General features: G+C 70.4%; 419 protein-coding genes, 6 tRNA genes and 10 pseudogenes (1 of these 435 running past the window's edge). 242 read left to right on the forward strand and 193 right to left on the reverse strand.

The features are described 5' to 3' along the window. Positions 1-75: 75 nt before the first annotated feature. Both QM792_RS03925 and QM792_RS03930 read right to left on the reverse strand, forming a co-directional pair. A complete protein-coding gene (locus QM792_RS03925; protein ID WP_415147895.1) occupies positions 76-1,770 on the reverse strand; it encodes a long-chain-fatty-acid--CoA ligase in 1,695 nt (564 codons plus the stop codon). A 56-nt stretch (positions 1,771-1,826) separates the two neighbouring features. Next, positions 1,827-2,555 carry an FFLEELY motif protein gene (locus QM792_RS03930; RefSeq protein ID WP_415147896.1) on the reverse strand — a complete coding sequence of 243 codons (729 nt, stop codon included), beginning with the start codon at positions 2,553-2,555 and terminating at the stop codon, positions 1,827-1,829. 75 nt (positions 2,556-2,630) lie between these two features. Here QM792_RS03930 and QM792_RS03935 point away from each other — a divergent pair, with 75 nt between their 5' ends. Genes QM792_RS03935 through QM792_RS03945 form a run of 3 tightly spaced genes read left to right on the forward strand, consistent with a single transcriptional unit; the run spans position 2,631 to position 5,736 of the window. Next, positions 2,631-3,137 carry a hypothetical protein gene (locus QM792_RS03935; protein ID WP_415147897.1) on the forward strand — a complete coding sequence of 169 codons (507 nt, stop codon included), beginning with the start codon at positions 2,631-2,633 and terminating at the stop codon, positions 3,135-3,137. A gap of 11 nt (positions 3,138-3,148) precedes the next feature. Then, positions 3,149-4,762: a GMC family oxidoreductase N-terminal domain-containing protein gene (locus QM792_RS03940; protein WP_415147898.1), complete on the forward strand. Its 1,614-nt coding sequence runs from the start codon at positions 3,149-3,151 to the stop codon at positions 4,760-4,762. Between the two features lie 11 nt (positions 4,763-4,773). Next, positions 4,774-5,736 (forward strand): lipase family alpha/beta hydrolase, encoded by a 963-nt coding sequence (locus QM792_RS03945; protein WP_415147899.1) that lies wholly within the window; start codon positions 4,774-4,776, stop codon positions 5,734-5,736. Here the strand turns inward: QM792_RS03945 and phhA are convergent. Continuing rightward, positions 5,637-6,554 (reverse strand): phenylalanine 4-monooxygenase, encoded by a 918-nt coding sequence (gene phhA / locus QM792_RS03950; RefSeq protein ID WP_415147900.1) that lies wholly within the window; start codon positions 6,552-6,554, stop codon positions 5,637-5,639. The genes QM792_RS03945 and phhA overlap by 100 nt on opposite strands. Before the next feature lie 16 nt (positions 6,555-6,570). Next, a complete protein-coding gene (gene hppD, locus QM792_RS03955; protein ID WP_415147901.1) occupies positions 6,571-7,686 on the reverse strand; it encodes a 4-hydroxyphenylpyruvate dioxygenase in 1,116 nt (371 codons plus the stop codon). Positions 7,687-7,824: 138 nt separating this feature from the next. Between hppD and QM792_RS03960 the strand changes: the two genes are divergently transcribed. Beyond that, positions 7,825-8,307 (forward strand): Lrp/AsnC family transcriptional regulator, encoded by a 483-nt coding sequence (locus QM792_RS03960; protein ID WP_415147902.1) that lies wholly within the window; start codon positions 7,825-7,827, stop codon positions 8,305-8,307. Positions 8,308-8,337: 30 nt separating this feature from the next. Here the strand turns inward: QM792_RS03960 and QM792_RS03965 are convergent, their stop codons facing one another. The 9 genes from QM792_RS03965 to QM792_RS04005 form a co-directional block, all read right to left on the reverse strand. Beyond that, positions 8,338-8,820: an META domain-containing protein gene (locus tag QM792_RS03965; protein ID WP_415147903.1), complete on the reverse strand. Its 483-nt coding sequence runs from the start codon at positions 8,818-8,820 to the stop codon at positions 8,338-8,340. Between the two features lie 10 nt (positions 8,821-8,830). Continuing rightward, positions 8,831-9,517 carry an aquaporin Z gene (gene aqpZ, locus QM792_RS03970; RefSeq protein ID WP_415147904.1) on the reverse strand — a complete coding sequence of 229 codons (687 nt, stop codon included), beginning with the start codon at positions 9,515-9,517 and terminating at the stop codon, positions 8,831-8,833. Between the two features lie 131 nt (positions 9,518-9,648). After that, the gene (locus QM792_RS03975) at positions 9,649-10,488 is read right to left on the reverse strand and encodes an HDOD domain-containing protein (RefSeq protein ID WP_415147905.1); all 840 of its coding nucleotides are present in this window, start codon (positions 10,486-10,488) and stop codon (positions 9,649-9,651) included. Between the two features lie 84 nt (positions 10,489-10,572). After that, positions 10,573-11,592 carry an ABC transporter substrate-binding protein gene (locus tag QM792_RS03980; RefSeq protein WP_415147906.1) on the reverse strand — a complete coding sequence of 340 codons (1,020 nt, stop codon included), beginning with the start codon at positions 11,590-11,592 and terminating at the stop codon, positions 10,573-10,575. Between the two features lie 19 nt (positions 11,593-11,611). Beyond that, positions 11,612-12,388, reverse strand: a complete 777-nt coding sequence (locus QM792_RS03985) for an ABC transporter permease (RefSeq protein ID WP_415147907.1) — start codon at positions 12,386-12,388, stop codon at positions 11,612-11,614. Then, positions 12,385-13,140 carry an ABC transporter ATP-binding protein gene (locus tag QM792_RS03990; RefSeq protein ID WP_415147908.1) on the reverse strand — a complete coding sequence of 252 codons (756 nt, stop codon included), beginning with the start codon at positions 13,138-13,140 and terminating at the stop codon, positions 12,385-12,387. Before QM792_RS03990 ends, QM792_RS03985 begins: the two co-directional genes overlap by 4 nt. 73 nt (positions 13,141-13,213) lie before the next feature. After that, positions 13,214-13,474: a hypothetical protein gene (locus QM792_RS03995; RefSeq protein ID WP_415147909.1), complete on the reverse strand. Its 261-nt coding sequence runs from the start codon at positions 13,472-13,474 to the stop codon at positions 13,214-13,216. 37 nt (positions 13,475-13,511) lie between these two features. After that, entirely contained in the window at positions 13,512-13,670 is a 159-nt protein-coding gene (locus QM792_RS04000) for a hypothetical protein (protein WP_415147910.1), read from the reverse strand. Positions 13,671-13,763: 93 nt separating this feature from the next. Then, complete coding sequence (locus tag QM792_RS04005) at positions 13,764-14,312, reverse strand: hypothetical protein (protein WP_415147911.1); 549 nt, start codon at positions 14,310-14,312, stop codon at positions 13,764-13,766. Positions 14,313-14,387: 75 nt separating this feature from the next. On the opposite strand from QM792_RS04005, the gene purT reads away from it, so the two are divergent. After that, the gene (gene purT / locus QM792_RS04010; RefSeq protein ID WP_415147912.1) at positions 14,388-15,590 is read left to right on the forward strand and encodes a formate-dependent phosphoribosylglycinamide formyltransferase; all 1,203 of its coding nucleotides are present in this window, start codon (positions 14,388-14,390) and stop codon (positions 15,588-15,590) included. 18 nt (positions 15,591-15,608) lie between these two features. On the opposite strand, the gene QM792_RS04015 is transcribed toward purT, so the two are convergent. The 7 genes from QM792_RS04015 to QM792_RS04045 form a co-directional block, all read right to left on the reverse strand. Further along, entirely contained in the window at positions 15,609-16,049 is a 441-nt protein-coding gene (locus QM792_RS04015) for an Hsp20/alpha crystallin family protein (RefSeq protein ID WP_415147913.1), read from the reverse strand. A gap of 117 nt (positions 16,050-16,166) precedes the next feature. Next, the gene (gene fusA, locus QM792_RS04020) at positions 16,167-18,242 is read right to left on the reverse strand and encodes an elongation factor G (RefSeq protein ID WP_415147914.1); all 2,076 of its coding nucleotides are present in this window, start codon (positions 18,240-18,242) and stop codon (positions 16,167-16,169) included. Between the two features lie 110 nt (positions 18,243-18,352). Continuing rightward, positions 18,353-19,555: an ABC transporter permease gene (locus QM792_RS04025; protein ID WP_415147915.1), complete on the reverse strand. Its 1,203-nt coding sequence runs from the start codon at positions 19,553-19,555 to the stop codon at positions 18,353-18,355. Positions 19,556-19,557: 2 nt separating this feature from the next. Further along, positions 19,558-20,283 carry an ABC transporter ATP-binding protein gene (locus tag QM792_RS04030; protein ID WP_415147916.1) on the reverse strand — a complete coding sequence of 242 codons (726 nt, stop codon included), beginning with the start codon at positions 20,281-20,283 and terminating at the stop codon, positions 19,558-19,560. 98 nt (positions 20,284-20,381) lie between these two features. Further along, on the reverse strand, positions 20,382-21,701 hold the full coding sequence (locus QM792_RS04035) for an efflux RND transporter periplasmic adaptor subunit (RefSeq protein ID WP_415147917.1): 1,320 nt from the start codon (positions 21,699-21,701) through the stop codon (positions 20,382-20,384). Continuing rightward, positions 21,698-23,143 (reverse strand): efflux transporter outer membrane subunit, encoded by a 1,446-nt coding sequence (locus QM792_RS04040; RefSeq protein ID WP_415147918.1) that lies wholly within the window; start codon positions 23,141-23,143, stop codon positions 21,698-21,700. Before QM792_RS04040 ends, QM792_RS04035 begins: the two co-directional genes overlap by 4 nt. An 82-nt stretch (positions 23,144-23,225) precedes the next feature. Further along, positions 23,226-24,728 carry an AMP nucleosidase gene (locus QM792_RS04045; protein ID WP_415147919.1) on the reverse strand — a complete coding sequence of 501 codons (1,503 nt, stop codon included), beginning with the start codon at positions 24,726-24,728 and terminating at the stop codon, positions 23,226-23,228. A gap of 179 nt (positions 24,729-24,907) precedes the next feature. On the opposite strand from QM792_RS04045, the gene QM792_RS04050 reads away from it, so the two are divergent. Then, complete coding sequence (locus tag QM792_RS04050) at positions 24,908-26,251, forward strand: D-amino acid dehydrogenase (protein WP_415147920.1); 1,344 nt, start codon at positions 24,908-24,910, stop codon at positions 26,249-26,251. On the opposite strand, the gene QM792_RS04055 is transcribed toward QM792_RS04050, so the two are convergent. Further along, positions 26,178-27,185: a diacylglycerol/lipid kinase family protein gene (locus tag QM792_RS04055; RefSeq protein ID WP_415147921.1), complete on the reverse strand. Its 1,008-nt coding sequence runs from the start codon at positions 27,183-27,185 to the stop codon at positions 26,178-26,180. The two genes, QM792_RS04050 and QM792_RS04055, sit on opposite strands and share 74 nt — an antisense overlap. Positions 27,186-27,327: 142 nt before the next feature. Between QM792_RS04055 and QM792_RS04060 the strand changes: the two are divergent. Further along, positions 27,328-27,783: pseudogene (locus tag QM792_RS04060) on the forward strand (hypothetical protein); the annotation flags it as partial. A 3-nt stretch (positions 27,784-27,786) separates the two neighbouring features. On the opposite strand, the gene QM792_RS04065 reads toward QM792_RS04060, so the two are convergent. Beyond that, positions 27,787-28,755, reverse strand: a complete 969-nt coding sequence (locus QM792_RS04065) for a threo-3-hydroxy-L-aspartate ammonia-lyase (RefSeq protein WP_415147922.1) — start codon at positions 28,753-28,755, stop codon at positions 27,787-27,789. Positions 28,756-28,793: 38 nt separating this feature from the next. On the opposite strand from QM792_RS04065, the gene QM792_RS04070 reads away from it, so the two are divergent. Next, complete coding sequence (locus QM792_RS04070) at positions 28,794-30,428, forward strand: MBL fold metallo-hydrolase (RefSeq protein ID WP_415147923.1); 1,635 nt, start codon at positions 28,794-28,796, stop codon at positions 30,426-30,428. 5 nt (positions 30,429-30,433) lie between these two features. Here QM792_RS04070 and QM792_RS04075 read toward each other — a convergent pair whose 3' ends face one another. The 3 genes from QM792_RS04075 to QM792_RS04085 form a co-directional block, all read right to left on the reverse strand. Next, the gene (locus tag QM792_RS04075; RefSeq protein ID WP_415147924.1) at positions 30,434-31,621 is read right to left on the reverse strand and encodes an acetyl-CoA C-acyltransferase family protein; all 1,188 of its coding nucleotides are present in this window, start codon (positions 31,619-31,621) and stop codon (positions 30,434-30,436) included. Between the two features lie 104 nt (positions 31,622-31,725). After that, positions 31,726-31,974 carry a hypothetical protein gene (locus QM792_RS04080; RefSeq protein ID WP_415147925.1) on the reverse strand — a complete coding sequence of 83 codons (249 nt, stop codon included), beginning with the start codon at positions 31,972-31,974 and terminating at the stop codon, positions 31,726-31,728. Between the two features lie 109 nt (positions 31,975-32,083). After that, positions 32,084-32,932: a PPK2 family polyphosphate kinase gene (locus tag QM792_RS04085; RefSeq protein ID WP_415147926.1), complete on the reverse strand. Its 849-nt coding sequence runs from the start codon at positions 32,930-32,932 to the stop codon at positions 32,084-32,086. A 92-nt stretch (positions 32,933-33,024) separates the two neighbouring features. On the opposite strand from QM792_RS04085, the gene QM792_RS04090 reads away from it, so the two are divergent. Both QM792_RS04090 and QM792_RS04095 read left to right on the forward strand, forming a co-directional pair. Then, positions 33,025-33,681: a hypothetical protein gene (locus QM792_RS04090; protein ID WP_415147927.1), complete on the forward strand. Its 657-nt coding sequence runs from the start codon at positions 33,025-33,027 to the stop codon at positions 33,679-33,681. A gap of 8 nt (positions 33,682-33,689) precedes the next feature. Beyond that, the gene (locus tag QM792_RS04095) at positions 33,690-34,460 is read left to right on the forward strand and encodes a type III pantothenate kinase (RefSeq protein ID WP_415147928.1); all 771 of its coding nucleotides are present in this window, start codon (positions 33,690-33,692) and stop codon (positions 34,458-34,460) included. Positions 34,461-34,481: 21 nt separating this feature from the next. On the opposite strand, the gene hslU is transcribed toward QM792_RS04095, so the two are convergent. The 5 genes from hslU to QM792_RS04120 form a co-directional block, all read right to left on the reverse strand. Beyond that, positions 34,482-35,786, reverse strand: a complete 1,305-nt coding sequence (gene hslU / locus QM792_RS04100) for an ATP-dependent protease ATPase subunit HslU (RefSeq protein ID WP_415147929.1) — start codon at positions 35,784-35,786, stop codon at positions 34,482-34,484. Then, positions 35,783-36,319 carry an ATP-dependent protease subunit HslV gene (hslV, locus tag QM792_RS04105; protein WP_415151576.1) on the reverse strand — a complete coding sequence of 179 codons (537 nt, stop codon included), beginning with the start codon at positions 36,317-36,319 and terminating at the stop codon, positions 35,783-35,785. The genes hslU and hslV overlap by 4 nt, the downstream gene beginning before the upstream one ends. 113 nt (positions 36,320-36,432) lie before the next feature. Further along, on the reverse strand, positions 36,433-38,142 hold the full coding sequence (locus tag QM792_RS04110; RefSeq protein WP_415147930.1) for a hypothetical protein: 1,710 nt from the start codon (positions 38,140-38,142) through the stop codon (positions 36,433-36,435). 44 nt (positions 38,143-38,186) lie between these two features. After that, complete coding sequence (dksA, locus tag QM792_RS04115) at positions 38,187-39,110, reverse strand: RNA polymerase-binding protein DksA (protein WP_415147931.1); 924 nt, start codon at positions 39,108-39,110, stop codon at positions 38,187-38,189. 129 nt (positions 39,111-39,239) lie between these two features. Then, complete coding sequence (locus QM792_RS04120) at positions 39,240-40,286, reverse strand: CobW family GTP-binding protein (protein ID WP_415147932.1); 1,047 nt, start codon at positions 40,284-40,286, stop codon at positions 39,240-39,242. Between the two features lie 155 nt (positions 40,287-40,441). On the opposite strand from QM792_RS04120, the gene QM792_RS04125 reads away from it, so the two are divergent. From QM792_RS04125 to QM792_RS04160, 8 genes are all read left to right on the forward strand, one after another. Further along, a complete protein-coding gene (locus QM792_RS04125; RefSeq protein WP_415147933.1) occupies positions 40,442-41,338 on the forward strand; it encodes an HlyC/CorC family transporter in 897 nt (298 codons plus the stop codon). Next, positions 41,338-42,846, forward strand: coding sequence for an apolipoprotein N-acyltransferase (gene lnt / locus QM792_RS04130; protein ID WP_415147934.1), 1,509 nt, complete (start codon positions 41,338-41,340; stop codon positions 42,844-42,846). Before QM792_RS04125 ends, lnt begins: the two co-directional genes overlap by 1 nt. A 30-nt stretch (positions 42,847-42,876) precedes the next feature. Beyond that, positions 42,877-43,797, forward strand: a complete 921-nt coding sequence (gene glyQ / locus QM792_RS04135) for a glycine--tRNA ligase subunit alpha (protein WP_415147935.1) — start codon at positions 42,877-42,879, stop codon at positions 43,795-43,797. Positions 43,798-43,799: 2 nt separating this feature from the next. Continuing rightward, positions 43,800-45,908, forward strand: a complete 2,109-nt coding sequence (gene glyS, locus QM792_RS04140) for a glycine--tRNA ligase subunit beta (RefSeq protein WP_415147936.1) — start codon at positions 43,800-43,802, stop codon at positions 45,906-45,908. Between the two features lie 13 nt (positions 45,909-45,921). Continuing rightward, entirely contained in the window at positions 45,922-46,551 is a 630-nt protein-coding gene (gene gmhB / locus QM792_RS04145) for a D-glycero-beta-D-manno-heptose 1,7-bisphosphate 7-phosphatase (RefSeq protein ID WP_415147937.1), read from the forward strand. 2 nt (positions 46,552-46,553) lie between these two features. Beyond that, the gene (locus QM792_RS04150; RefSeq protein WP_415151577.1) at positions 46,554-47,333 is read left to right on the forward strand and encodes a lysophospholipid acyltransferase family protein; all 780 of its coding nucleotides are present in this window, start codon (positions 46,554-46,556) and stop codon (positions 47,331-47,333) included. 11 nt (positions 47,334-47,344) lie between these two features. Continuing rightward, positions 47,345-48,241: a M48 family metallopeptidase gene (locus tag QM792_RS04155; RefSeq protein ID WP_415147938.1), complete on the forward strand. Its 897-nt coding sequence runs from the start codon at positions 47,345-47,347 to the stop codon at positions 48,239-48,241. Positions 48,242-48,330: 89 nt separating this feature from the next. Beyond that, positions 48,331-48,879 carry a DUF456 domain-containing protein gene (locus QM792_RS04160; RefSeq protein WP_415147939.1) on the forward strand — a complete coding sequence of 183 codons (549 nt, stop codon included), beginning with the start codon at positions 48,331-48,333 and terminating at the stop codon, positions 48,877-48,879. On the opposite strand, the gene QM792_RS04165 is transcribed toward QM792_RS04160, so the two are convergent. Then, positions 48,867-49,952: an MBL fold metallo-hydrolase gene (locus QM792_RS04165; RefSeq protein WP_415147940.1), complete on the reverse strand. Its 1,086-nt coding sequence runs from the start codon at positions 49,950-49,952 to the stop codon at positions 48,867-48,869. The two genes, QM792_RS04160 and QM792_RS04165, sit on opposite strands and share 13 nt — an antisense overlap. Before the next feature lie 55 nt (positions 49,953-50,007). Between QM792_RS04165 and QM792_RS04170 the strand changes: the two genes are divergently transcribed. After that, complete coding sequence (locus QM792_RS04170) at positions 50,008-50,427, forward strand: MerR family transcriptional regulator (protein WP_415147941.1); 420 nt, start codon at positions 50,008-50,010, stop codon at positions 50,425-50,427. Between the two features lie 7 nt (positions 50,428-50,434). On the opposite strand, the gene QM792_RS04175 is transcribed toward QM792_RS04170, so the two are convergent. Then, positions 50,435-51,715, reverse strand: a complete 1,281-nt coding sequence (locus QM792_RS04175; protein ID WP_415147942.1) for a solute carrier family 23 protein — start codon at positions 51,713-51,715, stop codon at positions 50,435-50,437. Between the two features lie 122 nt (positions 51,716-51,837). Between QM792_RS04175 and QM792_RS04180 the strand changes: the two genes are divergently transcribed. The 9 genes from QM792_RS04180 to QM792_RS04220 all read left to right on the forward strand — a co-directional run bounded on the left by QM792_RS04180 (position 51,838) and on the right by QM792_RS04220 (position 62,705). Continuing rightward, entirely contained in the window at positions 51,838-53,016 is a 1,179-nt protein-coding gene (locus tag QM792_RS04180; protein WP_415147943.1) for an isovaleryl-CoA dehydrogenase, read from the forward strand. Positions 53,017-53,084: 68 nt separating this feature from the next. Next, a complete protein-coding gene (locus QM792_RS04185; protein WP_415147944.1) occupies positions 53,085-54,197 on the forward strand; it encodes an ABC transporter substrate-binding protein in 1,113 nt (370 codons plus the stop codon). A gap of 34 nt (positions 54,198-54,231) precedes the next feature. Then, positions 54,232-54,915: a carbonate dehydratase gene (gene can, locus QM792_RS04190; RefSeq protein ID WP_415147945.1), complete on the forward strand. Its 684-nt coding sequence runs from the start codon at positions 54,232-54,234 to the stop codon at positions 54,913-54,915. Positions 54,916-54,928: 13 nt separating this feature from the next. After that, positions 54,929-56,713, forward strand: a complete 1,785-nt coding sequence (gene aceK, locus QM792_RS04195; protein ID WP_415147946.1) for a bifunctional isocitrate dehydrogenase kinase/phosphatase — start codon at positions 54,929-54,931, stop codon at positions 56,711-56,713. Positions 56,714-56,764: 51 nt separating this feature from the next. Continuing rightward, positions 56,765-57,943: an acetyl-CoA C-acyltransferase gene (locus tag QM792_RS04200; protein WP_415147947.1), complete on the forward strand. Its 1,179-nt coding sequence runs from the start codon at positions 56,765-56,767 to the stop codon at positions 57,941-57,943. Beyond that, entirely contained in the window at positions 57,940-58,605 is a 666-nt protein-coding gene (locus QM792_RS04205; protein WP_415147948.1) for an SDR family oxidoreductase, read from the forward strand. Before QM792_RS04200 ends, QM792_RS04205 begins: the two co-directional genes overlap by 4 nt. A 10-nt stretch (positions 58,606-58,615) precedes the next feature. After that, on the forward strand, positions 58,616-59,746 hold the full coding sequence (locus QM792_RS04210; RefSeq protein ID WP_415147949.1) for an acyl-CoA dehydrogenase family protein: 1,131 nt from the start codon (positions 58,616-58,618) through the stop codon (positions 59,744-59,746). Between the two features lie 7 nt (positions 59,747-59,753). After that, positions 59,754-61,169: a Trk system potassium transporter TrkA gene (gene trkA, locus QM792_RS04215; protein ID WP_415147950.1), complete on the forward strand. Its 1,416-nt coding sequence runs from the start codon at positions 59,754-59,756 to the stop codon at positions 61,167-61,169. A 78-nt stretch (positions 61,170-61,247) separates the two neighbouring features. Then, positions 61,248-62,705, forward strand: a complete 1,458-nt coding sequence (locus QM792_RS04220) for a TrkH family potassium uptake protein (protein WP_415147951.1) — start codon at positions 61,248-61,250, stop codon at positions 62,703-62,705. An 87-nt stretch (positions 62,706-62,792) separates the two neighbouring features. Here the strand turns inward: QM792_RS04220 and QM792_RS04225 are convergent, their stop codons facing one another. After that, a complete protein-coding gene (locus QM792_RS04225; protein WP_415147952.1) occupies positions 62,793-63,410 on the reverse strand; it encodes an energy-coupling factor ABC transporter permease in 618 nt (205 codons plus the stop codon). Between the two features lie 71 nt (positions 63,411-63,481). Between QM792_RS04225 and QM792_RS04230 the strand changes: the two genes are divergently transcribed. Beyond that, positions 63,482-64,102, forward strand: a complete 621-nt coding sequence (locus QM792_RS04230) for a 2-hydroxychromene-2-carboxylate isomerase (RefSeq protein ID WP_415147953.1) — start codon at positions 63,482-63,484, stop codon at positions 64,100-64,102. Positions 64,103-64,118: 16 nt separating this feature from the next. Here the strand turns inward: QM792_RS04230 and QM792_RS04235 are convergent, their stop codons facing one another. Both QM792_RS04235 and QM792_RS04240 read right to left on the reverse strand, forming a co-directional pair. Continuing rightward, positions 64,119-64,931 (reverse strand): phosphate/phosphite/phosphonate ABC transporter substrate-binding protein, encoded by an 813-nt coding sequence (locus tag QM792_RS04235; RefSeq protein WP_415147954.1) that lies wholly within the window; start codon positions 64,929-64,931, stop codon positions 64,119-64,121. Between the two features lie 103 nt (positions 64,932-65,034). Then, positions 65,035-66,075, reverse strand: a complete 1,041-nt coding sequence (locus QM792_RS04240; protein WP_415147955.1) for an AraC family transcriptional regulator — start codon at positions 66,073-66,075, stop codon at positions 65,035-65,037. Positions 66,076-66,212: 137 nt separating this feature from the next. On the opposite strand from QM792_RS04240, the gene QM792_RS04245 reads away from it, so the two are divergent. From QM792_RS04245 to QM792_RS04260, 4 genes are read left to right on the forward strand one after another with little or no spacing between them, the layout of a single operon-like run. After that, positions 66,213-67,835, forward strand: coding sequence for a carboxyl transferase domain-containing protein (locus QM792_RS04245; protein WP_415147956.1), 1,623 nt, complete (start codon positions 66,213-66,215; stop codon positions 67,833-67,835). A gap of 7 nt (positions 67,836-67,842) precedes the next feature. Continuing rightward, entirely contained in the window at positions 67,843-68,628 is a 786-nt protein-coding gene (locus QM792_RS04250) for an enoyl-CoA hydratase/isomerase family protein (RefSeq protein ID WP_415147957.1), read from the forward strand. A 12-nt stretch (positions 68,629-68,640) separates the two neighbouring features. Then, entirely contained in the window at positions 68,641-69,258 is a 618-nt protein-coding gene (locus QM792_RS04255) for a DUF4126 domain-containing protein (protein WP_415151578.1), read from the forward strand. 7 nt (positions 69,259-69,265) lie between these two features. Then, on the forward strand, positions 69,266-71,266 hold the full coding sequence (locus QM792_RS04260; RefSeq protein WP_415147958.1) for a biotin carboxylase N-terminal domain-containing protein: 2,001 nt from the start codon (positions 69,266-69,268) through the stop codon (positions 71,264-71,266). Positions 71,267-71,273: 7 nt separating this feature from the next. Here the strand turns inward: QM792_RS04260 and QM792_RS04265 are convergent, their stop codons facing one another. Further along, positions 71,274-71,639, reverse strand: a complete 366-nt coding sequence (locus QM792_RS04265; RefSeq protein ID WP_415147959.1) for a hypothetical protein — start codon at positions 71,637-71,639, stop codon at positions 71,274-71,276. A 110-nt stretch (positions 71,640-71,749) separates the two neighbouring features. On the opposite strand from QM792_RS04265, the gene QM792_RS04270 reads away from it, so the two are divergent. From QM792_RS04270 to QM792_RS04295, 6 genes are all read left to right on the forward strand, one after another. Then, positions 71,750-72,664, forward strand: a complete 915-nt coding sequence (locus QM792_RS04270) for a hydroxymethylglutaryl-CoA lyase (RefSeq protein WP_415147960.1) — start codon at positions 71,750-71,752, stop codon at positions 72,662-72,664. A gap of 53 nt (positions 72,665-72,717) precedes the next feature. Beyond that, a complete protein-coding gene (locus QM792_RS04275) occupies positions 72,718-73,197 on the forward strand; it encodes a YbaK/EbsC family protein (protein WP_415151579.1) in 480 nt (159 codons plus the stop codon). Beyond that, entirely contained in the window at positions 73,194-73,400 is a 207-nt protein-coding gene (locus QM792_RS04280; RefSeq protein WP_415147961.1) for a DUF1289 domain-containing protein, read from the forward strand. Before QM792_RS04275 ends, QM792_RS04280 begins: the two co-directional genes overlap by 4 nt. Then, entirely contained in the window at positions 73,397-74,035 is a 639-nt protein-coding gene (locus QM792_RS04285) for a 2-hydroxychromene-2-carboxylate isomerase (RefSeq protein ID WP_415147962.1), read from the forward strand. Before QM792_RS04280 ends, QM792_RS04285 begins: the two co-directional genes overlap by 4 nt. Before the next feature lie 115 nt (positions 74,036-74,150). Beyond that, entirely contained in the window at positions 74,151-75,311 is a 1,161-nt protein-coding gene (locus QM792_RS04290; RefSeq protein WP_415147963.1) for a PepSY-associated TM helix domain-containing protein, read from the forward strand. Beyond that, positions 75,308-75,499 carry a hypothetical protein gene (locus QM792_RS04295; protein ID WP_415147964.1) on the forward strand — a complete coding sequence of 64 codons (192 nt, stop codon included), beginning with the start codon at positions 75,308-75,310 and terminating at the stop codon, positions 75,497-75,499. The genes QM792_RS04290 and QM792_RS04295 overlap by 4 nt, the downstream gene beginning before the upstream one ends. Here the strand turns inward: QM792_RS04295 and QM792_RS04300 are convergent. Then, positions 75,496-76,326: a MipA/OmpV family protein gene (locus tag QM792_RS04300; protein ID WP_415147965.1), complete on the reverse strand. Its 831-nt coding sequence runs from the start codon at positions 76,324-76,326 to the stop codon at positions 75,496-75,498. The genes QM792_RS04295 and QM792_RS04300 overlap by 4 nt on opposite strands. Before the next feature lie 209 nt (positions 76,327-76,535). Between QM792_RS04300 and QM792_RS04305 the strand changes: the two genes are divergently transcribed. Both QM792_RS04305 and QM792_RS04310 read left to right on the forward strand, forming a co-directional pair. Continuing rightward, the gene (locus QM792_RS04305; RefSeq protein ID WP_415147966.1) at positions 76,536-78,212 is read left to right on the forward strand and encodes an MFS transporter; all 1,677 of its coding nucleotides are present in this window, start codon (positions 76,536-76,538) and stop codon (positions 78,210-78,212) included. 34 nt (positions 78,213-78,246) lie between these two features. Further along, the gene (locus QM792_RS04310) at positions 78,247-78,414 is read left to right on the forward strand and encodes a hypothetical protein (RefSeq protein WP_415147968.1); all 168 of its coding nucleotides are present in this window, start codon (positions 78,247-78,249) and stop codon (positions 78,412-78,414) included. A gap of 73 nt (positions 78,415-78,487) precedes the next feature. Here the strand turns inward: QM792_RS04310 and QM792_RS04315 are convergent, their stop codons facing one another. The 8 genes from QM792_RS04315 to QM792_RS04350 form a co-directional block, all read right to left on the reverse strand. Then, entirely contained in the window at positions 78,488-79,156 is a 669-nt protein-coding gene (locus QM792_RS04315; protein WP_415147969.1) for a general secretion pathway protein GspB, read from the reverse strand. A gap of 4 nt (positions 79,157-79,160) precedes the next feature. Beyond that, positions 79,161-80,813 (reverse strand): AAA family ATPase, encoded by a 1,653-nt coding sequence (locus tag QM792_RS04320; RefSeq protein WP_415147970.1) that lies wholly within the window; start codon positions 80,811-80,813, stop codon positions 79,161-79,163. Continuing rightward, positions 80,789-81,034 carry a cysteine-rich CWC family protein gene (locus QM792_RS04325; RefSeq protein ID WP_415147971.1) on the reverse strand — a complete coding sequence of 82 codons (246 nt, stop codon included), beginning with the start codon at positions 81,032-81,034 and terminating at the stop codon, positions 80,789-80,791. The genes QM792_RS04320 and QM792_RS04325 overlap by 25 nt, the downstream gene beginning before the upstream one ends. Positions 81,035-81,044: 10 nt before the next feature. After that, on the reverse strand, positions 81,045-82,592 hold the full coding sequence (locus QM792_RS04330) for a malonate--CoA ligase (RefSeq protein WP_415147972.1): 1,548 nt from the start codon (positions 82,590-82,592) through the stop codon (positions 81,045-81,047). A gap of 7 nt (positions 82,593-82,599) precedes the next feature. Then, positions 82,600-83,388 carry an enoyl-CoA hydratase/isomerase family protein gene (locus tag QM792_RS04335; RefSeq protein ID WP_415147973.1) on the reverse strand — a complete coding sequence of 263 codons (789 nt, stop codon included), beginning with the start codon at positions 83,386-83,388 and terminating at the stop codon, positions 82,600-82,602. A gap of 115 nt (positions 83,389-83,503) precedes the next feature. Further along, a complete protein-coding gene (locus tag QM792_RS04340) occupies positions 83,504-84,496 on the reverse strand; it encodes a Bug family tripartite tricarboxylate transporter substrate binding protein (RefSeq protein WP_415147974.1) in 993 nt (330 codons plus the stop codon). Positions 84,497-84,528: 32 nt separating this feature from the next. Then, on the reverse strand, positions 84,529-85,881 hold the full coding sequence (locus QM792_RS04345; RefSeq protein ID WP_415147975.1) for a malonyl-CoA decarboxylase: 1,353 nt from the start codon (positions 85,879-85,881) through the stop codon (positions 84,529-84,531). After that, positions 85,871-86,515 (reverse strand): GntR family transcriptional regulator, encoded by a 645-nt coding sequence (locus QM792_RS04350; protein ID WP_415147977.1) that lies wholly within the window; start codon positions 86,513-86,515, stop codon positions 85,871-85,873. The genes QM792_RS04345 and QM792_RS04350 overlap by 11 nt, the downstream gene beginning before the upstream one ends. A 185-nt stretch (positions 86,516-86,700) precedes the next feature. Here QM792_RS04350 and QM792_RS04355 point away from each other — a divergent pair, with 185 nt between their 5' ends. From QM792_RS04355 to QM792_RS04400, 10 genes are all read left to right on the forward strand, one after another. Beyond that, a complete protein-coding gene (locus QM792_RS04355) occupies positions 86,701-88,173 on the forward strand; it encodes a sigma-54 interaction domain-containing protein (protein ID WP_415147979.1) in 1,473 nt (490 codons plus the stop codon). Then, positions 88,170-89,102 (forward strand): transglycosylase SLT domain-containing protein, encoded by a 933-nt coding sequence (locus QM792_RS04360; RefSeq protein ID WP_415147981.1) that lies wholly within the window; start codon positions 88,170-88,172, stop codon positions 89,100-89,102. Before QM792_RS04355 ends, QM792_RS04360 begins: the two co-directional genes overlap by 4 nt. A gap of 100 nt (positions 89,103-89,202) precedes the next feature. After that, positions 89,203-90,402 (forward strand): substrate-binding domain-containing protein, encoded by a 1,200-nt coding sequence (locus QM792_RS04365; protein WP_415147983.1) that lies wholly within the window; start codon positions 89,203-89,205, stop codon positions 90,400-90,402. A gap of 13 nt (positions 90,403-90,415) precedes the next feature. Further along, positions 90,416-91,174 carry an ABC transporter ATP-binding protein gene (locus tag QM792_RS04370; RefSeq protein ID WP_415147985.1) on the forward strand — a complete coding sequence of 253 codons (759 nt, stop codon included), beginning with the start codon at positions 90,416-90,418 and terminating at the stop codon, positions 91,172-91,174. Positions 91,175-91,278: 104 nt separating this feature from the next. Then, a complete protein-coding gene (locus tag QM792_RS04375; protein WP_415147987.1) occupies positions 91,279-91,986 on the forward strand; it encodes an ABC transporter ATP-binding protein in 708 nt (235 codons plus the stop codon). Between the two features lie 251 nt (positions 91,987-92,237). Next, entirely contained in the window at positions 92,238-93,212 is a 975-nt protein-coding gene (locus QM792_RS04380; RefSeq protein WP_415147988.1) for a branched-chain amino acid ABC transporter permease, read from the forward strand. Continuing rightward, on the forward strand, positions 93,209-94,288 hold the full coding sequence (locus QM792_RS04385; RefSeq protein WP_415147989.1) for a branched-chain amino acid ABC transporter permease: 1,080 nt from the start codon (positions 93,209-93,211) through the stop codon (positions 94,286-94,288). Before QM792_RS04380 ends, QM792_RS04385 begins: the two co-directional genes overlap by 4 nt. After that, positions 94,285-95,118: an alpha/beta fold hydrolase gene (locus QM792_RS04390; RefSeq protein ID WP_415151580.1), complete on the forward strand. Its 834-nt coding sequence runs from the start codon at positions 94,285-94,287 to the stop codon at positions 95,116-95,118. Before QM792_RS04385 ends, QM792_RS04390 begins: the two co-directional genes overlap by 4 nt. Positions 95,119-95,163: 45 nt before the next feature. After that, on the forward strand, positions 95,164-95,442 hold the full coding sequence (locus tag QM792_RS04395; RefSeq protein WP_415147991.1) for a type II toxin-antitoxin system RelE/ParE family toxin: 279 nt from the start codon (positions 95,164-95,166) through the stop codon (positions 95,440-95,442). Positions 95,443-95,453: 11 nt separating this feature from the next. Beyond that, entirely contained in the window at positions 95,454-95,762 is a 309-nt protein-coding gene (locus tag QM792_RS04400; RefSeq protein WP_415147992.1) for a HigA family addiction module antitoxin, read from the forward strand. A gap of 21 nt (positions 95,763-95,783) precedes the next feature. On the opposite strand, the gene QM792_RS04405 is transcribed toward QM792_RS04400, so the two are convergent. Both QM792_RS04405 and QM792_RS04410 read right to left on the reverse strand, forming a co-directional pair. After that, a complete protein-coding gene (locus tag QM792_RS04405) occupies positions 95,784-96,899 on the reverse strand; it encodes an ABC transporter substrate-binding protein (protein WP_415147993.1) in 1,116 nt (371 codons plus the stop codon). A 126-nt stretch (positions 96,900-97,025) separates the two neighbouring features. After that, on the reverse strand, positions 97,026-101,864 hold the full coding sequence (locus QM792_RS04410) for a PA14 domain-containing protein (protein ID WP_415147995.1): 4,839 nt from the start codon (positions 101,862-101,864) through the stop codon (positions 97,026-97,028). A gap of 149 nt (positions 101,865-102,013) precedes the next feature. On the opposite strand from QM792_RS04410, the gene uvrA reads away from it, so the two are divergent. The 18 genes and pseudogenes from uvrA to QM792_RS04500 all read left to right on the forward strand — a co-directional run bounded on the left by uvrA (position 102,014) and on the right by QM792_RS04500 (position 126,368). Then, positions 102,014-107,836, forward strand: a complete 5,823-nt coding sequence (gene uvrA, locus QM792_RS04415; protein ID WP_415147996.1) for an excinuclease ABC subunit UvrA — start codon at positions 102,014-102,016, stop codon at positions 107,834-107,836. Positions 107,837-107,904: 68 nt separating this feature from the next. Further along, entirely contained in the window at positions 107,905-109,176 is a 1,272-nt protein-coding gene (locus tag QM792_RS04420; RefSeq protein ID WP_415147998.1) for a capsule assembly Wzi family protein, read from the forward strand. Between the two features lie 69 nt (positions 109,177-109,245). Beyond that, on the forward strand, positions 109,246-109,611 hold the full coding sequence (locus QM792_RS04425) for a DUF6869 domain-containing protein (RefSeq protein WP_415147999.1): 366 nt from the start codon (positions 109,246-109,248) through the stop codon (positions 109,609-109,611). Positions 109,612-110,228: 617 nt separating this feature from the next. Then, positions 110,229-110,549: pseudogene (locus tag QM792_RS04430) on the forward strand (DUF6531 domain-containing protein); the annotation flags it as partial. Positions 110,550-110,651: 102 nt separating this feature from the next. Then, positions 110,652-112,292 carry an RHS repeat protein gene (locus QM792_RS04435; protein ID WP_415151662.1) on the forward strand — a complete coding sequence of 547 codons (1,641 nt, stop codon included), beginning with the start codon at positions 110,652-110,654 and terminating at the stop codon, positions 112,290-112,292. Between the two features lie 2 nt (positions 112,293-112,294). After that, positions 112,295-114,592: an RHS repeat-associated core domain-containing protein gene (locus tag QM792_RS04440; protein WP_415148001.1), complete on the forward strand. Its 2,298-nt coding sequence runs from the start codon at positions 112,295-112,297 to the stop codon at positions 114,590-114,592. Between the two features lie 318 nt (positions 114,593-114,910). Continuing rightward, entirely contained in the window at positions 114,911-116,383 is a 1,473-nt protein-coding gene (locus QM792_RS04445) for an RHS repeat-associated core domain-containing protein (RefSeq protein WP_415148002.1), read from the forward strand. A gap of 15 nt (positions 116,384-116,398) precedes the next feature. After that, positions 116,399-116,815: a hypothetical protein gene (locus QM792_RS04450; protein WP_415148004.1), complete on the forward strand. Its 417-nt coding sequence runs from the start codon at positions 116,399-116,401 to the stop codon at positions 116,813-116,815. Between the two features lie 80 nt (positions 116,816-116,895). Beyond that, complete coding sequence (locus tag QM792_RS04455) at positions 116,896-119,058, forward strand: RHS repeat domain-containing protein (RefSeq protein WP_415148006.1); 2,163 nt, start codon at positions 116,896-116,898, stop codon at positions 119,056-119,058. 18 nt (positions 119,059-119,076) lie between these two features. Further along, positions 119,077-119,589: a pentapeptide repeat-containing protein gene (locus QM792_RS04460; protein WP_415148007.1), complete on the forward strand. Its 513-nt coding sequence runs from the start codon at positions 119,077-119,079 to the stop codon at positions 119,587-119,589. Positions 119,590-120,142: 553 nt separating this feature from the next. Beyond that, positions 120,143-120,370, forward strand: a complete 228-nt coding sequence (locus QM792_RS04465; RefSeq protein ID WP_415148009.1) for a hypothetical protein — start codon at positions 120,143-120,145, stop codon at positions 120,368-120,370. Positions 120,371-120,398: 28 nt separating this feature from the next. Beyond that, positions 120,399-120,695, forward strand: a complete 297-nt coding sequence (locus tag QM792_RS04470; protein ID WP_415148010.1) for a hypothetical protein — start codon at positions 120,399-120,401, stop codon at positions 120,693-120,695. Between the two features lie 17 nt (positions 120,696-120,712). Then, a complete protein-coding gene (locus tag QM792_RS04475) occupies positions 120,713-122,053 on the forward strand; it encodes an RHS repeat-associated core domain-containing protein (protein ID WP_415148012.1) in 1,341 nt (446 codons plus the stop codon). Then, a complete protein-coding gene (locus tag QM792_RS04480; protein WP_415148013.1) occupies positions 122,050-122,382 on the forward strand; it encodes a hypothetical protein in 333 nt (110 codons plus the stop codon). Before QM792_RS04475 ends, QM792_RS04480 begins: the two co-directional genes overlap by 4 nt. A 73-nt stretch (positions 122,383-122,455) precedes the next feature. After that, a complete protein-coding gene (locus QM792_RS04485; protein WP_415148015.1) occupies positions 122,456-122,911 on the forward strand; it encodes a hypothetical protein in 456 nt (151 codons plus the stop codon). A gap of 109 nt (positions 122,912-123,020) precedes the next feature. Beyond that, positions 123,021-125,147, forward strand: coding sequence for an RHS repeat domain-containing protein (locus QM792_RS04490; RefSeq protein WP_415148017.1), 2,127 nt, complete (start codon positions 123,021-123,023; stop codon positions 125,145-125,147). Positions 125,148-125,150: 3 nt separating this feature from the next. Next, on the forward strand, positions 125,151-125,390 hold the full coding sequence (locus QM792_RS04495; RefSeq protein WP_415148019.1) for a hypothetical protein: 240 nt from the start codon (positions 125,151-125,153) through the stop codon (positions 125,388-125,390). A gap of 36 nt (positions 125,391-125,426) precedes the next feature. Continuing rightward, positions 125,427-126,368 carry an RHS repeat-associated core domain-containing protein gene (locus QM792_RS04500; protein ID WP_415148020.1) on the forward strand — a complete coding sequence of 314 codons (942 nt, stop codon included), beginning with the start codon at positions 125,427-125,429 and terminating at the stop codon, positions 126,366-126,368. Here QM792_RS04500 and QM792_RS04505 read toward each other — a convergent pair. After that, positions 126,322-127,353 (reverse strand): IS30 family transposase, encoded by a 1,032-nt coding sequence (locus tag QM792_RS04505; protein WP_415148021.1) that lies wholly within the window; start codon positions 127,351-127,353, stop codon positions 126,322-126,324. The two genes, QM792_RS04500 and QM792_RS04505, sit on opposite strands and share 47 nt — an antisense overlap. 39 nt (positions 127,354-127,392) lie before the next feature. On the opposite strand from QM792_RS04505, the gene QM792_RS04510 reads away from it, so the two are divergent. The 3 genes from QM792_RS04510 to QM792_RS04520 all read left to right on the forward strand — a co-directional run bounded on the left by QM792_RS04510 (position 127,393) and on the right by QM792_RS04520 (position 128,530). After that, a complete protein-coding gene (locus QM792_RS04510; RefSeq protein WP_415148022.1) occupies positions 127,393-127,596 on the forward strand; it encodes a hypothetical protein in 204 nt (67 codons plus the stop codon). Continuing rightward, the gene (locus tag QM792_RS04515; RefSeq protein WP_415151663.1) at positions 127,524-128,021 is read left to right on the forward strand and encodes a DUF4279 domain-containing protein; all 498 of its coding nucleotides are present in this window, start codon (positions 127,524-127,526) and stop codon (positions 128,019-128,021) included. Before QM792_RS04510 ends, QM792_RS04515 begins: the two co-directional genes overlap by 73 nt. A gap of 236 nt (positions 128,022-128,257) precedes the next feature. Continuing rightward, positions 128,258-128,530: a hypothetical protein gene (locus QM792_RS04520; RefSeq protein WP_415148023.1), complete on the forward strand. Its 273-nt coding sequence runs from the start codon at positions 128,258-128,260 to the stop codon at positions 128,528-128,530. A 458-nt stretch (positions 128,531-128,988) separates the two neighbouring features. On the opposite strand, the gene QM792_RS04525 is transcribed toward QM792_RS04520, so the two are convergent. Then, positions 128,989-129,144 carry a hypothetical protein gene (locus QM792_RS04525; RefSeq protein WP_415148025.1) on the reverse strand — a complete coding sequence of 52 codons (156 nt, stop codon included), beginning with the start codon at positions 129,142-129,144 and terminating at the stop codon, positions 128,989-128,991. A gap of 47 nt (positions 129,145-129,191) precedes the next feature. Between QM792_RS04525 and QM792_RS04530 the strand changes: the two genes are divergently transcribed. The 10 genes from QM792_RS04530 to QM792_RS04575 all read left to right on the forward strand — a co-directional run bounded on the left by QM792_RS04530 (position 129,192) and on the right by QM792_RS04575 (position 135,348). After that, a complete protein-coding gene (locus tag QM792_RS04530; protein ID WP_415148026.1) occupies positions 129,192-129,788 on the forward strand; it encodes a tyrosine-type recombinase/integrase in 597 nt (198 codons plus the stop codon). Positions 129,789-129,798: 10 nt separating this feature from the next. Beyond that, on the forward strand, positions 129,799-130,038 hold the full coding sequence (locus QM792_RS04535; protein WP_415148027.1) for a hypothetical protein: 240 nt from the start codon (positions 129,799-129,801) through the stop codon (positions 130,036-130,038). A gap of 808 nt (positions 130,039-130,846) precedes the next feature. Continuing rightward, entirely contained in the window at positions 130,847-131,194 is a 348-nt protein-coding gene (locus tag QM792_RS04540) for a hypothetical protein (RefSeq protein ID WP_415148028.1), read from the forward strand. 136 nt (positions 131,195-131,330) lie between these two features. Continuing rightward, complete coding sequence (locus QM792_RS04545; protein WP_415148030.1) at positions 131,331-133,139, forward strand: RHS repeat-associated core domain-containing protein; 1,809 nt, start codon at positions 131,331-131,333, stop codon at positions 133,137-133,139. Then, positions 133,136-133,672 (forward strand): tetratricopeptide repeat protein, encoded by a 537-nt coding sequence (locus QM792_RS04550; RefSeq protein WP_415148031.1) that lies wholly within the window; start codon positions 133,136-133,138, stop codon positions 133,670-133,672. The genes QM792_RS04545 and QM792_RS04550 overlap by 4 nt, the downstream gene beginning before the upstream one ends. 64 nt (positions 133,673-133,736) lie before the next feature. Next, a complete protein-coding gene (locus tag QM792_RS04555) occupies positions 133,737-133,907 on the forward strand; it encodes a hypothetical protein (RefSeq protein ID WP_415148033.1) in 171 nt (56 codons plus the stop codon). Further along, complete coding sequence (locus tag QM792_RS04560; protein ID WP_415148034.1) at positions 133,900-134,112, forward strand: hypothetical protein; 213 nt, start codon at positions 133,900-133,902, stop codon at positions 134,110-134,112. The genes QM792_RS04555 and QM792_RS04560 overlap by 8 nt, the downstream gene beginning before the upstream one ends. A gap of 31 nt (positions 134,113-134,143) precedes the next feature. Continuing rightward, positions 134,144-134,800, forward strand: coding sequence for an RHS repeat-associated core domain-containing protein (locus QM792_RS04565; protein WP_415148035.1), 657 nt, complete (start codon positions 134,144-134,146; stop codon positions 134,798-134,800). Further along, positions 134,797-134,988 carry a hypothetical protein gene (locus tag QM792_RS04570; RefSeq protein WP_415148037.1) on the forward strand — a complete coding sequence of 64 codons (192 nt, stop codon included), beginning with the start codon at positions 134,797-134,799 and terminating at the stop codon, positions 134,986-134,988. The genes QM792_RS04565 and QM792_RS04570 overlap by 4 nt, the downstream gene beginning before the upstream one ends. Continuing rightward, on the forward strand, positions 134,989-135,348 hold the full coding sequence (locus tag QM792_RS04575) for an RHS repeat domain-containing protein (RefSeq protein WP_415148039.1): 360 nt from the start codon (positions 134,989-134,991) through the stop codon (positions 135,346-135,348). On the opposite strand, the gene QM792_RS04580 is transcribed toward QM792_RS04575, so the two are convergent. After that, a complete protein-coding gene (locus QM792_RS04580) occupies positions 135,330-136,199 on the reverse strand; it encodes a MurR/RpiR family transcriptional regulator (RefSeq protein ID WP_415148040.1) in 870 nt (289 codons plus the stop codon). The two genes, QM792_RS04575 and QM792_RS04580, sit on opposite strands and share 19 nt — an antisense overlap. Before the next feature lie 5 nt (positions 136,200-136,204). Next, entirely contained in the window at positions 136,205-137,650 is a 1,446-nt protein-coding gene (gene zwf, locus QM792_RS04585) for a glucose-6-phosphate dehydrogenase (RefSeq protein WP_415148043.1), read from the reverse strand. Between the two features lie 123 nt (positions 137,651-137,773). On the opposite strand from zwf, the gene tal reads away from it, so the two are divergent. Genes tal through QM792_RS04600 form a run of 3 tightly spaced genes read left to right on the forward strand, consistent with a single transcriptional unit; the run spans position 137,774 to position 140,930 of the window. Continuing rightward, complete coding sequence (tal, locus tag QM792_RS04590; protein WP_415148045.1) at positions 137,774-138,721, forward strand: transaldolase; 948 nt, start codon at positions 137,774-137,776, stop codon at positions 138,719-138,721. Continuing rightward, positions 138,721-140,316: a glucose-6-phosphate isomerase gene (gene pgi / locus QM792_RS04595; protein ID WP_415148046.1), complete on the forward strand. Its 1,596-nt coding sequence runs from the start codon at positions 138,721-138,723 to the stop codon at positions 140,314-140,316. Before tal ends, pgi begins: the two co-directional genes overlap by 1 nt. Further along, positions 140,313-140,930 (forward strand): HAD family hydrolase, encoded by a 618-nt coding sequence (locus QM792_RS04600; protein WP_415148048.1) that lies wholly within the window; start codon positions 140,313-140,315, stop codon positions 140,928-140,930. Before pgi ends, QM792_RS04600 begins: the two co-directional genes overlap by 4 nt. 3 nt (positions 140,931-140,933) lie before the next feature. Here the strand turns inward: QM792_RS04600 and QM792_RS04605 are convergent, their stop codons facing one another. From QM792_RS04605 to QM792_RS04615, 3 genes are read right to left on the reverse strand one after another with little or no spacing between them, the layout of a single operon-like run. Next, positions 140,934-142,019 (reverse strand): M14 family metallopeptidase, encoded by a 1,086-nt coding sequence (locus QM792_RS04605; protein ID WP_415148049.1) that lies wholly within the window; start codon positions 142,017-142,019, stop codon positions 140,934-140,936. Next, positions 142,016-143,215 (reverse strand): M20 aminoacylase family protein, encoded by a 1,200-nt coding sequence (locus QM792_RS04610; RefSeq protein WP_415148051.1) that lies wholly within the window; start codon positions 143,213-143,215, stop codon positions 142,016-142,018. Before QM792_RS04610 ends, QM792_RS04605 begins: the two co-directional genes overlap by 4 nt. 31 nt (positions 143,216-143,246) lie before the next feature. Beyond that, positions 143,247-144,380 carry an ABC transporter substrate-binding protein gene (locus QM792_RS04615; RefSeq protein WP_415148053.1) on the reverse strand — a complete coding sequence of 378 codons (1,134 nt, stop codon included), beginning with the start codon at positions 144,378-144,380 and terminating at the stop codon, positions 143,247-143,249. 82 nt (positions 144,381-144,462) lie between these two features. On the opposite strand from QM792_RS04615, the gene QM792_RS04620 reads away from it, so the two are divergent. The 3 genes from QM792_RS04620 to QM792_RS04630 are packed head-to-tail and all read left to right on the forward strand — an operon-like array spanning position 144,463 to position 147,944. Further along, positions 144,463-146,517: a molybdopterin-containing oxidoreductase family protein gene (locus tag QM792_RS04620; protein WP_415148055.1), complete on the forward strand. Its 2,055-nt coding sequence runs from the start codon at positions 144,463-144,465 to the stop codon at positions 146,515-146,517. Positions 146,518-146,534: 17 nt separating this feature from the next. Further along, positions 146,535-147,608: an aminopeptidase gene (locus QM792_RS04625; RefSeq protein WP_415151581.1), complete on the forward strand. Its 1,074-nt coding sequence runs from the start codon at positions 146,535-146,537 to the stop codon at positions 147,606-147,608. A 3-nt stretch (positions 147,609-147,611) separates the two neighbouring features. After that, on the forward strand, positions 147,612-147,944 hold the full coding sequence (locus tag QM792_RS04630; RefSeq protein ID WP_415148056.1) for a polyhydroxyalkanoic acid system family protein: 333 nt from the start codon (positions 147,612-147,614) through the stop codon (positions 147,942-147,944). 76 nt (positions 147,945-148,020) lie between these two features. On the opposite strand, the gene QM792_RS04635 is transcribed toward QM792_RS04630, so the two are convergent. Further along, positions 148,021-148,278 carry an acyl-CoA-binding protein gene (locus tag QM792_RS04635; protein ID WP_415148058.1) on the reverse strand — a complete coding sequence of 86 codons (258 nt, stop codon included), beginning with the start codon at positions 148,276-148,278 and terminating at the stop codon, positions 148,021-148,023. 98 nt (positions 148,279-148,376) lie between these two features. On the opposite strand from QM792_RS04635, the gene QM792_RS04640 reads away from it, so the two are divergent. Continuing rightward, complete coding sequence (locus QM792_RS04640) at positions 148,377-149,801, forward strand: wax ester/triacylglycerol synthase family O-acyltransferase (RefSeq protein WP_415148059.1); 1,425 nt, start codon at positions 148,377-148,379, stop codon at positions 149,799-149,801. Beyond that, positions 149,792-151,948, forward strand: coding sequence for a PAS domain S-box protein (locus QM792_RS04645; RefSeq protein ID WP_415148061.1), 2,157 nt, complete (start codon positions 149,792-149,794; stop codon positions 151,946-151,948). The genes QM792_RS04640 and QM792_RS04645 overlap by 10 nt, the downstream gene beginning before the upstream one ends. On the opposite strand, the gene QM792_RS04650 is transcribed toward QM792_RS04645, so the two are convergent. The 3 genes from QM792_RS04650 to QM792_RS04660 form a co-directional block, all read right to left on the reverse strand. Then, positions 151,949-152,653 carry a response regulator transcription factor gene (locus QM792_RS04650; protein WP_415148062.1) on the reverse strand — a complete coding sequence of 235 codons (705 nt, stop codon included), beginning with the start codon at positions 152,651-152,653 and terminating at the stop codon, positions 151,949-151,951. A gap of 62 nt (positions 152,654-152,715) precedes the next feature. Then, entirely contained in the window at positions 152,716-153,489 is a 774-nt protein-coding gene (locus QM792_RS04655; RefSeq protein WP_415148063.1) for a hypothetical protein, read from the reverse strand. A 22-nt stretch (positions 153,490-153,511) separates the two neighbouring features. After that, complete coding sequence (locus QM792_RS04660; RefSeq protein ID WP_415148065.1) at positions 153,512-154,174, reverse strand: TetR/AcrR family transcriptional regulator; 663 nt, start codon at positions 154,172-154,174, stop codon at positions 153,512-153,514. Positions 154,175-154,296: 122 nt separating this feature from the next. Here QM792_RS04660 and QM792_RS04665 point away from each other — a divergent pair, with 122 nt between their 5' ends. From QM792_RS04665 to rsmD, 12 genes are all read left to right on the forward strand, one after another. Beyond that, positions 154,297-155,220, forward strand: coding sequence for an ABC transporter ATP-binding protein (locus tag QM792_RS04665; RefSeq protein WP_415148067.1), 924 nt, complete (start codon positions 154,297-154,299; stop codon positions 155,218-155,220). Beyond that, entirely contained in the window at positions 155,217-155,984 is a 768-nt protein-coding gene (locus tag QM792_RS04670; protein WP_415148068.1) for an ABC transporter permease, read from the forward strand. The genes QM792_RS04665 and QM792_RS04670 overlap by 4 nt, the downstream gene beginning before the upstream one ends. Positions 155,985-156,068: 84 nt before the next feature. Further along, a complete protein-coding gene (locus QM792_RS04675) occupies positions 156,069-156,338 on the forward strand; it encodes a BolA family protein (RefSeq protein WP_415148070.1) in 270 nt (89 codons plus the stop codon). A gap of 93 nt (positions 156,339-156,431) precedes the next feature. After that, the gene (gene murA, locus QM792_RS04680; protein WP_415148072.1) at positions 156,432-157,691 is read left to right on the forward strand and encodes a UDP-N-acetylglucosamine 1-carboxyvinyltransferase; all 1,260 of its coding nucleotides are present in this window, start codon (positions 156,432-156,434) and stop codon (positions 157,689-157,691) included. Between the two features lie 76 nt (positions 157,692-157,767). Beyond that, positions 157,768-158,418, forward strand: coding sequence for an ATP phosphoribosyltransferase (hisG, locus tag QM792_RS04685; RefSeq protein WP_415148073.1), 651 nt, complete (start codon positions 157,768-157,770; stop codon positions 158,416-158,418). Next, positions 158,415-159,737, forward strand: a complete 1,323-nt coding sequence (gene hisD, locus QM792_RS04690; protein ID WP_415148074.1) for a histidinol dehydrogenase — start codon at positions 158,415-158,417, stop codon at positions 159,735-159,737. Before hisG ends, hisD begins: the two co-directional genes overlap by 4 nt. Next, the gene (hisC, locus tag QM792_RS04695) at positions 159,737-160,819 is read left to right on the forward strand and encodes a histidinol-phosphate transaminase (RefSeq protein WP_415148076.1); all 1,083 of its coding nucleotides are present in this window, start codon (positions 159,737-159,739) and stop codon (positions 160,817-160,819) included. The genes hisD and hisC overlap by 1 nt, the downstream gene beginning before the upstream one ends. Continuing rightward, positions 160,819-161,412, forward strand: coding sequence for an imidazoleglycerol-phosphate dehydratase HisB (gene hisB / locus QM792_RS04700; RefSeq protein ID WP_415148078.1), 594 nt, complete (start codon positions 160,819-160,821; stop codon positions 161,410-161,412). Before hisC ends, hisB begins: the two co-directional genes overlap by 1 nt. 1 nt (position 161,413) lies before the next feature. Continuing rightward, the gene (gene hisH, locus QM792_RS04705) at positions 161,414-162,061 is read left to right on the forward strand and encodes an imidazole glycerol phosphate synthase subunit HisH (protein WP_415148079.1); all 648 of its coding nucleotides are present in this window, start codon (positions 161,414-161,416) and stop codon (positions 162,059-162,061) included. Positions 162,062-162,118: 57 nt separating this feature from the next. Then, positions 162,119-162,865, forward strand: coding sequence for a 1-(5-phosphoribosyl)-5-[(5-phosphoribosylamino)methylideneamino]imidazole-4-carboxamide isomerase (gene hisA / locus QM792_RS04710; RefSeq protein ID WP_415148081.1), 747 nt, complete (start codon positions 162,119-162,121; stop codon positions 162,863-162,865). 4 nt (positions 162,866-162,869) lie between these two features. Next, positions 162,870-163,649 (forward strand): imidazole glycerol phosphate synthase subunit HisF, encoded by a 780-nt coding sequence (gene hisF, locus QM792_RS04715; protein ID WP_415148082.1) that lies wholly within the window; start codon positions 162,870-162,872, stop codon positions 163,647-163,649. A 28-nt stretch (positions 163,650-163,677) separates the two neighbouring features. Next, positions 163,678-164,253: a 16S rRNA (guanine(966)-N(2))-methyltransferase RsmD gene (gene rsmD / locus QM792_RS04720; RefSeq protein ID WP_415148084.1), complete on the forward strand. Its 576-nt coding sequence runs from the start codon at positions 163,678-163,680 to the stop codon at positions 164,251-164,253. A gap of 7 nt (positions 164,254-164,260) precedes the next feature. Here the strand turns inward: rsmD and fghA are convergent, their stop codons facing one another. Both fghA and QM792_RS04730 read right to left on the reverse strand, forming a co-directional pair. Beyond that, on the reverse strand, positions 164,261-165,097 hold the full coding sequence (gene fghA, locus QM792_RS04725) for an S-formylglutathione hydrolase (RefSeq protein WP_415148086.1): 837 nt from the start codon (positions 165,095-165,097) through the stop codon (positions 164,261-164,263). Positions 165,098-165,112: 15 nt separating this feature from the next. Continuing rightward, positions 165,113-166,222 (reverse strand): S-(hydroxymethyl)glutathione dehydrogenase/class III alcohol dehydrogenase, encoded by a 1,110-nt coding sequence (locus QM792_RS04730; RefSeq protein ID WP_415148088.1) that lies wholly within the window; start codon positions 166,220-166,222, stop codon positions 165,113-165,115. A 98-nt stretch (positions 166,223-166,320) separates the two neighbouring features. Here QM792_RS04730 and coaD point away from each other — a divergent pair, with 98 nt between their 5' ends. Then, positions 166,321-166,824 (forward strand): pantetheine-phosphate adenylyltransferase, encoded by a 504-nt coding sequence (coaD, locus tag QM792_RS04735; protein WP_415148089.1) that lies wholly within the window; start codon positions 166,321-166,323, stop codon positions 166,822-166,824. Between the two features lie 16 nt (positions 166,825-166,840). Next, positions 166,841-167,110, forward strand: a complete 270-nt coding sequence (locus QM792_RS04740; protein ID WP_415148091.1) for a YfhL family 4Fe-4S dicluster ferredoxin — start codon at positions 166,841-166,843, stop codon at positions 167,108-167,110. Between the two features lie 16 nt (positions 167,111-167,126). Here the strand turns inward: QM792_RS04740 and pth are convergent, their stop codons facing one another. The 7 genes from pth to QM792_RS04775 all read right to left on the reverse strand — a co-directional run bounded on the left by pth (position 167,127) and on the right by QM792_RS04775 (position 172,984). Beyond that, on the reverse strand, positions 167,127-167,762 hold the full coding sequence (gene pth / locus QM792_RS04745; protein WP_415148092.1) for an aminoacyl-tRNA hydrolase: 636 nt from the start codon (positions 167,760-167,762) through the stop codon (positions 167,127-167,129). A gap of 95 nt (positions 167,763-167,857) precedes the next feature. Then, a complete protein-coding gene (locus QM792_RS04750) occupies positions 167,858-168,502 on the reverse strand; it encodes a 50S ribosomal protein L25/general stress protein Ctc (RefSeq protein ID WP_415148094.1) in 645 nt (214 codons plus the stop codon). A gap of 51 nt (positions 168,503-168,553) precedes the next feature. Continuing rightward, on the reverse strand, positions 168,554-169,516 hold the full coding sequence (locus QM792_RS04755; RefSeq protein WP_415148096.1) for a ribose-phosphate pyrophosphokinase: 963 nt from the start codon (positions 169,514-169,516) through the stop codon (positions 168,554-168,556). 69 nt (positions 169,517-169,585) lie between these two features. After that, a tRNA-Gln gene (locus QM792_RS04760) sits at positions 169,586-169,662 on the reverse strand. A 41-nt stretch (positions 169,663-169,703) separates the two neighbouring features. Next, positions 169,704-170,567 carry a 4-(cytidine 5'-diphospho)-2-C-methyl-D-erythritol kinase gene (gene ispE, locus QM792_RS04765; protein ID WP_415148098.1) on the reverse strand — a complete coding sequence of 288 codons (864 nt, stop codon included), beginning with the start codon at positions 170,565-170,567 and terminating at the stop codon, positions 169,704-169,706. Between the two features lie 81 nt (positions 170,568-170,648). Further along, entirely contained in the window at positions 170,649-171,179 is a 531-nt protein-coding gene (locus QM792_RS04770) for an outer membrane lipoprotein LolB (RefSeq protein ID WP_415148099.1), read from the reverse strand. Then, a complete protein-coding gene (locus QM792_RS04775; protein ID WP_415148100.1) occupies positions 171,176-172,984 on the reverse strand; it encodes a tetratricopeptide repeat protein in 1,809 nt (602 codons plus the stop codon). Before QM792_RS04775 ends, QM792_RS04770 begins: the two co-directional genes overlap by 4 nt. 81 nt (positions 172,985-173,065) lie before the next feature. Between QM792_RS04775 and mutM the strand changes: the two genes are divergently transcribed. The 7 genes from mutM (at position 173,066) to QM792_RS04810 (ending at position 177,955) form a co-directional block, all read left to right on the forward strand. Next, complete coding sequence (mutM, locus tag QM792_RS04780) at positions 173,066-173,881, forward strand: bifunctional DNA-formamidopyrimidine glycosylase/DNA-(apurinic or apyrimidinic site) lyase (RefSeq protein ID WP_415148102.1); 816 nt, start codon at positions 173,066-173,068, stop codon at positions 173,879-173,881. Between the two features lie 147 nt (positions 173,882-174,028). Continuing rightward, complete coding sequence (locus QM792_RS04785; RefSeq protein WP_415148103.1) at positions 174,029-174,874, forward strand: ABC transporter ATP-binding protein; 846 nt, start codon at positions 174,029-174,031, stop codon at positions 174,872-174,874. Then, a complete protein-coding gene (gene mlaE / locus QM792_RS04790) occupies positions 174,871-175,650 on the forward strand; it encodes a lipid asymmetry maintenance ABC transporter permease subunit MlaE (protein WP_415148104.1) in 780 nt (259 codons plus the stop codon). Before QM792_RS04785 ends, mlaE begins: the two co-directional genes overlap by 4 nt. Before the next feature lie 18 nt (positions 175,651-175,668). After that, positions 175,669-176,151, forward strand: a complete 483-nt coding sequence (mlaD, locus tag QM792_RS04795) for an outer membrane lipid asymmetry maintenance protein MlaD (RefSeq protein ID WP_415148106.1) — start codon at positions 175,669-175,671, stop codon at positions 176,149-176,151. Further along, a complete protein-coding gene (locus QM792_RS04800; protein ID WP_415148107.1) occupies positions 176,148-176,930 on the forward strand; it encodes a VacJ family lipoprotein in 783 nt (260 codons plus the stop codon). Before mlaD ends, QM792_RS04800 begins: the two co-directional genes overlap by 4 nt. Positions 176,931-177,041: 111 nt before the next feature. Continuing rightward, positions 177,042-177,677 carry an MlaC/ttg2D family ABC transporter substrate-binding protein gene (locus tag QM792_RS04805; protein WP_415148108.1) on the forward strand — a complete coding sequence of 212 codons (636 nt, stop codon included), beginning with the start codon at positions 177,042-177,044 and terminating at the stop codon, positions 177,675-177,677. Between the two features lie 11 nt (positions 177,678-177,688). Then, the gene (locus QM792_RS04810) at positions 177,689-177,955 is read left to right on the forward strand and encodes an STAS domain-containing protein (protein ID WP_415148109.1); all 267 of its coding nucleotides are present in this window, start codon (positions 177,689-177,691) and stop codon (positions 177,953-177,955) included. 30 nt (positions 177,956-177,985) lie between these two features. Here QM792_RS04810 and QM792_RS04815 read toward each other — a convergent pair whose 3' ends face one another. Together QM792_RS04815 and QM792_RS04820 are read right to left on the reverse strand one after the other, a co-directional pair. Continuing rightward, the gene (locus tag QM792_RS04815; protein ID WP_415148110.1) at positions 177,986-178,324 is read right to left on the reverse strand and encodes a hypothetical protein; all 339 of its coding nucleotides are present in this window, start codon (positions 178,322-178,324) and stop codon (positions 177,986-177,988) included. Positions 178,325-178,355: 31 nt separating this feature from the next. Next, positions 178,356-178,991 carry a c-type cytochrome gene (locus QM792_RS04820; RefSeq protein ID WP_415148111.1) on the reverse strand — a complete coding sequence of 212 codons (636 nt, stop codon included), beginning with the start codon at positions 178,989-178,991 and terminating at the stop codon, positions 178,356-178,358. Between the two features lie 60 nt (positions 178,992-179,051). Between QM792_RS04820 and yihA the strand changes: the two genes are divergently transcribed. After that, positions 179,052-179,756, forward strand: a complete 705-nt coding sequence (yihA, locus tag QM792_RS04825; protein ID WP_415148113.1) for a ribosome biogenesis GTP-binding protein YihA/YsxC — start codon at positions 179,052-179,054, stop codon at positions 179,754-179,756. After that, positions 179,753-180,667, forward strand: coding sequence for an alpha/beta fold hydrolase (locus QM792_RS04830; RefSeq protein WP_415148115.1), 915 nt, complete (start codon positions 179,753-179,755; stop codon positions 180,665-180,667). Before yihA ends, QM792_RS04830 begins: the two co-directional genes overlap by 4 nt. Here QM792_RS04830 and QM792_RS04835 read toward each other — a convergent pair whose 3' ends face one another. Together QM792_RS04835 and QM792_RS04840 are read right to left on the reverse strand one after the other, a co-directional pair. After that, complete coding sequence (locus tag QM792_RS04835) at positions 180,668-182,890, reverse strand: patatin-like phospholipase family protein (protein ID WP_415148117.1); 2,223 nt, start codon at positions 182,888-182,890, stop codon at positions 180,668-180,670. It abuts the gene before it with no gap. Beyond that, the gene (locus QM792_RS04840; RefSeq protein WP_415148118.1) at positions 182,890-184,878 is read right to left on the reverse strand and encodes a DUF1631 family protein; all 1,989 of its coding nucleotides are present in this window, start codon (positions 184,876-184,878) and stop codon (positions 182,890-182,892) included. The genes QM792_RS04835 and QM792_RS04840 overlap by 1 nt, the downstream gene beginning before the upstream one ends. 209 nt (positions 184,879-185,087) lie before the next feature. Here QM792_RS04840 and QM792_RS04845 point away from each other — a divergent pair, with 209 nt between their 5' ends. Continuing rightward, entirely contained in the window at positions 185,088-185,774 is a 687-nt protein-coding gene (locus QM792_RS04845) for a type 1 glutamine amidotransferase domain-containing protein (RefSeq protein WP_415148119.1), read from the forward strand. Between the two features lie 48 nt (positions 185,775-185,822). Here QM792_RS04845 and groL read toward each other — a convergent pair whose 3' ends face one another. The 11 genes from groL to QM792_RS04900 form a co-directional block, all read right to left on the reverse strand. Then, positions 185,823-187,472 carry a chaperonin GroEL gene (gene groL / locus QM792_RS04850; protein WP_415148121.1) on the reverse strand — a complete coding sequence of 550 codons (1,650 nt, stop codon included), beginning with the start codon at positions 187,470-187,472 and terminating at the stop codon, positions 185,823-185,825. A 33-nt stretch (positions 187,473-187,505) separates the two neighbouring features. After that, positions 187,506-187,799: a co-chaperone GroES gene (groES, locus tag QM792_RS04855; RefSeq protein WP_415148123.1), complete on the reverse strand. Its 294-nt coding sequence runs from the start codon at positions 187,797-187,799 to the stop codon at positions 187,506-187,508. A gap of 202 nt (positions 187,800-188,001) precedes the next feature. Further along, positions 188,002-188,550, reverse strand: coding sequence for a hypothetical protein (locus QM792_RS04860; RefSeq protein ID WP_415148125.1), 549 nt, complete (start codon positions 188,548-188,550; stop codon positions 188,002-188,004). 2 nt (positions 188,551-188,552) lie between these two features. Beyond that, positions 188,553-188,780 (reverse strand): DNA gyrase inhibitor YacG, encoded by a 228-nt coding sequence (locus QM792_RS04865; protein ID WP_415148126.1) that lies wholly within the window; start codon positions 188,778-188,780, stop codon positions 188,553-188,555. Further along, positions 188,777-189,535: a cell division protein ZapD gene (gene zapD, locus QM792_RS04870; protein ID WP_415148128.1), complete on the reverse strand. Its 759-nt coding sequence runs from the start codon at positions 189,533-189,535 to the stop codon at positions 188,777-188,779. Before zapD ends, QM792_RS04865 begins: the two co-directional genes overlap by 4 nt. A 30-nt stretch (positions 189,536-189,565) precedes the next feature. Next, positions 189,566-190,171 (reverse strand): dephospho-CoA kinase, encoded by a 606-nt coding sequence (coaE, locus tag QM792_RS04875; RefSeq protein ID WP_415148129.1) that lies wholly within the window; start codon positions 190,169-190,171, stop codon positions 189,566-189,568. Between the two features lie 13 nt (positions 190,172-190,184). Then, entirely contained in the window at positions 190,185-191,039 is an 855-nt protein-coding gene (locus QM792_RS04880; RefSeq protein ID WP_415148131.1) for a prepilin peptidase, read from the reverse strand. A gap of 13 nt (positions 191,040-191,052) precedes the next feature. Beyond that, a complete protein-coding gene (locus QM792_RS04885; protein ID WP_415148132.1) occupies positions 191,053-192,273 on the reverse strand; it encodes a type II secretion system F family protein in 1,221 nt (406 codons plus the stop codon). 42 nt (positions 192,274-192,315) lie between these two features. Beyond that, a complete protein-coding gene (pilB, locus tag QM792_RS04890; protein WP_415148134.1) occupies positions 192,316-194,031 on the reverse strand; it encodes a type IV-A pilus assembly ATPase PilB in 1,716 nt (571 codons plus the stop codon). 159 nt (positions 194,032-194,190) lie between these two features. Beyond that, positions 194,191-194,267 (reverse strand) — tRNA-Pro (locus QM792_RS04895). 51 nt (positions 194,268-194,318) lie between these two features. Then, complete coding sequence (locus QM792_RS04900) at positions 194,319-195,248, reverse strand: polyprenyl synthetase family protein (RefSeq protein ID WP_415151582.1); 930 nt, start codon at positions 195,246-195,248, stop codon at positions 194,319-194,321. Positions 195,249-195,480: 232 nt separating this feature from the next. Here QM792_RS04900 and rplU point away from each other — a divergent pair, with 232 nt between their 5' ends. The 4 genes from rplU (at position 195,481) to proB (ending at position 198,397) form a co-directional block, all read left to right on the forward strand. After that, on the forward strand, positions 195,481-195,792 hold the full coding sequence (gene rplU, locus QM792_RS04905; RefSeq protein WP_415148136.1) for a 50S ribosomal protein L21: 312 nt from the start codon (positions 195,481-195,483) through the stop codon (positions 195,790-195,792). A 24-nt stretch (positions 195,793-195,816) separates the two neighbouring features. Beyond that, positions 195,817-196,077 carry a 50S ribosomal protein L27 gene (rpmA, locus tag QM792_RS04910; RefSeq protein ID WP_415148137.1) on the forward strand — a complete coding sequence of 87 codons (261 nt, stop codon included), beginning with the start codon at positions 195,817-195,819 and terminating at the stop codon, positions 196,075-196,077. A gap of 128 nt (positions 196,078-196,205) precedes the next feature. Continuing rightward, complete coding sequence (cgtA, locus tag QM792_RS04915; protein WP_415148138.1) at positions 196,206-197,279, forward strand: Obg family GTPase CgtA; 1,074 nt, start codon at positions 196,206-196,208, stop codon at positions 197,277-197,279. Further along, positions 197,276-198,397 (forward strand): glutamate 5-kinase, encoded by a 1,122-nt coding sequence (proB, locus tag QM792_RS04920; RefSeq protein WP_415148140.1) that lies wholly within the window; start codon positions 197,276-197,278, stop codon positions 198,395-198,397. Before cgtA ends, proB begins: the two co-directional genes overlap by 4 nt. Before the next feature lie 13 nt (positions 198,398-198,410). Here the strand turns inward: proB and QM792_RS04925 are convergent, their stop codons facing one another. Next, on the reverse strand, positions 198,411-198,983 hold the full coding sequence (locus QM792_RS04925; RefSeq protein WP_415148142.1) for an RNA pyrophosphohydrolase: 573 nt from the start codon (positions 198,981-198,983) through the stop codon (positions 198,411-198,413). 99 nt (positions 198,984-199,082) lie between these two features. Here QM792_RS04925 and QM792_RS04930 point away from each other — a divergent pair, with 99 nt between their 5' ends. Both QM792_RS04930 and QM792_RS04935 read left to right on the forward strand, forming a co-directional pair. Beyond that, complete coding sequence (locus QM792_RS04930; protein ID WP_415148144.1) at positions 199,083-200,828, forward strand: proline--tRNA ligase; 1,746 nt, start codon at positions 199,083-199,085, stop codon at positions 200,826-200,828. Next, the gene (locus tag QM792_RS04935; protein ID WP_415148146.1) at positions 200,825-201,445 is read left to right on the forward strand and encodes a lytic transglycosylase domain-containing protein; all 621 of its coding nucleotides are present in this window, start codon (positions 200,825-200,827) and stop codon (positions 201,443-201,445) included. The genes QM792_RS04930 and QM792_RS04935 overlap by 4 nt, the downstream gene beginning before the upstream one ends. Here the strand turns inward: QM792_RS04935 and QM792_RS04940 are convergent, their stop codons facing one another. From QM792_RS04940 to hemA, 6 genes are all read right to left on the reverse strand, one after another. Further along, on the reverse strand, positions 201,446-202,027 hold the full coding sequence (locus QM792_RS04940; RefSeq protein ID WP_415148147.1) for a UbiX family flavin prenyltransferase: 582 nt from the start codon (positions 202,025-202,027) through the stop codon (positions 201,446-201,448). A 7-nt stretch (positions 202,028-202,034) separates the two neighbouring features. Further along, positions 202,035-202,346: a Grx4 family monothiol glutaredoxin gene (gene grxD, locus QM792_RS04945; RefSeq protein WP_415148148.1), complete on the reverse strand. Its 312-nt coding sequence runs from the start codon at positions 202,344-202,346 to the stop codon at positions 202,035-202,037. 78 nt (positions 202,347-202,424) lie between these two features. Beyond that, entirely contained in the window at positions 202,425-203,021 is a 597-nt protein-coding gene (locus tag QM792_RS04950) for a hypothetical protein (protein WP_415148149.1), read from the reverse strand. A gap of 122 nt (positions 203,022-203,143) precedes the next feature. Continuing rightward, complete coding sequence (gene prmC, locus QM792_RS04955; protein WP_415148151.1) at positions 203,144-203,965, reverse strand: peptide chain release factor N(5)-glutamine methyltransferase; 822 nt, start codon at positions 203,963-203,965, stop codon at positions 203,144-203,146. After that, positions 203,962-205,044 carry a peptide chain release factor 1 gene (gene prfA, locus QM792_RS04960; RefSeq protein ID WP_415148152.1) on the reverse strand — a complete coding sequence of 361 codons (1,083 nt, stop codon included), beginning with the start codon at positions 205,042-205,044 and terminating at the stop codon, positions 203,962-203,964. Before prfA ends, prmC begins: the two co-directional genes overlap by 4 nt. Further along, positions 205,041-206,324, reverse strand: a complete 1,284-nt coding sequence (gene hemA, locus QM792_RS04965) for a glutamyl-tRNA reductase (RefSeq protein ID WP_415148153.1) — start codon at positions 206,322-206,324, stop codon at positions 205,041-205,043. The genes prfA and hemA overlap by 4 nt, the downstream gene beginning before the upstream one ends. 117 nt (positions 206,325-206,441) lie before the next feature. Here hemA and QM792_RS04970 point away from each other — a divergent pair, with 117 nt between their 5' ends. Further along, complete coding sequence (locus QM792_RS04970; RefSeq protein WP_415148155.1) at positions 206,442-206,723, forward strand: hypothetical protein; 282 nt, start codon at positions 206,442-206,444, stop codon at positions 206,721-206,723. Between the two features lie 7 nt (positions 206,724-206,730). Here the strand turns inward: QM792_RS04970 and miaB are convergent, their stop codons facing one another. The 3 genes from miaB to QM792_RS04985 all read right to left on the reverse strand — a co-directional run bounded on the left by miaB (position 206,731) and on the right by QM792_RS04985 (position 208,645). Further along, positions 206,731-208,086: a tRNA (N6-isopentenyl adenosine(37)-C2)-methylthiotransferase MiaB gene (gene miaB / locus QM792_RS04975; protein WP_415148157.1), complete on the reverse strand. Its 1,356-nt coding sequence runs from the start codon at positions 208,084-208,086 to the stop codon at positions 206,731-206,733. An 11-nt stretch (positions 208,087-208,097) separates the two neighbouring features. After that, complete coding sequence (locus QM792_RS04980) at positions 208,098-208,478, reverse strand: hypothetical protein (protein ID WP_415148159.1); 381 nt, start codon at positions 208,476-208,478, stop codon at positions 208,098-208,100. Between the two features lie 90 nt (positions 208,479-208,568). After that, a tRNA-Met gene (locus tag QM792_RS04985) sits at positions 208,569-208,645 on the reverse strand. Positions 208,646-208,706: 61 nt separating this feature from the next. Between QM792_RS04985 and ftsY the strand changes: the two genes are divergently transcribed. After that, positions 208,707-209,759: a signal recognition particle-docking protein FtsY gene (gene ftsY, locus QM792_RS04990; protein ID WP_415148161.1), complete on the forward strand. Its 1,053-nt coding sequence runs from the start codon at positions 208,707-208,709 to the stop codon at positions 209,757-209,759. Positions 209,760-209,781: 22 nt separating this feature from the next. Here ftsY and QM792_RS04995 read toward each other — a convergent pair whose 3' ends face one another. Together QM792_RS04995 and ffh are read right to left on the reverse strand one after the other, a co-directional pair. Further along, entirely contained in the window at positions 209,782-210,480 is a 699-nt protein-coding gene (locus tag QM792_RS04995; protein ID WP_415148163.1) for a DUF2726 domain-containing protein, read from the reverse strand. 20 nt (positions 210,481-210,500) lie between these two features. After that, on the reverse strand, positions 210,501-211,898 hold the full coding sequence (gene ffh / locus QM792_RS05000; RefSeq protein WP_415148165.1) for a signal recognition particle protein: 1,398 nt from the start codon (positions 211,896-211,898) through the stop codon (positions 210,501-210,503). A gap of 47 nt (positions 211,899-211,945) precedes the next feature. Here ffh and QM792_RS05005 point away from each other — a divergent pair, with 47 nt between their 5' ends. The 10 genes from QM792_RS05005 to QM792_RS05050 all read left to right on the forward strand — a co-directional run bounded on the left by QM792_RS05005 (position 211,946) and on the right by QM792_RS05050 (position 224,408). Then, positions 211,946-212,755 carry an inner membrane protein YpjD gene (locus tag QM792_RS05005; RefSeq protein WP_415148166.1) on the forward strand — a complete coding sequence of 270 codons (810 nt, stop codon included), beginning with the start codon at positions 211,946-211,948 and terminating at the stop codon, positions 212,753-212,755. A 19-nt stretch (positions 212,756-212,774) separates the two neighbouring features. After that, positions 212,775-213,017: a PP0621 family protein gene (locus QM792_RS05010; protein ID WP_415148168.1), complete on the forward strand. Its 243-nt coding sequence runs from the start codon at positions 212,775-212,777 to the stop codon at positions 213,015-213,017. Then, entirely contained in the window at positions 212,983-214,911 is a 1,929-nt protein-coding gene (locus QM792_RS05015) for a two-component system sensor histidine kinase NtrB (protein WP_415148169.1), read from the forward strand. The genes QM792_RS05010 and QM792_RS05015 overlap by 35 nt, the downstream gene beginning before the upstream one ends. After that, a complete protein-coding gene (locus QM792_RS05020; protein ID WP_415148170.1) occupies positions 214,908-216,473 on the forward strand; it encodes a sigma-54-dependent transcriptional regulator in 1,566 nt (521 codons plus the stop codon). The genes QM792_RS05015 and QM792_RS05020 overlap by 4 nt, the downstream gene beginning before the upstream one ends. 4 nt (positions 216,474-216,477) lie before the next feature. Further along, entirely contained in the window at positions 216,478-217,083 is a 606-nt protein-coding gene (gene ampD, locus QM792_RS05025) for a 1,6-anhydro-N-acetylmuramyl-L-alanine amidase AmpD (RefSeq protein ID WP_415148171.1), read from the forward strand. A 371-nt stretch (positions 217,084-217,454) separates the two neighbouring features. Next, positions 217,455-220,280, forward strand: coding sequence for a ribonucleoside-diphosphate reductase subunit alpha (locus QM792_RS05030; protein ID WP_415151583.1), 2,826 nt, complete (start codon positions 217,455-217,457; stop codon positions 220,278-220,280). Between the two features lie 115 nt (positions 220,281-220,395). Further along, positions 220,396-221,574, forward strand: a complete 1,179-nt coding sequence (locus tag QM792_RS05035; RefSeq protein ID WP_415148172.1) for a ribonucleotide-diphosphate reductase subunit beta — start codon at positions 220,396-220,398, stop codon at positions 221,572-221,574. Positions 221,575-221,788: 214 nt separating this feature from the next. Beyond that, a complete protein-coding gene (locus QM792_RS05040) occupies positions 221,789-222,241 on the forward strand; it encodes a histone H1-like DNA-binding protein (protein WP_415148173.1) in 453 nt (150 codons plus the stop codon). A gap of 130 nt (positions 222,242-222,371) precedes the next feature. Further along, positions 222,372-223,268, forward strand: a complete 897-nt coding sequence (locus QM792_RS05045; RefSeq protein ID WP_415148175.1) for a phosphoribosylaminoimidazolesuccinocarboxamide synthase — start codon at positions 222,372-222,374, stop codon at positions 223,266-223,268. A 714-nt stretch (positions 223,269-223,982) separates the two neighbouring features. Continuing rightward, positions 223,983-224,408 carry a hypothetical protein gene (locus QM792_RS05050; protein WP_415148177.1) on the forward strand — a complete coding sequence of 142 codons (426 nt, stop codon included), beginning with the start codon at positions 223,983-223,985 and terminating at the stop codon, positions 224,406-224,408. Here QM792_RS05050 and QM792_RS05055 read toward each other — a convergent pair. The 18 genes from QM792_RS05055 to dusB all read right to left on the reverse strand — a co-directional run bounded on the left by QM792_RS05055 (position 224,353) and on the right by dusB (position 242,050). Continuing rightward, positions 224,353-225,261, reverse strand: coding sequence for a carbohydrate kinase family protein (locus QM792_RS05055; protein WP_415148179.1), 909 nt, complete (start codon positions 225,259-225,261; stop codon positions 224,353-224,355). The genes QM792_RS05050 and QM792_RS05055 overlap by 56 nt on opposite strands. A gap of 19 nt (positions 225,262-225,280) precedes the next feature. Continuing rightward, positions 225,281-226,243 carry a zinc-ribbon and DUF3426 domain-containing protein gene (locus QM792_RS05060; protein WP_415148181.1) on the reverse strand — a complete coding sequence of 321 codons (963 nt, stop codon included), beginning with the start codon at positions 226,241-226,243 and terminating at the stop codon, positions 225,281-225,283. Positions 226,244-226,250: 7 nt separating this feature from the next. Beyond that, positions 226,251-227,150, reverse strand: a complete 900-nt coding sequence (prmA, locus tag QM792_RS05065) for a 50S ribosomal protein L11 methyltransferase (protein WP_415148183.1) — start codon at positions 227,148-227,150, stop codon at positions 226,251-226,253. Between the two features lie 10 nt (positions 227,151-227,160). After that, positions 227,161-228,510 (reverse strand): acetyl-CoA carboxylase biotin carboxylase subunit, encoded by a 1,350-nt coding sequence (gene accC, locus QM792_RS05070; protein ID WP_415148184.1) that lies wholly within the window; start codon positions 228,508-228,510, stop codon positions 227,161-227,163. An 11-nt stretch (positions 228,511-228,521) separates the two neighbouring features. Further along, the gene (gene accB / locus QM792_RS05075) at positions 228,522-228,989 is read right to left on the reverse strand and encodes an acetyl-CoA carboxylase biotin carboxyl carrier protein (protein WP_415148185.1); all 468 of its coding nucleotides are present in this window, start codon (positions 228,987-228,989) and stop codon (positions 228,522-228,524) included. 243 nt (positions 228,990-229,232) lie between these two features. Further along, a complete protein-coding gene (locus QM792_RS05080; RefSeq protein ID WP_415148186.1) occupies positions 229,233-229,754 on the reverse strand; it encodes a TlpA disulfide reductase family protein in 522 nt (173 codons plus the stop codon). Further along, positions 229,751-230,347, reverse strand: coding sequence for a hypothetical protein (locus QM792_RS05085; protein WP_415148187.1), 597 nt, complete (start codon positions 230,345-230,347; stop codon positions 229,751-229,753). Before QM792_RS05085 ends, QM792_RS05080 begins: the two co-directional genes overlap by 4 nt. Positions 230,348-230,380: 33 nt before the next feature. Further along, entirely contained in the window at positions 230,381-231,151 is a 771-nt protein-coding gene (locus QM792_RS05090) for a transglycosylase domain-containing protein (protein WP_415148188.1), read from the reverse strand. Positions 231,152-231,153: 2 nt separating this feature from the next. Next, entirely contained in the window at positions 231,154-232,026 is an 873-nt protein-coding gene (gene aroE, locus QM792_RS05095) for a shikimate dehydrogenase (protein ID WP_415148190.1), read from the reverse strand. Further along, on the reverse strand, positions 232,023-232,889 hold the full coding sequence (locus QM792_RS05100; RefSeq protein WP_415148191.1) for an energy transducer TonB: 867 nt from the start codon (positions 232,887-232,889) through the stop codon (positions 232,023-232,025). Before QM792_RS05100 ends, aroE begins: the two co-directional genes overlap by 4 nt. A 6-nt stretch (positions 232,890-232,895) precedes the next feature. Next, complete coding sequence (locus QM792_RS05105) at positions 232,896-234,941, reverse strand: ribonuclease catalytic domain-containing protein (RefSeq protein WP_415148193.1); 2,046 nt, start codon at positions 234,939-234,941, stop codon at positions 232,896-232,898. A gap of 79 nt (positions 234,942-235,020) precedes the next feature. Next, complete coding sequence (locus QM792_RS05110) at positions 235,021-237,006, reverse strand: UvrD-helicase domain-containing protein (protein ID WP_415148195.1); 1,986 nt, start codon at positions 237,004-237,006, stop codon at positions 235,021-235,023. A 43-nt stretch (positions 237,007-237,049) separates the two neighbouring features. Further along, complete coding sequence (gene ruvC / locus QM792_RS05115) at positions 237,050-237,598, reverse strand: crossover junction endodeoxyribonuclease RuvC (RefSeq protein WP_415148197.1); 549 nt, start codon at positions 237,596-237,598, stop codon at positions 237,050-237,052. Next, positions 237,595-238,572 carry a phosphatidate cytidylyltransferase gene (locus QM792_RS05120; RefSeq protein WP_415148198.1) on the reverse strand — a complete coding sequence of 326 codons (978 nt, stop codon included), beginning with the start codon at positions 238,570-238,572 and terminating at the stop codon, positions 237,595-237,597. Before QM792_RS05120 ends, ruvC begins: the two co-directional genes overlap by 4 nt. A gap of 1 nt (position 238,573) precedes the next feature. Then, the gene (locus QM792_RS05125) at positions 238,574-239,191 is read right to left on the reverse strand and encodes a lysophospholipid acyltransferase family protein (RefSeq protein ID WP_415148199.1); all 618 of its coding nucleotides are present in this window, start codon (positions 239,189-239,191) and stop codon (positions 238,574-238,576) included. Between the two features lie 19 nt (positions 239,192-239,210). After that, a complete protein-coding gene (gene purH / locus QM792_RS05130) occupies positions 239,211-240,764 on the reverse strand; it encodes a bifunctional phosphoribosylaminoimidazolecarboxamide formyltransferase/IMP cyclohydrolase (RefSeq protein ID WP_415148201.1) in 1,554 nt (517 codons plus the stop codon). Positions 240,765-240,776: 12 nt separating this feature from the next. Beyond that, positions 240,777-241,013 (reverse strand): Fis family transcriptional regulator, encoded by a 237-nt coding sequence (locus tag QM792_RS05135; RefSeq protein WP_415148203.1) that lies wholly within the window; start codon positions 241,011-241,013, stop codon positions 240,777-240,779. Beyond that, a complete protein-coding gene (gene dusB, locus QM792_RS05140; RefSeq protein WP_415148205.1) occupies positions 241,010-242,050 on the reverse strand; it encodes a tRNA dihydrouridine synthase DusB in 1,041 nt (346 codons plus the stop codon). The genes QM792_RS05135 and dusB overlap by 4 nt, the downstream gene beginning before the upstream one ends. Positions 242,051-242,134: 84 nt before the next feature. Here dusB and QM792_RS05145 point away from each other — a divergent pair, with 84 nt between their 5' ends. Continuing rightward, a complete protein-coding gene (locus QM792_RS05145; protein WP_415148206.1) occupies positions 242,135-242,611 on the forward strand; it encodes a YqaA family protein in 477 nt (158 codons plus the stop codon). An 8-nt stretch (positions 242,612-242,619) separates the two neighbouring features. Here QM792_RS05145 and QM792_RS05150 read toward each other — a convergent pair whose 3' ends face one another. Continuing rightward, a complete protein-coding gene (locus QM792_RS05150) occupies positions 242,620-243,843 on the reverse strand; it encodes a patatin-like phospholipase family protein (RefSeq protein WP_415148207.1) in 1,224 nt (407 codons plus the stop codon). Between the two features lie 115 nt (positions 243,844-243,958). On the opposite strand from QM792_RS05150, the gene QM792_RS05155 reads away from it, so the two are divergent. Both QM792_RS05155 and QM792_RS05160 read left to right on the forward strand, forming a co-directional pair. Further along, positions 243,959-245,542 carry a hypothetical protein gene (locus tag QM792_RS05155; RefSeq protein WP_415148209.1) on the forward strand — a complete coding sequence of 528 codons (1,584 nt, stop codon included), beginning with the start codon at positions 243,959-243,961 and terminating at the stop codon, positions 245,540-245,542. Beyond that, positions 245,539-246,867: a di-heme oxidoredictase family protein gene (locus tag QM792_RS05160; RefSeq protein WP_415148210.1), complete on the forward strand. Its 1,329-nt coding sequence runs from the start codon at positions 245,539-245,541 to the stop codon at positions 246,865-246,867. Before QM792_RS05155 ends, QM792_RS05160 begins: the two co-directional genes overlap by 4 nt. 7 nt (positions 246,868-246,874) lie before the next feature. Here QM792_RS05160 and QM792_RS05165 read toward each other — a convergent pair whose 3' ends face one another. Then, entirely contained in the window at positions 246,875-247,390 is a 516-nt protein-coding gene (locus tag QM792_RS05165; RefSeq protein ID WP_415148211.1) for a phasin family protein, read from the reverse strand. Between the two features lie 205 nt (positions 247,391-247,595). Between QM792_RS05165 and QM792_RS05170 the strand changes: the two genes are divergently transcribed. Then, positions 247,596-249,590, forward strand: a complete 1,995-nt coding sequence (locus tag QM792_RS05170) for an SDR family oxidoreductase (protein WP_415148213.1) — start codon at positions 247,596-247,598, stop codon at positions 249,588-249,590. 88 nt (positions 249,591-249,678) lie between these two features. On the opposite strand, the gene QM792_RS05175 is transcribed toward QM792_RS05170, so the two are convergent. After that, positions 249,679-250,230, reverse strand: coding sequence for a DUF2242 domain-containing protein (locus QM792_RS05175; protein WP_415148214.1), 552 nt, complete (start codon positions 250,228-250,230; stop codon positions 249,679-249,681). Between the two features lie 121 nt (positions 250,231-250,351). Between QM792_RS05175 and argB the strand changes: the two genes are divergently transcribed. The 14 genes and pseudogenes from argB to tatC all read left to right on the forward strand — a co-directional run bounded on the left by argB (position 250,352) and on the right by tatC (position 257,869). Next, positions 250,352-251,263 (forward strand): acetylglutamate kinase, encoded by a 912-nt coding sequence (gene argB / locus QM792_RS05180; protein WP_415148215.1) that lies wholly within the window; start codon positions 250,352-250,354, stop codon positions 251,261-251,263. Then, the gene (locus QM792_RS05185; RefSeq protein WP_415148217.1) at positions 251,260-251,985 is read left to right on the forward strand and encodes a pyrimidine 5'-nucleotidase; all 726 of its coding nucleotides are present in this window, start codon (positions 251,260-251,262) and stop codon (positions 251,983-251,985) included. The genes argB and QM792_RS05185 overlap by 4 nt, the downstream gene beginning before the upstream one ends. Continuing rightward, positions 251,982-252,671: a nucleoid occlusion factor SlmA gene (gene slmA, locus QM792_RS05190; RefSeq protein ID WP_415148218.1), complete on the forward strand. Its 690-nt coding sequence runs from the start codon at positions 251,982-251,984 to the stop codon at positions 252,669-252,671. Before QM792_RS05185 ends, slmA begins: the two co-directional genes overlap by 4 nt. A gap of 19 nt (positions 252,672-252,690) precedes the next feature. After that, the gene (gene pdeM, locus QM792_RS05195) at positions 252,691-253,344 is read left to right on the forward strand and encodes a ligase-associated DNA damage response endonuclease PdeM (protein ID WP_415148220.1); all 654 of its coding nucleotides are present in this window, start codon (positions 252,691-252,693) and stop codon (positions 253,342-253,344) included. Between the two features lie 12 nt (positions 253,345-253,356). After that, a complete protein-coding gene (locus QM792_RS05200; protein ID WP_415148221.1) occupies positions 253,357-254,226 on the forward strand; it encodes an ATP-binding protein in 870 nt (289 codons plus the stop codon). Continuing rightward, positions 254,219-254,659, forward strand: coding sequence for an NUDIX domain-containing protein (locus QM792_RS05205; RefSeq protein WP_415148222.1), 441 nt, complete (start codon positions 254,219-254,221; stop codon positions 254,657-254,659). The genes QM792_RS05200 and QM792_RS05205 overlap by 8 nt, the downstream gene beginning before the upstream one ends. A 12-nt stretch (positions 254,660-254,671) precedes the next feature. Then, positions 254,672-255,070 carry a phosphoribosyl-AMP cyclohydrolase gene (gene hisI, locus QM792_RS05210; protein WP_415151584.1) on the forward strand — a complete coding sequence of 133 codons (399 nt, stop codon included), beginning with the start codon at positions 254,672-254,674 and terminating at the stop codon, positions 255,068-255,070. Next, on the forward strand, positions 255,067-255,432 hold the full coding sequence (locus QM792_RS05215; protein ID WP_415148223.1) for a phosphoribosyl-ATP diphosphatase: 366 nt from the start codon (positions 255,067-255,069) through the stop codon (positions 255,430-255,432). The genes hisI and QM792_RS05215 overlap by 4 nt, the downstream gene beginning before the upstream one ends. Continuing rightward, positions 255,429-255,788: a DUF4870 family protein gene (locus QM792_RS05220; RefSeq protein WP_415148224.1), complete on the forward strand. Its 360-nt coding sequence runs from the start codon at positions 255,429-255,431 to the stop codon at positions 255,786-255,788. Before QM792_RS05215 ends, QM792_RS05220 begins: the two co-directional genes overlap by 4 nt. Positions 255,789-255,797: 9 nt before the next feature. Further along, a complete protein-coding gene (locus QM792_RS05225; protein ID WP_415148226.1) occupies positions 255,798-256,145 on the forward strand; it encodes a histidine triad nucleotide-binding protein in 348 nt (115 codons plus the stop codon). 54 nt (positions 256,146-256,199) lie between these two features. Beyond that, positions 256,200-256,436 (forward strand): Sec-independent protein translocase subunit TatA, encoded by a 237-nt coding sequence (tatA, locus tag QM792_RS05230; RefSeq protein ID WP_415148227.1) that lies wholly within the window; start codon positions 256,200-256,202, stop codon positions 256,434-256,436. A gap of 37 nt (positions 256,437-256,473) precedes the next feature. Further along, positions 256,474-256,699 (forward strand): annotated as a pseudogene (tatB, locus tag QM792_RS05235) (Sec-independent protein translocase protein TatB); the annotation flags it as partial. Between the two features lie 71 nt (positions 256,700-256,770). Beyond that, a pseudogene (tatB, locus tag QM792_RS05240) lies at positions 256,771-256,977 on the forward strand (twin-arginine translocase subunit TatB); the annotation flags it as partial. 82 nt (positions 256,978-257,059) lie between these two features. Then, on the forward strand, positions 257,060-257,869 hold the full coding sequence (gene tatC / locus QM792_RS05245) for a twin-arginine translocase subunit TatC (RefSeq protein WP_415148229.1): 810 nt from the start codon (positions 257,060-257,062) through the stop codon (positions 257,867-257,869). Positions 257,870-257,890: 21 nt separating this feature from the next. Here the strand turns inward: tatC and QM792_RS05250 are convergent, their stop codons facing one another. Next, positions 257,891-259,057 (reverse strand): S1C family serine protease, encoded by a 1,167-nt coding sequence (locus tag QM792_RS05250; protein WP_415148230.1) that lies wholly within the window; start codon positions 259,055-259,057, stop codon positions 257,891-257,893. A 24-nt stretch (positions 259,058-259,081) separates the two neighbouring features. Here QM792_RS05250 and QM792_RS05255 point away from each other — a divergent pair, with 24 nt between their 5' ends. Together QM792_RS05255 and pdxA are read left to right on the forward strand one after the other, a co-directional pair. Further along, on the forward strand, positions 259,082-259,831 hold the full coding sequence (locus QM792_RS05255) for a Nif3-like dinuclear metal center hexameric protein (protein ID WP_415148231.1): 750 nt from the start codon (positions 259,082-259,084) through the stop codon (positions 259,829-259,831). Then, complete coding sequence (pdxA, locus tag QM792_RS05260) at positions 259,828-260,874, forward strand: 4-hydroxythreonine-4-phosphate dehydrogenase PdxA (protein ID WP_415148233.1); 1,047 nt, start codon at positions 259,828-259,830, stop codon at positions 260,872-260,874. The genes QM792_RS05255 and pdxA overlap by 4 nt, the downstream gene beginning before the upstream one ends. Here the strand turns inward: pdxA and QM792_RS05265 are convergent. Continuing rightward, positions 260,849-263,473, reverse strand: coding sequence for a DUF1631 family protein (locus tag QM792_RS05265; protein ID WP_415148235.1), 2,625 nt, complete (start codon positions 263,471-263,473; stop codon positions 260,849-260,851). The genes pdxA and QM792_RS05265 overlap by 26 nt on opposite strands. 144 nt (positions 263,474-263,617) lie before the next feature. Beyond that, positions 263,618-264,046 (reverse strand): large conductance mechanosensitive channel protein MscL, encoded by a 429-nt coding sequence (gene mscL / locus QM792_RS05270; protein ID WP_415148237.1) that lies wholly within the window; start codon positions 264,044-264,046, stop codon positions 263,618-263,620. 186 nt (positions 264,047-264,232) lie between these two features. Here mscL and petA point away from each other — a divergent pair, with 186 nt between their 5' ends. The 6 genes from petA to QM792_RS05300 all read left to right on the forward strand — a co-directional run bounded on the left by petA (position 264,233) and on the right by QM792_RS05300 (position 268,576). Continuing rightward, entirely contained in the window at positions 264,233-264,832 is a 600-nt protein-coding gene (petA, locus tag QM792_RS05275; RefSeq protein WP_415148238.1) for a ubiquinol-cytochrome c reductase iron-sulfur subunit, read from the forward strand. A 23-nt stretch (positions 264,833-264,855) separates the two neighbouring features. After that, a complete protein-coding gene (locus QM792_RS05280) occupies positions 264,856-266,259 on the forward strand; it encodes a cytochrome b (RefSeq protein ID WP_415148240.1) in 1,404 nt (467 codons plus the stop codon). A gap of 25 nt (positions 266,260-266,284) precedes the next feature. Continuing rightward, positions 266,285-267,052, forward strand: coding sequence for a cytochrome c1 (locus tag QM792_RS05285; protein ID WP_415148242.1), 768 nt, complete (start codon positions 266,285-266,287; stop codon positions 267,050-267,052). A 112-nt stretch (positions 267,053-267,164) separates the two neighbouring features. Continuing rightward, a complete protein-coding gene (locus QM792_RS05290; RefSeq protein WP_415148244.1) occupies positions 267,165-267,776 on the forward strand; it encodes a glutathione S-transferase N-terminal domain-containing protein in 612 nt (203 codons plus the stop codon). A gap of 14 nt (positions 267,777-267,790) precedes the next feature. Continuing rightward, the gene (locus QM792_RS05295; RefSeq protein WP_415148246.1) at positions 267,791-268,297 is read left to right on the forward strand and encodes a ClpXP protease specificity-enhancing factor; all 507 of its coding nucleotides are present in this window, start codon (positions 267,791-267,793) and stop codon (positions 268,295-268,297) included. 203 nt (positions 268,298-268,500) lie between these two features. Next, positions 268,501-268,576 (forward strand) — tRNA-Thr (locus tag QM792_RS05300). A gap of 301 nt (positions 268,577-268,877) precedes the next feature. On the opposite strand, the pseudogene QM792_RS05305 reads toward QM792_RS05300, so the two are convergent. Next, positions 268,878-269,264 (reverse strand): annotated as a pseudogene (locus QM792_RS05305) (transposase); the annotation flags it as partial. Positions 269,265-269,647: 383 nt separating this feature from the next. Here QM792_RS05305 and QM792_RS05310 point away from each other — a divergent pair. From QM792_RS05310 to QM792_RS05320, 3 genes and pseudogenes are all read left to right on the forward strand, one after another. Next, the gene (locus tag QM792_RS05310; RefSeq protein WP_415148247.1) at positions 269,648-270,610 is read left to right on the forward strand and encodes a transglutaminase family protein; all 963 of its coding nucleotides are present in this window, start codon (positions 269,648-269,650) and stop codon (positions 270,608-270,610) included. After that, a complete protein-coding gene (locus QM792_RS05315; protein WP_415148248.1) occupies positions 270,585-271,229 on the forward strand; it encodes an RHS repeat-associated core domain-containing protein in 645 nt (214 codons plus the stop codon). The genes QM792_RS05310 and QM792_RS05315 overlap by 26 nt, the downstream gene beginning before the upstream one ends. A 541-nt stretch (positions 271,230-271,770) precedes the next feature. Further along, positions 271,771-272,631, forward strand: a pseudogene (locus tag QM792_RS05320) (IS5 family transposase). A 227-nt stretch (positions 272,632-272,858) separates the two neighbouring features. Here the strand turns inward: QM792_RS05320 and QM792_RS05325 are convergent. Then, positions 272,859-273,692 carry a thioesterase family protein gene (locus QM792_RS05325; protein ID WP_415148249.1) on the reverse strand — a complete coding sequence of 278 codons (834 nt, stop codon included), beginning with the start codon at positions 273,690-273,692 and terminating at the stop codon, positions 272,859-272,861. A gap of 56 nt (positions 273,693-273,748) precedes the next feature. Next, positions 273,749-274,042, reverse strand: coding sequence for a DciA family protein (locus QM792_RS05330; RefSeq protein WP_415148251.1), 294 nt, complete (start codon positions 274,040-274,042; stop codon positions 273,749-273,751). A gap of 39 nt (positions 274,043-274,081) precedes the next feature. Here QM792_RS05330 and QM792_RS05335 point away from each other — a divergent pair, with 39 nt between their 5' ends. From QM792_RS05335 to argJ, 3 genes are all read left to right on the forward strand, one after another. Next, positions 274,082-275,074, forward strand: a complete 993-nt coding sequence (locus QM792_RS05335; RefSeq protein ID WP_415148252.1) for a M23 family metallopeptidase — start codon at positions 274,082-274,084, stop codon at positions 275,072-275,074. Between the two features lie 133 nt (positions 275,075-275,207). After that, positions 275,208-277,952 carry a preprotein translocase subunit SecA gene (gene secA, locus QM792_RS05340; protein WP_415148254.1) on the forward strand — a complete coding sequence of 915 codons (2,745 nt, stop codon included), beginning with the start codon at positions 275,208-275,210 and terminating at the stop codon, positions 277,950-277,952. 13 nt (positions 277,953-277,965) lie between these two features. After that, positions 277,966-279,195, forward strand: a complete 1,230-nt coding sequence (gene argJ, locus QM792_RS05345) for a bifunctional glutamate N-acetyltransferase/amino-acid acetyltransferase ArgJ (protein WP_415148255.1) — start codon at positions 277,966-277,968, stop codon at positions 279,193-279,195. Here argJ and QM792_RS05350 read toward each other — a convergent pair. Then, positions 279,173-279,925: a hypothetical protein gene (locus tag QM792_RS05350; protein ID WP_415148257.1), complete on the reverse strand. Its 753-nt coding sequence runs from the start codon at positions 279,923-279,925 to the stop codon at positions 279,173-279,175. The genes argJ and QM792_RS05350 overlap by 23 nt on opposite strands. A 163-nt stretch (positions 279,926-280,088) precedes the next feature. On the opposite strand from QM792_RS05350, the gene QM792_RS05355 reads away from it, so the two are divergent. The 4 genes from QM792_RS05355 to QM792_RS05370 all read left to right on the forward strand — a co-directional run bounded on the left by QM792_RS05355 (position 280,089) and on the right by QM792_RS05370 (position 286,061). Beyond that, positions 280,089-281,369, forward strand: a complete 1,281-nt coding sequence (locus QM792_RS05355; RefSeq protein ID WP_415148258.1) for an MFS transporter — start codon at positions 280,089-280,091, stop codon at positions 281,367-281,369. A gap of 216 nt (positions 281,370-281,585) precedes the next feature. After that, positions 281,586-282,878 (forward strand): HlyD family secretion protein, encoded by a 1,293-nt coding sequence (locus QM792_RS05360; protein WP_415148260.1) that lies wholly within the window; start codon positions 281,586-281,588, stop codon positions 282,876-282,878. A 488-nt stretch (positions 282,879-283,366) separates the two neighbouring features. After that, complete coding sequence (locus tag QM792_RS05365; RefSeq protein WP_415148262.1) at positions 283,367-283,882, forward strand: hypothetical protein; 516 nt, start codon at positions 283,367-283,369, stop codon at positions 283,880-283,882. Positions 283,883-283,886: 4 nt separating this feature from the next. After that, positions 283,887-286,061, forward strand: a complete 2,175-nt coding sequence (locus QM792_RS05370) for a peptidase domain-containing ABC transporter (RefSeq protein ID WP_415148264.1) — start codon at positions 283,887-283,889, stop codon at positions 286,059-286,061. A 7-nt stretch (positions 286,062-286,068) separates the two neighbouring features. On the opposite strand, the gene ugpQ is transcribed toward QM792_RS05370, so the two are convergent. Genes ugpQ through ugpB form a run of 5 tightly spaced genes read right to left on the reverse strand, consistent with a single transcriptional unit; the run spans position 286,069 to position 291,012 of the window. Beyond that, a complete protein-coding gene (gene ugpQ / locus QM792_RS05375; protein WP_415148265.1) occupies positions 286,069-286,830 on the reverse strand; it encodes a glycerophosphodiester phosphodiesterase in 762 nt (253 codons plus the stop codon). Positions 286,831-286,850: 20 nt separating this feature from the next. Beyond that, a complete protein-coding gene (locus tag QM792_RS05380; RefSeq protein ID WP_415148267.1) occupies positions 286,851-287,921 on the reverse strand; it encodes a sn-glycerol-3-phosphate import ATP-binding protein UgpC in 1,071 nt (356 codons plus the stop codon). Positions 287,922-287,935: 14 nt separating this feature from the next. Continuing rightward, entirely contained in the window at positions 287,936-288,787 is an 852-nt protein-coding gene (gene ugpE / locus QM792_RS05385) for a sn-glycerol-3-phosphate ABC transporter permease UgpE (RefSeq protein WP_415148269.1), read from the reverse strand. A gap of 2 nt (positions 288,788-288,789) precedes the next feature. Further along, the gene (gene ugpA, locus QM792_RS05390; RefSeq protein ID WP_415148270.1) at positions 288,790-289,677 is read right to left on the reverse strand and encodes a sn-glycerol-3-phosphate ABC transporter permease UgpA; all 888 of its coding nucleotides are present in this window, start codon (positions 289,675-289,677) and stop codon (positions 288,790-288,792) included. Between the two features lie 24 nt (positions 289,678-289,701). Beyond that, the gene (ugpB, locus tag QM792_RS05395) at positions 289,702-291,012 is read right to left on the reverse strand and encodes a sn-glycerol-3-phosphate ABC transporter substrate-binding protein UgpB (RefSeq protein ID WP_415148272.1); all 1,311 of its coding nucleotides are present in this window, start codon (positions 291,010-291,012) and stop codon (positions 289,702-289,704) included. Positions 291,013-291,211: 199 nt separating this feature from the next. Here ugpB and QM792_RS05400 point away from each other — a divergent pair, with 199 nt between their 5' ends. Then, positions 291,212-295,135 (forward strand): DUF3683 domain-containing protein, encoded by a 3,924-nt coding sequence (locus QM792_RS05400; RefSeq protein WP_415148274.1) that lies wholly within the window; start codon positions 291,212-291,214, stop codon positions 295,133-295,135. A 13-nt stretch (positions 295,136-295,148) separates the two neighbouring features. Here QM792_RS05400 and QM792_RS05405 read toward each other — a convergent pair whose 3' ends face one another. After that, the gene (locus QM792_RS05405; protein ID WP_415148275.1) at positions 295,149-296,129 is read right to left on the reverse strand and encodes a Bug family tripartite tricarboxylate transporter substrate binding protein; all 981 of its coding nucleotides are present in this window, start codon (positions 296,127-296,129) and stop codon (positions 295,149-295,151) included. Between the two features lie 72 nt (positions 296,130-296,201). Between QM792_RS05405 and QM792_RS05410 the strand changes: the two genes are divergently transcribed. The 5 genes from QM792_RS05410 to QM792_RS05430 all read left to right on the forward strand — a co-directional run bounded on the left by QM792_RS05410 (position 296,202) and on the right by QM792_RS05430 (position 300,412). Beyond that, on the forward strand, positions 296,202-298,187 hold the full coding sequence (locus tag QM792_RS05410) for a diguanylate cyclase (protein ID WP_415148276.1): 1,986 nt from the start codon (positions 296,202-296,204) through the stop codon (positions 298,185-298,187). Beyond that, on the forward strand, positions 298,184-298,642 hold the full coding sequence (locus QM792_RS05415) for an HIT family protein (protein ID WP_415148277.1): 459 nt from the start codon (positions 298,184-298,186) through the stop codon (positions 298,640-298,642). Before QM792_RS05410 ends, QM792_RS05415 begins: the two co-directional genes overlap by 4 nt. 79 nt (positions 298,643-298,721) lie before the next feature. Further along, positions 298,722-299,138 (forward strand): gamma-butyrobetaine hydroxylase-like domain-containing protein, encoded by a 417-nt coding sequence (locus QM792_RS05420; RefSeq protein ID WP_415148279.1) that lies wholly within the window; start codon positions 298,722-298,724, stop codon positions 299,136-299,138. Between the two features lie 12 nt (positions 299,139-299,150). After that, on the forward strand, positions 299,151-299,882 hold the full coding sequence (gene ubiE, locus QM792_RS05425) for a bifunctional demethylmenaquinone methyltransferase/2-methoxy-6-polyprenyl-1,4-benzoquinol methylase UbiE (RefSeq protein WP_415148280.1): 732 nt from the start codon (positions 299,151-299,153) through the stop codon (positions 299,880-299,882). Then, the gene (locus tag QM792_RS05430; protein ID WP_415148282.1) at positions 299,876-300,412 is read left to right on the forward strand and encodes a TIM44-like domain-containing protein; all 537 of its coding nucleotides are present in this window, start codon (positions 299,876-299,878) and stop codon (positions 300,410-300,412) included. Before ubiE ends, QM792_RS05430 begins: the two co-directional genes overlap by 7 nt. A gap of 6 nt (positions 300,413-300,418) precedes the next feature. Here the strand turns inward: QM792_RS05430 and galE are convergent, their stop codons facing one another. Next, positions 300,419-301,453: a UDP-glucose 4-epimerase GalE gene (galE, locus tag QM792_RS05435; protein ID WP_415148284.1), complete on the reverse strand. Its 1,035-nt coding sequence runs from the start codon at positions 301,451-301,453 to the stop codon at positions 300,419-300,421. Between the two features lie 101 nt (positions 301,454-301,554). Here galE and QM792_RS05440 point away from each other — a divergent pair, with 101 nt between their 5' ends. Together QM792_RS05440 and ubiB are read left to right on the forward strand one after the other, a co-directional pair. Then, entirely contained in the window at positions 301,555-302,103 is a 549-nt protein-coding gene (locus QM792_RS05440) for a hypothetical protein (protein ID WP_415148285.1), read from the forward strand. After that, entirely contained in the window at positions 302,100-303,644 is a 1,545-nt protein-coding gene (ubiB, locus tag QM792_RS05445; RefSeq protein ID WP_415148286.1) for a ubiquinone biosynthesis regulatory protein kinase UbiB, read from the forward strand. The genes QM792_RS05440 and ubiB overlap by 4 nt, the downstream gene beginning before the upstream one ends. A gap of 19 nt (positions 303,645-303,663) precedes the next feature. On the opposite strand, the gene QM792_RS05450 is transcribed toward ubiB, so the two are convergent. Beyond that, a complete protein-coding gene (locus QM792_RS05450) occupies positions 303,664-304,788 on the reverse strand; it encodes a polyamine ABC transporter substrate-binding protein (RefSeq protein ID WP_415148287.1) in 1,125 nt (374 codons plus the stop codon). A 255-nt stretch (positions 304,789-305,043) separates the two neighbouring features. Between QM792_RS05450 and QM792_RS05455 the strand changes: the two genes are divergently transcribed. The 13 genes from QM792_RS05455 (at position 305,044) to QM792_RS05515 (ending at position 319,169) form a co-directional block, all read left to right on the forward strand. After that, positions 305,044-306,051 carry a P63C domain-containing protein gene (locus QM792_RS05455; protein WP_415148289.1) on the forward strand — a complete coding sequence of 336 codons (1,008 nt, stop codon included), beginning with the start codon at positions 305,044-305,046 and terminating at the stop codon, positions 306,049-306,051. An 82-nt stretch (positions 306,052-306,133) separates the two neighbouring features. Next, positions 306,134-306,451 (forward strand): FmdB family zinc ribbon protein, encoded by a 318-nt coding sequence (locus QM792_RS05460; RefSeq protein WP_415148290.1) that lies wholly within the window; start codon positions 306,134-306,136, stop codon positions 306,449-306,451. A 25-nt stretch (positions 306,452-306,476) separates the two neighbouring features. Continuing rightward, positions 306,477-307,112, forward strand: coding sequence for a DUF502 domain-containing protein (locus QM792_RS05465; RefSeq protein ID WP_415148292.1), 636 nt, complete (start codon positions 306,477-306,479; stop codon positions 307,110-307,112). 79 nt (positions 307,113-307,191) lie between these two features. Further along, entirely contained in the window at positions 307,192-308,982 is a 1,791-nt protein-coding gene (aspS, locus tag QM792_RS05470) for an aspartate--tRNA ligase (RefSeq protein WP_415148293.1), read from the forward strand. A gap of 16 nt (positions 308,983-308,998) precedes the next feature. Further along, positions 308,999-309,457: a dihydroneopterin triphosphate diphosphatase gene (nudB, locus tag QM792_RS05475; protein ID WP_415148294.1), complete on the forward strand. Its 459-nt coding sequence runs from the start codon at positions 308,999-309,001 to the stop codon at positions 309,455-309,457. A 31-nt stretch (positions 309,458-309,488) separates the two neighbouring features. Next, the gene (locus QM792_RS05480; protein WP_415148296.1) at positions 309,489-310,286 is read left to right on the forward strand and encodes an endonuclease/exonuclease/phosphatase family protein; all 798 of its coding nucleotides are present in this window, start codon (positions 309,489-309,491) and stop codon (positions 310,284-310,286) included. Beyond that, positions 310,283-311,524: a cardiolipin synthase ClsB gene (gene clsB / locus QM792_RS05485; protein WP_415148298.1), complete on the forward strand. Its 1,242-nt coding sequence runs from the start codon at positions 310,283-310,285 to the stop codon at positions 311,522-311,524. Before QM792_RS05480 ends, clsB begins: the two co-directional genes overlap by 4 nt. Next, positions 311,524-312,546: a ligase-associated DNA damage response exonuclease gene (locus QM792_RS05490; protein ID WP_415148300.1), complete on the forward strand. Its 1,023-nt coding sequence runs from the start codon at positions 311,524-311,526 to the stop codon at positions 312,544-312,546. The genes clsB and QM792_RS05490 overlap by 1 nt, the downstream gene beginning before the upstream one ends. Beyond that, positions 312,543-314,240 carry an ATP-dependent DNA ligase gene (locus QM792_RS05495; protein ID WP_415148302.1) on the forward strand — a complete coding sequence of 566 codons (1,698 nt, stop codon included), beginning with the start codon at positions 312,543-312,545 and terminating at the stop codon, positions 314,238-314,240. The genes QM792_RS05490 and QM792_RS05495 overlap by 4 nt, the downstream gene beginning before the upstream one ends. Beyond that, entirely contained in the window at positions 314,237-314,992 is a 756-nt protein-coding gene (locus tag QM792_RS05500; RefSeq protein ID WP_415148304.1) for a choice-of-anchor D domain-containing protein, read from the forward strand. Before QM792_RS05495 ends, QM792_RS05500 begins: the two co-directional genes overlap by 4 nt. 10 nt (positions 314,993-315,002) lie before the next feature. Next, positions 315,003-315,881 carry an EamA family transporter gene (locus tag QM792_RS05505; RefSeq protein WP_415148306.1) on the forward strand — a complete coding sequence of 293 codons (879 nt, stop codon included), beginning with the start codon at positions 315,003-315,005 and terminating at the stop codon, positions 315,879-315,881. Next, on the forward strand, positions 315,878-316,708 hold the full coding sequence (locus tag QM792_RS05510; RefSeq protein ID WP_415148307.1) for a DUF429 domain-containing protein: 831 nt from the start codon (positions 315,878-315,880) through the stop codon (positions 316,706-316,708). The genes QM792_RS05505 and QM792_RS05510 overlap by 4 nt, the downstream gene beginning before the upstream one ends. 40 nt (positions 316,709-316,748) lie before the next feature. Further along, positions 316,749-319,169, forward strand: a complete 2,421-nt coding sequence (locus QM792_RS05515) for a ligase-associated DNA damage response DEXH box helicase (RefSeq protein WP_415148309.1) — start codon at positions 316,749-316,751, stop codon at positions 319,167-319,169. Here QM792_RS05515 and QM792_RS05520 read toward each other — a convergent pair. Then, a complete protein-coding gene (locus QM792_RS05520) occupies positions 319,166-320,431 on the reverse strand; it encodes a GNAT family N-acetyltransferase (protein ID WP_415148311.1) in 1,266 nt (421 codons plus the stop codon). The two genes, QM792_RS05515 and QM792_RS05520, sit on opposite strands and share 4 nt — an antisense overlap. A gap of 124 nt (positions 320,432-320,555) precedes the next feature. Here QM792_RS05520 and QM792_RS05525 point away from each other — a divergent pair, with 124 nt between their 5' ends. Next, entirely contained in the window at positions 320,556-320,951 is a 396-nt protein-coding gene (locus QM792_RS05525) for a YkvA family protein (protein WP_415148313.1), read from the forward strand. Further along, a complete protein-coding gene (locus tag QM792_RS05530; protein ID WP_415148314.1) occupies positions 320,948-321,469 on the forward strand; it encodes a thermonuclease family protein in 522 nt (173 codons plus the stop codon). Before QM792_RS05525 ends, QM792_RS05530 begins: the two co-directional genes overlap by 4 nt. Here QM792_RS05530 and QM792_RS05535 read toward each other — a convergent pair. Genes QM792_RS05535 through QM792_RS05545 form a run of 3 tightly spaced genes read right to left on the reverse strand, consistent with a single transcriptional unit; the run spans position 321,444 to position 324,021 of the window. Then, on the reverse strand, positions 321,444-322,160 hold the full coding sequence (locus QM792_RS05535; RefSeq protein ID WP_415148316.1) for a hypothetical protein: 717 nt from the start codon (positions 322,158-322,160) through the stop codon (positions 321,444-321,446). The genes QM792_RS05530 and QM792_RS05535 overlap by 26 nt on opposite strands. Before the next feature lie 17 nt (positions 322,161-322,177). Continuing rightward, positions 322,178-323,107 carry an arginase gene (gene rocF / locus QM792_RS05540; protein ID WP_415148318.1) on the reverse strand — a complete coding sequence of 310 codons (930 nt, stop codon included), beginning with the start codon at positions 323,105-323,107 and terminating at the stop codon, positions 322,178-322,180. Positions 323,108-323,118: 11 nt separating this feature from the next. Further along, positions 323,119-324,021 carry a TIGR00730 family Rossman fold protein gene (locus QM792_RS05545; protein ID WP_415148320.1) on the reverse strand — a complete coding sequence of 301 codons (903 nt, stop codon included), beginning with the start codon at positions 324,019-324,021 and terminating at the stop codon, positions 323,119-323,121. 53 nt (positions 324,022-324,074) lie between these two features. On the opposite strand from QM792_RS05545, the gene QM792_RS05550 reads away from it, so the two are divergent. After that, positions 324,075-325,160, forward strand: a complete 1,086-nt coding sequence (locus tag QM792_RS05550) for a hypothetical protein (RefSeq protein ID WP_415148322.1) — start codon at positions 324,075-324,077, stop codon at positions 325,158-325,160. On the opposite strand, the gene QM792_RS05555 is transcribed toward QM792_RS05550, so the two are convergent. The 3 genes and pseudogenes from QM792_RS05555 to QM792_RS05565 all read right to left on the reverse strand — a co-directional run. After that, positions 325,148-325,924 carry a HesA/MoeB/ThiF family protein gene (locus tag QM792_RS05555; RefSeq protein ID WP_415151585.1) on the reverse strand — a complete coding sequence of 259 codons (777 nt, stop codon included), beginning with the start codon at positions 325,922-325,924 and terminating at the stop codon, positions 325,148-325,150. The genes QM792_RS05550 and QM792_RS05555 overlap by 13 nt on opposite strands. Beyond that, positions 325,921-327,357 carry a S41 family peptidase gene (locus QM792_RS05560; protein WP_415148324.1) on the reverse strand — a complete coding sequence of 479 codons (1,437 nt, stop codon included), beginning with the start codon at positions 327,355-327,357 and terminating at the stop codon, positions 325,921-325,923. Before QM792_RS05560 ends, QM792_RS05555 begins: the two co-directional genes overlap by 4 nt. Before the next feature lie 188 nt (positions 327,358-327,545). Next, a pseudogene (locus tag QM792_RS05565) lies at positions 327,546-328,277 on the reverse strand (ABC transporter ATP-binding protein); the annotation flags it as partial. A gap of 67 nt (positions 328,278-328,344) precedes the next feature. Between QM792_RS05565 and QM792_RS05570 the strand changes: the two are divergent. After that, positions 328,345-329,973 (forward strand): ABC transporter permease, encoded by a 1,629-nt coding sequence (locus QM792_RS05570; RefSeq protein ID WP_415148326.1) that lies wholly within the window; start codon positions 328,345-328,347, stop codon positions 329,971-329,973. Here the strand turns inward: QM792_RS05570 and QM792_RS05575 are convergent. The 8 genes from QM792_RS05575 to QM792_RS05610 form a co-directional block, all read right to left on the reverse strand. After that, the gene (locus QM792_RS05575; RefSeq protein ID WP_415148328.1) at positions 329,954-330,217 is read right to left on the reverse strand and encodes a hypothetical protein; all 264 of its coding nucleotides are present in this window, start codon (positions 330,215-330,217) and stop codon (positions 329,954-329,956) included. The genes QM792_RS05570 and QM792_RS05575 overlap by 20 nt on opposite strands. Before the next feature lie 111 nt (positions 330,218-330,328). Further along, positions 330,329-330,403, reverse strand: a tRNA-Arg gene (locus QM792_RS05580). Positions 330,404-330,438: 35 nt separating this feature from the next. Beyond that, positions 330,439-334,530 (reverse strand): translocation/assembly module TamB domain-containing protein, encoded by a 4,092-nt coding sequence (locus QM792_RS05585; RefSeq protein ID WP_415148330.1) that lies wholly within the window; start codon positions 334,528-334,530, stop codon positions 330,439-330,441. A 116-nt stretch (positions 334,531-334,646) separates the two neighbouring features. Further along, a complete protein-coding gene (locus QM792_RS05590) occupies positions 334,647-336,485 on the reverse strand; it encodes an autotransporter assembly complex protein TamA (protein ID WP_415148332.1) in 1,839 nt (612 codons plus the stop codon). Further along, a complete protein-coding gene (locus QM792_RS05595) occupies positions 336,482-337,654 on the reverse strand; it encodes a vWA domain-containing protein (protein ID WP_415148334.1) in 1,173 nt (390 codons plus the stop codon). The genes QM792_RS05590 and QM792_RS05595 overlap by 4 nt, the downstream gene beginning before the upstream one ends. 43 nt (positions 337,655-337,697) lie before the next feature. After that, positions 337,698-339,707, reverse strand: a complete 2,010-nt coding sequence (locus QM792_RS05600; protein WP_415148336.1) for a S9 family peptidase — start codon at positions 339,705-339,707, stop codon at positions 337,698-337,700. Positions 339,708-339,729: 22 nt separating this feature from the next. Continuing rightward, on the reverse strand, positions 339,730-340,323 hold the full coding sequence (locus tag QM792_RS05605) for a GNAT family N-acetyltransferase (RefSeq protein WP_415148338.1): 594 nt from the start codon (positions 340,321-340,323) through the stop codon (positions 339,730-339,732). Then, entirely contained in the window at positions 340,323-341,165 is an 843-nt protein-coding gene (locus QM792_RS05610; protein WP_415148340.1) for an AAA family ATPase, read from the reverse strand. The genes QM792_RS05605 and QM792_RS05610 overlap by 1 nt, the downstream gene beginning before the upstream one ends. 96 nt (positions 341,166-341,261) lie before the next feature. Here QM792_RS05610 and QM792_RS05615 point away from each other — a divergent pair, with 96 nt between their 5' ends. Beyond that, positions 341,262-341,909: a c-type cytochrome gene (locus QM792_RS05615; protein ID WP_415148341.1), complete on the forward strand. Its 648-nt coding sequence runs from the start codon at positions 341,262-341,264 to the stop codon at positions 341,907-341,909. A 111-nt stretch (positions 341,910-342,020) separates the two neighbouring features. Here the strand turns inward: QM792_RS05615 and QM792_RS05620 are convergent, their stop codons facing one another. Then, entirely contained in the window at positions 342,021-343,010 is a 990-nt protein-coding gene (locus QM792_RS05620; RefSeq protein WP_415148343.1) for a LysR family transcriptional regulator, read from the reverse strand. A gap of 267 nt (positions 343,011-343,277) precedes the next feature. On the opposite strand from QM792_RS05620, the gene QM792_RS05625 reads away from it, so the two are divergent. From QM792_RS05625 to QM792_RS05635, 3 genes are all read left to right on the forward strand, one after another. Then, on the forward strand, positions 343,278-344,306 hold the full coding sequence (locus tag QM792_RS05625) for an alpha/beta hydrolase (protein ID WP_415151586.1): 1,029 nt from the start codon (positions 343,278-343,280) through the stop codon (positions 344,304-344,306). Between the two features lie 211 nt (positions 344,307-344,517). Beyond that, complete coding sequence (locus QM792_RS05630) at positions 344,518-345,648, forward strand: MFS transporter (RefSeq protein ID WP_415148344.1); 1,131 nt, start codon at positions 344,518-344,520, stop codon at positions 345,646-345,648. Between the two features lie 18 nt (positions 345,649-345,666). After that, positions 345,667-346,173 (forward strand): cyclophilin-like fold protein, encoded by a 507-nt coding sequence (locus QM792_RS05635; protein WP_415148346.1) that lies wholly within the window; start codon positions 345,667-345,669, stop codon positions 346,171-346,173. Between the two features lie 54 nt (positions 346,174-346,227). Here the strand turns inward: QM792_RS05635 and QM792_RS05640 are convergent. The 7 genes and pseudogenes from QM792_RS05640 to QM792_RS05670 all read right to left on the reverse strand — a co-directional run. Continuing rightward, a pseudogene (locus QM792_RS05640) lies at positions 346,228-346,476 on the reverse strand (MerR family DNA-binding protein); the annotation flags it as partial. A 315-nt stretch (positions 346,477-346,791) separates the two neighbouring features. After that, a complete protein-coding gene (locus QM792_RS05645; RefSeq protein ID WP_415148348.1) occupies positions 346,792-347,655 on the reverse strand; it encodes an RHS repeat-associated core domain-containing protein in 864 nt (287 codons plus the stop codon). 20 nt (positions 347,656-347,675) lie between these two features. Beyond that, positions 347,676-348,080 carry a hypothetical protein gene (locus QM792_RS05650; RefSeq protein WP_415148350.1) on the reverse strand — a complete coding sequence of 135 codons (405 nt, stop codon included), beginning with the start codon at positions 348,078-348,080 and terminating at the stop codon, positions 347,676-347,678. An 805-nt stretch (positions 348,081-348,885) separates the two neighbouring features. Continuing rightward, positions 348,886-352,572 carry an RHS repeat-associated core domain-containing protein gene (locus QM792_RS05655; protein WP_415151587.1) on the reverse strand — a complete coding sequence of 1,229 codons (3,687 nt, stop codon included), beginning with the start codon at positions 352,570-352,572 and terminating at the stop codon, positions 348,886-348,888. A gap of 87 nt (positions 352,573-352,659) precedes the next feature. Continuing rightward, a pseudogene (locus QM792_RS05660) lies at positions 352,660-352,911 on the reverse strand (DUF6531 domain-containing protein); the annotation flags it as partial. 299 nt (positions 352,912-353,210) lie between these two features. After that, entirely contained in the window at positions 353,211-353,645 is a 435-nt protein-coding gene (gene cueR / locus QM792_RS05665) for a Cu(I)-responsive transcriptional regulator (protein WP_415148352.1), read from the reverse strand. Further along, entirely contained in the window at positions 353,642-355,864 is a 2,223-nt protein-coding gene (locus QM792_RS05670) for a heavy metal translocating P-type ATPase (protein WP_415148354.1), read from the reverse strand. Before QM792_RS05670 ends, cueR begins: the two co-directional genes overlap by 4 nt. A gap of 113 nt (positions 355,865-355,977) precedes the next feature. Between QM792_RS05670 and QM792_RS05675 the strand changes: the two genes are divergently transcribed. Beyond that, entirely contained in the window at positions 355,978-356,169 is a 192-nt protein-coding gene (locus tag QM792_RS05675; RefSeq protein ID WP_415148356.1) for a heavy-metal-associated domain-containing protein, read from the forward strand. A 61-nt stretch (positions 356,170-356,230) separates the two neighbouring features. Next, positions 356,231-357,802: an ABC transporter substrate-binding protein gene (locus tag QM792_RS05680; RefSeq protein ID WP_415148357.1), complete on the forward strand. Its 1,572-nt coding sequence runs from the start codon at positions 356,231-356,233 to the stop codon at positions 357,800-357,802. 69 nt (positions 357,803-357,871) lie between these two features. On the opposite strand, the gene QM792_RS05685 is transcribed toward QM792_RS05680, so the two are convergent. Then, entirely contained in the window at positions 357,872-358,471 is a 600-nt protein-coding gene (locus QM792_RS05685; RefSeq protein WP_415148359.1) for a LysE/ArgO family amino acid transporter, read from the reverse strand. Positions 358,472-358,542: 71 nt separating this feature from the next. Between QM792_RS05685 and QM792_RS05690 the strand changes: the two genes are divergently transcribed. Continuing rightward, positions 358,543-359,472: a LysR family transcriptional regulator ArgP gene (locus QM792_RS05690; protein ID WP_415148361.1), complete on the forward strand. Its 930-nt coding sequence runs from the start codon at positions 358,543-358,545 to the stop codon at positions 359,470-359,472. Between the two features lie 52 nt (positions 359,473-359,524). Beyond that, positions 359,525-359,710: a hypothetical protein gene (locus QM792_RS05695; RefSeq protein ID WP_415148362.1), complete on the forward strand. Its 186-nt coding sequence runs from the start codon at positions 359,525-359,527 to the stop codon at positions 359,708-359,710. Between the two features lie 2 nt (positions 359,711-359,712). On the opposite strand, the gene fliR is transcribed toward QM792_RS05695, so the two are convergent. The 13 genes from fliR to fliF form a co-directional block, all read right to left on the reverse strand. Next, on the reverse strand, positions 359,713-360,474 hold the full coding sequence (fliR, locus tag QM792_RS05700) for a flagellar biosynthetic protein FliR (RefSeq protein WP_415148364.1): 762 nt from the start codon (positions 360,472-360,474) through the stop codon (positions 359,713-359,715). Positions 360,475-360,580: 106 nt separating this feature from the next. Beyond that, the gene (fliQ, locus tag QM792_RS05705; RefSeq protein ID WP_415148365.1) at positions 360,581-360,850 is read right to left on the reverse strand and encodes a flagellar biosynthesis protein FliQ; all 270 of its coding nucleotides are present in this window, start codon (positions 360,848-360,850) and stop codon (positions 360,581-360,583) included. Then, positions 360,847-361,608 (reverse strand): flagellar type III secretion system pore protein FliP, encoded by a 762-nt coding sequence (fliP, locus tag QM792_RS05710; RefSeq protein ID WP_415148367.1) that lies wholly within the window; start codon positions 361,606-361,608, stop codon positions 360,847-360,849. The genes fliQ and fliP overlap by 4 nt, the downstream gene beginning before the upstream one ends. Then, positions 361,598-361,951 carry a FliO/MopB family protein gene (locus tag QM792_RS05715; RefSeq protein WP_415148368.1) on the reverse strand — a complete coding sequence of 118 codons (354 nt, stop codon included), beginning with the start codon at positions 361,949-361,951 and terminating at the stop codon, positions 361,598-361,600. The genes fliP and QM792_RS05715 overlap by 11 nt, the downstream gene beginning before the upstream one ends. Before the next feature lie 4 nt (positions 361,952-361,955). Continuing rightward, positions 361,956-362,393 (reverse strand): flagellar motor switch protein FliN, encoded by a 438-nt coding sequence (fliN, locus tag QM792_RS05720; RefSeq protein WP_415148370.1) that lies wholly within the window; start codon positions 362,391-362,393, stop codon positions 361,956-361,958. Further along, positions 362,383-363,387: a flagellar motor switch protein FliM gene (gene fliM, locus QM792_RS05725; RefSeq protein WP_415148372.1), complete on the reverse strand. Its 1,005-nt coding sequence runs from the start codon at positions 363,385-363,387 to the stop codon at positions 362,383-362,385. Before fliM ends, fliN begins: the two co-directional genes overlap by 11 nt. Positions 363,388-363,453: 66 nt before the next feature. Then, positions 363,454-364,059 carry a flagellar basal body-associated protein FliL gene (fliL, locus tag QM792_RS05730; protein WP_415148373.1) on the reverse strand — a complete coding sequence of 202 codons (606 nt, stop codon included), beginning with the start codon at positions 364,057-364,059 and terminating at the stop codon, positions 363,454-363,456. Between the two features lie 124 nt (positions 364,060-364,183). Continuing rightward, positions 364,184-365,299 (reverse strand): flagellar hook-length control protein FliK, encoded by a 1,116-nt coding sequence (locus QM792_RS05735; protein ID WP_415148375.1) that lies wholly within the window; start codon positions 365,297-365,299, stop codon positions 364,184-364,186. 13 nt (positions 365,300-365,312) lie between these two features. Beyond that, positions 365,313-365,780: a flagellar export protein FliJ gene (gene fliJ, locus QM792_RS05740; RefSeq protein WP_415148377.1), complete on the reverse strand. Its 468-nt coding sequence runs from the start codon at positions 365,778-365,780 to the stop codon at positions 365,313-365,315. Between the two features lie 31 nt (positions 365,781-365,811). Next, positions 365,812-367,236 carry a flagellar protein export ATPase FliI gene (gene fliI, locus QM792_RS05745; RefSeq protein ID WP_415148379.1) on the reverse strand — a complete coding sequence of 475 codons (1,425 nt, stop codon included), beginning with the start codon at positions 367,234-367,236 and terminating at the stop codon, positions 365,812-365,814. Beyond that, positions 367,233-367,955, reverse strand: coding sequence for a FliH/SctL family protein (locus QM792_RS05750; RefSeq protein ID WP_415148380.1), 723 nt, complete (start codon positions 367,953-367,955; stop codon positions 367,233-367,235). Before QM792_RS05750 ends, fliI begins: the two co-directional genes overlap by 4 nt. Beyond that, on the reverse strand, positions 367,955-368,947 hold the full coding sequence (gene fliG, locus QM792_RS05755) for a flagellar motor switch protein FliG (protein WP_415151588.1): 993 nt from the start codon (positions 368,945-368,947) through the stop codon (positions 367,955-367,957). The genes QM792_RS05750 and fliG overlap by 1 nt, the downstream gene beginning before the upstream one ends. Positions 368,948-368,974: 27 nt before the next feature. Continuing rightward, entirely contained in the window at positions 368,975-370,669 is a 1,695-nt protein-coding gene (fliF, locus tag QM792_RS05760) for a flagellar basal-body MS-ring/collar protein FliF (protein WP_415148382.1), read from the reverse strand. Positions 370,670-370,846: 177 nt separating this feature from the next. Between fliF and fliE the strand changes: the two genes are divergently transcribed. Next, positions 370,847-371,170 (forward strand): flagellar hook-basal body complex protein FliE, encoded by a 324-nt coding sequence (gene fliE, locus QM792_RS05765; RefSeq protein WP_415148383.1) that lies wholly within the window; start codon positions 370,847-370,849, stop codon positions 371,168-371,170. Between the two features lie 65 nt (positions 371,171-371,235). Here fliE and QM792_RS05770 read toward each other — a convergent pair whose 3' ends face one another. The 7 genes from QM792_RS05770 to QM792_RS05800 form a co-directional block, all read right to left on the reverse strand. After that, the gene (locus QM792_RS05770) at positions 371,236-371,520 is read right to left on the reverse strand and encodes a hypothetical protein (RefSeq protein ID WP_415148384.1); all 285 of its coding nucleotides are present in this window, start codon (positions 371,518-371,520) and stop codon (positions 371,236-371,238) included. Between the two features lie 115 nt (positions 371,521-371,635). After that, positions 371,636-372,394, reverse strand: coding sequence for a flagellar brake protein (locus tag QM792_RS05775; protein ID WP_415148386.1), 759 nt, complete (start codon positions 372,392-372,394; stop codon positions 371,636-371,638). Positions 372,395-372,412: 18 nt separating this feature from the next. Next, positions 372,413-372,712, reverse strand: a complete 300-nt coding sequence (locus QM792_RS05780; protein WP_415151589.1) for a flagellar protein FliT — start codon at positions 372,710-372,712, stop codon at positions 372,413-372,415. A 41-nt stretch (positions 372,713-372,753) separates the two neighbouring features. Next, on the reverse strand, positions 372,754-373,185 hold the full coding sequence (gene fliS, locus QM792_RS05785) for a flagellar export chaperone FliS (RefSeq protein ID WP_415148387.1): 432 nt from the start codon (positions 373,183-373,185) through the stop codon (positions 372,754-372,756). A 100-nt stretch (positions 373,186-373,285) separates the two neighbouring features. Further along, positions 373,286-374,674 carry a flagellar filament capping protein FliD gene (gene fliD, locus QM792_RS05790; protein WP_415148389.1) on the reverse strand — a complete coding sequence of 463 codons (1,389 nt, stop codon included), beginning with the start codon at positions 374,672-374,674 and terminating at the stop codon, positions 373,286-373,288. A 128-nt stretch (positions 374,675-374,802) separates the two neighbouring features. Then, positions 374,803-375,609: a flagellin gene (locus QM792_RS05795; RefSeq protein ID WP_415148390.1), complete on the reverse strand. Its 807-nt coding sequence runs from the start codon at positions 375,607-375,609 to the stop codon at positions 374,803-374,805. A gap of 210 nt (positions 375,610-375,819) precedes the next feature. Continuing rightward, the gene (locus QM792_RS05800; RefSeq protein WP_415148391.1) at positions 375,820-376,623 is read right to left on the reverse strand and encodes a flagellin; all 804 of its coding nucleotides are present in this window, start codon (positions 376,621-376,623) and stop codon (positions 375,820-375,822) included. A gap of 277 nt (positions 376,624-376,900) precedes the next feature. On the opposite strand from QM792_RS05800, the gene QM792_RS05805 reads away from it, so the two are divergent. Beyond that, positions 376,901-377,992, forward strand: coding sequence for a glycosyltransferase (locus QM792_RS05805; protein WP_415148393.1), 1,092 nt, complete (start codon positions 376,901-376,903; stop codon positions 377,990-377,992). A gap of 60 nt (positions 377,993-378,052) precedes the next feature. Further along, positions 378,053-379,996, forward strand: a complete 1,944-nt coding sequence (locus QM792_RS05810) for a hypothetical protein (RefSeq protein WP_415148395.1) — start codon at positions 378,053-378,055, stop codon at positions 379,994-379,996. A 19-nt stretch (positions 379,997-380,015) separates the two neighbouring features. Here the strand turns inward: QM792_RS05810 and QM792_RS05815 are convergent. The 3 genes and pseudogenes from QM792_RS05815 to QM792_RS05825 all read right to left on the reverse strand — a co-directional run bounded on the left by QM792_RS05815 (position 380,016) and on the right by QM792_RS05825 (position 381,289). After that, a pseudogene (locus tag QM792_RS05815) lies at positions 380,016-380,648 on the reverse strand (FMN-binding negative transcriptional regulator). Positions 380,649-380,651: 3 nt separating this feature from the next. Then, positions 380,652-381,047 (reverse strand): type II toxin-antitoxin system VapC family toxin, encoded by a 396-nt coding sequence (locus tag QM792_RS05820; RefSeq protein ID WP_415148397.1) that lies wholly within the window; start codon positions 381,045-381,047, stop codon positions 380,652-380,654. Further along, positions 381,044-381,289, reverse strand: a complete 246-nt coding sequence (locus QM792_RS05825; protein ID WP_415148398.1) for a FitA-like ribbon-helix-helix domain-containing protein — start codon at positions 381,287-381,289, stop codon at positions 381,044-381,046. The genes QM792_RS05820 and QM792_RS05825 overlap by 4 nt, the downstream gene beginning before the upstream one ends. Positions 381,290-381,570: 281 nt before the next feature. Between QM792_RS05825 and flhD the strand changes: the two genes are divergently transcribed. The 6 genes from flhD to QM792_RS05855 all read left to right on the forward strand — a co-directional run bounded on the left by flhD (position 381,571) and on the right by QM792_RS05855 (position 385,563). Further along, positions 381,571-381,894 (forward strand): flagellar transcriptional regulator FlhD, encoded by a 324-nt coding sequence (flhD, locus tag QM792_RS05830; RefSeq protein WP_415148400.1) that lies wholly within the window; start codon positions 381,571-381,573, stop codon positions 381,892-381,894. A 2-nt stretch (positions 381,895-381,896) separates the two neighbouring features. Further along, positions 381,897-382,442 (forward strand): flagellar transcriptional regulator FlhC, encoded by a 546-nt coding sequence (gene flhC, locus QM792_RS05835; protein WP_415148402.1) that lies wholly within the window; start codon positions 381,897-381,899, stop codon positions 382,440-382,442. A gap of 237 nt (positions 382,443-382,679) precedes the next feature. Beyond that, a complete protein-coding gene (motA, locus tag QM792_RS05840; RefSeq protein WP_415148404.1) occupies positions 382,680-383,540 on the forward strand; it encodes a flagellar motor stator protein MotA in 861 nt (286 codons plus the stop codon). Continuing rightward, a complete protein-coding gene (gene motB, locus QM792_RS05845; RefSeq protein WP_415148406.1) occupies positions 383,541-384,470 on the forward strand; it encodes a flagellar motor protein MotB in 930 nt (309 codons plus the stop codon). 30 nt (positions 384,471-384,500) lie between these two features. After that, positions 384,501-384,899, forward strand: coding sequence for a chemotaxis response regulator CheY (gene cheY / locus QM792_RS05850; protein ID WP_415148407.1), 399 nt, complete (start codon positions 384,501-384,503; stop codon positions 384,897-384,899). A 31-nt stretch (positions 384,900-384,930) separates the two neighbouring features. Next, positions 384,931-385,563, forward strand: a complete 633-nt coding sequence (locus QM792_RS05855) for a protein phosphatase CheZ (RefSeq protein ID WP_415148409.1) — start codon at positions 384,931-384,933, stop codon at positions 385,561-385,563. 4 nt (positions 385,564-385,567) lie between these two features. Here the strand turns inward: QM792_RS05855 and QM792_RS05860 are convergent, their stop codons facing one another. Then, positions 385,568-387,475, reverse strand: a complete 1,908-nt coding sequence (locus QM792_RS05860) for an FAD-dependent monooxygenase (protein ID WP_415148411.1) — start codon at positions 387,473-387,475, stop codon at positions 385,568-385,570. Positions 387,476-387,571: 96 nt separating this feature from the next. Between QM792_RS05860 and QM792_RS05865 the strand changes: the two genes are divergently transcribed. From QM792_RS05865 to QM792_RS05905, 9 genes are all read left to right on the forward strand, one after another. Then, positions 387,572-388,009: a MarR family winged helix-turn-helix transcriptional regulator gene (locus tag QM792_RS05865; protein WP_415148413.1), complete on the forward strand. Its 438-nt coding sequence runs from the start codon at positions 387,572-387,574 to the stop codon at positions 388,007-388,009. Positions 388,010-388,137: 128 nt separating this feature from the next. Next, positions 388,138-389,304: a flagellar biosynthesis protein FlhB gene (locus QM792_RS05870; protein WP_415148415.1), complete on the forward strand. Its 1,167-nt coding sequence runs from the start codon at positions 388,138-388,140 to the stop codon at positions 389,302-389,304. Beyond that, entirely contained in the window at positions 389,301-391,388 is a 2,088-nt protein-coding gene (gene flhA, locus QM792_RS05875; protein ID WP_415148417.1) for a flagellar biosynthesis protein FlhA, read from the forward strand. The genes QM792_RS05870 and flhA overlap by 4 nt, the downstream gene beginning before the upstream one ends. Positions 391,389-391,494: 106 nt before the next feature. Then, the gene (gene flhF / locus QM792_RS05880; RefSeq protein WP_415148419.1) at positions 391,495-393,051 is read left to right on the forward strand and encodes a flagellar biosynthesis protein FlhF; all 1,557 of its coding nucleotides are present in this window, start codon (positions 391,495-391,497) and stop codon (positions 393,049-393,051) included. 50 nt (positions 393,052-393,101) lie between these two features. Then, positions 393,102-393,935, forward strand: a complete 834-nt coding sequence (locus tag QM792_RS05885) for a flagellar biosynthesis protein (RefSeq protein ID WP_415148421.1) — start codon at positions 393,102-393,104, stop codon at positions 393,933-393,935. Between the two features lie 14 nt (positions 393,936-393,949). Further along, entirely contained in the window at positions 393,950-394,663 is a 714-nt protein-coding gene (locus tag QM792_RS05890; RefSeq protein ID WP_415151590.1) for an RNA polymerase sigma factor FliA, read from the forward strand. Continuing rightward, positions 394,663-395,388 (forward strand): class I SAM-dependent methyltransferase, encoded by a 726-nt coding sequence (locus QM792_RS05895; RefSeq protein WP_415148423.1) that lies wholly within the window; start codon positions 394,663-394,665, stop codon positions 395,386-395,388. The genes QM792_RS05890 and QM792_RS05895 overlap by 1 nt, the downstream gene beginning before the upstream one ends. A 30-nt stretch (positions 395,389-395,418) precedes the next feature. Further along, positions 395,419-396,327 carry a DUF6502 family protein gene (locus QM792_RS05900; RefSeq protein WP_415148424.1) on the forward strand — a complete coding sequence of 303 codons (909 nt, stop codon included), beginning with the start codon at positions 395,419-395,421 and terminating at the stop codon, positions 396,325-396,327. Next, entirely contained in the window at positions 396,324-397,484 is a 1,161-nt protein-coding gene (locus tag QM792_RS05905; protein WP_415148425.1) for a DUF5666 domain-containing protein, read from the forward strand. Before QM792_RS05900 ends, QM792_RS05905 begins: the two co-directional genes overlap by 4 nt. A 21-nt stretch (positions 397,485-397,505) precedes the next feature. On the opposite strand, the gene argH is transcribed toward QM792_RS05905, so the two are convergent. Further along, complete coding sequence (gene argH, locus QM792_RS05910; protein WP_415148427.1) at positions 397,506-398,924, reverse strand: argininosuccinate lyase; 1,419 nt, start codon at positions 398,922-398,924, stop codon at positions 397,506-397,508. Positions 398,925-399,036: 112 nt separating this feature from the next. Here argH and QM792_RS05915 point away from each other — a divergent pair, with 112 nt between their 5' ends. The 3 genes from QM792_RS05915 to QM792_RS05925 are packed head-to-tail and all read left to right on the forward strand — an operon-like array spanning position 399,037 to position 402,121. Continuing rightward, the gene (locus tag QM792_RS05915; protein WP_415148428.1) at positions 399,037-400,134 is read left to right on the forward strand and encodes a sensor histidine kinase; all 1,098 of its coding nucleotides are present in this window, start codon (positions 399,037-399,039) and stop codon (positions 400,132-400,134) included. Continuing rightward, positions 400,131-400,904 carry a LytR/AlgR family response regulator transcription factor gene (locus QM792_RS05920; RefSeq protein WP_415148429.1) on the forward strand — a complete coding sequence of 258 codons (774 nt, stop codon included), beginning with the start codon at positions 400,131-400,133 and terminating at the stop codon, positions 400,902-400,904. Before QM792_RS05915 ends, QM792_RS05920 begins: the two co-directional genes overlap by 4 nt. 11 nt (positions 400,905-400,915) lie before the next feature. Continuing rightward, a complete protein-coding gene (locus tag QM792_RS05925; RefSeq protein WP_415148430.1) occupies positions 400,916-402,121 on the forward strand; it encodes a hypothetical protein in 1,206 nt (401 codons plus the stop codon). A 4-nt stretch (positions 402,122-402,125) separates the two neighbouring features. Here the strand turns inward: QM792_RS05925 and ppc are convergent, their stop codons facing one another. Continuing rightward, on the reverse strand, positions 402,126-405,041 hold the full coding sequence (gene ppc / locus QM792_RS05930) for a phosphoenolpyruvate carboxylase (RefSeq protein WP_415148431.1): 2,916 nt from the start codon (positions 405,039-405,041) through the stop codon (positions 402,126-402,128). Positions 405,042-405,047: 6 nt separating this feature from the next. Here ppc and hemC point away from each other — a divergent pair, with 6 nt between their 5' ends. The 11 genes from hemC to QM792_RS05985 all read left to right on the forward strand — a co-directional run bounded on the left by hemC (position 405,048) and on the right by QM792_RS05985 (position 416,883). Next, entirely contained in the window at positions 405,048-405,977 is a 930-nt protein-coding gene (hemC, locus tag QM792_RS05935; protein ID WP_415148433.1) for a hydroxymethylbilane synthase, read from the forward strand. A gap of 15 nt (positions 405,978-405,992) precedes the next feature. Beyond that, positions 405,993-406,751 (forward strand): uroporphyrinogen-III synthase, encoded by a 759-nt coding sequence (locus tag QM792_RS05940; RefSeq protein WP_415148435.1) that lies wholly within the window; start codon positions 405,993-405,995, stop codon positions 406,749-406,751. After that, complete coding sequence (locus tag QM792_RS05945; RefSeq protein WP_415148437.1) at positions 406,748-407,857, forward strand: uroporphyrinogen-III C-methyltransferase; 1,110 nt, start codon at positions 406,748-406,750, stop codon at positions 407,855-407,857. Before QM792_RS05940 ends, QM792_RS05945 begins: the two co-directional genes overlap by 4 nt. A 26-nt stretch (positions 407,858-407,883) precedes the next feature. Next, positions 407,884-409,131 (forward strand): heme biosynthesis HemY N-terminal domain-containing protein, encoded by a 1,248-nt coding sequence (locus QM792_RS05950; protein ID WP_415148439.1) that lies wholly within the window; start codon positions 407,884-407,886, stop codon positions 409,129-409,131. Positions 409,132-409,171: 40 nt separating this feature from the next. Beyond that, positions 409,172-409,248 (forward strand) — tRNA-Arg (locus tag QM792_RS05955). 90 nt (positions 409,249-409,338) lie between these two features. Then, positions 409,339-410,412, forward strand: coding sequence for an HlyD family secretion protein (locus QM792_RS05960; RefSeq protein ID WP_415148441.1), 1,074 nt, complete (start codon positions 409,339-409,341; stop codon positions 410,410-410,412). Beyond that, positions 410,409-413,183, forward strand: coding sequence for a ribosome-associated ATPase/putative transporter RbbA (rbbA, locus tag QM792_RS05965; protein WP_415148442.1), 2,775 nt, complete (start codon positions 410,409-410,411; stop codon positions 413,181-413,183). Before QM792_RS05960 ends, rbbA begins: the two co-directional genes overlap by 4 nt. Positions 413,184-413,199: 16 nt before the next feature. Then, positions 413,200-414,327: an ABC transporter permease gene (locus QM792_RS05970; RefSeq protein ID WP_415148444.1), complete on the forward strand. Its 1,128-nt coding sequence runs from the start codon at positions 413,200-413,202 to the stop codon at positions 414,325-414,327. A 78-nt stretch (positions 414,328-414,405) separates the two neighbouring features. After that, entirely contained in the window at positions 414,406-414,882 is a 477-nt protein-coding gene (locus QM792_RS05975; protein ID WP_415148446.1) for a hypothetical protein, read from the forward strand. A 13-nt stretch (positions 414,883-414,895) separates the two neighbouring features. Next, positions 414,896-415,474: an RES family NAD+ phosphorylase gene (locus QM792_RS05980; RefSeq protein WP_415148448.1), complete on the forward strand. Its 579-nt coding sequence runs from the start codon at positions 414,896-414,898 to the stop codon at positions 415,472-415,474. Next, positions 415,471-416,883 (forward strand): DEAD/DEAH box helicase family protein, encoded by a 1,413-nt coding sequence (locus tag QM792_RS05985; RefSeq protein WP_415148449.1) that lies wholly within the window; start codon positions 415,471-415,473, stop codon positions 416,881-416,883. Before QM792_RS05980 ends, QM792_RS05985 begins: the two co-directional genes overlap by 4 nt. A 155-nt stretch (positions 416,884-417,038) precedes the next feature. On the opposite strand, the gene QM792_RS05990 is transcribed toward QM792_RS05985, so the two are convergent. Next, positions 417,039-419,153, reverse strand: coding sequence for a catalase (locus QM792_RS05990; protein WP_415148451.1), 2,115 nt, complete (start codon positions 419,151-419,153; stop codon positions 417,039-417,041). 225 nt (positions 419,154-419,378) lie between these two features. Between QM792_RS05990 and QM792_RS05995 the strand changes: the two genes are divergently transcribed. After that, on the forward strand, positions 419,379-419,597 hold the full coding sequence (locus QM792_RS05995) for a hypothetical protein (protein ID WP_415148452.1): 219 nt from the start codon (positions 419,379-419,381) through the stop codon (positions 419,595-419,597). Beyond that, entirely contained in the window at positions 419,588-427,849 is an 8,262-nt protein-coding gene (locus tag QM792_RS06000) for a GH36-type glycosyl hydrolase domain-containing protein (protein WP_415148454.1), read from the forward strand. The genes QM792_RS05995 and QM792_RS06000 overlap by 10 nt, the downstream gene beginning before the upstream one ends. 216 nt (positions 427,850-428,065) lie before the next feature. Here QM792_RS06000 and QM792_RS06005 read toward each other — a convergent pair whose 3' ends face one another. Both QM792_RS06005 and QM792_RS06010 read right to left on the reverse strand, forming a co-directional pair. After that, complete coding sequence (locus QM792_RS06005) at positions 428,066-428,383, reverse strand: BON domain-containing protein (protein ID WP_415148456.1); 318 nt, start codon at positions 428,381-428,383, stop codon at positions 428,066-428,068. A 41-nt stretch (positions 428,384-428,424) separates the two neighbouring features. Continuing rightward, positions 428,425-428,838 carry a BON domain-containing protein gene (locus QM792_RS06010; protein ID WP_415148457.1) on the reverse strand — a complete coding sequence of 138 codons (414 nt, stop codon included), beginning with the start codon at positions 428,836-428,838 and terminating at the stop codon, positions 428,425-428,427. 215 nt (positions 428,839-429,053) lie between these two features. On the opposite strand from QM792_RS06010, the gene QM792_RS06015 reads away from it, so the two are divergent. Together QM792_RS06015 and QM792_RS06020 are read left to right on the forward strand one after the other, a co-directional pair. Beyond that, entirely contained in the window at positions 429,054-429,689 is a 636-nt protein-coding gene (locus QM792_RS06015) for a response regulator (RefSeq protein ID WP_415151591.1), read from the forward strand. A gap of 121 nt (positions 429,690-429,810) precedes the next feature. Continuing rightward, the gene (locus QM792_RS06020) at positions 429,811-429,975 is read left to right on the forward strand and encodes a DUF1328 domain-containing protein (RefSeq protein ID WP_415148458.1); all 165 of its coding nucleotides are present in this window, start codon (positions 429,811-429,813) and stop codon (positions 429,973-429,975) included. A 13-nt stretch (positions 429,976-429,988) separates the two neighbouring features. Here the strand turns inward: QM792_RS06020 and QM792_RS06025 are convergent, their stop codons facing one another. Continuing rightward, positions 429,989-430,522 carry a DUF421 domain-containing protein gene (locus tag QM792_RS06025; protein WP_415148460.1) on the reverse strand — a complete coding sequence of 178 codons (534 nt, stop codon included), beginning with the start codon at positions 430,520-430,522 and terminating at the stop codon, positions 429,989-429,991. Positions 430,523-430,631: 109 nt separating this feature from the next. Between QM792_RS06025 and QM792_RS06030 the strand changes: the two genes are divergently transcribed. Further along, complete coding sequence (locus tag QM792_RS06030; protein WP_415148461.1) at positions 430,632-431,663, forward strand: isocitrate/isopropylmalate dehydrogenase family protein; 1,032 nt, start codon at positions 430,632-430,634, stop codon at positions 431,661-431,663. Positions 431,664-433,803: 2,140 nt separating this feature from the next. Here the strand turns inward: QM792_RS06030 and QM792_RS06035 are convergent. Next, positions 433,804-434,631, reverse strand: coding sequence for a hypothetical protein (locus QM792_RS06035; protein WP_415148463.1), 828 nt, complete (start codon positions 434,629-434,631; stop codon positions 433,804-433,806). A gap of 194 nt (positions 434,632-434,825) precedes the next feature. Between QM792_RS06035 and QM792_RS06040 the strand changes: the two genes are divergently transcribed. Continuing rightward, positions 434,826-435,542 carry a Crp/Fnr family transcriptional regulator gene (locus tag QM792_RS06040; RefSeq protein ID WP_415148464.1) on the forward strand — a complete coding sequence of 239 codons (717 nt, stop codon included), beginning with the start codon at positions 434,826-434,828 and terminating at the stop codon, positions 435,540-435,542. Here QM792_RS06040 and QM792_RS06045 read toward each other — a convergent pair. From QM792_RS06045 to QM792_RS06060, 4 genes are all read right to left on the reverse strand, one after another. Beyond that, positions 435,505-437,562, reverse strand: a complete 2,058-nt coding sequence (locus QM792_RS06045; RefSeq protein ID WP_415148465.1) for an ATP-binding protein — start codon at positions 437,560-437,562, stop codon at positions 435,505-435,507. The genes QM792_RS06040 and QM792_RS06045 overlap by 38 nt on opposite strands. After that, positions 437,559-438,293: a winged helix-turn-helix domain-containing protein gene (locus QM792_RS06050; RefSeq protein ID WP_415148466.1), complete on the reverse strand. Its 735-nt coding sequence runs from the start codon at positions 438,291-438,293 to the stop codon at positions 437,559-437,561. Before QM792_RS06050 ends, QM792_RS06045 begins: the two co-directional genes overlap by 4 nt. A 140-nt stretch (positions 438,294-438,433) precedes the next feature. Then, positions 438,434-438,823, reverse strand: coding sequence for a TraR/DksA family transcriptional regulator (locus QM792_RS06055; RefSeq protein ID WP_415148468.1), 390 nt, complete (start codon positions 438,821-438,823; stop codon positions 438,434-438,436). A gap of 68 nt (positions 438,824-438,891) precedes the next feature. Further along, a complete protein-coding gene (locus QM792_RS06060) occupies positions 438,892-439,587 on the reverse strand; it encodes a dienelactone hydrolase family protein (protein WP_415148470.1) in 696 nt (231 codons plus the stop codon). 46 nt (positions 439,588-439,633) lie between these two features. Here QM792_RS06060 and QM792_RS06065 point away from each other — a divergent pair, with 46 nt between their 5' ends. Together QM792_RS06065 and QM792_RS06070 are read left to right on the forward strand one after the other, a co-directional pair. Beyond that, positions 439,634-440,824 carry a trans-sulfuration enzyme family protein gene (locus QM792_RS06065; protein ID WP_415148472.1) on the forward strand — a complete coding sequence of 397 codons (1,191 nt, stop codon included), beginning with the start codon at positions 439,634-439,636 and terminating at the stop codon, positions 440,822-440,824. After that, the gene (locus QM792_RS06070; protein ID WP_415148474.1) at positions 440,821-441,456 is read left to right on the forward strand and encodes an SDR family NAD(P)-dependent oxidoreductase; all 636 of its coding nucleotides are present in this window, start codon (positions 440,821-440,823) and stop codon (positions 441,454-441,456) included. The genes QM792_RS06065 and QM792_RS06070 overlap by 4 nt, the downstream gene beginning before the upstream one ends. 3 nt (positions 441,457-441,459) lie before the next feature. Here the strand turns inward: QM792_RS06070 and QM792_RS06075 are convergent, their stop codons facing one another. Genes QM792_RS06075 through QM792_RS06085 form a run of 3 tightly spaced genes read right to left on the reverse strand, consistent with a single transcriptional unit; the run spans position 441,460 to position 444,682 of the window. After that, positions 441,460-442,428: a 2-dehydropantoate 2-reductase gene (locus QM792_RS06075; protein WP_415148475.1), complete on the reverse strand. Its 969-nt coding sequence runs from the start codon at positions 442,426-442,428 to the stop codon at positions 441,460-441,462. Further along, positions 442,425-443,513: a tartrate dehydrogenase gene (locus tag QM792_RS06080; protein ID WP_415148477.1), complete on the reverse strand. Its 1,089-nt coding sequence runs from the start codon at positions 443,511-443,513 to the stop codon at positions 442,425-442,427. Before QM792_RS06080 ends, QM792_RS06075 begins: the two co-directional genes overlap by 4 nt. Beyond that, positions 443,510-444,682, reverse strand: a complete 1,173-nt coding sequence (locus QM792_RS06085) for an NAD(P)/FAD-dependent oxidoreductase (RefSeq protein ID WP_415148478.1) — start codon at positions 444,680-444,682, stop codon at positions 443,510-443,512. Before QM792_RS06085 ends, QM792_RS06080 begins: the two co-directional genes overlap by 4 nt. 38 nt (positions 444,683-444,720) lie before the next feature. On the opposite strand from QM792_RS06085, the gene greB reads away from it, so the two are divergent. Beyond that, a complete protein-coding gene (gene greB, locus QM792_RS06090) occupies positions 444,721-445,287 on the forward strand; it encodes a transcription elongation factor GreB (protein WP_415148480.1) in 567 nt (188 codons plus the stop codon). Here greB and QM792_RS06095 read toward each other — a convergent pair. Then, a protein-coding gene (locus tag QM792_RS06095; RefSeq protein ID WP_415148482.1) for a RelA/SpoT family protein crosses the window boundary here: on the reverse strand, positions 445,277-445,652 show its 3' end. The gene runs 1,898 nt beyond the window's last position; only the last 376 of its 2,274 coding nucleotides appear in the window; its start codon lies beyond the right edge, outside the window — the gene reads right to left on this strand; the stop codon is at positions 445,277-445,279. The genes greB and QM792_RS06095 overlap by 11 nt on opposite strands.

The following is a 445,652-nucleotide window of genomic DNA, read 5'->3' on the forward strand; positions in this document are numbered from 1 at the left end:
TTGTCAGGCTAATAACCAAGGAAACGCCCCGATCAATTACTTGATCGGGGCGTTTTTCTTTGGCATTTCGAGGGTTCAGCTTCTCAGCTCGCGGCGCAGTATCTTGCCGACGTTCGATTTCGGCAGTTCGTCGCGGAATTCGATGTGGCGCGGGCGTTTGTAGGCGGTGAAGTTTTCGCGGCAGTAGTCGGCGAGGTCGGATTCGCTGAGCAACGGATCGCGGCGCACGACGTACAGCTTCACGGCCTCGCCGGACTTCTCGTCGGGCACGCCGATCGCGGCGCACTCCAGCACGCCGGGGTGCAGGCTCACCACCTGCTCGATCTCGTTCGGATAGACGTTGAAGCCGGACACCAGGATCATGTCCTTCTTGCGGTCGACGATCTTGATCGAGCCGTCGGGCGCCATCACGCCGACGTCGCCGGAGCGGAAGTAGCCATCGTCCGTCATCACCTTGGCCGTCTCGTCGGGGCGGTTCCAGTAGCCCGCCATCACCTGCGGCCCCTTGATGCAGATCTCGCCCGGTTCGCCGAGCGGCAGATCGCGCCCGTCGTCGTCGCGGATCGCCACCGAGGTGGACGGCACCGGCAGGCCGATGCTGCCGCTGAAGCTGTCGTCGTCGAAGCGATTGACCGTCACCACCGGCGAGGTTTCGGACAGTCCATAACCCTCCACCACCGGGCAGCCGGTGACCTTGCGCCACTTCTCGGCGGTGGCGCGCTGCACCGCCATGCCGCCGCCGTTGGAGATCACCAGTTCGGAGAAATCCAGCCGCGCGAAGTCGGGGTCGTTCGCCAGCGCGTTGAACAGCGTGTTGACGGCCGGGAACATGTTCACGCGGTGCTTGGCCAGCGTCTTCACGAAGCCCGGAATGTCGCGCGGGTTCGGGATCAGCAGGACCCGCGTGCCGAGCCGGGCGCCCAGCAGGTAGCAGGCCGTCAGCGCGAAGATGTGGTACAGCGGCAGCGCGCACACCACCGTCAGTTGCCGACCGCGCGGCAGCGTGTCGAGCTTGGGTTGGAACCAGGCCTGGGACTGCAGCACGTTGGCCACCACGTTGCGATGCAGCAGCGTCGCGCCCTTGGACACGCCGGTGGTGCCGCCGGTGTATTGCAGGAACGCGGGGTCGTCGGGGCCGATGTCGGGGCGCTTCAGGTGCAGCCGCGTGCCCTCGGCCAGCGCCATGTTGAAGCGTGTGACCGTGCGGCCCTCGCCCAGCGGCAGGCTGAACTCCGGCACCATCTTGCGCAGGTGGCGCACCGCGAGGTTGACCAGTTGCCCTTTCCAGAAGCCGAGCAGGTCGCCCATGGACGCCAGTACCACGTGCCGGACGCTGGTGCGCTCGATCACCTCGGCGAGCGTGGCCGCGAAGTTCTCCAGCACCACGATGGCCTCGGCGCCCGAGTCGTTCAACTGGTGCTCCAGCTCGCGCGCGGTGTACAGCGGGTTGACGTTCACGACCACGTAGCCGGCGCGCAGCACCGCCGCGATCGCCACCGGGTACTGCGGCACGTTGGGCATCATCAGCGCGACGCGCGCGCCGCGCGCCAGGCCGCGCGCCTGCAGCCAGGCGCCGAGCGCGGCCGACAGCTCGTCGATCTGCGCGTAGCTCAGCTCGCTGTCCATGCACACCGCGGCGCCGGCGCGCGCGTGCTTGCGAAAGGCCTCCTCGAGCAGCTCGGTCAAGGAGCGGTAGCACGAGGGGTCGATCTCGGCGGGAACGCCGCTCGGGTAGCTCGCCAGCCAGGGCGAAGCGACAGGGGTGGTCAAGAGAGCATCTCCTTCGGAATCGAACCCACGATGCTCCCGGCGCGGGCGTGCACCCGCTACGGGAGTTGTCCTAACGCGGCGGGCAGCGGCGCGGCGCCCACCGGCCACTCGAACAGGGCCGCGGCCAGCGCGTTTTCGCGCTCCTCGACGGTGGCAAGAAAAGGGTCGGCCCCGCCCATCGCCTTGAAAGTGTCGAAGCCGCTTTCGAGGAACTGCTGCAAGGCCGGCAGGCCGGCCGCGCGCGCCGGGCCGCGCATCAGGTGCAGGCTGGTGCGCAACAGCGGCTTGCGTGTCAGGCGGTCGAGGTCGCGGCCGACGGCGAGCGTCAGGCGGATCTGCTCGTCGCGCGCCTCGCTCTGGCCGGTGCGCTGCCAGGCGGTGGCGTAGCTCGAGCGGTCGATCGGCTGGCCGAGCAGGTGGCGGCCCATCGTGCTGTCCAGCGTCTCCGACAGCGCATGCAGCCGCGCCAGCAACTCCACGGTGCCGACCAGGTCGTGCGGGAACAGCCGCACCAGCGCCGGAACCACGCGCGCGAACTGCGCGTCGCGTTCGCTGTAGTCCTTCGGGCCGTACAGCTCGTCGAGGAAGAAGCGCGCCGCCGCCGCGTAGCGTGGGTTCGCCAGCAGGTCGGCATAGGTGCGCGCGAAGCGCTGCTGCTGGTAGCTCTTCAGCGCCTGCACGGCGGCGCCCAGGGCCGCGTCGGCCGTGCGCGCCTCGCGCTCGCGCGCGACGACCTGCAACTGCGACAGGATGGTTTGGGCATCGGCCGACATGACCCCGAGCATGCCGGGTTTCCAAGCCCCGCGGTTAGTCGAGGCGCTCTAGGCCGGACGCGGTGATCGGTGCAACACTCGCCGCGCATGCAACGGCGCACTCTTCTCAGGCTCGGCATCGGCGCCGCGGTGACGCTCGCGGTCGCGGGCGGCGGCATCGCGCTGGTGCGGCCCGGCCTGCGCGGCGCGCAGCTCGGCGAGGCCGGGCGCGAGGTGATGCGCGCTGTCGCGCGCGCCGTGCTCGACGGCGTGCTGCCCGGCGAGGCGCAGGCGCGGGACCGGGCGCTCGACGCCCACCTGGGCCGGCTCGACGCCGCCATCGCCGCCTTCCCGCCCGCCACGCGCGCCGAGCTGTCGCAATTGCTCGCGCTTCTGGCCAGCGCGCCGGGGCGGCTGGCGCTGGCCGGCCTGGGCACGGCCTGGCCGCAGGCCGAGGTCGAGGCCATCCAGCAGGCGCTGCAAGGCCTGCGTGTCTCGCGCCTGTCGCTCAGGCAGCAGGCCTACCACGCGCTGCGCGACCTCACCAACGCAGCCTATTTTTCCGACCCCGCGGCCTGGGCGCACCTGCGCTATCCAGGCCCGCCCGATCTCTGAGAGGCCTTGCGATGAGTCGCCTGCCCGATCCCGTCCGCGCCGGCCTGCAACGCGGCTGGCGCGTGCTCGGCGGGCCGCACGGCCCGCTGCCCGAGCAGGTGGAATGTGATGTCGCGATCGTCGGCAGCGGCGCCGGCGCCGGCATCAGCGCCGAACTGCTGACAAAAGCCGGCCTGCGTGTGCTGATCGTCGAGGAAGGCCCGCTGCGCAGCAGCACCGACTTCCACCAGCGCGAGAGCGAGGCCTACCCGCAGCTCTACCAGGAGAGCGCCGCGCGCAAGACCGCCGACAAGGCGATCACCATCCTGCAGGGGCGCTGCGTCGGCGGCTCGACGACGGTGAACTGGACCAGCTCCTTCCGCACGCCGGCGCCCACGCTCGCGCACTGGCAGTCGGCGTTCGGCCTGGCCGACTACGGCGCCGACGCGCTCGCGCCGTGGTTCGAGCAGGCCGAGCGGCGCCTGAGCATCGGGCCGTGGCTGACCGCGCCGAACGACAACAACGAACTGCTGCGCAGGGGCGCCACCGCGCTGGGCATCGCCGCGCCCATGATCCGGCGCAACGTCAAGGCCTGCTGGAACCTCGGTTCCTGCGGCATGGGCTGCCCGACCAACGCCAAGCAGTCGATGCTGGTGACCACGCTGCCCGCGGCGCTGGACGGCGGCGCGACGCTGTTCGTGCAGACGCGCGTCGAGTCGCTGGCGCTCAAGGGTGATCGCATCGAGTCGCTGCGCTGCGTGCCGGTCGGCCCCGACGGCGCGCCGGCCGGCGCGCCGCCCACGCGCGTCGTCGCGCGCCACGTGGTGGTGGCCGGCGGCGCGATCAACTCGCCCGCGCTGCTGCTGCGCTCCAAGGCGCCCGATCCGCACGGCCTGCTCGGGCGCCGCACCTTCCTGCACCCGGTGGTGATCTCGGCGGCGCTGTTCGACCGCCCCGTCGAGGGCTGGCAGGGCGCGCCGCAGACGGTCTACTCCGACCACTTCCTCGAGACGCATCCGCTGACCGGCCCGATGGGCTACAAGCTCGAGGCGCCGCCTATCCACCCGGTGATCTTCGCCTCCACGCTGCCCGGCTACGGTCGCGAGCAGAGCGAGCTGCTGGCGCAGTTCGCCAACACGCAGGCGCTGCTGGCGCTGCTGCGCGACGGCTTCCACGAGCAGTCGCCGGGCGGGCGCGTGACGCTGCGCGACGACGGCTCGCCGCTGCTCGACTACCCGCTGAACGACTTCGTGATGGACGGCGCGCGCCGCGCCTTCCTCAGCATGGCCGAGATCCAGTTCGCCGCCGGCGCGCGCGCGGTGCAGCCGGTGCACGAGACGGCGCGCCGCTATGCCTCGTGGCCGCAGGCGCGCGAGGCGATCGCCGACTTGCCGATGCAGCCGCTGCTGACGCGCGTGGTCAGCGCGCACGTGATGGGCGGCTGCGGCATGGCCGCCGACGAGCGGCGCGGCGTGCTGCGGCCCGACGGCACGCACTGGCAGATCGGCAACCTGTCGGTGCACGACGGCTCGATCTTCCCGACCAGCATCGGCGCCAACCCGCAGTTGTCGATCTACGCCATCGTCAACCGGCTCGCCACGCAGCTCGCCAAGCGGCTGAACGGCCGCGACGTGGCGCTCGCCTGAGGCACCGGGGCATGCTCGCGCGGCTCCAGCAGGTGATCACGCTGTCGCTGCTGGCGTTCGCCGTGGCCTGGGCCGGCTGGTTCGCGCGGCAGGGGCGCTGGGGCTGGGCGCTCGGCGGCGCGCTGCTGATCCTGTTCGGCTACGCGCTCGTGCTCGCGATCGAGTTCGTGCTGCTCGGCCTCGTGCATGGCGACGACCCCGCGCCGCGCGCCGGCCCCGCGCAACTGCTGCGCGCCTGGTGGGGCGAGGTGCTGTGCGCGCCAAGCGTGTTCTGCTGGCGCCAGCCGTTCCGCTCGCGGGCCGAGCCGGACCACCTGCCGGCCGGCGCCGCCGGCCGCCTCGGCGTGGTGCTGGTGCACGGCTTCGTCTGCAACCGCGGCTTCTGGAATCCGTGGCTGCGGCGCCTGCGCGCGGCCGGCGTGCCGGTGGTGGCGGTGAACCTGGAGCCGGTGTTCGGCCGCATCGACGACTACGCACCGATCGTCGCGCAGGCGGTGGCGCGCGTGCGCCAGGCCACCGGGCGCGCGCCGCTGGTGGTGGCGCACAGCATGGGCGGGCTGGCGGTGCGGCGCTGGCTGTCGCGCTGCGGCGAGGCGCGGGCCGTCGAGCATGTCGTGACGATAGGCACGCCGCACCACGGCACCTGGCTGGCGCGCTTCGGCCACACGCCCAACGGCGTGCAGATGCGCCGCGCGGGCGACTGGCTGGGCGTGCTGGCCGGCGAGGAGGGCGTGCTCGTGCCGGAAGCCCGCTACGCGCGCTTCACCTGCTTCTACAGCCACTGCGACAACATCGTCTTCCCGCCGTCCACCGCCACGCTGCCGGGCGCCGACAACCGCCACGTGGCGGGCTGCGCGCACGTGCACCTGGCGTTTCAGCCCGAGGTGTTCGACGCGGTGTGGTCGCGCGTGTCGGCGTCGCCGGAGTCGCCGGTGTCGGCCTCGAACTCGGGCGCGCCGGCCACGCGCGCGTAGATCGGCGTGAAGTCGGCGCGCGTGGCGTCGAACAATTGCCCGAAGCCGTCGATGACGAAGTAGGTGGCTTGGTAGTCGTCGATCCGGTAGCGCGTGCGCATGATGCGCTCCAGCTCGAAGGCGCGCCGCCGCGGCAGGGTGCTGCCGACGCTGTGGCGCAGCTCGCCGGCCGACGACAGGATGCCGGCGCCGTAGGCGCGCAGGCCCGCGGGCGTGGCGATCAGGCCGAACTCCACCGTGTACCAGTACAGCCGCGCGAGGTATTCGCACGCGGCCAGCCGGCTCGCCTTCAGCCCGCCCTCGCCGTAGGCCTGCATGTAGTCGGCGAACACCGGGTTGAACAGCAGCGGCACGTGGCCGAACAGGTCGTGGAACACGTCGGGCTCGACCACGTAGTCGAACTCCTCCGGCCGGCGTATCCAGCCCGTCACCGGAAAGCGCCGCTTCGCCAGCAGCGCGAAGAAGGCCTCTTCCGGGATCAGCCCCGGCACCGCCACCACCTCCCAGCCGGTGGCGCGGCACAGCCGCTCGCTCAGCGCGTCGAAGCGCGGGATGCGCTCGGGCGCGCCGAGCTGCGGCAGCGTGGCGATGAACTCCTCGCAGGCCAGCCCGGGCAACTGCGCGGCCTGGCGCTCGTGCAGGCGGCGGTACAGCTCGTGCTCGGCCGCGCTGTAGCGCTCCCAGTGCTGCTCGCAGGTGTAGTCGCCGCGCGCCTGCGCGTAGTCGCCGCGCGGCGGGCGGTTGCCCTGGCCGTAGGTGACCGGCGCGACGCCCTGGTTGACGCCGGAATGGAAGTCGGGCTGCGCGCTGTCGTTCATGGCCGCCGTCGCCGCGTCAGGCCGCGCGCTCGTCCTGCAGCACGCCGCGGCGGATCTGGTCGAGCTCGATGCTCTCGAACAGCGCGCGGAAGTTGCCCTCGCCGAAGCCCTCGTCGCCCTTGCGCTGGATCAGCTCGAAGAAGATCGGTCCGATCACCGTCTGCGTGAAGATCTGCAGCAGCAGCTCGTTGGGCGCGCCCTGGTGCGTGGCGCCGTCGATCAGGATGCGCAGGCGCCGGAGTTCGTCGAGCTTCTCGCCGTGGTTGGGCAGGCGCTTGTCGACCAGGTCGTAGTAGGTCTCGATGGTGTCCTGGAAGGCCACGCCGGCGCGCTTCATGCCGTCCACCGTGCGGTAGATGTCGCTGGTGCCCAGCGCGATGTGCTGTATGCCCTCGCCGTGGTATTCGTCGAGGTATTCGGCGATCTGGCTCTTGTCGTCGCTGCTCTCGTTGATCGGGATGCGGATCTTGCCGCAGGGGCTGGTCATCGCCTTGCTCTTCAGCCCGGTGAGCTTGCCCTCGATGTCGAAGTAGCGCACTTCCTTGAAGTTGAACAGGCGCTCGTAGAACTCGGCCCATTCCTTCATGCGGCCGCGGTGCACGTTGTGCGTCAGGTGGTCGATGTAGGTCAGGCCGTGGCCGGGCACGACGGCCTCGGCGTCGCCCAGCGGCACGAAGTCGACGTCCCAGATCGCGATGTCGCCGATCGCGCCGGGCCTGGCGCCGTCCTTGCCGTGCCAGCGGTCGACGAAGTAGATCAGGCTGTCGCCTATGCCCTTGATGGCCGGGATGTTCAGCTCCATCGGCCCGGTCTTGTTGTCGAAGCCCCAGGCGCCCAGCGACAGCGCGCGCTCGTAGGCGGCGCGCGCGTCCTCGACGCGGAAGGCCATCGCGCAGACGCAGGGCCCGTGCAGGCGCGCGAAGCGCTGCGCGAAGGAGTCGGGCTCGGCGTTGACGACGAAGTTCACCTCGCCCTGGCGGTACAGCAGCACGTTCTTCGTGCGGTGCTTCGCGATGGCGCGGAAGCCGAGTTGCTCGAACAGCCGGCCCAGCGCCGCCGGATCGGGCGCGGCGTACTCGATGAACTCGAAACCGTCGGTGCCCATCGGGTTGTCCCAGGGGGTGAACTGCATGCTCGCTCCTCGTCGGTGGATTGCGTCTTTGACCTGCCTCAACGCTGTTCGGCACTGTAGAAGCGCGGCGGCGCAGTTTTGATGCGAAATCCGGCCCTTCGGTGGCGATATGCACAGGAAAATTGCAGAATCGTCGGCATGGAAAACGCCATCCCGCTCGACACGATCGACCGGCGCATTCTTCGTGCGCTGCAAGCCGACGGCCGCGTCACCTACGACGTATTGGCCGCGCAGGTGAGCCTGTCGCCCTCGGCGACGCTGCGGCGCGTCAAGCGGCTGGAGGAAGCGGGCGTGATCGCGCGCTACGTGGCGCTGGTGGCTCCGGAGCGTGTCGGCCTCGGGCTGACGGCCTACCTCAACGTGCGCCTGGAAAAACACGCCGAGACGCACAAGCGCAACCCGATGGACCTGTTCCGCGCCGCGGTGCAGACCTGGCCCGAGGTGGTGGAATGCGCCGCGCTGACCGGCGAGATGGACTACCTGCTGCGCGTGGTCGTGGAGGACATGGCGCACTACTCGCGTTTCGTGATGGACACGCTGCTGCGCCACCCGAGCGTGGAGGACTGCAAGACGAGCTTCGTGCTCGACCGCGTCAAGAACACGACGGCGCTGCCCTTGTAGGGGGCGGCGCCGTCGCGGGGCGAGGCGGCGTCAGCGCGGCTGCGCCAGCTCGAAGCGCGCCAGCGGCGCGCCGCCCGCGCGGTGCAGCGTGAGGCGCTTGCCGTCGAGCGTGTAGCCGTCGGCGGAGCGCAGCGCCTCGTAAAAGGCCTGCTCGGTCTCCAGGCCGTCGGGGCAGGCCATCATCGTGGCGGCGATGTGCTCGAAGCGGATGCGCGCCTTGCCTTCGTCCAGCTCGAGGTTGGCGCCGAAGCCGTTGCAGCCGCCGAAGCCGGTGGCGCGCTTGTCCTCGACCTTCAGCAGCAGGTGCGGCTCGCGCGCCAGCGCCGGCACGGGCCGGCCGCGCAGTTCGACCAGCTTCCAGTACTTGCCGGCCGGGCCGTCGGGGCGCGCGGCGGCGGGTTTGTCGCCGGGGGTCGGGGGCATGGTGCAGCCGGCCGCCGCCAGGGCGGCGGCCGCGATCAGGATGGACAGGGAGCGCCCGAGGGCGCCGCGGGTCTCGGGCGTCTTTTCCATCGTTCTTGCCTCAGTCCTTCGAGCCGATCACCTTGTAGATGGCGGCGCCCAGCAGCGCGCCGACGATGGGCGCGACCCAGAACACCCAGAGCTGTTCCACCGCCCAGCCGCCCACGTACACCGCCACGCCGGTGCTGCGCGCCGGGTTCACCGAGGTGTTGGTCACCGGGATGCTGATCAGGTGGATCAGCGTCAGGCACAGGCCGATGGCGATGGGCGCGAAGCCGGCCGGCGCGCGCGAATCGGTCGAACCCAGGATGACGATCAGGAAGAACGCCGTCATCACCACCTCGCAGACCACCGCGGCGAGCATCGAGTACTGGCCCGGCGAATGCTCGCCGAAGCCGTTCGAGGCGAAGCCGCCGGCCACGTCGAAACCGGCCTTGCCGCTGGCGATCAGGTACAGCACGCCGCCGGCGGCGATGCCGCCGAGCACCTGCGAGACGATGTAGCCGGGCAGCTTGCCGGCCTCGAAGCGGCCGCCGGCCCACAGGCCGATCGACACCGCCGGGTTGAGGTGGCAGCCCGAGATGTGGCCGATGGCGAAGGCCATGGTCAGCACCGTCAGGCCGAAGGCGAGCGAGACGCCGGCCAGGCCGATGCCGACCTCGGGGAAGGCGGCGGCCAGCACCGCGCTGCCGCAACCGCCGAGCACCAGCCAGAAGGTGCCGAAGAACTCCGCGAACAATGCTTTCATCTGATTCCTCCTTGTTGTTTGCGATGGGACGGGGCGGACTATCGCCAGCGCGGCGCGAGCATGCCACGAAGAGAAGCGTCCGAGCGTGACATCTTCGCAGAGCCGGCGCGGCGGCGCCACGGGGCGAGGAATCAGGTCTCGATGCTGCGCACGAGCTGAAACGCCGCGGCGTGCGAGAGGTTGAGCAGCGCGGCGACGTCGGCCACGTCGTCGGGCAGCGCGGCGTTGTCCCAGCCGGCCGCGCTGTGGCGCGCCAGGCGCACCGCCAGCCGCACGTTGCGCACGGCGGGCTGCTCGGCGTGGCGGCCGTCGCTGATGCGGCGCAGCATCTCGGGCAGCCGCCAGGCTTTCATCAGCGCCTGCTGCAGCTCGTTCAGCACGATGCCCAGCATCTCGCGCTGCACGGCCGCCGAGCGCAGCGCCGCGTCGGCGCGCTGCGCGGCGCGCATGCGCAGCGCCAGCGCCGGCGCGTGGCACCACAGCAGCATCTCGGCGAAGTCGTGCAGCAGCGCGGCCTCGTGGATCAGCGGCGCGTCCGGGTCCATGCGGTGCACCGCGAAGGCCAGCGCGAAGGTCGCGCCGCGGTGGGCGCGGCGCATCACCTCGTGCAGGCCGTCCAGCGCCTCGGGCTGCGCGGCCAGGCGCTGCTCGGCGCTGGGCTGCGGGCCGAAGGCGCGGAAGAACGGCGTGATGCCCATCATCACCAGCGTGGCGGTGACGGTCTCGGTGTCGGTGACCATGCGCGCCGGCCGGTGCGTGGCGGCATAGGCCAGCACCTTGAGCGTCATCAGCGGGTCGTGCGCGACCATCTCGCCGATCGCGTTGGCGTCGACGGCGTCTTCGTTGGCGCGCATCGCCTCGATCGCCTCGGCGGTCTGCGCCAGCACCGGGATCTCGGCGCGGCGGAAGTGCTCGGTCCAGGCGCCGAGGTCGGGCAGCGGGCGGGTCAGTGGTTCATTCGGATCCGGCATGGTCCAGCTCCGGATTCATAGGGACGTGAACGCTTATCGGCCGCCGCGTGCCGCGCTTGAGTGCGAAGAAGCACTCACTTTCGATCACTTGCCGCCCAGCTTCGCCTTCACGTCGAGGCCGACCTTCTTGTTGACGAACTGGAAGCTGGCCACCTTGGACAGATCGACCTCGCCCGGCCGGTACAGCCCGGCCTCGACCATCTGGGCGTGGAAGTCGGCGATGCGCGCCGCGTTCATCGCGCCGATGCCGCCGGCCAGCGCCTCGCCCGAGTCGACGATGCCCTGCTGTTTCATCAGCGCCACCGAGGCCTCCAGCTCGGCCTCGCTCATCTCCGGGTTGGCTTTGAGCATCGCGGCGTTGGCGGCGGCGCGCTTGCCGTACAGGTAGTTCACCCAGCCGAGGATGCTGGCGTCGACGAAACGCTGCACCAGCGCGGGCCGGTTCTTCACGGTGTCGGCGCGCGCCTCGATCAGCGTCGAGTAGGTCGAGAAGCCGTGGTCGGCCAGCAGGTGCACCACCGGCTCGAAGCCGCCCTGCTTCTTCACGTAGATCGGCTCGGCCACCGAGTAGCCCTGCTGCACCGCCTTCGGGTTGGCGAGGAAGGGGCCGAGGTTGTAGTTGTAGGGCTTGAGCGCCTCGTCGCGGAAGCCGTGCTTCACCTTCAGCCACTGCCACCACGAGAACTGGCCGTCCTTGGCGATCAGCGCCAGCGGCGCGTTCTTCAGCGCCTCGAAGCGCTCGAATCCCTGGCCGGGGTGGGCGATCAGCGCCTGCGGGTCTTTCTGGAACATCGCCGCCACCACCACGGTGGGCACGCCGTTGCGCACGTTGTCGAAGCTGTGCAGCAGGTTGCCGGTCATCAGGAAGTCGATGCGGCCGGCCGGCAGCAGCGGCCGGTTGTTGACCTGCGGGCCGCCGGGCTGGATGGTCACGTCCAGCCCGAAGCGCCGATAGGTGCCGTCGGCCAGCGCCTGGTAGAAGCCGCCGTGCGCGGCCTGCGCCTTCCAGTTGGTGGCGAAGACCACCTTGTCCGGCGTGTCCTGCGCCCAGGCCGGCGCGGCGGCCGCCAGCAGCGCGGCGAGCAGCCAGGGCGAACGCTTCATCGACATCTCGTGCCCTCCTTCAGTCCTTCGGGTCGACAGCATGCCAGCGCCCGAGCAGCGCGCGCTCCAGCGCGCCGAGAGACCCGTGGATCAGCACGCCCGTGAGCACGAGCAGCAGCAGCGCCGCGAACATGCGCGGCGTCTCGGTGCGGAAGCTCGCCTCGAGGATGCGCGAGGCCAGGCCGGTCTCGCGCCCGGCCGCGCCGGCCACCATCTCGGCGGTGACCGCGCCGATCAGGCTCAGCCCGCCCGACACCTTCAGCCCGGCGATGAAGTAGGGCAGCGCGCCGGGCGCCAGCAGCAGGCGCAGCCGCTGCCAGGGCGTGGCGCGGTAGAGGCGGAACAGCTCGCGCAGTTGCGGGTCGGCGGCGCGCAGCCCGGCCAGGGTGTTCGACAGGATCGGGAAGAACGCGACGATCCAGGCGCACAGCAGCAGCGCGGCGGTGGTGCTCTCGACGTAGATCAGGATCAGCGGCGCGATCGCCACCACCGGCGTCACCTGCAGCACCACCGCGAGCGGCAGCAGCGCGCGCTCGACGCCGCGCGACAGCGCGAAGACGCCGGCGATCAGCACGCCGCCCGCGCAGGCCAGCGCCAGCGCGCCCAGGGTGATCTCCAGCGTGAACCACCAGCTCGCGGCCAGCGAACCGCCGTCGGCCGCCAGCGTGCGCAGCACCAGCGAGGGCGCCGGCAGCGTGTAGTGCGGTATGCGCGCCATCCGCACCAGCGCCTCCCAGGCCAGCAGCAGGGCCAGCAGCGTGACGAGCGGCAGCGCGCGCTGGAGCCGGCGCTTCATGCCGCGTGCGAGGCTTCCAGCGCCGCCGAGAGCGCGGCGCAGGCGTCGACGAAGGTGGAAGAACGGCGGAACGCGGCGTCGCGCGGATGCGGCGCCGCGATGGCCAGCTCGAAGACGATGCGCCCCGGCCGCGCGCTCATCACCAGCACGCGCTGGGCGAGGAACACCGCCTCGTAGACGCTGTGCGTGACGAACAGCGCCGCGAAGCCCTGCCGGCCCCAGGCCGCCAGCAGGTCGGCGTTGAGCTTCTGGCGCGTGATCTCGTCGAGCGCGGCGAAGGGTTCGTCCATCAGCAGCAGCGCCGGCTGCGTCACCAGCGCCCGCGCGATCGACACGCGCATCTTCATGCCGCCCGAGAGCTGGTTGGGAAAGGCGCCGGCGAACGCCGACAGGCCGACCGTGGCGAGCGCGGCCTCGATGCGCGGCCGCGCCTGCGCGCGGCTGCGGCCGGCCAGGCGCAGCGGCAGCCAGACGTTGTCGGCCACGCTGGCCCAGGGCATCAGCGTGGCGTCCTGGAACACGAAGGCGGTGTCGGCGGCGCCGCTGCGCAGCGCCGGGCTGTCGATGCGCCCGGCGCCCGGCGTGTCGAGCCCGGCGGCCAGGCGCAGCACCGTGCTCTTGCCGCAGCCCGAGGGGCCCAGCAGCGCGACGAACTCGCCCGGCGCGAGTTGCAGCTCCACGCCGGCCAGCGCCTGCACGCCGGAATCGAAGCGCTTGTGCACGCCGTGCATCGACACGATGGGCGTGGTCATGCGGGCAGGGGCGGCGGCGCGGGCATGCGCCGAGTATCGCGGTTCGACGGCGGCGCCCGGCGGCGCGCCGACTTCAGAGCCGGGTGACGCCGGGCAGCCAGCCGACCAGCTCGCCGTCGAGGTACAGCGCGCCTTCCGGCGCGCCGGCTTCGGCGTAGAACTCCAGGCGCGGGTCGGGGCCGGGCGCGGCGCTGCGCGCGGCGAGGCGGCGGGCCAGCCGGGCCAGCGCGGCGCTGGCGCTGCGCAATGCGCCGGCGGCGGCATGCCGGGCGAGGGCGGCGGCGGGGCCGGGCGTCGGCGCGACCGGGCTCCAGCGGGGGGCTTTGGACGTCATGGCGGTTCTCCGGCGCGCGGCGCGGCCGCGCGCGAATTCAGGGGCTGTGTGTCATGCGGGTGAGTTCGCGCTGCAAGGCGCGCTGGGCTTCCTGGCGCATCGCGCGGCTGCCCGTCCGGTGCGAACCGGCGCGGCGCAAGCGGGCGAGCGCCACCAGCGGATTGCGGGGCTTGGCGGTGGGAACGGTGATCTTCATCGGGCGCCTCCTCGGCAGTGAGGCGCGAATGATAAAGTATTGATTATCTTTGGCAAGATCCCTTGATCTAGGGGTCAACCCACGGGCCCGGCCTCAGCGCTTCTTCTTCAGCGGCTCGACGCCGGAGCGCGAGCGCGCCCAGAGGTCGGCGCTGTCGGCGCTGTCGGCGCCGTCGTCGCGCGGGGCGGGTGCCGGGGCTTTCGGCGCGGCGGGCGGCGCCGGCGCCAGCACCTCGCCGAGCAGGTCGAGCAGCCGCGTGCGCGCGCGCTGCGGGTGGCGCCGGTAGTAGGTCAGCACCAGGCCGACGATGAAGCGCTCGTCGTCGTCCTGCGGCGCATCGTGCGGCGGCTCCTCGGCGGCCGCGGCGCCGGCGGTGCCCGGGTGCGGCTGGTCCATCCAGCCGTGCGGCTTGTGGCACAGCGCCTCGAACTGGCGCGCCAGGCGCTCGCCGATCTGGCGCGCCCGGCCCTTGATCTGGCTCCAGTAGCTCGGCTGGATCTGCAAGCGCTCGGCGAAGCGCCGCTCCAGTCCGCGCAGCGTGGCGGCGTCGGGGTGCTTGACGGTGGCCTGCACAAATTCGTCGAACAGCAGCAGCGCGTTGTCGAGGCGGATCTGGGCGAGGTCGCGCACACCGGAGGTCATGCCCCGATGATAAAGGCTTGTTCAGCTTCGACGCCGGGGGACAATCCGCCCCGTTTCACGACCAGGCACACCACGATGACGACGCTCGGCACCCCGCTCTCGCCCTCCGCCACCCGGGTCATGCTGCTGGGCAGCGGCGAGCTCGGCAAGGAGGTGCTGATCGCCTTGCAGCGCCTGGGCGTCGAGACCATCGCGGTCGACCGCTACGACCACGCGCCCGGCCAGCAGGTGGCGCACCATGCGCGCACCATCGCGATGAGCGACCCGGCGCAACTGAAGGCGTTGATCGACGCCGAACGGCCTATGTTGGTGGTGCCCGAAATCGAGGCCATCGCCACGCCGGTGCTGGAGCAGCTCGAAGCCGAAGGCCTGGTGCGCGTGATCCCGACCGCGCGCGCCGCGCGCCTGACGATGGACCGCGAAGGCATACGGCGCCTGGCCGCCGAGACGCTGCGCCTGCCGACCAGCCCCTACCGCTTCTGCGATTCGCTGGCGGAACTGCGAGCGGCGATCGACGGCGGCATCGGCTACCCGTGCATCGTCAAGCCGGTGATGAGCAGCTCGGGCAAGGGCCAGAGCCGGCTCGACGGCCCGGCGGACGTGGCCGGGGCCTGGGAGGCGGCGATGGCCGGCGGCCGCGTCGCCGGCAGCCGCGTGATCGTCGAGGGTTTCATCGCCTTCGACTACGAGATCACGCTGCTGACGGTGCGCGCGATGGACACGCGCGGCACGGTGCAGACGCGTTTCTGCGAGCCCATCGGCCACCTGCAGGTCAGCGGCGACTACGTCGAGAGCTGGCAGCCGCACCCGATGAGCGCGGCGGCGCTGGAGCGCGCGCAGCGCATTGCCGAAGCCGTCACCGACGATCTCGGCGGGCTCGGCCTGTTCGGCGTCGAGTTGTTCGTCGAGGGCGACCAGGTGTGGTTCAGCGAGGTCTCGCCGCGCCCGCACGACACCGGCATGGTGACGATGGCCACGCAGTGGCAGAACGAGTTCGAGCTGCACGCGCGCGCCATCCTCGGCCTGCCGGTGGACACCGCGCTGAAGACGCCGGGCGCCAGCGCGGTGATCTACGGCGGCGTGGAGGCGGCCGGCATCGTCTTCGACGGCGTGGCCGACGCGCTGGCCGTGCCCGGCACCGAGCTGCGCTTGTTCGGCAAGCCGGAGAGCTTCGTCAAGCGCCGCATGGGCGTGGCGCTGGCGCGCGACGACAGCGTGGACGTGGCGCGCCAGCGCGCCCGGCAGGCGGCGGCCTGCGTGAAGCCGCGCCGGCCCTGACGGGCGCCGCGGCGGCGCTCAGCGCACCGACAGGCGGGTGGACTTCGGCGCGTCCTTCTTCGGCAGCGTCAGCGTCAGCACGCCGTCCTCGAACTTCGCCTCGGCGGCCTGCGTGTCGACGGCCTGCGGCAGCTCGAAGGAGCGCGCGTACGACTCGTGGCTGCGCTCGCTGTACAGCACGCGTTCACCGTCCTTGCGCTCGTTGCGGCTGCTCAGCTTGGCGCTGACCGAGACCGTGGCGCCGTCGATGTCGATGGCGATGTCGTCCTTCTTCACGCCGGGCAACTCGGCGCGCACCTCGTAGGCGCCGCTGCGCTCGGTGACGTCGATGCGGGCGCGCGAGACCAGGCCCGACGGGCCGCGCTGGCTGGCCAGCTCGTTGAACATCGCGTCGACCAGGCTGAACGGATCGCGCGCGACGGCGCCCTGGGGCACGGGACGGGACAGCAGAGAGAACATGTGAACCTCCTTCGTGGGCAAGGCGGCTGGCGTGCCGCCGATGCCCAGGAGATAGGGTGCGCCGCGGCCGCTTCAAGAGGCCGCGTGCGGCTTGCTGAGCCGGATCAAAAAACCGCGTCAGTCGTCCTCGCGCGGCTTGAACTGCGCCGCGAGCTGGCTCTGCACCGCCGGCGGCACCGCCTCGTAGTGGCTCAGCGCCAGCGTGTAGCGGCCCTGGCCGCCGGTCATGCCGTTCAGCCGCGCCTGGTAGCCGGCGAGTTCCGACAGCGGCACCTGGCCGTTGACCACGACGCTGCCGCCGGCCAGGTTGCGCGCGCCGCTGACCTGCCCGCGCTTGGCCGACAGGTCGCCGGTGATGTCGCCCATCGCGCCACCGGGCGCGGTGATCTCGACCTTGACGATGGGCTCCAGCACGATGGGCCGCGCCTTCATCACCGCGTCGACGAAGGCCTTGCGGCCGGCGGTGGCGAAGGCGATGTCCTTGGAGTCCACGCTGTGCGACTTGCCGTCGTAGACGATCACGCGCAGGTCGCCGACCGGGTAGCCGGCCACCACGCCGGCGTCCAGCGCCTGGCGGATGCCCTTCTCGACCGCCGGGATGAACTGCGTCGGGATGGTGCCGCCCTTGACCTGGTCGACGAACTCGAAGCCCGCGCCGCGCGCCAGCGGCTCGACCTTCAGGAACACCTCGCCGAACTGGCCGGCGCCGCCGCTCTGCTTCTTGTGGCGGTGGTGGCCCTCGGCCGGCGCGGTGATGGTCTCGCGGTAGGCGATGCGCGGCGCTCGGGTGTTGACTTCGCACTTGTAGACCTCGGTCATGCGCTCCAGCAGCGTGCGCAGGTGCAGCTCGCCCAGGCCGTAGACCACGGTCTCGTTGGTCACCGCCACGTGCTCGACCTTCAGGCACGGATCCTCGTCGACCAGCTTGGTGAGGATCTCCCACATGCGCTGCTCGTCGCCGCGCCGCTTCGGCTCGATCGCCAGGCCGTGCACGGGCACCGGGAAGGGCAGCGGCTTCAGGTGCAGGTGGTCGTCCTCGGCGGCGTCGTGCAGCACCGCGTCGAAGTGGATGTCGTCGACCTTGGCCACCGCGCAGATGTCGCCCGGCACGCCGCAGGGCACCTCGACGTGCTCCTTGCCGCGCAGCATGAACAAATGGCCCACCTTGAAGGGCTTGCGGCCGTCGCCGATGTAGAGCTGGCTGTCCCTGGTCACCGTGCCCTGGTGGATGCGGAAGATGCCCATGCGGCCGACGTACGGATCGACCGTCACCTTGAACACGTGCGCGATCACGTGCTTGGCCGGGTCGGGGTCGGCGTGCAGTTCCCTGGCTGCCTCGCCCTCACCTTTGTAGAACTGCGGCGGGTTGCCCTCGGTCGGATTCGGCAGCAGCAGCTCGATCACGTCGAGCAGCTCGGCCACGCCGGCGCCGGTGCGCGCCGAGACGAAGCACACCGGGATCAGGTGGCCTTCGCGCAGCGCCTGTTCGAGCGGCGCGTGCAGCTCCTTCGGATCGACGTCGCCGTCGTTCAGGTAGCGGTCGACGAAGGCCGGATCCACCTCCACCACCTGCTCCACCAGCGCGCGGTGCGCCTCGGCCACCGAGCCGAAGTCGCTCTGGCCCTCGGTGTTGAAGAAGCAGTCGACCACCTTGGCGCCGCCGGCGGCCGGCAGGTTCAGCGGCAGGCACTCACGGCCGAAGGTCTCGCGGATCTGCGCCAGCAGCGCGGCCAGGTCGACCCCCTGCGCGTCGATCTTGTTGACGATCACCATGCGGTCCAGGCCGCGCTCGCGCGCCCATTCCATCATGCGCGCGCTCATCATCTCGATGCCGGTGGCGGCGTTGATCACCACCGCGGCGGTCTCGACCACCTCCAGCGCCGTCATCGACTGGCCGACGAAGTCGGGGTAGCCCGGCGTGTCGAGCAGGTGGATGCGCGTGCCGCGGTGCTCGAGGTGCATCAGCGCGGTGTTCAGCGAATGCTGGGCGCGGCGCTCCATCGGGTCGTAGTCGCTCACCGTGGTGCCGCGCTCCAGGCTGCCGGGCGCGCCGATGGCGCCGGCCTTGTGCAGCAGCGCTTCGGCCAGGCTGGTCTTGCCCGCGGCCGACTGGCCGACGAGCGCCAGCGTGCGGATGCGCTCGATGGCGCGGGTATCGCGGGTGGCGGGGGAAGAGGGGGTGGTGGCAGGCATGACGCGCTCCTTGGTCGGGCGCGTCTTCTGCGCCGGGGGGTGGGCGGGAAGGTCGGGGCCAGCGTACTCCTCCCCCCGGGCCGGAGCAAGCCTCGCGCGTCAAGCGGGCGTCATTCGTGGCGCAGCGCCTCGATCGGGTCGAGCCGCGCCGCGCGCCGCGCCGGGAAGTAGCCGAACACCACGCCGATGGCCGCCGAGAAGGCGAAGGCCAGCAGGTTGATCGGCGCGTCGAACACGTAGGGGATCTGCATCAACTGCGCCAGCCCCAGCGAGGCCACCGTGGCCAGCGCGATGCCGATCAGCCCGCCCAGCGCGGCCAGCACCACCGCCTCGACGAGGAACTGCAGCAGCACCTCGCGCTCCAGCGCGCCGATCGCCAGGCGCACGCCGATCTCGCGCGTGCGCTCGGTGACGCTGACCAGCATGATGTTCATGATGCCGATGCCGCCCACGACGAGGCTGACCGCCGCGACGGCGCCGAGCAGCATGGTCATGATCTGCGTGGTGCCCGACATCGTGTCGGCGATCTGGCGCGTGTCGAGCACGTTGAAGTTGTTGTCGTCGGCCTCGGCGAGCTTGCGCCGCTCGCGCATGAGCTGTTCCAGGCTGTCCTTGATGCGGTCGGTGTCGGCGCCCTCGTTCATCGACACCAGGATGGTGTTGATGCGCGTGTGGCCGACCACGCGACGCTGCATCGTCGCCAGCGGCAGCACGAGCAGGTTGTCCTGGTCGTTGCCCATCGCGCCCTGGCCCTTGCTGCCGAGCAGGCCGACGACGGTGCAGGAGAACTTCTTCACCCGGATCTGCTCGCCGATCGGGTCGGCGCTGCCGAACAGCTCCTGGCGCACGGTCGCGCCGATCACGCACACCGCGGCGCCGACGCGCTCCTCGTCGGGCTCGAAGCCGCGGCCGTCCTGGAGGGTCCAGTTGGCGACGCTGAACCAGTTCTGCGTCGAGCCGGTGACCATCGCCGACCAGTTGCGGCCGTTGGCCACCAGCGTCGCGCTGCTGCGCACCTCGGGCGCCACCAGGCGCACGCCGCCGATCTGCGCGGCGATCGCGTCCACGTCGGCCACCGCGAAGGGCGGCCCGCCGCCGCCGCCCGGGCCCATGCGCTGGCCGGGCATCAGCATCAGCAGGTTGCTGCCCAGGCTGGCGATCTGCGCCTGCACCGAGCGCGTCGCGCCGTTGCCCAGCGTCACCATCGTGATCACCGCGCTGACGCCGATCACGATGCCCAGCATCGTCAGGAACGAGCGCAGCAGGTTGCGGCGGATCTCGCGCAGCGCCAGCAGCAGGGTGTTCAGCCACATGGTCAGGCCGCCTCCCGCGCCGCCGCCGCCGGCGCCACCGGCGCGTTGCGCACGTCGCTCTCGACGCGGCCGTCGACGAAGCGCACCACGCGCTTGGCGTAGGCCGCCATGTCGGGTTCGTGCGTGACCATGATCACCGTGATGCCCTGCTCGACGTTCAGCCGCGTCAGCAGCTCCATGATCTCGCGGCCGCGCTGGCTGTCGAGGTTGCCGGTCGGCTCGTCGGCGAGCAGCACCTCGGGGTTGGTCACCAGCGCGCGCGCGATCGCCACGCGCTGCTGCTGGCCGCCGGAGAGTTCGGCCGGCGTGTGGTGCTCCCAGCCGGCCAGGCCCACGGCGGCCAGCGCGGCGCGCGCCTGCGCATGGCGCGCCGCGGCCGGCTCGCCGCGGTACAGCAGCGGCAGCTCGACGTTCTCCTGCGCGCTGGTGCGCGCCAACAGGTTGAAGCCCTGGAACACGAAGCCGAGGTACTTGCGGCGCAGCCGCGCGCGCTGGTCGCGGCTGAGCTTCTGCACCGCGATGCCGCGGAACAGGTAGTCGCCGCCGGTGGGCACGTCCAGGCAGCCCAGCGTGTTCATCGCGGTCGACTTGCCGGAGCCGCTCGGGCCCATGATGGCGACGAAGTCGCCGGCGGCTATGTCGAGATCGACGCCCTTGAGCGCCTGGAACGCGGCCTGGCCCTGACCGTAGGTCTTGGTGATGCCGCGAAGGCTGATGAGCGCCCCCATCCCGCCGTGAACGGCGGCCTGCCCCCCGAGGGGGCTGCGCGGGCCGGCTTGGGGCGGCCCGGCGCCCGGCCCGCGATCGCTCTCGCTCGAGGGCTCGCTCACTTCGGCGCCCCGCTGCGCTGGTCGACGATCACCGCGTCGCCTTCGGCGAGACCGCCGCCCGACACCTCGGTGCGCTTGCCGTCGGTCGCGCCCACGGTCACGCGCAGCGACACCGGCGCGCCGTCGCGCAGCACCCAGAGCTGGCGGCTGCCGCCGGTGGCGCCGCCGTTGCCGGCCACGCTGCGCCGCGCCACGCCGCCGGGGGGGCGCGGCATCAGCTTGGAGACGATGCCGCCACCGCCGCTGGCGGCAGCCGGCGCGCCGGCCGCCGCCACGCCGGCCGGCGTGAAGCGCAGCGCGGTGTTGGGCACCAGCAGCGCGGGGGCGCGCTCGCTGGTCTGGATGGTGGCGGTGGCGGTCATGCCGGGGCGCAGCGTCAGGTCCTGGTTGTCGACCGCCAGCTCGGTGGTGTAGGTCACCACGTTGTCGGTCTTGGTCGAGCCGTAGGCGACGCGCGTCACCGTGGCCGGATAGCGTCGGTTCAGGTAGGCGCCGACGGTGAAGGTGGCCTTCTGGCCGACGGCGACCAGGCCGACGTCGGTTTCGTCGACGTTCACGTCGAGTTCGAGCTTGCGCAGGTCTTCGGCGAGGGTGAACAGCGTCACCGCCTGCAGCGAGGCGGCCACCGCGTTGCCGGGGTCGACCGAGCGCGTCAGCACCACGCCGTCGATCGGCGAGCGGATCGAGGCCTTGGACAGGTTGGTCTCGTCGGTCGAGAGCTGCGCCTGCGCGCTGGTCACGCCGGCGCGGGCGCTCGCCTCGGCGGCGCGGGCGCGGTCCAGCGCGGCGCGCGCGGCGTCGATCTCGGTCTGCGCCGGCACCTTGCCGCCCGAGAGCTTCTGCACTTCCTCCAGCCGCGCCAGCCCGGCCTGCGACTCGGTGAGCGTCGCGCTCGCCTGCGCCACGGCGGCCTGCGCGGTGGACAGCGCGGCGCGCGAGCGGGCGATCTGGTCGCGCAGCTTGGCGGTGTCGAGCTCGACCAGCACCTGGCCCTTCTTGACCTCGTCGTTGACGTCGACCAGCACGCGCGTCACGGTGCCCGACAGCTCGCTGCCGACGTTCACCGAGCGCGTCGGCTGCAAGGTGCCGTCGGCGCTGACGGTCACTTCGAGCCTGGCGCGCTGCACCGGCTCGGTGACGTAGCTCGGCGCCGCCGCCGCGCGCCGGCCCGACTGCCACCACGCGAAGGCCAGCGCGAGCACGACCAGCGCGGCCAGGCCGGCCCACAGCGAGCCGCGCTTCCACCACGGCCGGGCGGAGGGTTCTTCGAGCAGCGCGGCGATCGCGTCCGCGCCGGGCTGGGCGTTGGTGTTCATGAGGTCTTGTCGTCCGAAGCGGAGGAAGCGGAGGGCAGCGGCGTCCAGCCGCCGCCCAGGGCCTTGAAGAGGCGCACGTGGTCGCTGGCCACGTCGGCGTTGCCGGCGGCGACGCTGTCCTGCGCGGAGAGCTGCGTGCGCTGCGTCGTCAGCACGGTCTGGAAGTCGACCAGCCCGCTCGCGTAGCGCTGGCGCGCCAGCAGCGCGGCGTTGTCGGCGGCCTCGGCGGCGTCGCGCAGGCGCGCCAGCCGCTCGCGGTCGCCCTGCAGCGCGACCAGCGCGTCTTCCACGTCCTTCAGCGCCGCCAGCACGGCGCCGCGGTGGGCGGCGCGCGCCTGGTCCAGCGCGGCCTGCTGCGCCGAGGCCTGCGCGCGCAGCGCGCCGCCGTCGAACAGCGGCAGCGACACGCCGCCGAGCAGCGAGGCGGCGGCCGCGCCGCCGGCGCCCAGGCCCGACAGCGTCAGCGCCGACAGGCCCAGCGTGCCCGACAGGTTGAAGCTCGGGTAACGCGCCGCCTCGGCCTGCACCAGGCGCTGCGCCGCCGCGCCGACGCGCGCCTCGGCGGCGCGCACGTCGGGGCGCTGGCGCAGCGTGTCGGCGGGGAAGGCGAGCGCCAGGTCTTCGGCCGGCTGCGGCAGCGCGCCGCCTTCGGGCAGCGACAGCCCGGCCGCCGTGCGGCCGGTCAGCAGCGCGAGGGCGTGGCGCGACTGCGCGATCGTCGTCTGCAAGGCCGGCACCTGGGCGCGCGTCTGCTCGACGGCGGTGCGCGCCTGCTCGGCTTCCAGCGAGGTGGCCAGGCCGGCCTGCACGCGCCACTGCGTGATCTGCAGGGTTTCCTGCTGGCTGGCGAGGTTCTCGCGCGCGATCGCCAGCCGGCGCTCGGCGCTGCGCAGCGCGATGTAACCCTGCGCGACCTCGGCGGCCACCGACACCTGCACGTCGCCCAGGCTGGCGGCGCTGGCCTGGGTGTCGAGTTCGCTCGCGTCGCGCGCGGCGTGCTGGCCGCCGAAGATGTCGGGCTCCCAACTGGCGTCGAAGCCGGCGCGGAACAGGTTGCTGCCGCCGCCGCCGTCGCTCTGGCTGCGCTGCACCGAGGCCGAGCTGCCGACGCTGGGCCCGAGCCGCGCCTGCTGCACCTGGGCCAGCGCGCGCGCCTGGCGCAGCGCGGCCTGCGCCGAGGCGACGCTGGTGTTGGCCGCCAGCGCCTGCTCGACCAGCCTGCTCAGCGCGGGGTCGCCGAAGCGCTGCCACCAGGCGGCCAGCGGCGTGGCCGGCGCCGCCTCGGGCTGCGGCGCGGCGGCGTTCCAGGCGGCCGGCAGCGCGACGCCGGCCGCGGCATCGGTGGGCTGGACACGCAGCGAGGCGCAGCCGGCCAGTGTCAGTGCGGCGGCCAGCGCGGTGGCCGGGGCGCTCCAGCGTGGCGTTGTTCTTGTCGCAGGCATGCCGGGCAGTCTCGGGTGGGCGCGTTGCGCGCGTGCTTGCGTGCTGTCAAGCTGTGTAAAGCTCGGTCACGTTCCTGCGTTCTTATTGGAACGCCACCTCCGCGAAGCCGCGCAGCTTGCGGCTGTGCAGCCGGTCGACACCCTGGTCGCGCAGCCGCTCGATGGCGCGGATGCCGATGCGCAGGTGCTGGTCGACGCGCTCGCGGTAGAAGGTGTTGGCCATGCCCGGCAGCTTGATCTCGCCGTGCAGCGGCTTGTCGGACACGCACAGCAGCGTGCCGTAGGGCACCCGGAAGCGGAAGCCGTTGGCGGCGATGGTGGCGCTTTCCATGTCGAGCGCGATCGCGCGGCTCTGGCTGAAGCGCCGCTCCGGCGTGGTCTGCACGTTGCGCGAGGGCAGCAGCTCCCAGTTGCGGTTGTCGGTGGTGGCCACCGTGCCGGTGCGCATCAGGCGCTTGAGCTCGTAGCCCTCGAGCCGGGTGACTTCGGCCACCGCCGACTCGAGCGCCACCTGCACCTCGGCCAGCGGCGGGATCGGCACCCACAGCGGCAGCTCCTCGTCGAGCACGTGGTCCTCGCGCACGTAGCCGTGGGCGAGCACGTAGTCGCCGAGCTGCTGCGTGTTGCGCAGGCCGGCGCAGTGGCCGAGCATGATCCAGGCGTGCGGGCGCAGCACGGCGATGTGGTCGGTGATGGTCTTGGCGTTGCTCGGGCCGACGCCGATGTTGACCATCGTGATGCCGGCGTTGTCGGGCCGCACCAGGTGGTAGGCCGGCATCTGCGGCAGGCGCGGCGGCGCGGCGCCGAGTTCGTCGCCGGGCTGCGCCGGCAGCCCGGCGCGCCGCGTCACCACGTTGCCCGGCTCGACGAAGGCGACGTAGTCCTGCGCCTTCGAGGCGCCGGCCATCGCCTCGTGGCCGAGGCGCACGAACTCGTCGATGTAGAACTGGTAGTTGGTGAACAGCACGAAGTTCTGGAAGTGCTCGGGCATCGTGCCGGTGTAGTGGCGCAGCCGGTGCAGCGAGTAGTCGACGCGCGGCGCGGTGAACAGCGCCAGCGGGTGCGGCTCGCCGCGGCGCGGCTCGTGCGTGCCGTTGGCGATGCCGTCGTCCATCGCGCCGAGGTCGGGCAGGTCGAACACGTCGCGCATGCGCTGGCGCCGCTCGGGGCTCATGCTGCCTTCGACGTGGTCGCCCTCGGCGAACGAGAAGTGCACGGGAATGGGCTGCGTGCCGGTGCCGATCTCCAGCGACACGCCGTGGTTGCGCAGCAGCAGCCGGAACTGGTCGAGGTAGTAGCTGCCGAACAGCTCGGGGCGCGTCAGCGATGTCTCGTAGGTGCCGGGCCCGGCGACGAAGCCGTAGCTCAGGCGCGAGTCGGCGCGCGCCACGGTGTCGGTGTGCACGCGCACGAAGGGGTAGCAGGCGCGTACGTGGGCGCCGACGTCCTCGCCCGCGACGAAACGCTGCAAGGCCTCGCGCAGATGGGCGATGCCGGCGTCGTAGATCGCGCGCACCTGGTCGAGGGCGCGCTGCGGGTCGTCGAAGCGCGAGGGGGCGACGAAGGCGGGCTGGTGGCTGCTCATGGCGGCATTGTGGCGGGCTTTGGCGAACGCCGATCCGGTGCGGATCGGATCCGGCCGGAGTTGCATTCCGCCGCAGAAGATTCGGCGAAATCGCGTGTGGCCGCCGATCTGCCGCGAAAGATTCCAGGCCAGCGCCGATAAGCTCTATCCCCATTGCGGTACACCTCGGGGGCAGCGTCATGAAGGTCATCGTCCTGGGCAGCGGCGTCATCGGCACCACCAGCGCCTGGCACCTGGCGCAAGCCGGCCACGAGGTCACGGTGGTCGACCGGCAGGACGGCGCCGGCAAGGAAACCAGCTACGCCAATGCCGGCGAGGTCTCGCCGGGCTACTCGGCGCCCTGGGCCGGGCCCGGCGTGCCGCTCAAGGCGATCAAGTGGCTGCTGATGCAGCACCGCCCGCTGGTGATCCGCCCGGGCGTCGACATGGCCATGCTGCGCTGGGGCGTGCAGATGCTGCGCAACTGCACCGCCGCGCGCTACGAGGTCAACAAGGGCCGCATGGTGCGCCTGGCCGAATACAGCCGCGACGTGCTGCGCGAGATGCGCGCCGAGCTGGGCCTGGCCTACGACGAACGCTCGCAGGGCACGCTGCAACTGTTCCGCACCCAGAAGCAGCTCGACGGCACCGGCGCCGACATCGAGGTGCTCAAGCGCTACGGCGTGGGGTTCGAGCTGCTGGACCGCGCCGGCTGCATACGCCACGAGCCGGCGCTGGCACGCGTGCAGGAGAAGTTCGTCGGCGGCCTGCTGCTGCCCGGCGACGAGACCGGCGACTGCTTCAAGTTCACGCAGACGCTGGCCGAGCGCGCCGCGCGCGCCGGCGTGAACTTCCTCTACGGCACCGGCGTCGATGGCCTGCGCAGCGAGGGCGGGCGCGTCACCGGCGTGGCCACCACGCGCGGCACGCTCGCCGCCGACGCCTACCTCGTCGCGACGGGCAGCTACTCGCCGCTGCTGCTGGCGCCGCTGGGCATCCGCCTGCCGGTCTACCCGGTCAAGGGCTACTCGATCACCGTGCCGATCACCGACGCGGCCGGCGCGCCCGAATCGACCGTGATGGACGAGACGCACAAGGTGGCGGTGACCCGCCTGGGCGACCGCATCCGCGTCGGCGGCACCGCCGAACTGGCCGGCTACACGCTGGCGCTGCACGAGGCGCGCCGGCGCACGCTGGAGCACGTGGTCGGCGACCTGTTCCCGGCCGGCGGCGACGTGGCGCGCGCCGAGTTCTGGTGCGGCCTGCGCCCGATGACGCCGGACGGCACGCCGATCGTCGGCGCCACGCGGCTGCCCAACCTCTGGCTCGCCACCGGCCACGGCACGCTGGGCTGGACCATGGCCGCGGGCACCGGCCGGCTGATGGCCGACCTGATTTCCGGCCGTGCGCCGGCGATCGACATGGAGGGGCTGTCGGTGGAGCGCTACCCGGACGCCTACCGCGGCGGCCTCACGCCGGCGCGCCCGGCCCGTGCGCCGGCCGATCCGACGCTGCCTCGCGCCGGCGCGGCCGCTTCGCGCTGACCACCTGCACGGCCGCCGCGCGCACGCGCACCTCGAAGCGGCGCAGCGACTGCAGCGGCTCGCCGTCGGCGGCCAGCGGCAGCTCGCGTTCGCTCTCGAACTGCAGCGACTGGAAGGTCCAGGCCTGGATCTTGGCGTGCGGCAGGTGCGTGCCCTCGAGCAGGCGCGGCAGCATGCGCAGCGCGCCGATCCGCCCGAAGGGCCCGGCCAGCAGCAGGTCGAGCCGGCCGTCGCCGATGCGCGCGCCCGGCGCCGCCGGCATGCCGGCGCCGTAGCTGCGCGTGTTCAGCACCGAGGCGAAGATCGCCTCGCCGGCGTAGCACGGCGCGCCGTCGAGCGCGAGCTGGATGCGCTGCGTGCGCAGCGCGGCCAGCTCGGCCAGCGTCGCCCACAGGTAGCGCGGCCGGCCGTCGAGCCAGCGCGGCGCGGCCAGCGCGCGCGCCGCCACCGCGGCGTCGAAGCCGGCGGCGAGGCTGGAGAAGAACGGGATGCGCAGGCGCGGCGTGATCAGCTCGCCGACGTCCATGCGCCGCGTCGGGCCGCGCAGCGCCAGTTCCAGCGCCTTCGGCCAGGCCATGCCGGCCACGCCCAGCGCGCGCGCCGTGTCGTTGCCGCCGCCCAGCGGCACCACGCCCAGCGCGAGGCGGTGCGTCAGCAGCACCGGCAGCATGTGGTGCAGCGTGCCGTCGCCGCCGATCAGCACGACGCGGCTGCTGCGCGGCAGGCATTGCAGCGTGGCGCGCGAGCGCTCGATGCTGTCGGACTCGACCAGCGCGACACCCGGCGCGTAGCTGGCCAGCCACTCGCGCACCGGCTGCGCCAGCGCGGCGCCGCGGCCGCCGGCGGCGCGCGGGTTGAGCAGCACCATGGTCGGGCGCTCCGGCCCGCGGCCCGGGCTGGCGCGGACGGGCGAGGGGCTGGTCGGGGTGGTCATGGTCGCGCCAGCCTAGCGCAACTTTTTCACGCGGCCGTCGCGGGCGCCCGGCGCGCCGCGCAAAATCGCACGCCCGACACCCGGCCCGGTGACATGCCCATGCGCGTCGTCCACAGCCCCGACCATGCCGGCCACGCCGGCCGCCGGCTTCGACGCGCTGCCCTCGGTGTGGCCGGTGCGCGGCTTCCGCGACGACATCGAGCCCGACAATTTCGCGTCGCGGCTGGGCCTGTATTCCTTCGACGCCGGCACGCCGCTGACGGCGGGCACCTGGGCCGCCGCGGGCGGCGCCGAGCGCTGCGCCTTCGCGCTGATGCGCCCGCCGGGCCACCATGCCGGCGCCGACTTCTTCGGCGGCTACTGCTTCCTCAACAACGCCGCGCTGGCGGCGCAGGCGCTGGTGGTGCCGCTGGGCCCGGACACCTTCGAGGGCGACCCGATCTCGGGCTTTCGCCTGAAGAGCGCCGACTGCCCGCGCGTCGGCGCGCGCCTGGCCGTGCTGGCGCTGCCCACGGTGTTCACCTTCGAGGGCGGCTGCGCGGTCGCCGAGGTGGGCGTCAACGCGGTCAACGTGCTGGAAGGCTTCGAGGCCGGCTGAGGCTCAGTCCACCGCCTCGTCGCCGTTCATCAGCGCGACGAAGCGGGCGATGCCGATGTTGCCGCCCGACAGCGTCACGCCGACGCGCCGGCCGGCGAACCGCTCGCGGTGATGCATCAGCGCCGCCAGCGCGCAGGCGCCGGAGGGTTCGAGCACCTGCTTCATGCGCTCGAAGGCGAAGCGCATCGCCTCCACCACCACCGGGTCGGGCACGGTCAGGATGTCCTTCACCTGCGTCTTGATGACCTCGAACGGCTGCCGGCCCACCGCCTGCGTCTGCTGGCCGTCGCAGATGGTGCGCGGCACCTCGATCGTGACGATCTCGCCGCGCGCCAGCGAGAGCTGCATGTCGTTGCCGCGCTCGGGCTCGGCGCCGAACACCTCGATGCCGGGCAGCAGGTGCCTGGCCGCGACCGCGCAGCCGGACAGGAAACCGCCGCCGCCGGCGCAGACGATCAGCGCGTCGAGCGGCCCGGTGTCCTCGATCAGCTCGAGCGCGGCCGTGCCCTGGCCGGCCATCACCGGCAGGTGGTCGAAGGGCGGGATCAGCGCCGCGCCGCGCTCGGCGGTGAGGCGTCGCGCGATCTCGGCGCGATCCTCGCGGTAGCGGTCGTAGACGACCACCTCGGCGCCGTAGCCGCGCGTGGCCGCCAGCTTCAGCGCCGGCGCGTCGTGCGGCATCACGATGGTGGCGCGGCAGCCGTGCAGTCGCGCGGCCAGCGCCACCGCCTGCGCGTGGTTGCCCGACGAGAAGGCCACCACGCCGCGCGCGCGCTCGGCCTCGGACAGCACGGCCACGCTGTTGAAGCCGCCGCGGAACTTGAAGGCGCCCATGCGCTGCAGGTTCTCGGCCTTCATCAGCACGGTGGCGCCGAGCAGCGCGTCCAGCGTGCGCGAGCTGAGCACCGGCGTGCGGTGCGCGATGCCTTTCAGCCGCGCGGCGGCGGCTTCGATCTCGGTGAACTGCAGCATGCGGCCACTGTAGCAAGCGGCTGGCGCTACAGTGCCGCATGACGTCGAACGACACGAACATCAGGCCGCCGCGCGCGGCCGCCACCGTGGTGGTGGTGCGCGACGCGCCGCTGGGCATCGAGGTGCTGCTGATGCGCCGCGCCGAACGCGGCGACCTGAACAGCGGCGCCTGGGTCTTCCCCGGCGGGCTGGTCGACGCGGCCGACCGCGCCGCGCTGCCGTTCTGCCGCGGCGTCGAGCCGGCGGCGGCCGACGCGCGCCTGGGCCTGGCCGAGCACGCGCTCGACTACTGGGCCGCCGCGGTGCGCGAGTGCTTCGAGGAGGCCGGGCTGCTCTATGCACGCGCCGCCGACGGCTCGCCGCTGGTGATCGACGCGGCGCGCCGCGAGCGCCTGGACGCCTGGCGCGGCCCGCTGCAACGCGGCGAACGCTCGCTGGCCGCGCTGTGCCACGAGGAAGGCCTGAGCCTCGCCGTCGACGAACTCGTCTACTTCAGCCACTGGGTCACGCCGCCGGGGCGCGCCAAGCGCTTCGACACGCGCTTCTTCGTCGCGCGCGCGCCGCGCGGCCAGGAGTCCGCGCACGACGACGGCGAACTGGTCGAGCAGCTCTGGATCGCGCCGGCCGCCGCGCTGACACGCGCCGAGCCGCTCAAGCTGATGACCCCGACGCTCAAGACGCTGGAGGCGATCGCGCGCTTCGCCGACGTCGACGCGCTGCTGGCCTGGGCGCGCGCGCCGCGCGCGGTGCCGCTGATCCAGCCGCAGATCGGCACCGGCCGCGAGGGCGTGCGGCCGGTCACGCCCGACGAGCCGGCCTGGGCCGAGCTGAGGCGCCTGGACCCCGAATGCCGCGGCAACTTCTCCTACGAGATCCACCCGGCGGTGCCGGTGCACCTGTCGCCGCGCGTGATCCGCGTCACCGCGCACAACGGCAGCGTGATGACCGGCCCGGGCACCAACACCTATCTCGTCGGCGGCGGGCCGCGCAACGAATGGGCGGTGATCGACCCCGGCCCGGCCGAGGCGGTGCACATAGCCGCCGTCCTCGCCGCCGCGCCGGGCGCCATCCGCTGGATCTTCGCGACCCACACCCACCTCGACCATTCGCCCGGCTGCGCGCTGCTGAAGGCGCGCACCGGCGCCCCGGTGCACGGCCGCGTCGCCGCGCACCCGGAGTGGCAGGACGCGAGCTTCGCGCCCGACGTGCGGCTGGCCGGCGGCGAACGCTTCGCGCTCGACGAGGGCGTGAGCCTGAGCGTGCTGCACACGCCCGGCCACGCCTCCAACCACCTGTGCTACCGGCTGGACGAGGAGAAGACGCTGTTCACCGGTGACCACGTGATGCAGCTCAGCACCGTGGTGATCAACCCTCCGGACGGCGACATGGCCGCCTACCTGGCTTCGCTGCGCGCGCTCGTCGCCGAAGACCTGGACTGGCTCGCGCCCGGCCACGGCTTCCTGATCCCGCAGCCGCGCGCGGCCTTCGAGAAGATCATCGCGCACCGCCTGGCGCGCGAAGCGAAGGTGGCGCAGGCGCTGGACGAGGTGGGCGACGACGAGGCCGCGCTGCTGGCGCGCGTCTATGCCGACGTGCCCGAGCGCATGCACCCGATGGCGCTGCGCTCGCTGCGCGCGCACCTGATCAAGCTGCGCGCGCAGGGGCCCGGCTAGTCAGGTCAGGCCCGCTCGAAGATCGCCGCGATGCCCTGGCCGCCGCCGATGCACATGGTCACCAGTGCATAGCGGCCGTTCACGCGCTGCAGCTCGTACAGCGCCTTGGTGGTGATGATCGCGCCGGTGGCGCCGATCGGGTGGCCCAGCGAGATGCCCGAGCCGTTCGGGTTCACCTTGGCCGGGTCGAGCGCCAGTTCCTTGACCACCGCGCAGGCCTGCGCCGCGAAGGCTTCGTTGGACTCGATCACGTCGAGGTCGCTGATCTTCAGCCCGGCCTTGGCCAGCGCCAGCTTGGTCGCCGGCACCGGGCCGATGCCCATGATGGTCGGCTCGACGCCGGCGTGCGCATAGCTGACCAGGCGCGCCAGCGGCTTCAGGCCGCCCGCCTTGACCGCCTCGGCGCTGGCCAGCACCACCGCGCCGGCGCCGTCGTTGATGCCGCTGGCGTTGCCGGCGGTCACCGCGCCGTCCTTCTTGAAGGCCGCGCGCATCTTGCCCAGCGTCTCCATCGTGGTGCCGGGCTTGACGTGCTCGTCGGTGTCGAAGCTGATGTCGCCCTTCCTGCCGGCGATCACCACCGGCACGATCTGGCTCTTGAAGCGGCCTTCGGCGATCGCCGCGGCGGCGCGGCGGTGGCTCTCCACCGCCAGCTCGTCCATCTGCGCGCGGCTGATGCCGAACTGCTCGCCGACGTTCTCGGCCGTGATGCCCATGTGGATCTTGTGGAAGGGGTCGTGCAGCGCGCCGACCACGAAGTCGAGCATCGGGCTGTCGCCCATGCGCGCGCCCCAGCGCGCCTGCGGTAGCAGGTAGGCGCCGCGGCTCATCGATTCGGCGCCGGCGCCGATCGCGATCTCGCAGTCGCCCAGCAGGATGGCCTGCGATGCCGAGACGATGGCCTGCAGGCCCGAGCCGCACAGCCGGTTGACGTTGAAGGCCGGCGTCTCCTTGGGCAGGCCGGCGTTGACGGCGGCGACGCGGCTCAGGTAGGCGTCGCGCGGCTCGGTGGGCACCACCGTGCCCATCGCGAGGTGGCCGACGCTGGCGGCGGCGGCGCCGCTGCGCTCCAGCGCGGTCTTGACGGCCAGCGTGGCCAGGTCGGCCAGGGGCACGTCTTTCAGCGCACCGCCGAAGGTGCCGATCGCGGTGCGCGCGGCACCGACCACAAATACGTCGCGGGGCAGGGTCATGGTCTCGTCTCCTGTGAGCGTGATGGAATGCCCACAAGGTACGCCCGCCGCGCTACAGCCGGCTTACAGGGCGGCGCCCTCGCCGGCGTTTCCGCGGGGGCGTGTCAGTGCGATGCGCCGGCCGGCAGGCCCGGGTGCAGCGAGCGCAGCAGTTGTCGGGTCTGGCCGAAGCCCACCACCGCCAGCGCCAGCGGCAGCACCACCAGCGCGGCGGCGCCGGCGACCAGCAGCACCGGCAGCAGCAGCGCCAGCAGCAGCGCGGTGGCGAGGTGGCGCCAGCTCGGTCCGGCATGCCGATGGCCGGCACTCGCCGCGGGGGTCGACTGGCCGATGGCAACGAGGTCTTGACGCATGGCAGGCTCTCGGGAAGTTCGAGCCCTCACCTTAGTGGTGTTTTCACCCCCCGAACAAGGGGGTTCCCCCGATTGATTCGTAACAGCATGTTATTTATTCGCGAAGGCGTCATTCGACGCGCAGCTGCGCCAGCTCCGCGCTGCCGGGCGGATAGCGCAGCTTCAGGCCTTCGAGCGTCTTCACGACGGCGCGGCCGATCATCAGGTTGCGGTGCGTTTTCGAGTCCGACGGCACGATGGTCCACGGCGCCCAGGGCGTGCCGGTGGCGGCGATGGCGCGTTCGTAGGCCTGCTGGTAGGCGTCCCACTGCTTGCGCACCTCCAGGTCGCCGGCGGCGAACTTCCAGTGCTTGTTCGGGTCGTCGAGCCGCTCCTGCAGCCGCTGGCGCTGCTCGTCCTTCGAGATGTGCAGCATGAACTTGCACACCACCGTGCCGGTCTCGACCAGCAGCCGCTCGAAGTTGTTGATCTGCTCGTAGCGCCGGCGCGTCTCGTCGGGCGTGATCCAGCCGTTGACCACCGGCACCAGCACGTCCTCGTAGTGGCTGCGGTTGAAGATGACGATCTCGCCCTCGCCCGGCACCTTCTGGTGGATGCGCCACAGGTAGTCGTGCGCGCGCTCCTCGCCGGTCGGCACTTTCCAGCCGACCGCGTGCACGCCCAGCGCGCTGGTCTGGCCGAACACGCCGCGGATCGTGCCGTCCTTGCCGGCGGTGTCGGTGCCTTGCAGCACCACCAGCAGCTTGAAGCGGCGGTCGGCGTAGAACAGGTCCTGCAGGGCGTCGATGCGCGTGGCCAGCGCCGCGACCTGGGCCTTGTCGCGCGGTTTGCTGCCGCTCGAGAAGGGCTTGGCCGCCGGGTCGAAGCGGTCGAGCGCGAAGCGCTTGCCGCCGCTCTTGCCGTTGCCGGCGTCACGGTACTGGAACGCGGACAGCGCGGGGGGCGTCGATCGGGCCATGCGGCCAGTGTATCGGCGCGGGGGTTTGACGGCACAATCGCGCCGGTTGGGAACAAGCACGGCGCGACGACGCCGCGGGTGGAGCAAGCCACTTGGTCACAGGCAACGCACCGATCAAGACGCCGGACGGCCAGGACGAACTGGCCACGCGTGCGCGCCAGTTGAGCCAGCGCCACCGCACCGTGCTGCTGCTGGTCAACGGCCGGCGCACCGAGGAGCAGATCAAGCGCCTGGCCGAGCAGGCCGGCGTGCCGCCGAGTTGCTTCGACGAGCTGATGGACCTGGGCATGATCATGCGGCCCCTGCCGACGCTGCCGATCGAGGCCGCGCCCTACCCGACGCTGCCGCCGCTGTCGGTCGACCTGCCGCTGCCCGAACTGGACCACGAGCCGCCGCTGCCGCCGTCCGGGCCGCTGGTGCCGAACTCGACGCTCAACGGCGAGCTGGGCGCGTACGAGCCCTGGGCGACGGTGGAGACCGACTACTCCGACCTCGGCGACATCGACGGCGCGCTGGAGCAGGCGCGCGACCTGCTGATCCGCGCGGTGCGCACCGATGCACCGGTGGCCGGCTCGCTGACGCTGATGCGGCTGCGCCGCGCGCGCAGCCGCGGCGACCTGCTCGGCCTGCTCGACGAGGTCGGCCAGCGCATCGCGCGGCCGCAGCGCGAGGTCGAGGTCGCGCGGCTGATGCTGCGCGTGCGCCGGCTGATCGGCGCGCCGGCCGATTCGTCGCTGTCCGGTCCCTGAGCCGCGCGATGAGCTTCCTGGCGATCGACGTGGGCAACACGCGCCTGAAATGGGCGCAGTACGCCTCGCCGCAGCCGGGCGCGGCGCTGATCGCGCACGGCGCGGTGTTCCTCGAGACCATCGACCACCTGGCCGACACCGACTGGAAGGGCATCGCGCCGCCATCCAGCATGCTCGGCTGCGTGGTCGCCGGCGAGGGCGTCAAGCGCCGCGTCGAGGAGCAGCTCGAGCTGTGGGACGACCTCGAGCCGCGCTGGGCGGTCTCGACGCGCGAGGCCTGCGGCGTGAGCAACGGCTACGACCACCCCAACCGCCTCGGCGTCGACCGCTGGGTGGCGATGATCGGCGCGCGCCAGCGCGTGCTCGCGCAGGGCGGGCCGCGGCCGGCGCTGGTGGTGATGGTCGGCACCGCGGTGACCGTCGATGCGCTGGATGCGAGCGGTCACTTCATCGGCGGGCTGATCCTGCCCGGCTTCGGGCTGATGCTGCGCGCGCTCGAAATGGGCACCGCCGGCCTCAAGGCGCCGACCGGCGAGGCGGTCGACTTCCCGACCAACACCAGCGATGCGCTGATGAGCGGCGGCGCCGACGCGCTGGCCGGCGCGGTCGAGCGCATGTACCGCAAGCTGCGCCGGCGCTGCGGCGCCGAGCCGGCGCTGCTGATGAGCGGCGGCGCCGCGGTGAAGCTCGCGCCGATCACCGAGCTGCCGTTCGAGACGGTGGACACGCTGATCTTCGACGGGCTGCTGGCCCTGCAGGCGCGCCGCCTCGCGCTCTGACTTCGCCTCCGGGCCGGGGCCTCAGAGGATGTAGCGCGACAGGTCCTCGTTCTTCACCAGCGCCCCGAGCCGCGCCTCGACCATCGCCGCGTCGACGGTGACCGTCGTGCCCGAGCGGTTCGGCGCGTCGAAGCTGATCTCGTCGAGCAGCCGCTCCATCACCGTGGCCAGGCGCCGCGCGCCGATGTTCTCGGTGCGGTCGTTGACCTCGTAGGCGATCTGCGCGATGCGCCGGATCGCGTCCGGCGCCAGCGCCAGCGTCAGGCCCTCGGTGGCCAGCAGCAACTCGTACTGCTTGACCAGGCTGGCGTGCGTCTGCGTCAGGATGGCCTCGAAATCGTCGACCGTCAGCGCGCCCAGCTCGACGCGGATCGGGAAGCGCCCCTGCAGCTCCGGGATCAGGTCGCTCGGCTTGCTCAGGTGGAAGGCGCCCGAGGCGATGAACAGGATGTGGTCGGTCCTGACCATGCCGTACTTGGTGTTGACCGTCGTGCCCTCCACCAGCGGCAGCAGGTCGCGCTGCACGCCCTGGCGCGACACGTCGGCGCCCTGCGCGTTGCCGCGCGCGGCCACCTTGTCGATCTCGTCGATGAAGACGATGCCGTTCTGCTCGGCGTTGGCCACGGCCGCGGTCTTGATCTCCTCGTCGTTGACGAGCTTGCCGGCCTCCTCGTCGATCAGCAGCCGCAGCGCCTCGGCGATCTTGAGCTGGCGCGACTTCTTCGGCGCCTGGCCCATGCCGGCGAACAGGCCCTTGAGCTGCTCGGCCATGTCTTCCATGCCGGCCGGGCTCATGATCTCCAGCGCGGGGCGCGCCTCGGCGAGCTCGATCTGGATCTCCTTGTCGTCCAGAACGCCCTCGCGCAGCCGCTTGCGCATCACCTGGCGCGTGCCGTTGTCGGGCTCCGAGCCGGGCACCAGCGCGTCGAGGATGCGGTCCTCGGCGGCGTCCTCGGCGCGCGCGCGCTGGCGCCGCATCGCGGCCTCGCGCTCCTGCTTGACGGCGATGTCGGCGAGGTCGCGCACGATCGCGTCGACGTCCTTGCCGACGTAGCCCACCTCGGTGAACTTGGTCGCCTCGACCTTGATGAAGGGCGCGTCGGCCAGCTTCGCCAGGCGCCGCGCGATCTCGGTCTTGCCCACGCCGGTGGGGCCGATCATCAGGATGTTCTTCGGCGTGATCTCGGCGCGCATCTTCTCGTCGACCTGCTGGCGCCGCCAGCGGTTGCGCAGCGCGATCGCCACCGCGCGCTTGGCCTCGCGCTGGCCGACGATGTGGCGGTCCAGCTCGGAGACGATCTCCTGCGGGGTCATCGCGCTCTTCATTCCAGGGTCTCGATGGTGTGGTGCTGGTTGGTGTAGATGCACAGGTCGCCGGCGATCTCCAGCGACTTCTTGACGATGTCCTTGGGCGCCATGTCGGTGTGTTCGAGCAGCGCGCGCGCCGCCGCGCTGGCGTAGGCGCCGCCCGAGCCGATCGCGACGATGCCCTGCTCGGGCTCGAGCACGTCGCCGTTGCCGGTGATGATCAGCGAGGCGCTGCGGTCGGCCACCGCGAGCATCGCCTCGAGCCGGCGCAGCACGCGGTCGGTGCGCCAGTCGCGCGTCAGCTCGATGGCGGCGCGCACGAGCTGGCCCTGGTGCTTCTCGAGCTGCGCCTCGAAGCGCTCGAACAGCGTGAAGGCGTCGGCCGTGGCGCCGGCGAAGCCGGCCAGCACCTGGCCGTGGTGCAGCTTGCGCACCTTGCGCGCCGAGGCCTTGACGACGATATTGCCGAGCGTCACCTGGCCGTCGCCGCCGAGCGCGACGACGTCGCCGCGGCGCACGCTGACGATGGTCGTGCCGTGGTAGTTTTCCATCAGACTCATGGTGGCGGCCTACGCAGCGATTTCAAGGGCGAAGGGTCCGGCGCCGGGCCGTCCCAAGCCGGACGGCGCCCCTTGGGGGCAGGAGCGTAGCGACTGGGGGGCTGTCAGACCGAGCGGACCTTCACGCGCGCGTGCTCGTTGATGCCCATCGCGCCGAAGAACAGCGCCACCAGGCGGTGCGCGTCGAGGAACACCACGGTGCGGCCCTCGTTGCGGCGCGCCAGCACCCAGTTGAGCAGGTCGCCGGCGGCGATGAAGTCGACGCGGATCAGCTTGGCGCAACTGATGTTGACGATGGTCGAGCGCCCCAGCTCGGCTTCGAGCTTCTTCAGCGTGGGGCCGATGTCGCCGACGAGCTGGCCCGACAGCTCCAGGCTGGCCACCTGCACGGTGGCGCCCGGGTCCTCGTTGAAGCGCGACTCGATGAAGCTGGTCGACACCTCGCTGACCAGCGACAGCGGCGGCGAGGTGGTGCTGGTGTGCGAGCCGCTGACGCGCACCTCGCAGACCGCCGGCTCCCACGACGGGGGCGACACCTCGTAGGTGACGCAGTAGTCGATCGCCGCCTCGTCGAACTGGTCGGGGCGGTTGGTCATGCGCAGCGCGTCCAGGCGAAGCTGCCAGAAGGCCGGGTCGACGTCGCGCACGCCGGTCGGCGCGGCCTCGGCCAGCACCGCGAACAGCTTCTCGCCGCCGAGCCAGCGCATGTCGAGCTTCTGGCGGATCCAGCTTCGGAACAGCTCGGACAGGCGCGAGGCGGCCTCGGCGTCGAGGCTCTTCAGCGCGCTCCAGTCGAACACCCAGGGCAGCGGCATCTGCAGGCTCTGCGAGGACAGCCGCGCCACCGCGTCGGCGTCGACGAAGTCGGGGCAGACCCAGCCGACCTGGCTGTCCAGGCGGCTGTTGCGCGGCGCGCGTTCGTCGCTGGCGGCCTCGGCCACCAGGCGCGGCAGCGAGAACCACTGCGGCGCCGACCAGCCGAACTGCTGCGCGTAGTCGAGCGCCAGGCTCTCGAACCTGTTCTGCTGGCCGATCGCGCGGTACAGGTCGAACAGCACCAGCCAGGTCTCGGCATGGGCGTGGCGCGGCCCGCCGCTGCCGGTCAGCCCGGACAGCGACTGCTCGCACTGCTCGAAGTCGGCGTTCGCGAAGGCGATCACCGCTTCGTCCAGGTCGGGGTCGTGGGCGACTTCGCTGACCTCGACCGCGAAGGCGTTGCCGAACTCGCCCGCGTCGCCGTCCAGGCTCAGCGGCGACAGCCCGGCGTTCATCACCGCCGCGCTGGGCGCCGGCGCGGCGGCCGGCGGCGCGGGCGGCGCCATCGGGCGGGCGTCGAGCGGCGCGGGCAGCGTGGGCGCGTTGCTGCCCATCGGCGCGGGCTGCGTCGGCGCGTTGAAGAACTCGGGGCCGCGGCGCGGCGCGGCCGGCGCGGGCGCCGCGCCGAAGCCGTCGCCCACCATCTGCTGCTCGATCGCGTCGATCTTGGCCTTGACGCCGGCTTCCTGCTTGGCGCCGCTCTCGGCCACCGACAGCCGGCCCTCGGAGTCGTCGAGCTTGGACGAGCCGCCGAGCGCGGCGAGCTGCTCGGGCGACAGGCCCTCGCGGCGCACCTTGCGCAGCATGTCGAATTCGCGCTTGCGGACGAAGTCGTTGCGCCGCTTGCGCTCGATCATCGCCTTCAGCTCGGACTTGGCGAACTCGTTCTCGCGCTGCTCGTCCTGCGGCAGGCCGACGTCGGCCCACTCCGTGGTCGGGTTGGCCACGAACTTGACGACCTTGCGAAAGAAGCTCGTGGTGTCTTTGGGTTCCGCCATGACGGGTGGGACGCGCCGCGACCGGGCCGCTTCGAAAAGGGGCTTCAGTCGCCGAACATCTTCTGTTTCAGCTCACGCCGCTGTTGGGCTTCGAGGGACAGTGTAGCGGTGGGACGGGCGATGAGCCGCCCGAGGCCGATCGGCTCGCCGGTTTCGTCACAGAAACCGTAGTCGCCGGCGTCGATGCGCCCGAGCGACTGTGAGATCTTCTTCAGCAGCTTGCGCTCGCGGTCGCGCGTGCGCAGCTCGAGCGCGTGTTCTTCCTCGATGGTGGCGCGGTCGGCCGGGTCGGGCACGATGGAGGTGTCCTCGCGCAGGTGCTCGGTGGTCTCGCCGGCGTTGGACAGCAGGTCGTCCTTGAGCGTCTGCAGCTTGTGGCGGAAGAACTCGAGCTGCTTGTCGTTCATGTACTCCGACTCCGGCATCGCCAGCAGTTCGGCTTCGCTCAGGTCGCGGCCGGCCTTGCTCTTCCAGGCGTTGGCCAGCTTGGGGTCGGCCTTCTGCATCGGCTTGGGGGTGTCGAGTCCGAGGTTGTTCATCTGTCGGGTGGGCGGCCGGGGCGGGGCGAACCGGTCGGCGAATCGGGAGGTGGCCGGCGGCAGCGGCGCGGCCACCGGCGGGGGGGCGGGGGTCTTGCTCGAGCGCCGCAGCGGCGCGGGCGCGGCGCTGACGGGCGCCGGCGGTGCGGGCACGGGTGCCGGCGCCGCTGCAACCGGCGTGGCCCTGACGGGCGGGGGCACGCTCTTGATGGGCGTCTTGACGGGGGCCTTGGCGGGTGCCTTGGCCGCTGTCTTGGCAGCCGCCTTGACCGGCGCCTTCGCGGGAGCCTTGGCCGCCGGCTTGGCCGCGGTCTTCGCGGGCGCCTTGGCGGGCGCGGCAGCCTTCTTCGCCGGCGCGGCCTTGGCCGTCGTCTTGGGCTTGCTGGCGGCTTTTTTCGCGCTGGCTTTGCTGGCCGGTGTCTTGCTCAAGAGCGTCTCCTCGCTTCGACGGTCAGGCCCCGTCCGCAAGGCGCGGGCGACGGCTGGGCCCGGTTTCAGGCGCGGCGGATTGTAGCCACATCGAACCCGCCCAAATGCGGCCGATTCGCGTGCCCGATGTCACGTCAGGCACTGCTCCAGCCCCTGCGTGAAAACGTCTTTCGGCAGGTCCAGGCCGATGAACACCATCTTGCTGGTTTTTTTCTCGCCGGGCGCCCATTTCGGGCCCAGGTCGCTGCCCATGAGCTGGTGCACGCCCTGGAAGATCACCTTGCGGTCGCTTCCCTTCATGTTCAGCACGCCCTTGTAGCGCAGCATCTTGGGCCCGTAGACCTGCACGATGGCGCCGAGGAAGTCTTCCAGCTTGGCCGGGTTGAAGGCGCGGTCGGACTTGAAGACGAAGGACTTCACGTCGTCGTCGTGGTGATGGTGGTGCGGGTGGTCACAGTGCTCGCCATGCTCGTGGTCGTGATCATGGTCGTGGTGCTCGTGGCCGTGATCGTGCCCGCCGTCGGCCAGGAAGTCCGGGTCGATGTCGAGCTTGGCGTTCAGGTTGAAGCCGCGCAGGTCGAACACCTCGGCGATCGGCACCGCGCCGAAATGCACCCGGCGCTGCGGGGCGCGCGGGTTCATGCGCTTGATGCGGTGGGCCAGCGCGTCGGCCGTGGCCTCGTCGACCAGGTCGGTCTTGCTGATGAAGATCTGGTCGGCGAAGCCGATCTGGCGGCGCGCCTCCTGGCGCGTGTCGAGCTGGCCTTCCGCGTGCTTGGCGTCCACCAGCGTCAGGATCGAGTCGAGCAGGAAGCTCTCGGCGATCTCGTCGTCCATGAAGAAGGTCTGCGCCACCGGGCCGGGGTCGGCCAGGCCGGTGGTCTCGATCACCACGCGGTCGAAGTCGAGCTCGCCCTTGCGCTTCTTCGCGGCCAGGTCCGACAGCGTCGAGCGCAGATCCTCGCGGATCGTGCAGCACACGCAGCCGTTGTTGAGCTGGATGATCTGCTCCTCGCTGTCGCGCACCAGGATGTCGCTGTCGATGTCCTCGTCGCCGAACTCGTTCTCGATCACCGCGATCTTCTGGCCGTGCGCCTCGGTGAGCACGCGCTTGAGCAGGGTGGTCTTGCCCGAGCCCAGGAAGCCGGTGAGGATGGTGGCGGGAATCAGAGCCATGACGGAAAAACCTCGGGAGGGGCGAAGCGCCCCGGTTGGGGGGCCGTGACTGTGGTTCAAGGGGTGCGGCCTGTCAAGCAGCCGGCGTGCCGGCCGTCGTGGCGCATGCGGTAAGCTTCGGCCCGTCCCAGCTCCACCCGCCTCGCGCCCGCGCGATGTCCGACCCCCATCCAGCGCGCCCGCTGCGCCCCGGCGAGCGCGGCGCGCCCCCCGGCGCCGAAAGGCGCACGCTGTTCCGCAAGCTGGTCGAGTTCGTCTCGCCCGGCCCCGATTCGCGCGACGAGCTGATCTCCACGCTGGCCGACGCCGAGAACCGCGAGCTGATCGCGCCCGAGTCGCGCGTGATGCTCGAAGGCGTGCTGCGCATGGCCGACCTGACCGCCGGCGACGTGATGGTGGCCGCGCCGCGCATGGACCTGCTGGACATCGACGCGCCCTACGAGGAAGTGCTGCACACGGTGATCGGCACCGGCCACTCGCGCTTCCCGGTCTACGAGGGCCGCCGCGAGAACATCCTGGGCATCCTGATGGCCAAGGATCTGCTGAAGCTGCAGCGCGCCCCCGAGCTGAACCTGCGCACGCTGCTGCGCCCGGCGGTGTTCGTGCCCGAATCGAAGGGCCTGAACGAGCTGCTGCGCGACTTCCGCTCGAACCGCAACCACCTGGCGATCGTGATCGACGAGTTCGGCAGCACCGCCGGGCTGATCACCATCGAGGACGTGCTCGAGGAGATCGTCGGCGAGATCGAGGACGAATTCGACGAGAAGGACGGCGAATCGGGCGTCTACACGCTGGCCGACGGCAGCCAGCGCGTGGCCGGCGACGCGGCCATCGAGGCCGTCAACGAAGCCTTCGGCACGCACTTCCCGGCCGAGGCGTTCGACACCATCGGCGGGCTGGTGGCGCACGAGCTGGGCCACGTGCCGCGGCGCGGCGAGGCGGCGCGGGTCGGGCCGCTGCGCTTCACCGTGATGCTGACGCGCGGCGGCGCGGTGCGCTGGTTCAAGGTGACGCGAGCGCCCGACGAGGCGGCGGCCGGCGACGGCGCCTGATGCGCGGCCGCAACTGGCCCTGGCCGCTGGAAGTCCTGCTCGCGCTGGCGCTCGGCGCGCTGCAGACCCTGGCCTACGTCGACACCTCGCTGTGGTGGCTGCAGCTCGCCTGCATCGGCCTGCTGGCGGCGCGCGCCAGCCGCGCCGCGCCGCGCGGGGCCGCCGCGCTCGGCGCCGCCTACGGCACCGCCTGGGTGGCCGCCGGCACCTGGTGGCTCTATATCAGCATGCACCGCTACGGCGGCCTGCCGGCGTGGATGGCCGCCGCCGCCGTGCTGGCGCTGGCCGCCTTGCTGTCGCTGTACCTGGCCGCGGCGCTGGCGGCCTTCGCGCGCTGGCGCAGCGGCCGGCCGCTGGCCGACGCGTTGCTGTTCGCCGCCGTCTGGCTGCTGGCCGAGCTGGCGCGCGGCGTGCTGTTCACCGGCTTTCCCTGGGTGGCGGCGGGTTATGCCCAGCTCGACGGCCCGCTGGCCGCCTGGGCGCCCTGGCTGGGCGTCTACGGCATCGGCGCGCTGGCGGCCTTCGCCGCCGCGCTGCTCGCGCTGCGGCCGGAGCGCACGCCGCTCGGCTGGCTGCGCGGCGTGGGGCTGCCGGTGCTGGTCGTGCTCGGGCCCTGGCTGGCCGGGGTGCCCGAGTTCACGCGGCCGACCGGCACGCTCGCGGTGACGCTGCTGCAAGGCAACATCCCGCAGGACGAGAAGTTCGAGGCCACCCACCAGGCCGCCGCGCTCGAATGGCACGTGCAGGCGCTGGGCGCCGCGAGCGGCGACCTGGTGGTCGCGCCCGAGACGGCCATCCCCTTCCTGCCGCAGCAGATGCCCGAGGGGCTGTGGAGCGGCCTCGAACAGCGCTTCGGCCAGGGGCCGACGGCGGCGCTGATCGGCGTGCCGCTGGGCGACGAGCGCGCCGGCTACACCAACTCCGCGGCCGGCTTCGCCGCCGGCCAGGCGCCGTACCGCTACGACAAGCAGCACCTGGTGCCCTTCGGCGAGTTCATCCCGCCGCTGTTCCGCTGGTTCACCGAGCTGATGAACATCCCGCTGGGCGACTTCAACCGCGGCCCGCTGCTCGCGCCGTCCTTCGTCGTCAAGGGCGAGCGCGTCGCGCCGAACATCTGCTACGAGGACTTGTTCGGCGAGGAACTGGCGGCACGCTTCCGCGATGCCGAGGGCGCGCCCACGCTGCTGGCCAACCTGAGCAACATCGGCTGGTTCGGCCAGACCATCGCGGTGACGCAGCACCTGAACATCTCGCGCATGCGCAGCCTGGAGCTGCAGCGGACTATGCTGCGCGCCACCAACACCGGCGCGACGGTGGCGATCGACCACCACGGTGTCGTCACGCACGCGCTGGCGCCGCACACCCGCGGCGTGCTGCACGCCAGCGTGCGGGGGCGCGCCGGCAACACGCCGTTCGCGGCCTGGGCGTCGCGCTTCGGGCTGTGGCCGCTGTTCGTGCTGGCGCTGGTGCCGCTGGGCTGGGCGGCCCGGCGCGGGGCGCGCCCCTAAAATCGCCGGTCCACCCGCGTGGCCCGACCGATGCTCACCTTCCAGCAAATCATCCTCCGACTGCAAGACTACTGGGCCGCCCAGGGCTGCGCGCTGCTGCAGCCCTACGACATGGAGGTCGGCGCGGGCACCAGCCACACGGCCACCTTCCTGCGCGCGATCGGCCCCGAGCCCTGGAAGGCCGCCTACGTGCAGCCCAGCCGCCGGCCCAAGGACGGCCGCTACGGCCAGAACCCGAACCGCCTGCAGCACTATTACCAGTACCAGGTGGTGCTCAAGCCGGCGCCGGCCGACATCCTCGACCTGTACCTCGGCTCGCTGGAAGCGCTGGGCTTCGACCTCAAGGTCAACGACATCCGCTTCGTCGAGGACGATTGGGAGAACCCGACGCTGGGCTGCTGGGGCCTGGGCTGGGAGGTCTGGCTCAACGGCATGGAGGTGACGCAGTTCACCTACTTCCAGGAAGTCGGCGGCATCCGCTGCAAGCCGATCACCGGCGAGATCACCTACGGGCTGGAGCGGCTGGCGATGTACCTGCAAGGCGTCGACAAGGTCTACGACCTGCAATGGACCGACGGCCTGACCTATGGCGACGTGTACCACCAGAACGAAGTCGAGCAGAGCACCTACAACTTCGAGCACAGCGACGTCGAGTTCCTGCTCGCCGCCTTCGCGGCGCACGAGAAGCAGAGCAAACACCTGATGGAGCAGCAGCTCGCGCTGCCGGCCTACGAGCAGTTGCTCAAGGCCGCGCACAGCTTCAACCTGCTGGATGCGCGCGGCGCGATCAGCGTGACCGAGCGCGCCGCCTACATCGGCCGCATCCGCACGCTGGCGCGCGCGGTGGCGCAGAGTTACCTCGACAGCCGCGCGCGGCTGGGCTTCCCGATGGCGCCGCCGGCCTGGGGCGAGGAAGTCGCCGCGCAGCTCGCGCAGAAGAAGGCGGCCTGAGCATGACGAGCACCGCCAAGAGCCTGCTCGTCGAGCTGTTCGTCGAGGAACTGCCGCCGAAGTCGCTGAAGAAGCTGGGCGAGGCCTTCGCCGCCGCGATCGCCGCCGGCCTGCGCGCGCAGGGGCTGGCGGGCGAGCAGTCGGCCGTCACGCCGTTCGCCTCGCCGCGCCGCCTGGCGGTGCACGTGTCGGCGGTGCAGGCGCGCGCCGCCGACCGCCAGGTGTCGGTCAAGCTGATGCCGGTGGCGGTGGGCCTGGACGCCGACGGCCAGCCCACGCCGGCGCTGCTGAAGAAGCTCGCCGCCGTGGGCGCCGACGCCTCCGCGCTGCCGCGCCTGGCGCGCCGCGTCGACGGCAAGGCCGAGGTGCTGTTCCTCGAAGGCACGGCCGAGGGCGTGTCGCTCGCCGAGGGTTTGCAGAAGGCGCTGGCCGACGCGCTGGCCGCGCTGCCGATCCCCAAGGTGATGCAGTACCAGCTCGCCGACGGCTGGACCAGCGTGAACTTCGTGCGCCCGGCGCACGGCCTGGTGGCGCTGCACGGCGCCGACGTGGTGCCTGTCGGCGTGCTCGGCCTGGAGGCCGGCCGCCAGACGCGCGGCCACCGCTTCGAGGCGCAGATGGACCCGGTGGCGCTGCTCGACGCCGACCACTACGCGCGCCAGCTCGAAGAACAGGGCGGCGTGATCCCCGGCTTCGCGGCGCGCCAGGGCGAGCTGGTGCGCCAGTTGCAGGCCGCGGCGGCGCGCGAGGGGCTGGAGCCCATCCACGACGAGGCGCTGCTCGACGAGGTTACCGCGCTGATCGAGCGGCCCAACGTGCTGCTGGCGCGCTTCGAGCCGGAGTTCCTCGCCGTGCCGCAGGAATGCCTGATCCTGACGATGAAGGCCAACCAGAAGTACTTCCCGCTGCTCGACGCCGACGGCCGGCTGACCAACAAGTTCCTCGTCGTCAGCAACATCCGCCCCGAGGACGCGAGCCGCGTCGTCGGCGGCAACGAGCGCGTGGTGCGCCCGCGCCTGGCCGACGCCAAGTTCTTCTTCGACCAGGACCGCAGGAAGACGCTCGCCTCGCGCGTCGAGGGCCTGGCCAAGGTGGTCTACCACGCCAAGCTGGGCTCGATGGGCGAGCGTGTCGAGCGCGTGCGCCGCATCGCCGCGCAGATCGGCGAGGCGCTCGGCGGCGCGGCGCTGGCGGCGCAGGCCGAGCAGGCGGCGCGGCTCGCCAAGGCCGACCTGCTGACCGACATGGTCGGCGAGTTCCCCGAGCTGCAAGGCATCATGGGCGGCTACTACGCGCGCCACGACGGCCTGTCCGACGACATCGCCTTCGCGATCGAAGACCACTACAAGCCGCGCTTCGCCGGCGACGCGCTGCCGCGCAACGCCGCCGGCCTGGCGTTGGCGCTGGCCGACAAGCTGGAGACGCTGGCCGGCCTGTTCGGCATCGGCCAGGTGCCCAGCGGCGACAAGGACCCGTTCGCGCTGCGCCGCCACGCGCTCGGCCTGATCCGCATGCTGATCGAGCGCGAGCTGCCGCTGGAGCCGGCGCACCTCGTCTCGATCGCCTTCGCGGCCTTCCCGCCCACGCACGGCCAGGCGCAGGCCGAGCTGCAGTACTTCCTGCGCGAGCGCCTGGTCGGCTACCTGCGCGAAGCCGGGCACGCGGTGCAGGACGTCGAGGCGGTGATCGAGGCGCGCCCGCCGCGCTGGGCCGACTTCCCCAAGCGCCTGGACGCCGTGCGCGCCTTCAAGGCACTGCCCGAGGCCGAGGCGCTGGCCGCGGCCAACAAGCGCGTCGGCAACATCCTGAAGAAGAGCGAGGCGGACGTCGCGCCGCGCACCGACGCGGCGCTGTTCGCCGAGCCGGCCGAGCGCGCGCTGGCCGATGCGCTCGAAGCGGTGGCGCCGCGCTCGGCGCGGGCCTTCGAGGCCGGCGACTACACCGCCTCGCTGCAGGCGCTGGCGGCCCTGAAGGCGCCGGTCGACGCCTTCTTCGACGGCGTGATGGTCAACGCCGAGGATGCGCGGCTGCGCGCCAACCGCCTCGGCCTGCTGGCGCGGCTGCACGAGGCGATGAACCGCGTGGCCGACCTGTCCATGCTGGCGGCCTGAGCGCGTCGATCCGATGGCATCGAGTCACCACGGCCACGCGATGAAGCTCGTCATCCTCGACCGCGACGGCATCATCAACGAGGATCGCGACGACTACGTCAAGTCGCCCGAGGAATGGCAGCCGATCGACGGCGCGCTGGAGGCGATCGCGCGGCTCAACCACGACGGCTGGCACACCGTGGTGGCGACCAACCAGTCGGGCATCGGTCGCGGCCTGTTCGACATGGCCGCGCTCAACGCGGTGCACCTGAAGATGCACCAGATGCTCGCGGCGCAGGGCGGCCGCCTCGACGCGGTGTTCTTCTGCCCGCATGCCGCCGACGAGCACTGCGCCTGCCGCAAGCCGCTGCCCGGGCTGTTCCACCAGATCGGCGAGCGCTTCGCGCTCGACCTGCGCGAGGTGCCGGTGGTGGGCGATTCGCTGCGCGACCTGCAGGCGGGCATCGCCGCCGGCTGCGAGCCGCACCTGGTGCGCAGCGGCAAGGCCGCGCCCGGGCGCATGGACGACGCGCAGCTCGCCGCGCTGCTCGCGCAGGTGCCGGGCACGCAGGTGCACGCCAACCTCGACGCTTTCGCCGACTGGCTGGTGGCGCACGGCCGCGCCGCGCCGCCGCGCCGGCCGGCGGGCAGGAGCGAGGCGTGACGATGCTGCCGAACACGATCCGCTCGGCGCTGTTCGTGCTGTGGATGGCCGTCACGGTGGTGCCGTGGGCGATCTTCGTGCTGGTGTATTCGATCTTCCAGCGCGGCCACAAGCTCTACTGGTTCACGATGGTCTGGCTGCGCCTGGCGATCTGGGGCGCGCGGGTGATCTGCGGCGTGCGCCACCGCATCCACGGCTGGGAGAACCTGCCCGACAGCCGGATCATCCTCGCGCCCAAGCACCAGTCGACCTGGGAGACCTTCGCCTTCCCGACGCTGATGCCGCACCCGCTGTGTTACGTCTTCAAGCGCGAGTTGCTGCTGATCCCGTTCTTCGGCTGGGCGATGGGGCGGCTGGACATGATCCACATCGACCGCAGCCGCCGCGCCGAGGCCTGGAACCGGGTGGCCGAGCAGGGCCGGCGCTTCATGGCCAACGGCAACTGGGTGATCATGTTCCCCGAGGGCACGCGCACGCCGCGCGGCAGCCAGGGCACCTACAAGAGCGGCGCGGCCCGGCTGGCGCTGGCCACCGACACGCCGGTGGTGCCGATCGCGGTGACCTCGGCGCGCTGCTGGCCGCGCCGCAGCTTCGTGCTGCGCCCGGGCGTGATCGACATCTCGATCGGCAAGCCGATCCCGCCCGCCGGCCGCGAGGCCGACGAGATGATGCGCGAGGTCGAGCGCTGGATCGAGGCCGAGATGCGCCGCCTCGACCCCGAGGCGTACGCGCTGCCGCCGGCGCCGGTGCCGCCCGCGCCGGCGCCGCAGCCCGGCACGTAAACTCCGCGCCCATGCCGCGCCGCGCCGCACCCGCATCCGCCCAGCAGCTCTCGCTGTTCGACGCGCCGGTGCCGGTGGACGACGCGCCGGCGGCTGCGGTGCCGCCGCCAGCGGCCGTGGAATCGCCGCCGCCCTCGGTGAGCTTCCGCCACCCGCAGGCCGAGCGCGAGATCCGCCTGCGCGAGCACCTGGTGGGCTATGCGCTCAAGCGCGCGCGGCGGCGCACGATCGGCTTCATCGTCGGCAGCGAGGGCCTGTCGGTGAACGCGCCGCGCTGGGTCGGCATCGCCGACATCGAGGCGGCGCTGCACGAGAAGGCCGACTGGATCCTGCGCAAGCTGCGCGAGCAGCGCGAGCGCTCGCAGCGCCGGCTGGAGGCGCGCATCGAGTGGCGCGACGGCGCGGCCGTGCCCTTTCTTGGCGAGACGGTGATCGTGGTGCTCGACCCGCGCGAAGGCATCACGCTGGGGGGCGCGGTGCTGAACGGCGACGCGCAGTCGCTGCCCGGCGTGCCGCGCCTGACGCTGCACGTCGGCCTGCCGCACACCGCCGCGCCCGGGCAGATCCGCGACGCGGTGCAGAGCTGGCTGCAACGCCAGGCGCGGCGCGTGTTCCAGGAGCGCGTCGAACACTTCGCCGCCCGGCTCGGCGTGCGCTGCACGCGGCTGGCGCTGTCGTCGGCGCAGACGCGCTGGGGCAGCGCCAGCGCCGACGGCTCGATCCGCCTGAACTGGCGGCTGATCCACTTCGCGCTGCCGAGCATCGACTACGTCGTCACCCACGAACTGGCGCACCTGCGCGAGATGAACCACAGCCCGCGCTTCTGGGACGTGGTGCGCTCCGTGCTGCCCGACTACGAGCAGGTGCGCGGGCAGTTGAAGGACGACGCGCTGCCGGTGTTCGACTGACGGCCGCCCCGGCGCGCGGCCGGCTTGAAGCCGCGCCGCCGCGCCCCCATCTGGCGGGCTCGGGCCCCACGCCCGCAGGAGTCGCAACGATGCTCGAATCGGTCTCGCTGGCCTCGGCCAACCCGTGGTGGTGGCTGCTGGCGATCTCGCTGATGGCGGCCGGCGTGGCCGGCGTGATCCTGCCGGTGCTGCCCGGCACCATCCTCGTGCTGGCCGGCGTGGTGGTCGGGGCATGGATCGACGGCTTCGCCAAGGTCTCCGGCTGGACGGTCGGCTTCATCGCCGTGCTGGCGCTGCTCGCCTGGGCCACCGATTTCGTCGCCTCGCTGCTGGGCGCGAAGAAGGCCGGCGCCAGCCCGGCGGCCGTGGCCGGCGCGGCGATCGGCACGGTGCTGGGCATCTTCACCGGCTTCGTCGGCCTGCTGTTCATGCCGCTGGCCGGCGCGATGGCCGGCGAGTACTGGCACCAGGCGCGCCGCAGCGGCGGCTTCACGCAGCCCGGCGACCACCTACAGGCCGGGCGCCAGGCGACGCGCGTGGGCATCGCCACCTGGCTGGGCCAGTTGATCGGCACCGTCGTCAAGGTGGTGCTGACCTTCCTGATGATCGGCGTGTTCGTCGTCGCCTATTGGGTCTGAGCCGCCTGCCGCTGCGCTTCCGAGAAGCGGTAGACGCCGTCGGCGCCGCGCTCGCGACGGAGCTGGCCGCGATGCCACAGCGCGTTCAGGTGCGCGATCGCCTCGCCCATCGCGAAGGTGGTCTGGTGCAGGTCGAGCGCGCGCCGGAACAGCACCGGCAGCAGCGAGGCGGCGGTCTGCGGCTCGCGCGCGCAGGCGGCCAGCAGCGCGCCGAAGCGCTCGTCGTGGTGCGCGGTGAGCTGCGCGATGCGCGCGTGCAGCCCGCGGAAGGGCTTGCCGTGCGAGGGCAGCACCAGCGTGTCGGCCGGCAGCGCCTTCATGCGCGCGATCGACGCGAGGTACAGCGGCAGCGGGTTGCCCTCGGGCTCGATGTCGATCACGCTGACGTTGGTGGAGATGCGCGGCAGCACCATGTCGCCGCTGATCAGCACGGACAGCGCCGGGCAGTGCAGCGAGATGTGCTCGGGCGAGTGGCCGTGGCCGGCATGGCAGGTCCAGGCGTGCTCGCCGATGCGCAACTCGTCGCCGTCCATCAGGCGGGCAAAGCGCTGCGGCACCTGCGGCACCATGCTCGCGTAGTAGTCGCCGCGCCGGGTCACCTTCTCCACCGCGTCGGGTTCGGTCAGGCCGTGGCTGGCCATGAAGGCCGCCGCGTTCGGGCCGCCGAAGCCGGTGGTCGAGCGGCTGGCGAGCTGCGCGGCGTTCCAGTCGGTGGCGCTGATCCACAGCCGCACGCCGAAGCGCTCGGTCAGCCAGTGCGCCAGGCCGATGTGGTCGGGGTGCATGTGCGTGACGATCACGCGCAGCACCGGCAGGCCTTGCAGCTCGCGCGCGAACACCTGCTCCCAGGCGGCGCGCGTCGCGTCGCTGGCGATGCCGCAGTCGACGATCGCCCAGCCCTCTCGGCCGGTCTCGGCGTCGCGGTCGCGCAGCAGCCAGAGGTTGATGTGGTCGAGCTCGAAGGGCAGCGGCATGCGCAGCCAGCGCACGCCGGGGGCGACGTCGAGCACCGTGCCGGCGGCGGGCAACTGCTCGCCGAAGGGGTAGTGGAGGCGGGATTCGTCGGGGTTCATGCGCCGGGGTTCGCTACACTTGACGTATACGTCAACCGAGCCAGTGTAAGCCGTCATGTCCGTTTCCGCTGTCGCCCATGCGTCGCCCGCCGGCACGACCTACACCATCGGCGAGCTGGCGCGCGAGTTCGACCTGACCACCCGCGCGATCCGCTTCTACGAGGACTGCGGCCTGATCAAGCCGCAGCGCGCCGGGCGCCAGCGCGTCTACTCGGGACGCGACCGCACGCGGCTGAAGCTCACGCTGCGCGGCAAGCGCCTCGGGCTGACGCTGGCCGAGGTGAAGGCGCTGGTCGACATGTACGAGTCGCCGCGCGACACGCAGCCGCAGCTCAGGAAGTTCCTCGCCGTGCTGGGCGCGCACCGCGCGCAGCTCGAGCAGCAGATGGCCGACCTCGACGCCACGCTGGCCGAGGTGCGCGCCCACGAGAAGGAAGCGCGCCGGCTGCTCGCCGAGGGCGAGCGCCGGCGCTGAGGGCGCTTCAGCCGCGCCGCTTCAGCAGCGCGTGCAGCAGGATGGCACCGAAGGTCGCGGTGCCGATGCCGCCGAGCGCGAAGTCGCCGAAGCGCAGCGTGAAGTCGCCCGTGCCCAGCACCAGCGTCACCGCGGCGACGATCAGGTTGGCGTTGTTCGAGAAGTCGACGCGGTTGTCGACCCAGATCTTCGCGCCGGCCACCGCGATCAGGCCGAACACCACGATCGACACGCCGCCCATCACCGCCAGCGGGATGGCCTGGATCAGCGCGCCGAACTTGGGGCTGAAGCCGAGCAGGATGGCGATCGCCGCGGCGACGACGAACATCGCCGTCGAGTAGATCCGGGTGGCCGCCATCACGCCGATGTTCTCGGCGTAGGTGGTCACGCCGGTGCCGCCGGAGGCGCCCGAGACCATCGTCGCGATGCCGTCGCCGACGAAGGCGCGGCCCATGTAGCGGTCGAGGTCGCGCCCGGTCATCGCGCTGACCGCCTTGATGTGGCCGAGGTTCTCGGCCACCAGGATGATCGCCACCGGCGCGATCAGCAGCATCGCCTTGCCGTCGAACACCGGCGCGGCGAACTTCGGCGCGCCGAACCACGCGGCGTTGGCGATGCCCGAGAAGTCGATCGGCTTGCCCAGGCCCAGGCCGTTGGTGAGGATGGCGTAGACCACGCTGGCCGCGAGCAGGCCGACCAGGATCAGCAGGCGCTGCGTCATGCCGCCGGTGAACACCGCCACCAGACCGACGCAGACGAAGGTCAGCGCCTGCATCCAGGCGTCGAAGCCGGTGGGCGCCATGTTCTTCACCGGGATGCCGGCGAGGTTCAGGCCGATCACCGCCACCACCGCGCCGGTCACCACCGGCGGCATCAGCGCCTCGACCCAGCGCGTGCCGATGCCCATCACCACCAGGCCGATCAGCGCGTAGAACGCGCCGCAGGCGATGATGCCGCCCAGCGCCACGCCGAGGTTGGCGTTCGGCCCCGGGCCGGCGTAGCCGGTGGCGGCGATCACCACGCCGATGAAGGCGAAGCTCGAGCCCAGGTAGCTCGGCACCTGGCCGCCCACCAGCACGAAGAAGATCAACGTGCCGATGCCGCTCATCAGGATCGCGAGGTTCGGGTCGAACCCCATCAGCAGCGGCGCCAGCACGGTGGCGCCGAACATCGCGATCACGTGCTGCACGCCCATCGCGGCGGTCTGCGGCCAGGGCAGGCGCTCGTCGGGCGCCACCACGCTGCCGGGCGTGGCGGCGACCTCGCGCCAGTGCGGAATCAGGCTCATCGCTTGTCTCCTCGGGTTCGGGTTTGTCTTGTTGTCCGCCACCGGTGGGTGGCGGCGAAAGTGTAGGGGCTTCCGCTATGATTTAACGTTTACGTAAACGTCAAGCCAGGAGACGAGACACCATGGACCTTCCAGGCCTGAATTTCCAGCTCGGCGACGACATCGATGCGCTGCGCGACGCGGTGCGCGCTTTCGCCGAGGCCGAGATCGCGCCGCGCGCCGCCGAGATCGACCGCAGCGACCAGTTCCCGATGGAGCTGTGGCGCAGGATGGGCGACCTGGGCGTGCTCGGCATCACCGTGCCGGAGGAATACGGCGGCGCCGGCATGGGCTACCTCGCGCACATGATCGCGATGGAGGAGATCAGCCGCGCCTCGGCCTCGGTGGGCCTGTCCTACGGCGCGCACAGCAACCTGTGCGTCAACCAGATCAAGCGCAACGGCAGCGAGGCGCAGAAGAGGAAGTATCTGCCGAAGCTGATCAGCGGCGAGCACGTCGGCGCGCTGGCGATGAGCGAGCCGGGCGCCGGCTCCGACGTGATCAGCATGAAGCTCAAGGCGCAGGAGAAGGACGGCCACTACCTGCTCAACGGCAGCAAGATGTGGATCACCAACGGCCCCGACGCCGACACGCTGGTGGTCTACGCCAAGACCGAGCCCGAGCTGGGCGCGCGCGGCGTCACCGCCTTCCTGATCGAGCGCGGGATGCCCGGCTTCTCGATCGCGCAGAAGCTCGACAAGCTCGGCATGCGCGGCTCGCACACCGGCGAGCTGGTGTTCGACAACGTCGAGGTGCCGGCGGCCAACATCCTCGGCACGCTCAACGGCGGCGCCAAGGTGCTGATGTCGGGGCTGGACTACGAGCGCGCGGTGCTCGCCGCCGGGCCGATCGGCATCATGCAGGCGGTGATGGACAACGTGGTGCCCTACGTGCACGAGCGCAAGCAGTTCGGCCAGAGCATCGGCGAGTTCCAGCTCGTGCAGGGCAAGCTGGCCGACATGTACACCGTGCTGCAGGCCGGCCGCGCCTTCTGCTACACGATCGGCAAGAACCTCGACATGCTCGGCGCCGAGCACGTGCGCCAGGTGCGCAAGGACTGCGCCAGCGTGATCCTGTGGTGCGCCGAGAAGGCCACCTGGATGGCCGGCGAGGGCATCCAGCTCTTCGGCGGCAACGGCTACATCAACGACTACCCGCTCGGCCGGCTGTGGCGCGACGCCAAGCTGTACGAGATCGGCGCCGGCACCAGCGAGATCCGACGCATGCTGATCGGCCGTGAACTGTTTGCCGAAACGATGTGAGGGTTAACCCTTGATTGCTTCTATGATGCGCTCCCATCCGCGCCACGAGCGCACCACGGAAAACGCTCATGAAGCTCTGGACCTTCGCGGCGGCCGCATGCCTGGCCGCCGCCGTGCCGGCGGTTGCCGCGCCTCCCATCGTCATCGGCCAGGTGGCGCCTTTCAGCGGCCCGCAGGCCATCACCGGCAAGGCGATCCATGCCGGCGCCAAGCTCTACTTCGACGCGGTCAATGCGCGCGGCGGCGTGCGCGGCCGCCCGATTCGGCTGGTGACGCGCGACGACGCGCAGAAGCCCGAGGAGAGCGTGCGCCTGACGCGCGAGCTGATCGCCGCCGAGGCGCCGCTGGCGATGATCGGCACGGTGGGCACCACCAACCTCGACGCGCTGGCCAAGGACGGCGTGCTCGTGCAGCAGCGCGTCTCGATGATCGGCGCGGTGTCGGGCGCGGCCTCGGTGGCGCAGGCGCAGGGCATGCACATCGTCAAGGCGAGCTACCACGACGAGGTGGGGCGCCTGTTCAGCCAGCTCGCCGGCGTGGGCGTCAGGCGCGTCGGCCTGGTCTACCAGGACGACGGCCTGGGCCGCGACGTGCTGACCGGCGCGGAAGCGGCGGCGCGCAAGCACGGCATCGAGCTGGCCGTGCGCAGCGGCTACCCGCGCAACACCGTGGCGGTGGAGAAGGCGGTGGCCGACATGGTGGCCGCCCGGGTGCAGGTGGTGTTCCTCGGCGCCACCACCGCGGCGGGCATCGAGTTCGTCAAGCAGTACGCCGGCGCCGGCGGGCTGGGCACGCTGTACGGCATGTCCATCATCGACACCGACGCGCTGTACAAGGCGCTCGGCCCGGAGCGCTCGCGCGGTTATGCCTTCTCGGTGGTGCTGCCGCTGGCGCAGCAGACCAACCGCGCGGTGGTGCGCGAGTACCTGCAACTGCGCGAGGCCTCCAGGGACGCCAACCTCTCGGCGCGCTCGATCGAGGGCTTCATCGCCGCCAAGGCGCTGGTCAAGGTGCTGGAAGGCACGGCCAACCTGACGCCGGCCGGCGTGACCGCGGCGCTCGCCGCGGCGCGCTCGATCGACGTGGGCGGCTACCTGCTCGACTTCAGCGCCGCCGACCGGCCCGGCTCGCGCTACGTCGACTTCGCGATGTTCGGCGAGGGCGGGCGCATCCTGCAGTGAATGCGGGCGCGGCCAGCCTGCGTAAACTGGCCGCATGAACGATTCTCTGGAAGATCTGTTCGAGGGCAACCGCCGCTGGGCCGCCGAGACCGAGCGCCGCAGCCCGGGTTTCTTCACCCGGCTGCTGGCGCAGCAGGCGCCGCAGTACCTGTGGATCGGCTGCGCCGACAGCCGCGTGCCGGCCAACGAGATCCTCGGCCTGCTGCCGGGCGACGTGTTCGTGCACCGCAACGTGGCCAACGTGGTGGTGCACTCCGACCTCAACGCGCTGTCGGTGATCCAGTTCGCCATCGACATGCTGAAGGTCCGGCACATCATGGTGGTCGGCCACTACGGCTGCGGCGGCGTGCTGGCGGCGCTGCAGAACCGCCGCATCGGCCTGGCCGACAACTGGATACGCCACGTGCACGACGTGCGCCACAAGCACCGCACCTGGCTCGACGGCATCGACGACGAGACGCTGGCGCACAAGGCGCTGTGCGAGCTGAACGTGCTCGAGCAGTCGCTCAACGTGTGCGAATCCACCGTGGTGCAGGACGCCTGGGCGCGCGGCCAGTCGGTGGTGGTGCACGGCTGGGTGTACGGGCTGCACAACGGCCTGATCGACGACCTGAAGATGACCGCCAGCCAGGGGGCCGACGTGGCCGCCGCCTACGGCCTGGCGCTGGGCGCGATCAAGACGCGCTACGACGCGCTGCGCAAGAACGGCAAACCCTGAACGGCCCCCCGCGATGCTCCCGACCCGCCTCACCGATTCGCGCAGCTTCGACATCGCCCAGGCGCTGCTCGAAGGCTTCAACCGCCACTACCGGCTGTTCCGCGAGACCAGCGCGCTGGCCAAGCGCCGCTTCGAGCAGGCCGACTGGCATGCCCAGCAGCGCGCGCAGCGCGAGCGCATCGAGTTCTACGACAAGCGCGTCGAGGAGGCCGCCGAGCGATTGCAGACCGAGTTCCAGGCCGGCAGCCTGGAGATGGACGTGTGGCAGCAGGTCAAGCTGCACTACATCGGGCTGCTGATCGACCACCACCAGCCCGAGCTGGCCGAGACCTTCTTCAATTCGGTGACGACCAAGATCCTGCACCGCAGCTACTTCAACAACGACTTCATCTTCGTGCGCCCGGCGGTCAGCACGGAATACATCGAGAACGACGAGCCGGCCTCGCTGCCGACCTACCGCGCCTACTACCCGACCAAGGACACGCTGCGCGACACGCTGCTGCGCGTGATCGACAACTTCCAGCTCCAGCGCGAGTTCGAGGACCTGGGCCGCGACGTCGACCACGTGCTGGCCGCCGTGCTGGCGCGGCTGGGCGAGTTCCGCATGCGCGCCAATTTCCAGTTGCAGGTGCTGTCCTCGCTTTTCTACCGCAACAAGGGCGCCTACGCGGTCGGCAAGATCATCAACGGCTTCAACGAGATGCCGTTCGCGCTGCCGATCCTGTACACGCCGCGCGGCCAGCTCGCGATCGACGCGGCGCTGTTCGGCGAGGACGACCTGCTGATGCTGTTCAGCTTCGCGCGCGCCTACTTCATGGTCGACATGGAGGTGCCCTCGGCCTGCGTGCAGTTCCTGCGCTCGATGATGCCGCGCAAGCCCAAGAGCGAGCTGTACAACGCGATCGGCCTGCAGAAGCAGGGCAAGAACCTCTTCTACCGCGACTTCCTCTACCACCTGAAGCACAGCAGCGACCGCTTTCGCATCGCGCCGGGCATCAAGGGCATGGTGATGCTGGTGTTCGACCTGCCGAGCTATCCCTACGTCTTCAAGGTCATCAAGGACTTCTACCCGGCGCCCAAGGAGACCTCGCGCGAGCTGATCCAGAGCAAGTACCGGCTGGTGAAGACGCACGACCGCGTCGGGCGCATGGCCGACACGCTGGAGTACAGCAACGTCGCCTTCCCGCGCGCGCGCTTCGAGCCCGCGCTGGTCGCCGAGCTGAAGCACTTTTGCCCCAGCCTGATCGAGGAGGACGGCGACACGCTGGTGATCCGCCACCTCTACATCGAGCGGCGCATGATCCCGCTGAACATCTACCTCCAGGAAGCCAACGCGCACCAGCTCGAGCACGCCGTGGTGGAGTACGGCAACGCGATCAAGGACCTGGTGCGCGCCAACATCTTCCCCGGCGACATGCTGTGGAAGAACTTCGGCGTCACGCGCCACGGCAAGGTGGTGTTCTACGACTACGACGAGATCGAGTACCTCACCGACTGCAACTTCCGCCGCGTGCCCACGCCGCGCACCGAGGAGGAGGAGATGTCGGGCGAGGTCTGGTACCACGTCGGGCCGCGCGACGTGTTCCCCGAGACCTTCGGCCCCTTCCTGCTCGGCGACACGCGCGTGCGCGAGGTGTTCATGAAGCACCACGCCGACCTGCTCGACGTGGCCTTCTGGCAGGGCCACAAGGAGCGCATCGGCGCCGGGCACGTGCACGACGTGTTCCCCTACGATCAGGACAAGCGCTTCCGCCGCCACCGCCGCAGCGAGGCGGAAGCCGCCGCTGCCGGCATCTGAAGAAGCCGACATCCGAACCCGACACCCCCGCGACATCCACAGGAGCAAGCCATGTCCGACCCCATCGTCATCGTCTCCGCCGCCCGCACGCCGATCGGCGGCCTGCTGGGCGACTTCGCCAGCCTCGCCGCCTGGGAGCTGGGCGCGGTGGCGATCAAGGCCGCGGTCGAGCGCGCCGGCGTGCCGGGCGACGCCGTCGACGAGGTGCTGTTCGGCAACTGCCTGATGGCCGGCCAGGGCCAGGCGCCGGCGCGCCAGGCGATGCGCCGCGCCGGCCTGCCCGACTCGACCGGCGCCGTGACGATGTCCAAGATGTGCGGCTCGGGCATGCGCGCGATGATGTTCGCGCACGACATGCTGGCCGCCGGCAGCGCCAGCGTGATGGTCGCCGGCGGCATGGAGAGCATGACCAACGCGCCGCACCTGATGTTCGCGCGCAAGGGCATCAAGTACGGCGCGTCGGCCGTGTACGACCACATGGCGCTCGACGGCCTGGAAGACGCCTACGAGCGCGGCAAGGCGATGGGCGTGTTCGCCGAACAGTGCGTCGGCAAGTACGGCTTCACGCGCGAGGCGATGGACCGCTTCGCCATCCAGTCCACCGAGCGCAGCAAGAAGGCCAATGAAGACGGCAGCTTCGCGTGGGAGATCGCGCCGGTCACGCTGCCCGGCAAGGGCGGCGACACCGTGGTCAGGTTCGACGAGCAGCCCTTCAAGGCCAAGCTCGACAAGATCCCCGGCCTGAAGCCGGCGTTCAAGAAAGACGGCGCGATCACCGCCGCGACCTCGTCGAGCATCTCCGACGGCGCCGCGGCGCTGGTGCTGATGCGCGAGTCGACCGCGAAGCGCCTGGGCGCGACGCCGGTCGCGCGCATCGTCTCGCACGCCGTGCACGCGCAGGCGCCGGAGTGGTTCACCACCGCGCCGGTGGGCGCGATCGACAAGGCCTTGAAGAAGGCCGGCTGGACCGCCAAGGACGTCGATCTCTGGGAAGTCAACGAAGCCTTCGCCGCGGTGACCATGGCGGCGATGGCCGAGTTCGAGCTGCCGCACGAGATCGTCAACGTGCACGGCGGCGCCTGCGCGCTCGGCCACCCGATCGGCGCCTCCGGCGCGCGCATCGTCGTCACGCTGCTGGGCGCGCTGCGCACGCTGGGCAGGAAGAAGGGCATGGCGGCGCTGTGCATCGGCGGCGGCGAGGCGACCGCGCTGGCGGTCGAGCTGCTGTGAGCCATGCATTGATCATCGGCGCCTCGCGCGGCATCGGCGCCGAGTTCGTGCGCCAGTACCGCGCCGACGGCTGGCAGGTGACGGCCACCGCGCGCGGCGACGACGCGCTGGCCGCGCTGCGCGCGCAGGGCGCCACGGCGATCGCGCTCGACGTGACCAGCGCCGAGAGCGTCTCGCGCCTGGCCTGGCAGCTCGACGGCGCGGCCTTCGACGTGATCGTCAACGTGGCCGGCGTGCTGCAGCGCCAGAGCGGGCTGGAGCCGCCCACCGACGCCGACTTCGACCACACCATGCACGCCAACGTGCTGGCGCCGATGCGCGTGCTGCCGCCGCTGGCCGAGGTGCTGGCGCCGGGCGCGAGGCTGGCGCTGATCTCGTCGAAGATGGGTTCGATGGGCGCGCGCAACGCGACGAGCTGCTGGCTCTACCGCGCCTCCAAGGCGGCGGCCAACTCGGTGCTGAAGGACATCGCCATCGAGTGGGCCGGCAAGGCGGTCTGCGTCGCCTTCCACCCCGGCTGGGTGCGCACCGACATGGGCGGCGCGAATGCCGACATCAGCGCCGAGCAGAGCGTGGCCGGCATGCGCCGCGTGATCGCCGGCCTCGCGGCGCAGGACAACGGCTGCTTCCTGAACTACGACGGCAGCCCCATCCCGTGGTGAGGACACACCGATGCTGTTGAGCGACGAGCACCGCGCGGTGCAGGAGGCGGTGCGCGCCTTCGTGCAGGAACAGATCGCGCCGCACGCGGCGCGCTGGGACAAGGAGCACCACTTCCCCGCCGCCGCGCTGAAGGGCCTGGCGGCGCTGGGCTGCTACGGCGTCGCGGTGCCGCCCGAACACGGCGGCGCCGGGCTGGACTACCTGGCGCTGGCGCTGATCCTCGAGGAGATCGCCGCCGGCGACGGCGGCACCTCCACCGTGGTCAGCGTCAACAACTGCCCGGTGTGCTCCATCCTGACGGCCTGGGGCAGCGAGGCGCAGAAGGCGCAGTGGCTCGCGCCGCTGGCGCGCGGCGAGATGCTCGGCGCCTTCTGCCTGACCGAGCCGCACGTCGGCTCGCAGGCCGATGGCCTGAAGACCACGGCGACGAAAGACGGCGACCACTACCTGCTCAACGGCGTCAAGCAGTTCATCACCAGCGGCCAAAACGGCGATGTGGCGATCGTGATGGCCGTCACCGACAAGAGCGCAGGCAAGAGAGGCATCAGCGCCTTCCTGGTGCCCACCGGCGCGCCCGGCTACCTCGTCGCGCGGCTCGAGGACAAGATGGGCCAGCACAGCAGCGACACCGCGCAGATCGTGTTCGAGAACTGCCGCGTGCCGGCCGCGAACCGGATCGGCGACGAAGGCCAGGGCCTGAAGATCGCGCTGTCGGGCCTGGAAGGCGGGCGCATCGGCATCGCCGCGCAGAGCGTGGGCATGGCGCGCGCGGCCTTCGAGGCGGCGCTGGCGTACTCGAAGGAGCGCGTCGCCTTCGGCCGGCCGATCTTCGAGCACCAGGCGGTGCAGTTCCGCCTCGCCGAGATGGCCACGCAGATCGAGGCGGCGCGCCAGTTGATCCACCACGCCGCGAGCCTGAAGGACGCCGGCCGGCCCTGCCTGACCGAAGCCGCGATGGCCAAGCTCAACGCCAGCGAGATGGCCGAGCGCGTGTGCAGCGCGGCGATCCAGACGCTGGGCGGCTACGGCTACGTCAGCGACTTCCCGCTCGAGCGCATCTACCGCGACGTGCGCGTCTGCCAGATCTACGAAGGCACCTCCGACGTGCAGAAGATCCTGATCGGCAGGGCGCTCGGGTGAGGCCGGCATGAACATCATCATCCTCGGCGCCGGCCGCGTCGGCGAGAGCGTGGCCGAGAACCTGGTGTCGGAGAAGAACGACATCACGGTGATCGACACCGACCCGCAGCGCCTGCGCGAGCTGGAAGACCGGCTCGACCTGCGCGGCGTGCCCGGCAACGGCATCCAGCCCTCGGTGCTGGAGGCCGCCGGCGCCAGGGATGCCGACATGCTGATCGCCTGCGCGCCGATGGACGAGACCAACCTGGTGTGCTGCAAGGTGGCGCACGAGGTGTTCAACATCCCGACCACGATCGCGCGGCTGCGCTCGCCGGAGTTCCAGCACGAGAACCCGCTGATGGGCGACCAGGGCTTCGCGGTCGACCAGGTGATCTGCCCGGAGGAATCGATCACGCGCTACATCCGCAAGCTGATCGAGTACCCCGAGGCCTTGCAGGTGCTGGAGTTCGCCGAGGGCGCTGTCAGCCTGATCGCGGTGCGCGCGGTCGGCGGCGGGCCGATGGTGCGCCACGCGATCAGCGAACTGCCGCAGCTCGTGCCGGGCGTCGAGATGCGCTTCGTCGCCATCTACCGCAGCGATGAGCTGGGTGTCGACCGGCAGGTGAGCTGCGAGGGCACGACGCGCATCGAGCCGGGCGACGAGGTGTTCGTGCTCGCCGCCACGCGCGACATCCGGCGCGTGCTCGACGCGCTGCGCCGCCGCGACGAGCCGGTGCGGCGCGTGATGATCGCCGGCGGCGGCCGCATCGGCCTGCGCCTGGCGCGCGAGATCCAGCACGAGTGCCGGCTCAAGCTGGTCGAGGCCAACCTGGCGCGCTGCGAGTACCTGACCACGCAGATCGCCGGCGACGCGCTGGTGCTGCACGGCGACAGCACCGACGAGGAACTGCTCGAGACCGAGAACGTGCAGGACACCGACCTGTTCCTCGCGCTGACCAGCGACGACGAGGACAACATCATGAGCTGCCTGCTCGCCAAGCGCATGGGCGCGCGCCGCGTGCTGGCGCTGATCAACCGGCGCGCCTACGCCGACCTGGTGCAGGGCACGCAGATCGACGTCGCGCTGTCGCCGGCGCAGACGGTGATCGGCGAGCTGCTCGCCCACGTGCGGCGCGGCGACGTGGAGGCGGTGTACAGCCTGCGCCGCGGCGCCGCCGAGGCGCTGGAGGCGGTGGCGCACGGCGACCGCAAGTCGAGCAAGGTGGTGGGCCGGCGCATCGACGAGCTGCCGCTGCCCGAGGGCTCGCAGATCGGCGCCATCGTGCGCGACGGCGCCGAGCCGGGCGCCGGCCGGCAGGTCATCATCCCGCACCACGACACCGTGATCGAGAGCGACGACCACGTGATCGTGTTCGTGCCGAGGAAGCGCCTGGTGCGCGAGATCGAGAAGCTGTTCCAGGTCGGCGCCACCTTCCTGTTTTGATGAAGCCCCCAAGCTCGCTTGCGCTCGCAGCCCCCCGAGGGGGCGCTCAGCGGCTTCGCGCGGCCGGGCGCCGCTGAGATGACATTCCCGCTCGCCGTCGTCGCGCTGGTCGGCCGCATGGTGGTGCTGTTCGCGCTGCTGATGCTGGTGCCGATGCTGTTCGCGCTGTCCGAGCACGACCCGGCCGAGGGCGCCTTCTTCGCCGCCACCATGATCACCTTCTGCTGCGGCGTGGCGATGAGCCTGGCGACGCGGCGCTTCCGCCGCGAGCTGCAGCCGCGCGACGGCTTCGTGCTGGTCGGCCTGACCTGGGTGACGCTGCCGGCCTTCGGCGCGCTGCCGCTGCTGTTCGCGATGCCGGGGCTGTCGGTCACCGACGCCTACTTCGAGGCGATGTCGGGCTTCACCGCCACCGGCGCCACCGTGCTCAGCGGCCTGGACGCGCTGCCGCTGTCGGTCAACGTCTGGCGCTGCTTCATGATGCTGATCGGCGGCCTGGGCATCATCGTGCTGGCGGTGGCCATCCTGCCGATGCTGGGCGTCGGCGGCGCGCAGCTCTTCAAGGCCGAGACCGCGGGCCCGATGAAGGACGCCAAGCTGACGCCGCGCATCGCCGAGACCGCGCGCGGGCTGTGGACGGTGTACTTCTGCGTCTCGGCGGCCTGCTTCCTCGCCTACCACTGGGCCGGCATGAACTGGGCCGACGCCTTCATGCACATGTGCTCGACGATGGGGCTGGGCGGCTTCTCGTCGCACGACAGGAGCTTCGGCCACTGGAACTCGCCGCGCATCGAGGCGACGGCGATGGTCTTCATGATGATCTCGGGCGTCAGCTTCGCGCTGTACTTCGTCGCCTGGCGGCAGCGCTCGCTGCGCGTGCTGTGGGCCAACGTCGAGGTGCGCGCGTTCTACGGCGTCGTGCTCGCGAGCATCGCGCTGATCTCGCTGTACCTGACGTTCAACCAGGTCTACCCGAGTTTCCCGGAGTCGCTGCGGGTGACGGCCTTCCACGTGATCTCGATCGCCACCACCACCGGCTACGCCACGCACGACTACGCGCGCTGGCCGCTGTTCGCGCCGCTGCTGATGATCCTGCTGGGCTGCTTCGCCACCTGCGCCGGCTCGACCGGCGGCGGCATCAAGATGATGCGCATGATCCTGCTGCTCAAGCAGTCGTACCGCGAGCTGGTGCGCATCGTGCACCCGAACGTCGTCAACCCGGTGCTGATCGGCAGCACGGCGGTGAGCCCGCGCGTGATGCACAGCGTGATCGCCTACATGATGGTCTACGGCGCCGCGCTGGTGGCGCTGACGATGCTGCTGCTGTTCAGCGGCCTGGACGTCGTGACCGCCTTCACCGCGGTGGTGGCCTGCGTCAACAACATCGGCCCGGGGCTGGGCGACGTCGGCCCGGCGGTCAACTACGGCGGGCTGAGCGACTTCCAGACCTGGGTGTGCACCTTCGGGATGCTGCTCGGGCGGCTGGAGCTGCTGGCGGTGCTGGTGCTGTTCACGCCACAGTTCTGGCGGGGTTGATTGTTGGCCCCTCGTCCGACGAGTACGTCGGACGATCACCCGCGGGGATGCGGGCCGGCTTGGGGCGGCCCGGCGCTCGGCCCGCGGCTAGCTGTCCTTCAGATAGCGCTCGTCCGACCACGTCGCCAGCCACTCGGGCCTGAAGGCGACGAAGATCGCCACCAGCATGCCGGTGGCGAAGGCCTCGCCCCAGGCCATCAGCCAGTGGCCCAGCAGCACCGTGCCGAGCTCGGTGCTCTCGGGCGGCGGCGCGGCCAGCGTCGACAGCGCGCCGGCGCTCACCACCGCCAGCGCGGTGGCGAGGAAGCCGCGGCCGAGGATGAAGACGAAGGGGTGCGGGGGCAGCCAGCGCCGCGTCGCCAGGCCGATGCCCAGCGCGAGCGTCGCGGTGACGATGCCGTTCCAGGCCAGGTGGTCGAGCGCCTGTGCCCCGCCGATGCCGCCCAGCCACGCGCCCAGCGCGGCGATAGGCGCCAGGCTCAGCACCGCCAGCGGCCAGCCCAGCATCAGCACCATCAGGCAGGCGCCGCTCAACTGCACCGCCACGCCGGCCGGCATGAAGCGCTGCGCCGCCCACACCCAGGGCAGCAGCACGATGCAGGCGAACCAGGGGTGCAGCAGTTGCGCGCCGCGCAGCGCGCGCCAGGGCCGCAGCGCGACCGCGACGGCCAGCGCGAGCACCACGATGGCGAGCGACGACCCCATGCGGCCGATGCTAGCGCCGCCCGGGTTGTTGCCCGCATGACAAGCCGCAAGCGCCGCGCTAGGCTGGGGCCATGACCGTCCTGACCCGCCCGATCGACTTCTATTTCGACTTCTCGTCGCCCTATTCGTACATCGCCTCCGAATGGGTCGACGCGCTCGCCGCGCGCCACGGCCGCACGGTGAACTGGAAGGCCATCCTGCTCGGCGCCACCTTCCAGGCGGCCGAGCTGAAGAGCCCGGTGTCGTACCCGATCAAGCGCGAGTACTCGCTGCGCGACTTCGAGCGCTCGGCGCGCTTCGCCGGCGTGCCGCTGAAGATGTCGCCGAAGTTCCCGATCCCGACGCAGAACGCCGCGCGCGTGTTCTGGTGGCTGGCCGACGCGGATGCCGAGCGCGCCCGCCGGTGGGCGCGCCACTGCCTGCGCGCCTACTTCGCGCGCGGCGTCGACCTGAGCGACGCGGCGCAACTGCGCGCGCTGGCCGACGATGTCGGCCTCGACGGGCTCGATGCCGACGCCGCGGAAGCGGTGTGGAACGACCCGGCCTGGAAGCTGCGCCTGAAGGGCGAGAACGAAGCGGCCATCGCCGCCGGTGTGTTCGGCGCGCCCTTCTTCGTCGTCGACGGCGAGCCCTTCTGGGGCAACGACCGCCGGCCGCAGATCGAACGCTGGCTGGAGAAGGGGCCGTTCTGAGCGACGCCGCGCGCCCTCAGGTGCCCAGCCAGCCGAGCAGCGCCTGCAGGCGCGTGCCGGTGCCGAGGTCGAAGCCCTGGATGCCGATGCTGGACAGCACGGCGCGCCCCGCGTCGCTCTGCCCGAGCACGGCCAGCTCGGCCTGGATCGCCTTGACCTGCTCGGCCGTCATCTTGGGTCCGGCCACCAGCGGGAAGTAGGGCTGCGGCACGCTGCGGTGCAGGATGCGCAGCCCCGACTTCTCGGCCGACTTGGCCGCGCCCGAGTACGAGGCGACGCCGCCCACGTCCGAGAAGTTGTTGCCGAGGTAGAAGTTCACCGCGCCCTGCTCGCGCACGAACTGCACCGACTCCTTGTCGATCACGATGCCCTGGTCGCGCAGCTCGGCGCTGCAGAAGCGCGACATGTACGACACCTTCTCGGGCAGCACCCAGCGCTTGCCGCGCGCGTCGGCGATGGTCTTCAGCGGCGAGGCCTGCGGCACGAGGATCAGGCATTGGCCCTCGGGGCTGGCGGTGGCGACGTACTGGTAGCCGTGGTCGCGCACGGCGCGCGCCGGGTAGTCGCTCGGCCGAGCCATCGCGAGGTCGAAGCGGCCGCTGCGCATGCCGTCTTCCAGCGCCGCGAACTCGCGCGCGAAGACGACGTTGACCTTGCGCTTCACCGCCCGGCCGATCACCTCGGCGAGCGGGCCGTACTTGGCGATGACGCGGCCGTGGTCCAGCCCGCCGGACGTGCCTTCGCTGATCGCGAGCGTGTATTCGCGGTCGGCGGCTGTCGCCGCCGACCCGAGCAGCAGGCCGAGCAGCAGGGCGGCCAGTCGAGTCATGGTCTTCATCTCCGCGTCGCCCGTGGGCATCGATGGAAAGTTTCATTTCAGCATAGGTCGATGCACCGATGCGGGGCGCTTTCCGGCACTTCCGCACAGCGGCTCAGGGCCGGCGAGCCGCGTCGCGCCATGCGCTCGGCGGCATGCCCGTCCAGCCGGCGAACGCGCGCGCGAAACTCTTCTCGTTGCGAAAGCCCACCGCCGCGGCGATCTGCTTGACCGGCCGGCGGCTGCGCTCGAGCAGCTCCAGCGCACGCGCGTGGCGGGCTTCGTCCTTGAGTTGCTGCAGCGAGCAGCCCTCGTCGCGGAGCTGGCGGTGCAGCGTGCGCGCCGACACGTTCAGCGCCGCGGCGACCGCGGCCGCGTCGGTGAGCAGCGCGGTGTCGGCGCGCAGCGCCTCGCGCACGCGCTGCGCCAGCAGGCGGTCGCGGCGGTACTGCCGCACCGTCAGCGGCAGCGCGCGCTGCAGCATCGCCTGCAGCGCACGTTCGTCGCGGCGCAGCGGCAGCGCCAGGTAGGCGGCGTCGAACACCAGGCCGGCGTGCGGCATGCCGAAGTGCACGGGTCCCGGGAACATCGCCGGGTAGGCGTCGTGGTGGCGCGGCGCGGCGAGCGGGAAGTGCACCTCGCGCAGCGGGATGCGCGAGTCGATAGCCCAGCAGGCGAAGCCGTGCACGTAGCGCAGCAGCGTCACGCAGCAGAACTCGCGCATCTCGCCGAGCTCGCGCCGCTCCTCGATCCACAGCCGCGCGCCGGCGCCGTCGGCGGCCAGGTGCAGCACGATGTCCTCGGTCAGCAGGCGGTGGTGGCGGCACCAGCGCCGCAGCGCGAGGCCGAGCCGCGGCGAGGTGATCGACGCGCGGCACAGCATGCCGTAGCTGCCCCAGGGCAGGCGGCGCGAGAACCAGCCGAGCGCCTCGTCGTCGAGCTGCTGCATCGCCAGGCCGGAGATCGTCTCCATCTGCGCGGCGCTGATGCGGGCGTCGGCGCGGCGCAAAGCGGCTGGCGTGATTTGTGCCTCGCGCAGCGCCGCGGACGGATCCAGCCCGCGCTGTTCGCAGGCACGCACCATCAAGCGAACGAAGGCCATCGGCGTGACGGCCGGGCGCGGCGCCGCGGGCGCGGCGGGGCGAGGAGCGGGCATCGCGCCAGTCTCGCGCAGAGAGGCACGATTTGCAACCTCGTTGGCAGCCCGGGCGGCGCCTGCGCGCGTAAGCTCGCCGCTTGCACAATCGGCCTCGGCACCGCCGCGGCCCGGCGCAGAAGAACCACGGAGACCCCATGCCCGTCCTCGCCTCCCAGCTCAGCCCCCGTTCCGAGGACTTCAAGGCCAACGCCGCGGCGATGCGCGCGCTGGTCGACGACCTGAACGCCAGGCTCGCGCGGATCGCCCAGGGCGGCGGCGAGGCGGCGCGCGCCAAGCACGTGGCGCGCGGCAAGCTGCTGCCGCGCGAGCGCGTCGAGATGCTGCTCGACCCCGACACGCCCTTCCTCGAAGTGGCGCCGCTGGCCGCGCTGAACATGTACAAGGAGAAGGGCGGCGCCGACGCCGCGCCGGGCGCCGGGCTGATCGCCGGCATCGGGCGGGTCAGCGGCGTCGACTGCATGGTGGTGTGCAACGACGCCACCGTGAAGGGCGGCACCTACTTCCCGATGACGGTGAAGAAGCACCTGCGCGCGCAGGAGATCGCGGCGCAGAACCGCCTGCCGTGCATCTACCTGGTGGATTCGGGCGGCGCCAACCTGCCGAACCAGGACGAGGTGTTCCCCGACCGCGAGCACTTCGGCCGCATCTTCTTCAACCAGGCCAACATGAGCGCGCAGGGCATCCCGCAGATCGCGGTGGTGATGGGCTCGTGCACGGCCGGCGGCGCCTACATGCCGGCGATGAGCGACGAGTCGATCATCGTCAAGGACCAGGGCACGATCTTCCTCGCCGGCCCGCCGCTGGTGAAGGCGGCGATCGGCGAGGTGGTCAGCGCCGAGGACCTCGGCGGCGGCGACGTGCACACGCGTCTGTCGGGCGTGGCCGACCACCTGGCGAGCAACGACACCCATGCGCTGGCGCTGGCGCGCGCCGCGGTGGCCAACCTGAACTGGCGCAAGACGCACGAGCAGCGGCTGATACAGCCGCGCGCGCCGCTGTTCGACGCGGCCGAGCTGCACGGCGTCATCCCGGCCGACCCGCGCAAGCCCTTCGACGTGCGCGAGATCATCGCGCGCATCGTCGACGCCTCCGAATTCGACGAGTTCAAGGCGCGTTACGGCACCACGCTGGTGTGCGGCTTCGCGCACATCGAGGGCATGCCGGTGGGCATCGTCGCCAACAACGGCGTGCTGTTCAGCGAGAGCGCGCTGAAGGGCGCGCACTTCATCGAGCTGTGCGGCCAGCGCAAGATCCCGCTGGTGTTCCTGCAGAACATCACCGGCTTCATGGTCGGGCGCAAGTACGAGAGCGAAGGCATCGCCAAGCACGGCGCGAAGATGGTCACCGCGGTGTCGACCGTCAACGTGCCGAAGTTCACCGTCATCATCGGCGGCAGCTTCGGCGCCGGCAACTACGGCATGTGCGGCCGCGCCTACTCGCCGCGCCTGCTGTGGATGTGGCCGAACGCGCGCATCTCGGTGATGGGCGGCGAGCAGGCGGCCAGCGTGCTGGCCACCGTCCGGCGCGACGGCATCGAGGCCAGGGGCGGCACCTGGTCGGCGCAGGAGGAGGCGGATTTCAAGCAGCCCATCCTCGACCAGTTCGCCACCCAGGCGCATCCGTACTACGCCAGCGCGCGGCTGTGGGACGACGGCGTGATCGACCCGGCCGACACGCGCCGCGTGCTGGCGCTGGCGATCAGCGCGAGCCTGAACGCGCCCATCCCGGACGCCAGGTTCGGCGTCTTCCGCATGTGAGGCCTCGATGACCACGACCACGCTCGACGTGCAACGCAGCGGCGCGGTGGCGCGCGTGTTCCTCAACCGCCCCGAGGTGCGCAACGCCTTCAACGACGGCGTGATCGCCGAGCTGACGCAGGTGTTCGCCGCGCTGGCCGCCGACGCCACGCTGCGCTGCATCGTGCTCGGCGCCCACGGCAAGGCCTTCTGCGCCGGCGCCGACCTGAACTGGATGCGCGCGATGGCCGGCTACGACTGGGAGCGCAACCGCGTCGACGCGCAGGCGCTGGCCGACATGCTGTGGACGCTGTACACCTGCCCGGTGCCGGTGGTCGGCCGCGTGCAGGGCGACTGCTACGCCGGCGGCCTGGGCCTGGCCGCGGTGTGCGACGTGCTGGTCGCCGCCGAGGGCGCGCACTTCTGCCTCAGCGAAGCGCGGCTCGGCCTGCTGCCGGCGACCATCGGGCCTTATGTCGTCAAGGCGATGGGCGAGCAGGCGGCGCGCCGCTGGTTCGTCACCGCCGAGCGCTTCAGCGCGGCGCAGGCGCACGCGGCGGGCTTCGTGCACGAACTGGTGGCGCCCGAGGCGCTCGATGCCAAGGTCGACGAGGTGGTCGCCGCGCTGGTGGCCAACGGGCCGATGGCGGCGCGCGCCTGCAAGCGGCTGGTGCAGGACGTGGCCGGCCGCGCCATCACGCCCGAACTGCGCGCCGACACCGCGCGGCGCATCGCCGACATCCGCGCCAGCGACGAGGGGCGCGAGGGCGTGCAGTCCTTCCTCGCAAAACGTGCACCGAACTGGCTGGGTTGAAACATGAACGCGATACAAGCCCTCGACACGCCCCAGCTCCTGGCCATCGCCGCCGCGCTCGGCTGGGCCAGCGGCATGCGGCTGTACCTGGTGGTCTTCCTCACCGGCATCGCCGGCTACCTCGGCTGGGTCGAGCTGCCGGCCGGGCTGAAGGTTCTGCAGCATCCGGCGCTGCTCGGCGCGAGCGGCTTCATGCTGTTCGTGGAGTTCTTCGCCGACAAGATCCCCGGCGTCGACTCGCTGTGGGACGTGATCCACACCGTGGTGCGCGTGCCGGCCGGCGCGGCGCTGGCCGCCTCGGTGTTCGGCGCCGACCAGGGCACCTGGGCGATGGCCGCGGCGCTGCTGGGCGGCACGCTGGCCGCCACCAGCCACGTCGCGAAGGCGACCACGCGCGCGGCGGCCAACACCTCGCCCGAGCCGTTCTCGAACCTCGGCCTGTCGCTGGCCGGCGATGCCTTCGTGCCGGCGGCGCTGTGGCTGTCGTGGACGCACCCGGTGCTGCTGGCCGTCGTGCTGTTCGTCGCCCTGGTCGCCGCGATCGTCGCGATCGTCGTGTTCGCAAAATTCCTGCGTGCGCTCGCGCGCCGCGCTTCGGGCTGGCTGCGTGGCGGCCAGCCCACGACCTGAGGCTGCCATGTTCAGCAAGATCCTGATCGCCAACCGCGGTGAGATCGCCTGCCGCGTCGCCGCCACCGCGCGCCGCCTGGGTGTGCGCACCGTGGCCGTCTACTCCGACGCCGACGCGAACGCCAAGCACGTCGCCGCCTGCGACGAGGCGGTGCGCATCGGCGGCAACGCGCCGCGCGACAGCTACCTGCGCGCCGAGCGCATCCTCGAGGCGGCGCGCGCCACCGGCGCGCAGGCGGTGCATCCGGGCTACGGCTTCCTCAGCGAGAACGAGGAGTTCGCGCAGGCCTGCGCCGACGCCGGCCTCGTCTTCATCGGCCCGCCGCCGGCGGCGATCAAGGCGATGGGGCTGAAGGCCGAATCCAAGCAGTTGATGGAGAAGGCCGGCGTGCCGCTGGTGCCGGGTTACCACGGCGCCGACCAGGACCCGGCGCTGCTCGCGCGCGAGGCCGGGCGCATCGGCTACCCGGTGCTGATCAAGGCCAGCGCGGGCGGCGGCGGCAAGGGCATGCGCATCGTCGCGCAGGCCTCGGAGTTCGACGCCGCGCTCGCCTCCTGCCAGCGCGAGGCGCGCGCCAGCTTCGGCGACGACGCCGTGCTGATCGAGCGTTATGTCACGCGCCCGCGCCACATCGAGATCCAGGTGTTCGGCGACGCGCACGGGAACTGCATCCACCTCTTCGAGCGCGACTGCTCGGTGCAGCGGCGCCACCAGAAGGTGCTGGAGGAAGCGCCCGCGCCGGGCCTGAGCGAAGCGCGCCGGCGCGAGATGGGCGCGGCGGCGGTGGCGGCGGCCAAGGCGGTGGGCTACGTCGGCGCCGGCACGGTGGAGTTCATCGCCGAGCCCGCGCCCGGCGGCGAGCTGCGCTTCTTCTTCATGGAGATGAACACGCGGCTGCAGGTGGAGCACCCGGTCACCGAGGCCATCACCGGGCTCGACCTGGTGGAGTGGCAGTTGCGCGTCGCCGCCGGCGAACCGCTGCCGCTGAGGCAGGACGAGCTGCGCATCCGCGGCCACGCGATCGAGGCGCGCATCTGCGCCGAGAACCCCGACGCGAACTTCCTGCCCGCCACCGGCACGCTCGACGTGTACCGCACGCCGCGGGCGGCGCAGTTCGAGCGCGCCGAGGTGCGCATCGACGCCGGCGTGCGCGAGGGCGACGCGATCTCGCCGCACTACGACTCGATGATCGCCAAGCTGATCGTCTGGGGCGCCGACCGCGCGCAGGCGCTGGCGCGGCTGGACGCGGCGCTGGCGCACACCCACATCGTCGGCCCGCACACCAACGTCGGCTTCCTGCGCCGCGTGGCGGCGAGCCGCTCGTTCGCGCAGGCCGACCTGGACACCGCGCTGATCGAGCGCGAGCGCGGCGCCTTGTTCGACCCGCCGGCGCTGGCGCTGGAGGTCGCCGCCGCCGGCGTGGTCGCGCACGAACTGGCGCGCGAGCGCGCCGGCGAGGACGCCGACCCCTGGTCGCGCCGCGACGGCTGGCGGCTGCACGGCGCGGCGATCCGGCGCTTCGACATCGAAACCGCCGGCCAGCGCCACGTCGCGCGGCTGCTGCGCTCGCACCGCGGCGAGACGCTGCTGTCGATCGCCGAGGCGAGCTGGCCCTTCGCCAGCGCCGCGCGCGGCGGCGCGCGGCACGACGTGACGCTGGGCGAACGGCGCTGGACGCTGTCGGTCCACGCCGTCGGCGAGCGCTTCGCGGTGTTCGCGCCGGAGGCGAGCGCGACGCTGCACATCGTCGACCCGATCGCCCATGCCGGCGACGCGGCCGGCGATGGCGGGCGGCTGTCGGCGCCCATGCCCGGCAAGCTGATCGCGCTGCTGGCCCAGGCCGGCGACGCGGTGAAGAAGGGCCAGCCGCTGGCGGTGATGGAGGCAATGAAGATGGAGCACACCATCACCGCGCCGCGCGACGGCACGGTGACCGAACTGCTCTACGCCGTCGGCGACCAGGTGCTGGAAGGCGAGGAACTGCTGCGGCTGGAGGCCGCCGCGTGAGGGCGGCTCAGCCCTGCCGCGGCGCGCCGCCGCGGCGCGCCCAGGTCGACGGCTTGAGCCAGCTCGACGGCGGCGGCTCGCCGCCGTCGAGCTCGAATTCGACCGGGCGCGAGACGCCGAAGCCCGAGGTGTCGTCGGCCCAGGCGGTGTCCTGCGGCACGCGGCCGGGCGTCTGCGGCGCGTTGCCGGCTTCGCGCAACTGGCGCGCCATCGCGGCCAGTTCGGCGTCGCCCGAGGCTTCGCAGACCCAGATCGCCTCGCGTACCTCGCCGCCGGCCTTCATCAGGTCGCCGATCTCCACCTTGTGGCCATAGTGGCGCAGCAGCGCAAAATGGATGCGGGTGGCGAGGCGGAGGCGGGTGCTGGTGTTCACGAGTGGTTCCCCGGGCTGGTCGATGTATCTTCATGTGTCAGAGTCGTTACAGCCATCCCTAGCTGCGGGGAAAACGACGTGAGCCCGGCTGTTTGCACGAGACTTTTTTCATGATTCCTTCGACTGTCCGCATCGTCGACGTGGGGCCGCGCGACGGATTGCAGAACGAGAAGCAGCCGGTGGCCACGGCGCACAAGGTCGAGCTGGTGCATCGCCTGCAGCAGGCGGGCCTGCGCGAGATCGAGGTCACCAGCTTCGTGAGCCCGAAGTGGGTGCCGCAGATGGCCGACAACACGCAGGTGATGGCCGCCATCGAACGCCGGCCCGGCGTGCGCTACTCGGTGCTGACGCCCAACCTGCAGGGCCTGGAAGCCGCGCTGCCGACGCGGCCCGACGAGATCGTCGTGTTCGGCGCGGCCAGCGAGGCCTTCAGCCGGCGCAACATCAACTGCTCGATCGCCGAATCGGTGCAGCGCTTCGCGCCCGTGGTCGAGCAGGCGCACCGGCACGGCCTGAAGGTGCGCGCGGCGATCTCCTGCGCGCTCGGCTGCCCCTACCAGGGCGAGGTGTCGCCCGACGAGGTGGAACACGTGGTGCGGCTGATGAAGGCCATCGGCGTCGACCACTGCGGCGTGGCCGACACCATAGGCGTCGGCACGCCGCGGCGCGTGCAGGCGGCGATGGAGCGCGCGCTGAAGCACTTCCCGCTGGCCGAGGTGAGCGGCCATTTCCACGACACCTACGGCCAGGCGCTGGCCAACATCTACGCCTGCCTGGAGATGGGCATCCACACCTTCGACGCCAGCGTGGCCGGGCTGGGCGGCTGCCCGTATGCCAGGGGCGCGACCGGCAACGTCGCCACCGAAGACGTGGTGTTCATGCTCGACGGGCTGGGCATCGACACCGGCATCGCCCTCGACGCGCTGGTCGACGCCGGCGCGTTCATCTCCGAGGTGCTGGGCCGGCCGCCGGTGTCGCGCGCCGGCAAGGCGCTGCTGGCCAAACGCGAGAAGGTGGCGGCATGAGCGCGCTGCCGAACGACATGACCGACATGACCGACATGACCGATACGACCGATATGAGCGGCAGGCCGGAAGGCTTCCGGCGCGTCGCGCGTGCGCTGGCCGAGCGCGGCCATCCGCACGCGCCGCGCTGGCTGGAGGTGTCGGCGCGCACCTCGCAGGAGGCCGCCGAGGCGCTCGGCGTGCAGGTCGGCCAGATCGCCAAGAGCGTGATCTTCCGGCGCAAGGCCGACGAGGCGGCGGTGCTGGTCGTCACCTCGGGCGACAAGCGTGTCGACGAGAAGAAGGTGGCGGCGATCGTCGGCGCGCTGGGCCGCGCCGACGCCGACTTCGTCAAGGCGCGCACCGGCTTCACGATCGGTGGCGTGTCGCCGGTCGCGCACGCCGCCGCGCCGGTGACGCTGATCGACCGCGAGCTGTTCCGCTTCGGCGAGATCTGGGCCGCGGCCGGGCATCCGAACGGCGTGTTCCCGCTCAGCCCGGCGCAGCTCGAAGCGCTGACCGGCGCGCCGGTGGCCGACGTGACGCAGGCATGAACGGCACGAGCGGCGGCGTGCCCTCGCCCTGCGTCAGCGTCTGCCGCATGGACGCGCGCAGCGGCTGGTGCGAAGGCTGCCTGCGCACGCTAGCCGAGATCGCCGCCTGGTCGGTGATGGACGACGATGCCAAGCGCGCCGTGTGGCAGGTGCTGGCGCAGCGCCGCGAGGCGCTCGCCGCGGCGGGAGGCGGCGCGCGATGAAGGCCTTGCAGTTCTGGTTCGACCCGGTGTCGCCGTATGCCTGCCTGGCCTTCGAGCAACTGCCGCGCGCGCTCGAAGGCCTGTCGTACCGCGTCGACTACCGGCCCATCCTGTTCGCCGGCTTGCTCAAGCAATGGGGGCAGAAGGGCCCGGCCGAGATCGAACCCAAGCGCGCCTGGACCTTCCGCCACGTGGCCTGGCAGGCGCGGCGCCTGGGCATCGCGCTCGACACGCCAGCGCAGCACCCCTTCAACCCGCTCGCGCTGCTGCGCCTGCTGCACGCCTGCGCGCGCGACGGCGCCACGCCCAGCCGCTGGCAGTGCGAGCAGGTGCTGCACCACGTCTGGCACGGCGGCGCCGACGCCAACGAGGCGCGGCGCCTCGCCGAGCTGCGCACCCGCCTGGCCCCGGCGCGCGACCCGGACGGCGACGCCGTCAAGCAGGCGCTGCGGGATGCGACCGCGCAGGCGCTCGCGCGCGGCGTGTTCGGCGTGCCCACCATCGAGGTCGACGGCCGCCTGTTCTGGGGCCTCGATTCGCTCGACATGCTGGCGGCTTACCTGAGCGGCGACGCCTGGTTCGACGGCCCGGCGTGGGACGAGGCCGGCGCGCCGCGGCCCGGGGTCGTGCGCTGACCGTTGTTTCTGAGAATCATTCGCAATAAAATGCGTGCGCACCTTCAGCGCCGCATGCCATGAAACAGCCATCCCCGCCGCTCGTCCTTTCTTGCGCCCCGGGCGCCGACGCGCGATGAACGCCTCCCGCTTCAAGACCTGGGCCTGGGTACACAAGTGGTCCAGCCTGGTCTGCACGGTCTTCATGCTGCTGCTGTGCATCACCGGGCTGCCGCTGATCTTCCACCACGAGATCGGGCACCTCACCGGCACCGAGGTCGAGCCGCCGGAGATCGTGCACAGCGGGCCGTATGCCAGCCTCGACACGGTGCTGGCCGCGGCGCGCGCGCGCCATCCCGAGCGCGTGGTGCAGTTCGCCTCCCAGGAGGAGGACGACGACCGGCTCTGGTTCGTCACGCTGACGCCGACGCCCGCGCCGACCGACGACTTCCGCTCCGTCGCCGTCGACGCGCGCACCGGCGCCGTGCTCGCCGAGCCGCGTTTCGACGAAGGCTTCATGTGGGTGATGTTCAAGCTGCACGTCGACCTGTTCGCCGGGCTGGCGGGCAAGCTCTTCCTCGGGCTGATGGGCCTGCTGCTGCTGGTGGCCCTGGTCAGCGGCGTGGTGCTGTACGCGCCGTTCATGCGCAAGCTGGAATTCGGCGCGGTGCGGCGCGAACGCTCCACGCGCGTCAAGTGGCTGGACCTGCACAACCTGCTGGGCATCGTCACGCTGGTGTGGGCGCTCGTGGTCGGCGCCACCGGCATGATCAACACCTGGGCCGACCTGCTGATCAAGTACTGGCAGTTCACCCACGTCAGCGCGCTGCTCGCGCCCTACCAGGGCCAGCCGCTGGTGGCCGACGCCGAGCGCGCGCCGATGCAGCGCGTGGTCGAGGCGGCGCGCTCGCAGCGGCCGGAGATGAAGCTCGCGTTCATCGCCTTTCCCGGCACGGCGTTCTCGAGCCCGCACCACAGCACGGTGTTCCTGCGCGGCACCACGGCGCTGACCTCGCGGCTGCTGCAGCCGGTGCTGGTGGACGCGAAGACCGCCGAGGTCACCGCCGCGCCGCCGCTGCCGTGGTACCTCAACGCGCTGCTGGTGTCGCAGCCGCTGCACTTCGGCGACTACGGCGGCATGCCGCTGAAGATCATCTGGGCGCTGCTCGACCTCATCACCATCGTCGTGCTCGGCAGCGGCCTGTACCTGTGGCTGGCGCGGCGCCGCGTCGCGCCGGTGCAGGTCGCGGTGGAGGACGGCGCCGAGCTCGACGAACTGGCGCAGGCGGCGCGATGAAGACGCTCGCGCAGGTCTTCGCGGTGCCGCTGCTGCTGGGCGTGCTCGCCACCGTCGGGCTGGTTGGGGCGCTGGTCGGCGACGGCGTGTGGGACGTGCTGTCCTGGCTCACGCTCGGCAGCACCATCGTGGTGGCGCTGTGGTACGCGCTGCGGCGCGGGCCGCGCGCCCGCCGCGCGGCCGGCTAACTGCCATCGGCGCTCTCGCCGCTGCGCCACGGCGTCCAGACGATGCCGGCGCCGATCGAGACGTTGGTCTTGGCCGCCAGCAGCGGGCTGGCGCGGTTGGCCGCGCCGTGCAGCGCGTTGACCTGGCCGGCGACGAACCACGACAGCTCGCGCGAGAAACGCTGCCGCAGCGACAGGCCGAACTCGCTGCCGAGGTAGCCGGCGCGCGCCGCGTAGGCCGGCCGCGCGGCGGTGGCCTGGCTCGCGTCCACTTCGTAGAAGTAGCGCTGCAGCGGCCGGCTCGCCCAGGTCGGCTCGAACGAGGCCGTCAGCATCGAACCCGGGCCGATCACGCCCGGCTCGCGCCAGCGCAGCTCGGCCGACGCCGTCGCGCCGCGCGAGTCGAGGCGGCGCCAGTCGGTCGAGCCGATCGCGCGCAGCTTGAAGTGCGCCGAGGCGCCGCCGCCGCCGGCGCCCTGCCAGCCCTTGTAGACCAGTTGCGGGCCGATGCCGAACAGGTAGTCGAGCTCGGGCATGCCGGCGCGGCGCGGGTTGCTGCGTGTGTTGAAGGCGGCGGTGGCGCTCAGGTCGAACTCCCACTGCGAGGTGTCGACGAAGCGGCCGCGCAGGCCGCGCTCGTCGAGGCGCAGCACCGGGCCGCGGTACACCAGCCAGGGCACGGCGATCGCGCGCCAGTGCGAGCGGTCGGCGCCGGGGTAGTCGGGAATGCGGCCGCCGCCGGCGGCCAGGCCGGCCTCCCAGCGCGGCAGCGCGCTCGGCGCGTCCGCCTGGGCGGCGGCCAGCGCCGGCGCGAGTGCCAGCGCGAGGGCGGGGATGAAGCGAAGCATGGTGCGCGCAGTATCCCGCGCGCCGCTCCGCCAGGTGATCGGATGCTCGCTAACCCGCGCTTTTCGCATCGAGGAATGAAATCTCCGGGTTGTGCCTGAGTTTGTCAGTTTTTGTTGGCGGCGTGTCAGAGATCGGTCAGAGCTTCACCAGACAGTGCGAACCCATGTCGCCATCGGGGGCGGCGCATCCCAATCGAGGAGATCCACACATGGCAACCAACACGCTCGGCAAGCCCGCCGCTGCGAACCGGCCGATGACGGCGGAGGAGAAGAAGGTCATCTTCGCCTCCTCGCTAGGAACGGTGTTCGAGTGGTACGACTTCTACCTGTACGGTTCGCTCGCGGCGATCATCGCCAAGCAGTTCTTCTCCGGCCTCGACGCCGGGTCGGCCTTCATCTTCGCGCTGCTCGCCTTCGCGGCCGGCTTCATCGTGCGTCCGTTCGGCGCGCTGGTGTTCGGGCGCCTGGGCGACATGATCGGCCGCAAGTACACCTTCCTGGTGACCATCCTGATCATGGGCCTGTCGACCTTCATCGTCGGCATCCTGCCCACCTACGCCTCGATCGGCGTGGCCGCGCCGGTGATCCTGATCATCCTGCGCCTGCTGCAGGGCCTCGCGCTCGGCGGCGAGTACGGCGGCGCGGCGACCTACGTGGCCGAGCACTCGCCGCAAGGCAAGCGCGGCGCGTACACCTCGTGGATCCAGACCACCGCGACGCTGGGCCTGTTCCTGTCGCTGCTGGTGATCCTGGGCACCCGCACCGCGATGGGCGAGGCCGCCTTCGCCGACTGGGGCTGGCGCATCCCGTTCATCGTCTCGATCGCCCTGCTGGCCATCAGCGTGTGGATCCGCCTGTCGATGAACGAATCGCCCGCCTTCAAGAAGATGAAGGAAGAGGGCAAGACCTCCAAGGCGCCGCTGACCGAGTCGTTCGGCCAGTGGAAGAACCTGAAGATCGTGATCCTGGCGCTGATCGGCCTGACCGCCGGCCAGGCCGTGGTCTGGTACACGGGCCAGTTCTACGCGCTGTTCTTCCTGACGCAGGCGCTCAAGGTCGATGGCGCGACCGCGAACATCATGATCGCGATCTCGCTGCTGATCGGCACGCCGTTCTTCATCGTGTTCGGCACGCTGTCGGACAAGATCGGCCGCAAGCCCATCATCATGGCCGGCTGCCTGATCGCCGCGCTGACCTACTTCCCGCTGTTCAAGGCGCTCACCGAGGCGGCCAACCCCGACCTCGCCGCCGCGCAGGCGAAGAACAAGGTCCTTGTGCACGCGGACCCGGCCGAGTGCTCGTTCCAGTTCAACCCGACCGGCACGGTGAAGTTCACCAGCTCGTGCGACATCGCCAAGCAGGTGCTGGCGGGTAGCTCGGTGAGCTACGACAACGAGGCGCTGCCGGCCGGCACGCCCGCGACGATCACCATCGGCGAGACCGTCATCAAGAGCTACGCCTCCAAGGGCCTGTCCGCCGATGACGCGAAGAAGGCCGACGCGGAGTTCAAGAAGAACGTGTCCGACGCGCTCAAGGCCGCCGGCTACCCGACCAAGGCCGACCCGGCGAAGATGAACAAGCCGATGGTCATCGGCATCCTGGTGATCCTGGTGATCCTGGTGACGATGGTGTACGGCCCGATCGCCGCGATGCTGGTCGAGCTGTTCCCGACGCGCATCCGCTACACCTCGATGAGCCTGCCGTACCACATCGGCAACGGCTGGTTCGGCGGCCTGCTGCCGACCACCGCGTTCGCGATCGTGGCGCAGACCGGCAACATGTACAACGGCCTGTGGTACCCGATCATCATCGCCGCGATCACCTTCGTCGTCGGCATGCTGTTCGTGCGCGAGACCAAGGACGTGGACATCTACGCGCAGGACTGACCCGCAGGAGCAACGATCAATGTGGAAATTGCTGTTGGCCTTCGTCGTGTTCGCCGCCGTCGCGATCTTCGTGCTGAGCAAGGGCGGTGACATCGACATGGGCGGCGAGAAGCACGGCGCGGAGGCGACGCACGCCCCGGCGGCGACGCCGGCGGAGCCGGCATCCGCCGCGGCGCCGGCCGCTTCGGCCGCGTCGAACTAGACAGGCCGCGCGGGGCTAGCCCCGCGTTTCGATTGGGCCGGCCGGTCGTAAGACCGGCCGGCCTTTGTCGTTTCTAGAGCCCCACCTCGACGCGCTGCCCGCGGATGTTCAGCACCGCCGCCTTGGGCTTGATCTGCTCCAGCACGACGCCGGCGCCCAGCGGCTCACCTTCGTGCATCAACTGGCCGTTGACGATCAGCAGGCGGTTGGCCGGCGTGCTCGAATAGATCGAGCCGCCGAAAGCGAGTGCGGGCAGGCCGCTGCGCAGGTCGCCCGGCAGTTCGGCGAGCGAGGCGAAGCGCGGGATCGTGCTTGCCGCTGTTGCCGCCGATGCCGGCGCGGCAGCGGCCGCCGGCGCACGCGCGACGGCGGAGGCCGCAGGCGCGGGCGGCGCGGCGCGCATCGGTGCGATGGCCACCGGGCCCGTCGCCAGCGTGGGCTCGGGCGGCGGCGGGGGCGCTGGCTGAACCGGCAGCGGCAGCGGCGGCGGCGACGGGGGTGGCGGCAGCGCGGCCATGGCCGGCGGCGTTTCGTCGCCGCGCCACGTCCACGCGATCGCCACGGCAAGCCCGCCGGCCAGGCCGATCGCCACCCAGTGCCAGGGCTTCAGCAGGCCGCGCGGCGCGGGCGTGGCCTCGATCTCGTCGGCAGCTGCCGCCATCGTTTGTGTGTGCAGCCCGGGCACGCCGCCGCGCTCGCGTTCGGCGTCGGCCCTGCGCAGTGCATCGAGGATGTAGGACATCGCTTCACTTCTCCGATGCGAGCTGCGGTTCGGCCACGCCGCTGGCGCGGTTGAGCAGCATCAGTGTCACGGGCCCGGCCAGCCCGTCGGCCTTGAGGCCCTGCGCCACCTGGAAGGCGTTCAGGCGCTGGCGCAGCGCGGCGTCGAACCTGGTGGCCGGCGCGCCGGGCGGGCTCTCGCCCTGCGCGGCGGCCAGGCGCGCCGAGAGCCAGTCGACCGGCGCGCCGTCGTCGTAGCCGGGCGGCGTGCGCCACAGCGTGGCGAACTCGCCGCGCCACAGCGGCGCCAGCGCGGCGAGCGGCAGCGCCAGCGCGCCCTCGCGCGTGGCGAAGATGGCCTGGCGCGGCGACAGGCCGGTGAGCACCGCCTGCGCGCGCGCGCCGCCGCCGGCCAGCGTCAGCAGCACCGGCCGGTCGAGCTGGCGGATCAGCGCCAGCGTGCCGTTGCCGCGATAACACTGCAGTTGGGCGCGCGCGGCGGCGGCGCAGGGTTCGCCGTCGTCGAGCTGCGCGTCCCAGTGCGCGCCGAGCGCGCGCCAGGCATCGCCTTCGGCGCGCCAGCCGGCGGCGAGCAGCTTCTTCGCGTCGGCCGGCGCGGGCGGCGGCGCCGCCGAGGCGGCCGCTACGGCCGATGCCGCCGCGGGCGCGGTGGAGGCGGCCTCCGACGCCGCCTGCGCCACCGTGGCCGCCGATGCCGCGGCGGCGGCCGGCAGCGCCGCCGCGTTGCGGCGTTCGAAGGCCACGCCGGCCCACAGCGCGAGGCCCAGCGCGGCCAGCGCGCCGGCGGCGATGGCCGGGCGCTGCCAGGCCTTGGCGCGCTTCGCCGCCTGGGCGTCGCCCGGCAGCGCGCCGTCGAACACCTCGCGCGCCGCCTTCTCGACGATCTCCACGTCGACCACCGGCTTGTTGCCCGCGTAGGCGCCGAGCAGCGCGCGGTCGCACAGCAGGTTGATGCGGCGCGGCACGCCGCGCGAGAGCTGGTGGATGCGGCGCAGCGCCTCGCGCTCGAAGGGCGGCGGCCGGCTCAGCCCGGCCACGGCGAGGCGGTGGCGGATGTAGTGCGCCGTCTCCTTCAGGCTCAGCGCCTCGAGGTGGAAGCGCGCGATCACGCGCTGCGCGAGCTGCTCCAGCTCGGGCCGCGCCAGCATCGTGCGCAGCTCGGGCTGGCCGATCAGCACGATCTGCAGCAGCTTGCGTTCGCTGGTTTCGAGGTTGGTGAGCAGGCGCAGTTGCTCCAGCACGTCGGCCGAGAGGTTCTGCGCCTCGTCGATGATCAGCACGTTGGTCTGGCCGACCGCGTGCGTCTGCAGCAGGAAGCCGTTGAGCGCGTCGACGCAGTCCTTCACCGTGGCGCCCTCGGCGGGGCGCGGGATGTGGAACTCGTCGCACACCGAGCGCAGCAGCTCTTCCACCGTCTGCTTGGGGTTGAAGATGTAGGCGACGTTGCAGCGCTTGGGAATCTGCTCCAGGAAGCAGCGGCACACGGTGGTCTTGCCCGCGCCGATCTCGCCGGTCAGCAGCACGAAGCCGCCGCCGCCGCGCACGCCGTACAGCAGGTGCGCCAGCGCCTCGCGGTGGCGCTCGCTCATGAAGAGGTAGCGCGGGTCGGGCGCGATCGAGAAGGGCTGCTGCCTCAGGCCGAAGAAGCGGGCGTACATGGCGCGCAGGATACCCGGGCCGCCGTCGGCGGGCCGGCCGCCAGTTCGCGCAGGCAGGCCAGGCACAGGCAGGTGCGGTAGCGCCCGGCGAGCGCGGCGCGCAGCTCGGGCGTCAGTTCGAGCGTGCCGCAGGCGCAGGGCCCGGCGTCGGCCGCGCCGCAGCGGAAGGCGCCGCCGCAGCGCGGGCAGCGCGCGTTGTCCCCGGGCGGCGGCGTGTCCATCGGGCGCCGGTCAGGCGGCGAACAGGCCCTTGTGCTGCTCGCGCAGCAGGTTCTTCTGCACCTTGCCCATGGTGTTGCGCGGCAGCGCGTCGACCACGAAGCAGTGCTTGGGCACCTTGAAGTTGGCGATGCGGCCTTTCAGCGCGGCGATCAGCGCCGCCGGCTCGGGCCGAGCGCCGGGCCGGGGCACCACCACGGCCACCACGCCCTCGCCGAAGTCGGGGTGCGGCACGCCGATCACCGCGCTCTCGGCCACGCCGGGCATCTCGTTCAGGTAGCCCTCGATCTCGGCCGGGTAGACGTTGTAGCCGCCGGTGATGATCAGGTCCTTGCTGCGCCCGACGATGGTGACGTAGCCGTCGGCGTCGACCTTGCCGACGTCGCCGGTCTTGAACCAGCCGTCGGCGGTGAATTCCTCGCGCGTCTTCTCCGGCATGCGCCAGTAGCCCTTGAAGACGTTCGGGCCGCTCACCTCGATGCCGCCGATCTCGCCGGCGGGGCAGGGCCGGCCGTTCTCGTCGCTGACGCGCAGCCCCACGCCCGGCAGCGGGAAGCCCACCGTGCCGCCGCGGCGCTCGCCGTCTTTGGCGTGGTACGGGTTGGAGGTCAGCATGATGGTCTCGCTCATGCCGTAGCGCTCGAGGATGGTGTGGCCGCTGCGCTCGCGGAAGGCGTTGAAGGTCTCGATCAGGAGCGGCGCCGAGCCGGCGATGAACAATCGCATGTTCCGGCAGGCCTCGCGGCCGAAGCCGCTTTCGGCGAGCAGGCGCACGTACAGCGTCGGCACGCCCATGAAGACGCTGGCCTCGGGCAGCCGCCCGACCACCGCGGCCGGGTCGAACTTCGCGAACCAGATCATCCTGCTGCCGTTGAGCAGCGCGCCGTGCGAGGCGACGAACAGGCCGTGCACGTGGAAGATCGGCAGCACGTGCAGCAGCACGTCGCCTTTCACCCAGCCCCAGTAGTCCTTCAGCACGCGCGCGTTCGACAGCATGTTGCCGTGCGTCAGCATCGCGCCCTTGCTGCGCCCGGTGGTGCCGCTGGTGTAGAGGATGGCGGCGAGGTCGTCGGCCGATTTCTGCGCCGGCTCGTGAGTGTCGTCATGGAAGGCGGCGCGCTCGAGCAGCGTGCCGCTGCGGTCGTCGTCGAGCGTGAAGACGTGCGCGGTGCCGCAGCGGAAGGCGATCTTCGAGACCCAGCCGAAGTTCTTCTTCGAGCACACCACCACGCCGGGCTCGGCGTTGCCGATGAAGTACTCGATCTCGGCGGCCTGGTAGGCGGTGTTCAGCGGCAGGTAGACGTAGCCGGCGCGCAGCACCGCGAGGTACAGCAGCAGCGCCTCGACCGACTTCTCGGTCTGCACCGCCACGCGCGCGCCGGCCGGCAGTTCGAGCGAATCGAGCAGGTTGGCGATCATCGCGGTGGCGCGCTCGATGTCGCGCCAGGTGTAGAGCAGCGGCGCGCCGGGGCCGTCGGCGGTCTCTATCGCGGTGCCGTCGAGCTCGGCGGGGAAGGCGTCGCGCAGCGCGACGAACAGGTTCTGGTTGTCGTTGTCCATGGTGGGTTCAGCCGCGCTGGAAACGCGGCGTCCTCTTCTCGATGAAGGCGGTCACGCCTTCGCGGTGTTCCTCGCTGGGCGCGTAGCCGTAGTGGGCCAGGCGCTCGGCCTCGGTGGGCCCGCCGTTGCCGATCTGGCGCAGCGTGCGCTTGTTGATGCGCGCCGCCTGCGGCGAGAGCTGGCCCATCGCCCGGGCGCGCGCCAGCGCGTGCGCGGCCACCTCGGCGTCGGGCAGCACGGCGTGCACCAGGCCGTGGTGCAGCGCGGCGGCGGCGTTGAACAGGCGCGCTTCGAGCAGCATCTCGCGCAGCACCGCCTCGGGCACCACGCGCGACACCACCTCCAGCTCCAGCGGCGCCATCGGGAAGCCGAGCCGCGCGATCGGCGCGCCGAAGCGGCTGCCCTCGCCGCAGACGCGGATGTCGCAGCAGGCGGCGATCTCCATCCCGCCGCCGATGCAGTTGCCCTCGATCTGCGCGACCAGCGGCACGTCGCAGGCCAGCAGCGCCTGCAGCGCCGGCGCGACGACGTTCTCGTGGAAGTCGCGCAGCGTCGCCTCCTCGAAGCGGAACTCGGCGAACTCGACGATGTCGCCGCCGGCCGCGAAGTGCCCGCCCGCGCCGCGCACGACCACCGCCGCCGGCGCGTCGTGCGGCGGCAGCGATTGCAGGTGCAGCGCCAGCGCCTGCAGCTCGCGCCACATCGCGATGTCGATGGCGTTGAGCTTGGCCGGGTTGGCCAGCGTCAGGCAGGCGACGCCGTCGGCTTCGGCCGTCAGCGTGATGGAGCCGGGCATGTCAGAAGGCGTGAATGAACCCGTTCGCCCTGAGCTTGTCGAAGGGGGCTCGAGCGGCACGAGGGGGCTTCGACAGGCTCAGCCCGAACGGGAGCAAAGGTTCGTTCACGTTCGATCAATCCAGCTTCGCGCCGGAAGCCTTCACCACCTCGCCCCAGCGCTTCACTTCGGAGCTGACGAACTTGCCGAAATCCGGGCCGTACAGGTTCGGCGTGTCGGTGCCCAGGCCGGTCCAGGTGGCCTTGAGCTCGTCGGAGTTGAGCGCCTTCTTCATCTCGGCCTGCATGCCCTCGATCGCCGCCGCCGGCGTGCCCTTGGGCGCCCACAGGCCGTACCAGGTGGACACCTGGTAGGTCGGCACGCCGCCTTCCTTGGCGGTGGGCACGTTGGGGAAGCCGGGGGCGTGCTTGTCGCTGGCCACCGCGATCGCCTTGATGCGGCCGGCCTTGATGTGGGCGGCCGAGGAGCCCAGGCCGTCGAACATCAGGTCGACCTGGCCGGCGATCAGGTCTTGCAGCGCCGGGCCGGCGCCGCGGTAGGGGATGTGGGTGATGAAGGTCTTGGTCTGCAGCTTGAACAGCTCGCCGGCCAGGTGGTGCGAGGTGCCGTTGCCGGCCGAGGCGTAGTTCAGCTTGCCGGGGTTCTTGCGCAACAGGTCGAGCAGGGCCGGCAGGTCGTTGGCGGCCACGCGCTGCGGGTTCACCACGATCACCTGCGGCACGCTGGAGATCAGGCCGACCGGGATGAAGTCGGTCTCGATGTTGTAGTCGAGCCTGGGGTACATCGACGGCGCGATCGCGTGGTGCACCGCGCCCATGAAGAAGGTGTAGCCGTCGGGCGCCGCCTTGGCCGCGATGCTCGCGCCCACCGTGCCGCCGGCGCCGCCCTTGTTGTCGATGATGAACTGCTTGCCCAGGTTCTTGGTCATCGCCGCGAACAGCGGCCGCCCGAAGGCGTCGGTGCCGCCGCCGGCCGGGAAGGGCACGACGATGGTGACGGGCTTGGTCGGCCAGGACTGCGCGGCCGCGAACGGCGCGGCGCCCAGTGCGCCGAGGGCGGCCAGCGCCAGCGTGGCACGGCGCAGGGTCGAGGGGCGGGAGCGATGCATGGCGTGTCTTCTCCAGTGTGGTTGTGGGTCGGTCAGAGCAGGGACGCGAGAAGCCGTGACTGTGCCACTTCTCCGTGGACGAACTTCTCGTGGTGGGACTCGATGCGGCCGAGGTCGTACAGGTAGTTGACCATCATGCCCCAGGACTGGCGGCGGCCCTTGTCCGACAGGTCGCCGAGCGGGTCGAGGCGCTCCAGCCGCGCGCCGTTGTCGAGGTGGAAACGCGCCACCGGGTCGCCGTCGGCCTGCACGGCGTGCCAGCCGAGGTAGTAGGCCGCCAGGCGCAGCATGGCCTGCGCGGCGGGCTCGGGCAGCGCGCGCAGCGTGGCCGCGTGGGTGAGCTTGTCGAACTCGCCGCCCACGGCCTCGCGCAGCGCGGCATGCGCTTCGGCCAGGCGCTGGGCGCGCGCCTTGGGCAGCCCCTGGGCCTGCGCGCCGGCGCGCACCCAGCGCGCGAAGCCGGGGATCGGCGAGAGCGTGCAGAAGGTCTTGAGCTGCGGCAGCTCGCGCTGCAGTTCCTCGGCCACGCGCTTGATCAGGAAGTTGCCCAGCGACACGCCCTTCAGCCCCGGCTGGCAGTTGCTGATCGAGTAGAACGCCGCCACCTTGAACTGGCCGGGCGGCAGCGGCTCGGAGGCCTTGTCGATCAGCGGCGCGATCGCCCCCGGCATCGCGGGCAGCAGCGCCACCTCGACGAAGATCAGCGGCTCGCGCGGCAGTTGCGGGTGGAAGAAGGCGAAGCAGCGCCGGTCGGGTTGCAGGCGGCGGCGCAGGTCGTCCCAGCCGTCGATCTGGTGCACCGCCTCGTGGCGGATGAGCTGTTCGAGAAGCTGCGCCGGCGAGTTCCAGTCGACCCGTTCGAGGCGCAGGAAACCCGGGTTGAACCAGCTCGACAGCAGGTGCAGGAAGTCGGCCTCGACCGCCTGCAGCTCGGGCCGGCCGCGCAGGCGCTGCAGCAGCGCGCGGCGCATCGCGACGATGCTGCCGGTGCCGCCCGGCGAGCGGTTGATGCGCCGCAGCAGCTCCTGGCGCGGCGGCTCGGCGGCCTGCGTCAGCCGTTGCAGGTTGGCGGCGTCGGGCCGCTCGGCGTAGGCCTGGGCGCTGGCCAGCACCGCCTTCGGGTCGGGGCTGAAGTCGCGCGACAGGCGCTCGAAGAAGCCGGCCTGCGCGTCCTCGGGCAGCGCGCCGAAGCGCGCGACGAGGCCGCGCGCGATCGCCACGCTGTTGGCCTCGCCGCGCTCGGACAGCAGGCGCCGGCAGTCGATCAGCAGGCCGCGCAACTGGCGCGCGCCGTTGATGCTGTGCGCGGCGCTCTCGAAGAAGCGCCGCGCCGCCGCGAGCTTCTTGGCGCCCTCCTGGGGCGCGTCGACGGATTCATCCGGCATGCGGGGCTCCGGCCTGGTGTTCGTGCTGGCGCAGCGCCTTCAGCGCGGCGAGCTGCGCCATCAGGTGGTCGTGCATGACGCGCTCGGCGCGCGCGGCGTCGCGCTGCACGATGGCGTCGAGCAGCACGCGGTGTTCGTTGATCGAGGCCTCGATGCGCCCCGGCCAGTGCAATTGCCGGCCGCGCAGCAGGCGCACGAAGCGGCGCAGGTCGTCGGTGGCGCGGTCGAGCCAGCGGTTGCCGGCCAGCGCCTGCACGGCGCAGTGGAAATCGTGGTTGATGCGGTAGTAGGCCTCGATGTCGCGCGCCGCGGCGTGGCGTTCGAGCTGCGCGTGCAACTGCTGCAGGCGGCGGATGTCGGCCTCGCCGGCCTTGCGCACCGCCTCGTAGGCGCAGCGCCCTTCGAGCAGCGCCATCACCGGCAGCAGCTCGTCGGCTTCGTCCTCCGGGATCTCGGCCACCTTGCAGCCCTGGCGCGGCACCGGCAGCACCAGCCCTTCGGCGGCCAGCACCTTGAGCGCCTCGCGCAGCGGCGTGCGGCTGATCTGCCAGTCGCGCGCCAGCGCCAGCTCGTCGATCCACTGCCCGGGCGCGAGCTGGCGCTCGAAGATCATGTTGCGCAGGCGAGTGGCCACTTCCTCGTGAAGCGAGGAGGGGCGAAGCGGGATGGGGTCTGGCACGACGACTCCGTCAGTCCGGTGCCTGCACGATAAGATTACTAATTCATAATTACAAGCGTGCGAACCCGAATACAGGGGTGGGCGCCGGGCGTGCAATGCGGCTACAGTGTCCGCCTTCCAGACATCCTTCGCGCCGCGCGATGCCCGTGTCCGAACCCACCCTGCCGCTGGACGCCGACAGCCTGCTGCGCCTGGCGGCGCAATCGACCTTCGACACCTTCGCGCAGACCGCGATGGGCGTGATGGTGGTCGACCGCGCGCACCGCATCGTCTGGATCAGCGAGGGCTACAAGCGCTTCCTGCCGGCGCTAGGCCACGAAGAGAGCGACTTCGTCGGCCGGCGCGTCGAGGAGGTGGTGCCCAACACGCTGATGGCGCAGGTGATCGAGACCGGCCAGCCCATCCTCGTCGACCTGCTGACCAACCAGGCCGGCACCTTCCTGGTCAGCCGGCTGCCGCTGCGCGACGCCGCCGGCCGCGTGATCGGCGCGATGGGCATGGTGCTGCTCGACCACCCCGAGACGACGATGCAGCCGCTGATCGGCAAGTTCAACCGCCTGCAGCGCGACCTCGACAGCGCGCGCCAGCAGCTCGCCGAGCACCTGACGCGCGAGCGCCGGCCCAAGTACAGCATCGCCAGCTTCATCGGCGCGAGCGCGGCGGCGATGGAGGTCAAGCGCCAGGCGCGGCGCGTCGCGCAGTCCGACAGCACGGTGCTGCTGCTGGGCGAAACCGGCACCGGCAAGGAGCTGCTGGCGCACGCCATCCACGCCGCCGGCGCGCGCGCCGCCAAACCCTTCGTCGGCGTCAACATCGCGGCGGTGCCCGACGCGCTGCTCGAAGCCGAGTTCTTCGGCGTCGCGCCGGGCGCCTACACCGGCGCCGACCGCAAGGGCCGCGACGGCAAGTTCAGGCTCGCTCACGGCGGCACGCTGTTCCTCGACGAGATCGGCGACATGCCGCTGCCCCTGCAGGCCAAGCTGCTGCGCGTGCTGCAGGAGCAGGAGGTCGAGCCGCTGGGCAGCAACCAGGTGCAGCACGTCGACGTGCGCGTGATCGCCGCCACCAGCCGCGACCTGGCGGCGATGGTGCGCTCGGGCAGCTTCCGCGCCGACCTGTTCTACCGCCTGAACGTGCTGCCGATCCGCGTGCCGCCGCTGCGCGAGCGGCTCGCCGACCTGGAGGCGCTGGCCGACGCGCTGGCCGACGACATCGCGCGGCGCAGCGGCATGCCGCACCGCAGCCTGGCGGTCGACGCGCTGGAGCTGCTGGCGCGCCAGCCCTGGCCGGGCAACATCCGCGAGCTGCGCAACGTGCTGGAGCAGGCCAGCCTGATGACCGACGACCTGGTGCTGGGCGCGCGCCACTTCGCGGGGGTGGTGGCCGACGCGCCCGCGCTGCCGCAAGCGCCCGCCAGCGCCGCGCCCGCCAGCGCCGCGCCGGCCGCGGCGCCGCGCATCGCCGGCGTGAAATCGCTGCCGCAGGCGGTGGCCGAGCTGGAGGCGCAGGCGATCCGCGAGGCGCTGGCGGCCACCGGCGGCAACAAGCTCGCCGCCTCGCGCCTGCTCGGCATCGCGCGGGCGACGCTGTACGAAAAACTGAACACTGCATGAAATTCATTCACTTCTGGCGCCTGCTCTGCCTGGTTTTCATGCAGATTGTCTGGCTCGGCGCCTCGCAGGCCGCCGTGCGCCCGCTCGAAAACGAGGAAGAACGCAGCGTGCGTTCGCTGCTGCGCCAGGAGGCGCAGGGCTACGAAAACGGCGAGGGCGTCGAGCGCGACCCCGCCAAGGCGGCCGAGCTGTACTGCAAGGCGGCGCGCCTGGGCGACGCCGAGGCGCAGTTCAACCTCGGCTGGATGTACGCCAACGGCCGCGGCGTCGAGCGCAGCGACGCCAACGCGGCCTTCTTCTTCCACGCCGCCGCCGAACAGGGGCTGGACCAGGCGGTGCGCATGCTGGCCACGGTGGGCGGGCCGCCGAACTACGTGCCCGAGTGCATGGTCGACCGCACGCCGCCGCAGATGACGGCACCGCCCGCGCGCACGGCCGCCGCGCCGCCGCCGGTGGAGGTGATTCCGCCCGACGCGCCGCGCCACATCGTCGAGATCGTCAAGCGCCACGCGCCGCAGTACCGGCTCTCGCCGGCGCTGGTGCTCGCCTTCATCAAGGTGGAGTCGAACTACGACACGATCGCGCTCTCGCCGAAGAACGCCAAGGGCCTGATGCAACTGATTCCCGAGACGGCGGCGCGCTTCGGCGTGGCGCGGCCCTACGACGCCGAGCAGAACATCCGCGGCGGCATGGCCTACCTGCGCTGGCTGATGGCCTACTTCGAGGGCAACGTGCCGCTGGTGGCCGCCGCCTACAACGCCGGCGAGGGCGCGGTGAACCGCTACCGCGGCGTGCCGCCCTATGCCGAGACGCGCGCCTACGTGGCGCGCATCCTGGGCGGCTACGGGCGCGTGAGCCACCCCTTCGACGCGAGCGTCACCTCGGCCTCGCCGCAGCTTCCGCTGATGCGTTCGTCGCTGCTGCGCTGAGCCGACCCCGGGTTAACCAGGGTGCGCGTGGCATATCGATTGCACCCGTGACGGCATCGGGCCGCCGTGCCCGCCATTCCAATCCATGGAGACACGCCGCATGCCGCACGCCCGCCGTTTCTGGCTCGCCACCCTCGCCGCCGCCTTCACGCTGCCCGGCCTCGCGCTCGCGCTCGCGCAGGGCAAGGGCGAGATCCGCATCGCCCACGTCTACAGCAAGACCGGCCCGCTGGAGGCCTACGGCAAGCAGACGCAGACCGGCTTCATGATGGGCCTGGACTACGCCACCGGCGGCACGTTTGCCGTGGCCGGCCGCAAGCTCGTCGTGATCGAGAAGGACGACCAGGGCAAGCCCGACGTCGGCAAGAGCCTGCTGGCCGCCGCCTACGGTGACGACAAGGCCGACATCGCGGTCGGCCCCTCGTCCTCGGGCGTGGCGCTGGCGCTGCTGCCGGTGGCCGAGGAATACAAGAAGGTGCTGCTGGTCGAGCCGGCGGTGGCCGATTCGATCACCGGCGACAAGTGGAACCGCTACATCTTCCGCACCGGCCGCAACTCGAGCCAGGACGCGATCAGCAACGCCGTGGCGCTGGACAAGCCGGGCACCGTGATCGCCACGCTGGCGCAGGACTACGCCTTCGGCCGCGACGGCGTGAAGGCCTTCAAGGACGCGATCAAGAACGCCAAGCTGGTCCACGAGGAATACCTGCCGACCAACACGACCGACTTCACCGCCGGCGCGCAGCGCCTGATCGACAAGCTGAAGGACCAGCCCGGCCGCAAGGTGATCTTCATCATCTGGGCCGGCGCGGGCAACCCGTTCAAGATCGCCGACCTCGACCTCAAGCGCTACGGCATCGAGATCGCCACCGGCGGCAACATCCTGCCGGCGATGGCCTCGTACAAGAACTTCCCCGGCATGGAAGGCGCCACCTACTACTACTTCGGCATCCCGAAGAACCCGGTCAACGAGTGGCTGGTGGCCAACCACTACAAGCAGTTCAAGGCCCCGCCCGACTTCTTCACGGCCGGCGGCATGAGCGCGGGCATCGCCGTCGTCGAGGCGCTGAAGAAGACCGCCGGCGACACCAATACCGAGAAGCTCATCAAGACCATGGAAGGCATGAGCTTCGAGTCGCCCAAGGGCAAGATGACCTTCCGCAAGGAAGACCACCAGGCGATGCAGTCGATGTACCACTTCAAGATCAAGGTGGACCCGGCCTTCGCCTGGGGCGTGCCGGAACTCGTGCGCGAGATCAAGCCCGAGGAGATGCAGGTTCCGATCCGCAACAAGCGCTGACGCGGGCCCGGGCGTGCTCGAAACCCGCGACCTGACGATCCGCTTCGGCGGCCACGTGGCCGTCGACCGTGTCTCGTGCCGCTTCCAGCCGGGCACGCTGACGGCCATCGTCGGGCCGAACGGCGCCGGCAAGACGACCTACTTCAACCTGATCTCGGGCCAGTTGCGCGCCAGCGCCGGCAGTGTGCACCTCGACGGCCGCGACATCAGCGCCGAGAGCGCGCCGCAGCGCACGCAGCGCGGCCTGGGGCGCGCCTTCCAGTTGACGCAGTTGTTCCCCAACCTGGCGGTGGTCGAGAACGTTCGCCTGGCGGTGCAGTCGCGCCGCCGCGAGGGGCTGAACCTGTGGTCGGTGTGGAGCGACCACCGCAACACGCTGGAGCGCGCGCACCAGTTGCTCGAGCGCGTGCGCCTGGGCGACCGCGCCGAGCTGCCCGCCGCCAGCCTGCCGCACGGCGACCAGCGCAAGCTCGAGGTGGCGATGCTGATGGCGCTGGAGCCCAGCGTCTACATGTTCGACGAGCCGACCGCCGGCATGAGCGTCGACGACGTGCCGGTGGTGCTCGACCTGATCCGCGCGCTGAAGGCGCAGCGCAACAAGACCATCCTGCTGGTCGAGCACAAGATGGACGTGGTGCGCGAGCTGGCCGACCGCATCGTCGTGCTGCACAACGGCCAGCTCGTCGCCGACGGCGAGCCGGAGAAGGTGATCTCTTCGCCGGTGGTGCAGAACGCCTACCTCGGCGCGAGCACGGTGGAGGAAGCCGCGTGACGACGACCCCTCGTCCGACGGGTACGTCGGCCGATCCCCCAGGGGGATGCGGGCCCGCTTGGGAGCGGCCCGGCGCTCGGCCCGCCCTGCTGACTCTCGAAGGCGTGCACACGCACATCGGCAGTTATCACATCCTGCACGGCGTGGACCTCGCCGTGCCGGCCGGGCAGGTGACCATGCTGCTGGGTCGCAACGGCGCCGGCAAGACGACCACGCTGCGCACGATCATGGGCCTGTGGCGCGCCTCGGCCGGCGCGGTGGCGTTCGACGGCGCGCCCATCCACCGCCACGCCACGCCGGACATCGCGCGCCTGGGCATCGCCTACGTGCCCGAGAGCATGGGCATCTTCGGCGACCTGAGCGTACGCGAGAACCTGCTGCTGGCCGCGCGCGGCGCCCGCCGCCTGGCCGACATCGACACGCAGCGGCTCGACTGGATCTTCGGCCTGTTCCCGGCGCTGAAGAAGTTCTGGCTGTACCCGGCCGGCAAGCTCTCGGGCGGGCAGAAGCAGATGCTGGCGATCGCGCGCGCCATCGTCGAGCCGCGCCGGCTGCTGCTGATCGACGAGCCGAGCAAGGGCCTGGCGCCGGCCATCGTCGCCAACCTGATCGCCGCGCTGCGCGACCTGAAGGCGACGCAGACCACGGTGCTGCTGGTCGAGCAGAACTTCGCGATGGCCAGGGCGCTGGGCGACACGGTGGCGGTGATGGACGACGGCCGCGTGGTGCACCGCGGCGCGATGAAGCAGCTCGTGGAGGACGAGGCCTTGCAGCAGCGCCTGCTCGGGCTCTCGCTGGGGGCGCATCAATGACCCTTCGACACGGGCCTTCGGCAAGCTCAGCCCCTGCTCAGGACGATCGGAGGAAATCCGTTCACCCCGAACCTCCCCCTGGCCGGACTGAACCTCCCTCTGGCCGGACTGAGCCTCTCCCTGGCCGGACTGAGCCTCTCCTTGGCCGGACTGAGCCTCCCCCCGCTCGCCCTGAGCTTGTCGAAGGGCGCGTGCGCGGCACGCCAGGGGCTTCGACAAGCTCAGCCCGAGCGGAGCTTTCGCGAACGGAGTTGCGTTTCGACTGGCTGCCCCTGGCGCTGGTGCCCATCCTGGCCGTCGCCGCCCTGCCGCTGGTGGGTTCGCCCTCGACCTGGCTCACGCTGACCATCGCCGGCCTGGCGATGGGCATGATCGTGTTCGTCACCGCCTCGGGCCTGACGCTGGTGTTCGGCCTGATGGACGTGCTGAACTTCGGCCACGGCGTGTTCATCGCCTTCGGCGCCTTCGTCGCGACCACGGTGTTCGCCGGCCTGGCCGACTGGACCAGCGCCGACTCGCTGGCGCGCAACCTGGCCGCGGTGTTCGCCGCGATGCTCGTCGCGATGGCGCTGGCCGGCGCGATCGGCTGGGCCTTCGAGCGGCTGATGGTGCGGCCGGTGTACGGCCAGCACCTCAAGCAGATCCTCATCACGATGGGCGGCATGATCATCGGCGAGGAGCTGATCAAGGTGATCTGGGGCCCCGAGCAGCGCCCGCTGGCGCTGCCCGAGGCGCTGCGCGGCTCGCTGCTGATCGGTGATGCCGCGATCGGCAAGTACCGCGTGCTCGCGGTGGCGATCGGCGCCGCGGTGCTCGTGGCGATGCTGTGGGCGCTGAACCGCACCAAGATCGGCCTGCTGGTGCGCGCCGGCGTGCAGGACCGCGAGATGGTCGAGTCGCTCGGCTACCGCATCCGGCGGCTGTTCGTCGGCGTGTTCGTGGTCGGCTCGGCGCTGGCCGGCCTGGGCGGCGTGATGTGGGGGCTGTTCCAGCAGAACGTCGTTCCGCAGCTCGGCGCGCAGGTCAACGTGCTGATCTTCATCGTCATCATCATCGGCGGGCTGGGCTCGACGCTGGGCTGCCTGGTCGGCGCGCTGCTGGTGGGCCTGCTGACCAACTACACCGGCTTCGTCGCGCCGGTGTTCACCGCCTTCGCCAGCATCGCGCTGATGGTGGCCGTGCTGTTGTGGCGCCCGCAGGGGCTGTATCCGGTGGCCAACCGATGATGCGGCGGCTCATCTCCGACGACGGTCCGCGCAGCCGCGTGCTGGGCGTGCTGCTGGTCGTGATCGTGCTCGCGCTGGCCTTCACGCCCTTCCTGTTCCCCGGCACCAAGGCGCTGAACGTCGCGGCCAAGGTCCTGGTCTTCATCGTGCTGGTGGCGAGCTTCGATCTGCTGCTCGGCTACACCGGCATCGTCAGCTTCGCGCACACGATGTTCTTCGGCATCGGCGCCTACGGCGTGGCGATCGCCAGCACGCGCATGGGGCCGGGCTGGGCATCGGTGGGCGTCGGCGTGGCCGCGGCGCTGGCCGTGTCGCTGCTGCTCGCGCTGCTGATCGGGCTGGCCTCGCTGCGCGTCAAGGCGATCTTCTTCGCGATGATCACGCTGGCGGTGGCCTCGGCCTTCCTGACGCTGGCCTCGCAGCTTTCGGACTTCACCGGCGGCGAGGACGGCCTGAACTTCAAGGTGCCCGAGGCCCTGCAGCCCGGCACGCAGTACCTGGAGCAGCCGCTGCTCGGCGTGTCCGTCGACGGCCGCTTCGCCACCTACTACCTGCTGTTCTTCGTTGCGCTGCTGCTGGTGCTGGCGATGCTGCGCATCGTCAACTCGCCGTTCGGCCGCGTGCTGCAGGCGATCCGCGAGAACGACTTCCGCGCCGAGGCGATCGGCTACCGCACGGTGGTCTGGCGCACCATCGCCTCGGTGCTGTCGGCGCTGTTCGCCTGCGCCGCCGGCTGCCTGCTCGCGCTGTGGCTGCGCTACCAGGGGCCCGACACCTCGCTGTCGTTCGAGATCATGCTCGACATCCTGCTGATCGTCGTGATCGGCGGCATGGGCACGATCTACGGCGCGGTGATCGGCTCGGTGCTGTTCGTGATCGCGCAGAACTACCTGCAGGACCTGCTGCGGCTCGGCGCCGGCGCGGCCGAAGGCGTGCCGCTGCTGGCCGCGCTGGTGTCGCCCGATCGCTGGCTGCTCTGGCTCGGCCTGCTGTTCGTGCTCTCGGTCTACTACTTCCCCACCGGCGTGGTGGGGCGCCTGCGCGCGTGGCGCGCTCGATCCGCGCGGCCGACATGATGAACTCGCACTACGTCACCTGCGAAGGCCGCGAGCTTCACTACACCGAGTGGGGCGCGCAGCACGGCGAGACGGTGATCGCCTGGCACGGCCTGGCGCGCACCGGGCGCGACATGGACGACATCGCCGCGCACCTGGCCCGGCGCTACCGGGTGATCTGCCCCGACACGCTCGGGCGCGGCCTGAGCCAGTGGAGCCCGCAGCCCGAGCGCGAATACTGCCTGGCCTTCTACGTGAAGCTGGCGACGGCGCTGGTGGACGCGCTGGGCATCGCGCGCTTGCACTGGCTCGGCACCTCGATGGGCGGCGCGATCGGCACGCTGGCGGCGGCCACCACGCTGCGCGGCCGCATCCGCCGCCTGGTGCTCAACGACAACGGCCCGCAGCTCGCCGAGGCCGCGATCGAGCGCATCCGCAGCTACGCCGGCAGTCCGGCGGCGTTCGCCACGATGAGCGAGCTGGAGCAGTATTTCCGCGCCGTCTACAAGCCCTACGGCTGGCTCAGCGACGCGCAGTGGCGGCGCCTGGCCGAGACCTCGGCGCGGCGCCTGCCCGACGGCCGCGTGACGCCGCACTACGACCCGGCGATGGTGATGCAGTTCACCCACCACGACGACGACTACCGGCTGTGGGACGCCTGGGACACGCTGGACATCCCCGTGCTGTGCCTGCGCGGCGAGGACTCCGACCTGCTGCTGCGCGACACCGCCGAGCAGATGCGCAGCCGCGGCCCGCGCGCCGTGGTGGTCGAGATCCCCGGCTGCGGCCACGCGCCGGCGCTGAACACGGCGGAGCAGTTCGCGCTGGTGGAGCGGTTCCTGGCGGGGTGAGTGGCGCGGCTTGTCGTATTACGCGCGGCGTAATAGACTCGCACCGTGATCGTCTCGTTCAAGTGCAAGGACACGCAGGCGCTGTTCGAGGGCGGGGCGGTTCGGCGCTTCAAGTCGTTCGCACGCATCGCCGAGCGAAAGCTGGCGCAGCTTCACGCGGCGCAGATGCTCGACTTCCTCCGGTCGCCGCCGGGCAACGGCCTCGAGGCGCTGAAGGGGGATCGCAAGGGGCAGCACAGCATCCGCGTCAACGACCAGTGGCGCGTGTGTTTCGTGTGGACGGCCGCCGGGCCGTCGCAGGTCGAGATCGTCGACTACCACTGAAGGAGAAGGAGATGGTGAACCCCGTCGATCGCATGCGGCCCGTGCACCCGGGCGAGGTGCTGCGCGAGGATTTCCTCGTTCCGCTGGGCCTCAGCGTCAACGCGCTGGCGGCCGCGCTGGACGTGCCGGCCACGCGCATGCACGAGATCGTCAAGGAGCGCCGCAGCATCACGGCCGACACGGCGGCCCGCCTGGCCGCGTACTTCGGCGGCGACGCCGCCTCGTGGCTGATGCTGCAGGCGCACTACGACCTGAAGACGCTGGCGTCGCGGAAGGACATCGCGCGAGCGGTGCGCGCGAGGGAGGCGGCGGGCGCCTGAGCCTGCCTGTTGCCGCCGCCCTCAGCGCCTGAACTTCCCGTCCCGCCCGATGATGGACAGGTCGACGAACTCCAGGCCGGTGTGGTCGTTCGGGCCGAAGCTGATCTCGAGTCCGCCGATGTCGACCTTGTTCATCGATTCGAGCGCGTCGCGGATGCGCTGACGCGACGGGTTCGGGCCGGCGCGCTTGAGGCCGGCCACCAGCACCTTGGCGGCGGCGTAGCCTTCCAGCATCGCCGGCGACACGCCTTCCAGGCCCTTGGCGACGGCGTGGTCGTGTGCCTCCTTGACGATCTGCGCGGCCAGCGAGCGTTCGTAGGGGAACACCTGCGTGACGATCACGCCGCGCGCGTTCTCCTTGAGCGCCTTGACGAAGCCGCCCGAGGCGTTGTTCGAGAAGGTGACGACCTGCGCGCGCGAGCCCGCCTTGCGGATCGCGTCGATGCCGTCGACCACCGCGGTGCCCGAGCCGATGAACAGCACCGCCTGCACGTCGGAGCTGGCCACCAGCGGCGCGATCTTGGTGTAGTCCCACTTGGCGCGGTCGTACTTCTCGACGAACACCGGGTTCTTGGCCACCGCGGCGAAGCCCTTCTTCGTGCCTTCGAGCATGTCGGCGCCGAAGCTGTCGTCGACGTGGATCACGCCGATGCGCTCGATGCCGATCAGGCTCAGGTGCTGCACCGCGCGCTCGGCCTCGCGCTGGTAGGTGGCGCGCACGTTGAACACCCAGGGGTTGACGGGCTTGTGCAGCGCCATCGCGCCGGTGGACGGCCCGATCAGCGGCACCTTGTACTGCTCGAGCAGCGGCACGATGGCCTGCGTGTGCGGCGTGCCGCGCGACAGGAACAGCGCGGCGACGTTCTTTTCGGTGATCAGGGTCTTCGCGTTCGCGGCCGCGAGCTTGGGGTCGAACTTGTCGTCGAGCTGGATGATCTCGATCTTCTGCCCGTTCACGCCGCCTTGCGCATTGACGGCGTCGATGTAGAGCTTGGCGCCGTCGGCGGTCTCCTTGACACCGGGGCCCACCGCGCCGCTGAAGCCGGCGGTCTGGCCGATGAGGATCTGCGCACCGGCGGATGCGCAAAGACACCACAGCCCCAGGGCCCCGGCCAGCGCGCGCAGGGATCGATTCATCTGCTTCTCCGTGTACGGCGCCCCAACGCGCCAGACGCGAGTGTGACCACTTGCGCGCCGGCGCGGAAGCGCCACGGAACGGCGGGGCGTGATCCAGTGCACGCCCCGCCGCAGCTTGGCCCGGTTTCAGTTCGGGAACAGGCTGGCGGCTGGAATCGCCACGTAGCTGCTGTTGCCCGGGCGCTGCCAGCGCAGCCGCATCACCGCGCTGCCGCCCTTCTCGTAGTATTCCACGCGGACCGTGTAGCGCTGGCCGGCCACCAGGCTGATCGCGGCGCTGGTGTTGGTCGTGGCGGAGTGGTCGCTCCAGTTGTTGATCAACTGCGTGCCGTTCACCCACACACGCACGCCGTCGTCGGACACGGTCCGGAAGCGGTAGCTGCCGCTGGCGGGCGCGAGCAGCGTGCCGCTCCAGCGCGCCGAGAAGTTGTTCGCGCCCACGCCGGTGCCCGGCGAGCCCGTGCCCCAGTCGAAGTCGACCGCCTGGACGCGCGACAGCACCGGGCTGCCCGACAGCGTGATGTTGTTGAAGTAGCTCCCCGCAAGGCCGCTGCCGGTGACCACGGCCGGCGCCAGCAACTGTTTGGCCGGCACCGCGACGAAGGCGGTGTCGCCCGGCGTCAGCCAGCGCAGCCGCATTACCGCGCCGCCGCCGCGCTCGTAGTACTCCGCGACGATGTCGACCTGCGTGCCGGCCGTCAGGTTGATGCCGGCGCTGGTGTTGACGGTGGGCGAGTGGTCGGTCCAGTTGTCGACCAGCCGCACGCCGTTGACCGTCACGCGCACGCCGTCGTCCGACTCGGTCTGGAAGCGGTAGGTGCCGTTGGCGGGCACGATCAGCTTGCCGCTCCAGCGCACCGAGAAGTTGTCGGCCCCCACGCCGGTGCCCGGCGCGCCGTTGCCCCAGTTGAAGTCGATCGCCTCGGTGCGCGTCAGCGCCGGCGTGCCGGTGACGGTGATGTTGTTGAAGTACTCCGCCCTCAGCCCGGCGCCGGTGCCGGCCGCCGGCACGGCGGCCGGTTCGTCGCCGCCGATCTCGCGCAGGTAGGCGGTCAGCTTGGCGAGGTCGGCATCGGTGATGGTCACGCCGTCGTGCGCGCGCACGGCCGCTTCCAGCGTCGCCGCCGAGCCGTCGTGCAGGTAGGGCGCGGTGGCCCACGCGTCGCGCAGCGTCGGCACGTCCAGGCCGGTCAGCGCCGCGTCGAGGCGCCGGCCGCTGGTCGGCTTGAGCGTGCCGATGTTCACCAGCGTGTTCGCGCCGCTGCCGCTGAAGGCCGCGCCGGAGTGGCAGCTCGCGCAGTTGCGCGCCGCGAAGATCGCCTTGCCTTCGGCGGCGGCGGCCGACAGCGTCGTCGCGCCGGGCCGCGCCGGGGCGGGCGCGAAGCTCGTCAGCGAGCCGAGGTAGGCGGCCAGCGCGTCGAGGTCGGCCGACACGCCGGCCTTGCGGTCGCCCAGCGGCTGGCTGCGCGTGCCGGCGGCGAAGTCGCTCTCGGACATCAGGCCGGTGCCGCCGGCCAGCGCGCGGATCTGGCCCTCGAAGTCCTGCACCTCGTCGAAGTTGTTGCTCCAGTGCAGGAAGCCCTGGCCCATGCCGCCGCGGCCGCGCAGGCTGATGGTGTTGCGCAGGCCTTCGCCGAAGCCGGTGAGATCCCACACGCGGCCGTCCTCGCCGCCGTCGTTGTGGCAGCTCGCGCAGCTCATGTAGCGGTCGCGCGCCAGGCGCGGGTCGCGTGCGTCGTAGAAGAGCTGCTTGCCGCGCAGCACCGTGGGCGTGAGCTTCTCGGTGGTGATGGTCGCCAGCGTCGCCACCGGGTTGGCGGCCAGCAGGCCCTGCTGCATCAGCGGGCGCAGGTCGTGCACGCCGACGCTGCGGTCCATGAAGTTGTGCACGTACAGCGTCAGCCCGTCGGCCGACAGCGCCAGCCCCTGCGGCGCGAGGCCGGTGTCGAAGCGGAACATCTCGCGCCGGCCGTGCGCGTCGATCACCGCCACCTCGCGGCTGGTCTCGAGCGCGACGAACAGGTACAGGCCGCGGGCGTCGAAGACCGCGGCGCTGGCCATGCTGGCGTTGTCGTGGTCGAGGCGGCCGTCCAGGTCTTCGCTGCCGCTGGCCAGCACGATGCGCGAGCTGACCGAGCGCACGGTGTTCTGGAAGTTCAGCGGCAGGCCGTCGCGGCCGATGCCGCGGCTGATGTTGTCGAGCTTGCTCGGCACCCAGGCCGTCACGCCGTCGGGCGAGATCGCCGCCGCGCCCAGGTAGTTGGGCAGGCCGCGGCCCTGGTTCTCGGCGTCGGGGCGCGTGCTCTGCGCCAGCGTGATGCGGCGCGCCAGCGTCATCGCGGCGGTGGCCACCTGCAGCACTTCGCCGCCGCCGGCGCCGGGCGTGGCGGTGGATTCACCCGCCACCGGCGCGCTGATGAAGCGCGACACGTAGGCGTTCGCGCCGTCGGCGCTGAGCGCGACGTGGCGCGCGTTCATGCCGATGGCCAGGCTGCCGGTCTGCGCGTAGCTGGCGGTGTTGAACTTCAGCAGCGTGCCGCCGGCTTCCAGCACCACGAAGGCATTGCCGCCGGCCGAGGCCACCACGCCGAAGGGCTGCGAGCCGCGCGGCAGCGCGATCGTGCGGCTGACGGCCAGCGAGGCGGCGTCGATCACGCTGATCGAGGCGCCGAACTTGTTGGTGACCCACACCGTGCCGTTGCCCGTCAGCGCGAGCGTGCGCGGCCCGGCGCCGACCGGGATCTCGGCCAGGCGCGCGCGGGTGGCCGCGTCGAACACGCTGACCGAGTCGTTGTCGGGGTTGAGCACCCACAGCCGCGGGTTGGCGCCGCTGCGTGCCTCGAAGGCGATGGGCGTCGAACCGACCGGCGTGCCGGCCGTGGGCGGCAGGTAGATCGCCTGCAGCGTCGAACTGCGCACTTCCAGGCCGCTGTCGTCGGTGACCGTCACCGTGACGGTGTACAGGCCCGGCTGCGTGTAGTCGTGCGAGGCGGTCGGCGAACTGCTCCAGTCCGTCTCGGCCGAGCCGTCGCCGAAGTTCCACTTGTAGCGCAGGTTGTTGCCGGTGGCGCTGGCGGTGAAGTTCGCGCTGCTGCCGCTCACCGCCGCGCTCGGCGTGGAGCCGAAGGACACGGTCAGCGGCACCGCGCTGCCGCCGATGGTCCAGGTGAAGGCCGTGCTCGAGGAGTTCACGCCGTCGCTGGCCGCGACGACCACGTAGTAGCTGCCGGCCGCGCTGGGCGTGCCGCTGATCAGCCCGGTCTGCGGGTCGATGGCCAGGCCCGGGGGCAGGCCGGTGGCGGTGTAGCGCAGCACGTCGCCGTTCGGGTCGCTGGCCACCACCTGCAGCAGCACCGTGGTGCCGACGGTGCCGTTGCGGTCGGCGATCGCGCCGACGACCGGCACGATCTCGGGGTTGGGCTGCTCGGCGACGTTGATGCGCACCGTCTTGGCCACCGAGGGCACGCCGTTCGCGTCGAGCACGAACATCATGTAGAAGCCGGGCGGCGCGTCGGCGGCGTGCGTCGGCGCCTGCACCGCGAGGCGGTTGCCGCTGGCCGCGAAGGTCAGCTCGACGTAGCGCTGCTCCATGTTCCAGCTGTGCGTCACCGAGCCGTGCTTGATCAGCACCACGCGCGCGGCCGGGCCGGCGCCCGACACGTCCACCGTGTAGGTGCGGCCGATGTCCATCACCGTCGGCGCGGCGTCGATCACCGGGCGCGCCGCGAGCTGCCCGCCGGGGGCGAACAGGTAGGGCGGGAAGTACAGCTCGTAGTTCAGGTTGTTCTGCGGCCCCGGCGCGCCGCCGCCGCCGACCATCACCGTGCCGTCGGGCAGCAGCAGGGACATCGAGTGGTACAGCCGCGCCTGCACGCCGCTCGGGCCGACGGTCCAGGTGCCGGTGTCGGGGTTCCAGATCTCGGCGCTGTTGTTGACCTGGTCGAGCACGTTCCAGGTGCGGCTGCCGCCGGTGGCGAGCACCTTGCCGTCGGGCAGCACCGCCGCGGTGACGAGGCGGCGCTGCGAGGACATGGCCGCGGTGGGCGTCACCACCGGCGCGCCGCCGCGGATGTCGATGACGATCGCGCCGTTGGAGTTGCCGCCGAACTGCAGGATGCGGCCGGGGCGGAACATCGCCGTGCTCGAATCGCTGCCGGCGTAGCTGGAGGGGAACTGGCCCGCCGAGGTCACCGAGCCGGTGCCGTTCGGGTCGACGTAGTACATGCGGCCGGCGCTGTCGTAGCCGAACACGCGGCCGTCCGGCGCGATGAAGTTGCGCGGGTACATGTAGTCGTACCCGCCGGTGTTGGCGCCGCTGAGCAGGCGGAACGTGCCGTCGGCCTGGCGCACCTCGGGCCGGTCGGTGCCGCCGGTGCCGCCCTGGATGTAGGCCTCGCCGTTGAGCAGCATGGTCGAGCTGGAGTACCAGCGCGCGCGGTTCATGTTGGTGCCGCGCGTCAGGCTGTTGTCGGCCAGCTTGAACAGGTTGGAGTTGTTGTTGCCGGTGTTGGTGGTGCCGCTGCCGGTCCAGTTGTCGCCGCCGGCGAGGAACACCGCGTCGCCGCCGGGCAGCACGAGCTGCGAGCCGCAGAAGATGTCGGTGCCGGTGCCGTTGGGCAGCGTGAGATGGCTGCCGTCCGGGCCGACCGTCGGATCCCACACGTCGTAGAGGAAGAAGCCGGTCTGGCGGCCGCTGCCGTCGGTGCCGTAGCTCATCACGCGGCCGTCGGGCATCAGCACCGCGTGCACCGGGATCAGCGGCCACGACTTCACCGGGCCCCACATGCCGCGCTGGTGCGCGTCGCTCGGGATCGGCGTGGTGGGTGTGAAGGCGGCGCTCGTCTTGCGGCCTTCGACGGCCTGGGCGTCGCTGCTCGACGGGGTGTCGTCGCCGCCTCCGCCGCAGGCCGCCAGCAAGGCGGCAAAGGTCAGCGAGGCGAGGCGCAGGCGGGGCGTCGTCGGCATGGGGCTGCGAGGCGCCGCTTCCCTGTCGCAGGCCCCGTGTCGGTTGTTGTTACGGGAAGTGTCTGGTGCCGGGTTGATCTGTCACAACCCCCGGAGCGTGGGGTGATGGCAGCGGTCTCTAGAATCTTTCGCCTTCCCCCTGGAGGCGCATGGACAGCAACGACGACAGCCGCGGGTTTATCCGTATCCGCGGCGCCCGCCAGCACAACCTGAAGAACCTCGACCTCGACATCCGCACCGGCGAGATGACGGTGGTCACGGGCCCCAGCGGGTCGGGCAAGTCGAGCCTGGTGTTCGACACGCTGTACGCCGAGGGCCAGCGCCGCTACGTCGAGACCTTCAGCGCCTATGCGCGCCAGTTCCTCGACCGCATGGACCGCCCGGCGGTCGATCGTGTCGACGGCGTGCCGCCGGCCATCGCGATCGACCAGACCAACCCGGTGCGCTCCAGCCGCAGCACGGTCGGCACGATGACCGAGCTGAACGACCACCTGAAGCTGTTGTTCGCGCGCGCCGCCGAGCTGTTCGACCGGCAGACCGCGCAGCGTGTGCGCCACGATTCGCCGGAGACGATCTACGCCGAGCTGATGGCGCGCACGGCGGCGGCCGATCCGCGCCTCGTCGTCACGTTCCCGGTCGAGCTGCCGGCCGGCACCAGCGAATCCGACATCGAGCAATGGCTGGCGGCCAGCGGCTTCACGCGCGTGCAGGCGCAGCGCGAGGTCGCCTCGCCCACCGGGCCGCGCACGCTGCTCGACGTGGTGGCGGACCGCTTCCGCATCCAGGGCACGGAGAAGGTGCGCGCCGTCGAAGCCATCGAAACCGCGCTCAAGCGCGGCGGCGGGCGCGTCAACGTCTATGCGCTGGAGGATGGGGCGGGGCCTTCGACGAGCTCAGGCCGAACGGAGGAAGCCGTTCGCGCTGAGCCCTTCGACGAAGCTCGGGACAGGCCTGTCGAAGCGCCGCGCGTGGCACTCTGGCGCTTCTCGACAGGACTGCACTGCCCCGACAGCGACCTGCGCTACGCCGACCCGCAGCCCGCGCTGTTCAGCTTCAACTCGGCCTACGGCGCCTGCGACACCTGCCGCGGCTTCGGCCGCGTGATCGGCGTGGACTACGGCCTGGTGATCCCCGACCACCGCAAGACGCTGCGCGCCGGCGCGATCAAGCCGATGCAGACGCCGGCCTGGAAGGAATGCCAGGACGACCTGCTCAAGTACGGCGGCGAGGCCGGCATCCCGCGCGACACGCCCTGGTCGGCGCTCACCGACGCGCAGCGCGACTGGGTGATCAACGGCTCGCCGAACTGGAAGGGCAACTGGAACAAGCAGTGGTACGGCGTGCGGCGCTTCTTCGAGTACCTCGAATCGAAGGCCTACAAGATGCACATCCGCGTGCTCTTGTCCAAGTACCGCAGCTACACGCCCTGCACGGTGTGCGGCGGCGCGCGGCTGAAGACCGAGGCGCTGCTGTGGCGCCTGGGCGCGAAGGACGACGCCGACGCGGTGCTGGCCCCCGCGAAGCGCTTCATGCCGGTGGGCGTGCAGTGGACGCGCGCGCAGCTCGAAGCGCTGCCGGGCCTGACGGTGCACGACCTGATGCTGATCCCGATAGCGCGCCTGCGCCGCTTCTTCGAGCGCATCACGCTGCCCAGCTCGATGCTCGACGAGGCGCTCAAGCTGCTGCTCGACGAGATCCGCACGCGGCTGAAGTACCTGTGCGACGTCGGCATCGGCTACCTGACGCTGGACCGCCAGAGCCGCACGCTCAGCGGCGGCGAGGTGCAGCGCATCAACCTGACCACCGCGCTGGGCACCTCGCTGGTCAACACCATGTTCGTGCTCGACGAGCCGAGCATCGGCCTGCACCCGCGCGACATGAACCGCATCGTCGAGGCGATGCAGCGCCTGCGCGACGCCGGCAACACGCTGGTGGTGGTCGAGCACGACCCGGCGGTGATGCTGGCGGCCGACCGCCTGATCGACATGGGCCCCGGCCCCGGCGAGCGCGGCGGCAGCATCGTGTTCGACGGCACGCCCGAGGCGATACGCCGCGCCGACACGCTGACCGGCGCCTACCTCGGCGGGCGCAGGCACGTGGGCATGGGCATCAAGCGGCTGATGTCGCCGGCCACGCCCAAGCTGATCCTCGAGGGCGCGCGCGAGCACAACCTGAAGAACCTCACGGTCGAGTTTCCGTTGCAACATCTCGTCTGTGTCACCGGCGTGTCGGGCTCGGGCAAGAGCACGCTGATGCAGGACGTGTTGTTCCCCGCGCTGCAGCGCCACTTCGGCAAGGCGACCGAATCGCCCGGCGCGCACGACCGCCTGCTCGGCGCCGAACGGCTGGCCGACGCGGTGTTCGTCGACCAGTCGCCGATCGGCAAGACGGCGCGCTCCAACCCGGCCAGCTACGTCGGCGCCTTCGACGAGATCCGCAAGCTGTTCGCGCAGGCGCCGCTGGCGCAGCAGCGCGGCTACGGCCCCGGCATGTTCAGCTTCAACGCCGGCGACGGGCGCTGCCCCACCTGCGGCGGCTCGGGCTTCGAGCACGTGGAGATGCAGTTCCTCAGCGACGTCTACCTGCGCTGCCAGGACTGCGACGGCCGCCGCTACCGCGCCGAGATCCTCGACGTGAAGATCGACCGCCGCGCGCCGGGCGGGGCGATGCGCGAGCTGTCGATCGCCGACGTGCTCGAACTCACGGTGAGCGAGGCGGTGCAACTGTTCCGCGACGACCGCGAGGTGCTGCGCGTGCTGCAGCCCATCGTCGACGTGGGGCTGGAATACGTGAAGCTCGGGCAGCCGGTGCCCACGCTGTCCGGCGGCGAGGCGCAGCGCCTGAAGCTCGCCGGCTTCCTCGCCGAAGCGCAGGGCGCGCCGGCGCAGGCGCTGGCGAAGAAGGGCACGCTCTACCTCTTCGACGAGCCCACCACCGGCCTGCACTTCGACGACATCGCCAAGCTGATGCGCGCCTTCCGCAAGCTGCTCGACGCGGGGCATTCCATCGTCGTCATCGAGCACAACCTCGACGTGATCCGCGCCAGCGACTGGCTGATCGACCTCGGCCCCGAAGGCGGCGACGCCGGCGGCGTGGTCGTCTGCACCGGCACGCCGGAGGACGTGAAGCGCCACCCGACATCGCACACCGGCCGCGCGCTGGCCGACTACGAGCGCGCCATCGGCATCGGCGTGCCGGTGGTGGAGGAGGCTCTTCCGTTCGGGCTGAGCCCTTCGACAAGCTCAGGACAGGCTCCGTCGAAGCCCTTCGACAAGCTCAGGGCGAACGGTGTCGGGGACGAACTGATCCGCATCGTCAACGCCCGCGAGCACAACCTGAAGTCGCTCGACGTGGCGATCCCGCGCGGCAAGTTCAGCGTGATCACCGGCGTGTCGGGCTCGGGCAAGAGCACGCTGGCCTTCGACATCCTGTTCAACGAAGGGCAGCGCCGCTACCTCGAATCGCTGAACGCCTACGCGCGCAGCATCGTGCAGCCGGCCGGGCGGCCCGAGGTGGACGCGGTGTACGGCATCCCGCCCACGGTGGCCATCGAGCAGCGCCTGTCGCGCGGCGGGCGCAAGAGCACGGTGGCCACCACCACCGAGGTGTGGCACTTCCTGCGCCTGCTGTACGTGAAGCTGGGCCTGCAGCACTGCGTGAAAGACGGCGCGCCGGTGCGGCCGCAGAGCGCCGAGAGCATCGCGGCGCAGATCCTGCGCGACAAGGATCGAGGAGGATTCAGGGGCCAGCACGTCGGCCTGATGGCGCCGCTGGTGGTCAACCGCAAGGGCGTCTACACCGACCTCGCGAAGTGGGCCAAGGCGCGTGGCCACTCGCACCTGCGCGTCGACGGCGAATTCCTGCCGGTGGACCCCTGGCCGCGGCTGGACCGCTTCAAGGAGCACACGCTGGAGCTGCCGGTGGGCGACCTGGTCGTCTCGCCCGACAAGGAAGCCGAGCTGCGCGCGCTGCTCGCCAGGGCGCTGGACGCCGGCAAGGGCGTGATGCACCTGCTGGCGCCGCTGGACGGCCTGAAGGGCGCGCTGCTGGCCGGCCTGCCCACCGCGCGCATCGGCGCGGTGAAGGTGTTCTCCACCAAGCGCGCCTGCCCGGTGTGCGGCACCAGCTACCCCGAGCTGGACCCGCGCATGTTCAGCTACAACAGCAAGCACGGCTGGTGCACCACCTGCGTGGGCACCGGCCTGGCGCTGACGCGCGAGCAGCGCAAGGCCTACGACGACTCGCGGCGCGACGACGACGACAAGGGCCGCGAGCAGAGCTTCCCCTCCGAGGAGCCCGAGGTCGAAGGCGTGCTCGACACGCCCTGCCCCGACTGCGGCGGCACGCGGCTGAACCCGGCCTCGCGCGGCGTGACCTTCGACGGCAAGTCGATCACCGCGATCGCAAAGGGGAGCGTGAGCGACTGCCGCGCCTGGATCGCGTCGCTGCGGCTCGCCGGCCGCGACGCCGACATCGCGCGCGACGTGGTCACCGAGATCGAGAGCCGCCTCGAATTCCTCGAGGAAGTCGGCCTCGGCTACCTGACGCTGGACCGCGCCGCGCCCACGCTGTCCGGCGGCGAGGCGCAGCGCATCCGCCTCGCGGCGCAGCTCGGCAGCAACCTGCAGGGCGTGTGCTACGTGCTCGACGAGCCGACCATCGGCCTGCATCCGCGCGACAACCGCATCCTGCTCGACGCGCTGCACAAGCTCGGCGACAAGGGCAACACGCTGGTGGTGGTGGAGCACGACGAGGACACCATCCGCCGCGCCGACCACATCATCGACATCGGCCCCGGCGCCGGCAAGCGCGGCGGCCGGCTGGTGGCCGAAGGCGGCACGGCGGCGCTGGCCGCGCACGCCGACTCTGTGACCGGGCGCTTCCTGGCCCGGCCGATGCGCCACCCGCTCAATACGCGCCGCGCGGTGGCGGCCGATGCGCCGCGGCTCGTCGTGCGCGGCGCCTCGCTGCACAACCTGAAGTCGCTCGACGTGGCGGTGCCGCTGAAGCGCCTGGTCGCGGTCAGCGGCGTCAGCGGCTCGGGCAAGAGCACGCTGGCGCGCGACGTGCTGCTGGCCAACCTGCAGTTCATCAACGTGCGCGGCGCCAGGCCGAACTGGCAGGGCTGCGCCGGCATCGACGGCTGGCAGCAGATCGACCGCGTGCTCGAAGTCGACCAGACGCCGATCGGCAAGACGCCGCGCTCCTGCCCGGCCACCTACATCGGCTTCTGGGACGTGATCCGCAGGCTCTTCGCCGACACATTGGAGGCCAAGGCGCGCGGCTACGCGCCGGCGCGCTTCTCGTTCAACACCGGCGAGGGCCGCTGCGCCGCGTGCGAAGGCCAGGGCATGCGCACCATCGAGATGAGCTTCCTGCCCGACGTGAAGGTGCCGTGCGACGTCTGCCACGGCCGGCGCTTCAACCCCGAGACGCTGGCCGTCACCTGGCGCGGCCGCAACATCGGCGAGGTGCTGACGATGGAGGTCGACGAGGCGGTCGACTTCTTCGCGGCTATGCCCGCGATCAGCCACCCGCTGCAACTGCTGAAGGACGTGGGCCTGGGCTACCTGACGCTGGGCCAGCCGAGCCCCACGCTCTCGGGCGGCGAGGCGCAGCGCATCAAGCTCGTCACCGAGCTGACCAAGGTGCGTGACGACGTCACGCGCCGCGGCAACAAGGCACCGCACACGCTGTACGTGCTCGACGAGCCGACCGTGGGCCTGCACATGGCCGACGTGGAGAAGCTGATCCGCGTGCTGCACCGCCTGGTGGACGGCGGCCACAGCGTGGTGGTGATCGAACACGACCTCGACGTGATCGCCGAAGCCGACTGGATCGTCGACCTCGGCCCCGAGGGCGGCGCGCGCGGCGGCGGCGTGGTGGCGGCCTGCCCGCCGGAGGCGCTGGTGGCCTGGCCGGGCAGCCACACCGGCGCGGCGCTGAAGTCGGTGCTGGCGCGCGGCGGCTGACGAGTCTCAGGGGCTACCAAAGGTTACGGTGGGTGGACCGGCGCCGCCTGCGGTCTTAGCGTTGTGCGATGACCTGCTCTTTGCGCCGCCGCGTGCTGGCGCTGGCGCTGGTGCCGGCACTGGCGGCGGGCTCGGCGGGCCAGGCGCTGGCCGCCGGGCCCGAACTGCCGCGCGAGGCCTACACGCTGAGCGGCCGCGACGCCGAACCCGTCGCGCACGCCGGGCTGACGCTCGCCGGCGCGGCCGATCCGGGCCGCGGCCCGAACTTCCTCGCGCTGCCGCTGGCCGGGCGCAGCGGCGCGGCCCTGCGCCTCGCCGGCGGCGACGCGCAGGGCCTGCGCTGGTCGCTCGGCGGCTCCTGGCAAGACCAACCCGGCCAGCGCGCCGACCTCGAAGGCAGCGGCCTGAGCTACCCGTTCGGGCCGGGCCGGCTCTACGCCTCGGTGGAACGCCGCCACTGGGGCCCGTCGCCCTTCGGCAGCCTGATCCTCGACGGCGCGGCGCGCGCGCTGCCGGCCGTCGGCTGGCGCAAGACCTCGGGGCAGGCCTTCGAGCTGCCGGTGCTCGAATGGCTGGGGCCGTGGCGCACCGACCTGTTCGCCGGGCGGCTCTCGAACGACGCCGGGCCCGACGACGTCAAGCTGCTCGGCTGGCGCCTCGAGATCGAGCCGCTGCCGGGCCTGGTGCTGGGCGGCTCGCGCGTGCTGCAGTGGGGCGGCGAGGGCCGGCCGCAGACGCTCGGCAGCCTGCTGCGCGCGATCGTCGGCATCGACAACTTCGAGGCCGACATGGACCGCAGCGTCGAGCCCGGCAACCAGTTGGCCGGCTTCGACGCGCGCTGGACGCTGCCGGGCGAGGGCCCAACGCGCCTGACGCTGAACGGCCAGATGATCGGCGAGGACGAGGCCGGCCACATGCCCAGCCGCTACCTGGTCGGCGGCGGCGGCGAAATCGCCGCCACGCTGCAAGACGGCACGGCCCTGCGCGTGTTCGGCGAACTGGCCGACACGCAGGCCGGGCGCATGTTCCGAGGTAGAGGCTACCCGGGGGCCGCCTACCACCATTCGCTCTACCCGGCCGGCTACGCGCAGCGCAACGCGCCGCTCGCCTACCCGGCCGGCGGCGACGTGCGCCTCGCCTCGCTGGGCCTGGCGGCGCGGCGCGGGCCGGCGCGGCTGCTGCTGATGGCGCACCGCGGCAGCAACGCGCTGCGCGGCCTGGCCGGCGAACTGCGGTTCGCCGTCGACGGCGGCCCGGCGCTGGCGCTGGCGGCGAGCGAGTGGCACGACGCGCTCGGCCGCGAGCGCGGATTGCAGTTGCGTGTCGAGATTCCGCTCTGAAGTCTCGACGTGCGTCACACTCCTGAGCACAGCGCCAGTGACGGGTGTGGAGTAGATGTCGAAGCTTGGTTGAAGTACCACGAGCGTCTGGAGCAGGCGGGCGATCTAACGGGAAGCACAAATGTTGCCGACGAGTACCTATGGGCAATCGAGCGACTTGACGATGTTGTCACCAAGTATCCGGAGGATGGCTGGCGACTTGTCATGGAACTTTTCATGCTTGCTCGTTCGGACTACCAGCTCGCATGTCTTGCGTCGGGTGCGCTGGAGGACTTGCTGGCAAGGCATGGGCGAGATCTCATCGATCGCGTTGAGCAAACGGCCTCAATGAACGCAAGGTTCCGCGAGACGCTTGCCGCCGTCTGGCAGAACGCGATAGCTGACGATGTTTGGGCGAGCATCAAGCGGGTCGTTGGATCACCGGGGGCGGCATGAAGATCCCACAAGCCTTCGTTTCCCTGATCAGCCACGACACAGGCACGGCTACCCGCACCTGCGATGCGGCGGGCAACCTAAAGACCCGCATAGCGGCTGTGTCCAGCCTGACTGAGCGACCACCCGAAAACGCTCGAAGCAGATCCAGGACATCTCAACAATCTGTTGGGGGAGGAGAGAAGAAAGTGAGACAAGAAGTTGCAGTCCAGCGTAGCCACACGCGAGCCATATTGGCGCGGCTCGCAGCATTGCTGCTGCTGTCAGCTTCGGTAGATGCGGCGCAGATTGATCAATGCAGCGATCGCTCTCCCAATGGTCAGTTCGAGTGCACTTACCGGCCCCACATCATCGAACCGTGGCGGTATAGCGCAACAGGGCCATACGAAACCACGGCGACCCTGCTCGATGAGCAACAGGTCAAAGAACAGATGGGCGCACTCATCGCGGCCAAGTGCCCGAATTGCTGCGATGCTGGTCGCTTGATTTCGGAGGGGCCTTGGAGGCCAGCTGGCCAGTACAGCCCAGCGTGGGCTCCCGACGTTGAGGGGGGCAAGATCAAAGATCTGACATACAGCTTCAGCGGGAACTGCGCGTTTCCGCAGACTGTTGGCTCTTTGATGGCGCGCTGGCGATATGCGTTCTGCGAACGCGCTGGCTGGACTCACGCCAACATCTCAGGGCAGTCCTACTGCTATCGCTCACGAAGAGCGAGCGAGACTTGCTTTGGGAACCCAATTTCGCATCCCTCGGGAAGCAAAGTCTTCTCTGACGTCGACTACCGCTCGCCGCGAGACGGAGGGCTTCGGTTTGTACGTGAATACAGGAGCGACGGTTTCAGCTACCCGAGCACCTTCTCCGCGAACTTGTGGGAGGTACTGGGCAACACCTGGACGCACAACTACTCTGGCTATGTCTTGGCCACACCCCAGTCAATCTGGGTCGGATGGGGGCAGGAGGCCGCACAACATTTTGCTGTTCCGGCGGGATCTTCCTTTCCGCGCCAACTCTCCCCAATCCGTCCAGGAACACGAAATCGACTGGTGGAGACCGCTCCCGGGCAGTATGCCTACTACACCCAGCGCAACGACATGGTCACCTTTGCCGGCGGCCTACCGGCCGCCGCAATGCGACCGAACGGCTTTGGAGTCACCTTCGTGTACGACAGCTTCAACGGGAGGCTGGCCATCGTCCGAGATACTTCCGGAAGAGAGCTTGAACTCTCTTATGACAGCGTTGGTCATCTTCAGTCGATTGCCGATCCAGCGCAGGGTAGTGTGACCTATGGCTTCAAAGCGCCACCGCTTGATGTCAATGGACAGAACGCGGACAACCTGTCCTTCACAACGTTGGACACAGTGACGTACCAGGATCAGGCTTCGCGGCGATATCTCGTGTCGGACTGGGACTATCTTGGCGCTACCGCCTGGTCCCTCGCAACGCGAATCCAGGGCGTGATCGACGAACTGGGCGTTGCATATGAGACCGTTGTCTATGACAGCTACGGTCGGGCAACGAGTTCCGAGTTGGCTGGCGGAGTCGACAGGTTTCAGGTCAGTGCTGGAGGCGTGACAGATCCGATAGGTACTTCTCGTACCTACCAGTACAGCACTAGCTCCGGTGCGATCACTGCCATATATCAACCCGCAGGCGCGGGCTGCCCTGCGAGTAACAGTACCAGCGCGTTTGACGCGAATGACAATCTCACTTCCATCAACGACGTCAACGGCAAGCGCATCTGCTATGCCAATGACTTGACCCGCAACCTGGAGACGAGTCGAGTCGAGGGCCTGGCCGGCGGCACGAACTGCCCGACGGTAACCGGCAGCGGCGCGACGCTGCCTGCTGGCTCCCGCAAGATCAGCAGCCAATGGCACCCTGACTGGAGGCTGCAGGCGAAGGTAGCCGAGCCCGGCCGAATCACCACGTACGTGTACAACGGCCAGCCGGACCCGTTCGCTGGGGGAGCGGCGGCCTCGTGCGCGCCGGCAGGCGCGCTGCTGCCCGACGGCAAGCCCATCGCGGTGCTGTGCCGCCAAGTGGAGCAAGCCACCACGGATGCCAACGGCGCTGCGGGCTTCAGCGCGACGCTGGACGGCACGGTGGCCAACCGCGAGCAGCGCTGGAGCTACAACCAGTGGGGCCAGGTGCTGACCCACGACGGCCCGCGCACCGACATCGCGGACATCACGACCTACACCTACTACAGCGACACCAGCTTCACCGGCACGGGCGCTGCGGCCGTGGGCCACACCACGGGCGACCTGCAGAGCGTGAGCAACGCGGCGGGCCAGCTCACCCAGTACACCCAGTACGACAAGCACGGCAACGTCATCCAGAGCATCGACCCCAACGGGGTGGTGACGACCAACAGCTACGACCTGCGGCAGCGGCTGTTGAGCACCAGCGTGGGCGGCCAGACCACCAGCTACAGCTACGACCTGGCCGGCCAGCTCAAGCGGGTGACCCGGCCCGATGCGAGCTGGATCGGCTACGACTACGACCCGGCGCACCGACAGACGGCGGTGTACGACAACCTGGGCAACCGCATCGAGTACCTGCTGGACAACGCGGGCAACCGCATCGGCGAGAACGTCAAGGACAGCGCCGGCTCGCTGCGCCGCCAGCTCGCCAGGAGCATCGACGCGCTCGGCCGCGTTCAGCAGACCACCGGGAGGAACTGATCATGAACACGGTCCGCATCGCTGTCGCACTGGCCGCGGGCTGGGCGCTGGGCGTGCACGCACAGACGCTGCCGGCCCCGCCGGTCTCGCCCGCCCCGGTGACCAACTACGAGTACGACGCCAAGGGCAACCCGACCAAGACCATCCAGGCGCCTGGTGTGGCGGGCTTCAACTTCGCCACGACCAACACCTACGACAGCCTGAACCGCCTGAAGGACAGCACCAACGCCAAGAGCGGCAAGACCCAGTTCGGCTACAACGGGCGCGAGGATCTGACGCAGCTCACCGACCCGAGGAACCTGGTCACCCAGTACCCGCGCAACGGCCTGGGCGACACCACCAGCCTGGTCAGCCCGGACACCGGCACGGCTGCCCACACCTACGACGCCGCTGGCAACCTCAAGACCCGCACCGACAGCCGCGGCGTGCTGGCCACCTACAGCTACGACGCGCTGAACCGGCTCACCGGCGTGGTCTACAGCCAGAGCGGGCAGACCAGCCTGAACTACGCCTGGGCCTACGACCAGACCGGTGCGGGCTACTCCAACGGCGTGGGCCGCCTCACCTCGGCCACCCACCCGGCCGGCTCGAGCCAGTACACCTACGACGCCCAGGGCCGGCTGCTGACCGAGACGCAGCGCGTCAGCGCCGCCAGCGGCGCCAACGCCGCGCAGGTCAGCAGCACCGTCACCTACACCTACGACGCGGCGGGCAACCTCACCAGCATCGTCTACCCGAGCGGGCGCAAGCTGGCCATCGGCTACAGCGGCGGCCAGGCCAGCTCGCTTGCCCTGGCGCCGGACGGTAGCAGTGCGGCTGCCACGCTCGTGAGCCAGATCCAGTGGGAGCCCTTCGGCGGCCCGCGCAGCTGGCTGTGGCAGATGGCCAGCGGCACGCGGCAGCACAGCTGGATCTACGACAGCTCGGGCCGCCTGGTGCGCCAGAACCTGGGCGACAGCCTGCGCGACATCAGCTACGACGCGGCCGACCGCATCACCGGCTACCAGCACTACGACGCCACCACCGGCGCGGCCCAGGCGGCGCTGGACCAGAGCTTCGCCTACGACGAGCTGGGGCGGCTGACCGGCATCACCACGGCCTCGGCCAGTTGGAGCATCGGCTACGACGCCAACGGCAACCGCACCGGCCTCACCCTCAACGGCACCACCAGCGCCTACACCACCGCCAGCACCAGCAACCGGCTGACCAGCACCACCAACCCGGCCCGCAGCTTCGGCTACGACAACGCCGGCAACACCGTCAGCGACACCTACTCCGCCACCTACAACCTGGCCGGGCGCTTGGCCACGCTGCTCAAGGCGGGAACCACCTCCACCTACAGCGTCGACGGCTTCGGGCGCCGGGTGCGCAAGTTCGACAGCACCGGAGCCGCCAGCACGGTGCTGTTCGTGTACGACCAGCTCGGCCAGCTGCTGGGCGAGTACAACGGCTCGGGCACGGCCCTGCGGGAGTACGTCTGGCTCGGCAGCACACCCATCGCCATGTTCGTGCCCAACGGCAGCAACCCGCCGCTGGTGTACTACATCCACACCGATCACCTGGCCACGCCGCGCATCGTGCTCAACACCGCCGGGCAGCAGCGCTGGAGCTGGCTCGCCGAGCCCTTCGGAACCACCGCGCCGAACGCCAACCCGCAGAACCTGGGAACGTTCACCTTCAACCTGCGTCACCCAGGCCAGTACGCCGACCCGGAGAGCGGGCTGTTCTACAACTACTTCAGAGACTACGATGCCTCAACAGGCAGGTACGCCCAGTCTGATCCCATCGGGCTCGATGGGGGGATCAACACGTATGCATATGCTGATGGATCGCCTGTTTCATTCACTGATCCTACGGGTCAGGTTACGTGGAAGGGCGAGGTGCTAAGCCTCGCATACGTTCCGCGGTTCGGCTTGGCAGTGCATCGATTCGATTTGACATCGGAGTGCAAGTGTGGTGTAAGAGTAAGAATCAAAGGGTATGCAGTCTTCGGTGCATATGGGAAAGGATTCAAGTACACAGGATCCAATGGAAAGAGTGAATTTTCAGACATCTTCTCCTGTCCGACTGGAAAGAGTGCAAATGGCCCAGCACTATCTCTATCGGCCGCTTCAGTAGGGGGGCGCCATGGACGAGCTTTTGGATATACACGTTATGGATCAATGAAAACTGGTTGGGGAGCATCCTCAAATATGGATGGTGTTGATCTTTCGATCGGAGCATACTTAGGATGGAGTCACGTGCGCGACAGCGATATAGAAATAACCAAGTGTGATGAGTGCCAGTCTGAGCCCCAGTAGTGGCACAGATTGGGTGGTCTGTATGGTTTGCGACGAACAGATTCTGAATTTCAATGCTTCACAGGATTAAGTCTGCTGCAATTCTTACCGTAGGAACTTTCGCCATACTGGCTGTGGTCTATATGGTGTTTGGTATTGGTACGATAGATTTATTGACAAATCCAATGCTCGTCTTGATTGTGTTCTTATGTGCATATCTCATTTCGTTCATACTGGATGCTTGGAGAGAGGCCAAGCGATCTAATCGAAGGTAGGAGCGTGGGTGGTAGGCGGTTTCTAGTCAGTTGTCGGCATCCTCTGTCAACTGCGACCGTATCGATGGAAGATGTGCAACAGATACCCGCTGCTCGACTGGTCTGCATATATCGACCGAGCAGACTCCGTATCAGCGACATCAGCTACGACGCGGCCGACCGCATCACCGGCTACCAGCACTACGACGCCACCACCGGCGCGGCCCAGGCGGCGCTGGACCAGAGCTTCGCCTACGACGAGCTGGGGCGGCTGACCGGCATCACCACGGCCTCGGCCAGTTGGAGCATCGGCTACGACGCCAACGGCAACCGCACCGGCCTCACCCTCAACGGCACCACCAGCGCCTACACCACCGCCAGCACCAGCAACCGGCTGACCAGCACCACCAACCCGGCCCGCAGCTTCGGCTACGACAACGCCGGCAACACCGTCAGCGACACCTACTCCGCCACCTACAACCTGGCCGGGCGCTTGGCCACGCTGCTCAAGGCGGGAACCACCTCCACCTACAGCGTCGACGGCTTCGGGCGCCGGGTGCGCAAGTTCGACAACACGGGAGCCGCCAGCACGGTGCTGTTCGTGTACGACCAGCTCGGCCAGCTGCTGGGCGAGTACAACTCGAGCGGCACGGCGATCCGGGAGTACGTGTGGCTGGGCAATACCCCAGTGGCGGTCTTTACGCCGGACCCGGCCAACGCGGCTAACCCGCCGCTGGCTTACTACATCCACACCGACCACCTGGCCACGCCGCGCATCGTGCTCGACACCGCCGGGCAGCAGCGCTGGAGCTGGCTGGCCGAGCCCTTCGGCACCTCCGCGCCGAACGCCAACCCGCAGAGCCTGGGCGCCTTCGCCTTCTTCCTGCGCCACCCGGGCCAGTACGCCGACGCCGAGAGCGGGCTGTTCTACAACTACTTCAGAGACTACGATGCCTCCACAGGCAGGTACGCTCAGAGTGATCCGATAGGACTTGGTGGCGGCATCAACACCTATGCATACGCACTGAGTTCGCCGGCTCTGCTCGCGGATCCGGACGGGTTGAGTCCCGGGGCGACGACAATTCCTCGCCCTTTGACGCTCCCGAATGTCCCGAATCCAGCATTGATACTTCCCCTACTGCTTTCTGGAGATACAACAAACAGTGATGCCAGTCGGTGTACGTGCAAAGGACAGCTTGTCTACCGAGGCGATCGAGCGTCGCGTCCGCCAAGCGTTGTCTTTGCGACAGGGTTTTCTCCAAAGGGACTCAATATGGATCTTCTCGCTCACGCCAGAGGCACTCCAGACAGTGGCTATGTAGCCACGTCCAAGAGTATTGACATTGCACTAGCGTTTGCAGGCAAGAATGGCTACGTGTATCAAATTTGCATTAGCGGCGGGGTAGATGTAAATGCAGTCCTCGGTTCCAAGTCACCTTACCCAGAACAAAGGGAAATTGCGGTTCCTGGCGGTATTCCAGGCTCGCGAGTGATGTGGGGCGCTTCCAATGCTAGCGGAAAGATTGAGCGTAACCCGAGCTGTGGTTGCGGCGACTAGTTTGAGGAGTTGGGAATGAGCGAAAGTCGTTGCAGCGTTCCGGTGAGGTACTCTGATGGAACAATGGGTGTAGCCACAGTCATATGCACAGAGGAGGTGTCGAAGGACGGCGTCGAAGTGACGATGAGCTTTGATCGCAGCTTCGAACTGAAGGCAGTTTCGGAGCGAGGAATATTCGACGCAGTACGACAAATCCGTACCCAACTAGATCGAGAGCACGTTCTCTTGATGTGCTTTGCCGCTGACGAGGCGGTGTACCCATCGCCCATGCAGGAAAGCATGGGTCTCAGCAGCTTGGCCTACCGCAACCGACTCGGTCGGCAAGCTATGAACGCGGATATCGTTGATATCTTCGAAGCGGATGAGTCCATCAACCCAGTGACAGTCGATCAGCAAGCAGAGTTTCATCGTCGCTGGCTTGAGAGCTTGTAGTGCATAACCTCAAACCTCGAGCCTCGTGGTCAGGTCCTGCCATTTGCCCTGTGTGCGGATCTTCTCCCGAGTCTCGTGCCTTGACGCTTAAGCGTCGCCGGAAAGCGTGGTCGCATGGTCTGGCCGCTGCACATCGAGTTTTCAGACGCGATCTACCACCTCACATCGCGCGGGACCCAGCGCGAGCTGATGACAGCCTGAACCGCCTGAAGGACAGCACCGACGCCAAGGCCGGCAAGACGCAGTTCGGCTACAACGGCCGCGAGGATCTGACGCAGGTCACCGACCCGAGGAACCTGGTCACCCAGTACCCGCGCAACGGCCTGGGCGACACCACCAGCCTGGTCAGCCCGGACACCGGCACCGCCACCCACAGCTACGACGCAGCGGGCAACCTCAAGACCCGCACCGACAGCCGCGGCGTGCTGGCCACCTACGGCTACGACGCGCTGAACCGGCTCACCGGCGTGGTCTACAGCCAGAGCGGGCAGACCAGCCTGAACTACGCCTGGGCCTACGACCAGACCGGGGCGGGCTACTCCAACGGCGTGGGCCGCCTCACCTCGGCCACCCACCCGGCCGGCTCGAGCCAGTACACCTACGATGCCCAGGGCCGGCTGCTGACCGAGACGCAGCGCGTCAGCGCCGCCAGCGGCGCCAACGCCGCGCAGGTCAGCAGCACCCTCACCTACACCTACGACGCGGCGGGCAACCTCACCAGCCTGACCTACCCGAGCGGGCGCAAGCTGGTCATCGGCTATACCGGCGGCCAGCCTACTTCGGTGGGTCTTGCGCCGGACGGCGGCAGCACGGCCAGCGACCTCATCAACCAGATCCAGTGGGAGCCCTTCGGCGGCCCGCGCAGCTGGCTGTGGCAGATGGCCAGCGGCACGCGGCAGCACAGCTGGATCTACGACAGCTCGGGCCGCCTGGTGCGCCAGAACCTGGGCGACAGCCTGCGCGACATCAGCTACGACGCGGCCGACCGCATCACCGGCTACCAGCACTACGACGCCACCACCGGCGCGGCCCAGGCGGTGCTGGACCAGAGCTTCAGCTACGACGAGCTGGGGCGCCTGACCGGTATCACCACGGCCTCGGCCAGCTGGAGCATCGGCTACGACGCCAACGGCAACCGCACCGGCCTCACCCTCAACGGCACCACCAGCGCCTACACCACCGCCAGCACCAGCAACCGGCTGACCAGCACCACCAACCCGGCCCGAAGCTTCGGCTACGACAACGCCGGCAACACCGTCAGCGACACCTACACGGCTACCTACAACCTGGCCGGGCGCATGGCCACGCTGCTCAAGGCGGGAACCACCTCCACCTACAGCGTCGACGGCTTCGGGCGCCGGGTGCGCAAGTTCGACAGCACCGGAGCCGCCAGCACGGTGCTGTTCGTCTACGACCAGCAGGGGCAACTGCTGGGCGAGTACAACTCAAACGGCACGGCGATCCGGGAGTACGTGTGGCTGGGCAACGTGCCGCTGGCGGTCTTTACGCCGGACCCGGCCAACGCGGCTAACCCGCCGCTGGTGTACTACATCCACACCGATCACCTGGCCACGCCGCGCATCGTGCTCAACACCGCCGGCCAGCAGCGCTGGAGCTGGCTCGCCGAGCCCTTCGGAACCACCGCGCCGAACGCCAACCCGCAGAGCCTGGGCGCCTTCGCCTTCTTCCTGCGCCACCCGGGCCAGTACGCCGACTCGGAGAGCGGGCTGTTCTACAACTACTTCCGGGACTACGATGCCTCGACAGGCAGGTACGCTCAGAGTGATCCCATCGGGCTCGTGGGTGGCATCAATACCTATGCCTATGTCTCAGCAAGCCCGGCTGCGTCAGTGGACCCTCTTGGCTTGGTCGGACTCGCTCTCCCAGGATTTGCGCCCCGTCCGATCGTCTTGCCTAGGCCTATGCCCAATCAAGCGATCGATCCGACCTCCGTGGTGCCGGACGTGGGATTCATGGACCCGTTTGGCAACTGGCAGCCTGGAGACCCTGACAATGAAAGCCCTCGCTGTAAGAAGATCGCCAAGCGGATTAAGAACCTCAGAGACGACCTGGACAAGCGCTGGAAGGCGATCGCTGACAATCCTGAGACGCTCCCGATGTTTAAGCATGGTGCGCCACGAAAGGAGAGTGTTTGGGGGCACTACAAAATGATCAACGACGTCGAGAGCAGGCTACGGGCATACGAGCGCGAGTATGCGAAGGACTGCCAACCACCTTGCTGAACGGACAAAGCAGTGCAAATGCGAACAGACATTGACGAAGTCTTCGTTGATCGCCGACATGAGCGGCTTGTTGTCGGGTCGCCGGAGTTTGGCGGGCTGTCACTCAAGGGGCGGGTGGCGGTGAATGCGTACTTTGAGGGTGGGAGCTTCGAAGGCGCCGATCTGTCTCGGTGCCGCTTTGAGAACGTTGTGTTTGAAGGCTGCTGGTTGATTGATGCCGTCATGCAAGGTGCAGAGTTCATCGACGTTGAGTTCTATGACGTGCAAGCTGTAGACGTCGACTTCAGCGGGTCGTCTTTCACGAATGTGCGTTTCAGGGGTGCGAACCTTTCCGGTTGTCGCTTTGGTGATGCACGTTTCGAACGAGTCAGCTTCGAAGCAGACAACGTCGGCCACCCGACCAATCTAGCCGGCGTAGATCTGTCTCAGACAGTTGCTGTTGAGATGTCGTGTCGAGGTGTGGAAGCTGATGCATTGACTCGACTTCCGCGCAACTATCGGAATGACAAAGATGGTGCCTCTCCGCAATGACCTCTCTTGCAGCGACTTGGGTGTTTGAGTGCTGCACGGAGGTTGCTGCTCAAGCATCGCCGACTAGGAAGCCGCCCGCTGCGCGACGGAGCGTGCACCTTCGGGAAGCGGCTCATCAGCTCCTGTCGCCGATCCACTTGTTCTCCGTCGTTCGCGCGTACGTGCGTGGGAGCCCGTTAAGTTCCACGGATCCGGATGGGCTCCAGCCAATCCCAATCCCCGTGCCTCCAGTTCTACCTCCGCCAGTTGTTCCGAACCCAGATGTCCGTCCACCACTACCGAACTACACGCCAGTTCCGCGGTCAGATGTCGGCGCGCTCTGTAGAGCTGCACCGCTCATCTGTGCAGCAGCGGTTCTGCCGCAGGTCATTCCCAGAGAGAACTGCTCACCCAGCACCGACGAATGCCGGAAGAGAAAGCAGCAATGTTTTGCGGAATGTCAGTACGAGCTTGATTTCCCAGGGCGTTCTGGCCACGACAATATGCTCCGATTCCGAGCCTGCGTTCGTCGCTGCATGAATGCAGCTGGCTGTGACTACTAAGAGGTGATCACATGGACCGAGAGACGGCGACCAGTATCTCTAAGCTTGCAGATGAGCTACTTGCTAAGGCTGCGGAGTTGCTTGAGGTTGTAAATGCTTCTTGCTCGAAAGATGAGCGAGCAATGCTTCATGTTCCACTTGCGACCGTGATCGGCGAAGTTGACGTTGAGATACTTGAGCCGATCTATAAGCAGTTCCCAGACTTGCGACCATCGGATCTTGAGGCAATTCAGCAATAGTGTCCGCCGGAAGAATGTGAGCGTCGCAATGGACATTGAAATCAAAATCTCTGACTTGCGCTTGGTGATTGAGCGAATCCTCAGTCACATCGAGCACGAGCTTGGATATGCCGCTGTTAGGCTCGACCAAGACGACTACTGGGACATCGCAGACGATGAGCGGTACGACTTCACCAAGAGCCCTACGAGCCTCGGACACGGACAGCTTCGGGACGACTGGAATTTCCTGACATCCATTCTTGAGGACAAGGATCAGGCGGTCTCGCTAATGCTTGTCCATGTCGCACCGTTACTGCGTCGCATTGGTGAGCAAGTGGGTCAATGAGGCCTCGGGTTCTGCTGGTGGGCGACAGCCTGCGCGACATCAGCTACGACGCGGCCGACCGCATCACCGGCTACCAGCACTACGACGCCAGCACCGGCGCGGCCCAGGCGGCGCTGGACCAGAGCTTCGCCTACGACGAGCTGGGGCGGCTGACCGGCATCACCACGGCCTCGGCCAGTTGGAGCATCGGCTACGACGCCAACGGCAACCGCACCGGCCTCACCCTCAACGGCACCACCAGCGCCTACACCACCGCCAGCACCAGCAACCGGCTGACCGGCACCACCAACCCGGCCCGCAGCTTCGGCTACGACAACGCCGGCAACACCGTCAGCGACACCTACACCGCCAGCTACAACCTGGCCGGGCGCATGGCCACGCTGCTCAAGGCGGGTACCACCACCACCTACAGCGTCGACGGCTTCGGGCGCCGGGTGCGCAAGTTCGACAACACGGGAGCCGCCAGCACGGTGCTGTTCGTCTACGACCAGCAGGGGCAGCTGCTGGGCGAGTACAACTCGAGCGGCACGGCGATCCGGGAGTACGTGTGGCTGGGCAACGTGCCGGTGGCGGTCTTTACGCCGGACCCGGCCAACGCGGCTAACCCGCCGCTGGTTTACTACATCCACACCGACCACCTGGCCACGCCGCGCATCGTGCTCAACACCGCCGGCCAGCAGCGCTGGAGCTGGCTGGCCGAGCCCTTCGGCACCTCCGCGCCGAACGCCAACCCGCAGAGCCTGGGAACGTTCACCTTCAACCTGCGTCACCCCGGCCAGTACGCCGACGCCGAGAGCGGGCTGTTCTACAACTACTTCCGCGACTACGATGCATCAACAGGGAGGTACGCTCAAAGTGATCCCATCGGGCTCGTGGGCGACATCAATACGTATGCGTATGTGGGTGGGAATCCGGTGAGCTTCGTGGACCCCCCTGGGTTGGATGCCATCTTTGTGCACTACATTGGGTATTCCGTTGCCATTACCAACGACATATCAGCACCGCTTGGGCACGCTGGTGCGGTCGCCGTTGATCCGGTGACCGGCAAGACTCAGTACTACGACTTCGGTCGATACGGCGGTAAGTGCGGCGATGTGCGCGGCCCGTTTGACGTTGGCCGTGTCGTTTTTGACAAGGACGGCAACCCCACGAGAGCCTCCATCGAGGCTGTCCTCAAAACCGCGTCGTCTGCTTACGGCAAGAACAGCCCGACGTACTACGAGTATTCGAAGAAACCTTACCAAGATGTCATCGACTATGCAGAGCGCCGAAAGCGTGAGGCCGACACATGCGAACGACCCTATAAAGTCATCACGGACAATTGCAAGAACTTCGGACGCGAGGCGGCAGGACGATGAACTTCAAGAACTTGCTCATCGTTGTCCTGTTTCTTGTCATTGGGTGGTCTGGGTGGACTACGCTTAACCTGGCAATTGAGAATGATGGGTTGAGGCAGGTTGCCGCTGGGCACAGGCAATCCATTGAGTCGCTGCTCGGCTATGTGAGTGTGGCTACCAGGTGCGACGTGACACCTCAAGAGCTCGTCGTTGCTGTGGGTGCGACGCCCCCAGGCGACGCGGAGAAAGAGGTATCGTATCTTGCGTTCCAGGCTCGCTTCAACGACCGGGGAATTGCTGAGGTTGGTGTGGTGGATGTGAAACGGGTCACTGTATGTCAGGCGAAGTAAGCCTCCTTGATGTCTTCGCGTTGCTACATGGAGCGAGCCACATCGCTCCATGCCGTCAGAGGGCAGGCAAGTAATGAATCTTCAATCGTCTGACTTGATACTTCGTTTTGATGCGAATAGCAATGAGGTGCTATTGCTCGTACCTAAGTCACCAAATGAAGTTGGAACGCTTAAGCGATTCTTCTCGGTGCCGGTGCCCGTCAAAGTTACCGTGTCTGATTTCGCTGGCGAGATCGGGGTGGCTGTTGCATCGTTCTTACATGCGCGACACGGCGACCGCTTCAAGGTGGTCGAATCTGAACCGGAAGGCGATGTCCTTGAGGAGTCTGAAGATGTCGCATTCGATGATGTGCGACTACTGATCGACCGATTCGGCGACAACTCGACGCTCTCGGACTTGCAGACAATCGATACGCTATTGAAGCATGCGAGCGAGCGCGGAAGCGAAGAAGCGATCAGGTATCTACGGGATACATGGCCGGGACTTCGAGCGGTCTTCGTCCGCCGAATATCTCGCAGGCGACCGTGACCAGCATGCATACGCTGCCGCGTCACCGGGCACGATCGCCGATGGACGCAAGCATCACCCTCCGGGTCGCCGTGGCAAGCACCCCCGCCGGTCAGATGGTGTTTGCCGAGTGGAAGGTGGCGCTGGGCATCGCTTCGGCCCGCAGCACGACCACATTCGTGACAACACTGCCCGGCTCTGGCAGGCACGGTGTCAGGGGCAACTACAACGATGTCAACAACCTTGGCTCCAGGGTGAGAATGGAGGGCGTCATCAGCCTGGCGCCTTCAGCCTCGCCAGCACTGAGGGTCGCGAGGACCTGACGCAGCTCACCGACCCGAGGAACCTGGTCACCCAGTACCCGCGCAACGGCCTGGGCGACGCCACCAGCCTGGTCAGCCCCGACACCGGCACGGCCGCCCACACCTACGACGCTGCGGGCAACCTCAAGACCCGCACCGACAGCCGCGGCGTGCTGGCCACCTACAGCTACGACGCGCTGAACCGGCTCACCGGCGTGGTCTACAGCCAGAGCGGGCAGACCAGCCTGAACCACGCCTGGGCCTACGACCAGACCGGAGCGGGCTACTCCAACGGCGTGGGCCGCCTCACCTCGGCCACCCACCCGGCCGGCTCGAGCCAGTACACCTACGATGCCCAGGGCCGGCTGCTCACCGAGACGCAGCGCGTCAGCGCCGCCAGCGGCGCCAACGCCGCGCAGGTGAGCAGCACCGTCACCTACACCTACGACGCGGCGGGCAACCTCACCAGCCTGACCTACCCGAGCGGGCGCAAGCTGGTCATCGGCTACACCGGCGGCCAGCCCAGCGCGATCACCCTGGCGGCCACGGCCAGCGCCACCCCGGTCAACCTGATCACCAGCATCCAGTGGGAGCCCTTCGGCGGCCCGCGCAGCTGGCTGTGGCAGATGACCAGCGGCACGCGGCAGCACGGCTGGCTCTACGACAACTCGGGCCGCCTGGTGCGCCAGAACCTGGGCGACAGCCTGCGCGACATCAGCTACGACGCGGCCGACCGCATCACCGGCTACCAGCACTACGACGCCACCACCGGCGCAGCCCAGGCGGTGCTGGACCAGAGCTTCGCCTACGACGAGCTGGGGCGGCTGACCGGCATCACCACGGCCTCGGCCAGTTGGAGCATCGGCTACGACGCCAACGGCAACCGCACCGGCCTCACCCTCAACGGCACCACCAGCGCCTACACCACCGCCAGCACCAGCAACCGGCTGACCAGCATCACCAACCCGGCCCGAAGCTTCGGCTACGACAACGCCGGCAACACCGTCAGCGACACCTACTCCGCCACCTACAACCTGGCCGGGCGCTTGGCCACGCTGCTCAAGGCGGGAACCACCTCCACCTACAGCGTCGACGGCTTCGGGCGCCGGGTGCGCAAGTTCGACAGCACCGGAGCCGCCAGCACGGTGCTGTTCGTGTACGACCAGCTCGGCCAGCTGCTGGGCGAGTACAACTCAAACGGCACGGCGATCCGGGAGTACGTGTGGCTGGGCAATACCCCAGTGGCGGTCTTTACGCCGGACCCGGCCAACGCGGCTAACCCGCCGCTGGCTTACTACATCCACACCGACCACCTGGCCACGCCGCGCATCGTGCTCAACACCGCCGGCCAGCAGCGCTGGAGCTGGCTGGCCGAACCCTTCGGAACCTCCGCGCCGAACGCCAACCCGCAGAGCCTGGGAACGTTCACCTTCAACCTGCGCCACCCCGGCCAGTACGCAGACGCCGAGAGCGGGCTGTTCTACAACTACTTCCGGGACTACGATGCCTCAACAGGCAGGTACGCTCAGTCCGATCCCATCGGGCTACAGGGCGGCGTCAATACGTACAGCTATGTGACTGGGAACCCACTGAGCTACGTGGACCCGCAGGGGTTGCAGGGCATTGCTCCGACGCCAATGGGGCCGATACCTGTGCCAGTGCCGGTGCCCTCGCCGTTGAATCCTTCGCCGAGGCCGCTTGACCCGACAGACCCGTTTGGTCCGCAGTACACGCCGGTACCGTCAGCGCCGAACTGGTGGAGCCGCATCAAGCAGGCGTACAACGACTGGTGCGAGCGTGAGGAGTGCAAGGCCGATTGCGTCAAGCAGTACGAGCGAGATGCCCAGGAGTGTGGCGTCGCCAATGCGTTTTGGGGTTCACGTGGCTACCAAGCGTGCATGAAGAGAGCCGGCGAGTATCTTGGCCAGTGCATGAAGAAGTGCGATGGAAAGTGAGCAATGAAGTATCCGTATCTGAATATCTACCTGGATGATGACCAGAATCTTTGCTTCGCCAAAGTTGAACGGCCGGGAGAGAACCCGCGCTTGGTCATTGACGTGACACTCGACGAGATGAAGGTGTGTTCTCTCGCTGAGCTGCAGGAAAAGGTCGGCGGCACAGTCGTCGGGCTGTTGAAGATCTGGAACAAAGAGCTGTTCGCAGACTGGGACTCTGGCAAGACAAACAAGAAGGTATAGCGATGGTGGCTACAAGCGAACCACTTGCTCCATGCCATGCACTTGCAACCCTCACCCACCTCGTTCCTCTACAACGCTGACAACCGGCTGACCAGCACCACCAACCCGGCCCGAAGCTTCGGCTACGACAACGCCGGCAACACCGTCAGCGACACCTACACCGCCACCTACAACCTGGCCGGGCGCTTGGCCACGCTGCTCAAGGCGGGAACCACCTCCACCTACAGCGTCGACGGCTTCGGGCGCCGGGTGCGCAAGTTCGACAGCACCGGAGCCGCCAGCACGGTGCTGTTCGTCTACGACCAGCAGGGCCAGCTGCTGGGCGAGTACAACGGCTCGGGCACGGCCCTGCGGGAGTACGTCTGGCTCGGCAGCACACCCATCGCCATGTTCGTGCCCAACGGCAGCAACCCGCCGCTGGTGTACTACATCCACACCGATCACCTGGCCACGCCGCGCATCGTGCTCAACACCGCCGGCCAGCAGCGCTGGAGCTGGCTCGCCGAGCCCTTCGGAACCTCCGCGCCGAACAACAACCCGCAGAGCCTGGGCGCCTTCGCCTTCTTCCTGCGCCACCCAGGCCAGTACGCCGACTCGGAGAGCGGGCTGTTCTACAACTACTTCAGAGACTACGATGCCTCGACAGGCAAGTATGTTCAAAGTGACCCCATCGGATTGGGCGGCGGCATCAACACGTATGCCTACGTCGAGGGCAACCCTCTCAGCTACGTGGACCCATTGGGGCTGCACAAAGGCGACAAGTGGTATGGGTTCAACAATCGAGAGTTCCAGCGCTGGTTCCATAAGTGTTGGAAGCAAGCTGGAAATGCTGATGCCGACAAAGAGGAGATTGCCGAGGCGTATGCCGACTGGGTAAGTCGAGGTTCGCCCACAGGGGGGGCGGTCTCAAGTTTGAAGCGCAACACCGGGTTCAATGAATCTCGGCTGATTCTCGATGGGAGGCGGCTTGAAGCATAGCGGCGAAGACCTGCAAGGGGTTGTGCCAGTTGTGCGTAGCGCGAGGCCGGGTGTTCAGGCTATCGGCGATGGCATCGAGTTCGTCCTGGGTGTAGATCGACAGGTCGGTGCCCTTGGGCAGGTACTGGCGCAACAGGCCGTTGGTGTTCTCGCAGGTCGGACGCTGCCAGGGGCTGTGCGGGTCGCAGAAGTACACGCGCACGCCGGTGGCGGCGGCGAGTTCGGCATGACGGGCCATCTCCTTGCCCTGGTCGTAGGTCAGCGTCTGGCGCATGGGCTGGGCAACCTGGCGCAGCTTGGCGGTGAAGGCGGCGAGCGCGGACTCGGCGGTGGCATCGGGCATGCGCGCGAGCAGCACCAGCCGCGAGGAACGCTCGACGAGCACGCCCACGGCAGACTTGTTGCCAGCGCCCCGGATGAGGTCACCCTCCCAGTGGCCCGGCATCACGCGGTCATCGACCTCGGGCGGTCGCACGTGGATGCTGAGCATCTCGGGGATCTGCCCGCGCCGGTCCGTACCCCTGGAGCGCGGCATGCGCGTGCTCTTGCCCTGGCGCAGGCAGGCGATGAGCTGGCGGCGCAACTCGCCGCGCGGATGGGCGTAGATCGCCGTGTAGATGCTCTCGTGCGACACGTGGCGGCAAGGCTCGTCGGGGAACACCCGTCGCAGTGTGGCAGCGATCTGCTGCGGCGACCACCTCCAGTTCAGCATCGTGAGCACCGCGCCCCAGAGAACGCCGCGCGCATCGAGCTTGGCCGCCGGCCGTGCCGCCGTGCGCCGCTGGGCATGCAGGGCCATCGCCGTGTGGCTTGCGTAGTCGCTCGCGGCGTCGCCGTTGCGCCGGACCTCCCGGCTGATCGTCGACGCCGGCCGCGCGAGCTTGCGGGAGATCTCCCGCAAGCTCGCGCCCTGCAGCTTCATGCTCGCGATCAGCATGCGCTCCTCAGGCTGGAGTTGCCTGTACTTCGTTCGTCCTTCTTGCATGGCTGCACCTTACTCGGCGTAAGGTGTTGCACTTCAGACTTGAGGCCGCCGGGGAAGTGCGATAACACACCGCCACCACCGCCAGCCCCTGCGCCAGATGCTTGTGGCGATACCTGCAAGAAGACGGCGACGGTTGTCATTGTCGGGGGTACTTCCTATGTCATTTACCGGTGTCTGAGAATGTTGCCTTCGTTGCTGCCGCCACTGTGGCCAACCATTCCAGCGAATGTGGTGGTGCCATGACGCAGGAAAGTGGACTGGCATCTCACACCTACACGGTGGAGCTTCGATTTATGGGGCCCAAGTTGGAGCCGGCTGACATCTCTAGGCGGCTCAACTTGGTTGCAAGCGCTGAGTTGAGCCTTGCAGAAAGTCAGGCTGGAACGAGAAGGCAGCAGCAACCCTTCTGGGCCTACAACGGTCAGGGCGAAGTCGGGTTCCATCCTGAATGGAAATCCTTGGACGAGGGTCTGCAGTTCTTGCTGGGGTGTTTGCACTCTCGAAAGGCAGAAATTGCCGCGCTTGCTCTTGAGTTCCGCGCCCTTTGGTGGTGTGGTCACTTCCAAGCAAGCTTCGACGGAGGTCCGACGTTGCCCGCGGAGTTGATGACGGAAATCGGCAGCTATGGCATTCCTCTCTCTATCGACAATTACTTCTCCGAGGACTGATTCGGTGGTTCTTGCTCGGTAAGCGCTGAGTCCAGGCTGGACTACGGCCACCCGAAGGGCTCGGCCTTGACGCGGCGGCGTGCCGTTCGACGCTCGCCGTGGGCGGTGCATGCGGACGAAGTGGCATGCACCGCTGACGGCAGAGGGCGACTCGTTCCCTTCCCGGCGGGAAGGGCGGAGGGATGGGCGATGCGGCGCATCGCTACATGGAGGCGATGCCACTCGCTAAGCCCGCCATGCCGCTGCAACCCTCACCCACCTGGTACCTGTACAACGCGGGCGACTCCGAAGAGGTCCGCCTGCTCGACGACGACGGCCGCGCCGAGCCGGCGCTGAGCGGCGCGGCGCGCGTGCTCGCCGAGCTGGCCGAGGCCCTGCACGCGAACGCCCAGCCGCAGCGCTTGCGGGGGCCGACCTCGTGCAGGCGCGGTCCAAGCGCCGGGTCCGCGCCCACGCGGACGCATGAGGTTGGGGTGCAGGGAGCGCGAGCGAACGAAGCCCGCCGCTGACGAAGCGCAGCGCAGGAAGCCACCCTGGGTGACGACGAGGCGTTCAGCCTCGAAGCGAGGACCGGCACGGTGCACGCTGTTCGCCACGCGGGGTGGCTTCCTGCGCGACACGCCGACGTTCAGTCGGAGTGGCGTGCAGGCAGCGGCGCCCCTGACGGGTGACGATGGGCGTCCAGCCCAGCGAGTGTGCGTGCGGCCCCAGCCGCCGAAGAGCACACGTTCGACCGCCCGAGCCCGTGCATGCTGGCAGCGTCTGCTGCGAGCGTGCGGGGGCGACAGACGCATCGGCAGATGCGTCGCAGCGTGGCTACACGTCGCATCGAAACGATGCGAGGTGACGCCTACGGCTTCCTGAAGGCGATGGGCGGCCTGGCGGCGGCGTCTGAACCCGAGCAGCCCGAACTCGGCGCCGAGGCGCCGACGTGGGCACGCCTTTATACGGAGACGACGACGACGCGCTACGGCGAGACCGGCCAGCGCATCGAGGGCGTCGAGCTCGTGCAGGCCGGCGGCACGGCCGGCATCGTCTGCGTGCTGGAGCGCGTGGCGACACGCACGACGCGCTGGGAGCTGGTGCCCAAGGCCTCGACCGAGGGCGAGACGACGGAAGGCAAGGTAAGTGCAGCCGCGCCTGGCAAGGCTAAAACTGCGAAGGCCGGCCATGCGGCGCAGCGAGCTGGTCGAACTGCACACCGACGACGTGGACCTGCCGCGCGGCACGGTGCTCATCCGCCAAGGCAAGGGCAAGAAGGACCGCGTGGTGCCCATCGGCGAGCGGGCGGTGGCCTGGGTGCAGCGCTACCTCTACGAGGTGCGCGAGCGCTACGTCGAGCTGCCCGACGACGGGCACCTGTTCCTGGCCAAGCACGGCGAGGCGATGCAGGGCAAGCAGCTCTCGGTCATCGTCAAGCAGGCCATCGAGCGGGCCAACCTGGAGCGCTTCCAGACCACGCACCCGAACGCCGCGTGCCACCTGTTCCGCCACGCCTGTGCGACCCACATGCTGGAGGCCGGCGCGGACATCCGCTACATCCAGGCGCTGCTCGGCCACGCCGACCTGAGCACGACCGAGGTCTATACGCAGGTGAGCATCGGCAAGCTCAAGGCCGTGCACACGGCGACCCATCCGGCGCGTCTGCAGCCCCGCCAAGGCGCGAACGCCGACGCGCTGCACCCTGACCCTCAGCCCACGGCCGAAGCGCTCCTGCAGGCCCTGGCGGCTGAGGCGGCGGCCGATGCCGCCTCCCTGCAACCCTGACGTCCCGACCATGCCCCGCAAGACCAACCGCTTGACCCTGCAACTGCCGCCCGAGTTCGTCGAGCTGTGCGAGGGCGACGGCGTGACGCCCGAACAGGTGCTGCGCGGCTTCGTCGCCGACCTGGCCGGCATCATGAACTGGGCGAACAACCCACGCGCGGACGGCTACAGCAGCAACGGCAGCGACGAGCGCCGCATGGCGATGGAGTACTACGAGCGGGTCGGCTACCCCTGGTTCCATCGCGACTGACCAAGCCCTCGGCCTGGTCACGCCCGGCCTCTGCCTCTTCCTCTTAGCCGCTGGCTGCGCGGTCACGCGCAGGCTTCCCCGCGCGTGCGCGCATGAGCCCCGTGTCCGCCGTGGTAGCCGCGGCATCCTTCAGGCTTCCCCGCGCGTGCGCGCATGAGCCAGAATGCGCCTCTAGAGCAAAACGCCACAGCCCGAGGGAGGCCGTCTTCTACTTCGCCCCGCAAGCCCGCATCGCGCCTCAGCAAACCGCCCTCGGTTACGGCGGATGGGTGCCTGGGCGGAGCTACGCACAGAGTGATCCCATCGGGCTCGCGGGAGGGATCAATACGTACGCATATGCAGAAGGTCAGCCGACTGCACTGACGGATCCGCTGGGATTGGCGACTTACATGTGCAGAGCGCCGTTGCATGCGTTGACTGGTGCCCTTGGAGAAGGGCGCGCGACATGGGCGATGTCCAATGTGCCTATGGCTCATCACCGCTATTTGTGTGTGCCCGGTCAGTGCGGTGGGCAAGATCAGCGAGGCGAGAAGCGGACAGATGTCCTTTGGGGCCCTGGCAAGCCGAGTAACGACGAGTTCAATGCGGCACGTTGCGAGCAGAAGGAACCCGACAATGCCTGCATCGAGAGCTGTATTCAGCGCCGCCTGGATGGTCCTCGGCCGACCTATGGCATTCCGTTTGCGACCGACTGTCAGGAGTGGGCTGAAGAGGTGCTGAATTCTTGCCGGTATGAGTGCTCATCCAGCACACCGACTGATCGCCCATATATCGGACACCCAAGCTCGGGCCGGAGGAGCAAGCGGTGATGAGTCGAATTCTGCTTGCGGTTTGGCTGGTGTTGTGCTGCGCAGTACTCTCGCTCACGTTGTATGCCTACGAGCCGGGTCCACGCAGCGACGCTGGCGTCCTGTTTGCATGGGCAATGTTGGCTCTCACGTTCCCGAGCGGCTTGCTGGTTTCGGGAAGCATCGCGATCTTGGCCAACATCAATGATGGAACCCTGCTTGCCTTGATTAACGACGCCCCGCCATGGATTGGTTTCACGATCCTATGGCTTGCCTTTTGTGCGATCGGATACTTGCAGTGGTTCAGACTGATTCCTTGGTTCTGGCGCAAACTTCGAAGGCAGACTCCTGATCACGATGATGTTTGAGAGTACGCAAGCCGGCAATGGCGGTGGCTTAACTGTCAGTTCGCTGGTTCTTTGGTCGTTGCAAAACGACCATTGCTGGCAAGACTATTGCGGCTGCTACGTGGCAACAACGAAGACACGCCCATACAGCCGCGGCGTGCTGGCCACCTACGGCTACGACGCGCTGAACCGGCTCACCGGCGTGGTCTACAGCCAGAGCGGGCAGACCAGCCTGAACTACGCCTGGGCCTACGACCAGACCGGTGCGGGCTTCTCCAACGGCGTGGGCCGCCTCACCTCGGCCACCCACCCGGCCGGCTCGAGCCAGTACACCTACGACGCCCAGGGCCGGCTGCTCACCGAGACGCAGCGCGTCAGCGCCGCCAGCGGCGCCAACGCCGCGCAGGTGAGCAGCACCGTCACCTACACCTACGACGCGGCGGGCAACCTCACCAGCCTGACCTACCCGAGCGGGCGCAAGCTGGTCATCGGCTACACCGGCGGCCAGCCCAGCTCGCTCGCCCTGGCGCCGGATGGCAGCAGCGCCGCCACCAGCCTGCTCAGCCAGATCCAGTGGGAGCCCTTCGGCGGCCCGCGCAGCTGGCTGTGGCAGATGGCCAGCGGCACGCGGCAGCACAGCTGGATCTACGACAGCTCGGGCCGCCTGGTGCGCCAGAACCTGGGCGACAGCCTGCGCGACATCAGCTACGACGCGGCCGACCGCATCACCGGCTACCAGCACTACGACGCCACCACCGGCGCGGCCCAGGCGGCGCTGGACCAGAGCTTCAGCTACGACGAGCTGGGGCGCCTGAGCGGCATCACCACGGCCTCGGCCAGCTGGAGCATCGGCTACGACGCCAACGGCAACCGCACCGGCCTCACCCTCAACGGCACCACCAGCGCCTACACCACCGCCAGCACCAGCAACCGGCTGACCAGCACCACCAACCCGGCCCGCAGCTTCGGCTACGACAACGCCGGCAACACCGTCAGCGACACCTACACCGCCACCTACAACCTGGCCGGGCGCATGGCCACGCTGCTCAAGGCGGGAACCACCTCCACCTACAGCGTCGACGGCTTCGGGCGAAGGGTGCGCAAGTTCGACAACACAGGCCCGGCCAGCACGGTGCTGTTCGTCTACGACCAGCAGGGCCAGCTGCTGGGCGAGTACAACTCAAACGGCACGGCGATCCGGGAGTACGTGTGGCTGGGCAATACCCCAGTGGCGGTCTTTACGCCGGACCCGGCCAACGCGGCTAACCCGCCGCTGGCTTACTACATCCACACCGACCACCTGGCCACGCCGCGCATCGTGCTCAACACCGCGGGGCAGCAGCGCTGGAGCTGGCTGGCCGAGCCCTTCGGCACCACTGCGCCGAACGCCAACCCGCAGGGCCTCGGTGCCTTCGCCTTCTTCCTGCGTCACCCGGGCCAGTACGCCGACGCCGAGAGCGGGCTGTTCTACAACTACTTCCGCGACTACGATGCTTCCATGGGGAGGTATGTCCAGAGTGATCCTATCGGGCTCGCAGGCGGCATCAATACTTATGGGTATGTGGGTGACAACCCGCTGAGCTACTCGGACCCCGACGGACTTCAGCCTGTGCCGGCGATTCCGATTCCTGCACCTGCCATGTCGCTCGCACCTTGGGTTGCGCCGGCAGCGGCGGCGACTGCCGTCGGGGTTGGTAGCTATTGGTTGACTGATCGCTATGTGAACCCGTGGTTGCAGCCTTACATCAGTCGCGGTATCGACTGGTGCATGAGTGTGAGCGGCGATGCCGCCGAGTGCGAGAAGGAGTGGCGATGGGCTCGTGCCGAATGCACGGAGCTGATTCGCGGGCAGCAAGTAACCGGTAGGCGACGTGGGCGCGGAGTTACGGGCGGCTATGTGGACGTCGAGTCTTGCGCACGCGGCCTTGTCAGTGAGCGTTGTGGTGGGAACAAGGTGGAGCGATGAATCAAAATGTTTTACCCGCAAGGCGACCAACCAGTGAAACTGAACTCGAGGCGATCTCGCGTAAGGCCCATGACTTTGCGAAGAAAGGGCAGTACGAGGAAGCACTATTGATCTGTGAGTGGTTGCTCGAAGAGTCATCAACGCAAGTTGCTGGGTTGCGTCGCCGTGCGTCGGTTTTTGAGCAAAGCGGAAACCTAGAGCAAGCCATTGAGGACCTGGAGGGGATACTGACATTGGGCATTGAAGAGCCGGCAGACATGTACCAGCTCGGGCTGCTCTACTTGCAAGCCTGCCGGCACATAGAAGCCGAAATAGTCCTCAGCAAGGCAGTCCGGGTTTCATTGCACGAAGGCTTTTCCTACTACCTCAATTCCTGTCGACTTCTCCGAGCGGAAGCACTCCTGCGACAGCGGAGGGGACGCGAAGCTCTTGCCGAACTTGCAGAGGTACCAAAGGGCTTCTCAGTCTACGTCTACGGGAGCGGGAATCGCACGCAAGAGGGCATGACTGCTGAGGCTCAGGCGATGAACTGACCGAGGGGGCGGGTCAGGTCTTGCCTTTCCCATCACCAGGCTTCCGACGGGGAGTGAGTGAACAATGAGCATCAAGCGCGTCTTCTGCGTCGGTGCTGCGCTGGCCGTCCTCGGCGCGGGTGCTCAAACTCTGCCCGCCCCGCCCGCGTCGCCCGCACCGGTGACCAACTACAAGTACGACGCCAACGGCAAAGTGAGCAATGAAGTATCCGTATCTGAACATCTACTTGGATGATGACCAGAATCTTTGCTTCGCCAAAGTTGAACGGCTGGGAGAGAACCCGCGCTTGGTCATTGACGTGACACTCGACGAGATGAAGGTGTGTTCTCTCGCTGAACTGCAGGAAAAGGTCGGCGGCACGGTCGTCGGGCTGTTGAAGATCTGGAACAAAGAGCTGTTCGCAGACTGGGACTCTGGCAAGACAAACAAGAAGGTATAGCGATGGTGGCTACAAGCGAACCACTTGCTCCATGCCATGCACTTGCAACCCGCAAAGCCTGGGAACGTTCACCTTCAACCTGCGCTGCCCGGGCCAGTACGCCGACGCCGAGAGCGGGCTGTTCTACAACTACTTCCGCGACTACGATGCTTCCACAGGCAGGTACGCTCAAAGCGATCCCATCGGGCTCGCAGGCGGCATCAATACTTACGCATATGTGGGTGGGAACCCGGTGTCGTTCAAAGATCCGTCGGGGCTGGTGGCTTGGTCCGGGACAGTGGGTAGTGGAGGCATCATTGATGGCATCGAAGCTGCGCTCTTTACCTTCGATCTGACGTCGGAATGCAAGTGCGGCGTCAAGGCCCACATCAAAGGCTACGTTCCTACGCTGGCGGCGGGAGTGGGGCTGAAGTACACCGCCAACTCTTCCCCCGCGTCATTCACGGACGTACTCCCTTGCCCCAAGACAGGCATCGCGAATGGTTGGGCAGGCGCTATCTCGGCAACCTCTGCGGTTGGTGGAGGTGCGTCATGGGGAGCCATGAGGATTGGTAGCCTCTCCTCTGGTTGGCCGTCATTGAGTGGGCCTGTGTATGGCCTAGACATTTCGGCGGGTGTATTTCTCGGCCGAGGGGTAGTGACGAGTTCCGAGATCACTAAGTGCGATGACTGTGAGTTGCCAAAATGAGTACCTTCCGGCGCTTGCGATCTGCAGCCATCATCAGCGTTATCGCGCTGTTCCTAATGGCCGTCATCGACATGTTTTTGGGCATGGACTGGGCTGGAAGTCTGATGTCACCCCTGGTGGTCCTGCCAGTTTTCGTCATTGCTTACCTGACCGCGCCGTTGGTCGTCAGATACTTCGATGACAAGTGAATGCTTGTTGACTACGCTGACCACCTAGCCACTCTGCGCATCGTACTCAACACCGCTGGGCAGCAGCGCTGGCGTTGGCCGGCCGAGCCCTTTGGCACCTCCGCGCCCGACACCAACCCCCAGAGCCTTGGCGCCTTCGCCTTCAATCTGCGTTTCCCAGGCCAATACGCCGACGCCGAGAGCGGGATGTTCTACAACCACTTCCGCGATCACGATGCCTCCACCGGACGCTATGCTCAGCCAGATCCCAATCGGGCTGCAAGGCGGAAATCAATACGTACAGCTATGTGGGGAGCAACCCTGCCTCGTTTTCAAGAGCGGCTTCCAGCTTTGGGTTCGCGCTATTCCGTCCGCGCGTAGCGCTTCGCCCGCAGGTTCTTCTTGATCTCCTGCAGCGTCGCGCGCAGTTCGCCGGGCAGGCGCAGCGCGACGGCGGTGGTCAGCACGTCGATCACCGTCAGGTGCAGCAGCCGCGACACCATCGGGCTGTAGCGGTCGTAGTCCTCGGGGTGGTCGACGGCGAGCAGGATCTGCGTCGCGCCGCCCTGGCCCATCTGCGCCAGCGGCGAGCCGCTGGCGGTGATGAAGATGGCGGTGGCGCCCTTGCGGCGGGCGATCTCGGCCACGTCGAGCAGGTCGCGGCTGCGCCCGGAGTTGCTGATGATCACCGCGCAGTCGCCCGGGCCGAGCATGGTGGCGCTCATCACCTGCACGTGGCCGTCGACCACGGCCGTGGCGTGCACGCCGAGGCGGAAGAACTTGTGCTGCGCGTCCGCCGCGACGATGCCCGAGTTGCCGACGCCGTAGAACTCGATGCGCTTGCCGGCGCGGCCGGCGTCCGCCAGCGCGGCGATGGCGCGCTCGAAGGCGTGGCCGGCGGCGTCGTTGCGGTACTTGAGCAGCGCGCTGACGCTGTTGTCGATCACCTTGACGAGGATGTCGCCGGTCTTGTCGTCTTCGTCGACCGCGCGGTGCACGAAGGGCACGCCTTCGTTGACGCTGCCGGCGAGCTTGCGCTTGAAGTCGGCCAGGCCGTCGTAGCCGACGCTGCGGCAGAAGCGCACCACCGTCGGCTTGCTGACGTGGGCGCGCTCCGCGAGCTCGGCCACCGGCAGCGTCGCGAAGGCGCGCGGGTCGGCCAGCAGCAATTTGGCGACACGCTGTTCGGCCGGCGGCAGGGCAGGGATCGAAGCCTCGACACGATCGAGCATGTCGCTCACTGCTCCTCCGCCCACGCAAAACCATCGCGCGCGACGAGCGCGCTGGCCGCGGCCGGCCCCCAGGTGCCTGCCGCGTAGGGGCGCGGCGCGGCGTCGTCCTGCGCCCAGGCGGCCAGCACCGGCTCGACCCAGCGCCACGCCTGCTCCTGCTCGTCGCTGCGCACGAACAGGTTGAGCCGCCCGGCGATCGCGTCGAGCAGCAGCCGCTCGTAGGCGCCGACGCGGTTCTCGGCGAAGGCCTTGTCGAAGTCGAGGTCGAGGAACACCGGCGCCAGCGCGTCGCTGGTGCCCGCGCCCTTGGCGGCCAGCAGGTGCAGCTCCAGCCCGTCTTCCGGCTGCAGCTTGATCACCAGCCTGTTGGGCGGGTTCAGGCCCGGGAAGATGCTGTGCGGCGCGGGGCGGAAGTTGACGACGATCTGCGCGTCGCGCGCCGCCAGGCGCTTGCCGGTGCGCAGGTAGAAGGGCACGCCGGCCCAGCGCCAGTTGCGCACCTCGGTGCGCAGCGCGACGAAGGTCTCGGTGCGGCTGTCGGCCGGCACCTTGGGCTCCTCCAGGTAGCCCGGCGCGGCGGCGCCGTCGCAGTTGCCGGCGCGGTACTGGCCGCGCACCACGTCGCGCGCCACGCTCTCGGGCGTGAAGGGCTCGAGCGAGCGCAGCACCTTCAGCTTCTCGTCGCGGATCGCGTCGGCGTCGTTGCTGCTCGGCGGCTCCATCGCCACCATGGTCAGCAGTTGCAGCGCGTGGTTCTGGATCATGTCGCGCAAGGCGCCGGTGCGGTCGTAGAAGTCGCCGCGCGTGCCCACGCCCAGGCTCTCGGCCAGCGTGATCTGGATGTTGGCGATGCTCTCGCGCCGCCACAGCGGCTCGAACAGGGCGTTGCCGAAGCGCAGCGCCATCAGGTTCTGCACCGCCGGCTTGCCGAGGTAGTGGTCGATGCGCAGCGCCTGGTCCTCGCGCAGCGCGGCGCGCACCACGCGGTTGATCTCCTGCGCGCTGGCGAGGTCGTGGCCGAGCGGCTTTTCCAGCACCACGCGCACGTTCGGCCCGTTCAGCCCGACGCGGCCGAGCTGCTCGACGATCTGCGGAAACAGGTGCGGGCTGGTGGCCAGGAACAGCACCACGGTGTCGGCGTTGCGCTGCGCCAGCCACGCCTTCAGCCCGGCGTAGTGCTCGGGCAGCGAGAGGTCCATGCGGCGGTAGTGCAGCAGCGCGGCGAAGCGCGCGAACTCCTCGCCGCTCGGGCGCTTGGCGCTTTCCACCTCGATGAAGCGCTCTTCGATGAAGCGGCGGTAGTCGTCGTCGCTGCGCTCGTCGCGCGCCACCGAGAGGATGCGCCCGCCCTCGGGCAGCTTGCCGTGCCGCCAGGCCTGGAACAGCGCGGGCATCAGCTTGCGCCAGGTGAGGTCGCCGGTGCCGCCGAAGAAGACGAGGTCGAAGGACATGACGGGCCGGCGCCTGGGGCGACGTAACAAAGTTTCTTCAAAGATGATGCATGGGTTTCCTGCACCGGTCAACGCGCGGGTTCTAATACGCCTGCCGGCGCGTGCCGGACGATTCTTGCGGCCATGAACCAGCTCGACCAGCTCAAGCAATTCACCACCGTCGTCGCCGACACCGGCAATTTCAGGCAGCTTGCCGCCTTCGCGCCGCGCGACGCCACCACCAACCCCTCGCTGATCCTCAAGGCGGTGCAGCAGCCCGACTACGCGCCGCTGCTGGCCGAGACCGTGGCGGCGCACCGCGGCCAGCCGCTCGACCAGATCGTCGACAACGTGCTGGTGCGCTTCGGACGCGAGATCCTGGGCGTGGTGCCGGGGCGCGTGTCCACCGAGGTCGACGCGCGGCTGTCCTTCGACACCGCCGCGACGGTGGCGCGCGCGCGCCGCATCGTCGCGATGTACGAAGACGCCGGCATCGCGCGCGAGCGCGTGCTGATCAAGATCGCCGCCACCTGGGAGGGCATCCAGGCGGCGCGCATCCTCGAGCACGAGGGCACGCACTGCAACCTGACGCTGCTGTTCGCCTTCTGCCAGGCGGTGGCCTGCGGCGAGGCCGGCGTGCGGCTGATCTCGCCCTTCGTCGGGCGCATCCACGACTGGCACAAGAAGGCCGCCGGCGCCGCCTGGGACGAGGCGGCCAACGCCGGCGCCGCCGACCCCGGCGTGAAGTCGGTGGCGCAGATCTACACCTACTACAAGAAGTTCGGCATCGACACCGAGGTGATGGGCGCGAGCTTCCGCAACACCGGCCAGATCCTCGCGCTGGCCGGCTGCGACCTGCTGACCATCAGCCCCGAGCTGCTGGCGCAACTGCAATCCGGCAGCGCGCCGGTGGCGCGCGCGCTCGACCCGGCCGCCGCCGCCAAGGCGGCCATCCACGCGGTGACCTACAACGAAGCGAGCTTCCGCTGGGCGCTCAACGAGGACGCGATGGCGACCGAGAAGCTCGCCGAGGGCATCCGCGCCTTCGCGGCGGACGCCGTCAAGCTCGACCGCATGATCGAGGCGCTGTGATGGACGCGCCGCGCTGCGATCGCACCGAAGCCTGGGGCGCGCTGGCCGGCCACTACGAGGCGCACGGCCGCGAGCTCGACCTGCGCGAAGCCTTCGCGCGCGACCCGGGGCGCTTCGCCGCGCTGTCCTTCGAGGCGCCGGAAGTCTTCGCCGACCTGTCGAAGAACCTCGTCGACCTCGCGACGCTGAAGTTCCTCGCCGACCTGGCGCGCGAATGCCGGCTCGAGCAGCGCCGCGACGCGATGCTGCGCGGCGAGGCCATCAACCTGACCGAAGGCCGCGCGGTGCTGCACACCGCCTTGCGCGCGCCGCGCGGGCAGGGGCCGTTCAGCGACCAGGTGCACGGCGTGCTCGATGCGATGCTGGCCTGGGCCGAGACGGTGCGCGACGTCGCCGCGAGCGGCATCCGCCACGTCGTCAACATCGGCATCGGCGGCAGCGACCTGGGGCCGCAGATGGCCGTGCCGGCGCTCGACGCCTTCGTGCACCCGGGGCTGCAGTTCCACTTCGTCGCCAACGTCGACGGCCACGACATCACGCCGGTGCTGCGCCGCCTGCGCCCGGCCGAGACGCTGTTCATCGTCGCCAGCAAGACCTTCACGACGCAGGAGACCATGGCCAACGCGCAGGCGGCCAGGGCCTGGTTCCTCGCCAACGGCGGCGGCGACATTGCGAAGCACTTCGTCGCGACCACCACCAACGTGAAGGCCGCCGCCGAGTTCGGCATCACGACGACCTTCGGCTTCTGGGACTGGGTGGGCGGGCGCTACTCGCTGTGGAGCGCGATCGGGCTGCCGATCGCCATCGCGATCGGCGCCGAGCACTTCCGCGCGCTGCTGGCCGGCGCGCATGCGATGGACCGCCATTTCGCCGAAGCGCCGCTGGCGAGGAACCTGCCGGTGCTGCTCGGCCTGCTCGACGTGTGGTACCGCAACTTCCACCGCTTCACGAGCCGCAGCGTCGCGCCCTACCATCAGGGCCTGAAGCGCCTGCCGGCCTATTTGCAGCAGCTCGAGATGGAGAGCAACGGCAAGCGCGTCGACCTCGACGGCGCGAGCCTGCCCTACGCCACCAGCCCGGTGGTGTGGGGCGAGCCGGGCACCAACGGCCAGCACGCCTACTTCCAGATGCTGCACCAGGGCACCGACGTGGTCCCGGTGGAGTTCATCCTCGTCAAGCGGCCGACGCATGCGCTGGCCGAGCTGCACGCCAAGCTGCTCGCCAACGGCCTGGCGCAGAGCCAGGCGCTGATGCTGGGCAAGACCAGCGAGCAGGCTTCGAGCGAACGTGCGCCGACGGCAGCGAAGGAACTCGACGCGGCGATCATCGCGAAGCACCGCAGCTTCCCCGGCAACCGGCCGAGCACCACGCTGCTGCTGGACCAGCTCACGCCGCGCTCGCTGGGCGCGCTGATCGCGATGTACGAGCACCGCGTCTTCACCAGCGGCGCGCTGTGGGGCATCAACAGCTTCGACCAGTGGGGCGTGGAACTGGGCAAGGCGCTGTGCGGCGACCTGCTGCCGCGCCTGGCTTCGGGCGATGCGGGCGGGCTGGATGCGTCGACGGCGGGCTTGCTGGCGCGATTGCGCGCATGAATGTGGTGTTCGATTTCGGCGGCGTGCTGTTCGACTGGCACCCGCTGGCGCTGCTGGCGCGCCTGCTGCCGCGCCACGTCGGCGACGAGGCCTCGGCGCAGCGCTGGGTCGAGGAGATCTTCCAGGGTTATCGCGGCGACTGGAGCGACTTCGATCGCGGCCGCGTCGAGCCCGTCGCGCTGGCCGAGCGCATCGCCGCGCGCACCGGCCTGGCGGTGGACGAGGCGCGCCGCGTCATCGAGGCGGTGCCCGCCGCGCTGAGGCCGATCCCCGGCAGCGTGGCGCTGCTGCGCGAACTGCACGCGGCCGGCCGGCCGCTGTACTACCTCTCCAACATGCCCGAGCCCTATGCGCGGCACCTGGAGGCGGCGCACGACTTCGTCGCGCTGTTCCGGGGTGGCGTGTTCTCGTCGCGCGTCGGGCTGTGCAAGCCCGAGGCGGCGATCTTCGAGCACTGCGCCCGCGCGCTGGCGCTCGACCCGGCGCGCACGCTCTTCATCGACGACGTGGCGCGCAACGTCGAAGCCGCGCGCGACGCCGGCTGGCGGGCGATCCGCTTCGCCGATGCCGAGCAGTGCGCGCGCGAGCTGCGCGCGCTCGGGCTGCTGCGCTGAGGCTCAGCGCGCCGCGAGGCCGGCCACCGCCTGCCGTGCCGCGTCGAAGGCCTGCGCCAGCACGGCCTGCTTCCAGGCGTCGGTGTCGGTGTAGAAGGCCGTCAGCATCTGCCGCTTGATCGCCTCGCGCTGCGTGGCGCCGGCCTCGGGGTGGTTCTCCAGCCACTGGTCGGCGCGCAGCGCGTCCAGCACGGCCATCACCGGCACGGTGCCGTATTCGAGCGCGATGCCGGTGTACTCGGCCTGCGGGCATTCGTCGTGGGCCGCCGTCCACATCAGGCCGGTCAGCGGGGCCGAGGACGAGCTGCCGTCGTGGATCGAGGTGATGTTCCCGCCCCACCAGGCGCGTGCGCGGGCGGTGGCCGCGGCGTCGTCGCGCCCGGCGAAGATGCGTTCGCCGACGCCGCTCGGGCCCAGGCCGGTGTGCAGGTCGATCCAGGCCAGCCGCGCGCAGCGCCGCCCGTGTTCCCGCAGCACGTGGCGCAGCGTCACCTGGCTCCAGGTCGGGTTGCGGCCGCCGTAGAAGAGGCCTTCGGGGTGCTCGTGCTGGCCGCTGGTCACGGCCTGCTGGAAGGCGCCCAGGCCGTGCGCGGCCAGGTGGCGCTGCAGGGCCGCGGCCACCTCGGGCGAGGGCGGCCAGGTCGGTGGCACCAGCAGCGCGGCGATCTCGTCGTAGCCCGGGTTGGCCGGCAGCGGCCGCGTGAAGTCGTGGAAGTTGCGGTTGAGGTCGACGTTCTCCTGCGTGACGCGGCGCCACCACGAGAAGCCGTGGGGGTTGAGCGCGTGGACGTACAGCACCGCGACGCCGCTGTCGCGCAGCAGCGCGTGCCACGACGCATCGCCGAGCAGCGCATGCTGCACGCCCGAGCCGCAGAAGCCCTCGATGCCGTGGCAGCCGCTGCTGACGATCAGCAGCGCGCCCGCGTCCTTGGCGCCTTCGCGCGCCACGTCCATCGCCAGCGTCTCGCCGTCGCGGCCGAGCAGCGGGTGCACGTGGCTTTCGACGTCGAGCCCGGCGCTTTCCGCCGCCGCGAGGAAGCGCGCACGCGCCTGCGCGTAGCCGTGCGAGAAGTGCGCGGCGGCGTTCACCGGCCCCGTGGCCGGGCCAGCCAGGCCTCGGCCATGCGCACCCACATCGTCGCGCCCAGCGGGATCAGCTCGTCGTTGAAGTCGTAGCTCGGGTTGTGCAGGTTGCAGGGCCCCAGGCCGTGGCCGCCGTCGCGGTGGCTGCCGTCGCCGTTGCCGATCAGGAAGTAGCAGCCGGGTTTTTCGAGCAGGTAGTAGCTGAAGTCCTCGGCGCCCATGGTCGGCTCGAACTCCAGCACGTTCGCCGCGCCGACCAGTTCGGCCAGCACGCCGCGCGCGAAGGCGGTCTCGGCGTCGTGGTTGATGGTCGGCGGGTAGTTGCGGTGGAACTCGAACTCGCACTGCGCGCCGAAGGCGGCGCAGGTGTGCTCGGCGATCGTCTTCATGCGCGCTTCGATCAGGTCGAGCACGTCGATCGTGAAGGTGCGCACCGTGCCCTGGATCTCGCAGGACTCGGGCACCACGTTGGTGGCCTCGCCGGTGTGGATCATCGTCACCGAGATCACGCCGGCGTCGATGGGCCGCTTGTTGCGCGTGATGATGGTCTGGAAGGCCTGCACCATCTGGCAGGCGATGGGCACCGGGTCGATGCCGTTGTGCGGCAGCGCGGCGTGCGCACCCTTGCCGCGCACGACGATGCGGAACTCGTTGCTCGACGCGAAGCACGGCCCGGTCTTGAGCGCGAACTGCCCGGCCGCCATGCCCGGCCAGTTGTGCGCGCCGAACACCGCTTCCATCGGGAACTTCTCGAACAGGCCGTCGCGCATCATCTCGCGCGCGCCGCCGCCGCCTTCCTCGGCGGGCTGGAAGATCAGGTAGACCGTGCCGTCGTAATGGCGGTGCTTCGCCAGGTGCTTGGCCGCGCCGAGCAGCATCGCGGTGTGGCCGTCGTGGCCGCAGGCGTGCATCTTGCCGGGGTGCCTGCTGGCGTGCGCGAAGCGGTTGTGCTCGGTCATCGGCAGCGCGTCGATGTCGGCGCGCAGGCCGACGGCGCGTTCGCTGCTGCCGTTCTTCAGGATCGCCACCACGCCGGTCTTGCCCAGGCCGCGGTGGATGGGAATGCCCCAGTCGGTGAGCTGCCGCGCAATCACGTCGGCGGTGCGCACCTCCTCGAAGCAGAGTTCCGGGTGGGCGTGGATGTCGCGCCGCAGCGCCGCGATGCTCGCGGCGTCGGCGAGGATGGATTCGATCAGCTTCATCATGCACTCCGGCGCAGGACCGGAGGGCATCTTAGCGCCGGACCTTGCCGTCCTCGGTGAGCATCGATACCTCGACGAAGTGCGAGGCCACGTGGTCCCTCGGGCCGAAATCGACGCGGAAGCCGCCGAAATCGGCCTTCTGGATCGATTCCAGCGCGCTCACCAGCCCCTCGCGCGACGGGTTGCGGCCGGCGCGGCGCAGGCCCTCGGTGAACACCTTGGCGGCGAGGTAGCCCTCCATGCTGGAGTAGTTGGGCTGCGTGTCGCCGCCGGCCTTGGCCACCGCGTCGAGGTACTCGCGCGAGATCGCCGTGGTGGTCGAGAACGGGAAGGGCACCACCTGGCTGACCATGATGCCGCGGCCCTCGCGGCCCAGTTCGTCGGCCAGCGCCTGCGTGCCGACGAAGGAGACGTTGAAGAAGGTGCCGCCGTAGCCGGCCTTGCGCGCCTCGCGGATGAAGGCGGCGCAGGACTTGTAGGCGCTGATCTGCACCACCGCGTCGGGCCGCTTCGGCACGATCTCGGCCACCGCCTTGGCCACGTCCACGGTGTTGCGCTGCACCGTGCCCAGCGCCGCCGGGTCGAGGCCCAGCGGCTTGAGCGCGCGCGTCACGCCGGCGAGCCCGGCCAGGCCGTAGGCGTCGTCCTGGTAGAACACGGCGATCTTCTTCAGCCCCAGCGAGGTGAGCTGCTTGACGATCAGCGCGGTCTCGTCGTAGTAGCTCGCGCGCAGGTGGAACACCGATTTGCTGAACGGGTCGCGCAGCGATTCGGCGCCGGTGAAGGGGCCGAAGAAGGGGATCTTCGCCTCGTTGACCAGCGGCAGCGCGGCCACGCAGGTGGGCGTGCCGACGTAGCCGATCAGCGCGAACACCTCGTCCTTGATGAGCTTCTCGGTGTTGGCCTTGCAGCGGTCGGGCTCGTAGCCGTCGTCGAGCGCGCGCAGCTCGATGGTGTGGCCGTTGATGCCGCCGGAGAGGTTGACCTGGTCGAAGAAGAGCTTCGCGCCCCGGTTCATCTGGATGCCGAGCTGCGCGGCCGGGCCGCTCAGCGCGGCCGACTGGCCGAGCACGATGCGCGACGATTGCGCCCGGACGGGCAGGGCGGGCAGGGCGAGCGTGGCGCCGGCGGCGGCCACGCGGCGGATCGCGTCACGACGGTTCATCACGGGGGCTCCTCACGAGGCGCAACGAGGATAAGGTGCCCCCGCATCCGCGTGGCGCGGGGCGCTGTGCAATAGTTCGCGCATGCCTGCCGCCACGCCCCGATCGACCGTCCGCGCCGCCTGCCCGCACGACTGCCCGGACACCTGCGCGCTGCTCGTCACGGTCGAGGCGGGCCGCGTGGTCAAGGTGCAGGGCGACCCGGCGCACCCGCCGACGCACGGCGCGCTGTGCACCAAGGTGTCGCGCTACCCCGAGCGCACCTACCACCCCGAGCGCGTGCTGCGGCCGCTCAGGCGCGTCGGCCCCAAGGGCAGCGGCCGTTTCGAGCCGGTGAGCTGGGCAGCGGCGCTGGCCGACATCGCCGCGCGGCTGAAGGCGATCGCCGCGCGCGACCCGCAGGCCATCGTGCCCTACAGCTACGCCGGCACCATGGGCCTGCTGCAGGGCGAGAGCATGGCGGCGCGCTTCTTCCACCGCCTCGGCGCCTCGCTGCTCGACCGCACCATCTGCTCCAGCGCCGGCGGCGAGGCGCTGGCCGCCACCTACGGCGGCAAGCTCGGCATGCACCTGGCGCACTACGCCGACAGCCAACTGATCCTGATCTGGGGCAGCAACTCGATCGCCTCCAACCTGCATTTCTGGACCTTCGCGCAGCAGGCCAAGCGCAAGGGCGCGAAGCTGGTCTGCATCGATCCGCGCAAGACCGAGACGGCCGACAAGTGCCACCAGCACATCGCGCTGCTGCCGGGCACCGACGGCGCGCTGGCGCTCGGGCTGATGCGCGAGCTGGTGCTCAACGACTGGCTCGACCACGACTACATCGCGCGCCACGTCGAAGGCTGGCCGGCGCTGCGCGAGCGGGCGATGGCATGGACGCCCGAGCGCACCGCCGAGGTCTGCGGCATCACGCCCGACGAAGTGCGCCAGCTCGCGCGCGACTACGGCACGACCAAGCCGGCGGCGATCCGCCTGAACTACGGCATGCAGCGCGTGCACGGCGGCGGCAGCGCGGTGCGGCTGGTGGCGATCCTGCCCTGCCTGGTGGGCGCGTGGCGGCATCCGGCCGGCGGCATGCTGCTGTCGGCCTCGAGCTGGTTCAAGCGCTTCCGCGACGACGTGGCGCTGCAGCGGCCCGAGCTTCTCGGCGCGCGCCGGCCGCGCACCGTCAACATGGTGACCATCGGCGACGACCTGCTGCGCGAGGCCTCGCCCGGGTTCGGGCCGAAGATCGAGGCGCTGGTGGTCTACAACAGCAACCCGGTGGCGGTGGCGCCGGAGTCGCCCAAGGTGGTGCAGGGTTTCGCGCGCGAAGACCTGTTCACCGTGGTGCTCGAGCAGTTCATGACCGACACCGCCGACCACGCCGACTACGTGCTGCCGGCCACCACGCAGCTCGAGCACCTCGACGTGCACGCCAGCTACGGCCACACCTACGTGATGTTCAACGAGCCGGCGATCCCGCCGCTCGGCCAGGCCAAGCCCAACACGCAGATCTTCCGCGAGCTGGCCGCGGCGATGGGTTTCGACGAAGCCTGCTTCCGCGACGACGACGAGACGCTGGCGCGCGCCGCGCTGCGCGAGATCGACTTCGAGGCGCTGCGCCGTGACGGCTGGCTCAAGCTGCCGCTGCCCGACGCGCCCTTCGCCGACGGCGGCTTCGCCACGCCCTCGGGCAAGTGCGTGATCGACGCGCCCGGCCTGGGCGTGCCCGACTTCGTGCCGAACCACGAGTCGGCGCTGTCCGCGCCCGGGCTGGCGCGGCGCTACCCGCTGGCGATGATCTCGCCGCCGGCGCGCAACTTCCTCAACTCCAGCTTCGTCAACGTGGCCAGCCTGCGCGACATCGAGGGCGAGCCGCTGGTCGAGATCCACGAGGCCGACGCGCTGCCGCGCGGCATCGTCGACGGCGCCACGGTGCGCCTGTTCAACGATCGCGGCAGCTACCTGTGCAAGGCGCGGCTGTCGACGCGCGCGCGGCCGGGCGTCGTCAACGCGCTGGGCATCTGGTGGCGCAAGCTCGGGCTGGAAGGCCGCAACGTCAACGAGCTGACGCACCAGCGGCTCACCGACATCGGCCGGGCGCCGTCGTTCTACGACTGCCTGGTCGAGGTGGCGCCCGCCACCGCCGCGACGTGAACCGGCGGTTGCTGCGGATGGCGGGGCTGGGCCTGATCGGGGTGGGCGTGCTGGCGGCGGGCGTGCTGTGCCTGGGCACCGGCTGCAGCTCGATCGGCTACTACGCGCAGGCCATCGACGGCCACCTCTCGATGCTGCGCGCCGCGCGAGCGGTGCCCGAGCTGCTCGGCGACGCGGCGACCGACGCCGCGCTGCGCGAGCGCCTCGCGCTCAGCCAGCGCATGCGCGACTTCGCCATCGCCGAGCTGAAGCTGCCCGACAACGCCAGCTACCGGCGCTACGCCGACCTGAAGCGCGGCGCGGCGGTGTGGAACGTGGTGGCCGCGCCCGAGCTGAGCCTGCAACTGAAGACCTGGTGCTACCCCATCATGGGCTGCGCCGGCTACCGCGGCTACTTCGAGCGCGACGCGGCCGAACGCCACGCCGCGCTGCTGCGCGAGCAGCGCTACGAGGTCAGCGTCTACGGCGTGCCGGCCTACTCCACGCTCGGCCGCCTGCCCGGCGACTGGATGGCCGACCCGCTGCTGAGCACCTTCATCCGCTGGCCGGAAGGCGAGCTGGCGCGGCTGATCTTCCACGAGCTGTCGCACCAGGTGGCCTACGCCGCCGACGACACCGAATTCAACGAGTCCTTCGCGACGGCGGTGGAGCGCATCGGCAGCCAGCGCTGGCTGCGCACGCAGGCCTCCGAGGCGGCGCGCGCCGAGTACGCCGCGCTCGACGCGCGCCGGCAGGACTTCCGCGCCTTCACGATGGGCTGGCGCGCGCGCTTCGACGCGCTGTACCGCTCCGGCGCGAGCGACGACGACAAGCGCGCGCGCAAGGCCGAGCTGACGGCCCGGCTGCGCGCCGAGTACGAAACGCTCAAGCGCGAGCGCTGGGGCGGCTTCGCCGGCTACGACGGCTGGTTCGCGCGCGCCAACAATGCATCCTTCGGCGTGCTGGCGGCGTACAACGCGCTGGTGCCCGATTTCGAGCGCCTGTTCGAGCGCGGCGGCCGGGACTTCGATCGTTTCTACGCCGAGGTGAAACGCCTGGCCGCGCTGCCCAAGCCCGAACGCCGCGCCGCGCTTTCCGCAAAAGGAGATTGACCCATGCCCGACATCCGCATCCACCGCACGCACGCCCTCGGCCTGAAGAAGGCGCGCGAGGTCGCCCAGGCCTGGGCCGCCAAGGTGCGCAAGAAGTTCGACATGGAGTGCACGGTGCTGGAGGGCAAGACCAGCGACACCGTGCAGTTCACGCGCGCCGGCGTGAACGGCCGCCTGGTCGTGGCGGCCGACCACTTCGACCTCGACGCCAAGCTCGGCTTCCTGCTCGGCGCCTTCAGCAAGACCATCGAGGGCGAGATCGAGAAGGAACTCGATGGGCTGCTGGCGACCAAGAGCAAGCCGGCGGCGAAGAAGGCGGTGGGGAAGAAGAAGTAGCGGTGGGGTGCGGCAAAGGACCGTCCGGGGCGCTCGCGGCGCGGGCGCCCCGGACGGTCTCTTGCCAGCCCGCGCGTCAGTCCTTGAGCGACTCGATCAGGTCGATGTACTCCTGCATCGCCTCGTCCGCGCCCTTGCCCTTCAGCTCGTTCCAGGCGTCCCACTTGGCGCGGCCGACCATGTCGGTGAAGCCGGGGCGCTTGCTGTCCACGTCGCCGGCGGTGGCCTGCTTGTAGAGCGAGTAGATCTTCAAGAGCGTGGCGTTGTCGGGTTTCTCGGGCAGGTTCTTCGAGTCGGCCACCGCCTGCTCGAACGTCTTCTTGAGGTCGGCCATGAGAGCGTCTCCTGTGGGTGAAAATCGGCATTGACGCTAGCGATGTTACCCAGCATCTTGGCGGCCCGATTCGAACGACATTCCCACAGGAGGCCCCGATGCCGCTAGCCGTCGAGCGCATGTCGCGCGTTGACACCGCGTGGCTGCGCATGGACAACGACGTCAACCTGATGCTGATCGTCGGCGTCTGGATGCTGCAGCCGGGCATCACGCACGCCGACCTGTGCCGCCGCATCGAGGACAAGCTGCTCAAGTACGACCGCTTCCGCCAGCGCGTGGTGCAGGACGCGATAGGCGCCAACTGGGTCGAGGACGAGCATTTCGACATCGAGCACCACGTCGTGCGCGAGGTGCTGGAGCCGCGCCCCGGGCAGTCGATGCGCGACGCGCTGCAGGAGCGCGTCGGCGAGCTGGCCACGCAGCCGCTCGACCCGCGCCGCCCGCTGTGGCAGTACCACCTGGTCGAGCACTACGAGGGCGGCAGCGCGATGATCGCGCGGCTGCACCACTGCATCGCCGACGGCATCGCGCTGATCTCGGTGGTGATGTCGATCACCGACGGCGGCAGCGCGCCGCCGCAGCGCCGCGCGCGCGAGAAGCCCGACGAGGCGCACGAGGACGACTGGCTCTCCGACGCCGTGCTCAAGCCGCTGACCGACCTGACCGTCAAGGCGATCGGCATGTACGGCAGCGGCATCGCCAAGTCGATGGAGATGCTGGCGCACCCGCAGCAGCCGCTGCTGGGCTCGCTGGACGCGGCGCGCGTCGGCTACCAGGCGGTCAACGACGCCGCGGCGCTGCTGCTGATGCCCGACGACTCGCCCACCGCGCTGAAGGGCAAGCCGGTCGGCAGGAAGGTCGTGGCGTGGAGCGAGCCGATGCCGCTCGACCGCGTCAAGACCATCGGCAAGGGCCTGGGCTGCTCGATCAACGACGTGCTGCTCGCCTGCGTGGCCGGCGCGATCGGCGCCTACCTGCGCGACAGCGGCGAAGACCCGGCCGGCAAGGACATCCGCGCGATGGTGCCGGTCAACCTGCGCCCGCTGGAAGAAGCCTGGAAGCTCGGCAACCGCTTCGGCCTCGCGCCGCTGGTGCTGCCGATCGGCATCGAGAACCCGATCGAGCGCGTCTACGCCGTGCGCCGGCGCATGGCCGCGCTGAAGGGCAGCTACCAGCCGTTGCTGGCCTTCGCGGTGCTGGCGGTGGCGGGCCTGCTGATCAAGCCGGCGCAGGACGCGCTGCTGGGCGTGTTCGCGCGCAAGTCCACCGCGGTGATGACCAACGTGCCCGGCCCGGCCAAGCCGCTGCAGTTGTGCGGCTCGACGATCCGCCAGCAGATGTTCTGGGTGCCGGCCTCGGGCGACATCGGCGTCGGCGTGTCCATCCTCACCTACGCCGGCGGCGTGCAGTTCGGCCTGATCACCGACGGCCTGCTGTGTCCGCAGCCGCAGAAGATCATCGACCGCTTCGAGCCCGAGTTCGAGAAGCTGCTGCTGCTCACGCTGATGCTGCCTTGGAGCTGACGAGCGCGCGCGCCGGCCTCGACCGGCGCCTGCTGTGGTTCAACCTGCTGGTGCTGGCGCTGGTGGCGGCGCTGGTCGGGCTGTCGCAGCACGGCAGCCGCGACGCGGCGATGGAGCGCGCGCGTATCGCCACCGAGAACATCGCCGCCGCGCTGGCGCAGGGCCTGGGCACCGAGCTGGACCGCGTCGACATCGGCCTGCGCAACGCCGCGCTGGGTTTCGAGGCCGAGGCCGCCGCCGGCGCGCCCGACGCGGCGCGCATCGAGGCGCAACTGGCGCGGCAGCTCGAGCTACTGCCGCAGCTCCAGAGCATCCGCATCGCCGACGCCCAGGGCACGGTGCGCCACGGCCGCGGCGTCGCCGAGGCGCCGCGCACCAGCGTGGCCGACCGCGAGGACTTCGCGCTGGCGCGCGACGGCGGCGCGCCCGGGTCGCTGGTGTCCGGCCCGATGCAAACGCGCATCGGGCAGCACTGGGTGGTGGCGGTGGCGCGGCCGCTGCGCGACGCGCGCGGCGGCTTCGCCGGCATGATTTGGGCCAACGTCGACGTGGCGCGCTTCGCGCCGCTGCTCGACGGCGTCGACCTGGGCCGCGCCGGCGCGATCACCGTGCGCGGCGGCGATCTCGCGCTGGTGGCGCGGCGCAGCGCGGCCGGCGCGCCGGAGGCGCCGCCGGTGGGCTCGCGCAGCGTCTCGGCCGAACTGCAGCGCGCGCTGGCCGAACAGCCCGACGCCGGCACCTTCATCGCGCGCACCGCGATCGACGGTGTCGAGCGCATCAACGCCTACCGGCGCGTCGGCGCCACGCCGATGATCGTGCTGGCGGGCCTGGCCACCGACGACTTCCTCGGCCCCTGGCGCGCGCAGACGCGCCAGGTGGCGCTGCTGGCGGCGCTCGCGCTGCTGGTGCTGGCGGCCTCCTCGCTGCTGCTGCACCGGGCCTGGGCCGGCGAGGCGCGCAGCGCGCGCTCGCTGATCCGCGAGGGCGAGCGGCACCGCGCGCTGCTGCGCGCCGCCGGCGACGGCATGCACGTGCTCGACCGCGAGGGCCGCCTCGTCGAGATGAGCGATTCGTTCGCCGCGATGACGGGCTACACGCGCGACGAGCTGGCCGGGCGCCACATGAGCCTGTGGGTGGCCGACATGGAGCCCGACGAGATGGCGCGCCGCATGCGCAGCTTCGAGGTCGGCACGGCGGTGCGCTTCGGCGGCCGGCACCGCCGCAAGGATGGCAGCGTGTTCGACGTCGAGGTGGTCTGCCTGGGCGTGCGCATCGAGGGCGAGGAGCTGCTGTTCTGCTCCTCGCGCGACGTCACCGAGCGGCGTGCGCAGGCGCGCGAGCTGAAGCGCTATCGCGACCACCTCGAGACGCTGGTGGCCGAGCGCACCGGGCAGTGGCGCGCCGCGCTGGCGCGCGAGCAGGGCCTGCGCGCCGGCGCGGAGGCGCAGGCGCGCTCGCTGCGCGAGCTGCTCGAGCAGCGCGAGGAGTTCCTGCGCCTGCTGGCGCACGAGGTGCGCCAGCCGCTGAACAACGCCTCGGCGGCGTTGCAGAGCGCGCTGTCGGCGCTGCCGGCGGAAGGCGGCGCGGCCGAGCGCATCGCGCGCGCGCAGGCGGTGATCCGGCAGATCGTCGGCAGCCTGGACAACACGCTGGCGGCCAGCGCGCTGCTGGCCAGCGCGCGGCCGCTGGACCCGCGCGACGCCGACGTCGGCGCGCTGATCGAGCTGAGCCTGGGCGACCTCGATGCCTCGCGGCGCTCGCGCGTGCGCGTCGAGCGCGTTTCGCCGACGCGCACCGCCAGCATGGACATCGCGCTGATGCGCCTGGCGCTGCGCAACGTGCTCGGCAACGCGCTGGCCTACTCGGCGCCCGATGCGCCGGTGCTGCTGCGCGTGGTCGACAGCGACGAGCCGCTGGCGCTGGTGTTCGAGGTGGCCGACGAGGGCCCGGGCATCGCCGCCGAGCTGATGCCGCGCCTGTTCGAGCGCGGCGCGCGCGGCGCGCACGGCCTGCCCGGCCACGGCATCGGGCTGCATGTGGTGCGCCGCGTGATGGAGCTGCACGGCGGCAGCGTCGACGTGCGGCCGCTGCGGCCGCAGGCGCCGCATGGCGCGGTGTTCCGCCTCTGGCTGCCGCAGGGGCGCTGACTACGCGCCGCGCAGCGGCCCGCGGAACACGTAGCCCACGCGCGACAGCGCCTGCAGGGGCACCGGGCTGGCGGTGGCGCGTTCGATGCGCCGGCGCAGCCGGTAGATGATCGCGCTGAGCGTGTTGTCGGGCTCGTCGCCGACCGGGCGGCCGAGGTGCTGGCACAGCGCTTCGCGCGTCACCGGCTGGCCCTCGGCCTGCACGAAACGCTGCATCACGGCGAGATCGAGGTCGGACAGGTCGATGCGCACGCCGTCCGGCGCGATCAACTGGCCGGCCGGGCGGTCGAGCAGCCACTCGCCCGAGCTGCTGTACGAGGTGACGCGGCGGTGCACCGCGCGCACCGCCACCACCACCTGGTCGAAGCTCACCGGCTTGGCCAGGTGCATGTCGGCGCCGGCGTCGACCACCGACGAGAACACGTCCGGCGCGAGTCGCCCCGACACCACCAGCAGCCCGGCCTGCGTGCGCCGGCGCAGGATGCGGATCAGCTCGACGCCGTCCACGCCGGGCAGCATCAGGTCGAGGATGTAGAAGTTGAACGAGAACGGCGAGGCGTGGGCCAGCAGCTCGTTGCTGTCGGCGAAGGGCTGCACCTCGATGTCGAGGCCGCGCAGGTGCGCGGCCAGGTAGTCGCGGTACTCGGCGTCGTCGTCGACCAGGGCCAGCGTGCGCGGCAGCGGCGAAGCGGTGGGGTTCGACATGGGCTGGCGTGCTCCCGGCGGAAGAACCCGGAAATTCTATCCAGCGGGCGCGCGCCGGGCGCTCAGTCCTCCAGCTCGGCCTTCGCCATCTCGACGTCGAGCCGCTCCATCGCGTCGGCGGCCTCGCAGGCGGCCGCGTCGGCGTAGAGCTTCTCGGCCTCCTTCATCTTCTTGTCGCCTTCGAGCATCACCAGGCCGTTGGCGTACTCCACCATCGCGATCGCCGAGGCCGGGTTGAGCTTGAGCGCGGTCTTGTACATCAGCAGGCCCTGGTCCTTGCTGGCGCCCTGGGTGCGGCCGAGCAGCGCGCCGACCTTGTCGATCACCTCGGCGTGGAAGGCGCCCAGCGCGATGTGCGCGTCGGCGTGGCGCGGCTGCAGCTTGATGGCCGTCTCCAGCGCCGCCTTGACCTTGCTGCCCAGGCCCTGCGCCAGCGCCTTGGCGACGCTGATGCCCTGGCTGTAGCGGCCCAGCGCGTAGGCCTGCCAGTACCAGGCGTTCGCGTTCTTCGGATCCTCGGCCTGCTGCGCCTCGGCGCGCTGGGCGACTTCCATGAACATCGCCAGCTTGGTCTTCTCGCTCTTTTCCAGGTAGTTGGCGTAGATCGCCTGGGCCTTGTTGGCCACCGTGACGCCGGCCGCGCCGGCCTTCAGCCCGGCCTCGTGGGCCTTCTGGAACTCGCCGGCGTGGAACAGCGCCCAGGCGGCCAGCACCTTGTCGTCCTTCGGTAGCGGTTCGGCGTCGCCGGCGTGCAGCCGCGCCCACTTCTTCTTCAGCGCCGCGGCGTCGTAGACGTACGCCGAGTTGTCGTGCGGAAAGGCGGTCCACTTGGCCATGATGTCTGTCTCCTTCGTTGAATCAGCGTTTTTCGTAGGAACCGGCGAGCGCGTGCAGGTGGTCGCGCTGCGAGGCTTCGAGGTAGGGCATCAGCAGGCCGAGCACGTGGAAGGCGCCGCGCAGCAGCGCCGCGCCGGCGCTTTCGGGCTCCAGCGCGCGGCGCGGGTCGCGCACGTACTCGTAGCTCAGCCAGTAGGTCAGCAGCACGGCCATCGAGGTGGCCACCGGCGCCATGTCGCGCGTGGCGATGCTCATCGCGCCGCCGCGCGTCAGCCCGGCCATCACGTTCTGGATCGCCTGGTTCTTGTCGCGCAGCACGAACTGGAAGTGCGTCTCCAGCCGGCGGTTCTTCGACAGCAGGTCGTTCAGGTCGCGGTACAGGAAGCGGTACTGCCAGATCAGCTCGAACAGCATGTGGAACAGCAGCCAGGCGTCCTCGACGTTGTTGACCTGGTCGGAGGCCTGCAGCAGCTCGCGCAGCGCGCGCTCGTAGCGGTCGAACAGGCTGTTGATCAGCTCGTCCTTGGCCGGGTAGTGGTAGTACAGGTTGCCGGGGCTGATGTTCAGCTCGGCGGAGATCAGCGTGGTCGAGACGTTCGGCTCGCCGAAGCGGTTGAACAGCTCGAGGGTGACCTCCAGGATGCGTTCGGCCGTGCGGCGCGGTTTCTTGGGGCTGCTGGCCATGGGCGGCTCTTGTGGGATGCCGGGGGAATCTAGCACCGAAGCCGCGTCGCCCGCACGAGCGTCGGCCCTAATCGCGGGCGCCGCCTGCACGCCGGCGAGCGTCTGCCTACAATCGCGCGCCGATGCCCGCCGCCGTCTCCTTCCAGAACGTCTCCAAGACCTACCGCGGCGCGCACGGCGAGTTGCGCGCCTTGAGCGATGTCGGTTTCGACATCCAGCCGGGCGAGTTCTTCGGCCTGCTCGGGCCGAACGGCGCAGGCAAGACCACGCTGATCAGCATCCTCGCCGGCCTGGCGCGCGCCAGCGCCGGGCGCGTGGCGGTGATGGGCCACGACGTGGTGGCCGACTACGCCGCCGCGCGCCGCAGCCTCGGCATCGTGCCGCAGGAGCTGGTGTTCGACCCCTTCTTCAGCGTGCGCGAGGCGCTGCGCATCCAGAGCGGCTACTTCGGCGTGAAGAACAACGCCGCGTGGATCGACGAGCTGCTCGAAAACCTCGGCCTGGCCGACAAGGCCGACGCCAACATGCGCCAGCTCAGCGGCGGCATGAAGCGCCGCGTGCTGGTGGCGCAGGCGCTGGTGCACCGCCCGCCGGTGATCGTGCTCGACGAGCCGACCGCCGGCGTCGACGTCGAGCTGCGCCAGACGCTGTGGCAGTTCGTCGCGCGGCTGAACCGCGACGGCCACACCGTGCTGCTGACCACCCACTACCTCGAGGAAGCCGAGGCGCTGTGCCAGCGCATCGCGATGCTGAAGCAGGGGCGCATCGTGGCGCTGGACCGCACCTCGGCGCTGCTGGCCGGCACCGCCAGCACCATGCTGCGCTTCAAGACGGACCAGGCGCTGCCGGCCTCGCTGGCGGCGCGCTCGCGTGTCACCGGGCGCATCGTGCAGGTCAAGGCGCACGACGCGGCCGAGGTGGAGACCATCCTCGCCACGCTGCGCGCCGCCGGCTGCCGGCCGGAAGACCTGGAGATCGGCCGCGCCGACCTGGAGGACGTGTTCCTGGAGATCATGCAGGGCGAGCCGGCGAGGGTGCCGGCATGAGCAACGCGCTGTCGGGCGCCCGCACGCTGCTCTACAAGGAGGTGCTGCGCTTCTGGAAGGTTTCTTTCCAGACCATCGCCGCGCCGGTGCTCACCGCGGTGCTGTACCTGCTGATCTTCGGCCACGTGCTGGAAGACCACGTCAAGGTCTACGACCGCATCGGCTACACCAGCTTCCTGATCCCCGGGCTGGTGATGATGAGCGTGCTGCAGAACGCCTTCGCCAACAGCAGCAGCTCGCTGATCCAGAGCAAGATCACCGGCAACCTCGTGTTCCTGCTGGTGACGCCGCTGTCGCACTGGGCCTGGTTCGCGGCCTACGTCGGCGCCTCGATGGTGCGCGCGCTGGCGGTGGGCGCCGGCGTGCTGCTGGTCACCGTGTGGTTCGCGCCGCTGCACGCCGCCGAGCCGGCGTGGATCGTGGTGTTCGCGGTGCTCGGCGCGGCCATGCTCGGCACGCTGGGCCTGATCGCCGGGCTGTGGGCGGAGAAGTTCGACCAGATGGCCGGTTTCCAGAACTTCATCATCATGCCGATGACCTTCCTCTCCGGCGTGTTCTATTCGGTGCACTCGCTGCCCGGCTTCTGGCAGGCGGTGAGCCACCTGAACCCGTTCTTCTACATGATCGACGGCTTCCGGCGCGGCTTCTTCGGGGTCAGCGACGTGTCGCCGTGGACCAGCCTGGCCATCGTCGGCACCAGCTTCGTCGGCGTCGCCGCGCTGGCGCTGCACCTGCTGCGCACCGGCTACAAGCTGCGCCACTGACGAGGCCCCCCAGTCGCTTCGCTCCTGCCCCCAAGGGGCGCCGTCCGGCTTGGGGCGGCCCGGCGCCGGACTAGAATCCCGCCCATGGCCGAACCCACCCCCGCCGACGTGCAGCGCTTCATCGCGCAGGGGCTGGCCTGCGAGCATCTCGAGGTCGAAGGCGACGGGCGGCACTTCTTCGCCACCATCGTCTCGGCCGAGTTCGAGGGCGCCAGCCGCGTCAAGCGCCACCAGCGGGTCTTCCAGGCCCTGGGCGATAGAATGCGCGAGCAGATCCACGCCCTGTCGATGAAGACGCTGACCCCCGCCGAGTGGGCTTCGCAAGCCGCCTCGGCCACCACCCACCACCACTGAACCCCGCCGCAGTGCCTGCTGCGGCGCTCGGGCCTGCGCCCAGCGCGGGTCTCGGGAGCCGGGTGGGTCGTGCGGCGCCAGCCACTCGACACCATGGACAAACTCCTCATCCGCGGCGGCCGCCGGCTGGCAGGCGAGGTCGCCATCTCGGGCGCCAAGAACGCCGCGCTGCCCGAGCTGTGCGCCACGCTGCTGACGGCCGAGCCGGTGACGCTCGCCAACGTGCCCAGCCTGCGTGACGTGAGCACCACGCTCGAGCTGCTGCGCAACATGGGCGCGAAGGCGCAGCGTTCCGAGGCGCAGCCCGACCTCGTCGCGCTCGACGCCAGCGCGGTCAGCTCGCCCGAGGCGCCCTACGACCTCGTGAAGACCATGCGCGCGTCCATCCTCGTGCTCGGGCCGCTGCTGGCGCGCTTCGGTGAGGCGACGGTGTCGCTGCCCGGCGGCTGCGCGATCGGCTCGCGGCCGGTCGACCAGCACATCAAGGGCCTGCAGGCCATGGGCGCGGACATCCGCGTCGAGCACGGCTACATCCTGGCCCGGGCGAAGCGGCTCAAGGGCGCGCGCATCAGCACCGACATGGTGACCGTCACCGGCACCGAGAACCTGCTGATGGCCGCCACGCTGGCCGAGGGCGAGACGGTGCTGGAGAACGCCGCGCAGGAGCCCGAGATCCCCGACCTCGCCGAGTTGCTGATCGCGATGGGCGCGAAGATCGAAGGCCACGGCAGCAGCCGCATCCGCATTCAAGGCGTCGACAAGCTGCACGGCGCCACGCACCGCATCGTGCCCGACCGCATCGAGGCCGGCACCTTCCTGTGCGCGGTGGCGGCGGCCGGCGGCGACGTGGTGCTGCGCGGCGCGCGCGCCGATCACCTCGACGCGGTGATCGACAAGCTGCGCGAGGCCGGCGTGACGGTGGAAGCCGGCGAGGGCTGGATCCGCGTGCAGCGCAGCGGCCGGCCGAAGGCGGTCGGCTTCCGCACCAGCGAGTACCCGGCCTTCCCGACCGACATGCAGGCGCAGTTCATGGCGCTGAACTGCATCGCCGACGGCGCCAGCACCGTCACCGAGACGATCTTCGAGAACCGCTTCATGCACGTCAACGAGCTGGTGCGCCTGGGCGCGCACATCGTCGTCGACGGCCACACCGCGGTGGTGCAGGGCGTGGAGACGCTGTCCGGCGCGACCGTGATGGCCACCGACCTGCGCGCCTCGGCCAGCCTGGTGATCGCCGGCCTGGTGGCCAGCGGCGAGACGGTGGTGGACCGCATCTACCACCTCGACCGCGGCTACGACCGCATGGAAGCCAAACTGCGCGGCATCGGCGCCGACATCGAGAGAGTCAAATGAAGCCCCCTAGCTCACTTCGTTCGCGACCCCCCGAGGGGGCGCGCAGCGCCCTTCGGGCGGCCGTGCGGGCGCTGCCATGACCAGCATCACCCTCGCCCTCTCGAAAGGCCGCATCTTCGACGAGACCCTGCCGCTGCTGAAGGCGGCCGGCATCGAAGTGGCCGAAGACCCGGAGAAGAGCCGCAAGCTCATCATCGGCACCAGCCGCCCCGAGGTGCGCATCGTGCTGGTGCGCGCCACCGACGTGCCCACCTACGTGCAGCACGGCGGCGCCGACCTCGGCGTGGTCGGGCGCGACACGCTGCTCGAACACGGCGGCCAGGGCCTGTACCAGCCGCTCGACCTGAAGATCGCCCGCTGCCGCATGAGCGTCGCGGTGCGCACCGACTTCGACTACGCCGGCGCGGTCAAGCAGGGTTCGCGCATCCGCGTGGCGACCAAGTACACGCGGATCGCGCGCGACCACTTCGCCGACAAGGGCGTGCACGTCGACCTGATCAAGCTCTACGGCTCGATGGAGCTGGCGCCGCTGACCGGGCTGGCCGACGCGATCGTCGACCTGGTCTCCACCGGCAGCACGCTGAAGGCGAACAAGCTGGTCGAGGTGGAGCAGATCATGCAGATCTCGTCGCGGCTGGTGGTCAACCAGGCGGCGCTCAAGCTCAAGCGCGAGGCGATCCGCGGCATCATCAACGCTTTCGAGCGCGCGGTGGGGGCATCGGCATGAGCGCGGTCGCGATCCGCCGGCTCGCCACCGCGAGCGCCGATTTCGAGGCCGAATTCGCGCGTGTGCTGCACTGGTCGGCCGAGACCGATGCGGCGATCGAAGAGCGCGTGGCCGCCATCCTCGCCGACGTGGAAAAGCGTGGCGACGCGGCGGTGCTCGAATACACGCAGCGCTTCGACGACCTCGCCGCCGGCTCGATGGCCGAGCTGGAGATCACGCAGGCCGAGCTGCATGCCGCGCTGGAACAGATCACGCCGGCGCAGCGCCACGCCTTGCAGGCCGCCGCGCAGCGTGTGCGCAGCTACCACCAGCGCCAGCTCGAGGCCTGCGGCCGGAGCTGGAGCTACCGCGACGCCGACGGCACGCTGCTGGGCCAGAAGGTCACGCCGCTGGACCGCGTGGGCATCTACGTGCCCGGCGGCAAGGCGGCCTATCCGTCCAGCGTGCTGATGAACGCGCTGCCGGCGCAGGTGGCCGGCGTCGGTGAGATCATCATGGTGGTGCCGACACCGAAAGGCGAGCGCAACCCGCTGGTGCTGGCCGCCGCCGCCGTGGCCGGCGTCAGCCGCGCCTTCACGATCGGCGGCGCGCAGGCGGTCGGCGCGCTGGCCCACGGTACGGCGACCATCCCCGCCGTCGACAAGATCACCGGCCCGGGCAACGCCTACGTGGCCAGCGCCAAGCGGCGCGTGTTCGGCAAGGTCGGCATCGACATGATCGCCGGGCCGAGCGAGATCCTGGTGCTGGCCGACGGCAGCACGCCGCCCGACTGGGTGGCGATGGATTTGTTCAGCCAGGCCGAGCACGACGAGCTGGCGCAGAGCATCCTGCTGTGCCCGGATGCGAACTACATCGCCGAAGTGAAAGCCGCGATCGACCGCCTGCTGCCGCAGATGCCGCGCCGCGAGGTGATCCGCGCCTCGCTGGAAGGCCGCGGCGCGCTGATCCACACGCGCTCGATGGACGAGGCCTGCGCGATCAGCAACCGCATCGCGCCCGAGCACCTGGAAGTCTCCAGCCGCGAGCCGGCGCGCTGGGAGCCGCTGCTCCGGCACGCCGGCGCGATCTTCCTCGGCGCCTTCACCAGCGAGAGCCTGGGCGACTACTGCGCCGGCCCGAACCACGTGCTGCCGACCTCGGGCACCGCGCGCTTCAGCTCGCCGCTGGGTGTTTACGACTTCCAGAAGCGCAGCAGCCTGATCGAAGTGAGCGAGGGCGGCGCGCAGGTGCTGGGGCCCATCGCCGCCGAGCTGGCCTACGGCGAGGGCTTGCAGGCGCACGCGCGCGCGGCCGAGATGCGATTGAAGGACCGGAAGTGATGAACCTCGAAGAACGCATGCGTCGCGTGATCCGCCAGGACGTGCAGTCGATGCATGCCTACGCGATCCAGCCCAGCGCCGGGCTGGTCAAGCTCGACGCGATGGAAAACCCGTTTCGCCTGCCCGAGCCGCTGCAACGCGAACTCGGCGAGCGGCTCGGCCGCGTCGCGATCAACCGCTACCCGACGCAGTGCGTGGCCGACGTGATCGCGGCCCTGACCGACCACGTCAAGCCGCCGCCCGGCTGCCAACTGATGCTGGGCAACGGCTCGGACGAGCTGATCGGCCTGCTCGCGCTGGCCTGCGACGTGCCCGGCGCGACCATCCTCGCGCCGCTGCCCGGCTTCGTGATGTACGAGATGTCGGCGAAGCTGCAGGGCCTGAACTTCGTCGGCGTGCCGCTGACGGCCGAGTTCGAGCTGGACGAAGCCGCCATGCTCGCGGCGATCGAAGGGCATCGCCCGGCCATCACCTACATCGCCTATCCGAACAACCCGACCGCGAACCTGTTCGACGACGCGGTGATCGAGCGCATCGTCGCCGCCGTGGGCCGGCAGAACGGCCTGGTGGTGTTCGACGAGGCCTACCAGCCGTTTGCGTCCAGGACGTGGATGCAGCGCATGGGCCGGCACGAGCACGTGCTGGTGCTGCGCACGCTGTCGAAGTTCGGCCTGGCCGGCGTGCGCCTGGGCTACATGGCCGGCGCGGCGGCGCTGGTCGCCGAGGTCGACAAGGTGCGCCCGCCCTACAACATCGGCGTGCTCAACGCCGAGGCGACGCTGTTCGCGATAGCACACGCCGGCGAGTTCGCGCGCCAGGCGGCCATTCTTTGCGAGGAGCGCGCACGCTTGCAGAAGGCGCTGGCCGCGATGCCCGGCGTGAAGCCGTTCCCGAGCGAAGCGAACATGATCCTGGTGCGCGTGCCGGATTCGAAGCGCGCCTTCGAGGGCATGAAGGCACGCGGCGTGCTGGTCAAGAACATCGCCGGCCTGCACCCGCTGCTGGCCAACTGCCTGCGCCTGACGGTGGGCACGCCGGAAGAGAACACCCTGATGATCGACGCGCTGAAAGCGAGCCTGTGATGAGCCAGAGAACCGCCGACGTCACCCGCAACACCAAGGAGACGCAGATCCGCGTCGCGCTCGACCTCGATGGCACGGGCGAGGCGAAGCTCGCCACCGGCATCGGCTTCTTCGACCACATGCTCGACCAGATCGCCCGCCACGGGTTGATCGACCTCGACATCACCGCCAAGGGCGACCTGCACATCGACGGCCACCACACCGTGGAGGACGTGGGCATCACGCTGGGCATGGCGGTGGCGCAGGCGGTGGGCGACAAGAAGGGCCTGACGCGCTACGGCCACGCCTACGTGCCGCTGGACGAGGCGCTGTCGCGCGTGGTGGTCGATTTCTCCGGCCGCCCCGGGCTGCACATGGACGTGCCCTTCAAGGCCGGCATGGTGGGCGGCTTCGACACCCAGCTCACCTACGAGTTCTTCCAGGGCTTCGCCAACCACGCGCTGGTGACGCTGCACATCGACAACCTGAAGGGCGACAACGCCCACCACCAGGCCGAGACGGTGTTCAAGGCCTTCGGCCGCGCGCTGCGCATGGCGCTGACACTCGATGCGCGCTCGGCGGGCGTGATCCCCTCCACCAAGGGCAGCCTCTGAGATGGGCAAGACCGTCGCCGTCGTCGACTACGGCATGGGCAACCTGCGCTCGGTGTCGCAGGCGGTGATGCACGCGGCCGGCGGCAGCGGTTTCGAGGTGATCGTCACCTCCCGGCCCGAGCAAGTGTTCGCCGCCGAGCGCATCGTGCTGCCCGGCCAGGGCGCGATGCCCGACTGCATGCGCGAGCTGCGCGACTCCGGCCTGCGCGAAGCCGTGCTCGACGCCGCCGCGCGCAAGCCGATGATGGGCGTGTGCGTGGGCATGCAGATGCTGCTCGAGCGCAGCGAGGAAGGGCCGACCGACGGCTTGGCCCTGATCCCCGGCGAGGTGCTGCGCTTCCGCCTCGAAGGGCGCCTGCAGCCCGACGGCAGCCGCTACAAGGTGCCGCAGATGGGCTGGAACCAGGTGCTGCAGTCGCGTCCGCACCCGGTGTGGGCCGGCGTGCCCGACGGCGCGTGGTTCTACTTCGTGCACAGCTTCCACGCGCGCCCCGCCGAGCTGCGGCACAGCGTCGGCGAGACGGATTACGGCGGACGCTTTACCTGCGCGGTGGGCCGGGATAATATTTTCGCCACCCAGTTCCACCCCGAGAAGAGCGCCGAGCAAGGCCTCGCGCTGTACCGAAACTTCCTGCACTGGAATCCCTGACGGCTTTCCCCTGCACACCTCCTCGGGTGCCCCACTTCCCCACCACGCCCATCGGCCATGCTGCTGATCCCCGCGATTGACCTGAAAGACGGTCGATGTGTCCGCCTCAAGCAGGGCGACATGAACGACTCCACCACCTTCGGCGAAGACCCGGCCGCGATGGCGCGGCGCTGGGTCGACGCGGGGGCGCGGCGGCTGCACCTCGTCGACCTGAACGGCGCCTTCGCCGGCAAGCCGGTCAACGAGGGCGCGATCAAGGCCATCCTGGCGGAAGTCGGCGACGAGATCCCGGTGCAGCTCGGCGGCGGCATCCGCGACCTCGACACCGTCGAGCGCTACCTCGACGACGGCCTGAGCTTCATCATCATCGGCACCGCCGCGGTGAAGAACCCCGGCTTCCTGCACGACGCCTGCTCGGCCTTCGGCGGCCACATCATCGTCGGGCTCGACGCCAAGGACGGCAAGGTCGCCACCGACGGCTGGAGCAAGCTCACCGGCCACGAGGTGGTCGACCTGGCGCAGAAGTTCCAGGACTACGGCGTCGAAGGCGTGATCTACACCGACATCGGCCGCGACGGCATGCTCAGCGGCATCAACATCGAGGCCACCGTCAAGCTCGCGCGAGCGCTGACCATTCCGGTGATCGCCTCGGGCGGGCTGTCGAACATGGCCGACATCGACAAGCTCTGCGCGGTGGAAGACGAAGGCATCGAGGGCGTGATCTGCGGCCGCGCGATCTACACCGGCGACCTCGATTTCGCCGCCGCGCAGGCGCGCGCCGACCAGCTCAACGGCGAGGGCTGACCCCTTGCTGGCCAAACGCATCATCCCCTGCCTCGACGTCACCGGAGGCCGGGTCGTCAAGGGCGTCAACTTCGTCGAGCTGCGCGACGCCGGCGATCCGGTCGAGATCGCGGCGCGCTACAACGAGCAGGGCGCCGACGAGCTGACCTTCCTCGACATCACCGCCACCAGCGACGGGCGCGACCTGATCCTGCACATCATCGAGGCGGTGGCCTCGCAGGTGTTCATCCCGCTGACCGTGGGCGGCGGCGTGCGCACGGTCGACGACGTGCGGCGCCTGCTCAACGCCGGCGCCGACAAGGTCAGCTTCAACTCGGCGGCGGTGGCGAACCCGCAGGTGGTCGAGGCGGCCTCGGCCCGCTACGGCGCGCAGTGCATCGTGGTGGCGATCGACGCGAAGCGGCGCCACGGCGAGGACCTGGCCGCGCGCGGCCCGGGCTGGGACGTCTACACGCACGGCGGACGCAAGAACGTGGGCCTCGACGCGGTGGCGTGGGCCCGGCGCATGGCCGGCCACGGCGCCGGCGAGATCCTGCTGACCAGCATGGACCGCGACGGCACCAAGATCGGCTTCGACCTCGAACTGACGCGCGCGGTGAGCGACGCGGTGGACGTGCCGGTGATCGCCTCGGGCGGCGTCGGCGCGCTCGAACACCTCTCGGAAGGCATCCGCATCGGCGGCGCCGACGCGGTGCTGGCGGCGAGCATCTTCCACTACGGCGAGTTCACCGTCGGCCAGGCCAAGGCGCTGCTGGCGCGCGACGGCATTCCGGTGCGGATGTGAATCCGCGCGGGCCGAGCGCCGGGCCGACATGAAAGCCGCGTTGCCGCCGCGCGAAGTGCGCATCATCGGCGGGCAGTGGAAACGCTCCAAGCTGCCGGTGGCCGATCGACCCGGCCTGCGACCCACACCCGATCGTGTCCGCGAGACGCTGTTCAACTGGCTGGGCCACGACCTCGACGGTTGGCGCGTGCTCGATGCCTTCGCCGGCTCGGGCGCGCTGGGCTTCGAGGCCGCCTCGCGCGGTGCCGCCGAGGTGATCCTGCTGGAGCGCGAGCGCGCGCTCGCGGCGAGCCTGAACCAGTCGCGCGAGCGGCTGAAGGCGGGCGCGCTGCGCGTCGAATGCGCCGACGCGCTGGCCTGGATGGCGGCCTGCGCGCCGCAGCGCTTCGAGCTGGTGTTCATCGACCCGCCCTTCGCCGCGCAACTGTTCGAGCCGGCGCTGGCCGCCGCCGCGCGGCTGGCCGTGGGCGGGGGCTACGTCTACCTCGAAGCCGACCGCGCCTTCGCGGCCGAGCCGCTGGCGCCGCTCGGCCTCGTGCCGCATCGCCACCTGCGCGCCGGACAGGTGCACGCGCACCTGCTGCGCCGCGAGGCGACGCCCTAGCGGCCCGTCACGGCGCCGCCAGCGCCGCGGCGTGGTGGGCGAAGTGATCCGCCAGGAAGCTCGCGACGAAGTAGTAGCTGTGGTCGTAGCCCGGCTGCCGGCGCAGCGTCAACGGATGGCCGGCGGCGCGGCAGGCGGCTTCGAGCAGTTCGGGCCTCAACTGGCCGGACAGGAATTCGTCGGCCTCGCCCTGGTCGACCAGCAGCGGCAGGCGCTCGCGCGCCGTCTCGACCAGCGCGACCGCGTCCCAGGCCTTCCATGCCTCCCGGTCTTCGCCGAGGTAGGCGGCGAAGGCTTTCTGCCCCCAGGGCACCTGCGTCGGCGCGACGATCGGCGAGAAGGCCGACACGCTGCGGTAGCGGCCCGGGCGCCGCAGCGCCGTCACCAGCGCGCCGTGGCCGCCCATGGAGTGGCCGCTGATGCCGCGCTGCCCGCTGGCCGGGAAATGCCGCTCGACCAGCGCCGGCAGTTCATCGGCCACGTAGTCGTGCATGCGGTAGTGGGCCGCCCAGGGCGCCTGCGTGGCGTTGAGGTAGAAGCCCGCGCCCTGGCCCAGGTCGTAGGCCGGATCGTCGGCCACCGCCGCGCCGCGCGGGCTGGTGTCGGGCGCGACGACGATCAGGCCGTGCCGCGCCGCATGTTCCTGCGCGCCGGCCTTGGTGATGAAGTTCTGCTCGCTGCAGGTCAGGCCCGAGAGCCAGTACAGCACCGGGCGCTTCTCGCCGCGCAGCGCGGCTTCGGGCAGGTAGATGCCGAACCTCGTCTCGCCGCCGAGCGACGCGCTGGCGTGTTTCCACACCTCCTGCCGGCCGCCGAAGCTGGCGTGCTGTTCGATGCGTTCCATGTCTCAGCTCAGTAGTCAGTAGTGCACCACGGAGCGGATCGACTTGCCTTCGTGCATCAGGTCGAAGGCCTCGTTGATGCCGGTCAGCGGCATGGTGTGCGTGACGAAGGGGGCGAGCTGGATGCGGCCGGCCATCGCGTCCTCGACCATGCCCGGCAGTTGCGAGCGGCCCTTGACGCCGCCGAAGGCCGTGCCCAGCCAGCGGCGGCCGGTGACGAGCTGGAACGGCCGCGTGCTGATCTCCTGCCCCGCGCCGGCCACGCCGATGATCACGCTCTGGCCCCAGCCGCGGTGCGCGCACTCCAGCGCGGCGCGCATCACGTTGACGTTGCCGATGCACTCGAAGGAATGGTCCACGCCCCAGCCGGTCATCTCGACGATCACCTGCTGGATGGGCTTGTCGTGGTCCTTGGGGTTCACGCAGTCGGTGGCGCCGAAGGTGCGGGCCAGATCGAACTTGCCCGGGTTGGTGTCGATGGCGATGATGCGGCCGGCCTTGGCCAGCTTGGCGCCCTGGATCACCGCCAGGCCGATGCCGCCCAGGCCGAACACGGCCACGCTGTCGCCCTCCTGCACCTTGGCGGTGTTCTTCACCGCGCCCAGGCCGGTGGTCACGCCGCAGCCGAGCAGGCACACCTGCTCGGGGTTGGCCTCGGGGTCGACCTTGGCCAGCGACACCTCGGCCACCACGGTGTACTCGCTGAAGGTGGAGCAGCCCATGTAGTGGTACACCGGCTGGCCCTGGTACGAGAAGCGCGTCGTGCCGTCGGGCATCACGCCCTTGCCCTGGGTGGCGCGCACGGCCACGCACAGGTTGGTCTTGCCGCTCTTGCAGAACAGGCACTCGCCGCACTCGGCGGTGTACAGCGGGATCACGTGGTCGCCGGGCCGCACGCTGGTGACGCCTTCGCCCACCTCGACCACGATGCCCGCGCCCTCGTGGCCCAGCACGGCGGGGAAGATGCCCTCGGGGTCGTCGCCCGAGAGCGTGAAGGCGTCGGTGTGGCACACGCCGGTGTGGGTGATCTTCACCAGCACCTCGCCCTTCTTCGGCGGGGCAACGTCGATCTCGACGATCTGCAGCGGTTCTCCGGCCTTGAAGGCCACGGCGGCGCGGGATTTCATCGGGCGTTTTCTCCTTCGGCATCTTCCTGAACCCGCGAGATGATAGGCGGCGCGCGCGGCTACACTGCGCTCGCCCGCAGCGGGCGCAGGAGCACAGCTTGACATCCGTGACCCGACTCACCGCCGTCTACCCGGGAACCTTCGACCCGATGACGCTCGGCCATGAAGACCTGATGCGCCGCGCCAGCGGGCTGTTCGAGCGCCTGATCCTCGCGGTCGCGGTCGGCCACCACAAGCGCACGATGTTCACCATCGCCGAGCGGCTGGAGATCGCCACCGAGCTGGCCGCCAAGTACCCGAACGTCGAGGTGATGGCCTTCCGCGGGCTGCTGCGCGACTTCGTCGTCGGCCACGGCGGCAAGGTGGTGGTGCGCGGGCTGCGCGCGGTCAGCGACTTCGAGTACGAGTTCCAGATGGCCGGCATGAACCGCCAGTTGATGCCCGATGTCGAGACGCTGTTCCTGACCCCCAGCGACCAGTTCCAGTTCGTCTCCGGCACCTTCGTGCGCGAGATTGCCACTCTGGGCGGTGATGTCTCCAAGTTCGTGTCACCCTCGGTGCTCGAGCGGCTGCGCGAGCGCGTGAAGTCCGCCGAAAGCTGAACACCCGCCGCGTGCCATGGCCCTGCTGATCACCGACGACTGCATCAACTGCGACGTCTGCGAGCCCGAGTGCCCGAACCAGGCGATCTCGATGGGGCCGGAGATCTACCGCATCGACCCGAACCGCTGCACCGAGTGCGTCGGCCACTTCGACGAGCCGCAGTGCGTGCAGGTCTGCCCGGTGAGCTGCATCCCGGTCGACCCGGCCCAGGTCGAGAGCCGGGAGACGCTGTGGCAGAAGTACCGGCGGCTGCAGGCGCAGGCGGCGCAGCCGGCGCCGCGCTGAGACGCGCGGCGGGCGCTCAGGGCTGCTTGTCCCCGTCCGGCGCGGCCTGCGCTGGAGTGGGTTTGGGCGGCTTGGGCCGCGGCGGCTTGGCGTGGATCTTCATCGTCGCGCGCTCCATCTCGCCGGCCAGCAGTAGGTCGAGTGCCGTGAGCGACTGCTCGATGCACTTGTCGATCGCCTCGCGGTGTTCCGCCGAGGGCTTCTTCAGCACGTAGTTCACCACCTCGGCCTTCACGCCCGGGTGGCCGATGCCCAGGCGCAGCCGCCAGTAGTCGGCGCTGCCGAGCTGGGCGTGGATGTCCTTCAGGCCGTTGTGCCCGGCGTGGCTGCCGCCGAGCTTCATCTTCACCTGGCCGGGCGGCAGGTCGAGCTCGTCGTGCGCGACCAGGATCTCCTGCGGCGCGATCTTGAAGAAGCGCGCCAGCGCCGCGACCGACTTGCCCGACAGGTTCATGTAGGTCATCGGCTCGAGCAGCCACACCGGGCCGTGCGCCGTGCCGGCGCGCACCGCCAGGCCGAAGTAGCCGCGCTCGGGCACGAGCGTCACCTTCAGCGCGCGCGCCACCGCGTCGACGAACCAGAAGCCGGCGTTGTGCCGCGTCGCCTCGTATTCGGGGCCCGGGTTGCCCAGGCCGACGATCAATCGGATCATGCGGCGGATTATCGATCGCGATCAGGCATGAAAAAGCCCCGCCGCGGCGGGGCTCCGGAACAGGGGTGGCGGCGCCGGCGCCGCCGCCGCACCGCTCACTTCTTGTTCTGCTTCTCGTCCTTCTTGCCCTTGGCCGGCGCGGGCGCGGGGGCCACGGCGGCCGGCGCGGCGGCTTCTTCCTCGGCGGTCTGGGTCGACACCGAGACGATCACCGGATCCTTCTTGCCGTGCGTGACGACCTTGATGCCGTCGGCCAGCTTCAGGTCGCTGACGTGCAGCGACTGGCCCTTGGACAGGTTGGAGAGGTCGACCGTCAGGTACTCGGGCAGTTGCGAGGCCAGGCACTGGATCAGCAGCTCGGTGACCACGTGGTTGACCAGGCACTTGTCGGTCTTGACGGCCGGCGAGTTCTCCTCGTTGACGAAGTGCAGCGGCACCTTCTTCGTCACCTTGGTGGTCTTGTCGACGCGCTGGAAGTCGATGTGCAGCACCCGCGGCTTGAAGGCGTGCATCTGGTAGTCGCGCAGCAGCACCTGCTGGCTCTTGCCGTCGAGTTCCATCTCGAGCAGCGAGGAGTGGAAGGCTTCCTTCTTCAGCGCGAAGAACAGGGCGTTGTGATCGAGCTCGATCATGGCGGGCGCGCCGGCACCGTAGACGATGCCGGGCACCTTGTCCGCATTGCGCAGGCGGCGGCTCGCTCCGGTGCCCTGCAACTTGCGCTCGTAGGCGACGAATTTCATGGTGACTCCAGTGGGATGAACAGGTGAGGGCCCGCGACCAGGCTCCTCGGCTTAGAAGTTCGCGTTTTGCTCCGCGAACAGGGAAGTGACCGATTCGCCGTCGGAGATGCGGCGGATCGTTTCGGCGAACAGGAAGGCGACCGAGAGCTGGCGCACCTTGGCGCAGGCCCGGCCGGCTTCGCTGAGCGGGATGGTGTTGGTGATGACGACCTCGTCGAGCGCCGAGGCCTTGATGCGCTCGATCGCCGGACCGGAGAACACCGCGTGCGTGCAGTAGGCGTAGACGCTCTTGGCGCCGCGCTCCTTGAGCACCTCGGCGGCCTTCACCAGCGTGCCGGCGGTGTCGATCATGTCGTCCATGATCACGCAGTTGCGGCCCTCGATCTCGCCGATGACGTGCATCACCTCGGAGACGTTGGCCTTGGGGCGGCGCTTGTCGATGATGGCCAGGTCGCAGCCGAGCTGCTTGGCCAGCGCGCGCGCGCGCACCACGCCGCCGACGTCGGGCGACACCACCACGAGGTCGGCGTAGCGCTTGCTCTGCAGGTCGGCCAGCAGCACCGGCGAGGCGTAGATGTTGTCGACCGGGATGTCGAAGAAGCCCTGGATCTGGTCGGCGTGCAGGTCCATGGTCAGCAGCCGCTCGACGCCGACGGCCTCGAGCAGGTTGGCGACGACCTTGGCGCTGATCGGCACGCGGGTCGAGCGCGGGCGGCGGTCCTGGCGCGCGTAGCCGAAGTAGGGGATGACGGCCGTGACGCGCCGGGCCGAGGCGCGCTTGAGCGCGTCGACCATGATGCACAGCTCCATCAGGTTCTCGTTGGTCGGCGCGCAGGTGGACTGCACGACGAAGATGTCGCGGGCGCGCACGTTCTGCTCGATCTCGATGTCGACTTCGCCGTCAGAGAAGCGGCCGACCTTGGCGCGGCCCAGCTCGATGCCGAGGTGCGAAGCGATTTCCTGGGCCAGCGCCGGGTTGGCGTTGCCGGTGAACAGCACGGTGTTGAACAGCACGATCGCTCCGTCAGGCTTTGCCGGGCTCGTTGCGCGCCGGGACGGATCCACTCGATCCGTCAGGAGATCTGGCAGGGGAGGAAGGACTCGAACCCTCGCATGTCGGAATCAAAATCCGATGCCTTAACCAACTTGGCGACTCCCCTACACCGGTTCGCCGCTTTCGCGACCAACCTTCAACCGGTCTTCAGTCCGGAGCCCAACCGACCAGCGGATGCTGCTCCAGGCTGCGGCACATGCGCCCCACCCACCCCGGCGGAAGATCCGCCGGCATCGCCGCCGTGGGTTCGGCGCCCGTGCCCGCTCTCGAGAACACCGCGCTGCCCGACCCGGTCATGCGCGCGTTGCCGAAGCAGCGCTGCAACATCTCCCGGGCGGCGCCCACCTCGGCGCAGTGCGCTTCGGCGGGGGGCTGCAAGTCGTTGCGGCCGAAGCCGTCGGACGTGTCCGCAAGAAAGCCCGCAAGTATAACAGGATCGGTGTCGCGCACCAGCAGCGGGCTGGCGAAGATCGCCCGGGTCTCGATGGCCGCGGCCGGCTTCAGCACCGCCAGCCACTGCGGCGGCACGGGCAGCGGCGTGAGAAGCTCGCCGACGCCCTCGACGAAGGCGTTGCGCCCGCCGATGAAGAAGGGCACGTCGGCGCCCAGCTTCAGGCCCAGCGCGGCCAGGCGCTCGCGCGGCCAGTGCAGGCCCCACAGGCGGTTCAGCGCCAGCAGCGTGCTGGCGGCGTCGGAGCTGCCGCCGCCCAGGCCGGCGCCCCAGGGCACGGTCTTCTCGATCGAGATGTCGGCGCCCAGCGGCGTGCCGCTGTCGGCCTGCAGCAGCCGCGCGGCGCGCAGGCACAGGTCGTCGTCGGGCAGCGCCGCGCCGAGGTCGTGGCGCGCGAGGAGGCCGTCATCGCGGCGCTCGAAGTGCAGCGTGTCGCACCAGTCGATCAGCACGAACACCGACTGCAGCAGGTGGTAGCCGTCGGCGCGGCGGCCGACCACGTGCAGGAACAGGTTCAGCTTGGCCGGGGCCGGCACGTCGTGGAGCGCGCGCAAGGCCATCAGTGGTGCCCGGCCGTTCCGAAGCCACTGAGCGCCCCCTCGGGAGGCAGCGAACGAAGTGAGCTTGGGGGTTTCATTTCATCAACGCTTGTCCAGCTTGACGCGCACGGTGACCGCCGGCGCCGCCTCGCGCACCGCGACGATGGTGTCGTCGGCGAAGCGCGACAGGTCGACCGCCCAGCCGAGCTGGCGGAAGCCGTCGGGCTGCGCGAGGTGCCCGGCCCCCGGCCAGGGGCGGCCGCGCAGCCAGTCGAACAGCGCCGCCACCGGCAGGCTCTCGCCGAGCACCTCGCGCGTCAGCGCGTCCAGGCTGGGGTAGGGCGTTTCGCCCTGCGGCGTGACCAGCAGCACGCGTCCCGGCTGCCAGCGCGCCTGCGCCATCACCTGGCCGGTGGGCGTGGCGAGGTTCAGCCGCCCGGTCTCGGGCGCGCCTTGCAGCTCGAAGGCGGCGACCATCGAGCGCGCCTGCTCCTCGCCCGTCGTGTCGACGCGCAGCGCGAGCCGGCCGGCCAGCGATTCGCCGGCCAGCGATTGGGTCTCGGTTCGCAGCGAGGCGCAGGCCTGCAGCAGCGCCGCGGCCGGCAGCGCCAGCGCGAAGGCGCGCCGCCTCACAGGTCCACCCGCAGCCGGGCGAGGGTTTCGCGCAGCACGTCGTTGGCGGCGTCGCGCGACTTCGCCTCGCGCAGCACGCGCCGCGCCTCGTCGTGCTGGCCCAGCACCCACAGCAGCTCGCCGAGGTGCGCGGCGATCTCGACGTCGGGGCGCGCGCGGTAGGCCTGCTGTAGCAGCCGCAAGGCTTCGTCGCGGTTGCCCAGGCGGTATTCCACCCAGCCCAGGCTGTCGGTGATGAAGGGCTCGCCGGGGCTGAGGTCGAGCGCCTTCTTGATCAGCTCGCGCGCTTCGGGCAGGCGCTGGTTGCGCTCGGCCAGCGAGTAGCCCAGCGCGTTGTAGGCGTGGTGGTGCTCGGGCTTGAGCGCGATCACCTTGCGCAGCAGCCGCTCCATCTCGTCCATGCGGTCGAGCTTCTCGGCCATCATGGCCTGTTCGTAGAGCAGGTCGGCGTCGTCGGGAAACTGCTTGTTGGCCTGTTCGAGCACGCCATTGGCGTCGCGCCACAGCTTCTGCTCGCGCAGCACCTGGGCCTCGGCGAGCAGCTTGGCGCGCGCGTCGGCCGAGGTCTTCTCGGGCGTCTTGCGGATCAGCTCGCGCGCTTCCTTCACCTTGCCCTGGCGCGCCAGCAGCGAGGCGCGGCGCGTCTGCACGTCGAGCGCGCGCTGCGGGTTGTCGACCTTGGCGAGCCAGGCTTCGGCGGCCTTGAAGTCGCGCCGCTGCTCGGCGGCCTGCGCCAGCAGCAGCCAGGCCTGCGTGCGGCCCTGCTCGCGCCAGTCGGGCGTTTCGGCGCGCTCGCCCTCGTCGTCGTCGCTGTCGTCCGCGCCCGGCGGCGCGGCGGCGGGGGCGCCGTCGAGCCGGGCGAGGTAGGTTTCGAGCGCCGTCGCCGCCTCGGCCGGGTGGCGCAGTTCGAGCTGCAGCGCGCCCAGCGTCAGCCAGGGCGGTGCCATGTCGGGCGCCAGGCGGGTGACGGTCTGCAACTGCGCCACCGCGTCGCCATAGCGCTGCATGCCGGTCAGCACGCGCACGTAGTTCAGGCGCACGGCGTGGCTGTCGGGCCTGGCGTCGAGGTAGGCGGTCACGAGGGCCTCGGCCTGCGGCGTGCCGGCCACCATCGCGGCGGCGAGCATCGCCGTGGCCTCGTCGGCCGGGTCGTCGGCCTGCGCGCGCTGCAGCAGCGCCAGCGCCCTGGGCGCGTCGGGCACGCTCAGCCAGGCGCGTGCCAGCGCCACGCGCGCGGCGCTGCGCGTGGCGGGCCGGGCTATCCAGTCCTGCACCACGCGCTCGACCAGCGCCGGCGTCTGCGCCTTCGCGCCGCTGCGGCCGTAGAAGCCGGGCAGCGACTGGATCAGCGCCGGCCGCTCGGCCTCGGGCGTGAGCTGGATCAGCGAGCGCAGCGGCTCGACCGATTCGTCGGCGCGGTTCAGCGCGACGAGCAACTGGATCAGGTAGCGGTGCGCCTCGACCGAGCGCGGCAGCGCGCTGCGCCAGGCCATCACCGCGGCGAGCGCCTGGTCGCCGGCGCGCGCCTGCAAGGCGATCTCGGTGGCGCGGCGGAACAACTGCTCGTCGCGCGTGCGGCGCGCCGCGTCGAGCAGCACCTGGTAGGCGGTGCCGGCCTCGCCGTTGCGCAGCTCGATCTCGCCGATCAGCAACTGGTAGAAGAGCTGCGCGTCGAGCGCCGAGTTCTCGACCGGCGGCTTCGGCGCGGCCGGGCCCTGCGCGAAGGCCGCCGCGGCCAGGCCCAGCGCGCAGGCCAGCAGGACGGCCAGCGGGCGCTGGCCCGCGCGGGACGAAGGGGACGGCATCGCTGGCTCCTGGGGACTCGAATTCATTCTAGTGGGGGGCATGAGAGGCTGCGATCCGCCGCGCTCGTGATAATTCCCCGCATGCCCGAACTTCCCGAGGTCGAGACCACGCGGCGCAGCTTCGCCGACCGCATCGCCGGCGCCACGGTGAGCGAGGTGCGCCTGGGCAAGCCGTTGCGCTGGCCGCTGGGCTGCGAGCCGGACGCGCTGCGCGGCGCGCGCATCGGCACGGCGCTGCGGCGCGGCAAGTACCTCTGGCTGCCGGTCGGCTCGGGCGGGCTGTTGCTGCACCTGGGCATGTCGGGCTCGCTCGCGTTCGGCGAGCAGGCCGCGCCGCCGGGCGCGCACGACCACTTCGACCTCGTCACCGACCGCGGCACGCTGCGGCTGACCGACCCGCGCCGCTTCGGCGCGGTGGTGTGGTCGAGCGCGATCGACGCGCCGCCGGCCGCGACGCTGCTCGCGCGCCTCGGGCTCGAACCCTTCGACGCCGCTTTCGGCGGCGAGCACCTGCACCGCGCGCTGCGCGGCCGGCGCGTGGCGATCAAGCAGGCCCTGCTGGCCGGCGACATCGTCGTCGGCGCGGGCAACATCTACGCCTGCGAGGCGCTGTTCCGCGCCGGCATCGACCCGCGCGCGGCCGCCGGCCGCGTCGGCCGCGCGCGCTGCGACGCGCTCGCCGACGCGCTGCGCCTGATCCTCGCGCAGGCGCTCGATCTCGGCGGCAGCACGCTGCGCGACTTCCGCGACGCGCACGGCATGGCCGGCAGCTTCCAGCGGCACGCCGCGGTGTACGGCCGCGAAGGGCAGCCGTGCACCGTGTGCGGCACGCCGGTGCGGCGCATCGTGCAAGGCCAGCGCTCGACCTTCTTCTGCCCGCGCTGCCAGCGCCGCTGACCGGGCTGTCGGCAGCGCGCCACGCGGCGTGACAAGGCGTATCCCCGCCGCCCTGCGCGCACGGTTTTGCCATGCGACAATGCTTCGGCCTCGACCGCTTCCGCGCGCAAGCGCACACGGCCCGACGACGAGAACAGCACCCGCGCCATGCCGAGTGAAGAACACAAGCCGGCGCTCGGCGACACCTTGATCGAGATCGACCACGTCACGTTCGGGTACGACGCCAGCCGCACCATCCTCGACGACATCTCGCTGCGCTTCCAGCGCGGCAAGGTCACGTCCATCCTGGGCAGCTCGGGCTGCGGCAAGACCACGCTGCTGCGCCTGATCGGCGGCGTGCACGCGGCCAATGCTGGCACGGTGCGCTTCGACGGCGAGGTGGTCGACACGCGCAACCGCGAGCAGCTCTACCGGCTGCGCCGGCGCATGGGCGTGCTGTTCCAGTTCGGCGCGCTGTTCACCGACCTCTCGGTGTTCGACAACGTCGCCTTCCCGCTGCGCGAGCAGACGGACCTGAAGGAGTCGATGATCCGCGACATCGTGCTGATGAAGCTCAATGCGGTCGGCCTGCGCGGCGCGGCGCACCTGCGCATCTCGGAGGTCTCCGGCGGCATGGCGCGGCGCATCGCGCTGGCGCGCGCGATCGCGCTCGACCCGGAGCTGATCATGTACGACGAGCCCTTCGCCGGCCTCGACCTGATCTCGATGGGCGTGGCCGCGCGGCTGATCCGCACGCTCAACGACGTGACCGGCTCGACCTCGCTGGTGATCTCGCACGACGTGCCCGAGTGCATGGCGATCAGCGACCACGTGGTGCTGCTGGCCAACGGCGGGCGCATCGTCGCGCAGGGCACGCCGGCCGAGCTGATGGGCTCGGCCGACCCCGAGGTGCGCCAGTTCGTGCGCGGCGAGCCCGACGGGCCGGTCAAGTTCCACTACCCGGCGCCGAGCATCGCCGAGGACTTCGGCCTGGTCGCGGGAGGGCCGCGATGAACTTCCTCGCGGCGATCGGCGAGCGCACGCTGCGCGCGCTGCGCAACCTCGGCCATGCCGCCTTCTTCGCGCTCGACGTGCTGCGCGCGCTGCCGACCTCGCTGCGCCGCTTCGGCCTCGTCGTCGCGCAGATCCACGCGGTGGGCAACCTCTCGCTGGTGATCATCCTGTCGTCGGGGCTGGCGGTGGGCTTCGTGCTCGCGCTGCAGATGTACTACGCGCTGGTCACCTACGGCGCCACCGAGTCGCTCGGCCTGATCGTCAACCTCGCGCTGGTGCGCGAGCTGGGGCCGGTGGTGACGGCGCTGCTGTTCGCCGGCCGCGCCGGCACCTCGCTGACCGCCGAGATCGGGCTGATGAAGGCCGGCGAGCAGCTCGCCGCGATGGAGATGATGGCCATCGACCCGAAGGAGCGCGTGCTGGGTCCGCGTTTCATCGCCGGCGCGGTGTCGATGCCGATCCTGGCGATCCTGTTCTCGGCCATCGGCATCCTCGGCGCCTACGTCGTCGCGGTGCTGCTGATCGGCGTCGACGCGGGCAACTTCTGGTCGATCATGCAGGACAAGGTCGACGTCTGGCGCGATGTCGGCAACGGCATCGTCAAGAGCATCGTGTTCGGCGTGATCTGCACCTTCGTCGCGCTCTACCAGGGCCACGAGACCGACGCGACCCCCGAGGGCGTGGCCTACGCGACCACGCGCACCGTGGTGATCTCGTCGCTGGGGGTGCTGGGCATGGACTTCATCCTCACGGCGCTGATGTTCTCGACGCCGTAGTCGGAAAGGGAAACAAAGATGGGCAAGAAGGGCATCGAAACCCTGGTCGGACTGTTCGTGCTGCTGGGCATCCTCGGCCTGGCGTTCCTGGCGCTGAAGGCCGCCAACCTGACCAGCTTCGGCGGCGGCGCCACCTATGCGCTGACCGCCAAGTTCGACAACATCGGCGGCTTGAAGCCGCGCGCGGCGGTGCGCAGCGCCGGTGTGACGGTCGGCCGCGTCGCCTCGATCACGCTGGACGCCAAGACCTACCAGGGCGTGGTCAGGCTCGAGCTCGACAAGAGCGTGCAGTTTCCCAAGGACTCGCAGGCGCGCATCCTCACCGCCGGCTTGCTGGGCGATCAGTACATCGGCCTGGAGCCCGGCGCCGACGAGAACAACCTCGCCGCCGGCGACACCATCACGCAGACGCAGTCGGCGGTGGTGCTGGAAAGCCTGATCAGCCAGTTCCTCTTCAACAAGGCCGCCGATGCCGGCGCCGAAACGGGGGCGAAGAAGTGAGGCGAGGCGGCGCCGCGCTCGCGCTGGCCGCTGCGCTGCTGGGCGGCTGCGCGACCACCGCGCCGGGCGACGCGCGCGGCGCCGCCGGCGCGACGCCCGACCCGTGGGAGAAGTGGAACCGCAAGGTCTTCGCCTTCAACGAGGCGCTCGACCAGCGTGTGCTCAAGCCGGTGGCCACCGCCTACGCGGCCATCGTGCCCGAGCTGGTGCGGCGCGGCATCGACAACTTCTTCGGCAACTTCGCCGATGTCTGGTCGGCGGCGAACAACTTCCTGCAGGGCAAGGGCACGGCGGGTGTCTACGACATCATGCGCGTGGGCACCAACACCGTGTTCGGCCTGGGCGGCGTGCTCGACGTGGCCACCGAGGCCGGCCTGGAGAAGACCCGCGAGGACTTCGGCCAGACGCTGGGCGTGTGGGGCATGGGCAGCGGCGCCTACGTCGTCTGGCCGGTGCTCGGCCCGTCGAGCGTGCGCGACTCGATCGGGTTGCCGATGGACCTCGCCGTCTCGCCGGCGCTGGCGGTCGGCGAGCGCGCGGGCCGCTACGGCGTCAACGCGCTGCGGCTGGTCAACACGCGCGCCGGCCTGCTCGGCGCGACGCGCGTGCTCGACGACATCGCGCTGGACAAGTACACCTTCATCCGCGACGCCTACCTGCAGCGCCGCCGCAGCCTGGTGTTCGACGGCAACGAGCCGCCGCCGGAAGACCCCAGCGCGGAAGACGACGATGACGCCGCCGCGGCCCCGCCGGCCGCCTCCGCGCCGCCGGGCCGGTGAACCGCTGCGCGTTGCGATACGTTAAGGAACACCGGGCAGTGAACCTTGCCGCCGCGGCCCGCTCTGAGTGCCGAAGCCTCCCTCCGGAGGCGACCTAGAAAGGAAGACGACATGTTCTCGACGCGAATCACCTCCTGGCTGGCCGCCTGCGCGATGGCGCTCGGCCTCGGTGTCGCCCAGGCCGCCGACGCCGCCAAGGCGCCCGACCAGCTCATCAAGGAGGTGTCGACCGACGTGCTCGACACCATCAAGGCCGACAAGGACATCCAGGCCGGCGACGTGCGCAAGATCACCGCGCTGGTCGACGCCAAGGTCATGCCCCACGTGAACTTCCAGCGCATGACGGCCTCGGCCGTCGGCCGCTACTGGCGCGAGGCCACGCCCGAGCAGAAGCAGCGCCTGCAGGAAGAGTTCAAGGTGCTGCTGGTGCGCACCTACTCGGGCGCGCTGTCGCAGGTGAAGGACCAGAGCGTGCAGCTCAAGCCGATGCGCGCCAACCCGGACGACAAGGACGTGGTGGTGCGCACCGAGGTGCGTGGCAAGGGCGACCCGATCCAGCTCGACTATCGCCTCGAGAAGAAGGACGACGGCTGGAAGATCTACGACGTCAACGTGCTCGGCGTGTGGCTGGTGCAGAACTACACCAGCAGTTTCGCGCAGGAGATCGGCGCCGGCGGCATCGACGGCCTGATCGCCAAGCTGGCCGAGCGCAACAAGAGCGCCGCCGGCGGCGGCTCCAAGTCCTGAGGGCCGGCGCGATGTTGCTGCTGCCGGCCACCCTCACGCTGCGCGAGGCGCGCGACACGCAGCGCCTGCTCGCGCAGGCCTTGGAGGGCGAGCGCGACGGCGAGGTGGTCGTCGACGCCTCGCCGCTGCAGCAGTTCGACACCTCGGCGCTGGCGGTGCTGCTCGAATGCCGCCGGCTGGCCCAGGCTTCGGGCCGGCCGTTTCGCGTCGGCAACGCGCCCGACAAGCTCAGCGCGCTGGCCGCGCTCTACGGGGTCGGCGAGCTGCTCGTCGCCTGAGCCGCGCGCGCCCCGGGCGGGCGCGGCCGGTCAGATCACGTCGCCGAAATCGGTCGGCTGCTCGTACAGGCGCAGCGCGCTTCTCGAGACACGCTCGCGAAAGCTCTTGCGCGCGAACAGCTTGGCCTGCGCCTGCTCGGGCAGGTCGGTGATGTTGATGACGTTCTTGACGATCAGCGTGTCGATCACGTCCTCGATCACGCGCACGAAGTCGGCGTCGAGGCGGTCGAAACCCTCGCGCGTGGCGCTGTCGTTGCCGACGAAGGCCTGCACGTCGGGGTGGTCGTCGGCCACGAACTCGGCGCCTTCCACCGCGTCGCGGTGCAGGCTGTCGATGCGGCCGTCGGCGCCGCGTCGGACAAAAGCCATGGCGGGGTCGCCCGCGAGAAGCGCCCGCGCGTCAGCGCAGGCCGGCGACGTAGTCGGCCACGGCCTTGATGTCGGCCTCGGTCATGCCGGCGGTCACGCCCGCCATCTGCGCGTTGTTCTTGCGCTTGCCGTCGCGGAAGGCGAGCAACTGGGCTTCGGTGTAGACGGCGTGCTGGCCGGCCAGGCGCGGATATTCCGACGGGATGCCGGCGCCGGCCGGGCCGTGGCAGCCGGCGCAGGCCGGCACCTTGCGCTCGGCGATGCCGCCGCGCCAGATCTTCTCGCCGCGCGCCACCGTCGCCTTGTTGCCGGCGAAGCCGGGCTTGGCGCTCTTGGCGGCGAAGAAGGCGGCCACGTTGCGGATGTCGGCGTCGGTCGCCAGCGTGGCGGCCATGCCCTGCATCACCGCGTCGCTGCGCTTGCCCGACTTGAAGTCGCCGAGCTGCTTGGCGAGGTACTCGGCGTGCTGGCCGGCGAGAATGGGGTTGGCCGGCGTGCCGCGCGAGCCGTCGAAGGTGTGGCAGGCGCCGCACACGGCGGTGGCGGTGGCCTCGCCCTTGGCCAAGTCGGGCTTGGCGGCGGCTGCCTCCGTGGCCGCGGCCGGGAAGGCCAGGGCGGCGGCCAGCAGGCCGGACATCAGGCTGGGTACCAGGGCGGCAGGATTCATGGTCGCGGGGCTCGGCTCGTGCAAAACCCGCCGATTTTACAATGCCGACAGGGCAATCCGATGGCCGACGAACAACACACTCCCCCGCCGGCCAGCGCCGGCAGCGATGCCGACGCGGCCGCCGCCGCGCGGCGCGCGCTCGCCTGGGCGCATGGCGCGCGCTTTCTCACCACCGCCAGCCGGCTCGACCAGTTGCCGGCCACCGAGCTGCCCGAGATCGCCTTCGTCGGGCGCTCCAACGCCGGCAAGTCGACCGCGATCAACACGCTGACGCAGCAAAAGCGCCTCGCCTTCGCGTCGAAGACGCCGGGGCGCACGCAGCACATCAACCTGTTCGCGCTCGGCCCGAAAGACGCGCCCGATGCGCTGTTGGCCGACCTGCCCGGCTACGGCTACGCGGCGGTGTCGCGCGACGCCAAGCAGCGCTGGCAGCGGGTGATGGCCGACTACCTCGAGCTGCGGCGCAGCCTGTCCGGCGTGGTGCTGATGGTCGATTCGCGCCTGGGCTTCACCGAGCTCGACCTGCAACTGCTGGACTTCGTCGCGCCGCGCCTGGCCAACGGATCGGTCAAGCTGCTGGTGCTGCTGACCAAGGCCGACAAGCTCAACCGCCGCGAGGCCGAACGCGCGCTCGCGGCCTGCCAGGACACGCTGGGTCGGCTCGGCACCGAGGCCTCGGACATCGGCATCACGCTGTTCTCGGCGCTGAACAAGCGCGGCGTCGACGACGTGGCGGTGCAGTTGCGCGAATGGGTGCAGGCATGAACGACATCGAGACCTTCGACCTCGCGCTGCCGCACGGCATCACGCTGTCGTGCCGCGCCGCCGGCACGCCCGGCGCGCCGCTGCTGGTGTTCCTGCACGGCTTTCCGGAAGGCGCCTTCGTGTGGGACGCGCTGCTCGCGCACTTCGCGCCGCGCTTTCGCTGCGTCGCGCCCAACCTGCGCGGCTACGAGCGTTCGTCGGCGCCGGCCGAGGTGGAGGCCTACCGCGCCAAGCACCTCGTCGCCGACATCGCCGCGCTGATCGAGTCGCTGGGCGGCCGCGCCGCCGCGCTGGTGGCGCACGACTGGGGCGGCGCGCTGGCCTGGGCGCTGGCGGCGCAGCATCCGCAGCGCATCGAGCGCCTCGTCATCGTCAACGCGCCGCACCCGGCCATCTTCCTGCGCGAGCTGCGCGACAACCCGGCGCAGCGCTCGGCCAGCGGCTACATGAACTTCCTGTGCCGCCCGGACGCGCCCGCGCTGCTGGCCGAGAACGACTTCGAGCGGCTCTGGCCCTTCTTCGAGCGCATGGGTGCCCTCGACGCGGCGCGGCCCGGCGGCGGCTGGCTGAACGAGGCCGTGCGCGCGCAGTACCGCGCCGTGTGGCGCCACGGCCTGGCCGGCGGCTGCAACTACTACCGGGCCTCGCCGCTGCGTCCGCCGGCCGGGCCCGACGACCCGCTGCGCACGCTGGAACTGCCCGCCGCGATGGTGACGGTGCGCGTGCCCACGCACGTGGTCTGGGGCGAGGCCGACCTCGCGCTGCCGCCGGCGCTGCTCGATGGCCTCGACGCCTTCGTGCCGCGCCTGACGGTCAGCCGCGTGTCCGGTGCGACGCACTGGATCGTGCACGAACAGCCGGCGCGCGTGGCCGCCGAGATCGAGCGCGCGCTGGCCGGGCCCGCGGTCTGATCAGGGCCGGCCGACGAACAGGTACAGCCCCGTCGAGCCCTGCGGCGCGTAGGTCAGGCCGAAGTACACCGGGCCGAGGCCGGTGTCCGCGCCGAGGAAGGCGCTCATGCCGTGGCGCAGGTCGCCGGCGCGCGCGTCGGCGCCGCGCGTCCAGGCGTTGCCGGCTTCGAGCGTGGCGCCGACGAAGAAGCCGCGCGTGAACAGCGGCGCGGTCAGCGAGCGGCGATACCAGGTCAGGCGCGCGAAGGCCACGCTGTTGCCGCTGAGCTGCCCGCTGCGGTAGCCGGAGAGCTGGTGGAAGCCGCCCAGCGTGTAGCGGCCGAGCGCGCTGGACTCGTCGCGCGGCGTCTGCTGCACGCGCGCGTAGAGGTTCAGCGTGTGCTGGCCCCAGCTTCGCACCGCCGTGGCCTCGGCCTCGAAGCGCGTGAAGTCGTGCCGCTGGGCGCCGCCGCCGCGGTTGCTGCGGCCGCCCACCGCCTCGGCGTCGAAGCGGTAGCCGCGTGTCGGGAAGTTGGCGAAGTCGAGCTGGTCGACCACCACCGCGACGCGCAGGCCGGTCTCGCGGATCGTCGCCGCCCCCTCGGCGCCGGTGGCGGTGCTGGCGACGACGTCGGGCGTGCTGCGCTCCACCCAGTGCGCCAGGCCCATGCGCAGCTCGCCCAGCTCGGCCCAGGGCTGGCCGAGATCCAGGCCGAGCGTGGCGTTCTTGCGGTTGTACAGGCTGATGATGGCGCCGCTGGCGTTGTCGTAGCGCGTGATGTCGCGCCGCTGCGCCTCGGCCCAGGCCGAGACGAACCAGTCGTTGCTGATGCCCAGCGTCCAGTTCAGCGGGTGGTACAGCTCGGTGTACCAGCGCGGCACCTGGCCGATCTGCAACTGGTTGCGCCATTCGCTGCCGTTGGCGTCGAGCCAGTGGCGGTTGTGGCTGATCTTGACGTTGAAGCCGCTGCCGCCGCGGAAGTCGGTCTCCAGGTCGAGGCCGATGCGGAAGTAGTGCGGACCCCAGGGCTTGTCCTCCAGCTCGAACACCAGGCCGTCGCCCTCGGGCGTGGAGGCGAGCAGGTAGTCGGCGCGCAGGTAGTCGCCGCTGGCGGCCAGGCGCCGCGCGTCGTGTTCGGCCTTGGCGGCGTCGAAGGGCTGGCCGGCCTTCGATTCGAGCTGCGCCGCGAAGCGCTGCGGGTTGGTCAGCTCGCTGCCCTCGAAGCGGATGAACGACAGCGTGGCCTCGGGCCTGCCGGGCTGCGGCCGCGCGGCGCGCCACTGCGCATAGGCCGCCTCGGGCAGCGCGAGCGCCGCCAGCCGGCCGGCCAGCGGTCCGGCGCCGCCCTCGCCGGCGGCGATCAGCTCGCGCGTGCTGGCGAAGTCGGACGAGGTGAACCTGCCCAGGTCGGGCGTGACCAGCACGTCGCGCTCGCCCAGCGTGGCCAGGCTGCGCTGCACGTTCTGCTCGGTCAGGATGTTGATCATCTGCGCCGTCAGCCCGCCCACCGAGCCCAGCGTCTCGCGCCCGGCGATCGGCGTGCCGACGTTGACGACGATCAGCACGTCGGCGCCCATCGCGCGCGCCACGTCGACGGGCACGTTGTCGACCAGCCCGCCGTCGCCGAGGATCTGGCCGTGCACCTCGGTCGGCGCGAACACGCCGGGCACGCTCATGCTGGAGCGCAGCGCGAGCGCCAGGTCGCCGTGCGAGAGCACCACCGGCTTGCCGGTCTCGAGGTCGGTGGCCAGCGCGCGGAAGGGGATGGGCAGCGCGTCGAAGTCGTTCACCTCGCGCACCGGCAGCGTGTAGCGGCGCAGCAGCGTCTCCAGCCCGCGGCCGGACAGGGCGCCCAGCGGCGCGCGCAGCTCGCCGTCGCGCATGCCGATCTCGATCACCGGCGAGATCTCGAAGTCCTCCTCCTTGCGGCGCTGCGAGAGGAGCTGGCGGTCGACGCGGCTGGCGAACATCGTGCCCCAGTCGACCTTCAGCAGATCGGCCTCCAACCGCGTGGCGCTCATGCCGCTGGCGTACAGGCCGCCGATGATGGCGCCCATCGAGGTGCCGGCGATCACGTCGACCGGCACGCGCTCGCGCTCCAGCACCTTGAGCACGCCGACGTGCGCCAGCCCGCGCGCGCCGCCGCCGGAGAGCACCAGGCCGACACGCGGGCGCGGCGCTTCCTGCGCCGCGGCGAGCCCGCCGGCGAGCAGCAGCAGCGCGAACGGCAGCGCGCGTCGCATCAGCCCGGCAGCGGCAGCTCGTTGACCAGCGTGTCGATCGCGCGCTGCACCAGCGGCTTGTCCTCCTGCGGCTGCAACAGCCCGGCGCCGTCTAGGCGTTCGAGCGCGCTGCGCGTGATCGAGTGCGTCTGGCCCGGCTGCTCGCCGGCGAACAGCAGGTACAGGCCGCCGTCGCTGCGCCACAGCAGTTGCACGCGCGTCCAGCGGCCGCGCACGAACAGGCGCAGCCGCTCGCCGGGCTGCAGGCGGTCGACGCGGCGCGCCGCCTCTTCCGGCGCGCCGATGTCGGTGTGCAGGAAGTCGGCCGGCACGGTGTCCATCGAGGCGAGGTCGATCACCGAATCGCTGAACGGGCGCGGCAGCGGCGTCTCGGGGATCACCTCGTCGCGCATGCGCTGCACGATCTGCTCGGCCGTCAGCTTCTCGCTGGCGGCGCGCGCGGCGGGGCGCAGCGCCTCGGCGTGGATCGGCATCAGCGCGTCGAGCAGCGCCTGCTGCTCGGCCTCGGGCAGCCCGATCAGCGCCATGCCGCCGCGCAGCCGCTGCAGCAGCCCCGGCAGCAGCGCGACGAGGCGCTGGCGGCTCTGCGGATGGGCCGGCGGCGCCAGGCTCCACAGCAGGTCGTCGACGGCGCGCAGGTAGCCCGGCGTCGGCCCGGCGTGTTCGCCGAAGCGCACCATGGCCTCGGCCAGCACCTTGGCCCAGGTGGCGGTGACGAAGCGGCGGATGCCCGCCGGCGCGCTGACGGTCGCCATCTGCTCGGTCAGGCGTTGCGACAGCACCTGTTCGAGCACGTCGCGGCGCTCGGCGCGCCGCAGGCTCTCGACGGCGGGCTGCGCCTCGCGCAACTGCCACTGCAACTGCTCGGCGAGGAAGGTGTCGACGCGCGCCAGCGCGCGGCGCAGCGGCGTCGCGTCGGCCACCTGGGCGCGCGCGACCTCCTCGGCCAGCGCGTCGCAGAAGGTCAGCAGCGCGGCCAGGCGCTTGTCGCCCGGCGCCGGGTACGAACGGCCGGCCGCGGCGATGCGGTTCATCAACTGCCAGGCCGGGTGCGCGGGCGCGTCGAGCATGCCGCCGTCCTGCAGCGCGACGCGCAGCGCCGCCACCTGCAGCCGCGCGAGCACGGCGCGCACCGGCGCGCCGACCAGCGTGTCGGCCTGGATGGCGGCGAACAGGCGCGTCAGCAGCGCGGCGACGCGCCCGTCGCCGCCGGCCGGCGCCGCGGGCAGGCCCGCGGCACCACCCGGCAGCGGCGCCAGCTCGCCGGCCGGCACGCTGGCCAGCAGCGGCCCGAGCATGCCGGCGTGGGCCGCGTCGCGCGCGCCGGCGCTGCGGCCGCTGACCGCGCCCGGCGCGAGCAGCACCGTGCGGTAGACGCCCGGCTGCACGCCCGCGGCTTCGAGCCGCGAACTGGCCGCCGCCCAGGCCGTCTTGAGCAGCCCGGCCATCACGCCGGCCGACAAGCGCAGCAGCGTGGCGCGGTGCGCCGGCGCGGCGACGATCGCGCAGGCCGCCTCCCACAGCGCGGTGGCGTAGACGATGGGGCGCAGCGGGTTCGACTCCTCGCTGACGTGGTCCAGCCCGCACAGCGTGGAGGTGAAGGTCTGCAGCTCGCGGCGCTCCCACTCGGCGGTGCTGTCGATCAACTGCAGGGCGCGCGAGATCTCGATGTCGGTCTCGACGCGCGACTCGTCCATCAGTTCGAGCGCGGCCGGCGCGGCGTGCGTGGCGGCCGACGCGCCGTCGGCCGCGGCCAGTTCGCGCCGCACGCCCTCGCGCAGCGCCTCGACAAAACGCGCCTGGTAGCGCGCGCCCTGGCGCTGCAAGGCCTCGACCAGCTCGAACTGGCGCTCGCGCTCGCTTTGCGCCAGGCCGTCGCGGCTGTCGCGCAGCAGCGCCAGGGTGCCGGCGACGCAGCGCTCGACCATCGGCGCGGATCGCGCCAGTTCGTCGTCGACGAAGCTCAGCAGTCGGGCGGGAGCGCTCATGCGGTCGATTATGAATTGCGGCGCGGCCAGAAGTGCCGGGCGATGCGCGGGGTCATCGACATCGAAGTCGAGTTCAAACTTATGCTCTGCGGCGAAATATCGGGCGCCCAGGAGGAATGTTCAATGTCGAGAATCATGCGTCTGCTGGCGCACAACGCCCCGGCCACCCAGAATGCCCGCCGCCGCCGTGAGAGTCGGGGAGGCCGCGCGTGACCCGGCGAATACTCCATGTCGTCAGCAACGTCGCCCACTACCGGGACCCCGCTGCGCCGACCGGGCTGTGGCTGTCGGAGCTGACCCATGCGTGGCAGGTTTTTGCCGCCAACGGGTGCGAGCAGCGCATCGTGAGTCCGCAAGGCGGCGTCTCGCCGCTGGAGCCGCGCTCGCTGAAGTGGCCGCTCGCCGATGCCTCCGTGAAGGACTGGCTGGCCGACCCGTCGCGGATGGCGCTGCTGTCGTCCACCGCGCGGCCGGACGAGATCGACCCGATGGCGTTCGACGCGATCTACTTCACCGGCGGGCATGCCGTCATGTGGGACTTCCCCGACTGCGGGGAACTGCAGCGCATCACCCGCGCCATCCATGAGCGCGGCGGCATCGTTTCATCGGTCTGCCACGGCTACTGCGGGCTGCTGAACACCCGGCTGGCGGACGGCACGCTGCTGGTGGCCGGGCGGCGCGTCACGGGCTTCTCGTGGCGGGAAGAAGTGCTGGCGGGCGTGGCTGCGAAGATGCCCTACAACGTCGAGGACGAGATGAAACGGCGCGGCGCGCGCTACGAGAAGGCGAGGCTGCCGTTCGTCTCGCACGTCGTCGTCGACGGCAGGCTGGTGACCGGGCAGAACCCCATGTCGGCCAGGGCGACGGCCCAGCACGTGGCCGCCTTGCTGAAGTAAAAAGGGCTGCCCGGAGGCAGCCCTTCGATCGAGCGCGTGGGCTCGGGCTTACATGTCCATGCCCATGCCGCCCATGCCACCCATGCCGCCGGGCATGCCGCCGGCCGGGGCTTCTTCCTTCGGCGCCTCGGCGACCATGCACTCGGTGGTCAGCATCAGGCTGGCCACGGAGGCGGCGTTCTGCAGCGCGGTGCGGGTCACCTTGGTCGGGTCGAGGATGCCCATCTCGAGCATGTCACCGTAGGTGTCGTTGGCGGCGTTGTAGCCGAAGTTGCCCTTGCCCTCGAGCACCTTGTTGATCACCACGCTCGGCTCGCCGCCGGCGTTGGCGACGATCTCGCGCAGCGGCTGCTCGATGGCGCGCAGAACGATCTTGATGCCGGCGTCCTGGTCGTGGTTGTCGCCCTTGAGCGAGGCGCCCACGGCGGCGCGGGCGCGCAGCAGCGCGACGCCGCCGCCGGCCACGATGCCTTCCTCGACGGCGGCGCGGGTGGCGTGCAGCGCGTCTTCCACGCGGGCCTTCTTCTCCTTCATCTCGACTTCGGTGGCGGCGCCGACCTTGATCACCGCCACGCCGCCGGCCAGCTTGGCCACGCGCTCCTGCAGCTTCTCGCGGTCGTAGTCGCTGGTGGCTTCCTCGATCTGGATGCGCACCTGCTTGACGCGCGCCTCGATGTCGGCCGCGGCGCCGGCGCCGTCGATGATCGTGGTGTTCTCCTTGCCCACCTCGACGCGCTTGGCCTGGCCCAGGTCGGCCAGCGTGACCTTCTCCAGCGTCAGGCCGACTTCCTCGGCGATCACCTTGCCGCCGGTCAGGATCGCGATGTCCTCCAGCATGGCCTTGCGGCGGTCACCGAAGCCCGGCGCCTTGACGGCCACGACCTTCAGGATGCCGCGGATGGTGTTGACCACCAGCGTCGCCAGCGCCTCGCCTTCGACTTCCTCGGCGATGATCAGCAGCGGGCGGCCGGCCTTGGCCACCTGCTCCAGCGTGGGCAGCAGGTCGCGGATGTTGCTGATCTTCTTGTCGAACAGCAGCACGAACGGGTTGTCGAGGATCGCGCTCTGCTTGTCGGGGTTGTTGATGAAGTAGGGCGACAGGTAGCCGCGGTCGAACTGCATGCCCTCGACGACGTCGAGTTCGTTGTTCAGGCTCTTGCCGTCCTCGACGGTGATCACGCCTTCCTTGCCGACCTTGTCCATCGCGTCGGCGATGATCTTGCCGATCGACTCGTCGCTGTTGGCCGAGATCGAGCCGACCTGGCTGATTTCCTTGCTGGTGGTGGTCGCCTTGGAGGCCTTCTTCAGCTCCTCGACCAGGCTGGTGACGGCCTTGTCGATGCCGCGCTTGAGGTCCATCGGGTTCATGCCGGCGGCGACGAACTTCATGCCCTCGCGCACGATAGACTGGGCCAGAACGGTCGCGGTGGTGGTGCCGTCGCCGGCGTTGTCGCTGGTCTTGGAAGCGACTTCCTTGACCATCTGCGCGCCCATGTTCTGGAGCTTGTCCTTCAGCTCGATCTCCTTGGCGACCGAGACACCGTCCTTGGTGACGGTGGGGGCGCCGAACGAGCGCTCGAGCACCACGTTGCGGCCCTTGGGGCCGAGCGTGACCTTGACCGCGTTGGCCAGGATGTTCACGCCCTCGACCATGCGGTGGCGCGCGTCAGCGCCGAAGACAACGTCTTTTGCAGCCATGTGTATTTCTCCGATTCGAGTTCTGGGGTGGGTTTACTTCTTCTCGACGACGGCGAAGAGGTCTTCCTCGCGCATCACCAGCAGTTCGTCGCCGTCGACCTTGACGGTCTGGCCGCTGTACTTGCCGAACAGCACGCGGTCGCCCACCTTGATGTTCAGGGTGACGAAGTCGCCCTTGTCGTTGCGCTTGCCCGGACCGACCGCCAGAACCTCGCCCTGGTCGGGCTTCTCGGCCGCGTTGTCGGGGATGACGATGCCCGAGGCGGTCTTGGTTTCCTGTTCCAGGCGCTTGACGATCACGCGATCGTGCAACGGACGAAGTTTCATAGCATCTCCTTGATGACTCGGAACTGAATCGTGATGGGGAACGAGCGGAAAGTTTGCGCTCATTCACTTCACCGCTCTCCGGGCGTCTCGACCCGTTTCGACGGTGTTAGCACTCATGATTGGCGAGTGCTAGCAGGGCAATTATAGGGGCCGGCTCGTGGCTTTCAAGACGGCCCCGGGTATGCCCGCGGGGCGCGGCTCGTCAGGGCCGGCCGGTACAGGCGTAGGCCGAGATCACGTGGGTCTGAACGACCGGCGCGCCGCTCAGCCCGCGCTGCGGCGTCGGGCAGCGGCTGGCCGAGCCGCGGTACAGCGTGCCGAGCCGGCGGCCGGCGCAGTACGCCCTGGCGGCGGCGCCGACCTCGGCCAGCGGCACGCTGCGCAGCGAGTGCCAGAACACGATGCCGTCGCCGGCGTGCGAGAGCACGGCCACCGGCGGATGCTCGCTGCCGGTCGGGTCGGTGAAGGCGGCGGCGAGGTCGAGCGAGGCCAGCGTCGCGTCGATCTTCATCAGGCCCTGGGCGGGGCGCGTGGCGATCGCCGCGATGGCGGCCAGGCGCGCGCTGCCGGGCTCCTGCCCGTCGCAGGCGCGCAGCGCTGCGGTGCTGCGCGCGCCGTAGCTGTTCTCGGCCAACCCCGCGTAGGGCATGCCGGCGGCCGGCACGGCGCTGGGCGCGAAGGCCTCGCCGGCGGCGCAGCCGCCGAGCAGGCCGGCCGCCAGGAGGGCGCACGTGTACCTGGCGCCGCGCATCGTCAGTGGCGCGGCGGCGCGGGTTCGCCGCTGCCGTCGTCGCTGCTGCCGGACGCGGCCGGGTCGCCGGCGTCGGCCACGCGGTACTGCTCGCTGGCCCAGGCGCCGAAGTCGTGGTTCTTGCAGCGCTCGCTGCAGAACGGCCGCCACGGGTTCTCGGCGCTGTAGCGGCTGTCGCCGCCGCAGGCCGGGCAGCGGACGATGCGCGGCTTGGCGGCGCCCGTCGTCATGCGCACAGCGTCAGCTCGAAGCCGGCGTCCTCGCCGCTGGGCCGCAGACGGCCTTCACGGTCCTGGCGCATCAGCCGGATCGACACCATCAGCCGGTGGCCGCTGATCTCCGGCACCAGGTCTTCGCTGCCGGCGGGCAGGCGCAGGCGCAGCAGGTGGTAGATGCGCCCGGCCGGCAGGCTCTGCTGGAAATTCCCGCCCGGCGCGACCACCTTGTGCGGCACGCCGGCGTCGCGCAGCAGCCCGAGCAGCACCGACAGCGCCTCGGCCAGCGGCATCAGCGTGGCGGCCCACTGCATCAGGTCGGCGCGCCGGCGCGCCGCGTCGTGCTTCTGCCAGGCGTAGTAGGCCGGCAGGTCGAACTCGCAGGTGCCGCCGGGAATGCTGATGCGGCTGCGGATGCTCATCAGCCATTCGTTGCCCGTCAGCGCCGCGCCGGCCTTGCCGGGCAACTGGTTCAGGCCGTTGAAGGCGTGGTCGACGCGCGCCAGCACCTCGTCGAGCGCGGCCTCGGAGATCGACGGGTTGCCGCGGTAGCCGGCGAGCTGCGTCTTCTGCCGCTCCAGATCCTTCAGCAGGTCGGACTTCAGGTCGGCGCGCGAGGCGACGTCGATGATCTCGAAGATGGTCGCGAGCGCGAAATGGTGGTCGATCGGTGCGTCGCGCGCGATCAGTTGCCCGAGCCGGTCGAACAGGTGCTCGAGCCGCAGCATCGTGCGGATGCTCTCGTTGAAGGGGTACTCGTAGAGGATCAAGGTCGTCGGTCCCGGGCCGCGTTCATTGTTTCACACGGGGGTGCGCCAGCCTTCCCACAGAGTGCGCAGCTCGGCGTGCAGTTCCGCCAGCGACAGGCCGTCGTTGTAGATCACCGCGTCGGCGCCGGCGCGGCGCGCCTGGCGGCTGGCCTGCTGCGCGAGCACGGCCTGCACAGCGTCGCGCGCCCAGCCCGAGCGCGCCATCACGCGCTCGACCTGCGTGGCCTCGCGGCAGTCGACCACCAGCACGCGGTCGACCTGCTCGCGCCAGCGGCCCGATTCGATCAGCAGCGGCACGTCGAACACGACCACCGCGTCGCCCGCCGCCCGCGCCTGGCGCGCCGTCTCGGCGCGGATCAGCGGGTGCAGGATGGCTTCGAGGCGCTGCCGCGCCGCCGGGTCGGCGAAGACCAGTTCGCGCATGCGCGCGCGGTCCAGCGCGCCGGAGGCGTCGACGAACTGCGCGCCGAACTGCGCGGCGATCACCGGCATCGCCGCGCCGCCGGGCAGCGTGAGGCTGCGCGAGATCGCATCGGTGTCGACCACCACCGCGCCGAGCGCGGCCAGCGCGGCGGCCACGGTGCTCTTGCCGCTGCCGATGCCGCCGGTCAGGCCGATGCGCAGCGACGCGGCCACGGGCGGCGCCCCTTCAGGCCCAGCCGATCCAGCCGAGCACGCGCGCCGGGCCGGCCAGCATCACCGTCAGCCCGGCGCCGGCGAGAAAGGGGCCGAAGGGCACGTAGCGCCCTTCGCGCAGCGAGCTGCGCAGCTTCATCGCGATGCCGACCACGGCGCCGATCAGCGAGGCGATCAGCACGATGGGCAGGATCATCTTCAGCCCCAGCCAGGCGCCCAGCGCCGCGAGCAGCTTGAAGTCGCCGAAGCCCATGCCCTCCTTGCCGGTCAGCAGCTTGAAGAGCCAGTACACCGACCACAGCGACAGGTAGCCCGCCACCGCGCCCCACACCGCGTCGGCCAGCGGGATGGTCCAGCCCGCCGCCGCGGCGACCAGCCCGGCCCACAACAGCGGCAGCGTCAGGTTGTCGGGCAGGAAGGTCGTGTCCCAGTCGATGCCGGCCAGCGCGATCAGCATCGCCGCCGCGCCGCACCACAGCAGCGCCAGCGGCGTCGGGCCGAAGCGCCAGCCGATCGCCGCGAAGACGAGCGCGGTGAAGACCTCGACCAGCGGGTAGCGCGGCGAGATCGGCGCCCGGCACGCCGAGCACTTGCCGCGCAGGCGCAGCCAGCCCAGCACCGGGATGTTCTCGTGCCAGCGGATGCGGTGCCCGCAGGCGGGGCAGCGCGAGGCCGGCTTCGACAGCGTGAGCGGCTCGGCCGGCGGCTCGACGGCGACGCCGAGCAGCTCGGCGCTCTCGGCGCGCCATTCGCGCTCGAGCATCAGCGGCCAGCGGTGGATGACGACGTTCAGGAAGCTGCCGATGCACAGCCCGAGCAACGCCAGCGCCGGGGGCGTGAGCAGCCCCTGCAGGGCGAGCGCGTCCATCGGGCGCGGCGCGTCAGACCACCTGGCCCAGCTTGAAGATCGGCAGGTACATCGACACCACGATGCCGCCGATGACCGTGCCCAGCACGACGATGATGATCGGCTCCATCAGGCTGGACAGGCCCTTGACCATCTCGTCGACCTCGTCCTCGTAGAACTCGGCGGCCTTGCCGAGCATGTGGTCGAGCGAGCCGGATTCCTCGCCGATCGCGCACATCTGGATGACCATCGTCGGGAACACGCCGGTGGTCTGCATCGAGGTGGTCAGCGCCGAGCCGGTGGCCACGTCTTTCTGGATCTGCTCGGTGGCCTCGGCGAAGACGGCGTTGCCCGAGGCGCCGCCGACCGAGTCGAGCGCCTCCACCAGCGGCACGCCGGCGGCGAACATCGTCGACAGCGTGCGCGTCCAGCGCGCGATGCACGACTTGTTGACCAGGTCGCCGAACACCGGCACGCGCAGCAGCAGGCGGTCCATCGCCTTCTGCATGCGCGGCGAGCGCCGCCAAGCCTGCATGAAGAAGTAGATGCCGAAGCCGATGCCGCCGAAGATCAGGTACCACCACTTGACGAAGAACTCGGACATCGCGATGACCACCAGCGTCGGCGCGGGCAGGTCGGCGCCGAAGGACGAGAACACGTCCTTGAAGGCCGGGATCACGAAGATCATGATGATCGCCACGACGACGAAGGCCACGACCAGCACGGCGACCGGGTAGATCAGCGCCGACTTGATCTTGTTCTTGATCGCCATCGTCTTTTCCTGGTAGATGGCCAGCCGCTCGAGCAGGGCCTCCAGGATGCCGCCGGCCTCGCCGGCCTCGACGAGGTTGCAGTACAGCGCGTCGAAGTACAGCGGGTGCTTGCGGAACGCCGACGACAGGCTGGTGCCGGTCTCGACGTCGGTGCGGATGTCGTTGAGCAGGCGCGTCATCTTCGGGTTGGTGCTGCCGCGCGCGACGATGTCGAACGACTGGATCAGCGGCACGCCGGCCTTCATCATCGTCGCCAGCTGGCGCGTGAAGATCGCGATGTCCTTCTGCTTGATCGCCTTGCCGCCGCTGGTGCGGCGCTTCTTGACCTTGGTGGTCAGGATGCCCTGGCGGCGCAGGCTCGCGCTGACCATCGCCTCGCCGCCGGCGCGCATCTCGCCGCGGACGATCTTGCCGTTCTTGTCCTTGCCTTCCCACTCGAAGACGAGGTCCTTGATGCTCTTTGCCGCTACCGCAGTGGCCATGCGCGTTCCGAGAGGTCTCCCCCCCGCCCTTCGATTGATGTCTTACTCGTTGGTCACCGAGATCACTTCGTCCAGCGTCGTCACGCCGGCGCGCACCTTGACGAGGCCGGACTGGCGCAGGTCGCGCACGCCTTCGCGCTGCGCCTGCGCCGCCAGGTCCATCGCCGTGCCTTCGCTCAGGATCAGGCGCTGGATCTCCTCGCTGATCGGCATCACCTGGTAGATGCCGACGCGACCCTTGTAGCCGTTGCTGCACGACGAGCAGCCGACCGCCCGGTACGGCTTCCAGCTCCCGTCGAGATCGGTCTCCTGGAAGCCCGCCTTGAGCATCGCCTCGCGCGGATAGTCGGCCGGCGTCTTGCAGTTCTCGCACAGCTTGCGCGCCAGGCGCTGCGCCGTGATCAGCAGCACCGCCGAGGCGATGTTGAACGGTGCCACGCCCATGTTGAGCAGGCGCGTCAGCGTGGTCGGCGCGTCGTTGGTGTGCAACGTCGACATCACCATGTGGCCGGTCTGCGCGGCCTTGATCGCGATGTCGGCGGTTTCCAGGTCGCGGATTTCGCCGACCATGATGATGTCCGGATCCTGGCGCAGGAAGGACTTCAGCGCCGCGGCGAAGGTCAGCCCCGCCTTGTCGTTGACGTTGACCTGGTTGATGCCGGGCAGGTTGATTTCCGCCGGATCCTCGACCGTCGCGATGTTCACGCCCGGCTGGTTGAGGATGTTCAGGCAGGTGTAGAGCGACACCGTCTTGCCCGAGCCGGTCGGGCCGGTGACCAGCACCATGCCGTAGGGCCGGGCAATCGCCTTGAGCAGCCTGTCCTTCTCGATCTTCTCGTAGCCGAGCGCCTCGATGCCGAGCTTGGCGCTGGACGGGTCGAGGATACGGATCACGATCTTCTCGCCGAACAGCGTGGGCAGCGTGCTGACGCGGAAGTCGATCGCCTTGTTGCCGAACTTCAGCTTCATGCGCCCGTCCTGCGGGACGCGCTTCTCGGCGATGTCCAGGCGCGAGATGACCTTGATGCGCGACGCGAGCTTGTCCTTGATCGCGATCGGCGGCTGCGTGATCTCGCGCAGCTCGCCGTCGATGCGGAAGCGCACGCGGTAGTGGTATTCGTAGGGCTCGAAGTGCAGGTCGGAGGCGCGCGCGTTGATCGCGTCGATCAGCATCTTCTGCAGGAAGCGCACGACCGGCGCGTCTTCCACGTCCGACGGCGCCTCGGCCTCCTGCGGCGAGGTGACGTCGTCGGTGACGTCGAACTCGAAGTCGCCGGAGGACAGCGACTCGAGCGCCTCCGCCGCGCTGGCGCCGGTGGCCTCGAGCACCTTGCCGAGCTTGTCGTGCTCGACGATCACCCACTCGGGCGAGAGCTGCGTCGCGAACTTGATGCGCTCGACCGCTTCCTGGTCGGTCGGGTCGGCGCCGCCGATGAACAGGCGGTTGCCGCGCTTGCCGAGCACGACGACCTGGTACTGCAGCGACAGCTTGGCGTCGACGACGTTCTTGGGCAGCTTCTGGACGTCGATCGCGGCCAGGTCCAGCAGCGGCAGGGCCAGCGACGACGACAGCGTGTGCGCCAGGTCGGCCGGCGCCACCGCGCCCGCCGCGATCACCGACGAGATGAAACTGGTTTTTTTCTCGCGCGACGACTTGACCAGCTCTTCAGCGGTCTTGGCGTTCAGGCGCCCGGCGTGCACCAGCACCCGGGCTACGCCGGAAAGCGCCGACTGAGGGGCCTCTGCCAAGGTGTCCACGTTGGAGGGATCGCCGCGAAAGTGAGTGGTAGCGGATCATGATCGCCGATCCGCGGCGCACTGTAAACGAGAGCGGGCGGCGCCCAAGCCAACAATTCCCGCGGCTGCATCGGCAAAGATGCAACAAATTGATGAAGCGTGGATGGGCGGGAGGAATTCTGGTCGGGGTGAGAGGATTCGAACCTCCGGCCTCTACGTCCCGAACGTAGCGCTCTACCAGGCTAAGCTACACCCCGAATTGGCGGTCGCGATGTCGAGAACATCGCCGTCGAGGACTCTTCGACGAACTACGAAGAGCGCTCCACCGACCGAGCACAGAATTCTAGCAGAGCTTCGCGGTGCGCCGACGCCGGCAGGTGCGCGAGCTGCGCGGCGGCCTGCTCGGCCTCGCGCCGCGCGGCCTCGCGCGTGGCCGTGATCGCGCCGGTGTGGCGCACGATCTCGACGATCTCGGCCAGCCGCGCCACCTCGCCGTGCTCGATGGCGTGCCGGATCAGCTCGCGCTCGGCCGGCGTGCCGCGCTCCATCGCGATCAGCAGCGGCAGCGTGGGCTTGCCTTCGCGCAGGTCGTCGCCGACGTTCTTGCCCAGCTCGGCGGTGTTGCCCTCGTAGTCGAGCAGGTCGTCGACGAGCTGGAACGCGGTGCCCAGCGAGCGGCCGTAGGCGGCGCAGGCCTCCTCGACCTCGCGCGGCGCCTCGGCCAGCACCGCGCCCAGGCGCGCGCTCGCCTCGAACAGCTTGGCGGTCTTGAAGCGGATGACGCGCAGGTACTCGGACACCGCGATGTCCGGGTCGTGCATGTTCATCAACTGCAGCACCTCGCCCTCGGCGATCACGTTGGTGGCGTCGGCCAGCACCTCGAGCACGCGCATGCGGTTCACCGCCACCATCATCTGGAAGGCGCGCGAGTAGAGGAAGTCGCCCACCAGCACGCTGGCGGCGTTGCCGAACAGCGCGTTGGCGGTCTGGCGGCCGCGGCGCAGCGAGGACTCGTCGACCACGTCGTCGTGCAGCAGCGTGGCGGTGTGGATGAACTCCACCGTCGCGGCGAGTTCGTGCTGCTCGGGGCCGCGAAAGCCCAGCGCGCGCGCGAACATGATCACCAGCAGCGGCCGCATGCGCTTGCCGCCGGCGCCGATGATGTATTCGGCGATCTGGTTGACCAGCGCGACGTCGGAGGTCAGGCGGCGGCGGATCACCGCGTCCACCTCGCGCATGTCGGCGGCGGCCAGCGGCTCGGGCGGCGATGCCGCGGCGGTGGGATTCGTGGAGTTCTGCACGGCGCGCTCGGTGGGAAGCGCGAATTATAGGAAGCCGCCCGGACGCGCCCCGGCCGGCCCGGGCGGCGGGCCGTCGCCGAGGCGCCACATGCTATACTCGCCGGCTCTCCGTTTTTCGGGGGCTCGCGGGCAGCGTCAAGGTTCGCGAGGAACAGCAGAAAGGGCTGATATGTACGCGGTCATAAAAACCGGAGGCAAGCAGTATCGCGTTGTCGCCGGCGAGAAGATCAAGGTAGAACAGATTGCTGCGGACGTTGGCCAAGAGATCACGATCGACCAGGTGCTCGCCGTCGGCGACGGCGCGGACCTGAAGGTCGGGACTCCCTTGGTGGCGGGTGCCAGCGTGACGGCCAAGGTCGTGGCGCACGGCCGGCACGACAAGGTGCGCATCTTCAAGATGCGTCGCCGCAAGCACTATCAGAAGCACGGCGGCCACCGCCAGAACTACACCGAGCTGGAAATCGGCGCGGTGAGCGCCTGATATCCACCACAAGGAGTCCAGAACATGGCACAGAAAAAGGGCGGCGGCTCGACCCGCAACGGCCGTGACTCGAAGCCGAAGATGCTCGGCGTGAAGGCCTTCGGCGGCCAGACGGTGTCGGCCGGCTCGATCATCGTGCGCCAGCGCGGCACCAAGTTCCACGCCGGCACCAACGTCGGCGTCGGCAAGGACCACACGCTGTACGCGCTGGCCGACGGCCAGGTGAAGTTCGCCGTCAAGGGCGCGCTGAACCGCCACACGGTCAGCATCGTCGAGGCGGCCTGAGCACGCAGCCGCATCCGCGGCTCGGCGCCTGAAGTCCCGGTGAATTCCCGCTGAAGCCCCGGTCCGTCCGGGGCTTCGTCGTTTCGGGCGCCGCACCACTACCATCCGCGCCAGACGCGCAAGCCCGCATGAAGTTCGTCGACGAAGCCACCATCGACGTTGCCGCCGGCAACGGCGGCAACGGCTGCGCGAGCTTTCGCCGCGAGAAGTTCATCCCCTTCGGCGGCCCCGACGGCGGCGACGGCGGGCGCGGCGGCAGCGTCTACGCGGTCGGCGACCGCAACCTCAACACGCTGATCGACTTCCGCTACGCGCGCCGCCACGAGGCGCGCAACGGCGAGGCCGGGCGCGGCTCCGACCAGTACGGTGCGGCCGCCGACGACATCGTGCTGCGCATGCCCATGGGCACCATCATCACCGACCTCGACAGCGGTGCGGTGCTCGGCGAACTGCTGGTGCCCGGCGAGAAGCTGCTGCTGGCCAAGGGCGGCGACGGCGGCTTCGGCAACCTGCACTTCAAGAGCAGCACCAACCGCGCGCCGCGCCAGAAGACGCCCGGCTGGCCGGGCGAGCAGCGCAAGCTCAAGCTCGAACTGCGCGTGCTGGCCGACGTCGGCCTGCTGGGCATGCCCAACGCCGGCAAGTCGACGCTGATCGCGGCGGTGTCGAACGCGCGGCCGAAGATCGCCGACTACCCCTTCACCACGCTGCACCCCAACCTCGGCGTGGTGCGCGTCGGTCCGGAGCAGAGCTTCGTCGTCGCCGACATCCCCGGCCTGATCGAAGGCGCGTCGGAAGGCGCCGGCCTCGGCCACCTGTTCCTGCGCCATCTGCAGCGCACCCACCTGCTGCTGCACGTGGTCGACATGGCGCCGTTCGACGATGCGGTCGACCCGGTGGCGCAGGCGCGCGCCATCGTCGCCGAACTGAAGAAGTACGACCCGGCGCTGCACGCCAAGCCGCGCTGGCTGGTGCTCAACAAGCTCGACATGGTGCCGGCCGAGGAGCGCGCCGGGCGCGTCAAGGACTTCGTGCGCCGCCTGCGCTGGAAGGGCCCGGTGTTCGAGATCTCGGCGCTGACGCGCGAAGGCTGCCAGTCGCTGGTGCGCGCGGTGTACGAGCACGTCGCCAGGCTGCGCAACGTGGTGCCCGACGATCCCGATCCGCGCTTCGACGCGGCCGGCGCGGAGGCCTCGCGATGAGCGTTGCTCCCTTGCTGAATGCGCGCCGCATCGTCGTCAAGGTCGGCTCGGCGCTGGTCACCGACGAGGGCCGCGGCGTCGACGCGCGCGCCATCGGCGACTGGTGCCGCCAGATGGCGGCGCTGGCGCGCGAGGGCCGCGAACTGGTGATGGTCTCCAGCGGCGCGATCGCCGAGGGCATGAAGCGCCTCGGCTGGAGCACGCGCCCCAGGGAAGTGAACGAACTGCAGGCCGCCGCGGCGGTCGGGCAGATGGGCCTGGCGCAGATCTACGAGTCGAAGCTGCGCGAGCAGGGCATGGGCAGCGCGCAGGTGCTGCTGACGCACGCCGACCTGGCCGACCGCGAGCGCTACCTCAACGCGCGCTCGACGCTGCTGACGCTGCTGGCGCTGCGCGTGCTGCCGGTGATCAACGAGAACGACACCGTCGTCAACGACGAGATCAAGTTCGGCGACAACGACACGCTCGGCGCGCTGGTGGCCAACCTGATCGACGCCGACGCGCTGGTGATCCTCACCGACCAGAAGGGCCTGTACACGGCCGACCCGCGCCAGCATCCCGACGCGAGCTTGGTGCACGAGGCGCGCGCCGGCGATCCGGCGCTCGAGCGCATGGCCGGCGGCGCCGGCTCCAGCCTCGGGCGCGGCGGCATGCTGACCAAGATCCTCGCCGCCAAGCGCGCGGCGGGCAGCGGCGCCAGCACGGTGATCGCCTGGGGCCGCGAGAGCGACGTGCTGCTGCGCCTGGCGCGCGGCGAGGCGATCGGCACCGCGCTGACCGCCGCCACGCCCAAGCAGGCGGCGCGCAAGCAGTGGATGGCCGACCATCTGCAACTGCGCGGCGGCGTGGTGATCGACGAGGGCGCGGTGAAGAAACTGCGCGACGAGGGCAAGAGCCTGCTGCCGATCGGCGTGGTCGAGGTGCGCGGCGACTTCCATCGCGGCGACGTGATCGCGGTGCGCGACACGGCCGGCCGCGAGATCGCGCGCGGCCTGGCCAACTACGGCAGCGCCGAGGCGCGCCTGATCGCGCGCAAGCCGTCGGGCGAGTTCGAGCGGCTGCTCGGCTACAGCGCCGAGCCCGAGATGATCCACCGCGACAACCTGGTGCTCGGCTGAGCCCGGGCGCCGCTCAGCGCGACTCGTCGGGTGGCGGTTCGTCGGGCCGCGGCCCTTCGGCGCGGTGGTGCGGGCGCAGGCCCGAGCGCAGGTAGCGGTTGTGGTGGTGCGCGCTGCGCGGCAGGAAGCGCGCCAGTTCGGTCAGCGCCATCTGGTAGACGTCGCGCTTGAAGTCGATCACCACTTCCAGCGGCACCCAGTACTCGTTCCAGCGCCAGGCGTCGAACTCGGGGTGGTCGCTGGCGCGCAGGTTCATGTCGCTGTCGCGGCCGACCATCTGGAGCAGGAACCAGATCTGCTTCTGCCCCTTGTAGTGGCCGCGCGCGTCGCGCCGGATGTAGTGCTCGGGCACCTCGTAGCGCAGCCAGTCGCGCGTGCGCGCGACGATGCGCACATGCTCCGGCATCAGCCCCACCTCTTCGTGGAGCTCGCGGTACATCGCCTGCTCGGGCGTCTCGCCGTGCTTGATGCCCCCTTGCGGGAACTGCCAGGAGTGGGTCCGGATCCGCTTGCCCCAGAAAACCTGGTTCTTGTGGTTGAGCAGGATGATGCCGACGTTGGGTCTGAACCCCTCACGGTCGAGCATAATCAACCCCGAAATTGCGCTAGTTCAAATCATTATTGCATCGGTGTGACGGGCTTCAACCCCTTGGGTTACCCGCAGCCCCGGCCCGGTGCCTTCCGCATGAAATCCACCCAGTTTTTCGTCTCCACCCTGAAGGAAGCGCCGGCGGACGCCGAGGTCGTGAGCCACAAGCTGATGATGCGCGCCGGCCTGATCAAGCGGCTCGGCGCCGGCATCTACAGCTACATGCCGATGGGGCTGCGCGTGATCCGCAAGGTCGAGCAGATCATCCGCGAGGAGATGAACCGCGCCGGCGCCGTCGAGCTGCTGATGCCGGTGGTGCAGCCGGCCGAGCTGTGGCAGGAGACCGGCCGCTTCGAGAAGATGGGCCCCGAGCTGCTGCGCGTGAAAGACCGCCACGAGCGCGACTTCATCATCCAGCCGACCTCGGAAGAGGTGATCACCGACATCGCTCGCCAGGAGCTGCGCAGCTACCGCGCGCTGCCGAAGAATTTCTATCACATCCAGACCAAGTTCCGCGACGAGCGCCGGCCGCGCTTCGGCGTGATGCGCGGGCGCGAGTTCACGATGAAGGACGCCTATTCCTTCGACCGTGACGCCGACGCCGCCGGGGCGAGCTACCAGCGCATGTACGACGCCTACGTGCGCATCTTCGAGCGCATGGGCCTGACCTTCCGCGCCGTGGCGGCCGACACCGGCGCGATCGGCGGCGACCGCTCGCACGAGTTCCAGGTGATCGCCGACACCGGCGAGGACGCCATCGTCTACTGCCCCGATTCCGACTACGCCGCCAACATGGAACTGGCCGAGGCGGTGGCGCCGAAGGCGCCGCGCGGCGCCGCCGCGCAGCCGCTGGCCAAGACGCCGACGCCCGGGCGCAGCACCTGCGAGGACGTGGCCGCGCTGCTCGGCATCCCCTTGCAGCGCACCGTGAAGTCGCTGGTGCTCGCGACCGACGAGCGCAACGACAAGGGCGACGTGGTGCGCAGCACCGTGTGGCTGCTGCTGGTGCGCGGCGACCACCAGCTCAACGAAGTCAAGGCCGGCAAGCTCGCGGGGCTGAAGGACGGCTTCCGCTTCGCCACCGTGGCCGAGATCGAGAGCCACTTCGGCTGCAAGCCGGGCTACCTCGGGCCGATCGGCACGGTCAAGCCGGTCAAGGTCGTGGCCGATCGCACGGTGGCGGCGATGAGCGACTTCGTCTGCGGCGCCAACGAGGCCGACTTCCACTACACCGGCGTGAACTGGGGGCGCGACCTGCCCGAGCCCGACGCGGTGGCCGACATCCGCAACGTCACCGAGGGCGAGCTCTCGCCCGACGGCCGCGGCGTGCTGGCGATCCAGCGCGGCATCGAGGTCGGCCACGTGTTCTTCCTCGGCACCAAGTACAGCGCGGCGATGAACGCCACCTACCTCGACGAAGCCGGCAAGCCGCAACTGATGCAGATGGGCTGCTACGGCATCGGCGTCACCCGCATCCTCGGCGCGGCGGTCGAGCAGGGTCACGACGAGCGCGGCATCGTCTGGCCCGACGCGATGGCGCCGTTCAGCGCGGTGATCTGCCCGATCGGCTACGAGCGCAGCGCCGAGGTCAAGGCCACCGCCGACGCGCTGCACGCCGAGTTGGAAGCGCTGGGCATCGACGTGATGCTCGACGACCGCGGCGAGCGCCCCGGCGCGATGTTCGCCGACTGGGAGCTGATCGGCATTCCGCACCGGCTGGTGATCTCCGAGCGCGGCCTGAAGGAAGGCCGCATCGAGTACCAGGGCCGGCGCGATGCGCAGGCCACGCCGCTGGCGCCGGCCGAGGCGGCCGCGCACCTGAAAGGCGTGCTGAAGCGATGAGCCCGCGGCGCCGGCTGCTGCTGGCCGGCCTGCTGGCGCCGCTGGCCGCGGCCCTGCCGCGGCCCGCCGAGGCAGGCGCGCAGAAGGAGGAGCCGCTGGCCGACGCGGTGCGCGGCGCGCTCGCCGCGGCGATCGCCAACAGCGCGCCGCCCAAGCCGGCTTTCGACACCATTGAGGCGCGCCTGGCCTACCTGCGCTGGCTGGGCGCGATGAGCACGCGGCTGCAACGCCGCAAGGCGGAGCACGTCACGCGCGTCGAGTTCCTCGAGACGCTGTGGTACGAGAGCAAGCGCGCCGGCCTGGAGCCGGCGCTGGTGCTCGGGCTGATCCAGGTAGAAAGCGGCTTTCGCAAGTACGCCATCAGCTCGGCCGGCGCGCGCGGCTACATGCAGGTGATGCCGTTCTGGACGCGCCTGATCGGCGATGGCGACGCGGCCAGCCTGTTCCACATGCAGAGCAACCTGCGCTTCGGCTGCGTGATCCTGCGCCACTACCTCGACCTGGAGCGCGGCGACCTGTTCCTCGCACTCGGTCGCTACAACGGCAGCCGCGGCAAGCTGCAGTACCCGAACGCGGTGTTCGGCGCGCGCAAGGCCTGGCTGCACGCCGACGGCTGATCAGCCCTCGGCGCCCAGCCCGCCCCAGGCATGCGGCGCGGCCTCCTCGACGCCGAGCAGCGCGAGCACACGCTCGACGGTGTCGTCGATGACCTCGTCGAGCGTCCGCGGCCGGTGGTAGAAGGCCGGCAGCGGCGGGAACACCACGGCGCCCATCTCGGTGGCGGCCGTCATGTTGCGCAGGTGGGCGAGGTGCAGCGGCGTTTCGCGCACCATCAGCACGAGGCGGCGGCGCTCCTTGAGCGTCACGTCGGCCGCGCGTGTCAGCAGGTTGTCGCCCAGGCCGTGGGCGATCGCAGCGAGCGACTTCATCGAGCACGGCGCCACCACCATCGCCTCGGCGGCGAACGAGCCGCTGGCGATCGCCGCGCCGATGTCGCCGCTGGCGTAGGCCACGTCGGCGAGCCGCTCCAGCGCGCGCCGGTCCAGGCCCAGCTCGTGGTGCACGCTCAGGATGCCGGCGGGGCTGGCCACCAGGTGCGTCTCGCGCCCCACCTCGCGCAGGCGGCGCAGCAGGCGCACCGCATAGACCGCGCCGGTCGCCCCGGTGACGCCGACGACGACGCGGCGTGCCGCGTTCATGCGCGGCTCATTCCACCAGCAGCGGCTGCAGTTCGCCCGACTGGTACATCTCCATCATGATGTCCGAGCCGCCGACGAACTCGCCCTTCACGTAGAGCTGCGGGATGGTCGGCCAGTTGGCGTAGTCCTTGACGCCCTGGCGGATCTCCTCGTCTTCCAGCACGTTGACGGTGGTGAGGTCGTTCACGCCGCAGGCCTTGAGGATCTGCACCGCGCGGCCCGAGAAGCCGCACATCGGAAACTGCGCGTTGCCCTTCATGAAGAGCACCACGCGGTTGTTCTTGACGATCTCGTCGATGCGGGTCTTGACGTCGCTCATGGTCGTGTTCGGTCCGGGTGTCTGCCAACAGGCCGACGTTATACGGCAAGCCGCAATCCCGGCGTGCGAGTCGGCGCATCAGAAGGCGTAGGAGGCGCCGATCTGCAGCACCGGCGTCAGGCGCAGCTCGCGCACCAGGTCGTCCACGCCCTGGTAGGCGCCGCTGCGGCCCAGGCGCACCGCGTTGCCGGCGCCCAGCGCCATCAGGCCGAAGTCGGCGCTGTAGCTCCAGCCGCCGCGCCCGGCCAGGCCGCTGTAGCCGACGCCGATGTAGGGCAGGGCGCCGCCGTCGTCGCGCGCATCGCCGAACAGCCGGCGCTCGGGCGCCAGCAGGCTGCCGCCGCTCTGGCCGGCCCACAGCGCCGGGCGGGGCCCGACCACCAGCCCGCTGGTGGCGCGCAGCACGCCGGAGTGGCCGCCGTCGGCCGACTGCCAGCGCGCCAGCAGGTAGTCGCCCATGATGCTGAGGCTGCGCGGGTTCAGGCCGCTGCCGTCATCGGCGCCGAGACCGGCCTGCCACGGCGGCGCCGGCTGGCTGATCGCCAGGCGCGCCTGCCAGCGCGCCCAGGTCAGGCTGTCGTCCTGCCATTTCAGGCCCTCGCCCGGGCCCGCCAGCGCCTGGCCCGAGGCGGCCAGCGCAAAAGTCACCGTGAGCATCCACCGGATTGCGTGCATGTTCGGCTCCCTTGATGGTCCGGGTCCATGCTACGCCGCGGGCGCCGGCTTGTGGCGCACGCCACCCCTGCGACTGTGGTGTCGGCGCCGAATCCGCCAACAAGTGGCGGAACCGCCGGGGCTCAGCGTCGCGCGCCGGTGCAGCGCGGCTGGCCGCCCAGGTCGCGCCGCATCGCGATGCCCGCGAAGCCGGCATCGGCGAGCAGCCGCCGCACGGCGTCGGCCTGGTCGTAGCCGTGTTCGAGCAGCAGCCAGCCGCCCGGCTCGAGGTGGGCGGCGGCGCCGGCGACGATCTCGCGCAGCGCCCGCAGGCCGTCCGCGCCGGGCGTCAGCGCGGACCGCGGCTCGGCGGCGAGGGCGGCCAGGTGCGGGTCGGCGCCGTCGATGTAGGGCGGGTTGGACAGCGCGAGGCGGAAGCACCGCCCGGCCAGCGGCTGCCACCACGAGCCGTGCAGCAGTTCGACGGCCAGCCCGAGCCGCTCGGCATTCGCGCCGGCCACCGCCAGCGCGTCGCGGCTCGTGTCGGTGGCGGTGACGGCGGCGGCCGGGCAGTCGTGCTTGAGCGCCAGCGCGATCGCGCCGCTGCCGGTGCCGAGGTCGACCACGCCGGGCGCTTCGGCGGCCAGCTCGCCGCGCAGCAGCTCGACGGCCCAGTCGACCAGCACCTCGGTGTCGGGGCGCGGCACCAGCACGCGCGCATCCACCTGCAAGTCCAGGCCGTGGAATTCCTTGCTGCCCAGCAGGTAGGCCACCGGCTCGCCGCCGCGCCGCCGCGCCAGCAGCCCGGCGTAGCGCGCCGCGTCGGCCGGGGCCAGCGCGGCGTCGTCGTGCGCCAGCAGCCAGGCGCGCGGTCGGCCGAGCACGTGGCCGAGCAGCAGTTGCGCGTCGAGCCGCTCGATGCCGCGCGCGCGCGCGGCGGCGAGCGCCTCGGCCAGCGTTTTCATTGCCCGCTTTCCAGCGCCGCCAGTTGCTCGGCCGCGCGCGCCGCCTGCAAGGCGGCGATCACCTCGTCGAGATCGCCGTCGACGATGGCCTGCAGGCGGTAAAGCGTCAGGTTGATGCGGTGGTCGGTCAGCCGGCCTTGCGGGAAGTTGTAGGTGCGGATGCGGTCGCTGCGGTCGCCGCTGCCGATCAGGCCCTTGCGCGTGGCGGCTTCCCTGGCGGCGCGCTCGCTGCGCTCGCGGTCGCGCAGCCGCGCCTGCAGCACCGCCATCGCCTTGGCCTTGTTGCGGTGCTGCGAGCGGTCGTCCTGGCATTCGGCCACCAGCCCGGTGGGCAGGTGGGTGATGCGGATCGCGCTGTCGGTCTTGTTGACGTGCTGGCCGCCGGCGCCGCTGGCGCGGAAGGTGTCGATGCGCAGCTCGGCCGGGTTGAGCGTGATCTCCTCGGCCTCGTCGGGCTCGGGCAGCACGGCCACGGTGCAGGCGCTGGTGTGGATGCGCCCCTGCGCCTCGGTGGCCGGCACGCGCTGCACGCGGTGGCCGCCCGACTCGAACCGCAGCCGCCCGTACACGCTGTCGCCTTCGATGCGGATCACCACTTCCTTGTAGCCGCCCAGCTCGCTGGCGCTTTCCGACATGATCTCGCAGCGCCAGCCGCGGCGCTCGGCGTAGCGCAGGTACATGCGCGCCAGGTCGCCGGCGAACAGCGCCGACTCGTCGCCGCCGGTGCCGGCGCGGATCTCGACGAAGGCATTGCGCTCGTCGTCGGGGTCGCGCGGCAGCAGCGCGGTCTGCAGCTCGGCGTGCAGGCGCTGCATGTCGTCCTGCGCCTCGGCGATTTCCTGCTGCGCCATCTCGGCCATCTCGGGGTCGGCCAGCAGCTCGTTCGCGGCGGCGAGGTCACGCTCGCGCTGCTCGTAGCGGCGAAAGCGCTCGACCAGCGAGGCGGCCTCGGCATGCTCGCGCGTCAGCTCGCGAAAGCGCTTCATGTCGGCGCCGACGCGCGGGTCGGCGAGCGTCGCGTCGAGCTCGGCCAGGCGCAAGGCGAGGCGCTCGAATTGCTGGCGGAAGGCGTCTTTCAACCGCGCTCGTCGGCCGGGTCGCGCGGGGTCTGGCGCAGGAACAGCTTGGACACCGTGTGCGCGAGCTGGCTGCGCTGCGCCGGGTCGGCGGAATGCAGTTCGGCCATGGTGCCGTGCAGCATCTTCTGCGTCAGGCCGTGGCTCAGCGCCTCCAGCACCTTGTCGACATCCTCGCCGCGCGCGAGCATCCTGCGCGCGCGGGCGATCTCGGCGTGGCGCCAGTCGTCGGCCTGCTGGTGCAGCGCCTTGATCAGCGGCACCGCCTCGCGCTGGCCGAGCCAGTGCTCGAAGCCCTGTACGCCGGTCTCGATGATGGCCTCGGCCTGCTCGACGGCGGCCTGGCGCTTCTCGCCGGCGGTCTGCACCAGCGCGGAGAGATCGTCGACGGTGTACAGGTACACGTCGGCCAGCCGCGACACCTCGGGCTCGATGTCGCGCGGCACCGCCAGGTCGACCATGAACATCGGGCGGCGCTTGCGCGCCTTGATCGCGCGCTCGACCGCGCCCAGGCCGATGATGGGCAGCGTGCTCGCGGTGCAGGAGACCACGATGTCGAACTCGCCCAGCCGGCTCGGCAGGTCGGACAGGCGCATCGCCTCGGCGCCGAAGCGCCCGGCCAGCTTCTCGCCGCGCTCCAGCGTGCGATTCGCCACCGCCAGCGCCTTGGGCGTGCGCGCCGCGAAGTGCGTGGCGACCAGCTCGATCATCTCGCCGGCGCCGACGAACAGCACCTTGGTTTGGCGCAGGTCCTCGAACAGTTGCGAGGCCAGCCGCACGGCCGCCGCCGCCATGCTGATCGAATGCGCGCCGATCTCGGTGGAGGTGCGCACCTCCTTGGCCACCGCGAAGCTGCGCTGGAACATCTGGTGCAGCGTGGTGCCCAGCGTGCCGGCCGAATCGGCCTCGCGCACCGCCTGCTTCATCTGGCCGAGGATCTGCGGCTCGCCCAGCACCATCGAATCGAGCCCGCTGGCGACGCGGAAGGCGTGGCGCGCCGCCTGGCTGCCTTCGAACACGTAGGAGTGCTGGCGCAGCGTCGGGCCGCTGACGCCGCCGAGCTGCGCCAGCCAGTCGACGGCCGGCGCCACCAGCGCGGGGTTGGCGCCGACGTACAGCTCGGTGCGGTTGCAGGTGGAGACGATCGCCACCTCGCTGGACTGCAGCAGCCTGTCGCGGAAGGCGCGCAGCGTGGGCGCCACCTGCTCGGGCGCGAACGCGAACCGCCCGCGCAGGTCGACCGGCGCGGTGGTGTGGTTCAGCCCCAGGGCGAAGACGCTCATGTGCGGATTATAAAATTCGGCCTCTGCCGCCGCCGTATCTTCCCAGGCGCCGGCATGCGGGGATTGATGACAGTCAAGCTCCCCGCGCATGTTCCCACGTTCCTCACGCTCTGGCGAATGGGCCCGCTCGACGCCCTCTGGCACCTGCTGAACTTCTTCGCGCCCGCGCTCGGCGTCGGCCTGGTCACGGCCGCGCTGGCGCGGCTGCTGTGGCGGCGCGAGCTGCGCGCGGTGCGCTTGCACCGCCTGGCGGCCTGGGCCTGCGGCGGCTGCGCCGTCGGGCTGGTGGCGGCGCTGGTGGTGTTCGGGCGCGACGGCAAGATGGCCGGTTACGCGCTGATGCTCGCCGGCAACACGCTCGCGCTGTGGTGGGCCGGGCTGCGCGGCGCGCGCGCCTGAGGCCCGCTCAGGCCGCGGCGACGCTCTCGGCCAGCACCGCCTCGCCGCGCAGCGAATGCGGGTAGGCCTGCGTGATGCGCACGTCGATCATCCGGCCGACCAGCCGCGCCGGGCCGGCGAAGTTGACGATGCGGTTGCACTCGGTGCGCCCCATCAGCTCGGCCGCGTCGCGCCGCGACGGGCCTTCCACCAGGATGCGCTGCACGGTGCCTACGCGCGACTCGCCGATGCGGCGCGCGTTCGCCTCGATCGCCGCCTGCAACTCCTGCAGGCGTTGCAGCTTCAGCGCCTGCGGCGTGTCGTCGGCGAGGTTGGCCGCCGGCGTGCCCGGGCGCGCGCTGTAGACGAAGCTGAAGCTCGCGTCGAAGCCGATGTCGGCGATCAGCTTCATCGTGCGCGCGTGGTCGTCGGCCGTCTCGCCGGGAAAGCCGACGATGAAGTCGCTCGACAGGCTGATGCCCGGGCGCACCGCGCGCAGCTTGCGGATCGTGCTCTTGTATTCCATCGCGGTGTAGCCGCGCTTCATCGCCATCAGGATGCGGTCGCTGCCGTGCTGCACCGGCAGGTGCAGGTGGCTCACCAGTTGCGGCACGCGCGCGTAGACGTCGACCAGGCGCTGCGTGAACTCGTTCGGGTGGCTGGTGGTGTAGCGGATGCGCTCGATGCCGGGGATCTCGGCCACGTACTCGAGCAGCAGCGCGAAGTCGGCGATCTCGCTCGTTGCACCCATCGCGCCGCGGTAGGCGTTGACGTTCTGGCCGAGCAGCGTGACCTCCTTGACGCCCTGGTCGGCCAGGCCGGCCACCTCGGTGAGCACGTCGTCGAACGGGCGCGAGACCTCCTCGCCGCGCGTGTAGGGCACCACGCAGTAGCTGCAGTACTTGGAGCAGCCCTCCATGATCGAGACGAAGGCGCTCGCGCCCTCGGTGCGCGGCGGCGGCAGGTGGTCGAACTTCTCGATCTCGGGGAAGCTGATGTCCACCTGCGCGCGGCGCTGCTCGCTGCGCCGCGCCAGCATCTCGGGCAGGCGGTGCAGCGTCTGCGGGCCGAACACCACGTCGACGTAGGGCGCGCGCTCGATGATCGCCGCGCCCTCCTGGCTGGCGACGCAGCCGCCCACGCCGATCAGAACGCCCTTGGCCTTCAGGTGCTTGACGCGACCGAGGTCGCTGAACACCTTCTCCTGCGCCTTCTCGCGCACCGAGCAGGTGTTGAAGAGGATCAGGTCGGCCTCGTCGACGTTGCTCGTCGTCTCGTAGCCCTCGGCGGCCTGGAGCACGTCGGCCATCTTGTCGGAGTCGTACTCGTTCATCTGGCAGCCGAAGGTCTTGATGAAGACCTTCTTGCCCGCGGGGAATGCCATGGCGGCCTCCTTCAGGGCTTGACCCAGACCTGCGCGACGGGCTCGAAGTGCCAGGCCTGCGCCTCGGCGGCGGTGGTGGGCCAGGGCTTCTTCGCGGCCTCGGCGGCGGAAAGAATCCACACGTCGCGCAGGAAGCCCTGCGTGTCGACCGTGTAGTGGACGAGGTACTTCGAGCCGACCAGCGACGCCGGCACCTTGATCAGGTGGTCGGCGCCGAAGATGCGCGCGCCCGCGCCCAGCCGCGCCGGCCTGCCGTTGAGCGCCACCTCGGGCGACTGCAGCACCTGCAGCGTGCCGCGCAGCGCGTTGGGCGGGAAGTGGCGCAGGCTTTGCGCGGCGGCGCTGCCGGTGAACAGCAGCGCGGCGACCAGGGCGAGGAAACAGCGGTACATGGTGTGGATCCAGTGGCTGTCGTTGAGGCGGATGCCAAAAACCGGAACGGCTCCCGGTCTGGGGCAGACGAGGAGCCGTTCGGGGGATGCTGGTGGCGCTTCAGGGACTCGAACCCCGGACCTGCGGATTATGATTCCGTCGCTCTAACCGACTGAGCTAAAGCGCCTGAGCCCGCCAGTATATCGCGGCTCAGCCTCCCGCCCGCGCGGCATCGCTCCGGCCCCCCGATGTTCAGCTTCTTCAAGAAAAAGGTCGCGCCGACGCCGCCCGCCGCGACCGAGCCGCCCGCCATCGCCGCGCCGGCCGCCCTCGCCACGCCGGCCGAGCCCGCGCCGGCCGAGCCCGCCGCGCCGGCGCCCGAGGCCGAGCGCCGCGGCTGGATGGACAAGCTCCGCCAGGGCCTGCGCCGCACCGGCAGCGGCATCGCGCAGGTGTTCACCGGCACGCGCATCGACGATGCGCTCTACGAGGAACTGGAGTCCGCCTTGCTGATGGCCGATGCCGGCGTGCAGGCCACGCAGTTCCTGCTCGACGACCTGAAGCGCCGCGTGAAGGAGGCCAAGGCCGCCGAGCCGGCGGCGGTGAAGGGGCTGCTGGCCGATGCGGTCGCCGAGCTGCTCGCGCCGATGCAGCAGCCTTTGCGCGTCGGCGAGGCGCAGCCGACGGTGATCATGGTGGTCGGCGTCAACGGCGCCGGCAAGACCACCAGCATCGGCAAGCTGACGCGCCATCTCGCCGACGCCGGCCAGAAGGTGCTGCTGGCCGCGGCCGACACCTTCCGCGCCGCGGCGCGCGAGCAACTGCTGGTGTGGGCCGACCGCAACCGCGTCGAGATCGTCAGCCAGGAAGGCGGCGATCCGGCCGCGGTGACCTACGACGCGGTGGTGGCCGGCAAGGCGCGCGGCTGCGACGTGGTGATCGCCGACACCGCCGGGCGCCTGACCACGCAGGCGCACCTGATGGAGGAGCTGAAGAAGATCCGCCGCACCATCGCCAAGGCGCAGGAGGGTGCGCCGCACGAGGTGCTGCTGGTGGTCGACGGCAACACCGGCCAGAACGCGCTCGCGCAGGTGCAGGCCTTCGACGCCGCGCTGCAACTCACGGGCGTGGTCATCACCAAGCTCGACGGCACCGCCAAGGGCGGCGTGCTCGCCGCGCTGGCGCTGTGGGGCCGCGCGCGCGGGCAGGCGCTGCCGGTTTATTTCATCGGCGTGGGCGAGCGGCTGGAAGACCTGCAGACCTTCGAGGCGCGCGAGTTCGCGCAGGCGCTGCTGGGCTGACGGGTCGTCGAGTCGACGCGGCTCAGGCGCCGCGCTTGTCGTCGCGGCGCGCTTCGTTCGGGGCCAGCGGCACGGCCCCCGAATTGAACTCGTCGAACCAGGTCGACGGCGGCGGCTCGCGCATCTCGATGCGCTCGTCGAGTTCCGGCGCGTCGAGCGGGGCGTCGAGCGCCGCGGGCTGCGAGGCCGGCGCGGGCTGCGCGGCGGCCGGCCTGGGCATGATCATCTCGCGCGCCGCCTCCACCGAGGGCAGGGCGTTGTCGGTCCACACGTGCATCGGGATGCCGGCGGCCTTCAGCACGCGCGCCATGCGGTTCAGCCGCTTGCGCGCGCGTTCGCTCTCGGCGCCGGCGGGCGGCTGCACGTCGATCACGGCCAGCACCTCGGAGGCCATGTCGCACACCACCAGGTCGGCGCACTGCGTGCCGAGGCGGCGCAGCCATTCGGAGTACGAATAGCGCGTCGGCACCTTGAGGAAGCGCGCCAGCGGCACCTGCGCGAGGATCATGTAGCCGGGCAGCGCGCGCTCCAGCGTGCCGTAGGCCTGCCGCTCGGCGCTGCTGAGGATGCGCGTCGCGGCGGGCGGCCAGGCGGCCACGGTGTCCAGGCGGCGCTCGGTGTCGCCGGTGGCGGCGGCCGGCCGGCGGCGCTGCCGCAGCAGCCACAGGACGACCGCCAGCACGACGATCGCCGCGATCAGCACGAGCAGCCAGGTCGGCATCAGGCGTTCCCCCTTTCCGTTCAGCGCGGCCCGCCGGGCAGCTTCATGCCGCCCATGCGCTTCATCATCTTCATCAGGCCGCCACCCTTCATCTTCTTCATCATGCCCTGCATCTGCTCGAACTGGTTGAGCAGGCGGTTCACCTCCTGCACCTGCACGCCGGCGCCGGCGGCGATGCGGCGCTTGCGCGTGGCCTTGATCAACTCGGGCTTGCGGCGCTCCAGCGGCGTCATCGAGCAGATGATGCCCTCCATGCGGCGCACGTCGCGCTCGGCGCGGTCCATGTCGGCCTGGCCGACGTTGGGGGTCTTGCCGCCGGTCAATTGCGTCGGCAGCTTGTCGATCAGCCCCGACAGCCCGCCCATCTTCTTCATCTGCGAGATCTGCATCAGGAAGTCGTTCAGGTCGAAGCCGTCGCCCGACCTGACCTTGTCGGCGAGCTTCTGCGCCGCGGCGATGTCGACGCCCTTCTGCACCTCCTCGACCAGCGCGACGATGTCGCCCATGCCGAGCACGCGGCCGGCGTGGCGCTGCGCGTCGAACACCTCCAGCCCGTCGATCTTCTCGCTGGTGCCGGCGAACTTGATCGGCGCGCCGGTCACCTGCCGCACCGACAGCGCCGCGCCGCCGCGCGAGTCGCCGTCCATCTTGGTCAGCACGATGCCGGTCAGCGGCAGCGCTTCCTTGAAGGCCTTCGCGGTGTTGATCGCATCCTGGCCCTGCATCGCGTCGACGACGAAGAGGGTCTCGACCGGGTTCAGCGCCGCGTGCAGCTCGGCGATCTCCTTCATCAGCGCTTCGTCGATCGCCAGGCGACCGGCGGTGTCGACCAGCAGCACGTCGAAGTAGTGGCGCTTGGCGTGGTCGAGCGCGGCGCGCGCGATGTCCAGCGGCTTGTCGCTGGCCGCCGAAGGGAACCACTCGGCGCCGGCCTGCTTCGTCACGGTCTTCAACTGCTCGATCGCGGCGGGGCGGTAGACGTCGGCCGAGACCGTCAGCACCTTCTTCCTGCGCTTGTCGATCAGGTGGCGCGCCAGCTTGGCGGTGGTGGTGGTCTTGCCGGCGCCCTGCAGGCCGGCCATCAGGACCACCGCGGGCGGCTGGGCGGCGAGGTTGATGTCCGCCGGGCCCTTCGGGGCCCCTGTCGGGTCCACGTCGCCCATCGTCGCCGCCAGCTCGCGGTTGACGATGCCCACCAGCGCCTGGCCCGGCGTCAGCGAGCCGGCCACCTCGGCGCCCAGCGCCTTGTCCTTGACGCGCGCGATGAAGTCGCGCACCACCGGCAGCGCCACGTCGGCCTCGAGCAGCGCCATGCGCACCTCGCGCAGCATCTCCTGCACGTTGCTCTCGGTGATGCGGGCCTGGCCGCGCATCGTCTTGACGACGCGACTCAGGCGGTCGGTGAGGGTGGAGGCCATGACGCGGCGCGGCCGGAGGACCCGGGGCGCGAAAGTACACTGTGGGCATGATTTTATCGTCCGCATCCGAGGGCACGACGGCCTGGCTGCTGGCCGTGCCCGCGCTGGTGGCGCTGCTGGCCTACCTCGGCGCCGGGCTGGCGCGCACCGAGCGCGATGCGGCGCTGCGCGGCGCGCTGATGGCCGGCTGGATCGCGCACGCGCTGGCGATCGTCATCGACATCGCCGGCATCGGCGCGCCGACGGCCGGCGCGCGCTTCGGCTTCGCGCCCGCGCTGTCGGTGACGATGTGGCTGGTGCTGGCGGTCTACGCGGTCGAGAGCCGCTTCCTGCCGCTGGCCGGCGTGCGCCGTTCGCTGGCGCTGCTCGGCGCGGCCACGGTGCTGCTGGCGCTGCTGTTCCCCGGCGAGCTGCGCCCGCATGCGCTGTCGCGCTGGGCGCCGCTGCACTGGGTGCTGGGCATCGCCTCGTACGGGCTGTTCGGCGCGGCGGTGCTGCACGCGGCGATGCTCAACCGCGCCGAGCAGCAGATGCGCCAGCACGCCGCCGCGCCGTCGGGCATGCCGCTGCTGCGGCTGGAGCGGCTGACCTTCCGCTTCGTCGGCGCCGGCTTCATCGTGCTGTCGGCGGCGCTGCTGCTGGGGGCCTGGTTCGCGCAGCCGTGGCGCTGGGATCACAAGACGGTGTTCTCGGTGCTCGGCTGGCTGGTGTTCGCCGCGCTGCTGGCCGGCCGCCGCGCCTTCGGCTGGCGCGGCCCGCTGGCCACGCGCTGGCTGTACGGCGGCGCGGCGCTGCTGCTGCTGGCCTACGTCGGCTCGCGCTTCGTGCTCGAGATCCTGCTGCAGCGCGCGGCCTGAGGCACATCTTTCCGATGCGATGAAGTTCGTCCTGTTCGTGATCGCCGTGCTCGCGCTGGTGTGGCTGCTGCGCGGCGCGCGCCGCCGCGCCGACGCGCCACCGCCCGGGCCGCGGCGCGAAGCGCGCGACGCCGAGCCGATGGTGGCCTGCCAGTGGTGCGGCGTGCACCTGCCCCGGCACGAGGCGCTGCCCGGCCGCGGCGGCGTGTTCTGCGGAGAAGCCCATCGTGCCGAATACGAACGGCAGCACGGCGCCCGCTGAGGAGCGCCGCAGCGGCGAGCGGCGCCGCGCGCGCCGCGGGCCGACCGCCGACGAGTCGTGGTTCGGAGCCTTCGGCTCGGTGGAGGACACGCAGATCGGCAGCCAGTTCGACTCGGCCGGCGCCGCGCCCAGCGAGCCGGCGGGCGCGGCCGGCGCCGCGTCGCGCCCGAACACGGCGTCGCTCGATTCGCGCCTGTTCTCGCGCCAGGCCGAGCGCATCGTCAGCGCCGGCCAGACGGCGTTCGATCGCATCTACCGCACCTTCGTCGGCGCGCGCGCCGCGCTCGGCGTCGCGCTGGTGCTGGCGCAGGCCATCACCGGCCTGTTCGGTTCGCGGCCCTCGCTGGAGGCGGCGCTGATCAGCGTCGCCTACGGCACGCTGGCACTGGCGCTGTGGCTGCTGCCGCGCAAGGCGCCGGTGGCGCCGCAGGCGCTGGCGCGGGTGTTCGGCGCGCCGTGGTTGATGACCATCGGCGTCGACCTGCTCGCCTTCAGCGCGCTGCACGTGCTGGCCTCGGGCTCGAGCCTGAACTACGTGGCGCTGCTGGTGCTGCCGGTGCTGATGGCCGGCGTGCTGACGCCGCGTCCGCTGGCGCTGGCCACGGCGGCGGCGGTGGCACTGATGCTGCTGACCGCCGCCTGGTTCGACAGCCTGCGCGGCGGCAGCCTGACGCAGTTGCTGACGCAGGCGGCGCTGGCCGGCAGCGGTTTCTTCGTCATCACCGTGCTGGCCGGCGAGCTGGCCGGACGCCTGGCGCGCGAGGAACTGAGCGCGCGCGGCAACATGGAGATGGCGCGCCAGCAGGCGGCGCTGAACCGGCTGGTGATCGAGGAGATGCAGGACGGCATCCTGGTCGTCGACCGGCGCGGCCGCGTGCGCGCCGCCAATCCGGCGGCGCGGCGCCTGCTCGCGCCCGAGGGCATGAGCCGGCCGGCGCCGTTCCAGTTGCGCGGCATCGAGGCCTGGGCGGGGCTGGTACGCACGGTGGAGCAGGCCTTCATCGAATCGAGCTGGCCGGAGGCGGGGCGCGACGTGACGCTCGCCTTCGAGTCCGGCGCGAGCCGCACGCTGCGCGTGCGCGTGCGCTTCACGCGCCACAAGGCGGCGCAGGCGAGCGAGGATTTCTGCGTGCTGTTCCTCGAGGACGTGCGCAACATGCAGGCGCGCAGCCGCCAGGAGAAGCTCGCCGCGATGGGGCGCGTGTCGGCCGGCATCGCGCACGAGATCCGCAACCCGCTGGCGGCGATCGCGCAGGCCAACGCGCTGCTCGCCGAGGACGCGACCGAGCCGGCGCAGCGCCGCCTCACGCGCATGGTGGCCGACAACGTCGACCGCCTGAAGCGCATCGTCGACGACGTGATGGAGGTGGCGCCCGGCCTGCCGCAGGAGGCCGCCGCGATCGACGCGACCGCGATGGTGGCGGCGATCTGCAGCGACTGGGCGCGCGCCGCCGGCGTCAGGCTGGGTGAGCACAGCGTGCTGCTCGTCGAGCTGCCGCCGCAGCCGCTGGGCGTGGCCTTCGACGCCGAGCACCTGCGGCGCGTGCTGATCAACCTGCTCGACAACGCGCACCGCCACGCCAGCGGCGCGCCCGGCAGCGTGGTGCTGCGGCTCGATTCGCGCGACGACGAGCGCGCCTTCCTCAGCGTGGCCAGCGACGGCGCGCCGATCGCCGCCGACGTCGAGCCCTACCTGTTCGAGCCCTTCTTCTCGACGCGCAGCCGCGGCACAGGCCTCGGCCTGTATATTTGCCGCGAGCTGTGCGAGCGCTACGGCGCCAGCATCGACTACCGGGCCCGCCCGGGCGGCGACCCGCACCCGAACGAGTTCTTCATGGTGATGCGCCGCATGCCGCTGGCCGACACCGAAGCGCGACTGCACCTCACCTCATGACCTCGCCATCCCACTTCAGCCTGCTGGTCGTCGACGACGAGCCCGACCTGCGCACGCTCTACGAGCTGACGCTGTTGCGCGAGGGTTACGACATCGAGACCGCCGGCTCGGTGGAAGAAGCCTGGATGCACCTGAAGGACCGCACCTACAGCGCGGTGATCACCGACATGCGCCTGCCCGACGGCACCGGGCTCGAACTGCTGCAGCGCCTCGAAGAGGCCGGCCGGCGCGAGAAGACCATCGTCATCACCGCCTACGGCTCGGCGGAGAACGCGGTCGAGGCGCTCAAGGCCGGCGCCTACGACTACCTCACCAAGCCGGTCGACCTGAAGCAGTTCCGCGCCGTCGTCGCCTCGGCGCTCGGCCGCGGCGGGCCGGCGGTGCCGACCATGGACCCGTCCACGCTGCCGTCGGAGAACGGCGCGCCGCCGCAGCCGCGCGCGGCGCGGCCGCCCGCCGCGGCGCCGGCCGCGCCCGTCAGCCCGGCGCTGCGCCGCATGGCCGGCCATTCGGCGGCGATGCAGCAGGTGCGCGGGCTGGTCGAGAAGGTCGCGCGCAGCATGGCGCCGGTGCTGGTCAACGGCGAGTCGGGCACCGGCAAGGAACTGGTGGCGCGGGCCATCCACGAGATCAGCGCGCGCGCCGCGCAGCCCTTCATCGCGGTGAACTGCGGCGCCATTCCCGAGCAGTTGCTCGAGGCCGAGTTCTTCGGCTACCGCAAGGGCGCGTTCACCGGCGCGGCCGAGGACCGCGAGGGCTTCTTCCAGGCCGCCAACGGCGGCACGCTGTTCCTCGACGAGATCGGCGACCTGCCGCTGTCGATGCAGAGCAAGCTGCTGCGCGCGATCCAGGAGCGTTCGGTGCGGCCGGTCGGCGCGGTCAGCGAGCAGCCGGTCAACGTGCGCCTGCTCAGCGCGACGCACAAGGACCTCGGCGCCGAGGTGCAGGCCGGGCGCTTCCGCCAGGATCTGTTCTACCGCCTCAACGTCATCCAGATCCGCGTGCCGCCGCTGCGCGAGCGGCTCGACGACCTGGCCGAGATCGCCGAGCGCGTGCTCGAGCGCATCGCGCACGATGCCGGCGTGTCGCCGCCGCCGCGCCTGACGCGCGAGGCGCTGCAGACGCTCGCGCGCCACGCCTTCCCCGGCAACGTGCGCGAGCTGGAGAACCTGCTGCACCGCGCGGTGGCCTTGTCCGGCGGCGAGACCATAGCCGTGGCCGACCTCGGCCTGCCCGAGTCGGATCTGGCCGACGCGCTGCCGGCCGAGCGCTTCGCCGAGCCGGACGATCCGTTCGCGGCGATGGCACGCGCCGACGAGCCGCCCGCGCGCTTCCCGCCGCCGGCGAGCAGCCTGCCGCTGGAAGAGCCGCTGCCCGCCGACCTGGTGGCCCACCTCGACGAGGTCGAGCGCGACATCCTGGTGCGTGCGCTCGAACGCCATCGCTACAACCGCACCGCGGCCGGCGCGAGCCTCGGCCTGTCGCTGCGGCAGATGCGCTACCGCATGGCGCGGCTCGGGGTGAACGTCGGCAGCGACGGCATCGGCGCCGAACGCGAGTGATGGCGTGAAGCCGCGCTGGCATGCCGGCTGGTGGTCCGCCGCGCGGCGCTGCCGGTCGCCGAACTTCGGCCCGCGGCCGGCCGACGCGGCGGTCTCGCTGCTGGTGGTGCATTCGATCTCGCTGCCGCCGGGCGAGTACGGCGGCGATGAGATCGAGCACTTTTTCACGAACCGGCTCGACTGGAGCGCGCACCCGTACTTCGAGACGATCCGCGGTCTGCAGGTGTCGGCGCACTTCGTCGTGCGGCGCAGCGGCGAACTGCTGCAGTTCGTCTCGTGCGACCGGCGCGCCTGGCATGCCGGCCGCTCGGCCTGGCGTGGCCGCGCGGACTGCAACGACTACTCGATCGGGGTCGAGCTCGAAGGACTGGAAGGCGAGGCCTTCGACGCGGCGCAGTACGACACGCTGGGCGCGCTCGCGCAAGGCCTCGCGCGGCGCTACCCGATCGCCGCGGTGGTTGGCCATGAGCACATCGCGCCGGGGCGCAAGCACGATCCCGGCGCCGGTTTCGACTGGGCCGAGCTGCGCGCACGCCTGGCCGCCGAAGGCCTGGCGGCCTGGGACTTTCCCGACAGTGCAACACGACGCAACCGAGGTGCGCGGCGCTAACACGGCGCCGCACCGCGCGAGCCCAACAACGGCGCGTTTCCGCGCGATCTAGGGGGATGCGCGTACTGGGGTTGGCACGCTAGCGGTAGTGCTTGAAGCACCGTGGTACCCCAGATATAGTGTCCCGCTGTGCTATCCTTCGAACCCTTCAGAAACGCCGTGCCGCACCGTTCGACCGCTTGCAGAACCGAGGTCGAAAGGGCTTGGAGCTGGCACGCACGCCTCCCGCATTCTTTTTTTTCGGCGGCCGCTGCTGAGCGGCGGCCGGCCTTCCCGTCGCTTCGCTCATGACCACCGCCACATTGCCACCGACCACCTCAGGGGACGCCATGCAAGCCATCCATGTTCCGACTTCCACGCCGGCCGCCGGCATGCACGCCCCCGTCTCCCCGGCCGCGACGTCGGCCTACCAGGGCTACCAGATCATCCGCCGCAACGGCGCGGTGGTGGTGTTCGAGCCGAACAAGATCGCCGTCGCGCTGATGAAGGCCTTCCTGGCCGTGCACGGAACGCAGGGCGCGGCCTCGGCGAGCGTGCGCGAGACGGTCGACGGCCTGACCGAGGCGGTGGTGCGCGCGCTGCTGCGCTCGCGCCCGGGCGGCGGCACCTTCCACATCGAGGACGTGCAGGACCAGGTCGAGCTCGGCCTGATGCGCGGCGGCCACCACGAAGTGGCGCGCGCCTACGTGCTCTACCGCGAGCGTCGTGCGCAGGAGCGCGCCAAGCAGGTGCAGAAGGCGGCGCCGGTCGAGCCGGTGCTGCACGTGACCGACAACGGCCAGCGCGTGCCGCTGGACTTCGCTCGGCTGCACGCGCTGGTCGAGTCGGCCTGCGCCGGCCTGGGCGCCGACGTCAGGGCCGAGCCGGTGCTGGCCGAGACCAAGCGCAACCTGTACGACGGCGTGCCGATCGGCGAGGTGCACAAGGCCGCCATCCTGGCCGCGCGCACGCTGATCGAGAAGGATCCGGGCTACACGCGCGCCACCGCGCGGCTGCTGCTGCACACCATCCGCCGCGAGATCCTCGGCGAGGAGGTGACGCACGAGCAGATGCACACCCGCTACGCCGAATACTTCCCCGAGTTCGTGCGCAAGGGCGTGCAGGCCGAGCTGCTCGACGAGAAGCTGCTGCAGTTCGACCTCGACAGGCTGGGCGCCGCGCTGAAGGCCGACCGCGACCTGCAGTTCGACTACCTCGGCCTGCAGACGCTGTTCGACCGCTACTTCCTGCACGTCGAAGAGCGCCGCATCGAGCTGCCGCAGGCGTTCTACATGCGCGTCGCGATGGGCCTGGCGCTGGGCGAGATCGACCGCGAGGCGCGCGCCATCGAGTTCTACGAGGTGCTGTCGAGCTTCGACTTCATGAGCTCGACGCCGACGCTGTTCAACTCCGGCACGCGGCGCTCGCAACTGTCGAGCTGCTACCTGACCACGGTGTCCGACGACCTCGACGGCATCTACGAGGCGCTCAAGGAGAACGCGCTGCTGTCCAAGTTCGCCGGCGGCCTGGGCAACGACTGGACCAACGTGCGCGCGCTGGGTAGCCACATCAAGGGCACCAACGGCAAGAGCCAGGGCGTGGTGCCGTTCCTGAAGGTGGTCAACGACACCGCGGTGGCGGTCAACCAGGGCGGCAAGCGCAAGGGCGCGGTGTGCGCCTACCTGGAGAGCTGGCACCTCGACCTGGAGGAATTCCTCGAGCTGCGCAAGAACACCGGCGACGACCGCCGCCGCACGCACGACATGAACACGGCGAACTGGATTCCCGACCTGTTCATGAAGCGCGTGGTCGAGGGCGGCGACTGGACGCTGTTCTCGCCCTCCACCTGCCCCGACTTGCACGACAGGTTCGGCAAGGACTTCGAGGAGGCCTACCAGCGCTACGAAGCGAAGACGCGCAGCGGCGAGATCAAGCTGTTCAAGACGGTGCCGGCCAAGGATCTGTGGCGCAAGATGCTCTCGATGCTGTTCGAGACCGGGCACCCCTGGATCACCTTCAAGGACGCCTGCAACGTGCGCTCGCCGCAGCAGCACGTCGGCGTGGTGCATTCGAGCAATCTGTGCACCGAGATCACGCTGAACACCGGCCCGAGCGAGATCGCGGTGTGCAACCTCGGCTCGGTGAACCTGTCGCAGCACCTGAAGGACGGCGCGATCGACCAGGCCAAGCTGAAGAAGACGGTGGCCACGGCGATGCGCATGCTCGACAACGTCATCGACATCAACTACTACGCCGTCAAGAAGGCGCGCGACTCCAACCTGAAGCACCGCCCGGTGGGCCTGGGCATCATGGGCTTCCAGGACGCGCTGCACGAACTGCGCGTGCCCTACGCCTCGCAGGCGGCGGTGGAGTTCGCCGACCGCTCGATGGAGGCGGTGTGCTACCACGCCTACTGGGCCTCCACCGAACTGGCCGCCGAGCGCGGCCGCTATTCGAGCTACCGCGGCTCGCTGTGGGACCGCGGCATTCTTCCGCTCGACTCGCTGAACCTGCTCGAGGAGCAGCGCGGCGGCTACGTCGAGGTCGACCGCAGCACCGCGATGGACTGGGACGCGCTGCGCGCGCGCATCGCCGAGCACGGCATGCGCAACTCCAACTGCGTGGCGATCGCGCCGACCGCGACGATCTCCAACATCGTCGGCGTCAGCGCGTCGATCGAGCCCTCGTTCGGCAACCTGTCGGTCAAGTCCAACCTGTCGGGCGAGTTCACCGTGCTCAACGAGTACCTGGTGCGCGACCTGAAGAAGCTCGGCCTGTGGGACGACGTGATGGTCATGGACCTCAAGCACTTCGACGGCTCGCTGCGCCGCATCGACCGCGTGCCCGAGGACCTGAAGGCGCTGTATGCCACCGCCTTCGAGATCGAGACGCAGTGGCTGGTGGAGGCCGCGGCGCGGCGCCAGAAGTGGATCGACCAGGCGCAGTCGCTGAACATCTACATGGCCGGCGCCTCGGGCAAGAAGCTCGACGAGACCTACAAGCTCGCCTGGCTGCGCGGCCTGAAGACCACCTACTACCTGCGCACCATCGGCGCGACGCACGCCGAGAAGTCGACGGTGAAGGCGGGGCAGCTCAACGCGGTGGCCAGTCACGTCGACAGCGCCTCGTCGTCGGCCGCTGCGTTGTCGGTGGGTGAGCCCGCGAGCGAAGTGAAGTTCTGCTCGCTCGACGACCCGACCTGCGAGGCATGCCAGTGAGTCGTCGTGCATCGTTGTTCGATGCATGACAGCAACAACCAGTCGCGCCGGATGTCAAGAAGTGCTTGGTGTTCCGGCGCAACACTCTGATAATTGACAAGATCGGGAAGCGAACATGCTTGTCTGGGACGACGAAGTAAGACCCTCGAGATCGCAAGGCGCGCACCAACCGCAAGGTGTGCCGCAGCAGTTGCCGTCGGCGCGGCTGCAGGAGCATTCCTTCCCCGCGCCCGCCGCTCCTGCTGCAGCCGCCGGCGAGCCGGCCGCCGCGTCGGACCGCCGCGTGCGCGCCGCCGACAAGCGCATCATCAACGGCCAGACCGACGTCAACCAACTGGTGCCGTTCAAGTACAAGTGGGCCTGGGAGAAGTACCTCGCCACCTGCGCCAACCACTGGATGCCGCAGGAGATCAACATGTCGCGCGACATCGCGACCTGGAAGGATCCGAACGGCCTGACCGAAGACGAGCGCCGCATCGTCAAGCGCAACCTCGGCTTCTTCGTCACCGCCGACTCGCTGGCCGCCAACAACATCGTGCTGGGCAGCTATCGCCACATCACCGCACCCGAGTGCCGCCAGTTCCTGCTGCGCCAGGCCTTCGAGGAAGCGATCCACACGCACGCCTACCAGTACATCGTCGAGTCGCTCGGGCTCGACGAGGGCGAGATCTTCAACGCCTACCACGAGGTCGCGTCGATCCGCGACAAGGACGAGTTCCTGCTGCCCTTCATCGAGCAGATCATGGACCCGGCCTTCCACACCGGCACGCCCGAGAACGACCGCAAGCTGCTGAAGTCGCTGATCGTCTTCGCCTGCCTGATGGAAGGACTGTTCTTCTACGTCGGCTTCACGCAGATCCTCGCGCTCGGTCGGCAGAACAAGATGACCGGCGCGGCCGAGCAGTACCAGTACATCCTGCGCGACGAGTCGATGCACTGCAATTTCGGCATCGACCTGATCAACCAGATCAAGCTCGAGAACCCGCACCTGTGGACGCCGGCGTTCAAGGACGAGATCAAGGCCTTGTTCCTGAAGGCGGTCGAACTCGAGTACCGCTACGCCGAAGACACCATGCCGCGCGGCGTGCTCGGGATGAACGCCTCGATGTTCAAGGGCTACCTGCGCTACATCGCGAACCGGCGCGCGACGCAGATCGGCCTGGAGGAACTGTTCCCCAACGAGGAGAACCCGTTCCCCTGGATGAGCGAAATGATCGACCTGAAGAAGGAACGCAACTTCTTCGAGACCCGCGTGATCGAGTATCAGTCGGGTGGAGCGTTGTCCTGGGATTGATCAGCCCGGTTGCAGCCGCTCAGGTCAGTGTGCGAGAGAGATCAAGAGTCGCGAGCCGCGAATGACTGCCGAAGAAGCAGCGACGCGACTGCGCAAGGATTCATCGGATCGGGGCGTCCCTCCTGGACAAGTCCCGGACGGTGAATAGCTGCAGCGAGGCGGCCTTCGTGCCGGCCGCTGCGGTTTGTTTTCAACTTGATCAAGGAGAAATGTGATGGCAACTGCGAAGAAGGCTGCGGCCAAGAAGGCCCCGGCGAAGAAGGCCGCCGCGAAGAAGGCTCCGGCCAAGAAGGCGGCAGCGAAGAAGCCGGCCGCGAAGAAGGCTCCGGCGAAGAAGGCCGCCGCGAAGAAGGCTCCGGCCAAGAAGGCGGCAGCGAAGAAGCCGGCGGCCAAGAAGGCTCCGGCGAAGAAGGCTCCGGCCAAGAAGGCGCCCGCCAAGAAGGCCGCTGCGAAGAAGGCCCCGGCCAAGAAGGCGGCTGCCAAGAAGGCGCCGGCGAAGAAGGCCGCTGCCAAGAAGCCTGCGGCGAAAAAGCCTGCGGCCAAGAAGGCTGCGAAGAAGCCTGCGGCGAAGAAGGCCGCTGCGCCTGCTCCCGCTGCGGCTCCTCCTGCGAAGACCGCGCTGAGCCCGCAGGCCGCTTGGCCGTTCCCGACGGGCAACAAGCCCTGAGAGAAACGGCTTCGTGCCTGACGATGGGGCCCCGGAGACGGGGCCCCATTTTTCTTGCGCGCTCGTGTACGCGCGGTTCGTAGAATCGTCCCTCTCCGCTTCCTGCCGATCGCGCGAATCAAGGACCGCCATGACCGCCGCCCTCTATCAAAGCTCCCTGCATTCGCTGCCCCTGCTCGCGCGCGGCAAGGTGCGCGACAACTATGCGGTCGGCGAAGACCGGCTGCTGATGGTGGCCAGCGACCGCCTCAGCGCCTTCGACGTCGTGATGGACGAGCCCATCCCCGGCAAGGGCGAGACGCTGACAAAAATGGCGCTGTTCTGGTTCGCGAAGCTGGGTCACATCGTGCCCAACCACCTGACCGGCGAGGATCCGCAGAGCGTGGTGGCGCCCGACGAGCGCGAACAGGTGTGTGGCCGCTCGATGCTCGTCAAGCGGCTCGCGCCGCTGCCGGTGGAGGCCGTGGTGCGCGGCTACCTGGCCGGCAGCGGCTGGAAGGAATACCAGGAAAGCCAGTCGGTGTGCGGCGTCGCGCTGCCGTCGGGGCTGAAGAACGCGAGCAAGCTGCCCGAGCCCATCTTCACGCCGGCCACCAAGGCGGAACTCGGCGCTCACGACGAGAACATCAGCTTCGAGCGCATGGAAGCCATCGTCGGTGCCGAACTGGCCGCCAAGGTGCGCGACGTCTCCCTTCGCCTCTACAAGGAGGCGGCCGACTATGCCCTGGAGCGCGGCATCATCATCGCCGACACCAAGTTCGAGTTCGGACTCGACAAGGACGGCACGCTGACGCTGATGGACGAGGTGCTGACGCCGGACTCGTCGCGCTTCTGGCCGGTGGAGGGGTATGCCGAAGGTGGCAACCCGCCGAGCTACGACAAGCAGTTCGTGCGCGACTGGCTGGAGAGCGTGCGCATCGACGGCAAGCCTTGGGGGAAGACAGCGCCGGCGCCGACGTTGGACCCTGCAATCGTCGAAAAGACTGCATCGAAATATGGAGACGCACTGAAAAGAATCGAGGGCTGAGCCGTGAAGTCAAGATACATCACATCCCTTGAAGCCAAGCGCGTGTCTTTGAGTTCACCGATCGAGGTGACTCTGCTGGACTTGGATGCTGCTGGGTATTTAGCAAGAAAGGGATTCAGCCAAGAAGCTGAGGCGATCACGAGCAGCGTTCGCTCACAAGAAAGACCACTCAGCAGCTCCCGTGTTCTCGCAAAGCTGAACTTTGTTGAGGGCCTCTTGAGTCACTGCGCGGGGCTTGATGAGGATGCGCTTGTCAAGTGGCGTAGAGCAACTGCGATTGCTTCCGCGGAGGATTGCGTTGACATACTGACCACTGTCGCTGGGTGGATGGCATTTCTGCACTACACCACCGGTCGATTCGAGTCTATGGCGAAGGAGTTGGGTCGATGCCTTGAATATCGTCGATCGAATCCAGAAAGTGGATCGCTAACACCTAGAGCTACGATGGTGGTGGCACTTGTGCTTCACACTTGTCGGAGAACACAAGAGGCTCTGACTTGGTACGAAGACTCGCGAAGAAGAATTCTCTCCGTTGGGGATGACGTAGAACTAGCCGCCCTAGTACACAACATGGCTTGGATACGCGTCTACAACCACAGGAATGCGAAACTTCGACGTGAGGACGTGCCTCCATCTGAAGCCAGCGTGTTAAGAGCCAGTTCCGAGGCAGTACAAAGCTACGAAGAATTAGTTGGGCTCGCTAGTTTCCCTGCAATGACCCCATTGCTCCAAGCGCAGAACTTTATCCTGAGCGAGGACTTCTCTGTTGCACTCTCGATTTTGGATGAATATGCGAAACATGTTCGACAACAAGGGCTGGGTCGCCTGGCTCCCAACTTCAATGCCGATCGAGCGTACTGTTTGGCGAGACTTGGAAAATTAGAGAATGCCGCTCAGAGTCTTGAATCTATAGAGCAGAGTGTCGATGCAACTGTTCATGTAGATGACCTAGCAGTCCTTTATTCGCGACTCCGTGATTGTGCCGAACTGACCAATCTTGAAGAGATGCGAGCTAGGTACGATGATGAGGCTTGGAAGAATTGGAAAGAATTTGATTCGCTAGCAGACGAGCTACTTCTAGGAATCAAAGGATTTCTTTGCGAAGATCCGCAACAAGGTGATTCTGCGCCCCAGACGTAGCGATCTTTCTGCTGCCAACACGGTTGCCGAGAGCTGCGCTCGCAGTTGAATCCCATCCTCTGCTGAGCCCCCACAACACCCCCGCCCTGAACGCATCCCCACACCCCGTCGGATCCACCACCGACTCGGCCTTCACGCCGGGAACGTGCGAGCGCTTTCCCTTCTCCCACACATCGCAACCATCGGCGCCCAGGGTCACGATCACGCCCTTCAGGTGCGAGTCCGAGAGCGATTCCAGCGTCAGCCCGGTGCGCTCGCACAGCATGCGTGCCTCGTAGTCGTTCAACGCCACCCAGCTCGCCTTGGCGATGAAGTCCTTCAGTTCGGCGCCGCTGAACATCGGCAGGCCCTGGCCGGGGTCGAAGATGAACGGGATGCCGGTGTCGGCGAGCTGCTGCGCGTGCTGGAGCATCGCGTCGCGGCCGTCGGGCGCGACGATGGCCAGTTCGATGTCGTTGCGCCTGGGCACCGCGGTGAGGTGCGCCTGCTGCATCGCGCCCGGGTGGAAGGCGGTGATCTGGTTGTTGTCCTGGTCCGTGATGATGATCGCCTGCGCGGTGTAGCTGTCTTCGATCACGCGCACGAACTCCGTGCTGGCGCCCCAGTTGCGGATGCGCGCCAGGTAGTCCTGCCCGTCGCTGCCGAGCGTGGCCAGGATCAGCGGCTCGGCGCCGAGCTGCGCGAGCGAGTAGGCGATGTTGCCGGCGCAGCCGCCGAACTCGCGGCGCAGGCTCGGCACCAGGAACGACACGTTCAGGATGTGCACCTGGTCGGGCAGGATCTGCTCGGCGAAACGCCCGGGAAAGGTGGTGATGGTGTCGAAGGCGAGCGAGCCGCAGACCAGGATCGGCATGGTGTCTCCGGAAGAGGGTTCAGGGGTAGAAGATCTCGACGGTGTAGCCCGTCACGCGCAGCGCGCCGGTGGCGAGCATGGCTTGCAGCGTCGTCTCCGCGCCCGGGCCGATCTGGCGCGCCGGCGCGTGCAGTTCCTGCGGGCCGAGCGTGCGGCGCGCCAGCAGCTCGCCGCTCGCATCGGTCAGCGTCAGCTCGATCCACGGCAGCGCGGCGACCGTCGGCGCGCGGTTGCGCAGCACGACGTTGAAGCGGAAGGCGTCGCCTGATGCCGTCTTGGCCAGCGCGGTGCTCTCGACCACGATGTCTTCGATGCGGCGCGGCGCCTCGATGGTGCAGCCGGCCCAGCCGCACCACGTGGCGAGCGCCGGCGCGATGGCCGGCACGCGCGCGGCGAGCGCGTCGCGGAAGTGGTGCGCGCCTTGCAGCGCGAGCGCGCCCAGCAGCAGCAGCGCGAGCGCGAACAGCGCCTTGCGCGTGCCCGACGACTGCCAGCGCGCCTCGCGCTCGGCGGCGCGCACGAAGGCGGGCGCGTCGTCGGCTTCCGCGGCGGGCTCGCGGGCGGCCACGGTGCGCTCCGGCGCGGCTTCGGCGCCGTCGAGCGCGTCCAGCGGCAGGTCGGTGTCGAAGCGCGCGTCGGCGAAGTCCGGGCCGCGGCCGCGGTCCGAGGCGCCCAGGCCGGTCAGCGCGCCGAAGCCGGTGCGGCGCGCGGTGCTGCCGAACAGTTGCTCGTCGATCTTGTCGACCAGTTCGGGGTCGGGCAGTTCTTCGAGGTCGTGCTCGTCGGGTGCCGGCACGGGCAGCATCTGCTTGGATTCCGACCACTCGGGCGGCGAGTCGCGCTCCAGGTCGAACAGGCCTTCGAGCGCGTTGAAGACCTCGTTGCAGCGGCCGCAGCGCACCCAGCCTTCCGAGACCTTCAACTGGTCCTGCACCACGCGGAAGACGGTTCCGCAGGAGGTGCATCGGGTGGCCAGGCTCATGCGGCGATCATGCCATTTCGCCGGTCATCAGCACCCAGCCTTCGTCGCGGTCGGCCACCCGCAGCGCGAGCCAGGGGGCGTAGGCCGCCGTCAGCTCGTCGGCCTGGCGCTCCAGGATGCCGGCCAGCACCAGATGCCCGCCGGGCGCGACGTGCGCGGCCAGCAGCGGCGCGAGCAGCTTCAGCGGCGTGGCCAGGATGTTGGCGAACACCAGCGGGTAGCGGCCCTGCGCCCGCTCGGGCAGGCCGGCCACCAGCGTGACGCCGTTGCGCAGCGCGTTGGCGCGCGTGGCCTCGACGGCGGCTGGGTCGATGTCCACCGCGTCGATGGACGTGGCGCCGTGCAGCGCCGCGCCGATCGCGAGGATGCCCGAGCCGCAGCCGTAGTCGAGCACGCGGCTCCAGCGCGGCGCGAGCGCGGCGGCCTGCAATGCCGTCCAGCGCAGGCACATGCGCGTGGTCGGGTGCGTGCCGGTGCCGAAGGCGAGGCCGGGGTCGAGGCGGATCACGCGCCGCGCGCCGGCCGGCACCTCGTGCCAGCTCGGCACGATCCAGAAACCCGGCGCGATCTCCACCGGCGCGAACTGCGACTGCGTGAGCCGCACCCAGTCCTGCTCCTCCACGGGGCGCATCGAGACCAGGGCCAGGCCCTTCGCCCAGTCCTGCGCGAGCAGCAGCGTGCCGGCCTCGGTGGCCGCCTGTTCGCTGTCGAACAGCGCGACGATGCGCGAGCGCTTCCAGCCGCCGGCCGGCGCCGCCATGCCCGGCTCGCCGAACAGCGCCTGCTCGGCCTCGGTGTCGGCGTCCGCGTCCTCGACCGAGGCGGACAGCGCGCCGAGCTCGTCGATCAGCGCATCGGTGACCGGCTCGACCGCGTCCTCGGGCGCGAGCAGCAGCAGTTCGATCATCGCGGCGTGCTCAGCGCTTGTGCTCGGCCATCCAGCCTTCGAGGTAGTGGATGCTGGTGCCGCCCTCGATGAACTTGGCGTCCACCATCAGCTCGCGGTGCAGCGGGATGTTGGTCTGGATGCCCTCGACCACCATCTCCGACAGCGCGATGCGCATGCGCGCCAGCGCCTGGTCGCGCGTGTCGCCGTGCACGATGATCTTGCCGATCATCGAGTCGTAGTGGGGCGGCACGAAGTAGTTGGTGTAGGCGTGCGAGTCGACGCGCACGCCCGGCCCGCCCGGCGCGTGCCAGGTGGTGATGCGTCCGGGCGAGGGGATGAACTTGTAGGCGTCCTCGGCGTTGATGCGGCACTCGATCGCATGGCCGCGCATCTGGATGGCGCGCTGCGCGAAGGGCAGCTTCTCGCCGGCGGCGACGCGGATCTGCATCTGCACGATGTCGATGCCGGTCACCAGTTCCGTCACCGGGTGCTCCACCTGCACGCGCGTGTTCATCTCGATGAAGTAGAACTCGCCGTCCTGGTACAGGAACTCGAAGGTGCCGGCGCCGCGGTAGCCGATCTTCTTGCAGGCGGCGGCGCAGCGGTCGCCGATGCGCTCGATCACGCGGCGCGGGATGCCCGGCGCGGGCGCCTCCTCGATGATCTTCTGGTGGCGGCGCTGCATCGAGCAGTCGCGCTCGCCCAGCCAGACGGCGTTCTTGTGCTGGTCGGCCAGCACCTGGATCTCGACGTGGCGCGGCCGTTCTAGGAACTTCTCCATGTACACGGCCGGGTTGCCGAAGGCCGCGCCGGCCTCGCCGCGCGTGGTCTGCACGGCGTGGATCAGCGCCGCCTCGGTGTGCACCACGCGCATGCCGCGCCCGCCGCCGCCGCCGGCCGCCTTGATGATCACCGGGTAGCCGATGCCGCGCGCGATGCGGATGATCTCCTTCGGGTCTTCCGGCAGCGCGCCTTCCGAGCCCGGCACGCAGGGCACGCCCGACTTGATCATCGCCTGCTTGGCCGAGACCTTGTCGCCCATCAGCCGGATCGACTCGGGCGTCGGGCCGATGAAGGCGAAGCCGCTGCGTTCGACGCGCTCGGCGAAGTCGGCGTTCTCCGACAGGAAGCCGTAGCCGGGGTGGATGGCCTCGGCGTCGGTGACCTCGGCGGTCGAGATGATCGCCGGCATGTTGAGGTAGCTCTGCGCCGAGGGCGCCGGGCCGATGCACACCGCCTCGTCGGCCAGCTTGACGTACTTGGCGTCGCGGTCGGCCTCGGAATACACCACCACCGACTTGATGCCCATCTCGCGGCAGGCGCGCTGGACGCGCAACGCGATTTCGCCCCGATTGGCGATGAGGATTTTCTTGAACATCGGGCGACTGGCTATTCGACGACGAACAGCGGTTGACCGAATTCGACCGCCTGGCCGTTTTCGCACAGGATCTTGGTGATCTTGCCGGCCTGGTCGGCTTCGATCTCGTTCATGATCTTCATCGCCTCGATGATGCAGACCGGCTCGCCCTCCTTGACCTCGGCGCCGAGTTCGACGAAGGCCTTGCCGCCCGGGCTGGACGAGCGGTAGAAGGTTCCGACCATCGGCGACTTGATCACGTGGCCGGTTTCGGCTGCCGGTGCGGCCTCGGCGGCCGGTGCCGGCGCGGCAACGGCCGCAGCGGCGGCCACCGGCGCGGCGACGGGCGCCGCCACATGCATCACCGTGGCCGGCGCGACGGCCGCCGCAGGCTCCGACTTGACGATGCGGACCTTGCCGTCGGCCTCGGTGATTTCGAGTTCCGAGATGTTCGATTCCGACACGAGGTCGATCAGTGTCTTGAGCTTGCGAAGGTCCATGAGCTCTCCAACGGTTGTCTTGTAGTCGCGATCGTGCGCCGAAAAGGTGGCTACTGATTGGATCTGACGCAGTCCGATCGTTTATTCAGGATGTCGCGCAGCGCCGCTCGAGGCTGGATTCCTGGGGATGCCGAGACTGGGTTCGCCGCACGAAGACTGCGACTTTACGCGCTTTGACGCAATTTGCGAGCAATTGACAAGTGGCGGCTTTGGTGCTTGAGAAGTGCGACGGAAGTCACACGGTCACACGATCGCCGCTGCCCAGGCCTCCACCTCGGCCGGCTTGAGCGCGCCGAGCTTGCGCGAGCGCAGGCGGCCGTCGCTGCCCAGCACCACGGTGAACGGCAGCCCGCCTTGCGCATTGCCCAGCGCCCGGCCGAACTCGACGCCGTCCAGTCCCGCCAGGCCGACCGGCAGCGCCAGCGGGCGCTTGCGCAGGAACTCGCGCACCGGCGTCGGCCCGTCGACCGCCAGCGCCAGCACCGACCAGCCGCGCGGCTGCTGCTCGCGCTGGAAGCGCTCCAGCAGCGGCAGCTCGGTGATGCAGGGCGGGCACCAGGTGGCCCAGAAGTTCAGCACCAGCGGCTTGCCGCGATAGTCAGCAAGCGCCAACTCACCACCTTCCGGACGCTCGAAACGGCTTTCCCAGAAGCCAGCGGGCAGCGGCACGTCCTGCGGGTGCAGCCGCCACCAGGCCACGCCGACGCCCGCGGCAGCGGCCGTCAAGGCGGCCGCGCTGCCGATCACGAGTTCGCGCCGCTTCATGCCGCCGCCAGCATGCGGCGCAGTGCCGCCAGATCGCCGCAGTTCGTCTGGCCGCGCGCATCGGGCTTCAGCGCGCCGCGCAGGTCGTCGAGGTCGAGCACGCTCAGGTGCACGCCGACCGGCGCGCCCCGTTCGCGGCCGGTGTCGGCCACGGTCAGCACGTCGATGCTCTGCCCGCGCGGGCCGGGGCGGCTGCCCACGTCGTAGGGCACGCGCTGGTCGAGCAGGAAGATCTCGGCCTGCTTGGGGTCGTCGCAATAGAGCTGCAGGTGCACGTCGGACAGCCGCGTCGCCGTGCCGCGCCACACCGCGCCGGCCAGGTGCGGGCGCAGCGGCGCGAGGCGTTCCATCCACCGCGCGGCCAGCTCGCGCAGCGCGCGCAGCTCGGCCGGCTGGGTGTCGGCGCAGAACAGTTGCAGGTAGGCGCGCACCTCGTCTTCCACCGCCTCGTTGCCCGGCATCTCGGCCGCGCGCACGCTGTGCCGCCCCAGCACGCGCGCCGCCTTGCGCTTGGCCGGGCCGTATTCCATGCCTTCTTCCACCACCAGCCGGGCGGCGGCGGCGGCGATCTCCTCGGTCAGCGTAGCGGCCATGAACGTCATTCTAGGAAGCGCGCCCGCGCCGCGTCAGGGCGGGTCGACCGCGCCCATGCGCGCGACGATGGTGCCGGCGCGCCCGACCACGTAGGCCGAGTTCGGCCGTTTCTCGAAGCGCTTGGGCGCCGGCAGCATCACCGCCAGCCGCGCCGCCTGCACCGCGCCCAGCGAGGCGGCCGGCACGCGGAAGTAGTGGCGCGCGGCGGCCTCGGCGCCGAACAGGCCTTCGCCCCACTCGACGCTGTTCAGGTAGATCTCCAGGATGCGCCGCTTGCCCAGCAGCGTCTCGAGCATCAGCGTGATGGCAAATTCCTGGCCCTTGCGCGCCAGGCTGCGCTCGCTGCCGAGGAAGAGGTTCTTGGCGAGCTGCTGCGTGATCGTCGAGCCGCCCACCACCCTGGCCTCGCGCGGCGCGGCCTTCGTTCCCTTGCGCTCGATCCGCGCGTTCAGGCGCTGGGCGCGCTCCTCGGCGCGCTGGTTGCGTTCCCAGGCGCGCTCGATCGCATCCCAGTCGACGCCGGAATGCTCGGTGAAGTCGGCGTCCTCCGAGGCGATCACCGCGCGCTTCAGGTGCGGCGAGATGCGCTCGTAGTCCACCCACTGCTGCGCCCACAGGATCTGGTGCTTCTCGACCAGGAGCCGCCACGCCTCGGAGCGCTGGAAGGTGGTGGACTGCGGATCGACCACCGCCATCAGCGCGATGCGCGCGGCGAAGTAGAGCTGCAAGGCGAGCACCGACAGCACGAACAGCGCGAGCAGGCGCCCGAACGAGCGGCCCAGCGAGCGCAGCAACGCAGCCATCGTCAGGCCGCCTTCGCCGCCAGCCGCGCGCGCAGCGCGGCGAGCACCGGCGCGCTCGCGGGCCGCACGCCGCGCCACACGAGGAAGGCCTCGGCGGCCTGCTCGACCAGCATGCCCAGCCCGTCGCGGCCGCGTGCGCCGTGCGCCTCGGCCCAGGCCAGGAAGCCTTGCGCGGCCGGGCCGTACATCATGTCCAGCGCCAGCGCGCCGGGGGCGAGCACCGCGGCGGCGACCGGCACCGCGTCGCCGTGCAGGCTGGAGGCGCTGGCGTTGATCACCACGTCGAAGCCGCCGCCGGCCTCGTGCGGCAGACGGGCCGCGAGCGCCGCCGCGCCGGCCAGGCCGGCATGGCGCGCCACCAGTTCCTGCGCCCTGGCCAGCGTGCGGTTGGCCACCACCAGCGCCGCCGGCCGCGCTTCGAGCAGCGGCCCGAGCGCGCCGGCCGCCGCGCCGCCGGCGCCGATCAGCAGCACGCGCCTGCCGGCCAGCGCCACGCCGGCGTTGCCCTCGATGTCACGCACCAGGCCGACGCCGTCGGTGTTGTCGGCCAGCCAGCCGCCCTCGGCTTCGGCGTCGAAGCGCAGCGTGTTGGCGGCCTGCGCGCGTTCGGCGCGCGGCGTGCGGCGCGCCGCGAGCGCGAAGGCTTCGAGCTTGAACGGCACGGTGACGTTGCAGCCGCGCACCGCGCCGGCGCCACGCTCGGCGGCGAAGGCGCGGAGGGCGTCCGCGAAGCCATCCAGCGGGCACAGCAGCCGCTCGTAGACCAGCGCCTGCCCGGTCTGGCGCGCGAACTCGGCGTGGATGAAGGGCGACTGGCTGTGCGCCACCGGGTTGCCGGCCAGCGCATAGCGGTCGGGAGGCGTGCCGCCGCTCATTGCGCGCTCAGCGTGGTGGACAGCCCCTCGTCGCGCGTGAACTTGAAGCGCGAGGTGATGACGAGCTGGTCGGCCTTGGCCCGCATCGCCGTGCTGAACGGGCCGAAGGGCGCGGCCGCCCTGACGATCGCCACCGCGCGGCGGTCGAGCACCGTCGAACTCGACGGCCGCACCACCTCGGTTTCGAGCACGCGGCCTTCGGCGTCCACCGTCACGTTCATCACCAGCTCGCCGTAGAGCTTCCTGCCCTGGTGCTCGGGGAAGTTGCGCGTGCCGCGCTCCTCGATCTTGCGGCGAAGCTGGTCGTAGTACAGCGCGTAGACCTCCTCGCGCGTGGCCGGGCTGATGTAGCGCTTCTTCGGCCGCGCGTTCTCTTCGTTGATGCGCTTCTCGATCTCGGCCAGCAGTTCGATCAGGCGGCGACGCTTCTCCTCCAGCGCGCGCTCCTGCGGCGAGCCCTGGTCGCGCTGCGGGTCGGGCGGCGGCAGCAGCGCCAGCTCGCGGCGCATCTGCGCCAGCAACTGCTGCTGCGTCTCCTGCAACTGCTCGACCTGGCGGCGCGCGTCCTCGGTGGAGTCGCCCAGTTCCATCGTCGCCGAAGGCGGCAGCGGCGAGGTGGCGCGGCCGCGCTCGGCCTCGCCGCCGCCTTGCAGGTTGGCCTGCGCGATCGCCGTGGCCACCGAGGGCGCCTCGCCGGAGCGTGAGTTGACGAGGATGACCTCCAGCGGCGTGTCCTGGAACAGGCGGTTGAAGCGGTCCGGGTCGACGAAGCGCACGCCCAGCAGCGCCGCGTGCACCGCCACCGAGAACAGCAGCGCGATCTGCAGCGTCGAGAGCTTGCGCAGCTTCTTCTTCAGCGCCATGTCGGTTCAGCCCGGCTCGGCGGAAGCCGCCTCGGCGGGCGGTTCGCCGTCCACGTCGATCGCCAGCGTCAGCGGTCCGCTCGCCTCGGCGGCTTCCTCGGCTTCGGCCTCGTCCACCGGCGCGTCGTCGGCGGTCGTCGCCGGGTCGTCGATCCGCGCGGCGAGGCTGGCGTGCACGTCCAGCGTCAGCAGGTCGGTGCCGGTGATCTTCACGCGCACGCGCGCGCCGCGCGGCAGGCCTTCGGCGCCCAGCGCGCGGAACACCAGCGGCAGCGTGTCGGCGCGCACCAGGCCGTCTTTCATCACCGCGGCGTCGAGTTCGTCGATGCCGTTCTGCTCGAGGTGGCGCAGCGTCCAGTAGCGCTCGATGGCCGACTGGAAGCCGTTGTATTCGGCGTAGGCGGCGTCGAAGGCCGAGATGATCGAGAACAGCGCCGTGTCCCTGGGCTTGAACGGCGCGGCCAGCGCCGCGGTGCGGCCGTGGCGCGCGCAGGCGATGATCTGCCACTGGTTGACCAGGTCGACGTAGCGGCGCAGCGGCGAGGTGGCCCAGGTGTACTGCGCCACGCCCATGCCGGCGTGCGGCGCGGGCTTGACGCCCATGCGCACCTTCACGCCGGGCGCCAGGCTCATCTGGCTGCGGTAGATGCCGGGCACGCCGCATTCGGCCAGCCAGCCGCCCCAGCGGCTGTTGGCCAGGATCATCGCCTCGGCGACGATCAGGTCGAGCGGCGCGCCGCGCTGGCGCGTCGAGATCAGCACCTGCTCGTGGCCCTGCGGCTCGCCGCCGGCATGGCCGGCGAGGCGGAAGGTGTAGTCGGGGCGGTTGAAGGTCTCGGGCTTGCCGCGCACGACCTCGCGCTGCGCCTTCAGGTGCCGCGCGAGGCGGAAGGCGAAAGCGAGTTCGGCGGCGTGTTCGTAGTCGGCCGGCGCCTGGCCGCTCAGCGAGGCCTCGGTGATGACCTCGTCGAGCCGGTCGTGGCGCAGGTTGGAGACGATGCTCACGCGCTCGAGTTGGGTCTCGCTCGCCTGCACCTCCAGCGTCGCCTCGTCGATGCTCACGTACATCGACACCGCCGGGCAGGCCTGCCCGGCCGTCAGCGTGTAGGCCTGTACCACCTCGTCGGGCAGCATGGTCAGCTTCCAGCCCGGCATGTAGACGGTGGACAGCCGCTCGCGCGCCAGCTTGTCGAGCGGCGAATCGGCGCCGATGGCCAGGCCCGGCGCGGCGATGTGGATGCCGAAGCGCACCGTGCCCGTGCCCAGGCCCTGCACCGACAGCGCATCGTCGATCTCGGTGGTGTGCGAGTCGTCGATCGAGAAGGCCTGCGCGCTGGCCAGCGGCAGCTCTTCCTTGACCGGCGGCGCGGCGAGCGCCGGAAAGCCCGTGCCCTTGGGAAAGTTGTCGAAAAGGAAGCGCTTCCAGTGGAACTGGTAGGGCGAGTCGATCGCGCCGGCGGCCTTCAGCAGTTCCAGCGGCGGCTTCTGCGAGCGCTTCGCGGCCTCGACGACGGCCTTGTACTCGGGCGCGTTCTTGTCCGGCTTGAAGAGGATCTTGTAGAGCTGCTCGCGCACCGGCGCCGGGCACTGGCCGGCCGTGATCTCGCCGGCCCAGGCGTCGATCTGCGCCGCAACCGCCTTCTTGCGCTCGATGCCCAGCAGCGCCGCCTTGACGGTTTCTTCGGGCGCCTTGCGGAAGTTGCCCTTGCCGAGGCGGCGGAAGTAGTGCGGCGCCTCGAACAGGCGGAACAGCGCGGCGGCCTGCTTCTCGACGCCGGCGCCGGCCTCGAAGTAGTCGCGCGCCAGGTCGGCGAAGCCGAATTCCTGCTCGGGCGCGAACTCCCAGGCGAGGTCGAGGTCGATGTCGCGCGCCAGCGTCTGCGCCGAGGCGATCAGCTCGGCCGGCTGCGGCTTGTCGAACTTCAGCAGCACGTTGGCCGATTTCACCTTGACGCGCTTGCCCGACTCCAGCTCGATCTGCATCGAGCTGTCGGCTTCGGTCATCACGCGGCCGGCCTGGAACTTGCCGGCGTCTTCGAACAGGGCATACATAGAGGCGCGATTGTCGCCGGAAGCCGAGTGCCCTGCGCCAGACCATCCAGGACGTTGATCAAGTCCCCATCACAGCCGTCTAGGCCGACGGAATGAGACCTGCGTCCCTGAGATAGCCGCTCGGCCGTGACGCCTCACAGTACAGGCTCAGCTGGTTCTTGGCGCGCGTGATGGCAACGTAGAACAAGTTGCGGTCGTCCGTCGAGTCACCCGAAACAGCGAACTCGCGCGCATTGATGTTTGGCATCAGCACGTGCTCGAATTCGAGTCCTTTAGCCGCTTCGATGCTGGAGAGCACGATGCTCTCCTTCGCCTTGAGGTTTCTCTGCCGAAGCTCGAACGTGTTGAGCGCAAGGAAGTAGTCATGTGCTGTTTCATGGCTGCCCGCCGATGCGAGGAGTCCAGCTATGTTCCCTGTAACCTCCCGAACACGCGCGACCCGCACCAGGGCCTTCGAAGCCAGGTACTGGAGATCGAGTGCGTCGATGACTTTCTTGAGAGCGTCCCTGCCTGTGTGGGATCTTGCCGCCTCGACACCGGTGAGCATGCGCTTGCAGGCTTCGGGCGCCCCCATGCGCTGCACTTGGTTCTCGAAGAACACACGAAGCAGACGCGGATCGTCTGCGATGGCTGTACTGGCCTCCTTTTCCAGCGCCATCTGCTCGTCCCACCCGCTCGGAGCGCGCTCAGGGCCTTTGGCGTCGATCGTTGCGCCAGCGAACAACAACAATGCGCGCAGGACTCGCTCGCGAGTGTCGCGGTCCCCGATGGCCGAGAAGTCATCGGCGGCGTACGCAAGTAACCCTCGCACAAGCAAGATCTCGGGTCGCACAAGATAGGACTCGAAGCCCTCAGTCGTGTAGGCGACATTGGCCGCCAAGAGGCGGTTCTCGATGCCGATGGATTGATGGGGATGTCTTAGCAAGACGGCGAATTCGGATAGCGGGGTCTTCCGATCGAGGCCAACCCGTGCAACGGCTGCGTCGACGATCGCCTGGTCCGATTCAGCAGCATCCTTGCAGCGATATAGCTGTACCTTGGTCTTTCGATCACTTTGAGATGAGTATTTCTTGCTTGAAACGCGCCCTGCTGGCCTCGCCAACGCGGGGCCGAAGCGGAACGAGGCGGTGAGCGGATACGACCTGGTCGGCCCAATCTCCTGCTGGAATACCTCGCCCATGAATCTCGCATCTGCTCCTGCGCGAGCGTGGATGACTTGGTTGCGGTCTCCGACGCCGACGAATGCGCAACGAGGATTCGCCTGGAGCAAGTGCTGCAGCACGGTGAACATTGCTCGGTTCATGTCGTGCATCTCGTCGACCACGATCAGGCGAAGTCCTGTGGCCAGCGCGTGAGAGTCGCCCAACGAAGCGTCGTCGTGTAGGAGACGATGTGCAAGGTCATAGGTGGCATCGCCTTCACCTCTGAACCTGTGCCGGTCCGGATGCCCACCCCGTCGCTCTCGCTCGTAGGCTCGGAAGACCTTGAGCATCGCGTACTCACGGCCGAGGTCGGCAGCCACCGCCGGCGTAATGGTTCTGTCCGCTGTCTCCATGTCCAGTTGAAGTGTTCCCTTCAAATGGAGAAAGTCATCGAGATACTGCTCCACGACAGCATCGCCTGCGCCGGGGATAACGAGTTCATTTGGATAGCGCTCGTCAGCGTTCCCAAGAACCCGCTCGATGGACCTCATGACAAACGGCTTCAGCTTCTCGGCGACCTCGTAGCGAGGGACGGCTGAACCTTCCAGCTTGCTCAGCGCAAACTGACAGAACGCCTCGAACGTGCGGACTCGCAGCTTGCTGCGGGCTGCCGATGGCACTCCAATCCTGCGCAGTGCACGGTTAAGAGCCTCGCAAGCTGGCTCGGTGTATGTCAGCGCGAGCAGGTTATTTGGCGCAGCTCCCCGCGCAATCGCCTGAGCGAGTCGCAGGGCCAGTGTCGTCGTCTTGGCCGCTCCCGCGTTCGCCTCGACGATGACGAACGATTCCCTGGATAGCTGGATCGCCAACTGTTCGTCAGTTGGTGAAATGTCTTTCGGCTGAAAGGCGGTGTCGTTGGACATGAATGTCTTTCAGAACCTCACTGAAGGAGATGTGTCGGGCGGATCAGTAAGTCCGTCCCTTGCGGTACTGAGCATGGACGCGGCGTTGCAGCGTCGTGCTGCGCGAAATCGCCGCGAACGACGCGCCGGCATGCGCATGGCAGATCGCCAAGCCGAGCGCGTCGGCCGCGTCCTTGCCCGGCTCGCCGGGCAGCGCGAGCAGCCGCGCCACCATCGCCTGCACCTGCTCCTTGCGCGCCTGGCCGTGGCCGACCACGGCCTTCTTCATCTGCAAGGCGGTGTACTCGGCCACCGCCAGCTCGGTGCTGACCAGCGCTGCCAGCGCCGCGCCGCGCGCCTGGCCGAGCAGCAGCGTCGATTGCGGGTTGACGTTGACGAACACGATCTCCATCGCCGCGCAATCGGGCGCGTAGCGCGCGGTGACCTCGCGCACGCCGTCGAAGATGATCTTCAGCCGGCCGGGCAGGTCGCCCAGGGCCGCGGCCTCGGTGCGTATCGTGCCGCTGGCCACGTAGCGCAGCCGCGCGCCCTCGGCCTCGATCACGCCGAAGCCGGTGCAGCGCAGGCCGGGGTCGATGCCGAGGATCTTCATGAACGCAGGTTGAAATACCAGCGCACCGCATGGAAGAACACCGGCGCCGCGAAGCACAGCGGCGCCACGCGGTCGAGCAGGCCGACGGCGCCGGTCACCGCCGCCAGCTTGCCGCCCCAACTGCGCACGCCGGCGTCCTTCTTCAGCGCCTGCATCACGAAGGCGCCGAAGCTGCCGGCGCCGCCGGCGATGAAGCCCATCACCAGCGCCGGGATGGGCTTGAACGGCGTGGCCCAGTACAGCGCCGCGCCGACCAGGCCGGCCGCCAGCGCGCCGGCCCACCACGCGCGCCACGAGAACGAGCGGCTGATGGCGCGCGCCACCGGGCGGCGGCGCAGCCGGCGGCCGGCCAGCGCCTGCGCGATCTGCGCGGTGGCGACCACCAGCACGAGGTACAGCACCATGAAGGCGCCGCGCCCCTCGTAGCGCGGCAGGTCGAGCAGCAGCAGCGCCGGCGCGTGGCTCATACCGTAGACGCAGACCATGACGCCCCACTGGATCTTCGCCGTGCGTTCGAGGAAGCGCGTCGGGTCGTTGCCGAAGGCGCTGACCAGCGGGATGGCGAGGAACACGTACACCGGGATGAACACGGTGAACAGGTCGAAGTGCTCGGTGGCGACGATCAGGTACTGCAGCGGCAGCACCGCGAAGAAGGCCAGCAGCAGGCTGCGGTGGTCGCCGCGGCGCGTGTCGGTGAGCGTGACGAACTCGCGCAGCGCGACGAACGAGAGCACGCCGAACAGCAGCGTCGAGACGACCGCGCCGGCGATCCACGCGATCCAGAACAGCACCGCGCCCAGCCACACCGCGCGCAGGTCGCGCACGAAGCGGTCGAAGCGCTCCTGGTCCGGCGGCGTGCGCTCGCGCACCGAGCGCGCCGTCGCGACGACGCTGACGATGGCCAGCAGCCCGAACAGCAGCACGAACAGCAGGCCGATCTGCTGCGTGACGGCGAGGTTGCGCAGCGCGCCCATGTCAGTCGACCTCGCGCAGGGCCATCACAGCCGCGCGCGCGCGTTCGAGGAAGGCGCGCTTGTCCTCGCCCGGCAGCAGTTGCATCGGCGCGCCGAAGGTCACCGAGCACAGGATGGGCACCGGCACCACCTCGCCCTTGGGCATCACGCGCTGCACGTTGTCGATCCAGGCCGGGATCAACTGCACCTCGGGAAAGGCCTCGGCGAGGTGGAACAGCCCGGCCTTGAACGGCGCCGGGTCGGCCGCGAAGCCGCGCGTGCCCTCGGGGAAGATCACCAGCGAGTCGCCGCTGCGCAGCGCGTCCATCAGCGGCTCGAGCGGATCCTCGTCGGCCTGGCGCTGGCGCGAGACGTAGACCGCGTTGAATACCTCGCGCGTGAGCCAGTGCTTGAACTTGCCGGAGGTCCAGTAGTCGCGCGCGGCGATCGGCCGCGTCAGCGTGCGCAGCTCGCGCGGCAGCGCGGCCCAGATCAGCACCCAGTCGAAGTGGCTCTGGTGGTTGGCGAAGTAGATGCGCTGCTCGGCCTTGGGCGGGCTGCCGTACCAGTGGCCTTGCGCGCCGGTGATCAGCCGGGCCAGGGAGGCGAGGAGCAGGCCCGCGAGCTCGGGCAGTTTCATGCGGGGCAGCCGCTCGCGATCAGTGGCGGAAGTGGCGCACGCCGGTCAGCACCATCGCGATGCCGCGCTCGTCGGCCGCCGCGATCACCTCTTCGTCGCGCATCGAGCCGCCGGGCTGGATCACGCAGGCGGCGCCCTGGTCGATCACCACGTCGAGCCCGTCGCGGAACGGGAAGAAGGCATCGCTGGCCACCGCCGAGCCCTTCAGCGACAGCCCGGCGTGGCCGGCCTTGATCGAGGCGATGCGCGCCGAGTCGAGCCGGCTCATCTGCCCCGCGCCCACGCCCAGCGTCATGCCGCCGCCGCAATAGACGATCGCGTTGCTCTTGACGAACTTCGCCACCTTCCAGGCGAACAGCAGGTCGTCGAGCTGCGCCGCGGTGGGCGCGAGTTTCGTGACCACGCGCAGCTCGTCGCGGCCGACGTTGCGGGTGTCGGAGGTCTGCACCAGCAGGCCGCCGCCGACGCGCTTGAAGTCCAGCGCATTGACCGCGCCGCCGGCGGGTACCTCCAGCACGCGCACGTTCTGCTTGGCGGCGAAGATCGTGCGCGCCTCGGGCGTCACGCCCGGCGCGATCAGCACCTCGACGAACTGCTTGTTGGCGCCTATGCGCTGCGCGGTGGCTTGGTCCAGCGGCCGGTTCAGCGCGACGATGCCGCCGAAGGCCGAGGTCGGGTCGGTCTGCCAGGCCTTGCCGTAGGCCTCTTCGAGCGTCGCGCCGACGGCCACGCCGCAGGGGTTGGCGTGCTTGACGATCACGCAGGCCGGCGCCTCGAAGCTGCGCACGCATTCCCAGGCCGCGTCGGCATCGGCGATGTTGTTGTACGACAGCTCCTTGCCCTGCAACTGCGTCGCCGTCGCCAGCGTGCCGGGCGCGGGCTGGCGCTCGCGGTAGAAGGCGGCGCTCTGGTGCGGGTTCTCGCCGTAGCGCAGCGCCTGCGCCTTGACGAAGCCGGCGTTGAACTGGCCGGGGAAGTCGCTGCGCGTGCCGTCGTCCTGCAGCGACGACAGGTAGTTGCCGATCGCCGCGTCGTAGTCGGCGATGCGGTTGAAGGCCGCCACCGACAGCGCGAACCGCGTCTTGCGGCTGATGCCGCCGGCCTTCAGCTCGGCCAGCACGCCCTCGTACTGCGAGGCGTCGGTGAGCACCGCCACGTCCTGCCAGTTCTTGGCCGCCGAGCGCACCATCGCCGGCCCGCCGATGTCGATGTTCTCGATCGCGTCTTCCAGCGTGCAGCCAGGCTTGGCGACGGTGGCCTCGAAGGGATAGAGGTTGACGCACAGGATGTCGATCGTGGCGATGCCGTGATCCTGCAACGCCTTCACGTGCGCCGGCACGTCGCGGCGCGCCAGCAGGCCGCCGTGGATCTTCGGGTGCAGCGTCTTGACGCGGCCGTCGAGCATCTCGGGAAAGCCGGTGTGCTCGGCCACCTCGGTGACCGGCAGGCCCGCCTCGGCCAGCAGCCTGGCGGTGCCGCCGGTGGACAGCAGCGTGACGCCCAGCGCGTGCAGCGCGCGCGCGAAGTCGAGCACGCCGCTCTTGTCGGAAACGGAAATCAGCGCGGTGGTCATGGCGGGCTCTTCTTACTTGATCAGCTTGTGGTCGAGCAGCTTGCGCCGCAGCGTGTTGCGGTTGATGCCCAGCCATTCGGCCGCGCGGCTCTGGTTGCCCTCGGCGTGGTTCATCACCGTCTCGAGCAGCGGCTTCTCGACCACGCGCAGGATCATCTCGTACATGCCGTTCGGCTCGACGCCGCGCAGGTCCTTGAAGTAACCCTCCAGGCTGTCCCGGATGCACTCCTCGATGTGTCTTTTGCTCATGCTGGTCGTGCGAGAAGGTCGTCGTTGGCCGCCCGGCTCGTGGCCGGCAGCCGCGGGTGGATGTCGGCGAGGCGGTCGAAGTAGTCCGCCACCGCGCGCAACTGCGCGGCGCCGTCGTCGATGCGGTTCATCGCGGCGCGGAAGGCCTCGCCGCCGGGCAGGCCGCGCACCGCCCAGCCGATGTGCTTGCGCGCGCTGCGCACGCCGCTGGTTTCGCCGTACAGGCCGAGGTGGTCGTGCAGGTGCTCGACCAGCCAGGCCTTGGCCTGCAGCGTCTCGGGCGCCGGCAGCTCCTGCCCGGTGGCGAGGAAGTGCGCGATCTCGCGGAAGATCCACGGCCGGCCCTGCGCGGCGCGGCCGATCATGATCGCGTCGGCGCCGGTGGCTTCGAGCACGGCGCGCGCCTTTTGCGGCGAGTCGATGTCGCCGTTGGCGACGACGGGGATCGCCACCGCCTTCTTCACCGCGGCGATGGTGTCGTACTCGGCCTGCCCGCCGTAGCCCTGCTCGCGCGTGCGGCCGTGCACCGTCACCATCGCGACGCCGGCGTCTTCGGCCAGGCGCGCCAGGCGCACGGCGTTGCGCTCGCTCTCGCACCAGCCGGTGCGCATCTTCAGCGTCACCGGCACCTCGCGGGGCCGGCACACCGCGACCACCGCGTCGATGATCTGCGCGGCCAGCGCCTCGTCGCGCATCAGCGCCGAGCCGGCCCACTTGCTGCACACCTTCTTGGCCGGGCAGCCCATGTTGATGTCGATGACCTGCGCGCCGCGCGCGACGTTGTAGGCGGCGGCCTCGGCCATCATCGCCGCGTCGGTGCCGGCGATCTGCACCGCGATCGGCTCGCTCTCGCCGGCGTGGTCGGCGCGCCGGCTGGTCTTCAGGCTGCCCCACAGCTCGCGCCGCGAGGTCACCATCTCGCTGACCGCGTAGCCCGCGCCCAGCCGCTTGCACAGCATGCGGAAGGGCCGATCGGTCACCCCGGCCATCGGGGCGGCGAACAGGCGGTTCGCCAGCGTGACGGGGCCGATGCGCATGGGGGATGGAGAAGGGCGGCTGCTGAAAAGAGAGGCAGGAGTATAGCCAGCGCCCCAGGGCCGACCGACTCGATAATCGCCGCGATGGAGGCTTGGCTGCAATCGCTGCTGACGCTGCTCGCGCTGCCCAAGTTCGGGTTGAGCACGGTGTTCGTGGTGGCGCTCGTGTCGGCCACGCTGCTGCCGCTGGGCTCGGAGCCGGCGGTGTTCGGGCTGGTCAAGCTCAATGCCGCGATGTTCTGGCCGGCCATCCTGGTGGCCACCGCGGGCAACACCGTCGGCGGCGCGATCTCCTGGGCGATGGGCTACGGCGCCGAGCGCGCCTACGAGCGCGTGACGCACAAGCAAGCCGAGGCGCGCGCGCTGAAGTGGCTGGAGCGCTTCGGCGCCAAGGCCTGCCTGCTGTCGTGGCTGCCGGTGGTGGGCGATCCGCTGTGCGCGGTGGCCGGCTGGCTGCGTCTTCCGTTCTGGCCTTGCGTGTTCTACATGGCGATCGGCAAGTTCGCGCGTTACCTGGTCTGGACCGCGCTGCTGCTGTGGTGGTTTCCGGGGCAGCTCTGAACGCCTGATCAGGCGCCGCGCGCGGCCAGCGCGACCTCGAGATCGTCGAGCACGTGCTCCAGCTTCTTCACCGCGCGCGCCGACGGCAGCGCCGCCGCGCCGCGCCGCGCCGGGCGGCGCAGCAACGCGCGGTGGGGGTCGGCCAGCACCTCGTCGTCCAGCGTCAGGCCGTGGCGCGCCAGCTTGGCGGCGATGCGCGGCCGCTGCGCGCGCAACTGCTCGCGCGTCTGCCGGTAGGCATGCTCGGCCAGCCAGCGCCGCTGCGAGTAGCCGAAGGTGTTGGCCAGGAACATCTCCGGGTCGCGGTGGTCGGGCTCGAACAGCAGGATGTCGGTCGCCGGGTGGCTGTGCTCGTAGCCCTTCATGCCGAGTTCGAGGCGCGAGTGGATCAGCGTGCGGAAGGTCTGCGACAGCACCACCGGCAGCCCGCCGTCCACCAGCCGCGGGATGCGCTGCTCGCCGCCGCGCAGCACGCGCTCGCGCGGCGCGTGCGCGGCGTCGTAGGGCACCAGCGGGTTCAGGCAGATCAGCAGGTCGAGCCCGTCGTCGAGCAGCACCGAGGCGTGCAGCGTCTTCTTCAGCGCGCCGTCGACGAAGAAGCGCCCGCCGATCTCCACCGGCGGGAACAGCCCGGGCAACGCCGAACTCGCCTGCACCGCCTGCGAGATCGGCACCGCGTCGAAGCCGGGCAGGCCGAAGGGCGCGCTCTCGCCGCTGTCCAGGTCGGTGGCCACCAGCACCAGCTTGCGGCGCAGTTCGCGGAAGTCGTTGCTGCGCCCCGGCTGCGTGAACTGGCGGCGCAACTGCGCTTCCAGTCCGGTGCCGGAGAACACGCCGGTGGGCAGCGCGTGGCCGAGCTGTTCGAGCGTCGCGCTGGCCGAGCGGCGCCGCAGCGTGCCGACCCACAGCGCGCGCGCCGCCACGCCGGGCAGCGCGGCGAGCCGGCGCGCGAATTCGCCCCAGGCCGGGCGCATCAGCAGCGAGGGCTCGAAGATGTCGTGCGCCGCGCCCTCGTTCTCGATGAACGAGGCGCACTGCTCGCGCGGGCTCATGCCGTTGGCCAGCGCCGCGGCGATGAAGCCGCCGGCCGACACGCCGACGTAGGCGTCGCAGTCGGCCAGGTCCAGGCCGGTGATGGCCTCGTCGAGCGCGCACAGCGCGCCCAGTTCGTAGATCGCGCCGAGCGGCCCGCCGCCGGCCAGGGCGATGCCGATGCGCGCTGGTCTCTTCATGCGCGCCAGTCTAGGCCGCGCGGTGCGCGAGAGGGTGGGGCGACTCCTCTAGGCGCGGACGCTGGAGATGGGCATGCTATTCTTCGATAACGCAAATGGATCTTATTCGCATCAAATGATTTATATCAAGTCGCTCAATTTCAGATCGCTCGATTCGCGCGTCGGCCTGCTGGCGCTGTCCTGCGCCGCCGCGCTGCTGGCCGCCTGCGGCGGAGGCGGGGGCGGTGGCGGCGAAGCCAAGGACACCACGCCGCCCACGCTCGAAAGCGCCGCCACGCTCGGCGAGCCGGTGGTGCGGCAGGCGCGCTACACGATCTCGGGCAGCGCCTCGGACGACAAGGCGCTGGCCTCGGTGACGCTGAGCCTGAACGGGCAGACCAAGGCCGCCACGCTCGACGGCACCGCCTTCAGCGTGAGCGCCGACCTGAAGGCCGGCCGCAACAGCTACACGCTGGTCGCGCGCGACGCCGCCGGCAACGAGACCAGCCGCAGCGGCAGCGTCTACCTGGGCCACCGCGTCGCGGGCGGCAACTCGCATTCCGGCGCGATCGTCAACGGCGCGCTCTACACCTGGGGCCGCAACAACTTCGGCCAGACCGGCCTGGGCTTCACCTCGGCCGTGGCCACCGACGCCGCCACCCATCCGGTGGCGCCGGCGCGTGTCGCCACGCCGGCCGCCTTCGTCGCGCTGGCCTTCAACCAGAACCACTCGCTGGCCATCGACGCCGACGGCAAGCTGTGGAGCTGGGGCGACGACACCGACGGCCAGCTCGGCCGCGGCGCCGGCGACCGCGCCTCGTGCGGCAGTTCGACCAACAACTGCCGCCTCGACATCGGGCAGGTCGCCGGCCTGGACGGCGTGGTGGCGGTCTCGGCCGGCTACAGCCACGTGCTGGCGCTGAAGTCCGACGGCAGCGTCTGGGGCTTCGGGCTGAACGACCTGGGCCAGCTCGGCGACGGCAGCAGCACCAACAGCGCAATGCCGGTGCAGGTGGTCTGGGCCAGCGCCGACAGCGCGGTGGTGGGGCGCATCGTGCAGGTGTCGGCGGCGTCCGCTTCTTCCTATGCGCTGGACGACAAGGGCCAGTTGTGGGCCTGGGGCCGCAACCAGTACGCCAACCTGGGCCTGGGCAGCGCCAGCGCGGCCAAGGCGGTGCAGGCCACGCCGGTGCGCGTGCCGATGCCCGAGGGCGTGCGCACCGTCTCGGTGGCCAACGGGCGCGACCACGTGCTCGCGCTGGCCAGCGACGGCAAGGTCTACGCCTGGGGCCTGAACGCCAGCAGCCAGGTCGGCTTCAACGGCGTCGTGCACAAGGGCCAGCCCACCGCCTGGCCCAGCCCGGTGCTCTCGCCGACGCGCCTGCCGTGGACCGACAGCCACGCGGCGGTCGAGGTCTACGGCAACGGCAACACCAGCTACCTGCGCCTGGCCGACGGCAAGGTCTACCCCTGGGGCATGTACGGCCAGAACGAAGGCACCGGCACCGTCTACGCCAACCTGGACGAGCCGGAAGACAAGCTGAGCACGCTGTCGCAGATCGTCGACCTGTCGGTGGGCGCGCTGCACCAGGTGGCGCTGCGCGCGGACGGCCAGGTCTTCACCTGGGGCTGGAGCTTCGAGGGTTCGCTCGGCGGCGGCAGCAGCGCGATCAACACCTGGATGTACAACACGCCGCTGAACCCGCAATTCCCGTCGTGAGCCGGCGGGTCGGATCGGGCCTGCTGCTGGCGGCGCTGGCCGCCTGTGGCGGCAGTGGCGGCGGCGACGGCGGCGAGCCGCCGCGCACCTGGACGCCGGCCGGCGGCAGCGCCACGGTGGCGCTGAACGACGCCGCGCCGTTCATGCAGTTCGCGCCCGGCATCGACGCCAGCGAGATGGCCGGCGTGTCGCAGGGGCGCGAGCTGTTCGTCGCCGAATGGCAGCCCGCACCGGGTCCGCGCACGCTGATCGACGGCCTGGGGCCGCTGTTCAACGCCAACGCCTGCACGTCCTGCCACGTGGCCGACGGCCGCGTGCCGCCGCTGGCCGAAGGCGGCGCGACAACGCCGGGTGTGCTGTTTCGCATCGGCAACGCCGAGGGGCAGGTTCATCCGCTGTACGGCGGCCAGTTGCAGGACCAGGCCACGGCCGGACTGGCCGAGGGCCGCGTCAACTGGTCGCAGGAAGCCGCCGCCGGCGCGCTGACCTACACCGCCACGCTGTTCGGCGAGGTGGGGCTGGAGGGTTTCCACCTCGGCCCGCGCATCGCGCCGCAACTGCTCGGCATGGGGCTGCTGGACCGCGTGAGCGAAGACCACATCCTCGCCGGCGCCGACCCCGACGACCGCGACGGCGACGGCGTCTCGGGCCGCGTGCACTGGGTGAACGAAGACGGCGCGACGCGCGTCGGCCGCTTCGGCTGGAAGGCGATCAACGCCAGCCTGCGCACGCAGAACGCCGGCGCGCTGCACCAGGACATGGGGCTCACCTCGCCGGTGCGGCCCGCCGAGAACTGCACTGCCTTGCAGACTGTGTGCGCCGAGCAGCCCGGCGGCGGCAGCCCGGAGGTGTCGGAGGCCTCGCTGTCGGCGATCGTCGACTTCATGACGGTGCTGGCCGTGCCCGAACGCCGCATCGCCGAGCGGGCCGCGTTCGACCGCGGCGCGGCGCTGTTCGAGCGCGTCGGCTGCGCGGCCTGCCACCGCCCGACGCTGCTCACCGGCGGCGGCGCGCGCTTTCCCGGCCTGTCGGGCCAGACGGTGTATGCCTACACCGACCTGCTGCTGCACGACATGGGCGAGGCGCTCGGCGACGGCGTGAAGGAGGGCGATGCCCAGCCCGCCGAATGGCGCACGCCGCCGCTGTGGGGCATCGGGCTGGTGGAGCGCAAGCCCGGCGCGCGCTTCCTGCACGACGGGCGCGCGGCCAGCCTGCGCGAAGCGATCGGCTGGCACGGCGGCGAAGCGCTGGGAGCGCGCACGCGCTTCCAGGCGCTGGGCGATGCCGATCAGGCGCTGCTGCTGCAGTTCCTGCGCGGCATCTAGAGCGAACTCAGGCCGAGGCCTTCTTCGCCGGGGCGCGCTTGGCGGCGGCCTTCTTGGCGGGCGCAGCCTTCTTCGCCGGCGCGGCGCCGCCGCCCTTGGAGAGCTTGGCCACCTGCGCGCCGAGCGCGTCGATGCGCTTGATCAGCGCGGAGACGTCCTTCGCCGAAGGCACGCCGAGCTTGTTGAGCGCGCGCGCGGTACGCTCCTCGAAGATGGTTTCGAGCTTGTCCCAGTGCTGGCCGGCCTTGGCCTGCACGTCGCCGGCCATGCCGGTCATCTTGCTCGTCACGGCGCCGATCTTCTCCTCGGCGGCGGCCTGCGTCTTGCGCTGCAGCGACAGGCCTTCCTTGACCAGCGCCTCGAACACCTTGCCGCCTTCTTCCTGCGCCTTCGAGAAGGCGCCCATGCCGGCCAGCCAGATCTGCTGCGCCGAATCCTTCACCGACCCGGCCAGCGCGCTGTCGAGCAGGCCGCCCGTGGACGCCGCCTTCTTGTTCGCCATCTGCTTGAGCTTCTTGACCATCTTGTCCGTCCTTTCGGGGTGTGCTGCGTGATGCGGCGCACTATAGGCACGCGCAGTCGAGCGCACAGCCTAAATCTCTAGGGCGCGGGCTCTACGCCGGGGGCCGCTTGGGGTAAGCGCGCAGCGTCGCGCCCGGGCCTTTGGACAAGAATCGGCGCCAATCCCCTTGCCACGAGCTGCCACGAGAACACCCAGGAGGAAAGGCATGCACTACTTCGTCACCGGCGCCACCGGCTTCATCGGCCGCCGCCTCGTCAAGACCCTGCTGGCGCGGCGCGGCGCCGTCGTCCACTTCCTGCTGCGCCACGAATCGGAAGCCAAGGTGCCCGAGCTGCTGGAGTACTGGGGCGTCGGCAAGGCGCGCGCGGTGCCGGTGTTCGGCGACCTGACGAGCAAGAAGCTCGGCGTGGACGCCGACGCGATCAAGGCGCTGAAGGGCCAGGTCGACCACATGTACCACCTCGCCGCCGTCTACGACCTGAAGGCCGACGAGGAATCGCAGGTCAAGGCCAACATCGACGGCACGCGCGCCGCGGTGGAGTTCGCCAAGGCCATCGACGCCAAGCACTTCCACCACGTCTCGTCGATCGCCGCGGCGGGCCTGTACGAAGGCGTGTTCCGCGAGGACATGTTCGACGAGGCCGAGGGCCTGGACCATCCGTACTTCATGACCAAGCACGAGAGCGAGAAGATCGTGCGCAAGGAGTGCAAGGTGCCGTGGACCGTCTACCGCCCGGCGATGGTGGTGGGCGACTCGCGCAGCGGCGAGATGGACAAGATCGACGGCCCGTACTACTTCTTCAAGCTGATCCAGCGCATGCGCCAGATCCTGCCGCCGTGGATGCCCAGCGTCGGGCTGGAGGGCGGGCGCGTCAACATCGTGCCGGTGGACTTCGTCGTCGCCGCGCTCGACCACATCAGCCACCACTTCCACGCCAGCGGCAAGTGCTACCACCTGGTCGACCCGGTGGGCTACCGCGTCGGCGACGTGCTCGACATCTTCTCCAAGGCTGCGCACGCGCCGAAGATGAACCTGTTCGTCAACGCGGCGCTGCTCGGCTTCATCCCGCGCAGCGTGAAGAAGGGCCTGATGGCGCTGGCGCCGGTGCGGCGCGTCTACCGCGCGGTGATGAAGGACCTCGGCCTGCCCGAGGACATGATGACCTTCGTCAACTACCCGACGCGCTTCGACCGCCGCGAGACCGACGCCGCGCTCAAGGGCAGCGGCATCGAGTGCCCGAACCTGCACGACTACGCCTGGCGGCTGTGGGACTACTGGGAGCGCAACCTCGACCCGGCCCTGTTCATCGACCGCAGCCTGAAGGGCACGGTGGCCGGCAAGGTGGTGCTGGTGACCGGCGGCTCCTCGGGCATCGGCCTGGCGGCGGCGTGCAAGTTCGCGCACGCCGGCGCGATCACCATCATCTGCGCGCGCGACGCCGACAAGCTCGCCGAGGCGGTCAAGGAGATCAAGGCCCACGCCGGCAAGGACGCGCAGGTGTACAGCTACAGCGTCGACATCGCCGACGAGGCGGGTTGCGCCGCGTTCGTCGCCGCGCTCAACGAGGAGCACGGCGGCGTCGACTTCCTCATCAACAACGCCGGCCGCTCGATCCGCCGCGCGATCGAGTCGAGCTACGACCGCTTCCACGACTACGAGCGCACGATGCAACTGAACTACTTCGGCTGCCTGCGCGTGACCATGGGGCTGCTGCCCGGCATGGTGGCCAAGAAGAAGGGCCACGTCGTCAACATCAGCTCGATCGGCGTGCTGACCAACGCGCCGCGCTTCTCGGCCTACGTGGCGAGCAAGGCGGCGCTCGACGCCTGGACGCGCTGCGCTTCCAGCGAGTACGCCGACCTCGGCATCACCTTCACGACCATCAACATGCCGCTGGTGCGCACGCCGATGATCGCGCCGACCAAGATCTACAACAACGTGCCGACGCTCAGCCCCGAGGAGGCCGCCGACATGATCGCGCAGGCCTGCATCGACAAGCCGGTGCGCATCGCCACGCGCCTGGGCCAGTTCGGCCAGGTGCTGCATGCGCTGGCGCCGCGCGTGGCGCAGATCGTGATGAACACCAGCTTCCGCATGTTCCCCGACAGCGACGCCGCCAAGGGCGAGAAGGGCGGCAAGCCGCAGCTCAGCGCCGAGGCGGTGGCGTTGCAGCAGATGATGCGGGGGATTCACTTCTAGGCACGAAATCCGTTCGCCCTGAGCTTGTCGAAGGGCCCGGCGCTGCATCTCGGCCGGGCTTCGACAGGCTCGGCCCGAACGGATCTCTTCAGCGCCCCTCGCGCATATCGGCCAGCAGCCGCTGCATCAGCGCGAAATAGCGGTCGTAGAACTGCCCGGCGGGAATCGTCTCGGAGCCGACCTTGACGAGCGACTCCTCGCTCGACGACAGCGGCACCGAGATCGAGCCGAGCGCGCCCACGCCCAGGCTGGTGTTGTTGGCGGACTTCTTGATCACGTAGCGGTCCTGCAGCGCCGAGACGTAGGCGGTGGACAGCGTGCCGCCCGCGCCCTCGGGCACGCACACCACGGTGAAGCTGATCTCCATGTGCACCTCGCCCTGGGGCTGGAAGCGCTTGCTGCCGTTGACCGCATCGGCGCGCGCGGCGGTGATCACGTAGCCCTGGCTGAGCAGCGCGCGGCGCGCGGCCTCGCAGGTGTCGCCCACGCCGGCGTCGAACAGGCGGGAGTAGGTTTCGTCGGGCTGGAAGCGCTCCTGCTGGTAGACCGAGTGCGGGGCGCGGCCGGCCGCGCCGGGCTGCCAGGCGCAGCCGGCGAGCGCGGCCAAGGCCGCGGCGGCCAGCGCCGCGCGCCGCTTCATGCCCAGCATTCCTCGCGCTCCCATGACGGGGCGGATTATCCGGGGCGGCGCAAAGTTCCCCGGCCGGCGCGCGCCTACATACAATTTGCCGCACCGCATCAAGCCTCCGAAAGGCCCGTCCATGAGCGCCAGCCCGATTGCCGACCACGACCTGAAGCACGTCAGCTCGCGCGACAAGGCCGAAATCCTGGCGCAGGCGCTGCCCTACATCCGCAAGTTCCACGGCAAGACCATCGTCATCAAGTACGGCGGCAACGCGATGACCGACCCGGCCCTGCAGCAGGACTTCGCCGAGGACGTGGTGCTGCTCAAGCTGGTGGGCATGAACCCGGTGGTGGTGCACGGCGGCGGCCCGCAGATCGAGGACGCGCTGGCCAAGCTCGGCAAGAAGGGCACCTTCATCCAGGGCATGCGCGTCACCGACGCCGAGACCATGGAAGTGGTCGAGTGGGTGCTGGCCGGCCAGGTGCAGCAGGACATCGTCGGCCTGATCAACGTGGCCGGCGGCAAGGCGGTGGGGCTCACCGGCCGCGACGGCGGGCTGATCCGCGCGCGCAAGCTGAAGATGCTCGACCAGAAGGACCCGAGCATCGAGCACGACGTCGGCCAGGTCGGCGAGATCGAGTCGATCGACCCGGCGCTGGTCAAGGCCTTGCAGGACGACCAGTTCATCCCGGTGATCTCGCCGCTGGGCTTCGGCAAGGACAACGAGAACTACAACATCAACGCCGACGTCGTGGCTGGCAAGCTCGCCGAGGTGCTGAAGGCCGAGAAGCTGATGATGCTGACCAACACGCCGGGCGTGCTCGACAAGAGCGGCAAGCTGCTGACCAACCTCAGCGCGCGCGAGATCGACGAGCTGTTCGCCGACGGCACCATCAGCGGCGGCATGCTGCCCAAGATCGGCTCGGCGCTGGACGCGGCGAAGAACGGCGTCAACACCGTGCACATCATCGACGGCCGCGTGCCGCACGCGATGCTGCTGGAGGTGCTGACGGACCAGGCCTATGGCACGATGATCAGATCCCATTGAAGACGCGCGAACGGGTCTGGCTGTTCGACCTAGACAACACGCTGCACGACGCCAGCCACGCGGCCTTCGGCGCGACCAATCGCGCGATGACCGAGTACATCGTCGAGCACCTCGGCCTCGAGTTCGACGCCGCTTCGGCGCTGCGCCAGCACTACTGGCACCACTACGGCGCCACGCTGCTCGGCCTGGTGCGCCACCACGGCGTGCGCGCGGCGCACTTCCTCGAGCAGACGCACCGCCTGCCCGGGCTGGAGGCGGCGCTGCGCACCAGCGCGCACGACCGCGCCGCGCTCGCGCGGCTGCGCGGCCGCAAGTTCATCCTCACCAATGCGCCGCGCCACTACGCGCTGCGCGTGCTCGACGGGCTGCGCCTGACGCGGCTGTTCGACGGCATCCTGTGCATCGAGGACATGCGCATGTTCGGCCAGCACCGGCCCAAGCCCGATGCGCGCATGTTCCGCCACGTCGCCGCGCGGCTGAAGGTCGCGCCCTCGCGCTGCGTGCTGGTGGAGGACACGCTGGCGCACCAGAAGTCGGCGCACGCGCTGGGCATGCGCACGGTGTGGATGCGGCGCTACCTCGACGGAAAGTTCAAGGGGACTTTGCGTGATGGAATCAACGCGGGGCGTCGCGAGGCGAAAGTTGGTGTTCACCCTTGCCACATGCCTCCATACGTGTATGCCAGAATCTTTTCGCTGAAGACGTTGCATACGCTGCGATGAGCCACACCGACCCCTCCGCGTCAGACTTTCCCGTCGACAACGGCGCGCCCGATGGGGCCTCCGGCGGTGAAGCATCGCCTCCGGCCGGCGCGGCCGCGCCGGTGCGCAAGCGCCCCAAGCCGGGCGAGCGCCGCATCCAGATCCTGCAGACGCTCGCCGCGATGCTCGAGCAGCCCGGCGCCGAGCGCATCACCACCGCCGCGCTGGCCGCGCGGCTCGAGGTCAGCGAAGCCGCGCTGTACCGCCACTTCGCCAGCAAGGCGCAGATGTTCGAGGGCCTGATCGAGTTCATCGAAAGCTCGATCTTCACGCTGGTCAACCAGATCGGCGAACGCGAGGGCGACGCGCCGACGCAGGTGCGCAAGGTGCTCACCGTGCTGCTGCAGTTCGGCGAGAAGAACCCCGGCATGACGCGCGTGATGGTCGGCGACGCGCTGGTGTTCGAGAACGACCGGCTGCTGGCGCGCATGAACCAGTTCTTCGACCGCATCGAATCGCAGTTGCGCCAGAGCCTGCGCGCCGCCGCCGAGGCGGCCGGCTCGGCCACGCCGACGGTCGACGCGAACGCGCAGGCCTCGGTGCTGACGGCCTTCGCGGTGGGGCGGCTGCAGCGCTACGCGCGCTCGGGCTTCAAGCGCAACCCGACCGAGCACCTCGACGCGGCGCTCGCGCTGCTGGTCGGCTGACGTTCCACGCCGCTTCGCCGTGGTCACGATCGAGGTGGCCGGACGCCCGCTTGGGCTGCTGCCGCAGAAGGCGGCGCTGCTGCCCGATTCGCGCACGCTGCTGATCGCCGATGCGCACATCGGCAAGGCCGCCAGCTTTCGCGCGCTGGGCGTGCCGGTGCCGCGCGGCACCACCAGCGAAACCCTGGCGGCGTTGAGCGAGCTGGTCGCGCGCCACGAGGCGCGGCGCATCGTCTTCCTCGGCGACTTCCTGCACGCGCGCGCCGCGCATGCCGGCGCCACGCTGGCCGCGCTGGCGCGCTGGCGCGAGGCCCACGCCGCGCTGGCGCTGGTGCTGGTGCGCGGCAACCACGACGACCGCGCCGGCGACCCGCCGGCCTCGCTCGGTTTCGAGGTCGTCGACGAGCCGCTGCGCGACGGCGCGCTCGCGCTGTGCCACCACCCCGCGCCGCGGGACGATGCCTACGTGATCGCCGGCCACCTGCACCCCTGCGTGTCGCTGCGCGGCCGCGCGCACGAGCGGCTGCGCCTGCCGTGTTTCCACGTCGGGCCGCGCGTCGCGGTGCTGCCGGCCTTCGGTAGCTTCACCGGCATGCACGCGCTGCGGCGCGGCGAGGGCGAGCGCGTCTTCGCGGTGGCCGGCGACGACGCGCTGTACGAGGTGCCCGCGTAAACTCGCGCCCTCATGGCCGATCTCGAATCCGTTCTCGCGCGCGCCGAGCGACTGCTGGCGCGCCTCGAAGCCGTTCTGCCGCACGCGCTGTCGGCGCCCGACTGGAGCGCGTCGATCGCGTTCCGCTACCGCAAGCGCGGCGCCTCCGGGCTGCTGGAGCCGGTGCGCCACGTGGCCGCGATCCGCCTGCCGGCGCTGGTGGAGGTGGAGCCGCAGAAGGAACGGCTGCTGCGCAACACGCGCCAGTTCGTCGAGGGCCATGCGGCCAACAACGTGCTGCTGACCGGCGCGCGCGGCACCGGCAAGAGTTCGCTGATCAAGGCGGTGCTCAACGAGTTCGCGCCGCGGGGCCTGCGGCTGATCGAGGTCGACAAGGCCGATCTCGTGGACCTGCCCGACATCGTCGACCTGGTGGCCTCGCGGCCGGAGCGCTTCATCGTGTTCTGCGACGACCTCAGCTTCGACGAGGGCGAGGCCGGCTACAAGGCGCTGAAGTCCATCCTCGACGGCTCGGTGGCGCAGGCCTCCGACAACGTGCTGATCTACGCCACCAGCAACCGCCGCCACCTGCTGCCCGAGTACATGAAGGAGAACCTCACCTACCAGCACACCGAGGACGGCGAGGTGCATCCCGGCGAGGTGGTGGAGGAGAAGATCTCGCTGTCCGAGCGCTTCGGGCTGTGGATCAGCTTCTACCCCTTCAGCCAGGACGAATACCTCGCGGTGGTGGCGCAATGGCTGCGCGGCCACGGCGTGCCGGAAGACGCGATCGCCGCGGCGCGCCAGGAAAGCCTGGTGTGGGCGCTGGAGCGCGGTTCGCGTTCGGGGCGCGTGGCGTTCCAGTTCGCCAAGGACTACGCGGGGCGGCACCACGGTGAGTGACGGCACGAGCGAGCGCACGCCGGTCGACGTGGCGGTGGGCGTGCTGATCGACGGCGAGGGCCGCTTCCTGCTCACCAGCCGCCCCGAGGGCAAGGTCTACGCCGGCTACTGGGAGTTCCCGGGCGGCAAGCTCGAAGCCGGCGAGACGGTCGAGCAGGCGCTGCGCCGCGAACTGCACGAGGAGATCGGCATCACCATCGGCGCGGCACAGCCGTGGAAGATCGAGCTGGTCGACTACCCGCATGCGCTCGTGCGGCTGCACTTCTGCAAGGTGTTCGAGTGGAGCGGCGCCTTCGAGATGCGCGAGCGCCAGGCGATGGCCTGGCAGACGCTTCCGGTGCAGGTGGCACCCGTGCTGCCGGGCACGATTCCGGTGCTGCGCTGGTTCGCCGAGGAACGCGGCTTCACGGGTGCGACACACGGCGACGCCTGAGCGCTCGCTACACTGCCGGGCATGGACTGGCTCGACGAGGTGAAGTGGGACGCGCAGGGCCTGGTGCCCGTGATCGCGCAGGAGGCCGGCACGAACGACGTGCTGATGTTCGCCTTCATGAACCGCGAGGCGCTGCGCCTGACCGCCGAGCGCGGCGAGGCGGTCTACTGGAGCCGCTCGCGCGCCCGGCTGTGGCACAAGGGCGAGGAGTCGGGCCACATCCAGAAGGTGCACGAACTGCGCCTCGATTGCGACAACGACGTGGTGCTGCTGAAGGTCACGCAACTGGGCCACGAACCCGGCATTGCCTGCCACACCGGGCGGCACTCGTGCTTCTACCAGCGGCTGGAGGGCGGGCGCTGGCAGGCCGTCGAGCCGGTGCTGAAGGATCCGGAGCGCATCTACAAATGAACCAGCACAGCAGCAGCGACGACACGCTGGCCCGCCTGGCCGCGGTGATCGAGAGCCGCCGCGGCGGCGACCCCGACAAGAGCTACGTCGCGCGCCTGTTCGCCAAGGGCCCCGACGCGATCCTGAAGAAGATCGGCGAGGAGGCCACCGAGACCGTGATGGCCTGCAAGGACGGCGTGCGCGAGAAGATCGTCTACGAGGTCGCCGACCTGTGGTTCCACTCGATGCTGGCGCTGGCCGCGCACGGCCTCGCGCCGGCCGACGTGCTGGCCGAGCTGCGCCGCCGCGAGGGCCTGTCGGGCCTCGAGGAATTCGCGGCGCGCAAGGCACAATCCCGCGAGGACGAGGAGAAGAAGCGATGAACGACGTGATCGACGTGCCGCCGGCGCCCGATGCCGCCAAGCTCGAGAGCCTGAAGCAGCTCACGATGATCATCTACATCCTGCAGGCGGCCAGCTTCGTCGTCGGCATCACCGCGATCGTCGCCGTCGTCGTGAACTACGTGAAGCGCGACGAGACGCGCGGCACGATCTACGAGAGCCACTTCAACTGGCAGATCCGCACCTTCTGGTGGGGCCTGCTGTGGAGCATCGTCGGCTTCGCCACGGTGGTCGTGCTGGTGGGCTTCGTCATCCTCGCGCTCGACGCGGTCTGGATCATCTACCGCATCGTCAAGGGCTTCCTGAGCTGGAACGACGGCAAGCCGATGGCCGTCTGAGGCAACGCCATGAGTACCGATCCGAACTGCATCTTCTGCAAGATCGTCGCCGGGCAGATCCCGAGCCGCAAGGTCTACGAGGACGACGAGCTGCTGGTGTTCCACGACATCGCGCCCTGGGCGCCGGTGCACCTGCTGGTCATCCCCAAGCAGCACATCGCGACGATGTACGACACGGGCCCGCAGCACGCCGCGTTGCTCGGCCGCATGACCGCGCTGGCGCCGCGGCTGATGCGCGATCTCGGCGTCGCGAACGGATTCCGCATCGTGGTGAACACCGGGCCCGACGGCGGGCAGGAGGTGCAGCATGTCCACATGCACGTCATGGGCGGGCCGCGGCCCTGGAGCAAGGGTTGAACCGGGGCGCTCCCCTAGAATCGAAACACTGTCGTCGACGACTGGAGAGAAGACATGGGTTCATTCAGCATCTGGCACTGGCTGATCGTGCTGGTCATCGTGCTGCTGGTGTTCGGGACGAAGAAGCTCAAGAACATCGGTTCCGACCTGGGCGGCGCCGTCAAGGGCTTCAAGGACGGCATGAAGGACGGCTCCGCCGGCGGCGATGCTGCGTCGGCGGCGCAGCAGGTCACCGCCAACAAGGCCACCGACGCCAACACGGTGGACGTGGAAGCGAAGACCAAGTCGTGATGCCGCACCGCGCCGGCCGCTGCGCGCGGGCGTTTGCATGATCGACTTCGGTTTCGACAAGATCGCCCTGATCGGCGCGGTGGCGCTGATCGTCATCGGCCCCGAGCGGCTGCCGAGGGTGGCGCGCACCGTCGGCCACCTGCTCGGCAAGGCGCAGCGCTACGTCGCCGACGTGAAGGCGGAAGTCAACCGCTCGATCGAGCTCGACGAGCTGAAGAAGATGAAGACGAGCTTCGAGGAGGCCGCGCGCGACGTGCAGCAAAGTGTCGACTCGGTGCAAAGCGAGATCCACCAGACCACCGCCGACCTGAGCCAGTCGTGGTCTGACGCGATCGGCGCGCCGGCCACCGATTCCGACGCGGCGAACGCCGACCCGCTCGCCACGCCGGTGCCCGAGTACCGGCACCCGAAGAAGAACTGGCGCGTCAAGCGCGGCGCGACGCCGCAGTGGTACAAGCAGCGCCACGGCATCCGCGCCAAGGCGCAGTCGGGCGCGGCGCGCGTGGCGCGCTTCAGGCCGCCCCGGCCACCGCAGGCTTGACGACATGAGACCCCCAAGCTCGCTCGCGCTCGCTGCCCCCCGAGGGGGCGCTCAGTGGCTTCGGACGGCCGGGCGCCACTGAATGAGCTCCCCCGACGACAAGCCCGACGAGCTGGCGGGCACCGAGCAGCCCTTTGTCTCGCACCTGATCGAGCTGCGCGACCGGCTGATCCGCGCCTCGATCGCGGTGGGCATCTGCTTCGGCGTGCTGGCGCTGTGGCCCGGCCCCGGCGCGCTGTACGACCTGCTGGCCGCGCCGCTGGTGTCGCACCTGCCGCAGGGCGCGACGCTGATCGCCACCAACGTGATCTCGCCCTTCATCGTGCCGCTGAAGATCACGCTGCTGGCGGCCTTCCTGGCCGCGCTGCCGGTGGTGCTGTACCAGGCCTGGGCCTTCGTCGCGCCGGGCCTGTACTCGCACGAGAAGAAGCTGGTGCTGCCGCTGGTGATCTCCAGCACGCTGCTGTTCTTCGTCGGCGTGGCGTTCTGCTACTTCTTCGTCTTCGGGCAGGTGTTCCGGTTCATCCAGGGCTTCGCGCCCAAGAGCATCACCGCCGCGCCCGACATCGAGGCCTACCTGAGCTTCGTGATGACGATGTTCATCGCCTTCGGCGCCGCCTTCGAGGTGCCGGTGGTGGTGGTGGTGCTGGCGCGCATGGGCCTGGTCAGCATCGAGAAGCTGCGTTCCTTCCGCAGCTACTTCATCGTGATCGCCTTCATCATCGCGGCGGTGATCACGCCGCCGGACGTGGTTTCGCAGCTCGCGCTGGCGATCCCGATGTGCCTGCTCTACGAAGCCGGCATCTGGGCGGCGCAGATCTTCATCAAGCACACGCAGGCGCCGGCCGAAGAGGGCAGCGAGGGCAGCGGCAACTCCTCGTCGGCGGGCTGAGGCGCGGCGCGCGCCGCGGCCTCACTGCGGCTGGCGTGCGCGCGAGGGCGGCCGCTGGCCGACCGTCACCTTCAGCTCGATCGCCTGCTCGCGGCGCTGCACCGCGATCGTCGCCGCCTCGCGCGGCTTGAGCGCCGCCACTGCGTTGAGCAACTGGCCGGTGGTCGTCACCGGCGTGTCGCCGACCTTGGTGACCACGTCGCCGGGCAGCATGCCGCCTTCGCCGGCCGGGCCGTTCTGCAGCACGGCGGCGATCAGCACGCCCTGGCGCACCGGCAGGCGCAGCGTCTCGACCAGCTCGGGCGTCAGCTCGCGCGGCTCGACGCCGATCCAGCCGCGCGTGACGCGGCCGTCGCGAACCAGCCCTTCCATCACCTGGCGCGCGGTGTTGACGGGGATCGCGAAGCCGATGCCCATGCTGCCGCCGCTGCGCGAGTAGATCGCGGTGTTGATGCCCACCAGGTTGCCGGCCGCGTCGACCAGCGCGCCGCCGGAGTTGCCGGGGTTGATGGCCGCGTCGGTCTGGATGAAGTTCTCGAAGGTGTTGATGCCGAGCTGGTCGCGCCCGAGCGCGCTGACGATGCCCGAGGTCACCGTCTGGCCGACGCCGAAGGGGTTGCCTATGGCCAGCACCACGTCGCCGACCTGCAGGTGGTCGGTGTTGCCGAAGGCGATGGTGGGCAGCTTGTCCAGCTCGACCTTGAGCACCGCGACGTCGGTCTCCGGGTCGGTGCCGACCAGCCGGGCGGTGGCGGTGCGGCCGTCGGAGAGCTGCACCTCGATGTCGTCGGCGCCTTCGATCACGTGGTTGTTGGTCAGCAGGTAGCCGTCGGGCGTGACCACCACGCCCGAGCCGAGGCCGATCTGCGGCTGCTGCTGCGCGCTCTCGCCGAAGAAGAAGCGGAACCACGGGTCGGCGCTCTGCGCCGAGCGCTGCGGCGCCTTGCGCGCGGTGATGCTGACCACCGCCGGCGTCGCGCGCTTGGCCGCCGCGGCGTAGCTGAACACCGTGGCGCCCGGCGGCAACGCGGCCGCTTCGGGCGCGGGCGCCAGCGCCGGCAGCACCGTCACCGCGCCGGTGCCGTCGGCACGGCGCGGCAGCCACTCGGGCTTGAGCGTGGCGACGACGAACAGCACCGCCACCGCGACGGTCACCGCTTGCGAGAAAATCAGCCAGGTTCTGCGCATCAATCCACCTGAGAGAGCGACGAGATGGCCCACCGCGACGAGATCGACTCGCACCTGCAGGCGCTGCTGGACGTCGGCCGCTTCAAGGATTATGGGCCGAACGGCCTGCAGGTTGAGGGCAAGGCGCAGGTTCTCAAGATCGTCTCGGGCGTGACGGCGAGCCTGGCGCTGATCGAGGCGGCGATCGCGGCGCGCGCCGACGCGATCCTGGTGCACCACGGCCTGTTCTGGCGCGGCCAGGACGGCCGCGTGACGGGCTGGCTGAAGGCGCGGCTCGAGAAGCTGCTGGCGCATGGCGTCAACCTGTTCGCCTACCACCTGCCGCTGGACGCGCACCCCGAGCTGGGCAACAACGCGCAGCTGGGCGCGCGGCTGGGGCTCGTCGCCGACGGGCGCTTCGGCGAGCAGGATCTCGGCTTCATCGGCCGCCCCGGCCAGCCGCTGACCACCGCCGCGCTGGCCGCGCTGCTGCAATCGCGCCTGGGCCGCGCGCCGACGCTGGTGCAGGGCGACGGCCGCGCGCTGGCGCGCGTGGCCTGGTGCACCGGCGGCGCTCAGGGTTACTTCGAGGCCGCCATCGCCGCCGGCGCCGACGCCTTCATCACCGGCGAGATCTCCGAGCCGCAGGCGCACTACGCGCGCGAAACCGGCGTGGCCTACCTCGCCTGCGGCCACCACGCCAGCGAGCGCTACGGTGCGCCGGCGGTGGCGGCGCGCGTGGCGGAGCAGTTCGGCCTGGAACACCAGTTCATCGACATCGACAACCCGGCATGACGAAGCTGCTGATCACGATGGGCGATGCCTGCGGCATCGGGCCGGAGACCGTCGCGAAGCTGTTCCGCGGCGACGCGGCGCGCGGCTGCGTGGTGCTGGGCGATGTCGGCGTGATGCGCCGCGCGGCACGGCTGACCGGCGGGCTGCTGCCGGTGGCCGAGGTCGAGCGCGTGGCCGATGACTCGGGGCTTCCGCCGCGATGCCTGCCGGTGTTGCAGGCGCAGGGCTTGCCCGGCGACCTGCTCGACGCGCCGCTCGGCCGCGTCGATGCGCGCGCCGGCGCGGCGGCGGCGCGCTGCATCGAGCAGGCCGTGTCGCTGGTGCGTGCCGGCGACGCGGCCGGCATCGTCACCGCGCCGATCCACAAGGAGGCGCTGGCGGCCGCCGGCATCGGTTTCCCCGGCCACACCGAGATGCTGCAGGCGCTGGCGGCAGCACCCGGCCGGCCCGCGCCGCCGGTGCGCATGATGCTGGCCAACGGCGAGCTGCGCACGGTGCTGGTGACGATCCACGTCTCGCTGCGCCGCGCCATCGAGGGCGTCACCTTCGACGCGGTGCTGGAGACGATACGCATCGCGCACGCCGCCGCGGCGCGCTGGGGCCAGCCGGCGCCGCGCATCGCGGTGGCCGGGCTCAACCCGCATGCCGGCGAGGGCGGGCTGTTCGGCGACGAGGAACTGCGCGTCATCGCGCCGGCCGTGGCCGCGGCGCGCGCCGAGGGCATCGCCGCGTCCGGCCCCTACGCGCCCGACACGGTGTTCATGCGCGCGCGCCACGCGCCGCCGGCGCACCCGGGCGAGTTCGACATCGTGATCGCGATGACGCACGACCACGGCCTGATCCCGGTGAAGTACCTCGGCGTGGAGCAGGGCGTGAACGTGACGCTGGGCCTGCCCTTCGTGCGCACCAGCCCCGACCACGGCACCGCCTTCGACATCGCCGGCAGCGGCCGCGCCGACGCCTCCAGCCTGGCCGCCGCGGTGCACATGGCGCGGCGGCTCGCGGCCGGCGACGGCGTCAGTGGCGGGTGGTCGCCGCGCTGAGCGCGGCGAGCTGCTTGCGCGCGCGCGCCGTGGCGCGCTCGATCAGGTAGGCGTTCTCGAAGGCGCGCATGCGCCCGGTTTCGCACATGCGCGCGAGCATGCGCGCCGTCATCGAGATGGTCTCCTGGTGCTTCTTGCCGCGCGAGAAGACGAAGAAGCTGCGCCCCGGGCTCACGTAGGTCAGGCGCACCTTCTGCCACTCGTCCTTCAGGTGCATCTGGTAGGCGAAGCCGAGCTTGACGTGGTCCATCAACTGCGGCCCGCGCGAGGGCTCGGGCGGCTCGCGCGGCGTCAGGTCGAGGTCGATGTCCAGGCCGAGGCTGCTGGACGACGGCGCCGAGTCGGCGCCGCCGTCCGCGCCGTGCAGCGCGCCGGGCTGGGTGTCGCCCTCGTCGCCGGTGTCGTGGGCCGGGGCGGCGTCGTCGCCGGTGGCGATCTCGATGTCCACCGGACCCGACCAGTCGACCTCGCTTTCTTCCACCAGCCCGACCTGGCGCGCCTCCTCGGGCGTGAAGCGCCGCTCGATGACCGCGTTGTCGACCTCGGGCACGGTGTCGGCCACCGACAGCGACTCGACGCCCGGGATGGTGGTGGCGAACACGCCCTCGACCTGTTTGGCCAGCAGGTTGTGGTCCAGCTCCGTCAGCGGCGGCGCCTTCAGCGACTCGGCGTGCGCCGGCAGCAACTGCGCGAGGAAGGCCTTCTGCGCCGGCTCGGGCCAGCCGATCAGCGCCAGGCCCTCGTTGAGATCCTTCATCAGCTGCGGCAACTGCATCAGGAACTTCTTGCGCAGCACCGGCGAGCCCTTGGGCTGCACGCTCATGATCAGGTCGCGGCCGGCGCGCTTGTAGCGCGCGTAGCGGTCGGACGCCGTGCCGTCGCGCCGCACCGCCAGCACCAGCGCCTGGCTCCACACCTGCGAGACGAACTCGCGCAGGTACTCGGGCAGCGCCAGCGGCTTGAGCGCCACGCTGAGCTGCTGCATGTAGCGCTGCTGGATGCGCAGCTCCGATTCCTTGCTCTCCAGCGTGGCCGCCGCCGGCGTCTGCTCGATGTGCGCCTGGGTGCGCTCGTCGATGAAGCGCTCCAGCTCGACGAGCTTGTCGGTGTACAGCTCGATCTGCTCGAAGTCGCCCTCGATGATCTCCTGCACGAGCTGGCGCACGCGGTCGAGCAGTTCCTTGCCCGGGCCCTCGCCGAAGTCGTCGAAGGCGCAGGCCAGCGAGGCGATGCGGTTGACGAAGCGGCGCACCGGGTGGCGACGCGACGAGAAGAACGTCGAGTCGGTCATCGCCACGCGCAGCACCGGCAACTGCAGCCGCGCGATCTGGCGCGCCATCTGCGGCGGCACGCGCGGGTCGGACAGGATCTGGTCGAACAGGCTGCCGACCACGTCGATCACCATGTGGTCGAGCTTGCCGCTCGAGGCCTGCAGCAGCTCCTCGCGGTGGGCACGAATCAGGTTGACCGCCATCAGGCCGGCCAGGCCGCTGCCGCCCGCCGGCGCCTCCAGGCCGCCGCTGATGCTGCCGCTGAAACTGTTGCCGAAGCTGCTGCGAACGGCGGCGGCGGGCACGGCCGGGCCGGCGGCGGCCGCGCCGCGGTCCAGCCCGCCGGGGCCGCTGGCCAGCGTGTTCAGGCGGCGCAGCAGCGCCATCAGTTGGGCGTCGGCCTGTCCGTGCGCGCTCGCGCCGCGCCCGCCCGGCTCCGTCCGGCCGAAGGTGCCCGGGCCGCTGCCGATGCCGCTGCGCGGCCCCGTGGCGGGCATGCCGCCGGGCGATCCAGCCAGGCCGGCCAGGCCGGGCCCGCGCGGATAGGGCGCCTGCCCGGCATGCGGCGGCAGGTCCGGCACGTCGTAGCCGCTGGCCGCGAAGCCGCCGGTGGAGCGGTGATCGCCGCCGTGCTGCAGCGTCGCATAGCCGGAATTGACGCCCGGCAGGTGGAATCCGGGGCCGTCGCCGGCGCGCACGTTCAGGCTCACCGGCTTGACGCCCATCGCCTGCAATTCGCGCAGGATCTCGGCGTAGCAGGGCTTCATCGCCTTGGCCATCGCCGCGCCCATCTCGCGTGCGACGAGCTTGCGCGACTCCGGCGCCTGCGTCGCGGCCCCGATGGCGCGGTACGTCGCCTCGCCGATGGCCGCCGGGCGCAGCGGGTTGCGCTCGTCGTCGCGCCGCCCGGCGTGCAGCAGCGAGGCCAGGTGCGCGGCCACCTCGGCCTGCTCCCACTCGCACTCCTGCGCGATCTGCGCGCCGATGCGGTCGGCGTGGAGCTTCTGCTCGACCTCCTGGTCGTCGACCAGGCTGAGCGACTGCCAGTCGGTCTTCTCGAGGCGGCGGCCCTCGGCGCGCGGCGGCGCGAGGTCGCGCGCGATGCTCTCGCGCAACTGGTCGCGGAAGCACAGGTGGAAGGCCGCCATGTTGCGGCGCAGCTCGAACTGCGAGGCCAGCAGCGCGTCGCGCTCGGCGGTGCGCGTGGACGACAGCGACAGCGTGCCCAGCAGATCGCTGACGCGGTCGGCCACCGCCGCCGCGGTCTTGTTGATCAGGCTGACGGCCGCGTCGATGGCGGCCTTCTGGCGAGGGTCGGAGGAGTTCATCGAGGCGGGGCGTCCGCGACCTCCCGGCCGCGATGCCCGTCACGCCGCCGGATGGGGAGCCGGAAGTATGCGGCCAAAGCCCCGCGCCGGCGTGTGCGGTGCGTCACGCCCGGCGCGCCGGGCGGGGCGCCGGTTACCGTTGGCTTACTTCTTCAGCGCGTCGCGGATCTCGCGCAGCAGCAGCACGTCTTCCGCCGGCTCGGCCGGCGCCTCGGGCGGCGCTTCCTTCCTCAGGCGGTTGATCTGCTTGACCATCATGAAGATGATGAAGGCGAGGATGACGAAGTTGATCGCCACGGTGATGAAGTTGCCGTAGGCGAACAGCGGCACGCCGGCCTTGGTGAGCGCCTCGTAGGTCATCGGGCCGTTGTAGCCCGCCGGCGGGTCGGCCAGCTTGACGAAGTAGTTGCTGAAATCCAGCCCGCCGAACACGCGTCCGACGATCGGCATGATCAGGTCCTTCACGACCGAGTCGACGATCTTGCCGAACGCCGCTCCGATGATGACGCCGACCGCGAGGTCGACGACATTGCCCTTCATCGCGAATTCCTTGAACTCGGTAGCGAATCCCATCGGGTACTCCTCTTCTGGCGTGTTGATGGCGAGGCCGTCACTTTGGTGCGGCGCAGCGCAGTATTCCCGCCCCGCGGCGGAAGTCAAGGCGCGCCGGGCGGGCGCCGGCGGCGCGGCGAAAGCCCTCTTGACGCGTCCGTTAGAATGCCGGGTTGACCCTGAAACGAATCTCGCCAGAGGATCTCCATGAGTGACAGTTCCGTCGACAACGGCAAGCGCACCTGGCTCATCGCCTCCGGATGCGCTGGTGCGGTGGGTGTCGGCTTCACCGCCGTGCCCTTCGTCAGCTCGTTCCAGCCCTCCGAGCGAGCCCGCGCCGCCGGCGCCGCCGTCGAGGTCGACATCGGCGGCCTGAAGGCGGGCGAGAAGATCACCGTCGAGTGGCGCGGCAAGCCGGTGTGGATCGTCAAGCGCACGCCCGAGCAGCTCGCCACGCTGCCCAAGCTCGACGGCCAGCTCGCCGACCCGAAGTCCCAGCGCAAGCCCGACGAACTGACCCCCGAGTACGCGCGCAACGAGCACCGCTCGATCAAGCCCGAGATCCTGGTGGCCGTGGGCATCTGCTCGCACCTGGGCTGTTCGCCGTCCGACAAGTTCCAGGCCGGCCCGCAGCCCTCGCTGCCCGACGACTGGCAGGGCGGCTTCCTGTGCCCCTGCCACGGCTCCACCTTCGACCTGGCCGGCCGCGTGTTCAAGAACAAGCCCGCGCCGGACAACCTCGAGGTGCCGCCGCACACGTACCTGTCCGACACCCGACTGCTGATCGGTGAAGACAAGAAGGCCTAACCCAGGACAGGAACGAGACGATCATGGCTGATTTCAAGGAAGTTCCCGCCGACGCGCCGGTCGCCCGGAAGGTGAGCACCTGGTTCGAGAACCGCTTCCCGTCGGCGTTCGCGGCCTACCGCGTGCACATGTCGGAGTACTACGCGCCGAAGAACTTCAACTTCTGGTACTTCTTCGGCTCGCTGGCGATGCTGGTGCTGGTGATCCAGATCGTCACCGGCATCTTCCTGGTGATGCACTACAAGCCCGACGCGGCGCAGGCCTTCGCGTCGGTCGAGTACATCATGCGCGACGTGCCGGGCGGCTGGATCATCCGCTACATGCACTCCACCGGCGCGAGCGCGTTCTTCATCGTCGTCTACCTGCACATGTGGCGCGGCATGATCTACGGCAGCTACCGCAAGCCGCGCGAACTGGTGTGGATCTTCGGCTGCGCGATCTTCCTGTGCCTGATGGCCGAGGCCTTCATGGGCTACCTGCTGCCCTGGGGCCAGATGAGCTACTGGGGCGCGCAGGTGATCGTCAACCTGTTCGCGGCCATCCCCTTCGTCGGCCCCGACCTCGCGCTGCTGATCCGCGGCGACTACGTGGTCAGCGACGCGACGCTCAACCGCTTCTTCAGCTTCCACGTGATCGCGGTGCCGCTGGTGCTGCTCGGCCTGGTGGTGGCACACCTGTTCGCGCTGCACGACGTCGGCTCGAACAACCCCGACGGCGTCGAGATCAAGGCCAGGAAGGACGCCAAGGGCATCCCGCTGGACGGCATCCCCTTCCACCCGTACTACACGGTGCACGACATCCTGGGCGTCTCGGTGTTCCTGATCGCCTTCAGCGCGATCGTGTTCTTCGTGCCCGAGTTCGGCGGCTACTTCCTCGAGTACAACAACTTCATCCCGGCCGACCCGCTGAAGACGCCGGCGCACATCGCCCCGGTGTGGTACTTCACGCCGTTCTATTCGATGCTGCGCGCGATCACCAGCGAGATGATGTACGCGCTGATCGCCTGCGTGGCGCTGGGCGCGCTGCTGGGCGTGCTCAAGCTGCGCGCGGCCGGCATCTGGAAGCTCGTCATCCTCGGCGGCGCGCTGGTGGTGGCGGCGCTGATGCTCGCCATCGACGCCAAGTTCTGGGGCGTCGTCGTGATGGGCGGCGCGGTGATCATCCTGTTCTTCCTGCCCTGGCTCGACTACAGCCCGGTCAAGTCGATCCGCTACCGCCCGGGCTGGCACAAGTACGTCTACGCGGTGTTCGTCGTCAACTTCCTGATCCTCGGCTACCTCGGCGTGCAGCCGCCGTCGCCGATCGGCGAGCGGGTGTCGCAGGTGGGCACGCTGTTCTACTTCGGCTTCTTCCTGTTGATGCCGTGGTGGAGCCGGCTCGGCGAATTCAAGCCGGTGCCCGACCGCGTGACCTTCGCCTCCCACTGACGCGTCCGCCGGGAACGACCACATCATGAAGAAGATCATCCTCTCCGTGCTCATGGCGCTCGGCCTCGCGGCGGGCGCGACGGCCTCCGAAGGCGGCATCGCCTGGGACAGCTTCCCGCAGGACAAGGCCAACGACCTGGCCGCGCTGCAGAACGGCGCCAAGCTGTTCGTCAACTACTGCCTGAACTGCCACTCGGCCGCCTACGTGCGCTACAACCGCCTGCGCGACATCGGGCTGACCGAGCAGCAGATCAAGGACAACCTGATGTTCGCCACCGAGAAGGTGGGCGACACGATGCAGGCGGCCATCACCGCCAAGCAGGGCAAGGACTGGTTCGGCGGCACGCCGCCCGACCTCAGCGTGATCGCACGCTCGCGCGCCGGCGCCGGCGGCTCGGGCGCCGACTACCTCTACACCTACCTGCGCAGCTACTACCGCGACGACACCAAGGCGACCGGCTGGAACAACCTCGCCTTCCCCGGCGTCGGCATGCCGCACGTGCTGTGGGAACTGCAGGGCCAGCGCGCGGCGAAGTACGTCGAGGAGAAGGATCCGCACGATCCGTCCAAGACCGTGCACCGCTTCGACGGCTTCGAGCAGCTCACGCCCGGCACGCTCTCGGCGCAGGACTACGACAGCGCCGTCGGCGACCTGGTCGCCTATCTGCAGTGGATGGGCGAGCCGGCGCGCGCGCAGCGCGTGCGCATCGGCGTGTGGGTGCTGATCTTCCTCGGCGTGTTCACGCTGATCGCGTGGCGCCTGAACGCCGCGTACTGGAAAGACGTGAAGTGACCGTCCGCGCGTCCGCCGCCCCGGCCCGGGCGGCGGGCCCGAGCGCAGTGGTGCAGCCCGAGCCGGCGCCCACTGCGCTCGCGTTTTTCGAAGCCTCTAGGAGCACACCGCCATGATGGTGCTTTATTCCGGAACCACCTGCCCGTACTCGCACCGCTGCCGCTTCGTGCTCTTCGAGAAGGGCATGGACTTCGAGATCCGCGACGTCGACCTGTTCGCGAAGCCCGAGGACATCGCGCTGATGAACCCGTACAACGAGGTGCCCATCCTCGTCGAGCGCGACCTGATCCTGTACGAGTCGCACATCATCAACGAGTACATCGACGAGCGCTTCCCGCACCCGCAGCTGATGCCCGGCGACCCGGTGGCGCGCGCGCGCGTGCGGCTGTTCCTGTTCAACTTCGAGAAGGAACTGTTCTCGAACGTGAACATCCTCGAGTCGCGCGGCACCAAGCCCACCGACAAGCAGCTCGAGAAGGCGCGCGCGCAGATCCGCGACCGGCTGACCATGCTCGCGCCGATCTTCCTGAAGAACAAGTACATGCTCGGCGACGACTTCTCGATGCTCGACGTCGCGATCGCGCCGCTGCTGTGGCGGCTGGACTACTACGGCATCGACATGTCGAAGAACGCCGTGCCGCTGCTGAAGTACGCCGAGCGCATCTTCTCGCGCCCGGCCTACATCGAGGCGCTGACGCCGTCCGAGAAGGTGATGCGCAAGTAAGGCGCGCCGCGACGATGACCCCGCCGCCCGCCGCCCCCGCGCCGACCGGATCGTCCACGCGCCCCTACCTGATCCGGGCGCTGCACGACTGGTGCACCGACAACGGCTTCACGCCCTACCTCGCGGTGTTCGTCGACGGCTCGGTGCAGGTGCCGGTGGAGTACGTGAAGAACAACGAGATCGTGCTCAACGTCGGCTTCGAGGCCACCAGCGGGCTGAAGCTCGGCAACGAGTTCATCGAGTTCAAGGCGCGCTTCGGCGGCGCGGCGCGCGAGATCGTCGTGCCGGTCGACCACGTGATCGCGATCTACGCGCGCGAGAACGGGCAGGGCATGGCGTTTCCGGTGCCGACCGAAGGCGCCGCCCCCGCCGAGGCGCCGGCGGAAGCCGCCGCGCCGCGCGGCCCGCACCTGGCGCTGACCGAGGCCGGCACGAGCCAGCCCGGCGACGACGCGCCCGAGCCGCCGGAGCCCCCCGAACCGCCCGCCGGCGGGCGGCCCTCGCTCAAGCGCATCAAGTAGACGCCCGGGAAGCGCGCCCTATACTGGCCGCCCTCGGCGCAGCCGGGCCGGCTTAGCTCAGTTGGTAGAGCACCCGCCTTGTAAGCTGTGCTCGGTTGTTTGGCATCAAGGTCTCAGGACTATGCGCAGCAAGGCTTTCGGGCTGCCAGCGCGTAGTCGGCGGGGCAGGTCAAACACGGTTTGAGCAAGAGAAGTACGAATACGCCGCTTTAGCTCAGTTGGTAGAGCAACGGTCTTGTAAACCGTAGGTCGTCCGTTCGATTCGGACAAGCGGCACCAGTTTTTCAGGTTCGGCGTCCAGCCGGGCGAACCGCCAAGGGCGCAGAGGGAGGCACGAGACCGATGGCGAAGCCAGACTTCCCCGCGCTACTCCAGCCGGGGATGCACAGCCTTACTCTCCAGGAACTCCACGCCCTGACTGTCGCGCCCTTTGCTCAGGATCAGAGCCGGCTCCGCTCGTTTGAACACGCAGCGACCTGAGATAAGTGGATTGGCTGCGGCTTGAACTTCTTCAATCCCAGGCCCCTGCCAGGCCGCCGGAGGCGCCCCGGTTGAGCCCATGTACTCATGGTTCAACCCATCACGCTGCAGCCTGTATCGGCGGCAGCGAGTCGAAGTAGACCATGTCCGGTGTGTGCCCGTCGTGGCTCTGGTGCGGTCGGCGCGCGTTGTAGAACTCGAAGTACGCGGCCAGGCTGTGCCGCGCGGCGCTGACGCCGTCGTAGGCCTTGAGGTACACGTCCTCGTACTTCACGCTGCGCCACAGCCGCTCGACGAAGACGTTGTCGCGCCAGCAGCCTTTGCCGTCCATGCTCTGGCGCGCGCCGATGCGCGCGACCTCGGCCACGAACTCCGCGCTGCTGAACTGGCTGCCCTGGTCGGTGTTGACGATCTCCGGCACGCCCCACCGCGCCGATGCCTCGCGCAAGGCCTCCACGCAGAAGTCCGCCTCCATCGTGATCGACACGGTTCCGACGCCAATCGGTTCAGGTGTCTGCACGACGTCCGTGCGCCCGAAAACCCATTAAGTCGCAGTGCTATCCTTCTGCAAGCCGCCCGAGGCCATCCGATTCAAATCATGGCAAGCTCCACGCTGCCTGACTTGTAAGCGATAAGTCGTGAGTTCGAGTCTCACCGACGGCACCAACCCCGGCTACTTGCGCGGCCGGGTCAGATCCATGGCCGTGTTATTGTCGTGCTGCGGTAGGGGGCTCGCGCATCGGGAGGTGCGAGCCAGTATCCCGTCACAGTAGAGCAACAATGATCCGCTGCCTGACCATCTCCGGTGTTCAACTCACTCGTCGGTCGCTGGTTCGGTGGCTTGCACTCTGTTGCCTTGGACTTGCGGCAATGGGCTCGACGCAGTCGCAGGTGCTTGAGCACCTGCAAGATCGCAACCTCGATGTGATCCGGAGAATTCTGCAGTCACCCGAGGCGGACATCGATCTGGCGAAGGCGAAGCTGACCATCGATCACATGATCGATCCCAGCGTCGATGTCGATGGGACACTCGCGCAACTCGATGCGATGGCCAGTGGGCTGAAGTCGTTTCTGCCGACGGGCGCTCCCAGGCGCCTGACCATGGATGCGCTGCGGTACCACATGTACAAGGCGAGTCCCTGGAATGGCAATCGGCCTTTCACCTACGACCTGGACGACCCCTTCGGCGCCAACGTCCGGAACAAGCTCCTGGCGACGTACCTCGCGACGCGCAAGGGCAACTGCATGTCGATGCCGCTGCTGTTCATTATTCTTGGGCAAAAGCTCGGCGTCGACGTGACGGCCGCCGAGGCACCCAACCACGTGTTCGTCAAATACCGCGACGACGAAGGCAAGTTCTTCAACCTCGAAACGACCAGCGGCGCCGGCTTCACGCGCGACGAGTGGATGCGGCAGCAGTTCCCGATGACCGATGAGGCGATCGCCTCGGGCATCTACATGCGCCCGTTGACCCGGAAGGAGACGGTGGCCGTGATGGTCGGTACGCTGCTTGAGTTCTACGACCAGCAGCGCATGCACGACCAACGCATTGCGCTGGCCAAGGTGGCGGCCCAGTACAGCCCGAAGGACGTGTCGCTCATTCTTCACCAGCACCAAGCCTACTTCTCGAAGTGGAAGCGGGACTTCACGAGCAAGTATCCGACGCCCAACGATATCCCGATGGACAAGCGCCCACTGTTCATGGAGTACGAAGGGCGCATGAGCGCGCTCTACCAGCAGGCCTATGCGCTGGGATGGCGACCAAGGGACCAAGCTGCGGAAGACAGCTACCGGCAGAGAGTGAATCGTGCAAAATCACTTCAACAACCGTAAAGGGAGAGGGAAGATGATGGCACCAACGCATTTGAAGGCCTGCGCTCTGGCGCTTCTTGCTGCCGGCGCCATCGGCGACGCCTCGGCACGGTACGTGCAAAGCGATCCCATCGGACTTGACGGTGGCATCAATACCTATGCCTATGTTCAAGGTAACCCCATCTCCTTCACTGATCCTCGGGGGCTGGTGAAATGGTCTGGAACGGTGACCTCCGTGGTAGCTGTCAGCGGCGTGGGTGCCGGGGGCTTCAAATTCGACTTGACATCTGAATGTAAGTGCGGGGTTCGCATGCGCATTCAAGGCTTTGCGTCCACGTTGGCTGGTGGGGTCGGCCTGACCTACACAGGATCCACCGGATCCTCAGATTTCTCGGACGTGTTCGCTTGCCCGTTAGCGAACACTGCCAATGGCCCTGCTGGAGCGATAGCTGCATCCTCTGTCGGAGGCGTGTACGGTGCTTCTTACGGCGCGATGAAGTTGGGGTCGCTTTCGTCAGGTTACCCGTCTCTTAGCAAAGGCCTTGTAGGTCTGGACTTGTCGGCCGGCGTGTACGTGGGCTGGAGCGTTGTCACAAGTTCGAGTGTCACGAAGTGCGACGATTGCGAAACGGGGAAATAGTGAGCCTATTCAATCGCCTGAAGTACGCTGCATTCCTAACCGTTGCGGTGGTCATGGCCTCAGGAATGTTTGGGATGATCACTGGGCTCGACAAGAATGGCGTGCTGTTCGAGCCGCCGTTTGTCGCCTCAGCGTTTGTGCTTGCCTTTATCCTCGCACCCTGGGTAGCCCGTCATCTCCCCTTCAAGCGCAAATCCGACTGAGGACTGACGCGGACTTTAGGCAACATGTCTTCGCACCCGCACAAATGCTCCACGTGCGGGGCATCTTTCGACCCAAGTGACAACAGGGCTGGGGATCTGTCGTGGAAGTCGATCCTGACGCGGCCGGTCAGGCCTCTACCGCTTGGCGAAGACATCCAGTCGTTCGAGTTGGTGAAATGCCCGACCTGCGGTCAAGTAGAGAAGGCCCCGGAATTGCGGGTCTTTGGCGTCATTCCAGGAAGCCGAATCAAGCTCGTCCTCGGTGTTCTCTTAGAATCTATCCGTAAATAGCTATACTGACGTTCCGAGCCGCCCGGAGTGCGGCGACGGAGCAAGTCTTGGCCAAGCGAGTCGAATCGTGGGTCGTGACGGATGAGTTCTGGCGGCGCGTAGAGCCGCTGGTGCCGCCACGTGTGGCGCCGGTGGACAAGCAGTACCAGCGCAAGCCCGGAGCGGGGCGGCCACCGAAGCCGGCGCGGCAGGTGTTCGAGGCCATCGTGTACGTGCTGCGCACGGGCTGCCAATGGAAGGCGCTGCCGGCCGAACGCTTCGGCAGCGCCAGTGCGGTCCACAAGCGGTTCCTCGAATGGGAGAAGGCCGGCTTCTTCGAGTCGCTGTGGAAAGCCGGCCTCGCCGAGTACGACGACATGCAAGGCATTGCCTGGCGCTGGCAAAGCATCGACGGCGCGCTGATGAAAGCGCCGTTGGCCCAAGAAGCCGTCGGCCCGAACCCGACGGATCGGGGAAAAAAGGGCAGCAAGCGCCACCTGCTGGTGGACGGTCGTGGCGTCCCGTTGTCGATCGTCGTGACCGCGGCCAACGTCAATGACGGCAAGCGGCTCGACGAAGTGCTCGATGCCATCGTCGTCAAGCGGGCGAGCCCGCCCGAGCGGCGCAGCAAGCACCTGTGCGCCGACGCCGGCTACCGCAGCGCCGAGAACCTGCGCATGATCGAGGAGCACGACTACATCGCACACGTCGTGGACCGGCGTCGCGAGGCCGATGCCAAGCGGCGCAACCCCGGCAAGAAGACTCGACGCTGGGTCGTCGAGGTCTGCCACAGCTAGTTCAACCGCTTCCGCAAACTACTCGTACGCTACGAGAAGCTCCAACGCAGCTTCATCGCGCTCAACCACCTCGCCGCAGCCATCATCGCCTTTCGCAAGGTGCCGCTGACTGTTAATATTATTTACGGATAGATTCTTAGCCGCTATCCTCGTATTCGGCAATTGGCTCGTGCGAACAACCGGTGGGTGAGAGCGGCAGACGCCCCGTTGACGAGGCGGCACAAAGTCAACAGGTGATCTGGCGCGAACGCAACGGGTAAGTTGTCTCCGCCTCGTGGCGAGTATCACAACAGCATCAGGTGCGCATAGCGCCCTGTAAGCGGAAGGTCGTCAGTTCGACTCTGACAGCCGGCACCACCTCAACCGCGAGCGCGCACCGCCAGGCTCTGCGTCGCGCGGCCGATCAGGCCGTGCTCGTCGAACAACTGCGATTCGGCCAGCCCGCAGCCGTTGGGCGCGAGCAGCGTGCGCGCGTCCAGGCAGATCCACTCGCCGACCGGCCGGCGCAGCAGGTTGATCGTGAGGTCGGCGTTGACGAAGCTGTAGTGCGCGATGTCGAGCAGCGCCGAGATGCCGTTGCCCGAATCGGCCGCCACCGCCACGCGCTGGTAGCCGCTGGGCGTCTCGCCTTCGACCAGCGGGTGCAGCAGCCGGAACCAGGCGGCGCAGCGCCCCTGGAACATGCGGCCGCCGGTCACGCGGTTCTCCACCAGGTCGGCATAACCCACCCAGCGGCGGCTGAACGGCATGCGCTGCGTCTCGCACGCGTGCGGCGGCTTCGGCGCCTGCGGCAGCGGGTGGCCGTCGAGCGCGTCCGGCAGCACGATCTCGCCCTCGCGCTGCGCCAGCGCGGTGAAGCGCGCGACTTCCTTGTCGCCGGCCCACAGCCGCGCGGCGTAGTGCGCGGCGTTGCGGCCGGCGTAGTCGGTCGTCACCTCGATCTCCAGCTCGCCGATGGGCACCGGCCGCAGCAGGTTGGCGGTGAGCCTGCCGATGTGGCCCAGGCCGTGTTCGCGCGCCACCGCCTCGATCGCGCGGCACACCATCGCGATCGGCGGGCCGGCGTGCTGGTGCTGCGGATCCCAGGGGCCGCGCGTCAGGGCGCTGGCGCGCACGGCGCGCGGCGAGAGCACGGCATAGGCGGCGGCCGGAAGGGCTTCGGCGTCGGGCTGGGGCGGGGGTGTGGTGGTCATGGGGTGATCTGCATCACGAAAGCCGAGGGTGGCGCCGCAAACGATGCAACGCCATGTCAGTTCGATTGAACCCGTATCCTGATTGAGCTAACCTGCCAGCCCTGCTCTCGCAGCAGGCCCTCCAGGCGGGGCTTGAGCTGGCGCAGCTTGGCGGCCACCGCGGCATTGGCGGCCAGCAGCGCCCAGGCTTCATCGTCCACCGGCCCCGGCTGCACGTGCCGGGCCAGCGCGAGCGGCAGCGCGGCGCGGATGGCCTCGAAGCGGTCGGCGGAGTCCTGCAGCCGCGCGCGCAACTGGGCGAGCGGCGCGCTGCGCCGCAGGGCCTCGGACAAGCGAAGCGAGTCCGGCACGAGCGGGGGCGGTTTGAGGCTCACACGAGGAGTGTAGCGATGCAGATTCTGATCACGCACGGCACGCTGGCCCGCACGCGCGTCCTGCACTTCAACCGCTGGCAGATCGGGGCGATGCTGGTGGGGCTGGTCGCGGTGCTGACGCTGCTGTCGGGCACGGTCTACCACTTCGTGTTCCTGAAGGCGGCGCGCGAGGGCTGGCCGGTGGTCAGCCAGATCGTGCGCCTGGTGGTGCGCGACGAGTTCGCCCAGCGCGACCGTTTCATGCGCGAGAACCTCGACGCGATGGCGCAGAAGGTCGGCGAGATGCAGGCCAAGCTGGTGAAGCTCGAAGCGATGGGCGACCGCGTCTCGGGCATGGCCGGCGTCAAGAGCGAGGAGCTGCGCACCACGCCGCGCCCGCGCGGCGGCGCGGCGGCGGCCAGCGGGGGCGCGCAGGGCGGCCCCTACGTGCCGGCGCAGGCGGTGACGCTCGAGCAGTTGCGCAGCATCGTCGACTCGCTCGACCAGTCGGCCGACGAGAGCGCCGACGTGTTCACGCTGATCGAGTCGCGCCTGCTCGAATCGCGCCTGCGCTCGCTGATGATCCCCAACAGCGCGCCGGTGGCCGGCCCGATCGGCTCGGGCTTCGGCTTCCGCTCCGACCCGTTCACCGGCCGCTCGGCGCTGCACACCGGGCTGGACTTCCCGACCGAAGTCGGCACCGCCATCATGGCGGCGGCCGGCGGCGTGGTGCGCACCGCCGAGATGCACCCGGCCTACGGCCAGATGATCGAGATCGACCACGGCAACGGGCTGGTGACGCGCTATGCGCACGCTTCCAGGCTGCTGGCGCGCGTGGGCGACATCGTCAAGCGCGGCCAGAAAATCGCGCAGGTGGGCACCACCGGGCGCTCGACCGGGCCGCACCTGCACTTCGAGGTGCTGGTCGACGGCGTGCCGCAGGACCCGGCGAAGTTCCTGGCCGGCGGGGAGGCCGCGCTGGCGGCTGCGGACAAAGCGGCCGAAAAGGCCGGCCGCGGCCGGCGCTGAAGGTAAAATCGCGGGTTCGACCGGCGCCGCCCGCCTTGCAAGGCGAGGCGGCGGCCCCATCTCCAGGCTCCCGGCGTCCGACTCCCTCGCCCGCACGATGCGGGCGCGTCGGGCGCGTCAATCACGCCGCCGCATGCTACCCAAGCTCCTCACCTCCATTTTCGGCAGCCGCAACGAGCGCCTGCTGAAGCAGTACCGCCGCGTCGTCGAGAAGATCAACGCGCTGGAGGCCGGCCTCGAAGCGCTCTCCGACGAGCAGCTGCGCGCCAAGACCGACGAGTTCCGCGAGCGCCACGCCAAGGGCGAGACGCTGGACGCGCTGCTGCCCGAGGCCTTCGCCGTCGTGCGCGAGGGCAGCAAGCGCACGCTGAAGATGCGCCACTTCGACGTGCAACTGCTCGGCGGCATGACGCTGCACAACGGCAAGATCGCCGAGATGCGCACCGGCGAGGGCAAGACGCTGATGGCCACGCTGCCGGTGTACCTGAACGCCATCTCCGGCAAGGGCGTGCACGTGGTGACGGTCAACGACTACCTGGCGCGCCGCGACGCCGAGTGGATGGGCCGGCTCTACACCTTCCTCGGCCTGACGGTGGGCGTGAACACGCCGCAGATGTCGCGCCAGGAAAAGCAGGCCGCCTTCGCGGCCGACGTGACCTACGGCACCAACAACGAATTCGGCTTCGACTACCTGCGCGACAACATGGTGCAGGAGACCGCCGACCGCGTCGCGCGCGGGCTGAACTTCGCGATCGTCGACGAGGTCGACTCGATCCTGATCGACGAGGCGCGCACGCCGCTGATCATCAGCGGCCAGGCCGAGGACCACACCGAGCTGTACGTGCGCATCAACGCCGTCGTGCCCAAGCTGAAGAAGCAGATCGGCGAGGCCGACCCGCGCACCGGCGAGGGCGTGATCGAGCCGGGCGACTTCACGGTCGACGAGAAGACGCACCAGGTGTTCCTCACCGAAGCCGGCCACGAGAACGCCGAGACCATCCTCGCCGAGGCCGGCCTGCTCGCCGAGGGCGCGAGCCTGTACGACCCGGCCAACATCACGCTGATGCACCACGTGTACGCGGCGCTGCGGGCCCGGCACCTGTACCACCGCGACCAGCACTACGTGGTGCAGGGCGGCGAGGTGATCATCGTCGACGAATTCACCGGCCGCCTGATGACCGGCCGGCGCTGGAGCGACGGGCTGCACCAGGCGGTGGAGGCCAAGGAAGGCGTGCAGATCCAGAGCGAGAACCAGACGCTCGCCTCGATCACCTTCCAGAACTACTTCCGCATGTACGGCAAGCTCGCCGGCATGACCGGCACGGCCGACACCGAGGCCTACGAGTTCCAGGAGATCTACGGCCTGGAGACCGTGGTGATCCCGCCCAACAAGCCGACCATCCGCAAGGACGAGCTCGACCTCGTCTACAAGACCGAGCGCGAGAAGTACGACGCCGTGGTGGCCGACATCCGCGATTGCCACCAGCGCGGCCAGCCGGTGCTGGTGGGCACCACCTCGATCGAGAACTCCGAGCGCGTGTCGGCGCTGCTGACCAAGGAGAAGCTCGAGCACCAGGTGCTCAACGCCAAGCAGCACGAGCGCGAGGCGATGATCGTCGCGCAGGCCGGCCGGCCGGGCGTGATCACCATCGCCACCAACATGGCCGGGCGCGGCACCGACATCGTGCTGGGCGGCAACGTCGAGAACCAGGTCAAGTTCCTCGCCGCCGACGAGAGCGTGACGGAGGACGAGAAGGCGGCCCGCGCGAAGAAGCTGCAGGACGAATGGCAGGGCCTGCACGAGCAGGTGAAGGCGGCCGGCGGCCTGCGCATCATCGCGACCGAGCGCCACGAGTCGCGCCGCATCGACAACCAGTTGCGCGGCCGCTCCGGCCGCCAGGGCGACCCGGGCTCGTCGCGCTTCTACCTCTCGCTCGACGATCCGCTGATGCGCATCTTCGCCGGCGAGCGCGTGCGCGCGATCATGGACCGCCTGAAGATGCCCGACGGCGAGGCCATCGAAGCCGGCATCGTCACGCGCAGCATCGAGAGCGCGCAGCGCAAGGTCGAGGCGCGCAACTTCGACATCCGCAAGCAACTGCTCGAGTACGACGACGTCGCCAACGACCAGCGCAAGGTGATCTACCAGCAGCGCAACGAGATCCTCGAGGCCGACAGCCTGACCGATCAGATCGCCAACCTGCGCCGCGCCACGATGACCGAGGTGGTGCGCACCTGGGTGCCGGACGGCAGCGTCGAGGAGCAGTGGGACCTGCCGACGCTCGAGAAGACGCTGCGCGAGGAGTGGCAGCTCGACGTGGCGCTGGCCGCCGAGGTGGACAAGAGCGACAGCATCACCGACGACGACATCGTCGAGAAGGTGGTGCAGGCCGCCGACGCGCACTTCGACGACAAGCTCGAGCGTGTCGGCGCCGAGCAGTTCACGCCCTTCATGCGCATGGTGCTGCTGCAGTCCATCGACACGCACTGGCGCGAGCACCTCGCCGCGCTCGACTACCTGCGCCAGGGCATCCACCTGCGCGGCTACGCGCAGAAGAACCCCAAGCAGGAGTACAAGCGCGAGGCCTTCGAGCTGTTCTCGCAACTGCTCGACCTGGTGAAGATGGAAGTCACGCGCGTGATGATGACCGTGCGCATCCAGAGCCAGGAAGAGGCCCAGCAGGCCGCCGAGGCGATCGAGGAGCGCTCCGAGCGCATCAGCAACGTGACCTACACCCACCCCAACGAGGACGGCTCGGTCTCCGAGGAGGCCGACCCGGCGACGCTGGTGGCGCAGGTGCCCAAGGTGGGCCGCAACGACCCCTGCCCCTGCGGCAGCGGCAAGAAGTACAAGCAGTGCCACGGCCGCCTGGCCTGAAGAAAGCCCGAGCATGCCCGTCAACCTGAGCGCGCCGGACCCGGCGGATCTGCACCCCGTGGCCGGCGTGGCGCTCGGCACCGCGATGGCCGGCGTGCGCAAGGCCGGCCGCCGCGACGTCCTGGTCGTCACGCTCGCCGAGGGCAGCGCGGTGGCCGGCGTGTTCACGCAGAACCGCTTCTGCGCCGCGCCGGTGCAGGTGTGCCGCGAGCACCTCGCCGCGGGCACCGGCATACGCGCCATCGTCGTCAACACCGGCAATGCGAACGCCGGCACCGGCGCCGACGGCCTGGCGCGCGCGCGTGCCACCTGCGCGGCGCTGGCGCGGCGGCTCGGCGTGAAGGGCGAGCAGGTGCTGCCGTTTTCCACCGGCGTGATCATGGAGACGCTGCCGCACGAGCGCATCGAGGCGGCGCTGCCCGCCGCGCTGGCGGATGCCAAGGCGGACAACTGGGCGCTGGCCGCCGAGGCGATCATGACCACCGACACGCTGCCGAAGGCGGCGTCGCGCCAGCTCACGATCGGCGGCCGGACGGTGACGGTCACCGGCATCGGCAAGGGCGCCGGCATGATCCGGCCCAACATGGCGACCATGCTGGGCTTCGTCGCCACCGACGCGGTGATCGCGCCCGAACTGCTGCAGCCTTTGGTGAGGGAGGCCGCCGAGGCCTCGTTCAACCGCATCACGATCGACGGCGACACCTCGACCAACGATTCCTTCGTGCTGATCGCCACGCAGTGCGCCGGCCATGCGGCGATCACCGCGCTCGATTCGGCCGAGGGCCGGGCCTTGCGCGAGGCGCTGATCGCCGTGTCGCAGCAACTCGCGCAGGCCATCGTGCGCGACGGCGAGGGCGCGACCAAGTTCATCACGGTTTGCATCGAAGGCGGCCGCGACGAAGCCGAGTGCCGCCAGGCCGCCTACGCGATCGCGCATTCGCCGCTGGTCAAGACGGCCTTCTTCGCCAGCGACCCCAACCTCGGCCGCATCCTCGCGGCGGTGGGCTACGCCGGCATCGCCGACCTCGACCAGTCGCTGATCGACCTGCACCTCGACGACGTGCACGTGGTGCAGCGCGGCGGCCGCCGACCCGAGTACCGCGAGGAAGACGGCGCGCGCGTGATGAAGCAGCCCGAGATCACCGTGCGCGTGAACCTGAACCGCGGCGGCGCGCAGGCCACGGTGTGGACCTGCGACTTCAGCTACGACTACGTGAAGATCAACGCCGACTACCGCAGTTGAGGCCCCGCGCGGCGAGCAGCCAGCCCGCCGCGCCCGCGGCCACGAGGTGCTTGAGCGTGTGGCCGCTGACAACAGCGAGCTGCTCGAACACCGCGTGGTCGGCCAGTTCCAGCCCCTTGGCGAGCGCGTAGCCCAGCAGCACGCCCCACCAGGCCGCATCCGGCGCGGCCGACACGAAGCGCTTCGGCGCGCGCAGCAGCAGCGCCGCCGGCACCAGCAGCATCGGCAGGAACTGCACGAACAGATAGGCGCGCAGATCGCCGCGGCCCAGGCGTTCGCCGCCCCACCACAGCGCCACCGAGGCGCTGGCCGCGAGCAGCGCCGTGGCCAGCACGGCCGGCGAGCCCCAGCGCGCGTCCAGGCGCTCGGCCAGGAAGGCGCACGTCAGCGCCGCGCAGGCCCAGGCGATCGGCAGGCGGTCGAAGACCAGCGAGGTGTTGTCCGGCGCCCAGTGGTACAGCGACGAGCCGGCCGCGGTGGCCACCAGCGCCCAGGCAAAAGCGCGCCAGGCGAGCGAAGACGCGCTGCGCGGCAGCGCGCGGCCCGCCCACAGCGCCCAGCAGCCGAGCAGCGCGAAGGGCAGGTTGCTGAGCACGTCGGTGGCATGCGGAATCGCGAGCCAGGCGCGCTGGTCGGCAAAGTGGTGGTAGGCGTCCCATTGCGGGATCGGGCCGTGCAGCGCGAGGCCGAGTGCGAGCAGCGCGGCGAGAAGCGGGAGGACGAAGCTCATGCGGCGCATGCTGCGGCCGCACGCGGCGCCGTGGCAAGGCCGGTGCGGTTGCGGCCGAGCCGGCGCGCCGCGCGGTATCGTCCGGCGCCACCCTCCTCGTGTTCCGCCCCCCATGTTTGCCGCGTTGCGCCGCACAGGCGCGCTGCTAGCATCCGGACCACTCATGACGCAATGGCTGCCCAGGTTCACGTCGAGGCTGGCCGGGCTGCTGCCGCGCGACGACCTGCTGCGCCAGGCTGCCTACCGGCGGCTGTGGAGCTCGATCCTGATCAGCTCCTTCGGCGGCCAGGTCACCATGCTCGCGCTGCCGCTGACGGCCGCGCTGCTGCTGCACGCCTCGCCGACGCAGATGGGCCTGCTGACCGCGATGGAGATCGCGCCCTTCGTGCTGTTCTCGCTGCCCTGCGGCGTGTGGCTCGACCGCGTGCGCAAGCTGCCCGTCTACGTGGTCGGCGAGAGCGCGCTGGCCTTCGTCGTCGCCAGCGTGCCGCTGGCCTGGTGGCTGGGCTGGCTGGCGATGCCGTGGCTGTACGTGGTCGGCTTCGTGATCGGCAGCGTCTACACCATCGCCGGCTCGGCGGCGCAGATCGTGCTGACGCAGGTGGTGCCGCGCGAGCGGCTGGTGGAGGCGCACGCCAAGAACGCGCTGGCCAGCTCGGGCGCCGAGGTGGCCGGGCCGGGCTTCGCCGGCGTGCTGATCCGGCTCGTCGGCGCGCCGCTGGCGCTGCTGGTCGATGCGGCGATGCTGCTCGCCTCGGCGGCCATCCTGCGCGGCATCGTGGTCGACGAGCGCCGCGAGCCGTGCGCCGACGCGCACTTCTGGCGCGACCTGCGCGCCGGCGTGCGCTTCGTGCGCGGCCAGCGCCTGCTGGTGGCGCTGGCCTGCGCGGTGGGCGTGTGGCAGATGTGCCACCACGCGGCGCTGGTGGTGCAGATCCTGTTCGCGGCGCGCACGCTGGGCCTGTCCGAGCAGGCCATCGGGCTGAGCTACACCGGCATGGGCGTGGGCACGGTGCTGGGCAGCGTGTGGGGCGGCCGCATCAGCCGGCGCATCGGCCCGGGCCGCTGCCTGACGCTCGGCTTCGCGCTGTGCGGCGTGGGCTGGGGCCTGCTCGCGCTGGCGCCGGCCGGCCGCCTGGGCAGCGCCGCCTTCGCGCTGATGCTGCTGATGTTCGGCGCCGGCGCGGTGCTGGTGTTCATCAACTTCCTGGCGCTGCGCCAGGCGGTGACGCCCGAGCCGCTGCTGGGCCGCATGACCAGCACGATGCGCTGGCTGATCCTGATCCCCGCCGGCCCGGGCGCGCTGCTCGGCGGCTGGCTGGGCGAGCAGTTCGGGCTGCGCGCCTCGCTGGGTTTCGCCGGCGCGACAGCGCTGCTGCTCGCGCTGGTGGCCTCGCGGGTGGCGGTGATCCGCGATCTGCGCGATCTGCCAGTGCCGGAGTGAAGGCTCAACCGCGCACCGTGTCGCCGGGCGAGTGAGGGCATTGGGCTGCTGGATCGCGCGCGACTATCACCTCCGAGTGATTTTGTGTGCCTGCACTACAAAGGTTTGTAGGCTAGGGTTTGAGGGATGGTGACTGCCGGCTGAGTGCAGGCAGAGTCAATCTGTCGCCTTCGGGAGTTACATCGAAGCGGCGTTGATTTGGCGGGGGGCCATCACGTGAGCAGCGCACTGTTCCGCGAGGAAGTCATCCAGGCGCACCGGGCGCAGTATCTCGGCGCCATCCGCTTGGGACGCAGTCCAAGTTTTACCCTGATGGCGTGCATTGCGGTGATGTTGGCGGGTGTGCTTGTTGCCTTTGCCGCGTGGGGACAAGTTACGCGCAAGACGGCCGTTCCAGGGCTACTCGTGCCAACGCTTGGGGCGCTTGACGTTAACGTGATCGCGCCCGGCGTGCTGGCCGAGCTTCGTGTGCGTGAAGGTCAGCGTGTTGCAGCGGGTGATGTGCTCTTCGTTCTCAGCACCGATCACGCCACGATGCATGGCGCTACTGCTGCGCTGGTCGCTGCGACGGTGCAGCAGCGCCTCGCCGCGCTGGAATCGGAGCGTGTCGCGCGCGATCTCCAGGCGAGACAGCGTCGTCAAGCATTGACGGATCGAATTCGAGGATCGGATGTCGAGCGGATGCGCGCCGAGCAAGAAGCCGAGATTACACAACGGCGAGCGGCGTTAGCTCAGCGCAGTGTCGAGCGACTTCAGCAATTGGCGCAGGAGGGCTTCGTCTCCGAGGCCCAAGTAAACGTCAAGCAGGATGAGTGGATGGGCCTGCAGGCGCGTGCGGAGTCTGCAAGACGCGTTGCTGCTGCGTTGCACCGAGACCAGCAGTCGATGCGTGCGGAACTCGCTGACGCAGAAAGCCAATGGGCCGCGGAGGGTGCCCAATTGGAGAGAACTTCCGTCGCACTACGCCAAGAGGCAATCGAGAACGATTCGCGCAAGTCGATCGCAGTCGTGGCTCCCGCTGCGGGAGTTGTTACGACGGTGCACTTGCCTCTTGGTGCTGCCGTGCAGGCGGGCCAGACATTGGCAACACTCTTGCCATCTGGCTCGGTGCATGAGTCGACAGTTCTGGAGGCGCAGCTATATGCGCCGAGTCGCACTGCTGGCTTCATCCGGCCGGGGCAGGAAGTGCATCTTCGTCTCGCGGCATTTCCATATCAGAAGTTTGGCATGATTCTCGGGATCGTAACGAGAATTGGGCAAACACCTATCAATCCGAAAGACTTACCCACAGGACAAGCACAAGCGCTGCTCATCGCAGCCGGAAGCCAAGAGCCGATGTACAGGATTGTCGTGAAGCTCGCTTCGCAGACGATGGATGCTTATGGAGAACGAATTGCATTTCGGCCCGGCATGACGCTAGAAGGAAGCGTAATAAGTGATCGGAGAGCTATTTGGGAGTGGGTATTCAGTCCAATCATGAGTCTTATTGAGCCCAAGCGCGCCCAGTAGAAAAAAACGAGGTGAACTCGACTATCAATCGAGCCTCCCGTTGAGCGTTGGTGTTGCCGCAAAGTAGCGACACGAATACGAGCTCTATGCTCATAGGAGTGAAAATGAGAGAGTTGTTTTCTAGTGAGATCACCGGTGTGAGCGGTGGATTAATTGGAAGTCCAGATGTTAGCCAATTGGGAGTAGGGTCAGCAATTCGAGTTGGATTAATAACAAATGCAATTTATGATATTGCAAAGAATGTAGTGACTTATACGCCACCTCCTGCATCTAGCAATACCAGTGGTTTTGGTGTGGTAGGGCCAGGTAGTAGCTCCAATACCAACGTTAGCAGCGTCGATGCGGTGAATGGGGCAGACAAGCAGTCCGATACCTACTCAGGTCTTTAGACGCAATCGAGCCGGTCATTAGAAATTCTGTCCGGCTCAAACTTCAGAGGAGCTTGCGGCCGTATAAACATGGGTAGCAGATCGACAATAAGACATCTAGTGAAGCACGCCCTTGGGGTGGCTATATCACCTTCGCCGGGCATTGAACTTCTTCGACCGGCGGCTATTGGTGTTGCTTTGGCGGTGTTTTGCTTTGTTGTGTGGACTCTTGTCAGGATCGCACTCATAGCAGCTGGGCTATGTGTCTCAAGTGTGGCGATCGGGCAGGATGCTACGACACTAGAGATATTTTTCGATCTAATTGGGTCGATTATTATCGCTCCGGTGCTTGAATCTGTTGTGATCTTGTTGATGCTTGGTAAAAATCCAAATCAAGAATACTCTATTAGGTGTGCAGCTATTTGTTTTTTTCTTACTCTGATTCATGTGCCGTTTAGAGATTGCTTTGACTCAGTGCTACCAATATTTATCGCATTTTCCTTCTATGTGACGTACGCAGTTAAGCGATCTCGAATAACCATCAGGAGAAATGTTCTGATGGAAATTTCTGTGATGCATGCAATCTACAATGCAAATTCTTTGTTGATCTCTGTTTTCATTAAAATATTGGAGTAATTGAATGATTAATCCACTTCTTCAATCTGCTATTGGAGAATGTGGGGTGATATGTTTGGCGATGATTGCGCAGTTTCATGGAAGGTTGTCGCTAATAGATGAAATTCGACGTAATGGTCTTATAAGTCAAAAGGGTGGAGGTCTTCCGCATCTGATAGGACTTAGTGCGCGCTTTGGATTTACTGCGCGACCAGTCCGCCTTGAACTATATGAGCTCATAGAACTTCAACTTCCCTGTATTCTCCATTGGGATCTCAACCATTTCGTTGTCCTTACGAAGACCAATAGCCGCCACGCCACCATCCTCGACCCCGCCGTCGGCGAGCGGCGCATGCGTCTCGAAGAGGTCTCCCGCCACTTCACCGGTGTGGCGCTGGAGCTGACGCCCAACGCCGAGTTCCGGCCGCAGTCCGGGGCGTCGCGTCTTCGCCTGTCCCAACTCACGGGTAAGGTGCGCGGGCTTCCGTCGAGCCTGCTGCAGATCTTCGCGGTCGCTGCCGCGCTGCAACTGTTCGCGCTCGTCGCTCCGCTCTTCAGTCAGCTCGTGGTCGATGAAGTCATCACTTCGGGAGACCACGACATGCTCACCGTGCTCGTGCTCGGCTTCGGGTTGCTGCTCGTGGTGCAGACCTCCCTGGGCCTTGCGCGTTCCTGGATGGTGATGGTGCTGGGCCAGAGTCTTTCGCTGCAATGGGCGGGGAACGTCTTCGCCCACTTGCTGCGTTTGCCTGTCGACTACTTCGAGCAGCGCCACCTCGGTGACATCGTCTCGCGCTTCGGGTCGATTGGTGCTATTCAGCGCACGCTCACCACGGCCGCCATCGAGGCCGTGCTCGATGGCGTGCTCGCCGTCGCAGCGCTGATCATGATGCTCGTCTACTCGCCGACGTTGACGGGCGTCGTCATTGGCGCCGTCGCTGCCTATGGTTTGTTGCGATGGGCCGCCTATCGACCGCTTCGCGATGCATCGGCGGAACGGCTGGTGATCGCGGCGCGAGAGAACACGCACTTCCTCGAGACCTTACGTGCCATCACGCCGCTCAAGCTGTTCAGCCGCGAAAGCGGTCGTCTTGCGCGATGGCAGAACCTGCTGGTCGATGTGCAGAATCGCGATGTCCGTACCGCCAAGCTCAACATTGCCTTTGGCACTGCCAACACTTTCATCTTCGGGCTGGAGAATCTGCTGGTGCTCTGGCTCGGCGCCAAAGCCGTCATGGCTACACAGGGAGGCGCCGGCACTGCATTCACAGTGGGGATGTTGTTTGCATTCATGGCCTACAAGGCGCAGTTCAGCAGCAGGGTATCGGCGCTGATCAACTATGTCGTCGAGTTCAGGATGCTCGGCTTGCACTCAGAGCGCCTCGCCGACATCGCGCTGACGGCGCCAGAACGCGACAATCCAAAGGCTGAGGGGTTGTCCACGCAGATTCCGCCGAACGACCTTGCACACCTTCGGCCCAGCCTGGAACTGCGCGATGTCAGCTTTCGCTACGGTGAAGGCGAACCGTGGGTGCTGCGTCATGCGAGCCTGAAAGTGGACGCCGGCGAGATCGTCGCAGTGACCGGCGCTTCGGGTTGCGGGAAGTCCACGCTGTTGAAGCTGCTGCTGGGTCTCCTGCAACCCAGCGAGGGTGAGGTTCTCTATGGTGGTATTCCCGTGCGCCAGCTAGGCTTGACCAATGTGCGCCGCCAACTCGGCACCGTGATGCAGGAGGACGTGCTACTCACCGGCAGTCTGGCCGACAACATTGCCTTCTTCGACGAACAGCCGGATCAGGCCCGGATCGAGGCTTGCGCTCGCATCGCGCAGGTCCACGAAGATATCGTGCGCATGCCGATGGGGTATCACACGCTGGTGGGCGACCTGGGGCACGGCTTGAGTGGGGGGCAGAAGCAGCGCGTCTTGCTCGCACGTGCGCTTTACAAGCAGCCTCGTGTGCTGGCACTCGACGAGGCGACAAGCCATCTCGATCTTGCCAACGAGCGGGCCGTGACCCAGGCCCTGACCCGCATGCGGCTCACGCGGCTGGTCATCGCCCATCGGCCGGAGACGATCGCCGGAGCCCAGCGCGTGGTTCTCCTCAAGGACGGTCAGATCCAGGAACTCGTCCGCCAGGTGCAGACGCCGAATGCGTCCACCATTCCCGTGCAAGTGCCAGCAGGCCTGAATTCCGCGTAGGCCAGTTTCAGTCGCGCACCGACTCGCCGGGCGAGAACCGATCCACCGCGTCGGTGATGATCCCGTCGATGCCCAGCGCCTGAAGCCGCAGCGCCTCGGCCGGGTCGTTGACCGTGTAGACCAGCGCGCGCAGGCCCGCGCCGTGCAGTTGTGCGATCAGCGCTGCGTCCATCAGCTCGTGGTGGGTCACGCAGGCCGCCACGCCGAGCGTGCGGGCGGTGTCGAACCAGCCGCTCCACAGCGTGTCGAGCAGCAGCGCGCGCGGCAGCTCGGGCGCGCTTTCCATCGCGCCTTGCAGCGCCTCGGGGCTGAACGAGCTGAGCAGCGGCGGCGCCGCCGGCGCTGCGCGGCTTTCGGCCCACAGCCGTGCGGCCTCGCGCGCCACCACGCGGCCGGTTTCCGGTTCGTGGCCGGGTGTCGGCTTGATCTCGATGTTCAGCGCGAAGCCGTTGCGCAGCACGTAGGCGGCGATCGTTTCGAGGCTGGGCAGCGGCTCGCCGGCGAAGGCGCGGCCGTGCCAGCCGCCCGCGTCGATGCGCGACAGCTCGCTCCAGAGCCGGTCGCCGGCCGTGCCTTGCTCGGGCGTGGTGCGTTGCAGCGTGGCGTCGTGCAGCAGGAAGGGGATGCCGTCGGCGCTGAGCTTCACGTCGCACTCGAAGGCGCGGTAGCCGTGCGACGCGCCGACGCGGAAGGCCGCCAGCGTGTTCTCCGGCGCCAGCTTGCCGGCGCCGCGGTGCGCGATCCACAGCGGGTAGGGCCAGTCCTGCATCGTCGCCTCGAATCGTCGTTTCAGGCGATGCGCTGCTGCGTGGCGGCGTCGAACCAGTGCAACTGCGCGGCCGGGGCCTGCAGTGCCAGCGTCTCGCCGTTGCGCGGCGCGGGCAGCGCGGCGTCGATGCGCACGGTGAAGGCCTGCGTGCCCACCAGCCCGTGCACCAGCCGCTCGGCGCCGAGCATCTCGCTGGTCTCCACCCTGAAGGGCCAGCCCGGCGCGCCGGCCGCGTCCAGCCGCGCATGCTCGGGCCGCAGGCCGACGATCAGCGCGCCGTCGCGCGGCGCGGCGGCGGGCAGCGCGAGCGCCGTGTCGCCGGCGGTGAAGCGCCGGCCTTCGGCGGCGCCGGTCAGCAGGTTCATCGGCGGCGAGCCGATGAAGCCGGCGACGAAGGTGGTGGCCGGCGTCGCGTACACCTCGGCCGGCGTGCCGATCTGCTCCATGCGGCCGGCGTTCATCACGATCATGCGCTGCGCCAGCGTCATCGCCTCCACCTGGTCGTGCGTGACGAACAGCGAGGTGACACCCAGCTCGGCGTGCAGCTTCTGGATCTGCAGCCGCGTCTGCGCGCGCAGCTTGGCGTCGAGGTTGGACAGCGGCTCGTCGAACAGGAACACCGCGGGTTCGCGCACGATGGCGCGACCCATCGCGACGCGCTGGCGCTGGCCGCCGGACAACTCGCGCGGCTTGCGCTTCAGGTAGGGCTCGAGCTGCAGGATGCCGGCCGCCTTGGCCACGCGCGCCTCGATCTCGGCGCGTGGCAGCTTGGCGATCTTCAGGCCGTAGGCCATGTTCTCGAACACCGTCATGTGCGGGTAGAGCGCGTAGTTCTGGAACACCATCGCGATGTCGCGCTCGGAGGGCTCGACGTCGTTGACCACGCGTCCGGCGATCGCGATCTCGCCCTCGCTGATTTCCTCCAGTCCGGCCACCATGCGCAGCAGCGTGCTCTTGCCGCAGCCCGAGGGCCCGACGATGACGATGAACTCGCCGTCGGCGATCTCGGCGCTGACGCCGTGGATCACCTGGTTGGCCTTAGGCCCCGCGCCGTAGCGCTTGACGACCTTGCGGATGCTGATCGCGCCCATGCTTGCCTCTTCTTCTACTTCTCGGTGTCCACCAGGCCCTTGACGAACCACTTCTGCATCAGCACCACCACCAGCGCCGGCGGCAGCATCGCCAGGATGGCGGTGGCCATGATGATGTTCCAGTCGGTGGCGGCGTCGCCGCTGGCGATCATGCGCTTGATGCCGATGACGATGGGGTACATGTCCTCGGTGGTGGTGGCCAGCAGCGGCCACAGGTACTGGTTCCAGCCGTAGATGAACTGGATCACGAACAGCGCCGCGATCGAGGTCTGCGACAGCGGCACCAGCACGTCCTTGAAGAAGCGCATCGGCCCGGCGCCGTCGATGCGCGCGGCTTCCACCAGCTCGTCCGGCACGGTCAGGAAGAACTGCCGGAACAGGAAGGTCGCGGTGGCCGAGGCGATCAGCGGCACCGTCAGGCCGGCATAGGTGTTGAGCATCGACAGGTCGGACAGCACCTTGTAGGTCGGCAGGATGCGCACCTCCACCGGCAGCATCAGCGTGACGAAGATCAGCCAGAACACCAGCTTCTTGAACGGGAAGCGGAAGTACACGATCGCGAAGGCCGACAGCAGCGAGATCGCGATCTTGCCCAGGCTGATGACCAGCGCCGTGACCAGGCTGACCCACATCATGCGGCCCACCGGCGCCGCCGAGCCCTGCGTGGAGCCGGTGCCGGTCAGCGCGCCGACGTAGTTCTCCACCATGTGGCCGCCGGGCACGATGGGCATCGGCACCTGCACGATGGCGTCGCGCGTGTGCGTGGAGGCCACGAAGGCCAGGTAGACCGGGAAGGCGACGATCACGATGCCCAGCACCAGCACCAGGTGCGAAAGCAGCGTCAGCAGCGGGCGGCGTTCGACCATGGCTAGTAGTTGACCTTCTTCTCGACGTAGCGGAACTGGATCACCGTCAGCGTCACGACGATGGCCATCAGCACCACCGACTGCGCGGCCGAGCCGCCCAGGTCCAGCGCCTTGAAGCCGTCGTGCCACACCTTGTAGACCAGGATCGCGGTGTCGCGGCCCGGCCCGCCTTCGGTGGTGGCGTGCACGATCGCGAAGGTGTCGAAGAAGGCGTAGACCACGTTGATCACCAGCAGGAAGAAGGTGGTCGGCGACAGCAGCGGGAACTGGATGGTCAGGAAGCGCCGCACCGGGCCGGCGCCGTCGATCGCGGCGGCCTCGATCAGCGCCTTCGGGATCGATTGCAGCCCGGCGAGGAAGAACAGGAAGTTGTAGGAGATCTGCTTCCACACCGCGGCCACGACGATCAGCGTCAGCGCCTGGTTCGAGTTCAGCAGGTGGTTCCAGTCGATGCCGAGGCCGCGCAGCGCGTAGGCCACGATGCCGATCGACGGCGAGAACATGAACACCCACAACACGCCGGCGACGGCCGGCGCGACCGCGTAGGGAATGATCAGGAAGGTCTTGTAGGCCAGCGCGCCGCGCACGATGCGGTCGGCGAACACCGCCAGCAGCAGCGACAGCGCGATGCCGATGCCGGCCACCAGCGCCGAGAACAGCGCGGTGACCTTGAACGACTGCAGGTAGGCCTCGTCGTCGAACAGCGCGGCGAAGTTGTCCAGCCCCACCCAGACGGTGGAGGTGCCGAAGGCGTCCTCGCTTTGCAGCGACTGCACGATGGCCTGGCTGGCCGGCCAGAAGAAGAACACCAGCACCACCGCCATCTGCGGTGCCACCAGCAGCCAGGGCAGCCAGGCCGATCGGAACAGGACGCGCTTTTCGGTCGCCACGGGCGGAACGCGGCTGGGGGCCGGTCAGGACTTGTTGGCCTTCTGGAAGCGCCCGAGCTGCTCGTTGCCCCGCTTGACGGCGTTGTCCAGCGCCTGCTTCGCGCTTTGCTTGCCGGCCCAGACCTGCTCGGTCTCCTCGTCGACGATGGTGCGGATCTGCAGGAAGTTGCCCAGGCGGATGCCGCGCGACTTGTCGGTGGTCTTGCGGATCATCTGCGTCACGGCCACGTCGGTGCCCGGGTTCTGCTTGTAGAAGCCCGACTTCTCGGTCAGCGCGTAGGCGGCCATCGTCACCGGCAGGTAGCCGGTGCGCTTGTGGCTGGCCGACTGCACCTCGGCGTTGGACAGGAAGGCGAAGAACGCCGCCACGCCCTTGTACTCGGCCGGCTTCTTGCCGCCCAGCGCCCACAGGCTGGCGCCGCCGATCACGGTGTTCTGCGGCGCGCCGGCCACGTCGGGGTAGTAGGGCAGCGGCGCGATGCCGTAGGCGAACTTGGCGTCCTTGGCGACGCGCGCGTACAGGCCCGAGGAGCCGGTCATCATCGCGCACTCGCCCGAGGGGAACGAGGCGTCGGGCGTGTTGTTGCGGCCCTTGTAGACGAACAGGCCCTGCTGCGCCATGTTGGCCAGGTTCTCGAAGTGGCGCACGTGCAGCGGCGAGTTGAAGGCCAGCCGCGTGGCGGTGCCGCCGAAGCCGTTGTTCAGCGTCGCGTACAGCGTGTTGTGCCAGGCCGAGAAGCTCTCGAGCTGCGTCCAGCTCACCCAGCTCGTGGTGAACGGGCACTTGTGGCCGCTGGCCTTGAGCTTGGCCGCGGCGGCCACCACCTCCGGCCAGGTGGCCGGCGCCTTGTTCGGGTCCAGCCCGGCGGCCTTGAAGGCGTCCTTGTTGTAATAGAAGATCGTCGTCGAGCTGTTGAACGGATAGCTCAGCATCTGGCCGTTCGGCGCGGTGTAGTAGCCGACCACGGCAGAGATGTAGTCCTTGGGGTCGAACTTGGCGCCGGCTTCCTTCATCACCTCGCCGACCGGCTTGATCACGCCCTTGCTGGCCATCATCGTCGCGGTGCCGACCTCGAACACCTGCAGGATGTGCGGCGCGTTGCCGGCGCGGAAGGCCGCGACGCCGGCCGTCAGCGTCTCGTCGTACTGGCCCTTGTAGGTCGGCACGACCTTGTACTGGCTCTGGCTGGCGTTGAACTGCTTGGTCAGGTCGTTGGCCCAGTCGCCGAGCGGGCCGCTCATCGCGTGCCACCACTGGATTTCGGTCTGGGCCTGGGCGGAAAGCGCGGTCGCGGCGAGCGCGACGGCGGACAAGACGGTGCGGACGATCCTCATGACATCTCCGTGTGGGTTTCGTGACGGCCTCGCGGGCCAGCCGAGCAGTGTGGGTGCCGTTTGTGACAGCCGTGTGGGGGCGCCGCATGCTACGCCGCGCCGCGCGCGCGGCAGCCCCGGTGAATCCCGGGGAGATGCCGCCCTGCGCTACGATTGCCCTCCGAGCGCTATGCGGGGGCGGCGCGAGCCCCCGTCCTTCATGAACGCACCCGTTTCCCTGACCCACATGGCCGCCGTCGCCCACGCTGGCAGCGCGGCCGGCGGGGCCGCAGCGCGCCTGCGCGAGATTCCTTACAACTACACCTCGTTCTCCGACCGCGAGATCGTCATCCGCCTGCTCGGCGCGCGCGCCTGGGAGGTGCTGAACCGCCTGCGCGAGGAGCGCCGCACCGGCCGCTCGGCGCGCATGCTGTACGAGGTGCTGGGCGATATCTGGGTGGTACAGCGCAACCCGTACCTGCAAGACGACCTGCTCGACAACCCGAAGCGCCGCGCCGCGCTGATCGAGGCGCTGCACCACCGGCTGCGCGCCATCGAGGCGCGCCGCTCGCCGGCCGACGACGGCGAGCGCGACGCCGCCGTCGGCGAACTGCTGGAAGCGGCGCGCGCGGCGGTGCAGCGCTTCGAGCGCCAGTTCGACCAGATGGCCGAGCTGCGCCGCCGCGTGACGAAGGTGCTGGGCCGCGTCACGGCCAGGGACAACGTCAAGTTCGATGGCCTGTCGCGCGTGGCGCACGTGACCGACGCCACCGACTGGCGCGTCGAATACCCCTTCGTCGTGCTGACGCCCGACACCGAGGCCGAGATGGCCGCGCTGGTCAAGGGCTGCATCGAGCTGGGGCTGACCATCATCCCGCGTGGCGGCGGCACCGGCTACACCGGCGGCGCGGTGCCGCTGGCCTGGAACAGCGCCGTCATCAACACCGAGAAGCTCGAGGCGATGAGCGAGGTCGAGCGCGTGTCGCTGCCCGGCGTCGCCGAGCCGGTGGCCACGGTGTGGACCGAGGCCGGCGTGGTCACGCAGCGCGTGGCCGACGCGGCCGAGCGCGCCGGCTTCGTCTTCGCGGTCGACCCGACCTCGGCCGAGGCTTCGTGCATCGGCGGCAACATCGCGATGAACGCCGGCGGCAAGAAGGCGGTGCTGTGGGGCACGGCGCTGGACAACCTCGCCTCCTGGCGCATGGTGACGCCGCAGGCGCAGTGGCTGGAAGTGGTGCGGCTGAACCACAACCTCGGCAAGATCCACGACGTGGAGCTGGCCAGCTTCGAGCTGCGCACCTTCGCGGCCGACGGCAAGACGCTGCTGTCCACCGAGCGGCTCGACATCCCCGGCCGCGTGTTCCGCAAGGAAGGGCTGGGCAAGGACGTCACCGACAAGTTCCTCGCCGGCCTGCCCGGCGTGCAGAAGGAGGGCTGCGACGGCCTGATCACCTCGGCGCGCTGGATCGTGCACCGCATGCCGGCGCACACGCGCACGGTGTGCCTGGAGTTCTTCGGCCACGCGCGCGACGCGGTGCCGTCGATCGTCGAGATCAAGGACTTCATGTTCGCCGAGGCCAAGGCCGGCGGCGCGATCCTGGCCGGCCTGGAGCACCTCGACGACCGCTACCTGAAGGCGGTGGGCTACGCCACCAAGAGCAAGCGCGGCGGCCTGCCCAAGATGGTGCTGATCGGCGACATCGCCGGCGACGACGCCGACGCGGTGGCGCGCGCCGCCAGCGAGGTGGTGCGCATCGCCAACAGCCGCGCCGGCGAGGGTTTCGTGGCCGCCAGCGCCGACGCGCGCAAGAAGTTCTGGCTGGACCGCAAGCGCACCGCCGCGATCAGCCGCCACACCAACGCCTTCAAGATCAACGAAGACGTGGTGATCCCGCTGCCGCGCATGGCGGAGTACACCGACGGCATCGAGCGCATCAACATCGAGCTGAGCCTGCGCAACAAGATCGCCACCGCCGACGCGCTGGAGGCCTTCTTCCTGGAAGGCAACCTGCCGCTGGGCAAGGGCGACGACGCGGGCGAGATCGCCTCGGCCGAGCTGCTCGAAGACCGCGTGCAGCGCGCGCTGGGCGTGCTGCGCGAGGTGCGCGGCCGCTGGCGGCAGTGGATGGCCAACCTCGACGTGGCGCAGCCCGCCGAGGCGGGCGGAAGCGGCCGCACCGTCTTCTCCGACCTGCAGGACCGCACGCTGCGCGCCACCTGGAAGGCGCAGATCCGCAGCCCCCTGCAGCAGATCTTCGCCGGCGCGGCGTTCGAGCCCATCCTCGCCGAGTGCCAGCGCATCCACGACCGCGTGCTCAAGGGCCGCGTCTGGGTGGCGCTGCACATGCACGCCGGCGACGGCAACGTGCACACCAACATCCCGGTCAACAGCGACAACTACGAGATGCTGCAGACCGCGCACGAGGCGGTGGCCCGCATCATGGCGCTGGCGCGGCGCCTGGGCGGCGTGATCTCGGGCGAGCACGGCATCGGCATCACCAAGCTGGAGTTCCTCTCCGACGACGAGCTGGCCGGCTTCGCCGACTACAAGCGCCGCGTCGACCCCGAGGGGCGCTTCAACAAGGGCAAGCTGCTGCGCGGCGACCCGGCCATCCCGGCCGACCTGACCAACGCCTACACGCCCAGCTTCGGGCTGATGGGGCACGAGTCGCTGATCATGCAGCAAAGCGACATCGGCCAGATCGCCGATTCGGTCAAGGACTGCCTGCGCTGCGGCAAGTGCAAGCCGGTGTGCGCCACGCACGTGCCGCGCGCCAACCTGCTGTACAGCCCGCGCAACAAGATCCTCGCGACCTCGCTGCTGGTCGAGGCCTTCCTCTACGAGGAGCAGACGCGCCGCGGCATCAGCATCAAGCACTGGCAGGAGTTCGAGGACGTGGCCGACCACTGCACCGTCTGCCACAAGTGCCTGTCGCCCTGCCCGGTGAAGATCGACTTCGGCGACGTGTCGATGAACATGCGCAACCTGCTGCGCAAGATGGGCCAGAAGAGCTGGCGGCCCGGCAACGCGGCGGCGATGTTCTTCCTCAACGCGACGCGGCCCGAGACCATCAAGCTGATGCGCGGCGCGATGGTGGGCGTGGGCTTCAAGGCGCAGCGCCTGGCGAACCAGTTGCTGCGCGGCCTGGCGAAGCGGCAGACCGCCGCGCCGCCGGCCACGGTGGGCCCGGCGCCGGTGAAAGAGCAGGTGATCCACTTCATCAACAAGAAGATGCCCGGCAAGCTGCCCAAGCGCACGGCGCGCGCGCTGCTGGACATCGAGGACAAGGCCTACGTGCCGATCATCCGCGACCCGAAGACCACCAGCGCCGACACCGAGGCGGTGTTCTATTTCCCCGGCTGCGGCTCGGAGCGGCTGTTCTCGCAGGTGGGCCTGGCCACGCAGGCGATGCTGTGGCACGCCGGCGTGCAGACGGTGCTGCCGCCCGGCTACCTGTGCTGCGGCTACCCGCAGCGCGGCAGCGGGCAGTTCGACAAGGCCGAGAAGATGATCACCGACAACCGGGTGCTCTTCCACCGCGTCGCCAACACGCTGAACTACCTCGACATCAAGACCGTGGTGGTGAGCTGCGGCACCTGCTACGACCAGTTGCAGGGCTACAAGTTCGAGGACATCTTCCCCGGCTGCCGCATCGTCGACATCCACGAGTACCTGCTCGAGAAGGGCATCGCGCTGGAGGCTGGGCAGGGCCTGGGCGGCTACCTGTACCACGACCCCTGCCACACGCCGATGAAGCAGCGCGACCCGATGAAGACGGTCAAGGCGCTGGTGGGCGAGAACGTGCGCAAGAGCGAGCGCTGCTGCGGCGAGAGCGGCACGCTGGGCGTGACGCGGCCCGACATCTCGACGCAGGTGCGCTTCCGCAAGACCGAGGAGCTGCGCCGCGACGAGGTCGCGCTGCGCGCCACCGGCGCGGTGGCGGCCGAGGGCCCGGTGAAGATCCTCACGTCCTGCCCGAGCTGCCTGCAGGGGCTGAACCGCTACGTCGACGACCTCGACAACGGCCTGCTCGAAGCCGACTACATCGTCGTCGAGATGGCCAGCCGCATCCTCGGCGCCGACTGGCTGCCCGACTACGTGGCACGCGCCAACGACGGCGGGATCGAGCGCGTGCTGGTGTAGGGGAAGTCGAAGCTCACTGCTCCGCCGAGAGGTTGCGCTCCTTGATGAGCGCGTGCCAGAAGGCGGTTTCCTTCTGGATGAACGAGGCCAGCGCCGGCCCGTCGCCGGGCAGCACTTCGAGGCCGAAGTCCTCCAGCTTGGCCTTGATCTCGGGCGTGGTGATGGCCTTGTTCATCTCGGTGCTCAGGCGCGTCACGATCTCCGCCGGCGTGCCCTTGGGCACGAACAGGCCCTGCCAGGCGGTGACCTCGAAGTCCTTGACGCCCAGCTCGTCGAGCGTCGGCACGTCGGGCAGCGCGGCGATGCGCTTCTTCGACATCACCGCCAGCGCCTTGACCTTGCCGGAGCGGATCTGCGGCAGGCCGGCGGCGGTGTCGAGCACCATCATCGGCACCTGGCCGGCGATCACGTCCTGCACCGCCATCGCCGTGCCGCGGTAGGGCACGTGCACGACGAAGGTCTGCGTGCGGCTCTTCAGCAGCTCCATCGCCAGGTGGTGCGGGCTGCCGATGCCGGGCGAGGCGTAGGTGTACTTGCCGGGGCTCTTCTTCAGCGCGTCGAGCCACTGCCGGCCGTCGGTGAAGCCGGCCGACGGATTGACCGCGACGATCAGCGGAAAGCGCGCCATGAAGCCGGCCGCCGCGAAGTCGGACGGCGTGTACGGGATCTTCTTGTACATCGCCTCGTGGAACACCATCGCGCCGTTGTCGCCGGTGAGGATGGTGTAGCCGTCGGGCGGCGACTTGGCGGCGTTGTCGGTGCCGATGATGCCGGCCGCGCCGGGGCGGTTGTCGATGATGATGTTCTGGCCGAGCTGCTTGGCGAGCTGCGGCGCGAGCTGGCGCGCGAGGAAGTCCGAGCCGCCGCCGGCCGGGTAGGCCACCACCCAGCGGATCGGCTTGGCGGGCCAGGTCTGGGCCTGGGCGCCGAAGGGGAGCAGGGCGGCGGCGGCGAGCGCCAGGACGGTGCGACGGGACAGGGCTCGAAGAATCATTGACGGATGGTAAAGCGTGGCGGAGCGGCGATCTTCGGCGCCTGTTCTTGAGGCGACAATACGGGTTCGCCCATGCCACGACGCCGTTTCGCCCGCTTCCCGCTGCCCACGCCGGCGCGCCTGGCCGGCGCAGCGCTTGCGCTCGCGCTCGGCGCCGCGGCGTGGGCGACAACGCCGCCGGCTTCGCCGCCGATGCCCGAGGCGCTGCGCCCCGTGCTCGACGGCGCGCTCGACGACCCGCGCGTGGCGCTGGCGCTGGTGGACGACGCGGCGCTCGACGCGCTCGATTCGGAATCGCGCTTCTGGCGCCTGCTCGGCAAGACCGCGCTGTACACGCTGCTCGACCGGGCCACCGACGCGCAGCGCGCCGCCGACGAGGCGCGCGCGCGCCTCGGCCGCGTGCCGGCCGCGACGCCGCGCCACCACCTCTGGCTGGAGGCCTACGCGATCGGCTCGCTGTTCCGCAGCGAGGATTCGGCGGCGCTGATCGCGCGCAGCGTCGAACTGCGCCGCGCCGCGCTGCCGATCGGCGACGAGTACCTGCTGTGCGAGATCGCCGTGGGCGACCTGTTCCTGCTGCGCGAGACCTACGCCTTCGACGAGGCCTGGCGCGTCGCCGAGGAGGCCGAGCGCTGCGGCCGCAAGCTCGGCCTGCTGCACATCGAGACCTCGGCGCTGATCGCGCTGGGCAGCATGGCCAGCTCGCTGTCGGGCAAGGCGCCGGCCGAGCGCTACTTCGAGCGCGCGCAGGAGGTGCTGGGCGCGCAGCCGGCGCGCTTCCAGCGCGGCTGGATCGAGTGGGAGCTGGGCAACACGCTGGCGCGGCTCGGCCAGCCCGAGCGCGCGGCGCGCGCCTACGAGAACTCGATCGCGCTCAGCCGCTCGATCGACGAGCCCACCGGCGCGGCCATCGGGATGCTCGACCTCGCCGCGCTGCGCCTGGCGCAGAACGACCCGCAGCGTGTCATCGAACTGGTGCGCGGCGCGCTGCCGGCGCTGCAGGAGATCGAGGCGCCGGTGCGCATGGCCACCGCGCGCGGCCTGATCATCGAGGCGCTGGCGCGGCTGAAGCGCCCCGAGGTGCTGGCCGAGATCGACAAGGCGCGCGCGCTCGAACGCACCGTGCTGCCCGCGCCCGACCGCGCCCGGCTGCTGCAGCGCATGGCCGAGGGCTACGCCTCGCAGGGCCTGCACGCGCAGGCCTACGCCGAGCTGCGCCGCGCCAACGAGGCCACGCTGCTCGGGCAGCAGGCGGTGCGCGACTCGCAGTTGCTGCGCCTGCAGGCGCGCTACGAGATCGCGCGCCGCGAGGCCGAGCTGGCCGACCTGCGCCACCGCGCCGAGGCCGACCGCCTCGCGCTGCAGGCGCGCGAGGCGCAGCAGCGCGCCCTGTGGGCGGCGCTGGCGGCGCTGTCGGGGCTGGCCGTGGCGGCCGGCTGGTTCGGCGCGCGCGCCTGGCGGCGCCGCCGCCGCCGCGCCGACCTGGTGCTGCGCGACGAGCTGACCGGCCTGCCCGACCGCCGCGCGGTGCTCGCCTTCGCGCAGGAGCAGTTCGGCCTGTGCCGGCGCCTGGGCATCGAGCTGAGCGTGGCGGTGCTCGACCTCGACCACTTCGGCCCGCTCAACGAGCGCCTCGGCCAGAACGTCGGCGACCGCGTGCTGCGCGCCGTCGCGCAGACCGCGCGCGAGGCGCTGCGCGGCCAGGAGCGCATCGGCCGCTGGGGCGGCGACGAGTGGCTGCTGGTGATGCCGGGCACCGCGATCGACGAGATCCCCGAGGTGTTCGAGCGGCTGCGCGCGCGCCTGGCCGCGCGGCCCATCGTCGGGCTGCCCTCGCCGCACGGCATCACGCTGTCGATGGGCGCGGCCTCGCTGGGCGCGTCGCACGAGACGGTCGAGGCGCTGGTCGAGGCCGCCGAGCGCCAGTTGCTGCGCGCCAAGGGCGAGGGGCGCGACCGGCTGCGCTGCGCGCGCTCGCGCCGCGACGCGGCGGTGCGCCCCGCGGGCGACGCGGGCGAGGCCGTGCGCCAGCCGGTGTCGCCCGAGGTGGCGGCGTGAGCGCGTTCCAGCCGCTGGCGGACGCGCGCGCCGGCTGCGTGCTGTGCCACGAGGCCGGCGGCGTGCCGCTGTGGCAGGACGCCGCCTGGCGCGTGATCCGCGCCGAGGACGCCGACTTCCCGGCCTTCTACCGCGTGATCGCGCGCCACCACGTCGGCGAGTTCTCGGCGCTGCTGGCGCCGGAGCGCGCGCGCTGCATGGACCTGGTCTGCGCCGTGGAGCGCGTGCTGATCGAGCAGTTGCGGCCGGCCAAGGTCAACCTCGCCGCGCTCGGCAACATGGTGCCGCACTTGCACTGGCACGTGGTCGCGCGCTTCGCGTGGGACAGCCACTTCCCGCAGGCGGTGTGGGGCGCGCGCCAGCGCGAGGTGGCCGGCGGCGCGGCCGCGCGCCTGGGCGCGCCGCTGGCCGAACTCGACGCGCGTGTCGTCGAGGCGCTGCGCGCGCGCGGCTGAGCGGCGTCAAATCCCTGGTCGCAGCGCGCGCGGGCGCTTGGCTACACTGCGGCCGCTGCCCCGCTCCACGCTTGCATCCATGGCCGGTCTCCGCCCCGAAACGCCCCAGCCCACGGCGATCACCGTGCACGAGCAGTCGCGCGTGCTCGAAGTCGGCTTCGCCGACGGGCGGACCTTCCGCATCCCGTTCGAGCTGATGCGCGTGTACTCGCCCTCGGCCGAGGTGCAGGGCCACGGCCCCGGCCAGGAGGTGCTGCAGACCGGCAAGCGCGAGGTGCGCATCAGCGCGCTCGAGCCGGTCGGCAACTACGCGGTGCAGCCGCGCTTCAGCGACGGCCACGACAGCGGCATCTACTCCTGGGACTACCTCTACTTCCTCGGCGCGCAGCAGGACGAGCTGTGGCGGCGCTACGAGGCGCGACTGCGCGACGCCGGCGTCGACCGCGACGCGGCCATGCCTCAGCCCGCCGCGGCGTCCTGCGGCCACCATCACTGAACCTCCCGCACGATGAGCCAGACCCATTTCGGTTTCGAGAGCGTCGACGAGACGCAGAAGGCCGCGCGCGTGCGCGGCGTGTTCGATTCGGTTGCGTCGAAGTACGACGTGATGAACGACCTGATGTCGCTCGGCCTGCACCGCGCCTGGAAGGCCTACACCGTGGCGGTGGCCAACCTGCGCGAGGGCGACCGCGTGCTCGACCTGGCCGGCGGCACCGGCGACCTCGCGCGCGCCTTCGCGCGCAAGGTGGGCGACAAGGGCACGGTGGTGCACACCGACATCAACGAGGCGATGCTCCAACGCGGCCGCGACCGCCTGCTCGACGAGGGCCTGGTGCTGCCCACCGTGATCTGCGACGCCGAGGTGCTGCCCTTCGCCAGCGGCGGCTTCGACCTCGTCAGCGTCGCCTTCGGCCTGCGCAACATGACGCACAAGGAGCGCGCGCTGGCCGAGATGAACCGCGTGCTGCGCCCGGGCGGTCGGCTGCTGGTGCTTGAGTTCTCCAAGGTGGCGCCGCCGCTGGCCAAGGCCTACGACTGGTATTCGTTCAACGTGCTGCCGCGCATCGGCCAGTTCGTCGCCGGCGACGCGGCGAGCTACCGCTACCTCGCCGAATCGATCCGCATGCATCCCGGCCAGGCCGAGCTGAAGGCGATGATGAAGGGCGCCGGCTTCGGCCACGTCGACGTGCACAACCTCAGCGCCGGCGTGGTGGCGCTGCACGTGGGGATCAAGTGCTGAGAGCCGCCGCGCCGGCCATGCTGCTGAGCGCGCTGGCGGCGCTGCCGGTGATGGCCTCGGCGGCGGCGCTGGGCGTGTCGGTGGCCGCCTTGCTGCTGCTGCGCGTGCGCGGCCGCCCGCTCGCCGCGCCGCGGCCGCTGCTGGCGCGCGCCGTGCACGGCCGCGCCGAGCATGCGCTGCTGGGCGCGGCGCGCGAGCAGTTCCTGCGCCTGCAATCGGCCTGGGACGCCGCCGACCTCGACGCGCTGCGCCGCCTGACCACCGAGGACATGTTCGAGCAGATCGCCGCCGAACTGCCGGGCCGCGGCCGCGAGCCGAACCGCACCGAGGTGCTGGCGCTGGAGGCGCACCTGATCGCGCTGGACAGCGTCGGCCCGCTCGAGCTGGCGAGCATCGAGTTCAGCGGCGTGGTGCGCGAATCGGCGCGCGCCGCGCCGGCACCGTTCCGCGAGGTGTGGATGCTGGCGCGCGGCCCCGGCTGCCAGGCCGCCGAAGGCTGGCTGCTGGCGCGCCAGCAGGCCTTGATGTAGCGGGCCTCAGCCTGCCGGCGCGAAGCCGTTCGGATTCATCACCTGCCAGCGCCAACTGTCGGCGCACATCGCCTCCAGCCCGCGGCCGGCGCGCCAGCCGAGCAGGCGCTGGGCCAGCGAGGGGTCGGCGTAGCAGGCGGCGATGTCGCCGGGGCGGCGCGGCGCCACTTCGTAGGGCACGGCGCGGCCGCTGGCGCGCTCGAAGGCGCGGATCACTTCCAGCACGCTGTAGCCGCGGCCGGTGCCGAGGTTGACGGTGAACGAGTCGCCGCCGTCGAGCAGGCGGCGCAGCGCGGCGACGTGGCCGTCGGCGAGGTCGAGCACGTGGATGTAGTCGCGCACGCCGGTGCCGTCGGGCGTGTCGTAGTCGTTGCCGAACACGCGCAGCTTGTCGCGCTGGCCCACCGCCACCTGCGTCACGTAGGGCATCAGGTTGTTCGGCGTGCCCTGCGGCGCCTCGCCGATCAGGCCGCTCTCGTGCGCGCCCACCGGGTTGAAGTAGCGCAGCAGCGCGATCGCCCAGCCCGGCTCGGAGCGCTCCAGGTCGCGCAGGATGTTCTCGCCCATCAGCTTGGTGGCGCCGTAGGGGTTGGTGGTGGACAGCGGCGCGTCCTCGGTGATCGGCAGTTTCTCGGGCTGGCCGTAGACGGTGGCGCTGGAGCTGAACACCAGGCGCCGGCAGCCGTGGCGCTGCATGGTGCGCGCCAGCGTCACCAGCCCGCCGATGTTGTTGCGGTAGTACTCCAGCGGCTTGGCGCTGCTCTCGCCGACCGCCTTGAAGGCGGCGAAGTGCACCACCGCGTCGATGCGCTCGGCGGCGAACAGGCGCTCGAGCGCCGCGGCGTCGCAGACGTCGGCGCGCTCGAACTCGGGGCGTTCGCCCGACAGGTGCTCGAGCCGCGCCAGCACCTCGGGCGAGCTGTTCGAGAAGTCGTCGATGCCGAGCACGCGCAGCCCGGCGGCCTGCAGGGCCAGCCAAGTGTGCGAAGCGATGTAGCCGGTGGCGCCGGTGAGCAGGACGGTGGGGCGGCGGGTGGTCATTGGTGGAGGTCGGATGCAACTGCGGCGATTCTTCCCCGAGAGCGGCCGCGCCGCGCCCTCGACCTTGGGGGGCGCGTGGCGGCCTTGCCTACAATCCGTGAATGCTGCACAGCCTGCAAGCGCTCGCCTCCACGGCGGTGATCGAGCGCGCCCTTCTTCTCGCCAACCACGTCATCGCCAGCGAGCCGGTCGCGGTGCAGCGCCTGCAGCCGCATGCCGGCCGCAGCCTGCTGCTGACGCTGGAGGGCTGGCCCGCTCTGCTGCCGGCCGTGCCGCCGCTGGCGATCCGCGTCACGCCGGCCGGGCTGCTCGAGCGCTGCGGCGAGGCCGTGCCCGAGGCGCCCGGCCTGCGCGTCTCGGTCGACGCGTCGAACCCGGCGCTGGCCTTCATGCAGGCGCTGGCCGGCGACAAGCCGCGCATCGAGGTGGCCGGCGACGCGCAGTTCGCCGCCGACGTCAATTGGCTGTTCGACAACCTGCGCTGGGACCTGGAAGACGACCTGGCGCGTTTCGTCGGCGACGCGCCGGCGCGCGAGCTGGCGAAGTTCGGCGCCGGCGTGGCCACGGCGCTGCGCGAGGCGGTGCGCGGCATCGGCTCGCTGGCCTCGCGGCTGCGTGGTTCCGGCGCGGACGCGCCGCCGCCGCGATGAGGCACGTCGGCCGCCTCGTCTTCATCTGCGTCACGGTTCTGCGCTACGGGCTGGACGAGCTGGCGCTCGGCAGCTTCCGGCAGCGCTGGCTGCGCGCGCTGGTGCGCATCCTGACGATAGGCCGGCGCCCCGACCAGCCGCGCGGCGTGCGGCTGCGCCAGGGGCTGGAGCGGCTCGGCCCGATCTTCGTCAAGTTCGGCCAGGTGCTGTCGACGCGCCGCGACCTGCTGCCGCCCGACTACGCCGACGAGCTGGCCAAGCTGCAGGACCGCGTGCCGCCGTTCCCGGCCGCGCAGTCGCGCGCGCTGGTCGAGGCGGCGTTCCGGCGGCCGGTCGAGGAGGTGTTCGCCAGCTTCGACGCCGAGCCGGTGGCCAGCGCCTCGATCGCGCAGGTGCATTTCGCGACGCTGCAGGACGGCCGCGAGGTGGCCGTCAAGGTGCTGCGCCCCGGCATGCTCGACGTGATCGACGGCGACCTGGCGCTGATGCGCACGCTGGCGGCCTGGATAGAGCGCCTGTCGGCCGACGGCAAGCGCCTGAAGCCGCGCGAGGTGGTGGCCGAGTTCGACACCTACCTGCACGACGAGCTCGACCTCGTGCGCGAGGCCGCCAACGCCGCGCAGTTGCGCCGCAACATGGACGGCCTGGGCCTGGTGATGGTGCCCGAGATGATCTGGCCGCTGTGCACGCACAACGTCATCGTGATGGAGCGCATGAAGGGCGTGCCGATCAGCCAGGTGCAGCGGCTGCGCGAGGCCGGCGTCGACATCCCCAAGCTGGCGCGCGACGGCGTGACGATCTTCTTCACGCAGGTGTTCCGCGACGGCTTCTTCCACGCCGACATGCACCCGGGCAACATCCAGGTCAGCGTGGACGCGGCCACCTTCGGCCGTTACATCGCGCTCGATTTCGGCATCGTGGGCACGCTCACCGAGTTCGACAAGGACTACCTGGCGCAGAACTTCATCGCCTTCTTCCGGCGCGACTACAAGCGCGTGGCCGAGCTGCACGTGGAAAGCGGCTGGGTGCCGAAGGAAACGCGCGTCGACGCGCTCGAAGGCGCGATCCGCGCCGTCTGCGAGCCGCACTTCGACCGTCCGCTGAAGGACATCTCGCTCGGCCAGGTGCTGCTGCGGCTGTTCCAGGCCTCGCGGCGCTTCAACGTCGAGATCCAGCCGCAGCTCGTGCTGCTGCAGAAGACGCTGCTCAACGTCGAGGGCCTGGGCCGCCAGCTCGACCCGGAGCTGGACCTGTGGACCACCGCCAAGCCCTTCCTCGAGCGCTGGATGCGCGAGCAGATCGGCTGGCAGGGCCTGGCGGCGCGGCTCCAGAACGAGGCGCCGCGCTACGCCCAGTTGCTGCCCGAGCTGCCGCGCCTGGTGCACCAGGCGCTGCAACGCGACACCGCCGCCGCCGAGCGGCCGCTGCTCGAGGCGCTGCTGGTCGAGCAGCGCCGCACCAACCGGCTGCTGCGCGCGCTGGTCGCGGCGCTGTGCGGGTTCGCGGCCGGCGCGCTGCTGATGCTGGTGCTGCTGTACTGAGCGCCGGCCGCGGCGCGGCTCAGCGCCCGGCCTTGAAGTTGGTGAAGGTGCGCGTCTGCACGCGTCGGATGTCCTGCGGCAGGCTGTCCGGCGAGACCATGCCGGCCAAGTCCTGGGCGCTCAGGAAGATGGTCTTGTTCTCGGCCACGTCCTTGGCGATGAACTTCAGCGAGGCCTTGTTGGGGTTCGCGTAGAACACCTTGTTCGTCAGCGAGGCATGCACCTGCGGGCGCATGATGTAGTTGATGAACAGGTGCGCGTTCTTCGGGTGCGGCGCGTCGGCCGGGATGGCCATCGAGTCGAAGAACAGCGTCGCGCCGGTCTTGGGCACCAGCGCCTCGATCTCGACGCCCTTCTTCGCGTCGAGCGCGCGCGCGCGGGCGATGTTGATGTCGCCCGAGTAGCCCATCACCGCGCACAGCGAGCCGCCGGCCAGGTCGTTGATGTAGCCCGACGACGAGAAGCGCGTGACGTAGGGGCGCACCTTCTTCAGCAGCTCGGCGGCGGCGGGGTAGTCGGCGGCGCTGCGGCTGTAGCCCGGCTTGCCGGCGTACAGCAGCGCCACCGGCAGCACTTCCGAGGCCGAGTCGAGGAAGTTCACGCCGCAGGACTTCAGCTTGGCCGCGTATTGCGGGTCGAACAGCAGCGACCAGGGGTTCTCCGGCATCGGCAGCGCGCCGAGCGCCTTCTTCACCTGCGCGACGTTGATGCCCACCGTCACGTAGCCCCACAGCCAGTCGACCAGGTACTGGTTGCCCGGGTCGACCTTGGCCATCTGCGCGAGGATCGCCGGGTCGAGGTTGCCCCAGTTGCTCAGTTGCGCGCGGTCGAGCTTCTGGAACAGCCCGGCCTCGATCTGCTGCTTCGCGAAGTGGGCGCCCGGCACGACGATGTCGTAGCCGCTCTTGCCCGCCACCAGCTTGGCGTGCAGCACCTCGTTGGCGTCGTAGTTGTCGTAGTTGACCTTGATGCCGGTTTCCTTCTCGAAATTCCGGATCGTGTCGTCGGCGATGTAGTCCGACCAGTTGTAGATGTTCAGGACCTTGGCCTCCGGCTCGGCCGCCGCCGCGGCCGGAACGAGGCCGGCCAGCGCGATCACGGCGCTGCAGGCGGCGACGAGGCTCTTGAACGGGCTGTCGATCACAGCGGACTCCTTCTCGATGTGTGCGATGGATGGGTGGAAGCAAAACGCCGGCCCGCGGCCGGCGGTGGACGCGCGGATTCTAGAAGTGCGGGCGGCGGGAGGGCCGTGCCCGTGCGTGGTCGGTTGCACCCGCTGGGTGATCCGGTCTGGCCGGTCCTCGATGAAAGCCGCCGCCGCAGCAGCGGCGCGCATGCTTGCATTCCGTGTAATGCTTGCTCATAATGCAAGCAAATAGACACTGAATGAATGCTTGCAATGACGGACAGCAAACTGATCAGCGGGCGCGCGAAAGGTGGCGTCGCCGTGGCGGCCAAGATGACAAAAGACCAGTTGTCCGAGCGCGCCCGGAAAGGAGCCGTGGCGCGGTGGGGCGGGAAGCCTCTTCGAGCGATCAGGAAGGGCAATTTCAAGGATGACTTCGGTGTGGACGTGGACTGCTACGTCATGGACGATGCGCAGCGCACGGCCGTCATCAGCCAGACCGGCATGGCGAAGGTTCTCGGCTTCTCGGTTCGAGGCAACGCCTTGCCACGATTCATCGCCAGCATCGCGATGGCCGAGTCCGTCGACGCCGACCTTCGCGCGAAACTCGAAAAACCCCTCTTGATTCAATGGGGCAGCGGCGGCGCCGAACAGCCGCCGACCACGCTGCACGGCTACGACGCCGCGCTGCTTATCGAGGTCTGCAACGCCATCGCCGATGCCGACCGAAAAGGCCGGCTCGGCAAGCGATACGAGAAGGTCGTCCAGCAGGCGGCCATCATCAACGGCGCCTCGGCCAAGGCTGGCATCAAGGGTCTTGTCTATGCCCTGGCCGGCTATCGCCCCGAGATCGAGGAGGTCATCCACGCCTTCAAGGTGTACGTGCAGGAAGAGGCCAAGAAGTACGAGGCCGAATTCCCGAACGAGCTGTACCTGGCCTGGCAGCGGCTGTACAAGATTCCGCTCCCGGTGCGCGGCAAGCCGTGGCAGTTCATGCACCTGACGCGCAAGCACATCTACTTTCCCCTGGCCAAGAGCAATGGCAAGCTGCTGGAGCTGCTGCGCGCGCTCAAGGCCAAGGACGGGGAGCAAAAGCGATACCTGTTCCAGTTCCTCAACGAGATTGGTGCGCGTGCGCTGCGCATGCAGATCGGCCGGGTGCTTGAAATGGCCGAGTCGTCCGGCGACGATGAGCGCGCCTACGAGGCGAAGATCGTGGAGCGATTCGGTGGGCAGCAGGAAGTGGACTTTGCGGTGCCCGCGCCGCTTGCCAAGTCCTAGTCTCTTCTTCGTCGGCATCGCCGACTTCGTCGGGCGGCGCCGTATAATTTACGGTTTTCCTTGCCGAATCAAGGGTTTAGCCATGCCGATCTACGCCTATCGCTGCACCGCCTGCGGCCACGCGAAAGACGTGCTGCAGAAGATCTCCGATCCGGTGCTGACCACCTGCCCGGCCTGCGGCGCCGAGCGCTTCGAGAAGCAGCTCACCGCGGCCGGCTTCCAGCTCAAGGGTTCGGGCTGGTACGCCACCGACTTCAAGGGCGGCGGCGCGGCCGCCAAGCCCGCCGAGGCCAAGAGCGATGCGCCGGCGGCCGCGCCCCCGGCCGCCGACAGCGGCGGCGGCAGCGCGGCCAGCGCCGCGCCGGCCGCCGGCTGCGGCGGCTCGTGCGCCTGCCATTGACCGCCCGACATCGGCTGCCCCCCACGTGAAGAAATTCCTGATCGCCGGCCTGCTGGTCTGGCTGCCGCTCGCGCTCACCGTCTGGGTGGTGACCTCGGCGCTGGGCGTGCTCGACGGCATCTTCGGCTGGTTCCTCAGCGCCGGGCAGGCGCTGCTGCCGGCCTCGGCCACCGAGCCGCTGGAGATGCTGCGCCGCATCCCCGGCCTCGGCCTGGTGGTGACCATCGTCTCGCTGCTGCTGACCGGCATCTTCGCCACCAACATCGTCGGCCAGTGGTGGCTGCGCCAGGGCAGCCGGCTGCTCAACCGCATCCCGATCGTCAAGTCGATCTACAACTCGACCAAGCAGGTCTCGGACACGCTGTTCTCCAGCAGCGGCAACGCCTTTCGCGAAGCCGTGCTGGTGCAGTACCCGCGCGAGGGCGCCTGGACCATCGCCTTCGTCACCGGCAAGCCCGGCGGCGAGGCGGCCCACCATCTGGCGGGCGACTACCTCAGCGTCTACGTGCCGACCACGCCCAACCCCACCTCGGGCTTCTTCCTGATGGTGCCGCGGCGCGACGTGATCGAACTCGCGATGAGCGTCGACGAGGCGCTCAAGTACGTCATCTCGATGGGTGTGGTGGCGCCGCCCTCGCCGGCCGGCGCGATCCGAAATTGAGGGGGTGGCGCGCGGCGTCCCGCCGCCACCCCTCGCCCCCGCCGCGCACGCCCTTCGCACCAGCATTCCGGAGAACACCATGAGAACCACCTACTGCGGCCTCGTCAGCGAGGCCCTGCTCGGCCAGACCGTCACGCTGATGGGCTGGGCGCACCGCCGCCGCGACCACGGCGGCGTGATCTTCGTCGACCTGCGCGACCGCGAGGGCCTCGTGCAGGTGGTCTGCGACCCCGACCGCCCCGAGATGTTCGAGGTCGCCGAGGACATCCGCAACGAGTTCTGCCTGAAGATCACCGGCAAGGTGCGCGAGCGCCCGGCCGGCACCACCAACGCCAACATCACCAGTGGCAAGGTCGAGGTGCTGTGCCACGAGATCGAGGTGCTCAACGCCTCGGTGACGCCGCCGTTCCAGCTCGACGACGACAACCTCAGCGAGACCACGCGCCTGACGCACCGCGTGCTCGACCTGCGCCGCCCGCCGATGCAGCGCAACCTGATGCTGCGCTACCGCGTGGCGATGGAGGTGCGCAAGTTCCTCGACGCCAACGGCTTCATCGACATCGAGACGCCGATGCTCACCAAGAGCACGCCCGAGGGTGCGCGCGACTACCTCGTGCCCAGCCGCGTGCACGACGGCATGTTCTTCGCGCTGCCGCAGAGCCCGCAGCTCTTCAAGCAGTTGCTGATGGTGGCCGGCTTCGACCGCTACTACCAGATCGTCAAGTGCTTCCGCGACGAGGACCTGCGCGCCGACCGCCAGCCCGAGTTCACGCAGATCGACATCGAGACCTCCTTCCTCACCGAGGAGGAGATCCGCACCATGTTCGAGGGCATGATCCGCAGCACCTTCAAGCACGCGATCGGCGTCGAGCTGCCGGCCTTCCCGGTGATGAAGTACGCCGACGCGATGCGCCTGTACGGCTCGGACAAGCCCGACCTGCGCGTCAAGCTCGAGTTCACCGAGCTGACCGACAGCATGCGCGACGTCGACTTCAAGGTGTTCTCCGGCCCGGCGAACGCCGCCGACGGTCGTGTCGTCGGCCTGCGCGTGCCCGGCGGCGGCGAGATGAGCCGCGGCGAGATCGACGCCTACACCGAGTTCGTCAAGATCTACGGCGCCAAGGGGCTGGCGTGGATCAAGGTCAACGACACGGCCAAGGGCCGCGAGGGCTTGCAGTCGCCCATCGTCAAGAACCTGCACGACAAGGCGGTCGCCGACATCCTCGCGCGCACCGGCGCGGCCAACGGCGACCTGATCTTCTTCGGCGCCGACAAGGCCAAGGTCGTCAACGACGCCATCGGCGCGCTGCGCATCAAGATCGGCCACAGCGAGTTCGGCCGCGCGCGCGGCCTGGTGCAGGGGCAGTGGGAGCCGCTGTGGGTGGTCGACTTCCCGATGTTCGAGTACGACGGCGAGGCGCAGCGCTGGAACGCGGTGCACCACCCGTTCACCAGCCCGAAGGACGGCCACGAGGACTGGCTCGAGTCCGACCCCGGCCGCTGCATCGCCAAGGCCTACGACGTGGTGCTCAACGGCATCGAGCTGGGCGGCGGCTCGGTGCGTATCCACCGCGAGGAAGTGCAGAGCAAGGTGTTCCGCGCGCTGAAGATCGACGCCGAGGAGGCGCAGGCCAAGTTCGGCTTCCTGCTCGACGCGCTGCAATACGGCGCGCCGCCGCACGGCGGCATCGCGATCGGCCTGGACCGCTTCGTGATGCTGATGACCGGCGCCGAGAGCCTGCGCGACGTGATCGCCTTCCCCAAGACGCAGCGCGCGCAGTGCCTGCTGACCAACGCGCCGAGCGCGGTCGACGAGAAGCAGCTTCGCGAGCTGCACATCCGCCTGCGCAACCCGACGCCGGCGGGTTGATCGGAAGGGCTGCGCCGTGCGGCCCTGCAAGATCCCCGAGTCCGTGCTCGTCGTGATCCACACGCGCGAGCGCGAGGTGCTGCTGATCGAGCGCGCCGACGCGCCGGGCACCTGGCAGAGCGTCACCGGCTCGAAGGACCGCGAGGACGAGCGCTTCGAGCAGACCGCGATCCGCGAGGTGGCCGAGGAGACCGGCATCGTGGTCGGCTCGCCGGCCGTGCCGCGCGCGGCGCTCGTCGACTGGAACCTGCGCAATGTCTACGATATCTTCCCGGCCTGGCGGCACCGCTACGCGCCGGGCGTGACGCGCAACACCGAACACGTCTTCGGCCTCGTCGTGCCGCGCGACATCGCGGTGACGCTGTCGCCGCGCGAGCACCTGGCCTGGCGCTGGCTGCCGTGGCGCGAGGCGGCCGACGCCTGCTTCTCGTTCAGCAACGCCGAGGCCATCCTGCACTTGCCGCGCTTCATGTGAGGCGGCGGCCGGCGACGCTATGCTTGCCCGCATGAAGCGTCATCCCTCGCTGGCCGACACCACCGGCCTGGCCGGTGGTCTGCGCGTGGCCACCTACAACATCCACAAGGGCGTGCGCGGCGTCGGGCCGCGCAAGCGGCTGGAGATCCACAACCTCGGCCTGGGCATCGAGGCGCTCGACGCCGACCTGGTGTTCCTGCAGGAGGTGCGCAGCTTCCACCACCGCGACGCGCGCCAGTTCGACCGCACCTGGTTCGGCTGGCCGCGCGAGGGCCAGGCCGAGTTCCTCGCGCCCGAGGGCTACGAGGTGGCCTACCGCACCAACGCCGTCACGCGCCACGGCGAGCACGGCAACGCGCTGCTGTCGCGCTGGCCGATCGGCGACATCGGCCACCACGACGTGAGCGACCACCGCTTCGAGCAGCGCGGCCTGCTGCACGTGCCGGTGACGTGGAACGGCGTGCGCGTGCACGCCGTGGTGGCGCACCTCGGGCTGATGCATTCCAGCCGCGTGCGCCAGGTCGAGCGGCTGGCCGAGTTCATCACGGCGCACGTGCCGCAGCGCGAGACGCTGGTGGTGGCCGGCGACTTCAACGACTGGGGCGAGAAGCTCGACGCGCCGATGCGCGCCGCCGGCCTGGCGCGCGCCACGGTCGAGGGCTCCGCCGCGGCGCGGCTGAACACCTTTCCGTCGCGCGTGCCGGTGTTCTCGCTCGACCGCATCTACACGCGCGGGCTGCGCTGCGTGGCCACCAGCGTGCCGCGCGGCAACGCCTGGGCGCGCATGTCCGACCACCTGCCGCTGGTCGCGGAGTTCGTGGCGGAATGAACGCCGCGAAGGCGCGCGCGAAGGGCGGCGACGTGCCGCGCGCCGAGCACGAGCTGACGCTGCTCAAGGGCGGCGCCGCGCTGTTCCCGGCGCTGGTCGAGGCGATGGACGCGGCGCGCAGCGAGGTGATGCTGGAGACCTACATCTTCGACTTCACGCGTTCGGCGCTGACGGTGGCCGAGGCGCTCGAGCGCGCCGCGGCGCGCGGCGTCGCGGTCCGGGTGGTGGTCGACGGCGTCGGCACCGGCGAGATCCCGCCCGAGTGGACGCGGCGCTGGGCCGCCGCCGGCGTGCGCTGGCGCGTCTTCAACCCGGCGCGCGGCTGGCGGCTGCTGATGCCGCGCGGCTGGCGGCGCCTGCACCGCAAGCTTTGCGTGGTCGACGGGCGCCTGGCCTTCTGCGGCGGCATCAATCTGCTCGACGACTTCCACGACCCCAACCACGGCGCGCTCGACGAGCCGCGCCTGGACTTCGCGGTGCGCGTGCGCGGCCCGCTGGTCGACGACGTGCACCACACGATGACGCGCCTGTGGTGGCGCCTGCAGACGGCGCGCAAGCTGCGCCAGGTGGACGCCGAGGGCGCGCTGGCGGCGGTGCGCGCGGTGGCCGACGCCGGCGTCGAGGAGCAGACGTACAGCCGGCGCATGGGCGCGGGCGTGCGCGCCTCGCTGGTGCTGCGCGACAACTTCCGCTTCCGCCGCCGCATCGAGAGCGTGTACCGGTTGGCGATCGCGCAGGCGCGCCACGAGATCGTCATCGCCAACGCCTACTTCGTTCCGGGCGTGACGCTGCAGCGCGCGCTGATACGCGCGGCGCGGCGCGGCGTGAAGATCACGCTGCTGCTGCAGGGGCGCTACGAGTACTTCATGCAGTTCCACGCCAGCCACGCCATGTACGGCCCGATGCTGGCGGCGGGCATCGAGATCATCGAGTACGAGACCAGCTTCCTGCACGCCAAAGTGGCGGTGATGGACACGCCGCATGGCGCGCTGGCCACGGTCGGCTCGTCCAACCTCGACCCTTTCAGCCTGCTGCTGGCGCGCGAGGCCAACGTGTTCGTGCGCGACGACGGTTTCGCCGCCGAGCTGATGACCCACCTGCGCCACGCCATCGGCCAGCAGGGCCGGCGCGTCGCGCCGGGCGCGCATGCGCGGCGCTCGCTGCTGACGCGCGCGGCGAACTGGATCGCCTACGCCGGCATGCGGCTGATGATCATGATCGCCGGCAAGAGGTACTGATGGCCGAGCCCGACCTGGTGGTGCAGCGGCCCGAAGGGCTGTACTGCCCGCCGGGCGACTTCTTCATCGACCCCTGGCGCCCGGTCGAGCGTGCGGTGATCACGCATGCGCATGCCGACCACGCGCGCGCCGGCCATGCGCACTACCTCGCCGCCGCACCGGGCGCGGGCGTGCTGCGCACGCGGCTCGGCGGCATCGACTTGCAGGCACTCGCTTACGGCGAAGTGGTCGAGCAGCGCGGCGTGCGCATCAGCCTGCACCCGGCCGGCCACGTGCTCGGCTCGGCGCAGGTGCGCATCGAGCACCGCGGCCAGGTGTGGGTGGCCTCGGGCGACTACTTCGTCAGCGGCGCGGGCGACCACAACCCGACCTGCGCGGCCTTCGAGCCGGTGCGCTGCCACTGCTTCATCACCGAATCGACCTTCGGCCTGCCGGTCTACCGCTGGCGGCCGCAAGCCGAGGTGTTCGCCGCCATCGACGACTGGTGGCGCGCCAACGCCGAGGCCGGCCGCGCCAGCGTGCTGTTCGGCTACAGCTTCGGCAAGGCGCAGCGCATCCTGGCCGGCGTCGATGCGGCAATTGGGCCCATCCTCGTGCACGGCGCGGTGGAAGCCGTCAACCAGGCCTACCGCGCCGCCGGCGTCGCGCTGCCGGCCACGCGCCTGGCCACCGAGGTGGACGACAAGGCCGTGCTGTCGCGCGCGCTGGTGGTCGCGCCGCCCTCGGCGGCCGGCTCGGCGTGGATGAAACGTTTCGGCCCGGCCACCGACGCCTTCGCCAGCGGCTGGATGCAACTGCGCGGCGCGCGCCGCAGGCAGGGCGTGGAGCGCGGCTTCGTGCTGTCCGACCACGCCGACTGGCCGGGCCTGCAGGCGGCGATCGGCGCCAGCGGCGCGAGCCGCGTGATCGTCACCCACGGCTACGAGGCGGTGATGGTGCGCTGGCTCGCCGCGCAGGGCCTGCAGGCCGGGTCGTTCAGCACCGAGTACGGGCAGGAGGATGTGCAGGAGGGCGCATCATGAGGCGCTTCGCGCGCCTGTACGCCGAGCTGGACGCGAGCCCGGCCACCGGCGCCAAGCTGCAGGCGCTGCAACGCTACTACGCCGAAGCGGCGCCGGCCGACGCGGCCTGGGCCACCTACTTCCTCGCCGGCGGCAAGCCGCGCCAGGGCGTGCCCGGCGCGCTGCTGCGCAGCCTCGCCGCGCAGCGCGCCGGCATTCCCGACTGGCTGTTCGAGGAGTGCTACCAGGCGGTCGGCGACCTCGCCGAGACCATCGCGCACGTGCTGCCGCCGGCCGCGAACGAAAGCGATCTGGGCCTCGCGCAATGGGTCGAGCAGCGGCTGCTGCCGCTGCGCGGCGCCGCGCCCGCCGAACAGGCCGAGCGCCTGGCGCAGTGGTGGGGCGAACTCGATGCGGCGGGCCGCTTCCTGCTCGTCAAGCTGATCGGCGGCGGCTTTCGTGTCGGCGTCAGCAAGCTGCTGGTGCAGCGTGCGCTGGCGGCGCACGCCGGGCTCGACGCCAAGCTGGTGGCGCAGCGCATGATGGGCTACACCGATGCCGGCGCGCGCCCCGACGCGGCCGCCTTCGCAGCGCTGAGCGCGGCGTCCGGCACGGGCCGCGCCGCGCCCGGCCAGCCGTATCCGTTTTTCCTCGCGCACGCGCTCGACGTCGCGCCGGAGGCGTTCGAGGCCCGGCTCGGGCCGGTGTCGGACTGGCTGGTCGAGTGGAAGTACGACGGCATCCGCGCGCAGATCGTGCGGCGCGCCGGGCAGTGCTGGATCTGGTCGCGCGGCGAAGAACTGGTGACCGAGCGCTTTCCCGAGATCGCCGAGGCGGCGCGAAGTCTGCCCGACGGCAGCGTGCTCGACGGCGAGATCGTCGCCTGGAAGGACGGCGCGCTGGCGCCCTTCCAACTGCTGCAGCAGCGCATCGCGCGCAAGACGCTGACGAAGAAGGTGCTGGCCGACGCGCCGGTGGCCTTCATCGCCTACGACCTGCTGGAAGCCGATGGCGAAGACCGTCGCGCGAGCGCGCAGCACGAGCGCCGCGCGCTGCTCGAAGCCGCCGTGCGCGGCACGCCCTTGCAGCTTTCGCCGCTGGTGGCCGCCGACTCCTGGGCGGCGCTGGCCGCCGCGCGCGAAAGCGCCCGCGAGCGCCGCGTCGAGGGCCTGATGCTCAAGCAGCGCGAGGCACGTTACGGCAGCGGGCGCACGCGCAGCGAGGGCACGTGGTGGAAGTGGAAGATCGCGCCGCTGTCGGTCGACGCGGTGCTGGTCTACGCGCAGGCCGGCCACGGCCGCCGCGCCAGCGTCTACACCGACTACAGCTTCGCGGTGTGGAACCGCGCGCCGCGCGACGCCGCCGAGGCGCAGGCGGTGCTCGACGCGATCGAGCGGCGCGAGCCGGCGCAGCCCGGCGCATTGCAGCTCGTCACCTTCGCGAAGGCGTATTCGGGGCTCAGCGACGCCGAGTTCGCCGAGGTCGACCGCGTGATCCGCCGCAGCACGATCGAGAAGTTCGGCCCGGTGCGCAGCGTCAAGCCTTCGCTGGTGTTCGAGCTGGGCTTCGAGGGCATCGCGCGCAGCGCTCGCCACAAAAGCGGCATCGCGGTGCGCTTCCCGCGCATGCTGCGCATCCGAAGCGACAAGCCGCTGCACGAGGCCGACACCCTGCAGACGCTGGAGGCACTGCTGGGCGTAGCATCGCCGCCATGACGACGACATTCCGCACTTCGCTCGCGCCGATGCTCGCTTCGATGGTCGCGCTGCTCGCGCTGGCCGCCTGCGGCGAGATCGACGAGCGCGACCCCAAGCCGCGCCTCGACGCGGTGAGCACGCCCGGCGGCGACTTCGGCGCCACGCTGCTCGGCACGCGCAAGCGGCTCGACTTCCGCCTGCGCAACAGCGATGCCGGCCTGGCGCGCGTGAAGCCGCTGGAGAACGTCGCGCCGACGCTGGCCGGCGACGGGCTGAGCTTCAGCCACACCTGCCCGGCGCGGCTCGACGAGGGCGAGGAGTGTTTCCTCTCCGTCTACTACGAGCCCGCCGCCGCCGGCACGCTGGCCGGCGAGCTGCGCGTGACCAGCAACGCCGGCGCGGTGGCGCGCGCGCTCGGCGGCAGCGCGGTGACGGCGCTCAGCCCGGCGGCCGGCGTCGTCGCCTTCAGCGGCGGCGCCGACGGCAACTTCGACAGCGTGGCGCGCGGCAGCTCGAAGACGCTGATCTACGTGGTGCGCAACATCGGCAATGCCGACGATGCGATCACCGTCACCGCCCCGAGCGGCAGCGGCTGGAGCGCCAGCCACGACTGCCCCGACACGCTGGCCGTCGGCGCGAGCTGCAACCTGAGCGTGACGTTCGCGCCCACGCTCAGCGGCATCTCGGTGCCGACGCCGCTGCTGGTGCGCGATGCCTACAACGGCGAGTACGGCGGGCTCGCGCTGGCGCTGACGGGCACGGGACGCTAGCCGGAGCCCCATGCCCCTGTCCGCCCTCGCGCTGGTGCTCGCCGCCGCGCTGCTGCATGCGCTGTGGAACATCGTCGCCAAGCGCGCCGGCGGCGACTCGCGCTTCGCGCTGGTCGTCTCGGTGCAACTCAGCCTGATCTGGGCGCCGCTCGGGCTGTGGGCGGTCTGGGGCGTGGCGCCGCTGTGGGGCTGGCGCGAGTGGGCGGCGCTGGCGGCCAGCGCGCTGGTGCACGTGCTGTACTTCACCACGCTGCTGCGCGGCTACCGGCTCGCCGACCTGACGGTGGTCTACCCGGTGGCGCGCGGCACCGGGCCGCTGCTCAGCGCCGGCGGCGCGGTGCTGCTGCTCGGCGAGCGGCTCACGCCCGCCGGCCTGGCCGGCGTGGCGCTGGTGGTCGGCGGCGTGTTCCTGGTCGCCGGCGGGCCGGGCCTGTGGGCGCGCGCGCACGATGCGGCGCAGCGTGCGCGCGTGCGCGCCGGCATCGGCTACGGCGCGCTGACCGGCGCGACCATCGCCGCCTACACGCTGATCGACGGCTACGCGGTGACGGTGCTGGCGATCTCGCCCATCCTGGTCGACTGGCTCGGCAACCTGCTGCGCGTGCCGATGCTGATGACCGGCGCGCTGCGCGACCCGCGCGCGATGCGCGAGGTGTGGCGCTCGCAGTGGCGCCATGCGCTGGTGGTGGCGGTGTTCGGCCCGGTGGCCTACGTGCTGGTGCTCTACGCGATGCGGCTGGCGCCGGTGTCGCACGTGGCGCCGGCGCGCGAGCTCTCGATGCTGTTCGCCGCGCTGCTCGGCGGCCAGCTGCTGGGTGAGCGCGAGCGCGGCTGGCGTCTCGCCGGCGCGGCGCTGATCGCGGCCGGCGTGGTGGCGTTGACGGCATGACGGCGCCGCGTTTTCCGCTGATGGCCGGCGTGGACTTCACCAGCCGGCCCACGCGGCGCAAGCCGATCACCGTGGCGCTCGGCGCGAGCGACGGCGGCAGCGTGCGCCTCTCGCGGCTCGACCGGCACGAGAGCTTCGAGTCCTTCGCGCAGTGGCTGCGCACGCCCGGCCCGTGGCTGGGCGCGTTCGACTTTCCCTTCGGCCTGCCGCGCGAACTGGTCGAGGCGCTCGGCTGGCCGCGCGAGTGGCTGCCGCTGATGCGCCACTATGCGTCGCTGTCGCGCGCGGAGATCCGCGCCACCTTCGCCGCCTTCTGCGCGGCGCGGCCTGCGGGGGCCAAGTTCGCGCACCGCGCCTGCGATGGCCCGGCCGGCTCGTCGCCTTCGATGAAGTGGGTCAACCCGCCGGTGGCCTACATGCTGCATGCCGGCGTGCCGCTGCTGCTCGATGCCGGTGTGCACCTGCCGGGGCTGCACGCCGGCGATGCGGCGCGCGTCGCGCTCGAAGCCTACCCGGGCCTGCTGGCGCGCGAGCTGATCGGCGCGCGCTCGTACAAGAGCGACGAGCGCGCCCGCCAGACGCCCGAGCGCCTGATCGCGCGCAAGGACCTGATCGACGCGCTGGAGCAGGGCCGCAGCCGCCTCGGCCTGCGCCTGCGCCTGACGCACGCGCAGCGCGACGCGCTGGCCGCCGACCCGTCGGGCGACGAACTGGACGCGGTGCTGTGCCTCGTGCAGGCCGCCTGGGCGGCGCGCGAGCCGGGCTTCGGCCTGCCGGCGGCGATCGACCCGCTGGAAGGCTGGATCGTCAGCGCGGCAAGCGCCTGACCCGACACCGGCGCCGCGCGCCTGCGGCACACTCGCGCCGATGCGTGCCGCCGAGTCATGGTTTGCCGAACGCGGCTGGGTGCCGTTCGACTTCCAGCGCGAGGTCTGGGCCGCGCTGTCCGCGGGCCGCAGCGGCCTGTTGCACGCCACCACCGGCGCCGGCAAGACCCACGCGGTGTGGATGGGGGCGCTGGCACGCGGCCTCGCGCTGCCGGCGCCGGCGCGCGGCGCGCCGCCCTTGCAGGTGCTGTGGATCACGCCGATGCGCGCGCTGGCGGCCGACACCACGCGCGCGCTGGCCGAGACGCTGCCCGCGCTCGCGCCCACCTGGAGCATCGGCCAGCGCAGCGGCGACACGCCCGCCGCCGAGCGCGCCCGGCAGGACCGCCGCCTGCCGACCGTGCTGGTCACCACGCCCGAATCGCTCAGCCTGCTGCTGACGCGTGAACACGCCGCGCGCGAGCTGGGCGCCGTGCACACCGTGGTGGTCGACGAGTGGCACGAGCTGATGGGCAACAAGCGCGGCGTGCAGGTGCAGCTCGCGCTGGCGCGGCTGGCGCGCTGGAACCCGGCGCTCGCGGTGTGGGGCCTGTCGGCCACGCTGGGCAATCTCGACGAGGCGATGCGCGTGCTGGTCGGCGATCGGCCGGCCACGCTGGTGCGCGGCCGCATCGACAAGACGCTGGTGATCGACACGCTGCTGCCCGCCAACCCGGGGCGCTTCTCCTGGGCCGGCCACCTCGGCGCGCAGATGCACGCGCCGGTGGTCGAGGAGATCGCGCGCAGCGGCACCACGCTGGTGTTCACCAACGTGCGCTCGCAGGCCGAGATCTGGTACCGGCTGCTGATCGACGCGCGCCCCGACTGGGCCGGCGTGGTGGCGCTGCACCATGGCTCGCTCGACAGGAGCGTGCGCGAGTGGGTCGAGGCCGGGCTGAAGGAAGGCCGGCTCAAGGCGGTGGTGGCGACCTCGTCGCTGGACCTCGGCGTCGATTTCCTGCCGGTCGAGCGCGTGCTGCAGATCGGCTCGCCCAAGGGCATCGCGCGGCTGCTGCAGCGCGCCGGCCGCAGCGGCCACGCGCCGGGGCGGCCGAGCCGCATCACCATCGTGCCCACCAACACGCTGGAGCTGGTGGAAGCCGCCGCCGCGCGCCGCGCCGCGCGGGCCGGCCGCATCGAGCGCCGCGCGGTGCCCGACAAGCCGCTGGACGTGCTGGTGCAGCACCTGGTCACCGTGGCGCTGGGCGGCGGCTTCGAGGCCGAGGCGATGTTCGACGAACTGCGCAGCGCCTGGTCGTTCCGCACGCTGACGCGCGCCGAGTTCCAGTGGGCGCTGGACTTCGTCGAGAAGGGCGGCGCGAGCCTGGCGGTCTATCCGGAATACCACCGCGTGCGCCGGGTCGACGGCCTGTACCGCGTGACCGAGCCGGCCATCGCCAAGCGGCACCGCCTGCAGGTGGGCACCATCGTCGGCGACGCGACGATGCAGGTGAAGTACCTCAGCGGCGGCGCCATCGGCAGCATCGAGGAGAGCTTCATCGCGCGGCTGCGGCCGGGCGACTGCTTCGTCTTCGCCGGCCGCGTGCTGGAGTTCGTGCGCACGCGCGAGATGACGGCCTACGTGCGCACGGCGGCGCAGAACAAGGGCATCGTGCCCGCCTGGGCCGGCGGGCGCATGCCGCTGTCGACCGAGCTGGCCGACGCGGTGGTGGAGCTGCTCGCCGACGAGGCCGGCGCTGGCGAGCCCGAGATGCGCGCCGCCGCGCCCATGCTGGCCACGCAGGCGCGGCTGTCGCACCTGCCCACGCCCGAGACCCTGCTGGTCGAGCGGTACCGCTCGCGCGAGGGCTGGCACCTGTTCGTCTACCCGTTTGCCGGGCGCTACGTGCACCTCGGGCTGGCAAGCCTCTTCGCGTGGCGGCTGGCGCGCGACGCGCCCAACACCTTCAGCCTGAGCGTCAACGACCACGGCTTCGAGCTGCTCGGCGCCGCGCCGGTGGCGCTGGACGCGCTGTTCGACCAGCGCCTGTTCGCCGCCGAGCACCTGCTCGACGACGTGCTCGCCAGCCTGAACTCCGGCGAACTGGCGCAGCGGCGCTTCCGCGAGATCGCGCGCGTCTCCGGACTGGTGTTCGGCGGCTACCCGGGCGCGCCCAAGAGCATGCGCCAGTTGCAGGCCTCCAGCGGCCTGTTCTTCGAGGTGTTCCGCAAGCACGACGCCGGCAACCTGCTGCTCGCGCAGGCGCGCGCCGAGGTGCTCAGCCAGGAGCTGGACATCGAGCGCCTGGACCACACGCTGGCGCGGCTGCGCGCGCGGCGCCTGGACTTCGTCGAGTTGAAGGCGGTCAGCCCGTTTGCGCTGCCGCTGATGGTCGAGCGCTTCCGCGAGAAGTTGTCGAACGAGAAACTGGCCGATCGCCTCGAGCGCATCGTGCGCGAGGCGGAGCGCGTGGCCGGCTAAGGGGTGGATGCGGTTTGGGTGGCCTCGGCCGGGGCGGCCGAGCATTCGCTGCAACCGTCCACCACCAGCGCGAGCACCGGCAGCGACAGCGCGAGCGCGGCGCGCATCGTCCACTTGCGCAGCCAGGCGCGCCAGTGCAGCGGGTCGCCGCTGGCGCGCTGCAGCAGCGGCACGACGTGGCTGCGCAAGCCCGCTTCGAGCGAGCGGCGCACGCCGCTGCGCTCGATCACCAGCGTGCGCAGCGTCTCGGTGTGCGTGGCCAGCGCCTTCTTGTAGTGGCCGGCGCCGCCGAGCAGGTCGAAGTGCCTGTGGCCCAGCGCCGCGTTGTGCTCGATGGCCAGCGCCAGCACCAGCAGCCCCGGCGACATCTTGGGCCCGAGCATCTCGTAGTCGATGCCCGACTGGTAGAAGCTGATGCGACCGTCGCGCACGAAGCTGTAGAGATGGCCGAGCGGCCGGCCGCCGACGTGCACGCTGAGCACCTGGATCTCGCCGCGCGCGAAGGCGGCCGGCAGCAGCTCGGCGTGGAAGCGCTGCGTGAACGGCGCGAGGAAGGACGAGCCGCCGCCGCGCGCATTCCAGCGCAGCGCGTGCAGGCGGCGCAGGTCGTCCATCGCGCGCTGCGCGTCGGCCAGCGTGGCCGCCACCGTCAGCTCGACGGGGCCCAGCGCCTCGGCGGCGGCGCGGCTGCGGCGCACCGCGTAGCGCGTCTTCGCGTCGAGCATGCCGAGGTAGCCCGACGGCGCGCCGCGCACCGCGGCCAGGTCGACCACCCAGCTCGATTGCTCGACGCTGCGGCCGAGGGTGCGCGCCGGCAACTGGCGCGGCAGCGCGACGCCGTCCGGGCCCAGGTGCGGCAGCGTGATGCGGCGCCAGGGCCGCAACTGCCCGCACAGGTGCGCGAGCATCGCCGCCTGCGCGCCCGGCTCGGCCGCATCGGTGAGCAGGCCGTTGTGCTCGATGGCGATCTGGTCGAACTCGTCGCGGCCGGTGGCGTGCAGCCACAGCGCCTGGCCGCCGAGCAGCGGCAGCGTGCGGTCGGCCGCCGGCACCAGCAGCGCCAGCCCGACGGTGCGGCCGTGGCGCTGCGCGCGCAGCAGGCGCGGCTTCAGCCCGGCCGGCAGCGAGCGCAGCCAGCTCCCGATCCAGGTCCAGGACAGGAAGAAGCCCGCGCCGGCACGGGCCTCGAGTTCCGTCCACTGGGCGGCCAGTTCGGCGATCGGGGGGGCGGCCGTCAGCTCGACCCGGATGTCTTCTTTCAATGGTGTACGGCCTGCGGTTTTTGGCAGCCGCGAAGGGTGGCGCAAGCCGGCCATGCTGTCTGCCCCTAGACACGGGATGGCGCGAGCGCGGGGCCGCGATGCGGGCATCCGTCACAATCCGTGCATGCGTTGGCAACGATGGATGCGCGCGGCGCGCGGGGCGCGGCTGGCCACTTACCTGATCGCGCTGTGGAAGCTGTTCAGGCATCCCGAGACGCCGCGCGCCGCGAAGTGGGTGGCGATTGCGGTGATCGCCTACGCCGCGAGCCCGATCGACCTGATCCCCGACTTCATTCCGGTACTCGGCCAGCTCGACGACCTGATCCTGCTGCCGCTGGGCGTGGCGCTGGCGGTGCGGCTGACGCCGCGCCCGCTGTGGGAAGCACGCCTGCGCGAAGCCGAGGCCTCGACGGAGAAGCTGCCGAGCCTGTGGTGGGGCGCGGCGCTGGTCGTGCTCGTGTGGGCGCTGCTGTTCGGCCTGTTCGTCTGGTGGCTGCTGCGCACCTTCGCCGCGGCATGAGGGCGGCGCTGGCGCTGACGTTGGCGCTGCTGGCGGCGCCGCAGGCTCATTCGATGACGGGCGTCGTCACTCACGTGAGCGACGGCGACACGATCTGGGTGCGGCCCGACGACGCGCCGCCGCAGCGCAAGCCGCTCAAGCTTCGCCTGGTCGGCATCGACGCGCCCGAGCGCTGCCAGCCCGGCGGCGCCGAGGCGACGGCGGCGCTGAAGGCGCGGGTGCTGCACCGGCACGTCGCGGTGCCCACGCACGGCGTCGACGTGCACGGCCGCGTGCTGGGCGGCCTGTTCCTCGACGACGGCAGCGACGTGGCGGCCTGGATGGTCGAGAGCGGCCACGCCTGGAGCGCGCGCTGGCGCGGCCGGCCGGGGCCGTATGCGGCGCAGGAACAGGCGGCGCGCGAGCGCGGCGCCGGGCTGTTCGCCGATGCGCGGGCGCTCGAACCCAGTCGGTTCCGCAAGGCGCACGGGCCTTGCGACGCGCCGGCGCGGCTCAGAAGTTCTTCATCGTCAGATTGAGCACGCCGGGCTGCACGATGGTGATGCGCGCCCTCGTGCCGAGCCGGCCGTCGGGCTGGATCTCGAAACAATCCTTCTCGCTGCCGATCGACTGATTCGCGGCATTGCGCGATTCGCTGTTGACGCACAACAGCACGACGCCGCGCTCGAACTCCAGCGACCAGGCCACCGTGGAGCTGCCCACGGCGGGCCGGCCCGGCGCGCAGTCTTCGTGGTTGTTCAGCGTCGCCAGCGGGCCTTGCGCGCCGACCTTGGCGGCGGCCGGCGGCAGCGCCGTCGTGGTCGACGTCGCGCAGACCTCGACGGAGCCGGTGTTGCGCACCGCCTGGAGCCTGAGGTCGGCGTCGCGGAAGTGCTCCACCGTGCCGCTCGCCGGCGTGCCGCCGTTGAGCGCGGCCGTCGAGACGATGCGCATGCGCGGGTAGCTCGCGCCGGTGGGCGGGTAGGCCGCCGCGGGCTGCGGCGTGGCCTGCAGCGTCGCTTCCCAGTTGCCGCCATCGGAGGCGCGGCCGGTGACCGTCCAACTGCCGCCCGTGGCCAGCAGGTTCTGCCAGCCGGCGAGCACGGCGAAATCGTTCGTCGGCGGAATGAAGCCGCTGCTGCCCGAGTCGCCGCCTCCGCCGCCGCAGGCGGGCAGCAGCGCGGCGCCGGCCAGCGACAGCGCGATCAGCGAGGCCTTGGTATTCATCATGACGAAGGATTCCTTCTTCAATTGTCCCGCTCGCGCATCAGCGTGCTCTTGCCGAACAGGCTCTCGATCAGGTCGACGGCCAGCAGCGCGGTCTTGTTGCGCACGTCCAGCGCCGGGTTCAGCTCCATCACGTCGAGGCTGGCGAGCCGGCCGGTGTCGGCGATCATCTCCATGCACAACTGCGCCTCGCGGTAGGTCGGCCCGCCGGGGATGGTGGTGCCGACGCCCGGCGCGATCTCCGGGTCGAGGAAGTCGACGTCGAAGCTCACGTGCAGGTGCGTGTTGGCGTCCAGCGTGGCCAGCGCCAGCTCCATCGTGTGGCGCATGCCCATCTCGTCGATGTAGCGCATGTCGAACACCTCCAGGCCCACCTGGTGCACGAAGCGCTTCTCGCCCGGGTCGACGCTGCGGATGCCGATCTGGCGCACCGCCTTCGGGTTGACCGCCGGCGTCGCGCCGCCGATCTCGACCAGTTCCTTCGGCCCGTGGCCGCACAGGCAGGCCACCGGCATGCCGTGGATGTTGCCCGAGGGCGTCAGCGCGCTGGTGTTGAAGTCGGCGTGCGCGTCCAGCCACAGCACGCGCAGCTTCTTGCCGGCCTCGCGGCAGTGGCGCGCCACCGCGCTGATCGAGCCGATCGCCAGGCAGTGGTCGCCGCCGAGCAGGATGGGCAGGCGGGCGAGCGCCAGCTCGGCGTGCACCGCCTCGTGCACCGCGCGGTTCCAGGCCACCACCTCGTCGAGGTGGCGGTAGCCGCCCACCGGCGGCTGCCAGGGGTTGGCCGGGCCGGCGAGGTTGCCGCGGTCGACCACCTCGAGCCCGTGCGATTCGAGCACCGGCACGATCTGCGCGACGCGCAGCGCCTCCGGGCCCATGCTCGCGCCGCGGCTGCCGGCGCCGATGTCGGTGGGCGCGCCGATCAGGCTGACCTGCTTCGTCGGATTCATCGGCGCTCTCCTCAGGTGTCGTCGGCGAACTCGCCCGTGAGGGTCTCGGGCAGGTCGAAGCCGTAGTGCTCGGCGAGCACCTCCCAGGCTTCCTCGGCGGTTTCGACGAAGCGGAACAGGTTCACGTCGCCGGGGCTGATCATGCCGGTCTCGATCAGCCAGTCGAAGTCGATCAGGCGCGTCCAGAACTCGCGGCCGAACAGCAGGATGGGGCGCTTGCGCGACTTGCCGGTCTGCGTCAGCGTCATCGTCTCGAACAGCTCGTCGAGCGTGCCGAAGCCGCCGGGGAAGCACACCAGCGCGATGCTGCGCATCACGAAGTGCATCTTGCGCAGCGCGAAGTAGTGGAACTGGAAACACAGCTCCGGCGTGATGTACGGGTTGGGCGCCTGCTCGTGCGGCAGCACGATGTTCAGCCCGATGCTCTTGCCGCCGGCCTCGTGCGCGCCGCGGTTGCCCGCCTCCATGATGCCGGGGCCGCCGCCGGTGACCACGTAGACCGGCGTGGACATCTCGGCGGACTTGTGCGTGACGATGGCGGCGAAGCGCCGCGCCTCGTCGTAGAAGCGCGACATCGTCACCGCCGTCTCGGCGCGCCGTATCGCCTCGGCGTCGCCCGTCGCGCGCGCGGCGTCGAGGCGGGCGAGGGCGGCGTCGGGCGCGGCGATGCGCGCGCTGCCGAAGATCACGATGGTCGAGCGGATGCCGTGCTCGCTCTGGATCATCTCGGGCTTGAGCAGCTCGAGCTGCATGCGCACCGGGCGCAGTTCCTCGCGCAGCAGGAACTCGGTGTCGGTGAAGGCGAGCCGGTAGGCGCTCTCCGCGCCGGCGTAGCGCGAGGGCTCGATGGCCGCTTCCGCGTCTTCTCCCGCGGTCGGGAAGTTGCGCGCGGTCAGGTCCGTCTTTTTGTCCATGGCGCGGAGAATACCCTTGTCGCCGCATCGCAAGCGGCGCCGAAGGACTGTCCATGACGACGGGCGATGTACGGGGCTGGCAACGCCGCGCGCTGCTGGCGGCGGGGGCGGCGGCATGCCTGGGCGCGTGCGGCGGCGGCGGTACGGCGGCGCCCGCCGCGACGCGCACCTGGCGCATGGGTTTTTCGCCCAACCCGCCGCGTGCCACGGTGGAGAGCGTGATCCGGGGCATCGAGCTGTGGAGCCGCCGCGCCGAGTTCGCGATCATCCACGAGGAAGTGCCGTGGACCAAGCTGCTGGCCGGCCAGACGCCCGATGCCATTCTCGATGCCGACAAGGTCGAGCTGGTGCGCTACCTGCGCGGCAAGGGCTTGCAGTTGATCTTCGTGGGCGACCTGAACGACGGCCTGGCGCGCGAGAGCGAAGCGCCGCAACTGCGTGCCGCCGGCCGCAGCATCACCGAGCCGGCGGTGCAGCGGCTGTACCGCGACTACCTGCTCGCGGTGGATCGCAGGCTGCAGCCGCGCTTCATCGGCCTGGTGGCCGAGAGCAACCTGATCCGCGCGGCGGCGCCCTCGCTCTACCCCGCCGTCGTGCGCACCGCCAACGACACCGCCGCGGCGCTGCGAGAGGCCGGCAGCCCGGCCACCTTGATGGCCAGCGTGCAGGTGGAACTGGCCTGGGGGCGGCTCGCGGGCGCGGGCAGCTTCGCGGGCGTCGCCGACGACTTCGCCGACTTTCCTTTCGTGCAGGTGCTGGGGCTGTCGTCGTATCCCTACCTGGGCTGGAGCCGGCCCGAGGACTTGCCGGTGGACTACTACAGCCGGCTGGTGGCCGGCCGCTCGCTGCCGGTGATGGTCGTCGAAGGCGGCTGGGCCAGCGCGTCGGCCGGCGCCATCGTCTCGTCACCCGAGCTGCAGGCGCGCTACGTGACGCGCCACGCCGAGCTGCTGGATGCGGCGCATGCGCTGGCCTGGCTGCACCTGCAGTTCGCCGACGTCGACCTGGCCGCCCTGCCGCCGCCCGTGCCGCCCAACCTGCCGCTGTTCGCGAGCATCGGCCTGGCGGCGAGCGACTTCTCGCCCAAGCCCGCGCTGGCGGCCTGGGATGCGCTGTTCGCGCGCAGCTACCGCGCCTGAGCGCGCGCGCCGCACACCGGGCAGCCCGGCGCGCGCGGCACGCGGATCTCGCTCCAGGCCATCGTGCGCGCGTCCAGCATCTGCAAGCGCCCGGCCAGCGAGCTGCCGACGCCGGCCAGCAGCTTCAGCGCCTCGGCCGCCTGCACGGCGCCGACGATGCCCACCAGCGGCGCGAACACGCCCATGGTCGCGCAGCGCGCTTCCTCGACCGGCGCGTCGGGCGGGAACAGGCAGGCGTAGCAGGGGTTGGCCGCGTCGCGCGCGTCGTAGACCGAGACCTGCGCGTCGAAGCCGATCGCCGCGCCCGACACCAGCGGCCGGCGCCGCGCCACGCAGGCGGCGTTGACGGCCTGGCGCGTCGCGAAGTTGTCGCTGCAGTCGAGCACCACGTCGGCGCCGGCCACCAGCGCGTCGAGCCGCGCCGCGCCGGCGCGTTCCCGCAAGGCGATCACGCGCACCTCCGGGTTGATCGCCGCCACCGCCTGCGCCGCCGAGACCGCCTTGGCCTGGCCGACGCGCGCCAGCGTGTGCGCGATCTGGCGTTGCAGGTTGGTCAGGTCGACCGCGTCGTCGTCGACCAGCGTGATCGTGCCGACGCCGGCCGTGCCCAGGTACAGCGCCACCGGCGAGCCGAGCCCGCCGGCGCCGACCACCAGCGCCCGGGCGGCGAGCAGGCGCGCCTGGCCCTCGACCCCGATCTCGTCGAGCAGGATGTGGCGCGAGTAGCGCAGCAGTTGCGCGTCGCTGAGGTCGGCGTGGCTCAGTTGCTCTGCGCCTCGGCCTTGCGCTCGACGGCGGTCTTGCTCACCAGCACCGGCTTGCCCTTCAGGCGGTTGAGCGCCTGGGCGAGCGGGAAGTCCTCGGGGCTGCCGAACTCGGGCAGCGGCTTGATCTCGGCCTTGTTCGCGGCCTCTTCCTCGAGCTTCTTGCGCGCTTCCTCGCGCGCCTTCTCGCGGGCGGCGTCCTTCTGCTCGGCGCCCTGGCCGCTGGCGATGTGCTTTTCCAGGTCGGCCTCGCGCACGCGCAGCGCGGCGAACACGTTGCCCTCGGCGGTTTCGTCGAGCATCACGTCGGGCACGATGCCCTTGGCCTGAATCGACGCGCCGCTGGGCGTGTAGTAGCGCGCCGTGGTGATCTTCAGCGCGGTGTCGGGGCCGAGCTGGCGCACCGTCTGCACCGAGCCCTTGCCGAAGGTCTGCGCGCCCATGATGGTGGCGCGCTTGTGGTCCTGCAGCGCGCCGGCGACGATCTCGCTGGCCGAGGCCGAGCCTTCGTTGACCAGCACCACCATCGGCACCTTCTTCACCGCCTCGGGCAGGCGCTTGAGCGGGTCGCTGCCGCCGCGGCGCAGGTAGTACTCGGGCGCGGCCTTGAAGGTGGCCTTGGAGTCGGCGATCTGGCCGTTGGTGCTGACCACCACCACGTCGGCCGGCAGGAAGGCCGAGGAGATCGCCACCGCGCCTTCGAGCAGGCCGCCCGGGTCGTTGCGCAGGTCGAGCACCAGGCCCTTCAGGTTCGGGTCCTGCTTGTAGAGGTCTTCCAGCTTCTTCGCGAAGTCGTCGACGGTGCGGTCCTGGAACTGGGTGACGCGCAGCCAGCCGTAGCCGGGCTCGACCATCTTGGCGCGCACGCTCTGCACGCGGATCTCCTCGCGCACGATGGTCACCGGGAAGCTGCGGCTCTCGGCCTTGCGGAACACCGTGAGCACCACCTTGGTGTTGGGCTCGCCGCGCATCTTCTTGACGGCCTGGTCCATCGTCAGGCCCTTGACGACGGTGTCGTCGATCTTGGTGATCAGGTCGCCGCTCTTCAGCCCGGCGCGGAAGGCCGGCGAGCCCTCGATCGGCGAGACCACCTTGACCAGGCCGTCTTCCATGCCGATCTCGATGCCCACGCCGACGAAGCGGCCGGTGGTGCCTTCGCGGAATTCCTTGAAGCTCTTCTTGTCGAAGAACTGCGAGTGCGGGTCCAGCCCGGAGACCATGCCGGAGATGGCGTCGTTGATCAGCTTCTTCTCGTCGACCGGCTCGACGTAGTCGCTCTTGACCATGCCGAACACCGCGGCGAGCTGCTGCAGTTCCTCCAGCGGCAGCGCCGAGACCGAACTGCGGGCGATCGCCTGGAACTGCATCGTGGTCAGCGCGCCGGCGACGGCGCCCACGGCCAACCACCCGGCGACCTTCAATTTGCTACCCATTCAAAACACCCTTTCGCGCCCGCTCGTGCCTCTTGCGCGCGCCAGTGCGGCCAGTATAGAACTCGGGCCCGGCTTGGAGCCCGGCACGCCCGGGAAAGTTGCACGTGGCGGGCGGCTTTGGGCGCTCACCCCGCCGCGCGCGCCGCGTTCACCACGCGCTCGACCTCGGCGCGGATGTCGACGCGCTGGCCGAGGCGGATGAAGTCGGCGACGAAGCGCGTCGCCGGGCGGTGGTAGAGCGCGGCGGGTTCGTCCCACTGCTCGAGCCGGCCGCCGTGCATCACGCCGATCCGCTCGCCGACCGCGAAGGCTTCGAGCTGGTCGTGCATCACGAACAGCGCCGTCGTGCCGGTGCGCTTCAGGATCGCGCGCAGCTCCAGCGCGAGGCGCTCGCTCAGCTCGACGTCCAGGCTGGAGAAGGGCTCGTCGAGCAGCAGCAGGCGCGGCTTGGGCGCCAGCGCGCGCGCCAGCGCGATGCGCTGCTGCTGGCCGCCGGAGAGCTGGTGCGGCGCGCGCTGCGCGGCCTGCGCCAGGCCGACCAGCTCGAGCACCTCGGCGGTGCGAGCGCGCCGCTCGGCGCCGGGCAGGTGGCGGATGCCGAAATCGACGTTGGCCTGCACGCTCAGGTGCGGGAACAGCGCGTAGTCCTGGAACACCATGCCGACGCGGCGCGCTTCCGGCGCGACGTGCGCGCCGGAAGCGGCGTCGGCCAGCACTTCGCCGTCGATCGTGATGCGGCCGGCGGCCAGCCGCTCCAGCCCGGCCACCGCGCGCAGCAGCGAGGTCTTGCCGCAGCCCGAGGGGCCGATCAGCACGCCGATGCCGCCGCGCGGCAGCGTCAGCGAGACGTCCCGCACCGCGGCCCGGGCGGCGCCGCTGCCCGGGTAGACGACGCTGGCGTGCTCGACCGCGAGAAACATCGACCTATGATATCGGCCTCCAAGAGCGAGAATCGTTTGCAGCGGCCCGCGCCGCGCGAGCCCGCCCATGTCGCGCCTGCTGACCGTCGCCTGCCTGCTGCTCGCCGTTCCCGTGCTCGGGGTGCTGGGGTCGTGGCTGGCGCTCGACGCCGCCGGCCTCGCGGTGCTGCGCCACCAGTTCGACACCGTGCTGCCCGAGTACGCGCTCAATTCGCTGCTGCTGGCGCTGGCGGTGGCGGTGGGCGTGGCGCTGGTCGGCGGCGCCACCGCCGCGCTGGTGGCGCTGTTCGAGTTCCCGCTGCGGCGCGTCTTCGAGTGGGCGCTGCTGCTGCCGCTGGCGATGCCGGCCTACGTGCTGGCCTACGCCGCCACCGATTTCCTGCAATACAGCGGGCCGCTGCAAGGCTGGCTGCGCGAGGCCAGCGGCGCGCAGGGCGCGCTGTGGCCCGACGTGCGCAGCCTGTGGGGCGCGGCGGCGATGTTCATCCTGTGCCTGTACCCCTACGTCTACCTGCTGACGCGCGCCGCGCTCGGCGAGCGCGCCGTGCCGCTGATGGAGGCGGCGCGCCTGCTCGGCGCCGGCACGCTGCGCCGCGTGCGCGAGGTGGCGCTGCCGCTGGCGCGGCCGGCGCTGGCCGCCGGCGTCGCGCTGGCGCTGATGGAGACGCTGGCCGACTACGGCGTCGGCTCCTACTTCGGCCTGTCGACCTTCACCACCGGCATCTACAAGGCCTGGCTGGTGATGTTCGACCGCGACGCAGCGGCGCAGCTCGCCTCGCTGCTGCTGGCGCTGGTGGCGCTGCTGCTGTGGATCGAGCAGCGCGCGCAGAAGCGGCTGCGCTTCGCCGCCGCGCGGCGCGGCGCGCAGCATGCCGCCGAGGCGAGGCCGATCACGCTGCGCGGCGGCCGCGCGGCGCTGGCGCTGGCGGCCTGCGCGCTGCCGGTGCTGCTCGGCTTCGTGCTGCCGGTGGCCGTGCTGCTGCGGCTGGTGTGGCTGGAGGCGGGGCAGAGCGAGTTCGGCCTGCCGCTGGCGCGCTTCGCGCAGTGGTCGTGGACCAGCTTCAAGCTCGCCGGCCTGGCCGCGCTGATGGCCACCGCGATCGCGCTGGCGCTCGGCTTCGCGCTGCGCCTGCGCGACAGCCGCGTGCTGCGCGGCGCCGCGCGCGTGGTCTCGCTCGGCTACGCGGTGCCCGGCGCGGTGATCGCGGTGGGCATCCTGCTGCCGGTGGGCTGGCTGCAGGCGCATTTCCCGCAGGGCGGCACGACGGCGCTGGTCACCGGCACGCTGTTCGGCCTGATGTACGCCTACCTGGTGCGCTTCTCGGCGGTGGCGCTGCAATCGGTGGAGGCCGGCTACGCGCGCGTGCCGGCCTCGGTCGACGAGACGGCGCGCATGCTCGGCGCCTCGCGCCGCCGGCTGTTCGCCGAACTTCACGCGCCGCTGCTGCGCCGCGCCGCGCTGGCGGCGCTGCTGCTGGTGTTCGTCGACGTGATGAAGGAACTGCCCGCCACGCTGGTGCTGCGCCCCTTCGACAGCGACACGCTGGCGGTGGTGGCCTACCAGTTGGCGCGCGACGAACGCCTCGGCGAGGCGGCGCTGCCGTCGCTGGCGATCGTCGTGGTGGGGCTGCTGCCCGTGCTGCTGCTGTCGCGCTCGCTGCGGCCGGAGCGCGCGCTCAGCGCCGCGAGTTCATGAATTCCTCGATCAACTCGCCGGGCAGGGTGTCCAGCGGCGCCTCGCTGACGCGCACGCCGCCGAGCAGTTCGAGCGACGAAGCCAGCCAGCCGTTCTCGCGCGGGTCGACCTTGGTCTTGGCCTCCACCGGGGCCGGCGCGGCGACCACCTGGCGCGGGTCGATGTACTCGCCCTGCGGCGCATTGGGCGTGATGCGCCAGACCAGCTTGGCCGGCTGCTGCTTGTTCGCCGTGAATCGCGCCATGGTGTACCGCCCCCTGCGGCCGGATGGTGGAAGAGGGTCGGCCGCAGCGGCATGGTACGGCGCCCGGACGATTCCTGCGTTGGCGAATCCCTAGCTTGAAGTCGGGGATCCTGGTCTCGCCGCCAGGACTCGAACCTGGATCTGCCGCTTAGGAGGCGGCTGCACTATCCCTTGTGCTACGGCGAGAGGCGCGGATTCTCGCATTCCGGCCGGCCAGGATCTCAGTTCCAGCGCCAGGTCCAGATCACGTCCAGCGAGCTGTCCTCGCCCGACTGGGCGCGCAGCGTGAAGCGCTGGGCGATGCGGTAGATGAGCTGCCAGGTGCCGGCGGTGGCGTTCAGGCTGCGCTCGTAGCCGACGTACCAGCGCCGCGACAACTGCTTGCCGAGCGAGACCACGGTCTCGCGCAGCTCGCCGTCGCTTTGCCGCACCGAGATCTCGTCCAGGCCGATGGTCTTGAGCAGTTCGTCGGTCGGCCCGGGGTTCTCGCCGGCCAGCAGCGCCAGCGCGGCGCGTTGCAGCAGCGCGGTGTCGGCGCGGCCCAGGCCGTCGCTGGCGCGGCCGAGCACCAGCCACGAGAGCTTGTCGATGTCGCTCATCTCCGGCTCGGAGAACAGCCGCACGCGCGGGTTCGTCGCGCTGCCGCTGACCTGCACGCCGACGCGCACGTCGAGGTTGGGCCGCGTCGCCTCGATGTCCAGGCGCGGGTTCTCGGCCGGGCCGTTGAAGACGAGGTTGCCGCGGTCGATCTCCAGCTTCTGGCCGTAGGCGGCGTACGTGCCTTCGACGGCGCGCACGGTGCCGTCCACGGCCAGCTTGCCGCTCGGCGAAGTGAGTCTCAACTCGCCTTCCAGCCCCGTTTCCAGGCCGCGGCCGCGCAGGCGCAGCTTGCGGCCGAGGTCGACGCGCAGATCCAGCGCCGGGCTGGGCAGGCGCAGCGGCGTGGCCGCCGCGGCGCCGGCCGGCGGCGGCGGCGCGGCGGCGTTCGGGTTGCCGGCCGGGCGCCGCACCACCACCACGTCGTCGGAAAGCGTCGGCGCGTCGCTCTTCGAGAAGTCGATCAGGCCTTCGTCGACGTCGAAGCGGCCGTCGAGCACCATCCGCTCGCGCTCGAGTTGCATCCGCGCGTTGCCGCTGGCGACGATGCGCCGGTCGACGCGGCCCAGCAACTGGAAGCGCTGCGCCTGCAATTGCAGCCGCGCCTGCGGCGCCGTGCCCAGCACCGCGTCGCCGCTCAGGCTCAGCGAGCCGTCGCCGGCGCGCGCGGTGAAGCGCTCGATGCGCGCCCGGTCGCCTTGCAGCGCGATCGCGACTTCGCCCTCGCGCACGTTGACGCCTTGCAGGAAGTTGCGCACCGAGAGCTGGCTGCCCTGCATCTCGCCGGTGTATTCGGGCGCGCCGAAGCGCCCGCCGATGCCGGCCGAGACGCGCAGCGCGCCGCCCAGGCGCCAGCCGGCGGGCACCCAGGTGCCCCAGGTGCCGAGGTTGGCCACCCGAAGCTCCAGCACGCCCGACACCGGCGTGTCGGGCGCCGGCCAGGTGGCCTGCGGCGAGGTGCGCGCGACGAAGGCGCCGGCCGCCACGCCCAGCGTCGATCCGGCCAGGCCCTGCGTGAAGCTCCAGGTGCCGTCGGCCACGTCCAGGCCGAGGCGCAGGTCGCTCAGGCCGAGCGACTGCGTGCCGGTTTCGTCGGTCACCGTCAGGTCGCCGCGCTCGCGCTCGACCACGATGTCGGCCTTGAAACTCGGCGCGCTGCGCAGCACGAGGTGGCCGCGCAGGCGCAGGTCGCCGCCCCAGCCGAACTCGGGTTGCAGGCGCTGCAGAAGCGGCGCCACGGCCAGCGGCTCCAGCTCGGCCTGCGCGTCGATCTGCGCGGCCGCGCCGGGCTGCGCCGCGGCCCAGGCGACGCGGCTCCAGCGCAGCGCGGCGCCGAACACCTCGGCGCGGCCGGGCTGCAGCAGCAGCCGCGCCGGGCCGGCGTCCAGGCCCAGCACTTCGAGCGCCACGTCGCGCGCGGCCAGCCAGGCGGCGCTCGAGCCGTCCGGACGCGCGTCGACCTGCTGCACGGCGCCACGCCAGCCGGCTACGGCGCCGGCCGCGCCGCCGACGAAGCCGCCCTGGGCGAGCAGGCGCATGCGCGTCGGCGTCGTGCCGTCGCCCGCCGCCGCGCCGGGCTGCAAGGCGTCGGCCCAGGCTGGCGGGCGCGCGCTGGTGCTGGCGGCCAGTTCGAGGCGGTGTTCGCGGCCGCTGCCCTGGGCGCGCAGCCGGGCCGACTCGAAGCGCGCCGCGCCGAGCGCGAGCCCGGCCAGCTCGGCCTCGGCGTCGACCGGCGCGTCCAGCGCCGTGCCGGCCTGCCAGCGCGCCGTGGCGCTGCGCACCTGCAGGTCGCCGGCGCGCAGCGAGGCGGCGTTCGCCTCGCCGCGCGTGGTCAGCGCCGGCCAGCGGCCACTGGCCTCGGCGCGTGCGTTGAGCGTGCCGGCCAGTTCGGTGGCGTCGCCGCCCGCCAGCCTGGCCAGCGGGGTCAGGCGCGCCAGCGCGGGGGCGTCCAGCGTCAGCGTCCAGCGGTCGTCGGCGCCGTGGCCCATGGCGGCGAGGCGGCCTTGCGCGTCGAGCTTGTTGCCGTCGAGTTCGGCCTGCGCGCTGCCGCGCAGCGCCGTGCCGTCGCCTTGCAGCTCGATGCGGCCGTGCAGCGGCACGCCGGCCAGCCGGCTGTCGGCGATGTCGAGCGCGGCGCGGCCGCGCAGCGCGGCGAGGCGGTCGAGCGCGGCGCCGGCCGCGCCGGCCGCATTGGCGCGCGGCAGCGTCAGATCGAACTCGGCGCTGCCGTTGAGCCGGTGCGGCCCGCGCCGCCACGGCGAATCCTCGCGCCCGCGCCACCACAGCGCCGGGTCGAACTCGGCCAGCGTGGCGCGGCCCTGCGCCTGCCACGCGGCCTCGGGCGCGCTGCGGCTGGCGTGGCCGGCCAGCCGCGCGAGCGCGCCGCCGCTGGCGGCTTCGGCGCTGCGCAGTTCGATGCGGTCGGCGCCCTTGTCGCGCTGCCATTCGGCGTCGAACTGCGCCCTGGCGGGGCGCTCGCCGCCGCGCTCGCGCACCGAGCCGCTCAGCTCGGCGCGCGCCGAGATCCGCTGCGCCGCCTCGGCCGGCGCGCTGCCGGCCAGCGTGAGCGGGCCCGACAGCCGCATCGCCGGCGCGCGCGCGTCGAGCCGGTCGGGTTGCAGCGCGGCCAGCGTGGCGGCGAGCGTCCAGCCGTCCGGCGCCCAGCGGCCGTGGCCTTGCAGGCGCCCGGCGGGCTGTCTGGCGTTGCCCAGTTCGGCGTCCAGCGCGCGCAGTTCCAGCGTGCCGGGGTCGTCGGGCCGCGCGCGGGCGTCCAGCGTCAGGCGGCGCAGCGGCAGGCGGCCTTCGTTCCACAGGCCCGGCGTGGCGTTGTCGAGCGTGGCGCTCAGCTCGGCCGGCTGGTCGGCGGCGCGCGTGCGCGCGGTGGCTTCGCCGCTCAGGGCAGTGGCTGGCGCGGCGGCATGCAGGGCCGACAGGTCCAGACTCTGGGCGCGTGCGCGCAGCTCGCCCAGCGGCCAGGGTTCGAAGGGGTGCAGCGTGGCGTCCAGGTCCAGCGTCTGCGCCGGCCGCGGCGGCGCGCCGGGGGCGCCGGCCGGCTCGGCACGCAGCGTGGCTTGCAGGCGCGGCTGCGCCAGCGCGCCGGCCAGCGTGGCGCGGGCCGACCACTGCGCGTTGGCGATGGCGCCTTCCTGCGTCAACGCGAGCGTGGCGTCCAGCGGCAGCGGCGCGGCGGTGCCGAGCGAGAGCCCGCCCTGGCCGCGCAGCCGGCCGTAGCGGGCCGACAGGCCCTCCACGCGGTGCCGCGCGCCGTCGTCCGCGCCCAGGTGCAGCGCGGCGCGCAACTGCGTCAGCGGCGTCTCGCCCAGCGGCGCGGCGGCCAGCGTGCCGACCTCGATCGCGGCGATGTCCAGCGCGAACGGCAGCGCCAGCGAGGTCGGCGCCTGCGCGGGCGATGGGTCCGGCGCGCCGGGCGTCACCGTGATGCGGTCGGCCGCCAGCCGCGCGATGCGCAGGCGCGGGCGTTCGCCCCAGGCGAGGTCGAGTTCCAGCCCGCTCCAGCCGGCGCCCTCGGCCAGCACCGAGCCGCCGCGCGGCAGCGCGATGGTCAGGCGCTGCATGCGCAGCTCGCCGAGCAGCGCGCCGGCCACGCCCTCGGCGCGCAGCCCCGGCACGCGCGCCAGCGCCCAGGCGCTGCCGGCCTCGGTGCGCAGCATCCACAGCGCCGCCGCCAGCAGCGCCGCGAGCGCGGCGATCGGCACCAGGCCCCAGGCGACCAGGCGCCGTGCGCCCAGCCGCCGCCGCGGAGCCGGCTTTGCCGGTCCGCTGGTGGCGCCCCCCTGGGGGGGAGTGCCGGAGGCGCTGCGGGGGGGGGCCATCAGAACGCGATGCCGACGCTCAGGTGCATGCGAACGCGCTTGACTTCCTCGCCGTAGGCGAGGTCGACGCGCAGCGGCCCGACCGGGCTGCGCCAGCGCAGGCCCAGGCCGTAGCCCCAGGCCGGCGTCAGCGCGTTCCAGCGGTTGGCGGCGTTGCCGGCGTCGACGAACGCCGCCCACCACAGCGAGGGCATGCTGGCCGAGACCGGCCGGGCGATCTCGGCGCTGCCGGTGAACAGCATGCGGCCCGAGCTGACCTCGCCGTCGACCAGCGGGCCCAGCGTGCGGTAGGCGTAGCCGCGCACCGAGTCGTCGCCGCCGGCGCGGAACATCAGCGTGTCGGGCACGCCCACGCGGTCGGCCGCGAAGATCTGCCCGGCCTCGAGGCGCAGGCTGCCGTACCAGGCGCTGCCCAGCGGCCGGTACAGTGTGAGGCGGCCGTAGCCGCGCCCGAAGGGGCCGTTGTCCAGCGTCGAGTTGCGCGAGCGCCCGATCGCCGATTGCAGCGACAGCGTGTAGCCGTCGGTGGGCAGCAGGATGCTGTCGAGATCGCGGTAGATCCAGTGGTAGTTGGCCGTCACCGCCTCGCTGCGCGTGCGGCCGGCCGGGTTGTCGACGCGCGCGTGCGTCAGCTCCAGGAAGTAGGTGCGCTCGATGCGCTGCGAGTCCTGCGTGCGGCCGATCCGCCCCGTCCACGCGGTGCGCACCTCGTCGCCGGTGCTCAGCCGCTCGGCGTGGCCGGCGACGAGGTTGCGGTACAGGTCGTCGAGCGGATGCGAGATCAGCTCGCCGGTCCACGACTTGAGCGTCGAGCCGATCTCGAACTTGTTGGTCGCCACCCAGTTCAGCCCGAAGGGCCGGCGGTGGCGGTGCTCCAGCGTCACGCGCGGGCCGGTGTTGGCGCTGACGCCCACGCCCACCGTCGCCTGCTGCAGCGTCAGCTCGTGCACGCGCACGCGCACCGGCGCGGCGGCGGCCGCGGCCGGGTCGGACAGGTCGGCGTCGAGTTCGACGGTGGCGCTGTCGAACAGCCCGAGCTTGACGATGCGCTCCTGGTAGTCGAGCAGCAGCTTCTCGCTGTAGGGCTGGCCGGCGGAGAAGGTGGCCAGGCGCCGCACCGCGCTCTCGTCGTAGCGCTCCAGCCCCTCGATGCGCAACGCGCCGAGGTGGTACAGCGCCGCGCTGTCCAGCGTCACGGCCAGCGCCACCTGGTGGCGCTCGGCATCGACGCGCGCCTCGGTGTCCTTCCACGACGCCGCCGGGTAGCCCTCGGCGCGCGCGCGCGCCAGCGTGGCGGTCTTGGCCGACGACCAGGCCGGCTGGCGGAACGCCTCGCCCGGCTGCAGCGGCCAGCCGCGCCGCAGCGAGGCGAGCAGCGCGGCGGCCTCGGAGCCGGGCTGCTCGGCGAGCGTTTTCAGCTCGCCCTCGACCGCGAAGTCGACACGCTCGACGACGCTGCGGGGCCCGGGCTCGACGCGGATCTCGACCACCGGCACGCCGTCGTCGTCCACGCGCCGCACGGCCTGCACCTGCGCCGCGAAGTAGCCCTCGGTCTCGAGCAGCGCGCGCGCCTGCGCCGGCGCGGCGGCGGTCAGGCGCGTCAGCTCGCTGGCGTCGATGGCCTCGGTGTCGGGTGCGTTCTGGAAGCGCGCCAGGTCGAGGTACTCGCCCAGCAGCGCCTTCAGCGCGTCGGGCGCGATCACCTCGAGGCGGTAGGCGGCGCGGGCCGGGGCGGCGGCGCCGGCCGAGTCCTTCGCGGGCTCGTCGCGCGCGCCCTCGAGCGCCGCGCAGCCCGACAGCAGCAGCGCCAGGGCGAGCGCCGCCGCGGCGCGGGTCATTTGCTCAGCATGCGCATCGCCGACTCCAGCCCCTGCAAGGTGAGCGGGAACATGCGCTGGTTCATGAGCTGCTGCACGACGGCGATGCTCTGGCGGTAGCCCCACACGCCCTGCGGTTCGGGGTTGATCCAGGCGAACTTCGGGAAGGCCTGGGTCAGCCGCTGCAGCCACTCGGCGCCCGGCTCCTCGTTGTTGTATTCGACGCTGCCGCCGGGCTGCAGGATCTCGTAGGGGCTCATCGTCGCGTCGCCGACGAAGATCAGCTTGTAGTCCTTGTTGTACTTGCGGATCACGTCCCAGGTCGGGAACTTCTCGCTGTAGCGGCGCCGGTTGTTCTTCCACACGAAGTCGTAGACGCAGTTGTGGAAGTAATAGAACTCCAGGTGCTTGAACTCGCTCTTGGCGGCGCTGAACAGCTCCTCGACGCGGTGGATGTGCTCGTCCATCGTGCCGCCCACGTCCATCAGCAGCAGCACCTTCACCTTGTTGTGGCGCTCGGGCACCATCTTGATGTCGAGCCAGCCGGCGTTGGCGGCGGTGCTGCGGATGGTGTCGTCGAGGTCCAGCTCCTCCTGCGCGCCCTCGCGCGCGAAGCGGCGCAGCCGGCGCAGCGCCACCTTGATGTTGCGCGTGCCCAGCTCCAGCGTGTCGTCGTAGTCCTTGTACTGGCGCTGGTCCCACACCTTCACCGCCGAGCGGTTGCGGCCCTTGTCCTGCCCGATGCGGATGCCCTGCGGGTTGTAGCCGTAGGCGCCGAAGGGGCTGGTGCCGCCGGTGCCTATCATGCGGTTGCCGCCCTCGTGGCGCTCCTTCTGCTCCTCGAAGCGCTTCTTCAGCGTCTGCATCAGCTCGTCCCAGCCCATCTTCTCGATGGCCGCCTTCTCCTCGGGCGTCAGTTCCAGCTCGAGGTGCTTGCGCAGCCACTCGAGCGGCACGTCCTTCGTGAAGTCGGTGAGCAGCTCCACGCCCTTGAAGTAGGCGGCGAAGGCGCGGTCGAACTTGTCGAACTGCGCCTCGTCCTTCACCAGCGCGGTGCGCGCGAAGTAGTAGAACTGGTCGACCGAGTTGTCGATCACGCCTTGCTTCAGGCCTTCGAGCAGCGCCAGGAACTCCTTGATCGAGACCTTGAGCTTGGCGGCGCGCAGCGCGTAGAAGAAGTTGATCAGCATGGCGGGGCGGCGTCCTGCCGGCGAGGATACACGCGGCCGCGCGTCAGCGCTTCGCCGCGGGGTGGTCGTGGCGCGCGAGCCAGGCGAAGAACTCGGCGTACCAGAGCTTCGAGTTGCGCGGCTTGAGGATCCAGTGGTTCTCGTCGGGGAACCACAGCAGCCGCGCATCCACGCCGCGCGCCTTCAGCGTGTTGTAGTAGGCCAGGCCCTGGGCGTCGGGCACGCGGTAGTCGAGCGCGCCGTGGATCACCAGCGTCGGCGTCGCCATCTTCGCGGCGAAGGCGTGCGGGCTCTGCGCGTGCACGCGCGCCATGTCGTCCCAGTAGCTCGCGCCGAGTTCGCGCGGGAACCAGGTGTAGGCGTCCTCGGCGAACATGCTCACCCAGTCGAAGCAGCCGGCGTGGCAGACGTAGGCGCCGTAGCGCCCCGGCTTCACGTGCGCGTTCATCCACGCGACCAGGTAGCCGCCGTAGCTGCCGCCGCTGGCGAAGACGCGCCGCCGGTCGGCCCAGGGCTTCTTCAGCAGCCAGTTCGTCGCGGCCTCGATGTCCTGCAGCTCCAGCGCGCCCCAGCGGTGCGTGATGCTGTCGAGGAAGGCGTGGCCGAAGCCGCTGGAGCCGTGGTAGTTGACGCAGGCGACCACGTAGCCCTGCGCGGCCAGCGCATGGTTGTTCCAGCGGTAGTGGAAGGTGTCGCCGCTGGCGGCGTGCGGGCCGCCGTGGATGTTGTGCAGCACCGGGTACTTGCGGCGCGCGTCGAAGCCCGGCGGGTACACCAGCCACATCTGCACCGCGTCGCCGTTGGCGCCCTTGAAGCGCACGTCCTCGTGCGTGCCGAACCTCAGCGTGGCGAGCAGTTCGTCGTTGAAGCGCTCCAGCCGGCGCGGCGGCTCGCCGTCGCGCAGCGCGTGCAGCCGCGCCGGGTGGTCCATCGCGTCGGCCGTCACCGCGACCACGCCGCCGGCCACGTCGAAGCCCTGCACCCAGCCGCCGGGGAAGATGCGCGTCGCGCCGCGCGAGCGCAGGTCGAAGCGCCACAGGTGGTTGCGCGCCTCGTGCTCGGCGGCGAAGCACACGCCCTGCCCGTCGTCGTCCCAGCGCAGCGGGGCGTGCAGCGAGTGGTCCCAGGCGGCGCTGAGCACCTTCCAGCGCTCGCCGCGCTCCAGCAGCGCGAGCTGGCTGGGCAGGGTGTGCCTGCGGCCCTGGTGCGCGGCGAGGAAGGCGATGCGCCGTCCGTCGGGGGCGTAGCGCGGCGCGTCCATGTCCCAGCCCTTGTCCTGCGCGAGCACCGTGATGCGGCGCGTGCGCAGCTCGACCTCGGCCAGCGCGCGGCAGTTGTCCATGCGCTTCTCCTGCCCGGGGTCGAAGGCGAAGACGATGCGCCGGCCGTCGGGCGAGACGTCGAAGCAGTTCGCGTCGGGCTCGGCGCGCGAGAGTTCGTAGGGCGTGCCCTCGAACAGGTCGACCACGCGGCCGCTGGCGAGGTCGAGCAGGTGCAGGTGCGCCACGCGGCCCATCGGCACGTGGTGGTCCCAGTAGCGGTACTGCGCCTCGCTGGTGGCGTAGCCGCTTTCCTTGCGCTCCTTGAATTCCTTGAAGCGCCGCGCCTGCGCCGCGGCGCCGCGCAGCTCGGGCCAGACCCAGGCGACGAAGGCGACGCGCCGCCCGTCGGGCAGCCACTTGAAGGCCTCGATGCCGGGCGCGAAGTGGCTGGCGCGGCGCGCCTCGCCGCCGTCGGGCGCGATCGTGTAGAGCTGCGCGCCGTCGTCCTTGTGGCCCTGCTGCTCGCGCCGCGCGAGGAAGGCGATGCGCTCGCCGGTCGGCGACCAGGCCGGCTGGCCGTCCTTCTCGCCGCAGCTCGTCAGCCGGCGCGGGCCGCCGCCGAAGGTGGACAGCAGCCACAGCGAGGTCTGGCCGCGGTTCTCGTCCATCGACCAGCTCTGCAGCGCGCACACCGCCTGCGCGCCGTCGGGCGACAGCGCGGGCGCGCCCAGGCGCTCGAACTTCCACAGATCGTCGACGCTCGTCGTCTTCCTGCCGTCTGCTCGCGCCATCGCCGCCTCCTCGCGGAATCGTTCAGCGCGGCCGCGTGAGGTGCCACAGCAGCTGCGCCTTGACCTCCGGCCACTCGCCGGCGGCCAGGCTGTACATCACGGTGTCGCGCACCGTGCCGTCGCGGCGCGGCGCATGGTGGCGCAGCACCCCGTCCTTGCGCGCGCCCAGGCGCTCGATGGCGCGCTGGCTCGCGAAGTTGTAGTTGTCGGTGCGCCAGCCGACGAGCCTGGCGCCCAGCGTCTCGAAGGCGTGCTGCATCAGCAGCAGCTTGGCCGTCGTGTTGACGGCGCTGCGCTGGCGGCTCGCGGCGTACCAGGTGTAGCCGATCTCCAGCCGCTCGACCGCCGGCACGATGTCGTGGTAGCTGCTGCTGCCGATCACCTCGCCGCTGGCGCTGTCGAGCACCGCGAAGGCGAGGCGGTGGCCTTGCTCGCGGCCTCGCAGCGCGGCTTCGATGTAGGCGCGCGTGGCGCCGGGCTCGGGCACCGAGGTGAAGCGCAGGTTCCACAGCTCGCCGTCGGCGGCGGCGCGCGCGAGACCGTCCTCGTGCGCCAAGTCCAGCGGCACCAGCCGCACCGGCGCGCGCTCTAGCGTGACCGGCTCGACGGGCCGCATCAGCGGTTGTGCCTCTGCATGAACACCAGCTTCTCGAACAGCGACACGTCCTGCTCGTTCTTCAGCAGCGCGCCCACCAGCGGCGGCACGGCGACCTTGTCGTCCTTGCTCTGCAGCGCCTCGAGCGGAATGTCCTCGGCCACCAGCAGCTTCAGCCAGTCGAGCAGCTCGGAGGTGCTGGGCTTCTTCTTCAGCCCGGGCAGGTTGCGCACCTCGTAGAAGTTCCTCAGCGCCGCGGCGAGCAGCTCCTTCTTCAGCCCGGGGAAGTGCACGTCGACGATGCTCTGCATCGTGTCGGCGTCGGGGAACTTGATGTAGTGGAAGAAGCAGCGGCGCAGGAAGGCGTCGGGCAGCTCCTTCTCGTTGTTCGAGGTGATGAACACCAGCGGGCGGTGCCTGGCGCGCACCATCTCGTGCGTCTCGTAGACGTAGAACTCCATGCGATCCAGCTCGCGCAGCAGGTCGTTCGGGAATTCGATGTCGGCCTTGTCGATCTCGTCGATCAGCAGCGCCACCGGGTGCTCGGCGCTGAAGGCCTGCCACAGCACGCCCTTGACGATGTAGTTGTGGATGTCCTTGACGCGCGCGTCGCCGAGCTGCGAATCGCGCAGCCGGCTCACCGCGTCGTACTCGTACAGGCCCTGCTGCGCCTTGGTGGTGCTCTTGACGTGCCATTGCAGCAGCGGCATCTTCAGCGCGGCGGCCACCTCCTCGGCCAGCATCGTCTTGCCGGTGCCGGGCTCGCCCTTGACCAGCAGCGGCCGTTTCAGCGTGATGGCCGCGTTGACCGCGAGCATCAGGTCCTGGGTGGCGACGTAGTTCTCCGAACCTTGGAACTTCATGAGCGCGGTGCCTTGGGGCGGGAAAGTGCGGTCGGGCCAGTATATCGGCGCCCCTATAATCGCCCGCTGACCCCGAAACATGCGCCCCGATTGACGATGAACAAAGCCCTTTCGACCATCTTCGTGTTGGCTGCCGCCGCGTTCGCGGGCGGCGCATCGGCGCAGGACGCACAGGCCGGCGAGAAGAAGGCCGCGATGTGCATCGGCTGCCACGGCATCCCCGGCTACCAGGCCAGCTTCCCCGAGATCCACAAGGTGCCGATGATCTCGGGCCAGGGCGCCAAGTACATCGTCTCGGCGCTGACCGCCTACAAGAAGGGCGAGCGCAAGCATCCGACGATGCGCGGCATCGCCGCCTCGCTGAGCGAGCAGGACATGGCCGACCTCGGCGCGTTCTACGAAACCAACGGCGGCCCGGCCGCCAACGCCGCCGCCGCCGCGCCCACCCCGCCGGCCCAGGTGGCCGAGCTGCTGACCAAGGGCAACTGCGCCTCGTGCCACGGCGAGAACCTGAACAAGCCGATCGACCCGAGCTACCCCAAGCTGTCGGGCCAGTACGCCGACTACCTCTACGTGGCGCTGCGGGCCTACCAGACCGACCACAACAGCCAGGTGGGCCGCGCCAACGCGATCATGGCCGGCATGGCCAAGCCCTTCAGCCACGCCGAGCTGAAGCTGCTGGCGGGTTACCTCGCCTCGCTGCCGGGCGACCTGAAGACCGTGCCGGAGTCGCGCTTCCGCTGAGGGTTCGCGCGCCGATGCAAGAAGCCGCTGGGGTCCAGCGGCTTTTTTGTTCCACGATGACTCCAGCCCGGTAGTTCGCTGACCCGGGGCAACATGAACATCCAGCCGGCCTTAGCCGAGCGGCCGGACCTGCCGGTGCGGATCATCGTCAACCGCGACTCGCACACGCTGGAGGCGTTCATAGCGGGGGATCGAGGATTCTCCGCTCGACTTCGTGTAGCGCAGAGCATCCACGACGAGCGAAAAGGCGGGTGAAGGTTGCCGCCTGCTGGGGTGGTAAAGGTAGTAGCCGGCAAACGGGGTGCACCAGTCCTCCATCACGCGAACCAGTCGGCCTTGCTCGATGTGCGGCGCGAATTCTTCCTCCGGCAGCCATGCGATGCCGAGGCCGGCCAGCGCCGCATCCACCATGTTGGGCGAGGTGTTGAAAACAAGCTGCCCATCCACGCGCACGTTGACTTGCCGGCCCCGCTTCTGAAAATCCCAGACGTACAGGCCGCCGCCTGACTGCATCCGCATGTTGATGCAGTTGTGCTTCATCAGATCCTGCGGGTTCTTCGGCTTGGGGTGCGCCGCGAAGTAGGCGGGTGAGGCGACCACGGCCATGCGTAGCTGCGGGCCGATCGGCACGGCGATCATGTCCTTGTCGATGGTGTCGCCCAGCCGCACGCCAGCGTCGAAACGGTCGGCCACGATGTCGCGGAAGCCGTAGTTCACGTCGAACTCCACCTTGATGTCGGGATACTCGCGCAGCAGGGGCGCCAGCCTGGGCAGCAGTGTCGTTCGCAGCACATGATCCCCGCAGGTGATCCGCACCGTTCCCGCCGGCTTGTCGCGCATCTCGGTCAACTCGTCCAATTCGGCGTCGATTTCGTCGAAGCGGTGGCCGATGGCTTGCACGAGCCGCTCGCCCGCCGCCGTGGTCGCCACGCTGCGCGTCGTGCGCGTGAGCAGCCGAATCTTCAGTCGTGTCTCCAGCCCGCTGATGGCCTGACTCAATGCCGACTGCGTGACGCCCAGCAACCCCGCCGCGCGGGTGAAGCTGCCTTCCCGTGCCACCGTGACGAAGTAAAGGAGGTCGTTGAGGTTGCGTTTGACCATGATGAATTCAGTTTCTCACGAAGACTGATTAGTCTGGCTTATATGGTCTTTAATTGTTCATTAGCTAGTCAAGCGCACCTTCCGTCGCGAAGATGCAGGGCATGAAAAAAGGCAGTTCTGCGCGCCGCCAGCAGCTTCATCGCGCGGCGCATGCATGCTGCCTTCCCGAGTTGAGCAGGAAAGGAATTCACCGTGATCGAGAGCCATGAAGCCGGCTGCGCCGTTCTCCAAGATGAGGCTGACGTGGGCCGCCGCAGCTTGCTGAAGATGACCGCCACCGGAATGGCCGCCGTGGGTGTCGGGGCGGTTGCCATGCGCCCGGCATTTGCACAGTCGCAGGCGACGCTGAGCACTCGATGGGACAAGACGTTTCCCAAGAGCGACAAGGTTGACCACAAGAAGGTCACGTTCAAGAACCGCTACGGCATCACCTTGGCGGGCGACCTGTACCAGCCGAAGAACCCCAGCGGAAAGCTCCCCGCGATTGCCGTGGGTGGCCCCTTCGGCGCCGTGAAGGAGCAGTCGTCGGGTCTCTATGCGCAGACGATGGCGGAACGCGGCTTCGTAGCGCTGGCTTTCGATGCCTCCTACACCGGCGAAAGTGGTGGCGAGCCGCGCAACGTGGCCTCGCCCGACATCAACACCGAAGATTTCAGCGCTGCGGTGGATTGCCTTGGTCTGCAACCCCATGTTGACCGTGAACGGATCGGCATCATCGGCGTCTGCGGCTGGGGCGGCATGGCGCTGAATGCTGCGGCGGTGGACAAGCGCGTCAAGGCCGTTGTCGCCAGCACCATGTACGACATGACGCGCGTCATGTCCAAGGGCTACAACGACAGCGTGACCCTGGCGCAGCGCACGCAGACGCTGGAGCAACTCAGCCGGCAACGCTGGAAGGACGCGGACAGCGGTGCCTCTGCCTACCAGCCGCCCTACAACGACTTGAACGGCGGCGAGGCGCAGTTCTTGGTCGAGTACCACGACTACTACCGCACGCCGCGCGGCTACCACCCGCGTGCGGTCAACTCCGGCAACGCCTGGACGGTCACCACGCCGCTGTCGTTCATGAACATGCCGATCCTCACTTACATCAAGGAGATTTCGCCGCGCCCGATCCTCTTGGTTCACGGCGAGAAGGCGCACTCGCGCTACTTCAGCGAAACCGCCTATGCGGCGGCGGCGGAGCCGAAGGAACTGGTGATCGTTCCGGGCGCGAATCACGTTGACCTGTACGACCGGAAGGACAGGATCCCGTTCGACAAGCTGACGGCGTTCTTCAAGCAACACCTGGCTTGAGTGGCGCAGCATCCGATGAGCTGAACCACGTCAGCGCCACATCCATGGCCGCGCCCGTCCGGATCGACTGACGCGGCCATTCTCTTGAGCCTGCGGGCACAGAGCAACAACGGATTTCATGACAGATCAAGCCCGCAGTACCTGCACTGGCGCCACATCGACCTCGAAGGAGGCACGCGCAGAACCCGCCCACTGGAGCGGCGTCTTTGCGATGACGCTGTGCGTGTTCACACTCATCGCTTCCGAATTCCTGCCCGTCAGCCTGTTGCCGCCCATTGCGGACGACCTCCGTGTCACCGAAGGGCTGGCCGGTCAAGGCATCGCCATCTCCGGCGCTTTCGCAGTGCTGACCAGCCTGTCGATTCCGGCGCTGGCGGGCAGCATGAACCGCAAGACGCTGCTGCTGGCGCTGACCGCGCTGATGGGCATTTCCGGCGCCGTCATCGCGCTGGCACCGAACTATCCGATCTACCTGGCCGGCCGCGCGCTCATCGGCGTGGTCATCGGCGGCTTCTGGTCGATGTCGGTTGCGGTGGCGATCCGGCTGGTGCCCGCCAGCTCGGTGCCGAAGGCCCTGGCGATCTTCAATGGCGGCAATGCGCTGGCCACCGTCGTGGCGGCCCCGCTGGGCGCCTGGCTCGGTTCCGTCATCGGCTGGCGGGGGGCGTTCTGGTGCTTGGTGCCGGTCGCGCTGCTCACGTTCGCCTGGCAATGGATCGGCCTGCCAGCCATGAAAGCCGACGACCGAGCGCCTGGCTCCGGCAATGTGTTCAAGCTGTTCAGGAATCGAGCTGTTGCGCTGGGTATGGGTGGTTGCAGTCTGTTCTTCATGGGCCAGTTCACGCTTTTCACGTATGTGCGCCCGTTCCTCGAAACGGTCACGCGCGTCAACGTGGCCACGTTGTCGCTCGTCCTGCTCGCCATCGGCGTCGCGGGATTCATCGGCACCGCCCTGATTGGCTTGATTCTCAAGCGCTGCCTCTACGGCACGCTGGTGGTGATTCCGATCCTGATGGCCGTGGTCGCCCTGATCCTGATCCCCGTGGGGGCCTGGGCCGTACCCGTCGCGGCACTGCTGGCCCTGTGGGGCCTGCTTGGCACGTCAGCGCCCGTGGGCTGGTGGAACTGGATCGCTCAGGCCATGCCCATGAGCGCCGAGGCGGGCGGCGGGCTGATGGTGGCAGTCATCCAGTTGTCGATCGCCTTGGGTTCCACGGTGGGCGGCATGTTGTTCGACGCGAGCGGCTACCAAAGCACCTTCGCCGCCAGTGCGGTGTTGTTGCTGATCGCCGCGTTGCTCACGTTCATGGCGTCATGGTCGGCAGCAGCCAAGACGGCTTGAATCCAAGGAACCATGACCATGGGTAAATTCCACCGAATCCTGGGCCTGCACGGCACGAGCCTGCTGCTCAGCTTGCCGGTGCCGGGCGCCTGCGAAGCCGGCCAGCCCTCGGCGCTGGGCAGTCCTCTCATCGCTACCGTCCCGCAGACTCGGGCACCACTCGAAAATCCCAGAGAGTCACGCATGTGGATGAGCGTCGGCGAACAACGATTCGCCATCACCCTGGCCGACAGCGAAGCCGCCCGTGCGTTCGCGGCACTGCTGCCGCTGACGCTGGACATGGAAGAACTCAATGGCAATGAGAAGTACGGGCAGTTGCCCAAGGCATTGCCCACGAACGCCAGTCGGCCGGGAACGATCCGCAATGGGGATTTGCTGCTCTATGGCTCGGATACCCTGGTTGTCTTCTATGCGACCTTCAGCTCGAACTACGCGTACACCCGCATCGGTCGCGTGGACGACCCCGCTGGTCTGGCCGCCGCGCTGGGATCGAAGGGCGTGCGCGTGGCATTTGCTAGCCAGTGAGACTCAGGCCGAGCAAGACTCGACAGCGGAACTGTTGCTGCTGCGACCGCCCGGCTAGGGTCCAGCCCGTCCCCCCGCCAGATCGTCCAGGATCGGGCAGTCCGGCCGCTCGTCGCCGTGGCAGCAATGCGCCAGGTGCTGCAGCGTGCGCTGCATCGCGCGCATCTCGGCTATGCGGCGTTGCAGATCATCGGCGTGCGCCAGCGCGATGCGCTTGACGTCCTTGCTGCTGCGCCGGCGGTTGCGCCACAGGCCGAGCAGGGTCTCGATCTCGGGCAGGCCGAAGCCGAGGTCGCGCGCGCGGCCACAGCCGCAGGCACCGTGCCTATGGGCATTTCGGCATTTCTGCTGGCGGGGTGGTTCTCTTGCGCTCTTCGTACGCCCTCTTCAATTCTTCGATTCGCTTGGCTGCGGCGCCCCTGAACTCAAATCTGCTCGGAGTCAGCATGCGTATGGGAACGCCCTTTTCTTTCAGAATCAGTTCGTAGAGCTTTCGGTCCGAGCAGTTCTCAATTTCCGCCGTTGCGTATGACTCGAATACAGCAAGGAGATAGACCACCCAAACGACGGCGAGCACTGCAAGCGCAAAGCCGAACTTCGCCCAACCTGGGGCACGAGTCATTTGCAGCCGCACGACTTCGCCCAATTGACTAACTCTGGGGAGCGCGGCGAGCTGCGCAGCGGATCAAACGAAGCGTAACCAGCCTGCGGATACCAATAGCTCATCGTGTAGCTATTGAACTGTGCAGTTCCGTACTGCTGGCCAATCAGATTGCCTTCTCGTCCGTTGTCATTCTTCATCGGATGCATCCACCACTCCGACGAGGTAGCCTTCTTAATGATCGACTCCTTCTTGTCGTCGTCGGTACATTGATACGTCCCGGACACCTCTCGTGTCTGACCTCCCCACCATGTGTCCTTGGCCATCAAGTCCTCCTTGGTGCCAAGAACAGCTATGCAACTACATAGCCCCCAAGGATCCGCAAAAGAGATCGGATTCCCACCCACATATGCGTAGGTATTGATCCCTCCGGCCAGCCCGATGGGATCCGGCTGCGTGTACCGCCCCGTGCTCTCGTCGTAGTACCGATTCCAGTTCTGCCACAACCCGCTCTCGGAGTCGTAGTACTGACCCGGGAAGCCGACGTTCATTCCGCCGATGGTGTCGACGGCGATGCTGCGGTCGAAGGGCGCATTGGCGGCGCGCCACGCGATTGCTCCTGCCGCGTTCGTCAGCACCTCCGGTCGCCCGATCTGGTCGTTGTGGCTGGCATAGAACTGCCCGCCGCGCGCGATGCCCAGCAGTTCTGCGCCGATCCACACATACGCTGTCGTGTTCGGCCCGACCTCGTACAGCAGTTCGCCGCCCGGCCCGTAGCCGTAGGCCGTGCCGGTGCCCGCCACGCCGCGGTAGACGCGCTGGTTCAGCGCGTTGTTGCGGTAGTCGCCGGTGAAGCTGCCATTGACCGTCAGGCCGGTCATCCCGTCGCCAAGTCGTAGCATCAGACGACTTGGAAATCGGCCTCTTTGCACACCCAAGGTCGATAGCTGCAGACAAAGAAGACATACCGGTCGTTTGCTGTGAGGCTCGAATTGTCAGCATCGAGCTTCCGAAGGAACTGGACCTTTGCCGCTGCTACAACGGCGCGATGGCCTTGCTGCAAAGTTGCAGCGGACATCGAGCCCGTTACGAGGTCAAGCCTCCCGACCTTGAACCCTGCTGCCATGTACCAGTGCAAACCAGCAACCAGCAACAAACAAAGAGCTACGCAGCCGAAGACAGCGGCCCCCATCCCATCCGCGCTGGCATTGAAGTAGAGCCAAGTTTTCCATACGGCATAGAGACCAAGAACGAAAGCCCCGCCGCCCAAGGCCGCAAACACTTTCCAACGAGTATCAGGGTTCATTTGCCGCATCCACATTTTGCTTCGCTCGCGCCCATTCGATTGCCGGCTAGGCCCACCGCAGCAGAGAGTCCCGACCCGGGCAGGCCTGCAGCAGCACGTTGTGCCACTTGACTTCCCATCGAGCCAGAAAACTGCGTTCCCCATGCACCAGGGGATACCACGCCTCCAAGCGCTCCGCCCAGAGCGGAACCAGCAATAGCACCCCCGTTCACCCCCGTGAAGCAGGGGTCGCCGATGCTCTGCATCTGTCCAAGAGCATTGCCAATCGCACCTGTTGCTGCACGCAATGCCGATTGCCCGAGGATTGATGAGCCAATCCATGCGCCGGTTCCACCTACGAATACCCCGGATGCAGCACCTAGCAAAGCACCGCGCCAGACGTTCCCGCCGGTCGCTGCTGCACCTAGCCCGCCACTGATGCCGCCAATGATGCCGCCGGCAACGGCTCCCGGAATGCCAAACTCGCCCGTCGGGTCAATCAAGCTAACCGGATTCCCGCCCACATATGCGTAGGTATTGGTGAGCAATCAATCAAGGGCGACGCTTGACAAAACCGACACTCAAGAATGCGGCAACCAGCAGCACAACACCCCATATGCGCCAGGACTCTTCGACTGTTTCATGACTAGGGAATCGACCGATGGCCGCAGCCAATGCCAAGCACAATCCGCCACCAATGACATACGCAAGCCACGATCGCCCCTTCGACGTCTCACCGCCTGGGCGACGCAAGTATCGAAGCGTTCCGCCAGCGACGATACCGAACAGCGAATGGAGCAGAAGATAGGTCAACATCTACCTTCCTCTACCTGCCGCAGGTACAACTACCACTACCGCCGGAGGAACGGACACCCCCGGCATTGGAGGGCATCCCAAGGTTGAGTGCAGCACTCGTGGCAATTGCGGCGGTAGTGCCGACACCTTGGCTGGTCACGCTGGCCAAACCGATGCCAGTGCTCATTGCGGTCAGGTTGCCTACGCCACCGCTGATTCCGCCGACAACTCCTTGAGCGACCACCTGTCTCCCGCTGAAGGAGCCACCACTCACGAGTTGACCTGCCGCGTTCCCTGCTCCCCCGGCCAAAGCATTTCGCGCAGCCGCTGCGAAGATCGTCCCTCCAACCGGCACCGCAGCGGAGGCCGCTCCGACTGCAGCACCAACCGCCGCACCTTGAAGCAAACTGCCACCCGTCGCACAAGGATCGTTCAAGGCTCCTATTAAGCCGGAGATTCCACCGATCACTCCGCCCACAACGATGTGTGCGAACTGACCATCAGGGTCTACATAACTAATCGGATTCCCGCCCACATATGCGTAGGTATTGATCCCGCCCGCGAGTCCAATGGGATCCGACTGCGTATAACGCCCAATGCTCGCGTCGTAGTACCGATGCCAGTTCTGCCATAACCCGCTCTCGGAGTCGTAGTACTGACCTGGGAAGCCGACGTTCATTCCGCCGATGGTGTCGACGGCGATGCTGCGGTCGAAGGGCGCATTGGCGGCGCGCCACGCGATTGTTCCTGCCGCGTTCGTCAGCACCTCCGGTCGCCCGATCTGGTCGTTGTGGCTGGCATAGAACTGCCCGCCGCGCGCGATGCCCAGCAGTTCTGCGCCGATCCACACATACGCTGTCGTGTTCGGCCCGACCTCGTACAGCAGTTCGCCGCCCGGCCCGTAGCCGTAGGCCGTGCCGGTGCCCGCCACGCCGCGGTAGACGCGCTGGTTCAGCGCGTTGTTGCGGTAGTCGCCGGTGAAGCTGCCGTTGACCGTCAGGCCGGTCAGCCGGTCGAAGGCGTCGTAGGCGTAGCTGCGCGAGCCGTCGCTGCGGCTCTCGGTTGTCAGGTTGCCCGCCGCGTCGTAGCCGAACGAGCGCGTCAAGCCTGGGCTGGTCCATGCGCTCAGGCGATTGCTTCCTGGATCCCGGGTGATGCCATAGGTCACGCCTTGGCGAAAGTGTGATTTGCGGTTGCCGTTCGTGTTGTAGCCGAAAGCCTGAGCGTCAGTCCCGGCAACCCAACCCAGTCGACCGGTCTGGTCGTACCCATAAGAAGCGCTCAGATCAGGGTAGAAGGCGTCGCTGCGCGAGTCGATTTTGTCTATGTTGCTGTAGCCGAGGCTCACGTTCTGCGCGCCGCCGCCGGTCAGTTGCGCGACCCGACCGTCGCTGTCGAGTGTGATCAGGCGCGGAAGGTTGTTGCCGAAGCGCCAAGCGTAGCGCCAACCGCCCGCAGGTTGGTAGAGGAACGAGTCGGCGAGCGTGGACCAGGCGCCGCCGAGATTGCTGTAAACCCCGCTGAGCTGCCCGTAGCCGTCGTAACCGAAGCTCAGACTCAGCCCTGTGGGGTAGCTCATCGACACCAGGCGTCCGGCCGTGTCATAGGCCCAGCCCGTACTGAACGTATTGCCGTAGACGTTGGTGACCTGCTGTATCAGTTCTCCGGCTGCGCTGTACGCGTAGGTGGTCTGCCCAGTCGCGTCGTTCAGCCGCGTTAACCGCCCCTTGCCATAGGCGCCCTCATCGTAGGTGCGGCTTTCCGTGACGCCCCCTGACGTTCTGGACGTCGGGCGGTTCAAAGCATCGTAGGTATAGGCGATCACCTTGCCGTTCGCACGCGATTCGCTTGCCAGGCGACCTCCGGCGTCGTAGTCGAAGGTCGTGGTGCCCGTGTCCGGGCTGATCTGTGTAGTGACATCTCCGAAGCCGTTGTACCTATATTCGGTGACCAGCCCTCGGGGGTCGGTAACCTTCCACAGATTGCCGTCGGCGTCATACGTGTACACAGTCGCCCCGTCGATGCCGGTCGACGTCGTCGCGATGCGATCAAGCTCGTCGTAGGTGTAGGTTGTGAGGTGGCCTCTTGCGTTCTTCACGCTGGTGATATTGCCGTTGTTGTCGTAGCCATAGGTGAGCAACTGACCACTGTTTCCGGGCCGTTGCAGAAGGCGCCCGAGGCTGTCGCTGATCTGGCTGGCATAGAAGCTGCCGCCGGCCGTCGCGACCGGCGTGGAGCCGGACAAGCCCGGCACATGCCGGGCCGACGCGACGCTCGTGCTGCGGGTCGGAACGTCCAGCCCGAGGCTGACGGCTTCGCCGGCGAAGCTGACGGAAACGAGCCGCCCCGCGCTGTTGTAGTTGTAGCCCACGGCGCCGTAGCCGCTGGCCTGTACCGAGAGCGGCAGGTTCCACCCGTTGTAGGTGGAAGTGACGCTGCGGCTGCCGTTGGGCAGTCCGGTGGCGGTGGAGATGACGTTGCCGCGCGCATCGTAGGCGAGCGTCGTGACGACACCGTTCGGGTCGATGACCATCCGTGGCTGGCCGTAGCCGTTGTGATCGCCGAAGGTCGTCGTGTGGCCTGCGGCGTTGACGATCGAGCTCACGTAGCCGGACGAGCCGTAGTTGACGACGGTGGTCGCAGTGGCCGAGCCCAGATTGACGGTCGTGGTCTTCGAGGCCAGGACGTTGTTGGAGTGATCGGTGTAGGCGATCGTCTGGCTGCGCACCTTGCCGGTTCGCAGATCGGTAACGCTGATTCCCGTGACGCGCCACTTGGCGTCGTAGGTATAGGCGGTCTTGCGGAAGGCGCTGCCGTTGCCACCCCAGACATAGGCTTCGGCCAGTTGCGAGCCGGCGCCCCACACATAGGTTTCACGAAAGGCTTGACCGGTTGAGGATGCACGGATGCGCTGTGTGAGCTGGCCGTTGGCGTTGTAGGTAAGGTCGGTTTTGGTGCCGCGCCAATCAAGTGTGTAGTCGATGAAGCCATTGGCGTCATAGACTTTGCTAGCGGCGGCCGACGGGCAGGTGCTGGTGGCCGAGCGGCTCACGGCTGTCAGCCGCTTGAAGCTGCTGGTGACTGCCTGGAAGGTGTAGCTGGTGGGTTGGCCAAGCTCATCTGTCACCGTTGTGACATTGCTGCCGTAGACGAAAGTGGACACGTCTTCGCCGTTGTCCTTGCCGCTGCTGACGACGCGGCGAGACGAGTCGTAGGCATAGCGAGTGGAGCGCACGCCGTCGATCGAGATGCCGGTCAGCAAGGTGGCGTCGCCGCTGTGCTCGTAGTGGTAGGTGCGCGCGCCAGGGGTTCCCGCTGGCGGCGTCACCTGCGAGAGCAGTCCAGTCGCGTTGTAGGCGTAACTCCAGACGCGGCTGTTTGGATCGGTGACGGTGATGACGCGGCCGCTCGACCAGCCGAATGTGACACTGCGTCCCGATCGGTGCACGACGGAGGCGAGCTCTCCATTCGCGTTGTAGTTGTACGTGAAGAGGGTTTGGCCGTCTTGCAGAACGTCGACGAGCCTGCCCGTCCCCACGAGGCCCGTCCATGTGGTGTTGTAGCGATAGGTTTTGTTGTCAATGACGACGGTGATGTATCCGCCCGCATTCGTCACATAGCCCCAGGTCGTGCCGTCGCTGGATGTGCCGTTGGGTCGGTAGACGCCGTTGTGCTGGGTGTATGACTTCTGCGTTCCATCGGGCAGCGCAAATGTCACCCCCACCATCGGGTTCGCACAATTGGGCGGAGATGTCGGAGGGCAGGGGCCTCTCAGAAGGCTGAGCTTTGGGGCTTCCAGCGAAGAGGACCAGCCCAACCCAAACTGACCGGAAAATGTGCTGCTGGATCGGTATGTTCTCGTGAAAGCCAGCCCTGCGTCGGTGAAGTCCTTGAAGTCTTCTTCCGGTTGGACTTTTTCGCCTGTGGCAATGATGACTGGATTGCCCGCCGTCGGCGACTTGTCGCACGGATCGGATGGCGCATTGACGGTGCTGTCCGGCGCGCTGCGTGGGGCGCCCCCCGGGGGCCAGAAGGCCCCCGCGGATACCCGGGCCACTGTGGTCCCCAGGACGACTCATCGTCGTTCAGGCGCGTGTCCCGGACTTCCACGCACAGGTGTCTCCAATGAGGGTCGAATAGCTCACACGAGTTGGATCGAGCCAGAGCGGTATCCGGGAGCAATGCTCCAACACAGACCATGAAATAGAGAAGGAGTGCCTCGATGATGCGAGGCTGCAACCGATATCCCTTCACAGGGCCCTCCAGTGCGTTCACCTGTTATTGGCTTGCGCACTTGCAGCGCTGGCTGAGCGCCCAGTCTACCGAGGGCCTGGACTTAAATGCAAGTAATTCTCATCAAGATGGGAGCTTGCCGGCGATTGCAGCCTCGGCCGTGTCAGCCCGTCCCCCCGCCAGATCGTCCAGGATCGGGCAGTCCGGCCGCTCGTCGCCGTGGCAGCAATGCGCCAGGTGCTGCAGCGTGCGCTGCATCGCGCGCATCTCGGCTATGCGGCGTTGCAGATCATCGGCGTGCGCCAGCGCGATGCGCTTGACGTCCTTGCTGCTGCGCCGGCGGTTGCGCCACAGGCCGAGCAGGGTCTCGATCTCGGGCAGGCCGAAGCCGAGGTCGCGCGCGCGGCGGATGAAGCGCAGCGTGTGCACCGTGGCCTCGTCGTACTGCCGATAGCCGGCTTCGCTGCGCGGCACCGCCGGCAGCAGGCCGAGCGATTCGTAGTGGCGGATCATCTTGGCCGACACCGCCGACTGCCTGGCCGCTTCGCCGATGTTCATCGTTCCTCCGGCTTCCAGCGCTTGAGCAGCAGCGCGTTGGTCAGCACGCTGACGCTGGACATCGCCATCGCCGCGCCGGCCACCACCGGGTTGAGCATCCCGAGCGCCGCCAGCGGAATGCCGACCACGTTGTAGAAGAAGGCCCAGAACAGGTTCTGGCGGATCTTCGCGGTCGTGCGGCGCGAGATGTCGATGGCCTGCGCCACCAGCGCCGGGTCGCCGCGCATCAGCGTGATGCCGGCGGCCTGCATCGCGGCGTCGGTGCCGCCCTGCGCGCCGGCCATCGCCATGCCCACGTCGGCGGCGGCCAGCGCGGGCGCGTCGTTGATGCCGTCGCCCACCATCGCCACCTTGGCGTGGCCGTCGCCCTGGTCGCGCAGCGAGGCCACCACGGCGGCCTTGTCGCCGGGCAGCACTTCGGCGCGCACGTCGTCGATGCCGAGCGCGCGGCCCACCGCGTTGGCGCTGCCGGCGTTGTCGCCGCTGATCAGCAGCGTGCGGATGCCCAGCCGCTTGAGCGTGGCGATCGCCTCGGCCGCGCCGGGCTTGAGCGTGTCGCCGAAGGCGAGCAGGCCCAGCAGTTGCCACGCGCCGTTCGCGTCGCGGCTGGCCAGCCACGAGACGGTGCGGCCTTCGGCCTGCAGTGCCTGCGCGCGTTCGGCCAGCGCGCCGCGCGCGATGCCCAGCTCGTCCACCAGCCGCGTGCTGCCGAGCTGCAGCTCGCGCCCGTCCACCGTGCCGGCGATGCCGCGGCCGGGCAGGGCGCGCAGCGCGCTCGCGCTCGCGCTCGGCCCGCCGGGCTTCGCCTCGGCCAGCACGGCGGCGGCCAGCGGGTGCTCGCTGCCGGCTTGCAGCGCGGCGGCCAGCGCGACGAGGCCGTCGCGGTCCAGGCCCGCCTGCGGCGCGGGCTCGGCCGCCGCCAGGCGCGGCCGGCCTTCGGTGAGCGTGCCGGTCTTGTCGAAGGCGACCACGCGCACCGCGTGCGCCAGTTCGAGCGCCTGCGCGTCCTTGATCAAAATGCCGCGCCGCGCCGCCGCGCCGGTGCCGACCATGATGGCCGCCGGCGTCGCCAGGCCCAGCGCGCAGGGGCAGGCGATCACCAGCACCGCCACCGCGTTGAGCACGCCGCGCGCCCAGTCGCCCGTGGCCAGGCCCCAGGCGGCGAGCGTGAGCAGCGCGATGCCCACCACCACCGGCACGAACACCGCGCTGATCTGGTCGACCAGGCGCTGGATCGGCGCCTTGCCGGCCTGCGCCGACTCCACCAGCCGCACGATGCGAGCCAGCGTCGATTCGGCGCCCACCGCCTGCGTGCGCACCAGCAGCAGCCCCTCGGCATTCAGCGCGCCGCCGGTGATGCGGTCGCCGGGCTGCTTGGCCACCGGCAGGCTCTCGCCGGTGAGCAGCGATTCGTCGGCGTGGCTGCGGCCTTCTTCCACCGTGCCGTCGGCCGGGAAGCGTTCGCCGGGGCGCACCACCACGAGGTCGCCCACCGCCAGTGCCGCCACCGGCACCTCGAGGTCGACGCCGTCGCGGCGCACGCGCGCGGTCTCGGGGCGCAGCGCGTGCAGCGCGCGGATCGCGTCGGTGGTCTGGCGCTTGGTGCGCGCCTCCAGCCACTTGCCCAGCAGCACCAGCGTGATCACCACCGCGGCCGATTCGAAATACAGGTGCGGCATGCCGCTGCGGTCTTGCCACCACAGCCACAGGCTCAGGCCGTAGGCGGCGCTGGTGCCCAGCGCCACCAGCAGGTCCATGTTGCCGCTGCCGGCCCTCAGCGCCTTCCAGCCGGCGCGGTAGAAGCGCGCGCCGAGCCAGAACTGCACCGGCGTGGCCAGCAGCCACTGCACGAAGGGCGAGAGCATCCAGTGCCGGCCGAACAGCTCGCCGAGCATGGGCAGCACCAGCGGCAGCGACAGCGCCGCGGCGAGCGCCACCTTCCAGCCGTCGTGCGAGGCGGCGGCGGCCGGCGGCGGCGCGTCGGGCAGCAGCAGCTTGGCTTCGTAGCCGGCCTTGTGCACGGCGGCCAGCAGCGCCGCGGCGCCGGCTTCGTCGGCGCCGCGCTCCACGTGCGCCTGCTCGGTGGCGAGGTTCACCGTGGCGCTGCGCACGCCGGGCACGGCCTCGAGCGCGCGCTCGACGCGCGCCACGCAGCTCGCGCAGGTCATGCCCTCGATGCTCAGTTCGAGGGGCGGGGGCAGGGCGGTGTCGGTGTTCATGCTGTCCAGTCTGTACCTTGACATCATGTCAGGGTCAAGCAGGGACTGACTTGACCTTGCCACGATGTCAGGGTTCATCATCGCGCCATTCCCGCAACCCGACGGAGCCCACGATGATCGAACTGACCCTTCCCGACATGACCTGTGGCCACTGCGTCAAGAGCGTCACCGGCACGGTGCAGAAGCTCGACGCGAACGCGCAGGTGCAGTGCGACCTCGCCACGCACACGGTGCGCATCGAGACCACGCGCAGCGCCGAGGCCGTCAGGCAGGCGCTGGCCGACGAGGGCTACCCGGCGCGCTGAGCGCGGCGAGAAGCGCGCGCCCTACACTGCGGCCTCTTCTCGACCCGAAGGAGTGGACCGCATGCTTCGCCTCATCGCCGTCGCCGTGCTCGCCGCGGCCGCCTCGTTCGCCCACGCGCAGACGCTGCGCTGGGCCAGCCAGGGCGATCCGCAGACGATGGACCCGCATTCGCAGAACGAGTCCCTGACCAACATGATGAATGCGCAGGTCTACGAGAAGCTCGTCAACCGCGACAAGCGGCTGGGCATCGCGCCCGCGCTGGCCACCGAGTGGCAGCAGGCGGGGCCGACGCTGTGGCGCTTCAAGCTGCGGCCGAACGTCAGGTTCCACGACGGCACGCCGTTCACGGCCGACGACGTGGTGTTCTCGATCGCGCGCGCGGCCGAGAAGACCTCCAACATCAGCCAGTACGCCACGGCCGTCGGTACGCCGCGCAAGGTCGACGAGCTGACGGTCGAGTTCCAGCTCGCCGCGCCGAACCCGATCTTCCTGCAGCACATCGAGACGCTGTTCATCATGAGCCGCGCCTGGAGCGAGAAGAACAAGGTGACCCGGCCGCTGGACTTCAAGAACAAGGAAGAAAGTTTCGCGGCCCTGAACGCCAACGGCACCGGCCCCTACATGCTGGCCAGCCGCGCGCCCGGCATCAAGACGGTCTACAAGCGCAACCCGAACTGGTGGGGCCGCTTCGAGGGCAACGTGCAGGAGATCGTCTACACGCCGATCGGCAACGACGCGACGCGGCTGGCGGCGCTGGTCTCCGGCGAGATCGACTTCGTGCTCGACCCGGCGCCGCGCGACGTGGCCCGGCTGCGCAACACCGCCGGCGTGAAGGTCATCGACGGGCCCGAGAACCGCATCGTCTTCATCGGCATGGACCAGTTCCGCGACAAGCTGCTGTACGGCAGTGTGCCGGGCGACAGGAACCCGTTCAAGGACCCGCGCGTGCGCCGCGCGCTGTACCAGGCCGTCGACATCGAGACGCTCAAGACCAAGCTGATGAACGGCCAGAGCGTGCCCACCGGCGGGCTGACGCCCTCGCCGCTGGGCGCGTACAACGACGCCGCGATCGAGGGCCGGCTGCCCTACGACCTCGCCGCCGCGCGCAAGCTGATGGCCGAGGCCGGCTACGGCGACGGCTTCGAGGTCACGCTCGACTGCCCGAACAACCGCTACGTCAACGACGAGGAGATCTGCATCGCGCTGGCCGGCATGTGGGCGCAGTTGAAGGTCAGGGTGAAGGTCAACGCGCAGCCGCGCGTCACCTACTTCCCCAAGCTCGAGAAGCAGGACACCAGCATGTACATGCTCGGCTGGGGCGGCTCGATCACCGACGCCGAGACCACCTTCACGCCGGTGCTGCGCAGCCGCGGCGACAACGGCGTGGGCGCCTGGAACTTCGGCGGCGTGAAGAACGACAAGTTCGACGCGCTGGCCGCGCAGTCCAGCGTCGAGCCCGACGCCGCCAAGCGCGAGGCGCTGGTGAAGGCGGCGCTGCGCGAATACAAGGAGCGGGTGCACGTGATCCCGCTGCACCGCCAGGTGGTGCCGTGGGCGGCGCGCAGCAACGTCAATGCCGTGCACCGGCCCGACAACTGGCTCGAGGTGCAGTGGGTCACGGTCGCGAGGTGACCGCCCCAAGGTCCGGGCCTTGCCCGGCCCGCCCCCCAAGGGGAGCGCAAGTCGCCCGGCAAAGCCGGATCAACTTGCGAGGGTGATGGCGATCGCCGTCATCACGAGGGCGATCGCCGCATCCAGCACGCGCCAGGCGGCCGGCCGGGCGAACAGCGGCGCGAGCAGCCGCGCGCCGTAGCCGAGCGAGAAGAACCACACCAGGCTGGCGCTGGCCGCGCCGGCGCCGAAGGCGAAGCGCTCGCCGGGCGGCCGCTGCGCGGCGATCGAGCCGAGCAGCACCACGGTGTCGAGCCAGCAGTGCGGGTTCAGGTAGGTGAAGGCGAGGCAGGCCGCCAGCGCGGCGCGCAGGTTCGTCACCGCGCCGCCTTGCAGCGACAGCGCATGCGGCGAGAACGCGCGCCGCGCCGCCAGCGCGGCGTAGGCCAGCAGGAAGGCGGCGCCGCCCCAGCGCGTGAGCGCCAGCAGCGCCGGACTTTCCTGCACCCAGCGCCCCAGGCCGAGGGTGCCCAGCGTGATCAGCAGCGCATCGGACAGCGCGCACACCAGCACCACCGGTAGCACGTGCGTGCGCGCCAGCCCCTGGCGCAGCACGAAGGCGTTCTGCGCGCCGATCGCGACGATCAGCGCCGCCGAGGTGGCGAAGCCGGTGAGGAAGACGGGGGCCATGGGTCGGCGATGCTGCCCGGGTGCGCGTCGAAGATCCAGCTAAACTTTCTGAACTTCCATTAGAAAAACTGATGCGTATCGACTCACGCCAGCTCGCCGCCTTCGCCGCCGTGCTGCGCGAGGGCAGCTTCGACGCCGCGGCGCGCGCGCTGCACCTCACGCCCTCGGCGGTGAGCCAGCGCGTCAAGGCGCTGGAAGAGCGCCTGGGCCGCGTGCTGGTGCGGCGCGCCGCGCCCTGCACGGCCACCGAGGCCGGTCAGGCGCTGCAGCGCCATGCGCAGCAGTTGCAGTTGCTGGAGGCGCAGGCGCTCGCCCCGTTCGGCGGCGACGCGGCGACGGCGCTGCCGCTGGCCATCGCCGTGAACGCGGATTCGCTCGCCACCTGGTTCATGCCGGCGCTGGCGGCGCTGCGCGAGCGCCACGCGGTGAGCCTGGACCTGCACGTCGAAGACCAGGACCACTCCAGCGAACTGCTGCGCCAGGGCCGCGTGCTCGCCGCGGTGAGCGCCGAGCCGGCGCCGGTGCAGGGCTGCCGCGTCAGCCCGCTCGGGCGCATGCGCTACCTCGCGGTGGCCAGCCCCGCCTTCGCGCGGCGCCACTTCCCGGACGGGCTCGACGACGCGGCGCTGGCGCGCGCGCCGTGCTGCGTCTTCAACCAGAAAGACCAGTTGCAGGCGCGCTTCCTGCGCCTGCTCAGCCGCAAGCGCCTGAACCCGCCGCAGCACCGCGTGCCCAGCACGCACGGCTTCGTGCAGGCCGCGCTGCACGGCCTGGGCTGGGGCATGGACCCGCAGGCGCTGGTGGCGCCGCTGCTGCAACGCGGCGAACTGGTCGAGATCGCGCCCGGGCGCGTGCTCGACGTGCCGCTGTACTGGCAGCGCTGGAGCCTGGAGACCGAGGTGCTGAAGACGCTCGGCGAGGCCGTCGCGGCCGCCGCGCGCGAGCACCTGCTGCCGATGAAGGCGCCGCGCACGCCCTCATCCAAGGGGGTGGCCGATTGAAGCCGCCGCGCCGGCTGCGTACATTGGCACGAATCGCAGGGAAGACAGCGCCATGATCACCGCCTTCTTCGTCGTCGCCGGAGGCATCGCCGCCTGGCTGCTGGCCGACCGCGGCCTGAGCTGGTGGCGCGAGCGCCGCCACGAGGGCCCGTCCGCCTGGCACGGCCGCGGGCCGGGCACCACCTTCCACTCCTCGGGCTTCGAGGACACCGTGCCGCCGCTCGAGGCGGCCGACTGACGCTACTGGAAGTGCTGGAGCATGCGCTCCAGCGCCATCGTGAAGGGCGCCTCCATCATCGGCAGCGTCAGCAGCATGCCCACCAGCCCGACCGACAGCGTGATCGGGAAGCCCACCGCGAACACGTTGAGCTGGTGCGCCACGCGCGTGACGATACCCAGCAGCAGGTTGACGAACAGCAGCATCGCCACGATCGGCAGCGCGATCCACAGCCCCGTGGCGAACACCTCGGCGCCCCAGCGGTGCGGCTGAGCCGTCTTCAGGAAGGCGAAGGGCTCGGGCCCCACCGGGAAGCTGTGCAGGCTCTGGATCACGCCGGCGATCACCAGCAGGTGGCCGCCGGCGACGATGAACACCCAGCTCACCGTGACGCCGAAGAAGCGGCTCACCGAGGTGGCCTGGCTGCCGGTGGCGGGGTCGAAGAAGCCGGCGAAGTTCAGGCCCATCTGCAGGCCGACCAGCTCGCCGGCGAACTCCACCGCCGCGAACACGATGCGCACCGCGAAGCCGAGCGAGACGCCGATCACGATCTGCTGCAGCACGACGAGCAGCGTGAGCGCCGAGTCGAGCGGGATGGCCGCCACCGGCGGCATGCTGGCCTGCGCGGCCAGCGCGATCAGGAAGGCCAGCGCCACGCGCACGCGCATCGGCACGCCGCGCTGGCCGATCACCGGCATCGTGCCCAGCAGCGCCAGCACGCGCAGGAAGGCCCACAGCAGCGGCGTGATCCAGCCGAGGATCTGCGCCTCGGTGAAGCTCAGCATCGCCGGGCTCCAGGGAGCCCGTTCGCCCTGAGCTTGTCGAAGGGCGATCGAGAAGCGCGAAAGGGCTTCGACAGGCTCAGCCCGAACGGAGAGACGCGCACGTTGCTCAGCCGACGACGGTCGGGATCGCCTGCAGCGTGCGCTGCAGGTAGTCCACCAGCGTGCCGAGCATCCACGGCCCGGCGACGGCCAGCACCGCGACGGCGGCCACCACCTTGGGCACGAAGCTCAGCGTGGCCTCGTTGATCTGCGTGGCGGCCTGGAAGATGCTCACCAGCAGGCCGACGGCCAGCACGGTCAGCAGCATCGGCGCGGCCACCATCAGCAGCGTGTACAGGCCTTCCTGGCCGAAGGTGAAGACGGTCTGCGGGTTCATGTCGCGAAGCTCGCGGCCAGCGAGCCGAGCAGGAGGTTCCAGCCGTCGGCCAGCACGAACAGCATCAGCTTGAACGGCAGCGCCACCAGCACCGGGCTGATCATCATCATGCCCAGGCTCATCAGCACGCTGGCCACCACCATGTCGATGATCAGGAAGGGGATGAAGATCAGGAAGCCGATCTGGAACGCGCTCTTCAGCTCGCTGGTGACGAAGGACGGCACCAGCACCTTGAACGGCACCTCGGCGGCCGGCGTCGCCGCGTCGATCTTCGCCAGGCGCGAGAACAGCATCAGGTCGGACTGGCGCGTCTGCTTGAGCATGAACTCGCGCAGCGGCTTCTCGCCGCGCCTGAGCGCCTCGTCGAAGGCGATCTTGTTCTCGGCGTAGGGCTGGTAGGCCTCGGCGTAGACGCGGTCCAGCGTCGGGCCCATCACGAAGAAGCTCAGGAACAGGCTCAGGCCGATCACCACCTGGTTCGGCGGCGCCGCCTGCGTGCCCAGCGCCTGGCGCAGCAGGCCGAGCACGATGACGATGCGCGTGAACGAGGTCATCATCAGCAGCACCGCCGGCAGGAAGCTCAAGGCGGTGAAGAACAGCAGCGTCTGCACCGGCACCGAGTAGCTCGCGCCGCCGGCGCCCTGGCCCACCAGCAGCGGCAGGCTGGGGCCGGCGCCTTGCGCCAAAGCCGCCGCGGGAAGCGCCGATAGTGCTGATAGTGCCGTCACGGCGAGAAGAAGCCGGCGACTAGTTCGCATCGCTTCGGCCCGCTTGCTTTTGCAGCTTCGCCAACAGGCCGGCGAAGGCCGGGCCGGCCGCTGCGGCCGGCGCCGCGCCTTCGACGGGCGCCATCTCGTGCAGCGTGGTGATGTTCGACGGCGTGACGCCCAGCAGCAGCCAGCGGCGCGCCTCGCCGGCGCCGACCTCGACGGCGACGATGCGCTGGCTCGCCGACAGCGGCAGCACCGCCACGCTCTTCATCAGGTTGTTGCCGCCGGCCGCGCCACCGGCCGGCGTGCGCTTGAGCAGCCACAGCGACAGCGGAATCGCCGCGAGGATCGCGACGAACCACAGCAGCGAGGTCACCAGGGAGCCGGTCACCGCCTCAGCCTTTCGACAGCCGCCGCATGCGCTCGCTCGGCGTCACGATGTCGGTCAGGCGGATGCCGAACTTGTCGTTGACCACCACGACCTCGCCCTGCGCGATCAGGTAGCCGTTGACCAGCACGTCCATCGGCTCGCCGGCCAGCGCGTCCAGCTCCACCACCGAGCCCTGCGCGAGCTGCAGGATGTGCTTGATCGGGATGCGCGTGCGGCCCAGCTCCACGGTGAGCTGCACCGGGATGTCCAGGATCATGTTGATGTCGTTGCCCGCGCCCGCCGCGGTCGTCGGCGAGAAGTTGGTGAACGAGGCCGGCGCCACCTGCTCGGGCTGCACCTCGCTGGCGGTCTCGACCGCGCCGCCCGACTTCGATTCGGCCAGCGCCGCGGCCCACTCGGCGGCCATCGCGTCCTGCTCGGCGTTGCTGCTCTCAGCTGACATGGTTTTCTCCCAGCCAGGTCATGTTCGACCCGGTCAACAGGCGTTCGACTTTCAGTGCGTACTTGCCGGCGCTGGTGCCGTAGTGGCAGTCGAGCACCGGCACGCCCACCACCTTGGCCTGGATGCTCTTGTCCAGGTCCAGCTCGATGAAATCGCCGGGCTTGAAGGCGAGCAACTGCTCGACGGTGGCGTCGGCATGCGCCAGCTCGGCCACCAGTTCCACCTCGGCGGCCTGGATCTGGTTCTTCAGCAGGTTCACCCAGCGCCGGTCGGGCTCGTTGGAGTCGCCCTGCATCGTCGAGTACAGCACGTCGCGGATCGGCTCCAGCGTCGAGTACGGGATGCAGAAGTGGATGGTGCCGCTGGTGTCGCCGATCTCCAGCGTGAACGAGGTGGCCACGACGATCTCGCTCGGCGTGGCGATGTTGGCGAACTGCGGCTGCATCTCCGAGCGCTGGTAGTCCAGCTCCAGCGGGTAGATGCCCTGCCAGGCCTTGGCGTACTCGGCGATGATCACGTCGACCAGGCGCGTGATGATGCGCTGCTCGGTGGGCGAGAAGTCGCGCCCCTCGATGCGGGTGTGGAACTTGCCGCCGCCGCCGAACAGCGCGTCGATCACCGCGAACACCAACGTCGGGTCGCACACGATCAGCCCCGAGCCGCGCAGCGGCTTGACGCTGACGATGTTGAAGTTGGTCGGCACCACGATCTCGCGCAGGAAGGCGCTGTACTTCTGCACCTTGATGCCGCCGATCGCGATCTCCGGGCTCTTGCGGATGAAGTTGAACAGCCCGATGCGCACGTTGCGCGCGAAGCGCTCGTTGATGATCTCCATCGTGGGCATGCGCCCGCGCACGATGCGCTCCTGGCTCGCCAGGTCGTAGGTGCGCGCGCCGCCGGCGGGCACCTCCTCCTGCTCGAGCTTCTGGCTCTCGCCGGTGATGCCCTGCAGCAGCGCATCGACCTCGTCTTGCGACAGTATCTGCTGATTCATTTCAGGCCTCGCGCTGCGCGGCGCCCCCTGGGGGGAGCGCCGAAGGCGCCACGGGGGGGACCATGTCTATTGGATGATGAAGTTGGAGAAGTGCACGTGCTTGACGGGAAGCTCGGCCTCGGCCCGCGTCTTCTTTTTGCCGCGCGCCGCGGCGGCGTCCTCGGCGTCGGCCTCGGGGCCGTCGATCTCGATGCCCAGCGGCTTGACGGCCTCGCGCATGATCTCGGCGGCCAGCGTCTCCTTGCCCTTGCGTTCGAGCAGCTCGGCCGAGTTCTTGTGCGCCAGCACCATCAGGATGCCGTTGCGGATCGCCGGCATGTAGGCCTTGAGCTGGTCGGCGGTCTTGGCGTCGTCCAGTTCGAGCGTCACGCCGATCTGGGCGTAGCGGTCGACTTCCTTGTCGGCCAGGTTGACGATGAACGGCTCCAGCGGCAGGAAGGCCGGCGGCTGCGCGGCGGCGTGCCGTGCCGGCTTGCGCTGCAGCGGCGCGTCGTCGTCGTCGGCCTCGGCCGCGGCGGCCTCGGCTGCTTTTTTCTTCATGTAGACGAGCCCTCCGCCGCCCGCGCCGGCGGCGACCAGCAGCGCGGTGGCGACGAGGATGATCAGCTTCTTCCTGCCCTTGGCGGGCGGTGCGGCGGTGGTGGCGGCGCCGGAAGCGGCAGCGGCGGACATCGGCTCTCCTTCATGAGCGGGCACGACCTTGCGGTCGGCCGATGAAAGGCATTCTGGAGAGCGGCGCGTGCGGCGATGCGGCGAAAAGGGCGGGAAATCCGGTCAGTCCGCCGCCGCGCCGGCGCTATGCGTACAAGTCGACGCCGGAGGCGCCGGCGCGGCCGCGCCAGGCCGCGCGTGCCGGCGCGGCGGGCGTGCCGGCGTCGCCTTCGAGGCGCGGGCCGTCGGCCGGCGCGTCGCGGCGCTCGTCGCCTTGCCGGCCGCCGTGCTGGCCCATGTGCTGCGTCACGCCGCCGCCGGCCAGCGTCAGCCCGGCATCGCGCAGCGCGGCGGCCAGCTCGGGCAGGCTCGCCTCGATGGCCGCGCGCGTGGCGGCGGCCTGGGCGCCGAAGTCGATGCGCGCCTGCTGGCCGTCCAGCGCGATGCGCACCGACACCGGGCCGGTCTCGGCCGGGTTGAGGTGCAGTTCGGCGCGCTGCACGCCGCCCTTGGCGAGCAGGCTGATCTCGACGCCGAAGGCGGTGGCGAATTCGGGCGAATCCAGCGGCACCGGCACCGGCACGCCGAGCACGCTGGCGTCGGCCGCCGCCGGCGCGGGCGCGGCTACCGCCGTCGCGGCGGCGGAATGGCTCACGGGTACGAAGCCGGCCGGCAGCGTGAAGGTGCCGGCCGAAGCGGCGGGCCCGGCGGCGCGTGTGGGCTCGGGCGTCGCGGCGGCCGTCTCGTCGCGTGCCGGCAGGGCCGGCGCGTCGATCGCCGCGCCGCGCTCGCGCGCGGCTTCGTCGCCGCCGCGCAGCCGCTGCGTGGCCGTGGCTTTGTCGGTGGCCTCGATGCCGGCGGTGTCGGCCGCAGTCCTCTTCTTCGTCGCGGCGGGCGGCGCTGCCACGGTCTCGTCGGCCGGCGGCTGGCCATGCCATTGCGCCAGCCATTGTGCGAGGTCGGGGTCGGTGGTGGCGTCGTCGGCGGGCTTGGCGTCGGTGTGCTCGGCGGCGGCGGGCGCTGCTTCGGTGGCGTCGGCTTCGGCCGCCGTCTCGTCGCGCGGCACGGTCTTCGCGGCCTCGCGCGAGCGGGCCTGGCGCGCATCGTCGCCGCGCGGCGGTGCCGGGCCGGAAGGCGGCGCTTCGGGCGGCGCCTGCAAGGCCATCAGTTGCGCAAATTCGCCTTCGCCGCTCGCGGCGGCTTCGCTGCGCGCCGGCGCCTGGCTCGGCGCCTTGGCGGTCTCGACTCGTGGGATGCCCATGCGTGTGTCAGTCTCAGAAGCGCGTGGTGGCCGCGGCCAGGCGGTTCCAGGCCGCGCGCGAGGCCAGTTCGTCGAGCGTGCGCTGTTCGCGCCGCGCGCCGGCCCGGCGGATCTCGCCGACGCGGCGTTCGATCAGCTTGAGCACCGAGGCCACGCGCAGCTCCTGCTGCTGCAGCGTGGCCTGCGCGCGCTCGAGCTGGCGCGCCGCCTGCGCGACGGCGCGGCCCTGGTGCTCGATGGCCTGCGTCAGCCGCAGCGCGAAGCCGTGCACGCTGTGCAGCAATTGCGCCTGGCCGGGTTCGGCGAAGCGCTGCGTCCAGCGCTGTTCGTAGTCGCGCCGGTAGGCGAGCAGTTGCTCGGCCTGCGCCTGCGCCGCGTCCAGCGCCTGCTGCATGCGCTGGCGGTGCGCGAGCGCCTCGTCGCGCTCGCGCTCGGCGTGCGAGAGCAGGGCGGACAGCGGTTGCAGGGAGTCGTCGTTCATCGGCGTCTTCTCGGATCGTGTTTTCTCGACCTCAGCCGCCGACCACGGCGCGCAACTGTTGCACGCTGGCCTCCAGCGGCGCGTTCTCGCGCATGTCCTGCTGCAGCAGCGCGTGCATCGCGGGGCCCAGGCGCACCGCGGTGTCGAGCTCGGCGTCGTGCCCTGGCGCGTAGGCGCCGAGCTGGATCAGGTCGCGCGCCTTGTTCAGCCGCGACAGCAACTGGCGCAGCCGGCGCGCCGCGTCGAGGTGCGGCTGCGCGGCGACGTTGGCCATCACGCGCGAGACCGACTTCTCGACGTCGATGGCCGGGTAGTGGCCGCTCTCGGCCAGCTCGCGCGTCAGCACGACGTGGCCGTCGAGGATGCCGCGCGCCGCGTCGGCGATCGGGTCGTTGGTGTCGTCGCCCTCGCTCAGCACGGTGTAGAAGGCGGTGATCGAGCCGCCGCCGGCCACGCCGTTGCCGCTGCGCTCCACCAGTTGCGGCAGTTTGGCGAAGCAGCTCGGCGGGTAGCCCTTGGTGGCCGGCGGTTCGCCGATCGCCAGCGCGATCTCGCGCTGCGCCATCGCGTAGCGCGTCAGCGAGTCCATCAGCAGCAGCACGTGCAGGCCGCGGTCGCGGAAGTGCTCGGCGATCGCGGTGGCGTAGTTGGCGCCCTGCATGCGCGTCAGCGGCGGCGCGTCGGCCGGCGCGGCGACGACCACCGAGCGCTTCAGACCCTCTTCGCCGAGGATGTCCTCGATGAACTCCTTCACCTCGCGCCCGCGCTCGCCGATCAGCCCGACGACGATCACGTCGGCCCGCGTGTAGCGCGCCATCATGCCCAGCAGCACCGATTTGCCGACGCCGGTGCCGGCGAACAGGCCGATGCGCTGGCCGCGGCCGACGGTCAGCATGGTGTTGATCGCGCGCACGCCGGTGTCCAGCGGCGTGCGCACCGGGTCGCGGTCCATCGCGTTGATCGGGCGGCGGATCAGCGGCTCGTTGTGCACTTGCTCGATCGGGCCCTTGCGGTCCATCGGATGGCCGTGCGAATCGACCACGCGGCCGAGCAGCCCGTCGCCCACCGGCAGGTGCAGCGTGCGGTCCTCGCCGCGCCGCCAGGGGTGGCGCAGCGCGCCGAGCTTGAGCGGCACCACCGGCGTCGGGCGCGGCACCACGCGCGCGCCGCTGGCCAGGCCGTGCACGTCGCCGGTGGGCATCAGGTAGGCGCGGTCGCCGTTGAAGCCCACCACCTCGGCGGTGACCGGCGGGCTGCCCTCCATGCGCACCTCGCACACCGAGCCGACCGGCAGCCGGATGCCGGTGGCCTCCAGCACCAGCCCGGCCACGCGCACCAGGCGGCCGACGCTCTCCAGCGGCATCGGCTCGGCGGCGAAGTTGCGCACGTCGGTCAAGAAGCGGTTCCAGCGCTCGGTGGTCGCGAGCGCCTGCGCTTCGAGCTGCGAATTCATCATGGCGCGCTGTCCTCGCCGCCCCAGGCCGCTTCCGAACCCAGCGCCGCGGCGGCGCGGCGCCAGCGCGACTCGATGCTCGCGTCGATGATGCCGATGTCCGACTCGACCACGCAGCCGCCACGCGCCACCGCCGCGTCGGCCACCAGGCGCGCGCCGCGCGCCTCGATGATCTCGGCGGCGCCCTGCGCCACCAGCGGCTGGTCGTCCGGGTGCACGCGCAGCGTGACGTGGCGCGCCGACAGCAGCAGCGCCTCGACGGCCTCCTGCGCCACCGCGGTCACCTGCGGCGCGTTCGCGCGCAGCTCGCCGCGCACCACCTGGCGCGCCAGCGCCACCGCGGCGTCGACCAGCGCGCCGGCCATGTCCTGCTGCAAGGCGTCCATCTGCGCCGCGTAGCTCTGCATCAGCGCGCCCATCTGCGCGGTGGCCTGCTGCGCGAAGCTCTGCTTGAAGCTCTCCAGCGCGGCCAGGCCGTCGCGGTAGCCGTCGTGGTAGCCGCCCTGGCGCGCCGCGCGCAGCGCCTCGAGCTGCTGTTCCTGCGGGCTTTTCTGCGGCTCGGCCGCCGCCGCGGCGGCGGCCTCGGCCTCGCCGCCCAGCGAGCCGGGCGTCCAGGCCGCGAAGGACGACAGCTCCTCGCGCGGGATGAAGCGGGTGTAGGCATGCGCGCCCTTGCCGCCGCCGGGCGGCGGGGGCACCTGCCGGATGCGCTCCTTGCTCATCACAGGAACTCGTCCTCGCCGCCGCCGGCGAGCACGACCTGGCCCTCGTCGGCGAGGCGGCGCACGATCTTGAGCATCTCCTTCTGCTCGGCCTCGACCTCGGAGACGCGCACCGGGCCGCGCGATTCCAGGTCCTCGCGCAGCGTCTCGGCGGCGCGCGTCGACATGTTCCGGAACACCTTCTCGCGCATCTCGGGCGTGGCGCCCTTGAGCGCGATCACCAGCGATTCGGTCTGCACTTCCTTGAGCAGCGACTGGATGCCCTTGTCGTCGATCTTCTCCAGGTCGTCGAAGGTGAACATGTTGTCCACGATCTTCTGCGCCAGGTCGTTGTCGACCTCGCGGATGTAGTCGAGCACCGCCGTCTCGACGCTCGAGCCCATCAGGTTGATCATCTCGGCGGCCGTCTTGATGCCGCCCAGCGAGGTCTTCTTGAGACGGTCGCCGCCGGCCAGCACGCGGCCCATCACCTCGTTGAGATCCTTCAGCGCCGAGGGCTGGATGCCGTCGAGCGTGGCGATGCGCACCATCACCTCGTTGCGCTGGCGCTCGGGGAAGGTCTTGAGCACCGAGCCGGCCTGGTCGAAGTCGAGGTGCACCAGGATCGCCGCGACGATCTGCGGATGCTCGTTGCGCAGCAGCTCGCCGACCGAGGCGGCGTCCATCCACTTCAGGCTCTCGATGCCGGTGACGTCGGAGCCCTGCAGGATGCGGTCGATCAGCAGGTTGGCCTTGTCCTCGCCGAGCGCCTTGCGCAGCACGCTCTTGACGTACTCGTCGGTGTCGGTCACGAGCATGCTCTGCTCGCCGGCCACCGTCGCGAACTTCTCCAGCACGCCCTCGACGCGCTCGCGCGGGATGCTCTTCATCCTGGCGATGGTCTCGCCCAGGCGCTGCACCTCCTTGGGCGCGAGGTGCTTGAAGACCTCCGCGGCTTCCTCCTCGCCGATCGACATCAGCAGGATGGCCGCGTTCTCGATGCCATCGTCCATGCTCGCGGTGTTCATGCGCCGAACCCCTCAGGCCGCTTCGCCGCTGACCCAGCCGCGCACGATGTGGGCCACCGCCGCCGGGTTCTGCCGCGCCAGCGCGCGCGCGGCGTCGAGGTGTTCGCTGCTCTTGGGCGCGGGCAGCGCCGCGACGGCCGGGCCCGGGGCGCCGGGCAGGGCGGTGTCGTCGTCGACCACGGCGCTCAGTTGCGCGCCGGGCGCCGGCGCCGGCGGCGGCGCGAGCGCGGCCTTCATCGCCGGGCGCACCATGCCGAAGAAGACCAGCAGGCCCAGCAGCGCCAGCCCGGCCGGCACCGCGGCGGCGCGCAGCATGTCGATGATCTCGGGCTGCTTCCACAGCGGCAGCTCGACGGGCGCGACCTTCTCGACCTTGAAGGGCGCGTTGATCACCTTCACCGAGTCGCCGCGCTCCTGCTTGAAGCCGATGCTCTCCTGCACCAGCGCGGTGAGCTTGTCGATCTCGTCGCCGGACAGCGGCGTGGTCGAGGTCTTGCCCTTGGTGTCGGTGCTGCTGCGGTGGTTGACCACCACCGCGGCGTTCAGGCGCCGGATCGCGCCGGTGGCGTTGCGCGTCACGCGCACGGTCTTGTCGACCTCGTAGTTGGTCACCGCGTCGCGCCGGCTGTTGCCGGCGGCGCCGCCCTGCGCCGCCTGCAGCGGCTGGGCTTCGCCGCTCATCGGCGCGGTGGCCGGCACCGGCGGCTGGTTGCTCGCCGCGCCAGGCACGCCCGAGGGCGGCGCGGCGCCGCCGCCGCTGCTCTCGCTGAGCTGCTGGCTGCGGATCGCCACCGCGGCGTCCTTGCCCTGGTTGGGCGAGAACTCCTCCGAGGTGGCCTCGCTGAGCGTGAAGTCGATGTCGGCGGTGACGGTGGCGCGCAGGTTGTCGCGCCCGACCAGCGGCTCCAGCAACTCGAAGATGCGCTTCTGGTAGCCGGCCTCGACCTGCGCCACGTACTGCAGTTGCTGCGCGTCCAGCCCGGCCTGCGCGCCGGCCTGGTCGCCGGTCAGCAGCGCGCCGGTCTGGTCGAGCACGCTGACCGCCTTGGGCGCCATCTCCGGCACGCTGGACGACACCAGGTGCACGATGCCGGCGATCTGCGCGCGGTCCAGCGTGCGGCCGGGGTAGAGCGTCAGCATCACCGAGGCGGTGGGCTTCTGCTGCTCGCGGAAGAAGCCGTTCTGGTTCGGCAGCGCCAGGTGCACGCGCGCGTTCTGCACCGCGGCCAGCGCGGTGATGGAGCGCGTCAGCTCGCCTTCCAGGCCGCGCTGGAAGGTCAGCCGCTCCTGGAACTGGGTCTGGCCGAAGCGCGCGCCGTCCATCAGCTCGAAGCCGACCACCGAGCCCTTGGGCAGCCCGGCGGCGGCCAGCTTCAGGCGCGCGTCGTGCACCTTGGCGGCCGGCACCAGGATGGCGGCGCCGCCGTCGGCATGGCGGTACGGCACGTTCATCTGCGAGAGCTGGGCGATGATGGCGCCGCCGTCCTTGTCGGACAGGTTGGCGTACAGCACCTTGTAGTCGCCCTGGCTGCTCCACATCGTCATCGCGACGGCCAGCGCGGCCAGGCCCGCGACGCCCAGGCCGAACATCAGCTTGGTGCGCGCCGGCATCGCCGCGACGCGCGCGCCCAGGCCGGCGGATTCGACCAGCGGCAAGGCGGCCGCGGCGGCGGCATCGGCTCGGGTGGGAACGACGGCGTTGTCCATGGGTGAATCGAATCGGTTCGGTCGGCGGGCGGCAAAAGGCCCGCGTGTCGAACCGATTGTTCGGGAACTTGAGGGCGCGAATGCCGCGAACAGCCCGGCCAATCGCGGCCAGTTCGGGCCTCCGTGCGCGCCGGCCGTGACTACGATCACCGCACTCCCCCGTGGTGAGGACGCGCCATGAACGTCACGCTCAAACCCTTCGATTTCGCCCAGGCCGCCGCGCGCGCCGGGCTGGCCACCAACGGGCAGCCGCTGGCGTCGGCCGGCCGCGTCGAGGGCGGCGGTTTCCAGGCCGCGCTGACGCAGGCGCTGGGCTCGGTGAGCAACGCGCAGAACGAGGCGACGCGGCTGCAGCGCGAGGTGCAGCTCGGCAACCCCGAGGTGGGCCTGGAAGAGACCATGGTGGCCATGCAGAAGGCGCAGATCGGCTTCCAGGCCACGCTGTCGGTGCGCAACCGGCTGGTCTCGGCCTACAGCGAGATCATGAACATGCAGGTTTGACGACCCCAGGGGGCGCCGGCAGCGGCCCGGCGAAGCCGGATCCGCGGCGACGGCCGGGCTCGGGTTCAAGCCTGTCTATCGAGCTTCTCTCCGAGCAGCGGCACGCTGCCGTAGGGCGAGGGCTGCTTCGAGGCCGGCTCCAGCTCGCGCGTCAGCCGGCTCAGCCACGGAAAACGCGGCGGCACCGGCTGGTTGGTGTTCTCGTCGATCTCGACGAGCGATGGCTTCGCGCCCTCGGCCGCCTCGGCGGCCTGGGCCTGCGTCTGGGTCGTGCCGGTCTGGTCGGCCGTCCTGCCGGAAGTCGCCGGCATCATGACGCGGCCGACGCCAGCGACGTGGTTCACGCTCATGTGGCGCTCCTTGTCGGGCGAAAGTCCCTGTGACAGGAATTTCGGCGGCCGATCGCCGGACTTGAGGGGGAAATCCGCCGCTTCGTGAGCAGGCGTTAACGTTTCGACGCTTCGGTCAATCCAGCGACAGCAGCCTGCGCCGCTTCTGCGTCTGGTCGATGAAGCGCTGCAAGGCGCGCTCGCCCTCGCTGTTCAGGCGCACGAACTCGCAGCCCATGCGCGCGCCGCGCGCCTGCGCGCCCAGCACGGTGGCGTGCTGCAGGCGCAGGTCGACCAGCACGCGGGTGTCGGCGTCGAGGTCGAGCTGCACCTGGTTCATCACGCTGCCGGGCTGGATGGGCGGCACGTCGTCGGGCAGGAACAGGGCGCAGCCGCCGATCGACACGTCGATCACGCGCAGCGCCAGTTGCATCTCGGCGATCGCCGGGTGCCGCACGCGCGCCACCGGCGAGCTGCTCGGCAGCGGGCGCACGCGGAACGCGCTGCGGCGCTGGAAGCGGAACAGTTCCTGCGGCATGCGCGCGCCGATCGCGCTGCCGGCGGCGCCGCGCACCAGCACCAGGCCGCGCACGTCGAACTGCACCTTGATGCTGTCGAGGTAGCCCACCGCCACGGCCTCGTCGCACTCGACCAGGCTTTGCGTCGCCGGCGCGCCGGCGTCGGCGCTGAAGCTGAGCTGGCCGCGTGCCGGATCGAGCGACCACAGCGTGGTGGACAGCATCGCGCCGTTGCTGCCGTTCAGGTGCAGCAGCAGGCTGCCGTCCTGGAACTGCTTGAGCAGCGCGACGATCTCGCGCGGCGCGCTGATGCGGAATTCGTCGAGCCCGCCGTTGGCGGCCGACAGCGACTCCAGCGGCATCGGCAGGGTTTCCATGTCGATGGCGGCGGCGGGTCAGTGCACGGTGCGGGCGCGGCCGGCGAGCAACTCGTCGAGCTGCTCGAGCCAGGGTTCGGCGAGGTGGCGGATCTCGGCGTCGTTGACCAGGATGCGCTGCATGATGCGCGACTTGAGCTGCGCCTCCTCGCTGGCGAGCTGCTGCTGCGAGGCGGCGTGCTTGAGCTGCGAGATCAGCAGCGCGCAGGCGCCTTCGAGCTTGACCACCTGGTCCCAGTTGCCGCTGCGCGCGGCGTCCAGCATGTCCTGGCTGGCGCGCTCGATGGCCTCGTAGTAGCTCAGCAGTTGCGACGGCATGGCGTTCGATCCGGTCGGGTTCATCGCTGTGGCTCCGCCGTTCATTGCGCGCGGGCCGCGACGCGCGGGCCGATCTCCGCCCAGGCGCTGCGCACCGGCTCCATCAGGCGCACGCACTCGTCGAGCGCCTCGATGTCGTTGTGCAGGTTCGCGTAGGTCAGCCGCGCGCCGATGTAGGCGTACAGCGCGTCCAGGTCGGCGGCGACGCGGCCGCCGTCCTTCAGGTTCAGGCCGGCCTTCAGGCCTTCCTCGACGATGCGCGCGGCGTGGCCGATGGCGCGGCCCTTGGCCTCGATCTGGCGCTCGATCAGCGCGCCGCGGGCGCGCGCGACGGCGCCGGCGAAGCCCTCGAACAGCAGCTCGATCAGCTTGTGCGGCGTCGCGTTCGCGGTGGCCGTCTCCAGGCCGATCTGCTGGTAGGCGCCGGCCAGCGACTGGCGCGCGCGCGGTGGGGCGAAGGTGGCTGCGAACATCGGGAGCCTCGCTGCTGTTTGTCTTGCACCCGTTATCGGTGTCGCACGAGGTGACTTGAGGCTCCCGATCGGGGGGAGAAGGCCGCTGTCGCGGCCCAGTTCAATTGTTGTTGCCGCCGCTCTTGTTCCACAGCGCGACCTGCTGCGTCATGTAGGCGCTCAGGCTGTTGAGCTTGCCCATCTGCGTGTCCAGCGCCGCGTACTGCCGCTCCAGCCGCGCCTGCGTCTGCTCCAGGCGCACCTGCATGCGCTCCTGGGCGTCGGCGTTGCGGTCGAGCTTGGCGCTCAGCGCGTCGGCGCGCGAGCTCATCACGCCGTCGATGCCGAGCATGCCGCCGGCCAGCTCGCGGAAGCGCTTGCCGAAGCCGTCCTGCGCCGGGTCGGTCAGGCTGCTGCCGGCGAAGAGCTTGCTCAGCTCGGGCAGGTTGGCCAGCGCCTTGTCGAGCCTGGTGGCGTTGACGCTCAGGCTGCCGTCCTGCTGGATCTCGAAGCCGACGTCCGACAGCCGCGCGTAGACGCCGGAGGCGGCGCTCGTGGAGCCCAGCATCGAGCGCAACTGGTTCTGGATGCCGACGATCGACGAGTCGCCCTGCAGCACGCCGGCCTTCTTGCTCGCCGCGTCGTACTTGGTGTCGGTCTTGATCAGCGCCGCGAGCGCCGAGTAGGCCTCGGCGAACTCCTCGAGCTTCTTCTTCAGCGCCTCGGTGTCGGGCTTGACGGCCACGTTGACCGGCTCGCTGGTCTGCGCGTTCAGCGTCAGCGTCACGCCGTCGAGCACGTCGGCCAGCGTGTTGCTCTGCGAGGTCACCGGCAGGTTGTTGATGGTCGCGGCGGCGTTGGCGGCGGCCTGCGAGAGCGTGGCGCCGCCCGTGCCGCTGGCGGCGTCGAAGGCCAGGCCGTCCAGTCCGCTGCCGCTGACGGTGGTGGAGAAGGCGTTGTCGGTGCCGGTGTCGTCGGCGCGCATCACCAGGCGCGCGCCGGTGCCGTCGTTGAGGATGCTGGCGGTGACGCCCGCGCCGGCGGCGTTGATCTTGTCGCGGATGTCGGCCAGCGTGTCGGTCGCCTCGATGGTCACCTGCACCGGCAGCGCGTCGGCGGCGGCGCGCTGCAGGGTCAGCGTGCCCGCGCCCAGCGTCGCCGCGCTCGAGGCCAGCGCCGGCGCGGCGATGGTCTGCGCGCGGGCCAGGCTCGTCACCTCGACGCTGTACTGCGCCGCGCTCGCGCTGCTGCTGGTGGCGATGGCCACCGCGCCGGACGACGACGAGCCGGTGGTGGTCTTCCAGAAGTCGGCCGACGCCAGCTTGGCCGCCGCGTCGCGGAAGGTGGACAGCGCGCTCTTGATCTTGCCGACCTCGGAGATCTGCGACTGGATCTTCGTGCCGGCGGTCTGCAGGTTGGTCAGCGGCTTCTTCTCGAGGGCCATCAACTGCGTGATGATCGAGTTGACGTCCAGGCCGCTGCCGACGCCGAGCGAGCTGATGGTGGCCATGAGGCTTGCCTTTCAAGAATGACGAAGGCGCCGGCGCCGTCCTCGCGGTGCGCTCGACGCCCTGTTCTCGGCGCTGCCGGCGCGGACTTGAGCCGCGCCGCGTGACGAGTTGTTCCGCCTCGCCGGGTTCAGCCCTTGAGCAGTTGCAGCACCTGCTGCGGCATCTGGTTGGCTTGCGCCACCATCGCCGTGCCGGCCTGCTGCAGGATCTGCGCGCGCGACAGGTTGGCGGTCTCCGCGGCGAAGTCGGCGTCCATGATGCGGCCGCGCGCGGCGCTCTGGTTCTCGCCGGTGATCTGCAGGTTGCTGATCGCGAACTCGAAGCGGCTCATCGCCGCGCCGTAGGTGGCGCGGCTGGTGGTGATCGCGTCGAGCGCGGTGTCGATGTCCGACACCGCCGTCGAGGCGTTGGCCGAGGTCAGGATGTCGCCGCTGACGGTGGTCACCGGCGAGGTGGTGATCGTCAGCGTGTCGCCGTTGTTGGCGCCGACCTGGAAGGTCTGCCCGCCGGCGTCGGCGCCGACGATGGCCTTGCCGTTGAACTTGGTCTGGGTGGCGATGCGCGTGATTTCCGCCGAGAGCTGCTGGTACTCGGTGTCGAGGTTGGCGCGGTCGCCGGTGCCGTTCGAGCCGTTCTGGGCCTGGATCGCGAGTTCGCGCATGCGCTGCAGCACGTCGGTGACGGTGGCCAGGGCGCCTTCGGCGGTCTGGGCCAGCGAGATGCCGTCGTTGGCGTTGCGGATCGCGACGTTGATGCCGCGGATCTGCGCGTTCATGCGGTCGGCGATGGCCAGGCCGGCGGCGTCGTCCTTGGCCGAGTTGACGCGCAGGCCCGAGGACAGGCGCTGCATCGAGGTGGCCAGCGAACTCTGCGACGTGGTCAGGTTGCGCTGCGCGTTCAGCGACGACACGTTGGTGTTGATGGTCTGCGGCATGAAAGCCCTCCTGGAAGGATCCGTTGGCTCGCCGGATCACTCGACCGGCGACTCAGGCCCTTGCGAGGTTTCGGCCTGTCAGACGGATTCTTCCGCCGCCGCGCGGCGCCGGATCGTGCGAATAGAGGCGGCTTTGCCGCGCAAATGAAAAGGAAATGGAAAAGGCCGCCCCGAGGGGTGGCCCGTTCGCGCGAAGCCCGGTCGGGGCGATCAGCGCAGCAGCGACAGCACGTTCTGCGGCAGTTGGTTGGCCTGCGCCACCATCGCCGTGCCGGCCTGCTGCAGGATCTGCGCCCGCGACAGGTTGGCGGTTTCCTGCGCGAAGTCGGCGTCCATGATGCGGCCGCGCGCGGCGCTCTGGTTTTCGCCCGAGATCTGCAGGTTGCTGATCGCGAACTCGAAGCGGCTCATCACGGCGCCGTAGGTGGCGCGGCTGGTGGTGATCGTGTCCAGCGCGGTGTCGATCGCGGCCACCGCCGTCGAGGCGTTGGCGGCGGTCGTCAGGCCGCCGGCGACGGTGGTCACCGTCGAGGTCGTGATCGTCAGCGTGTCGCCGTTGTTGGCGCCGACCTGGAAGATCTGCGCGCCGGCGTCGGCGCCGACGATGGCCTTGCCGTTGAACTTGGTCTGGGCCGCGATGCGGGTGATTTCAGCCGACAGTTCCTGGTATTCGGTGTCGAGGTTGGCGCGGTCGCCGGTGCCGTTCGAACCGTTCTGCGCCTGGATCGCCAGTTCGCGCATGCGTTGCAGCACGTCGGTGACGGTGGCCAGCGCGCCTTCGGCGGTCTGGGCCAGCGAGATGCCGTCGTTGGCGTTGCGGATCGCGACGTTGATGCCGCGGATCTGCGCGTTCATGCGGTCGGCGATGGCCAGGCCGGCGGCGTCGTCCTTGGCCGAGTTGACGCGCAGGCCCGAGGACAGGCGTTGCAGCGAGGTGGCCAGCGAGGCCGCCGAGGTCGTGGAGTTGCGCTGCGCGTTCAGCGACGACACGTTGGTGTTGATGGTCATGGGCATGGTGAAGACTCCTGTCAGTGGTTTAAGACTCCAGTCGTCCGCTGTGTCGTGCAGTGCATCGCTTGCTGCTCAACCGTTGGCCGGCTAACCGGACACGGCCCCGATGCCGGAACCGTTGCGAGGGTTATCGGGCCCGTGGCCGGAAAACTTGAGGGGGCGGTGAAGGCGTCAGGCGCTTCGTCAAGGGCCCGATCGTGGAAATAGCACGCCCAAGCCCCCGTTCTTCGTCGCATCGCCCGCGGGCACTCGGGCGCGGCCGCATCGACAATCCCGCGCCATGCCATCCCACGCCATCGCGCTGGTGCTGATCGCGCGCAACGAAGAGCGCTGCATCGCGCGCTGCCTCGCCAGCGCCCGGCCGCACGTCGACCGGATGATCGTGCTCGACACCGGCAGCACCGACGCCACGCGCGAGATCGCCGCGGGCTGCGGCGCCCGCGTGATATCGGCGGCCTGGTCCGACGACTTCAGCGCCGCGCGCAACCTCGCGCTGGCGAACACCGACGCGCCGTGGCGCCTGGTGCTCGACGCCGACGAATGGCTGGAAGGCGGCGCGCACTGCCTGGCCGGCGTCCGCGCGCGCGAGCCCGGCTTCGTCGGCCTGGTGCGCGTGGACAGCGCGGTCGACGACGAGCACGGCGGCGTGCAGCACGCGCCGAGCTGGATTCCGCGCCTGCTGCCGGCCGGCGTGCACTACGAGGGGCGCATCCACGAGCAGCCGGCCAGCGCCTTGCCGCGCGAGCGGCTGCCGCTGCTGATCGGCCACGACGGCTACCTGGCGAGCCGGCGCGAGGCCAAGGCCGGGCGCAACGAGCGGCTGCTGCGCATCGCGCTGGCCGAGCGCCCCGGCGACGCCTATCTTCACTACCAGCTCGGCAAGGACCTCGAGGTGCGCTCGCGCTTCGACGAGGCGCTGCCGCACTACCTCGACGCGCTGCGCGACGGCGACGCGGCCGCCGCCTGGCGGCACGACCTGGTCGTGCGGCTGCTGTTCACGCTGAAGAAGACGCGACACTTCGACGCGGCCGTCGAACTGGCCGGCGACGAGCTGGAGCGCTGGCGCGATTCACCCGACTTCTTCTTCACGCTCGGCGACCTGCTGCTCGACCGCGCGCTGGCCGAGCCCGCGCAGGCCGGCGAGCTGCTGCCGCAGATCGAGGCGAGCTGGCTGCGCGCGGTGGCGATCGGCGAACGCCCCGACCTGCCCGACAGCGTGCGCGGCCGTGGCAGCTTCCTCGCCGCGCACAACCTCGCGGCCTTCCACCAGAGCCTGGGCCGGGCCGCGCCGGCGGCGCAGTGGCGCGAGCGCGCGCTGCGCTGGCGCGCCGAGATCGAGTCGAACGCCCGGCGCCCGCGGCGCCTGGAATAGGCCGGCCGCGGTGCGGCTTTTCGCGGCTTGGGGCCGCGGCGTGCGCCGCTACCCTCGCGCATGGCCCTCGACCTGCCCCAACCGACGACCCCGCCCCGATCCGCCTCGCCCGGGCAGCAGCGCGCCTGGCGCCAATGGCAGAACGCCCAGGGCTGCGCGCAGCGCGAGCAGTGGGACCAGGCCGCGCTCGGCTTCGAGCGGGCCTACGCCGCGCACGGGGCCGAGGCCTACGGCCTGGCCGCGGCGCACGCGCTGATCCGCGCCGGCCGCGCCGACCTGGCGCTGCGCCGCACGCAGGCGCTGCGCGCGCGCGACGGCCGGCTCACGCTGGCCTACACACTCGAATCGCATGCGCTGATGGAGCGCGGCGCGAACGAGGCCGCGGCGCAATGCCTGCTCGCGCTGCCGGACGACGCGCCGCGCGACGCGGCGTGGTGGCTGTCGCTCGGCGTCGCGCTGCAACGCTGCCAGCGCCTCGACGACGCGATCGGCGCCTACATGCAGTCGCTGGCGCTGAAGATCGACGACGCGACGGTGCACTTCCGCCTCGGCATGTGCTTCAAGGACAAGGGCATGAAGGCCGAGGCCGCCGAGTGCGTGCGCACCGCGCTCGCGCTCGGGCTGGGCGGCAGCGAGCTGTCGGCGCGCGCGCTGCTGGTGTTCCTGGAGCGCGAGGCCTGCCGCTGGAGCGCCGCCGCGCCGGAGCTGGCGGCGCTGCGCCGGGGCATCGCCGCCGCGCCGTCGGACGCGCCGGCCGAGACCATGCCGTTTCCGCACGCGGTGTTCGTGGACGACCCCGTCGAGCAGCTCGAGGTGGCGCGGCTCTACGCGATGCACGTGGCCGGCCGCGTGCAGCCGCTGCCGCGCCGCGCGGCGCGCGCGCACGGCGGACGCCTGCGCATCGGCTACCTGTCGGCCGACTTCCACCAGCACGCCACCGCGCAACTGATGGTGCAGATGCTCGAAGCGCACGACCGCACGCGCTTCGAGGTGAGCCTGCTGTCCGCCGGGCCCGACGACGGCAGCGCGATGCGCGCGCGGCTGCGCGAGGCGAGCGAGCGCTTCGTCGAGCTGCGCGGCCTGCCGTACGCGGCGATGGCGCAGCGCATCCGCGAGCTGGGCATCGACATCCTCGTCGACGCCAAGGGCGCCACCAGCGAAACGCTGATGCCGGTGACCGCGCACCGCGCCGCGCCGCTGCAGGTGAGCTGGCTGGGCTTTCCGGGCACGACGGGTGCCAGCTACGTCGACTACCTGATCGGCGACCCGGTGACCACGCCGCTGGCGCACGCCGCGCACTTCAGCGAGAAGCTGGCGCAGATGCCGCTGTGCTACCAGCCGAACGACGCGCGGCGCGCGCTGCCGGCGCCGTCCACGCGCGCCGACTGGGGCGCGCCGGCGCAGGGCCCGCTGCTGGCCGCCTTCCACCAGTCGTACAAGATCTCGGCCGAGGTGTTCGACGCCTGGTGCCGCATCCTGCGCGCCGTGCCCGACGCGCACCTGTGGCTGCTGCGCTGGAACACCAACGTGCAGGCGGCGCTGCACGCGGCGGCGCGCGAGCGCGGCGTCGATCCGGCGCGGCTGCTGTTCGTGCCCATGCTGCCGCTGGAGCAGCACCTGTCGCGCCTGGCCTGCGCCGACCTGTACCTCGACGCCTGGCCCTGCAACGCCCACACCACCGCCGGCGAGGCGCTGTGGGCCGGCGTGCCGGTGCTCACGTGGATGGGCGCCGGCTTCGCGCAGCGCGTCGCGCCCAGCCTGCTGAACGCCGTGGGCCTGAACGAACTGGTGCGCGCCGACGCGGCCGACTACGAAGCCGAGGCGATCGCGCTGGCGCAGGACGCGCCGCGCCGCGCCGCGCTGCGCGCGCACCTGCTCGGCCAGCGCCAGGGCCGCCTGTTCGACGGCGCGCGCTTCGCGCGCGACATCGAGGCGCTGTACGAACGCATGTGGGCGCGCGCCGTCGCGGGCCTGCCGCCCGAGCACCTGCCGGCCGAAGGCTGAAGGCGCGGCCTTCGCCGCCTCAAGCCTGTCCCGGCTGGGGCCGCATCCGCGTCGCCATCTCGTCGTGCCCGCGCTCGGCCAGCGCGTCGGCGGCGCCGAGGCGGTCGCGCACTTCCTTGTTCTGGCCGAGCTTGGACTTGCCCACCAGCGAGGTGACGGCGACTTCGATGCCGACGATGTTGCGCAGCATCGCGGCTATGTATTCAGGAGCCGAATCGGACATCTTCCAGGGCCGCGGCTCGGACGCCTCGTGGCGGCGCGTCAGGCGCGCCACCACGCCGCGCACGAAGCGCTCGTCGTCGCGCACGGTCAGCGTGCCGTGCGCGTGCACCACCTAGTAGTTCCAGGTCGGCACCTGGCGGTGCGCCTCGTGCTTGCTCGGGTACCAGTTGGGCGAGATGTAGGCCTCGGCGGCGCGGAAGATCACCATCACCGGCGCGCCATCGGCGCAGCGCTGCCACAGCGGGTTGGCGCGCGCCACGTGGGCGCTCAGCGTGCCCAGCGGGCCCACGCCCGCGTCGAACTCGAACGGCAGGTGGTCGGCGTCCAGCCCCTGCGCCGACTGCGTCACCAGCACGCCGAGCGGATGCTCGCGGACGATGCGTTCGATCACGGCGCGGTCGGCGATGGCGAAGTGAGGCGGGATGTACATGGATCAAGCCTTGGAAAGCAGGACCGCGCGGCCCGGGAAGGCCTTGCACAGCTTGGCGTCGGCCGAAACGAATGCCACGTCGAGGTACTCGGCCAGCGCCACGTATTCACAATCGTAGGCCGAGCATCCGCTGCGGTGGGCCAGGCGAAGCACGGCCAGCGTCGGAATGTCGAACTCGTTGTCCGCCACCAGCGCCTCGGCGCGCTGCGCGATGGCGGCCGCGTCGTCGAGTGTCAGCAGGCCCTGGCGCAGGTAGGTGGCCAGGATGTTGCGGAACTCGCTGCGCCACAGGCGCGGCACCGCCCACTGTCCATCGTCGAGCAGCCAGCGCTCGGCCGCTTCGCTGTACGTGCCGGGCAGGTACAGGTAGGCCAGCAGGTTGACGTCCGCGACGATCACGCGCGCCCCGCGCGCTTGAAGCGGGTGATGTCTTCGGGTTCGAACGCGCCGCGCTTCAGGCCGGCGCGCAGCTCGCGGGCCTGGGCCAGATGCTCCAGTGCCGTCGCGCGCCGGGGCAGCAGCGTGTTTTCCAGGCAGGCGATCGCCTCGCTGTTCAGGCTGCGGCGGTTCTGTTCCGCCGAGGCCTTGAGCTGCTCGTAGACGGCATCCGGGATGCCTTTGAGCGTGATGGTGGTGGGCATGGGGCCTCCTTCTGCGATGGAACCATTGTGGTTCCATTGTGGAGGCTAGTCAAACCCGAACCGCCGCAGCGTGCCGGTCCGGCGTCGCGTCGTGACGGGCATCACGCCGGGACACCTCCGCAGCCGAGCGTGTAGGAAAAAATCCGACACGCGCCATGGTCGAAAGTGGACTCAAGCCACGGAGATGGGCCGATGTTGCGGGCCAGTTGCGCTCTTCAGAATCCGTTCCATGCCGTCGCGAATGACGGTCACCAGAACGAACAACCGAGCCAACGCAAGCCATGAACGCCGACCAGATCCTCACCGAAATCCGCGAAGCCAACCTGTCGTACCTGATGCTGGCGCAGAGCCTGATCCGCGCCGACCGCGAGCAGGCGCTGTTCCGCCTGGGCATCAGCGAGGACACCGCTGCGATGATCGCGCTGCTGACCCCGGCGCAGATGATGAAGATCGCAGCCGGCAACACGCTGCTGTGCAAGTTCCGCATGGACGACGACCTGGTCTGGGGCCTGCTCACCAGCCACGGCAAGTCGGCCGCCAACGACACCACCAGCCGCCTGCACGCCGCCATCCTGATGGCCGGCCGTCATCAAGAGGCGGCCTGATCATGGCGCGCGTCAAGTCCATCCTCACCGAAGCCAGGCAGATCGAGCGGGCCGTCACGCTGATCCAGCTCGGCGCGCGGCTGCAGGTGCTGGAGTCGGAGACCGATCTGTCCTACGAACGCCTGCTGCGTTTGTACAAGGAGGTCTCCGGCAAGTCGCCCAGCAAGGGCCAGTTGCCGTTCTCGACCGACTGGTTCATGACCTGGCAGCCCAACATCCACGCCAGCCTGTTCCTGAACATCCACGAGTACCTGAACAAGGCCGCCGAGCTGGACGAGATCGACACCGTCATCAAGGCCTACCAGCTCTACCAGGAGCAGACCTCGGCGCAGGGCCTGGAGGCGCTGCTGTCGGTGACGCGCGCCTGGCGCCTGGTCAAGTTCGTCGACAACGGCATGCTGACCATGACGAAATGCTCCAAATGCGGGGGCCAGTTCGTGTCCCACCCGCACGAGATTGCGAAACACTACGTCTGTGGCCTGTGCAATCCGCCGGCCCGCGCCGGCAAGGGCCAGGCGGCCGGCGCGATCCGGATGGGCGCCCACTGAACACTGAAGTTTGCGCCGCGTCCGGCCGATAACGGACGCACGATCGTTCTCTTGCTTGTCTCCTCCTGGCACGCCCCCGGGTGCCTTCAACGCGGATCCCTCGGGATCCGCGCTTTTCTTTGCGGCGCCGTCTTTGCACGCCTTCGGCCACTCAAGCCCCGCGACGACCCTGCCGATAAGGTGGCGAAGCTGCTGCGTTCCTTGCCGCGGCGCCACACGAGAAATCAGCGGGAAGCCATGTTCGTCATCATCGGTTGGTTCGTCGCGATGGGGTGCATCTTCGGCGCCTACATCGTCCACGGAGGCAACATCGGCGTGATCCTCCACGCCCTGCCGACGGAAATGCTCGCCATCCTAGGCGGGGCCACCGGCGCCTTCGTGGTCGCCAACCAGCCCAAGGTGGTGAAGGCCACGCTCGGCAGCCTGGGCGGCGTGTTCAAGGGCTCGAAGTACACCAAGTCGCGCTACATGGAGCTGCTCGCGCTGCTCTACGACATCCTGCAGAAGGCGCGCAAGGAAGGCCTGATGGCCATCGAGAAGGACGTCGACGAGCCGCAGGCCTCGGCGCTGTTCCAGAAGTACGCCACCGTCGGCAGCGACCACCACGTGGTCGAGTTCGTCACCGACTACCTGCGCATGATGGTCTCGGGCAACCTCAACGCGCACGAGATCGAGTCGCTGATGGACAGCGAGATCGAGACCCACCACCACGAGGCGCACGCGCCGGCCGCCGCGGTGGCGCGCCTGGCCGGCGCGCTGCCGGCCTTCGGCATCGTGGCCGCGGTGCTGGGCGTGGTGAACACGATGGGCTCGGTGGGCCAGCCGCCGGCGGTGCTCGGCGGCATGATCGGCTCGGCGCTGGTCGGCACCTTCCTGGGCATCCTGCTCGCCTACGCGGTGGCCGAGCCGCTGGCCGGCCTGATGGAGCAGAAGTGCGACGAAGGCTCCAAGGAGCTGCAGTGCATCAAGACCACGCTGCTGGCCAGCATGCAGGGCTACGCGCCGCAGGTGGCGGTGGAGTTCGGCCGCAAGGTGCTGTACTCCACCGAGCGGCCCACCTTCACCGAACTCGAAGGCCATGTGAAAGGGAAGAAATAAATGGCCGGCGACAGCAAGAAGCTCCAGCCCATCATCATCAAGCGCGTCAAGCGCAGCGGGCATGGACACCACGGCGGCGCCTGGAAGATCGCCTACGCCGATTTCGTGACGGCGATGATGGCCTTCTTCCTGCTGATGTGGCTGCTCGGCTCCACCACCGAGGGCGACAAGAAGGGCATCGCCGACTACTTCAACTCGCCGCTGAAGATCGCGATGCTGGGCGGCTCGGGCTCGGGCGATTCGTCGTCCATCATCCGCGGCGGCGGCGCCGACCTGTCGCGCAGCGACGGCCAGGTCAAGCAGGGCGAGATCGACGCGAAGAAGCGCGCGCTGAACCTGCAGGCGCTCAAGGCCGAGCAGCGGCGCGCCGAGATGATGCGGCTGCAGGCCATCAAGGACAAGGTCGAGGACGTGCTCGCCGCCAACCCCAAGCTGGCCGCGATGCGCTCGCAGATCCGCCTGGACATGACCGCCGACGGCCTGCGCATCCAGATCGTCGACGAGCTGAGCCGCGCGATGTTCGACAGCGGCAGCGCGGTGGTGCAGCCGCACATGCGCGAGCTGCTGCACGAGATCGGCGCGGTGCTCGCCGACGTGCCCAACCGCCTGACGCTGGAAGGCCACACCGACGCGCAGCGCTACGCCGGCGGCGACCGCGGCTACGGCAACTGGGAGCTGTCGAGCGACCGCGCCAACGCCTCGCGGCGCGAGCTGGTGGCCGGCGGCCTGCCCGACGAGCACGTGCTGCGCGTGCAGGGCCTGGCCTCCAGCCAGTTGATCGAGCCCGACAACCCGGCCGGCCCGGCGAACCGCCGCATCAGCATCATCGTGATGAACCGCGAGGCCGAGGAGCGCATCCTGAAGCCCGCCGTGCCCGCCGTGCCGGCCGAGCCCGAGCCGGGCTCAACTTTCACGCTGTCCGCCCGATAAACACCCGAGCCAGTCTCCACGAGGCCCGCCATGAGCACTGCCAGCGACCTGAAATTCCTGATCGTCGACGACTTCTCCACCATGCGCCGCATCGTGCGCGGCCTGCTCAAGGAAATGGGCTGCCACAACGCCGAGGAGGCCGAGGACGGCGCCGTGGCGCTGCAGATGCTCAGGAACGCGAAGTTCGACTTCGTCGTCAGCGACATCAACATGCCCAACATGAACGGCTTCGAGCTGCTCGGCGCGATCAAGAAGGACGAGGCGCTGAAGCACCTGCCGGTGCTGATGGTCACCGCCGAGGCGCGCAAGGAAGACATCGTGCGCGCCGCGCAGGAAGGCGCGGCCGGCTACATCGTCAAGCCCTTCACCAAGGCCACGCTGGAAGAGAAGGTGCAGAAGATCATGCAGAAGCTCGCCGCCACCGTCTGAGCGGCCGCCGCCGACCCCGGAGAACCAGAACATGAAGATGGACGATCTCCGCGAGCTCGCGCCGCCGACGGCCGGCGGGGCCTCGGCGGACGTGTTCCAGCAGCTCGGCCTGCTGACGCGCCAGTTGCACGACACGCTGACGCAGCTCGGCGTGATGCCCAGGCTGCAGCTCGCCGCCGACGGCCTGCCCGACGCGCGCAGCCGGCTCAGCTACATCGCCAGCAAGACCAGCGACGCCGCCAACAAGGTGCTGAACTCGGTCGACCAGGCGAAGGCCGACCATGCCCGCATCAGCGGCGAGACGCGCCGCATCGCCGAGGCCATCGTGCGCGACCCCGTCAAGGCCGTCGCCTCGGGCGCGGTGCTGAACTTCGTCGGCGAGGTCGAGGCCGCCACGGCGAGCATAGACCGGCACCTGACCGACATCATGCTGGCGCAGGACTTCCACGACCTCACCGGCCAGGTGGTGGCCAAGGTGGTCACGCTCGCCACCGAGCTGGAAGACAGCCTCGTCAAGCTGCTGATGCAGGCCGCGCCGCCCGAGCAGGCGCACAAGGTCGAGACGGCCGCGCTGCACGGGCCGGTGGTCGACCCGCAAGGGCGCGCCGACGTGGTGCAGAACCAGGCCGAGGTCGACGACCTGCTGGCCTCGCTCGGCTTCTAGTGTTCTAGGTCCGCACGCGCAGGATGGCGGCGAAGTAGGCCGCCAACTCTTCCCGCGCCGCCAGCGGCAGCACGTGGCCGACATACTGGTCGGGGCGCACGACGACGATGCAGCCAGCCGCGCGGTCGATGCCGCGCAGCGCGAAGACGTCTTCGCCGCGCTTCGTGTCGGCGCAGAACACCTTTTCGTAGTCGGTGAGCCCGTAGCGGCCCACGCGCGGGCGCAGCAGCGTCGGCATGGCGCCGTATTCCAGCGCGCGGAAGTCCTGCGGGAAGACCGCTCGCACGTCGATCACCGCGTCCACGTCCTCGCCCGGCGCCGTGTGGCGGCGCAGCGGCGAGGCCGCGTCGTGCTCCAGCCAGTCGCACAGGGCGGCGACGGCGCCGCCGCGGCCGCCGGTGTCGCCGGCCGGGGCGAAGACGAACAGGCGGAAGCGCGCATCGGCCTCGATGCAATGGCCCAGGTGCATCGGTTTGGCGTCGGCCAGGCGGACGACGGGCGCGGAGTGGAAGCGCTTGCCGATGGGCAGGCCGGCGGCCAGGTGCTGGTGCGTGGGCGCGCCGGTCAGCGCGCTGCGCTCGTACTGGATGGTCAGCCCGCAGGTGAAGGGCAGGTTGGCGACGAACTCGCGCGCCACGCGCGGCAGGCCGTCGGCGGCGTCGTCTTCGCTGCGCGCGCCGACCACGCGCGCCCACTTGTGGTCGAACTCCACCAGCCCCTGCGCCGCGGCGCGGCGCTCGCCGGAATAGCTGTGCAGCAGTGCCGCGTCGGCGCGGCCGGTCAGCACCGAGATCAGCTTCCAGCCCAGGTTGAAGGTGTCGCCCATCGACACGTTCATGCCCTGGCCGGCCTTCGGGCTGTGGGTGTGGCAGGCGTCGCCGGCCAGCATCACGCGCGGCGCCCGGGTGGCGACCTGGGCGGCGGGCACGTCGTCGAACTTGTCGGTCAGGCGGTGGCCGATCTCGTAGATCGACCACCACACCACCTCCTTCACGTCGAGCGCGAAGGGCCGGAAGATGCGCTGCGCCTTGGCGATGATGTCGGCCGCGCCCATGCCGCGATCGGCCACGCGCTCGTGCTCGCCCAGCGCGTCGAGTTCCACGTACAGGCGCACCAGGTGCCCGCCCTCGCGCGGCAGCACCATCAGGATGCCCTCGTCCTTCGAGCGCACGAAGGATTTCATGCGCCAGTCGGGGAAGTCGGTCGTGGCCAGCACGTCCATCACGCCCCAGGCCTGGTGCGCCGCGTCGCCGTGCAGCGCGCCGCCGATGGCGCCGCGCACCGCGGAGCGCGCGCCGTCGCAGCCGACCACGTAGTTGGCGCGCAGCGTCGCGCGCTGGCCTTCGCGGTCCGGTGCGGTGTGCTCCAGCGTGACGGTGACGGGGTACTCCGCGGCCGCCGTGTCGATGGCCAGGTCGACCACCTTCAGGCCGTAGTCGGGCTCCAGCCGGGTGGGCGAGCGCCGCATCAGGTCGAGGAACATGTCGTGCACGCGCGCCTGGTTGATCAGCACGTGCGGCATCTCGGAGATGCCGTCGGGCACGTCCTGCACGCGGGCGACGCGGGCCAGCGCCGCGTCCGCGCCCGGCGCCCAGAAGGTGGTTTCGTTGATCCACACCGACTCGCGCATCACCTTCTCGCCGAAGCCGAAGGCCTGGAACATCTCCATCGAGCGCACGCTGATGCCGTCGGCCTGGCCCTTCTCCATCGGCGCGAGCTTGGGCTCGACCAGCATCGTGCGGATGCCCGGCACGCGCGCGAGCTGCGCGGCCAGGCACAGGCCGGCGGGGCCCGAGCCGGCGATCAGCACGTCGACCGTGTCCGGCAGCGGGTCGCCGGGGCGGCGCCGGCCGGGCGCGGCGGGGTGCACATCGGGGTCGCCGGGCACGAAGCCGTTGACGTGGAATTGCATGCTGTCTCCTGGAGGGTGATTGCCGCTGGGATGGCTAACGATAAGTATACTTATCAATCACGTCAAGTACCGTCGAGCCCTCGAAAGGAGATGGCGATGGACAGGATCGAGATGGCCGGGCACCTGATCCGGCGGCTGCACCAGCAGTCGACGCAGGTTTTCCAGGCGCGCACGCAGGAGGCGGGCTTCGAGCTGACCTCGGTGCAGTTCGCCGCGCTCGACGGCATCGCCCAGCAGCCCGGCATCGACCAGGCGAGCCTGGCCGCCGCGATCGGCTTCGACCGCGCGACGATCGGCGGCGTGATCGAGCGGCTGGAACTGAAGGGCCTGCTCGAGCGCATCGTCAACGCGCAGGACCGGCGCGCGCGGCAACTGCGGCTCACGCCCGAGGGCGAGCAGGTGCTGGCCGACTGCCGCCCGGTGGTGGAGGGCCTGCAGGCCGAGATCCTGGGGCCGCTGACGCGCGCGGAGCGGGCGGCGTTCCTGGCGCTGGCGCGCAAGGCGCTGGGGCTGGCGCCGGCGCGGCGGCGCTGACCCGTCCACTGCGTCACACCGCGCCGCCCGGGCGCCGATAAGCGCCCCTTTTTGCCGCCTCTTCCGGCTCAAGTTCCGCCACCCGGCCGGAACAATGGCCTGGCCCCCTGCCAACGGGGCGTCACGCCATGGCCAACCAGGACTCCCAGGACCGCACTCTTCCCGCCTCGGCGCGCAAGCTGCAGAAAGCGCGCGAGCAGGGCCAGGTGCCGCGCTCGCGCGACCTGGGGCACTTCGCGGCCATCGCGGTGGGCGGCTCGGCGCTGGTGGTGGCCATGCCCTGGGCCACGGGCTGGCTGAAGGCGCGTGTCGCGCAGGCCTTGCAGTTCGACGCGCGCAGCGTCGCCCAGCCGCAGGCGATGCTCGAGCGGCTGTCGGAGCTGAGCGCCGCGACGCTGTGGATGGTGCTGCCGCTGGGCCTGCTGCTGTCGCTGGTGGCCATCGGCGTCAGCGTCGCCTCGGGCGGCTGGAACTTCACGCTCAAGCCGCTGAAGCCGAAATTCGCTTTCCTGGACCCGATCGCCGGCGTCGGCCGGCTGTTCGCCAAGCAGCAGCTCGTCACCGCGCTGAAGGCCTGCGCGCTGGCGCTGATCCTCGGCACGACAGGCGCGCTGTACCTGAAGTCGCACGTCGGCGACTTCGTCGCGATGCTGGGCATGAGCCTGCCGCAGGCGCTGGAGTCGGGTGCCGGCACGCTGCTCGGCGGCCTGGCGCTGCTGGTGCTGGCGCTGGCCGGCTTCGCGGCGGTGGACGTGCCGCTGCAGCGCAAGCTGCTGGCCGACAAGCTGAAGATGAGCCACCAGGAGGCCAAGCAGGAGCACAAGGAGGCCGAGGGCAACCAGGAGGTCAAGGGCAAGCAGAAGGCCCGGATGCGCGAGGCCTCGCGCCGCCGCATGCTGGCCGCCGTGCCCAAGGCCGACCTGGTGGTGATGAACCCGACGCACTACGCCGTCGCGATCCGCTACGAAGACGGCAAGATGAGCGCGCCGCGCGTGGTCGCCAAGGGCGTCGACCTGCTCGCGCTGAAGATCCGCGACATCGCCAAGGAATCCAAGGTGCCGGTGCTGCAGTCGCCGGCGCTGGCGCGTGCGCTGTACGCGCATACCAAGCTCGACCACGAGATCCCGCAGGCGCTGTTCGCCGCGGTGGCGCAGGTGCTGGCTTACGTCTACCAGTTGCGCGCCGCGCTGGCCGGCCGCGGCCCGGCGCCCGGCGAACTGCCCGAGCTGCCGGTGCCGCCCGAGCTCGACCCGCATAACCAGGGCGTTGCCGACATGGAGCTCGACGAAGAATGAACCCGCTCGTGCACAAGCTGCAGGCGCTGATCGGGCCCGACGGCCGCGCGCTGCGCGCGCTGATGGCGCCCATCGCGGTGGTGATGATCCTGGCGATGATGGTGCTGCCGCTGCCGGCCTTCGCGCTGGACGTGCTGTTCACCTTCAACATCGCGATGGCGCTGATGGTGCTGATGGTGGCGGCCTACATGATCAGGCCGCTGGACTTCGCCGCCTTCCCGACGGTGATCCTGCTGACCACGCTGCTGCGCCTGTCGCTGAACGTCGCCTCCACGCGCGTGGTGCTGATGGAGGGCCACACCGGCCCGGGCGCGGCCGGCAAGGTGATCGAGTCCTTCGGGCACTTCCTGATCGGCGGCAACTTCGCGGTCGGCCTGATCGTGTTCGCGATCCTGGTGGTGATCAACTTCATCGTCGTCACCAAGGGCGCCGAGCGCATCGCCGAGGTCGGCGCGCGCTTCACGCTCGACGCGATGCCGGGCAAGCAGATGGCCATCGACGCCGACCTGAACGCCGGCCTGATCGACGAGAAGGAGGCGCGCCGGCGCCGCCAGGAAGTCGGCGACGAGGCCGAGTTCTTCGGCTCGATGGACGGCGCCAGCAAGTTCGTGCGCGGCGACGCGATCGCCGGGCTGCTGATCCTGTTCATCAACATCGTCGGCGGCTTCGTGATCGGCGTGGCGCAGCACGGGCTGACGGCCTCCGACGCGGCCGACAGCTACATCCTGCTGGCCATCGGCGACGCGCTGGTGGCGCAGATCCCGGCGCTGCTGATCTCGGTGGCCGCGGCGATGGTGGTGTCGCGCGTCGGCAAGGAGCACGACGTCGGCAGCCAGATCGCCCGCCAGGTGTTCGGCTCGGCGCGCGGCCTGGGCATCACCGCCGCCATCATCGGCGCGCTCGGGCTGGTTCCGGGCATGCCCAACCTGGTGTTCATCACGCTCGGCTCGGCGCTGGGCTACGCCGCCTGGTGGATGAAGGAGCGCGAGCGCCGCGCGAAGGAGCGCGAGCCGGTGCGCCCGGCCGAGGCGGCGCAGGCCAACCCCGAGGCCACCTGGGACGACCTTCAGCCGGTCGACACGCTGGGCCTGGAGGTGGGCTACCGCCTGATCGCGCTGGTCGACAAGACGCGCCAGGGCGACCTGCTGGCGCGCATCAAGGGCGTGCGCAAGAAGTTCGCGCAGGACATCGGCTTCCTGCCGCCGCCGGTGCACATCCGCGACAACCTCGAGCTCAAGCCGAGCGCCTACCGCATCGCGCTGCGCGGCGCGGTGGTGGGCGAGGGCGAGGCCTATCCAGGCATGCTGCTGGCCATCAACCCGGGCGGCGCGAGCACCAACCTGATCGGCACGCGCACCGTCGACCCGGCCTTCGGCCTGCCCGCGGTGTGGATCGAGGAGCGCCAGCGCGAAGCGGCGCAGATGGGCGGATTTACCGTCGTTGATTGCTCGACCGTGGTGGCGACCCATCTCTCACACTTGATGCAACTCCACGCCGCCAAGCTGCTCGGCCGCGTCGAGACGCAGCAACTGGTCGAACACGTGACCAGGCTGGCCCCGAAGCTGATCGAAGACGTCGTGCCCAAGATGGTCGGAATCGCCACCCTGCAAAAAGTCCTCCAGTTGCTGCTGGAGGACGGCGTGCACATCCGCGACATGCGCTCCATCGTCGAGTGCCTGGCCGAACACGCCGCCACCGTCACCGACCCGGCCGAGCTGGCGCGCCGCATCCGCGTGCACCTGGCGCCGGCGATCGTGCAGCAGATCTACGGGCCGGTGCGCGAGCTGGACGTGATCGCGCTCGAACCCGAACTGGAGCGCCTGGTGACGCAGGCGCTGAACTCGCCGCACGGCGCGGTGCTCGACCCCGGCGTGGCCGACACGCTGGCGCGCAGCGCCGCCGAGACCGCCAAGCGCCAGGAAGACCTGGGCGTGCCGGCCTGCCTGCTGGTGCCCGACCTGATCCGCGCGCCGATGGCACGCCTGCTGCGCCGCGCCGCGCCGCGCCTGCGCGTGCTCGGCCACAGCGAGATTCCCGACACCCATTCGATCCGCATCGGTTCCGTCATCGGAGGCGCCGCATGAAGTGCGAAAGAGGGGCCCCGCGCAGCGGGGGTCGCAGCACGCAATGCGGTGCAGGTGCCGACCTCGCCGCGGAGACGAACACCGATCGGTTTGCCGGAGGCACCGCATGAACAACTGCAAACGCTTCACCGCCCGCAACTCGCGCGAGGCCCTGACCCTGGTGCGCCAGGCCTTCGGCGAAGACGCCGTGGTGCTGTCCACCAAGCCCTGCGCCGAAGGCGTGGAGGTGCTGGCGATGGCGCCCGAGGGCATGGCGCACATCGAGCAGATCTCCGCGTCGGCGCCCAAGGTGTCGGCGCCCGCGGTGCGGCAGACGCCGCCGGCGCGCCAGGGCAGGAGCCTGGCCGAGCGCCTCGAGCCCGAGGCCACGCCGGTGGAGGACGACGTGCGCAAGCTCTCGATGAGCACGCTGTCGTTCCAGGACTTCGTGCGCGAGCGCATGCTCAAGCGCCGCCAGGAGGCGATGAGCGAGGCCTCGCGCTTCCCCGACGACGCGGTGGCCCTGCCCATCGTCGGCTCGCACGCCGAGGTGCCGCCGCTGCCGGCCGCGCCGGCGGCGGAACGCCCCGGCGCGCTGCAGCAGCGCATGAACGCCGCTGCAACGGTGGTGCCCGCCGCTGCCGCCACGCCCGCCGCGACGACGGCCCGGCCGGCCGCCAGCGTGCCGGTGCTGCACGACACGCCCGCCGCCGAGGCCGCCGCGCCGGCCGCCGCGCGCCGCGACCACGACGAGATGCTCAAGGAGCTGCGCCGCGTGAAGGACCTGATCGAAGAGCGCTTCGGCGCGCTCGCCTTCATGGAGAAGCTGCAGCGCCAGCCGGCGCAGGCGCGCCTGACGCAGCGCCTGCTCGACGCCGGCTTCTCGCCCGCGCTGATCCGCAAGCTCGCCGAGGCGATGCCGCACGAGGTGTCCGACGAGGCCGGCTGGGCCGCCTCGGTGCTGGAGCGCAACCTGCTCACCGGCGAGGCCGACGGCGCGCTCGAAGACCGCGGCGGCGTCTACGCGATGATCGGCGCCACCGGCGTCGGCAAGACCACCTCCACCGCCAAGATCGCCGCCGCCTTCGCCGCGAAGTACGGCGCCAACAACCTCGGCCTGATCACGCTGGACGCCTACCGCCTGGGCGCGCACGAGCAACTGCGCGCCTACGGCCGCATCCTCGGCGTGCCGGTGCACACCGCGCACGACCGCGCCTCGCTGGAAGACCTGCTGGAGCTGCTGGCGGGCAAGAAGATGGTGCTGATCGACACCGCCGGCATGGCGCAGCGCGACAGCCGCACGCGCGAGCTGCTCGACATGCTGCAGCACCGCGCCATCCAGCGCCTGCTGGTGGTCAACGCCGCCTCGCAGGGCGAGACCATCGAGGACGTGCTGATCGCCTACCGCGCCGCGAGCTGCGCGGGCGTCGTGCTCTCCAAGCTCGACGAGGCCGTCAAGCTCGGGCCGGCGCTGGACGCGCTGATCCGCCACAAGCTGAAGGTGGTGGGCGTGGCCAACGGCCAGCGCGTGCCGGAAGACTGGCACCGCCTGTCGGCCAACGCGCTGACGCACCGCGCGCTGCGCGGCGGCGGCAGCTCGAGCTACAAGCTCGACGCCGCCGACGTCAACCTGGTCTTCGCCGCGCCGCGCAGCGGCCTGCTGCACGCCGCCGCCGCGCACTGAACGCCGGCATCCATCCCCTGACGACGACTCACCTGCTTTCGCTCCCGACGATGCGCGATCTCGATTCCCGGCCCCTGCCGCTGGACCAGGCCGACGGTCTGCGCCGGCTGTTCGCACGGCAGCGCGTGAAGATGATTCCCGTGGTGTGCAACCCGCACATCGCCTTCGGCGGCGTGATGCTCGAACGCCTGTGCACCGGCTTCACCGAACTGGGCCTGCACGTGCTGGTGGTCGACGCTTCCGAGCGCGCCGGCGCGCCGTCCGAGCTGGCGCTGATGGACCTGGCCGACGCGATCGAGCCGCTGTCGCAGGGCGTGTCGTACCTCGCGGCGCGCGGGCTGGCGATCCGCCACGTCGACGCCACCGGCTCGACGGCGCCCTTCCTCGCCGCGCTGGCCGACGCCGCGCCGCGCGCCGAGGTGATCCTGGTGCACGCGCCGGCCACCGAGCTGGCGCGCCTGTTCGCGCGCGGCGCCGAGCTGGCGCGCCGCAGCGGCGACGAGGCCGCGCTGGTGCGCCCGCTGCTGCTGGCCGACGACCGGCCGGCCAGCGTGACGCATGCCTACGCCGCGCTCAAGCTGCTGACGCAGCGCGCCGGCCTGGTGGTGCACGAGCTGATGCTGGCCGCCGCGCCCGGTTCGCCGCGCGCCGAGCGCATCGCGATGCAGCTCGCCACCTGCGCCGACGACTTCCTGGGCGCGGTGCTGCGCGACTGGGTGCGCGTCGACCCCGCCACCGACGCGGCCGAGCCGCCCGACGAGGCGCTGCGCCGCTGGGTGCGCGAGACCCTGCACCCCGACGCCGCGCAGGCCCTGGCGATGGCGGCGCACGGCGCCGGCCGGCCGCCGCAGCGCGCGCAGGCGAACCGGGCCATGAACCGATGATCACGGAGCAGACGATGTACACCGCCAAGGGCCGCCTCGACCTCGACTCGATGCTCAAGCAGTACAGCCCGCTGGTGCGGCGCCTGGCCCACCAGATGATCGCCAAGCTGCCGGCCAACGTGGAGCTGGACGACCTGATCCAGGTCGGCATGATCGGCCTGGCCGACGCGCTGAGCCGCTTCGACGAGGCGCAGGGCGTGCAGTTCGAGACCTTCGCGACGCAGCGCATCCGCGGCGCGATGCTCGACGAGCTGCGCGGCAACGACTACCTCTCGCGCGGCACGCGCAAGCAGCAGCGCTCGATCGAGGGCGCGGTGCACAAGCTCGAGCAGAAGCTCGGCCGCGCGCCGGCCGAGAGCGAGATCGCGCGCGAGATGGGCATGAGCCTGGTCGAGTACCAGGAACTGCTCGGCAAGGTGCGCGGCACGCAGCTCGTCTACCTGGAGGACATGAGCGGCGACGACGGCGACAACGACTACCTCGACCGCCACGTCGCCGACGAGCAGGCCAACCCGCTCGCGCAACTGCAGGATCACCGCATGCGCGCGGCGCTGGTCGAGGCCATCAAGCACCTGCCCGAGCGCGAGCAGTACGTGATGTCGATGTACTACGAGCACGACATGAACCTGAAGGAGATCGCGGCGGTGCTGAAGGTCACCGAGTCGCGCGTCTGCCAGTTGCACAGCCAGTCGATCGCGCGGCTGCGCGTCAAGCTCAGGGAATACTGATGGCGCTGCGCTGGCCGTTGCCGGCGCTGCTGGCCTGGGGCGCGTGCTGGGCGCTGTTCGCCGCGCTGTCGCGCACGGCGGCGCCGTTGCCGGTGGCGTTGGCGCTGGCAGCCGTGCTGGGGCTCGCGCTGGCGCTGCCGGCGGCCACGCGCTGGCGGCGGGTGTTCGTCGCGGCGGGCTTTCCGCTGTCGCTGGCGGTCTCGGGCCTGGGCGCGGCCGTGCCGGGCTGGGCCTGGCTGCTTGCGCTGGCGCTGCTGGCGCTGATCTACCCGCTCGACGCCTGGCGCGACGCACCGATGTTCCCGACGCCGGCCGGCGCGCTGCGCGGCCTGGCCGCGCTGGCGCCGCTGCCCGAGGGCGCTCGCGTGCTCGACGCCGGCTGCGGCCTCGGCGACGGCCTGCGCGAGCTGCACCGCGAATATCCGCGGGCGCAAATCGAAGGCGTCGAATGGAGCTGGCCGCTGCGGCTGGCCTGCGCGCTGCGCTGCCGCTTCGCGCGCGTCACGCGCTGCGACTTGTGGGCATCCGACTGGTCGCGATTCGACCTGGTCTATCTGTTCCAGCGCCCCGAGAGCATGACGCGCGCCATCGAGAAGGCGCGCCGCGAACTGCGCCCCGGCGCCTGGCTCGCCAGCCTGGAGTTCGAGGTGCCGGGCTGGCGGCCCGCTGCCGTGATGCGCGACAACGGCCGCAAGCCGGTGTGGTTGTACCGGATGCCGACCTAGCCGCGCGGCCGGCTACGATGACGTCCCATCGTGGCCGACGACACCGAAGACACCCACCTCCCGCCCGGCGAGCAGCCGGCGCTGCTGCAGGCCGTGCGGGCGCTGCTGCAGCCGCTGGCGCGGCTGGCGGTGGCGCGCGGCCTGGCGCATGCGACGGTCGGCGAGATGCTGCGCGCCGCCTTCGTCGAGGAGGCGCACGCCGCCTACCCGCAACTGCACGAACACCGCCGCGTCAGCCGCATCAGCGCGGCCACCGGCATCAACCGGCGTGAGGTGACGCGCCTGCTCGCGGCACGGCAGCGCCGCGGCGCGCCGGCGCGCTCCTACCCGAGCGAGCTGTTCGCGCGCTGGACCACGCACCCCGACTACCTCGACGCCGACGGCCGGGCGCGCCCGCTGCCGCGGCTGGGCGACGCGCCGAGCTTCGAGGCGCTGGCGCAGTCGGTGACGCGCGACATGCACCCGCGCAGCCTGCTCGAAGAGCTGATCCGCCTCGGCCTGGCCGAGCACGACGAGGAGGCCGACAGCGTCACGCTGCTGCGCAGCGCCTTCGTGCCGCGCGGCGACGACGCGCGCATGGTGGGCCTGCTCGCGGCCAACCTCGGCGACCATTTCCACGCGGCGGTCGACAACGTGCTCGGCGCCGCCCCGGCGCACTTCGAGCAGGCGTTGTATGCCGATGGCCTGTCGGACGAATCGCTGGCGCAGTTGCGCGAGCTGGTGACGCAGCAGTGGCTGGCGCTGACCGCCGCGCTGGTGCCGCGCATCGAGAAGATGATCGCCGACGACGATGCCGCCGGCATCGGCGGCCGCGCCGGCGCCGGCAACCGCGCGCGCATCGGCCTGTACAGCTACCAGGCGCCGCCGGAGCCGGCGCCCGCGCCGGCGCGGCCGGTCGCGCGGCGAACGGCGCGGCGTCGCGGTGGAGCGGTGGAATGAGGCACCGTCTCGCGGGTCTCGTGCTGGCGCTGGCCGCCGCGGCGGCGGGCGTCGTGGCCGGCTGCGGCGGCGGCGTCGGCGTCGGGGGCACCGGCTCCTACGTGGCCGCGCCGATCGAAGGTTTCGGCTCCATCTTCGTCGGCGGCATCGAATACGACGACAGCGCGGCCGCGGTGTTCGACGACGATGGCGCGCCCGCCGCGCGCGAGCGCCTGCAGCTCGGCATGCGCGTCGCGGTCGACGGCGGCGAGATCGGCGGCAGCGACGGCGCGCCGGTGGCGCGCGCGCAGCGCATCCGCATCCTCACCACCATCGCCGGCCCGTCCGCGGCGGTCGACGCGGCCGCCGGCACGCTGGAGGTGTTCGGCCAGCAGGTGGCCGTCGATGCCTACACCGTCTTCGACGCCGGCTTGCCCGACGGGCTGGCCAGCGTGGCCGCGGGCGACGTGCTGGAGGTGCATGCCAGCCACGACGCCGCGGCGAAGCGCTATGTCGCCTCGCGCATCGCGCCGCGCGGCGGCGCGCCCGGTGCCTACCGCGTGCGCGGGCCGGTGCAGGACCTGGACAGCGCCGCGCGGCGCTTTCGCGTCGGCGCCGCGCTGTTCGCCTACGAAGGCGCGCAGCCGCTGCTGGCCGAGGGCGCCTGGCTCAGCGTGCAGGCGCGCACGCAGGGCGCGGCGGGGCGCTGGATGGCCAGCGCGGTGTCGGCTGGCACGCATGCGCTGCCCGATGCCGGTCGCGTCAAGCTGCGCGGCACGATCACACGCTACCGCTCCGACGCCGATTTCGACCTCGATGGCCAGCGCGTCGACGCGCGCGGCGCGGCCTTCGACGGCCGCCCGGGCGAACTGGCGCCGGGTCGGGCGCTGGCGGTCGAGGGCCGCGCCGTCGACGGCGTGCTGCTGGCGAGCCGGCTGCGGCTCGACGAGCGCGGCAGCCCGCAGGGCCATCTCACGCTGCATGGCCGCATCGCCGCGCTCGACACGGCCCGGCAGACCTTCTCGGTGCGCGGTGCCCGGGTGTCCTACGCCGGCCCCGGCGTGCAGTTCGAGCGCGGCGGCGTCGCCGACCTCGCCGACGGCCGCGCGGTGACGGTGCGCGCCGTCTCCACCGGCCACGGGCCGCTGCTGGAGGCGCGGCGCATCAGCTTCGACTGACGGCCCGCGCGCCGCGCGCGTTCAGCCCAGCCGCGCCCGGTGCCGCGCCACCTGCGCGCGCACCTGCGCCGGCGCGGTGCCGCCCAGCGCCTGGCGCGCGTCCAGCGAGCCGCGCAGCGTGAGCACCTCGAACACATCCTCGGCGATTGCCGGGTGGAAGCCCTGCAGCGTGGCCAGCGGCAGCTCGGCCAGGTCCACGCCCTGCGTGATCGCCACCTTCACCGCGTGCGCCACCGCCTCGTGCGCGTCGCGGAAGGGCAGGCCCTTCTTGACGAGGTAGTCGGCGAGATCCGTCGCGGTGGCGTAGCCGCGCCGCGCGGCGCGTTCCATCGCCTCGGGCTTGACCGTGATGCCGCCCACCAGCTCGCAGAAGATGCGCAGCGTGTCGCGCAGCGTGTCGGCGGTGTCGAACAGCGGCTCCTTGTCTTCCTGGTTGTCCTTGTTGTAGGCCAGCGGCTGGCCCTTCATCAGCGTCAGCAGCCCCATCAGGTGGCCGACCACGCGCCCGGTCTTGCCGCGCGCCAGTTCGGGCACGTCGGGGTTCTTCTTCTGCGGCATGATCGACGAGCCGGTGCAGAAGCGGTCGGCCAGGTCGATGAAGCCGAAGTTCTGGCTCATCCACAGCACCAGCTCCTCGCTGAAGCGGCTGACGTGGATCATCGTGAGCGACGCGGCGGCGCTGAACTCGATCGCGAAGTCGCGGTCGCTCACCGCGTCGAGGCTGTTCTGGCACACGCTGGGCCTGCCGGCGTCGTCCACCATGCCCAGCGTCCTCGCGACGCGCTCGCGGTCCAGCGGATAGCTGGTGCCGGCCAGCGCGGCGCTGCCCAGCGGCAGGCGGTTGGTGCGCCGGCGTACGTCGGCGAAACGCTCGGCGTCGCGCGCGAACATCTCGACGTAGGCCAGCAGGTGGTGGCCGAAGCTCACCGGCTGCGCCACCTGCAGGTGCGTGAAGCCGGGCAGGATCACCTCGGCGTTGGCGTCGGCCAGCCCGACCAGCGCGCGTTGCAGCTCGATGAGCAGCGTCGAGAGACCGTCGATCTCGTCGCGCAGCCACAGCCGCACGTCGGTGGCCACCTGGTCGTTGCGCGAGCGCCCGGTGTGCAGCCGCTTGCCGGCGTCGCCGACGAGCTGCGTCAGGCGTGCCTCGATGTTCAGGTGCACGTCTTCCAGCGCCAGCTTCCACTCGAAGCGGCCGGATTCGATCTCGGCCGTGATCTGCGCCATGCCGCGGCGGATGTCGGCCAGGTCGCCCGCGCCGATCACGCCCTGCGCGGCCAGCATCTCGGCGTGCGCCAGGCTGCCGGCGATGTCGGCCTTCCACAGCCGCCGGTCGAAACCGACGCTGGCGGTGTAGCGCTGCACCAGCTCGCTCATCGGCTCGGAGAACAGCGCCGACCAGGCCTGGGATTTCTTGTCGAGTTGGTTGGAGGAGGACATGGCGGTGCGGCAGGCGCAACAAGGCGTGAACAGGGGAGGCGCGCGCAAGCGAATCGGCGCCGCGTTTGGCGACAATCAGCGCTGCGCCGCGATTCTATTCGGCGCCCCTCCCATGCCCACCGAACCCAGCGCCCTGACCGCCCCGTCGTCACCCGCCGATGCGCGCAGCACCGGCTTCGGCAGCACGCTGCTGGACACGCTGATGCCCGGCGAGGGCGGCGCGGCGCGGCGCGCGCCGGCCTCGGTGTTCGACGTCTGCCATGCCGGCGTGGTGCTGCGCGCGCTGCTGGTGGTGGAGGCGGCGGTCGGGCTGGCCACGCTGTTCGTCGCCGCCGATTTCGAGGCCTGGTCGCTGCGCTTCGCCTCCGCCTCGGCGGTGGCGGTGCCGGCGCTGCTGATCTGGCTGAGCGCGGCCTGCCTGCTCAAGCGCCCGCTGGGCGTGCTGGTGCCCTGGCTGCGCTGGACGGTCGCCATGGCGATGGGCGCGCTGGCGGCGCTGCTGCCGGCGCTGCTGGTGCAGTCGCTGGGCCTGGACATGCTGGGCGCGCACCCGCTGCTGGGCCCGCTGGCGGCCGGCGCGGCCGGCGCCGCGGCGGTCTACGGCTGGCTGCAACTGCGCGCGCGCGCGCTGCTGCCGGCCGACACCACCGCGCGGCTGGCGGAGCTGCAATCGCGCATCCGCCCGCACTTCCTGTTCAACACGCTGAACACCGCGCTGGCGCTGGTGCGCGTCGACCCGGCGCGCGCCGAGGGCGTGCTGGAAGACCTGGCCGAACTGTTCCGCGTGGCGCTCACCGACATCGGCGAATCGGTCTCGCTGGCCGAGGAGGTGGAACTGGCGCGCCGCTACCTCGCGATCGAGCAGGTGCGCTTCGGCTCGCGGCTGAACATCGTGTGGGAGCTCGACGAGGCGGCGGGCCAGGCGCGCGTGCCGCCGCTGCTGCTGCAACCGCTGGTGGAGAACGCGGTGCGCCACGGCGTGGAGCCCGCCGCCGAGGGCGGCACGGTGCGCATCCGCACGCGCGTGAAGATGGGCCGCGCGCAGGTGGTGATCGCCAACACCGTGCCGGCCACGCCCTCGCAGCCCGGCAGCGGCATGGCCTTGAAGAACGTGCGCGAGCGGCTGCACCTGATGCACGACATGGCGGCGCAGTTCGAGGCGCGGCGGGTCGAGGGGGCGTTCCGCGTGCAACTGGTCGTGCCGCTATGAGCGAGGTGCTGCGCGTGCTGATCGTCGACGACGAGGAACTCGCGCGGCTGCGCCTGCGCACGCTGGTCGGCGACTGCCGCGACGTGCCGGCCGGCGTGGTCGGCGAAGCGGCCAACGCGGTGCAGGCGGCCGACTTCATCGCCGCGCACGGCTGCGACCTGGTGCTGCTCGACGTGCACATGCCGGGCCTGGACGGCATGCAGTTCGCGCAGCGGCTGCGCGCGCAGGGCGAGGCGCCGGCGATCGTGTTCGTCACCGCGCACGCCGAGCACGCCTTGCAGGCCTTCGAGCTGGAGGCGGTGGACTACCTCACCAAGCCGGTCAAGCGCGAGCGCCTGCAGGCGGCCTTGCAGCGTGTCGCGCAGCGTTTGCAGCGGCCGGGCGGCGCGGCGGCGCCGGCGGGCAGCGACGACGTGCTGGTCGTCAGCGACCGCGGCCGCGTGATGCGCGTGCCGGTGGCCGAGGTGCTGTACCTGAAGGCCGAGCTGAAGTACGTGACGCTGCGCACGGCCTCGCACAGCCACGTGCTCGACGACTCGCTGGCCGAGCTGGAATCGCGCCTCGGCGAACGCTTCCTGCGCGTGCACCGCAACGCGCTGGTGGCGCGCGCCGCGGTGCGCGCGCTGGAGCGCCGCATGCTCGCCGGCGAAGGCGACGACGAAGGCGGCGAGGGCTGGGCGGTGCGCGTGGCGCCGGTGGACGAATGGCTGGCCGTGTCGCGCCGCCAGCTCGCCGCGGTGCGCGAGGCGCTGGTGGCGGCGGGGCGTTGAGGCGCACGGGCATGAAGCTGCACCGCATCTGGTTCGACCCGCCGCACCTGCGCTGGGGCCGCGTGCTGTGGACGGTGGCGATCGCCACCGCGCTGCTGGCGCTGTGGCTGGCGCAGCGGCGCGGCCTGTTCGACGAGCCGCCGCCGCAGCACGCCGCGCCGCCGGCCTCGCCGGTGGCGAGCGTCGTCGCGATGGCGTCGCGGCGCGCGGCGTCGGCGCCGATTGCCGCGCCGGCCGTGGCGAAAGCCTCGGCACCGGCCGCGGCGGCTTCGTCTGTCGAGATCGTCTGCGGGCTGGGCGAGGTGAGTTTCGATCCGAACGACCAGAAGCAGGCCGAGCGCGCTGCCCGGGAAGCGCTCGACAAACTGGAGGCGCACCGCCAGCGCGTGCTGCCCGGCTGGCTGGAAGAGATGAAGTCGAGCACCGACGAACAGGTGCAGGCCGGTGCGTGGTTTCTCGAAACGCAGCGTGAGTGGGTCCAGCGCTTCGAAGCAGGCAAAGGCAGCGCGCCGCTCGAAAGCCTCGACGAATTGGCCCGCCTTGCGGAGCGCTCGCGCGACCCGTTGCCCTATGCGCTGGCTTTTCAGGCCTGCGAGATGTTCCGCGATCGAGTCGCTGCGCCGGCGTGCGCTGCGTTGCGCGTCGAATCCTGGGCCGAGCGCGATCCCTCCAACGCGTTCGTGTGGATCAGCGCGGCGGGCCAGCAGGGGTTGGACCCTGCCCGGCGCAGTCAGTATGTCGAACGAGCGCTTGCCGCCGAGTCGATGCGCGGCAACTGGGGCGCGATGCACCGCGTGCTGGCCAAGGCGGCGCCGCCCAGCGAAGCCCCGCTCGACCGCAGCGTGCGATTCTTCGAGGGCGCGGCGGCCGATGCCTTCGTCGGCGAACTGCAGGTGGTGAACGCCCACTGTGGCGACGCCGCGTTGCGCCAGGGCGAGCGGCGCCAGCAGTGTGAACGCCTTGCCGCTTTCCTGGCGGACAAGGGAGACTCCGTACTGAGCATCACCGTCGGCACCGGCATCGGCCGCCGGCTCGGCTGGTCGGAGGACCGGCTCGCACGCTACCAGCGTGAAAGGGAGGCACTCACGGACTTGCTGCCCCCCGAGATTGCTTCCTCTGGTTGCGACGGCCTCGCCCGCGCCGAGGCCTATTTCGCCGACGTCGCCAAGTACGGCGAACTCGGCGCGCTGCGCCGCCGCCGGCAAGCCGCCCGCTGACCCCTCAGCCGGTATTGCGCAGCCCCGCCGCCACCCCGTTGATCGACAGGTGGATGCCGCGCTTGACGCGGTCCATGCCAGGGTCGTCGTCGCGTCCGGCGCGGTAGCGGCGCATCAGCTCGACCTGCAGGTGGTTCAGCGGGTCGAGGTAGGGGAAGCGGTGCTCGATCGAGCGCGCCAGCGAGGGGTTGGCCGCCAGCCGGTCGCGCTCGCCGGTGATCAGCGCCAGCGCGTCCTGGGTGCGCTGCCACTCGGCGCGCACCAGCCCGAAGATGCGCTTGCCCAGGCGCTTGTCTTCCACCAGCTCGACGTAGCGCGCCGCGATGCCCAGGTCGCTCTTGGCCAGCACCATGTCGAGGTTGGACAGCAGCGTGCGGAAGAACGGCCACTGCCTGTGCATCTTCTGCAGCAGCGCGAGCCGCTCCCGGCGCGCCTTCGCGTCCGTGCCCAGAAACGCCTCGATCGCCGAGCCGAAGCCGCACCAGCCCGGCAGCGCCACGCGGCACTGGCCCCAACTGAAGCCCCAGGGGATCGCGCGCAGGTCCTCGATCGCGCGGGTGGCCTTGCGCGAGGCCGGCCGCGAGCCGATGTTGAGGTCGGCGATCTCGCGGATCGGCGTCGCGCTGAAGAAGTAGTCGGTGAAGCCGGGCGTCTCGTACACCAGCTTGCGGTAGGCGGCGTAGCTCGCCGCGCTGATCGTGTCGGCCGCGTCGAGAAAGGCCTTGGGCGCGCTCTTGGTCGGGTGCAGCAGCGTGGCCTCCAGCGTGGCGGCCACCAGCGTCTCGAGGTTGCGCAGGCCGATCTCGGGGTGGGCGTACTTCGAGGCGATCACCTCGCCCTGCTCGGTCAGGCGGATCTGGCCGTTCACCGTGCCCGGCGGCTGCGCCAGGATGGCCTGGTAGCTCGGGCCGCCGCCGCGCCCCACCGTGCCGCCGCGGCCGTGGAACAGGCGCAGCGTGATGCCGTGCGCGCGCTGCAGTTCCTCGAACAGCGCCACCAGCGCGATCTCGGCGCGGTACAGCTCCCAGTTGCTGGTGAAGGTGCCGCCGTCCTTGTTGCTGTCGCTGTAGCCGAGCATCACGTCCTGCTCGGCGCCCGAGGCCTTCACCATCGCGGCCACGCCGGGCAGCGCGTAGAAGGCGCGCATGATGGGCTCGGCATTGCGCAGGTCTCCGATGGTCTCGAACAGCGGCACGACGATCAGGTCGCTCACCGCGCCGCGAGGCGCGGACTCCTGCCCTTCGCCGTCGTTCGGCTCGCCGCGCAGCAGGCCGGTTTCCTTCAGCAGCAGCAGCACTTCGAGCAGGTCGCTCACGTCTTCGGTGTGCGAGATGATGTAGTGGCGTATCGCCTCGCGGCCGAAGCGCTGGTGCATGCGCGCGGCGGTCTCGAAGATCGCCAGCTCGCTTTGCGCATGCTCGCTGTAGCGCGCCGCGCGCACGCGCAGCGGCCGCGCGTCGTTCAGCAGGCGCAGCAGCAGGTCGCGCCGCGCCGCTTCGTCGAGATTCGAATAGCCGGGCTCGATGCGCGCGGTGCGCAGCAGCTCGGCCACCACGGCCTCGTGCTTGTCGGAGCTCTGGCGCAGGTCGACCGTGGCGAGGTGGAAGCCGAACACCTGCACCGCGCGCATCAGCGGCGCCAGGCGCGGGCCGATCAGCGCCGCGGCGTGGTGCGAGCGCAGCGAGGCCTCGATCACCTTCAGGTCGGCGAGGAACTCTCCCGCGTTCGGATACGGGTGCTGCGGCGCCACCGCGTGGCGCAGCGCCTCGGTGCCGGTCAGCTCGTGCAGCGTGGCGGCCAGCCGCGCATAGATGCCGATCAGCGCGCGGCGGTAGGGCTCGTCCTCGCGGTGCGCGTTGTGGTCGGGCGAGCGCTCGGCCAGCGCCTGCATCGCCGGCGTCACCGGCGCGAGCAGCGCCGACATCGACAGCTCGGCGCCCAGCACGTGCACTTCGGTCAGGTAGTGGCGCAGCACCGTCTCGCCCTGGCGGCGCAGCGCGAGCTGCAGCGTCGCCGCGCCGACGAAGGGGTTGCCGTCGCGGTCCCCGCCGATCCACTGGCCCATGCGGAAGAAGGGCGCGATCTCGTGGCCGGGCAGCGCGCGCTCGATCTCGCCGTACAGGCGCGGAATCTGGCGCAGGAAGGTGGCGTGGTAGTAGCTCAGCGCGTTCTCGATCTCGTCGGCCACGCTGAGCTTGGCGGTGCGCAGCATGCGCGTCTGCCACAACTGCGTGACGCGGGCGCGGATCAGCGCCTCGTTCTCGGCGCGCTCGCGCTCGCCGCGCAGCTCGTCGCGCGCGCCGATCAGCTCGGCGATCGCGCGCTCGGCGCCGAGGATGCTCTGGCGCTGCACCTCGGTCGGGTGCGCGGTGAGCACCGGGCTGATGTAGGCGTGGCGCAGCATGCGCACGATCTCGTCGGCGCGGATGTCGGCGGCGGCCAGGCGCTCGAAGCTCATCGCCAGCGAACCCTCCTGCAAGTGGCCCGCGTGCTCGTGGTGCTCGCGGCGGCGCACGTGGTGGCGGTCTTCGGCGATGTTGGCCAGGTGCGAGAAGTAGCTGAAGGCGCGGATCACGCTGACCGTCTGGTCGTTCGACAGGTTCTTCAGCAGCCGGTCGAGCGCGCGGCCGGCCTGCGCGTCGCTCTTCAGGCGATAGGCCACCGAGAGCTGGCGCACGCGCTCGACCAGGTCGAAGGCCTCCTTGCCCTCCTGCTCGCGGATGGTGTCGCCCAGGATGCGGCCGAGCAGGCGGATGTCCTCCACCAGCGGGCGGTTCTTGTCGGCGGCATCCGCGGCGGCGGCGCGGCGCGTGGGCTTGTTCATCGAACTTCTCCGGCTTCGTAACTCGGTTACGCCGGACGATGCTAGCAGCCGCGCCCCGGCGCGCGGCGCGGACGCAAGACGCGCGCCTGCTAGCATCCCGGCATGGCCGCAAGCATCGTCATCGCCACCCGTGAAAGCCGTCTCGCGCTGTGGCAGGCCGAGCATGTGCGCGATCTGCTCGCGCAGCGCTTCGGCGCGCAGGTCGAGCTGCTGGGCATGACCACGCGCGGCGACCAGATCCTCGACCGCACGCTGTCCAAGGTCGGCGGCAAGGGCTTGTTCGTCAAGGAGCTGGAGACCGCGCTCGAAGAAGGGCGCGCCCACCTCGCGGTGCACTCGCTGAAGGACGTGCCGATGGACCTGCCCGAAGGCTTCGCGCTCGCCGCGGTGCTGGAGCGCGAGGATCCGCGCGACGCCTTCGTCTCGCCGCGTTACGAGCGCCTGGCCGATCTGCCGCATGGCGCCAAGGTCGGCACCTCGTCGCTGCGCCGCTGGGTGCAGCTCGGCGCGCTGCGCCCCGATCTGGTGGTCGAGCCGCTGCGCGGCAACCTCGACACGCGGCTGCGCAAGCTCGACGAGGGCCAGTACGACGCCATCGTGCTGGCCGCCGCGGGGCTCAAGCGGCTCGGGCTCGCGGCGCGCATCCGCAGCCATTTCGAGAGCGAGCAGATGCTGCCCTGCGCCGGCCAGGGCGCGCTCGGCATCGAGGTGCGCGCCGACGACGCCGAGCTGCTGCGGCGGCTCGGCACGCTGACGCACCGCCCCACCTGGCTGGCGGTGCAGGCCGAGCGCGCGGTGTCGCGCGCGATGGGCGGCAGTTGTTCGATGCCGCTGGCGGTGCATGCCGCGTGGCGCGGCGACAGGCTGTGGCTGCGCGCCGCGCTCGGCCACCCGGCGCAGCCGCTGGCCGCGCTGCTGCGCGCCGAGGTGGAAGACGCGGTGGCCGACGACACCCAGGCGCGCGCGCTCGGCGAACGCGCCGCGCAGGCGCTGCACGCGCAGGGCGCGGCCGGCTACCTCGCCGGAACCTGAAACCCGCCGCGAGCGATGAAGCTGCTGGTCACCCGTCCCGCCGCGCAGGCGGCCGAGTGGGTGCGGCAGTTGCGCGAGCGCGGCGTCGACGCCGATGCGCTGCCGCTGATCGGCATCTTCCCGCCGCGCGATGCGCGCGCGGTGCAGGCGGCCTGGCGCACGCTGGCCGCGCAGCGCCTCGTGATGTTCGTCAGCCCGAACGCGGCCGAGCAGTTCTTCGCGCTGCGGCCGGACGGCGCCGCCTGGCCGGCCGGGACGCTGGCCGGTTCGCCCGGCCCCGGCACCAGCCGCACGCTGCTTGCGCTGGGCGTGCCGGCCGAAGCCATCGCCGAGCCGGCGGCCGACGCGCCGCAGTTCGATTCCGAATCGCTCTGGCGGCAGCTCTCGTCGCGCGACTGGCGCGGCGCGCGCGTGCTGATCGTGCGCGGCGAGAGCGGCCGCGACTGGCTCGCCGACGCGCTGCGCGCGCACGGCGCGACGGTCGATTTCGTGACCGCCTACGAGCGCGGCGCGCCGCGGCTCGACGCGCGCGAGCAGGCCGTGCTGAGCGCGGCCCGCGCCGCGCCGCGCGCGCAGGTGTGGATGTTCAGCAGCTCCGAATCGATCGCCCAGCTCGAAGCGCTCGCCCCCGGCGCCGACTGGCGCGGCGCCGCCGCGCTCGCCACCCATCCGCGCATCGCCCAGCGCGCGCGCGAGGCCGGCTTCGGCACCGTGCTCGAAAGCCGGCCCGCGCTGGACGCGGTGGTGGCCTGCCTACAATCGTTCGAGCCATGAGCGACAGCCTGCCCAGCCCCGACCCGAGCGCGCCCGCCTTGCCCGCGCCGCCGGCCGCGCCCGCCACGCCCGCGCGCGGCGGCATGGCCGTGGTGACCGGCGTGCTGCTGCTGGCCAGCGTGGTGGCGCTGGTGCTGGCCTGGCGCGCCGACCAGCGCGTGGCCGCGCTCGAGCAGGCGCTGGTGCTGCGCCAGGAAGAGAGCGCCAAACAGGCCGCCGAGGCGCAACTGCTCGCCAAGCAGGCCAACGAAGGCATGGGTGCGGCGGCCGCCAAGGTGGCGCTGCTCGAAGCGCGCGTCGCCGAAGTGGCGTTGCAGCGCACGCAGCTCGAAGACCTGATCCAGTCGCTGTCGCGCTCGCGCGACGAGAACCTGCTGGTCGACGTCGAGGCCGCGATCCGCATGGCCATGCAGCAAAGCGCGATCACCGGCAGCACCGAGCCGCTGGTGCTGGTGCTGCGCCAGAGCGACGAACGCCTGGCGCGCTACAGCCAGCCGCGCCTGGACGGCGTGCGCCGCGCGATCGCGCGCGACCTCGACCGCGTCAAGTCGGCCGGCGCGCTGGACATCGCCACGCTGACCGTGCGCCTCGACGAAGCGATGCGCATGGTCGACGAGCTGCCGCTGCTGGCCACCGCCGAGCCGCGCCGCGAGCGCGAACGTGATGCCGCGGCGGCGCGCGCCGCCCGGCCGGCCGCTTCGGCGGCCTCGGCCGCCACCGCCGAGGAAGGTTCCGCCTGGCGCGACGCCTGGAACCGCCTCGCCGGTCCGGTGTGGGACGAAGTGCGCTCTCTGGTGCGCGTCACGCGCATCGAGCACCCCGACGCCGCGCTGCTCACGCCCGAGCAGTCGTACTTCGTGCGCGAGAACCTCAAGCTCAAGCTGCTCAACGCGCGCCTGGCACTGCTGAGCCGCCAGTTCCCGACCGCGCAGGCAGACGTGCTGGGCGCGCAGCAGGCGCTGGAACGCTACTTCGACCGCGGCTCGCGGCGCACCACCGCGGCGCTCGAACTGCTCAGGCAGGTCGGCCAGCAGGCGCGCCAAACCGTGCTGCCGCGCCCCGACGACACCCTCGCCGCGCTGGCCACCGCCGCGGCGGGCCGCTGACGCGAAGCGGCGAAGGCGAGGCGGCGATGCGCGCGGTGATCTGGTTCGTGCTGCTGTTCGTCGTCGCGGTGGTCGCCGCGACCACGCTGGGCGGCAACGACGGCCTGGTCAGCATCTACTGGGCCGGCCAGCGGCTCGACCTGTCGCTGAACCTCTTCCTGATCCTGCTGGCCGCGCTGTGCGCGCTGCTGGTGATGGTGTTCAACGCGATCAACGCGCTGGTCGGCCTGCCGCGGCGCGCGCGCGAATGGCGCGTGGCGCGCCGCGACCGCGCCGCCCAGGCCGCGCTGCGCGAGGCGCTGGCGCAGTACTTCGGCGGCCGCTACAGCCGCGCGCAGAAGGCGGCGCAGCGCGCGCTGGCCATCCAGGCCGACACGCCCGAGCTGGTGAACGACCACGAGTTCGGCGCGCTCGGCCACCTGCTGGCCGCCGGCGGCGCGCACCGCCTGCAAGACCGCGCCGGGCGCGACCGGTCCATCGAACAGGCGCTCGAACTGACGCGCCGGAGCCCGCCCGCGCGCGCCGCGGAAGAGGGCGCGCGGCTGCTGGCCGCCGAGTGGGCGCTCGACGACCGCGACGCCGACCGCGCGCTCGAACTGCTGGGCGCGCTGCCCACCGGCGTGGCGCGCCGCACCCATGCGCTGCGGCTGCGCCTGCAGGCCACGCGCCTGGGCCGCCAGCCGCAGGAGGCGCTGAAGACCGCGCGGCTGCTCGCCAAGCACCAGGGCTTCTCGAAGGAGGCGGCGCAGGGCCTGCTGCGTTCGCTCGCCTTCGAGTCGCTCGACGGCGCGCGCGACGTCGAGCAACTGCGCCGCGTCTGGCTGCAACTCGACGCGCTGGACCGCCGCGACCCCTTCGTCGCCGCGCGCGCCGCGAGCCGCGCCGCGCGCTGGGGCGCGGGCGACGAGGCGCGCGGCTGGCTGCGCCCGTTCTGGGAGCGGCTGGACGAACTCGGCGCCGACGAACGCGCCGCGCTCTCGCTCGCGCTGGCCGAGGCGGCGCCGGGCATCGGCGTCGAATGGCTGCCGCGCCTGGAAGCGGCGGCGCAGGCGCACGGCCGCGAACCGGCGATGGGCTTCGCCGTCGGCATGGTGCTGGCCGATCGCCAGTTGTGGGGCAAGGCGCGCCGCCTGCTCGAAGAAGCCGCCGCCGACGCCACGCTGCAACCCGCCGCGCGACGCAAGGCCTGGCTGACGCTGGCGCGCATCGCCGCCGAGGAAGGTGACAGCGAGCGCGCCGCGCGCGCCTACGAGTCCGCCGCCACGCTGGCCTGAGCCGGGCGCCATGCAAAGCCTGCTATACTGCGCGGCTCGCGCGGCTGTAGCTCAGTTGGATAGAGTACTTGGCTACGAACCAAGGGGTCGTGGGTTCGAATCCTGCCAGCCGCGCCAACAACGCCAGACGAGACAACGGGCTGCATCGCAAGGTGCAGCCCGTTTTTCTTGGGCTCGCCGCTTCGCATTCTTCGCCTCGTGATCACCATGGCCAACGCACTGAAGAACAAGCTGGTTCCCGCCCTCGTCGTCGTCGCGCTGGCGCTGGCGGGCTGGTACGCGTGGCAGCGTGTCGCCGCGGGCGCGGACGATGGTGCCTTCATCGGCAGCAATGGCCGCATCGAGGCCACCGAGATCGACATCGCCACCAAGCTGGCCGGCCGCGTCGGCGACATCCTGGTCGATGAGGGCGCTTTCGTGAAGGCCGGCCAGGTGCTGGCCACGATGCAGGTGCAGACGCTGGAGGCGCAGTTGCGCGAGGCGAAGGCGCAGCGCCAGCAGGCGCTCAACGCGGTGGCCGCCGCGCAGGCGCAGGTGGCGATGCGCCAGAGCGACAAGAGCGCGCTGCTGGCGCAGGTGCGCCAGGCCGAGGCCGAGCTCAACGCGGCGCGGCGCCGGCTGGCGCGCTCCGAGACGCTGGTGAAAGAGGGCGCCACCGCCACCCAGACCGTGGACGACGACCGCGCCCGCGCGCAAAGCGCCGAAGCCGCCGTCGCCGCGGCGCAGGCGCAGGTCGCCTCGGCCGAGGCGGCCATCGTGGCGGCGCGCGCGCAGGTGGTCAGCGTGCAGTCGCAGGTCGAGGCGGTCGACGCCACGCTGCAGCGCATCCAGTCCGAGATCGACGACAGCCAGCTCAAGGCGCCGCGCGACGGCCGCGTGCAGTTCCGCGTGGCGCAGCCCGGCGAGGTGCTGGGCGCGGGCGGCCGGGTGATGAACCTGATCGACCTGTCCGACGTCTACATGACCTTCTTCCTGCCCACCGAGGCGGCCGGCCGGCTGGCCCTGGGCTCGGAAGTGCGCATCGTGCTGGACGCCGCGCCCGGCTACGTGATCCCGGCCAAGGTGTCGTTCATCGCCAGCGCGGCGCAGTTCACGCCCAAGACGGTCGAGACCGCCAGCGAGCGCCAGAAGCTGATGTTCCGCGTGCGCGCGCAGATCGACCGCCAGTTGCTGCTCGATCACCTGGAACACGTCAAGACCGGCCTGCCGGGCGAGGCCTGGGTGCGGCTCGATCCGGCGCAGGAGTGGCCGGCGCGGCTGGCGCTGAAGGCCGCTCGATGACCACCGGGCGGGCGCCCGCCGCCGGCGCGGTCGTCCGCCTGGAACAGGTGCGGCTGCACTACGGCAAGACGCAGGCGCTGGCCGGCATCACGCTGGAGCTGCCCGCGGGCCGCATGGTCGGGCTGATCGGCCCGGACGGCGTGGGCAAGTCCAGCCTGCTGTCGCTGATCGCGGGCGCGCGCGCCGTGCAGGACGGTCGCGTGCAGGTGCTCGGCGGCGACATGGCCGGCAGGCGCCACCGCGAGGCGGTCTGCCCGCGCATCGCCTACATGCCGCAGGGCCTGGGCCGCAACCTGTACCCGACGCTGTCGGTGGAGGAGAACCTGCAGTTCTTCGCGCGCCTGTTCGGCCACGACGCCGCCGAGCGGCGGCGCCGCATCGACGAACTCACCGCCGCCACCGGCCTGCGCGAATTCCTCGGCCGCCCGGCCGGCAAGCTCTCCGGCGGCATGAAGCAGAAGCTCGGGCTGTGCTGCGCGCTGATCCACGACCCCGACCTGCTGATCCTCGACGAGCCGACCACCGGCGTCGATCCGCTGGCGCGCGCGCAGTTCTGGGACCTGATCGAGCGCATCCGCGCGAACCAGCCGGGCACCAGCGTCGTCGTCGCCACCGCCTACATGGACGAGGCCCAGCGCTTCGACTGGCTGGTGGCGATGGACGGCGGCCAGGTGCTGGCCACCGGCACGCCGGGCGAGCTGCTGGCGCGCACCGGCAGCGATTCGCTGGAGGCGGCCTTCATCGCGCTGCTGCCCGAGGAGCGCAAGCGCGGCCATGCCGCCGTCGAGATCCCGCCCTTGCAGGCCGCGCACGACGACGTCGCCATCGAGGCGCAGGGCCTGACGATGCGCTTCGGCGACTTCGTCGCGGTCGATCACGTGTCGTTCCGCATACGGCGCGGCGAGATCTTCGGCTTCCTCGGCTCCAACGGCTGCGGCAAGACCACGACGATGAAGATGCTCACCGGCCTGCTGGAAGCCAGCGAAGGGCGGGCCTGGCTGTTCGGCCACGAGGTCGACCCCAAGGACATCGCCACGCGCCGCCGCGTGGGCTACATGTCGCAGGCCTTCTCGCTGTACGGCGAGCTGAGCGTGCGGCAGAACCTGGAGCTGCACGCGCGGCTGTTCCAGGTGCCCGAGGCCGACATCCCCGGGCGCGTGGCCGGGATGGCGCGGCGCTTCGACCTGGGCGACGCGCAGGACAGCCTGCCCGAGAGCCTGCCGCTGGGCATGCGCCAGCGCCTGTCGCTGGCCGTGGCGATGGTGCACGAGCCGGAGCTGCTGATCCTGGACGAGCCGACCTCGGGCGTGGACCCGGTGGCGCGCGACGCCTTCTGGCGGCTGCTGGTCGAGCTGTCGCGGCGCGACAAGGTGACGATCTTCATCTCGACCCATTTCATGAACGAGGCCGAGCGCTGCGATCGCATGTCGATGATGCACGCCGGCAAGGTGCTCGACAGCGACGCGCCCGCGGCGCTGGTGGCCAAGCGCGGCGCGAAGACGCTGGAAGAGGCCTTCATCGGCTACCTGGTGGAAGCCGGCGGCGGCACGCCGCGCGCCGACACGCCCGCCGGCGCGGCGCCGACCGAGGCGTCTGCCGAAGCGTCGGCCGAAGTGCCGCCGCAGCCCGCGCGGGCCAAGGCGGGCCGCTTCAGCCTGCGGCGCCTCGTCAGCTACCTGTGGCGCGAATCGCTGGAACTGCGGCGCGACCCGGTGCGCGCGACGCTGGCGCTGGCCGGCTCGGCCATCCTGATGTTCGTGATGGGCTTCGGCATCAGCATGGACGTCGACGACCTGCGCTACGCCGTGCTCGACCGCGACCAGTCCTCGCTGAGCCAGAGCTACACGCTCAGCCTGGCCGGCTCGCGCTACTTCGTCGAACGCCCGCCCATCCTCGACTACGCCGATCTCGACCGCCGCATGACCAGCGGCGAGCTGAGCCTGGCGCTGGAGATCCCGTCCGGCTTCGGCCGCGACGTGCTGCGCGGCCGCGAGGTGGCGATAGGCGCCTGGATCGACGGTTCGATGCCGGCGCGCGCCGAGACCGTCAAGGGCTACGTGCAGGGCATCCACCAGCACTGGCTGGCCGAGCAGGCGGCGGCGCGCGGCGGCGCCGCGGCCGCGGGGCTGGCCGGCATAGAGACGCGCTTTCGCTACAACCCCGACGTGAAGAGCCTGCCGGCGATGGTGCCCGCGGTGATCCCGCTGCTGCTGCTGATGCTGCCGGCCATGCTGACCGCGCTGGCCGTGGTGCGCGAGAAGGAGAGCGGCTCCATCATCAACCTGTACGTCACGCCGGTCACGCGCACCGAGTTCCTGCTCGGCAAGCAACTGCCCTACGTCGCGCTGGCGCTGCTGAACTTCGCGCTGATGAGCGCGATGTCGGTCACGCTGTTCGGCGTGCCGGTCAAGGGCAGCTTCGCCACGCTGCTGCTGGCCGCGCTGCTGTTCGCCTTCTGCGCCACCGGCCTGGGCCTGCTGGCCTCGAGCGTGACCAGGAGCCAGATCGCGGCGATGTTCTTCGCGATGATAGGCACCATGATCCCGGCCACGCTGTTCTCGGGCCTGACCGACCCCGTCTCGTCGCTGCAGGGCGGCGCGCGCTGGCTCGGCGAGATCTACCCGGCCACGCACATGATCGACGTCAGCCGCGGCGTGTTCAACAAGGCGCTGCACTTCGCCGACCTGCGCGCCTCGCTGCTGCCGATGCTGATCGCCGCGCCGCTGATCATCGGCGCGGCCGTCGCGCTGCTGCGCAAGCAGGAACGCTGAAGCGCGCGCCGGGGCCATGCGCCAGTTCCTCGCCAACACCTACCGCCTCGGCGTCAAGGAGCTGTGGAGCCTGTGGCGCGACCCGGCGATGCTGGTGCTGATCGTCTACGTGTTCACCGTGGGCGTCTACACCGCCGCCACGGCGATGCCCGAGACGCTGCACAACGCGCCGGTGGCCATCGTCGACGAAGACCGCTCGCCGCTGTCGCAACGCATCGCCGCGGCGCTGTACCCGCCGCAGTTCACGCCGCCGCGCCTGATCGAGTGGTCGCAGATGGACCCGGGCATGGACGCCGGGCTCTACACCTTCGCGATGGTGATCCCGCGCCATTTCCAGCGCGACCTGCTGGCCGGCCGCTCGCCGCAGATCCAGCTCAACGTCGACGCCACGCGCATGAGCCAGGCCTTCGTCGGCAGCGGCTACCTGCAGCAGATCGTGGCCGGCGAGATCGCCGAGTTCGCGCAGCGCCACCGCGCCAGCGCCGTGCCGCCGGTGGACCTGGCGCTGCGCGCGCGCTTCAACCCGGCGCTGGCGCCGTCGTGGTTCGGCAGCGTGGTGCAGGTGATCAACTACATCGCGATGCTGTCGATCATCCTCAGCGGCGCGGCGCTGATCCGCGAGCGCGAGCACGGCACCGTCGAGCACCTGCTGGTGATGCCGGTGACGCCCGCCGAGATCATGCTGGCCAAGGTGTGGGCGATGGGCGTGGTGGTGCTGCTGGCGGCCTGGGCGTCGATCGCCTTCGTCGTGCGCGGCGCGCTGCACATCCCGGTGGCCGGCTCGCTGCCGCTGTTCTTCGCGGGCGCGGCGCTGTGCCTGTTCGCCACCACCTCGATGGGCATCTTCCTGGCGACGCTGGCGCGCAACATGCCCCAGTTCGGCATGCTGATGATGCTGACCATCATGCCGCTGCAGATGCTCTCGGGCGGCGGCACGCCGCGCGAGAGCATGCCCGAGCTGGTGCGCGACCTGATGCTGGCGGCGCCGACCACGCACTTCGTGCAGCTCGGCCAGGCCATCCTGTTCCGCGGCGCCGGCCTGGACGTGGTGTGGCCCCAGTTCGCGGCGCTGGCACTGATCGGCGCGGTGCTGTTCGCGCTGTCGCTGCGGCGCTTCCGCAAGACCATCGCGCAGATGGCCTGAGCGGCGCGCCGGAGCCTGGCCTCGGCGTAGAATCGAAGTTAACGAACTTTCCCGACATATCGGGCGGGAGATCCGCACATGAAGTCCGCTTCCCACCTCGTGCACGCCGACGCCCGCGCGAGTGCGCGCACCCGGCGCACGCGAGACGCCGCGCCGTCCGACTACGGCTCGCCCGCCGAGGCGCGCGCGCTGCTGGCCAACAGCCTGGCTGGTCGCCAGCAGCGCCTGCGGGCCGACGACCTGATCTCCACCGACGAGGCCGCGGCGCTTGCGGGCACCAGCCGCGTGACCGTCAACGCCTGGATCGCCAAGGGCCGCGCGATCGGGCTCACCCAGGTCAAGCGCGGCCACCGCCTGCCGCGCTGGCAGTTCGAGCCGCGCCTGTGGGACACGCTGCCGCAACTGTCCGCGGCGCTGGGCACCAAGGAGGGCTGGGCGCTGCTCGCCTTCCTGGAATCGCCCCACGGCGGCATCGGCGGCATCACGCCGCGGCAGGCCATCGAGCAGGGGCAGGCGGCGCGCGTCATTCAGATCGCCGAGCGGGAAGGCAACTGACCGGCCCTTCCTCATGAAGCTCAGCGACCTGGCCTACGTTCCGGAGCACAACCTCCCGGCGGCGCTGACGCTGTACCGGGTACAGCGCAGCACGTCGCGCCCCGGCACCGTGCGGGTCGGCGCGCTTCGGCTTCCGCCGGCCGGCACGCTGGCGGGGCGCTTCGACCTCGCGCGCGTCGCCGTGGGCTACTTCGGCGAAGCGCCCGAGACCGCCGTCTACGAGGCCCTGGCGCGCAGGGAAGTCACCAGCCTGTCCGTCTCGTTGCTGACGCAGCGCAGCCTGCTGGCCCTTCAGACCCAGCGAACCCTGCGCTTGGCCGACCTGCGGCCGCATGCGCCGTCCTGGCCGTTCCTCCAGTCGCTGCGGCTGCATCTGACACAGCAAGTCGCCGACGACGCGCACAAGCTCGGCTTCGAGGGCGTCATCTACCGCTCGGCTCAACAGTACGCGCACGATTGCTACGCGATCTTCGGGCCGGCGCTGCGCGCGCTCAAGCTCATCGGGAGCGTCAGGCTCGTCAATCCGGCTGGCGGCTTGCACCGCTGCGTGACTGCGGCCTTGATCGGCTCGCAGGTGCCGCTGGTGCCTTGACTGAGAACGGAGCGAGCAATGGCCCGAACGAAGCCTTCTCCCGCGTCAAGATCGACGCCCAGCTCAGGGATCAGGGCTGGGACGTGCTCGACACCAACGCCGTCCGCTTCGAATGTGTTCTGCCCGACAAGACCAAGGCCGACTACGTCTTGTGTGACCGCAACGGTCGCGCCGTGGCCGTGATCGAAGCCAAGAAGGCCGCCGTCAACCTGGCCGAGGCCGAGGCGCAGGCCAGGGGCTACGCCCAACAGCTCGGCGTGCCCTACATCTTCCTCGCCAACGGCCAGGAGATCCGCTTCTGGGAATGGCAACGCGATGCCTACCCTCACCCGGTCAAGACTTTCTTCTCCCAAGGCGACCTCGAGCGCCGCGCCGCAACCGCGCAGGTCAAGCGCGACCCGCTGGCCGTGCCCATCGACCGACACATCGTCGAGCGCGACTACCAGACCGCGTGCATCGACACGCTGTGCCGCGAGATCGCCGCCGGCCGTCGCAAGCTGCTCGTCGAGATGGCCACCGGCACCGGCAAGACCCGCACCGCCGCCGCGTTCATCAAGCGCCTGTTCGATGCCAACGCCGTCACGCGCGTGCTCTTCCTCGTGGACCGCATCCCGCTGGCCAAGCAGACCGAAGACGCCTTCGCCGAACACCTGCGCGACTACCCCGCCTACGTGCTGCGCGCCGGCCGGCGCTTCCAGGACGAGAAGTGCATCACCATCACCACGCTGCAGAGCATGGTGAACATCTACGGCGACTACTCGGCGGGCTACTTCGACCTCGTGATCTCCGACGAATGCCACCGCTCGATCTACGGCAAGTGGAGCGGCGTGCTCAGGCACTTCGACGGCATCCAGCTCGGCCTGACCGCCACGCCCTGCGTCGCCGAGGCGCAGGACTTCGGCGACGACGAAGACAAGCTCTTCGTCCGCGACACGCTGCGCTTCTTCGAGGTGGACCGCCCGACCTTCAGCTACAAGATGAAGGAGGCCGTCCGCGACGGCTACCTCGTGCCCTACCAGATCTACAAGGCCAAGACGGTGAAGACTGCCGCCGATGGCGGATTTCCGGTCAAGCGCGACGAGCTGGACTGGAGCGCCATGAACGGCCCCACGCGCGCCGAGTTCGAGAAGCTGTTCGGCAAGGACGACAGCATCGTCATCGACCCCGCCGCGCTGGAACGCAGGTTCACCATTCCCGAACGCAACCGCGCCATCGTGCGCGAGTTCCGCGACGTGCTCGCCAACGGCTACCCGACCAGATCAAGGCCGCTGCACAACGGAAAGGGATCGCCCTTCCTGACGGGTGGAAGCCGGATGTGGCGCTTCGCTTGGTTTCTTCGTGGGCCACGCAAGGCACCAGGCTGCCTGATGACATTCTTGCGGGTGCGTCCAAGCTCTTCGCAGCCTTGAACGCTGGGTTTTGCCAACGCGCTATCGACCGCTAGGGGAACGTAAGCGGCCGCTGCCTCACCGCGCTACCAGTGAGAGCAGCGTGTAGTTAACCATCGCCGTGCCGCTGCCAGCGGCGTTGTCGTTCGGTCAGGCGTTCCAGGCGTCGCGTGGGCTCAAGCCAACGCCCGCACCTTCGCCTCCCGAGCCCAGTGCCGGCTCACGCCAGTTTTCACCAGCGCCTCGACGGGCACCACGCCCGCGTCGGGCTCGACGCCGGCCTTGGCGAGAATCGGCTTCGTGCCTTCGCAGTGCGCGATGGTCTTGCAGTGCCCGTAGGCATCCATGAACCATTGCACGCAGGCGGCCTCGCGCGCCAGCGCCGCGGCGCGCTCGGGCGCCAGGATGCTCGCCACCGCGTCGAACATCACCGAGGGCGCGCCGGCCAGTTGGCCGTCGGCCCGCAGCGTGCCGCCCTTGAGCTTCAGCGGCCCGATCTTCGGCGCGATCAGCGCCACGCGGCCGCCGGCCTGCTCGATGCCGCGCTTGAGCCTGTCGATGCCGGCCTTGTCGGAGCCTTCGTCGAACAGGATCGCCACCTTGCGGCCGACGAAGGTCTTCTTCGCGTTCTTCTGGATCGACAGCGCGTTCGAGGGTTTCATGTCGATCGGCTCCTTCGCCGCCGGCGCCTTGGGCGGCAGCCTGGCCGCCAGGCCGTCGGCGACACGCTGCGCCAGCGTTTCGTCGACGTTGCGCAGCCGCGCGAGCACGCGGCTGCGCACCGCCTCGATGGTGACCTTCGACAGCTCGAACACCAGCGCCGAGGCGATGTGCGCCTGCTCGCTCGCGGTCTGCGAGCGGTAGAACAGGCGCGGCTGGCTGTAGTGGTCGGCGAACAGCGCGGCGCGCATGCGCAGCTTCTGGCCGGCGTCGTTGCGCTCGGCGTTCGCGCTGAACGAGGTGAAGCCGGTTTCGGGGCAGGCGCGCGGCCCGCCGTCCTCGCCCGCGTCGGCCAGGCTGTTGGGCTCGTAGTTGGCGCGGCCGGTGGGCACCTGCGTCTGCATCATGCCGTCGCGCTGGAAGTTGTGGAACGGGCACTTCGGCGCGTTGATCGGCAATTGGTGGAAGTTGGTCGTGCCCAGGCGCGACTTCTGCGTGTCGAGGTAGGAGAACAGCCGCCCCTGCAGCAGCGGATCGTTCGTGAAGTCGATGCCGGGGATCACGTTGCTCGGCAGGAAGGCGGCCTGCTCGGTCTCGGCGAAGAAATTCGAGACGTTGCGCTCCAGCGTCAGGCGGCCGATGAACTGCACCGGCACGTCTTCCTCGGGGATGAGCTTGGTGGCGTCGAGCACGTCGTAGGGTTGGCGCGCGGCGAAGGCCTCGTCGAACACCTGCACGCCGAGCTTCCACGCGGGGAAGTCACCGGCGGCGATCGCTTCGTACAGGTCGCGGCGGTGGAAGTCGGGGTCGCCGCCGGCGATCTTCACGGCCTCGTCCCAGGTGGTCGACTCCATCCCCAGCTCGGGCTTCCAGTGGAACTTGACGAAGCGCCCCTCGCCCCTGGCGTTGACGAAGCGAAAGCTGTGCACGCCGAAGCCTTCCATCATGCGCAGGCTGCGCGGGATGGCGCGGTCCGACATCGCCCACATCACCGTGTGCATGCTCTCGGGCATCAGCGAGACGAAGTCCCAGAAGGTGTCGTGCGCCGAGGCGGCCTGCGGGTAGCCGCGGTCGGCTTCCATCTTGACGCTGTGCACGAGGTCGGGGAACTTCATCGCGTCCTGGATGAAGAACACCGGCACGTTGTTGCCCACCAGGTCCCAGTTGCCGCTGTCGGTGTAGAGCTTGACGGCGAAGCCGCGCACGTCGCGCGGCGTGTCCACCGAGCCGGCGCCGCCGGCCACCGTCGAGAAGCGCACGAAGGCCTCGCAGCGCTTGCCCTTCTTCTGGAAGATCGAGGCCTTGGTCAGCTCGGGAATCGCCTTCGTGCATTCGAAGGTGCCGTGCGCGCCCGAGCCGCGCGCATGCACGATGCGCTCGGGGATGCGCTCGTGGTCGAAGTGGAAGATCTTCTCGCGCAGCACGAAGTCTTCCAGCAGCGTCGGCCCGCGCTCGCCGGCGCGCAGCGAGTTCTGGTTGTCCGAGACGCGGTGGCCGAAGTTGTCGGTCAGGTGCGCGCGGCCGTCGGCGTGGCCGGCGCCGCGCGGCACTTCCTGGTGCAGTTCGCCGGCGTTGCCGCTGCGCTCGGTGATGCCGGCGCCGCGGCGCGCGGGGGTGGGCTTCCTGGTCATGGCGATCCTCTCTTGTCGAGTCGCTGTGGTGAGGCGCGTCAGGCTAGACGGCGCGCCGGGCGCCGCGCTGTCGGCCCGGCGCGGTTTTGCGCGTAGGTGGTGGCCTACGCGCGGCGCCGCACCGCGAGGGCTGTAGGACCGCTCCGACGTGCGCTCGCACGCTCTTCCTGCCCCGCGGCGCGCGCGCCGAATCCAGACTGGCGGCTCACCCGAGGAGCACCCGCCATGACGACGCGCGACACCTTTTCCGCCCACGGCAGCGATGCCTGGATCGCCATGCACCGCCGCGAACTGCGCCGCCACGTGGCGCAGTGCTGGACGCGGCGCGCTTGGCGCAGCGCCGCGCAGGGCCTGGACGCGGCGCATCGCCTGCTCGGGCCGCGCTTCGCGACGGTGGTGCTCGCCGTCACGGGGCTGATGCTGCTGCCGGCGCTGTGGACCTGAGGGGCGCGCTGCGCGGCGCGCCCCCGGACGCGCCGATCCGCTCGGTGCTGTTCGGCGAGACGCGCTTCGCGCAGCACGGCGCCAGCCTCGCCGAGGCGCAGTCCAGCCGCGGCTGGCGGCCGCTGGACAACAGCTTCTTCCCGCGCCTGGCCGACAACATCGCCGCGCTGCGCCGCGCGATGAGCGCGCTGGAGGCCAGCGCGAGCCAGGGCCGCCACCTCTCGCCCACCGCGCAATGGCTGCTCGACAACGCCACGCTGATCGACGAGCAGCTCGGCGCCATCCGCGAGGCCCTGCCGCTGCGCTTCTACCGCCGCCTGCCGGTGGTGCGCGACGCCGCGCTGCGCGGCCTGCCGCGCATCTACGGCATCGCCTGGGCCTGGGTGGCGCACAGCGACAGCGGTTTCGACGCGGCGCTGTTCACGCGCTTCCTCGCCGCCTACCAGGAGGTGCAGCCGCTGACCGTCGGCGAGCTGCGCGCGCTGCACACCACGCTGCGCGTCGTGCTGGTGGAGAACCTGCGCCGCCTGGCCGAGCGCGTGGTGGCGCGCAACGCCGCGCGCGACGCCGCCCACGCCTGGGTCGACGGCGCGGCCGTGCCCGGCGACCCGGCCGCGCTGGCGCCCACCGACGACGAAGTGCGTGCGCTCGACGAGCGCGGCTCGCTGGGCGCCTTCCTGCTGACGCTGTGGCAGCGCCTCGACCTGGAGGACGGCGTGCCGCAGCGCGACGCCATCGCCACCTGGCTGGCGCCGCGGCTGCCCGATCCGCACGCCGCGCTGGTGACGCTGCAGAACCAGACCGCCGAAGACCAGCAGAGCATCCGCCACGCCATCACCACGCTGCACACGCTGGCGCGCACCGACTGGGAACGCCTGATCGAGCCGCTCAGCGAGACGCTGCGCGCGCTCGAAACCTCGCCGGTGCACGCCGCCGAAGACCTCGCCACGCGCGGCGCCACGCTCGACGCCATCGAGGCGCTGGCGCGCCGCAGCGGCCGCAGCGAGACCGAGGTGGCGCGCCTGCTGGTGACGCTGGCGACGCAGGCCTGGGACGGCGCCGGCGAGCCGCCGGCCAACGCCGCGCTGGCCTGGTGGTGGCGCGGCCCCGGCGAGAACACGCTGCGCGCGCGCCTCGGCCTGCCGCCGCGCCGGCTGCCGCGCCGCGCCAGCGAGGCCTGGCGGCGCGCCGCCACGCCGGCCTACCTGCTGGCCATCGCGCTCGGCCTGGCCGGCACGCTGGCCTGGGTGATGGGCGCGGCGCCGCGCGGCGGCCCCGCCTGGCTGTGGTGGCTGACGCTGCTCGCGGCCGCCGTGCCGCTCAGCGAGGCCTGCGTGGCGGTGCTGAACCGGCTGGTCAGCGAATCGGTGGCGCCGGCGCAGTTGCCGCGGCTGGCGCTGGCGCGGGGCCTGGGGCCGGGCGAGCGCTGCCTGGTGGTGATGCCGGTGCTGCTGGCCTCGGCCGACGAGCTGGCGCGCCACGTCGCGCAGCTCGAGCAGCACGCGCTCGCCAGCCCCGAACACGAGGCGCAGTTCGCGCTGCTGTCCGACTACGCCGACGCGCCGGTGCGGCGGCTGCCCGGCGACGCGGCGCTGCTCGACGCCGCCGTCGCGGCCATCGCCGCGCTGAACTGGCGCCACGGCGCCGACCCGCAGACTGCGCCGCGTTTCCTGCTGCTGCACCGCGAGCGCGCCTTCAGCGACAGCGAGCAGCGCTGGATCGGCTGGGAGCGCAAGCGCGGCAAGATCGAGGCGCTGCTGCGCGTGCTGGCCGAGGGCGAGTCCGCCTACCGCCCCTTCATCGAGCTGGGCGCGCTGTCCACGCCGCGCCCCGGCGTGCGCTACCTGCTGACGCTAGACGCCGACACCGACCTGCTGCCCGGCCGGCTGCGCGAGCTGGTCGGCATCGCCGCGCACCCGCTGCACCGGCCGCGCTTCGACGCCGCGCAGCGGCGCGTCGTCGCCGGCTACGCGATCGTGCAGCCGCGCGTCGAGACGCCGCTGTCGGCGCCCGGGTCGGTGACGCCGTACCACGCCCTCTTCAACGGCGAGAACGGGCTCGACCCGTACAGCGCCGCCGCCTCCGAGGTCTACCAGGACCTGTTCGGCGAAGGCAGCTTCAGCGGCAAGGGGCTGATCGACGTGCGCGCCGCGCACGCCGCGCTGGCGCGGCGCTTCGCCGACGGGCAACTGCTCAGCCACGACCTGCTCGAAGGCTCGCTGGCGCGCTGCGCCGCCGCCAGCGGCGTCACCGTGTTCGAGGACGCGCCGCTGCACGCCGACGTGGCCGCCTCGCGCCTGCACCGCTGGACACGCGGCGACTGGCAGTTGCTGCTCTTCCTGTTCGGCGCCGGCGGCGTGCGCGTGGCGGCGATCAACCGCTGGAAGATGCTCGACAACCTGCGCCGCTCGCTGGTGGCGCCGTGCGCGCTGGCGCTGCTGCTGCTGGCGCTGGCCTTCGGCGCGCTGCCGCTGGCGACGGCGCTGGCGGTGGTGCTGGCCGCCTTCGTCGCCGGCCCGCTGATCGGCGCGCTGGCCGCGCTCGCGCCGAGCCGCGACGACATCGCGCTGGCGCGCTTCTTCGCACAGGCCGGCGCCGGGCTGCTGCGCTGCGCCGCGCTCGCGCTGTGGCAGCTCGCGCAGTTGCTGGCGCAGGCGCAGCTCTACGCCGACGCGATCGCGCGCGCGCTGTGGCGCTGTTTCGTCTCGCAGCGCCTGACGCTGCAATGGACCACCGCCGCCGCGGCCCAGGCGGCGGCCAGCACGCATCTGCCCGAGCTGCTGCGGCGCCACTGGCGCGAGCCGGCGCTGGCGGCGGCCCTCGCGCTGCTGCTGGCGCTCGCGGCCCGCTTCGGCGCGCCGGTGCGCTGGGACGCGGCCGCGCCGCTGCTGACGCTGTGGGCGCTGGCGCCGGTCTGGACCTGGCTGGCCAGCCGCCCGGCGCGGCACGAGCGCGAGCAGCTCGACCGCGCCGACCTCGACTACCTGCGCGGCGTGGCGCGCGACACCTGGCGCTTCTACGAAGAGCACGTGGGCGCCGCCGACCTGCACCTGCCGCCCGACAACGTGCAACTGGTGCCGCGCCTGCTGGTGGCGCACCGCACCTCGCCCACGAACATCGGCCTGTACCTGCTGGCCGTCGCCTGCGCGCGCGAGATGGGCTTCATCGACACCGCGCAGATGGCCGAGCGCATCGCCGCCACGCTGGACAGCGTCGAGCGCCTGCCCCGGCACCACGGCCATCTGCCGAACTGGATCGACACGCAAAGCGGCGCGGCCTTGCAGCCGCTGTACGTCTCGGCGGTCGACAGCGGCAACCTCGTCGCCTGCCTGATGGTGCTGGCGCAGGCCTGCGAGGAACGCGCCGCCGGCGCCGGGCCCGACGCGGCCGGCGAGCCCGCGCGCGAATCGCTGCGCCGCTCGGCGCGGCGCGCGCTGGCGCTGGCGCTGGCGGTGGACTTCCGGCCGCTGTACGACCCGCGGCGCCGCCTGCTGCACATCGGCTGGCACGTCGATCGCGACGAGCTTGACCGCGGCCACTACGACCTGATGGCCAGCGAGGCGCGGCTGAGCTCGCTGGTGGCGATCGCCAAGGGCGACCTGCCGGCCGAGCACTGGCGCGCGCTCGGCCGCCCGACCGTGGCGGTGGGGCGCGAGCCGCTGCTGCGCTCCTGGTCGGGCTCGATGTTCGAGTACCTGATGCCCGCGCTGCTGCTGGAGGAGCCGCCGGGCAGCCTGCTGTGGCGCTCGGCGCGCGTCGCGGTGGCCGAGCAGCGACGCGAGGCGCGCCCGCACGGCACGCCCTGGGGCATCTCCGAGTCGGCCATCGCGCTGCAGGACCACACGATGGCCTACCAGTACGGCCCGCAGGGCGTGGCGCGGCTGGCGCTGCGCCGCACGCCGGCCGACGAGCGCGTGATCGCGCCCTATGCCAGCGGCCTGGCGCTGCTGGTCGACGCGGGCGCGGCGGTGGCCAACCTGCGCGCGCTCGAGGCGCTCGGCGCGCGCCGCGAGCGCGGCTTCATCGAGTCCATCGACTACAGCCCGCAGCGCCAGGCCGACGGCGGCAGCCACACGCTGGTGCAGACGCACATGTCGCACCACCAGGCGATGCTGCTGGTGGCCGCGGTGTCGGTGCTCAGCGGCGGCGCGCCGCAGGCCTGGGCGCGGCGCGCGCCGCACCTGCGCGCGGTGGCCGGGCTGCTGCACGAGCGCGCGCCGCGCGAATTGCAGCCGCTGCGCGAGCGCCCCGCCGCGCCGCCGCCGCGCCGCAGCGGCCGCGAGGCGCTGGCGCTCGGTGGCGCGCCGCTGGCCGACGCGCTGCCGCCCACGCACTGGCTCGGCAACCGCCGCTACGGCGTGGTGCTGCGCAGCAACGGCGCCGGCTGGTCGCAGGCGCAGGGCGTGGGCCTGACACGCTGGCGCGACGACGCGCCGCGCGACGAGCACGGCACCTTCGTCTACCTGCAGCGCGGCGACGCCGCGCCGCGCCACTCGCTGAGCACGCACCCGGCCGCCGACCCCGAGGCGCACTACCACTGCCGCATGCTGCCCGACCGCGTGCTGTTCGACTGCCGCTGGAGCGACCTGGAGTCGCGCTGCACCGTCTGGGTCAGCCCCGAGGACGACGCCGAGCTGCGCCGGGTCGAGCTGTGCAACACCGGCGCGCGCGCGATCGAGCTGATCGTGCACCTCGCCAGCGAGCCGACGCTCGCGCCGCAGGCGGCCGACGAGGCGCACCCGGCTTTCTCCAAGCTGTTCGTCGAGGCGGCCTGGGACGCGGCCGAACACGCGCTGTGGCTGCGCCGCCGCCCGCGCCTGCACGGCGACGCCGAGTGGCGCGCCGTGCACGCGCTGACCAGCAGCAGCGGCCCGCCCGACATGGCGCTGCGCGTGCAGCCCTGCGCCGACCGGCGCCGCTGGCTGGGCCGCCACGGCAGCGCGGCGCTGCCGCTGGGCCCGGGCGGCGCGGAGGCGATGCCGGCGCCGGCCGACGCCGCCGACGCGCCGCCGGCCCTGCCCGGCCGCGCGCTGGACACCGGGCTCGACCCGGTGGCGGTGCTGTCGGTGCGCCTGACGCTGGCCGCCGGCGCGAGCGCCGCGCTGACCTTCCTGTGCGCCGCCGGCACCTCGCAGGAGGTGCTGGAGACCGTGGTCGACGCCTGCCGCCATCCGCAGCACGCCGAGCGCGCCTCGAACCTGTCGCACACGATGGCCTCCATCCTGCTGCACGACATGCGCATCGACGCGCCCGACTGGGCCGCGCTGCTGCGTTTGCAGACGCTGCTGTCGGGCCTGCACGCGCGCGAGCTGCCGGCCGGCATCGAACGCTGCGACCGGCGCGCGCTGTGGCGCCACGGCATCGGCGGCGACCGCCCGATCCTGGCGGTGACGATCCGCGGCGAGGCCGGGCTCGCGCTGGTGCACACGCTGCTGCGCGCGCTGCCGGCCTGGACCGCGGCGGGGCAGGGCGTCGACCTGGTGATCGTCAACGGCGAGCCGCCCTCGTACCAGACGCCGGTGCAGCACCAGTTGCTGCACTGGCTGCCGGTGGAGGCCGAGGCCGGCGCCGCGCGGCCCGCCGTCAAGCTGCTGCGCGAGGGCGAGCTCGACCGCGACGAACGCGCCACGCTGGCGCTGCTGGCGCGTGTGCGCCTGCATGCCGACGGGCGCTCGCTGGCCGAGCAGGTCGAGCGCCTGGCCGAGCGCCATGCGCGCGAGCGCGCGCGCCGCGACGCGCAGCGCGCGCGGGTGGTCGAGACGCCGTGGCGCGCCGGGGTGGCGCGGCCGGCGCGCGTCGAGGCGCCGGCCGTCGCCTTCGACGCCGGCGACGGCCGCTGCCGCTTCGCGATCGGCGCCGCGGCGCACCCGCCGCGGCCGTGGATCAACGTGCTCGCCAACCCGCGCTTCGGCTGCCACCTCAGCGAGATGGGCGGCGGCCACACCTGGGCCGGCAACAGCCGCATGCACCAGATCACGCGCTGGGCCAACGACCCGCTGGCCGACCCGCCGGGCGAATGGCTGCTGCTCGAAGACCCGGCCAGCGGCCGCGTCTGGCCGCTCGGGCGCGCGCTGCAAGGCGCCGGCGAGCGCACGGTGGAGCACGGCATCGGCTTCACGCGCATGACGCAGCGCATCGAGGGCATCGACATCACGCTCGAATGGTGCGTCGACGCCGAGGCCGCGCTGAAGCAGTGCCGCATCGAGCTGGCGCGCGGCAGCGGCGGCACGCGCGCGCTGCGCGTGGTGGCGCTGGTGGAGTGGCTGCTGGGCGACGCGGCGCGCTCGCGCGCCAGCGTGGCGACACGCTGCATCGAGCCGCGCGGCGGCGGCGTCGCGCTGCTGGCGACGCAGCTCGACGCGGCCGGCGGCTTCGGCGGCGCGACCGCCTGGCTGGCGCTGGCCGGCGGCGACGACGACGCGCCGCACGAATGGACCTGCGACCGGCGCGAGTTCCACGACGCGCGGGGCCGCCTGGTGCTGCCGGCGCAGCTCGGCCAGGCGGCCGGCCCGGGCGGCGATCCGTGCGCGGCGATCGGCCGGCGCGTGGTGGTCGGGCACGACCGGCCGGTCACGCTGTGCCTGCTGCTCGGCCACGTCGACCAGCCGGCCGAGGCCGGCGCCGCGCTGGCCGCCGCGCTGGCCGTCGCGCCCGGCCAGCGCCTGGCGCGCCAGCGCGAGCAGTGGCGCCGCCTCGTCGCGCCCTTGCAGGTGCACACGCCCGACGCGCGCTTCGACGCGATGGTCAACCACTGGCTGCCCTACCAGACGCTGGCCTGCCGGCTGTGGGCGCGCGCCGGCTACTACCAGGCCGGCGGCGCGTTCGGCTTCCGCGACCAGTTGCAGGACGCGATGGCGCTGCTGCCGCTCGACGCCTCGCAACTGGCGCGGCAGTTGCGCGCCAGCGCGGCGCGCCAGTTCCCCGAGGGCGACGTGCAGCACTGGTGGCACGAGCCCGGCGGCGCCGGCGTGCGCACGCACTTTTCCGACGACCGCGTCTGGCTCGCCTTCGCGCTGGCGCACTACGTCGAGCGCACCGGCGACACCGCGCTGCTCGACGAGCAGGTGCCGTTCATCGAGGGCAGCCCGGTGCCGGACGGCGCCGAGGACATCTACGAAACGCCGCGTGCCGGCGATCAGCGCGCCACGCTCTACGAACACGCCGCGCGCGCCGTCGACATCAGCCTCGCGAGCGGCAGGCACGGCCTGCCGCTGATCGGCAGCGGCGACTGGAACGACGGCATGAACCGCGTCGGCCACGGCGGGCGCGGCGAATCGGTGTGGCTGGCGTGGTTCCTGTGCGCCACGATCGACGCGATGCTGCCGCTCGCGCGGCGCGCCGGCGACGCGGCGCGCGAACGGCGCTGGAGCGAGGCCCGCCGCGCCTTCGCCGCAGCCGTCGACGAACACGCCTGGGACGGCCGCTGGTATCGCCGCGCCACCTTCGACGACGGCTCCTGGCTCGGCTCGGCCGCCAACACCGAATGCCGCATCGACCTGATCGCGCAGGCCTGGAGCGTGCTGTCGGGCGCCGGCCGGCCGCAGCGCGCCGCCACGGCGCTGGCCTCGGCGCAGCAGTGGCTGTGGGACGACGAACACCGCCTGCTGCGCCTGCTGACGCCGCCGCTCGCGCATGCGCAGCCCGAGGCCGGCTACATCCAGGCCTATGCTGCGGGGGTGCGCGAGAACGGCGGCCAGTACAACCACGCCGCCGCCTGGGCGGTGATGGCCGCGGCGATGCTGCAGCGGCCCGACTGGGCCTGGGCGTGGTGGAAGTCCGCCAGCCCGGCGCACCGCGGCGAGGATGCGCGGCTGCGCGCCGCCTACGGCGGCGAGCCCTACGTGCTGGCCGGCGACATCTACAGCGCCGCGCCCTGGGCCGGCCAGTGCGGCTGGAGCTGGTACACCGGCAGCGCCGGCTGGATGTGGCGCGCGGCGGTGGAGTCGCTGATCGGCTTGTCGCTGCGCCCCGGCTGGCTGGGCATCGCCCCCTGCCTGCCGCCGCACTGGCACGAGGTGGAACTGCGCCTCGGCCCGCTGCGCCTGCTGCTGGTCAGCGGCGAGGACGCGCTGGCGCGCCGCCTCGCGCAAGCCGACTGCCGCGGCGCGCTGCCGGCGCGCGAGTGGTGGCCGTTCGAGGACCTGGAGGAAGGCGGCTTCTACGTCGTCGACGCCACGCCCCGGCCCGCGCCGGAGGGAGCCGCCGCGCCGCGCCCGGCTGCCGAGGCCGACCCGAGCGAGGCGCGGCGATGAGCATTCGTGTCGGCATCGGCGGCCGGGCCTGCGAGCCCTGGCGCGGCAGCTTCTACCCCGCCGGCCTGCCCGCGGCGCGGGAGCCGGCCTGCGCCAGCCGCCGCCTGACTGAAACTCACGCTGCCGGCGCTCGCGGTGGCCGGATGCAGCCGCACCGGGGTGTTGGCGAGGCCGAAGCCCAGCGTCATCGAGGCGATGACGCGGGCGGCCATGGCCTCAGGGGCGCACGACGATGTCGTTCTTCACCGCGGAGACGCCCGAGGTGTTGCGCGCGAGCTGTTCGGCGCGCGCCTTCTCGGTGGCGTTCTTGGCGAAGCCCGACAACTGCACCGTGCCCTTGAGCGTCTCGACCGAGATCGACATCGCGCTGACCTCCGGGTCCTCGGCGAGCTTGGCCTTGACGCGCGTGGTCAGCGCCGCGTCGTCGACGTAGGAGCCGACGCTCTGCTGGTCGCGCGCGACCGAGCAGCCGGTGGTGGTGAGCACGCCGAGCGACGCGGCGGCGGCCAGGGCGAGGGTGGCGATCTTCTTCATGGCATGGGTCTCCTTGTTGTTCAACGGAATTGCGGATCGGTTCAGCTCGCGACCACCGTCAGGCGGTTGTCCACCTCGACCACGCCTTCGACGGCGCGCGCCAGCGTGGTGGCGCGCTCGCGCGAGGCGGCGTCCGGCGCCGAGCCCTTGAGCACGACGTGGCCGGCCTGCGTGTCGACGTCGATGCGCGTGGCCTTGAGCAGGTCGTCGGCGGCCAGCGCGGCGTTGATGCGGGCGGTGATCATCGCGTCGTTGGCGGCGGCGGCGACGTTCGCGCCGGCTTCCTTGACGCTCTCCTTGGCCGCCTGCGCGGCGTCGTTGGCCTCGGCCTTCGCGCCGGCGACGGCCTGGTCGACCTTGGCGCCGACGGCTTGCTGTTCGGCGCGGTCGCAGGCGGCCAGGCCGAACGCGAGCGCCACGGCGGCGGGGATCAGGGTGAGCTTGCGGTTCATCATCGTGGGTGTCCTTTCATCGGATGCGTCCCCGGCGTGGCCGGGACCGTGCCGGCATCCTCGCCCCGCGCCGCGGGCGCCGGTGTCGGGCGGCGGAGCGCCGCGCTGTAGGACCGCGACGCATGCGCGGGTCGGCGTGTAGGATTTCTCCGACGGACGGCTCGCGGCGCCACTGCTACGCTCCTCGTTTGTCTCGCTGGAAGGAGGTGCTCATGAGCATGATCCGCGTCGGCATCGTCGACGACCACGCCATCGTGCGCTCCGGGCTGCGCAACTTCCTCGCCGAGCACGTCGACCTGCGCGTGATGGGCGAGGCCAACAACGGCAAGGAGGCGCTGGAGCTGGCGCGCTCCGGCGACGTCGACGTGCTGCTGATGGACATCTCGATGCCCGACCAGAGCGGCGTCGACGCGATGCAGGCGATCAAGGCGCGCTTTCCCGAACTGCCGGTGCTGATCCTGTCGGGCTTCCCGGAGGCGCACTACGCCACCACCTTGCTGCGCCAGGGCGCGAGCGGCTATCTCAACAAGGAGTGCGAGCCCGACGAGATCGTCAACGCGATCCGCACCGTCTACCGCGGGCGGCGCTACATCAGCCCGGCGGTGGCCGAGATGCTGGCCGACGGCGCGGCCGGCGCCGGCAACGACAAGCCGCCGCACGAGCACCTCAGCGAACGCGAGCTGCAGGTGTTCCTGCGCCTGGCCAAGGGCGAAACCATCGGCCACATGGCCGGCGACATGTTCCTCAGCGTCAAGACCGTCAGCACCTACCGCACGCGCGTGCTGGAAAAGCTCAAGCTCAGCACCAACAGCGAGCTGACCTACTACGCGCTGAAGAACGGGCTGATCCAGTAGTAGGGGCGGGCGAGGGGCGGCGTCGGCGCCGTCCTACCCGGCGGCGCGGCGGCGCCCGGCAGACCGCGTGCGGCGCGCGGCCTAGATTGGGCGCACCTGTCCAACCGTCCGGAGACGCTCCATGCTGCACTACGCCGTCGTCTTTCTGGTGATCGCGCTGATCGCCGCGCTGTTCGGGTTCGGCGGCATCGCCGCCAGCGCCGCGGGCATCGCGAAGATCCTGTTCATCGTCTTCCTGGTGCTGGCCGCCGCGTCCTTCCTGTTCGGCCTGATCCGCAAGCGCTGAGGGGTTCTTTCGCTCAGGCGCCCGGCGTGCGGCGGCGCGGCGCCTCGTCGTCGTCATCGGCGGCCGCGCCGCGCCGGCCGGCGTGGATCACGCTGATCTGCCCATCGGGCTCCATGCGGGCGATCTTCACGTCGGCCAGCTTCTCGATGCCGTGCTCGCGCAGGCTGGCCATCAGCTCGGGCACGGTGATGAACTCGCGCCGCAGGTTGCGCCGCATCAGCCGCCCGTGCCGCACCAGCACCAGCGGCGGCGGCTCGGCGAGGCGGCGGATCCAGCGGCTGCGGTAGCCGCCCCAGTCGAGCAGCCAGTTCCAGGCGGCGATGGTCGACACCAGCACGATGCCGTCGGGCACGCTGGTGTAGCTGCCGGCCATCGCGTTCTGCGAGGCGTCGGCGACCACCACCAGCAGCAGGATGTCGGCCAGGCCCACCGAGCCGGCGTCGCGCCGCAGCACGAAGCGGAACAGCAGGAACAGGAACCAGTACATCGCGCTGCCGCGCAGCACCAGTTCGAGCGGATGGAGTTGCAGCGAGAAGGCGTCGCCCATCGGCGCACTCTAGCGCCGCCGGCCGCCGCTGTCAGCGCGGCGCCAAGGACGCGGTTTATCCTCGACGCCTTCGCGCTGACCGGCGCGGCAACCTTCGAGAGACACGACCATGTCCCAGCGCATTCTCGCCACCCTGATCGCCGGTGACGGCATAGGCCCCGAGATCGTCGAGGCCACGCTCGCGGCCCTGGACGCGCTGGGCGCGCCCTTCGACTGGGACGCCCAGGCCGCCGGCCTGGCGGGCATCGAGGCGGCCGGCGATCCGCTGCCGCAGGCCACGCTGGACAGCATCCGCCGCACCCGGCTGGCGCTCAAGGGCCCGCTGGAGACGCCCTCCGGCGGCGGCTACCGCTCCAGCAACGTGCGGCTGCGCGAGGAGTTCAACCTCTTCGCCAACCTGCGCCCGGCGCGCACCATCGTGCCCGGCGGCCGCTTCGACAAGATCGACCTGGTGGTGGTGCGCGAGAACCTGGAGGGCCTGTACATCGGCCACGAGCACTACGTGCAGATCGACGACGACCCGCACGCCGTGGCGATGGCCACCGGCATCAACACGCGCGCCGGCTGCCGCCACATCCTCGACTACGCCTTCGAGCACGCCATCGCCACCGGCCGCAGGAAGGTGACCATCGTGCACAAGGCCAACATCATGAAGGCGCTGACCGGCATCTTCAAGGAGACGGCCGAACAGTTGTACGAGCAGAAGTACAAGGGCCGCATCGCGATGGAGACGGTGATCGTCGATGCCTGCGCGATGAAGCTGGTGCTCAACCCCTGGCAGTTCGACGTGCTGGTGACGACCAACCTGTTCGGCGACATCCTGTCGGACCTGGTGGCTGGCCTGGTCGGCGGGCTGGGCATGGCGCCCGGCGCCAACATCGGCCGTGACGCGGCGATCTTCGAGGCCGTGCACGGCTCGGCGCCCGACATCGCCGGCCAGGGCAAGGCGAATCCGACCGCGCTGATGCTGGCCGCCGCGCTGATGCTCGACCACGTGCAGCGCAAGGATCTGGGCGACCGCCTGCGCAACGCGATCGACGCGACGCTGAACGTCGACAACGTGCGCACCGGTGACCTGGGCGGCTCGGCCAGCACCGGCACGTTCGCCAAGGCGCTGGTGAGCCGGATCAGGAACGGCTGAGTGTGGCTTGTAAGAAACAGTCCGGCTGGCGGCGTGCCTGTCGGATGGGCGCCGCCGCCATGCGAGCGGGGCGCCGTTAATTGCGTCTCAAGGCGTCGGGTCGGGACCGGTCTCGCGGTTGCCAAACCAGAGGGCGGCGACTCGGTGAAGCCATGTCCGCCTACGAAAGGCTAAGACAAACCCAACCGCGACGCCGGCAATGAACAAAAGCATCGCCGACAACACATAGTGCTCAGCAAGAAAGCTCAATACGACTTTCATACCGCCCTCGCTCTCCAATGAAGACTGAGCGCTTTATCTCGCCGGGCAACGAGCGTAGCACTGCAATCGCTCGATAGAAGCCATTGTCCTGCATGTCGAAGTTACGGCTGTCGCAACCCCGGCGCTTGTAACAGTCCCTGTCACAAACACGCCAACTGCGCCCGGCCCTGACACGCTAGTCGCTACCGTCATCCCAATTGTTATGCCTTCGCCAAGGAAGAAGGCAGCTGACCCTATGATTTCGCACATGTCGTCTCGCATTGCCTTTTGGCGGTCGCACTCTGCAATGCACTCAGCTCTGGGAATGGGGCCGTACTCCACGAGCATGCGAATTATGTCTAGGAAGTTGTCATATCCCCATGCGTCAGACCAAAATACCTCTTCCAATGTACTGAGAGGGTCTCGTACGAGAAACAAGTCCGGGCCACCGTATATTTCAAATAGAAGCGGCGTAATGTGTATTCCACCCTTGGCGACACGAACCATTGTCCAGTCATTCTCATTGATCGATAGAAAGCTCCGTAGACGTTGTGAAGGCTTTCCGCCGGCATTGAAGTTTACTCTGTCAGCCAGTTCCTTCAACTCCTGATTAAGCCAGCTATTGAGATTTGCTCTTCCAGGTACGTGCTGTCCACTCTTCTTTACTTCTAGCGAGAGGAAGTCACGAGTTTCCCGACCGCCGCCGTGAACTGAGTAGGCGACCAAGCTGCCGTCGATGCCGTCGTGGCTTGATTGCTCGCAATGGAATGATACGGATGATGTAGACGTAAAATACTCGAAGCATGCAGTTTGAAGAGTATTTCCAAATCCATAAACACCAGCTCGTTCCTGCCCAAGAAGAAGACGATCGGATGCCGCAACCGAGTCAACATTGAGAAGTCCGTCCAAACCACTGGCAGTCTTGCATGATCCTCCGATCTCACAGATTCGATTGCCGCTGGTAGATAGGAGTAGGGCCTGGATCCCTGAGCCAAGAAAGTTGCCAAACAGAAATGCTCCTTGACGTGTCTGAAGGCGCTGTGCCGAGGAGCATTTAAGTCCGAACTTGTGCGAAACGCCGCATTGATATGTGTCTGTGGATCTAGAGCCCGCCAACTTGAGCAATGCAGGGCGACTGATTGACTCAACCGCCGTCAGGCCTACTAGTTCGCTGCCGCTGATGCCTTCGCAAGACAGAGTCGAAGAACTTATTTCGCTTGATAGACGACAGAGCCGATAGTCTCCTTTTCCTCGGATCACGAGCAATGCGTGTCGGTCGGATGCGTTGTCCTTGTAAGGTAGTACGTCTTGCGCTTGTAGGCTTCTAGCATTGCAAGTGGATGGAAGTCCACCTTCGCAAATAACCAACTTGGCCTGACCAGCGTTGAAATGAACGGCATCTGGTGCCGAATTTGAAGGATCTCTTAGATTTGCAAAGAATGTTCTGACATTGTTATTAGTTTTGATGTCAGAAATGGATAACTCTGTTGTTTGCGCCTGAATTTGACTTGGTAGGAGAAATAGCAGTGACAATATAAATGTTGAGAATCCACCGAAAGTGTTATTTATCATAAATTCTCCTCTTGATAGAGATTCAGTTGGAGGAGTAGATCGGTGCGAGAGGTAATCGTCAACCCACAAGAACTTGTAGGGGGTGCGGTTGTCTCTCGACATAGATCAATTCTGGTGATTTCAGAAGCCACAGAAGCTGGGGCGTTGCTGACACCAGAAGGTGCGGTGGATTGACTTATGTTGTGAGCTGAGATGTCAGTCGCCGTCGGAATCTACGTGACCGCGGTGATCAGCCTCTGAATTGCGGCGATGTTGCGGTCAACGAGCCGTTGGTCTTCGTCGGCAGTCGAGTTCCGTGAGCGGTGGACTTCTCTTGCCGACTTCGAACCTAGCTGATCGCCGCGACCAGCATCGCCTGCAGCGCCGCCTCGCGGTAGCTGCTGCGTTCGTCGGGTTCGTCGCACTCGTCGGCGCGCGGCGCCGCGCCGCGCGCGGTGAAGGGCCAGGGCGGGTCGCCGGCGCCGTCGAGCGTCACGTCGCTGTCCTCGCCGGCTTGCGCGGCGCTCTCGAACAGGTGCAGACGGCCGCCGCGCGCCACCGCGCCGGCCTTCAGCGCCTCCCACAGTTCGGGCGGCGGCCAGCGGTCGCGCGGCGCGGCGATGCGCAGTTCGATGCCGCAGGCGGCGGCGGCGCGCAGCAGCGCCGCGCCGCAGGCGCTGCCCGGGTCGCCGACGAAGCGCAGGCTCAGCGTGTCGAGCGCCTTGCCGCTGCGCTCCTGGATCGCCAGCAGTTCGGCCAGCACGCGCGTCGGGTGGCGCGCGCCGCCCAGGCCGTTGAACACCGGCACGCCGGCCTCGCGCGCCACCTCGGCCACCAGCGCGGCGGGCATGTCCTCGCAGTCGATCGCGTCGTACAGACGCCCGAGCAGGCGTGCGGTGGCGGCATCGGCGGCCGACAGCCGCGCCTCGCTCGGGCGCAGATGCGACACCTGCGCGCCCAGGCCCACCGCCGCGTGGCGCAGGCTGCCCGCACCCTCGGCCGGCGCGGCGTCGTTCAGCAGCGCCAGGTTGCGGCCGCGCAGCGGCGTGCCGGCCTGGCTGTCGCGCATCGCCGCGCGCAGGCGGCGTGCCGTGTCCAGCAGCTCTCGGATGTCGGCGGAGGAAAGGTTTTCCACCGCCCACAGGTGGCGGTAGGGAACGGACGAGCGCGCGTACATGGTCAGGTTCGCATCCTGGGCCCGGCGGGGCAAGCGGCCTTGATGGCCGTCAACGGCGAGAGCACAAGTCGGGCCCGCTCGGCGCCGATACGCCGCTGCGACAAACGGTTTACCCAGCGTTACGCAACGCGAAACAAGGTTCGCCGATTGTTTTCGGTCAAGCACGAGACTGGCGGCATTGATCAGGAGCAAACATGAACGCCGACATCGTCCAGACCGCCCAGACCCGCAGCCAGCAGATCGCCGCCTGCCTCGAGTTGCTGCGCGATGCGCTGCCCATCCAGCGCCGCGTGGTGCACGCCGGCGACGTGCTCTACCAGGCCGGCGAGCGCTTCACCACGCTGCACGTGCTGAACTCGGGTATGGTCAAGATCGTCAACCTGTCGACCGACGGCCGCGAGCAGGTGGTGGGCCTGCACTTCCGCGGCGACTGGCTGGGCTTCGACGGCATCGCCAGCGGGTACTACGGCTGCGACGCGATCGCGATGGACACCGGCGAGGTCTGGTCGTTCCGCTACGACGCACTGCTCGAGGCCTGCGCGACCAAGCCCGCGCTGCTGCAGGTGCTGCACGAGGCGATGAGCCGCGAGATCGGGCGCGACCGCGACTCGATGATGTCGCTGTGCACGCTGCCGGCCGATGCGCGCGTCGCCGACTTCCTGCGCAACTGGGCTGCCGCGCTGGCCGAGCGCGGCCTGCGCACCGACCAGATCACGCTGCGCATGACGCGCGCCGAGATCGGCAACTACCTGGGCATGACGCTGGAGACGGTGAGCCGCGCGCTGTCGCGCCTGGCGCGCACCGACGTGATCCGCTTCGCCGAGAAGGGGCGCCGCGAGATCCAGATCCCGCAGGTCGAGGCGCTCGAACGTTTCATCCAGGGCTGCGTGGCGCCCGCGGCGACGGTCTGAGCGCGCGCGCCATCGCCCGCCCCAGCTCGGCGCGGGTGTAGGGCTTGCGCAGCAGGTCCCAGCCGGGCGGCGCTTCGAGCAGCGCGCTGGCGTAGCCGCTCATCAGCAGCACCGGCAGGCCGGGCAGCCGCTGGCGTGCCAGCTCGGCCAGCTCGGTGCCGCGCAGGCCCGGGCCCAGCGCGATGTCGGTGATCAGCAGATCGATGCCGGCGTCGGGGCGCAGCTCGGGGTCGGCCTGCTCGGCGCTGGCGCAGGCCGTCACGCGGCAGCCCAGCGCCACCAGGAAGCGCTGCGCCACGCTGCGCACCTCGGCGTCGTCTTCCACCAGCAGCACGCGCAGGCCCGGCGGCAGCGTCGAGGCGGTGTTTTCCACCGCGGCCTCGACCCGCGCCGCGTGCGGCTCGCCGGGCAGGAACAGCGTGATCGTCGTGCCCTTGCCGGGCGCGCTGTCGAGCGCCACCGCGCCCTTGGACTGCTTGGCGAAGCCGTACACCGTCGCCAGCCCGAGGCCGGTGCCGCGCCCGGGGCCCTTGGTCGTGAAGAAGGGTTCGAAGGCGCGCTCGCGCGTCTCCTCGGGCATGCCGCAGCCGGTGTCGCCGACGGCGATCGCGACGTAGCTGGTGCCTTCCACCTCGGCCAGCTCGGCCGGCAGGTCGGGCGAGCGCGCCGGCACCTCGCGGCAGGCGAACCACAGCAGCCCGCCGTCGGGCATCGCGTCGCGCGCGTTGATGGCGATGTTCAGCAGCGCCGATTCGAGCTGCGGCGCGTCGGCCAGCGCCGGCGGGCAGTCGGGCGGCGCGTCGACCTCGATGCGGATGCGCTGGTCGAGCGTGCGGCGCAGCATGTCGGCCAGCGAGCGCAGCAGCGCGCCGGCATCGAGCGCGGTCGGCTCGAGCACCTGGCGGCGCGAGAAGGCGAGCAGCTTGCTCGTCAGGTCGGCGCCGCGCCGGCTGGCGCGCGCCGCCGCGCCGACGATCTGCTGCGCGAACTCGTCGGAGGCGATCGCCGGCAGGTCTTCCAGCACCTGCAGGTTGCCGGAGATCACCGTCAGCAGGTTGTTGAAGTCGTGCGCGATGCCGCCGGTGAGCTGGCCGACGCTCTCCAGCCGCTGCGAGTGGCTGAGCTGCTCCTCGGTCTGTGCGCGCTGCAGGCTGGTGGCCAGCAGGCTGGCCAGCGCGTCGAGGAAGCGCAGCTCGTCGGCGCCGAAGCGCCCCGGCGCGTCGGCGCGCGCGACGATGGCGCCGATCACGCGGCCGCGGTCCAGCAGCGGCACCGCCAGCGCGCTGCGCTCGGCCTCGTCGGCCTGCACCGGGGCCGAGTCGGCGTGCACGCGGCCGGGCAGGGTGTCGGGCCGGTTCGGCACGATGTCGCCGGGCAGTTCGCCGGGGCAGGCGCCGACCGAGGCGGCGACGCGGAAGTCGAGCCGGTTCGCCTGCAACAGATAGACCGCGGCGCACGACACCTTCAGCCCCTCGGCGGCGACGCGCGGAACTTCCTCGATCAAGGGCTCGGGCTCGCGCGCGTCGACCGCGAGGCGGCCGAACTGCGCCACCTGCTCGGCGTAGTGGGCGCGCTGCAAGGCCTGGCGCACGCGCGGGTAGGAGGCGATGGCGCGGATCGCCGCCACCACGTAGGGCACGCCGTGCGCCTGCAAGGGGCTCAGCGCGATCTCCACCATCACCTCGCTGCCGTCGCGGCGGCGCGCCACCAGGTCCATCTGCGTGCCCATCGGGCGCGGCCGCGGCGCGCGGCCGTAGGCGGCGCGGTAGTCGGCGTGGCGCGGGCGGATCGCGTCGGGCACCAGCGCCTCGACGCCCAGGCCGACCAGCGCGTCGACCTCGTAGTCGAGCAGCCGCGCGGCCACGTCGTTGGCCAGCACGATGCGGCCCTGCGCGTCGGCGACGATCAGCCCGTCGGGGTAGGCGGCGAACAGCGAGCGGAAGACGAGCGCCTCGTCGAGCCCGCTCGGCAGCCCCTGGCCGATGGGCGGTGGCGGAGGCGGCGTCGGCGCCATCGTCATTCCGCCAGCACCTGCGGCACGAGGATGTAGCCGGCGCCGCGCACCGACTTGATGATCTGCGGGTCTTCCGGGTCGCGTTCGAGCTTGCGCCGCAGCCGGCCCACCTGCACGTCGATCGTGCGGTCGAACGGGCCGGCGTTGCGCCCGCGCGTCTGCTCGAGCAGGTGGTCGCGCGACAGCACGCGCCCCGGCGCGCGCGCGAACACGCAGAGCAGGTCGAACTCGCCGCTGGTCAGCGCCATGTCGCGGCCCTGCTCGTCGCTGAGGCGGCGCGCGGCGGTGTCCAGCAGCCAGTGCGCGAAGCGCAGCCGCGTCTTCTCGGCGGGCGCGGCCGGCGGCGCGGCGGCGCGCAGCGGCGCCGGCTCGATGCGGCGCAGCACGGCCTTGATGCGCGCCACCAGCTCGCGCAGGTCGAAGGGCTTGGTGATGTAGTCGTCGGCGCCGACCTCGAGGCCGACCACCTTGTCGATCGCGTCGCCGCGGCCGGTGACGATCACCAGCCCGCAGTGCCAATGCTCGCGCAACTGCCGCGCGATCGCGAAGCCGTCCTCGCCGGGCAGGCCGAGGTCGAGCAGCACCAGCGCCGGCGCGTCGCGGCCCATCAGTTCCATCAGCGCGCCGCCCGTGTGCAGCTCGGTGACGCGAAAGCCCTGGCTCGTCAGATAGTGGCCCAGCAGGCGCGTGATGTCGACCTCGTCGTCGAGTACCGCAAGATGGGTCGGGTGGGTCACGGATCGGATCGGATGGCGAAATCGGAAAGGGCCCCATTAGACACCGGCTTGGCCTGCATCAATCCGGGCAGGGGCACTCGGGCGAACGCCCGCGGGCCGGCGCCCGCGGCGCGGCCTGGGGATGGTCTCGCCGGACCCGATCAGCGCCGGCGCGCCAGCTCCAAGCGTCCCTGGCAGGCGGTGCAGCGCACCGCGAACAACTCGGCGGCGAGCCGGCGCTCGTCGATCAGCTCCTCGCAATCGACGCACTCGCCGTACTTCCCGGCGTCGAGCCGCGCCAGCGCCTCGCCGATGGCACGCAGTTCGGCCACGTCGCGCGCGACCTCGGCGTCGTTGATGCCGATCTCCACCTCGGCGCCGGCTTCCTCGCCGCGGTCGGTCGACTCGCGGGCCACGCGCAGCGGGTCGGATGCGCCGCGTGCGCGCGTCGCCTCGACCTCCGCGCGCAGCTTGCCCTGGCGTTCGGTCAGCGCGGCGCGCACATGCGCGGCGGCCGGGCCGGCCGGGTCGAGCGGATAGGTCGTGGACATCGTCGTCTCCTCGGTGCGTCGGCGTCATTGTCCGGCCGTGCCGGCCGCGCTCGCTTGACGGCGGACAATCAGAACAGCGCGCGTGCGAACAGCGCCAGCGTGCGCGCATGCGCCAGCGCCGCCGAAGGCGCGTGGTAGGCGGCGCGTTCCCAGCAGTTGAAGCCGTGTTCGGCGTCGTAGAGGTGGAATTCGGCGCTCTTCCGGCCGGCGCAGGCGGCTTTCACCTTCTCGACCGCCGCGAGCGGGATGTGGCTGTCGCGTTCGCCGTAGTGGAACTGGATCGGGCAGTCGATGCGCGCCGCGTGCTCCAACTGGTCGTGGATGCCGCCGCCGTAGAAGCAGCTCGCCGCGCCCAGCCCCGTGGTCGCGGCCGCCAGGTAGGCGAGCCGCCCGCCCAGGCAGTAGCCGAAGGCGCCGACCTTGCCGGTGCACTCGGGCCGCGCGCGCAGCGCCGCGACGCTGGTGGCCAGGTCGGCGGCGAGGCGGGCGCGGTCGGCCCGCGCCAGCAACTGCATCGCGCGCTCGCGCTCGGCGCCCACGTAGCCCAGCTCGACGCGCGGCGCCTCGCGCCAGAACACGTCGGGCGCCAGCACCACGAAGCCGTCCTGCGCGTACTGCTCGGCCACCGCGCGGATGTGGCGGTTCACGCCGAAGATCTCCTGCAACAGCAGCAGCCCCGGGCCGCGCCCGGCCGGCGGCAGCGCGAGGTAGGCGTCGTAGCGGCCGCCGTCGGCGGCGTCGATCGAGATCCATTCCTGTCGCATGGGCCTGTTCGTGAAAGATGAATCGCGGGGCTGCGATGATGCACCCATGAGCCGACCCACCTCCGCCTGGCACGCCGATACCCGCGTGCTGCACGATGACGCCGCGCTGGCCGACGACGCCAGCGTGGTCGCCCCGATCCACTACAGCGCCACCTTCCGCGCGCGCGACGCCGCCGAGTTCGCCGAGATGGCGAACCGGCCGCGCCACGGCGCCTACTACACACGCTACGGCAACCCGCTGCACGAGCGCGTCTCCGCCGTGCTCGCCGGGCTGGAGGGCACCGAGACGGCGCTGCTCACCGGTTCGGGCATGGGCGCGATCAGCACCACGGTGCTGGCGCTGGTGTCGGCCGGCGACCACGTGGTGGCGCAGACGCGCCACTACATGAGCACCGCCAAGCTGTTCGACGAGGTGCTGCCGCGTTTTGGCGTCACCGCGACGCTGGTCGAGCAGAGCGACGTCGAGGCGCTGCGCGCGGCGATCCGCCCGGAAACGCGGCTGATCATGCTGGAGACGCCCGCCAACCCGACGCTGGTGCTGACCGACCTCGCGGCCGTTGCCGCCCTGGCGCGCGAGCGCGGCATCACCACGGTGTGCGACAACACCTTCGCCTCGCCGCTGAACCAGCGGCCGCATGCGCTGGGCATCGACGTGGTGGTGCACAGCGCCACCAAGATCCTCGGCGGCCACCACGACCTGACCGCCGGCGCGATCTGCTGCTCGAACGAGCTGGCCGAAATCATCTGGCGCATGCACATCACGCTGGGCTCGGTGCTCTCGCCCATGGACGCCTGGCTGCTGCTGCGCGGCCTGCGCACGCTGGCGGTTCGTGTCGAGCGCATCAACGCCAACGCGCTGGCCGTGGCGCGCTGGCTGGAGGCGCAGCCGCAGGTCGAGCGCGTGTTCTACCCGGCGCTGGAAAGCCACCCGCAGCACGCGCTGGCGAAGCGGCAGATGAAGGGCGGCGGGCCGGTGATCGCCTTCGCGGTGAAGGGCGGCTACGAGGCCACCAGCCGCTTCGTCGCCGCGCTCGAACTGCCCACGCACGCGGTGAGCCTGGGCGGCGTGGACTCGCTGATCGTGCACACCGCGGCGATGTGGTCGGGCACGATGAACGAGGCGCAGATGAAGGCGGCCGGCATCCCGCCCAACTTCGTGCGCTTCTCGGTCGGGCTGGAACACCCCGACGACCTGACGCGCGATCTCGCGCAGGCACTGAAGGAGGCGGCGCGATGAGCGCGCCGGTCGTGCTGGTCACCGGCGCCGCCGGCGCGCTGGGCCGCGCGGTGGCGCAGCGCTTCGAGCGCGACGGCGCGCGGCTGGTGCTGCTCGACCGCGACGAGGTCGACATCACCGACGAAGCGGCGGTCGCGGCCATCGTGCAGGGCGTGGTCGCCGAACTCGGCCGCATCGACGCGCTGGTGCACGTGGCCGGTGGCTTCGAGATGGGCGAGACGGTCGATGCGATCAGCCGCGAATCGTGGCAGCGCATGATGGCGTTGAACGCTTGGTCGTTCGTCGCGCTGGCCAAGGCCTGCGTGCCGGTGATGAAGCGCCAGGGCGGCGGCCGCATCGTGGCCGTCAGCGCCGCGGCGGCGGCCGACGGGCAGCCGCTGAAGGGCGCCTACATCGCCTCCAAGAGCGCCTTGCAGCGGCTGGTGGAAACGCTGGCGGCCGAACTCGCCGGCAGCGGCATCGCCGTCAACAGCGTCGCGCCGACCACGCTGGACACGCCGGCCAACCGCGCCGCGATGCCCGATGCCGATCGCTCGGGCTGGGTGAGCCTCGACGCGGCCGCCGACACGATCGCCTTCCTCGCCGGCGGCGCCGGCGCGGCGGTGCACGGCCAGCACCTGAAGCTGGGCTGAGCGTCAGGCCTCGGGGTAGAGCCCGTGCACGCGGCCGAACAGCCGCGTCAGGCCGAACAGCGCGTTGACGTTGGGCGTTGGCACGCCCAGGCGCTGCGCGATCTCGACCACCGCGCCGACGATCGCGTCGAGCTCGATCGCGCGGCCGGCCTGCACGTCCTGCAGCATCGAGGTGCGGAAGGCGCCGAGCTTGCGCGTGATCTGGTGGCGGTCCTGCGGGCTTTGCGCGATCGCGCAGCCGAGGCGCTCGCCGAGCGCCGCCACTTCCATCATCGCCGCCGAGCAGAAGTCGCGCACCAGCGTGTCGTCGAGAATGCGGTCGGCCGTGGCGCCGGTGATCGCGCTGACCGGGTTGACGGTCAGGTTGCCCCACAGCTTGTACCAGATGTCCTGGCGGATGTTGGCCGACACCGTGGCCTCGAAGCCGGCCTGCGCGAGCAGCGCGGCGACATGCCGGGCGCGTTCGCTGTCGCCGCCGGCCGGCTCGCCGACGATCAGCCCCTGGCCCATGCGGTGCTCGACCAGGCCGGGCTCGGAGGTGGAGGTGCTGGCGTGCACCACGCAGCCGAGCACGCGCGCGGCCGGCAGCGCCGCGCCGACCACGCCGCCGGGGTCCACCGACTCCAGCGGCGCGCCGTCGCCCAGGAACCACCACGGCACGCCGTTCATCGCCGGCAGCACGAGGGTCTGCGGCCCGAGCAGCGGCGTGAGCCGCGGGGCGAGCGCCGGCAGCGACTGGCCCTTCAGCGCGATCACCACCAGGTCTTGCGCCCCGAGCGCGGCCGCGTCGTCGCTGGCGCTTGCTGGCGCGCCGAGCAGCTCGCCGTTCATGCGCAGGCGCCAGCCCCGTGTGCGCAGCGCCGCCAGCGTGGCGCCGCGCGCCAGCGCGCTCACCTGCGCCTGGCCGGCGAGCGCGAGGCGTGTGCCGATGAATCCGCCGATCGCGCCGGCGCCGACGATGCAGACCTTCATTTCAGGACCTCCGCGATGGCGCGGCCCACGTCGGCCGTGCCCGCCGTGCCGCCGATGTCGCGCGTCTTCGGCGCGTGCGGGTCGGCCAGCAGCGCCTCGATCGCCGCCAGCACCTCGGCGCCGGCCTGCGCGTGGCCGAGGTGTTCGAGCATCATCGCGCCCGACCAGACCATGCCGATCGGGTTGGCGATGCCCTGGCCGGCGATGTCCGGCGCCGAGCCGTGCACCGGCTCGAACAGCGACGGGAATTTGCCGTCGGGGTGGATGTTGGCGCTCGGCGCGATGCCTATCGTGCCGGTGCAGGCCGGGCCGAGGTCGGAGAGGATGTCGCCGAACAGGTTGCTCGCCACCACCACGTCGAACCAGTCGGGGTGCAGCACGAAGTTCGCGGCCAGGATGTCGATGTGGTACTTGTCGACCTCGACCTCGGGGTAGCTCGCGGCCATCGCCGCGACGCGCTCGTCCCAGTAGGGCATGGTGATCGCGATGCCGTTGCTCTTGGTGGCCGAGGTGAGGTGCTTCTTCGGCCGGCGCCGCGCGAGTTCGAAGGCGTAGCGCAGCACGCGGTCGACGCCGGTGCGCGTCATCACCGTTTCCTGCACGACGAACTCGCGCGGCGTGCCTTCGAACATGCGCCCGCCGATGCTGGAGTATTCGCCCTCGGTGTTCTCGCGCACGACGTAGAAGTCGACCTCGCCCGGCGCGCGCGCGCGGCCGTTGCGGTCCACCAGCGGCGAGGTGATGCCGGGCATCAGCCGGCACGGCCGCAGGTTGACGTACTGGTCGAACTCGCGGCGGAACTTCAGCAGCGAGCCCCACAGCGAGACGTGGTCCGGCACCGTGGCCGGCCAGCCCACCGCGCCGAAGTAGATCGCGTCCAGGCCGGCGAGCCGGTCGAACCAGTCGTCCGGCATCATCTTGCCGTGCTGCGCGTACCAGTCGCAACTGGCCCATTCGACGAACTGCCAGTCGAAGCGGATCGCGTGGCGCGCCGCCACCGCTTCCAGCGCGCGCAGGCCTTCGGGCATCACCTCGCGGCCGATGCCGTCGCCGGGTATCACCGCGATGCGGTAGGTCTTGCTCATGGTCGGGTCTCCGTTCGATCCGGCGATCGTAGGCGCAGGCGGCGCACGTGCAGGCAGGCGTCGTCCACGCCCTCGGCCGCGATGCGCGCCGGCGTCGGCGCGCCGCGCAGCCAGGCGGCGCACAGCTCACCCATCGCCGGCGCGGTCTGGATGCCGTAGCCGCCCTGCGCCGCGCACCAGAAGAAGCCTTCGGCCAGCGGGTCGAAGCCGGCGACGAGGTCGCCGTCGGGCACGAAGCTGCGCAGCCCGGCCCAGGTGTGGCTGGGGCGCCGGATCGTCAGCGTGCTCATGTCCTCGATGCGCGCGATGCCGGTGGCGATGTCGATCTCCTCGGGCCGCACGTCGTGCGGCTCCACCGGGTCGGCGTTGGCCGGCGAGCCGAGCAGGGCGCCGGCGTCGGGCTTGAAGTACCAGCCTTCGTCCTCGTCGACGCCGCAGACGCAGGGCCAGCGCGCCGCGTCCACGCCGGCCGGCGCCGCGAACAGGAAGGCGGCGCGGCGCTTCGGTTGCAGGCCGATGTCCGGCAGCCCGGCGAGCGCGGCGAGCCGCTGCGCCCAGGCGCCGGCCGCGTCGACGAGCAGCGGCGCGCGCCATTCGCCCGCCGTGCTCTGGACGATCCAGGCGCCGTCGCGGCGTTGCAGCGCCTCGATGCGCGCATCGGTGACCAGGCGCGCGCCGTTCGCCTTGGCTCGGCGCAGAAAGCCGTGGTGCAGCGCGTGCACGTCGATGTCGGCGGCGTCGGGGTCGAGCAGCGCGCCGCCGATGCGCTGCGGCCGCAGCACCGGCACGCGCGCCACGGCCTCGGCGGCGCCCAGGCGTTGCAGCCGCGGCGTGTGCGGGCGCAGTTCGGCTTCGAGCGCATCGAGCGCCTCGCCCTGGTCGGGCGTGGCCACGTAGAGCGCGCCGCGCGGCGCCAGCAGCGGCGCGGCCGCGAAGCCCGCCGGCGGCGCCTCGTAGAAGGCGCGGCTGGCGCGCGTCAGCGCGCGGATCGCCGGCGTGCCGTAGCTCTCCATGAACATTGCGGCCGAGCGGCCGGTGCTGTGCTGGCCGGGCTGCGACTCGGCTTCGAGCAGCACGACGCGATGCGTTTCGGAGGCGAAGGCCGCGAGCGAGGCGCCGGCGATGCCGGCGCCGACGACGATCACGTCGGCATCGTGGTTCGGGTTCATGCGGCCATCGTAGCCGCGGCTGGCAGAATTCCGCCGCGATGAGCAAGGCTTTCACGAAGGAATCCGACGCCGCCGGCGATGACGATGACGACGACATCGCGGCGCCGGCGCTGCCGCAGGGCACCAAGAACTACCTGACGCCGCAGGGCTACGCGCGGCTGCGCGCCGAGCTGATGGGCCTGCTCGACGACGAGCGGCCCAAGGTGGTGGAGGTGGTGTCGTGGGCGGCCAAGAACGGCGACCGCTCGGAAAACGGCGACTACCTCTACGGCAAGAAGCGCCTGCGCGAGATCGACCGGCGCATCCGCTTCCTCACCCGGCGGCTCGACATCGCCGAGGTCGTCGACCCTTCGGCGCACCACGGCCACGACCAGGTGTTCTTCGGCGCGACGGTGACCTACGCCAATGCCAGGGGCGAGGAGCGCACCATCACCATCAAGGGCATCGACGAGGCCGACAACCAGAAGGGCGAGGTGAGCTGGATCGCGCCGATCGCGCGTGCGCTGCTGAAGGCGCGCGTCGGCGACGAGGTGAGCCTGCAGACGCCCGGCGGCGTCGAGCGCATCGAGGTGGTGGAGGTGAGCTACCCCGCGCCTACGGCTTGACGCGCGCGACGCGCAGCACCGACGGCTGCCGCTTGAGCGTGCGCATCACCTCGGCCAGGTGCAGCCGGTCGCGCACCGACAGCAGCAGCTTCAGCTCGCTGCTCTGCGTGGTGCGCTCGTCGCCCATGTCGATGTGGGTGATGTCGGCTTCGGCCGAGGCCACCGCCGAGGCCACCTCGGCGAGCACGCCCTTGCCGTTCTTCAGCAGCAGCATCACCCCGGTCTCGAAGGGCCGCACCGGCTGCTCGGCCCACTCGACCGTCATCCAGCGCTCGCTGTCGCGCTCGAACAGGCGCTTGCCGACGCTGCAGTCGGCGGTGTGCACCGTCAGGCCCTCGCCGCGGCCGAGGTAGCCGACGATCGCG

Origin of the sequence: Piscinibacter sp., assembly GCF_047600445.1 — a bacterium.
Classification (GTDB): domain Bacteria; phylum Pseudomonadota; class Gammaproteobacteria; order Burkholderiales; family Burkholderiaceae_C; genus Piscinibacter.

What these genes read in the sequence shown, in the direction of transcription:
- QM792_RS03930 (WP_415147896.1), bottom strand. Translation starts at nt 2,555, where the DNA reads ATGCTCGGGGTCATGTCGGCCGATGCCCAAACCATCCTGTCGCAGTTG.
- QM792_RS03935 (WP_415147897.1), top strand. Translation starts at nt 2,631, where the DNA reads ATGCAACGGCGCACTCTTCTCAGGCTCGGCATCGGCGCCGCGGTGACG.
- QM792_RS03940 (WP_415147898.1), top strand. Translation starts at nt 3,149, where the DNA reads ATGAGTCGCCTGCCCGATCCCGTCCGCGCCGGCCTGCAACGCGGCTGG.
- QM792_RS03945 (WP_415147899.1), top strand. Translation starts at nt 4,774, where the DNA reads ATGCTCGCGCGGCTCCAGCAGGTGATCACGCTGTCGCTGCTGGCGTTC.
- phhA (WP_415147900.1), bottom strand. Translation starts at nt 6,554, where the DNA reads ATGAACGACAGCGCGCAGCCCGACTTCCATTCCGGCGTCAACCAGGGC.
- hppD (WP_415147901.1), bottom strand. Translation starts at nt 7,686, where the DNA reads ATGCAGTTCACCCCCTGGGACAACCCGATGGGCACCGACGGTTTCGAG.
- QM792_RS03960 (WP_415147902.1), top strand. Translation starts at nt 7,825, where the DNA reads ATGGAAAACGCCATCCCGCTCGACACGATCGACCGGCGCATTCTTCGT.
- QM792_RS03965 (WP_415147903.1), bottom strand. Translation starts at nt 8,820, where the DNA reads ATGGAAAAGACGCCCGAGACCCGCGGCGCCCTCGGGCGCTCCCTGTCC.
- aqpZ (WP_415147904.1), bottom strand. Translation starts at nt 9,517, where the DNA reads ATGAAAGCATTGTTCGCGGAGTTCTTCGGCACCTTCTGGCTGGTGCTC.
- QM792_RS03975 (WP_415147905.1), bottom strand. Translation starts at nt 10,488, where the DNA reads ATGCCGGATCCGAATGAACCACTGACCCGCCCGCTGCCCGACCTCGGC.
- QM792_RS03980 (WP_415147906.1), bottom strand. Translation starts at nt 11,592, where the DNA reads ATGAAGCGTTCGCCCTGGCTGCTCGCCGCGCTGCTGGCGGCCGCCGCG.
- QM792_RS03985 (WP_415147907.1), bottom strand. Translation starts at nt 12,388, where the DNA reads ATGAAGCGCCGGCTCCAGCGCGCGCTGCCGCTCGTCACGCTGCTGGCC.
- QM792_RS03990 (WP_415147908.1), bottom strand. Translation starts at nt 13,140, where the DNA reads ATGACCACGCCCATCGTGTCGATGCACGGCGTGCACAAGCGCTTCGAT.
- QM792_RS03995 (WP_415147909.1), bottom strand. Translation starts at nt 13,474, where the DNA reads ATGACGTCCAAAGCCCCCCGCTGGAGCCCGGTCGCGCCGACGCCCGGC.
- QM792_RS04000 (WP_415147910.1), bottom strand. Translation starts at nt 13,670, where the DNA reads ATGAAGATCACCGTTCCCACCGCCAAGCCCCGCAATCCGCTGGTGGCG.
- QM792_RS04005 (WP_415147911.1), bottom strand. Translation starts at nt 14,312, where the DNA reads ATGACCTCCGGTGTGCGCGACCTCGCCCAGATCCGCCTCGACAACGCG.
- purT (WP_415147912.1), top strand. Translation starts at nt 14,388, where the DNA reads ATGACGACGCTCGGCACCCCGCTCTCGCCCTCCGCCACCCGGGTCATG.
- QM792_RS04015 (WP_415147913.1), bottom strand. Translation starts at nt 16,049, where the DNA reads ATGTTCTCTCTGCTGTCCCGTCCCGTGCCCCAGGGCGCCGTCGCGCGC.
- fusA (WP_415147914.1), bottom strand. Translation starts at nt 18,242, where the DNA reads ATGCCTGCCACCACCCCCTCTTCCCCCGCCACCCGCGATACCCGCGCC.
- QM792_RS04025 (WP_415147915.1), bottom strand. Translation starts at nt 19,555, where the DNA reads ATGTGGCTGAACACCCTGCTGCTGGCGCTGCGCGAGATCCGCCGCAAC.
- QM792_RS04030 (WP_415147916.1), bottom strand. Translation starts at nt 20,283, where the DNA reads ATGGGGGCGCTCATCAGCCTTCGCGGCATCACCAAGACCTACGGTCAG.
- QM792_RS04035 (WP_415147917.1), bottom strand. Translation starts at nt 21,701, where the DNA reads ATGAACACCAACGCCCAGCCCGGCGCGGACGCGATCGCCGCGCTGCTC.
- QM792_RS04040 (WP_415147918.1), bottom strand. Translation starts at nt 23,143, where the DNA reads ATGCCTGCGACAAGAACAACGCCACGCTGGAGCGCCCCGGCCACCGCG.
- QM792_RS04045 (WP_415147919.1), bottom strand. Translation starts at nt 24,728, where the DNA reads ATGAGCAGCCACCAGCCCGCCTTCGTCGCCCCCTCGCGCTTCGACGAC.
- QM792_RS04050 (WP_415147920.1), top strand. Translation starts at nt 24,908, where the DNA reads ATGAAGGTCATCGTCCTGGGCAGCGGCGTCATCGGCACCACCAGCGCC.
- QM792_RS04055 (WP_415147921.1), bottom strand. Translation starts at nt 27,185, where the DNA reads ATGACCACCCCGACCAGCCCCTCGCCCGTCCGCGCCAGCCCGGGCCGC.
- QM792_RS04065 (WP_415147922.1), bottom strand. Translation starts at nt 28,755, where the DNA reads ATGCTGCAGTTCACCGAGATCGAAGCCGCCGCCGCGCGGCTGAAAGGC.
- QM792_RS04070 (WP_415147923.1), top strand. Translation starts at nt 28,794, where the DNA reads ATGACGTCGAACGACACGAACATCAGGCCGCCGCGCGCGGCCGCCACC.
- QM792_RS04075 (WP_415147924.1), bottom strand. Translation starts at nt 31,621, where the DNA reads ATGACCCTGCCCCGCGACGTATTTGTGGTCGGTGCCGCGCGCACCGCG.
- QM792_RS04080 (WP_415147925.1), bottom strand. Translation starts at nt 31,974, where the DNA reads ATGCGTCAAGACCTCGTTGCCATCGGCCAGTCGACCCCCGCGGCGAGT.
- QM792_RS04085 (WP_415147926.1), bottom strand. Translation starts at nt 32,932, where the DNA reads ATGGCCCGATCGACGCCCCCCGCGCTGTCCGCGTTCCAGTACCGTGAC.
- QM792_RS04095 (WP_415147928.1), top strand. Translation starts at nt 33,690, where the DNA reads ATGAGCTTCCTGGCGATCGACGTGGGCAACACGCGCCTGAAATGGGCG.
- hslU (WP_415147929.1), bottom strand. Translation starts at nt 35,786, where the DNA reads ATGAAGAGCGCGATGACCCCGCAGGAGATCGTCTCCGAGCTGGACCGC.
- hslV (WP_415151576.1), bottom strand. Translation starts at nt 36,319, where the DNA reads ATGGAAAACTACCACGGCACGACCATCGTCAGCGTGCGCCGCGGCGAC.
- QM792_RS04110 (WP_415147930.1), bottom strand. Translation starts at nt 38,142, where the DNA reads ATGGCGGAACCCAAAGACACCACGAGCTTCTTTCGCAAGGTCGTCAAG.
- QM792_RS04120 (WP_415147932.1), bottom strand. Translation starts at nt 40,286, where the DNA reads ATGGCTCTGATTCCCGCCACCATCCTCACCGGCTTCCTGGGCTCGGGC.
- QM792_RS04125 (WP_415147933.1), top strand. Translation starts at nt 40,442, where the DNA reads ATGTCCGACCCCCATCCAGCGCGCCCGCTGCGCCCCGGCGAGCGCGGC.
- lnt (WP_415147934.1), top strand. Translation starts at nt 41,338, where the DNA reads ATGCGCGGCCGCAACTGGCCCTGGCCGCTGGAAGTCCTGCTCGCGCTG.
- glyQ (WP_415147935.1), top strand. Translation starts at nt 42,877, where the DNA reads ATGCTCACCTTCCAGCAAATCATCCTCCGACTGCAAGACTACTGGGCC.
- glyS (WP_415147936.1), top strand. Translation starts at nt 43,800, where the DNA reads ATGACGAGCACCGCCAAGAGCCTGCTCGTCGAGCTGTTCGTCGAGGAA.
- gmhB (WP_415147937.1), top strand. Translation starts at nt 45,922, where the DNA reads ATGGCATCGAGTCACCACGGCCACGCGATGAAGCTCGTCATCCTCGAC.
- QM792_RS04150 (WP_415151577.1), top strand. Translation starts at nt 46,554, where the DNA reads ATGCTGCCGAACACGATCCGCTCGGCGCTGTTCGTGCTGTGGATGGCC.
- QM792_RS04155 (WP_415147938.1), top strand. Translation starts at nt 47,345, where the DNA reads ATGCCGCGCCGCGCCGCACCCGCATCCGCCCAGCAGCTCTCGCTGTTC.
- QM792_RS04160 (WP_415147939.1), top strand. Translation starts at nt 48,331, where the DNA reads ATGCTCGAATCGGTCTCGCTGGCCTCGGCCAACCCGTGGTGGTGGCTG.
- QM792_RS04165 (WP_415147940.1), bottom strand. Translation starts at nt 49,952, where the DNA reads ATGAACCCCGACGAATCCCGCCTCCACTACCCCTTCGGCGAGCAGTTG.
- QM792_RS04170 (WP_415147941.1), top strand. Translation starts at nt 50,008, where the DNA reads ATGTCCGTTTCCGCTGTCGCCCATGCGTCGCCCGCCGGCACGACCTAC.
- QM792_RS04175 (WP_415147942.1), bottom strand. Translation starts at nt 51,715, where the DNA reads ATGAGCCTGATTCCGCACTGGCGCGAGGTCGCCGCCACGCCCGGCAGC.
- QM792_RS04180 (WP_415147943.1), top strand. Translation starts at nt 51,838, where the DNA reads ATGGACCTTCCAGGCCTGAATTTCCAGCTCGGCGACGACATCGATGCG.
- QM792_RS04185 (WP_415147944.1), top strand. Translation starts at nt 53,085, where the DNA reads ATGAAGCTCTGGACCTTCGCGGCGGCCGCATGCCTGGCCGCCGCCGTG.
- can (WP_415147945.1), top strand. Translation starts at nt 54,232, where the DNA reads ATGAACGATTCTCTGGAAGATCTGTTCGAGGGCAACCGCCGCTGGGCC.
- aceK (WP_415147946.1), top strand. Translation starts at nt 54,929, where the DNA reads ATGCTCCCGACCCGCCTCACCGATTCGCGCAGCTTCGACATCGCCCAG.
- QM792_RS04200 (WP_415147947.1), top strand. Translation starts at nt 56,765, where the DNA reads ATGTCCGACCCCATCGTCATCGTCTCCGCCGCCCGCACGCCGATCGGC.
- QM792_RS04210 (WP_415147949.1), top strand. Translation starts at nt 58,616, where the DNA reads ATGCTGTTGAGCGACGAGCACCGCGCGGTGCAGGAGGCGGTGCGCGCC.
- trkA (WP_415147950.1), top strand. Translation starts at nt 59,754, where the DNA reads ATGAACATCATCATCCTCGGCGCCGGCCGCGTCGGCGAGAGCGTGGCC.
- QM792_RS04220 (WP_415147951.1), top strand. Translation starts at nt 61,248, where the DNA reads ATGACATTCCCGCTCGCCGTCGTCGCGCTGGTCGGCCGCATGGTGGTG.
- QM792_RS04225 (WP_415147952.1), bottom strand. Translation starts at nt 63,410, where the DNA reads ATGGGGTCGTCGCTCGCCATCGTGGTGCTCGCGCTGGCCGTCGCGGTC.
- QM792_RS04230 (WP_415147953.1), top strand. Translation starts at nt 63,482, where the DNA reads ATGACCGTCCTGACCCGCCCGATCGACTTCTATTTCGACTTCTCGTCG.
- QM792_RS04235 (WP_415147954.1), bottom strand. Translation starts at nt 64,931, where the DNA reads ATGACTCGACTGGCCGCCCTGCTGCTCGGCCTGCTGCTCGGGTCGGCG.
- QM792_RS04240 (WP_415147955.1), bottom strand. Translation starts at nt 66,075, where the DNA reads ATGCCCGCTCCTCGCCCCGCCGCGCCCGCGGCGCCGCGCCCGGCCGTC.
- QM792_RS04245 (WP_415147956.1), top strand. Translation starts at nt 66,213, where the DNA reads ATGCCCGTCCTCGCCTCCCAGCTCAGCCCCCGTTCCGAGGACTTCAAG.
- QM792_RS04250 (WP_415147957.1), top strand. Translation starts at nt 67,843, where the DNA reads ATGACCACGACCACGCTCGACGTGCAACGCAGCGGCGCGGTGGCGCGC.
- QM792_RS04260 (WP_415147958.1), top strand. Translation starts at nt 69,266, where the DNA reads ATGTTCAGCAAGATCCTGATCGCCAACCGCGGTGAGATCGCCTGCCGC.
- QM792_RS04270 (WP_415147960.1), top strand. Translation starts at nt 71,750, where the DNA reads ATGATTCCTTCGACTGTCCGCATCGTCGACGTGGGGCCGCGCGACGGA.
- QM792_RS04275 (WP_415151579.1), top strand. Translation starts at nt 72,718, where the DNA reads ATGAGCGGCAGGCCGGAAGGCTTCCGGCGCGTCGCGCGTGCGCTGGCC.
- QM792_RS04280 (WP_415147961.1), top strand. Translation starts at nt 73,194, where the DNA reads ATGAACGGCACGAGCGGCGGCGTGCCCTCGCCCTGCGTCAGCGTCTGC.
- QM792_RS04285 (WP_415147962.1), top strand. Translation starts at nt 73,397, where the DNA reads ATGAAGGCCTTGCAGTTCTGGTTCGACCCGGTGTCGCCGTATGCCTGC.
- QM792_RS04290 (WP_415147963.1), top strand. Translation starts at nt 74,151, where the DNA reads ATGAACGCCTCCCGCTTCAAGACCTGGGCCTGGGTACACAAGTGGTCC.
- QM792_RS04295 (WP_415147964.1), top strand. Translation starts at nt 75,308, where the DNA reads ATGAAGACGCTCGCGCAGGTCTTCGCGGTGCCGCTGCTGCTGGGCGTG.
- QM792_RS04300 (WP_415147965.1), bottom strand. Translation starts at nt 76,326, where the DNA reads ATGCTTCGCTTCATCCCCGCCCTCGCGCTGGCACTCGCGCCGGCGCTG.
- QM792_RS04305 (WP_415147966.1), top strand. Translation starts at nt 76,536, where the DNA reads ATGGCAACCAACACGCTCGGCAAGCCCGCCGCTGCGAACCGGCCGATG.
- QM792_RS04315 (WP_415147969.1), bottom strand. Translation starts at nt 79,156, where the DNA reads ATGTCCTACATCCTCGATGCACTGCGCAGGGCCGACGCCGAACGCGAG.
- QM792_RS04320 (WP_415147970.1), bottom strand. Translation starts at nt 80,813, where the DNA reads ATGTACGCCCGCTTCTTCGGCCTGAGGCAGCAGCCCTTCTCGATCGCG.
- QM792_RS04325 (WP_415147971.1), bottom strand. Translation starts at nt 81,034, where the DNA reads ATGGACACGCCGCCGCCCGGGGACAACGCGCGCTGCCCGCGCTGCGGC.
- QM792_RS04330 (WP_415147972.1), bottom strand. Translation starts at nt 82,592, where the DNA reads ATGGACAACGACAACCAGAACCTGTTCGTCGCGCTGCGCGACGCCTTC.
- QM792_RS04335 (WP_415147973.1), bottom strand. Translation starts at nt 83,388, where the DNA reads ATGCCCGGCTCCATCACGCTGACGGCCGAAGCCGACGGCGTCGCCTGC.
- QM792_RS04340 (WP_415147974.1), bottom strand. Translation starts at nt 84,496, where the DNA reads ATGCATCGCTCCCGCCCCTCGACCCTGCGCCGTGCCACGCTGGCGCTG.
- QM792_RS04345 (WP_415147975.1), bottom strand. Translation starts at nt 85,881, where the DNA reads ATGCCGGATGAATCCGTCGACGCGCCCCAGGAGGGCGCCAAGAAGCTC.
- QM792_RS04355 (WP_415147979.1), top strand. Translation starts at nt 86,701, where the DNA reads ATGCCCGTGTCCGAACCCACCCTGCCGCTGGACGCCGACAGCCTGCTG.
- QM792_RS04360 (WP_415147981.1), top strand. Translation starts at nt 88,170, where the DNA reads ATGAAATTCATTCACTTCTGGCGCCTGCTCTGCCTGGTTTTCATGCAG.
- QM792_RS04365 (WP_415147983.1), top strand. Translation starts at nt 89,203, where the DNA reads ATGCCGCACGCCCGCCGTTTCTGGCTCGCCACCCTCGCCGCCGCCTTC.
- QM792_RS04385 (WP_415147989.1), top strand. Translation starts at nt 93,209, where the DNA reads ATGATGCGGCGGCTCATCTCCGACGACGGTCCGCGCAGCCGCGTGCTG.
- QM792_RS04390 (WP_415151580.1), top strand. Translation starts at nt 94,285, where the DNA reads ATGATGAACTCGCACTACGTCACCTGCGAAGGCCGCGAGCTTCACTAC.
- QM792_RS04400 (WP_415147992.1), top strand. Translation starts at nt 95,454, where the DNA reads ATGGTGAACCCCGTCGATCGCATGCGGCCCGTGCACCCGGGCGAGGTG.
- QM792_RS04405 (WP_415147993.1), bottom strand. Translation starts at nt 96,899, where the DNA reads ATGAATCGATCCCTGCGCGCGCTGGCCGGGGCCCTGGGGCTGTGGTGT.
- QM792_RS04410 (WP_415147995.1), bottom strand. Translation starts at nt 101,864, where the DNA reads ATGCCGACGACGCCCCGCCTGCGCCTCGCCTCGCTGACCTTTGCCGCC.
- uvrA (WP_415147996.1), top strand. Translation starts at nt 102,014, where the DNA reads ATGGACAGCAACGACGACAGCCGCGGGTTTATCCGTATCCGCGGCGCC.
- QM792_RS04420 (WP_415147998.1), top strand. Translation starts at nt 107,905, where the DNA reads ATGACCTGCTCTTTGCGCCGCCGCGTGCTGGCGCTGGCGCTGGTGCCG.
- QM792_RS04440 (WP_415148001.1), top strand. Translation starts at nt 112,295, where the DNA reads ATGAACACGGTCCGCATCGCTGTCGCACTGGCCGCGGGCTGGGCGCTG.
- QM792_RS04445 (WP_415148002.1), top strand. Translation starts at nt 114,911, where the DNA reads ATGGAAGATGTGCAACAGATACCCGCTGCTCGACTGGTCTGCATATAT.
- QM792_RS04450 (WP_415148004.1), top strand. Translation starts at nt 116,399, where the DNA reads ATGAGCGAAAGTCGTTGCAGCGTTCCGGTGAGGTACTCTGATGGAACA.
- QM792_RS04460 (WP_415148007.1), top strand. Translation starts at nt 119,077, where the DNA reads ATGCGAACAGACATTGACGAAGTCTTCGTTGATCGCCGACATGAGCGG.
- QM792_RS04465 (WP_415148009.1), top strand. Translation starts at nt 120,143, where the DNA reads ATGGACCGAGAGACGGCGACCAGTATCTCTAAGCTTGCAGATGAGCTA.
- QM792_RS04470 (WP_415148010.1), top strand. Translation starts at nt 120,399, where the DNA reads ATGGACATTGAAATCAAAATCTCTGACTTGCGCTTGGTGATTGAGCGA.
- QM792_RS04480 (WP_415148013.1), top strand. Translation starts at nt 122,050, where the DNA reads ATGAACTTCAAGAACTTGCTCATCGTTGTCCTGTTTCTTGTCATTGGG.
- QM792_RS04485 (WP_415148015.1), top strand. Translation starts at nt 122,456, where the DNA reads ATGAATCTTCAATCGTCTGACTTGATACTTCGTTTTGATGCGAATAGC.
- QM792_RS04495 (WP_415148019.1), top strand. Translation starts at nt 125,151, where the DNA reads ATGAAGTATCCGTATCTGAATATCTACCTGGATGATGACCAGAATCTT.
- QM792_RS04500 (WP_415148020.1), top strand. Translation starts at nt 125,427, where the DNA reads ATGCACTTGCAACCCTCACCCACCTCGTTCCTCTACAACGCTGACAAC.
- QM792_RS04505 (WP_415148021.1), bottom strand. Translation starts at nt 127,353, where the DNA reads ATGCAAGAAGGACGAACGAAGTACAGGCAACTCCAGCCTGAGGAGCGC.
- QM792_RS04520 (WP_415148023.1), top strand. Translation starts at nt 128,258, where the DNA reads ATGCCGCTGCAACCCTCACCCACCTGGTACCTGTACAACGCGGGCGAC.
- QM792_RS04530 (WP_415148026.1), top strand. Translation starts at nt 129,192, where the DNA reads ATGCGGCGCAGCGAGCTGGTCGAACTGCACACCGACGACGTGGACCTG.
- QM792_RS04535 (WP_415148027.1), top strand. Translation starts at nt 129,799, where the DNA reads ATGCCCCGCAAGACCAACCGCTTGACCCTGCAACTGCCGCCCGAGTTC.
- QM792_RS04540 (WP_415148028.1), top strand. Translation starts at nt 130,847, where the DNA reads ATGAGTCGAATTCTGCTTGCGGTTTGGCTGGTGTTGTGCTGCGCAGTA.
- QM792_RS04550 (WP_415148031.1), top strand. Translation starts at nt 133,136, where the DNA reads ATGAATCAAAATGTTTTACCCGCAAGGCGACCAACCAGTGAAACTGAA.
- QM792_RS04555 (WP_415148033.1), top strand. Translation starts at nt 133,737, where the DNA reads ATGAGCATCAAGCGCGTCTTCTGCGTCGGTGCTGCGCTGGCCGTCCTC.
- QM792_RS04565 (WP_415148035.1), top strand. Translation starts at nt 134,144, where the DNA reads ATGCCATGCACTTGCAACCCGCAAAGCCTGGGAACGTTCACCTTCAAC.
- QM792_RS04570 (WP_415148037.1), top strand. Translation starts at nt 134,797, where the DNA reads ATGAGTACCTTCCGGCGCTTGCGATCTGCAGCCATCATCAGCGTTATC.
- QM792_RS04575 (WP_415148039.1), top strand. Translation starts at nt 134,989, where the DNA reads ATGCTTGTTGACTACGCTGACCACCTAGCCACTCTGCGCATCGTACTC.
- QM792_RS04580 (WP_415148040.1), bottom strand. Translation starts at nt 136,199, where the DNA reads ATGCTCGATCGTGTCGAGGCTTCGATCCCTGCCCTGCCGCCGGCCGAA.
- zwf (WP_415148043.1), bottom strand. Translation starts at nt 137,650, where the DNA reads ATGTCCTTCGACCTCGTCTTCTTCGGCGGCACCGGCGACCTCACCTGG.
- tal (WP_415148045.1), top strand. Translation starts at nt 137,774, where the DNA reads ATGAACCAGCTCGACCAGCTCAAGCAATTCACCACCGTCGTCGCCGAC.
- pgi (WP_415148046.1), top strand. Translation starts at nt 138,721, where the DNA reads ATGGACGCGCCGCGCTGCGATCGCACCGAAGCCTGGGGCGCGCTGGCC.
- QM792_RS04600 (WP_415148048.1), top strand. Translation starts at nt 140,313, where the DNA reads ATGAATGTGGTGTTCGATTTCGGCGGCGTGCTGTTCGACTGGCACCCG.
- QM792_RS04610 (WP_415148051.1), bottom strand. Translation starts at nt 143,215, where the DNA reads ATGAAGCTGATCGAATCCATCCTCGCCGACGCCGCGAGCATCGCGGCG.
- QM792_RS04615 (WP_415148053.1), bottom strand. Translation starts at nt 144,380, where the DNA reads ATGAACCGTCGTGACGCGATCCGCCGCGTGGCCGCCGCCGGCGCCACG.
- QM792_RS04620 (WP_415148055.1), top strand. Translation starts at nt 144,463, where the DNA reads ATGCCTGCCGCCACGCCCCGATCGACCGTCCGCGCCGCCTGCCCGCAC.
- QM792_RS04625 (WP_415151581.1), top strand. Translation starts at nt 146,535, where the DNA reads ATGGCGGGGCTGGGCCTGATCGGGGTGGGCGTGCTGGCGGCGGGCGTG.
- QM792_RS04630 (WP_415148056.1), top strand. Translation starts at nt 147,612, where the DNA reads ATGCCCGACATCCGCATCCACCGCACGCACGCCCTCGGCCTGAAGAAG.
- QM792_RS04635 (WP_415148058.1), bottom strand. Translation starts at nt 148,278, where the DNA reads ATGGCCGACCTCAAGAAGACGTTCGAGCAGGCGGTGGCCGACTCGAAG.
- QM792_RS04640 (WP_415148059.1), top strand. Translation starts at nt 148,377, where the DNA reads ATGCCGCTAGCCGTCGAGCGCATGTCGCGCGTTGACACCGCGTGGCTG.
- QM792_RS04650 (WP_415148062.1), bottom strand. Translation starts at nt 152,653, where the DNA reads ATGTCGAACCCCACCGCTTCGCCGCTGCCGCGCACGCTGGCCCTGGTC.
- QM792_RS04655 (WP_415148063.1), bottom strand. Translation starts at nt 153,489, where the DNA reads ATGGCCAAGTGGACCGCCTTTCCGCACGACAACTCGGCGTACGTCTAC.
- QM792_RS04660 (WP_415148065.1), bottom strand. Translation starts at nt 154,174, where the DNA reads ATGGCCAGCAGCCCCAAGAAACCGCGCCGCACGGCCGAACGCATCCTG.
- QM792_RS04665 (WP_415148067.1), top strand. Translation starts at nt 154,297, where the DNA reads ATGCCCGCCGCCGTCTCCTTCCAGAACGTCTCCAAGACCTACCGCGGC.
- QM792_RS04670 (WP_415148068.1), top strand. Translation starts at nt 155,217, where the DNA reads ATGAGCAACGCGCTGTCGGGCGCCCGCACGCTGCTCTACAAGGAGGTG.
- QM792_RS04675 (WP_415148070.1), top strand. Translation starts at nt 156,069, where the DNA reads ATGGCCGAACCCACCCCCGCCGACGTGCAGCGCTTCATCGCGCAGGGG.
- murA (WP_415148072.1), top strand. Translation starts at nt 156,432, where the DNA reads ATGGACAAACTCCTCATCCGCGGCGGCCGCCGGCTGGCAGGCGAGGTC.
- hisG (WP_415148073.1), top strand. Translation starts at nt 157,768, where the DNA reads ATGACCAGCATCACCCTCGCCCTCTCGAAAGGCCGCATCTTCGACGAG.
- hisD (WP_415148074.1), top strand. Translation starts at nt 158,415, where the DNA reads ATGAGCGCGGTCGCGATCCGCCGGCTCGCCACCGCGAGCGCCGATTTC.
- hisC (WP_415148076.1), top strand. Translation starts at nt 159,737, where the DNA reads ATGAACCTCGAAGAACGCATGCGTCGCGTGATCCGCCAGGACGTGCAG.
- hisB (WP_415148078.1), top strand. Translation starts at nt 160,819, where the DNA reads ATGAGCCAGAGAACCGCCGACGTCACCCGCAACACCAAGGAGACGCAG.
- hisH (WP_415148079.1), top strand. Translation starts at nt 161,414, where the DNA reads ATGGGCAAGACCGTCGCCGTCGTCGACTACGGCATGGGCAACCTGCGC.
- hisA (WP_415148081.1), top strand. Translation starts at nt 162,119, where the DNA reads ATGCTGCTGATCCCCGCGATTGACCTGAAAGACGGTCGATGTGTCCGC.
- rsmD (WP_415148084.1), top strand. Translation starts at nt 163,678, where the DNA reads ATGAAAGCCGCGTTGCCGCCGCGCGAAGTGCGCATCATCGGCGGGCAG.
- fghA (WP_415148086.1), bottom strand. Translation starts at nt 165,097, where the DNA reads ATGGAACGCATCGAACAGCACGCCAGCTTCGGCGGCCGGCAGGAGGTG.
- QM792_RS04730 (WP_415148088.1), bottom strand. Translation starts at nt 166,222, where the DNA reads ATGAAATCCCGCGCCGCCGTGGCCTTCAAGGCCGGAGAACCGCTGCAG.
- QM792_RS04740 (WP_415148091.1), top strand. Translation starts at nt 166,841, where the DNA reads ATGGCCCTGCTGATCACCGACGACTGCATCAACTGCGACGTCTGCGAG.
- pth (WP_415148092.1), bottom strand. Translation starts at nt 167,762, where the DNA reads ATGATCCGATTGATCGTCGGCCTGGGCAACCCGGGCCCCGAATACGAG.
- QM792_RS04750 (WP_415148094.1), bottom strand. Translation starts at nt 168,502, where the DNA reads ATGAAATTCGTCGCCTACGAGCGCAAGTTGCAGGGCACCGGAGCGAGC.
- ispE (WP_415148098.1), bottom strand. Translation starts at nt 170,567, where the DNA reads ATGGCCTTGCGCGCGCTCCACGACGTGCCGGCCCCGGCCAAGCTGAAC.
- QM792_RS04775 (WP_415148100.1), bottom strand. Translation starts at nt 172,984, where the DNA reads ATGCCGTCCCCTTCGTCCCGCGCGGGCCAGCGCCCGCTGGCCGTCCTG.
- mutM (WP_415148102.1), top strand. Translation starts at nt 173,066, where the DNA reads ATGCCCGAACTTCCCGAGGTCGAGACCACGCGGCGCAGCTTCGCCGAC.
- QM792_RS04785 (WP_415148103.1), top strand. Translation starts at nt 174,029, where the DNA reads ATGCCGAGTGAAGAACACAAGCCGGCGCTCGGCGACACCTTGATCGAG.
- mlaE (WP_415148104.1), top strand. Translation starts at nt 174,871, where the DNA reads ATGAACTTCCTCGCGGCGATCGGCGAGCGCACGCTGCGCGCGCTGCGC.
- mlaD (WP_415148106.1), top strand. Translation starts at nt 175,669, where the DNA reads ATGGGCAAGAAGGGCATCGAAACCCTGGTCGGACTGTTCGTGCTGCTG.
- QM792_RS04805 (WP_415148108.1), top strand. Translation starts at nt 177,042, where the DNA reads ATGTTCTCGACGCGAATCACCTCCTGGCTGGCCGCCTGCGCGATGGCG.
- QM792_RS04810 (WP_415148109.1), top strand. Translation starts at nt 177,689, where the DNA reads ATGTTGCTGCTGCCGGCCACCCTCACGCTGCGCGAGGCGCGCGACACG.
- QM792_RS04815 (WP_415148110.1), bottom strand. Translation starts at nt 178,324, where the DNA reads ATGGCTTTTGTCCGACGCGGCGCCGACGGCCGCATCGACAGCCTGCAC.
- QM792_RS04820 (WP_415148111.1), bottom strand. Translation starts at nt 178,991, where the DNA reads ATGAATCCTGCCGCCCTGGTACCCAGCCTGATGTCCGGCCTGCTGGCC.
- yihA (WP_415148113.1), top strand. Translation starts at nt 179,052, where the DNA reads ATGGCCGACGAACAACACACTCCCCCGCCGGCCAGCGCCGGCAGCGAT.
- QM792_RS04830 (WP_415148115.1), top strand. Translation starts at nt 179,753, where the DNA reads ATGAACGACATCGAGACCTTCGACCTCGCGCTGCCGCACGGCATCACG.
- QM792_RS04835 (WP_415148117.1), bottom strand. Translation starts at nt 182,890, where the DNA reads ATGCGACGCGCGCTGCCGTTCGCGCTGCTGCTGCTCGCCGGCGGGCTC.
- QM792_RS04840 (WP_415148118.1), bottom strand. Translation starts at nt 184,878, where the DNA reads ATGAGCGCTCCCGCCCGACTGCTGAGCTTCGTCGACGACGAACTGGCG.
- groL (WP_415148121.1), bottom strand. Translation starts at nt 187,472, where the DNA reads ATGGCTGCAAAAGACGTTGTCTTCGGCGCTGACGCGCGCCACCGCATG.
- groES (WP_415148123.1), bottom strand. Translation starts at nt 187,799, where the DNA reads ATGAAACTTCGTCCGTTGCACGATCGCGTGATCGTCAAGCGCCTGGAA.
- QM792_RS04860 (WP_415148125.1), bottom strand. Translation starts at nt 188,550, where the DNA reads ATGCGCGGCGCCAGGTACACGTGCGCCCTCCTGGCGGCCGGCCTGCTC.
- QM792_RS04865 (WP_415148126.1), bottom strand. Translation starts at nt 188,780, where the DNA reads ATGACGACGGGCGCCGCCAAGCCGCGCATCGTCCGCTGCCCGGCCTGC.
- QM792_RS04880 (WP_415148131.1), bottom strand. Translation starts at nt 191,039, where the DNA reads ATGGACGCGCTCGCCCTGCAGGGGCTGCTCACGCCCCCGGCGCTGGCG.
- QM792_RS04885 (WP_415148132.1), bottom strand. Translation starts at nt 192,273, where the DNA reads ATGGCCACTGCGGTAGCGGCAAAGAGCATCAAGGACCTCGTCTTCGAG.
- QM792_RS04900 (WP_415151582.1), bottom strand. Translation starts at nt 195,248, where the DNA reads ATGCGCGAGGTGGACGCGGTGATCCGCCGCCGCCTGACCTCCGACGTC.
- rplU (WP_415148136.1), top strand. Translation starts at nt 195,481, where the DNA reads ATGTACGCGGTCATAAAAACCGGAGGCAAGCAGTATCGCGTTGTCGCC.
- rpmA (WP_415148137.1), top strand. Translation starts at nt 195,817, where the DNA reads ATGGCACAGAAAAAGGGCGGCGGCTCGACCCGCAACGGCCGTGACTCG.
- cgtA (WP_415148138.1), top strand. Translation starts at nt 196,206, where the DNA reads ATGAAGTTCGTCGACGAAGCCACCATCGACGTTGCCGCCGGCAACGGC.
- proB (WP_415148140.1), top strand. Translation starts at nt 197,276, where the DNA reads ATGAGCGTTGCTCCCTTGCTGAATGCGCGCCGCATCGTCGTCAAGGTC.
- QM792_RS04925 (WP_415148142.1), bottom strand. Translation starts at nt 198,983, where the DNA reads ATGCTCGACCGTGAGGGGTTCAGACCCAACGTCGGCATCATCCTGCTC.
- QM792_RS04930 (WP_415148144.1), top strand. Translation starts at nt 199,083, where the DNA reads ATGAAATCCACCCAGTTTTTCGTCTCCACCCTGAAGGAAGCGCCGGCG.
- QM792_RS04935 (WP_415148146.1), top strand. Translation starts at nt 200,825, where the DNA reads ATGAGCCCGCGGCGCCGGCTGCTGCTGGCCGGCCTGCTGGCGCCGCTG.
- QM792_RS04940 (WP_415148147.1), bottom strand. Translation starts at nt 202,027, where the DNA reads ATGAACGCGGCACGCCGCGTCGTCGTCGGCGTCACCGGGGCGACCGGC.
- grxD (WP_415148148.1), bottom strand. Translation starts at nt 202,346, where the DNA reads ATGAGCGACGTCAAGACCCGCATCGACGAGATCGTCAAGAACAACCGC.
- QM792_RS04950 (WP_415148149.1), bottom strand. Translation starts at nt 203,021, where the DNA reads ATGCACGCAATCCGGTGGATGCTCACGGTGACTTTTGCGCTGGCCGCC.
- prmC (WP_415148151.1), bottom strand. Translation starts at nt 203,965, where the DNA reads ATGAAAACGCTGGCCGAGGCGCTCGCCGCCGCGCGCGCGCGCGGCATC.
- hemA (WP_415148153.1), bottom strand. Translation starts at nt 206,324, where the DNA reads ATGAGCGTCTTCGCCCTGGGGCTGAACCACACCACCGCGCCGGTCGAC.
- QM792_RS04970 (WP_415148155.1), top strand. Translation starts at nt 206,442, where the DNA reads ATGGGCCCGCTCGACGCCCTCTGGCACCTGCTGAACTTCTTCGCGCCC.
- miaB (WP_415148157.1), bottom strand. Translation starts at nt 208,086, where the DNA reads ATGGCATTCCCCGCGGGCAAGAAGGTCTTCATCAAGACCTTCGGCTGC.
- QM792_RS04980 (WP_415148159.1), bottom strand. Translation starts at nt 208,478, where the DNA reads ATGTACCGCTGTTTCCTCGCCCTGGTCGCCGCGCTGCTGTTCACCGGC.
- ftsY (WP_415148161.1), top strand. Translation starts at nt 208,707, where the DNA reads ATGTTCAGCTTCTTCAAGAAAAAGGTCGCGCCGACGCCGCCCGCCGCG.
- QM792_RS04995 (WP_415148163.1), bottom strand. Translation starts at nt 210,480, where the DNA reads ATGCCGACCTGGCTGCTCGTGCTGATCGCGGCGATCGTCGTGCTGGCG.
- ffh (WP_415148165.1), bottom strand. Translation starts at nt 211,898, where the DNA reads ATGGCCTCCACCCTCACCGACCGCCTGAGTCGCGTCGTCAAGACGATG.
- QM792_RS05005 (WP_415148166.1), top strand. Translation starts at nt 211,946, where the DNA reads ATGATTTTATCGTCCGCATCCGAGGGCACGACGGCCTGGCTGCTGGCC.
- QM792_RS05010 (WP_415148168.1), top strand. Translation starts at nt 212,775, where the DNA reads ATGAAGTTCGTCCTGTTCGTGATCGCCGTGCTCGCGCTGGTGTGGCTG.
- QM792_RS05020 (WP_415148170.1), top strand. Translation starts at nt 214,908, where the DNA reads ATGACCTCGCCATCCCACTTCAGCCTGCTGGTCGTCGACGACGAGCCC.
- QM792_RS05030 (WP_415151583.1), top strand. Translation starts at nt 217,455, where the DNA reads ATGCACGCCCCCGTCTCCCCGGCCGCGACGTCGGCCTACCAGGGCTAC.
- QM792_RS05035 (WP_415148172.1), top strand. Translation starts at nt 220,396, where the DNA reads ATGCTTGTCTGGGACGACGAAGTAAGACCCTCGAGATCGCAAGGCGCG.
- QM792_RS05040 (WP_415148173.1), top strand. Translation starts at nt 221,789, where the DNA reads ATGGCAACTGCGAAGAAGGCTGCGGCCAAGAAGGCCCCGGCGAAGAAG.
- QM792_RS05045 (WP_415148175.1), top strand. Translation starts at nt 222,372, where the DNA reads ATGACCGCCGCCCTCTATCAAAGCTCCCTGCATTCGCTGCCCCTGCTC.
- QM792_RS05050 (WP_415148177.1), top strand. Translation starts at nt 223,983, where the DNA reads ATGACCCCATTGCTCCAAGCGCAGAACTTTATCCTGAGCGAGGACTTC.
- QM792_RS05055 (WP_415148179.1), bottom strand. Translation starts at nt 225,261, where the DNA reads ATGCCGATCCTGGTCTGCGGCTCGCTCGCCTTCGACACCATCACCACC.
- QM792_RS05060 (WP_415148181.1), bottom strand. Translation starts at nt 226,243, where the DNA reads ATGAGCCTGGCCACCCGATGCACCTCCTGCGGAACCGTCTTCCGCGTG.
- prmA (WP_415148183.1), bottom strand. Translation starts at nt 227,150, where the DNA reads ATGATCGAACTGCTGCTGCTCGCGCCCGAGGACGCGGTCGAGCCGGTC.
- accC (WP_415148184.1), bottom strand. Translation starts at nt 228,510, where the DNA reads ATGTTCAAGAAAATCCTCATCGCCAATCGGGGCGAAATCGCGTTGCGC.
- accB (WP_415148185.1), bottom strand. Translation starts at nt 228,989, where the DNA reads ATGGACCTTCGCAAGCTCAAGACACTGATCGACCTCGTGTCGGAATCG.
- QM792_RS05080 (WP_415148186.1), bottom strand. Translation starts at nt 229,754, where the DNA reads ATGAAGCGGCGCGAACTCGTGATCGGCAGCGCGGCCGCCTTGACGGCC.
- QM792_RS05085 (WP_415148187.1), bottom strand. Translation starts at nt 230,347, where the DNA reads ATGGCCGCTACGCTGACCGAGGAGATCGCCGCCGCCGCCGCCCGGCTG.
- QM792_RS05090 (WP_415148188.1), bottom strand. Translation starts at nt 231,151, where the DNA reads ATGGCTGCGTTGCTGCGCTCGCTGGGCCGCTCGTTCGGGCGCCTGCTC.
- aroE (WP_415148190.1), bottom strand. Translation starts at nt 232,026, where the DNA reads ATGAGCGGCGGCACGCCTCCCGACCGCTATGCGCTGGCCGGCAACCCG.
- QM792_RS05100 (WP_415148191.1), bottom strand. Translation starts at nt 232,889, where the DNA reads ATGGCGCTGAAGAAGAAGCTGCGCAAGCTCTCGACGCTGCAGATCGCG.
- QM792_RS05105 (WP_415148193.1), bottom strand. Translation starts at nt 234,941, where the DNA reads ATGTATGCCCTGTTCGAAGACGCCGGCAAGTTCCAGGCCGGCCGCGTG.
- QM792_RS05110 (WP_415148195.1), bottom strand. Translation starts at nt 237,006, where the DNA reads ATGTCCAACGACACCGCCTTTCAGCCGAAAGACATTTCACCAACTGAC.
- ruvC (WP_415148197.1), bottom strand. Translation starts at nt 237,598, where the DNA reads ATGAAGATCCTCGGCATCGACCCCGGCCTGCGCTGCACCGGCTTCGGC.
- QM792_RS05120 (WP_415148198.1), bottom strand. Translation starts at nt 238,572, where the DNA reads ATGGGCGCGCTGCGCAACCTCGCCGTCACGCAGCAGATCGGCCTGCTG.
- QM792_RS05125 (WP_415148199.1), bottom strand. Translation starts at nt 239,191, where the DNA reads ATGAAACTGCCCGAGCTCGCGGGCCTGCTCCTCGCCTCCCTGGCCCGG.
- purH (WP_415148201.1), bottom strand. Translation starts at nt 240,764, where the DNA reads ATGACCACCGCGCTGATTTCCGTTTCCGACAAGAGCGGCGTGCTCGAC.
- QM792_RS05135 (WP_415148203.1), bottom strand. Translation starts at nt 241,013, where the DNA reads ATGAGCAAAAGACACATCGAGGAGTGCATCCGGGACAGCCTGGAGGGT.
- dusB (WP_415148205.1), bottom strand. Translation starts at nt 242,050, where the DNA reads ATGCGCATCGGCCCCGTCACGCTGGCGAACCGCCTGTTCGCCGCCCCG.
- QM792_RS05145 (WP_415148206.1), top strand. Translation starts at nt 242,135, where the DNA reads ATGGAGGCTTGGCTGCAATCGCTGCTGACGCTGCTCGCGCTGCCCAAG.
- QM792_RS05150 (WP_415148207.1), bottom strand. Translation starts at nt 243,843, where the DNA reads ATGAAGAGACCAGCGCGCATCGGCATCGCCCTGGCCGGCGGCGGGCCG.
- QM792_RS05155 (WP_415148209.1), top strand. Translation starts at nt 243,959, where the DNA reads ATGATTTATATCAAGTCGCTCAATTTCAGATCGCTCGATTCGCGCGTC.
- QM792_RS05165 (WP_415148211.1), bottom strand. Translation starts at nt 247,390, where the DNA reads ATGGTCAAGAAGCTCAAGCAGATGGCGAACAAGAAGGCGGCGTCCACG.
- QM792_RS05170 (WP_415148213.1), top strand. Translation starts at nt 247,596, where the DNA reads ATGCACTACTTCGTCACCGGCGCCACCGGCTTCATCGGCCGCCGCCTC.
- QM792_RS05175 (WP_415148214.1), bottom strand. Translation starts at nt 250,230, where the DNA reads ATGAAGCGGCGCGCGGCGCTGGCCGCCGCGGCCTTGGCCGCGCTCGCC.
- argB (WP_415148215.1), top strand. Translation starts at nt 250,352, where the DNA reads ATGAGCGCCAGCCCGATTGCCGACCACGACCTGAAGCACGTCAGCTCG.
- slmA (WP_415148218.1), top strand. Translation starts at nt 251,982, where the DNA reads ATGAGCCACACCGACCCCTCCGCGTCAGACTTTCCCGTCGACAACGGC.
- QM792_RS05200 (WP_415148221.1), top strand. Translation starts at nt 253,357, where the DNA reads ATGGCCGATCTCGAATCCGTTCTCGCGCGCGCCGAGCGACTGCTGGCG.
- QM792_RS05215 (WP_415148223.1), top strand. Translation starts at nt 255,067, where the DNA reads ATGAACCAGCACAGCAGCAGCGACGACACGCTGGCCCGCCTGGCCGCG.
- QM792_RS05220 (WP_415148224.1), top strand. Translation starts at nt 255,429, where the DNA reads ATGAACGACGTGATCGACGTGCCGCCGGCGCCCGATGCCGCCAAGCTC.
- QM792_RS05225 (WP_415148226.1), top strand. Translation starts at nt 255,798, where the DNA reads ATGAGTACCGATCCGAACTGCATCTTCTGCAAGATCGTCGCCGGGCAG.
- tatA (WP_415148227.1), top strand. Translation starts at nt 256,200, where the DNA reads ATGGGTTCATTCAGCATCTGGCACTGGCTGATCGTGCTGGTCATCGTG.
- tatC (WP_415148229.1), top strand. Translation starts at nt 257,060, where the DNA reads ATGAGCTCCCCCGACGACAAGCCCGACGAGCTGGCGGGCACCGAGCAG.
- QM792_RS05250 (WP_415148230.1), bottom strand. Translation starts at nt 259,057, where the DNA reads ATGCGCAGAACCTGGCTGATTTTCTCGCAAGCGGTGACCGTCGCGGTG.
- QM792_RS05255 (WP_415148231.1), top strand. Translation starts at nt 259,082, where the DNA reads ATGGCCCACCGCGACGAGATCGACTCGCACCTGCAGGCGCTGCTGGAC.
- pdxA (WP_415148233.1), top strand. Translation starts at nt 259,828, where the DNA reads ATGACGAAGCTGCTGATCACGATGGGCGATGCCTGCGGCATCGGGCCG.
- QM792_RS05265 (WP_415148235.1), bottom strand. Translation starts at nt 263,473, where the DNA reads ATGAACTCCTCCGACCCTCGCCAGAAGGCCGCCATCGACGCGGCCGTC.
- mscL (WP_415148237.1), bottom strand. Translation starts at nt 264,046, where the DNA reads ATGGGATTCGCTACCGAGTTCAAGGAATTCGCGATGAAGGGCAATGTC.
- petA (WP_415148238.1), top strand. Translation starts at nt 264,233, where the DNA reads ATGAGTGACAGTTCCGTCGACAACGGCAAGCGCACCTGGCTCATCGCC.
- QM792_RS05280 (WP_415148240.1), top strand. Translation starts at nt 264,856, where the DNA reads ATGGCTGATTTCAAGGAAGTTCCCGCCGACGCGCCGGTCGCCCGGAAG.
- QM792_RS05285 (WP_415148242.1), top strand. Translation starts at nt 266,285, where the DNA reads ATGAAGAAGATCATCCTCTCCGTGCTCATGGCGCTCGGCCTCGCGGCG.
- QM792_RS05290 (WP_415148244.1), top strand. Translation starts at nt 267,165, where the DNA reads ATGATGGTGCTTTATTCCGGAACCACCTGCCCGTACTCGCACCGCTGC.
- QM792_RS05295 (WP_415148246.1), top strand. Translation starts at nt 267,791, where the DNA reads ATGACCCCGCCGCCCGCCGCCCCCGCGCCGACCGGATCGTCCACGCGC.
- QM792_RS05310 (WP_415148247.1), top strand. Translation starts at nt 269,648, where the DNA reads ATGGGCTCGACGCAGTCGCAGGTGCTTGAGCACCTGCAAGATCGCAAC.
- QM792_RS05325 (WP_415148249.1), bottom strand. Translation starts at nt 273,692, where the DNA reads ATGACCACCACACCCCCGCCCCAGCCCGACGCCGAAGCCCTTCCGGCC.
- QM792_RS05335 (WP_415148252.1), top strand. Translation starts at nt 274,082, where the DNA reads ATGCAGATTCTGATCACGCACGGCACGCTGGCCCGCACGCGCGTCCTG.
- secA (WP_415148254.1), top strand. Translation starts at nt 275,208, where the DNA reads ATGCTACCCAAGCTCCTCACCTCCATTTTCGGCAGCCGCAACGAGCGC.
- argJ (WP_415148255.1), top strand. Translation starts at nt 277,966, where the DNA reads ATGCCCGTCAACCTGAGCGCGCCGGACCCGGCGGATCTGCACCCCGTG.
- QM792_RS05350 (WP_415148257.1), bottom strand. Translation starts at nt 279,925, where the DNA reads ATGAGCTTCGTCCTCCCGCTTCTCGCCGCGCTGCTCGCACTCGGCCTC.
- QM792_RS05355 (WP_415148258.1), top strand. Translation starts at nt 280,089, where the DNA reads ATGACGCAATGGCTGCCCAGGTTCACGTCGAGGCTGGCCGGGCTGCTG.
- QM792_RS05370 (WP_415148264.1), top strand. Translation starts at nt 283,887, where the DNA reads ATGATTAATCCACTTCTTCAATCTGCTATTGGAGAATGTGGGGTGATA.
- ugpQ (WP_415148265.1), bottom strand. Translation starts at nt 286,830, where the DNA reads ATGCAGGACTGGCCCTACCCGCTGTGGATCGCGCACCGCGGCGCCGGC.
- QM792_RS05380 (WP_415148267.1), bottom strand. Translation starts at nt 287,921, where the DNA reads ATGGGCGCGATCAGCATCCGCAAGGTCGTCAAGCGCTACGGCGCGGGG.
- ugpE (WP_415148269.1), bottom strand. Translation starts at nt 288,787, where the DNA reads ATGGTCGAACGCCGCCCGCTGCTGACGCTGCTTTCGCACCTGGTGCTG.
- ugpB (WP_415148272.1), bottom strand. Translation starts at nt 291,012, where the DNA reads ATGAGGATCGTCCGCACCGTCTTGTCCGCCGTCGCGCTCGCCGCGACC.
- QM792_RS05400 (WP_415148274.1), top strand. Translation starts at nt 291,212, where the DNA reads ATGAACGCACCCGTTTCCCTGACCCACATGGCCGCCGTCGCCCACGCT.
- QM792_RS05405 (WP_415148275.1), bottom strand. Translation starts at nt 296,129, where the DNA reads ATGATTCTTCGAGCCCTGTCCCGTCGCACCGTCCTGGCGCTCGCCGCC.
- QM792_RS05410 (WP_415148276.1), top strand. Translation starts at nt 296,202, where the DNA reads ATGCCACGACGCCGTTTCGCCCGCTTCCCGCTGCCCACGCCGGCGCGC.
- QM792_RS05420 (WP_415148279.1), top strand. Translation starts at nt 298,722, where the DNA reads ATGGCCGGTCTCCGCCCCGAAACGCCCCAGCCCACGGCGATCACCGTG.
- ubiE (WP_415148280.1), top strand. Translation starts at nt 299,151, where the DNA reads ATGAGCCAGACCCATTTCGGTTTCGAGAGCGTCGACGAGACGCAGAAG.
- galE (WP_415148284.1), bottom strand. Translation starts at nt 301,453, where the DNA reads ATGACCACCCGCCGCCCCACCGTCCTGCTCACCGGCGCCACCGGCTAC.
- QM792_RS05440 (WP_415148285.1), top strand. Translation starts at nt 301,555, where the DNA reads ATGCTGCACAGCCTGCAAGCGCTCGCCTCCACGGCGGTGATCGAGCGC.
- ubiB (WP_415148286.1), top strand. Translation starts at nt 302,100, where the DNA reads ATGAGGCACGTCGGCCGCCTCGTCTTCATCTGCGTCACGGTTCTGCGC.
- QM792_RS05455 (WP_415148289.1), top strand. Translation starts at nt 305,044, where the DNA reads ATGACGGACAGCAAACTGATCAGCGGGCGCGCGAAAGGTGGCGTCGCC.
- QM792_RS05460 (WP_415148290.1), top strand. Translation starts at nt 306,134, where the DNA reads ATGCCGATCTACGCCTATCGCTGCACCGCCTGCGGCCACGCGAAAGAC.
- aspS (WP_415148293.1), top strand. Translation starts at nt 307,192, where the DNA reads ATGAGAACCACCTACTGCGGCCTCGTCAGCGAGGCCCTGCTCGGCCAG.
- QM792_RS05480 (WP_415148296.1), top strand. Translation starts at nt 309,489, where the DNA reads ATGAAGCGTCATCCCTCGCTGGCCGACACCACCGGCCTGGCCGGTGGT.
- clsB (WP_415148298.1), top strand. Translation starts at nt 310,283, where the DNA reads ATGAACGCCGCGAAGGCGCGCGCGAAGGGCGGCGACGTGCCGCGCGCC.
- QM792_RS05490 (WP_415148300.1), top strand. Translation starts at nt 311,524, where the DNA reads ATGGCCGAGCCCGACCTGGTGGTGCAGCGGCCCGAAGGGCTGTACTGC.
- QM792_RS05495 (WP_415148302.1), top strand. Translation starts at nt 312,543, where the DNA reads ATGAGGCGCTTCGCGCGCCTGTACGCCGAGCTGGACGCGAGCCCGGCC.
- QM792_RS05500 (WP_415148304.1), top strand. Translation starts at nt 314,237, where the DNA reads ATGACGACGACATTCCGCACTTCGCTCGCGCCGATGCTCGCTTCGATG.
- QM792_RS05505 (WP_415148306.1), top strand. Translation starts at nt 315,003, where the DNA reads ATGCCCCTGTCCGCCCTCGCGCTGGTGCTCGCCGCCGCGCTGCTGCAT.
- QM792_RS05510 (WP_415148307.1), top strand. Translation starts at nt 315,878, where the DNA reads ATGACGGCGCCGCGTTTTCCGCTGATGGCCGGCGTGGACTTCACCAGC.
- QM792_RS05515 (WP_415148309.1), top strand. Translation starts at nt 316,749, where the DNA reads ATGCGTGCCGCCGAGTCATGGTTTGCCGAACGCGGCTGGGTGCCGTTC.
- QM792_RS05525 (WP_415148313.1), top strand. Translation starts at nt 320,556, where the DNA reads ATGCGTTGGCAACGATGGATGCGCGCGGCGCGCGGGGCGCGGCTGGCC.
- QM792_RS05530 (WP_415148314.1), top strand. Translation starts at nt 320,948, where the DNA reads ATGAGGGCGGCGCTGGCGCTGACGTTGGCGCTGCTGGCGGCGCCGCAG.
- QM792_RS05535 (WP_415148316.1), bottom strand. Translation starts at nt 322,160, where the DNA reads ATGATGAATACCAAGGCCTCGCTGATCGCGCTGTCGCTGGCCGGCGCC.
- rocF (WP_415148318.1), bottom strand. Translation starts at nt 323,107, where the DNA reads ATGAATCCGACGAAGCAGGTCAGCCTGATCGGCGCGCCCACCGACATC.
- QM792_RS05545 (WP_415148320.1), bottom strand. Translation starts at nt 324,021, where the DNA reads ATGGACAAAAAGACGGACCTGACCGCGCGCAACTTCCCGACCGCGGGA.
- QM792_RS05550 (WP_415148322.1), top strand. Translation starts at nt 324,075, where the DNA reads ATGACGACGGGCGATGTACGGGGCTGGCAACGCCGCGCGCTGCTGGCG.
- QM792_RS05560 (WP_415148324.1), bottom strand. Translation starts at nt 327,357, where the DNA reads ATGGGTAGCAAATTGAAGGTCGCCGGGTGGTTGGCCGTGGGCGCCGTC.
- QM792_RS05570 (WP_415148326.1), top strand. Translation starts at nt 328,345, where the DNA reads ATGTCGCGCCTGCTGACCGTCGCCTGCCTGCTGCTCGCCGTTCCCGTG.
- QM792_RS05575 (WP_415148328.1), bottom strand. Translation starts at nt 330,217, where the DNA reads ATGGCGCGATTCACGGCGAACAAGCAGCAGCCGGCCAAGCTGGTCTGG.
- QM792_RS05590 (WP_415148332.1), bottom strand. Translation starts at nt 336,485, where the DNA reads ATGACCCGCGCCGCGGCGGCGCTCGCCCTGGCGCTGCTGCTGTCGGGC.
- QM792_RS05595 (WP_415148334.1), bottom strand. Translation starts at nt 337,654, where the DNA reads ATGCTGATCAACTTCTTCTACGCGCTGCGCGCCGCCAAGCTCAAGGTC.
- QM792_RS05600 (WP_415148336.1), bottom strand. Translation starts at nt 339,707, where the DNA reads ATGGCGCGAGCAGACGGCAGGAAGACGACGAGCGTCGACGATCTGTGG.
- QM792_RS05605 (WP_415148338.1), bottom strand. Translation starts at nt 340,323, where the DNA reads ATGCGGCCCGTCGAGCCGGTCACGCTAGAGCGCGCGCCGGTGCGGCTG.
- QM792_RS05610 (WP_415148340.1), bottom strand. Translation starts at nt 341,165, where the DNA reads ATGAAGTTCCAAGGTTCGGAGAACTACGTCGCCACCCAGGACCTGATG.
- QM792_RS05615 (WP_415148341.1), top strand. Translation starts at nt 341,262, where the DNA reads ATGAACAAAGCCCTTTCGACCATCTTCGTGTTGGCTGCCGCCGCGTTC.
- QM792_RS05620 (WP_415148343.1), bottom strand. Translation starts at nt 343,010, where the DNA reads ATGGTCAAACGCAACCTCAACGACCTCCTTTACTTCGTCACGGTGGCA.
- QM792_RS05625 (WP_415151586.1), top strand. Translation starts at nt 343,278, where the DNA reads ATGACCGCCACCGGAATGGCCGCCGTGGGTGTCGGGGCGGTTGCCATG.
- QM792_RS05630 (WP_415148344.1), top strand. Translation starts at nt 344,518, where the DNA reads ATGACGCTGTGCGTGTTCACACTCATCGCTTCCGAATTCCTGCCCGTC.
- QM792_RS05635 (WP_415148346.1), top strand. Translation starts at nt 345,667, where the DNA reads ATGGGTAAATTCCACCGAATCCTGGGCCTGCACGGCACGAGCCTGCTG.
- QM792_RS05645 (WP_415148348.1), bottom strand. Translation starts at nt 347,655, where the DNA reads ATGACCGGCCTGACGGTCAATGGCAGCTTCACCGGCGACTACCGCAAC.
- QM792_RS05650 (WP_415148350.1), bottom strand. Translation starts at nt 348,080, where the DNA reads ATGAACCCTGATACTCGTTGGAAAGTGTTTGCGGCCTTGGGCGGCGGG.
- cueR (WP_415148352.1), bottom strand. Translation starts at nt 353,645, where the DNA reads ATGAACATCGGCGAAGCGGCCAGGCAGTCGGCGGTGTCGGCCAAGATG.
- QM792_RS05670 (WP_415148354.1), bottom strand. Translation starts at nt 355,864, where the DNA reads ATGAACACCGACACCGCCCTGCCCCCGCCCCTCGAACTGAGCATCGAG.
- QM792_RS05675 (WP_415148356.1), top strand. Translation starts at nt 355,978, where the DNA reads ATGATCGAACTGACCCTTCCCGACATGACCTGTGGCCACTGCGTCAAG.
- QM792_RS05680 (WP_415148357.1), top strand. Translation starts at nt 356,231, where the DNA reads ATGCTTCGCCTCATCGCCGTCGCCGTGCTCGCCGCGGCCGCCTCGTTC.
- QM792_RS05685 (WP_415148359.1), bottom strand. Translation starts at nt 358,471, where the DNA reads ATGGCCCCCGTCTTCCTCACCGGCTTCGCCACCTCGGCGGCGCTGATC.
- QM792_RS05690 (WP_415148361.1), top strand. Translation starts at nt 358,543, where the DNA reads ATGCGTATCGACTCACGCCAGCTCGCCGCCTTCGCCGCCGTGCTGCGC.
- QM792_RS05695 (WP_415148362.1), top strand. Translation starts at nt 359,525, where the DNA reads ATGATCACCGCCTTCTTCGTCGTCGCCGGAGGCATCGCCGCCTGGCTG.
- fliR (WP_415148364.1), bottom strand. Translation starts at nt 360,474, where the DNA reads ATGCTGAGCTTCACCGAGGCGCAGATCCTCGGCTGGATCACGCCGCTG.
- fliQ (WP_415148365.1), bottom strand. Translation starts at nt 360,850, where the DNA reads ATGAACCCGCAGACCGTCTTCACCTTCGGCCAGGAAGGCCTGTACACG.
- fliP (WP_415148367.1), bottom strand. Translation starts at nt 361,608, where the DNA reads ATGCGAACTAGTCGCCGGCTTCTTCTCGCCGTGACGGCACTATCAGCA.
- fliN (WP_415148370.1), bottom strand. Translation starts at nt 362,393, where the DNA reads ATGTCAGCTGAGAGCAGCAACGCCGAGCAGGACGCGATGGCCGCCGAG.
- fliM (WP_415148372.1), bottom strand. Translation starts at nt 363,387, where the DNA reads ATGAATCAGCAGATACTGTCGCAAGACGAGGTCGATGCGCTGCTGCAG.
- fliL (WP_415148373.1), bottom strand. Translation starts at nt 364,059, where the DNA reads ATGTCCGCCGCTGCCGCTTCCGGCGCCGCCACCACCGCCGCACCGCCC.
- QM792_RS05735 (WP_415148375.1), bottom strand. Translation starts at nt 365,299, where the DNA reads ATGGGCATCCCACGAGTCGAGACCGCCAAGGCGCCGAGCCAGGCGCCG.
- fliJ (WP_415148377.1), bottom strand. Translation starts at nt 365,780, where the DNA reads ATGAACGACGACTCCCTGCAACCGCTGTCCGCCCTGCTCTCGCACGCC.
- fliI (WP_415148379.1), bottom strand. Translation starts at nt 367,236, where the DNA reads ATGATGAATTCGCAGCTCGAAGCGCAGGCGCTCGCGACCACCGAGCGC.
- QM792_RS05750 (WP_415148380.1), bottom strand. Translation starts at nt 367,955, where the DNA reads ATGAGCAAGGAGCGCATCCGGCAGGTGCCCCCGCCGCCCGGCGGCGGC.
- fliG (WP_415151588.1), bottom strand. Translation starts at nt 368,947, where the DNA reads ATGGACGATGGCATCGAGAACGCGGCCATCCTGCTGATGTCGATCGGC.
- fliF (WP_415148382.1), bottom strand. Translation starts at nt 370,669, where the DNA reads ATGGACAACGCCGTCGTTCCCACCCGAGCCGATGCCGCCGCCGCGGCC.
- fliE (WP_415148383.1), top strand. Translation starts at nt 370,847, where the DNA reads ATGAACGTCACGCTCAAACCCTTCGATTTCGCCCAGGCCGCCGCGCGC.
- QM792_RS05770 (WP_415148384.1), bottom strand. Translation starts at nt 371,520, where the DNA reads ATGAGCGTGAACCACGTCGCTGGCGTCGGCCGCGTCATGATGCCGGCG.
- QM792_RS05775 (WP_415148386.1), bottom strand. Translation starts at nt 372,394, where the DNA reads ATGGAAACCCTGCCGATGCCGCTGGAGTCGCTGTCGGCCGCCAACGGC.
- QM792_RS05780 (WP_415151589.1), bottom strand. Translation starts at nt 372,712, where the DNA reads ATGCCGTCGCAACTGCTGAGCTACTACGAGGCCATCGAGCGCGCCAGC.
- fliS (WP_415148387.1), bottom strand. Translation starts at nt 373,185, where the DNA reads ATGTTCGCAGCCACCTTCGCCCCACCGCGCGCGCGCCAGTCGCTGGCC.
- fliD (WP_415148389.1), bottom strand. Translation starts at nt 374,674, where the DNA reads ATGGCCACCATCAGCTCGCTCGGCGTCGGCAGCGGCCTGGACGTCAAC.
- QM792_RS05795 (WP_415148390.1), bottom strand. Translation starts at nt 375,609, where the DNA reads ATGCCGCAGACCATCAACACCAACGTGTCGTCGCTGAACGCGCAGCGC.
- QM792_RS05800 (WP_415148391.1), bottom strand. Translation starts at nt 376,623, where the DNA reads ATGCCCATGACCATCAACACCAACGTGTCGTCGCTGAACGCGCAGCGC.
- QM792_RS05805 (WP_415148393.1), top strand. Translation starts at nt 376,901, where the DNA reads ATGCCATCCCACGCCATCGCGCTGGTGCTGATCGCGCGCAACGAAGAG.
- QM792_RS05810 (WP_415148395.1), top strand. Translation starts at nt 378,053, where the DNA reads ATGGCCCTCGACCTGCCCCAACCGACGACCCCGCCCCGATCCGCCTCG.
- QM792_RS05825 (WP_415148398.1), bottom strand. Translation starts at nt 381,289, where the DNA reads ATGCCCACCACCATCACGCTCAAAGGCATCCCGGATGCCGTCTACGAG.
- flhD (WP_415148400.1), top strand. Translation starts at nt 381,571, where the DNA reads ATGAACGCCGACCAGATCCTCACCGAAATCCGCGAAGCCAACCTGTCG.
- flhC (WP_415148402.1), top strand. Translation starts at nt 381,897, where the DNA reads ATGGCGCGCGTCAAGTCCATCCTCACCGAAGCCAGGCAGATCGAGCGG.
- motA (WP_415148404.1), top strand. Translation starts at nt 382,680, where the DNA reads ATGTTCGTCATCATCGGTTGGTTCGTCGCGATGGGGTGCATCTTCGGC.
- motB (WP_415148406.1), top strand. Translation starts at nt 383,541, where the DNA reads ATGGCCGGCGACAGCAAGAAGCTCCAGCCCATCATCATCAAGCGCGTC.
- cheY (WP_415148407.1), top strand. Translation starts at nt 384,501, where the DNA reads ATGAGCACTGCCAGCGACCTGAAATTCCTGATCGTCGACGACTTCTCC.
- QM792_RS05855 (WP_415148409.1), top strand. Translation starts at nt 384,931, where the DNA reads ATGAAGATGGACGATCTCCGCGAGCTCGCGCCGCCGACGGCCGGCGGG.
- QM792_RS05860 (WP_415148411.1), bottom strand. Translation starts at nt 387,475, where the DNA reads ATGCAATTCCACGTCAACGGCTTCGTGCCCGGCGACCCCGATGTGCAC.
- QM792_RS05865 (WP_415148413.1), top strand. Translation starts at nt 387,572, where the DNA reads ATGGACAGGATCGAGATGGCCGGGCACCTGATCCGGCGGCTGCACCAG.
- QM792_RS05870 (WP_415148415.1), top strand. Translation starts at nt 388,138, where the DNA reads ATGGCCAACCAGGACTCCCAGGACCGCACTCTTCCCGCCTCGGCGCGC.
- flhA (WP_415148417.1), top strand. Translation starts at nt 389,301, where the DNA reads ATGAACCCGCTCGTGCACAAGCTGCAGGCGCTGATCGGGCCCGACGGC.
- flhF (WP_415148419.1), top strand. Translation starts at nt 391,495, where the DNA reads ATGAACAACTGCAAACGCTTCACCGCCCGCAACTCGCGCGAGGCCCTG.
- QM792_RS05885 (WP_415148421.1), top strand. Translation starts at nt 393,102, where the DNA reads ATGCGCGATCTCGATTCCCGGCCCCTGCCGCTGGACCAGGCCGACGGT.
- QM792_RS05890 (WP_415151590.1), top strand. Translation starts at nt 393,950, where the DNA reads ATGTACACCGCCAAGGGCCGCCTCGACCTCGACTCGATGCTCAAGCAG.
- QM792_RS05895 (WP_415148423.1), top strand. Translation starts at nt 394,663, where the DNA reads ATGGCGCTGCGCTGGCCGTTGCCGGCGCTGCTGGCCTGGGGCGCGTGC.
- QM792_RS05905 (WP_415148425.1), top strand. Translation starts at nt 396,324, where the DNA reads ATGAGGCACCGTCTCGCGGGTCTCGTGCTGGCGCTGGCCGCCGCGGCG.
- argH (WP_415148427.1), bottom strand. Translation starts at nt 398,924, where the DNA reads ATGTCCTCCTCCAACCAACTCGACAAGAAATCCCAGGCCTGGTCGGCG.
- QM792_RS05915 (WP_415148428.1), top strand. Translation starts at nt 399,037, where the DNA reads ATGCCCACCGAACCCAGCGCCCTGACCGCCCCGTCGTCACCCGCCGAT.
- QM792_RS05920 (WP_415148429.1), top strand. Translation starts at nt 400,131, where the DNA reads ATGAGCGAGGTGCTGCGCGTGCTGATCGTCGACGACGAGGAACTCGCG.
- QM792_RS05925 (WP_415148430.1), top strand. Translation starts at nt 400,916, where the DNA reads ATGAAGCTGCACCGCATCTGGTTCGACCCGCCGCACCTGCGCTGGGGC.
- ppc (WP_415148431.1), bottom strand. Translation starts at nt 405,041, where the DNA reads ATGCTAGCAGGCGCGCGTCTTGCGTCCGCGCCGCGCGCCGGGGCGCGG.
- hemC (WP_415148433.1), top strand. Translation starts at nt 405,048, where the DNA reads ATGGCCGCAAGCATCGTCATCGCCACCCGTGAAAGCCGTCTCGCGCTG.
- QM792_RS05940 (WP_415148435.1), top strand. Translation starts at nt 405,993, where the DNA reads ATGAAGCTGCTGGTCACCCGTCCCGCCGCGCAGGCGGCCGAGTGGGTG.
- QM792_RS05945 (WP_415148437.1), top strand. Translation starts at nt 406,748, where the DNA reads ATGAGCGACAGCCTGCCCAGCCCCGACCCGAGCGCGCCCGCCTTGCCC.
- QM792_RS05950 (WP_415148439.1), top strand. Translation starts at nt 407,884, where the DNA reads ATGCGCGCGGTGATCTGGTTCGTGCTGCTGTTCGTCGTCGCGGTGGTC.
- QM792_RS05960 (WP_415148441.1), top strand. Translation starts at nt 409,339, where the DNA reads ATGGCCAACGCACTGAAGAACAAGCTGGTTCCCGCCCTCGTCGTCGTC.
- rbbA (WP_415148442.1), top strand. Translation starts at nt 410,409, where the DNA reads ATGACCACCGGGCGGGCGCCCGCCGCCGGCGCGGTCGTCCGCCTGGAA.
- QM792_RS05970 (WP_415148444.1), top strand. Translation starts at nt 413,200, where the DNA reads ATGCGCCAGTTCCTCGCCAACACCTACCGCCTCGGCGTCAAGGAGCTG.
- QM792_RS05975 (WP_415148446.1), top strand. Translation starts at nt 414,406, where the DNA reads ATGAAGTCCGCTTCCCACCTCGTGCACGCCGACGCCCGCGCGAGTGCG.
- QM792_RS05980 (WP_415148448.1), top strand. Translation starts at nt 414,896, where the DNA reads ATGAAGCTCAGCGACCTGGCCTACGTTCCGGAGCACAACCTCCCGGCG.
- QM792_RS05990 (WP_415148451.1), bottom strand. Translation starts at nt 419,153, where the DNA reads ATGACCAGGAAGCCCACCCCCGCGCGCCGCGGCGCCGGCATCACCGAG.
- QM792_RS05995 (WP_415148452.1), top strand. Translation starts at nt 419,379, where the DNA reads ATGACGACGCGCGACACCTTTTCCGCCCACGGCAGCGATGCCTGGATC.
- QM792_RS06005 (WP_415148456.1), bottom strand. Translation starts at nt 428,383, where the DNA reads ATGAAGAAGATCGCCACCCTCGCCCTGGCCGCCGCCGCGTCGCTCGGC.
- QM792_RS06010 (WP_415148457.1), bottom strand. Translation starts at nt 428,838, where the DNA reads ATGATGAACCGCAAGCTCACCCTGATCCCCGCCGCCGTGGCGCTCGCG.
- QM792_RS06015 (WP_415151591.1), top strand. Translation starts at nt 429,054, where the DNA reads ATGATCCGCGTCGGCATCGTCGACGACCACGCCATCGTGCGCTCCGGG.
- QM792_RS06020 (WP_415148458.1), top strand. Translation starts at nt 429,811, where the DNA reads ATGCTGCACTACGCCGTCGTCTTTCTGGTGATCGCGCTGATCGCCGCG.
- QM792_RS06025 (WP_415148460.1), bottom strand. Translation starts at nt 430,522, where the DNA reads ATGGGCGACGCCTTCTCGCTGCAACTCCATCCGCTCGAACTGGTGCTG.
- QM792_RS06030 (WP_415148461.1), top strand. Translation starts at nt 430,632, where the DNA reads ATGTCCCAGCGCATTCTCGCCACCCTGATCGCCGGTGACGGCATAGGC.
- QM792_RS06035 (WP_415148463.1), bottom strand. Translation starts at nt 434,631, where the DNA reads ATGTACGCGCGCTCGTCCGTTCCCTACCGCCACCTGTGGGCGGTGGAA.
- QM792_RS06040 (WP_415148464.1), top strand. Translation starts at nt 434,826, where the DNA reads ATGAACGCCGACATCGTCCAGACCGCCCAGACCCGCAGCCAGCAGATC.
- QM792_RS06045 (WP_415148465.1), bottom strand. Translation starts at nt 437,562, where the DNA reads ATGACGATGGCGCCGACGCCGCCTCCGCCACCGCCCATCGGCCAGGGG.
- QM792_RS06055 (WP_415148468.1), bottom strand. Translation starts at nt 438,823, where the DNA reads ATGTCCACGACCTATCCGCTCGACCCGGCCGGCCCGGCCGCCGCGCAT.
- QM792_RS06060 (WP_415148470.1), bottom strand. Translation starts at nt 439,587, where the DNA reads ATGCGACAGGAATGGATCTCGATCGACGCCGCCGACGGCGGCCGCTAC.
- QM792_RS06065 (WP_415148472.1), top strand. Translation starts at nt 439,634, where the DNA reads ATGAGCCGACCCACCTCCGCCTGGCACGCCGATACCCGCGTGCTGCAC.
- QM792_RS06070 (WP_415148474.1), top strand. Translation starts at nt 440,821, where the DNA reads ATGAGCGCGCCGGTCGTGCTGGTCACCGGCGCCGCCGGCGCGCTGGGC.
- QM792_RS06075 (WP_415148475.1), bottom strand. Translation starts at nt 442,428, where the DNA reads ATGAAGGTCTGCATCGTCGGCGCCGGCGCGATCGGCGGATTCATCGGC.
- QM792_RS06080 (WP_415148477.1), bottom strand. Translation starts at nt 443,513, where the DNA reads ATGAGCAAGACCTACCGCATCGCGGTGATACCCGGCGACGGCATCGGC.
- QM792_RS06085 (WP_415148478.1), bottom strand. Translation starts at nt 444,682, where the DNA reads ATGAACCCGAACCACGATGCCGACGTGATCGTCGTCGGCGCCGGCATC.
- greB (WP_415148480.1), top strand. Translation starts at nt 444,721, where the DNA reads ATGAGCAAGGCTTTCACGAAGGAATCCGACGCCGCCGGCGATGACGAT.